The sequence below is a fragment of the Thioclava sp. JE_KL1 genome, from assembly GCF_009296265.1.
Lineage (GTDB): Bacteria > Pseudomonadota > Alphaproteobacteria > Rhodobacterales > Rhodobacteraceae > Thioclava.
The window spans coordinates 282385-628422 of record NZ_WBJS01000001.1; the positions used below are offsets into that span (position 1 = coordinate 282385).

321 protein-coding genes and 3 tRNA genes (1 of these 324 only partly in view) are annotated in these 346038 nt (G+C 64.6%); 144 read left to right on the forward strand and 180 right to left on the reverse strand.

Annotation, left to right across the window (positions count from 1 at the left end; all coding sequences use genetic code 11):
• Positions 1–9, reverse strand: partial view of a DUF58 domain-containing protein gene (locus F8R15_RS01135; protein WP_253732312.1) — the beginning only. Its footprint begins 912 nt before the window's first position; the window shows 9 of its 921 coding nt (coding positions 1–9); the start codon lies at positions 7–9; its stop codon lies off the left edge, out of view.
• Positions 6–1022, reverse strand: a complete 1017-nt coding sequence (locus F8R15_RS01140) for a MoxR family ATPase (RefSeq protein ID WP_078546170.1) — start codon at positions 1020–1022, stop codon at positions 6–8. Before F8R15_RS01140 ends, F8R15_RS01135 begins: the two co-directional genes overlap by 4 nt.
• A 73-nt stretch (positions 1023–1095) precedes the next feature.
• On the opposite strand from F8R15_RS01140, the gene F8R15_RS01145 reads away from it, so the two are divergent.
• Positions 1096–1689 carry a DUF1285 domain-containing protein gene (locus F8R15_RS01145; RefSeq protein WP_152842996.1) on the forward strand — a complete coding sequence of 198 codons (594 nt, stop codon included), beginning with the start codon at positions 1096–1098 and terminating at the stop codon, positions 1687–1689.
• Position 1690: 1 nt separating this feature from the next.
• The gene (locus F8R15_RS01150) at positions 1691–2443 is read left to right on the forward strand and encodes a hydroxypyruvate isomerase family protein (protein ID WP_368730987.1); all 753 of its coding nucleotides are present in this window, start codon (positions 1691–1693) and stop codon (positions 2441–2443) included.
• A gap of 1 nt (position 2444) precedes the next feature.
• On the opposite strand, the gene F8R15_RS01155 is transcribed toward F8R15_RS01150, so the two are convergent.
• Positions 2445–3401 (reverse strand): cation diffusion facilitator family transporter, encoded by a 957-nt coding sequence (locus F8R15_RS01155; RefSeq protein ID WP_152842998.1) that lies wholly within the window; start codon positions 3399–3401, stop codon positions 2445–2447.
• 265 nt (positions 3402–3666) lie between these two features.
• Here F8R15_RS01155 and F8R15_RS01160 point away from each other — a divergent pair, with 265 nt between their 5' ends.
• Positions 3667–3903, forward strand: a complete 237-nt coding sequence (locus F8R15_RS01160) for a DUF2798 domain-containing protein (protein ID WP_078546151.1) — start codon at positions 3667–3669, stop codon at positions 3901–3903.
• Here F8R15_RS01160 and polA read toward each other — a convergent pair.
• The gene (gene polA / locus F8R15_RS01165; RefSeq protein ID WP_152843000.1) at positions 3897–6722 is read right to left on the reverse strand and encodes a DNA polymerase I; all 2826 of its coding nucleotides are present in this window, start codon (positions 6720–6722) and stop codon (positions 3897–3899) included. The genes F8R15_RS01160 and polA overlap by 7 nt on opposite strands.
• Before the next feature lie 311 nt (positions 6723–7033).
• On the opposite strand from polA, the gene F8R15_RS21360 reads away from it, so the two are divergent.
• A complete protein-coding gene (locus tag F8R15_RS21360; protein ID WP_165757027.1) occupies positions 7034–7192 on the forward strand; it encodes a hypothetical protein in 159 nt (52 codons plus the stop codon).
• 22 nt (positions 7193–7214) lie between these two features.
• Here the strand turns inward: F8R15_RS21360 and F8R15_RS01170 are convergent, their stop codons facing one another.
• Positions 7215–7658, reverse strand: a complete 444-nt coding sequence (locus tag F8R15_RS01170) for a globin domain-containing protein (protein ID WP_152843002.1) — start codon at positions 7656–7658, stop codon at positions 7215–7217.
• A complete protein-coding gene (locus F8R15_RS01175; protein ID WP_078519710.1) occupies positions 7645–7851 on the reverse strand; it encodes a zinc-finger domain-containing protein in 207 nt (68 codons plus the stop codon). The genes F8R15_RS01170 and F8R15_RS01175 overlap by 14 nt, the downstream gene beginning before the upstream one ends.
• Before the next feature lie 80 nt (positions 7852–7931).
• On the opposite strand from F8R15_RS01175, the gene F8R15_RS01180 reads away from it, so the two are divergent.
• The gene (locus tag F8R15_RS01180) at positions 7932–8864 is read left to right on the forward strand and encodes an ABC transporter ATP-binding protein (RefSeq protein WP_246831616.1); all 933 of its coding nucleotides are present in this window, start codon (positions 7932–7934) and stop codon (positions 8862–8864) included.
• Here the strand turns inward: F8R15_RS01180 and F8R15_RS01185 are convergent.
• The 11 genes from F8R15_RS01185 to F8R15_RS01230 form a co-directional block, all read right to left on the reverse strand.
• Positions 8861–9718, reverse strand: a complete 858-nt coding sequence (locus F8R15_RS01185) for a DUF1989 domain-containing protein (protein WP_152843004.1) — start codon at positions 9716–9718, stop codon at positions 8861–8863. The two genes, F8R15_RS01180 and F8R15_RS01185, sit on opposite strands and share 4 nt — an antisense overlap.
• A gap of 117 nt (positions 9719–9835) precedes the next feature.
• Entirely contained in the window at positions 9836–10012 is a 177-nt protein-coding gene (locus F8R15_RS21365; protein WP_158522076.1) for a hypothetical protein, read from the reverse strand.
• 189 nt (positions 10013–10201) lie between these two features.
• Positions 10202–10978 carry a succinate dehydrogenase iron-sulfur subunit gene (locus F8R15_RS01190; RefSeq protein ID WP_078539771.1) on the reverse strand — a complete coding sequence of 259 codons (777 nt, stop codon included), beginning with the start codon at positions 10976–10978 and terminating at the stop codon, positions 10202–10204.
• Between the two features lie 17 nt (positions 10979–10995).
• Complete coding sequence (locus tag F8R15_RS01195; protein ID WP_078569498.1) at positions 10996–11283, reverse strand: hypothetical protein; 288 nt, start codon at positions 11281–11283, stop codon at positions 10996–10998.
• On the reverse strand, positions 11283–13088 hold the full coding sequence (gene sdhA / locus F8R15_RS01200) for a succinate dehydrogenase flavoprotein subunit (RefSeq protein ID WP_078539773.1): 1806 nt from the start codon (positions 13086–13088) through the stop codon (positions 11283–11285). Before sdhA ends, F8R15_RS01195 begins: the two co-directional genes overlap by 1 nt.
• 13 nt (positions 13089–13101) lie before the next feature.
• Entirely contained in the window at positions 13102–13494 is a 393-nt protein-coding gene (locus F8R15_RS01205) for a succinate dehydrogenase, hydrophobic membrane anchor protein (protein WP_078539774.1), read from the reverse strand.
• Between the two features lie 11 nt (positions 13495–13505).
• Entirely contained in the window at positions 13506–13895 is a 390-nt protein-coding gene (sdhC, locus tag F8R15_RS01210; RefSeq protein WP_075776227.1) for a succinate dehydrogenase, cytochrome b556 subunit, read from the reverse strand.
• A 255-nt stretch (positions 13896–14150) separates the two neighbouring features.
• On the reverse strand, positions 14151–15185 hold the full coding sequence (locus tag F8R15_RS01215; protein WP_152843005.1) for a MaoC family dehydratase: 1035 nt from the start codon (positions 15183–15185) through the stop codon (positions 14151–14153).
• Positions 15185–15388: a DUF1737 domain-containing protein gene (locus F8R15_RS01220; protein ID WP_152843007.1), complete on the reverse strand. Its 204-nt coding sequence runs from the start codon at positions 15386–15388 to the stop codon at positions 15185–15187. Before F8R15_RS01220 ends, F8R15_RS01215 begins: the two co-directional genes overlap by 1 nt.
• A 1-nt stretch (position 15389) precedes the next feature.
• Positions 15390–15941, reverse strand: a complete 552-nt coding sequence (locus tag F8R15_RS01225; protein WP_152843009.1) for an NnrU family protein — start codon at positions 15939–15941, stop codon at positions 15390–15392.
• Between the two features lie 12 nt (positions 15942–15953).
• Positions 15954–16826 (reverse strand): CoA ester lyase, encoded by an 873-nt coding sequence (locus F8R15_RS01230; RefSeq protein WP_152843011.1) that lies wholly within the window; start codon positions 16824–16826, stop codon positions 15954–15956.
• Between the two features lie 164 nt (positions 16827–16990).
• Between F8R15_RS01230 and F8R15_RS01235 the strand changes: the two genes are divergently transcribed.
• Positions 16991–17323 carry a hypothetical protein gene (locus F8R15_RS01235; RefSeq protein WP_216644087.1) on the forward strand — a complete coding sequence of 111 codons (333 nt, stop codon included), beginning with the start codon at positions 16991–16993 and terminating at the stop codon, positions 17321–17323.
• A 9-nt stretch (positions 17324–17332) separates the two neighbouring features.
• Here F8R15_RS01235 and F8R15_RS01240 read toward each other — a convergent pair whose 3' ends face one another.
• Complete coding sequence (locus F8R15_RS01240) at positions 17333–18076, reverse strand: sulfite exporter TauE/SafE family protein (protein WP_152843013.1); 744 nt, start codon at positions 18074–18076, stop codon at positions 17333–17335.
• Between the two features lie 226 nt (positions 18077–18302).
• Between F8R15_RS01240 and mdh the strand changes: the two genes are divergently transcribed.
• Positions 18303–19265: a malate dehydrogenase gene (mdh, locus tag F8R15_RS01245; protein WP_078539780.1), complete on the forward strand. Its 963-nt coding sequence runs from the start codon at positions 18303–18305 to the stop codon at positions 19263–19265.
• 69 nt (positions 19266–19334) lie between these two features.
• Positions 19335–20594, forward strand: coding sequence for a hypothetical protein (locus tag F8R15_RS01250; protein WP_152843015.1), 1260 nt, complete (start codon positions 19335–19337; stop codon positions 20592–20594).
• Here F8R15_RS01250 and F8R15_RS01255 read toward each other — a convergent pair.
• The gene (locus tag F8R15_RS01255) at positions 20581–21645 is read right to left on the reverse strand and encodes a glycosyltransferase family 2 protein (RefSeq protein WP_152843017.1); all 1065 of its coding nucleotides are present in this window, start codon (positions 21643–21645) and stop codon (positions 20581–20583) included. The two genes, F8R15_RS01250 and F8R15_RS01255, sit on opposite strands and share 14 nt — an antisense overlap.
• 235 nt (positions 21646–21880) lie before the next feature.
• Here F8R15_RS01255 and sucC point away from each other — a divergent pair, with 235 nt between their 5' ends.
• The 6 genes from sucC (at position 21881) to lpdA (ending at position 30957) form a co-directional block, all read left to right on the forward strand.
• Positions 21881–23074 (forward strand): ADP-forming succinate--CoA ligase subunit beta, encoded by a 1194-nt coding sequence (sucC, locus tag F8R15_RS01260; RefSeq protein ID WP_078519722.1) that lies wholly within the window; start codon positions 21881–21883, stop codon positions 23072–23074.
• A gap of 5 nt (positions 23075–23079) precedes the next feature.
• Positions 23080–23967, forward strand: a complete 888-nt coding sequence (gene sucD / locus F8R15_RS01265; RefSeq protein WP_152843019.1) for a succinate--CoA ligase subunit alpha — start codon at positions 23080–23082, stop codon at positions 23965–23967.
• Between the two features lie 552 nt (positions 23968–24519).
• On the forward strand, positions 24520–27477 hold the full coding sequence (locus tag F8R15_RS01270; RefSeq protein ID WP_078539784.1) for a 2-oxoglutarate dehydrogenase E1 component: 2958 nt from the start codon (positions 24520–24522) through the stop codon (positions 27475–27477).
• A 4-nt stretch (positions 27478–27481) separates the two neighbouring features.
• Positions 27482–29017: a 2-oxoglutarate dehydrogenase complex dihydrolipoyllysine-residue succinyltransferase gene (odhB, locus tag F8R15_RS01275; protein WP_152843021.1), complete on the forward strand. Its 1536-nt coding sequence runs from the start codon at positions 27482–27484 to the stop codon at positions 29015–29017.
• 110 nt (positions 29018–29127) lie between these two features.
• Positions 29128–29520 carry an MAPEG family protein gene (locus F8R15_RS01280; protein ID WP_152843024.1) on the forward strand — a complete coding sequence of 131 codons (393 nt, stop codon included), beginning with the start codon at positions 29128–29130 and terminating at the stop codon, positions 29518–29520.
• A gap of 48 nt (positions 29521–29568) precedes the next feature.
• Entirely contained in the window at positions 29569–30957 is a 1389-nt protein-coding gene (gene lpdA / locus F8R15_RS01285; RefSeq protein ID WP_152843026.1) for a dihydrolipoyl dehydrogenase, read from the forward strand.
• 92 nt (positions 30958–31049) lie between these two features.
• On the opposite strand, the gene F8R15_RS01290 is transcribed toward lpdA, so the two are convergent.
• The 3 genes from F8R15_RS01290 to F8R15_RS01300 form a co-directional block, all read right to left on the reverse strand.
• Positions 31050–31553 carry an acyl-CoA thioesterase gene (locus F8R15_RS01290; RefSeq protein WP_083079204.1) on the reverse strand — a complete coding sequence of 168 codons (504 nt, stop codon included), beginning with the start codon at positions 31551–31553 and terminating at the stop codon, positions 31050–31052.
• A 72-nt stretch (positions 31554–31625) separates the two neighbouring features.
• Positions 31626–34076: an ATP-dependent helicase HrpB gene (gene hrpB, locus F8R15_RS01295; protein ID WP_368730988.1), complete on the reverse strand. Its 2451-nt coding sequence runs from the start codon at positions 34074–34076 to the stop codon at positions 31626–31628.
• A gap of 7 nt (positions 34077–34083) precedes the next feature.
• Positions 34084–34836, reverse strand: a complete 753-nt coding sequence (locus F8R15_RS01300; RefSeq protein WP_152843030.1) for a DUF3108 domain-containing protein — start codon at positions 34834–34836, stop codon at positions 34084–34086.
• Positions 34837–34966: 130 nt separating this feature from the next.
• Here F8R15_RS01300 and meaB point away from each other — a divergent pair, with 130 nt between their 5' ends.
• Positions 34967–35953: a methylmalonyl Co-A mutase-associated GTPase MeaB gene (meaB, locus tag F8R15_RS01305; RefSeq protein WP_078539792.1), complete on the forward strand. Its 987-nt coding sequence runs from the start codon at positions 34967–34969 to the stop codon at positions 35951–35953.
• Positions 35954–35975: 22 nt separating this feature from the next.
• On the opposite strand, the gene F8R15_RS01310 is transcribed toward meaB, so the two are convergent.
• From F8R15_RS01310 to F8R15_RS01330, 5 genes are all read right to left on the reverse strand, one after another.
• Complete coding sequence (locus tag F8R15_RS01310; protein WP_152843032.1) at positions 35976–36536, reverse strand: copper chaperone PCu(A)C; 561 nt, start codon at positions 36534–36536, stop codon at positions 35976–35978.
• Positions 36537–36576: 40 nt separating this feature from the next.
• The gene (locus F8R15_RS21370) at positions 36577–36909 is read right to left on the reverse strand and encodes a hypothetical protein (RefSeq protein ID WP_172976136.1); all 333 of its coding nucleotides are present in this window, start codon (positions 36907–36909) and stop codon (positions 36577–36579) included.
• Between the two features lie 133 nt (positions 36910–37042).
• A complete protein-coding gene (gene rpmB, locus F8R15_RS01320; RefSeq protein WP_078519735.1) occupies positions 37043–37330 on the reverse strand; it encodes a 50S ribosomal protein L28 in 288 nt (95 codons plus the stop codon).
• 182 nt (positions 37331–37512) lie between these two features.
• Positions 37513–38169 (reverse strand): GntR family transcriptional regulator, encoded by a 657-nt coding sequence (locus F8R15_RS01325; protein WP_078519736.1) that lies wholly within the window; start codon positions 38167–38169, stop codon positions 37513–37515.
• A gap of 31 nt (positions 38170–38200) precedes the next feature.
• Positions 38201–38887, reverse strand: coding sequence for a M48 family metallopeptidase (locus F8R15_RS01330; RefSeq protein WP_152843036.1), 687 nt, complete (start codon positions 38885–38887; stop codon positions 38201–38203).
• A gap of 152 nt (positions 38888–39039) precedes the next feature.
• Between F8R15_RS01330 and F8R15_RS01335 the strand changes: the two genes are divergently transcribed.
• Together F8R15_RS01335 and F8R15_RS01340 are read left to right on the forward strand one after the other, a co-directional pair.
• Positions 39040–39366 (forward strand): TIGR02300 family protein, encoded by a 327-nt coding sequence (locus F8R15_RS01335; RefSeq protein WP_078519738.1) that lies wholly within the window; start codon positions 39040–39042, stop codon positions 39364–39366.
• Positions 39367–39614: 248 nt separating this feature from the next.
• Positions 39615–39690: transfer RNA gene (locus F8R15_RS01340), tRNA-Ala, on the forward strand.
• 401 nt (positions 39691–40091) lie between these two features.
• On the opposite strand, the gene F8R15_RS01345 is transcribed toward F8R15_RS01340, so the two are convergent.
• Positions 40092–40168, reverse strand: a tRNA-Arg gene (locus tag F8R15_RS01345).
• A gap of 146 nt (positions 40169–40314) precedes the next feature.
• The gene (locus F8R15_RS01350; protein WP_078539797.1) at positions 40315–41739 is read right to left on the reverse strand and encodes a HAMP domain-containing sensor histidine kinase; all 1425 of its coding nucleotides are present in this window, start codon (positions 41737–41739) and stop codon (positions 40315–40317) included.
• A gap of 305 nt (positions 41740–42044) precedes the next feature.
• Between F8R15_RS01350 and rpmH the strand changes: the two genes are divergently transcribed.
• The 8 genes from rpmH (at position 42045) to yihA (ending at position 49052) form a co-directional block, all read left to right on the forward strand.
• Positions 42045–42179 carry a 50S ribosomal protein L34 gene (rpmH, locus tag F8R15_RS01355; RefSeq protein ID WP_075776231.1) on the forward strand — a complete coding sequence of 45 codons (135 nt, stop codon included), beginning with the start codon at positions 42045–42047 and terminating at the stop codon, positions 42177–42179.
• A 130-nt stretch (positions 42180–42309) separates the two neighbouring features.
• Positions 42310–42738 carry a ribonuclease P protein component gene (rnpA, locus tag F8R15_RS01360; protein WP_152843039.1) on the forward strand — a complete coding sequence of 143 codons (429 nt, stop codon included), beginning with the start codon at positions 42310–42312 and terminating at the stop codon, positions 42736–42738.
• Positions 42735–43025, forward strand: a complete 291-nt coding sequence (gene yidD, locus F8R15_RS01365) for a membrane protein insertion efficiency factor YidD (RefSeq protein ID WP_152843041.1) — start codon at positions 42735–42737, stop codon at positions 43023–43025. The genes rnpA and yidD overlap by 4 nt, the downstream gene beginning before the upstream one ends.
• Complete coding sequence (ttcA, locus tag F8R15_RS01370; RefSeq protein WP_152843043.1) at positions 43018–43899, forward strand: tRNA 2-thiocytidine(32) synthetase TtcA; 882 nt, start codon at positions 43018–43020, stop codon at positions 43897–43899. The genes yidD and ttcA overlap by 8 nt, the downstream gene beginning before the upstream one ends.
• Before the next feature lie 80 nt (positions 43900–43979).
• Positions 43980–45599 carry an EAL domain-containing protein gene (locus tag F8R15_RS01375; protein ID WP_152843044.1) on the forward strand — a complete coding sequence of 540 codons (1620 nt, stop codon included), beginning with the start codon at positions 43980–43982 and terminating at the stop codon, positions 45597–45599.
• 191 nt (positions 45600–45790) lie between these two features.
• A complete protein-coding gene (yidC, locus tag F8R15_RS01380; RefSeq protein ID WP_152843046.1) occupies positions 45791–47638 on the forward strand; it encodes a membrane protein insertase YidC in 1848 nt (615 codons plus the stop codon).
• Positions 47635–48402 carry an MOSC domain-containing protein gene (locus F8R15_RS01385; protein WP_152843048.1) on the forward strand — a complete coding sequence of 256 codons (768 nt, stop codon included), beginning with the start codon at positions 47635–47637 and terminating at the stop codon, positions 48400–48402. The genes yidC and F8R15_RS01385 overlap by 4 nt, the downstream gene beginning before the upstream one ends.
• Complete coding sequence (gene yihA, locus F8R15_RS01390) at positions 48402–49052, forward strand: ribosome biogenesis GTP-binding protein YihA/YsxC (protein WP_152843050.1); 651 nt, start codon at positions 48402–48404, stop codon at positions 49050–49052. Before F8R15_RS01385 ends, yihA begins: the two co-directional genes overlap by 1 nt.
• A gap of 21 nt (positions 49053–49073) precedes the next feature.
• Here yihA and argF read toward each other — a convergent pair whose 3' ends face one another.
• The 3 genes from argF to F8R15_RS01405 all read right to left on the reverse strand — a co-directional run bounded on the left by argF (position 49074) and on the right by F8R15_RS01405 (position 52236).
• Positions 49074–50000 carry an ornithine carbamoyltransferase gene (argF, locus tag F8R15_RS01395; RefSeq protein WP_078519747.1) on the reverse strand — a complete coding sequence of 309 codons (927 nt, stop codon included), beginning with the start codon at positions 49998–50000 and terminating at the stop codon, positions 49074–49076.
• Between the two features lie 88 nt (positions 50001–50088).
• Complete coding sequence (locus tag F8R15_RS01400; protein ID WP_152843051.1) at positions 50089–51267, reverse strand: aspartate aminotransferase family protein; 1179 nt, start codon at positions 51265–51267, stop codon at positions 50089–50091.
• Positions 51268–51489: 222 nt separating this feature from the next.
• Positions 51490–52236 carry a ZIP family metal transporter gene (locus F8R15_RS01405; RefSeq protein WP_078520030.1) on the reverse strand — a complete coding sequence of 249 codons (747 nt, stop codon included), beginning with the start codon at positions 52234–52236 and terminating at the stop codon, positions 51490–51492.
• A gap of 154 nt (positions 52237–52390) precedes the next feature.
• On the opposite strand from F8R15_RS01405, the gene F8R15_RS01410 reads away from it, so the two are divergent.
• Positions 52391–53554: an alpha-hydroxy acid oxidase gene (locus F8R15_RS01410; protein ID WP_078519749.1), complete on the forward strand. Its 1164-nt coding sequence runs from the start codon at positions 52391–52393 to the stop codon at positions 53552–53554.
• Between the two features lie 10 nt (positions 53555–53564).
• On the opposite strand, the gene F8R15_RS01415 is transcribed toward F8R15_RS01410, so the two are convergent.
• Positions 53565–54437 (reverse strand): helix-turn-helix domain-containing GNAT family N-acetyltransferase, encoded by an 873-nt coding sequence (locus F8R15_RS01415; RefSeq protein ID WP_152843052.1) that lies wholly within the window; start codon positions 54435–54437, stop codon positions 53565–53567.
• A gap of 185 nt (positions 54438–54622) precedes the next feature.
• Between F8R15_RS01415 and F8R15_RS01420 the strand changes: the two genes are divergently transcribed.
• From F8R15_RS01420 to pth, 3 genes are all read left to right on the forward strand, one after another.
• Positions 54623–55258, forward strand: a complete 636-nt coding sequence (locus F8R15_RS01420; RefSeq protein ID WP_078569525.1) for a 50S ribosomal protein L25/general stress protein Ctc — start codon at positions 54623–54625, stop codon at positions 55256–55258.
• A gap of 189 nt (positions 55259–55447) precedes the next feature.
• A complete protein-coding gene (locus tag F8R15_RS01425; protein WP_078599527.1) occupies positions 55448–55738 on the forward strand; it encodes a hypothetical protein in 291 nt (96 codons plus the stop codon).
• Positions 55739–55825: 87 nt separating this feature from the next.
• Positions 55826–56536: an aminoacyl-tRNA hydrolase gene (gene pth / locus F8R15_RS01430; RefSeq protein ID WP_152843054.1), complete on the forward strand. Its 711-nt coding sequence runs from the start codon at positions 55826–55828 to the stop codon at positions 56534–56536.
• Here the strand turns inward: pth and F8R15_RS01435 are convergent, their stop codons facing one another.
• Positions 56537–56971: a VOC family protein gene (locus tag F8R15_RS01435; protein ID WP_152843057.1), complete on the reverse strand. Its 435-nt coding sequence runs from the start codon at positions 56969–56971 to the stop codon at positions 56537–56539. It abuts the gene before it with no gap.
• 154 nt (positions 56972–57125) lie between these two features.
• Here F8R15_RS01435 and thyX point away from each other — a divergent pair, with 154 nt between their 5' ends.
• The 3 genes from thyX (at position 57126) to F8R15_RS01450 (ending at position 59178) form a co-directional block, all read left to right on the forward strand.
• Positions 57126–58040 carry an FAD-dependent thymidylate synthase gene (gene thyX / locus F8R15_RS01440; RefSeq protein WP_088721956.1) on the forward strand — a complete coding sequence of 305 codons (915 nt, stop codon included), beginning with the start codon at positions 57126–57128 and terminating at the stop codon, positions 58038–58040.
• 102 nt (positions 58041–58142) lie between these two features.
• Complete coding sequence (locus tag F8R15_RS01445; RefSeq protein ID WP_152843058.1) at positions 58143–58637, forward strand: hypothetical protein; 495 nt, start codon at positions 58143–58145, stop codon at positions 58635–58637.
• A 127-nt stretch (positions 58638–58764) separates the two neighbouring features.
• The gene (locus tag F8R15_RS01450) at positions 58765–59178 is read left to right on the forward strand and encodes a DUF1810 domain-containing protein (RefSeq protein WP_152843060.1); all 414 of its coding nucleotides are present in this window, start codon (positions 58765–58767) and stop codon (positions 59176–59178) included.
• On the opposite strand, the gene F8R15_RS01455 is transcribed toward F8R15_RS01450, so the two are convergent.
• From F8R15_RS01455 to F8R15_RS01495, 9 genes are all read right to left on the reverse strand, one after another.
• On the reverse strand, positions 59167–60078 hold the full coding sequence (locus tag F8R15_RS01455; protein WP_078539814.1) for an ABC transporter permease: 912 nt from the start codon (positions 60076–60078) through the stop codon (positions 59167–59169). The two genes, F8R15_RS01450 and F8R15_RS01455, sit on opposite strands and share 12 nt — an antisense overlap.
• A 12-nt stretch (positions 60079–60090) precedes the next feature.
• Positions 60091–61371: an ABC transporter permease gene (locus F8R15_RS01460; protein ID WP_078519758.1), complete on the reverse strand. Its 1281-nt coding sequence runs from the start codon at positions 61369–61371 to the stop codon at positions 60091–60093.
• Positions 61372–61388: 17 nt separating this feature from the next.
• Complete coding sequence (locus tag F8R15_RS01465) at positions 61389–61880, reverse strand: YegJ family protein (protein WP_172976137.1); 492 nt, start codon at positions 61878–61880, stop codon at positions 61389–61391.
• 68 nt (positions 61881–61948) lie between these two features.
• Positions 61949–63025 (reverse strand): ABC transporter substrate-binding protein, encoded by a 1077-nt coding sequence (locus F8R15_RS01470; RefSeq protein ID WP_078546060.1) that lies wholly within the window; start codon positions 63023–63025, stop codon positions 61949–61951.
• 115 nt (positions 63026–63140) lie between these two features.
• Positions 63141–64241 (reverse strand): ABC transporter ATP-binding protein, encoded by a 1101-nt coding sequence (locus F8R15_RS01475; protein WP_078519761.1) that lies wholly within the window; start codon positions 64239–64241, stop codon positions 63141–63143.
• Between the two features lie 109 nt (positions 64242–64350).
• Positions 64351–67083, reverse strand: coding sequence for a Hint domain-containing protein (locus tag F8R15_RS01480; RefSeq protein ID WP_152843063.1), 2733 nt, complete (start codon positions 67081–67083; stop codon positions 64351–64353).
• Positions 67084–67205: 122 nt separating this feature from the next.
• Positions 67206–69770, reverse strand: coding sequence for a hypothetical protein (locus F8R15_RS01485; RefSeq protein WP_152843065.1), 2565 nt, complete (start codon positions 69768–69770; stop codon positions 67206–67208).
• 232 nt (positions 69771–70002) lie between these two features.
• Positions 70003–70089, reverse strand: a tRNA-Leu gene (locus tag F8R15_RS01490).
• Positions 70090–70232: 143 nt separating this feature from the next.
• Positions 70233–71891 carry a peptidoglycan-binding domain-containing protein gene (locus F8R15_RS01495; RefSeq protein ID WP_152843067.1) on the reverse strand — a complete coding sequence of 553 codons (1659 nt, stop codon included), beginning with the start codon at positions 71889–71891 and terminating at the stop codon, positions 70233–70235.
• Positions 71892–72092: 201 nt separating this feature from the next.
• Here F8R15_RS01495 and lipB point away from each other — a divergent pair, with 201 nt between their 5' ends.
• From lipB to F8R15_RS01515, 4 genes are all read left to right on the forward strand, one after another.
• Positions 72093–72767 (forward strand): lipoyl(octanoyl) transferase LipB, encoded by a 675-nt coding sequence (gene lipB / locus F8R15_RS01500; protein WP_152843070.1) that lies wholly within the window; start codon positions 72093–72095, stop codon positions 72765–72767.
• A 114-nt stretch (positions 72768–72881) separates the two neighbouring features.
• Positions 72882–73313: a cytochrome c family protein gene (locus tag F8R15_RS01505; RefSeq protein ID WP_078520032.1), complete on the forward strand. Its 432-nt coding sequence runs from the start codon at positions 72882–72884 to the stop codon at positions 73311–73313.
• Between the two features lie 286 nt (positions 73314–73599).
• Positions 73600–75270 carry a cytochrome c oxidase subunit I gene (ctaD, locus tag F8R15_RS01510; protein ID WP_078539822.1) on the forward strand — a complete coding sequence of 557 codons (1671 nt, stop codon included), beginning with the start codon at positions 73600–73602 and terminating at the stop codon, positions 75268–75270.
• Between the two features lie 128 nt (positions 75271–75398).
• Entirely contained in the window at positions 75399–75899 is a 501-nt protein-coding gene (locus tag F8R15_RS01515; protein ID WP_253732314.1) for a DUF2244 domain-containing protein, read from the forward strand.
• Between the two features lie 12 nt (positions 75900–75911).
• Here the strand turns inward: F8R15_RS01515 and F8R15_RS01520 are convergent, their stop codons facing one another.
• The 3 genes from F8R15_RS01520 to F8R15_RS01530 all read right to left on the reverse strand — a co-directional run bounded on the left by F8R15_RS01520 (position 75912) and on the right by F8R15_RS01530 (position 77124).
• Positions 75912–76340 (reverse strand): hypothetical protein, encoded by a 429-nt coding sequence (locus F8R15_RS01520; RefSeq protein WP_152843074.1) that lies wholly within the window; start codon positions 76338–76340, stop codon positions 75912–75914.
• 51 nt (positions 76341–76391) lie between these two features.
• Positions 76392–76577 (reverse strand): DUF3008 family protein, encoded by a 186-nt coding sequence (locus tag F8R15_RS01525; RefSeq protein ID WP_078519769.1) that lies wholly within the window; start codon positions 76575–76577, stop codon positions 76392–76394.
• Between the two features lie 82 nt (positions 76578–76659).
• Positions 76660–77124 (reverse strand): GatB/YqeY domain-containing protein, encoded by a 465-nt coding sequence (locus tag F8R15_RS01530; RefSeq protein WP_152843076.1) that lies wholly within the window; start codon positions 77122–77124, stop codon positions 76660–76662.
• 170 nt (positions 77125–77294) lie between these two features.
• Between F8R15_RS01530 and carA the strand changes: the two genes are divergently transcribed.
• On the forward strand, positions 77295–78458 hold the full coding sequence (gene carA, locus F8R15_RS01535) for a glutamine-hydrolyzing carbamoyl-phosphate synthase small subunit (RefSeq protein WP_078519771.1): 1164 nt from the start codon (positions 77295–77297) through the stop codon (positions 78456–78458).
• Positions 78459–78672: 214 nt separating this feature from the next.
• Positions 78673–80706, forward strand: coding sequence for a glycosyltransferase family 2 protein (locus F8R15_RS01540; protein ID WP_368730989.1), 2034 nt, complete (start codon positions 78673–78675; stop codon positions 80704–80706).
• On the opposite strand, the gene F8R15_RS01545 is transcribed toward F8R15_RS01540, so the two are convergent.
• Positions 80651–81304 carry a GntR family transcriptional regulator gene (locus tag F8R15_RS01545; RefSeq protein ID WP_078519773.1) on the reverse strand — a complete coding sequence of 218 codons (654 nt, stop codon included), beginning with the start codon at positions 81302–81304 and terminating at the stop codon, positions 80651–80653. The two genes, F8R15_RS01540 and F8R15_RS01545, sit on opposite strands and share 56 nt — an antisense overlap.
• Positions 81305–81400: 96 nt before the next feature.
• Here F8R15_RS01545 and F8R15_RS01550 point away from each other — a divergent pair, with 96 nt between their 5' ends.
• The 3 genes from F8R15_RS01550 (at position 81401) to F8R15_RS01560 (ending at position 83860) form a co-directional block, all read left to right on the forward strand.
• On the forward strand, positions 81401–82102 hold the full coding sequence (locus F8R15_RS01550; protein WP_152843078.1) for a pyrimidine 5'-nucleotidase: 702 nt from the start codon (positions 81401–81403) through the stop codon (positions 82100–82102).
• Between the two features lie 114 nt (positions 82103–82216).
• Positions 82217–82444 carry a hypothetical protein gene (locus F8R15_RS01555; protein ID WP_078604013.1) on the forward strand — a complete coding sequence of 76 codons (228 nt, stop codon included), beginning with the start codon at positions 82217–82219 and terminating at the stop codon, positions 82442–82444.
• A gap of 204 nt (positions 82445–82648) precedes the next feature.
• Positions 82649–83860 carry a UbiH/UbiF family hydroxylase gene (locus F8R15_RS01560; RefSeq protein ID WP_152843080.1) on the forward strand — a complete coding sequence of 404 codons (1212 nt, stop codon included), beginning with the start codon at positions 82649–82651 and terminating at the stop codon, positions 83858–83860.
• Here the strand turns inward: F8R15_RS01560 and F8R15_RS01565 are convergent.
• From F8R15_RS01565 to ppk2, 5 genes are all read right to left on the reverse strand, one after another.
• Positions 83857–85215 carry an MATE family efflux transporter gene (locus tag F8R15_RS01565; protein ID WP_152843082.1) on the reverse strand — a complete coding sequence of 453 codons (1359 nt, stop codon included), beginning with the start codon at positions 85213–85215 and terminating at the stop codon, positions 83857–83859. The genes F8R15_RS01560 and F8R15_RS01565 overlap by 4 nt on opposite strands.
• A gap of 100 nt (positions 85216–85315) precedes the next feature.
• A complete protein-coding gene (locus F8R15_RS01570) occupies positions 85316–85912 on the reverse strand; it encodes a cytochrome b/b6 domain-containing protein (RefSeq protein ID WP_152843084.1) in 597 nt (198 codons plus the stop codon).
• A 6-nt stretch (positions 85913–85918) separates the two neighbouring features.
• A complete protein-coding gene (locus F8R15_RS01575) occupies positions 85919–86362 on the reverse strand; it encodes a cytochrome c (protein ID WP_078519779.1) in 444 nt (147 codons plus the stop codon).
• 263 nt (positions 86363–86625) lie between these two features.
• Complete coding sequence (locus F8R15_RS01580; protein WP_078569549.1) at positions 86626–87228, reverse strand: cyclopropane-fatty-acyl-phospholipid synthase family protein; 603 nt, start codon at positions 87226–87228, stop codon at positions 86626–86628.
• 92 nt (positions 87229–87320) lie between these two features.
• The gene (ppk2, locus tag F8R15_RS01585) at positions 87321–88334 is read right to left on the reverse strand and encodes a polyphosphate kinase 2 (protein ID WP_078599545.1); all 1014 of its coding nucleotides are present in this window, start codon (positions 88332–88334) and stop codon (positions 87321–87323) included.
• A gap of 139 nt (positions 88335–88473) precedes the next feature.
• Here ppk2 and F8R15_RS01590 point away from each other — a divergent pair, with 139 nt between their 5' ends.
• The 6 genes from F8R15_RS01590 (at position 88474) to F8R15_RS01615 (ending at position 94500) form a co-directional block, all read left to right on the forward strand.
• Entirely contained in the window at positions 88474–89133 is a 660-nt protein-coding gene (locus F8R15_RS01590) for a glutathione S-transferase family protein (RefSeq protein ID WP_078519782.1), read from the forward strand.
• 219 nt (positions 89134–89352) lie between these two features.
• Positions 89353–89688 carry a hypothetical protein gene (locus F8R15_RS01595; RefSeq protein WP_133051995.1) on the forward strand — a complete coding sequence of 112 codons (336 nt, stop codon included), beginning with the start codon at positions 89353–89355 and terminating at the stop codon, positions 89686–89688.
• A 122-nt stretch (positions 89689–89810) separates the two neighbouring features.
• Positions 89811–91766, forward strand: a complete 1956-nt coding sequence (parE, locus tag F8R15_RS01600) for a DNA topoisomerase IV subunit B (RefSeq protein ID WP_152843086.1) — start codon at positions 89811–89813, stop codon at positions 91764–91766.
• Positions 91759–92220, forward strand: a complete 462-nt coding sequence (locus F8R15_RS01605) for a hypothetical protein (RefSeq protein ID WP_152843088.1) — start codon at positions 91759–91761, stop codon at positions 92218–92220. The genes parE and F8R15_RS01605 overlap by 8 nt, the downstream gene beginning before the upstream one ends.
• Positions 92221–93148: 928 nt before the next feature.
• On the forward strand, positions 93149–94000 hold the full coding sequence (locus F8R15_RS01610) for an aldose 1-epimerase family protein (protein ID WP_152843090.1): 852 nt from the start codon (positions 93149–93151) through the stop codon (positions 93998–94000).
• Positions 93997–94500 (forward strand): gamma-glutamylcyclotransferase family protein, encoded by a 504-nt coding sequence (locus tag F8R15_RS01615; RefSeq protein ID WP_152843092.1) that lies wholly within the window; start codon positions 93997–93999, stop codon positions 94498–94500. Before F8R15_RS01610 ends, F8R15_RS01615 begins: the two co-directional genes overlap by 4 nt.
• Here F8R15_RS01615 and pdeM read toward each other — a convergent pair.
• Together pdeM and F8R15_RS01625 are read right to left on the reverse strand one after the other, a co-directional pair.
• Positions 94473–95120 (reverse strand): ligase-associated DNA damage response endonuclease PdeM, encoded by a 648-nt coding sequence (gene pdeM, locus F8R15_RS01620; protein WP_152843094.1) that lies wholly within the window; start codon positions 95118–95120, stop codon positions 94473–94475. The genes F8R15_RS01615 and pdeM overlap by 28 nt on opposite strands.
• Positions 95117–97522, reverse strand: coding sequence for a ligase-associated DNA damage response DEXH box helicase (locus tag F8R15_RS01625; protein ID WP_152843096.1), 2406 nt, complete (start codon positions 97520–97522; stop codon positions 95117–95119). The genes pdeM and F8R15_RS01625 overlap by 4 nt, the downstream gene beginning before the upstream one ends.
• 311 nt (positions 97523–97833) lie before the next feature.
• Between F8R15_RS01625 and ilvD the strand changes: the two genes are divergently transcribed.
• A complete protein-coding gene (gene ilvD, locus F8R15_RS01630; protein WP_078519789.1) occupies positions 97834–99669 on the forward strand; it encodes a dihydroxy-acid dehydratase in 1836 nt (611 codons plus the stop codon).
• A gap of 52 nt (positions 99670–99721) precedes the next feature.
• On the opposite strand, the gene F8R15_RS22040 is transcribed toward ilvD, so the two are convergent.
• The 13 genes from F8R15_RS22040 to F8R15_RS01695 all read right to left on the reverse strand — a co-directional run bounded on the left by F8R15_RS22040 (position 99722) and on the right by F8R15_RS01695 (position 118047).
• Positions 99722–100780 (reverse strand): FUSC family protein, encoded by a 1059-nt coding sequence (locus tag F8R15_RS22040; RefSeq protein WP_152843098.1) that lies wholly within the window; start codon positions 100778–100780, stop codon positions 99722–99724.
• Between the two features lie 63 nt (positions 100781–100843).
• Positions 100844–101674: a fructosamine kinase family protein gene (locus tag F8R15_RS01640; protein ID WP_152843100.1), complete on the reverse strand. Its 831-nt coding sequence runs from the start codon at positions 101672–101674 to the stop codon at positions 100844–100846.
• Positions 101675–102019: 345 nt separating this feature from the next.
• Positions 102020–103735, reverse strand: a complete 1716-nt coding sequence (locus tag F8R15_RS01645; protein WP_152843101.1) for a thiamine pyrophosphate-dependent enzyme — start codon at positions 103733–103735, stop codon at positions 102020–102022.
• Position 103736: 1 nt separating this feature from the next.
• Positions 103737–105392, reverse strand: a complete 1656-nt coding sequence (locus F8R15_RS01650) for an FMN-binding glutamate synthase family protein (protein ID WP_152843103.1) — start codon at positions 105390–105392, stop codon at positions 103737–103739.
• Positions 105393–105416: 24 nt separating this feature from the next.
• Positions 105417–105602 carry a PLDc N-terminal domain-containing protein gene (locus F8R15_RS01655; protein ID WP_152843104.1) on the reverse strand — a complete coding sequence of 62 codons (186 nt, stop codon included), beginning with the start codon at positions 105600–105602 and terminating at the stop codon, positions 105417–105419.
• A 172-nt stretch (positions 105603–105774) separates the two neighbouring features.
• Complete coding sequence (locus tag F8R15_RS01660) at positions 105775–108861, reverse strand: efflux RND transporter permease subunit (RefSeq protein WP_152843105.1); 3087 nt, start codon at positions 108859–108861, stop codon at positions 105775–105777.
• Positions 108862–108868: 7 nt separating this feature from the next.
• Positions 108869–110065 carry an efflux RND transporter periplasmic adaptor subunit gene (locus F8R15_RS01665; RefSeq protein ID WP_152843106.1) on the reverse strand — a complete coding sequence of 399 codons (1197 nt, stop codon included), beginning with the start codon at positions 110063–110065 and terminating at the stop codon, positions 108869–108871.
• Between the two features lie 341 nt (positions 110066–110406).
• Complete coding sequence (locus F8R15_RS01670; RefSeq protein WP_152843107.1) at positions 110407–112374, reverse strand: bifunctional 2',3'-cyclic-nucleotide 2'-phosphodiesterase/3'-nucleotidase; 1968 nt, start codon at positions 112372–112374, stop codon at positions 110407–110409.
• A 150-nt stretch (positions 112375–112524) separates the two neighbouring features.
• Positions 112525–113538 (reverse strand): ABC transporter ATP-binding protein, encoded by a 1014-nt coding sequence (locus F8R15_RS01675; protein ID WP_152843108.1) that lies wholly within the window; start codon positions 113536–113538, stop codon positions 112525–112527.
• Positions 113535–114512: an oligopeptide/dipeptide ABC transporter ATP-binding protein gene (locus F8R15_RS01680; RefSeq protein WP_152843109.1), complete on the reverse strand. Its 978-nt coding sequence runs from the start codon at positions 114510–114512 to the stop codon at positions 113535–113537. Before F8R15_RS01680 ends, F8R15_RS01675 begins: the two co-directional genes overlap by 4 nt.
• Position 114513: 1 nt before the next feature.
• Positions 114514–115437, reverse strand: a complete 924-nt coding sequence (locus F8R15_RS01685; protein ID WP_098410238.1) for an ABC transporter permease — start codon at positions 115435–115437, stop codon at positions 114514–114516.
• A gap of 1 nt (position 115438) precedes the next feature.
• Positions 115439–116362: an oligopeptide ABC transporter permease OppB gene (gene oppB, locus F8R15_RS01690; protein WP_078519800.1), complete on the reverse strand. Its 924-nt coding sequence runs from the start codon at positions 116360–116362 to the stop codon at positions 115439–115441.
• A 65-nt stretch (positions 116363–116427) separates the two neighbouring features.
• Entirely contained in the window at positions 116428–118047 is a 1620-nt protein-coding gene (locus F8R15_RS01695; RefSeq protein WP_306461382.1) for a peptide ABC transporter substrate-binding protein, read from the reverse strand.
• A 424-nt stretch (positions 118048–118471) separates the two neighbouring features.
• Here F8R15_RS01695 and F8R15_RS01700 point away from each other — a divergent pair, with 424 nt between their 5' ends.
• The 11 genes from F8R15_RS01700 to F8R15_RS01750 all read left to right on the forward strand — a co-directional run bounded on the left by F8R15_RS01700 (position 118472) and on the right by F8R15_RS01750 (position 131026).
• Positions 118472–119914, forward strand: coding sequence for an MFS transporter (locus F8R15_RS01700; protein ID WP_152843111.1), 1443 nt, complete (start codon positions 118472–118474; stop codon positions 119912–119914).
• Positions 119915–120079: 165 nt separating this feature from the next.
• On the forward strand, positions 120080–121099 hold the full coding sequence (locus tag F8R15_RS01705) for an aldo/keto reductase (protein WP_152843113.1): 1020 nt from the start codon (positions 120080–120082) through the stop codon (positions 121097–121099).
• Positions 121100–121296: 197 nt separating this feature from the next.
• Positions 121297–121668, forward strand: coding sequence for a hypothetical protein (locus F8R15_RS01710; RefSeq protein ID WP_078569574.1), 372 nt, complete (start codon positions 121297–121299; stop codon positions 121666–121668).
• The gene (locus F8R15_RS01715) at positions 121665–123941 is read left to right on the forward strand and encodes a pyrroloquinoline quinone-dependent dehydrogenase (RefSeq protein WP_253732316.1); all 2277 of its coding nucleotides are present in this window, start codon (positions 121665–121667) and stop codon (positions 123939–123941) included. Before F8R15_RS01710 ends, F8R15_RS01715 begins: the two co-directional genes overlap by 4 nt.
• Before the next feature lie 205 nt (positions 123942–124146).
• Positions 124147–124656, forward strand: a complete 510-nt coding sequence (locus tag F8R15_RS01720; protein WP_078599563.1) for a 2Fe-2S iron-sulfur cluster-binding protein — start codon at positions 124147–124149, stop codon at positions 124654–124656.
• A complete protein-coding gene (locus tag F8R15_RS01725) occupies positions 124656–125678 on the forward strand; it encodes a xanthine dehydrogenase family protein subunit M (protein WP_152843115.1) in 1023 nt (340 codons plus the stop codon). Before F8R15_RS01720 ends, F8R15_RS01725 begins: the two co-directional genes overlap by 1 nt.
• Entirely contained in the window at positions 125675–127870 is a 2196-nt protein-coding gene (locus F8R15_RS01730; protein WP_152843117.1) for a xanthine dehydrogenase family protein molybdopterin-binding subunit, read from the forward strand. The genes F8R15_RS01725 and F8R15_RS01730 overlap by 4 nt, the downstream gene beginning before the upstream one ends.
• Positions 127860–128777, forward strand: a complete 918-nt coding sequence (locus F8R15_RS01735; RefSeq protein WP_152843119.1) for an XdhC family protein — start codon at positions 127860–127862, stop codon at positions 128775–128777. Before F8R15_RS01730 ends, F8R15_RS01735 begins: the two co-directional genes overlap by 11 nt.
• Before the next feature lie 3 nt (positions 128778–128780).
• Entirely contained in the window at positions 128781–129353 is a 573-nt protein-coding gene (locus F8R15_RS01740; RefSeq protein WP_152843121.1) for an NTP transferase domain-containing protein, read from the forward strand.
• A gap of 46 nt (positions 129354–129399) precedes the next feature.
• Complete coding sequence (locus F8R15_RS01745) at positions 129400–130404, forward strand: DNA topoisomerase IB (protein WP_152843123.1); 1005 nt, start codon at positions 129400–129402, stop codon at positions 130402–130404.
• Between the two features lie 133 nt (positions 130405–130537).
• A complete protein-coding gene (locus F8R15_RS01750) occupies positions 130538–131026 on the forward strand; it encodes a fasciclin domain-containing protein (protein WP_152843124.1) in 489 nt (162 codons plus the stop codon).
• A 146-nt stretch (positions 131027–131172) separates the two neighbouring features.
• Here the strand turns inward: F8R15_RS01750 and F8R15_RS01755 are convergent, their stop codons facing one another.
• Both F8R15_RS01755 and F8R15_RS01760 read right to left on the reverse strand, forming a co-directional pair.
• Positions 131173–131679 (reverse strand): hypothetical protein, encoded by a 507-nt coding sequence (locus F8R15_RS01755; protein WP_152843125.1) that lies wholly within the window; start codon positions 131677–131679, stop codon positions 131173–131175.
• A gap of 1 nt (position 131680) precedes the next feature.
• On the reverse strand, positions 131681–133129 hold the full coding sequence (locus F8R15_RS01760) for a trehalose-6-phosphate synthase (RefSeq protein WP_152843126.1): 1449 nt from the start codon (positions 133127–133129) through the stop codon (positions 131681–131683).
• Between the two features lie 359 nt (positions 133130–133488).
• On the opposite strand from F8R15_RS01760, the gene F8R15_RS01765 reads away from it, so the two are divergent.
• Positions 133489–134544 (forward strand): AI-2E family transporter, encoded by a 1056-nt coding sequence (locus F8R15_RS01765; protein WP_152843128.1) that lies wholly within the window; start codon positions 133489–133491, stop codon positions 134542–134544.
• A 33-nt stretch (positions 134545–134577) separates the two neighbouring features.
• Entirely contained in the window at positions 134578–135387 is an 810-nt protein-coding gene (locus F8R15_RS01770; protein WP_152843131.1) for a hypothetical protein, read from the forward strand.
• 36 nt (positions 135388–135423) lie between these two features.
• On the opposite strand, the gene F8R15_RS01775 is transcribed toward F8R15_RS01770, so the two are convergent.
• Genes F8R15_RS01775 through F8R15_RS01785 form a run of 3 tightly spaced genes read right to left on the reverse strand, consistent with a single transcriptional unit; the run spans position 135424 to position 137973 of the window.
• The gene (locus F8R15_RS01775) at positions 135424–136182 is read right to left on the reverse strand and encodes a LamB/YcsF family protein (protein WP_078545957.1); all 759 of its coding nucleotides are present in this window, start codon (positions 136180–136182) and stop codon (positions 135424–135426) included.
• The gene (locus tag F8R15_RS01780; protein ID WP_152843133.1) at positions 136175–137206 is read right to left on the reverse strand and encodes a biotin-dependent carboxyltransferase family protein; all 1032 of its coding nucleotides are present in this window, start codon (positions 137204–137206) and stop codon (positions 136175–136177) included. The genes F8R15_RS01775 and F8R15_RS01780 overlap by 8 nt, the downstream gene beginning before the upstream one ends.
• Positions 137203–137973, reverse strand: coding sequence for an allophanate hydrolase subunit 1 (locus F8R15_RS01785; protein ID WP_152843135.1), 771 nt, complete (start codon positions 137971–137973; stop codon positions 137203–137205). The genes F8R15_RS01780 and F8R15_RS01785 overlap by 4 nt, the downstream gene beginning before the upstream one ends.
• A 135-nt stretch (positions 137974–138108) precedes the next feature.
• Here F8R15_RS01785 and F8R15_RS01790 point away from each other — a divergent pair, with 135 nt between their 5' ends.
• The 3 genes from F8R15_RS01790 (at position 138109) to F8R15_RS01800 (ending at position 140990) form a co-directional block, all read left to right on the forward strand.
• Positions 138109–139074, forward strand: a complete 966-nt coding sequence (locus tag F8R15_RS01790; protein WP_078569590.1) for a TRAP transporter substrate-binding protein — start codon at positions 138109–138111, stop codon at positions 139072–139074.
• An 86-nt stretch (positions 139075–139160) separates the two neighbouring features.
• Entirely contained in the window at positions 139161–139685 is a 525-nt protein-coding gene (locus F8R15_RS01795) for a TRAP transporter small permease (protein WP_078569591.1), read from the forward strand.
• A gap of 3 nt (positions 139686–139688) precedes the next feature.
• The gene (locus F8R15_RS01800; protein ID WP_152843137.1) at positions 139689–140990 is read left to right on the forward strand and encodes a TRAP transporter large permease; all 1302 of its coding nucleotides are present in this window, start codon (positions 139689–139691) and stop codon (positions 140988–140990) included.
• A gap of 18 nt (positions 140991–141008) precedes the next feature.
• On the opposite strand, the gene F8R15_RS01805 is transcribed toward F8R15_RS01800, so the two are convergent.
• Together F8R15_RS01805 and F8R15_RS01810 are read right to left on the reverse strand one after the other, a co-directional pair.
• Positions 141009–141518: a winged helix DNA-binding protein gene (locus F8R15_RS01805; RefSeq protein WP_075776310.1), complete on the reverse strand. Its 510-nt coding sequence runs from the start codon at positions 141516–141518 to the stop codon at positions 141009–141011.
• A gap of 59 nt (positions 141519–141577) precedes the next feature.
• Positions 141578–142381 carry a crotonase/enoyl-CoA hydratase family protein gene (locus tag F8R15_RS01810; protein ID WP_152843139.1) on the reverse strand — a complete coding sequence of 268 codons (804 nt, stop codon included), beginning with the start codon at positions 142379–142381 and terminating at the stop codon, positions 141578–141580.
• Between the two features lie 149 nt (positions 142382–142530).
• Between F8R15_RS01810 and F8R15_RS01815 the strand changes: the two genes are divergently transcribed.
• The gene (locus F8R15_RS01815) at positions 142531–143535 is read left to right on the forward strand and encodes an LLM class flavin-dependent oxidoreductase (RefSeq protein ID WP_152843141.1); all 1005 of its coding nucleotides are present in this window, start codon (positions 142531–142533) and stop codon (positions 143533–143535) included.
• Positions 143536–143610: 75 nt separating this feature from the next.
• Here the strand turns inward: F8R15_RS01815 and F8R15_RS01820 are convergent, their stop codons facing one another.
• The 4 genes from F8R15_RS01820 to F8R15_RS01835 all read right to left on the reverse strand — a co-directional run bounded on the left by F8R15_RS01820 (position 143611) and on the right by F8R15_RS01835 (position 147202).
• Complete coding sequence (locus tag F8R15_RS01820) at positions 143611–144936, reverse strand: TRAP transporter large permease subunit (RefSeq protein ID WP_078539874.1); 1326 nt, start codon at positions 144934–144936, stop codon at positions 143611–143613.
• Positions 144933–145544: a TRAP transporter small permease subunit gene (locus tag F8R15_RS01825; RefSeq protein ID WP_152843143.1), complete on the reverse strand. Its 612-nt coding sequence runs from the start codon at positions 145542–145544 to the stop codon at positions 144933–144935. Before F8R15_RS01825 ends, F8R15_RS01820 begins: the two co-directional genes overlap by 4 nt.
• A gap of 77 nt (positions 145545–145621) precedes the next feature.
• Entirely contained in the window at positions 145622–146641 is a 1020-nt protein-coding gene (locus F8R15_RS01830; RefSeq protein ID WP_152843145.1) for a TRAP transporter substrate-binding protein, read from the reverse strand.
• 24 nt (positions 146642–146665) lie between these two features.
• Positions 146666–147202, reverse strand: a complete 537-nt coding sequence (locus F8R15_RS01835; RefSeq protein WP_208607939.1) for a gluconokinase — start codon at positions 147200–147202, stop codon at positions 146666–146668.
• 108 nt (positions 147203–147310) lie between these two features.
• Here F8R15_RS01835 and F8R15_RS01840 point away from each other — a divergent pair, with 108 nt between their 5' ends.
• The 3 genes from F8R15_RS01840 (at position 147311) to F8R15_RS01850 (ending at position 150290) form a co-directional block, all read left to right on the forward strand.
• On the forward strand, positions 147311–148333 hold the full coding sequence (locus F8R15_RS01840) for a LacI family DNA-binding transcriptional regulator (protein ID WP_152843147.1): 1023 nt from the start codon (positions 147311–147313) through the stop codon (positions 148331–148333).
• Positions 148334–148509: 176 nt separating this feature from the next.
• Positions 148510–149550: a glycosyltransferase family 4 protein gene (locus tag F8R15_RS01845; protein ID WP_152843149.1), complete on the forward strand. Its 1041-nt coding sequence runs from the start codon at positions 148510–148512 to the stop codon at positions 149548–149550.
• 164 nt (positions 149551–149714) lie between these two features.
• Positions 149715–150290: a YSC84-related protein gene (locus tag F8R15_RS01850; protein ID WP_152843152.1), complete on the forward strand. Its 576-nt coding sequence runs from the start codon at positions 149715–149717 to the stop codon at positions 150288–150290.
• 103 nt (positions 150291–150393) lie between these two features.
• Here F8R15_RS01850 and F8R15_RS01855 read toward each other — a convergent pair whose 3' ends face one another.
• From F8R15_RS01855 to dsbD, 3 genes are read right to left on the reverse strand one after another with little or no spacing between them, the layout of a single operon-like run.
• Positions 150394–151008 (reverse strand): DsbA family protein, encoded by a 615-nt coding sequence (locus F8R15_RS01855; protein ID WP_078545933.1) that lies wholly within the window; start codon positions 151006–151008, stop codon positions 150394–150396.
• Positions 151005–151757 (reverse strand): L,D-transpeptidase, encoded by a 753-nt coding sequence (locus F8R15_RS01860; protein ID WP_152843154.1) that lies wholly within the window; start codon positions 151755–151757, stop codon positions 151005–151007. The genes F8R15_RS01855 and F8R15_RS01860 overlap by 4 nt, the downstream gene beginning before the upstream one ends.
• Positions 151754–153682 (reverse strand): protein-disulfide reductase DsbD, encoded by a 1929-nt coding sequence (gene dsbD / locus F8R15_RS01865; RefSeq protein WP_152843156.1) that lies wholly within the window; start codon positions 153680–153682, stop codon positions 151754–151756. Before dsbD ends, F8R15_RS01860 begins: the two co-directional genes overlap by 4 nt.
• Positions 153683–153755: 73 nt before the next feature.
• Between dsbD and F8R15_RS01870 the strand changes: the two genes are divergently transcribed.
• Positions 153756–154451 (forward strand): response regulator transcription factor, encoded by a 696-nt coding sequence (locus F8R15_RS01870; RefSeq protein ID WP_152843158.1) that lies wholly within the window; start codon positions 153756–153758, stop codon positions 154449–154451.
• A gap of 29 nt (positions 154452–154480) precedes the next feature.
• Positions 154481–155761 carry an ATP-binding protein gene (locus tag F8R15_RS01875; RefSeq protein WP_253732348.1) on the forward strand — a complete coding sequence of 427 codons (1281 nt, stop codon included), beginning with the start codon at positions 154481–154483 and terminating at the stop codon, positions 155759–155761.
• A gap of 9 nt (positions 155762–155770) precedes the next feature.
• Here F8R15_RS01875 and F8R15_RS01880 read toward each other — a convergent pair whose 3' ends face one another.
• The 3 genes from F8R15_RS01880 to F8R15_RS01890 are packed head-to-tail and all read right to left on the reverse strand — an operon-like array spanning position 155771 to position 159460.
• On the reverse strand, positions 155771–157144 hold the full coding sequence (locus F8R15_RS01880) for a cytochrome c (RefSeq protein WP_152843161.1): 1374 nt from the start codon (positions 157142–157144) through the stop codon (positions 155771–155773).
• A 1-nt stretch (position 157145) separates the two neighbouring features.
• Positions 157146–158741, reverse strand: a complete 1596-nt coding sequence (locus F8R15_RS01885; RefSeq protein WP_078545911.1) for a GMC family oxidoreductase — start codon at positions 158739–158741, stop codon at positions 157146–157148.
• A complete protein-coding gene (locus F8R15_RS01890; protein ID WP_152843163.1) occupies positions 158741–159460 on the reverse strand; it encodes a sugar dehydrogenase complex small subunit in 720 nt (239 codons plus the stop codon). The genes F8R15_RS01885 and F8R15_RS01890 overlap by 1 nt, the downstream gene beginning before the upstream one ends.
• Positions 159461–159836: 376 nt before the next feature.
• Between F8R15_RS01890 and F8R15_RS01895 the strand changes: the two genes are divergently transcribed.
• Positions 159837–160697 carry an NAD(P)-dependent oxidoreductase gene (locus tag F8R15_RS01895; RefSeq protein WP_152843165.1) on the forward strand — a complete coding sequence of 287 codons (861 nt, stop codon included), beginning with the start codon at positions 159837–159839 and terminating at the stop codon, positions 160695–160697.
• A 7-nt stretch (positions 160698–160704) separates the two neighbouring features.
• Here the strand turns inward: F8R15_RS01895 and F8R15_RS01900 are convergent, their stop codons facing one another.
• Positions 160705–162594 (reverse strand): FAD-dependent monooxygenase, encoded by a 1890-nt coding sequence (locus F8R15_RS01900; protein ID WP_152843167.1) that lies wholly within the window; start codon positions 162592–162594, stop codon positions 160705–160707.
• 109 nt (positions 162595–162703) lie between these two features.
• Between F8R15_RS01900 and F8R15_RS01905 the strand changes: the two genes are divergently transcribed.
• Positions 162704–163135, forward strand: coding sequence for a MarR family winged helix-turn-helix transcriptional regulator (locus F8R15_RS01905; protein ID WP_253732319.1), 432 nt, complete (start codon positions 162704–162706; stop codon positions 163133–163135).
• Between the two features lie 52 nt (positions 163136–163187).
• Here F8R15_RS01905 and F8R15_RS01910 read toward each other — a convergent pair whose 3' ends face one another.
• The 3 genes from F8R15_RS01910 to F8R15_RS01920 all read right to left on the reverse strand — a co-directional run bounded on the left by F8R15_RS01910 (position 163188) and on the right by F8R15_RS01920 (position 166692).
• Positions 163188–165455, reverse strand: a complete 2268-nt coding sequence (locus F8R15_RS01910) for a molybdopterin cofactor-binding domain-containing protein (RefSeq protein WP_152843169.1) — start codon at positions 165453–165455, stop codon at positions 163188–163190.
• Positions 165452–165925, reverse strand: coding sequence for a (2Fe-2S)-binding protein (locus F8R15_RS01915; protein ID WP_078599594.1), 474 nt, complete (start codon positions 165923–165925; stop codon positions 165452–165454). Before F8R15_RS01915 ends, F8R15_RS01910 begins: the two co-directional genes overlap by 4 nt.
• A 230-nt stretch (positions 165926–166155) precedes the next feature.
• On the reverse strand, positions 166156–166692 hold the full coding sequence (locus tag F8R15_RS01920; RefSeq protein ID WP_152843171.1) for a DUF882 domain-containing protein: 537 nt from the start codon (positions 166690–166692) through the stop codon (positions 166156–166158).
• 528 nt (positions 166693–167220) lie between these two features.
• Between F8R15_RS01920 and F8R15_RS21375 the strand changes: the two genes are divergently transcribed.
• Positions 167221–167688, forward strand: coding sequence for a nucleoside deaminase (locus F8R15_RS21375; protein ID WP_172976138.1), 468 nt, complete (start codon positions 167221–167223; stop codon positions 167686–167688).
• 79 nt (positions 167689–167767) lie between these two features.
• Here F8R15_RS21375 and F8R15_RS01930 read toward each other — a convergent pair whose 3' ends face one another.
• On the reverse strand, positions 167768–169282 hold the full coding sequence (locus F8R15_RS01930; protein WP_152843175.1) for a catalase: 1515 nt from the start codon (positions 169280–169282) through the stop codon (positions 167768–167770).
• A gap of 226 nt (positions 169283–169508) precedes the next feature.
• Between F8R15_RS01930 and glgX the strand changes: the two genes are divergently transcribed.
• The 4 genes from glgX to F8R15_RS01950 all read left to right on the forward strand — a co-directional run bounded on the left by glgX (position 169509) and on the right by F8R15_RS01950 (position 176921).
• Positions 169509–171584, forward strand: a complete 2076-nt coding sequence (gene glgX / locus F8R15_RS01935; RefSeq protein WP_152843177.1) for a glycogen debranching protein GlgX — start codon at positions 169509–169511, stop codon at positions 171582–171584.
• Complete coding sequence (treZ, locus tag F8R15_RS01940; protein ID WP_368730990.1) at positions 171581–173308, forward strand: malto-oligosyltrehalose trehalohydrolase; 1728 nt, start codon at positions 171581–171583, stop codon at positions 173306–173308. The genes glgX and treZ overlap by 4 nt, the downstream gene beginning before the upstream one ends.
• Positions 173308–175587 (forward strand): malto-oligosyltrehalose synthase, encoded by a 2280-nt coding sequence (treY, locus tag F8R15_RS01945; protein ID WP_152843179.1) that lies wholly within the window; start codon positions 173308–173310, stop codon positions 175585–175587. Before treZ ends, treY begins: the two co-directional genes overlap by 1 nt.
• Positions 175588–175853: 266 nt before the next feature.
• Complete coding sequence (locus F8R15_RS01950) at positions 175854–176921, forward strand: sugar phosphate nucleotidyltransferase (RefSeq protein WP_172976140.1); 1068 nt, start codon at positions 175854–175856, stop codon at positions 176919–176921.
• Between the two features lie 64 nt (positions 176922–176985).
• On the opposite strand, the gene F8R15_RS01955 is transcribed toward F8R15_RS01950, so the two are convergent.
• The 5 genes from F8R15_RS01955 to efeU all read right to left on the reverse strand — a co-directional run bounded on the left by F8R15_RS01955 (position 176986) and on the right by efeU (position 183540).
• A complete protein-coding gene (locus F8R15_RS01955) occupies positions 176986–178257 on the reverse strand; it encodes a glycosyltransferase (protein ID WP_152843183.1) in 1272 nt (423 codons plus the stop codon).
• 48 nt (positions 178258–178305) lie between these two features.
• Positions 178306–179250: a sensor histidine kinase gene (locus tag F8R15_RS01960; RefSeq protein ID WP_152843185.1), complete on the reverse strand. Its 945-nt coding sequence runs from the start codon at positions 179248–179250 to the stop codon at positions 178306–178308.
• A 233-nt stretch (positions 179251–179483) separates the two neighbouring features.
• On the reverse strand, positions 179484–180740 hold the full coding sequence (locus tag F8R15_RS01965; RefSeq protein WP_152843187.1) for a Dyp-type peroxidase: 1257 nt from the start codon (positions 180738–180740) through the stop codon (positions 179484–179486).
• A 17-nt stretch (positions 180741–180757) separates the two neighbouring features.
• Positions 180758–181957 carry an iron uptake system protein EfeO gene (efeO, locus tag F8R15_RS01970; RefSeq protein WP_216644088.1) on the reverse strand — a complete coding sequence of 400 codons (1200 nt, stop codon included), beginning with the start codon at positions 181955–181957 and terminating at the stop codon, positions 180758–180760.
• Between the two features lie 38 nt (positions 181958–181995).
• Positions 181996–183540 (reverse strand): iron uptake transporter permease EfeU, encoded by a 1545-nt coding sequence (efeU, locus tag F8R15_RS01975; protein WP_172976142.1) that lies wholly within the window; start codon positions 183538–183540, stop codon positions 181996–181998.
• Between the two features lie 278 nt (positions 183541–183818).
• On the opposite strand from efeU, the gene gndA reads away from it, so the two are divergent.
• From gndA to F8R15_RS02070, 19 genes are all read left to right on the forward strand, one after another.
• A complete protein-coding gene (gene gndA, locus F8R15_RS01980) occupies positions 183819–185228 on the forward strand; it encodes an NADP-dependent phosphogluconate dehydrogenase (RefSeq protein ID WP_152843191.1) in 1410 nt (469 codons plus the stop codon).
• Positions 185229–185439: 211 nt separating this feature from the next.
• Positions 185440–186192: an SDR family NAD(P)-dependent oxidoreductase gene (locus F8R15_RS01985; RefSeq protein WP_078539901.1), complete on the forward strand. Its 753-nt coding sequence runs from the start codon at positions 185440–185442 to the stop codon at positions 186190–186192.
• Positions 186189–187580, forward strand: a complete 1392-nt coding sequence (gene atpD / locus F8R15_RS01990; protein WP_134331597.1) for a F0F1 ATP synthase subunit beta — start codon at positions 186189–186191, stop codon at positions 187578–187580. The genes F8R15_RS01985 and atpD overlap by 4 nt, the downstream gene beginning before the upstream one ends.
• Positions 187577–187987 carry a F0F1 ATP synthase subunit epsilon gene (locus tag F8R15_RS01995; protein ID WP_078569625.1) on the forward strand — a complete coding sequence of 137 codons (411 nt, stop codon included), beginning with the start codon at positions 187577–187579 and terminating at the stop codon, positions 187985–187987. Before atpD ends, F8R15_RS01995 begins: the two co-directional genes overlap by 4 nt.
• Positions 187984–188280: an AtpZ/AtpI family protein gene (locus F8R15_RS02000; RefSeq protein ID WP_152843193.1), complete on the forward strand. Its 297-nt coding sequence runs from the start codon at positions 187984–187986 to the stop codon at positions 188278–188280. The genes F8R15_RS01995 and F8R15_RS02000 overlap by 4 nt, the downstream gene beginning before the upstream one ends.
• Before the next feature lie 5 nt (positions 188281–188285).
• On the forward strand, positions 188286–188549 hold the full coding sequence (locus F8R15_RS02005) for an ATP synthase subunit I (RefSeq protein ID WP_172976143.1): 264 nt from the start codon (positions 188286–188288) through the stop codon (positions 188547–188549).
• Positions 188546–189232, forward strand: a complete 687-nt coding sequence (locus F8R15_RS02010) for a F0F1 ATP synthase subunit A (RefSeq protein ID WP_152843197.1) — start codon at positions 188546–188548, stop codon at positions 189230–189232. Before F8R15_RS02005 ends, F8R15_RS02010 begins: the two co-directional genes overlap by 4 nt.
• A 2-nt stretch (positions 189233–189234) precedes the next feature.
• Positions 189235–189480, forward strand: coding sequence for a F0F1 ATP synthase subunit C (locus F8R15_RS02015; protein WP_078519861.1), 246 nt, complete (start codon positions 189235–189237; stop codon positions 189478–189480).
• Positions 189481–189482: 2 nt separating this feature from the next.
• Entirely contained in the window at positions 189483–190217 is a 735-nt protein-coding gene (locus F8R15_RS02020) for an ATP synthase F0 subunit B (RefSeq protein ID WP_152843198.1), read from the forward strand.
• A complete protein-coding gene (locus F8R15_RS02025; protein ID WP_152843200.1) occupies positions 190204–191706 on the forward strand; it encodes a F0F1 ATP synthase subunit alpha in 1503 nt (500 codons plus the stop codon). Before F8R15_RS02020 ends, F8R15_RS02025 begins: the two co-directional genes overlap by 14 nt.
• The gene (locus tag F8R15_RS02030) at positions 191703–192506 is read left to right on the forward strand and encodes a F0F1 ATP synthase subunit gamma (RefSeq protein ID WP_172976144.1); all 804 of its coding nucleotides are present in this window, start codon (positions 191703–191705) and stop codon (positions 192504–192506) included. The genes F8R15_RS02025 and F8R15_RS02030 overlap by 4 nt, the downstream gene beginning before the upstream one ends.
• 55 nt (positions 192507–192561) lie before the next feature.
• Positions 192562–193524, forward strand: coding sequence for a MurR/RpiR family transcriptional regulator (locus tag F8R15_RS02035; protein WP_152843204.1), 963 nt, complete (start codon positions 192562–192564; stop codon positions 193522–193524).
• A 115-nt stretch (positions 193525–193639) separates the two neighbouring features.
• A complete protein-coding gene (locus F8R15_RS02040) occupies positions 193640–194707 on the forward strand; it encodes a substrate-binding domain-containing protein (RefSeq protein WP_078519866.1) in 1068 nt (355 codons plus the stop codon).
• Between the two features lie 47 nt (positions 194708–194754).
• Positions 194755–195828: an ABC transporter ATP-binding protein gene (locus F8R15_RS02045; protein WP_152843206.1), complete on the forward strand. Its 1074-nt coding sequence runs from the start codon at positions 194755–194757 to the stop codon at positions 195826–195828.
• A complete protein-coding gene (locus F8R15_RS02050; RefSeq protein WP_078539912.1) occupies positions 195825–196676 on the forward strand; it encodes an ABC transporter permease in 852 nt (283 codons plus the stop codon). Before F8R15_RS02045 ends, F8R15_RS02050 begins: the two co-directional genes overlap by 4 nt.
• A 1-nt stretch (position 196677) precedes the next feature.
• Entirely contained in the window at positions 196678–197454 is a 777-nt protein-coding gene (locus F8R15_RS02055) for an ABC transporter permease (RefSeq protein ID WP_078599613.1), read from the forward strand.
• A gap of 29 nt (positions 197455–197483) precedes the next feature.
• Positions 197484–198719, forward strand: coding sequence for a diaminopropionate ammonia-lyase (locus tag F8R15_RS02060; RefSeq protein WP_152843208.1), 1236 nt, complete (start codon positions 197484–197486; stop codon positions 198717–198719).
• Positions 198716–199987, forward strand: coding sequence for a Zn-dependent hydrolase (locus tag F8R15_RS02065; protein ID WP_152843210.1), 1272 nt, complete (start codon positions 198716–198718; stop codon positions 199985–199987). Before F8R15_RS02060 ends, F8R15_RS02065 begins: the two co-directional genes overlap by 4 nt.
• On the forward strand, positions 199984–200898 hold the full coding sequence (locus tag F8R15_RS02070) for an N-carbamoyl-D-amino-acid hydrolase (RefSeq protein ID WP_152843212.1): 915 nt from the start codon (positions 199984–199986) through the stop codon (positions 200896–200898). Before F8R15_RS02065 ends, F8R15_RS02070 begins: the two co-directional genes overlap by 4 nt.
• 26 nt (positions 200899–200924) lie before the next feature.
• Here F8R15_RS02070 and F8R15_RS02075 read toward each other — a convergent pair whose 3' ends face one another.
• Positions 200925–201341 (reverse strand): hypothetical protein, encoded by a 417-nt coding sequence (locus F8R15_RS02075; protein ID WP_152843214.1) that lies wholly within the window; start codon positions 201339–201341, stop codon positions 200925–200927.
• 374 nt (positions 201342–201715) lie between these two features.
• Between F8R15_RS02075 and F8R15_RS21380 the strand changes: the two genes are divergently transcribed.
• A complete protein-coding gene (locus F8R15_RS21380; RefSeq protein ID WP_172976145.1) occupies positions 201716–201862 on the forward strand; it encodes a hypothetical protein in 147 nt (48 codons plus the stop codon).
• Positions 201863–201899: 37 nt separating this feature from the next.
• Here the strand turns inward: F8R15_RS21380 and F8R15_RS02080 are convergent, their stop codons facing one another.
• The 16 genes from F8R15_RS02080 to F8R15_RS02155 form a co-directional block, all read right to left on the reverse strand.
• Positions 201900–204416, reverse strand: coding sequence for a cation:proton antiporter (locus tag F8R15_RS02080; RefSeq protein ID WP_152843216.1), 2517 nt, complete (start codon positions 204414–204416; stop codon positions 201900–201902).
• A 125-nt stretch (positions 204417–204541) separates the two neighbouring features.
• Positions 204542–205135: an NAD(P)H:quinone oxidoreductase gene (wrbA, locus tag F8R15_RS02085; RefSeq protein WP_152843217.1), complete on the reverse strand. Its 594-nt coding sequence runs from the start codon at positions 205133–205135 to the stop codon at positions 204542–204544.
• A gap of 44 nt (positions 205136–205179) precedes the next feature.
• Positions 205180–206088: a pirin family protein gene (locus F8R15_RS02090; protein WP_152843218.1), complete on the reverse strand. Its 909-nt coding sequence runs from the start codon at positions 206086–206088 to the stop codon at positions 205180–205182.
• 173 nt (positions 206089–206261) lie between these two features.
• On the reverse strand, positions 206262–207833 hold the full coding sequence (locus tag F8R15_RS02095; RefSeq protein WP_152843220.1) for a GMC family oxidoreductase: 1572 nt from the start codon (positions 207831–207833) through the stop codon (positions 206262–206264).
• Between the two features lie 11 nt (positions 207834–207844).
• On the reverse strand, positions 207845–208369 hold the full coding sequence (locus F8R15_RS02100; protein ID WP_152843222.1) for a Twin-arginine translocation pathway signal: 525 nt from the start codon (positions 208367–208369) through the stop codon (positions 207845–207847).
• A 36-nt stretch (positions 208370–208405) separates the two neighbouring features.
• Positions 208406–208801 (reverse strand): VOC family protein, encoded by a 396-nt coding sequence (locus F8R15_RS02105; protein ID WP_078545828.1) that lies wholly within the window; start codon positions 208799–208801, stop codon positions 208406–208408.
• Between the two features lie 114 nt (positions 208802–208915).
• Entirely contained in the window at positions 208916–209209 is a 294-nt protein-coding gene (locus F8R15_RS02110; protein WP_078530393.1) for a ribbon-helix-helix domain-containing protein, read from the reverse strand.
• 124 nt (positions 209210–209333) lie between these two features.
• Positions 209334–210398 (reverse strand): FAD-dependent oxidoreductase, encoded by a 1065-nt coding sequence (locus F8R15_RS02115; protein ID WP_152843224.1) that lies wholly within the window; start codon positions 210396–210398, stop codon positions 209334–209336.
• A 33-nt stretch (positions 210399–210431) separates the two neighbouring features.
• The gene (locus F8R15_RS02120; RefSeq protein WP_152843226.1) at positions 210432–211100 is read right to left on the reverse strand and encodes a cupin domain-containing protein; all 669 of its coding nucleotides are present in this window, start codon (positions 211098–211100) and stop codon (positions 210432–210434) included.
• A gap of 116 nt (positions 211101–211216) precedes the next feature.
• A complete protein-coding gene (locus F8R15_RS02125) occupies positions 211217–211990 on the reverse strand; it encodes a carbon-nitrogen hydrolase family protein (RefSeq protein WP_172976146.1) in 774 nt (257 codons plus the stop codon).
• A 145-nt stretch (positions 211991–212135) separates the two neighbouring features.
• The gene (locus F8R15_RS02130) at positions 212136–212339 is read right to left on the reverse strand and encodes a hypothetical protein (RefSeq protein WP_078519881.1); all 204 of its coding nucleotides are present in this window, start codon (positions 212337–212339) and stop codon (positions 212136–212138) included.
• 404 nt (positions 212340–212743) lie between these two features.
• Positions 212744–212986: an acyl carrier protein gene (locus tag F8R15_RS02135; RefSeq protein ID WP_078539928.1), complete on the reverse strand. Its 243-nt coding sequence runs from the start codon at positions 212984–212986 to the stop codon at positions 212744–212746.
• Positions 212983–214164 (reverse strand): dihydrolipoamide acetyltransferase family protein, encoded by a 1182-nt coding sequence (locus tag F8R15_RS02140; protein WP_152843230.1) that lies wholly within the window; start codon positions 214162–214164, stop codon positions 212983–212985. The genes F8R15_RS02135 and F8R15_RS02140 overlap by 4 nt, the downstream gene beginning before the upstream one ends.
• Before the next feature lie 4 nt (positions 214165–214168).
• The gene (gene pdhA, locus F8R15_RS02145) at positions 214169–216166 is read right to left on the reverse strand and encodes a pyruvate dehydrogenase (acetyl-transferring) E1 component subunit alpha (protein WP_152843232.1); all 1998 of its coding nucleotides are present in this window, start codon (positions 216164–216166) and stop codon (positions 214169–214171) included.
• Complete coding sequence (gene acsA / locus F8R15_RS02150) at positions 216163–217902, reverse strand: acetate--CoA ligase (protein WP_152843233.1); 1740 nt, start codon at positions 217900–217902, stop codon at positions 216163–216165. Before acsA ends, pdhA begins: the two co-directional genes overlap by 4 nt.
• A 120-nt stretch (positions 217903–218022) precedes the next feature.
• The gene (locus F8R15_RS02155; protein WP_216644089.1) at positions 218023–220659 is read right to left on the reverse strand and encodes a cation-transporting P-type ATPase; all 2637 of its coding nucleotides are present in this window, start codon (positions 220657–220659) and stop codon (positions 218023–218025) included.
• Between the two features lie 234 nt (positions 220660–220893).
• On the opposite strand from F8R15_RS02155, the gene F8R15_RS02160 reads away from it, so the two are divergent.
• Genes F8R15_RS02160 through F8R15_RS02175 form a run of 4 tightly spaced genes read left to right on the forward strand, consistent with a single transcriptional unit; the run spans position 220894 to position 225078 of the window.
• Complete coding sequence (locus tag F8R15_RS02160) at positions 220894–222153, forward strand: ABC transporter substrate-binding protein (RefSeq protein WP_152843235.1); 1260 nt, start codon at positions 220894–220896, stop codon at positions 222151–222153.
• A gap of 29 nt (positions 222154–222182) precedes the next feature.
• Positions 222183–223064 (forward strand): carbohydrate ABC transporter permease, encoded by an 882-nt coding sequence (locus tag F8R15_RS02165; RefSeq protein WP_152843237.1) that lies wholly within the window; start codon positions 222183–222185, stop codon positions 223062–223064.
• Entirely contained in the window at positions 223061–223954 is an 894-nt protein-coding gene (locus tag F8R15_RS02170) for a carbohydrate ABC transporter permease (protein ID WP_152843239.1), read from the forward strand. Before F8R15_RS02165 ends, F8R15_RS02170 begins: the two co-directional genes overlap by 4 nt.
• Positions 223955–223956: 2 nt before the next feature.
• The gene (locus tag F8R15_RS02175) at positions 223957–225078 is read left to right on the forward strand and encodes an ABC transporter ATP-binding protein (RefSeq protein WP_152843241.1); all 1122 of its coding nucleotides are present in this window, start codon (positions 223957–223959) and stop codon (positions 225076–225078) included.
• A gap of 102 nt (positions 225079–225180) precedes the next feature.
• Here the strand turns inward: F8R15_RS02175 and F8R15_RS02180 are convergent, their stop codons facing one another.
• Positions 225181–225687, reverse strand: a complete 507-nt coding sequence (locus F8R15_RS02180) for an autoinducer binding domain-containing protein (RefSeq protein WP_172976147.1) — start codon at positions 225685–225687, stop codon at positions 225181–225183.
• 222 nt (positions 225688–225909) lie between these two features.
• Here F8R15_RS02180 and F8R15_RS02185 point away from each other — a divergent pair, with 222 nt between their 5' ends.
• Positions 225910–226380, forward strand: a complete 471-nt coding sequence (locus tag F8R15_RS02185) for an autoinducer binding domain-containing protein (RefSeq protein ID WP_152843243.1) — start codon at positions 225910–225912, stop codon at positions 226378–226380.
• Between the two features lie 84 nt (positions 226381–226464).
• Here the strand turns inward: F8R15_RS02185 and F8R15_RS02190 are convergent, their stop codons facing one another.
• The 7 genes from F8R15_RS02190 to F8R15_RS02220 form a co-directional block, all read right to left on the reverse strand.
• Entirely contained in the window at positions 226465–227319 is an 855-nt protein-coding gene (locus F8R15_RS02190; protein WP_152843244.1) for an SMP-30/gluconolactonase/LRE family protein, read from the reverse strand.
• Positions 227316–227924: a 2-dehydro-3-deoxy-6-phosphogalactonate aldolase gene (locus F8R15_RS02195; protein WP_152843246.1), complete on the reverse strand. Its 609-nt coding sequence runs from the start codon at positions 227922–227924 to the stop codon at positions 227316–227318. Before F8R15_RS02195 ends, F8R15_RS02190 begins: the two co-directional genes overlap by 4 nt.
• Positions 227921–228811, reverse strand: coding sequence for a 2-dehydro-3-deoxygalactonokinase (locus F8R15_RS02200; protein WP_152843247.1), 891 nt, complete (start codon positions 228809–228811; stop codon positions 227921–227923). Before F8R15_RS02200 ends, F8R15_RS02195 begins: the two co-directional genes overlap by 4 nt.
• Positions 228808–230880, reverse strand: a complete 2073-nt coding sequence (locus tag F8R15_RS02205; protein WP_152843248.1) for an alpha-galactosidase — start codon at positions 230878–230880, stop codon at positions 228808–228810. Before F8R15_RS02205 ends, F8R15_RS02200 begins: the two co-directional genes overlap by 4 nt.
• Complete coding sequence (locus F8R15_RS02210) at positions 230877–231722, reverse strand: carbohydrate ABC transporter permease (protein ID WP_152843249.1); 846 nt, start codon at positions 231720–231722, stop codon at positions 230877–230879. Before F8R15_RS02210 ends, F8R15_RS02205 begins: the two co-directional genes overlap by 4 nt.
• 1 nt (position 231723) lies before the next feature.
• Positions 231724–232614 carry a carbohydrate ABC transporter permease gene (locus tag F8R15_RS02215; protein ID WP_078520040.1) on the reverse strand — a complete coding sequence of 297 codons (891 nt, stop codon included), beginning with the start codon at positions 232612–232614 and terminating at the stop codon, positions 231724–231726.
• A 117-nt stretch (positions 232615–232731) separates the two neighbouring features.
• A complete protein-coding gene (locus F8R15_RS02220; RefSeq protein WP_152843250.1) occupies positions 232732–233967 on the reverse strand; it encodes an ABC transporter substrate-binding protein in 1236 nt (411 codons plus the stop codon).
• Positions 233968–234094: 127 nt separating this feature from the next.
• On the opposite strand from F8R15_RS02220, the gene F8R15_RS02225 reads away from it, so the two are divergent.
• From F8R15_RS02225 to katG, 6 genes are all read left to right on the forward strand, one after another.
• Positions 234095–234898 (forward strand): IclR family transcriptional regulator, encoded by an 804-nt coding sequence (locus F8R15_RS02225; RefSeq protein WP_152843251.1) that lies wholly within the window; start codon positions 234095–234097, stop codon positions 234896–234898.
• A 32-nt stretch (positions 234899–234930) separates the two neighbouring features.
• The gene (locus F8R15_RS02230; RefSeq protein ID WP_368730991.1) at positions 234931–235992 is read left to right on the forward strand and encodes an ABC transporter ATP-binding protein; all 1062 of its coding nucleotides are present in this window, start codon (positions 234931–234933) and stop codon (positions 235990–235992) included.
• Positions 235989–236909 carry a Gfo/Idh/MocA family protein gene (locus F8R15_RS02235; protein ID WP_152843252.1) on the forward strand — a complete coding sequence of 307 codons (921 nt, stop codon included), beginning with the start codon at positions 235989–235991 and terminating at the stop codon, positions 236907–236909. The genes F8R15_RS02230 and F8R15_RS02235 overlap by 4 nt, the downstream gene beginning before the upstream one ends.
• 27 nt (positions 236910–236936) lie before the next feature.
• The gene (gene dgoD, locus F8R15_RS02240; protein ID WP_152843253.1) at positions 236937–238085 is read left to right on the forward strand and encodes a galactonate dehydratase; all 1149 of its coding nucleotides are present in this window, start codon (positions 236937–236939) and stop codon (positions 238083–238085) included.
• A 2-nt stretch (positions 238086–238087) separates the two neighbouring features.
• Entirely contained in the window at positions 238088–240286 is a 2199-nt protein-coding gene (locus F8R15_RS02245) for a glycoside hydrolase family 2 TIM barrel-domain containing protein (RefSeq protein ID WP_152843254.1), read from the forward strand.
• A 328-nt stretch (positions 240287–240614) separates the two neighbouring features.
• The gene (gene katG / locus F8R15_RS02250; protein ID WP_152843255.1) at positions 240615–242789 is read left to right on the forward strand and encodes a catalase/peroxidase HPI; all 2175 of its coding nucleotides are present in this window, start codon (positions 240615–240617) and stop codon (positions 242787–242789) included.
• A 364-nt stretch (positions 242790–243153) separates the two neighbouring features.
• Here the strand turns inward: katG and F8R15_RS02255 are convergent, their stop codons facing one another.
• Positions 243154–243597, reverse strand: a complete 444-nt coding sequence (locus tag F8R15_RS02255; protein WP_152843256.1) for a YtoQ family protein — start codon at positions 243595–243597, stop codon at positions 243154–243156.
• A 239-nt stretch (positions 243598–243836) separates the two neighbouring features.
• On the opposite strand from F8R15_RS02255, the gene F8R15_RS02260 reads away from it, so the two are divergent.
• On the forward strand, positions 243837–244235 hold the full coding sequence (locus F8R15_RS02260; RefSeq protein WP_152843257.1) for a c-type cytochrome: 399 nt from the start codon (positions 243837–243839) through the stop codon (positions 244233–244235).
• 348 nt (positions 244236–244583) lie between these two features.
• On the opposite strand, the gene sigJ is transcribed toward F8R15_RS02260, so the two are convergent.
• The 14 genes from sigJ to F8R15_RS02335 all read right to left on the reverse strand — a co-directional run bounded on the left by sigJ (position 244584) and on the right by F8R15_RS02335 (position 258864).
• Complete coding sequence (sigJ, locus tag F8R15_RS02270; RefSeq protein WP_256365657.1) at positions 244584–245513, reverse strand: RNA polymerase sigma factor SigJ; 930 nt, start codon at positions 245511–245513, stop codon at positions 244584–244586.
• Positions 245500–245952: a carboxymuconolactone decarboxylase family protein gene (locus F8R15_RS02275; RefSeq protein ID WP_216644092.1), complete on the reverse strand. Its 453-nt coding sequence runs from the start codon at positions 245950–245952 to the stop codon at positions 245500–245502. Before F8R15_RS02275 ends, sigJ begins: the two co-directional genes overlap by 14 nt.
• A gap of 240 nt (positions 245953–246192) precedes the next feature.
• Positions 246193–247113 carry an XdhC family protein gene (locus F8R15_RS02280; RefSeq protein WP_172976148.1) on the reverse strand — a complete coding sequence of 307 codons (921 nt, stop codon included), beginning with the start codon at positions 247111–247113 and terminating at the stop codon, positions 246193–246195.
• Between the two features lie 10 nt (positions 247114–247123).
• The gene (locus F8R15_RS02285) at positions 247124–248296 is read right to left on the reverse strand and encodes a M20 aminoacylase family protein (protein ID WP_152843260.1); all 1173 of its coding nucleotides are present in this window, start codon (positions 248294–248296) and stop codon (positions 247124–247126) included.
• Between the two features lie 11 nt (positions 248297–248307).
• Entirely contained in the window at positions 248308–248898 is a 591-nt protein-coding gene (locus F8R15_RS02290; protein ID WP_098409772.1) for a carbon monoxide dehydrogenase subunit G, read from the reverse strand.
• Positions 248898–249791 carry an NAD(P)-dependent oxidoreductase gene (locus F8R15_RS22075; protein WP_216644093.1) on the reverse strand — a complete coding sequence of 298 codons (894 nt, stop codon included), beginning with the start codon at positions 249789–249791 and terminating at the stop codon, positions 248898–248900. Before F8R15_RS22075 ends, F8R15_RS02290 begins: the two co-directional genes overlap by 1 nt.
• Positions 249788–252166 carry a xanthine dehydrogenase family protein molybdopterin-binding subunit gene (locus F8R15_RS02300; protein WP_152843261.1) on the reverse strand — a complete coding sequence of 793 codons (2379 nt, stop codon included), beginning with the start codon at positions 252164–252166 and terminating at the stop codon, positions 249788–249790. The genes F8R15_RS22075 and F8R15_RS02300 overlap by 4 nt, the downstream gene beginning before the upstream one ends.
• A complete protein-coding gene (locus F8R15_RS02305) occupies positions 252163–252660 on the reverse strand; it encodes a (2Fe-2S)-binding protein (RefSeq protein ID WP_083078755.1) in 498 nt (165 codons plus the stop codon). The genes F8R15_RS02300 and F8R15_RS02305 overlap by 4 nt, the downstream gene beginning before the upstream one ends.
• Entirely contained in the window at positions 252657–253526 is an 870-nt protein-coding gene (locus tag F8R15_RS02310) for a xanthine dehydrogenase family protein subunit M (protein WP_152843263.1), read from the reverse strand. The genes F8R15_RS02305 and F8R15_RS02310 overlap by 4 nt, the downstream gene beginning before the upstream one ends.
• A gap of 4 nt (positions 253527–253530) precedes the next feature.
• A complete protein-coding gene (locus tag F8R15_RS02315; protein ID WP_152843265.1) occupies positions 253531–254640 on the reverse strand; it encodes an ABC transporter ATP-binding protein in 1110 nt (369 codons plus the stop codon).
• A 13-nt stretch (positions 254641–254653) separates the two neighbouring features.
• Positions 254654–255619 (reverse strand): carbohydrate ABC transporter permease, encoded by a 966-nt coding sequence (locus tag F8R15_RS02320; RefSeq protein ID WP_210402129.1) that lies wholly within the window; start codon positions 255617–255619, stop codon positions 254654–254656.
• A gap of 1 nt (position 255620) precedes the next feature.
• Positions 255621–256466 (reverse strand): carbohydrate ABC transporter permease, encoded by an 846-nt coding sequence (locus F8R15_RS02325; protein ID WP_208607942.1) that lies wholly within the window; start codon positions 256464–256466, stop codon positions 255621–255623.
• Positions 256467–256597: 131 nt separating this feature from the next.
• Positions 256598–257929: an extracellular solute-binding protein gene (locus F8R15_RS02330; protein ID WP_078599650.1), complete on the reverse strand. Its 1332-nt coding sequence runs from the start codon at positions 257927–257929 to the stop codon at positions 256598–256600.
• Positions 257930–258168: 239 nt separating this feature from the next.
• On the reverse strand, positions 258169–258864 hold the full coding sequence (locus tag F8R15_RS02335; protein ID WP_216644094.1) for a TetR/AcrR family transcriptional regulator: 696 nt from the start codon (positions 258862–258864) through the stop codon (positions 258169–258171).
• 218 nt (positions 258865–259082) lie between these two features.
• Here F8R15_RS02335 and F8R15_RS02340 point away from each other — a divergent pair, with 218 nt between their 5' ends.
• Together F8R15_RS02340 and F8R15_RS02345 are read left to right on the forward strand one after the other, a co-directional pair.
• A complete protein-coding gene (locus tag F8R15_RS02340) occupies positions 259083–259394 on the forward strand; it encodes an NIPSNAP family protein (RefSeq protein WP_078519919.1) in 312 nt (103 codons plus the stop codon).
• 17 nt (positions 259395–259411) lie between these two features.
• Entirely contained in the window at positions 259412–259993 is a 582-nt protein-coding gene (locus tag F8R15_RS02345) for an NTP transferase domain-containing protein (RefSeq protein WP_172976149.1), read from the forward strand.
• A 138-nt stretch (positions 259994–260131) separates the two neighbouring features.
• Here the strand turns inward: F8R15_RS02345 and F8R15_RS02350 are convergent, their stop codons facing one another.
• From F8R15_RS02350 to F8R15_RS02380, 7 genes are all read right to left on the reverse strand, one after another.
• Complete coding sequence (locus tag F8R15_RS02350) at positions 260132–261220, reverse strand: tartrate dehydrogenase (protein WP_152843268.1); 1089 nt, start codon at positions 261218–261220, stop codon at positions 260132–260134.
• Positions 261221–261227: 7 nt separating this feature from the next.
• On the reverse strand, positions 261228–262070 hold the full coding sequence (locus F8R15_RS02355; protein ID WP_078519922.1) for an SDR family oxidoreductase: 843 nt from the start codon (positions 262068–262070) through the stop codon (positions 261228–261230).
• A gap of 43 nt (positions 262071–262113) precedes the next feature.
• Positions 262114–263139: a LacI family DNA-binding transcriptional regulator gene (locus F8R15_RS02360; protein ID WP_152843270.1), complete on the reverse strand. Its 1026-nt coding sequence runs from the start codon at positions 263137–263139 to the stop codon at positions 262114–262116.
• Positions 263140–263261: 122 nt separating this feature from the next.
• The gene (locus F8R15_RS02365) at positions 263262–264155 is read right to left on the reverse strand and encodes an NAD(P)-dependent oxidoreductase (RefSeq protein WP_078569677.1); all 894 of its coding nucleotides are present in this window, start codon (positions 264153–264155) and stop codon (positions 263262–263264) included.
• Between the two features lie 46 nt (positions 264156–264201).
• The gene (locus F8R15_RS02370; RefSeq protein WP_078539965.1) at positions 264202–265704 is read right to left on the reverse strand and encodes a sugar ABC transporter ATP-binding protein; all 1503 of its coding nucleotides are present in this window, start codon (positions 265702–265704) and stop codon (positions 264202–264204) included.
• Positions 265705–265769: 65 nt separating this feature from the next.
• Complete coding sequence (locus F8R15_RS02375) at positions 265770–266702, reverse strand: sugar-binding protein (RefSeq protein WP_078519926.1); 933 nt, start codon at positions 266700–266702, stop codon at positions 265770–265772.
• Positions 266703–266869: 167 nt separating this feature from the next.
• On the reverse strand, positions 266870–267796 hold the full coding sequence (locus F8R15_RS02380; protein ID WP_216644095.1) for an ABC transporter permease: 927 nt from the start codon (positions 267794–267796) through the stop codon (positions 266870–266872).
• Between the two features lie 467 nt (positions 267797–268263).
• Between F8R15_RS02380 and F8R15_RS02385 the strand changes: the two genes are divergently transcribed.
• Positions 268264–268947: an aspartate/glutamate racemase family protein gene (locus tag F8R15_RS02385; protein WP_152843274.1), complete on the forward strand. Its 684-nt coding sequence runs from the start codon at positions 268264–268266 to the stop codon at positions 268945–268947.
• A 40-nt stretch (positions 268948–268987) separates the two neighbouring features.
• Positions 268988–270043 (forward strand): aldo/keto reductase, encoded by a 1056-nt coding sequence (locus tag F8R15_RS02390; RefSeq protein ID WP_152843276.1) that lies wholly within the window; start codon positions 268988–268990, stop codon positions 270041–270043.
• A gap of 19 nt (positions 270044–270062) precedes the next feature.
• Here the strand turns inward: F8R15_RS02390 and otnI are convergent, their stop codons facing one another.
• On the reverse strand, positions 270063–270833 hold the full coding sequence (gene otnI, locus F8R15_RS02395) for a 2-oxo-tetronate isomerase (RefSeq protein WP_152843278.1): 771 nt from the start codon (positions 270831–270833) through the stop codon (positions 270063–270065).
• Between the two features lie 3 nt (positions 270834–270836).
• Positions 270837–271763, reverse strand: coding sequence for an L-threonate dehydrogenase (gene ltnD, locus F8R15_RS02400; RefSeq protein WP_152843280.1), 927 nt, complete (start codon positions 271761–271763; stop codon positions 270837–270839).
• A gap of 198 nt (positions 271764–271961) precedes the next feature.
• Between ltnD and otnK the strand changes: the two genes are divergently transcribed.
• Genes otnK through F8R15_RS02415 form a run of 3 tightly spaced genes read left to right on the forward strand, consistent with a single transcriptional unit; the run spans position 271962 to position 274803 of the window.
• Positions 271962–273239: a 3-oxo-tetronate kinase gene (gene otnK, locus F8R15_RS02405; protein WP_152843282.1), complete on the forward strand. Its 1278-nt coding sequence runs from the start codon at positions 271962–271964 to the stop codon at positions 273237–273239.
• Complete coding sequence (otnC, locus tag F8R15_RS02410; protein WP_078519932.1) at positions 273232–273870, forward strand: 3-oxo-tetronate 4-phosphate decarboxylase; 639 nt, start codon at positions 273232–273234, stop codon at positions 273868–273870. The genes otnK and otnC overlap by 8 nt, the downstream gene beginning before the upstream one ends.
• A gap of 39 nt (positions 273871–273909) precedes the next feature.
• A complete protein-coding gene (locus F8R15_RS02415) occupies positions 273910–274803 on the forward strand; it encodes an NAD(P)-dependent oxidoreductase (protein WP_152843284.1) in 894 nt (297 codons plus the stop codon).
• Positions 274804–274959: 156 nt separating this feature from the next.
• On the opposite strand, the gene F8R15_RS02420 is transcribed toward F8R15_RS02415, so the two are convergent.
• From F8R15_RS02420 to F8R15_RS02475, 12 genes are all read right to left on the reverse strand, one after another.
• A complete protein-coding gene (locus tag F8R15_RS02420; RefSeq protein ID WP_152843286.1) occupies positions 274960–276030 on the reverse strand; it encodes an ABC transporter ATP-binding protein in 1071 nt (356 codons plus the stop codon).
• A gap of 1 nt (position 276031) precedes the next feature.
• Positions 276032–277024: a levansucrase gene (locus tag F8R15_RS02425; protein ID WP_152843288.1), complete on the reverse strand. Its 993-nt coding sequence runs from the start codon at positions 277022–277024 to the stop codon at positions 276032–276034.
• A 6-nt stretch (positions 277025–277030) separates the two neighbouring features.
• Positions 277031–277909, reverse strand: a complete 879-nt coding sequence (locus F8R15_RS02430) for a carbohydrate ABC transporter permease (RefSeq protein ID WP_078519936.1) — start codon at positions 277907–277909, stop codon at positions 277031–277033.
• 1 nt (position 277910) lies between these two features.
• Positions 277911–278978, reverse strand: coding sequence for a carbohydrate ABC transporter permease (locus tag F8R15_RS02435; RefSeq protein ID WP_078545702.1), 1068 nt, complete (start codon positions 278976–278978; stop codon positions 277911–277913).
• Positions 278979–279046: 68 nt separating this feature from the next.
• On the reverse strand, positions 279047–280309 hold the full coding sequence (locus F8R15_RS02440) for an ABC transporter substrate-binding protein (protein ID WP_152843290.1): 1263 nt from the start codon (positions 280307–280309) through the stop codon (positions 279047–279049).
• A 1-nt stretch (position 280310) separates the two neighbouring features.
• Positions 280311–281381 carry a LacI family DNA-binding transcriptional regulator gene (locus tag F8R15_RS02445; protein WP_368730992.1) on the reverse strand — a complete coding sequence of 357 codons (1071 nt, stop codon included), beginning with the start codon at positions 281379–281381 and terminating at the stop codon, positions 280311–280313.
• Between the two features lie 353 nt (positions 281382–281734).
• Positions 281735–282910: an iron-containing alcohol dehydrogenase gene (locus tag F8R15_RS02450; protein ID WP_152843294.1), complete on the reverse strand. Its 1176-nt coding sequence runs from the start codon at positions 282908–282910 to the stop codon at positions 281735–281737.
• Positions 282911–282931: 21 nt separating this feature from the next.
• Positions 282932–283765 carry an ABC transporter permease gene (locus F8R15_RS02455; RefSeq protein WP_078519941.1) on the reverse strand — a complete coding sequence of 278 codons (834 nt, stop codon included), beginning with the start codon at positions 283763–283765 and terminating at the stop codon, positions 282932–282934.
• The gene (locus F8R15_RS02460) at positions 283758–284630 is read right to left on the reverse strand and encodes an ABC transporter permease (protein ID WP_078545692.1); all 873 of its coding nucleotides are present in this window, start codon (positions 284628–284630) and stop codon (positions 283758–283760) included. Before F8R15_RS02460 ends, F8R15_RS02455 begins: the two co-directional genes overlap by 8 nt.
• A 3-nt stretch (positions 284631–284633) precedes the next feature.
• Positions 284634–285722: an ABC transporter ATP-binding protein gene (locus F8R15_RS02465; RefSeq protein WP_152843295.1), complete on the reverse strand. Its 1089-nt coding sequence runs from the start codon at positions 285720–285722 to the stop codon at positions 284634–284636.
• A gap of 62 nt (positions 285723–285784) precedes the next feature.
• Positions 285785–286894: a PotD/PotF family extracellular solute-binding protein gene (locus tag F8R15_RS02470; RefSeq protein WP_158522092.1), complete on the reverse strand. Its 1110-nt coding sequence runs from the start codon at positions 286892–286894 to the stop codon at positions 285785–285787.
• Positions 286895–286968: 74 nt separating this feature from the next.
• A complete protein-coding gene (locus F8R15_RS02475) occupies positions 286969–288315 on the reverse strand; it encodes a glutamine synthetase family protein (protein ID WP_253732322.1) in 1347 nt (448 codons plus the stop codon).
• Positions 288316–288442: 127 nt separating this feature from the next.
• Between F8R15_RS02475 and F8R15_RS02480 the strand changes: the two genes are divergently transcribed.
• The gene (locus tag F8R15_RS02480) at positions 288443–289258 is read left to right on the forward strand and encodes a helix-turn-helix transcriptional regulator (protein ID WP_172976150.1); all 816 of its coding nucleotides are present in this window, start codon (positions 288443–288445) and stop codon (positions 289256–289258) included.
• Between the two features lie 35 nt (positions 289259–289293).
• Here the strand turns inward: F8R15_RS02480 and F8R15_RS02485 are convergent, their stop codons facing one another.
• The 6 genes from F8R15_RS02485 to F8R15_RS02510 form a co-directional block, all read right to left on the reverse strand.
• Complete coding sequence (locus tag F8R15_RS02485) at positions 289294–291132, reverse strand: ABC transporter ATP-binding protein (RefSeq protein ID WP_152843299.1); 1839 nt, start codon at positions 291130–291132, stop codon at positions 289294–289296.
• A gap of 3 nt (positions 291133–291135) precedes the next feature.
• Positions 291136–292011, reverse strand: a complete 876-nt coding sequence (locus F8R15_RS02490; protein ID WP_143594682.1) for a metallophosphoesterase — start codon at positions 292009–292011, stop codon at positions 291136–291138.
• Between the two features lie 69 nt (positions 292012–292080).
• The gene (locus F8R15_RS02495; protein WP_152843301.1) at positions 292081–293646 is read right to left on the reverse strand and encodes an ABC transporter substrate-binding protein; all 1566 of its coding nucleotides are present in this window, start codon (positions 293644–293646) and stop codon (positions 292081–292083) included.
• A gap of 63 nt (positions 293647–293709) precedes the next feature.
• Positions 293710–294591, reverse strand: a complete 882-nt coding sequence (locus tag F8R15_RS02500) for an ABC transporter permease (protein ID WP_083078680.1) — start codon at positions 294589–294591, stop codon at positions 293710–293712.
• Between the two features lie 4 nt (positions 294592–294595).
• Positions 294596–295525 carry an ABC transporter permease gene (locus F8R15_RS02505; RefSeq protein ID WP_078539987.1) on the reverse strand — a complete coding sequence of 310 codons (930 nt, stop codon included), beginning with the start codon at positions 295523–295525 and terminating at the stop codon, positions 294596–294598.
• Positions 295519–296280, reverse strand: coding sequence for an HAD-IIA family hydrolase (locus F8R15_RS02510; protein WP_152843303.1), 762 nt, complete (start codon positions 296278–296280; stop codon positions 295519–295521). The genes F8R15_RS02505 and F8R15_RS02510 overlap by 7 nt, the downstream gene beginning before the upstream one ends.
• A gap of 167 nt (positions 296281–296447) precedes the next feature.
• Between F8R15_RS02510 and F8R15_RS02515 the strand changes: the two genes are divergently transcribed.
• Positions 296448–297356, forward strand: coding sequence for a LysR family transcriptional regulator (locus F8R15_RS02515; RefSeq protein WP_152843305.1), 909 nt, complete (start codon positions 296448–296450; stop codon positions 297354–297356).
• 26 nt (positions 297357–297382) lie between these two features.
• On the opposite strand, the gene F8R15_RS02520 is transcribed toward F8R15_RS02515, so the two are convergent.
• From F8R15_RS02520 to F8R15_RS02545, 6 genes are all read right to left on the reverse strand, one after another.
• The gene (locus F8R15_RS02520; protein ID WP_152843307.1) at positions 297383–298348 is read right to left on the reverse strand and encodes an FAD:protein FMN transferase; all 966 of its coding nucleotides are present in this window, start codon (positions 298346–298348) and stop codon (positions 297383–297385) included.
• Positions 298329–300536: a PepSY domain-containing protein gene (locus F8R15_RS02525; protein ID WP_152843309.1), complete on the reverse strand. Its 2208-nt coding sequence runs from the start codon at positions 300534–300536 to the stop codon at positions 298329–298331. Before F8R15_RS02525 ends, F8R15_RS02520 begins: the two co-directional genes overlap by 20 nt.
• A gap of 11 nt (positions 300537–300547) precedes the next feature.
• Positions 300548–301018 carry a DUF2271 domain-containing protein gene (locus F8R15_RS02530; RefSeq protein ID WP_152843311.1) on the reverse strand — a complete coding sequence of 157 codons (471 nt, stop codon included), beginning with the start codon at positions 301016–301018 and terminating at the stop codon, positions 300548–300550.
• 39 nt (positions 301019–301057) lie between these two features.
• Positions 301058–301462: a PepSY domain-containing protein gene (locus tag F8R15_RS02535; RefSeq protein ID WP_152843313.1), complete on the reverse strand. Its 405-nt coding sequence runs from the start codon at positions 301460–301462 to the stop codon at positions 301058–301060.
• A gap of 174 nt (positions 301463–301636) precedes the next feature.
• The gene (locus F8R15_RS02540) at positions 301637–302314 is read right to left on the reverse strand and encodes a cytochrome b/b6 domain-containing protein (protein WP_152843315.1); all 678 of its coding nucleotides are present in this window, start codon (positions 302312–302314) and stop codon (positions 301637–301639) included.
• Entirely contained in the window at positions 302307–302624 is a 318-nt protein-coding gene (locus F8R15_RS02545; protein ID WP_152843317.1) for a PepSY domain-containing protein, read from the reverse strand. Before F8R15_RS02545 ends, F8R15_RS02540 begins: the two co-directional genes overlap by 8 nt.
• 144 nt (positions 302625–302768) lie before the next feature.
• Here F8R15_RS02545 and F8R15_RS02550 point away from each other — a divergent pair, with 144 nt between their 5' ends.
• The 3 genes from F8R15_RS02550 (at position 302769) to F8R15_RS02560 (ending at position 305813) form a co-directional block, all read left to right on the forward strand.
• Positions 302769–303428 carry a response regulator transcription factor gene (locus tag F8R15_RS02550; RefSeq protein WP_152843319.1) on the forward strand — a complete coding sequence of 220 codons (660 nt, stop codon included), beginning with the start codon at positions 302769–302771 and terminating at the stop codon, positions 303426–303428.
• Complete coding sequence (locus F8R15_RS02555; protein WP_152843321.1) at positions 303425–304765, forward strand: ATP-binding protein; 1341 nt, start codon at positions 303425–303427, stop codon at positions 304763–304765. The genes F8R15_RS02550 and F8R15_RS02555 overlap by 4 nt, the downstream gene beginning before the upstream one ends.
• Positions 304766–304841: 76 nt before the next feature.
• Entirely contained in the window at positions 304842–305813 is a 972-nt protein-coding gene (locus F8R15_RS02560) for an NAD(P)-dependent alcohol dehydrogenase (protein ID WP_253732324.1), read from the forward strand.
• 2 nt (positions 305814–305815) lie between these two features.
• On the opposite strand, the gene F8R15_RS02565 is transcribed toward F8R15_RS02560, so the two are convergent.
• From F8R15_RS02565 to F8R15_RS02575, 3 genes are all read right to left on the reverse strand, one after another.
• On the reverse strand, positions 305816–306772 hold the full coding sequence (locus F8R15_RS02565; RefSeq protein ID WP_152843323.1) for an NAD(P)-dependent alcohol dehydrogenase: 957 nt from the start codon (positions 306770–306772) through the stop codon (positions 305816–305818).
• Entirely contained in the window at positions 306769–306957 is a 189-nt protein-coding gene (locus tag F8R15_RS02570; protein ID WP_078599710.1) for a hypothetical protein, read from the reverse strand. The genes F8R15_RS02565 and F8R15_RS02570 overlap by 4 nt, the downstream gene beginning before the upstream one ends.
• 295 nt (positions 306958–307252) lie before the next feature.
• Complete coding sequence (locus F8R15_RS02575; RefSeq protein ID WP_152843400.1) at positions 307253–307510, reverse strand: YjhX family toxin; 258 nt, start codon at positions 307508–307510, stop codon at positions 307253–307255.
• Between the two features lie 381 nt (positions 307511–307891).
• Here F8R15_RS02575 and F8R15_RS02580 point away from each other — a divergent pair, with 381 nt between their 5' ends.
• Complete coding sequence (locus F8R15_RS02580) at positions 307892–308701, forward strand: zinc-dependent peptidase (protein WP_152843325.1); 810 nt, start codon at positions 307892–307894, stop codon at positions 308699–308701.
• Between the two features lie 128 nt (positions 308702–308829).
• Here F8R15_RS02580 and F8R15_RS02585 read toward each other — a convergent pair whose 3' ends face one another.
• The 4 genes from F8R15_RS02585 to F8R15_RS02605 all read right to left on the reverse strand — a co-directional run bounded on the left by F8R15_RS02585 (position 308830) and on the right by F8R15_RS02605 (position 312478).
• A complete protein-coding gene (locus F8R15_RS02585) occupies positions 308830–310356 on the reverse strand; it encodes a ferredoxin--NADP reductase (RefSeq protein WP_152843327.1) in 1527 nt (508 codons plus the stop codon).
• Positions 310353–311099 carry an FAD:protein FMN transferase gene (locus tag F8R15_RS02590; protein WP_152843329.1) on the reverse strand — a complete coding sequence of 249 codons (747 nt, stop codon included), beginning with the start codon at positions 311097–311099 and terminating at the stop codon, positions 310353–310355. Before F8R15_RS02590 ends, F8R15_RS02585 begins: the two co-directional genes overlap by 4 nt.
• 7 nt (positions 311100–311106) lie before the next feature.
• Positions 311107–311517 (reverse strand): FMN-binding protein, encoded by a 411-nt coding sequence (locus F8R15_RS02595; RefSeq protein WP_158522096.1) that lies wholly within the window; start codon positions 311515–311517, stop codon positions 311107–311109.
• A 487-nt stretch (positions 311518–312004) separates the two neighbouring features.
• Positions 312005–312478 carry an autoinducer binding domain-containing protein gene (locus F8R15_RS02605; protein WP_078545647.1) on the reverse strand — a complete coding sequence of 158 codons (474 nt, stop codon included), beginning with the start codon at positions 312476–312478 and terminating at the stop codon, positions 312005–312007.
• A gap of 293 nt (positions 312479–312771) precedes the next feature.
• Between F8R15_RS02605 and F8R15_RS21740 the strand changes: the two genes are divergently transcribed.
• From F8R15_RS21740 to F8R15_RS02650, 9 genes are all read left to right on the forward strand, one after another.
• Positions 312772–313812: an alpha/beta hydrolase gene (locus F8R15_RS21740; RefSeq protein ID WP_253732326.1), complete on the forward strand. Its 1041-nt coding sequence runs from the start codon at positions 312772–312774 to the stop codon at positions 313810–313812.
• A 57-nt stretch (positions 313813–313869) separates the two neighbouring features.
• Positions 313870–314784 carry an AraC family transcriptional regulator gene (locus tag F8R15_RS02615; protein WP_152843332.1) on the forward strand — a complete coding sequence of 305 codons (915 nt, stop codon included), beginning with the start codon at positions 313870–313872 and terminating at the stop codon, positions 314782–314784.
• A 270-nt stretch (positions 314785–315054) separates the two neighbouring features.
• Complete coding sequence (locus tag F8R15_RS02620) at positions 315055–316059, forward strand: AraC family transcriptional regulator (RefSeq protein ID WP_152843334.1); 1005 nt, start codon at positions 315055–315057, stop codon at positions 316057–316059.
• Between the two features lie 107 nt (positions 316060–316166).
• Positions 316167–316994: an NAD(P)H-binding protein gene (locus F8R15_RS02625; protein WP_152843336.1), complete on the forward strand. Its 828-nt coding sequence runs from the start codon at positions 316167–316169 to the stop codon at positions 316992–316994.
• Positions 316995–317019: 25 nt separating this feature from the next.
• Positions 317020–317448: a DUF4345 domain-containing protein gene (locus F8R15_RS02630; RefSeq protein ID WP_152843338.1), complete on the forward strand. Its 429-nt coding sequence runs from the start codon at positions 317020–317022 to the stop codon at positions 317446–317448.
• A gap of 156 nt (positions 317449–317604) precedes the next feature.
• Positions 317605–318102, forward strand: a complete 498-nt coding sequence (locus F8R15_RS02635) for a DUF1772 domain-containing protein (protein ID WP_172976151.1) — start codon at positions 317605–317607, stop codon at positions 318100–318102.
• A 41-nt stretch (positions 318103–318143) separates the two neighbouring features.
• Positions 318144–318626, forward strand: coding sequence for a GNAT family N-acetyltransferase (locus F8R15_RS02640; protein ID WP_253732328.1), 483 nt, complete (start codon positions 318144–318146; stop codon positions 318624–318626).
• A gap of 128 nt (positions 318627–318754) precedes the next feature.
• Positions 318755–319639, forward strand: coding sequence for a DMT family transporter (locus tag F8R15_RS02645; protein ID WP_152843341.1), 885 nt, complete (start codon positions 318755–318757; stop codon positions 319637–319639).
• A gap of 374 nt (positions 319640–320013) precedes the next feature.
• Positions 320014–323223, forward strand: a complete 3210-nt coding sequence (locus F8R15_RS02650) for an autotransporter domain-containing protein (RefSeq protein ID WP_172976152.1) — start codon at positions 320014–320016, stop codon at positions 323221–323223.
• Between the two features lie 203 nt (positions 323224–323426).
• Here the strand turns inward: F8R15_RS02650 and F8R15_RS02655 are convergent, their stop codons facing one another.
• The gene (locus F8R15_RS02655) at positions 323427–323957 is read right to left on the reverse strand and encodes a universal stress protein (protein ID WP_152843345.1); all 531 of its coding nucleotides are present in this window, start codon (positions 323955–323957) and stop codon (positions 323427–323429) included.
• Positions 323958–324150: 193 nt separating this feature from the next.
• On the opposite strand from F8R15_RS02655, the gene F8R15_RS22080 reads away from it, so the two are divergent.
• Positions 324151–324486, forward strand: a complete 336-nt coding sequence (locus F8R15_RS22080; protein WP_078545629.1) for a YegP family protein — start codon at positions 324151–324153, stop codon at positions 324484–324486.
• Between the two features lie 45 nt (positions 324487–324531).
• Positions 324532–325008 carry an MAPEG family protein gene (locus F8R15_RS02665; protein WP_253732330.1) on the forward strand — a complete coding sequence of 159 codons (477 nt, stop codon included), beginning with the start codon at positions 324532–324534 and terminating at the stop codon, positions 325006–325008.
• 180 nt (positions 325009–325188) lie between these two features.
• Here the strand turns inward: F8R15_RS02665 and F8R15_RS02670 are convergent, their stop codons facing one another.
• The 3 genes from F8R15_RS02670 to F8R15_RS02680 form a co-directional block, all read right to left on the reverse strand.
• A complete protein-coding gene (locus F8R15_RS02670; RefSeq protein ID WP_152843347.1) occupies positions 325189–325995 on the reverse strand; it encodes a metallophosphoesterase in 807 nt (268 codons plus the stop codon).
• A gap of 38 nt (positions 325996–326033) precedes the next feature.
• Positions 326034–327140 (reverse strand): AAA family ATPase, encoded by a 1107-nt coding sequence (locus F8R15_RS02675; protein WP_172976153.1) that lies wholly within the window; start codon positions 327138–327140, stop codon positions 326034–326036.
• A gap of 392 nt (positions 327141–327532) precedes the next feature.
• Positions 327533–329515: an AsmA family protein gene (locus tag F8R15_RS02680; protein WP_152843351.1), complete on the reverse strand. Its 1983-nt coding sequence runs from the start codon at positions 329513–329515 to the stop codon at positions 327533–327535.
• A gap of 438 nt (positions 329516–329953) precedes the next feature.
• Between F8R15_RS02680 and F8R15_RS02690 the strand changes: the two genes are divergently transcribed.
• The 3 genes from F8R15_RS02690 (at position 329954) to F8R15_RS02700 (ending at position 334763) form a co-directional block, all read left to right on the forward strand.
• Positions 329954–331705 (forward strand): sigma-54-dependent Fis family transcriptional regulator, encoded by a 1752-nt coding sequence (locus F8R15_RS02690; protein ID WP_152843353.1) that lies wholly within the window; start codon positions 329954–329956, stop codon positions 331703–331705.
• A 141-nt stretch (positions 331706–331846) separates the two neighbouring features.
• A complete protein-coding gene (locus F8R15_RS02695; protein ID WP_152843355.1) occupies positions 331847–333646 on the forward strand; it encodes an NAD(P)/FAD-dependent oxidoreductase in 1800 nt (599 codons plus the stop codon).
• A gap of 64 nt (positions 333647–333710) precedes the next feature.
• A complete protein-coding gene (locus F8R15_RS02700) occupies positions 333711–334763 on the forward strand; it encodes a 2,3-butanediol dehydrogenase (RefSeq protein ID WP_152843357.1) in 1053 nt (350 codons plus the stop codon).
• 249 nt (positions 334764–335012) lie between these two features.
• Here the strand turns inward: F8R15_RS02700 and F8R15_RS02705 are convergent, their stop codons facing one another.
• Entirely contained in the window at positions 335013–336320 is a 1308-nt protein-coding gene (locus F8R15_RS02705) for a Glu/Leu/Phe/Val dehydrogenase (protein WP_216644096.1), read from the reverse strand.
• Between the two features lie 230 nt (positions 336321–336550).
• A complete protein-coding gene (locus tag F8R15_RS02710) occupies positions 336551–337456 on the reverse strand; it encodes a LysR family transcriptional regulator (protein ID WP_078545613.1) in 906 nt (301 codons plus the stop codon).
• A 225-nt stretch (positions 337457–337681) separates the two neighbouring features.
• On the opposite strand from F8R15_RS02710, the gene F8R15_RS02715 reads away from it, so the two are divergent.
• The 8 genes from F8R15_RS02715 to F8R15_RS02750 all read left to right on the forward strand — a co-directional run bounded on the left by F8R15_RS02715 (position 337682) and on the right by F8R15_RS02750 (position 345686).
• The gene (locus F8R15_RS02715; RefSeq protein ID WP_078540021.1) at positions 337682–338470 is read left to right on the forward strand and encodes a 5-oxoprolinase subunit PxpA; all 789 of its coding nucleotides are present in this window, start codon (positions 337682–337684) and stop codon (positions 338468–338470) included.
• Positions 338471–338482: 12 nt separating this feature from the next.
• Complete coding sequence (locus tag F8R15_RS02720; protein WP_083078602.1) at positions 338483–338716, forward strand: acetyl-CoA carboxylase; 234 nt, start codon at positions 338483–338485, stop codon at positions 338714–338716.
• Between the two features lie 4 nt (positions 338717–338720).
• Complete coding sequence (locus F8R15_RS02725) at positions 338721–340094, forward strand: acetyl-CoA carboxylase biotin carboxylase subunit (protein ID WP_152843359.1); 1374 nt, start codon at positions 338721–338723, stop codon at positions 340092–340094.
• A gap of 9 nt (positions 340095–340103) precedes the next feature.
• The gene (locus F8R15_RS02730; protein ID WP_078540024.1) at positions 340104–340979 is read left to right on the forward strand and encodes an allophanate hydrolase subunit 1; all 876 of its coding nucleotides are present in this window, start codon (positions 340104–340106) and stop codon (positions 340977–340979) included.
• The gene (locus F8R15_RS02735) at positions 340969–341937 is read left to right on the forward strand and encodes a biotin-dependent carboxyltransferase family protein (protein ID WP_078540025.1); all 969 of its coding nucleotides are present in this window, start codon (positions 340969–340971) and stop codon (positions 341935–341937) included. The genes F8R15_RS02730 and F8R15_RS02735 overlap by 11 nt, the downstream gene beginning before the upstream one ends.
• 82 nt (positions 341938–342019) lie before the next feature.
• Complete coding sequence (gene torT, locus F8R15_RS02740; RefSeq protein WP_078545607.1) at positions 342020–343090, forward strand: TMAO reductase system periplasmic protein TorT; 1071 nt, start codon at positions 342020–342022, stop codon at positions 343088–343090.
• Positions 343091–343155: 65 nt separating this feature from the next.
• Positions 343156–344682 (forward strand): sugar ABC transporter ATP-binding protein, encoded by a 1527-nt coding sequence (locus F8R15_RS02745; RefSeq protein WP_152843361.1) that lies wholly within the window; start codon positions 343156–343158, stop codon positions 344680–344682.
• On the forward strand, positions 344679–345686 hold the full coding sequence (locus tag F8R15_RS02750; protein ID WP_232621712.1) for an ABC transporter permease: 1008 nt from the start codon (positions 344679–344681) through the stop codon (positions 345684–345686). The genes F8R15_RS02745 and F8R15_RS02750 overlap by 4 nt, the downstream gene beginning before the upstream one ends.
• Positions 345687–346038 lie beyond the last annotated feature (352 nt).

The window sequence follows — 346038 nt, forward strand, 5'->3', positions numbered from 1 at the left end:
TACGCTCAAGCGGCGGCACCGGCGGCGCGCGGCCCGGTGACCTCTGCCACGGCGCGGTCGATCAGATCGCCCAGCGTCTCGCCTCGGGCGCGGGCCGCGAAGCTCAGCGCCATGCGGTGGATCAGCACCGGGCGGGCCATCGCCTGCACGTCGTCGAGCGTCGGCGCGAGGCGGCCATTGATCAGTGCACGCGCCCGCACGGTCAGCATCAGCGCCTGCGCCGCACGCGGCCCCGGCCCCCAGGCCAGCGCATCGCGGATGAAGTCGGGCGCCTCGGCCTCGCGCGGACGGCATAGCCGCACCAGATCGAGGATCGCATCGACGACCTTCTCGCCCACCGGCATCTGCCGCACGATCCCCTGCGCCTCGATCAGTTCGGCCGGGGTGAAGACGGTATGCGCGCCCTCCGCCGCGACTCCGGTAGTCGCCAGCAGGATCGAGCGCTCGGTCTCGCGATCCGGATAATCAACGTCGACCTGCACGAGGAAACGGTCGAGCTGGGCTTCGGGCAGCGGATAGGTGCCCTCCTGCTCGATCGGGTTCTGCGTGGCGAGAACGTGGAAGGGCGGGCCAAGCGGGCGATGCTCGCCCGCGATGGTGACCTCGCGCTCCTGCATCGCCTGCAAGAGCGCGGACTGGGTCCGGGGTGAGGCGCGGTTGATCTCGTCGGCCATCAGCAACTGGCAGAAGACCGGGCCTTCAAGGAAGCGGAACGCGCGGCTGCCGTCGGGCGCGGTTTCCAGAACCTCGCTCCCGAGAATATCGGCGGGCATCAGGTCGGGCGTGAACTGGATGCGGTTCGATCCCAGCCCCATCACGGTGGACAGCGTCTCGACCAGAAGCGTCTTGCCCAAGCCCGGCAGGCCCACCAGAAGCGCATGCCCGCCAGACAGCATCGCGGCCAGAACCAACTCCACCACCTGGTCCTGCCCGATGAATCGCCGGTCGATCGACGCGCGCGCCTGTGCGAGCTTGCCGCCAAGTCGTTCGATATCTTCCATCAGCTTTTCGGGCTCGGCCATGACATTCTCCCCGTTGATGCCTATCTTTCCCAGCAAAGCAGATATCCACGCTCCGACCAACGGCCAAATTTACATGACGGATCACAAACAGACAGTTTCGACCCCTTCCCCGACGGCAGACGGGCTTGCCGATGCCGCCAAGAAAGCCAGCAAAAAGGGCCCGCCGCCCGTGCATTTGTGGGATCCGCCCTTCTGTGGCGATCTCGATATGGAGATCCGCCGGGACGGGACTTGGTTCTATCTTGGCACACCGATCGGGCGCGAGGCGCTGGTGCGACTGTTTTCATCGATTCTGAAACTCGAGGACGGGAAATACTATCTCGTCACCCCGGTCGAGAAGGTCGGCATCCGGGTCGAGGACGCGCCTTTCATCGCCGTCGATTTCACAACTGAGGGCGAAGGCGACGACCAGTCGATTCGCTTCACGACCAATGTGGGCGACGTGGTGCTGGCCGATGCGGAGCACGCGATCCGGGTGGAGCATAGCGAGGATGGCGAGCCCCGCCCCTATCTCCACGTCCGCCGTGGGCTGGAGGCTTTGATCGACCGCAAGAGCTTCTACCGGCTCGTCGATCTCGCCGTGACCCGCGAGCATGAGGGCGAGGCGTGGACGGGCGTGATCTCGGCGGGCAGCTTCTTCCCGATCCTGCGCGCGGCGGAGCTGTAACGTGCCGAAATTCGCCGCGAACCTGACCTTCCTCTTCACCGAACTGCCCTTCATGGAACGGTTCAAAGCGGCGAAACAGGCCGGGTTCGATGCGGTCGAGGTGCTGTCTCCCTACGACGCCTCCGCGCAGGAGATGCGCCACGAGTTGATCCGCCACGACCTGAGCTTCGTGCTGATGAACGTGCCGCCGCCGAATTATACGGGCGGCGATCGCGGCTTCGCCGCCGTGCCGGGGCTGGAAGACCGCTTCCGCCGCGATTTCGACCGCGCGATGCGCTTCGCCGACATCCTGAAACCGCGTGTCATCCATATCATGGCGGGCAAGGCCGAGGGGGCGGAGGCCAATGCGACCTATATCGAGAACCTGAAATGGGCGGCGGCGCGCGCGCCGAAACGGCGCCTGACGATCGAACCGATCAACCCGATCGACATGCCGGGCTATTTCCTGAACGGTTTCGATCTCGCGGCGGAGATTCTCGATGCGGTCGCCCCGCCGAACCTGCATCTGCAATTCGACGCCTATCATGCGCAGATGCTGACTGGCGATGTGGCGGGAGCTTGGGCGAAGCATGGGCACCGTGCGGCCCATGTGCAATTTGCCGATGCCCCGGGGCGCGGCGGCCCCGGTTCGGGCAAGATCGATCTGGAAGGTTTCTTCGCGGCGCTCGATGCCGACGGCTACGAGGGCTATGCGTCAGCCGAATACACCCCGCAGGCGGAGACGCGCGAAACGCTGGGCTGGCTTCCGCGCTAGCTCAATGTGCCGGGTGGCCGGCGTGGGCATGATCTGAATGATCCTGATCTTCGTGGTCGTCATGGTCCGCGTGATCGGCACAACCAAGGCTCGCGCTTTCCGGCTCCAGCGTCGCGTGGTGGATGCCGAACTGATGCGCCAGCATATCCTTGGCCCGCGCGATGACCGTGGCGTAATCTCGCCCCTCGTCCAGCACCAGATGCGCCTCGACGGAGACACGCTTCTCGTCGATCTGCCACAGGTGGACGTGGTGGACGCTCGAAACGCCCTCGACTTCGCCCAGCGCGCCCTGCACTTCCGTGCAATCCTTCTCGGGCGGCGCGCCCAACATCAGGATGCGCAGCACCGGTTTCAGATCGGTCGCGACATGCCACAGGATGAAGACCGAGATGCCAATGGTCAGGATCGGGTCGACCAGCCGCCAGTCGTAGAGCAGGATCACGATACCGCCCACGATCACCGCGACCGAGGCCCCGGCATCGGCGAGGTTATGCAGGAAGGCTGCGCGGATGTTCAGGCTGTGCTTGGAAAGCGCATAGGTCAGCGCGGCCGTCGCCAGATCGATGATCAGCGCCAGCGTCGCCAGCCAGACCACGATCCAGCCATCGACCTGCGGCGGGTGGATCATGCGACCCACGGCCTCGACGACCAGCCAGACCGAAATCAGGATCAGCGCGATGTAATTGACGAAAGCCGCGATGACCTCGGCGCGCGACCAGCCGAAGCTCATCGCCGCATCCGCCCCGCGCTTGGCCAGTTTGCGCGCCCCGAAAGCCAGCACCAGCGCGGCGGCGTCCGAGAAGTTATGCACCCCGTCCGCGATCAGCGCCATCGAGCCCGCGATCGCCCCGCCGAAAACCTGCGCAAAGGTAAGCACGACATTGACGACCACCGCCCAGAGCACACGGTTGTCACTGGCATCGTCCAGATTGTGGTGGTGGTGATGATCGTGGGGCATGGGCGCTCTTCTCGGTTCTCGGCGCCTGAGGCGCGGTTGGGACGCTCCGCGGGGGATATTTGGACCAAGCCGAAGACCAAGCGTGCAATTCGGCTTGGCGCAAATATCCCCGCCGGAGGCATGCGCAGTCTCAACATTGCCGGGCGGCAGGGTCAATGCGGGACGGTGTCTCTGCGCGGATGAACACACAGCTTTGTGCGTTGCCTCCTCACGTCCAATCACCAAAATGCGAGCGACTGACTTTCCGGCCCAAGGAGGAGACCCAATGATCCCCGCCCGCTACGCGCATTTCATTTTCAGCCTGATCCTGTCGGGGATCATGTCGTTTCTGGTCTCGGGCATCGCGACCTACCGCGCGACGGGGATGGTGGAAGACTTCACGACGCTGTGGGTGGCAAGCTGGGTGTCCAGCTGGATGCTCTCCTACCCGTCGGTGCTGATCGTCGCGCCGTTTGCACGGCGCGTGACCAATCTGTTGGTGCGTCAGCCCGCGGCTCAGTGAGCGGCGGCCCAGCTTTCCCCCTGCCCCGCATCGACGACGAGCGGCACGGTGAGTTTCATCACAGGCTCCGCCGCGCCTTCCATCGTGGCCCGGGCGGTCTTGATCAGATCGTCGATCGCGGCCTCCTCGACCTCGAAGATCAGTTCGTCATGCACCTGTAGCAGCATCCGCGCGGGAATCCCCTCGATCGCCTCGGGCATCCGCACCATCGCGCGGCGGATCATATCGGCGGCCGCCCCCTGGATCGGCGCGTTGATCGCCGCGCGCTTGGCGAAGCCCGCCGACGGCCCTTTCGCCCCGATATCGGGCGTGTGGATCTTGCGCCCGAACAGGGTCTGGACGAATTTGTGCTCTTTCGCGAAGGCCACGGTGTCGTCCATGTATTTGCGGATACCGGGGAAACGCTCGAAATAGCGGTCGATGAAGCCCTGCGCCTCGGCGCGCGGGATGCGCAGGTTGCGCGCGAGACCGAAGCCCGAAATCCCGTAGATCACCCCGAAATTGATCGCTTTCGCCTGCCGGCGGATTTCGGGCGTCATCTGGTCGAGCGGCACGTCGAACATCTCCGACGCGGTGGCCGCGTGGATGTCGAGGCCGTCCTTGAACGCTTCGCGCATCTCGGGAAGGTCCGCGACATGGGCGAGGATACGCAACTCGATCTGGGAATAGTCGAGCGAGACGATCTTGCAGCCCTCGCGCGCGACAAACGCCTCGCGGATGCGGCGGCCTTCCTCGGAGCGCACGGGGATGTTCTGCAAGTTCGGATCGGTCGAGGCCAGACGCCCGGTATTCGCGCCCGCGATCGAATAGGAGGTGTGAACGCGGCCCGTACCCGGGTTCACATGGGTTTGCAGCGCATCCGTATAGGTCGATTTCAGCTTCGAGATCTGCCGCCAGTCGAGCACCCGCGCCGCCAGCTTCGCAGCCTGCGGGTTTGTGTCTTCCATTGTGGTCACGTCTTCGAGCACGTCCGCCCCGGTGCCGTAAGCCCCGGTCTTGCCCTTCTTGCCGCCCTCGACGCCCATCGTGTCGAACAGGATCTCGCCCAGCTGTTTCGGCGAGCCGACATTGAACGGCTGGCCCGCGATCTCGGCGATCTCGTCCTCGAGTTGCGCCATCTTCTGCGCGAAAGCGTTGGACATCCGCGACAGCACCGAGGCATCGACCTTCACGCCGGCCATTTCCATATCGGCCAGCACCGGGACCATCGGGCGCTCCAGCGTCTCGTAGACGGTGGTGACCTGTTCGCGATGGAGCCGCGGCTTGAACTGCTGCCAGAGGCGCAGCGTGATATCGGCATCCTCGGCGGCGTAGCGGGTGGCCTTCTCGATCTCGACCTTGTCGAAGGTGATCTGGCTCTTGCCGGAGCCGATCAGTTCCTTGATCGGGATCGGCTGGTGGTTGAGGTAGCGATCCGAGAGCGCATCCATCCCGTGGCCGTGCAGCCCCGAGAACATCGCGTAGGACATCAGCATCGTGTCGTCGATCGGCGCGACGCGGATGCCGTGGCGGGCGAAGATCTTGAAGTCATACTTCATGTTCTGGCCGATCTTGAGGATCGCCGGATCCTCGAGCACGGGCTTAAGCAGCGCGAGCGCCTCTTTGAGGTCCATCTGACCCTCGGCGCGCTCGGCTCCGCCGAAGAGATCGCCTTCGCCTTTGCTGTGGCCGAGCGGCAGATAGGCCGCCTTCCCCGCCTCGATGGCAAGCGACACGCCGACCAGTTCGGCCTGCATCTCGTTGAGCGAGGTCGTCTCGGTATCGACCGCAACCCAGCCTTTCGCGCGGGCCTCATCAAGCCATTGCGTCAGCGTCTCGGCGTCGCGGATGCAGACATAGCTGTCCCGGTCAAAGGGTGGTTGTTCGACCTCGGGTGCTGCGTTGTCATGGCTTGCCGGCACGTCAGAGACCTCGGGCGCGGCCGGCGGCTCGGCGCCGAATTTCTCCGCCACGCGGCGAGTCAGCGTGCGAAATTCCATCTCGTTGAGGAAGCCCATCAGAGTCTCCACGTCCGGCTCGCGGATTTCCAGATCGTCGAGCGTGAACTCGATCGGCGTCTGATCGTCGAGCGTCACCAGCTGTTTCGAGAGGCGAATCTGGTCGGCCTTCTCGATCAGCGTCTCGCGGCGCTTGGGTTGCTTGATCTCGGAGGCGCGCTCCAGCAGCGTGTCCAGATCGCCATATTCGTTGATCAGCAGCGCCGCCGTCTTCACGCCGATGCCGGGCGCGCCGGGGATGTTGTCGACCGAGTCGCCCGCCAGCGCCTGCACGTCGATCACGCGCTCGGGGCCGACGCCGAACTTGGCCTCGACCTCCTCGACGCCGATGGCGCGGTTCTTCATCGCGTCGAACATCTCGACGCCGCCGCCGACGAGCTGCATCAGGTCCTTGTCGGAAGAGATGATCGTCACACGCCCGCCCGCCTCGCGGCCCTGCCGCGCCAGCGTCGCGATGATGTCGTCGGCCTCGTAGCCCGCCAGTTCCTCGCAGGCGATGTTGAACGCCTTGGTCGCGTCGCGGGTCAGCGGGATCTGCGGGCGCAGCTCCTCGGGCATCTCGTCGCGATTGGCCTTGTATTGATCGTAGAGGTCGTTGCGGAAGGTGTGGCTGCCCTTGTCGAAGATCACCGCCGCATGGGTCGGCGCGTCCGAGCCCTTGGCATCTTCGATGTATTTCCACAGCATATTGCAAAAGCCCGCGACCGCCCCGATCGGCAGCCCGTCGGACTTGCGCGTGAGCGGCGGCAGCGCGTGATAGGCGCGGAAAATGAAGGCCGAACCGTCGATAAGATGCAGGTGACAGCCTTTGCCGAATGCCATTGCGAGAGCCCTCCTTCGCGCGTTGGCCCCGGTTGTGCCACAGGGGGGTGCGGAGGGGAAGAGGACCGGGAGCCCCGATCTTGGCGCGGGGCGACCAGCCCCGGGCCGCGCCCGACCCTCCCCCCGGGAGGGCGCATTGGCGATGATGGTGCGCATTCGAACGTCATTCGGGCTTTCAGGATAAAGCGCCCGACCTCCAAGGGATCAAAGCGCCCACCCGAGGCTCGGGTGCGTCCCTCATCGCGAAGCGCCCTCTTGTCAGACCCCCTGAAATCCCCCATCTCAAGCGGCAACCGCAAAGGATCGAACCGATGGATTATTCCAAAATGGGTGGCGCAAGGCCGCCGAAGAACACGCCCAAACATGCCGAGCATAACGCCTATGGCAGTGACAAGACGCCTTACGGGAAGAAAGACCCGAAGGCTGCGCTGCTCGAACGGATGAAGGCGGCGGCGAAGAAGGATAAGTGATGCGCGGCAGGCAGACCGGCGCTTAGAACTGATCTTCCAGCGCCTCGGCGCCCGCGATCATCTGCGCCGAGACCAAGCTGAACAACTCGGCCCAGTCGGAGGCCAGTTCGGGCGTCCAGTGATCGCCCAGCTTGGCCGCGAGGCCAGCGATCACCGCCTCTGACAGCCACGCGTAATAGTCCGGCTCGGCTCCGAAGAGCACATGCATCTGACCGAGACCGGGCAGTTCCAGCTCCTGCTCCTCGGGTGGATCGAGCGTGGAGAGGATCACCTCCATCATCGCGGCATATTTCAGCTGCTGCCCGCCTTCGCTGTTGGGCAACACCTGATCAAGCTCGGGATGGACCGCGAAGAGCCGCGCGAAGGCGTCGCGAAACAGCGACGGGTCTTCGAAGTCGAGACGCGCCGCGCTGGCTTTCACCCGCGCCGCACGCTCTGCTGGCAAAAGTGGTTCAGTGATCGTCATGCGCGTGATCGCGATCGATCACATATTTCTTGTCGCAATAGCCGCATTCGACGAAACCGGTGTCACGCGGGATCGATAGCCAGACGCGCGGATGCCCCAACGCCCCCTCGCCGCCATCGCAGGCGACCTTCCAGGTGGTGACGACCTCGGTCTCGGGTGCCTCGGGGGCATTAGGCGAATGGGTGGCAGTCATGGATGCTCCGTCTATATAAGGCACGAAAACCGCGCCCTGAATTTGGGCTTCATTCTAGCAATCGCGAAAGGCGGGGCAAGTTGGAACAGCAGGCAATCGAAGTTACCGGGCTGCGCAAGACCTATGCAGGCGGCAAGAAGCAGGAACCGAAGGAAGCGTTGAAGGGGCTCGACCTGTCGATCCCGGAAGGCTCGATCTTCGGGCTGCTGGGGCCGAACGGGGCGGGCAAGTCGACGCTGATCAACATTCTTGCGGGTCTGGTGAAGAAAACCGACGGGCGCGTCGTGATCTGGGGATTCGATCAGGACGTGAACCCGCGCCAGTCGCGCGCCGCCATCGGGGTGATGCCGCAGGAGCTGAACATGGACCCGTTCTTCACGCCGCGTGCGGCGCTGGAGATGCAGGCGGGCCTCTACGGCGTGCCGAAATCCGAGCGCTGGACCGATGAGATTCTCGAACTGGTGGGCCTGTCGGACAAGGCCGAGGCCTATGCGCGCAACCTCTCGGGCGGGATGAAGCGGCGGCTTCTGCTGGCCAAGGCGCTGGTGCACCGCCCGCAGATCCTCGTGCTGGACGAGCCGACCGCAGGCGTCGATATCGAGCTGCGCGCGATGCTCTGGCGCAATGTCCGCAAACTCAACGAGCAAGGGATGACGATCATCCTGACGACGCACTACCTCGAGGAAGCCGAGGAGATGTGCGACGAGATCGCGATCATCAACAATGGCGAGCTGATCGTGCGCGACACCACGCCGAACCTGCTCAAGCGGATGGACCGCAAGGCGCTGGTGGTGGAGCCGCGCAATGAGGTTAGCCAAGAGATTCGCCTGCCCGAAGGCGTCACCATGGAGACCCGCCCGGGCGGCCAAATGGCGTTTTCCTATTCGCGCACCGACACCTCGGCGGAGGATATCCTCGATGCGCTACGCGCCGCTGACGTCGAGATTCGCGACATCGCGAGCGAACAGCCGGGGCTGGAGGAAGTCTTCGTTTCGCTGACCTCGAACCGCTAAAGCCCGTGGCTGCGATCGTAGGCGTTGGGCGCAGGCGGCGCCCAGCCTTCGGGCGCTGATTTCGGACGGTAGATTTCGACGCCCAGCGGGTAGCAGGCCGCCGTATCCGAGCTGTGCTCGGACGAGCAATCCCCGCCCGGACAGGCCGAGAGCACGCCCAGCAGATCGGTCTCTGCGAAGAATTCGAGGTAATCGCCGGGGCGCACCGGGCTCGCCTTCATGAAATACTGCCCGGTGTCTCGGGTGAAGCCGGTGCACATGAAGACGTTGAGCACGTCATGCACCAGCGCCTCCGCCTCGCGTAGCGGCAGATCGCGGGCTACGGCCAGCGCACGGGTCAGGTTCGAATGGCAGCAATGGTGATACTGCCCGCCATCTGACAGCAGGCAATGCGTGTAAGGATCGCAGCGCGTCCCGATCACGTCATGGACCGAGCCGCCGAATGCGTCGATGCCATACCAGTCGAGCGTATCCTCTGTGATCGTCGCCAGCGGGCGCATCGTCGGAAAGCCCGACCACATCCGGTCGCGGCGGCTAAGATGCGTGCCATGCAGCGCGCGGGTCTTGCCGGAATAGAACCGCTCGGACAGGTCCGCCGAGAACAGGTTCAGATCGCCCACCTGCGGCCCCTCGACCGAAGCGATGCGGAAGAAATGCCCGGCAGGCACGTCGAAGGCCAACGCCTCTCGCGGGGGCACGCGCAGATCGGCGATCTTCTCCCAGCTCTCACGCGCGGCGCGATAGGCGGACAGGTCCGGCGCGGGCAGCGCATCGGTCGGGTAACAGATCACCGGCGCTATATCGCGGCGGGCTTCGGCGTCTTCGGGTGCGGCGTGCTCAGGCGTCGGATGCATGGGGCTCCCTCCTTATCGCGGCCACTCTGCCCTGCCCCGACCAAGAGCGAAAGGCGCAAAGAAAAACCCCGACCGAAGCCGGGGCAGTCACGACAGAACTATTCGGGAGGTCACCGCTCAAGCCGCGGTGTAATACTCGTACATCAGCTCAACCGCTTCGAGACCGTCGGTATTTTCGGTCTTCGCGGTCGGGATGAATACGGGCGTGGACTTCTCAGGGGTGTAGTAAGCCAGATGCTCTTCTGCCACCTGGATCGGTTGCGCCCCTTTGGGGAATTTGACGATGTCGACCATGGAACTCTCTCCAGTCACGTTTCGAGTTCCTCCCTGCCACCCGATTTAGGGATTTTCGCGGAGATTCAAACCCAAAATGCTGCAACTGCGATATGCACTTGCCGCAACGCAGCAAAAAGGGCGGCTCGCGCCGCCCTTTCCACAAAACGTTGGGGCGAACCATAGGCTCACCCCAATATATGCATCGGATCAGACGACCCGGTTGACCTGCATCCGCTTGATCTCGGCGATCGCTTTCGCCGGGTTCAGACCTTTCGGGCAGGTCTTGGTGCAGTTCATGATCGTGTGGCAACGATATAGCTTGAAGGGGTCTTCGAGCTGATCGAGACGCTCTGCCGTCGCTTCGTCGCGCGAGTCGATGATCCAGCGATAGGCATGCAGCAGCGCTGCCGGGCCGAGGTACTTGTCGCCGTTCCACCAGTAGCTCGGGCACGAGGTCGAGCAGGAGGCGCACATGACGCACTCATACAGACCGTCGAGCTTCTTGCGGTCCTCGATCGACTGACGCCATTCCTTCTCGGGACGGTTCGTCTTGGTCTCGAGCCACGGCATGATCGACGCGTGCTGCGCGTAGAACATGGTCAGGTCGGGGATCAGGTCTTTCACCACCGGCATGTGCGGCAGCGGGTAGATCTTCACGTCGCCCTTAACCTCGTCGAGGCCGTAGATACAGGCCAGCGTGTTGATCCCGTCGATGTTCATCGCGCAGGAGCCGCAGATGCCTTCGCGGCAGGAGCGGCGGAAGGTCAGCGTCGGGTCGATCTCGTTCTTGATCTTCAAGAGCGCGTCGAGAACCATCGGCCCGCACTTATCCATGTCGATGAAATAAGTGTCGAGACGCGGGTTCTCCCCGGTATCCGGGTCCCAGCGATAGATCTGGAACTTGCGGATATTCTTACCATCCGGCTTCGGCCAGGTCTTGCCGACGCGGATCTTGGAATTCTTCGGAAGCGTGAACTGAACCATGGTTGGTCCCCTTTCCGTCAGTACGAATAGAGCGGCCGCGTGGGCATTCGGCCGGATTTTCTGAAAACGCAGGAGTCGTAGGCCGCAGAGGGATCGCCCTGCACATAGGCCCCGACATTGAGCTCGACCTTCATGTTCGAGCGGAAGCCGTCATTGGTCACTCCCATGCCCGCCTCACCCGAGATGGGCGGTTTGGGCGCGAATTGGGCGTAGCACTGGCGTTCTGCCTGCTCGACCGGAATAGGACCGCAGGCGGCAAGGCCAAGCCCTGCCGCGAGAAGCCCATATGCCGGTGCGTGACGCATCAGTAGACCCGCTTCTTCGGCGCGATCTTCTTGATCTCGATCCCGCCCTGATCCTCGGGGGTCAGCGGGTCCATGTGGACCGGGCGGAAGGTCAGATCGACATTCGCGCCTTCCACATGCATGATCGAGTGCTTGCGCCATTCGGTGTCGTCGCGATCGGGATAGTCCTCGTGGGCGTGCGCCCCGCGGCTTTCCTTGCGCGCCTCGGCGCCGACGATGGTCGCCAGCGCGTTCGGCATCAGGTTCTCGAGTTCCAGCGTTTCCATCAGGTCCGAGTTCCAGATCAGCGAGCGGTCGGTGACCTTGAGATCGTCGAGCTTGGCGGCGACCGCCTTCATCTTCTCGACACCCTCGGCCAGCGTCTTGTCGGTGCGGAACACCGCCGCATCCGCCTGCATCGTGCGCTGCATCTCGAGGCGCAGCTCGGCAGTCGGCGTGCCGCCATCGGCGTAGCGCACCTTGTCGAAGCGCTCGAAGATCGCATCGATCTTGGCTTTCGGGATGACCGGGTTGGACGCATCCGCGTCGACGACCTTGCCAGCGCGGATCGCAGCGGCACGGCCGAAGACCACGAGGTCGATCAGCGAGTTGGAGCCCAGACGGTTCGCACCGTGCACAGACGCCGAACCCGCCTCGCCCACAGCCATCAGGCCGGGCACGATCGCATCGGGATCGCCCTCTTTCGGGTTAATGACCTCGCCGTGGTAGTTCGTCGGAATGCCGCCCATGTTGTAGTGCACGGTCGGCAGAACCGGGATCGGCTCTTTCGTGACGTCGACGCCGGCGAAGATCTTCGCCGATTCCGAGATGCCCGGCAGACGCTCGGCGAGGGCTTCCGGCGGAAGGTGGCTGAGGTTCAGGAAGATGTGGTCCTTGTGCTCGCCCACGCCGCGGCCTTCGCGGATCTCCATGGTCATGCAGCGCGAAACCACGTCGCGCGACGCCAGATCCTTATAGGTAGGCGCGTAACGCTCCATGAAGCGCTCGCCTTCGGAGTTGGTCAGGTAACCACCCTCGCCGCGTGCGCCCTCGGTGATCAGGCAGCCCGAGCCGTAGATGCCGGTCGGGTGGAACTGCACGAATTCCATGTCCTGCAGTGCGAGACCGGCCCGCGCGACCATGCCGCCACCGTCGCCGGTGCAGGTATGGGCCGAGGTGGCCGAGAAATAGGCGCGGCCGTAACCGCCGGTCGCCAGCACAACCATCTTCGCGTTGAAGACGTGCATCGTGCCGTCGTCGAGCTTCCAGCAGACGACGCCCTGGCATTGCCCGTCATCGGACATGATCAGGTCGATCGCGAAATACTCGATGTAGAACTCGGCGTTGTTCTTCAGCGACTGACCGTAGAGCGTGTGCAGGATCGCGTGACCGGTGCGGTCCGCGGCAGCACAGGTGCGCTGCACGGGCGGGCCTTCACCGTATTCGGTGGTGTGGCCGCCGAAGGGACGCTGGTAGATCTTGCCCTCTTCGGTGCGCGAGAACGGCACGCCGTAGTGTTCCAGCTCGTAGACGGCCTTGGGGGCGTGACGTGCGAGGTATTCCATCGCGTCGTTATCGCCGAGCCAGTCCGAGCCCTTGATCGTGTCGTACATGTGCCACTGCCAGCTGTCCGGGCCCATGTTGCCCAAGCTGGCGGCGATGCCGCCCTGTGCGGCGACCGTGTGCGAGCGGGTCGGGAAGACCTTGGTCACGCAGGCGGTGCGAAGGCCCTGTTCGGCCATGCCGAGCGTGGCGCGCAGACCCGAGCCACCGGCGCCGACCACGACCACGTCGTAATTATGCGTTTCGTATTCGTAAGCAGCCATTATCTCGTCCCGTTCAGTTGCCCAGCAGAAGGCCGATGAAGACCATCTTGCCGAGTGCATAGAGTGCGGTCGCCATGATCACGTAAGCCAGCGAATGCATCGCGATCTTGGTCGCCTTTGCGGCGGTGCCGTGGATGTAGTCCTCGATCCAGATCTCGGTGCCCTTCGCGAAGTGGCGCATGCCGACGATCACGACCAGCGCGGTCAGGATGGCCGGGAAGGGCTGCGAGAAGGTCGTGATCACGGTCTGCTGGTCGGCGCCGAGCGTGGTGCCGACGATGTAGAGCCAGGTCGGGATCATGAAGGCGAGAGCCACGGCCGAGGCCGACATCCACCAGTGATGCTCGGGGCCGGTGCCCGAGGCGCCCTTGCCCACGGCGCGCTTGCGGTCGGTGAGGTAACGCATGAGGGCCTCCGTCAGAATTGGATGATGATGAGGGTCAGCACGGTCAGCACGACCGAACCGATGGTGCAGATCCAGCCGAGCATCTCGGCGGATTTGATGTCCATGTACTTGCCCGCATCAAAGATGAGGTGCCGGATGCCGGCGAGGTAGTGATACCAGACGCCCAGCAGCGACAGAGTGAACACGAGATCGCCGAACCACGAGGTCGCGATCGCGTTCACGAAGTTGAAGTAGTCGGGGCTGGTCGCAGCGGCGAGAAGCCACCAGACGAGCAGCAGCACGCCGACGATGATGCCGTTGCCGGTGATCCGCGTCATGATCGACGAGAAAGACGTCATCTGCGGGCGGTAAATTTGAAGGTGCGGGGAAAGCGGACGCTCAACCTGTTTCGCTTCAGCCATGATCGGTCCCTTTTCGCTGGGCTCGGCGCTCTCGTCGGCCTCAATCGGAGGCACGCGCTGGCGCGGAGCTGGCCGGAATTGGCTCTTTTAGTAGCGTAAATTTCTCCCAAGTCACGGGGGGCAAGCTTGAAAACCTGTCATTTACGCATAAAGAGCGGCGAAAAATTCGCTTTGTGATCACATAAATTCTGTGCGTGATCACATGTTAACGCTCGCGGGCGCCCTGCCCCCGCGAGTGAGTCTCTCGAGCCGGGTTCAGATCGGCATCAACGCCCAGTAGTCGAGATCGAGCAGGACCTCGGGCAGGTATTTGCCGTCTTCTCCCTTATAGGCGAACTCGGGCGCGCCCTGCTTCACGGCGACCAGACGCAGACGGATCGCGCCCACACCGGGCGCGCCGGTTTCCGCCTTGTCGAGCACTTCCGACCATGCCTTCACCGTATCGCCCGAGAAGCAGGGATTGGCATGCGCCCCGCCATTGAGCGCCACGATCATCTGCGCGTTCGCCAGCCCGTTGAAGGACAGCGCGCGGGCCATCGAGATCACATGACCGCCATAGATCAGACGCTGGCCGTCCTCGCGGAATGTCGCGTCGAAATGCACCTTGGCGGTGTTCTGCCACAGGCGCGTGGCGATCATGTGCTCGGCTTCCTCGATGGTGACGCCGTCCACATGGTCGATCTTCTCGCCGATCTCGTAATCGCCCCAGCGATGCGGCTCGCCTGCCAGATCGAAATCGTAGCCCTCGAAGCTCAGCCCCTCCGGGATCACGAGATCCGCAGGCGCCACGACCGATGCGAGATCGGGCAGCACGGTCTCGGGCGCAGGCGCATCCAGATCGCCTTTGCGCACCATCACCCAGCGGACATATTCCAGCACGGTCTCGCCCACCTGGTTCAGCCCGCGGGTGCGGACATAGACCACGCCGGACTTGCCGTTGGAGTTCTGCTTGACCCCGATCACCTCGGATTCCGAGCGCAGCGTGTCGCCGGGATAGACCGGCTTCAGCCAGCGCCCTTCCGCATAGCCAAGATTGGCGACCGCGTTCAGCGAGACATCCGGGACCGTCTTGCCGAACACGACGTGGAACGCGATCAGATCGTCGAGGGGCGAGCCATCCAATCCGCAAGCCGCGGCGAATTCGTCCGATGAATAGAGCGCATGGCGCGCCGGGTAGAGCGCGTGATAGAGCGCGCGCTCCCCTTCCGCCACGGTGCGCGGGACGGCGTGACGGATCACGTCGCCCAGCTTGTAATCCTCAAAGAAACGGCCCGGATTGGTCTTGCCCATCATTGCTCTCCCAGCTTCATGGCGGGGTGATACTCACCGTCGATCTCTTTGGTCACGGCCTGGGCACAGCGCATCACGCCATTCGCCTGATCGTAGGCATATTGCGGATCACCATACAGCACCCAGCCCTTGGACAGCGCGAGGCTGACCTTGTGACAGAAGGCCGAGGTGTCTTCCTCGGTCAGAAGGCGGTAGATCTGCATATCAGGCTCCGAACGGGTTGTGGCCGAACCAGATGTGGATCGAGGCGATCAGGCCGTAGAGGACCAGTGTGCCGACGATCCCGCCGATCTCCTTGCCCATCTTCACCTCGGGCGTGACCTTGGCGGGCTTCGACTTCTTGTTGATCAGGATGACTTCGACCACCGCCCACGCCAGCAGGCCGCCGAACAGGATGATCCCCGGCAGGGTCGGATTGACCAGAAGGTGCGCAAGCGCCCAGGTCTTCACGCCGGTCAGCTGCGGGTGACGGATCTTGCCGCTGAGCCAGAGCTTCATGCCCGAAACGGCGAACAGGTAGACCGCGAAGATCATCAGCAGGTTGTTGATCCCCTTGAGCGCCGCGTTCGGCGTCCAGAGGTAGAAGACCGGATCGGCGGCGCGCCAGCCGACGAACATCAGAACGAGGCTGATCAGGAGGAGCGCGGCGACCATCGGACGCTCGGCCCCTTTGAGCGCGCGCCGGAAGCCCGGAAAGATCCGTTTTGCCAGATGTGCGAGCGACCAGATCAGGACGCCGAGGATGAGTAGTGCCATTGCGATTGCCTCTTAGCTGCCAAGCGCGGCAATCGCCTCCGCCTTGGCGAGGACTTGCCGCGCCGTGACGATATGCAGATTTTCGACGATCTTTCCATCCACGACCGCGACACCCTGCCCCGCTTTCTCGGCTTCCTCGAAGGCAGCGATCTGGCGTTGGGCGAGATCGATCTCGGCTTCCGAGGGCGCGAAGGCGGCATTGCAGACCTCGAGTTGCGCCGGGTGGATCAGGGTCTTGCCGTCGAAGCCCATGTCGCGGCCCTGTTCGCATTCGGCCTTCAGACCTTCGTCATCCTTGAAGGCGTTATAGACGCCGTCGACGATAATTTTGCCATGCGCTTTCGCGGCCAGCAGGCACAGGCCCAGCCCCGGCAGCATCGGCAGACGGTCGGCGCGGAAACGGCTCCCGAGCTCCTTCGCGAGATCGTTTGTGCCCATCACCATGCCTTCGAGCCGCGGATAGGCCGCGATATCGCCCGCGTTGAGCATCCCCAGCGCGGTCTCCATCATCGCCCAGAGCGGTACGCCCTGAATCAGATCCGCCACCTCGACGAGATCGGCGGGGGTGGAAACCTTCGGGATCAGGATCGCATCGACCTTGGCGCCGTTGCGGATCGCGTCGGCGAAGGCCAACACATCCTCGCGCCCCCATTCGGTGTCGAGACCGTTGATCCGCACGATCTTCATGCGCGGACCGTAATCGACCTCGGTCAGCATCTTCGCGAGCAGCGCGCGCGCATTGGCCTTCTCGTCGATCGCCACGGCGTCTTCGAGATCGAAGATGATCGCGTCGCAGGCAAGCCCGGTGGCCTTCTCCAGCGCACGCTCTTTCGAGCCGGGAATGTAGAGCACGGAACGGGTCGGGCAGGCCATTTGATTCTCCATCTCGCAATTTTCTTTCGCCAAATCGCACGAGTGAGACAGAATCGGCAAGCCCCGATTTGCCGCAACGCAGAAAAATCACAGCGTTCAGCGATACGAAGCCGCGACGTAAAGCTTTCTTGACAGCTGGGCCGTCACTCTTTGATGATGACCTCAGAGGGATCAAAATGCTGAACAAAACTTATGTGCTAACGCTCGGCCTGGCCGCAGCGATCGGCTTCGCACAGGCTTCTTACGGAGAGACGAGGGACCCGTCTGATCCGTCGCGCGCCTGCGGCAAGCGAGATGAGATCGTGGCCAATCTCGAAGCGAAATATCACGAGAGCCGCCGCATGGTGGCGCTCTCCGCGAATAACTCCGTGCTGGAGATTTTCGCAGCCGAGGCGGGCAATTGGACGATCATAGTCACACCGGCGGATGGCGTGAGTTGTCTGATCGCCTCGGGCGAGGCGTTCGAGGAGCTCGACGGGACGCTCAAGGAAAAGGACGCGGCGCTCTAGGCGCCGCCCTCACCCGGTGATCGCTTGCTGGATCAGCTTCAGCGAGATCAGCAGAAGCGCCCAGATCACGACCTTGAAGAAGATCTCCGTGGGCATGCGTTTCACCAGCCAGACGCCAAGGAACACCGAGGCCGAGGCGGGGATCGCCAGGATCAGCGCGGTGTCGAGGCTGTCCCAGTTCACCTCGCCCAGCGCGATATAGGGGCCGAGCTTCGCGAGGTTCACATAGGAAAAGAGCACCGTCGCGGTGCCTGCGAAGACCTGCTTGGGCAGGTTCAGCGGAATCGTGTAGGCCTGAAAGGGCGGCGCGCCGGAATGGCTGACGAAGCTGGTGATGCCCGCGATGGTACCCCAGAAGAGGCCCGGCGCGACTTTCGCCTCCTGCCGTGCGCCATGCCGATGCCGGAACAGCGCGTTCAGCGCGAAGACTGCGCCGATCACCCCGACCATTAGCGTCACCCAGCGTTCGGGCACGATCTCGGCGGTGGCCCAGCCGATGCCGATCCCGAGCGTCGTGGCCGGGATCATGATTGCGAGCACGCGCTTGTCGAATTCCTTGCGATAGGCCCAGAGGCCGAACATGTCCGCGACGATATAGACGGGCAGCAAAAGCCCCGCCGCCGCGACCGGAGCCATGACGATCGTCAGGATCGGGACCGAGAGCGATGCGGCCATCGGAACGCCGCCCTTCGACAGCCCCACCATCACTGCGGCGAGCAGCGCCAGCGCCCAACCGAGCAGGCTCAACTCCATTCCTGTGCTCCCTTCGCTGCGGGTCACAGAATCGCTCTGCCCCGTCTCGGCCCCTTGCTGACACGGCGCGTGAAGAAACGGAACCGCGGGTCAGTGTGCGGAACCAGTTTCTGCATACGAGTGCATACAGATAGCCACGCCGCAGCGCAGCGCCCTTGCCCTTTGCTGGCCAAAGGGCTACTCCACCTGCGTCAGTTTTATCCAATCCATCCACCCGGAGGACCAAATGGCCAGACCCAAGATCGCCCTCATCGGCGCCGGCCAGATCGGCGGCACGCTCGCCCATCTCGCTGCCATCAAGGAACTCGGCGACGTTGTTCTGTTCGACATCGCCGAAGGCACGCCGCAGGGCAAAGCGCTCGACATCGCGGAATCGGGCCCGTCCGAGGGCTTCGACGGCTCCTTCAAAGGGACCAACGATTACGCCGGTATCGCGGGCGCGGATGTCTGCATCGTGACGGCTGGCGTTCCGCGCAAGCCGGGCATGAGCCGCGACGATCTGCTGGGCATCAACCTCAAGGTCATGAAATCGGTCGGCGAAGGCATCGCCGCCCACGCACCGGACGCGTTCGTCATCTGCATCACCAACCCGCTCGACGCCATGGTCTGGGCGCTGCAGCAATTCTCCGGCCTGCCGGCAGAGAAAGTCGTCGGCATGGCGGGCGTTCTGGACTCGGCACGCTTCCGTCACTTCCTGTCGCTGGAATTCGGCGTCTCGATGCGCGACGTGAACGCCTTCGTGCTCGGCGGCCACGGCGACACGATGGTGCCGCTCGCACGCTACTCGACCGTCGGTGGCATCCCGCTGCCCGATCTCGTGCAGATGGGCTGGACCACGCAGGAGAAGCTCGACGCGATCATCCAGCGCACCCGTGACGGCGGCGCAGAGATCGTGGGCCTGCTGAAGACCGGTTCGGCCTTCTATGCCCCGGCCACCTCGGCGATCGAGATGGCGGAAGCCTACCTGAAAGACCAAAAGCGCGTTCTGCCCTGCGCGGCTTACGTCAAAGGTGCGCTCGGCCTCGACGGTCTCTATGTCGGCGTGCCGACCGTGATCGGTGCCAAAGGCATCGAGAAGGTCATCGACATCAAGCTCAACAAGGACGAGCAGGCGATGTTCGACAAGTCGGTCGACGCAGTCAAAGGCCTCGTGGCCGCCTGCAAAGGCATCGACAGCACGCTCGCTTGATCGAAAAACACGACTGATCCAAACTTGGGGCGCGCCTTCGTAGGCGCGCCCTTTGTTTTGGAGAGTGCCATGTGTTCCGCCCGTCTCGTCACGTGCCTTGCCGCCGTGCTCGCTTTTTCCCCTCTCATCACGCATGCGCAGGACGGGCCGGTGACCGCCAAGATCGCGCGAAGCGAGGCACCTGCCGCCGATCCGATTTCGGCGCGGATCGCGGCGGAAGGGATCGCGCCTGTGCTGGCCGATCTGCAATCGCAGGAGGCGCTCGCGCCGAAGGACCGTTTCGCGCTCGGCGGGCTGGAATTCCTCGCGAGCCTCGAGGCGACGATGCGCTGGCAGCTGGAAGCGGGCGGTGCTCGTGTGCTGATGCCCTTCGTGGGCAACCTTCCGGGCAGGCGCGACGCGCCGCGCGAAACCTTCACCGCCGACGCGGTCCCGCGCGAAAGCGAGGCTCTGATCGCCGGCATGGATCGCGCCAACACCGCGCTCGACGGGCTGGCCGATGGACCGGAGTTCGGTCTTGCGATCGACCTGAACGATCTCTGGTTTGACCTGAACGGCAATGGCACGCGTGACGACGGCGAGGACGCGGTGACGCTGTTGCGCGGTGCCTTCATGCCCCGCGCACCCGAGGCCGCCCCGGGCGCCTCGCGGATCGTGCGCTTCGACAATGCGGATGCGGCCTGGCTGTCGGCCTATACGCATCTGGTCTCGGGCGTGGGCGAGCTGACCCTCGCCTTCGACCCTGAACCGGCCATCGCTCGCGTGATGGACACCTATGCGAAACTCGTGGAAGCGCGCGACAAGGCGATGGGGACCGGACAAGCCACGTCGATGGACGGTCTGATGATGTTCAGCTTCATCGACCCGGCGGCGGCGGTGCTCGACATGCTCCACCAGCAGCCCGATCCGACGCGCACCCGTGCCGCGCGGGATCATTGGCTGGCGATGATTGCGGATAACCGGCAGTTCTGGGATCTGGCTGAGGCCGAGACCGACAATCAGGCGGAGTGGATTCCGAGCGACGCGCAGGATCAGGCGCTTGGCGTGGAATTTCCCGACGGTCTGGGAGAAACATGGCGGGGCGTGCTGAGCGATGGCGAGGCGCTGCTGACGAGCGAGAAGTCCTTCCCCTTCTGGCGTGTGCCGGTCGGGGTCGATCTGGGGGCGTGGCTGGAAAATCCCACTCCGCTGCCGCTGACCGGGGTGGTTCAGGGCTGGGCGCTCGATCCTTTCTTTACCGATACGCCGATGCTGACACCCGAGAACTGGACGCGCTTTTCGCGGTTGGTTGGCGGACGGACCGGCATGATGATGTTCACGCTGAACTGACGAGCGGCTCCGGGTCGAAACCGAATTCCTCGCGCAGCCGCGCGATCAGCTCGGCCTCATGGAGAAGCAGCGCGCGATCGAAGGCGGCGGGCGAAAGATCGACCTTGTCACCGAACAGCGCGCGGGTCTCAGCCGCGATCTTCACTTCGGGCCGGATCAGCAGCTCGTGGGCTTCCAGCTCGTCGGCCTCGTAATCGCGCATCCCCTGCACCTCCCACCAGAGGCTCATCAGCTCGGCGGGATCGGCGGCGCGCTCGGCGGCCTCGGCGAACTGCGCCTTGCGGGACCCGACATAGGGAACGGGCTGGCCCTTCACCTTGGTCGTCGCGCGGCGCAGCATCTTGAGGATGAAGTGCAACGGCGTCAGCCCGTCGAAATGCATCAGCCGCCCGTTATAGCTGGGCCGATAGGGCAGATCGTTTTCCTTGCTGCCCCAGTCTTTCAGCGGGTAATGCACCCCGATCGCATAGCCGCGCCCGGCCCGCACGACCGGTTTTCCGGCGACATGGCCCGCGAGACCCTTCTTCAGAAAGCGTGCGCGGAAGCCGTAGAACATCAGCCCGTCGTCCTGAAATCCGTCCCAGCGCCGCCGGAACACGCCGCTAAAGATGTCCGGGCCGGGGTTGCGGTCGAGATAGCAGCGCTCGTCCACTTCGAGACGCAGCCACGCTTTCTGTTCGCCCGTCTTCGCCAGCTCCCATTCGAGCGGGCGCGCGAGGCTCACGAACTCGTCCGCGTCGCAATGGATCATCCAATCCAGCTTGGTTTCGTTCAGCGCGCGGGTCGCATTGTATTTCTGGCGGCCCTGATGGCGCGCGGGGCGTTTCTTGCGCCAGCTGCGCGCCCAGTCGTCATCGCCGGAATGGTGAATGAACGCGCCGTCGACCGGGGCGAGCAGCGCCTCGGCTTCGGGGTTCGGACGATCGAAAAAGACGTGGACCTCGCTCGCGCCGATGCTCAGATGATGCGCGACATAGGCGGCCACCAGCGCCGCGGGCTCGTCTACCGTCGCCACCACGCCCCAGCGCGGCATATCTTGCCCTTGCGTCATCTAAAATCGATCCCTGCCGATGCCCTCTGCGCAGATAGGTTCAATTAACCGAGTCGTGCCAGTGCTCCCATGCCACAGCGCAGCATTTTCCGATTTGTGATCACACCTTTCCGCGCTGTGATCACGTATGTCGCTTTTTCCGGGCGAGTGGGGCAGAATGTCGCGATTTCGGTTTGTCCGCCCCGCTTAACAGCCTAGAACCCCCTCAAATCGCACCAGCATGGGGTATCCAAGGATGAATATCCACGAATATCAGGCCAAACAGCTTCTCAAGAGCTATGGCGCACCGGTCTCGGACGGCCGTGTCGTCCTCAAGGCCGAAGAAGCGAAGACCGCAGCCAGCGAACTCGATGGTCCGCTCTGGGTCGTCAAGGCGCAGATCCACGCCGGCGGTCGCGGCAAGGGCCACTTCAAGGAGGCCGAAGCCGGCGAAAAGGGCGGTGTCCGCCTCGCCAAATCGGTCGAAGAGGCTGAAACGCTTGCCAAGCAGATGCTCGGCAAGACGCTCGTGACGCACCAGACCGGCCCGGCGGGCAAGCAGGTCAACCGCATCTACATCGAAGACGGCTCCGACATCGAGCGCGAACTGTATCTCGCTCTGCTCGTCGATCGCGTGACCTCGCGCGTCTCGATCGTCTCCTCGACCGAAGGCGGCATGGACATCGAGGAAGTCGCGGCGAACACACCCGAGAAAATCCTCAGCTTCTCGATCGACCCGGCAACCGGCTACCAGCCGTTCCACGGCCGCCGCGTCGCGTTCTCGCTCGGCCTCGAAGGCCCGCAGGTGAAGCAGATGGTCGGCCTGCTCGGCAAGCTCTACCAAGCCTTCGTCGAGAAGGACATGGAGATGCTCGAGATCAACCCGCTGATCGTCATGACCGACGGCAACCTCAAGGTTCTCGACGCCAAGCTCGGCTTCGACGGCAACGCCGTCTATCGTCACTCGGACATCGCCGCGCTCCGCGACGAGACCGAAGAAGACAGCAAAGAGCTCGAAGCGTCGAAATACGACCTCAACTACATCGCGCTCGACGGTGAGATCGGCTGCATGGTGAACGGCGCTGGCCTCGCAATGGCCACGATGGACATCATCAAGCTCTACGGTGCGGAACCGGCGAACTTCCTCGACGTTGGCGGTGGCGCCACGAAAGAGAAAGTGACCGAAGCGTTCAAGATCATCACCTCGGACAAGAACGTCAAAGGGATCCTCGTGAACATCTTCGGCGGTATCATGCGCTGCGACATCATCGCCGAAGGCGTGATCGCCGCGGTGAAGGAAGTCGGCCTCGAAGTGCCGCTGGTCGTCCGCCTCGAGGGCACCAACGTCGAAAAAGGCAAGGAAATCATCGCGAATTCCGGCCTGAACGTCATCGCCGCCGACAACCTGTCGGATGGCGCAGAAAAAATCGTCAAAGCGGTGAAAGGCTAAGAATCATGGCAGTTCTCGTCAACGAAAACACCAAGGTCATCTGCCAGGGCTTCACCGGCTCGCAGGGCACCTTCCACTCCGAGCAGGCAATCGCGTACGGCACCAAGATGGTCGGCGGCGTGACCCCCGGCAAAGGCGGCCAAGAGCATCTCGGCCTGCCGGTCTTCAACTCGGTCCACGAGGCGAAAGCCAAGACCGAAGCGAACGCCTCGGTTATCTACGTTCCGCCGCCCTTCGCGGCTGACTCGATCCTCGAAGCGATCGACGCGGAAATGGAACTGATCGTCTGCATCACCGAGGGGATCCCGGTCCTCGACATGATGAAGGTCAAGCGCGCGCTGATCGACTCCAAGTCGCGTCTGATCGGCCCGAACTGCCCCGGTGTCATCACGCCCGACGCCTGCAAGATCGGCATCATGCCCGGCCACATTCACAAGCGTGGGTCGGTCGGCGTCGTGTCGCGCTCGGGCACGCTGACCTATGAGGCGGTCAAGCAGACCACCGATATGGGTCTGGGCCAGTCCTCGGCCGTCGGCATCGGCGGTGACCCGATCAAGGGCACCGAGCATATCGACGTGCTCGACATGTTCCTCGACGACCCGGAAACGGAATCGATCATCATGATCGGTGAGATCGGTGGTTCGGCGGAAGAAGAAGCCGCGGAATTCCTCGCCGAGCAGCGCAAGAAGGGCCGCTGGAAGCCGACCGCTGGCTTCATCGCTGGCCGCACGGCCCCTCCCGGCCGCCGCATGGGCCACGCCGGCGCGATCGTCGCGGGCGGCAAAGGCGATGCGGAATCCAAGATCGAAGCCATGAAATCGGCTGGTATCGTCGTCGCAGACAGCCCCGCCACGCTGGGCGAAGCTGTGATGAAAGCGATCAAGGGCGAATAAGCCCTATTGAGACAGGCGGGGTCGCGGCGCACGCGGCCCTGCATCCTGACCAAGGAAAGGACCGGACCCATGTCGCTGCGGATCGCACGGCGCGCCTCCCTCCCCGTTTCGGGGACGGTCGCATGCGCCCTGCTTGAAAGCAGCGACGGGGGCCGGTCTTTTTTTGCGACGGAGTGCGTCGCCAAACGCACCGGAAAGCCCGCCCCTGGCGGCCTCGCTCCGGTCGCGGTCGTCCGCTCACCGGTCGCAGTTCAGACCACGCGCATCCCTGCCCTGCATGGAAGTCCTGACATCAGCACCTACATCACTGACCCAGAAGGCAATATGCCCGGGACTGCAGGTGCCCGTTTCGGAGTATCCGTGATGGCCCCGCGCGCGAAGGAAAGGACCCTACATCATGTCCCGTTCCACCCCTGTATCCGTCGCGAGGGCGTTCGCGCGCCGCGTGACCCCGCCACCACACGCGCCCAGCGTTTAACCAACCGTTCAATGGGCCGCTGATAGACGTTCGAGTTCCACAGATCCCTGTTTCACCGACCGAAGGTGAGGAAAATGACCGACCAATCCCCCAACGACCAGTTCAATGCCTCGCAGTTCCTGCAAGGCGCGAATGCCGAATATGTCGAGCAGCTCTATGCCAAGTTCGCCGAAGATCCCTCTTCGGTCGATACCGCATGGGCTGCTTTCTTCGCCTCGCTCGGTGATCCCGATCAGGACGTGAAGAAATCCGCCGAAGGCGCAAGCTGGGAGCGTCGCGACTGGCCGCCGGTGGTCGCCGACGACCTGACCGCCGCGCTGACCGGCGAATGGCCCGCCGCCCCCGCCGAGGGCAAGGCCGCTGGCGACAAGATCAAGAAGAAGGCCGCCGAGGCTGGCGTTCCGGTCGATGAGGCCGCGGTCAAACGTGCCGTGCTGGACTCGATCCGCGCGCTCATGATCATCCGCGCCTACCGTATCCGCGGCCACCTCGCCGCCGATCTCGATCCGCTGAACATGCGCGAAACCGGTCAGCATCCGGAGCTCGATCCGAAGAGCTACGGCTTCACCGATGCCGACATGGATCGCCCGATCTTCATCGACAACGTGCTCGGCCTCGAGATCGCCTCGATGCGCCAGATCATGGATATCGTGAAGCGCACCTATTGCGGCACCTTCGCGCTGCAATATATGCACATCTCCGACCCCGAGCAATCGGCCTGGCTGAAAGAGCGGATCGAAGGCTACGGCAAGGAAATCACCTTCACCAAGACCGGCCGCCGCGCGATCCTCAACAAGCTCGTCGAGGCGGAAGGGTTCGAGAAGTTCCTGCACGTCAAATACATGGGCACCAAGCGGTTCGGCCTTGATGGCGGCGAAGCGCTGATCCCCGCGATGGAGCAGATCATCAAGCGGGGCGGTCAGCTCGGCCTGCAGGAGGTCGTGGTCGGCATGCCCCACCGCGGTCGCCTCTCGGTCCTCGCCAACGTGCTGCAAAAGCCCTACCGCGCGATCTTCCACGAATTCCAGGGCGGCTCGTTCAAGCCCGAGGACGTGGACGGCTCGGGCGATGTGAAATACCACCTCGGTGCTTCCGCCGACCGTGAGTTCGACGGCAACAAGGTCCACCTGTCGCTGACCGCAAACCCCTCGCACCTCGAAGCGGTGAACCCGGTCGCACTCGGCAAGGTCCGCGCCAAGCAGGACCAGCTGGCCGACCGTTCGGACCGCTCCAAAGTGGTCTCGGTTCTGCTGCACGGTGATGCGGCCTTCGCCGGTCAGGGCGTCGTGGCCGAGTGCTTCCAGCTCTCGGGCATTCGCGGCCACCGCACGGGCGGCACGATCCACCTCGTCGTGAACAACCAGATCGGTTTCACGACCGCGCCGCACTTCTCGCGCACCTCGCCCTACCCGACCGATCTCGCGCTGATGGTGGAAGCTCCGATCTTCCACGTGAACGGCGACGATCCGGAGGCCGTCGTGCACGCAGCCCGCGTCGCGACCGAGTTCCGCCAGAAGTTCCACAAGGACGTGGTCATCGACATCTTCTGCTACCGCCGCTTCGGTCACAACGAAGGCGACGAGCCGATGTTCACCAACCCGGTGATGTACAAGTCGATCAAGACCCACAAGACCACACTGCAGCTCTACACCGAGCGTCTCGTGGCTGACGGCCTGATCCCCGAGGGCGAGATCGAGGATATGAAAGCCTCGTTCCAGTCGCATCTCAACGAGGAGTTCGAAGCCGGCAAGGTCTTCAAGCCGAACAAGGCCGACTGGCTCGACGGTCGCTGGTCCGGCATGGAGCAGGAAAAGAGCGAATACGAGCGTGGCACCACCGCGATTGCGCCCGAGACCTTCGAAGAGGTCGGCAAGGCGCTCGTGACCGCGCCTGAGAAATTCGCGCTGCACAAGACGGTCGGGCGTCTGCTCGACAACAAGAAGCAGATGCTCGAGACCGGCAAGGGCTTCGACTGGGCGACCGCCGAGGCACTGGCCTTCGGCTCGCTCCTGACCGAGGGCTACCCGGTCCGTCTGTCGGGTCAGGATGCCACCCGCGGCACCTTCTCGCAGCGCCACTCGGCGCTGGTCAATCAGGACAACGAAGACCGCTACTACCCGCTGAACAACATCCGTGAGGGTCAGGCCCGCTACGAGGTGATCGACTCGATGCTCAGCGAATATGCGGTGCTCGGGTTCGAATACGGCTACTCGCTGGCGGAACCGAAGGCTCTGACGCTCTGGGAAGCGCAGTTCGGCGATTTCGCCAACGGCGCGCAGATCATGTTCGACCAGTTCATCAACTCGGGCGAGCGGAAATGGCTGCGCATGTCGGGCCTCGTCTGCCTGCTGCCGCACGGCTTCGAAGGTCAGGGCCCCGAGCACAGCTCGGCCCGTCTGGAGCGCTTCCTGCAGCTGTCGGCGGAAGATAACTGGATCGTCGCGAACTGCACGACGCCGGCGAACTACTTCCATATTCTGCGCCGCCAGATCCACCGTGACTTCCGCAAGCCGCTGATCCTGATGACGCCGAAATCGCTTCTGCGTCACCCCAAGGCGGTCTCGACCACGGAAGACTTCACCACCGGGTCCAGCTTCCACCGCGTGCTTTGGGACGACGCGCAGCGCGGCAACTCGGAAATGGAGCTGAAGTCCGACGACAAGATCAAGCGCGTCGTGATGTGCTCGGGCAAGGTCTATTACGACCTGCTCGCACAGCGCGACGAACGCGGGCTGGACGATGTCTACCTGCTGCGTCTGGAACAGTTCTACCCGTTCCCCGCGCAGGCGGTCACCAAAGAGCTGACCCGCTTCAAGAATGCCGAGATCGTCTGGTGCCAAGAGGAGCCGAAGAACCAAGGCGCTTGGTTCTTCGTCGAGCCCTATATCGAATGGGTCCTCGCCAAGATCGACGCGAAACATGCCCGTGCGCGCTATGCAGGCCGTGCAGCTTCCGCCTCGCCCGCCACGGGTCTGGCAAGCCGCCACAAGGCCGAGCAAGACGCGCTCGTCAACGATGCACTGGAGGGTTGAATAGATGTCCACTGAAGTCCGCGTTCCCACGCTCGGCGAGAGCGTCACGGAAGCCACCGTCGCCACCTGGTTCAAGAAGCCCGGCGACACGGTGGCCGCAGATGAGATGCTCTGCGAGCTCGAAACCGACAAGGTGACCGTCGAAGTGCCGAGCCCCGCGGCCGGCACGCTCGGCGAGATCGTGGCCGCCGAAGGCGAGACCGTCGGCGTCGATGCGCTTCTCGCGACGATCGAAGAGGCCGGCGCCAGCCCCGCGCCGAAGAAGAAAGAAGACAAACCGGCGGAAAAACCCGCCCAACAGCCCCAATCGAATGAGGGAAAAATGACCGACGTGATGGTGCCCAGCCTTGGTGAATCGGTCACCGAGGCAACTGTGTCGACGTGGTTCAAGAAGGTTGGCGACAAGGTCGCGGCCGACGAGATGCTCTGCGAGCTGGAAACCGACAAGGTCTCCGTCGAAGTGCCGTCTCCTGCGGCTGGCGTTCTCAAGGAGATCGTCGCCGAAGAAGGCACGACCGTCGATGCCTCGGCCAAGCTTGCCGTGATCGCCGAAGGCGAAAGCGGTGGCACCTCCGACAGCGCCCCCGCGAAGGAGGAGGCCAAATCCGAAGCCCCCGCTGCCAGCGGGAAGGGCGGCAAGGATGTCGAGGATGCGCCTTCCGCCAAGAAGCTGATGGCCGAGAAGGGCATCGACCCGGCTTCCGTTCAGGGGTCTGGCAAAGACGGCCGGATCATGAAGGAAGACGTGGCCAAGGCCGAAAACGCGCCGAAGCAGGCGTCGGTCAACGTCGCCTCGACGCCCTCGCAAGCGCCGCGCGGCCCGGTCAATGCCGATGACGCGTCGCGCGAAGAGCGCGTGAAGATGACCCGCCTGCGTGCGACCATCGCCAAGCGCCTCAAGGACTCGCAGAACACCGCGGCGATGCTGACCACCTATAACGAGGTGGACATGTCGGGCGTGATGAACCTGCGCAACGAGTACAAGGACCTGTTCAACAAGAAGCACGGCGTGAAGCTCGGCTTCATGTCCTTCTTCGTGAAGGCTTGCTGCCACGCGCTCAAAGAGGTCCCGGAAGTCAACGCCGAGATCGACGGAAACGAGGTCGTCTACAAGAACTACGTCCACATGGGCGTGGCCGTGGGCACCCCGAACGGGCTCGTCGTGCCGGTCGTGCGCGATGCCGACCAGATGAGCTTCGCGTCGATCGAGAAGACGATCGCCGAGATGGGCACCCGCGCCCGTGACGGCAAACTCTCGATGGCCGAGATGCAGGGCGGTTCGTTCACCATCTCGAACGGCGGCGTCTATGGCTCGCTGATGTCCTCGCCGATCCTCAACCCGCCGCAATCGGGTATCCTCGGCATGCACAAGATCCAGGAACGTCCGATGGTCGAGAACGGCCAGATCGTCATCAAGCCGATGATGTATCTCGCACTCAGCTACGACCACCGCATCGTCGACGGCAAAGGCGCCGTGACCTTCCTCGTGCGCGTCAAGGAAGCGCTGGAAGATCCGCGCCGCCTGCTGATGGACCTGTAAGACCGGGACGAAGGCGGCAGCCCCCTGCCCCTTCCTCTTGATCCAAATATCCTCGGGGGGTCCGGGGGGCAGACAGCCCTCCGGTCCGCCCTCTCCACCGGGAGCGACCCATGACCCCCGAACTCACCGTGCTCATCCTCGCGATCCTGCTCCATCTGGGGCTGATGATCGCCTATTCGGTCAAGGCGAATACCGAGCTCGGCACGAAATACCCTGTTTCTCCGCGCGACAGAACGCCACCGCCGATCTCGACCCTGCTCGGCCGGATTCAGCGCGCGATGAACAACTCCTTCGAGGGGCTGATCCTCTTCGCCCCCGTCGCGCTGGTCATCGCCCTGACCGGGCAGTCGAGCGCCGCCACTGCGGCCTTCGCCTGGATCTTCCTGATCGCGCGGGTTCTCTACATTCCGTCCTATCTGCTGGGCTGGGTGCCGTGGCGCTCGCTCATCTGGGGCTTTTCCTTCTTCGCAATTCTGGCGCTGGCAATTGCCGCGCTGATCTGACCTCCCGGCGCGAGGCCCCCTCGCGCCCCAATCCAAGGAGCAAGAACAATGGCTGACTATGATGTGATCGTGATCGGCGGCGGCCCGGGCGGCTATGTCTGCGCCATCCGCTGCGCCCAGCTGGGCCTGAAAACCGCCTGTGTCGAAGGCCGTGACAGTCTCGGTGGCACCTGCCTCAACGTGGGCTGCATCCCCTCCAAGGCGCTGCTGCATGCCACGCATCAGCTGCACGAAGCCGAGCATAACTTCGCCAAGATGGGCCTGAAGGGCAAATCGCCTTCGGTCGATTGGAAGCAGATGCTGACCTACAAGCAGGAAGTCATCGACGGCAACACCAAGGGCATCGAGTTCCTGTTCAAGAAGAACAAGATCGACTGGCTCAAGGGCTGGGGCTCGATCCCGGAAGCCGGCAAGGTGAAAGTGGGCGAGGACGTCCACAACGCCAAGTCGATCGTGATCGCGACCGGCTCCGAGCCGTCCTCGCTGCCGGGCATCGAGATCGACGAGAAAACCGTCGTGACCTCGACCGGCGCGCTGTCGCTCAACAAGATCCCGAAGTCGATGGTCGTCATCGGTGCGGGCGTCATCGGTCTGGAAATGGGCTCGGTCTATGCCCGTCTCGGCGCGGATGTGACCGTCGTGGAATATCTCGACGCGATCACCCCCGGCATGGACGGCGAGGTCTCCAAGAACTTCCAAAAAATCCTGTCCAAGCAGGGCCTGAAATTCGTCATGGGCGCCGCCGTGCAGGGCGTCGACATGAAGAACGGCAAGGCCACGGTGAACTACCAGCTGCGCAAAGATGAGAGCAACGCCTCGATCGAGACCGAGACCGTTCTCGTCGCGACCGGCCGCAAGCCCTATACCGATGGTCTGGGCCTCGAAGGCGTCGGCGTCGAGATGCTGCCGCGCGGTCAGGTGAAAACCGACGCGCATTGGCAGACCTCCGCGAAGGGCATCTACGCCATCGGCGACGCGGTCACTGGCCCGATGCTCGCCCACAAGGCCGAGGACGAAGGCATGGCCGTCGCCGAAGTCATCGCGGGCAAGCATGGTCACGTGAACTACGAAGTGATCCCGAGCGTGATCTACACCACCCCGGAAGTCGCTTCGGTGGGCCAGACCGAAGAGGCGCTCAAGCAGGACGGCCGCGCCTACAAGGTCGGCAAGTTCTCCTTCATGGGCAATGGCCGCGCCAAGGCAGTATTCCAGTCGGACGGCTTCGTGAAGCTGATCGCCGATAAGGAAACCGACCGCATCCTCGGCTGCCACATCATCGGCCCCGGCGCGGGCGACCTGATCCACGAGATCTGCGTGGCGATGGAATTCGGCGCCTCGGCGCAGGACGTGGCGCTGACCTGCCACGCCCACCCGACCTTCTCCGAGGCTGTGCGCGAAGCCGCGCTCGCCTGCGGCGACGGCGCGATCCACGCCTGATCGGCCAAGGGTCGAGAGAAATGCGAAAGGGCGCCCCGCGAGGCGCCCTTTTTGTTTGAAACGGTGACCCGACACCGATCACGAAGTCAGCCTCACCCCTCGCCGTGATCCGCCGCCGCGTCCATCTTGGCGGCGAATTCCCGGCGCAGTTCGCGGCGCAGTTCGGCGGCGCGCCAGCGGTGGCGTTCCTCTGCCGTCTCCGGCTCCAGCTTCGGTACCGCGGCGGGTTTACCGTTCTCGTCCACCGCAACCATCGTGAAATAGCAGCTATTGGTGTGCCGCCGCGTGCCAGCCGTGATGTTCTCGGCCTCGACGCGGATGCCGATCTCCATCGAGGTCCGGCCCGTGTGGTTCACGCTGGCGCGGAACGTCACCAGTTCGCCCACATTGATCGGCTGCTGGAAGGTCACCTGATCGACCGACAGCGTCACCGCGTAGCGCTGTGAGTAGCGTGAGGCGAGCGAGAACGCGACCCGATCGAGCCAGTTCAGCAGCGCGCCGCCATGCACCTTGCCGGAGAAATTCGCCTGATCGGGCGTCATCAGCACGGTCATCACGAGGCGCTTGCGATCCTCGAAGCTCAGCGTTTCGGTCATGTTTTTTCCTCGTTGCCCCGGGCCATATGCGCGAAAGCCTCCCGTCGGGTCAATCCGCGCGGTGCGCATAGCTTACTTGCGCGGCTTGGCCCGCAGGGTCGGATCGGCCTCGCGCGGGTCTTCTGGCCACGGGTGCTTGGGGTAGCGCCCGCGCATATCCTTGCGCACATCGGCGTAAGAGCCCTCCCAGAAACCCGGCAGGTCCATCGTCACCTGAATGGGTTTGTGGCCGGGCGACAGCAGCGTGATCCGCAGCGGCAGGTGTTTCGGGCCGACCGTGGGATGGGCGGTGACGCCGAACATCTCCTGCAGGCGGATCTCGATCCCCGGCGCCTCGCCCGCGTAGTCGATCGGCACGCGACGGCCCAGAGGGGTCTCGAAATGCGCAGGAGCCAAGTGATCCACCAGCTGCATCTGCTCCCAGTCGAGCGCCGCACGCAGCGGATCGGTGAGGTCCAGCTTGCGCAGATCGGCCTCGGTCCGGGCCTTGCCGAGATAGGGCAGCAGCCAGTCCTCAGCCGAAGCCAGCAGCCCCTCATCCGAGAAATCCGGCAGATCGGCCCCCTGCCCGCGCAACAGCTCCACCCGCGCCTGAAGGCGACGCGCGGCTGGCGTCATCGGCAGCCCGATCTGGCGCAGCCCCGCCAGCGCGCCGCGCGCCAATGCCTCGCGCGGAGCGTCCTTCCAGACGCGATCGTCGAGCACCAGCGCGCCGAACCGTTCGTGCTTGCGCGCGATCACCCGGCCCTCGCGCCTGGACCAGTCGCAGACATCGTGCCACGCGATCTGATCGGCGAAGAGGCGGCGGACCTCGGCCTCGGAGATCGCGATGCCTTGGCGCACTTTCGCCTCGCGCGGATCGCCATCGAGATCGCTCACCACGAGCAGGCGTTGTGCGCCCAGCGGATCACCCTCGGCCACCACAGCGCCCTTGCCGCCTGACAGCACGTAGCGCGGCGCATCGCCCTTGCGGCGCAGACCAACGCGGTCGGGATAGGCGAGCGCGAGTTGTTCGGCGGGCGAATAGGTCTCGGGCGTCTCGGGGGCGAGGCGGGCCAGCCGCTTCGCCTCGGAGCGGATACGCTCGATCGTGCCGCGATGGGGCGTGTAGGGATGGTTCGCCTCGAAACGCTTCGGGTCGCGGATGGCGCTGAGGCGCAGAGTCAGATCGGCGGGCGCGCCGCGCAGGGGATCGCGCTCGGCCAATAGGGCAGCGAGCGGCGCGGCCTCGGGGCCAGCGGTCAACAGCATATGCCCGAGGCGCGGATGCAGCGGCAGTTTGGCGAGCTTGCGCCCGTGTTCGGTGATCAGCCCCGATTTAAGCGCGCCGAGCTCTTCCAGCAAAGCGCGCGCCTCCGCCATCGCGTGCGCGGGCGGCGGGGTCAGGAAAGCCAGATCACCGCCCTCCGTTCCCCAGACCGCGAGTTCCAGCGCGAGGCCCGTGAGGTCGGCCACCTCGATCTCGGGCGGGGCGAAGGCGGGCAGCGCACCCTCCGCGCCCTTGGTCCAGAGCCGGTAGCAGATGCCTTCCGCCACGCGCCCTGCGCGGCCCCGGCGCTGCTCGGCCTCGGCGCGCGAAACGGGCTCTGTCACCAGCCGCGCCATGCCCGAGCTCGGGTCGAAGCGCGCGCGGCGGGCGCGGCCGCCGTCGATCACGACGCGAATGTCCTCGATGGTCAGCGAGGTTTCCGCGATGGCGGTGGCCAGCACCAGTTTCCGGCCCGAGGGCGCGGGCGCGATGGCGGCGCGTTGGGCTGCGAATTCCATCGCGCCGAACAGCGGGCGGATCGCGATGTCATCGGCCAAGCGGCCTTTCAGCAGAGCTTCGACACGGCGAATCTCGCCCTCGCCCGGCAGGAAGGCCAGCAGGCTGCCCTCGGTGGCCTCGGCGGCCTCGGTGATAAGTCCAGCCATCGCGGCCTCGAACCGCATCGAACTGTCGACCGGACGGTCCAGCCAGCGCGTCTCCACCGGATAGGCCCGGCCCTCGGACACCACGATGGGCGCATTGTCCAAGAGAGCCGCCACCGGCTCGGCGTCGAGCGTGGCCGACATCACCACCAGCGCCAGATCGGGGCGCAGCGCGCCGCGCACTTCCCACGCCAGCGCCAGCCCCAGATCGGCATTCAGCGAGCGTTCGTGGAATTCGTCGAAGATCACGCAGCCGATGCCGGTCAGTTCCGGGTCGGATTGCAGCACGCGGGTCAGGATGCCTTCGGTCACCACCTCGATCCGGGTGGTTTTCGAGACCTTCGCCTCGCCGCGAATGCGGTAGCCGACCGTCTCGCCGACCTTTTCGCCCAAAGTGTCCGCCATGCGCTCGGCGGCGGCGCGCGCGGCCAGACGGCGCGGCTCCAGCATGACAATCCGGCCCTCGATCTGGTCGAGCAGCGCGAGGGGTACGCGGGTCGTCTTGCCCGCGCCCGGCGGCGCCATCAGCACCGCACGGCAATGCGTGGACAGCGCCGCCCGCAGATCGGGCAGCACCACGTCAATCGGGAGAGAGAGGCGGTCTGTTTTCACCCGCCCCTTATTGCCGAGTGAGGCGGCCTTTTCCATAGAGCGTGTCGGTCTCGATCTTGTCGACCTGCAAACCGCCCTTCGGGCTCGGCTCGTAATAGAGGGTGAAGGCGAAGCGGCTCTTTTCCTTCATGTCCTTTTCCGAGAACCCTTCGAGCCTGCGATATTCGCCCGAACAGACGAGCTTCTTGCCATCGGGCTTCGGATCGAACAGGCGCACCTGCGAGCGCCGCGCGCCGTCATACATCTTCACGTCAAGCTTGCAGGCCTCGTCGCGCGGCACATCGCGCAGCACGGCATAAAGCGCGGTCAGCGGATCGACCGTGCCGCCCTGTTTCGCGGGATCGACATCGCGGGGCTTGGGCTTGCGCGGCGGCTGCTGGCTGACGGAAACGGGCGTGCCGTTGTTGTAGACGATCTGGTGCTTGGATTTGCGCCCCGGTGCGTCGTCCACCTCGGAATACTTGAGCGGGGTGAATTTCTGGCCGTCGTGAAGCCCCGAGACGCTGGCCGAAAACTTGATCTTGCGCAGCAGCCCCACGAGGCCAGCCGTCTGCAGCACACCATTCGCGCCATAGGCGCCATCGGTGATCTTGCCGTTGATCGCCAGCTCCCCCGCGCGGATGCCTTTCAGCACCACATCGAAGACGATCTTGTCGCTTTGCTCGGCGCGTGCGGGCGCTGCGCCAAGGGGCGCGATCACCAGCGCCGCTGTCAACGCAGCGGTCAAGGCGCGGGGCAAGCGGTTCGAAAGAGATGTCATTGGCATCCTCGTGTCAGGAATTTCCCATTGGCTCTGGACATAGGTCGCAGGGTGCAGGCAAGTAACCGTTAAGTCTTCACGTCTGATGTCATTTTTGACACGAATACCCAAAATCAGCGAAAGCCTGCCGATGACCAAACAAAGCCCCGCCGACCTCGCTCCGCGCATTCTGGCCTCCGATCGCCGCGCCTTGGCCCGAGCGATCACGCTGGTGGAATCGGGCCGGGCCGAGCATCGCGCGCAGGCGGTCGAACTGCTCGATACGCTGGCGGGCGAAGGGCGTCAGGCGCTGCGCATCGGGCTTTCGGGCACACCGGGCGTAGGCAAATCCACCTTCATCGAAGCCTTCGGGATGATGCTGACCGCGAAGGGGCTGAAGGTCGCCGTGCTGGCGGTCGACCCGTCCTCGGCGCGCTCGGGCGGCTCGATCTTGGGCGACAAGACCCGGATGGAGCGGCTGTCGCGCGATCCGAACGCTTTCATCCGTCCCTCGCCTAGCCAAGCGCATCTCGGCGGCGTCGCGCGGCGTACCCGCGAGGCGGTGTCGCTGTGCGAGGCGGCGGGCTTCGACGTGGTGCTGATCGAGACCGTGGGCGTCGGCCAGTCCGAGACGCTCGTGGCCGAGATGGTGGATCTGTTCGTGCTGCTAATGGCCCCGGCGGGCGGCGACGAGCTGCAAGGCGTCAAGCGCGGCATCATGGAGATGGCCGACCTGATCTTGGTGAACAAGGCCGATGGCGATCTGAAACCGGCCGCGATGCGCACAGTCTCGGATTACGCTGGTGCGCTGCGCCTGTTGCGCAAGCGGCCGCAGGACCCCGAGGGTTTCCCCAAGGCGCTGCCGGTCTCGGCGATGGAAGAGAACGGGCTGGAGAAGGCCTGGGACGAGATGACCGCGCTGGCCGAGTGGCGGCGCGCGAACGGGCATTTCGATCAGCGCCGGGCCGAGCAGGCGCGGCATTGGTTCGAAGCCGAGGTCCGCGAAGGACTTCTTGCAAGACTGCGTCAGGACCCGGAGATCCGGGCAAAGATGCGCGAGCTTGGCGATGCCGTGGCCAGCGGCGAAAGCGCGGCCTCGGCGGCCGCAGCCGAGATGCTGGAGCAGTTGGGCGGCTGAACGCCGCCCTACCCGGCCCCGCTCACATATCGCTTTCTTTCTTGTCCAACGTGGGCTCGGTATGTTCCGGCTCCCCGTGGGTCATGTCTTCATGTGAAATCTGCGGATCGGCGACCGGTGCGCTCTCCGGCGTTGCCGCGGCGGGTTGATCGCGGTTGAGATCGACCGGGATGTCCACGACCATCAGACCCGTCTTCTCGAAGCGCAGGTTGAGCGTGACCATGTCGCCCTGATGGAGCGGCTGGTTCAGCCCCATGAACATGACGTGATCGCCGCCACGCTGCAGGACATGCTCGCCCTTCGCGGGGATCTCGAAGCCTTCCTTGACCTCGAGCATCTGCATCTCGCCATTCGGCCCTTGTTTGTGGGTGTGCAGCTCGACGCGCGCGGCGACGTTCGAGCTGACCGAGAGAAGGCGATCGTCGAGATCGGAGATATTCTTGATCTCCATGAAGGCCGCCGCCGATTTCGACATTGGGGTCGAAACCCGGACGTAAGGATCGAGGATCTGGATCGGCTCGGCAGCGAAGGCGGGGAGAGCTGCGGCGATCAGGGCCGCGCTCATCAGGTATTTGCGGATCATTTGCGTCTCCTGTGGGTGTGTTCGTCTGAAAGTTTGGGGGTCAGACGGGCATGGGCGGTCCGCGAGCGCGCGGCACCACGACAGCCTGCGCCTGCGCGGCCTCGGGCTCCACCGTCTCGACGCTGCGCCCCTCGCCCTTCGGCGGTGTCGGCAGAGCCGGCGCGAGCGCGACGGCGGCCATCATCGCCAGCACCATGTCGGGGCAGATATGGGCGGGGCCAGTCGGGTTGCCCTCGACATCGACGCTGACCGTGGTCACGCCGTAGCCGGTGCAGACCACCACCTCGCCCGCGACGCGCGCCTGACCGCGTGCGACCGCCATCGTCATGCTGGTCATGGCCAGCATGAGCGCCGCGGCGATCCCAATTGGCAACTTGAAGCGCGTCCTCCACATGGCGCTCACACTAGCGTGACGACGCAGGGAGGGAAATACGGCAGATAAAGCCGCATAAGCAAAAACCCCGCGCCGAGGCGCGGGGTTTTTGTAACGGTGGATCCGGAAAGGATCAGGCGGCTGCCTGAGCTTTCGCGATCGCTTTCTTGATCTTCAGAGCATTCACCGACAGCTCTGCATCCTTCGCCTTGGCGAGGAACGCGTCGAGACCGCCGCGATGGTCAACCGAGCGCAGGCCGGCTGCGGAAACGCGCAGCTTGAAGCTCTGGCCCAGGGTGTCCGAGATCAGGGAGACATCGTTCAGGTTCGGCAGGAAGCGACGACGCGACTTGTTGTTCGCGTGGCTCACTTTGTTGCCCGTCGTGGGGCCCTTGCCGGTCAGTTCGCAAACGCGCGACATGGCATTCTTCCTTCGTTTCTTACCTGGCCGAAGTTACGCGAATCGCGCGCCCGGCCCCAACATGAGAAGGCGCCGCATGGCAGCGCCCGAAAATCTGTTGGCGCGGAATACGGGCAATGGCGTCTCGCGTCAAGTCGCCCAAGCCGTTTTTATGCCCCTCACGCATCGCTTAAGGGGCGGTTTTACCAGCCACGCTGGGCCAGATGGCGCAAACCCTGGGTCACATCGGTGCGCACGGCCAATCGAAGCGCCGGTTCGTCGCCCGCACGCAGTGCCGAGAGAATCATCCGGTGGTGGCGCGGCGGCTCGTTGCGCTGCAGCTTGGTGTAGACCGCGCGCATCGTCGGCCCCAGCTGCAGCCAGACGGTTTCGATCACCGCGAGCATCGCGGGCGCCTGCGCGCGCAGATAGAGCGTGCGGTGGAATTCGAGGTTCGTGCGGATGTAGCCCACCGCATCCTGTTTCGCGACGGCCTCGGCATTGGCGACGTTGATCGCGCCAAGACGGTCGATCAGCGCGAGGTGGGCGCGCGGCAGTGCACGGGCCGACAGCTCCGGCTCGATCAGTGCGCGCAGCGCCGCCAACTCCTCGATCCGCTCGTTCGACAGTTCCGGTGTGGCCACCCGGCCCGAACTCGACAGCGTCAGCGCCCCTTCCGCCACCAGTCGCCGCAGCGCCTCGCGCGCGGGGGTCATGGAGACACCGTATTGCTTGCCCAAGCCCCGCAGCGTCAACGCGGTGCCCGGCAGCAACTCCCCCACCATGATCTGCTGGCGCAAGGCGCGGTAAAGCCGATCATGCGCGGCGGTCTCGATGGGGCGTGTGGAAATCGTGGTCATGCGCTTTTTGTGATCACGTTAGCAGCCGGGGTCAATCTCGAAACCGGATCGCATGCAGCGCGGACCCTTCACGCTTGAGCCAGGCGCGCTCTGACTTGAAGCTCGGGCGGAGGGATTCGACGACGCGCCAGAAGGCAGGCGAGTGATTCATCTCCTCGAGATGCGCGACCTCATGGGCCGCGACATAGTCGAGCACTTCCGGCGGCGCCATGATCAGCCGCCAGCTATAGGACAGCGCCCCGGTGGAGCTGCACGAGCCCCAGCGTGAGCGCGTGTCGCGAATCGTGATCTTGGCGAAGTCGCGCCCGATCTCGGAGGCATAGCGCGCGCTGGCCGCATGGAGCCGCATCCGGGCCGCGTGTTTGAAAAAGGTCTCGACCCGCACCCCCAGCCGAGCGGGGTCTTCGGGCACCAAGAGCCGCGCGCCGTCGATCTTCGGGCTGCTCAACCGTGCGGGCTCCAATGTCAGCATCTGCCCCTCGAAGGGGATGCCTTGCCCGAATCGTACCGCCTGCGCGGGCGGAATCGCCCCGAGGGTTTTGCGCAGCCATTCGGTTTGCGAGCGCGCGAAGGCCAAAGCCTCGCGCTCGGACGCACCCCGCGGGATCGTGAGCGCCACCCGGCCGTCCACCCGCGACACCCGCAATGAGAACCTGCGCGCGCGCCCGGAGCGGCGGAGAACCAACTCCACCTCAGGCAGTTCGGGAATGGGGGGCATGCGGGACAGAAGCTTTCTCCGAAAGGTTCGACAGCGAGGGGTGGCCCGCGGGTCGCAGCCCGACCAGAAAAGGCACGAAAAGGCTTTGACACCCTGCCCGGCATGTGGCAGGTGGCTGCGACTCTGCTGGATTAAGTGCGCAGGAGAATTCCATGCCGAAAGAGGAATGGGGCGTCAAGCGTCTGTGCCCGCATTGCGCGAGCCGCTTTTACGACCTGAATAACGACCCGATGACCTGCCCGGTCTGCAACAACACCTTTACCCTCGAGGCTCTGACCTCGGGCAGCGGTCGTACGCTTACGACCGACAAGACGTCGTCTCAGAAAGACGATGACGTCAGTCTCGGAGATGACGATCTCGACACCGATGACGGTGACGTGGATCTCGACGACGATCTGCTCGACGACGACGACGATGACGACAATGTCTCGCTCGATGACATCGCGGATGTCAGCACCGAGGATAAGGAAGACAACTGATCGGCTGGGCCGCTCGGGACCATTGATCAAGGCGCGACGGGAAACCGTGGCGCCTTTTTCTTTGGCGCGGCACCCTGCCCCGGCACGCGGCCTCGCGCCCGGTTTCCGGGTGCAGATGAAGGCTGACGTTCGGGAAGGTAAGAGTGACGAAATTTTCGCGCGGTTCGGGGCGAAATTCCTCTTGCACCGCCGCGGCGCTTTGCCTATACGCCTCCCCACACAGCGGGGCTACCCGCTGGACCTCCGGTGGGGCCATAGCTCAGTTGGGAGAGCGCTTGAATGGCATTCAAGAGGTCAGGGGTTCGACTCCCCTTGGCTCCACCAAACAAACTTCGCGACGTCGAAAACCCCGCCCCTCGTGGCGGGGTTTCGCGTTTCCGAGGGTTTTGTTTTCTGAAAGCAGCTGAGCATCACGGCGCTCCCGACAGACGCCTGAGAGAGCCTCGAGAGGACCTCCAAGCGTCTTGCCTTTGGACCCCGCCCGGGAGAGGACGCAGAGCGTCGATCAGCGCCCATAGCCACCCTTCAAACATCTCCGCGGCACCCCACCACCCATGCGCGACCCGGAGCTCCTCTCGCAGCGCAGCGAGAGCTTGTCGGACGAGGCAACTCTAAGAACGACCGAGGGCCCACGGCGCAACATGCACGACCGACAGAGCGCGCAGACAACGGCGCGAACGACAGGCATGGCCTGCAAGGCATTGGTTTTCAGTAGGAGGGGGAAATGGCGGACCCGGGACGATTCGAACGCCCGACCCCTTGATTCGTAGTCAAGTGCTCTATCCAGCTGAGCTACGGGTCCGCTTATGTGGGGCGATGTAACGGCCACGTCGGAGCGATGCAAGAGCAAATTCGAGGCAATTTTGGAAAACCGTCAAAATTCTTGGATGCCCTCGCGGAAGCCCTGAAGATCGGCACGCACCTCCCGGAACGTAACCCCGCGCAGGCTCAGGAAATTGCGCCCGCGCCCTTCTCGGAGGCGCAATCCAGCGCGATATCCGAGGGCAGGAAGATCCGGAACTCGGTGCCGTTGCCGTCGGTCCGCACCAGGTCCAGACGCCCGCCATGGCCACGAATCAACTCTGCGGCGATGGCGAGGCCCAGCCCCGTGCCGCCTGCACGGGTGCCGCCTGTGAAGGGCTTGAAGAGATGCTCACGCGCGGTCTCCGGCAGGCCGGGGCCGCTATCCTGGACGCGAATCCACCAGCCATCCGCATTCTCGCCCGCGCCGATCTCCACCGTGCCGTTCTGACCGGTCGCCTCGATCGCCTGTCGTGCGTTGCGCACGAGGTTGTTGAGCACGCGATAGAGCTGCTCGCGGTCGGCGCGGATCACCAGATTCGGCGGCATGTCGGTGACGAAATCGACGAGCGGGCCTTCGCTCGGGTGCTCTTCGTTCTCCAGAACCTCCTGCGCCAGTTCGCCGAACATAAAGCGCGACAACGTCGGCGGCGGCTCCTTGGCCTTGCCGAAGGCGAGCGTCGTTTCGCACAGGTTGATCGCGCGCTCGATCGAGCCGGTCAGCTTCGGGGCGGCGCGCTTCACGCCGGGATCGTCCGAACTTTCCATGCGGTCGGCAAAGAGTTGCGCCGTGGTCAGGATGTTGCGCAGGTCGTGGCTGATCTTGGCGACCGCTTGGCCCAGCTGCGCGAGCCGCTCCTTCTGGCGCAGCGACGCGGTGAGTTGCTGCTGCATCGAGGCCAGCGCCTCTTCCGCCACGCGCAACTCCTCGACGCTGGCCTGCGGGGTTATGATGCGCCGCGCATCCTCGGGCGCGTCCGCATAAGAAGACATATGCGCGACCAGCCGCTTGATCGGCACGACCATCAGCCGGCGCACGAGGAGGAACAGCAGAACGGCGGTGATCACCGAGAAGACCGCCGAGATCGACAAGAGCCGCAGCCCGTATTCGACCATCGCGATCCGCATCGGTTCGGTCGCGAGCGTCACCTCGATCACGATACCGCCCTTCTGCACCGGCTGACCCAGCACCCGGATCACGCGATCCCCAGAATCGAAGAGCGCGTGGACCGCATCACGAATCCGCGTCCATTCGGTCGAATCGCGCAGGTCGTAGGTTTCGGTCACCGGAGAGGGAATCGGCGAGGACAGCACCAGCTGCCGCGCCGCATCCCTGCGCAGCACCACGTTGAAGACGCCCGCGTTGGACAGAAGCTCTTTTTCCAGATCGGGCGCGATAGTGGTGTCGGTGGTCAGAAGCGCAAGCGAGGCGATCTGCGCACGCTCGAGTCGCGTCAAAAGATAGTCTTCGCGAAAATTCGCCAAACCCGGCAAAAGGATCAACGCCTCGGCGAGCACCACGAAAACCGTGGTCAGGATCAGAAACCGCCCTGAAAGAGTGTTCACTTTCATCGCCTATCAAACGCAAGGCCGCCCCACAGGATCGGCCCGTCCCCTTCAATGTCACTCTTGATGCACCGCCGGTCAGGATGCAAGGATACCGTCCCCTGCGTCAGCCGCGCTTTGCGCACAAGATAGGCGGCTCGCGCAGAAGGCAAAACCCCGTGAGCGGTCACGATCCGTGGGAAGCGACCGGAAAAGCCGGAAAAAACCCGCTTTGGCGAATTGACTTGGAGGGGAGAGGTCACTAAAGAGCGGCTTCGAAATGCTATCTGGCCCTCGAATCCTGTTTCTGGGCCCGAACCGGAGTGAAAACGATGAAACGCACGTTCCAGCCGTCGAACCTCGTTCGCGCCCGTCGCCACGGCTTCCGCAGCCGCATGGCCACGAAGGGTGGACGCCGGGTTCTCAACGCCCGTCGCGCGAAGGGCCGTAAGCGTCTGTCGGCTTAAGGCCGTTACAGCCGCGACTGGCTTTTGACGCCGCCGGATGCTTTTCGCAGATCGGGCCCTCGGGTCGGATCGGTGAAAAGACCGGCGGCTTCGCTATTTTGCGCGTCGTTTATTCGCCGGAGGTCGCCTGATGGCCGCCATACGCTCAGATGATCCGTCTCGTCCGACCGCGGTTCTACGACAGCGGGCGGATTTCCTGAAAGCGGCCTCGGCGCAGCGTAAGGGGATGCCCGGCTTTCTGCTGCAGGCGCGCAAGCGCCGCGAAGACGAGCCCGTCGCCCCCGACCTGATCCGCGTGGGTTTCACCTGCTCGAAGAAGCTCGGCAACGCGGTGGCGCGCAATCGCGCGAAACGGCGTCTGCGCGAAATCGCCCGCGCCGTTCTGCCCAAGGCGGGTCGGCCGGGCTGGGACTATGTTCTGGTCGGGCGCCCCGAGGCGACCGCCACCCGCAACTTCGCCGCCATGCTGGCCGAATTCGAGACCGTACTCACGGTCATTCACGATTTGCCGATCTCCCCGCCGCGCCCTCGCAAACCCAAGGGGAGCAAACGCAAATGAACCCCCTCGCCCGAATCCTCGCCCTGCCGGTTCATGCCTATCGCCTGCTGCTGAGCCCCTGGATGGGGCATGGTTGCCGCTACCAGCCGACCTGTTCGTCCTATGCGCTCGAAGCGCTCGAACGGCATGGTGCGGTGAAGGGTGGATGGCTGGCCGGGAAGCGGCTCCTGAGCTGCCACCCCTGGGGCGGGCATGGCTATGACCCGGTGCCCGGGGCCGATCCCGAATTTGACGCCGCCCATCGTTGCGCCCATGCGCATGACGCGAAGGACACTCCAGATGCTTGATGACGAAGACAGCCCGATCCATCCGCTTTTCGCAGGCGCACCCTCGACCACCGAGTTCAAGAAGCTGCGCAAGCGCATCGTGCGCGAGACCCGCGAGGCGATCGAGAAATACGGGATGATCGAACGCGGGCAACGCTGGCTGGTCTGCCTCTCGGGCGGCAAGGACAGCTATACGCTCCTGGCCGTGCTGCATGAGCTACAATGGCGAGGGCTGCTGCCGGTGGAGTTGCTGGCCTGCAATCTCGATCAGGGCCAGCCGGGCTTTCCCGCGACCGTGCTGCCGGAATTTCTCGAGAAAATGGGCGTGCCGCATCGGATCGAATATCAGGACACCTATTCGATCGTGATGGACAAGGTCCCGCAGGGCCGCACCTATTGCGCGCTGTGCTCGCGGCTGCGGCGCGGCAACCTCTATCGGATCGCACGCGAGGAAGGCTGTTCGGCGGTCGTGCTGGGCCATCACCGCGACGACATCTTGGAAACCTTCTTCATGAACCTGTTCCACGGCTCGCGCCTCGCGACGATGCCGCCGAAACTGCTGAATGAGGAAGGCGATCTCTTCGTCTATCGCCCGCTCGCCTTCGTCTCCGAGGCCGATTGCGAGAAATTCGCCCGCGCGATGGACTATCCGATCATCCCCTGCGACCTCTGCGGCTCTCAGGACGGGCTGCAGCGCCAGCAGGTGAAGATGATGCTCGACGGCTGGGAGAAGAACGCCCCCGGCCGCCGCAACAAGATGTTCAAGGCGCTGATGAACGCGCGCCCCTCGCATCTGTGCGACCCCTCGATCTTCGATTTCGCGGGGCTCGAGCGCCGCGCGGAGGGTGAAGCGGATTTTAAAGAAAACGTCCCGGTTTTGCGCGAGCGCGATTAACCGGCTGAACACCAATGACGTCTAGCCTTGCTGGCGAAGGGGGCCTTTAGGGGCCCGCATGTGCCACGGGGGTAGGTGTCATGGGAAATGACGGGGGCAAGCGCGCCGCCCGCAAATCAGAGCTGCGCGCACGATATAACGGCAAGCCGGGTCCGGTTCTACTCCGACGCGAGATGATCGCCTTTTTGCCCGCCTGCGGGCTCGCCCTGCTTTGGGTCGGGCCGGAGGCGATGGTGCTGATCGGTCTGACCGCGATTCTGGTGGGCTGGATGACACGCCCCCTGCCCGTTCCGCCCGAGATCGACGAGGAGGGATGCGACCCCGCGACGGGCCTGCTGCCGCCGAGTGCCGCGATTTCCGAGATGGCCGCCTCCTTGCAGGACGCGCAGCAGCGCAATCGCCCGACCGGGTGCCTGATCCTCGGGCTCGACGCCCCCGATCAGGTGCTGCGGCGACTCCACCCAAAGGAATTCGACCTTCTGCTGCGCCGGATCGGCGAACGGCTACAGGCGCAGTTGCGCAGCGGCGATGTGGTCACGCGCTGGGACGGCGCGCGTTTCGCGGTGCTGCTGCGCCCGACGCCGCGGCTTGGTCTCGAAGGGATGATCCAGCTTTGCGGTCGCCTTCAGGAAGCGGTGAGCGAGCCTTACGTGATTGCCGAGCAGACGCAGCAGATCACCATGCATATCGGATTTCACCTCGTGGGCCGAAGTGCCGCGGCCCCGGCCTATCGCGACGACGCGGCCACGCAGGCCAAGGCTGACGCGCGCGCCAACACAGAGGCGGAGGCAGCGCTCTCGCGCGCCGAGACCGCGGCCAACCGCGCGATGCAGTCCGGCCCGGGGGCGATCCGTTCCTCCCGCTCGGACAAGATCGCCACGAAAGACCCGGGCCCGCATCCGCTGTCCGCCAGTGTCGGAGAGGCGCTCGAAGCGGGCCATATCAAGGCGTTTTTCCTGCCGCAAATTTCCACCGACACAGGCGATATCAGCGGATTTCAGGCGATTCCGCGCTGGCTTCATGCGCAGCGCGGGATTCTGACCGAACGCGAGATACTCCCCGCAATCGAGGCGGCAGGGCTGGGCGCGCGCTTTTCCGAGGTGATGCTTTACGCGGCCTTCGGCGCGCTGCGCGACATCGCCCGCGACGGCAGCGATTTCGGCCCGGCTTCGCTTCCCTTCCTGCCCGGACAGATGAGCGACCCGAAACTGGCCGAGCGGCTGGCCTGGGAATTCGACCGCTTCGAGATCGCCCCGAACCGGCTGCGGCTGATCGTCCCGCAGGCGATGGTGGCGCGGCTCGACGATCCGGTCTGCAGCCATACGCTACACGCGATCAAGCGCCTCGGCTGCCTGATCGAACTGGCGGGCTTCGGCTCCGGTCCTGTCTCGGCGGAGACAATCCGCCAGATCGGGCCGCAGCGGCTGCGCATCCATCGCTCGCTCACGGCAGAGATCGACCACAATCCAGAACACCAGCGCCTGACCGCCGCGATCGTGTCGATGGCCGAAGGTCTTGGGCTGGAGACGCTCGCCGAAGGTGTGCCGGGGATCGCCGAACACGCGATGCTGTGCCAGTTGGGCTGCTCGGCGGTGCAGGGCCCGGCGATTGCCGCGCCGATGCCGATCAGCGAAATCCTCGAATGGGCGGAACGCCATCGCACCAAGCTCGACGCCACGCCGCAAATCGGCAGGCGTTGAGCCACCCCAAAGACCGGGCCGCAGAGCGAGTCGCAAACCGGGCTTTGGGGCTGCGCCCCCCGGATCCGGGCCAAAAGCGTGATGGCAAACCATGCCCGATCCACTGTTTCAAGGGAAAATGGCTTGACCTTTGGCTGCCCCTTCTGTTGAACCCATGCAAGTTTTCGACAGGCTTGTGGAATTAGGGTTTCATGGACAACCAAAACAAGAATCTCATTCTCGCGGTGGTGCTTTCCGCGCTCGTGCTGGGCGTCTGGACCTACTTCTTCCCGCCCACGGAAGACACGACAACGGCACCGAGCCAACCGGTCGCGGAGCAAAGCGCTACGCCCGAAGGCACTGATATCGCACCGAAGACCGCCGCCGACTCCACAGGCGCGCCGGTCGATACGGCGACGATGTCCCAAGCCGCGAGCTCCCAGTCCCAGAGCGCCGCGCGGATCGAGATCGACACCCCCGCGGTCGAGGGCTCGATCTCGACTCTCGGCGGGCGTTTCGACGACCTCTCGCTCAAGAAATACAAGGAAACGCTGGCCGAGGATTCGCCCGACGTGCGTCTTCTGTCGCCGATCAGCGGCGATACCGGCAATTCGACCCTGCCCTATTACGTCGTCTATGGCTGGCTGCCCGCAGGCGGTCTGCCCGGCGATCAGGTGCCCGGTCCGAACACGGTCTGGACGCAGGTCGGAAACGGCAAGCTCACGCCCGACACCCCGGTCACGCTGCAATGGGACAATGGCAACGGCCTGACCTTCCAGCGCGAGATCTCGGTCGACGACAAGTATCTTTTCACGATCAAGCAGTCGGTGCAGAACGGCACCGACGCCGCGGTAAAGCTTGCGCCTTACGGCATCATCGCGCGTCACGGCATCCCGCAGGAGCGCCGCGTCTACGTGCTCCACGAAGGCCTCGTGGCGATGGATGACGGCAATCTCGAAGAGATCAAGTACAAGAACATTACCAAGCTCGACAACAAGGGCGCCGAGGGTCAGGCCGAGATCAAGCAGGTGCAGGACGCCGGCTGGACGGGCTTCACCGACAAATACTGGCAGACCGTTCTGGCGCCGATCTCGGGCCCGTTCACCTCGGTCGTGAAATATTCGGGCGAGAAGTCCGACATCTACCAGACCGAGACCCGCCTGCCGGTGATCGACGTCGCGCCGGGCGCCAAGGGCGACGCGCAAACCCACCTCTTCGCCGGTGCGAAGGAATGGGAAACCCTGCGCGACTATCAGGACAATGTCCCGATCCCGAAATTCGTCGACTCGCTCGACTGGGGCTGGTTCTACTTCCTCACCAAGCCGATGTTCCGCCTGCTGCACTTCCTGCATGGCGCGATCGGCAACATGGGCTGGGCGATCATCGCACTGACCTTCATCATCAAGCTGATCGTCTTCCCGCTGGCGCGGAAGTCCTACATCTCGATGGCGCGCATGAAAGAGCTGCAGCCCGAGATGGAGAAGATGAAGGAAGCTGCCGGCGACGACCGCCAGAAGATGCAGCAGGGCATGATGGAGCTGTATAAGAAGCACAAGGTGAACCCCGCCGCGGGCTGTCTGCCGCTTCTGATCCAGATCCCGATCTTCTTCTCGCTCTATAAGGTGATCTACGTCACGATCGAGCTGTATCACGCGCCGTGGATCGGCTGGATCCATGACCTCTCGGCCCCCGATCCGACCTCGATCCTGAACCTGTTCGGCCTACTGCCCTTCGCAGCGCCCGATCCGGGCTCGCCGCTCTTCATCCTGTCGCTCGGTATCCTGCCGATCCTGCTGGGTGTGTCGATGTGGTTCCAGCAGCGTCTGAACCCGGCGCCGACGGATAAGACGCAGGCGATGATCTTCGCTTGGATGCCGTGGGTCTTCATGTTCATGCTGGGCAGCTTCGCCTCGGGCCTCGTGCTGTACTGGATTACGAACAACACCATCACGTTCCTCCAGCAGTACACGATCATGTCGATGCACGGGAAACGCCCGGATCTGTTCGGCAATATCAAAGAGAGCTTCCAGCGGAAGAAACCCGCCGAAGAGAAGAAATGAGCGCAACGCTCTCTCGCATCTACCGACATCCGATCAAGTCGATCGGGGTAGAGGAACTGAAGGACGCGTCCCTTGAAGAGGGGCGCGTCTTGCCTTGCGACCGGGAGTGGGCGGTGCTGCACGAGCGCTCCAAGGTAGGTGTCGGCGCGGAGGGACGTGCCGATAGCTGGGGGCAGAAGATCAACTTCGTGATCGGGCGCTCCGCGCCGGGGCTGATGGGGGTCACCTCTCGGATGCTCGATAACGGGCACATCTTGCTGGAGCATCCCGAGCAGTGGCATCTCGAGATCGACCCCGAGCGCGAAGCCGACCAGCGCAAGCTATTCGAATGGCTGCGCACCTTCTGGCCGGACAGTGCGCCGCGCCCGACCGCGCTGGTGCGCGGGCCCGACCGGGCCTTCACCGACGATCCCCTGCCCTATGTCTCGCTGATCGGGCAGGCGTCGCTCGACGATCTTTCGGCACGGGTGGGCAAGCCGATCGACCGCCGCCGCTTCCGCGCCAATCTCTGGGTCGAGGGCTGGGAGCCCTTCGCGGAGATGGACCTGATCGGCAAAACGGTGCGCGTTGGCGAGGCAGAGCTGCAACTGCGCGCCTGTATCGAGCGTTGCCGTGCGACGGACGCCAATATCGAGACGGGCGAACGCGATATCGACATGCTGGCAGAGCTGGAAAGCCATTACGGGCATACCGACCTTGGCGTCTTCTGTCTCGTCACCAAACAGGGCCGCATCGCGCGCGGCGACAAGATCGAGGTACTCTGATGGAGTTGAATTTCCCGCTGGCCGAGGCCCCCGACGATTTTTCGCGTGAGCGCGGGCGCAAGCTTTTCGCCGCACCCGTCGAGTTCCTCAAGGGCGTCGTCGCAATGAAGGGGCTGCCGCCTGCCGACCGGATCGAGGTCTGCTTCGCGGGCCGCTCCAATGTCGGCAAGTCGAGCCTGATCAACGCGCTCACGAACCGTCGCAACCTTGCGCGGGCGTCGAACACGCCGGGCCGGACGCAGGAGATCAACTATTTCACCACGCAGGACGGTCCCTATCTGGTCGACCTTCCGGGCTATGGTTTCGCACAGGCCCCCGTCGCGGTCGTCGCGAAATGGCAGGCGCTGCTGAAGGATTACCTGTCGGGCCGCGCCACGCTGCGCCGCGCCTTCGTGCTGATCGACACGCGCCACGGCGTGAAAGCGGTGGATGAGGAAATCCTGACGCTACTCGACCGCGCTGCCGTCCCCTTCCAGGTCGTGATGACGAAGGCCGACAAGGTCAGTGCGAAGGATTGCGAGAAGGTGCTGGATCAGGTGCGCAAGGCGCTGGCGAAACACCCAGCCGCCTTCCCCGAGATCGTGCTGACCTCTTCCGAGAAGGGCGACGGGATCGAGACGCTGCGCGCGATCATCGCCGGGCTGGAGTAACCCCCTGCCCGGCTGCTGTCGTTACTTGCCGAGGCAGTAGCGCATCACCGCCTTTTGCGCGTGCAGACGGTTCTCCGCCTCGTCGAAGATCACCGAGGCCGGGCCGTCCATGACGCCGCTCGTCGCCTCGTCGTTGCGATGCGCGGGCAGGCAATGCATGAAAAGCGCGTCGGGCTTGGCGTGGGACATCAGCTCCTCGTTGACCTGATAGGGACGCAGCTGGTTGTGGCGACGCTCTTTCGCGGATTCCGGGTCGTGCATCGACACCCAGGTATCGGTGACGATCAGATCGGCGCCTTCGACGGCCTTGACCGGATCCCGCTCGATAGTGATCGGGTGGCCCGCCTTCTCGGCCACGTCCAGCCAAGCGCGCTCGGGGTCGAGCGTTTCCGGCCCAGTGAAGGTCAGATCGAAGCCGAACTGCGCGGCGGCATGGGCGAAGCTCGCGAAGACGTTGTTGCCGTCGCCCGACCAGACCACTTTCTTGCCCGCGATCGGCCCGCGCTGCTCTTCATAGGTCATCACATCGGCCATGATCTGGCAGGGGTGGGTGCGGTCGGTGAGACCGTTGATCACCGGCACCGAAGCATATTCGGCCATCTCGAGCAGGGTTTCCTCCTCAAAGGTCCGGATCATGATCAGATCGACATAGCGCGACAGAACCCGGGCAGTATCGGCGATGGTCTCGCCATGGCCCAGCTGCATATCCGCGCCCGAGAGCACCATCGACTGGCCGCCCATCTGACGCACGCCGACATCGAAGCTGACGCGCGTCCGGGTCGAGGGCTTCTCGAAGATCAGAGCGACCATGTGACCGGCGAGCGGCTGCTCGTCATCGGGCGCGCCTTTCGGGCGACCATTGCGGGCCTGCTTCATGGCGATGCCTTGGTCGATCATGGACCGCAGCGCGGCGGGGTCGGTTTTGTGGATATCGAGAAAATGGTTCATCGGTTTGTCTTTCGTGGAGGGGCCTGAGGGGCTGTCCGCCCCGCTGCGCTCCCGCGCAGCCCCCGAGGATATTTACGCCAAGAGGAAGTCAGGCGGCTTTTTCGAGTTGCGACGCGGCGGCATCGAGACGGGTCACGGCCTCGGCCAGATCGGCCTCGGAAATGTTCAGCGCGGGCAGAAGGCGCAGCACATTGTCGGCAGCCGGCACGGTCAGCAGGTGCTGATCGTAGGCGGCGGCGACCATGTCGGTCGGCGCGCGCTTGCATTTGAGCCCCAGCATCAGCCCGGTGCCGCGCACGCTCTCGAACGTGTCGGGATGCGCGGCGATCAGCCCTTCGAGCTTCTGGCGCAGGAGCCCAGCCTTCGCGTTGACTTGATCGAGGAAGGCGGGCTCGGAGACGATCTCCATCACCTTCGCGCCGACAGCGCAGCCCAGCGGGTTGCCGCCATAGGTCGAGCCATGCGTGCCCGCGACCATGCCGGAGGCGGCGTCCTCGGTAGCCAGCACAGCGCCCAGCGGGAAGCCCCCGCCGATGCCTTTCGCGACCATCATGATGTCAGGGGTGATGCCCGCCCATTCATGCGCGAAGAGCCGCCCCGAGCGGCCCACGCCGCATTGCACCTCGTCGAAGATCAGGAGCGCGCCGGTCTCGTCGCAGAGATCGCGCAGCCCCTTCAGGCATTGATCGGGCACCGGCCGGATACCGCCCTCGCCCTGGATCGGCTCGATCAGGATGGCGGCGGTCTTGTCGGTGACGGCGGCCTTGAGCGCCTCGTGATCGCCCCAGGGAAGCTGGGTGAAACCGGGCAGCAGCGGGCCGAAGCCTTTCACCATCTTTTCCGAGTTCGGCGTGGCCGAGATCGCCCCGGTGGAGCGGCCGTGGAAGGCGCCATCGAAGGTGATGATCTCGGTTCGATCTTCGCCCTTCGAGGACCAGTATTTCCGCGCCATCTTGATCGCGAGTTCCGCAGCCTCGGTGCCGGAATTGGTGAAGAAGACCGTATCGGCGAAAGTCTTCTCGACCAGCGCGTCGGCCAGCGCCTGCTGCTGCGGGATCTGGTAGAGGTTCGAGACATGCCACAGCTTGCTCGCCTGCTCGGTCAGCGCCTCGACCAGTTCGGGGGCGGCATGACCCAGCGCATTCACCGCAATCCCCGCGCCCATGTCGAGATATCGGGTCCCGTCCGCCGTCTCCAGCCAGGAACCCTCGCCCTTCACGAAGGCGAGCGGTGCGCGATTATAGGTCGGCAAAACGGAGGGGATCATCGGGTCAAACTCCAGTAAGAGAAGGCAAATGCGTGCAACAGTCCCGGGGGGCTGTCAACATTCAGGGGCCTAAGGTCAGCGATTTGGGATAGGGTGTGGCGGCATGCCACGGCAGATCGGACGTCAGGCGCTTCAGCGGCGACGTCGGGGACGGGTGATATATGCGGTCCGTGCGATCATGCGTTTGCGCTTACGCCGGGGCAGCGCGGAAGTAAAGAGGGTTTAGCCAAGCGTCACGTCGAGGAACATCATCAGGATCAGCCCGAAAAGCAGCCCCGCGGTCGCGCGGTTCTGGTGCCCGTTGCGATGGGTCTCGGGCAGGATCTCGTGGCTGATGATGTAGAGCATCGCCCCCGCCGCGAAGGTCAGCCCCCATGGCAGCAACGCGCCGGAGACCGACACGGCAGCCGCGCCGACCAGCGCGCCCACGGGTTCGACCGCCCCGGTCATCGCGGTGACGAAGAAGGCTTTGCGGCGGGTATAGCCCTGCCCGATCAGCGCGACGGCCACAGCCAGCCCCTCGGGGATGTCCTGCAGCGAGATGCCGGTCATCACCGAGAAGCCATTCTCGTTGCCCGCGCCGAAAGCGACGCCGATCGACAGGCCCTCGGGGAAGTTGTGGATCGTGATCGCGATCACGAAGAGCCAGATCCGCGCCAGTTGCGCCGCGTCTGCCCCTTCGCGCCCGGAGGTGAAGTGCTCGTGCGGCAGGGTTGCGTTCAGCCAGGCAACGAAGCCCGCGCCGATGGCAATGCCGATCGCGGCGATGGCGGCGGCGACCCAGACCGAGCCGAACATGGTCTCGGCCACGTCGATGCCCGGCAGGATCAGCGAGAAATACGAGGCCGAGAGCATCACGCCCGCCGCGAAGCCCAGCATCGTATCGGCTGTGCGCTGGCTCATGGAGCGCCCGAGCAGCGCCGGGATCGCCCCGGCGGCCGTTGCGACGCCCGCCACCATGCCGCCCATAAGGCCGAGCCAAATCTCGTTCACGCCGCTCTCCTTTTCGTGTTCGCCCGGCGAGATGGGAACGGATCGCGCATGATTGCAAGCCTTGCGATGGGTGATTGCGCAAATTTCGAGGGATTGGTAAGGAAACTTAACCACGGAGAGAGGAACACCCATGCCCGTCATCACCTCCATCGCCGATCTGAAACGTCTGCATAAGCGCCGCACGCCGAAGATGTTCTACGATTACGCGGAGAGCGGCTCGTACACCGAGCAGACCTTCCGCGAGAATACCGAGGACTTCGCGCAGATCCGCCTCAACCAGCGGATCGCGCGGGACATGACGGGGCGCACGACGAAATCGACGATGCTGGGTCAGGAGGTCGCGATGCCGGTGGCGCTGGCCCCGGTCGGGCTGACGGGGATGCAGCGCGCCGATGGCGAGATCAAGGCGGCGAAGGCTGCGGAGAAATTCGGCGTGCCCTATACGCTCTCGACCATGTCGATCTGCTCGATCGAGGACGTCGCCGAGAATGTCAGCCAGCCCTTCTGGTTCCAGATCTACACGCTGACCGATGACGACTATAACAAGCGCGTGCTGGAGCGGGCACGGGCGGCAGGCTGTTCGGCGCTGGTGATCACGGTCGATCTGCAACTGCTGGGCCAGCGGCACAAGGATCTGAAAAACGGCCTCACCGCGCCGCCGAAATTCACCCCAGCCGTGCTGGCGGATCTGGCGACGAAATGGCGCTGGGGCATTGAGATGCTGCAGACCAAGCGGCGTTTCTTCGGCAATATCGTGGGCCATGTGGACAGCGCCGCCGACCCGGCCTCGCTGTCGTCGTGGACCGCGGAGAAGTTCGACCAGTCGCTGAACTGGGACCGGATCAAGCAGCTCATGGATATGTGGGGCGGCAAGGTGATCCTGAAGGGGATCCTCAGCGAGGAAGACGCCGAGATGGCCGCCGCGACCGGGGCCGATGCGATCGTGGTCTCGAACCATGGCGGGCGTCAGCTGGACGGGGCGCTCAGCTCGATCCGGATGCTGCCGAAGATCGTCAACGCGGTCGGCGACAAGACCGAGGTCTGGCTGGATTCCGGTATCCGCTCGGGTCAGGACGTGCTCAAGGCGCTCGCGCTTGGCGCGAAGGGCGTGATGATCGGGCGCGCCTATGTCTACGGTCTGGGCGCGATGGGCGAGCCGGGCGTGACCAAGGCGCTGGAGGTTATCCAGAAGGAGCTCGACACCTCGATGGCGCTGTGCGGCGAGCGTCGGATCGAGGATCTTGGCCGGGACGATCTGCTGATCCCCAACGGCTTCTTCGACACCTATTCCTGAGGGCGAGCTCCTAAGGGTTTAGGCGCTTCTCGAAGAACCGGTCGGGATAGGGATCGTCGTTGAAGCGGTCGATCTCGTCCCAGCCGAAGCGGTGATACATGGCGACCGCTTCGGGCAGCGCCGAATTCGTATCGAGCCTCAGATGCAGCTGGCCCAACTCACGCGCCGCCGCCTCGATCGCCTCCATCAACTGCCGCGCCAGCCCGAGGCCGCGCGCGGCAGGCGCGATCCAGACGCGCTTCACCTCGGCATAATCCGCCCCGCCCTTCAGCGCCGCACAGCCCACCGGCACTCCATCGGACAATGCGAGCAGGAAGGTGCCACGGGGCGGGCGCATATCGTCGGCCTCGGGATCTTTCGACAGGTTCACATCGAAGCCACCCTCGAACCGGGCGGCAAGTTCCGCGTAATACTGCGCAAGACAGTCCCGCGCCCGCGGATCGAGCGGATCGCAGGGCACGATCTCGATCTCCGCGCGGGTCAGTGCGGTCGCGATCAGGTCCATCGCCGCCAAGAGCGCTGACTGATCGGGATGGCGCGAGAGGATATCCGCCGCTTGCGCATCAGAGAGCCGTTCGTATTCCGCGAATTCCGCCTGCCCCGCCTCGGTCAGCAGCGCGATGCGCCGCCGCCCGTCTTCGGGATCGTCCTCCACGACCACCAGCCCTTCGCTTTCCAACCCGCGCAGCAGACGGCTCATCAGCCCGGAGTCGAGCGCCAGAGCCTGACGCAGCTTCGCGACATCGCCCTGCCCGCGCCCGATCGCATTGAGCACCCGTGCAGAGCCCAGCGGTCGCCCGCGATCGAGAAACGAGGAGTTCAGCGCGCCCACCTGCCGGGTGACGGCCCGGTTGAATCGGCGTATATGTGCGAGTGCGTCCATGGGAATACCTGACCTGCATCCGAGATTATTTCTGACATTAGTCAGATATCCTTCTATAGCAACCCGGATTCCGCCGCACCGTCGCTTTCCCCTTGCCATCACGGCCAATCCCGAGTATCCGCGCGGCTTCATGGGCCCGACACCCTTGGAGGCGGCCCATCACTTTGACAAATTGGAGACCAGTTATGGCAAAAGAGATCGAAACGATCGAAGCCGTGGCGCGTACGGGGACGGGCAAGGGGGCCGCTCGGCAAGCGCGTCGTGAGGGCCTCGTGCCCGGTATCGTCTACGGCGACGGCAAGGACCCGGTTGCAATCAACCTCGACTACAACCGCCTGATCACCCGCCTGCGTAAAGGCCGCTTCATGTCCACCCTCTTCAACCTGAAGATGGACGGCCAGGAAGATGTCCGCGTGATCTGCCGCGGCGTTCAGAAAGACGTCGTCAAGGACCTGCCGACCCACGTCGACTTCATGCGCACCCACCGCAACTCGCGCATCTCGCTCTTCGTGCATGTCGAGTTCATCAACCACGAGAAGGCGCCCGGCCTGAAGCGCGGCGGCACCCTCGTCGCAGTGCGTCCGGAAGTCGAACTCAACGTTCTCGCCGGTGATATCCCCGAGCAGATCGTGGTCGACCTCGAAGGCAAGCAGATCGGCGACACCATCCACATCTCCGACGTGGACCTGCCGAAAGGCGCCAAGCCGACCATCGAGCGTGACTTCGTGATCGCGAACGTCGCTCCGCCGAAAGGCTTCGGTGGCGGTTCCTCCGACGAGGACGAAGGCGAAGAAGCCAGCGAAGAAGCGACCGAAGAGTAATTCTTCTTCCGATGAGATTTTCGAGACGGGGCCTTTCGGGGCCCCGTTTTTCTTTGCCCAAAGCCGCAATTGCCGGCTGCGCGGCAAACCTCCGGCCGGACATGCTCACATTTATGTGAACAAAAAATTTCTCGCCTTTTTTCCAAAACGCGATAGCTTCGAAGGTAATACAACCTAAAGGCTAGTCACATGCTGGAGCTTATCGCACTCGTTCTTGCAGCATTCGTGGTGCTACCGCCTAGAATGCTCAGCGCAATTGGTCGCGCCGTTTATGCCGTGCTGCGTCCGGTCCTGCGCCCGTTCTACCGCTTCGCGTCGAGACGACTCCCGCGCAACGGGTACGAAGAAATTGCGAAATGCAATATCGACGAGACCAGCGAGCGCCTCTTCGATGAATTCGCCCTGCCCGAGCCGCAAGAGCGCCCGATCATCCTAGGCGAGTCGGGACGCCCGACTTATGTCGAATACCGCGCGGCTTAAGCGCGACGACCCCCTTTCCCCTGCGCGCCCGCTCACATATCCCTCTGTGAGCAGAGCCTCGACACCGGCGTTCGAAAGGGGAGACGCATGCAGCTTTGGGTGGGCCTGGGAAATCCGGGCACGAAATACGCGAACAACCGTCACAATATCGGCTTCATGGCGCTCGACCGGATCGCCGAGGATCACGGCTTTGCCCCGTGGCGCGGCAAGTTTCAGGGTCAGGTGAGTGAGGGCCGTTTCGGCTCGACCCGCGTTGTGCTGCTGAAACCCGAAACCTTCATGAACCTGTCCGGCCAGTCCGTGCGCGCGGCGGCCGATTTCTACAAGGTCGATGTCTCCGACATCACCGTCTTCCATGACGAGCTGGACCTGGCCCCCGGCAAGTGCCGCCTCAAGCAGGGTGGCGGTCATGCGGGGCATAACGGGCTGCGTTCTATCCATCAACATATGAGCCCCGACTATGCGCGGGTGCGGCTGGGGATCGGCCATCCGGGGCACAAGGATCGCGTGGCGGGCTATGTGCTCAACGATTTCCCGAAGGCGGAGCAGGAGATGCTCGACGACCTGCTGCGCGGGATCTCGGACGGGGCGCCTGCTCTGGCGGCGGGCGACGGCTCGAAATTCCTCAATGCGGTGAGCCTGCGGGTCGCGCCGCCGCGCTCATCGACCGGGACAAAAGCCCCTGCGAAAGCCGACACCCCTGCCCCGCGAGACACTCCGCAGCCCGCGCCGCAAAAGAAAGAGGCCACGGAAACCCGCAGCCCCTTCGACAAGCTCAAGGATCACTTCCGTAAGTGATCACCAGCTACCGGTGTTCTCCATGCTCGACCACGGCTCCTGGATCGGCAGCGGCTCGCCCATCTGCAGCAGTTCGATCGAGATATTGTCGGGCGAGCGCACGAAGGCCATGTGACCGTCGCGCGGCGGGCGGTTGATCGTCACGCCATTGTCCATCAGGTGCTGGCACGTCTCGTAGATGTTTTCGACGCGGTAGGCGAGGTGGCCGAAATGGCGGCTGTCCGAGGGCAGCCCGCTATCGCCGTCCCAGTTCCAGGTCAGCTCCACATCCGCCGTGCCGTCGTCCTGCTCGGGCGGGCACATGAAGACCAGCGTGAAGCGGCCCTTGTCGTTTTCGATGCGGCGGCGTTCCTTCAGGCCCAGAAGCTCGTAGAAGGCTTTCGATTTCTCGAGGTCGAGCACGCGGACCATCGTGTGCAGATATTCGATTTTCATGAACAGGCTTCCTTGGAACTGATTGCGGTTAACCGGAGGATAGCCCTTGAGGCAGCCGCGGCAAGCACCCCGGCTTATCCACAGGATATGGCGGTTCCTAGAGCCGCCCATCGCATATATAGTGGAGGTCGATTCGAGACATCCGGAGGACATCATGGCGCTCACCCCCGAACAACAAGCCGAGATCGACGCACAGCGCGCCGAGACGCAAATGACCGCGCGGGCGGTCTCGCCGGGGATGGAGAAGCGGCTCTATACCGCCCATGAAGTGCTCGATCACGGGGTGGTCCGGGTCATCGACTATATGGGCGACGACAACGCGATCGTGCAGGCGGCGCGCGTCTCCTATGGCCGGGGCACCAAGACGGTGAACAGCGACGCGGGCCTGATCCGCTACCTGATGCGGCACTGGCACTCGACCCCGTTCGAGATGTGCGAGGTCAAATTCCACGTCAAGCTTCCGGTCTTCGTGGCGCGCCAGTGGATCCGCCACCGCACCGCGAACGTCAACGAATACTCCGCGCGCTATTCGATCCTCGACCGCGAATTCTACATCCCCGAGGCCAGCCAGCTCGCCGCGCAATCGAGCCAGAACCATCAGGGCCGCGGTCAGGTGCTGGAGGGTGCCGAGGCCGCCCGCGTACTCGACATCCTGCGCGACGACGCGATGCGCGCCTATGACCATTACGAGGACATGCTGACGCCCGACGAGGACGCGGGCAAACAGGGCCTCGCGCGGGAACTGGCGCGGATGAACCTGCCCACCAATATCTACACGCAGTGGTATTGGAAGGTGGACCTGCACAACCTCTTCCACTTCCTGCGCCTGCGCGCCGACAGCCACGCGCAATACGAGATCCGCGTCTATGCCGAGACCATGTGCGACATCGTCAAGGATTGGGTGCCCGCGGCCTATTCGGCCTTCGAGGATTACCGTCTGGGCGGGGTGAACCTGTCGGGCAAGGCGGTGGAGCTGCTGAAGCGCCGTCTGGCGGGCGAGGAGATCACGCAGGAGACCTCGGGCATGAGCAAAGGGGAGTGGCGGGAGTTTTGTGAGGTTTGGGGGTGAGGCACGGCCCCGGATCTTGATCCGGGGCGAAAACGCTCCAGTGGAGCGTTTTCAGTGCCGAACGCCCGAGCGCAAGCGAGGGCTGAAGCTAGGAGCAGTCATTTGGAGCAAGCATTTTGGACCGTGTTCTGGCTCGTTATCGGCTCAGTCATCGGTGCACTAACCCAGTATTATCTTAACAAACGCACTTTCGAGTTTCAGAAGCGGAACGCTAAGAAAATTCTTGAAACTGAGATCGAGTTGAATCTCGACGCTCTCGGAGAATTTGAAAACCGCCTTAGCTACCTCCGGGAGCGCGTGGCAGCGAACCAAGTCGGCTCCTCAAACCTATTCGTGACACTAGAGAACTTCGATTACTCGGCTCTAGGGCCATTGGTGAACAGCGGACACTTCCACACGATCTTGGGAAAGGACAGAGTCAAAGATTACTTTGAGTTTGTCCGGTTTTTTCGAAACTCAAACGCAGAAACGCTTAACTCAAAACTGAAGATCGACCACGAGTTAGGCAGGTCTCTCGATACACTCGACGAATATCAAGCGAGGGCGAAAGAACTTGAGGGCAAACTTGAGAAGATAAAAACCTATCTTCAAAGGTAGAAAGCCGCCCCGCCCGGCCCCTAGGCCGGGCCGCGCCCGACCCGCCCCCAGGGCGGGCGCGATTGCGCCCTCCCTCGGGTCGGACACGGCCCTCCTCGCGATGTCCAGAGCGTGCTAGGCTCATCCCATGACCCAACGCTTCCACGCCCCCCAAGACCGCGACTATCCGACCGCTCTGGCGGAGCTGCGCCAAGGCCGTAAGACCAGCCATTGGATCTGGTGGATCTTCCCGCAACTGGCCTCGCTCGGCCGCTCTGCGCGCGCGCGGGAATACGGGATCGCGGATCTGACCGAGGCGCGGGCCTATCTCGCCGATCCGGTGTTGCGGGCGCGTCTGGTGGAGGCCTCCGAGGCGGTGCTCGCCCATGCGGGTACGCCCATCGAGGAGATCATGGGGCCGGTCGATGCGCTGAAGCTGCGCTCCTGCGCGACGCTGTTCGAGGCCGCCTCAAAGAAAAAGGAGCCGGTGTTCACCCGGCTCCTTGAGACGTTTTATGAGGGCGAGCGCTGCCCGCTGACGCTTGACGCCTTAGCCCGGTGACATCCCGCGCAGGCGCTCGGAGCGGCGGCGCAGCAGCTCGACCGTGGTCAGAAGCGCGATCGACACGAAGACGAGGATCGTGGCCACCGCAAGGATCGCGGGGCTGATCTGCTCGCGGATACCGTTCCACATCTGACGCGGGATCGTCTGCTGGTCGTAGCCGGCCACGAAGAGCACCACGACGACTTCGTCGAAGGAGGTGACGAAGGCAAACAGCGCGCCCGAGACCACGCCCGGCAGGATCAGCGGCATCACGATCTTGAAGAAGGTCGTGCGCGGATCGGCCCCGAGGTTCTGCGCCGCGCGGGTCAGCGAGTGATCGAAACCCACCAGCGTCGCGGTCACGGTGATGATCACGAAGGGAATGCCCAGGGTCGCGTGGGCCATGATGATGCCCGGATAGGAATGCGCGAGCCCGGTCTTCGAGTAGAAGAAGAACAGCCCCGTCGCGGTGATGATGATCGGCACGATCATCGGCGAGATCAGCACCGCCATGATGGCACGGCGGAACGGCATCTCGGGACGCGACAGGCCGAGGGCTGCCAGCGTGCCCAGCACCGTCGCGAGGATCGTCGAGAAGAAACCGATGATCACCGAGTTCTTCGCCACGTCGATCCAGGTCGAATGCTGCCAGGCATCCATCCACCAAGACCAGCCACGCTCCACCTGCGGCTCCTGCATCCCGAAGGTCAGCAGAAGGTCATACCAGCGCATGGAATAGCCGGAGGGGTCGAAGCTCAGCATCTTCTCGGTGAAGGTGAAATAGGGCTCCGCGTTGAAGGACAGCGGAATGATCACCACGATCGGCGCGATCAGGAAGAAGAAGATCAGGCCACAGATCACGAGATAGGCGTAGTGCCAGGTTCTCTCGAGCGGGCTTGCATATGCGGGAACGGCCATCTGTGTTTCTCCTCAGCCCAGCTTCATGTTGTCGATGCCCACCAGCCGGTCATAGAGCCAGTAGAGGATGATGACGCCGCCGAGCAGCATCGAGGCCAATGCCGCAGCAAGCGACCAGTTGAGCGATTTCTGCATGTGGAAGGCGATCATGTTCGAGATCAGCTGACCGTCTGCACCACCGACAAGGGCGGGGGTGATGTAGTAGCCGACCGACAGGATGAACACGAGAAGCGCCCCTGCCCCGATCCCCGGCAGCGTCTGCGGCAGGTAGATGCGGCGGAAGGCGGTCCACGAGGTGGCGCCAAGGCTGCGAGCCGCGCGGACATAGCTCGGCGGGATGGTCCGCATCACCGAATAGAGCGGCAGCACCATGAAGGGCAGCAGGATATGTGTCATCGCGACGATCGTGCCGGTCTGGTTATACATCATCTCCAGCCGGTTATCGTTGCCGATCAGACCCGACCAGACGAGCAGATCGTTGATCACGCCCTGCTGCTGCAACAGCACCATCCACGAGGTCGTCCGCACCAGCAGCGAGGTCCAGAACGGTAGCAGCACGAAGATCATCAGAAGGTTCGATTTCGCCAGTGGCAGCGAGGCCAACAGATGCGCGATCGGGAAGGCGAGGAACATGCAGAGCACGGTAATCACCAGCGACAGGATCGCGGTGCGGATGAACAGCTTGCCGTAGATCGCGCGCTGCGGATCGACGGGCACGATATTGTTGTCCTTGTCGCGGGTGTGGTCGGTCGCGGCGAGGTAGAAATCCACCGTGTAGGGGCTCGACGCGGAGCGCATCGCGCGCCACAGGTTCGGGTCGCTCCACCCCTCGTTCACGCCGAGGATCGACTCTTTCCACGGCGGCTCGAGACGTTCGATCTTGCGCGCGGTCGAGGTGAACAGCGAGCGCGTGCCCGCCACGTCATAGTTGATCCGGGTCCCCGCCTCGCCCTGCGTGCGGTTTTCCTTCATCTGTTTGAGGTCCGAGGCGAGCGCGGTATAGGCGCTCTCGTCGATCGGCGACCCTAGGGGGTGTTCGTTGAACCATTGCCCCAGCGCCGGCGCGTTCTTCGAGAACCCGTCGTTATAGACCGACTGCAGCAGCATCTGCCCGATCGGAACGACGAAGGTAATCAGAACGAAGAGGAACAGCGGCGCGACCAGAAGGAAGGCGCGGCGTTTTGCGCGGAGTTGAGATTTCGCGAGGGCGGCCTTCAGCGGCAGCCCGTCGGCGGTCTTCAACTGTGTTGGTTCGGGGCCGTTCAGGCTCGCATCCATCGTTGCGTCGCTCATCGTGTCTCCTTGGCCCCTTAGGGCAGCGGGGCGAGCTGCGCGCGCAAATTCGCGGCTTGCTCGGCGGGAATATCGGGCAGCATCACTCGCGTCGTGTAATTGCCGTGAAGCTTGCCATCGCGGCGAAAGCTCCAGTCGGAAATCTGGTTCGGCGCGAAGGTGATCTCGTCCCCCACATGCGCTTTGAAATGCACGGGCTCGTTCATCAGCGTGCCGGTGATTTTCTGCGCGGAGATCGAAATCGGCGCGATCCAGATATGTTCGAGGCCATCGGCGGGCGTATCGATCCCCGCCTTGAGCATGAATTGCGAGCCAGACCGGGCGCGCACCGCAGGAATGAAGACGCTCTCATAGGTCGCGCGGGCTTGGCCGATCGCCGCGTTCATCTTCGTATCGCCGGTCTCGTAGCCAACGACCGCATCGTCTTGCGCCTGAGCGTGCAAGGCAGCGGGCAACGACAGACAAAGACCGATGCACAAACAGGCCAGTGACGACCGGAAAGCTGACATCCGCGGGGCTCCTGACATCGAACAGGTCGAGCCGCGCGACATGGAAATGCCGCGCGGCCCTATTGGCTTTAGCCAGCGAGCCAAGCGTTGAAGCGCTCGCTCAGTTCGGTGTCGTGGTCAGCCCAGAACTCCGAGTCGTTGACCAGGGCGTTCTGCATGTTGTTTTCCGCGGTGGGCATGTGCGGGCCCATCTCGGTTTTGCCGTCCTGATACATACCGACCATCGGAGCCGAGGACTTACGTGCCGGACCGTAGGAGATCCACTTCGCCTGGTTGGCGAGCTGCTGGGTCTCGGTCGCGAACTTCAGATATTTCTTCGCGGCTTCCATATGGGGCGCGCCCTTCGGGATCACGAAGAAGTCGAAGTCCATCAGCTGACCGTCCCAGACGATCTTGAAGGGCTGGCCCTCGGCGACTTCGGCGTTGAAGATACGGCCGTTATAGGCGGTCGACATCACGACTTCCCCATCGGCGAGGAGCTGCGGCGGCTGCGCACCGGCATCCCACCAGACGACGTCGCCCTTGATCTTGTCGAGTTCGGCGAAGGCCTTGTCGACGCCCTCGGGGGTGCCGAGCTCCTTGTAGACGTCCGCAGCCGGAACGCCTGCGCCCATCAGAGCGAATTCCAGCGTGCCTTTGGCCGACTTGCGCAGACCGCGCTTGCCCGGGTACTTCGCGGTGTCGAAGAAGTCGGCGATCGAGGTCGGCTCACCGTCAACTTTGTCCGAGTTGTAGGACATCACGGTCGACCAAACGATGTTCGCCACACCACAATCGGTGAAGGAGCCATCGATGAAGTCTTCGCTTGCCGGGGTGCCGTCGGGCGACGCGGCCAGATCGGAGTCGGGGTCGATCGGCTCGAGCAGACCTTCGTCGCACAGGCGGATCGCGTCGGACTTCTCAACATCGGCCACGTCGACCGACACGTTGTTCGCCTCGACCTGTGCCTTGATCGGGGTCGCCGGGTTGTCGGCGGCTTCCATGTTCACGTCGATGCCGGTCGCTTCCGCGAAGGGCTTGTTATAGGCTTCGACCTGGCTTTTCTCGTAGGCGCCGCCCCAGGAAAGGACAGTGACTTCCTCGGCCTGCGCCGCACCGGCCACGAGGCCGACGAGCGCGGTGCTCAGGATCATTGCTTTTTTCATCTTGGTCTTACTCCCAGTTGGTTGAGCTTTTGTGGTTTCGCGACGTTTTCGCCGCTTGGCCGCTTTTTGCGGCAGTTCGGAGCGTGCGGAGCTTGGACCGCACGTTCCGCATTCTTTAGAGATCGAGCGCGCGCGCGTCCTGCGGGTGCCAGCCGATCTTGACCGTCTGGCCTTCCGTCAGACGCACCTGATCGAGCGTATTGCGCGATTTCATGACGAATTCCGGCGACCCGGCAACCTTCATACGGGTGCGCAGGATGTCCCCCATATAGATCACTTCGAGCACGTCGGCGTTGATCGTATGGGCGCCCGAAGGCATCATCTCGGGCTTGAATTCGACCCGCTCGGGACGGATGGAGACCAGCGTCTCCTGCCCCGCCTCGCGGATGTTCACCGCCGTCGCGTCGATGATCTCGCCGGTTTCCAGACGCACCGTGCAGGTGTCGCCATTCAGCGTCTCCACCCGGCCCGGAAGCTTGTTGTTCTCGCCGATGAACTGCGCGACGAAGCTGTTCTGCGGGCGTTCGTACAGTTCGTCCGGCGGCGCGAGTTGCTGGATGCGCCCGTCGTTGAACACGGCCACGCGGTCCGACATCGTCAGCGCCTCGCCCTGATCGTGGGTCACGTAGACCACGGTGATCCCGAGGCTTTCGTGCAGGTGCTTGATCTCGAACTGCATATGTTCGCGAAGCTGTTTGTCGAGCGCGCCGAGCGGTTCGTCCATCAGGACCAACTCGGGGTCGAAGACCAGCGCGCGGGCCAGTGCGATCCGCTGTTGCTGACCGCCCGAAAGTTGCGCCGGGCGGCGATGGATGAAGCTCCCCATCTGCACCATGTCCAGCGCGCGCTTAACCTTGGTTTCGCGCTCATCCTTGCCCATGCCCCGCACTTCGAGCGGGAAGGCGAGGTTCTCGCCCACGGTCATATGTGGAAAGAGTGCATAGTTCTGGAACACCATCCCGATGCCGCGCTTGTGCGGAGGCACCATGTTGATGTTCTGGCCGTCGAGGCGGATCTCGCCGTTGGTGGCGGTTTCGAAACCTGCAAGCATCATCAGGCAGGTGGTTTTCCCTGAACCGGACGGTCCGAGCATCGTCAGAAACTCGCCCTTGCCGATCGAGAGATTGAGATCCTTCACGACGAGCGTTTCGCCGTCATAGCTCTTCTGCACGCGGTCGAATACGACGAATCCATCGTCGCTAGCTGCGTTGTTCAAAGCGGGCTCCCCGTTGTTTTTTGTCGTTGGTCAATTCCCGTGCATGTGACTAAAGCAAGGGCATTTGCGTTTTTCAACCCGGAAATCAAAAACCCACGTCACCGACGCATCACAGCACGGTTTCGCCTGAAAAATTGCCGTTTTGCGTCGCTTGTCGCGCAAGGAGCGACCAGGACTTGCATTTGGAACGATCTAGCTTCCGCGACGTCAGCGACGGACGAACTCGTGGACCGTAGACCTCTTCCGGCGCCGCGCCGAGGAAATGGACCTGCGCCAAGGCGGGGTGGGCGCGCAGCAGATCGGTCAGATCTGAGGGGGGCAGCGCGCGCAGCGCCTGCGGTCCGGGCCAGAAACTTTCGACCCAGGCGCCCTCGGCATTGACCAACGCATGACGCGGCAGCAGCAGGTGGTGATAGATCACCTCCCGGCAGCCCCGCATCACCCGCGCCCCGCCCCATCCCGTTGCCGCTAAGTGGCGCGCGCGCGCGAGGGCGCCCTGCCCCTCCGGCACCCAGATGCAATGTTGCCCGGAGAGAACCAGCGCCTCGCCATTGCCGAACGAACCGGGCCGCAGTCGCACCGGGCAAAGCCGCGGATCAGCGGCCAGCGCCGCCGCGCCGAACCGGCGATGCGCATGCCACAGGACCGGCTGCGGCGCATCATCCAGCGTCGTGACCAGATCGCCCGGTTTCAGGGTTTCGATCCGGCGCGGCCCGCCCGGCGTAGCCAGCCGCGTGCCTTCGGTGAAACAGGGGATGCCCATCGCGTAGAGCTGCGGCGCCCCCGCCACCTGCGCGGGCGCGACGCCGGTCAGCGTCAGGCTCTCACCATTGGGAAAGCTGAGAACCGCATTGCCCGCGCCATCGTCGCTGACCGCGACATCCCAGGCATTGACCGGATTACCGGTGCCATCGGTCAGATCAGAGACGTCGAGCTGATCGAGCGTGAAGCCCGTCCCGTCATCCGTCAGATCGAAATCGGTGACGATGTCCTGCCCGTCGCCATCGCTGAAGCTGAGCGTATCGGCCCCAAGGCCGGTGGTGATCGTATCGGCCCCTGCACCGGCATCTATGACGTCATCGCCAGCGCCCGCATCGAGCGTGTCGCCCAGCGCCGAGCCGGTCAGCGTATCGGCCCCGTCGCCTGCTGCGATCGAGACGGCATTCCCCGCGGCGGAGGCATCGAATGCCTCTGCGTCGGCGGAGCCCAGAACCTCCTCGACCTCCCAGAAATAGGTGACGGTAATGCCGCCGTCATAACTGATCGCGCCGGTTTCCCAACCCGTCCAGAGGACGACGGCCTCACCCGGACCAAGCTCGATCACGTCCCAATCGGTGCCGCCTTCGCCGCCGAAGATCGTCTCGGCCCCGTCCCCGGCATAAAGCAGGAAAGTGTCGGCATCGTCGCCGCCATGCAGCTCGTCAGCCCCTGCCCCGCCGGTGAGCGTATCGCTACCGCCCACGCCCTGTAGCGTATCGTCGCCCGCCCCTCCCGAGATCAGGTCGTCGCCGCCCAGCGCCCAGATCGTGTCGTTGCCGTCTCCGCCCGAAAGCGTGTCCGCGCCCGATCCGCCGGTGATCGTGTCGGCGCCGCCGCCACCGTCGATCGAGACGCCGCTGGCATCATTGGTGGCGTCGATCACGTCGCCCTGCTGCGACCCGACAATCCCTTCGATCTCACTGAAGGTCGCCGCGTTTCCACCGGCGCTGGCCGTTCCGCTCTCCGATCCGGAGAAGGTGACGGCCACGCCGCTCGCCGTGTAATAGGTGAAGTTGAGCTGGTCGAAATCGCTGCCCGTGGTGACAGTCTCGCCGCCGAAGACCGTATCGCTGCCCCACGCGTCGCTCAGGTAGAACGTGTCGGCATCGGCATCGCCGTAGAGGAGGTCGCTCCCGGCCTCGCCCGCGAGGTGATCGGCCCCGTCCCCGCCCGAGATCGTGTCGTCCCCCGTCCCGCCGAGGATGGTATCCGAGCCCGCCTCGCCCAGAATCGAGTCGTTGCCATCCTCGCCATAGAGATAGTCGTTCCCCGAGCCACCAAGGATCGTGTCATCCCCGGCCTCGCCATGGACGACGTCGTCATCATCCCCGCCCTCGACGTAATCCGCGCCGCCCCCGGCCCAGACCGTATCACTTCCGGCGCCGCCATAGATGGTGTCGTCATAGTCATAGAAGGTGCCCGAAATATCGTCGATCAGATCATTGCCATCGCCGCCATAGACCAGATCGCCCTCGGCCAAAGTGCCGCCGCCGGAACCGTAGTAAATCGTGTCGTCGCCCGCGCCACCGTCGATCGTGTCGGCGCCAGCGCCCCCATCGAACAGGTCGTTCGACGCGCCGCCTTGCAGCGAGTCGTAAAGAGCGCCGCCCTGAATCGTATTGGCCGCATCTGGATCGTAGGTGGCACTGAGCAGAGCGGAATAGGCCGGACCCGTCGAGATATCGACGATCGAAGTGACTTCGTAGGTGACGCCAGGCTGCAGCGGTTGATCAGCAACCTCCCCGATGATCGCCCCACCAATCTCGAGGATGTAGACAGTGTTCGTCGAGCCGTCCGGGGCGAGCAGCGTGAACGCGTTCTCGATATAGACCTGCCCGGAAGCGATTAGCGCACCGGAGGCATCGGTCACCGAGACAGTTTGCGTGCTGTCGTTGCCGATCTCGTCGTTGAAACTGTCGCCCGAGAGGTTCGCGCCATCGTCGGTGAAGGTAAAGACGCGTCCGCTCGTATCGACGTCCCAACTCGGGTCGATCATGAAGCGGCTTCCGGTGACGACGGTCGAGCCGCCGCCCTCGATCAGGAAATCCGATCGGAAATAGCCATGAAAGACGTAACTCGTCATCGCACGATCGCCCGATCAGCCCCAAAACGGTTTCACACAAGGGCGATCATCGCGCGCGTCTCCCAAGGCAGGGTTAACGCGCGCGAGAGAGTTCTTGCGATTTGAGATAAATCGGTCGGGGTTCAGCCCGGCGTGACCGTATTGTCGGGTTGCCACGGCGCGAGGCCGGATGCATCCACGGGCAGCGACAGCGCCGCGCCATCCGATGCCCCCGCCGGATCGAGCGGCGGAAACTGCGCCATCCGCGCCGCCACCCGGCTCGCGCACAGCCGCCCGCCGCGGTCGTTGAGATGGACGAGCAGATCGCCCCCAGCCTCGACCGCGAGATACCAGCCGCGCGTCGCGAGGTTGATGCCGCTCTCGCCCCACAGATCGATCAACGGGATCCCCCAGCGATCGGCCACACGCGCATGCACCGCGTTGCGCTCGAAATGGCCCTGCGGCCAGTCGATCGTGCCATCGAAAGACCAGAAAGCCTGCGGCTCGCGCACGATGAACAGCCGATGATCGGGCACCCCGTCGAAGCCGCTCGCCGCAAGATAATTGGCGGTCATCGTGTGCCAGAGACCTTCATAGGTCACGATATGCCCGGTGCTCAGCGGCGCAGACAGGAAGGCCGCCGCACCATCCGCGGCGTTGCGCGCCTCGAACTCGTTCTGCTCGGCCTCGGTCATGATCCGATCGCAGCTATAGGGGGTACCGGGCTGCGGAACGCAATAGACCGCGCGCGCCTCGGCGCTGCCGGTATTGCGATGCTCATAGAGGATATCGAAGCCGGGCTGCGTGCCGGGGGCCGTGAAACAGGCCCCGGCTTGCGTCGCCGCGAGCCCCTCTGCGGGGCCTGCGAAATGCCCGACGGAGAGCGCCGCCGCCTTCGCCGCCAGCCCCGCGATCTGCGCCCCATCGAGCGCGAGGGTTTGATACCCGGCATTCGCGAGATCCGTCACCCCGTCATTCGCGCCGAGCCAGAAGATCGTCGCCGCACTCCGGTCCCGGACACCCGCGCTCAGGCCCAGCGTCGTCGCGTTTCCTGCGGTCGCATCGCTGAAATTGATCAGGTCGTTCGCGAGTCCCGCCATATAGTCGCGCGAGAACATACCCGTCACACCCTCGCCCGGCTTGGGCTGCAAGGTGCCACCCGAGATCCCGCGCACCGAGTGCCCCTCGAGCGACAGCATCTCGCGCAGATGCGGTTGCCACATGACCTGCGAGACCAGCGAATGGCCCAAAGTGATAACCCTCTTGCCCGCCCAAGGGGAGCGCAGCGCCTCCGCCATGTCGGCAAGATCCGCGCGGGCCGCCTGCCCCGCCTGCTGGGCGTAGCCCGTCTGGACCGCACGCACCGCGTCGAAGCTGATCGCCTGCGCGGTCTCGGGCAGCGGATGATAGGGGGCACCAAGCCGCGCCAGCGCCTCGGCCACCTCCGTTTCGCTGAGGTCGAATGCGGGCTCGCCGGCCACGCCCAGATCGACCAGCATGAAGCAGCGCAGCGTGAGCTTCAGCGACAGGGTCAGGAGGTTCTGATCGCTCTCGTCGCGCGGGCTCGCGAACTCGATATAGGGATTGCCGCGCGTGGCGCTCGTCTCGGCGGTGAAGCACCGCGCAACGCGGTGGCGGATCGGTGCACCTGTGTTACCCACCTGCACGCGCAGCGCGTCCATCGCCGATCCCGGCGTCGATTGAAGCACGAAGGGACGCCAGCCGAGCGTATCGATGCCGCTTGCTGCCACATCGCCCTCCGCGTCGAAATCGGCGTAAAGCGCGTAGCGATGCCCCGCGACCAGATCGACGCCCGCGCCGGGGACGTCTTTGTAGATCAGCATCGCGCCGAAGCTTTGCCCCGACAGGCTCCGCGCGACCTCTGCTCCCTCGGGGGCCCAGCTTACAGCATCCGCCCCCGAGATGGCCCACCCTGCAGCACCGTCTCGAAAGTCGTTGCCGCCGAAGACCGAGCGCATACCAGAGAAACTCCGCGCCGCCAGCGCTTCAGAAGACGGGTAGCTCGCGACTTCCTCGGCGATGCCTCCGGCCGCGTGACGGTAGAGCGTCGCGAAACGCGCGCCCTCGCTAGCCACACTGAAATGCGCGCCTTCCGCCGTGGCCCCGAGCCCGTCGGCAACGCTCGCATGAACTCCTCCGCTCAGCATCGCGGCATCGCGCGCCAGTTCCGCCGCCGCCCGGCTCTCCGCAGCCGCCGCGCTGGCCGCCGCCGCCGCCGTCGCCTCTATGCCCGCCGCTTGTTCCCCGGCCTGCGCCGCCTCCGCCCACGCCTGCGAGCTTTGCGTGCCCGGCCCGCCCGGGGCCGTGCCTTCCGCCCAAGCCTGCGCCAGCGCGACATATACCGCGCTCGCCTCCGAGGGCGGCGTATCTGCGGGCGCTTCCACGGGGGCAGTCGCGATACAATTGGCGAAACTCTCGCTTGGTGCTTCGGGCACCCGGGCCAGAAACTCCCAATGCAACTCCCACGCGTCACCGAAACAGGTGCCGTGATAGTCGCCCGCAGGCAGATCGATCGCGAGCGCGCCTCCCGCGTCGGTCTGGGCAGAGACGATCCGCGGCACGCGCACCGTGACGCCGCCTTGCTCGACGGTCGAGACGATTCCGCCCAGCCGCTCGAAGCTGACGGTGCAATTGGCGCTAATCGTCCCGTCTGGGGATGTGACGATTCCGGTGATGTGGCAGGTCATGCGATCCTCGCTCAGGGTAAGCCGCTGTCGAGGGATAGGATTAGCAAGAGGCCCTACCGAGCTTTGAACCGAGCGCACGGTGCTCGCCAGAAACCATCAGCCCATTGAAACCAAATGGAAAAAGTCAAAGCGGGAGACGTACAGACCTGCGCGCGCATCTGCGCTGCAACGAGAGATTTTCGATCTAGGGAATACCGCCTCGGGTCTGTCAGCTTTCTCTTCAGGAGAGAAATGGTGCGGTCGAGAAGACTCGAACTTCCACGGGAGTTACCCCACAGCGACCTCAACGCTGCGCGTCTACCAATTCCGCCACGACCGCACTGTCTAGGCTTGGTGTGGCGCGTATTAGCCAAAGGCTTGGGGGATGAAAAGGGGATATTTCGGGATTGGCGAGAATTTTTCGCATTCGCGCTCTTGCCGTTGCGACAGGCCGGGCGGTCCCGGCCTGTCGCGGGGTGCAGGTTATTGCGGCGCCGCGGTTTCCACGAGCTCCGCCGCCTTCGCCGCAAAGCTCGGCAGCGCCATCGCGGGCTTCGGCGCCGTAGCGGCGTCGGCGCGACCGTTCATCATCAGGGCCGCCTTGCGGATCAGGCCGCTGCGTTCGGGCTGCGCGGGCGCGAATACCGGCTGCGCCGAAAGCGCGTTCTCATACCAGCCCATCGCGAGATCGGGGCGCTCGGCCGTGCCGATTCCCTGCATCAGGTGATGGCCGACCAGTTCGTCATAGGCGCCCTCGCCCAGACCACCCAGAACCAGCGCCGAGCCCAGCGCCACATCCATGTCGTCGGTGCGGTAGCCGACCGACAGGCAGACCTTCGCGGTGCCCGATAGCTGCGCCGGGCTCATCCCCGAGCCGTCGATGAAGCTTTTCACCTTGGCAAGCGTCGCCTCGCGCGGGGTGGTGCCGACGGCAGCCACCTGCTCGGAGAGAAGCGCGCCGAAATCGCGGCATTGCGCGGCGATCTGTTCGGGCGTGAAGCCGCCGATATTGGCCTCGAGCTCCGCACCTTCGTCCAAGGCATAGCCGCGCGCGAGGCAGAACTGCTCGCCCAAGGCCTGCCCCGGATCGGTCAGCGAAGCCTCGGTGGCGAAGCCGCCATTGGACGAGGTAACGAGACTGGTCTTCGCGCAGAAAGACGCAAGCGACACCGGCACGGGTTCCGTAACCGGCGCGGGTGCAACAAAGGACGGCATCGCGGGCGCCGGCTGCGAAGCCATCTGCGTCGCGAAGGACGGCGCGGCTGGAGCAGGCGCAGGCGCTGCAGCCGTTACCGGCGCGTTGCTCTGGGCACCCGTATCGGCCTTCTGGCACGCCCCCGCCTGACAGGTGAACATCGCAGGCGTCGCGTTGTAGGCCTGAAAATCGTTGCGCGAGAAGCCGCTCGGCGTCGAGGCGAAGACCCGCACCGCGCAGCTCTTGTCGTTGCACCAGAAGCCCGGCCCCAGAACTGAAGTATCGAGCAGATAATCGGTGCGTCCGTCATTGTTCAGATCGGCCAGCTGCACGAAGCCAGACCGCGCCATCAGCTGCTGCGGCTCCACGTTGGAGCTACGTGCGATCTCGAACACGGCCTCGGAAATCTGCGGCGGCAAGCCCCCGATCGAATTGCCGGCGTAGGTCGATTTCCCCGTGCCCAGCATCTGCTCGCGCGTCTGCAAGAGAAGCCCGCGCATCCCCTGCGGATGGGTCGAGATCGTCTGTGTGATCGCAGCGCCGCCAATACTCGCCTTCTGATACGACGTGGTCAGGATGGTGCGCTCCAGATCGGTCAGCTTGCCCGTGATCGGGAAATCCATGAAGGCCTGATATTGCGAGATGCCCGAGCGCGAGTTGCGCCCCAGCACCCCATCCGGCGTGCCGACATTCCACCCGAAGTGGTTGAGCGAGACCTGAACTTCGCGATTGGCCTCGCGCTGCGCCGACGACATGGTCGGCTTCTTGTAATAGGTGCGCTTCGTGACCCTGCGCGGCTGGCGGTTGGCCTCGTTCACGATCGCGCCGCCGATGATCCCTCCGATCACCCCACCCACGATATCCGAGCCGCCCGCCAGCGCCGGCACGGCCGGCCCTCCGGTAACGACAGCGAGCGCAAGACCCGCCAGAACGAACTTGTGTTTCATCCCTGAACCCTCCAATCAAATAACTTCCGGTCTTGCCTGTTGCCCCGCAAATTCCATGTTTCTGCACGACAGGACCGGTCGGAATGTGACCGGCGCGGGGGGTGCGCGACCTTACCAATAGGTCAAGTTTGCGCTCCGAATCGGTGATGTGGCAAGGAATATTGACGTCGGGTGAGGAATTCCGGCGGGTGAGGTTAAGAAATGGTCGAATGGCGCGTAAGTGACAGCCCGGTCCCCTATCGTGAGGCGCTGGCCTTCATGGAGGACCGCGTGGCCAAGATCGCCGCGGGCGAGGCCGAGGAGATGATCTGGCTTCTCGAGCACCCGCCGCTCTACACGGCTGGCACCTCCGCCAAGCGCGAGGATCTCGTCGATCCCGACCGTTTTCCCGTCTTCGAGGCCGGGCGCGGCGGCCAATACACCTATCATGGCCCCGGCCAGCGCGTCGCCTATGTGATGCTCGACCTGAACAAGCGCGGGCGCGACGTGCGCTGCTTCGTGCGCCAGCTCGAGGATTGGGTGATCGCCGCGCTCGACGAGTTCAACGTGAAGGGCGAGATTCGCGATGGTCGCGTCGGCGTCTGGGTTCAGCGTCCCGACAAGCCGAAGGCGGCGGATGGCAGCCTGCGCGAGGACAAGATCGCCGCGATCGGGGTGAAGCTGCGCAAATGGGTCAGCTTCCACGGCATCTCGATCAACGTGGAGCCGGACCTGTCGCATTTCGAGGGAATCGTGCCATGCGGGATTCGCGATCACGGGGTGACGAGCCTCGTCGATCTCGGCCTGCCGGTCGAAATGGCGGATCTTGATCTCGCGCTACGTGCGACATTCTGTCGCATTTTTGTGAGTAAACTAAATGCGACCTCAGAAGTTTAGTGGACACATAGGCAATCATGCATGTTAGAACGCCCTTCAAGGCAGCGTGACTGCCCTGTGAAAGCCGGGTCGGGAGGGCCCGAGCTTCGTCTCAAAATGAACAAGGAAGACGCGATGAAACTCAGCCTTATTGCCATGATCACCGCCGTCACCGTTGCGAGCCCCGCGCTTGCGCAGGACGTCGAGAAAGGCAAAAACGAATTCAAGCGGTGCAAGGCCTGTCACTCGATCGTCGCCCCCGATGGCACTGCGATCTACAAAGGCGGCAAGGTCGGCCCGAACCTCTACAACGTGATCGGTCGCAAGGTCGCATCCGTGGATGGCTATAAATACAAGGACGGGATCAAGGAATACGCCGATACTGGCGCCGTCTGGACCGAAGAGCTGCTCGCCGAATACATCACCGATCCGTCGAAGTTCCTCGAGGAGCAGACCGGCGATCCCAAGGCGAAATCGGGCATGGCCTACAAACAACGCAAGGACCAGGCGGACATCGCCGCTTACCTCGGTTCGGCAGAAGTGTCGCCCGACGCGCCCGCGTCCTGATCGCGACATAAACGCATCACGCGTTCGTTGGCGGACCCTTTCGAGGGTCCGCTTTTTTTATGCCGGCGTCGCGGATTCGCAACGCTCGCGCGGTGCCACGCCGACGCTCGCACAGCCTGCCAAGGGCGCGAGATCACGGATCACTCACGCCTGACAGGGCTGCGACATTTTTTCACGGATGCGTGTGCAGAATTCTTGCCCTGCCATCGAAATATTCATAACCTCCGTTCATTCAGGCCCAAAGGGACGGGAGACCCGGGTCTGACGGGAGAAATGGGAGATCACTATGGCGGACGCAGCCGTTCACGGCGAGGGCGCACATGACACGCGCGGGTTCTTTACCCGTTGGTTCATGTCGACCAATCACAAGGATATCGGGATCTTGTATCTCTTCACCGCAGGCGCGGTGGGGCTGATCTCGGTCCTGTTCACAGTTTACATGCGCCTCGAGCTGATGGAGCCGGGCGTGCAATACATGTGCGCCGAGGGCGCGCGCTTCATCGCTTCGGCCGAGGAATGCACCCCCGACGGGCACCTCTGGAACGTGATGATCACCTATCACGGCGTCCTGATGATGTTCTTCGTCGTCATTCCGGCGCTGTTCGGGGGCTTCGGCAACTATTTCATGCCGCTCCAGATCGGCGCGCCGGACATGGCGTTCCCGCGGATGAACAACCTCAGCTACTGGCTCTATGTCGCGGGCACCTCGCTCGGGATCGCTTCGCTGCTCGCCCCCGGTGGCGGCGGCGGCGCAGGCTCGGGCGTGGGCTGGGTGCTCTACCCGCCGCTGTCCGTGAACGAGGGCGGCTATTCGATGGATCTCGCGATCTTCGCCGTGCACGTTTCGGGCGCCAGCTCGATCCTCGGCGCGATCAACATGATCACGACCTTCCTCAACATGCGGACGCCGGGCATGACGCTGCACAAGGTGCCGCTGTTTGCCTGGTCGATCTTCGTGACCTCCTGGCTGATCCTGCTGTCGCTGCCGGTTCTGGCAGGCGCAATCACCATGCTGCTGATGGACCGTAACTTCGGCACCACCTTCTTCGACCCGTCGGGCGGCGGCGATCCGATCCTCTACCAGCACATCCTGTGGTTCTTCGGACACCCCGAGGTCTACATCATCATCCTGCCGGGCTTCGGCATCATCAGCCACGTCATCGCGACCTTCTCCAAGAAGCCGGTCTTCGGCTACCTGCCGATGGTCTACGCGATGGTGGCGATCGGTGTTCTGGGCTTCGTCGTCTGGGCGCACCACATGTACACGGTGGGCCTGTCGCTGACCCAGCAGAGCTACTTCATGGTGGCGACGATGGTGATCGCGGTGCCAACGGGCGTGAAGGTATTCAGCTGGATCGCGACGATGTGGGGCGGCTCGATCGAGTTCAAGACGCCGATGCTCTGGGCGATCGGCTTCCTCTTCCTGTTCACCATCGGCGGCGTGACCGGCGTGGTGCTGTCGCAGGCGCCGCTCGACCGCGTCTATCACGACACCTACTACGTCGTGGCGCACTTCCACTACGTGATGTCGCTGGGGGCGGTGTTCGCGATCTTCGCGGGCGTCTACTTCTGGATCGGCAAGATGTCGGGCCGCCAGTACCCGGAATGGGCCGGCAAGCTGCACTTCTGGATGATGTTCATCGGGTCGAACCTGATCTTCTTCCCGCAGCACTTCCTGGGCCGTCAGGGCATGCCGCGCCGTTACATCGACTATCCGGAGGCCTTCGCCACCTGGAACTACATCAGCTCGATCGGTGCGTTCATCTCGTTCGCCAGCTTCGTGTTCTTCATCGGCATCGTGTTCTACACCCTGTTCAAGGGTAAGCGCGTCACCGAGAACAACTACTGGAACGAGTATGCCGACACGCTGGAGTGGACCCTGCCCTCCCCGCCGCCGGAGCACACTTTCGAGGAGCTCCCGAAGCGCGAGGATTGGGATCACGCCCACGCGCACTAGTGATCTAGATCTCCTGATAACGAGAACGGCCCCGGAGCGATCCGGGGCCGTTTGCAAAAGGGCGAGAGGTTGCAGGAAGGACCGGGCGGATCATGCCCTATCGCTGGACAGATACCGAAGGCCAAACCATGGAGGCGCCCCGCTCCGAGGCTGCGCCCCTGCCCGATCAGCTGCACCTGTGGCCCTACCGCTCCCTGCCGCGCAAAGGCTTCGTCTTCTTCATCGCGGCCACGGTGGTCATGGTCAGCCTGCCGCTCCTGTCGCTGCTGGGCCATGTGGAGCTGTGGGGGCTGCTGCCCTTCATCGCGCTCGCCATTGCAGGCGTATGGTGGGCAATCTCGCATAGCTATCGCACGGGGGAGGTGCTCGAGGTTCTGACCTTCAACGGGCCGGACCTGCACCTGATCCGCCACGAACCGGGCAAACCCTCGCGCGACTGGGCGGCCAATCCGCATTGGGTGCAAGCTGATCTGCATGGAAAGGGCGGGCCGGTCGAAGCCTACCTGACGCTGCGCGGCGGCCCGCGCGAGGTGGAGATCGGCGCCTTTCTCACCCCGGAAGAGCGTCGCCAGCTGCACCGCGAACTCGTGATCCGGCTTGCGGCCGCACGCGCGCCCATTGCGCCCTGACCACCGTGAACCTCACTTAGAAATGCCAACCCCCGGCGCGGCCACGGGCAGGCATTCATACTGCTCTTCGATCTTCAACGCCGCTTCGCGCGCCCAGGCGTCGCTGTCCCGGTTGACCTCTTGCGCGGCGGAGCTCGCCCCGGTTCCGGCTTCCAGAGCGGAGACCAGCGCCTCGGCGAACCTGTCGCCGTAGTTTTGTATTTCGACCTCATAAGCAGCATGGGCCTTGCGCGCGCGGGCCTTGGTGGCCCTCGGCGTGCTGCCCGGCGCGCAGAGATAGCTCACCTCACCGCCCAGGGCAGACGAGTTGAAATGATAAAGCGTGCGGTCGGGATAGCTCCGCTTCAGATCCTGCAAGCCCGGCTGCGGGACACATCCCGCCAGCCCGACAACCGTCCCAATCACCGCCAATCCCGGAAGACGCCCCATCAACTCCTCCAAACATATCACTCGTTACGCAAAATCGAACGCGGCCCTGGCTGGCCGCGGCGTTCAATCGTCCTTGCTGTCGGGCAGGTCTTCACGCTTCGTGCTCGCCATCTCGTCGAGCTCGCTCTCGGACATGGTGTCATACATCTCCTTCGATGCGCCCTGAAGATCGCCGACCTTCGCCTCGCCGCGTTTCGCGGCCAAGGCGGCCCCCGCCGCTTTCTGCTGTGCTTTCGATTGTGCCTTCATCGCGAGCCTCCCTAGGACCATCTGAAAAAGAAAACGCCCCGCAAGGGGGCGCTGTTCCCAGTCTCGAGAGACCCAATTCAGATCAGGAGGCGAGGCGATCCTTCACCATCGGGCCGGCCTTCGAGAAATCCATCTGTCCGGTATATTGGCCCTTCAGCTCGCCCATCACGCGGCCCATGTCGCGAATCGACTCGGCGCCGAGTTTCGCGATGGCAGCCTCGATGGCGTCGTTGACCTCGTTCTCGCTCAGCTGACGCGGCAGGAAGTCCTCGATCACGCGGATCTCGGCCTGTTCCTTCTCGGCCAATTCAAGCCGACCGCCCTCTTCATAGGCGCGTGCGCTTTCCTGACGCTGCTTCACCATCTTTCCCATGATCGCAAGCACTTCGGCGTCGCCGACAGTGCCCTCGCCCTCGCCTTCGGCGCGCATCGCGATCTCGCGGTCCTTGATGGCAGCGTTGACCAGTCGCAGCGTCGAGAGCCGCTCCTGATCCTTTTCCTTCATCGCCGCTTTCAACGCGGCGGCGATCTTATCGCGCATTTGCATCACATCGTGTCCCTACTTCAGTGAAGGCGTCAGAATAGCGGCATTGCGAAACGCGCACAACACCGGCAAGTCATTGATAAATAAGCAATTCGCAATTATCTCATGGCCTCTTGACCCCCGCGTTCAGCGCGTCTAGGTTCCGGCGAATTTTGACATCGGGGAGTCGCGCCATGCCTGCAAGCCAGTCCGCATCGGAAAAGCCCACTGCGTTGATCGCGCTCGCTGATGGATCGCTGTTTTACGGGAAGGGTTTCGGCCGCCCGGGCGAGACAGTGGCCGAACTGGTCTTCAACACCTCGATGACCGGCTATCAGGAAATCATGACCGACCCGTCCTATGCGGGTCAGGTGGTGACCTTCACCTTCCCCCATATCGGCAACACCGGCGTGAACCCGGAAGATGACGAGACCAACGACCCCGTCGCCGCCGGCATGGTGGTGAAATGGGACCCGACCGAGCCGTCGAACTGGCGCGCGGCCGAGACGCTGGTCGAGTGGCTCGAGAAGCGCGGTCGGATCGGCATCGGCGGCATCGACACCCGCCGCCTGACCCGCGCGATCCGCCAGCAAGGCGCGCCGCATGTCGCGCTCGCCTACAACCCCGATGGCGTCTTCGACATCGAGGCGCTGGTGCGCAAGGCGCGTGAATGGTCCGGGCTCGAAGGTCTCGACCTCGCGAAGGACGTGACCTGCTCGCAAAGCTACCGCTGGGACGAGATGCGGTGGGCCTGGCCCGAGGGTTACAAGAAAGCCGAGGGCAACGATCTGAAAGTGGTCGCCATCGACTACGGCGCGAAGCGCAACATCCTGCGCTGCCTTGCGTCGGCTGGCTGCGACGTGACCGTCCTGCCCGCCACCGCGACCACCGAAGACGTGCTCGCGCTCGAGCCCGATGGGGTCTTCCTGTCGAATGGTCCGGGCGATCCGGCGGCCACCGGGGAATATGCCGTGCCGATGATCAAGGGCATTCTGGAAACCGAGCTGCCGGTCTTCGGCATCTGCCTCGGCCACCAGATGCTGGCGCTCGCGCTTGGCGCGAAGACGATCAAGATGAACCACGGCCACCACGGGGCGAACCACCCGGTGAAGGACCTGACCACCGGCAAGGTCGAGATCACCTCGATGAACCACGGCTTCGCGGTCGACAGCCAGACCCTGCCCAAGGGCGTGTCGGAAACCCACGTGTCGCTCTTCGACGGCTCGAATTGCGGGATCGCCATATCCGATCGCCCGGTCTTCTCGGTGCAATATCACCCCGAGGCGAGCCCGGGCCCGCAGGACAGCTATTACCTGTTCGAGCGCTTCGCGACCGCGATGCGCGCGCGCAAGGCTTAAGCTGCACTCCGACCAATCGCTCGCCGTGATGCCTAACCGGCCCCGGCGGGCGTTAACACCATGTTAACCAAGCGTTCGCATTCTGCCCTGCGGGACAGATGCGAGGATTGGCATGGGCGGCGCGCGGCGACAGCTTCTCGAAATACCGGCGGCGATAGCAGAACCGGCGGAACGCGCGCAGCGCGCTTCACCGGCGAATTCTTCTGGCGCGCTGGTGCGATCCGAGCGTGATCCGCAGGGCACGCCCGACCGCAAACCCAGCAGTGCCGACCGACCGCCCTTGGGGCAAATCCTGCTGGACCGAGGTGCGATCGACCCGGGCGATCTGCTCAAGGCCGCAGCATTGCGGCAACGCGAGGATGTGCGGCTGGGCGACATCCTCCTTGCGAATGGCTGGGTGCGCGAGGCCGATCTGCTAGCGGCCTTGGCCGAGCAATGGCACGCCTCGGTCGTCGATCTGCAGGCCTGCCCGCCCGATCCACGTCTGATCGACGCTGTCGGGGCGGAACTGTGCCTGAGACATGCGATGGTGCCGTGGCGGCGCGTGGGCGGCGTAACCCTCATTGCGACCGCACGGCCCGAGGATTTCGAAGCGCTGCACGACGCCCTGCCCGCGCGCCACGCGCCCTATCGGTTGGTGCTCGCCCCGGAACGCTGCATCCATGACAGCTTGTTGGCCCGCCGCCAGACCGCCCTGATCCGCCGCGCCGAGATCAAGGTCGACCCGGCCGAGAGCTGCCGCGACCATAACGAACAGCGTGCAAGCCGGATAGCGGCGGGCTTTGTCGTGGTGACGGGTCTCGGCCTGTGGCTCGCACCGTCTCTCCTGATCGGCATTCTCTTCGCGTGGGTGATGCTGACACTCGTGGGTTCCATGGCGCTCAAGCTCGCCGCTTTCGCGAGCGAGATCGCAGCCCATCGGCGTCCCGCCCCTGACCCGTGCGACCGTGGCGCACCTAGGGGACGGCTCCCGATCATCTCGATGATGGTACCGCTCTTTCGCGAGACGGACATCGCCGCACGACTGGTCGAACGGCTCGGCAAGCTGCGCTATCCGCGCGAATTGCTCGACGTGATCCTCGTCGTCGAGCAGACCGACGCAATGACTCTGGCAGCCCTTTCCGGCGCCGATCTGCCGCGTTGGATGCGGGTGGTCACGGTGCCCGACGGGCCGATCAAGACCAAGCCGCGCGCGTTGAACTATGCGCTGAACTTCTGCCGGGGATCGGTGATCGGGATCTGGGACGCCGAGGACGCGCCCGAACCCGATCAGCTGCAGATCGCCGCTCAACGCTTTCTCGAGGCTCCGCCCGAGACCGCCTGTCTGCAAGGCATCCTCGACTATTACAATCCGCGCACCAACTGGCTCGCACGCTGTTTCACCGTGGAATATGCGACATGGTTCCGGATGTTCCTGCCGGGGCTCGCGCGGCTCGGTTTCGTCGTGCCTCTGGGCGGCACGACCCTGTTCTTCCGCCGCGACGCACTGGAGAAGCTCGGCGGCTGGGACGCGCATAACGTGACCGAAGATGCCGATCTCGGCGTGCGTCTGGCGCGGCATGGCTACCGGACCGAGCTGATCCCGGCGGTTACCTACGAGGAAGCCAACTGCCGTGCTGTGCCTTGGGTCAAACAACGCTCACGCTGGCTGAAGGGCTACGCGATGACCTGGGCGGTCCATATGCGCGATCCCGTTCGGCTCTGGCGCCAACTGGGCACGAAACGCTTCATCGGAGTGCAAATCCTGATCCTCGGATCGCTCTCGCAATATGTTCTGGCCCCGGTGTTGTGGAGCTTCTGGCTCGCGCTGTTCGGGGTCTGGCATCCGATCGCGAGCGCCCTGCCCGGCCCGGTCTTCGCGCTCGTCATGGGCACTTTCCTCCTGTCGGAGCTGATCGCGATCACGACCTCGGCCTGGGCCTGCCGCAGCGCGGAGCATCGCCATCTGATCAAATGGGTGCCGACGCTGCATTTCTATTATCCGCTGGGGGCGCTAGCAGGCTGGAAGGCGCTGTATGAGCTGGTCGCGCGGCCCTTCTACTGGGACAAGACCAGCCCACGGCATTTTCGATGCCAATGGGGCCACAGCGCCGGACAGCGCGCAGCACAGACTTCTAGAGGAAATCGCAGCCGCACAGGCCGGGGCAAAGCCCGGAGCGCAGCGTCTGGCACATGCGCCGCTTATCGGCTGATCAGAGCGCCTCGGCCCAGTGGCCCGCCGTGCCGTGATGCGCAGCGTCGAGCGTGAGGCGCGTCTCGAAGGCGCGCGAGATATGGGCGCGCAGTGCCGAGGCTGCCGCATCGCCATTGCCCTCGCGGATCGCATCGACAATCGCCTGATGCTCGTCGAGCGCAGCCTCGCCCCGGCCCTTCACCGCAAGCGAGGTCGTCGCGAGAAGCGCCATCGAGCGGTGCACGAGGTCGAGCTGCTGGACAAGGTAACGATTATGCGAGGCGAGGTGAATTTGGTGGTGGAACCGGCGATTGGCCCGGCTCAACGCCTCGGGATCGTCCAGTTGCCCGCGATCCTCGTCGATCATGTTCTGCAGCACGCGGACCTCTTCGGGCGCCGCATGTTTCGCCGCCAGCTGCGCGGCCAGCGCCTCCAGTTCGGCGCGCACGATATAGAGCTCCGCCAGCTGGTTGTGATCGAGCGAGGCCACGATCAGCGACCGCCCGTCGCGGGCCAGCATTTGCTGGGTTTCCAGCCGCTGCAGCGCCTCGCGCACCGGGGTGCGTGACACTCCGAACCGCTCCGCCAATTCGGATTCGACCAAACGGTCCCCGGGGCGGTAAACGCCTTCGTCGATGGCGTCGAGTATGAGAGTGTAGGCGTCTTTTTGCATGCAACCTGCTTTCGCGTTCTGCCAGAGATTAGGCGCGGGCCGCCCCCGGTGACAAGCAGATTGCACCTGCGCGCCCCGCGACCTAGCTTGCAGCCCATGACAGACAGCTCCGCGCCTGCCCCCGCCTCCGCCACCCCTGCCGACCGCGATCTCGCCGCCGAGTTCGCGCATGTCGACGCCTGGGTGTTCGATCTCGACAACACGCTCTACCCGCCAGAGGCGCGTCTCTTCGACCAGATCGAAGTGAAGATGACCGATTTCGTGATGCGCTCGCTGGGCGTCGATCGCGCGCGGGCCGACCATCTGCGCAACCACTACTGGCAGCTTTACGGCACCACGCTGGCGGGTCTGATGCACGAGCACGACGTCGACCCGGCCCCCTATCTCCACGAGGTGCACGAGATTTCACTCGACCATCTGGTGGTGGATAAGGCGCTGCGCGAAGGCATCGAAGCCCTGCCGGGACGCAAGATCGTCTATACGAACGGCTCAGCCCCCTATGCGACGCGGGTGATCGCGGCGCGCGGGCTGACGGGTCTGTTCGACGGGGTCTATGGCGTCGAGCATGCCGAGTTCCATCCCAAGCCGCGCGCCGAAGCTTTCGACCGGGTTTTCGCGCAAGCCGGGATCGCGCCCGACCGCGGTGCGATGTTCGAAGACGACGCCCGCAACCTGCGCCATCCCCATGCGATCGGGATGAAGACCGTGCATGTCGCCCCCGCTCCCGCGCCGGAGGATCACATCCACTATCACACAGCCGATCTCGCCGGGTTCCTGCGCAAAATCACGCGCGCATGAGGGGAATGTGACGGCGCTGCGACAATATGGCACGGCTTCGCATCTTTATCGAAACGAGATGCATCTTTAAATCACGGTGGCCTGTCAGGGAGACAGCAAACGGGAGAATCGATTATGACCATGACGACCGCCGATTCCGGCGTTTCGGCCTATGTGGCCGATCATTCCGAAACCGAGCACAAGCAGATTTCGCCGGCTTTCATGTTCACCCTCGCGCTTGTCGTCGTGGCTCTGGCCGCGGGCATGGTCGCGATCATGGGCCTGGGCGGCCTGATCCTCTGGGCCGTAGGCGCCACCTGGATCATGCTCGGCCTCATCGTTGTGATGACCGCAGGCGGCTGACGTCGCACTAGTAGAATTCTCGCCCTTGGCGAACACGGCCCGGATCCGCGTGATCCGGGCTGTTTCTTTTTGCGCCGCGCGTTGCGGGACCTGCACACCCCCGGCTTGCGTTTCGCTGTGTCGCCGCGTCGCATCCCGGCGGCGGATCATTGCACCTGCCCGCGCCGGAGGGCAAAGTGGCACGGACATTGACGGAGGCGCCCCATGGCCGAGACCCGCACACCCATCGACACCGATATCCTGATTTCCGGCGGCGGCGTCGCCGGTCTGACGGCAGCCGCAGCCTTCGGGCAGGCGGGCTTCACCACGATCTGCGTCGACCCCACGCCGCCGGTCACGGAAGAGGCGGCAGAGGGGGCGGATATGCGCTCGACCGCGTTCCTGCGCCCGTCGCGCGAGGTGCTGCAGGCTGCGGGGATCTGGGATCGGCTCCTGCCCTATGCCGCACCGCTGCAGATCATGCGGATTGTGGATGCGGGCGGCGAAAGCCCGACCGCGCGCCTGACCCGTGATTTCGACGCGGCGGATCTGTCCGACGAACCCTTCGGCTGGAACTTCCCGAACTGGCTGCTGCGCCGCGAGCTGGTGGCCGCGCTGGCCGATAACCCGCTCGTCGATTTCCGCCCCGGCGTCGCAACGACCGGCCTCGTGACCCGCGAAAGCGGTGCCGAGGTGACGCTGTCCGACGGCACCCATGTGCGCGCGCGTCTCGTGATCGGGGCCGATGGCCGCAATTCCTTCGTGCGCGAAGCGGCGGGGCTTGGCGTCAAGACGATCCGCTATGGCCAGAAGGCGCTGGCCTTCGCGGTCACCCACCCGATCCCGCATGACAATGTCTCGACCGAGATCCACCGCTCGGGCGGTCCGTTCACGCTGGTGCCGCTTCCTGATCGTGACGGCAAACCCTCTTCCGCGATCGTCTGGATGGAGCGCGCCGCCGAGGCCGAACGCCTCGCCACGCTGCCCCCGGAAGAGTTCGAAGCGGCGATCATGGAACGCTCGACCGGGCTTCTCGGGCCGCTGAAGCTGGAGACCCGCCGCGCGGTCTGGCCGATGATGACGCAGATCGCGTATCGGTTCTCGGGCCAGCGCGTGGCCCTGATCGCCGAGGCTGCGCATGTCATTCCGCCGATCGGCGCGCAGGGGCTGAACATGAGCCTCGCCGATCTCGCCTGCCTTCTGAAGCTGGCCGAGGAAGACCCGGTGCATCTGGGCGAGGCGAAGATGCTCGAAGCCTATCACCGCCGCCGCTGGCCGGAGGTGAAGGCGCGCGAAGTCGGCATCGACCTGCTCAACCGCGCCTCGATGGTCGAGGCCCAGCCGCTGCGCGACCTGCGCGCAGGCGTTCTGGGCGCGCTCTATTCGCTCGGGCCGGTGCGCAAGACGCTGATGAAGGCGGGGCTTGGCGTGCGTTAAGCGACTGACTTGCGCGGCTGCAGCCACGGCCCGCGCCAGAACCGCCGCATCATCATCGCCCCCGCCGAGGCAAGGCCGAGCACGAGGCCGAGCCAAAGCCCGACGCCGCCGAAATCCAGCGTGAAGGCGAGAAAGTAACTGGCCGGGATACCGATCAGCCAATAGCTCGCCACCGCCATCCACATCGGCACGCGCGTATCCTGCACGCCGCGCAACAGGCCCAGCGCCATCACCTGCATCAGGTCGAACAGCTGGAAAATCGCCGCGACCATCAGGAAGCGCACACCGTAAAGTACGATCTCCGGGGTGGCCGGATTGTCGGCATCGAGAAAGAGCCGCGTGAGCCAAGGACCGGCGAAGACGAAAACCGCCACCGTCAGCAGACCGAACCCCACGGAGAGCCCTGTCACCACCCGCGCCCCGTCACGCAACAGGCGCGGGTCACGCTTCCCATGTGCCCGGCCCGCCCGCACGGTGGCGGCGTTCGACAGGCCGACATGCACCATGAAGGTGATCGAGGAGACCTGCAGCGCGATCCCGTGCGCGGCGAGTTCAATCGTGCCGATCCAGCCCATCATCAGCGCCGAGGCCTGAAACATCGAGCCTTCCGCCACCGAGGTCAGCCCCACCGGCAGGCCCATTTTCGCGACGATCCAGAAGGCTTCCCAATCGGGCCGCCAGAACCGCTGGAACAGCCGGATATGGGTGAGGCCCGGCGCGCGCGCGGCATAGATCGCCTGCGCCACGAGGTTCAGCACCATCGCGCTCAGCGAGGCGATGGCAGCCCCCCGCACGCCCAGTTCCGGCGCGCCCCAATTGCCGAAGATCAGGATCCAGTTGACGCCCGCGTTCAACAGGACAGCCCCCAGCGTGATCCAGAGCAGCACCGCCGTGCGTTCCTGCGCGGACAGGTAGGAGCGGATCACCATCATCGCGAGACCGGGCGCGAGGGCGAAGCCGAGGATGCGCAGGTAATCCTGTGCGAGCGCCGCGATCTCAGGCTTCTGACCCAGCATCTCCAGCACCGCGCCGGAATTCCAGAAGACCGGTAGCATCGCGAGCCCGAACAGGATCGACAGCCAGATCCCCATTCGTGTGTCGCGCCGCGCCTGTACCTCGTCATCCGCGCCCAGACTCGCCGAGACGCGCCCCATCACCGCGAGCGCGATCCCGTTGCCCAGCATGAAGATTGAGAAGAAATAGGAGGTACCCAGCACCAGCGCCGCCAGCGCCTCGACGCCATACCAGCCCACCATCACCGTATCGGTCACGTTGAGCAGCATCTGCGCGAGGTTGGAGCCGATCAGCGGCAGACCCAAAGTGAAGATCGCCCGCACATGGCGGGCGAGAGGCATCGCTTGGTTTTGCGGCTGAGGCGGTGGCGCGCTCTGATGGGGGTCGGTGCTCGTCATGGGCGAGCGCTAGCCCCGCCCGACGCGGCGGTCAAGAGAGCGGTTACTCGCCCACTTCTTTCTTACCCGTGATCATCGGCTTCACGAGGTTCACACCCTTCCACGTCCGGTAATAGACGATGGCCGCGATATGGATACCCACGACGATCAGCAGCAGGGTCGCCACGAATTCATGGATTTTCGGCGCCCAGCTCGTGCTGATGCTTTCCGGCACGGATCCCGCAAGGGGACCGACGTTGATATAGTCCTGCGGATCGGAGGTCAGCCCGGTTACGACCTGCACGATCAGCAGCCCGAGCATCACGAGAACCGACCAACCGCCCAGCGGATTATGCCCGACATGGCCGGAGCTTTCCTTCGACGGCAGGTGGCGAAGATAATCCGCCACCGCCTTGGGTCCATAGAGGAAATGCGAGAACCGCGCCGTGCGCGACCCCACGAACCCCCAGATCAGACGCACCGCCAGCAGCCCCGCGATCGCGTAGCCGGCATAGAAATGCCACGTCATCTGGTTCGGCCCCCATTCCCCGAGGCCCCAGGCGGCGGCAAAAGCCGCCACCAGAAGCCAGTGGAACAGACGCACGACAGGGTCCCAGACCGTGACGGTTTTCTTCGCGGGGGAGGCGGCGGTGTCTTTCATTCTGCGTTACTTCGAACGGAACTCGTCATGGCAGCTCTTGCAGGTGCCGCCGAGCTTGCCAACCGCCGGCTGCAGCGTCTCGAGGCTGCCCGCCGCATCGGGCATCTCAGCCGCGGCTTGATGGAGGGCATCCGCCTTTTCCATGAACAGGTCCATGTTCGACCAGATTTCCGACTTCGCGTGGGTCTCCATCATGTCGTCGACCGAAGTGCCTTCGACGAAGAGCGGCGAGATGTCGACCTTCGCGAGCGCCGCGATGTTGTTGGCGGCGGTCTGTGCCTTGGCGGCATCGAAGTCCATCTTGCCCTGCGCCATCGGCGCGAGCACGGCCATCTGGGCGCCGAGCAAATCGAAGAAACCTTGGCGCGCTTCGACAGCGTCTTTGGGCGACTGCGCGAAAGCGGCACTGGCGGCGAGGGTGAAGGTCAGGGCGAGGAGAGGCTTACGCATGTGGAACTCCAATCTGCGATGGCAAGAAACGTACAGGCTTGAGGTTACACGCATTCGTGTCAATCCGAAGACACTCCTATGTGCGCAGGCACACATTTCCCCTACCGGGACGATAGGGAGGCACCGGGTCTTAGGCAGGTTCCGGCCTATTGCCGTTCGAACGCGCAATTTGCCTAGAAATCGCACTTAAATCGCGACGGAACGTCAGGCGCCCCGCGTATAAGCCGCGCGAAACCCTGACTTTATTGCTGAAACCCGCGGAATCACCGCTCGGGTTTGCGGGCGACGAAATCGATCAGGGCGGCGCGACCGGAATGGCCCGCGCCCTCGTCGAGATCGGCATCGTAATCGGCCTGATGCAGCACTTCCCAGCGCGGGAACGCGTCGCGCAGGAGATCGAGATCGTAGAGCTGCTCCACCACCCCCGGCCCGCCGGTCCCATAGCGCGGCTGGCGGCGCGCGAAGCCGTGGATCAATGCGAGCCCGCCCGGTTTGAGCGCGGTCGCGATGCCGTCGAAAATCTCCGCCCGAAAGGCAGTATCGGCGAATTGGATAAAACAGGCGAGAACGGCGTCATATTCGCCGCGCGGCCAGTCATAGCCGCGCAGATCGGCGTCGATAGTCTGCATCGACACGCCCCGCTCCTGCGCCAGTTCAGCGGCCTTGCGGCGCGCGTTTTCCGACGGTTCGAGGGCTGTGACCTGCACTCCGAGGCTGGCGAGATAGGTGCCGTTGCGCCCTTCGCCGTCAGCGATGCTCAGAAGCCGCGCCCCCGGAGCGAGACGCCACGCCTGGCGCGCCACGAAATCCGCCGGGGTCGTGCCATAGAGATACTCTTCTCCGGCGAATCTTTCGTTCCAGCCCATGCTCTCCTCCGGTTGTTACCTTTCACATGGAATGCAACCGGCGGAGGGACAAGCCCCACCGGTCACCGAAATCGCCATCGGCGATCACATGCTCAGGATTTGGTCACGCGGCGCTGATCGGGATGAAGAGATGCGCCAAGAATGTGCTCGGACGAATGCACGACATGGCTCGCATGGCCCACGATCAGCGGATCGGGCGGCGTTGCGATCGTGGGATCCTTGTCGGGATAGTCCAGCGTCGACAGGAAATGCTTCATGCAGTTCAGCCGTGCGCGCTTCTTGTCGTTCGACTTCACGATGGTCCATGGCGCATCGGCGGTGTCGGTGTAGAAGAACATCGCCTCTTTCGCCTCGGTGTAATCGTCCCAGCGATCGAGGCTCGCCAGATCGATCGGCGACAGCTTCCAGCGCTTGAGCGGATCGGTTTCGCGCGATTGGAAGCGGCGGCGCTGCTCCTCGCGGGTGACCGAGAACCAGTACTTGTAAAGCCGAACCCCCGAGCGCACGAACATCCGCTCCAACTCCGGGGTCTGGCGCATGAATTCGAGGTAATCGTTGGGTTTGCAGAAGCCCATCACGCGCTCCACACCCGCGCGGTTATACCAGCTGCGATCATAGAAGGTCATCTCGCCCGCGGTCGGCAGATGCTCGACATAGCGTTGGAAATACCACTGACCGAGTTCCTCTTCCGAGGGCTTGTTGAGTGCGACGACCCGGGCAAAGCGCGGGTTGAGATGTTCGGTGAAGCGCTTGATCGTACCGCCCTTGCCCGCCGCATCGCGGCCCTCGAAAAGGATCACGAATTTCTCGCCGCTCTCCTGCGCCCATTTCTGGACCTTCAGCAGCTCCGCCTGAAGCTCCGCCTTTTCTTTCTCATAGGCGGCGCGCGCCATCTTGCGCTTGTAGGGGTATTTCCCGGTCTCGAAAGCCAGCCGCACCGCACTGGGATCGACGCGCGGGAAGCTCTTCGGGCCGGTCGCCTTCGGCTCTGGCGGGGTGATCGCGGGATGCGCCTCGGCGGGATCGATCGGCTTGACGACAGCCTCTGCCTTCCCGGCTGCGGCCTTGGCCGGTTTCGTCGCGTCGCTCATGAGCTGATCTTTCATGCGTATCCCTCCGTTGGCTGAACCTTGCGGAGCATCGCGCAATCCCGCGTGATGTGCCTTGATACGCATCAAAAACCCGTGTCTGCTGGGCCTCCGGCGGCAAAAACGCCACAAAATCGAGCGAAACGAAGGAACGGACATGATCACGATCTACGGCAACTATCATTCGCGGGCGAGCCGGGCGCTGTGGTTGCTCGAGGAGTTGGGCCTGCCGTTCCGTCTGCGCCGAGTCGTGCAGGCGAACCGTTTCAAGGATCCGCTCGCGCCGGAGGTTCCGCTCAACACCCGCTCGCCCGAATTTCGCAAGCTCTCGCCGATGGGCGCGATCCCGGTGCTGGAGGAAGACGGGCTTATCTTGACGGAGTCGCTCGCGATCAACCTGCATCTCGCACGCAAGGCGGGAGGGCCGCTCGCCCCTGCGCACGAGCGCGAACTGTCGCAAATGGAGCAATGGGCGCTCTTCGCCGCGACCTGGATCGAGACCGACGCGCTGGCGCTCAGCTTCGTCTATCGCCGCAAGGAGCAGGACACGCCCGAAGGCAAGGCCGAGATCGCGTCTCTCTGCTCGAAGCTCGCCCGGCCGCTGACCACGCTCGAGACCCATCTCGAGACGCATAGCCATATCGTGGGCGGCCGGTTCACCGTGACCGATCTCAATCTGGCCGAGGTTCTGCGCTACGGGCAGGACCACCCGGAGTTCCTCGCCCCCTACCCGCGCCTGCAAAGCTGGATCAAACTGTGCCAGAGCCGCAAAGCCTTCCGCGCGATGTGGGAGAAGCGCGAAGCCGAGGCGGTTTGATTCGGCGAACCTCGCGTCGCGCCTAATTCGAAAGGTGTATGCGAAGACGGCGCGGATACGCGCTCTGCTCAAGCGATGGGCAGGCGCTCAACCCAACTTCGCCTTTCAGTCAGGTCTCCCTGACCAAGTGGTCGGGTTTTCCGCAGCGGGGTGAATTCCTCTTAGCAATGCAGCTTCCCTTACGTCATTTTGTCGGAGTGAAGAGGGTTCGAGGTAACCATGTCTGCTTTGCTTGGATACAGCCTGTGTTTGGGTGCGACGCTGATCGTGATCGCGGGAGATTTCGTTCTGAAATCCGCCGTTGATAAAGGTCACGCGCTGCATTCGCCGTCTGTCTTCCTAGGTTGCGTGCTTTACGCCGCTTCGGCAGCAGGTTGGTTTCTGGCTATGCGGCATGTGTCGCTGGCACAAACGGGCGTGGCCTCAGCGCTTTTCACATTGATGGCTCTGGTGACGATGGGAGTCGTCCTGTTCGGTGAAAAACTCGCCTTGCGGGAAGTCTTCGGTATCGCGATGGCGGTGGGGTCGATGCTGCTCATGGCGCGCGTCGCGTAAGGGCCGGACGTTTTCGGGGGTGTGGGGCTTTCGAAGCGGATCGGGGCGGTGGGGTCTTCTTGCTCCTCCGCCCCAACCTGCGGTATCTCTTGTTTAGAAAACTACAAGAGAAAGCGAGCAGCATGGCCGACGATCTTCTGACGCCCCAGACCGATTCCTATGACGCCTCCTCGATCGAGGTGCTCGAAGGTCTCGAACCCGTGCGAAAACGCCCCGGCATGTATATCGGCGGCACGGACGAGCGCGCGCTTCATCACATGGTGGCCGAGGTCCTCGACAACTCGATGGACGAAGCGGTGGCCGGTCACGCCAACCGCATCGAGGTCGAGCTGCTCGCCGATCATTCCGTCGTCATCCGCGACAACGGGCGCGGCATCCCGATCGACCCGCACCCGAAATTCCCCGGCAAATCCGCGCTGGAAGTCATCCTTTGCACGCTGCACGCGGGCGGCAAGTTCTCGGGCGACGCCTACGAGACCTCGGGCGGTCTGCACGGGGTGGGCGCCTCGGTGGTCAACGCGCTGTCGGACCTGATGGTCGTTCAGGTCGCCAAGAACAAGGAGCTGTATGAACAGCGCTTCTCGCGCGGCATCCCCGAAGGTCCGGTGCAGAAGATCGGCGCGGCGCCGAACCGTCGCGGCACCACCGTCACCTTCCATGCCGACGAGCAGATCTTCGGCCATCACCGGTTCAAGCCTGCACGTCTGCTAAAGATGGTGCGCTCGAAAGCGTATCTCTTCTCGGGCGTGGAGATTCGCTGGAAGTCCGAGGTCGACGATGGCGAGACCCCGACCGAAGCGACCTTCCACTTCCCCGGCGGCCTCGCCGATTACCTGACCGAGACGCTGAGCGGCGCCAGCACCTATGCCGACCGCCCCTTCTCGGGCAAGGTCGAGTTCCGCGAGAAGTTCAACGTGCCGGGCTCGGTCGAATGGGCGATCAACTGGACGCCCTCGCGCGACGGTTTCATCCAGTCCTACTGTAACACCGTCCCGACGCCCGAGGGCGGCACCCACGAGGCGGGCTTCTGGTCGGCGATCCTCAAGGGCATCCGCGCCTATGGCGAGTTGGTGAACAACAAGAAGGCCGCGCAGATCACCCGCGACGACCTGATCACCGGCGGCTGCGCGCTGGTCTCGTGCTTCATCCGCGAGCCGGAATTCGTGGGCCAGACCAAGGACCGTCTGGCCACCGTCGAGGCGCAGCGTCTGGTCGAAGGCGCGGTGCGCGACCACTTCGACAACTGGCTGGCCTCGGACACGAAATCCGCAGGCGCGATCCTCGATTTCCTCGTGCTGCGCGCCGAAGAACGCCTCAAGCGCCGGCAGGAGAAAGAGACCCAGCGCAAATCGGCCACCAAGCGCCTGCGCCTGCCCGGCAAGCTCGTCGATTGTTCGGCCACGAACCGTTCGGGCACGGAGCTGTTCATCGTCGAGGGCGACTCGGCGGGTGGCTCGGCCAAGATGGCGCGCGACCGCAAGAACCAGGCGCTGCTGCCCCTGCGCGGCAAGATCCTCAACGTGCTCGGCGCGGCAAGCTCCAAGCTCGGCTCGAACCAGGAGATCAACGATCTGACGCAGGCGCTCGGCGTGGGGCTCGGCACCAAGTTCAACGTCGACGATCTGCGCTACGACAAGATCATCATCATGACCGACGCGGACGTGGACGGAGCCCACATCGCCTCGCTTCTGATGACCTTCTTCTTCACCCAGATGCGCCCGATGATCGATCAGGGGCACCTCTATCTGGCCTGCCCGCCGCTCTACCGCCTGACCCAAGGGGCCAAGCGCGTCTATGTGGCCGATGACGCCGAGAAGGACGCGATGCTGGAGAAAGGTCTGGGCGGCAAAGGCAAGATCGACGTGCAGCGCTTCAAGGGTCTGGGCGAGATGGACGCGAAGGACCTGAAAGAAACCACGATGCACCCCGACACGCGCAAGCTGATCCGGGTGACGATCCACGACGACGAGCCGAACGAGACCGGCGATCTGGTCGAGCGTCTGATGGGCAAAAAGCCCGAACTGCGGTTCCAGTATATTCAGGAGAACGCGCAGTTCGTGGAGGAGCTGGATGTTTGACCTGCATTGGACCGAGTACCTCAAGGCGCTCGGTCCAACCTTGATCGCGGGGATCGTTGCCTATGTGGCTTGGCAACAGTGGCGGGTGAACCGCGCAGCACTGCGCGAGAAGCTCTTTGATCGCCGATGGGATATCTTCAACGAAACACAGGCATTCCTTTCTACTACCCTGAGCGGCGGCAAAGTGCACGATGATGATCTGGCACGATACTCCGACACCTGCCAACGCGCACGATTTCTGCTCGGGAAAGATCTGAGCGATTACCTCGAGAAAATCCGAACGCATGCAATTACGATGCGAATGCACCGAATGAAAATCGAAGGCTTAGAACCCGGGGAAGAACGCTCAAAACATATCCACGGTGAATACGATGAACTTCGGTGGCTTACAGATCAGCTTGGTGCGACTTTCAAGAAGTTCATGCCATACCTGTCCTTCAGTGACATTGAATAATGAACATCCGGCCCGGGCGACCAGCCCGGGCAGCGCCCGACCCTCCCCCCGGGAGGGCGCATTGGCGACGCAGCCCGCAGCCTCACCGCCCTCCGGGCTTGCGAGATAAACCGCCCAAACCAGACGACAGCGAAGCGCCCACCCAAGGCTCGGGCGCTGCCCTCATTTCTCAGTACACGCGCCCGTCCGGCCCTTCGCTTGCGCTCCGGGCGTTCGCCGGGGCGTCCTTCCACTGGAAGGCCGCTTTTCCCGGCTCACCCCTCCCCCCAAGAGAGCACATTGGCGATGCGGCCCACACCCTCCCCGTCCTACGGGCTTGCAAGATAAACCGCCCAAACCAAACGACAGCAAAGCCCGCCCTGCGCCGCGACGCGCGGCGCGTTCGCCGCTGAAGGCTTCCACTGGAAGCCTTCCGAGACGCGGCTCACCCCAAGGCTCGGGCGCTGCCCTGATCTCTCACCACACGCGCCCGTCCGGCCCTTCGCTCGCGCTCCGGGCGTTCGCCGGGGCGTCCTCCCACTGGAAAGCCGCCAGTCCCGGCTCACCCCTCCCCCCAGGAGGGCGCATTAGCGATGCAGCTCACAGCTCCCCGCCCTTCGGCCTTGCGAGATAAAGCGCCCAAACCAGACGACGGCAAAGCGCCCCCTGCGCCGCGACGCGCGGCGCGTTCGCCACTGAAGGCTTCCACTGGAAGCCTTCCGAGACGCGGCTCACCCCAAGAGTCGGGCGCTGCCCTCGTCTCTCGCCACACGCGCCCGTCCGGCCCTTCGCTTGCGCTCCGGGCGTTCGCCGGGGGCGTCCTTCCACTGGAAGGCCGCTCTTCCCGGCTCACTCCCCCCTCGCTCGGCACGAAACGGACGTGGGCTTGGATCATCCCCGGCGGCGCGATACCAAGGCGCGACACGTCACAACCTCCGGATCCCGACACATGCCCCAGATTTCTACCCAAAGCCTCAGCGTCACCATCGCCGATCTGGGCGCCGAGATGCAGGGGCTGAGCTATCAGGGGCAGGAACTGCTCTGGGAGGGCGACCCGGCCTGGTGGAGCGGGCAAGCCCCGATCCTGTTCCCCATCGTCGGCCTTCCCGCGCCTGACGGGGTGACGATCAATGGCACGCCCCACGCGATCCCCAAGCATGGATTCGCCCGCGACCTGCCCTTCCGCGTGACCGAGCTGACGCAAAACCGCTGCTGCCACCTGCTCGAACCCTCGCAGGAGACTGCCGCCTATCCCTTCGATTTCCGCCTCGAGATCGTCCACGAGGTCGTGGGGGCGGAGTTGAGCGTCACCGCCACGGTCAGCAATGCTGGTGATCGGGAGATGCCGTTTTCCTTCGGTTTTCACCCCGCGTTCCGCTGGCCGCTGCCCGGCGCGACCGGCCCGCATCGGATCGAGCTGAGCAACGGGGCGGAGCCTGCCTTGGCGCGGCTCGCAGATGGGATGCTGAGGCGCGCGCGGATGCCCTCGCCCTTCACGGCGGGCGCGCTGACCCTCGACCCGGCGCAATATGAGGACGATGCGATGATCTTCCCCGAAGGTGCGGGCGACGGGTTGCGCTACTTCGCCGACGGGGCGCCGGTGCTCGATTTCCGCTTTTCCAACTTGCCCAATCTCGCGCTGTGGCAGAAGCCCGGTGCGCCCTATATCTGCATCGAACCGTGGCACGGACTGCCTGCCGCGGAGGGGGCCGGGCCGGAACTGGCCGCGCGGCCCGACAGCATGATCTTGCCGCCCGGCGCGCAGGAGAGATTCGCGATGACCCTACAGGTGAGCGGATGATCCCCTACCTCGCCTATGGCTCCAACCTGCTGACCTCGCGGCTTGCCGCGCGCTGCCCCTCGGCGCGCGTGCTCGGGTTGGCGGAGGTTCCCGGACACTCGCTCGACTTCTCGAAACGCGGGCGCGACGGGAGCGCGAAGGCCACGATCACCGAAAGCGACGCGCGCACCCAAGGCGTGCTGTTCGAGATCGCGGAGAGCGACATCCCCGCGCTTGATGCCGCCGAAGGTGCGGGGCTGCATTACGAGAAGATTGCGCTGATGCTCGAGGATGGCAAGCGCGCCTTCACCTATCGCGCACTGCAGCGCCAGAACGGGATCGCGCCGTTCGAGTGGTATCTCGCGCTGATCCGGGCGGGGCGGCGCGAGCATGGGCTGGGCTTGGACGATCTAGCGCATGTCGAACCGATCCCCGACCCCGCGCCCGACCGCCCCGGTTTCATCGCTGCACGCGAAGCGTTGGTTCGCGCGGGCTATCGAGACTGGCGCAGCGCGCTCTGACCGATCGGGCGCACCGGCATGCCCGGCCCGGTCAGCACGGCGATGCCTGCCCCGACCAGCGACGACAGCTCCGGCCCGTCGCAATCCAAGCCCCCGGTATAGGTGCCGAAAGCGGGCAGGATCAGGTGATCGCGCCCCACCAGAAACGCCCGATGCGACCGCCGTGCGATCTTGGCTTTCGGATGGTAATGGCCCGAGAGGTCCGGCCCCTGCCCTGCGATATGGCGCAGGGTAAGCGGGCCGATTTGCGTCTCCTCCACGGTCCGGCCCAAGCCGATCGGATCATGGTTTCCCGCGATCCAGAGCAGCTTCGTCTGCGCCGCGATCCGGGTCAGACGCCCGGCGATCTCGGGCGCGATCTCTCCCGCCGCCGCGTCGTCGTCGAACGCATCGCCGAGGCTGATCAGCCGCGAAGGCCGGAGGCGCAAAACCTCCGCCTCCAGCCGGATCACCGTGTCGAGGCTCTCGAAAGGCGGCAGCAGCGCGCCGCCACGCCGCGCCATCCGCTCGGACTTGCCAAGATGAAGATCGGCCACGATCAGCGCGCCTTCCACGGGCCAATAGAGCGCGCCCGACGGTTGCGCGATGAGCCGTTGCCCCGCGAAGGTGATCTCTCTCATTCCAGCCCCGCCTCGCGCATCATTGCCTGCGCCTCTTCTTCCATCAGCCGCGCTTCGCCCGTGCCGCCCCGAATGCCAACCTGCCCATGTTCAAGCAACAACGGCGCGGCCAGCGGCGTCACATGCGGGGCGCGGATATGCACGATTCTCTGCCCCTGGGCCAGCATCTCCTCGATCCGCTCGAAATCGACGAGGCCGCGGCTCGCCTCCTCGCGGGTGATGCGCAAGAGCAGGTGATCGGGGTCGTAGCGGCGTAGCGTGTCGTAAAGGATATCGGAGGAAAACGTCGCCTGTTTGCCCGATTTGCGCTGCCCCGGCAGGTTGCGCTGGATGAGGCCCGCAATCGTCGCGATCGACCGAAACGCGCGCTTCATAACCGCGTTGCTCTCGAGCCAGTCGCGCAGCCCCTCGCGCAGCCCTTCGGCCGATAGCAGCGGCGCGGGGTCTTCGACCGGGTCGATCGACCAGATCAGCAGCGCGTAGTCGGTAGCCACGAAGCCCAGCGGCCCGAGACCAGCCTGCTCCATCCGGTGGGTCAGCAGCAGCGCGAGGGTCTGATGCGCGTTGCGCCCGGCGAAACCGTAGAGGCAGAAGAACGCCCGCCCGCCGCGCAGGAAGGTCTCGCAGGTCAGCGTGCCCGGGGCGGGTAGCGTGGAAATCTCGCGCTGCAGCGCCAGCCAGTCGCGCGTGTCGGGCGGCAGTTGGTCCCAATCCTCGGGCGTGGCAATCAGGCGCTGCACCCGTTGCGACAGCTCCAGTGAGGTCGCCATCTTCAGCCCCGAGAAGACGGCGATCTTCGGCTCGCGCGTGGCGGCATTCGTCACCTCCACGATCATTTCGCGCAGGCCCTCGTAGCGGACAACCTGCCCGCCGATCAGGAAAGTGTCGCCGGGGGTGAGAGACGAGGCGAACCCTTCCTCGACCTCGCCCAAGGGCGTGCCGCCGCGCCGGGATTTGCGGCGGACTTTCAGCTTCTCGGTCTCGGTGATCGCGCCGATATTCATCCGCAGATCGCGGGTCGCGCGCGGGTCGCGGAGTTGCCATTTACCGTCGCGCTGCAACAGACGCTGCCAGCGGTCATAGGCCCGCAGCGCGTAGCCGCCGGTGGCGCAGAACTCCAAACAGGCATCGAATTCGGCGCGCGGCAGCGTCGCGTAGGGCCCTACCCGCAGCACCTCGGCATAAAGCGCATCCGCTTCGAACGGCCCGGCGCAGGCGGTCAGCAGGATATGCTGGCACAGCACGTCGAGCGGCCCGCGCCAGCGCCGCCCGCCGCCGTCCAGATCGTTCTCGCGCACGGCCTCCAAGGCGGCGGCGCATTCGACGATCTCGAAGCGATTGGCGGGCACGATCCGCGCGCGCGAGGGCTCGTCATAGCGGTGATTGGCGCGCCCGATCCGCTGCACGAGGCGCTTGACGTTCTTCGGCGCGCCGACCTGCAGAACCAGATCGACATCGCCCCAGTCGAGCCCGAGATCGAGCGAGCCGGTGCAGACCACTGCGCGCAACTCGCCGCTGGCCATCGCCTCCTCGACCCTGTGGCGCGCCTCGCGCGAGAGCGAGCCGTGATGCAGCCCGATCGGCAGGGCGGTGTCGTTCACCTCCCAGAGCGCCTGAAAGAACAGCTCGGCCTGCGCGCGGGTATTCAGGAAAACGAGACTGAGGCGTGCCTCCTCGATCGCCGCCATCACGTCGCGCGCGGCGTGCCGCCCACCGCCGCCTGCCCAAGGTGCGGGGCGCTCGGTGGGCAGCATCTCGATATCGGGGGGCGGACCGGGATCGGCCATGATCACCCGCGCGCCGCCCATGAACTCGGCGAGCGCTTGCGGGGCCTCGACCGTGGCCGAGAGACCCGTGACGGTCAGGTCCGGCGACAGGCTGCGCAGCCGCGCAACGCCCAGCATCAATTGATCGCCGCGTTTGCTTTCGGCCAGCGCATGGATTTCATCGAGCACTACCCGCTTGACCCCCGCGAAGATTTTCGGCGCTTCCGGGTAGGACAGCATCAGCGCGAGGCTCTCCGGCGTCGTCAGCAGGATCTGCGGCGGATCAACCCGCTGACGACGACGCTGCGTGGCCGACGTGTCGCCAGTGCGATCCTCGATCCGCAGGTCCAGCCCGATCTCGTCCACCGGCGCGCGCAGGTTGCGGGCGATATCCTTTGAAAGCGCCTTGAGCGGCGAGACGTAGAGCGTGTGCAGCCCCTCATATCCCTCGGCCAGATCGACGAGCGACGGCAGAAACCCCGCCAGCGTCTTGCCGCCCCCGGTCGGCGCGATCAGCAGCGTATCTTCGCGCGCCGACAGCACGTCGAGCTGATGCCTGTGCGGCTGCCAGCCGCGGCTGGCGAACCAGTCGGCGAAGCGTTGCGGCAGGAGGGGCGTGGCGGCGGTGGCGGGCATCGCGTGAAAGGTAGGCGTGAGGAGCGGATGCGCAAGCTTTCCGGCTCCTCTTGGCGCGGGCGGCCAGCCCGGGCCGCGCCCGGCCCACCTTCTTATGAGCGATGATCCTTTGCGCCGCGACGCGCGGCGCGCTCGCCGCTGAAGGCTTTCCCTGGAAGCCTTCCGAGACGCGACCCTCCCCCAACATCTCGCATCATCGCACAGCCCACCCGCGCCATCTCGCCACTGTTCATTGGGCGATCCATGTTATATTCAGGCCCGCGACAGGAAATTGCCCGAGTCCCCTCGGGCGCGACAGAAACGGAAATCTTATGGCCTTTTATCGTTCCCGTAGATCCACCCATGGCCGCAACATGGCGGGCGCGCGCGGTCTGTGGCGCGCCACCGGCATGACCGATGACGACTTCGGCAAGCCGATCATCGCGGTCGTGAACTCCTTCACGCAGTTCGTGCCGGGTCACGTCCACCTCAAGGACCTCGGCCAGATGGTCGCGCGTGAGATCGAGAGCGCAGGCGGCGTCGCGAAGGAATTCAACACCATCGCCGTCGATGACGGGATCGCGATGGGCCATGACGGGATGCTCTATTCGCTGCCCTCGCGCGAAGTGATCGCCGACTCTGTCGAATACATGGTCAACGCGCATTGCGCCGATGCGATGGTCTGCATCTCGAACTGCGACAAGATCACCCCCGGCATGATGATGGCCGCGATGCGCCTGAACATTCCGGTGATCTTCGTTTCCGGCGGCCCGATGGAGGCCGGCAAGGAAGGCGCGGAAATCATCGGTCACGACCTCGATCTGGTCGATGCGATGGTCGCGGCAGCCGACGACAAATATTCCGACGAGGACGTGCTCGCGATCGAGAAGGCCGCCTGCCCGACCTGCGGGTCGTGCTCGGGCATGTTCACTGCGAACTCGATGAACTGTCTGGCCGAGGCGCTGGGTCTGGCGCTGCCGGGCAACGGCTCGATGCTGGCCACGCATGCCGACCGCAAGGAGCTGTTCCTCGAGGCGGGCCGCAAGATCGTCGAGATCACGCGCCGCCATTACGAGCTGGAAGACAAGGGCCTGCTGCCGCGCGAGATCGCGACGTTTGAAGCCTTCGAGAACGCGATGAGCCTCGATATCGCGATGGGCGGGTCCACGAATACCGTGCTCCACCTGCTGGCGATCGCGCATGAGGGCAAGGTCGACTTCACGATGGAAGACATCGACCGCCTCTCGCGCAAGGTTCCGGTGTTCTGCAAGGTCGCGCCGGCGAAGCAGGACGTCCACATGGAAGACGTCCACCGCGCCGGCGGCATCATGGGTATCCTTGGCGAGATGAACCGCGCCGGTCTGATCCATCAGGACGTGCGCACCGTGCATTCGGAAACGATGGCCGAGGCGCTATCGAAATGGGACGTGATGGTTGCCAATGACGACGCAACGGATCAGTTCTACCGTGCGGCCCCGGGTGGCGTGCGCACCACGCAGGCCTTCTCGACCGAGAACCGCTACAAAGAGCTCGACCGCGACCGCGAAAACGGCGTTATCCGCACGGCGGAACATGCCTTCTCGCAGGATGGCGGTCTGGCGGTGCTCTACGGCAACATCGCCGAGCAGGGCTGCATCGTGAAAACCGCGGGCGTCGACGACTCGATCCTGAAGTTCTCGGGCCCCGCGAAAGTGTTCGAGAGCCAGGACGACGCGGTGTCGGGCATCCTGACCGGCAAGGTCGTCGAGGGCGAAGTGGTCATCATCCGCTACGAGGGCCCGCGCGGCGGTCCGGGGATGCAGGAAATGCTCTACCCGACCTCCTACCTCAAATCGAAGGGCCTCGGCGCGAAATGCGCGCTGCTGACCGACGGGCGGTTCTCGGGTGGCACTTCGGGCCTCTCGATCGGCCATGTCAGCCCGGAAGCGGAAGAAGGCGGCACGATCGGCCTCGTCGAGACCGGCGATATCATCGAGATCGACATCCCGAACCGCACGATCAACCTCGCCGTGGCCGACAATGTTCTGGCCGCGCGGCGTGAGGCGATGGGGCCGCTGCCGTGGAAACCGGCAGAGCCGCGCAAGCGGGCTGTCTCGACCGCACTCAAGGCCTATGCGCTGCTGGCCAGCTCGGCGGCGAAGGGTGGCGTGCGCATCCTGCCCGAGTGATCGCACCCTAACGCGAATTGGAACGGCCGCCTCTCGGGGCGGCCGTTTTCATTCAGGCGGCATCGCTTTCGGGCAGGCTTTCTTCCCAACCGAGCCGCTTGCGGATCGCATGGGCGAGATAGCTCATCGCCAGGGCCGAGGCCCCGCCCAGGACCGTGCCCGCGAACCGACCCCAAGCGTTCGACAAAGGTGCATCATTGCCCATCGAGACCATCACGACGATCAGCGCGGTCAGGAAGGCCACGAAGGTCGGGTAATGCGCGGGCGGCGCGAACAGGATCGCAGTCACGCCGAAGATCACATAGAGCCCCGGCATCACGAAACTGTCTGGCCCCAGCCACAGCACAAGCAGGCTCGCCCCCAGCCCGCCTGCGAGGGTTGCGAGGCTGCGCACCAGCACCCGGTCCCATGTCATGCCGGGACGCGGGCGCAGCATCAACAGCGCCGAGAGTGGCGCCCAGTAGGGGTGATTGATCGAGAAAGCCACTGCGATCCCGTAGGACAAGCCCACCGCGCCCATCGCCTGCAGCCCCTGACCGATCAGCGAGTTGAGCGGCGCAACGCCATCAGGCGGCACTTGCCCATCGAGCTTCGGCCCCGTCTTCGGTGCGAAGTGTTTCCAGATCACCCGAACCGCCTCTTCCACCGCCAGGACCCAGACCATCGCGCCGCCGACGGCGAGCAGTACCGGCCCGGGCGACGGGATGAACTGCACGAGGAAGGTCGAGAGCGAGAAGAACAGCCAGCTTTGCAGAAACAGCCACCACAGGCTCATATCCCGGCGCGACAGAAGGCCCACGGCAAAGGCGCCAAGCAACATCCCCGGCACGCTCAGCGCGACGCCGCCTATCATGACCTTCGCGGCGATCATCCCCGCAAAGATCCCGACCAATTTGCCCGCAATGTCGAGGAAGGTGACCGGCCAGCGCCGATTACGGATCGACTTGCCCTGCCCTGTCGAGGTGGCGAAGCCCGCGCCAAGCGCCGCGAGTTCCTGACCGCGCGGCAGATCGAGCGACAGCACGATCGCGACCAGCCCGCTCAGCGCAAGCGCCGCGGGCAAGCCGCGCGACCAGTTCAGCTTCTGAAGTTGCGTAGGGGAGATAGTCACCAATTGCACCGCGTAACACCTTTCGATGCAGGCAAAGCGCCTTACCGACGCGCTGGTTCCCCGCTAGACGCCGATCCGGTCCAGAAGCCCCGCCACCATTCCGTGATGGCCCGAACCGAACAGGCGCAGATGCACCAGCGCGGGCCAGAGCTGGTAGATCGCCCGGCGCGCCTGCCAGCCGGGTTCAAGCGCGCCGTAACCAGCGGCGAATTCCGGCCCCGGCGCGCCGAAGAGATGGAGCATCGCGAGATCGACCTCGCCGTCACCGTGATAGCAGGCCGGGTCGATCAGCCCGCTCAGGTGCCCTTGGTCGGCCAGCACATTGCCCGCCCAGAGATCGCCATGCAGCAAGGACGAGAACGGGCGCGGCGGCAGATGCTCGTCGATCTGGTCCGCCAGTTTCTCGACACGGCGGGCGAGTGGCGCGGGCAATTCGTGCAGCGACGGGCGCAGCCGCGCCTCGGCCCAGAATTCGGGCCATGTCGGGCGCGCTGCGTTCGGGATCGGCACCGGGCCGAAGGCGTAATCGTCGGACCAGCCGTAGGGCGCCTCATCCGGTGCCCCAGCCGCGCGGTGCTGGCGCCGAAGCATCTCGCCCAGTTCCAGCCACCCCGCGCCCCGCAGCCCACCGCTCTGCGGCAAAGCCTCCATCACGAGGCAGCCCCGAGAGGCCGCGATCACCTTCGGCACCCGCGTGCCCGCCTCAGCGAGCGCACGCAGCATCTCCGCCTCGATCTCGGGGTGAGGCCCGCCCTTCACGATCACCCGCTCTCCGGTCGGCAGGTCCAACGCCAGCACTGGGCTCAGATCACCACCCGCCAGCGGCTCGGCCCGTCGCGGCGTGATTTCCAGCAGGCGCGCGGCCTCTGCCAATATCCGCGCCGTTTCGTCCATGTCGCCCTCCTGTTTTCGGTCGTTTGCCTTTTCTTGCGGCACCACAGGCGAATATCCGCTCTGTACGACAGGATTACGGTTGCGTGACGGGTTCCATCCGGTGCAAATGCCCAATGTTGCCGTCGATCAGCCTCCCCGTGGCGGGTCAGCCCTTCGTGCAGCATAGACATTTTGGACGCCTTCGTGCCGAGGCAATGCGTGCAGCGCGCTCGGGCCGGAGGATTTGTCCGTTTCTGTCCCTCGGGGGGCAACACGAGACCCTGACGGAGATATCCCCACACTCGTCTCCGTCGGGTAGCAGCCGCCGCGAACCCCTTGCGGCGGCTGCGTCTAGCCCCGCCCCGGTCAGCGCAGGAAGTTGTCGCGCATCAGCGAAACCACCTCATCGGCGCGCCCGTTGAGCACCGCCTTCACGCCAAAGAGCGCGGTCGAACCCACCTGCGCCGGTTTGATCTTCGGTGGCATCACCAGCTCCATCCGGTTCACCTTCACGTCGAGCAGCGCAGGCCCCGGTGCGGCAAGCCAGTCGCGCACCGCGCCGTCGAGGTCGGTCGCGCTCTCGACCCGCATCCCCTCCATCCCGATCGCCCGCGCCATCGCGCCGAAATCGGGATTGTGCAGCTCGGTGAAGGCGTCGAGCATCCCCTCCACCCGCTGTTCCATCTCGACGAAGCCAAGCGAGGCGTTGTTATAGACCAAGAGCTTCACCGGCAGCTTTTCCTGCACCAGCGTCAGCAGATCGCCCATCAGCATGGTCATCCCACCATCGCCGCACATCGCGATCACCTGCCGCTCGGGGTAGGCCTCCTGAATGCCCAGCGCCTGCGGGTAAGCATTCGCCATCGTCCCGTGCAGCAGCGAGGTCAGGAAGCGCCGCGACCCGTTGGCCGACAGGTGACGCAGCAGCCAGACCATGGGCGAGCCGCCATCCGCAGTGAAGATCGCATCCTTCGCCGCGAACCGGTCGAGCAACTCGGTCAGGTGCTGCGGGTGGATCAGGCTCGGGTCGGGTTCCTCGGCGCTATCGAGGTAGCCTTTGAGATCCTCGGCATAGCTCTTGAGCGCCCGGTCGAGATGCTTGCCGGGTTCACGCTGAGCGAGACGCGGCAGCAGCGCGTCGATCGTGTCGCCGACATCGCCGACGAGCCCCAGATGGATCGGCGCCCGGCGACCCAGTCGCGTGGGGTCGATATCGAGCTGCACGATCTTGGCCTTGCCGGGATAGAACTGCGTATAGGCGAAATCGCTGCCCAGACAGAGCAGCAGATCGCAATCGCCCACCGCCTCCATGCCGGCGCGGTTGCCGAGGATCCCGGTCATGCCGACATTGTTGGGCATGTCCGGCTCGATGAATTCCTTGGAGCGCGTGGTATGCGCGACCGGGGCGGCCAGCCGCTCGGACAGCGCGCGGATCTGCGCCTGCGCGCCGCGCGCGCCGATGCCGGCATAGATCGTGATCCGCTCGGCCGCGTCGATCATCTTGGTCAGCTCGTGCAGCTCGGCCTCGGAGGGGCGCACCATCGGCCGGGCGCGGTTCACCGCCCATTGCAGCTCGTCCTTCGAGGTCTCGCGGAACATGTCGCCATTGACCACGATCACCGCGACGCCGTTCTTCGCCAGCGCGGCCTGCGCCGCCTGCGCGGTGATCCGGCGCGCCTGATCGGGGTGGCTGATGCGTTCGCAAAAGACCGAAGTCTGTTCGTAGATCTTCTTCTGGTCGACCTCCTGGGGAAAGCCCAACCCCTCTTCGGCGCGCTCGATATTGGACGCGATCAGCACCATCGGCGCGCCGTTGCGGTGGCTCTCGAAGATGCCGTTGACGAAATGCAGGCTGCCCGGCCCGGTCGTGCCCGCGCAGACCGAGAGCTCCCCGGTCATGTAGCTTTCGCCGCCCGCGGCCAGCGCGCCGACCTCTTCATGGCGCACATGCACCCAGTCGAGATCCGAGCGGCGCACAGCGTCGGTGAAGTGGTTGATCGTGTCGCCCACGATCCCGTAGACGCGCCGCGCCCCCGCCGAAACGAGGGTTTCGGCGATGATGTCGGATACGCTCTTGCTCATGTCAGGCCTCTTTCAATTCGGCTTTGTGATGCAGGCTGGTGCGCTTGGCATTGAGGTCGATGCGCGGCTTGAAGCTGTCGGCATCGGCCGCTTCCCACCAGTCCGCGTAATCGGTGCTGCCCGGATCGTCGTTGAGGATGTTCGCGGGCAAAAAGGGATAAATCTTGTCGATGGTGCGGGCCTCGCGCACGGCAGTGCGGTGCACGATGTGATGGGGCTGCAGCTCGCTCGGATGCTCCAGCCCGGCGGCTGCGACGATGTCGGCGAGCGCCTCCAGCGTCTTGGCATGAAAGCGCGCCGCGCGGGGGCCCTGCACCTCGGGCACGAGGCCGCGCTGACGGCTCTTGTCCTGCGTCGTCACTCCGGTCGGGCAGGTGCCCAAGTGGCACCGCTGCGCCTGAATGCAGCCGATGGAGAACATGAAGGCCCGCGCGGCATTGCACCAATCCGCTCCGATCGCGAGGTTCTGCGCCAGCCCATAGCCGGAATAGACTTTGCCGGACGCCGCCAGCCGCACCTTGTCCTTCACGCCCGCGCCGACCAGAGCGTTGCGCATCAGAACGAGCCCGTCGATCAGCGGCATGCCCACGTGATCCGACAGCTCCAGCGGCGCGGCCCCGGTGCCGCCCTCGGCTCCGTCGACGACGACGAAATCCGGATAGATGCCGGTCTTCTGCATCGCTTTGACAACCGCGAAGGCCTCATGCGGCTGACCGATGCACAGCTTGATGCCCACCGGTTTGCCGCCCGAGAGATCACGCATATGTGCCGCGAATTCCATCATTTGTGCGGGCGTCGAAAACGCCTTGTGGCCGCGCGGCGAGAGGCAATCCTGATGCGCGGGCACCTTGCGGGTCTCGGCAATCTCTTCGGTGACTTTCGCCGCAGGCAGCAACCCGCCGTGACCGGGTTTCGCGCCCTGGCTCAGCTTGATTTCGGTCATCTTGACCTGATCGCGGCTAGCCTGATCCCTGAATAGATCGGGATCGAAATTCCCCGCATCGTCGCGCGCCCCGAAATAGCCCGAGCCCAGTTCCCAGACGATGTCGCCACCGTGGCTCTGGTGATAGGGCGAGAAGCCCCCCTCGCCCGTATCGTGGTAGAACCCGCCCTGTTTCGCGCCAAGGTTCAGCGCCTCGACCGCCTTGGCCGACAGCGCCCCGAAGGACATGGCCGAGATATTGAGCACCGACGCCGAATAGGGCTTGGCGCATTGGTCGTTGCCGACCTTCACGCGGGGGCTTTTGTCGGGATGCTCAGCGGGCGCGATGGAATGGTTCACCCATTGGTATTCGGCACCTTCCACGTCGCGCTCAGTGCCGAAGGGATGGGTGTCGGTCTGGCCCCGCGCGCGGGCATGAACGAGGTTGCGCGCCTCGTAGGGGTAGGGTTTGCCCTCCAGGTCGCCCTCGACGATATAGGCGCGTAGGAAAGGCCGCAGATCGTAGGCGAGCCAGCGGATGCGCGCCGCGCCCGGATAGTTGCGCGTGATCGTCCAGTCCTTCTGGAAATAGTCATAAAGGCTGAGCACCAGAAGCGGCACCGTCACAAGCAAAAGGATCAGCCACCAAGGGCTGATCCAGACGGCCAGCGCGAGCGCCAGCAGAGACAACACGAACGAGCCGAGAGGGACGATGTTGCGCACGATGCTGTTCATGGCGTCCCTCCGGCTCTGCGTGGCTTATACTGGCGCCTTGGCGCCTTTCGGCCCAACCAGCAGCCAGATGATGAAGCCGATAATCGGCAGGATGACGATCAACAGGATCCACAGCACTTTCTTGCCGGTGGATTCGCCCGAGCCAAGGATCGACACGATGGCCCAGATATCGAGGATGAGGACGACGAGGCCCCCGATCATGCTCAGCATAACTTCACTCCTTTATCGGTTTTTTCCGGCACTTACCGGCGTTCCTTGGCAGGGAAACTTGCGCCTTCAGCGCTTTGTTCCCTGCTTTCCCCGTTTCAAGCGGAAGTGATTGATCACCGAGGTGGCCGCGCGCGTAGGGCGGCCGCCTTGGCATTGGGATCGCGCCTTCGGCTCAGCGCCCCGGCGTCAGCTTGCGGATCAGGACGTAGAAGGCGGGCACCATGAAGACGCCGATGAAGGTCGCCGCCGCCATGCCCCCCAGCACGCCGATGCCGATCGCGTTCTGCGCCGAGGCCCCTGCCCCGGTCGCAATCGCCAGCGGCACCACGCCCAACATGAAGGCGAGCGAGGTCATCAGGATCGGGCGCAGGCGGAGCCGCGCCGCCTCGATGGTCGCGGGGATCAGCTCCTTGCCCTCGGCCTCCAGGTTCTTGGCGAATTCCACGATCAGGATCGCGTTCTTCGCCGCAAGGCCGATCGTCGTGAGGATGCCCACCTTGAAGTAGACGTCATTCGACTGCCCGAAGACCCAGGCCGAGACCAGCGCCCCCAGCACCCCCACCGGCACGGCGAGCATCACCGAAAGCGGGATCGACCAGCTCTCGTAAAGCGCGGCAAGGCAGAGGAAGACCACCAGCACCGACAGCGCGTAAAGGTAGGGCGCCTGATCGCCCGACTGGCGTTCCTGATAGCTCAACCCCGTCCAGGCAACCGCGTAGCCGCCGGGCAGGTCACTGACCAGCTGCTCCATCGCGTCCATCGCCGCGCCGGAGCTTGCGCTGTCCGAAGCCTGACCCGAGATCTCGATCGCATTGGCCGCGTCATAGCGCGACAGTCTCGGTGCGACGGAAACCCATTTCGTCGTCGCGAAGGATGAGAACGGCACCATTTCACCGGAGGCGTTGCGCGCATACCAAGTGTCGATATCCTCCGGCTGCATCCGGTAAGGCGCATCGGCCTGCACGATCACCGGGCGCAGATTGCCGTTGAGATCGAAGTCGTTCACCGATCTGCCGCTGAAGATCACCGAGAGCATCGAATTGAGATTGCTCAGCGTCAGCCCGAAGCTTTCAGCCTTCTGCTGGTCGATATCGAGCTGCAGCGCCGCCTTGTTCTCGTCGCCGCTGACGCGGACATTGGTCAGGCGGCTGTCGGATTTCGCCGCGGCCACGAGCTGCTCGCCCACCTCCTTCAGGGCCGTCGTGCCGTTATTGCCCTGATCCACCAGATACATCTGGAAACCCGAGGAGTTGCCGATCCCGCGGATCGCGGGCGGTTGCAGGAAGAAGACCTGCCCCGCGCGCAGCCCCGCGAAATGCGCATTGGCCCGGCCCGAGATGGCGGCAGCGGTCTGATCCGCGCCGGTGCGGTCATCGAAATCCTTCAGCTTGGCGAAGACCATCGCGGTGTTCTGCCCGCCGCCGCCGAAGGAGAACCCGAGCGTCGCGAAGACCGAGGACACGTCGGATTTCTCCTGCGTCAGCAGGTATTGCGTGATCTGATCGACGACATCCGAGGTCTGCGCCGTGGTCGACCCCTCGGACAGATTCACCATCGCCATCAGCACGCCCTGATCCTCTTGCGGCAGGAAGGACGAGGGCAGCCGGGTCATCACGCCCCACGCGCCCGCGAGCACCAGCACGAGAACCAGCGCCATCAGGAAAGGTTTGCGCACGATCCGGGCCACAGCGCTGGCGTAACCGCCCTGCATCTTCGTGAAGCCCGTGTTGAAGGCGCGCGCAGGCGCAATCGCGCGACCCGTCGAAGGCCGCAGCAGCTTTGCCGCCAGCGCAGGCGTCAGGATCAGCGCGACCACGGCAGACAGCACCATCGCGGTGATGATCGTCACAGAGAACTGTCTATAGATCACCCCCGTCGAACCCGGGAAGAACGCCATCGGCAGGAACACCGCCGACAGCACCAGCGCCACCCCGATCAGCGCGCCGGTGATCTGGGACATGCTTTTCTCGGTCGCCTTAAGGGGGCTGAGGCCCTCCTCCTCCATCACGCGCTCGACATTCTCCACCACGACGATCGCGTCATCGACCAGCAGACCGATCGCGAGCACCATCGCGAACATGGTCAGCGTGTTGATCGAATAGCCCGCGACCAGCAACACCGCGAATGTGCCCAGCAGCACCACCGGAACCGCGACGATCGGGATCAATGTCGCGCGCCATTTCTGCAAGAAGACGAGGATCACCAGCAGCACCAGCACGATCGCCTCGGCCAGCGTATGATAGACCTTCTCGATGGAAAGCTGCACGAAGGGCGAGGTGTCGTAGGCGATCTGGAATTCGACGCCTTCGGGCAGCGACGAGGACATGCGATCCAGCGTCGCACGCACCGCCGAGGCCGTATCCACCGCATTCGCGCCGTTCGCGAGGTTCACGCCGAAGCCCGCTGCGTTCATGCCATTGAACTTGGAGTTGCTGCCGTAATCCTCTTGTCCGATCTCGATACGCGCGACATCGCCCAGATAGACCGCCGAGCCGTCGGCCTCGGTCTTCAGAAGGATCTTCTCGAACTGCTCGACCGAGGTCAGCTGGCTCTGCGCGGTGATGGTCGCGGTAAATTGCTGCCCTTCGGTGGTGGGCAGATCGCCGAGCGAACCGACCGAGACGGTCGTGTTCTGCGCCTGCACGGCCGAGGTCACGTCGGTCGGCGTCAGCTGATATTGCTCGAGCTTGTAGGGATCGAGCCAGACCCGCATCGCGTAGCCCGAGCCGAAGACATTGATCCCGCCCACGCCCGAGGTGCGCTCGATCGCGCCTTTCACTTCGGTGTCCAGAATGTTGCCCAGCTCGACGGTCGAATATTTCCCATCGGTCGAGACCAGCGCGCCGACCATCAGGATATCCGAGGACGAGCGCGACACGCTCACCCCGGAGGTCTGCACCGCATCGGGCAGCGAATTCTCGACCTTGCGGATCTTGGTCTGCACCTCGTTCTCGGCATCGATCGGATCGACCGAGCCGTCGAAGGTCAGCGTCAGGCGTGCCGAACCCTGATTGGACGAGCTCTCCATGTAGAGCAGCCCGTCGAGCCCGGTGAGCGAGTCCTCAATCGGCGTCGTCACCGAGTTCTCGACCGCCTGCGCGGTAGCCCCGGAATAGCTGGCGGAAATGCGGATCGTGGTCGGCGCGACTTCCGGATATTGCGACACGGGCAGCTGGGTGATCGCGTAGCCACCGGCGAGCATCGTCACCAGCGCGAGCACGATCGCGAAGACGGGGCGATGGATAAAGAAACGGATCATGTTGCGCTTACTCCGCCTTCGCCGTGTCGGCGGTATTGTCGGAGCTATCCGTGGCATCCTTCACAACGCCCTGCGCGTTGATCGTCACCGGCACCGTCTCGATCTCGGCCCCGTCGCGCAGGTTCTTCAGCCCGTCGAGGATCACCTGATCGCCGCTCTCGATGCCGTCGGTCACGATCCACGCGTTCTGATAGGTGCCCGCCGTCGTGAGCGTCACTTTCTTCGTCGCGCCATCGGCGGCGATGAAGGCCGAAAGCGAGCCATCCCCTTCCCGCGTCGTCGCGCGCTGCGGCACGAGGATCGCCTGCGTCGTGCCCAACGTGATCTTCGCGCGCAGGAACTGTCCCGGCAGGATCATTCGCTCGGCATTGTCGAACTTGAACCGGAAATCCACCGTGCCCGTCGTCGAGGAGACAGTCGCACCGGGGCTGACAAGCGTGCCGGTGCCGTCATATTCCTCACCGGTCTCCAGCAGCAGCGAGACCTTCAGTTGGTCCCCTCGCTGCAGCGTGCCCTGATCGATCCGCTGGCGCACCCGCATGATCCGCGCCGCACTTTCCGAGACATCGACATAGATCGGATCGAGCCGCGTCACCGTCGTCAGCGCATCGGACTGGTTCGCAGTAACCAGCGAGCCGACCGAGACGTTGGCCACATCCGGATAGCCGTCGATCGGCGAGCGGATCACCGTGCGGTCGAGGTTGAGCTGCGCGGTCTGCAGATCGGCCTCGGCACTCAACGCTGAGGCCTTGGCTTGGGCCAGCGTGACCCTGGCCGTCTCCAGATCGCTCACCGAGATCGAGGTCTTCTCAAGCTTGGTGTAGCGGTCCACCTGCGACTGCGCGGCCTGCACATTGGCGTCGGCGCTCGCCTTCTCGGCCTCGGCTGCGGTCAGTTCGGCCTGATAGGTATCGTCGTCGATGTGAAACAGCGCGTCGCCCGTCGCGACCTTATGGCCCGCCTCGTAATCGATCGAGGCGATGGTACCCGCGACGCGCGGGCGGATATCGGTCTGCTCAAAAGCCACCGCGCGGCCCGGCAGGGTGACGGTATAGGGCACCGATTGCGTCTCGACCTGCTTCACGCCGACCTCGGTCGGGCCTTGAGTGCCACCCGGCATTCCTTGCGCCAGCGCCTGCGCGGCGAACCCGCCGGCAAGCAGCATCCCAAGCGCGGCGCGCCGCGTCATCCGACCAATACACATACTGAAACTCCTGTCCGCAGTCCGGTTTTCCCGGCGTTGTTCCGTTTCTACGATAGGCCCGCGCTGTTCTGTCGCCACTCGCGCGCGGCCAGAAATGCAAAAACTAATGCTGCGAGCCGTGAAGGCGCGGGATTAAAGACCCGCCTTACCTATTGTTTTACCGAGAAATTTTTTTGCGCCAACGCAGCCGCTCGAGATCTCCGCGCCACAATTCCATTGTCAAGTCGCGCCCTTCACGGAGTTCACGTATTCGCGAGATGCAGGCCGCAAACCGCCTCGCGAGCGCATCGCATAAAAAAGGGGCGCCGGTGGCGCCCCTCTCGATCCCTGTCCGAAGCAGTTCACAGCGTGATGCGGTAGAGCGCGAAGCCCCCCTCGCCATCGCCTGCGGGCTCGATATCCAGCCCGCGCGATTTGACGTCTTCGAGATAGTCCTGCGCTTTCGGGCCGGTCTCGAACAGCACCGTGGCGCCCCCGGCAGGCGCGAAGGACCAGTTGGCGTCGGCCTTCGGGTTGATCGTGCCCTTGTCGTGGATGTAGCGCACGATCACGTCGCGGTTGGTGTCGGGCGCGCGGTAGATCACCGTCGAGCCATCCGCGCCGGGGAAGCTGCCGCCACCCGACGCGCGATAGTTGTTCGTGGCGATCACGAACTCGGCCTTCGGGTCGATCGGCTTGCCGTCATATTTCAGATCGACGATGCGGTTCGTATCGGCGTTCACCACCGCACCGTCCTTGTCGAACTTGGCGGGCTGGGTGATGTCGATCTGATAGGTCACCCCGTCGATCACGTCGAAATTATAGGACGGGAAATCGGGGTTCAGCAGCTTGGCATCCTTCGCGCCGGGCTCAACCTGATTGAACATGCCCGCCGAGCGCTCCAGCCAGTCCTTCACCTGCGCGCCGGTGACCTTCACCGCCTGCAACGTGTTCGGATAGAGGTAGAGGTCGGAGACGTTCTTGATCGCCACCGGGCCTTTTGGGACATCGGTGAAGTAATCCGGGCCGCCGCGCCCGCCCGCCTTGAACGGCGCTGCAGCCGACAGAAGCGGCAGCTTGCCTTCGGGCGTGCCCTCCAGCAGCTTCTTCACATACCAAAGCTGCGCATTCGAGACGATCTGCACGGACGGGTCGTCAGCCACCAGCGCGAAGTAGGAGTAAAGCGGCGCCTCAGTCTCGCCCACCTTGGCGCGGACATATTTCAGCGTCTCTTCATGCACCTGATCGGTGGCGGCGAGGATCGGCTTGTAATCGGTGGTGAGCGGCGTGATCGAACGATCCTCTCCGCGCGCGAAGATTGGGCGGATCTCGGAGGTATGGGTGTCGATCTTCCACTTGCCGCCGTCGCGGCTCAGCATCAGGTCGATCAGGCCCATATGGTTGCCCCAGAAGCCCGCCTGCACCGCCGGCTTGCCCTGCAGCGTGCCCTTGTCATTGTCGATGCCGGGGCCAGAGAAATCCTTGCCGGGGAAGTTCAGGTGCTGGTGCCCGGTGATCACCGCATCGATGCCGTCCACACCCGCGAGGTAGAAGGCCGCGTTCTCCATCCCGTCGCTTTGCGGGCCATTGTCGATGCCCGTATGGGCGAGCGCCACGATGAGATCGGCGCCCTCTTCCTTGATCTGCGGCACCCAGGCTTTCGCGGCCTCGACGATATCGCGGGTCTGGTAGTTGCCCTCGAGATGCGCACGGTCCCATTGCATGATCTGCGGCGGGACGAAGCCAATCACGCCGATGCGGATCGGCATCTTGTTCCCCGCCCCGTCGGTCAGGTCGCGATCGAGGATCAGGTAGGGCGGCAGGTAGAGGTTGTCCTCTCGCGGGGAAGCCCCGAGCTTATGGGCGAAATTCGCGCAGACCATCGGGAAGTTCGCGCGGTCGTTCACCTTCTTGAGGAAATCCATTCCGTAGTTGAATTCGTGATTGCCCAGCGTGCCGCAATCGTAGCCCAGCAGGTTCATGCCCGCGATGACCGGGTGGGTGTCGCCCTCCTTCATCCCCTTGGAATAGGCGATGTAATCGGCCATCGGGTTGCCCTGCATGTAGTCGCCATTGTCGAACATCATCGTGTTGGCGGCCTCCGCGCGCACCCCCTGGATGAGCGTCGCGGTGCGCGACAGGCCGACCGTGTCGACGGGCTTGTCGGCGTAATAATCGTAGGGCCGGATGTGGCAGTGAACATCGGTGGTGCACAGAAGGCGCAGGTGGGCCTGCCCTTCGGCGGCGCGCGCGGTGAACGGGTGGACCAGCGTGAGACCGCCCGCAGCGGTAGTAGTGATCAGGAATTGGCGACGCGAAATAAGCGACATAAGGGGGATCCTCCGAGACAATTGGCTCCTTGTCGGAGCGCTCTATCCGAGGATCGTAACAGTGCTTTGACCGTCCGGATAAATATCCCGACGTAAGCTCGCACAAATTGGTGTGAGCGGGCGGGAAAACCCCGCCCGCCGCACAAGAATTCAGCTCTCCGAGAGCACCGCCTGCACTTCCGCAGCAGGGCCGGGGTGGTGGCAGAAGACCTGCCGTCCGGCGACCTCTTCGGTGGGCGGGGTCGTGGCGCAAATTTCGCTCGCACGCGGGCAGCGAGTGCGCAGCGGGCAGCCCGATGGCGGGTTGAGCGGGCTCGGCAGATCGCCTTCCAGCGCGATCAGCACCTTGTTGCGCTCGATCTCCGGGTCGGGGATCGGCACCGCCGACAGAAGCGCCTGCGTATAGGGGTGCTGCGGCTCGGCGAAGAGCTTCTCGGTCGCGCCCGCCTCCATCATCTGCCCCAGATAGAGCACCATCACCTCGTCGCAGACATGGCGCACGACGCTCAGGTCATGGGCGATAAAGATGATCGTGAGCCCAAGATCGCGGCGCAGGTCTTCGAGAAGCGCGATCACCTGCGCCTGAATCGAGACGTCGAGCGCGGAGACTGGCTCGTCGCAGATCAGGAGCTTCGGCTCCACCACCAGCGCGCGGGCGATGCCGATACGCTGACACTGACCGCCCGAGAACTCATGCGGGTAGCGGTTGATCTGGTTCGGCAACAGGCCGACCTTTTCCATCACCTCGCGGACCTTCTCCTTGCGCTCCGTGCGGCCCATCTTCGGGCGATGGGTGCGCAGCGGCTCGGCGATGATCTCGCCCACGGTCATGCGCGGGTCGAGCGAGGCCAGCGGATCCTGAAAGATCATCTGGATGTCGGAGCGGTATTTCAGCATCTGGCGCGGCGAGAGCGGCAGAAGGTCCGTCGTGCCCTGCCAGATGATCTCGCCCTCGGCGGGCAGCATCTGGATCAGCGCGCGGGCCAGCGTGGACTTGCCGCAACCGGACTCGCCCACGATGCCGAGGGTCTTGCCCTGCTCGAGCTTGAAGCTCACGCCATTGACCGCGCGCAGCTTCGGCGGCTCGGTCCAGGGCAGGTCCGAGGCGCGGCGGATGTCGAAAGTGACCCGAACGTCGCGGGCCTCGATCAGCGGGGTCGTCATGCGGCGGCCTCCTCGATCGTTTCAATGGAACGGTGACAGGCGCGGGCGCGGCCAGGCGCAAACTCCGCCAGCGGCGGCATCACGTCGGCACAGGCCTCTTCGACGAAATCGCAGCGCGGACAGAACGGGCAGCCCTTCGGCGCGCCGGTCATGTTCGGCGGATTGCCCCGGATCGGGGTCATCGCGCGATCCGCATCCAGACGCGGCAGTGCGGCCAGCAAGCCCTTGGTGTAGGGATGGGTCGGGTTGGCGAACAAGGGATCGACGGGCGACTGCTCCATCACCTGACCGCCATACATGACGATCGCGCGCTCGCAGAAGCCCGCGACAACGCCAAGGTCGTGAGTGATCAGCACCGTGGCCATGCCCAGCTCGCGGCGCAGTTCGCCCAGCAGGTCCATGATCTGCGCCTGCACGGTCACGTCGAGCGCGGTGGTCGGCTCGTCCGCGATCAGCACGTCGGGTTTACACAGAAGCGCCATCGCGATCATCACACGCTGGCGCATCCCGCCCGAGAATTCGTGCGGGAAGAGGCGCACGCGGTTCTTCGCGTCCGGGATCTTCACCAGTTCGAGCATTTGCGCAGCTTCGGCCACGGCGGCGCGCTTGCTCAGCCCCTTATGCAGCATCAGCACTTCGGCCATCTGGTCCGAGATGCGCATATAGGGGTTGAGCGCGGTCATCGGGTCCTGAAAGACCATCGAAATCCGGTCGGCGCGCAGCTTGTTCAGCTCGGGTTCGGGCAGGTTCAAAATCTCCCGCCCCTCGAATTTCACCGAGCCCGAGGCCTTACCATTCGCGGCCAGCAGCCCGAGGATCGAGAAGCTGAGCTGCGACTTGCCCGAACCGGACTCGCCCACGATGCCCAGTGCCTCGCCGCGCTCCAATGCGAAGCTGACGCCATTGACGGCGTGCACTTCGCCCTCCTGCGTTCCGAACCGGACGTTGAGGTCGTTGACTTCCAACAATGGCATATCAGCGCTCCTTCGGGTCGAGCGCGTCACGCAGCCCGTCCCCTACGAAATAGAAACCGAACAGGGTGGTGACGAAGAAGAACAGCGGGAAAGCCAGCTGCCACAGCGTGCCGTAGCTCATCGTCCCCGCCCCTTCCGAAATCAGCGCCCCCAGCGATGTCTGCGGCTCTTGCACGCCAAGCCCGAGGAAGGAGATGAAGCTCTCCGTCAGGATCATCAGCGGCACCAGCAGCGTCGCGAAGACCACGACCACGCCCACGAGATTGGGCAGGATGTGACGCCGGATGATCGTCGGCGCAGGCACACCGATGGCGCGCGCGGCTTCCACGTAATCGCGGTTCTTCAGGGTCAGTGTCTGCCCCCGCACGATCCGCGCCATCTCCAGCCACGAGATCAGCCCGACACCCACAAAGAGCATCCCGATGGAGCGGCCATACATGACCAGCAGCAGGATCAGCACGAACATGTAAGGGATCGCCAGCAGGATATCGACGAGGCGCATCATGAACCCGTCGACGCGGCCCCCGAAATAGCCCGAGATCGCACCGTAAACCGTGCCCACGGAAACCGCGATCAGCGTGCCGATCACGCCCACCAGCAACGAGATCTGCGTGCCCTGCACGGTGCGCGCGAACAGGTCGCGGCCCAGATCGTCGGCGCCGAAATAGTGGCCGTTGGCGAAGGACGGCGCGGAGGCCGTGGCATCGCCCATCACGTTGTAGTCGATGTCGGAATTGTTCCACGCTGCGAGCAGGTTGCCGAACAGCGCAAAGGCCACGACGAAGGCCAGCAGCCCCAGCCCGAAGATCGCCGCCTTGTTGTTGAAGAACCGCCGGCGCGCATCCGCCCAGAGCGAGCGGCCCGCCACGTCTTCGCGACTCGTTGCCTCGGCGAGCGAGGTCATCTTGGATTCATCTATGACCATGTCAGTACCGGATTTTCGGGTCGATCCATCCGTAGACGATATCGACGACAAGGTTGAACAGGATGGTCAGCGTGCCCAGCAGGATGGTGATCCCCATCATCACCGCGTAGTCGCGGTTGAGCGCGCTATCCACGAAGCTTTTGCCGATCCCACCGGTGGTGAAATACACGTCCACGATCACCGAGCCGGTGATCATCGAGACAAACGCCGGACCGAGATAGGAGATCACCGGCAGCAGCGCAGGCTTCAGGGCGTGGCGCATGATGATCTTGCGCTTCGGCAGGCCCTTGGCGCGGGCGGTGCGGATGTGGTTCGAGCTCAGCGTCTCCAGCATCGACGAGCGCGTGATCCGCGCGATCGAGGCCATGTAGGAGGTCGAGAGCGCGATCACCGGCATGATCCAGAAGCGCGGATCGTCGAAGCTCCAGCCACCGCCGGGCAGCCAGTGCAGCGACAGCGTGAAGATCAGCACGAGGATCGGCGCCATCACGAAGTTCGGCAGCACCTGCGCGCCGATGGAGATACCCACGGCGAGATAGTCGAGCCAGGAGTTGCGCTTGATCGCCGCGGTCACGCCAAGGGTGACGCCGACCAGAACGGCGGCGATGAAGCTCAGGAAGCCATAGGTCAGCGTGACCGGGAAGCCCTGCGCGATGATGTCGTTCACCGAGCGGTCCTTATACGAGAACGAAGGACCGAAATCGAAATGGGCGACCACGTTCCACAGATAGGTCGCGATCTGCTTCCATAGCGGCTGGTCGAGCCCGTATTTCGCGTTGAGATTGGCGAGCACCTCGGGCGGCACGGCACGTTCGGAGGTGAACGGCCCGCCGGGCGCCGTGTGCATCAGCAAGAAGCTCGCGATGATGAGCACCAGAAGCGTCGGAATCGCGATGGCGAGACGCTTGAGAATGTAGACGATCATAAGAATGTCCCGAAATAGGTCGGGCGGGCCGATTGCGCGGCCCGCCCGTTATCGTTTCAGCCGGCTTACTTCGCGACCTTGTACATGTTCTTCGCGTACCAGTTCAGCTGGACGTTATCGAACGGGTAGCCCTTGATCTGCGGGTTCAGCAGCATCGGCAGCGAGTAGGCGTAGATCGGCGCAAGGGGCATGTCCTCGGCGAGGATCTTCTCCGCCTTGGTGTAGTCCTCCTGCGGATCGGCCGCCGTCTTCGAGTCCTTCATCAGCTTGTCGTAATCGGCGTTCTTCCACTGACCCGAGTTCTGATCCGACCACGAGGTGTTCACGTCGAGATAGGTCGAGGCCTCGTTGTAGTCGGCACACCATGCGGTGCGGGCCACGTCGAAGTCATGCTGACCGTTGAGCTTGTCGAGATAGACCTTCCACTCGTAGTTCTCGAGGGTCGACTTCACGCCGAGCTGCTTCCAGAACTGCTGCACCGCGATCGCGATTTTCTTGTGGTCGGCCGAGGTGTTGTACATGATCCGCAGGTTCAGCGGGTGATCGGGACCGTAGCCAGCTTCCTTCAGAAGCTCCTTGGCTTTGTCCATCCGCTCCTGCTGCGTCATGTCGGCATAAGCGACGTCCGGTGCCTTGAAGTTCGCGGTCGCCCAGTGGGTCCAGGTATAGGCCGGTTTCTGGCCGCCCTTGAGGATCTTGTCGACGATGATGTCGCGGTTGATCGCATAGGACAGCGCCTTGCGGACCTTCACGTCCTTGAGCGCCTCGGGGCCGTTCGGGCCGACGTTGAAGCGGTAGGCATAGACGCAGGAACGCGGCGGGGCGTGAGCCGCATCCGGGTATTCCTTCTTCAGGCGCGGATATTGACCGGCCGGGGTCTGCACGAAGTCCAGCTCGCCCGCCTCGTAGCGCGTCAGCGCCTGGTCGTTATCCTGCATCGGGATGAACTTCAGATCGGTCAGCGTGACGTTCGCGGCGTCGTAATAGGCGTCGTTCTTCGTCAGCTCGATCGAGTTGCCGATTTTCCAGCTTTTCAGCTTGTAGGGACCGTTGACGACCATGTTCTCGGGCTTGGTCCAGTCGGAACCGTATTCCTCGACGACCTTCTGCGGCACCGGGAAGGTCGAGGACAGCACGAGCATCTGGCGGAAATAGGGGATCGCGCTGTCGAGCGTCACCTGCAGCGTGTGGTCGTCGAGCGCCTTCACGCCCAGTTCGCTCGGCTTCTTGTCGCCCGCGATCACGTCATGGGCGTTCTTCACCTGCATTAGCTCGATATACCACGAGTATTGCGAGGCGGTCGCCGGATCGGCGAGACGACGCCATGCATAGACGAAGTCCTGCGCGGTGACGGGATCGCCGTTCGACCACTTCTCGTTACGCAGGTGGAACGTGTAGGTTTTCTTGTCGTCGGACACCTCGTAGCTCGTCGCGAGCGCGGGCACGAGTTTACCGTGATCGTCCTGCTGGTAGAGACCTTCGAACATCTGCTGAAGAACGTCGTTGCCGTCCTTCGAGGTGCTCAGATCGGGATCGAGCGTCTTGAGATCGTCCTGCATCCAGTAGGTGAAGGTCTGGTCAGCGGCGAGCTTGGTGCCTTCGGGCACTTTGCTCGACTGAGCGAGAACGGGTGCGGCGCTGCCCAGCATCAGGGCAAAAGCGGAAATCGCGGCAATCGACTTCAAGGGATACCTCCAGTTTTCCGGGGTCCGGTCGCGCGCAACGCAGGGGTGAGCGCGGGGCCCCGATTTTTCGTTGATGGGGCATCAAGGGCAGGATCGCGGCGCGGCGCAAGTCTGACGTCACGGTGCTCACACCCATGTGAGAGCGCATTTCTCGGAGCTCGGCGAAATCTTTCTGAAACTTGCGTGGCGCCCTTGAAATTTGCAACGAACGCCAAGCTCCGTCGCGTGAGCCAAAGCCCCATCCCGGCCCTCCGCGACCGAATCTCTGCGCCCGCGATACATCCGCTTGCGCGCCTTTCTTCCTATGTATTTTGACACATCCAGAAGTTGTTCCGCGCGGGCTCGCCTTCGGTCGTGCTATTGACCAGCCTCGCCCCCCTGCTAGCTACCCTTGGCGTTACAGCCCCGACAGAACGGACCCCGAATGGCCGAGACCGACCAGAAGACCCCACTTTCGCCCGCACGCCGCTGGGCGGCTGCAGCCGTCCTGCTGCTGGCGAATTTCATGAACCTGATCGACATCACGATCGTCAATGTCGCCCTGCCTTCGATGAAGAACGAGCTGGCAGCCCCGCCGAACCTGATCGAGTGGATCGTCGCGGGCTACACCTTCTCTTTCGCGATCCTGCTGCTGCCGGCGGGACGGATGGGCGACCTCTTGGGGCGGCGCAAGCTGTTCGTCTCGGGCATCGCGCTGTTCACCGCCGCCTCGCTGGTCTGCGGCATCGCGCCGGGGATCGGGACGCTGGTGAGCGCGCGCATCGTGCAGGGCGTGGGCGCTGCGATCATGACGCCGCAGACGCTGGCGCTGGTGCCGCGCCTATTCCCGCCCGAGCAACGCGGCGCGGCCTTCGGCCTGTTCGCGCTGACCGCCGGGCTGGCCTCGGTCGCGGGGCCGATCGTGGGCGGGTTGCTCCTGACCGCCGATATCTACGGGCTGGGCTGGCGTCCGATCTTCCTCGTGAACATTCCATTGGGCATCGCGGCCTTCATCGCCGCGCTGATGCTGGTGCCCAAGGGTCAGGGCAATCGCAAGCTGGGCATCGACAAGGTGGGCATCGCGATCGCAGCGGTGGCGACGCTGGCGCTTCTGTTCCCGCTGGTCGAAGCCCCGTCGATCGGCTGGCAGCTCTGGATGTATCCGATGGTGATCGCGGCACCGATCCTCGGCTGGGTCTTCATCCGCTGGCAGCGGCATCAGGAAGAACGCAACGCGCCCCAGCTTCTGCCGATGCGGCTGCTGCGCTCGGGCTCCTTCCTGTCGGGGAGCCTTCTGAACGCCGCGCTGTTCACCGCGGTGCCGAGCTATTTCTTCACCATGGCGCTTTATCTTCAGGCGGGTTACGGGCTCACGCCCCTGCAATCGGGGCTGACGACGACGCCCTTCCCGCTTGGCGTGCTGCTCGCCTCGGCCACGACCGGCTGGTTCGGGTCGCGCTGGGTCCGCTGGCGCGTGATGGGCGGCGGCATTCTCATCGCGACGGGCTTCGCAGGGCAGCTCTGGGCGATCTGGACGATGGGCGACACGATCAGCTGGTGGCGCATGGCGCCGTGGTTCTTCTTTGGCGGCTTTGGCCTGGGCAACACCGTCTCGCCGCTGTTTCAGGTCTCGCTCTCGGCGGCGGATAGTAACGACAGCGGCTCGGCCTCGGGCGCGGTGCAAGCGATCCGGCAGGTCGGCATCTCCTTCGGAATCGCGATCATGGGCGGGATCTTTTTCGGCATGCTGGGCGGCGCGGAACCGGGCGACCACGAAGCCTATCGCGGCGCGATGATGTCGGCGATCGGCTACGCAATGGTCATCGCGAGCGTGGTGATCCTCACACCGTGGTCCACGCCGATGAAGATCGAGCGCGCCAAAGACTGAGCGGGCGGCGCCCCTGCGCCGTCCCCTTCCTGCCTCGCACGCGATGACATGATCGTGCGCCACAACTGTCACGCGGCCCTCGCCCCGAGCGCCGCGCGCCCCATCTACCCAACCCAGAGGGGCCGTCCGAACCTGGCCCCGCAAAAGATGCGAAAGGAGCGATCCATGCGTTACAGACCTCTTGGCCCCAGCGGCCTTCTCGTCTCGGAACTTTGCCTCGGCACGATGACCTTCGGCGGCTCGGAGGGCATGTGGGGCCAGATCGGCCAGCTACGTCAGGACGATGCCGACGGCCTCGTGAAAACTGCGGTGGACGCGGGCATCAACTTCATCGACACCGCGAATGTCTATGCCGGCGGCGAGAGCGAGCGCATCCTCGGTCAGAGCCTGCGCAATCTCGGCATCGCGCGCGACGAGGTGGTGATCGCGACCAAGGTGCTCGGCCCGATGGGCGAGGGCATCAACCAGCGCGGTGCCTCGCGCTATCACATCATGGAGCAGTGCAAGCAGAGCCTCGAGCGGCTGCAGCTCGACCATATCGACCTCTACCAGATCCACGGCTTCGACCCGATGACGCCGATCTCGGAGACGCTGGAGGCGCTGACCACGCTCGTGCAGCATGGCCATGTCCGCTATATCGGCCTGTCGAACTGGGCCGCGTGGCAGGTGATGAAAGCAGTGGGCATCGCCGAGGCGCGCAAGCTCGCCCCGATCCTGTCGCTGCAGGCCTATTACACGATCGCCGGGCGCGATCTGGAGCGCGAAGTGGTGCCGATGCTGCGCGACACCGACATGGGCCTGATGGTCTGGAGCCCGCTGGCGGGCGGTCTGCTGTCCGGCAAATACGACCGTGACGGCAAAGGCTCCGACGGGCGTCGCGCCAATTTCGACTTCCCGCCGGTCGAGAAGGACCGCGCCCATGACGTGATCGACGCGATGCGTCCGATGGCCGAGAAGCGCGATGCGAGTGTCGCGCAGATCGCGCTGGCATGGCTTCTGCATCAGGAGGTCGTCACCAGCGTCATCGTCGGTGCGAAGCGCAAGGACCAGCTGACCGACAACATCGCCGCGACCGAGATCACGCTCGAGGCAGAAGAGCTGGAGACCCTCGACAAGGTGAGCGCCCTGCCCGCCGAATATCCGGGCTGGATGCTGGAGCGTCAGGGCGGCTACCGCCAGCGCTAAACACGAAGCGAACCGATCGGCGCGCCCGGGCGGGTGTTGGCTTGGCCAACCCTGCCTTGGCGCGCCTTTTCATGTCTGCGACCGAAGCCGCAATCGATGCACGCTTACGTCGCGGCCTCAAATCGGTTCACTTTTTCATGGACCTCAAAAGACACAGAGTGCGTTGAGCGGGAAAGCATTTACCAAGGAGAGTTCCTTTGGCACATTCCCGCTCAGCATCACGACCACGCAGCATCCTGATTGTTCTAGGGGCGTTGATCGGCGCCGCCATCGCGATCTGGAATTACGTCACCCCCCTGACCGGCGTGACCGGCACATTCGGCGCGGGGCTGGTGATCGCCTCCTCCATTTTGATCGCCCTCGCAGGGATCGTGATCCAGATGACCGAACCGGGAGCGATCCGCACGATCCTGCGCGTCCTCGTCGCGCTCGGCCTGCTGGGTACCGCGGCGGCCGCCTATTTCCTCCACGAATGGTGGCTGATCGCGGCGATGGGCGTCGTGCTGATCGGCCTCATCTACGACATCGCCTCGAGCCGGGGCGCGCGTTCGAAAGGAGCCTACGCATGAACCGCAAGACCGTCTCGCTCGCCTTCGCCCTCGCCTTCTTTGCTGCCGCCGGGTATGCGCAGGACACGACCGCGACCGACAGCACCGCAACCGACAACACGACCCAACCCGCAGCCGATAGCGGCACCGCGAACTCGACCGACAGCGGTACTTCGGCAACGACGGATACCAGCACGCAATCGGACACCTCCGGCACGGGGACGGGCGCCAGCACGAGCACCGATACCGGCACCACGGCGGACACTGCCACCCAGTCGGACAGTCAGAGCGGCACCGATCAACAAACCAACGATCCCGCGGCCAACGAGGACACCCCTCCCGGTCCCGACGCCAATGCCGATCAGCCCAAGCCCGTCGCCGATAGCGTGGCTCAGCCGATGATCGCCAGCAGCTCGCGCGAGCGTAACGGCACCCCGCTGGTGCCCGAGCAGCCCGTCTGGAATAGTTTCCACGGACAGCTCTCCGCACAGAAATATTCGCCGCTGACCCAGATCAACCCGGACAACGTGGGCGATCTGGAGAAGGTCTGGCAGGTCCATACCGGCGACGTCTCGGACGGTTCGGGCGACAAACCCGCCACCGTCTGGTCGGCCACGCCGATCTTTGCCAATGACACGCTCTATATCGGCACGCCCTTCTATCGCGTGCTGGCGCTCGACCCCGCCACCGGCGAGCCGAAATGGGCCTTCGACACGAAATCCAAGCTGGAGGCGCTGACCCAGCCCGCGCTGAAGAACCGTGGCGTCGCCTATTGGCAGGCCGAGAACCCGGTCGCGGGCAAGGTCTGTCAGAAGATCGTCTATATCGGCACGATGGATGCGCAGCTCTTCGCGCTCGACGCCGATACCGGCAAGCCCTGCACCGATTTCGGCAAGGATGGCGTGCTGGACGTGAACCAGTGGAACACGGTCAACGACCGCTTCCCGCTGTCGGTTCTGCAGCCGCCGACGGTTGCAGGCAATCACCTGATCCTCGGCTGGGCCGGTCAGGACTGGGAATGGGCCGAAGCTCCTCCCGGTGCGGTCTTCTCGGTCGATGCGCAGACCGGCAAACTGCAATGGTCCTTCGAGACCCTGCCCGAAAACATCCGCCGCAAGACCGGCACCGCGAACGTCTGGACCGCGATGTCCGTCGATCCGGGCCTGAACATGGTCTATCTGCCGGTGGCTTCGCCCTCGCCGAACTATTGGGGCGGCAACCGGACCGAGCAGATCCCTTACGCCACCTCGACCACCGCGCTCGATCTCGACACGGGCAAGGTCGTCTGGTCGCGTCAGTGGGTGCACCACGACATCTGGGATTACGACATCAACTCCGCCCCGACGCTGATGGACATCACCGTCGACGGCAAGGAAATCCCGGCGCTGATGCAGGGCACCAAGATGGGCTTCCTGTTCGTCGTGAACCGCGAGACCGGCGAAGACGTCTGGCCGATCGAGGAACGCCCGGTTCCGCAAGGCGACGGCACCGTGAAAGGCGAAGTCTATGCCAAGACCCAGCCCTTCCCGACCAAACCCGCGCCGCTTCTCGACCAGTCGAAGAAGCCAGAGGTATGGGGTATTGCCGATCTCGTTTCGGGCGGCGCTTGCTCGGAGCTTTTCGACAACCTCACCTATGAGGGGATGTATACCCCGCCGACCACCAAGGGCGAAGGCACGCTGGCCTATCCCGACAGTGCGGGCGGCGTGCAATGGGGCGGCGTGGCCTTCGATCCCGACGCGCAGATCGCGGTCGTGAACACGAGCCACATCGTGCAGTACATCAAGCTCTGGGAGCGCCAGGACTACGAGCAGAACGCCGGTGGTTCGGGCAACGAGAACGGCTTCTACCCGCAGAAAGGCGCGCCCTACGGCATGAGCTTGGGCAACGCGCTGAACTCGCTCGGGATGCCGTGCTGGAAACCGCCGTTTGGCGAGTTGGTCGCGATCGACATGCATACCGGCGACGTGAAATGGCGCAAGCCGCTCGGCAGCTCGCAGAAATACGGGTTCTTCATGCCCGAGAGCATGGGCTCGCCCACGATCGGCGGTCCGGCGGTGACCAAGTCGGGTCTGATCTTCATCGGGGCCACGATGGATGCCAAGGCGCGCGCCTATGACATCCAGACCGGCAAGGAGCTGTGGTCCTCGCAGCTCGAAGCCCCGGTCGTCGCGAACCCGGCGATCTACGAGTACAAAGGGCGCGAATACGTGGCCTTCATCTCGGGCGGCAACTCGATCCTGAAGCCCACCGTGGGCGATCTGGTGGCCGTCTACGCGCTGCCGGAGAACTGATCGCGGCGTAAACACATCGCGGGCGGCGTGGCATCAACCACGCCCCCGCCCCTGACGCGCACCGCGTCCGCGAAGCCCTCACCGCAACGTGAGGGTTTTCTCGCAGGAACCGTTCCGCGCGCGCGGTGTTCCCCATTAAGCTGGTTTGAACGCCCGCCTCCCCAGACGGCTGCGCCAAACCTGAATTCCGGACAAGGGGGACCCCATGAAGGTTTCATTTCACGTCAATGGCGAGGCCCGCGCGCTTGACCTCGACCCGCGGGTGACGCTGCTCGACGCACTGCGCGACCATCTCGAACTCACCGGCTCGAAAAAGGGCTGCGATCATGGCCAATGCGGCGCCTGCACGGTGCTTGTCGACGGGCGGCGGGTGAACTCCTGCCTCAGCCTCGCGGTGATGCATGAAGGCTCCGAGATCACCACCATCGAAGGGCTCGGCACGCCCGAAAATCTCAACCCGCTGCAACAGGAATTCGTCTCCTGCGACGGCTACCAGTGCGGCTATTGCACGCCAGGGCAGATCATGTCGGCAACCGGGATGCTGGCCGAAGCTGCCGAAGGCGCGCCCAGCCATGTCAGCGACAGCCTCACCGGCAAGTCCGAGCTGAGCGATGCCGAGATTGCCGAGCGGATGAGCGGCAACCTCTGCCGCTGCTCGGCCTATCCCTTCATCCGCGAGGCCATCTCGCGCGTGGCCGAAGCGGAGGAGAAGTAATGAGACCTTTCGACTATCTTCGCGCAAACGCACTCGATGACGCGGCCTCCAAGGCGGGTGACGGCGCGCAGTTCATCGCGGGCGGGACCAACCTGCTGGACCTGATGAAACTGCAGGTGATGACCCCCGAGACGGTCATCGACATCAACGCTATCGACGGGCTGGACAAGATCGAGCCGCATGAGGGTGGGCTGAAGATCGGCACGCTGGTGCGCAATGCCGACCTTGCCGCCGATCCGCAGGTGCGCCGCGCCTATCCGGTTCTGTCGCGCGCTCTGCTGGCGGGCGCATCGGGCCAGATCCGCAACAAGGCGACCACGGGCGGCAACCTGCTGCAACGCACGCGCTGCCCGTATTTCTACGACCCGGCGATGGCCTGCAACAAGCGCGACCCCGGCGCGGGCTGTGCCGCCAAGGGCGGTATCAGCCGCATGCTCGCAATCCTGGGCACCTCGGCCGCCTGCAGTGCCGCGCACCCCTCCGATATGGCGGTGGCGATGCGCGCGCTCGATGCGCAGGTGGAAATCCGTGGCACCGATGGAGCAACCCGCACCGTGGCGATGGACGAACTCTATCAGCTGCCCGGCGAAACGCCGGAAGTGGAGACGAGCCTGAAGCCGGGCGAGATCATCACCGCGGTGATCCTCCCTGCCCCGCAGGCGAACGCCACGCAAAGCTATCGCAAGATCCGCGACCGGGCGTCTTACGCCTTCGCGCTCGTCTCGGTCGCTGCCGTGGTCGAGATGGAGGGCGAAACGATCAAGACCGCCTCGCTCGCCTTCGGTGGCATCGGCGCGCGCCCTTGGGCGGATGCGCAAGTCAATGCGATGCTCGAAGGCGAAACCCCGTCGGAGGAACTGTTCGGCAAGGCCGCCGATACTCTTCTGGCCGAAGCGGTCACCGACGAGGGCAACGATTTCAAACGCGAAATGACCCGCCGCGCACTGATCGCGGTGATGCGCGAGGCGACGGGCATGGCCCCGGCCTCGACCGGAACGGACAAGGTGGAGGCGCTGGCATGAGCGACACGTTCACGATGGATGAAGCGCAGCCGCGGCTGCTCGACGAAACCAAACAGGGTCTGGTGGGCGCGCCGCTCGACCGTCCCGAGGGCAAGCTGAAAGTGACCGGCACCGCGACCTATGCGGCCGAATTCAAGCCCGAAGGCATGGTGCATGGCGTGATGCTGCGCGCTACGATCACGCGCGGCAAGGTCACCGGCTTTGATGAGACGGAGGCGAAGAAGCTCCCCGGCTATCTGGGCCTGTTCCACGGCCCGGAATTCGTGCGCAACCCGGCGCAGGGCATGGCAGGCGCCGCGCCGGTGCAGCCCGGCGACCGCGTCGATTATCACGGTCAGCCCATCGGGCTCGTGGTCGCGGAAAGTTTCGAGACCGCGCGCGACGCCGCCGCCCGGATCAAGATCAGCTACGAGCAGAACCCCGGCGCGCCGGTCGATCCGGCAGGCGTGGAGCTCGAGCTGAACGAAGATCGCGAAAGCATCCAGGGCGATCTCGACGCCGCGATGGAGAAGGCCGCGCAATCGGTCGATCTCGAATACATCACCGCCGGTCACGTCGCTGCGGCGATGGAACCCCATGCGGGTATCGCCGAGTGGAAGGACGGTCGCCTCGTTCTACATGGCTCGCTGCAAATGGTCCGTTTCAACAAAGAGGAGTTGGCCGATGCGGTTGGCATCGAGTCCGACAAGGTCCATATCCTCGCGCCCTATGTGGGCGGCGGGTTCGGCTCCAAGCTGGGCATTTCCTCCGAGCATGTCGCGGCGGCGCTTGCCGCGCGCGAACTCGACCGTCCGGTGCGTATCGTGCTGAGCCGTCAGACCGTCTTCGATGCCGTGCTGCGCCGCACCGAGACGTGGCAGCGCCTGCGCCTTGCGGCGGACGCGAGCGGCAAGCTGACCGGGATCGGCCATGAGGACCGCGTGTCCAATCTCGAAGAGGAAGCCTTCTCCGAACCGGTCAACGCCGCGAGCCGCTTCATGTATGGCGCACCCAACCGGGTCATGCGTCAACATATCTCGCGCAATCACCGCACGCCTACGGGTTCGGTCCGCGCGCCGGGCGAGGCGGTTGGCACCTTCGCGCTGGAAACCGCGATGGATGAGCTGGCCGAGAAGCTGGGCCTCTGCCCGGTGGAACTGCGCCTGCGCAACATCCCCGAAAAGCACCCCGACACCGGTCAGGCCTACTCGGCCCGCGCTCTGGAAGACAGCCTGCGCGAAGGCGCGAAACGCTTCGGCTGGGATCAACGCCCCGAGACCGGAACGCGTCGCGAAGGCGAATGGCTGATCGGCATGGGCGTCGCGGCTGCGGGGCGGGCGAACTTCCTCGTGCCGTCGGCGGCGCGCGTCACGCTCAGCGCGGATGGCGCTCTGGTCGAGACCGACATGACCGATATCGGCACCGGCAGCTACGCGATCCTCGGCCAGATCGCGGGCGAGATGCTGGGCCTGCCGATCGACAAGGTTTCGGTCCATCTGGCCGATAGCGACCTGCCGGGGGCCTCCGGGTCCGGTGGCTCCTTCGGGGCGTCGTCGTCGGGCTCCTCGGTGTTCCTCGCCGCACGCAAGATCCGCGAGCAGCTTGCCGACAAGCTCGGCTGCAAGTTCGAAGAGTTGAGCCTTGGCAATGGCGAGGTTTCGGGCGGCGGCAAGACCGCGAAACTGGTCGATTTGCTGAGCGATCCGATCAGCGCCGAGGGCAAGATCGAAGGCGGCAAAACCGCCAAGAGCCATTTCTCTGCGGGCTTCGGCGCGCATTTCGCCGAAGTCGCGGTGAACGAGGTCTCGGGCGAGGTGCGCGTGCGCCGGATGCTCGGCGTTCTCGGCATCGGCCGCGTGCTCAACGAGAAGACCGCGCGCAGCCAGGCCGTCGGCGGCATGGTCTGGGGCGTCGGCTCTGCACTGCACGAAGAGCTTGGCCACGATCCGCGGACCGGCCATATCGTCACGCGCAATCTGGCGAATTATCACGTCCCGTCGCACGCGGATATCCCGCGCGAGATGGAGGTGGTCTTCCTGCCCGAGCGCGATGACGAAGCCAACCCAATCCAATCCAAAGGCGTGGGCGAGCTTGGCATCTCGGGCGCAGGGGCTGCGGTGATCAACGCAATCCATAACGCGACGGGCGTGCGGCTATACGACTATCCGGCCACGCCCGACAAAGTTCTCAAGGGGTTTGCCAATGGACGGTAGTCCGCTTCGCCAGCGTGCGCGTGTGGAGACCCGGTTGGGCATGGCGGAAATGCCACTGCCCGCGCCGGGACGGCTGGCCGCGCTGGCCATTCTTACACGGATCGAGGGGGCGGGGTACCGCCCCCTCGGTGCTGCGATGAGCCTTGACGATCGGGGCGACATTCGCGGCCATCTCTCGGCGGGCTGCATCGATGCCGATATCGAACACCATCTGAACAAGGTCGCGCAGGACGGCTGCACCCGGCATCTGCGCTACGGCGAGGGCTCGCCTTTTATCGACCTCGTTCTGCCTTGTGGCGGGGCGCTCGACATCACGGTGATCCCTGCCCCGCCCGTCGCCGATCAGGAGCGCATGGCCGAAGCGATTGACGCTCGGATGCCGCTGTCGCTGCACCTGTCGGGCACGCAGGGCACCCTGACACTCGAGCCCCAACCCGAGACCGATCTGAGCCTGCACCTCGTACCCGAGCCGCGTTTCGTGATCTTCGGCACCGGCGTCGAGGCGGAAACCTTTGCGCAGCTCGCCGCGGGCGCAGGCTATCAGGCCGATCTCATCATGCCCGATCCAGTAAGTCTGCCCGGCGTGACGAGCCACGAATTCCGGCGCAGCAATCCGCTTGGGGACATCACGCCCGACCCGCGCATGGCGGCGCTTTTGTTCTTCCACGATCACGACCGGGAAATCCCGATCCTCGCGCAGCTTCTGGAAAGCGACGCGTTCTTCATCGGCGCGCAGGGCAGCCGCCGCACGGCGCGCCAGCGCGCGGTGGCGCTGCGTCGCAAGGGGCTGTCGGAGGCCGCGATTTCGCGGCTGCGCGGCCCGGTCGGCCTGATCGAACAGGCACGCGAGCCGCGGCTCTTGGCGGTCTCGGTGCTGGCCGAAGTGCTGCAACTGGCGCAGGTCTGAGACTTGGCGCGCAAGATCATGGGCGTGGTCCTGGCGGCAGGCGCGTCGCGGCGCTTCGGCGCGCGGGATAAGCTGGCCGCGCGCGCGGACGGAGAGGCTGCGCTTGTGCTGCGGTCCGCGAAGACGCTCCGGGGTCTCGGGCTTTATAAACGCGCCGCGATCACCCGCAGCCCCCGGCTTCCCAAAGAGCTGCGTGGCGCGGGGCTCGACTTTCTCTGCATCGGAGCGGGTCGCGCCCAGAGCGCGAGCCTGCACCGCGCGATCCACGCCGCTCAAGCCAGTGGCGCGAGCCATCTGCTGATTGTTCTCGGCGATATGCCCGAGGTCTCTCGCACGCATCTACGCCAGCTTCTCAGGACACCCGGCCCCCACCCGATGATGGCGACCTCGGACGGTCGCCTCGCGCCGCCAGCGCTGATCCCGCGCAGGCTGTTCGGCGCGGCTCTGCGGCTGACGGGCGACCGGGGCGCCGGGGCTTTGCTGCGTCGCACGCCTGATCTGCGGCGGGTGCCGCTGCCACCTGGAACCCTCCGCGATATCGACCGACCCGAGGATTTTCACAACGCCCCACAATAGGCGCGCGGAACGGGAACTGCGCCGATACGCCCGGCGTTTTCGCTCCATGAAAGACCTGCCCGATCTCGTCTACTATCCCGATGACCGACCCGGCATCACGCGCAGGCGTTGCGGGCGCGGGTTTTCCTATGTGGCCCCTGACGGGACGACCATCGCGCGCGGCACAGAGCGCAAACGGATCGAGGCACTGGCCGTGCCGCCCGCCTATGAAGATGTCTGGATTTGCCCGCGGCAGAACGGCCATCTGCAGGCGACGGGCCGCGACGCGCGGGCGCGCAAGCAATATCGCTACCATCCCGACTGGACCGAGTTTCGGTCGCAGAGGAAGTTCAACCGGCTCGCGGAATTCGGCACCGTCCTGCCGCGTCTGCGCCGGGCGATCCTGAGCGATCTGCGCGGCCATGATCCCGGGGATCGGGCCTTCGCGCTGGCCGCAGTTCTGGCTCTGCTGGACCGCGCCGCGATCCGCGTCGGCAATGCCGATTACGCTCGCGAGAACCGCAGCTTCGGCGCGACCACGCTGCGCGGCGCGCATATGACGCTCGACGGCGGCACGCTGCGGCTGGCCTTCACCGGCAAGGGCGGCACGAAGATCGAAAGCGAGCTGCGCGACAGGACGTTGGAGCGCGCGCTGACGCAGCTCGACGATCTGCCCGGGGCAGAGCTGATCACATGGATCGACGAGGATGGCGACCCGCATTCGGTACGCTCGGAGGAGGTAAACGCCTTCCTCGCCGACCGTACCGGCGCCGAGGGGCTGACCGCTAAGACCTTCCGCACGTGGAACGGATCGGCGGCAGCCTTGGAGGCCGCGCTGCGTCAGGCGGATGACGGGCGGGTGACGATCAAGGCGATGGCAGAGGCCGCCTCTGAGCGACTGCACAACACGCCCACGATCGCGCGCAACTCCTACATCCACCCGCAGGTGATCGCGCTGAGCGAGGCGGAGCCGGAAGCGCTTGTCGCTCTTGCGCAAACTGCGCCTGCGGTCGACGGGCTGCGCAAGGTCGAGGCGCAACTTCTGCACCTTCTCGACGGCGGCATGCGCTGAGCGCGCCGCTCACGCAACCTCACATTGAAGCGCGAAATCGCGAGCCGCGCGTGATCCGCATCGCCATATCTCCCGTATCCCCTGCACGATCCACCACCGGATCTGCCCACGATCCAACACAGGGAGAAAGAGAATGCTGAGAAGAACCTTCATGGCCGCAGTGCTCGCCGGTACCGCACTCGTTTCCGCCCCCGCCCATGCCGACAATCATGGCGGAATGGATATCGTCGACACCGCCGTGAACGCTGGCAGCTTCGAGACGCTCGTGGCCGCGGTGCAGGCCGCCGGTCTCGTCGAGACGCTCAAGGGCGAAGGCCCCTTCACCGTCTTCGCCCCCACGGACGAGGCCTTTGCAGCCCTGCCCGAAGGCACTGTCGACGACCTGCTCAAACCCGAGAACAAGGACAAGCTGACGTCGATCCTCACCTATCACGTCGTGCCCGGCAAAGTGATGTCCGGCGATCTGAGCGACGGGATGATGGCCAAGACCGTGCAGGGCTCGGAAGTCATGGTGAAAACCGACCCCGCCGTGATGGTCGATGAAGCCAGCGTCACGCAGGCCGATATCGAAGCCAGCAACGGCGTGATCCACGTGATCGACAAGGTGATCATGCCCAAGTGACGGGCTTGAGTAAAAGCCCCAAGTGACGGGGAGGTTTGCCGGAAGGTCCCCCTCACGGCAGACCGCTCCCGGGCCGTTCGCGCAGCTTCGGATGCGCGGGCGGTTTCTTTTTGGGACTGTCCGCGGGGCGCGCAGATCGGGGCGGGTCAGGCGTAAGAGCTCAGAAGGGTGCCGCTCCCGCTCGGATCGCCACCGCCGGGTACGATCTCGCTCTGGCTCGGCAGGTCATCTTCATGAATGACCGGCGCATCGGTCATCCGCGACAGGTTCTGCGCGATCGCCTCGATTGCGCTGTGGCACGCGTGATCGCCATTGTGCTTGGGCACAAAGATCCGCGTCAGATTGTGCGCCTGCATGATGTAGGACAGCACATGCGCGATCGAACCATGCTCCTCGGGATCGGACAGCGCCCCATCTTCATAGGTCAGGAACGACGCACAGATCGGCGTCGCGCCACAGGCACCGAGCCGGGCGATCAGCGCGCCACGCCCGCCGCCTTCCTGAGACAGGCAAACGATATGGGCACGGTCGCCCTTGAGAGCCTCGATGAACGCCCCATGGCAATCGAGATCGCAATTTCCGGGGTGGAGCATCAGAACGAGCGCGCCCTCCTCTGACGCGGTCGGCTCCATATTTCTAGACATCATGGTCATATCAGACCTCCTCCTTTGAAATAGAGCGATGCGCGCCGGGGTCGAATTCCCGGCCCTCTTCGCCGCGAAGCCATTCGGCGGCGCGTCCGGTAATGCGCAAAGCGGGTGTGCAGGCGGCGAGCTGATCGAGGAAGCTGCGCGCCCAGGCGCCGGTATCGGTCGCCTCCACCACCTTCAGGCAGGCGGCGTGGCGCGCCTGACGTTCCTTCAGCGGCATCGTCAGAGCGCGACGGATCGCCGTGGCGGTCTCGTCGACGTCATGCGGATTGACCAGCAACGCCTCGGTCATGTCCTCGGCGGCGCCCGCGAAGCGCGACAGCACCAGCACGCCCGGATCGTCCGGGTCCTGAGCGGCGACATATTCCTTCGCCACGAGGTTCATCCCATCGGCAAGCGGGGTCACAAGTGCCGCCCGTGCGCCGCGCAGCAGCCCCGCGATCTCATCGCGCGGCACCGGACGGTGCAGGAAGCGGATCGGCGCCCAATGGACCTCGCCGAAGCGCCCGTTCACCTGCCCCGCGATCTGCTGCAGATCGGCGGTGATCTCCTGATAGGCCCGCACGCTTTCGCGCGAGGGTGGCGCGATCTGCACCAGCGAGGCGCGCGGCCCCGTGTCGTAGGTCTCCAGATAGCGCTCGAACGCGCGAAAGCGTTGCGGCAAGCCCTTGGAGTAGTCGAGCCGGTCGACGCCGATGACATAGGCGTCTCCGAACAATTCGTGCGCGGGCGGCGGCGCGCAGTCCTGCGCCGCCCGGGCGAAGCTCTCAGCTGAAATGCCAATCGGGAAAGACCGGACGGACACCTCCTGCGCGCCGAATTTGATCGCGCCGTTGGGCAGCATTTCTGCCCGTGGGTCGGCGCGGAACATCTCGAGGCATCGCGCCACGTCAGCCCGCGTCTGCAGGCCGACCAGGTCGTAATGCGCCAGCCACCGCGCGAAGGCGGGCGGGTCGGGCAACACATCGAGATCGGTGATGTTGGGGAAAGGAATATGCAGGAAGAAGCCGATGCGGTTGGTCACCCCCAACCTGCGCAGCTCCTCCGCCAGCGGGAAGAAATGGTAGTCGTGAATCCAGATGTGGTCTTCCCGCGAGATCACCTCGGCCATCTGCTCCGCGATCCGGCGGTTCACGCGCAGGTAGCCTTCGTCGAAGCTGCGATTGATCTCGACCAGATCGGTGCGGTGATGCGCGATCGGCCAGAGCACGGAATTGGCGAAGCCCAGGTAATAGGCCGCGCGGTCTTCCTCGGTCAGACGGAAGGCGAGCTTGTCATATTGCGTCCCGCCCATATCGATGAGAGCGGACTCTTCCGGGCCCGTCTCGGGATGCGCACCGATCCAGATGCCGCCTTTCTCACGCAGCGCCTCGTGGAGCGCCACCACGAGCCCGCCCGAGGGCGTGGCCTCGGAAGGGATACGGTTGGACACGACGATGAGGCGGGCGGACATGACGAAAGAGACCTCCGAAATTGGGCGGCTGAATGGGTTTGTCCCTGTTGGGATATATCGCCCGAGCAACTCCTCCTTACGCATGGCAGTTCCTCTCTCTGAGGGCGAAAACGGCCTCTCAGCCGAAAAAAGTTCATATCTTTAACATAAGACAATCAACCGGCTCACCGGGATGCATTTTTTTACACATTTTCAATCTCTTCCGCGATGTTTTGTGACATCTCTCCCAGCTCGCGCGCTTACGGCGCCGGACACATGGCGGGTGACAATTTCTCCGCCGCGACGCGCTTTGGGCACGGAACCACGGCGCGGGCGACAGGTTGGCCTGTCACACGACACAAGCCGAGACGGAGAGCACCATGTCAGACCCCGGACCGCATCGCGCCGACCATGCGGACCCCAAGCCGGCCGGACTGCGCGCGAAGGCCTCGCGCGAGCGGATTACCTTCTGGCTGCCGATCGCGATCTTCGCGCTTCTGGTGCTGATCGCGCCCGATATCCTGCTGCTGGTCTTCGCGGGGCTTCTGGTCGCGGTCTTCCTGCGGATGGGCGGCAACGCCATCGCGCGCAGGCTGCACATCCGCGAAGGCTGGGGGCTCGCACTCTATTCGATCATATTGGTCTGCCTCGCGGTTCTGTTCTTTCTCTATGCCGCGCAGGGCCTGTCCGATCAGCTCGACCAGCTTACGACCGCCCTGCCCAAGGCGATGAAGCAGGTGCAGGACTTTATCGACTCGCATGGCTGGCTGCATTCGATCACGCGTTCGATCGACCTCGGCTCCATCGCCCCGTCGAGCAAGGGGGCCGCCACAACCGTCATGATGTCGATCGGCGTGATCGGGAACGCGATGCTGATCCTGTTCATCGGCGTCTACGGCGCGGTGGAGCCGCAATTGTACCGGCGCGGGATTGCAGCACTCTTCCCCGCCTCCAAGCGGGACTGGGTCGTCGCGAGCTTCGCGACCGGCTGGGCGGCGCTGTCGGGCTGGCTGTTTGCGCAACTGATCTCGATGACGGTGATCGGCCTGCTGACCTTTGTCGGGCTGTGGCTGCTGAACGTGCCGCTGGCGGCGATCCTTGCGATCCTTGCAGGACTTCTGACCTTCATTCCGAATATCGGGCCGGTCCTGTCGGCGATCCCCGCCTTGGCGATGGGCCTGACGGTCAGCCCGACGACGATGCTTTGGGTCGTGGTCCTCTACCTCGCGGTACAGGCGCTCGAGAGCAACCTGATCACGCCGCAGATTCAGGAAAAGGCGATGTCGCTGCCCCCGGCCCTGATTATCGCCTTCCAGCTTTTGATGGGGAGCTTCTTCGGTCTTCTCGGCCTTGCGCTGGCGACCCCGCTGCTGGCCGTTCTGATGATGATGACACGGCGCCACTACTTGCCGCTGATCAGGCCCGAGACCGCCTGACCGCACGCCCCTTTCCAACTTTCGGAGCCTCCCGTGACCATTTTCCTGATCTTCCTCGGCGCCGCCATCGTTGCGATCTCGCTTTGGGACATTCTGCTCTGCGCGCTTGGTGCGGGCCAGTCCGGCGCAATCTCGCTGGCCATCGCGCGGTTCGGCTTCAAGCGCATCCGCAGCTTCGGGCACACACGGCTCGCGCATCGCATCTGCGGCCCGGTGACGATGGCATGGCTCGGCGGCGTCTGGATCATCATGGTCGCCTTCGGATGGAGCCTGATCTTCTTCGCCGCGACCCGATCTCTGGAGACGACCAAGGGGCTCCCCGCGGCGAGCTTCGGTGACAGCCTCTCTTATGCGGGGCATCTGCTCTCGACGCTGGGTGGCGGCTACGCGACGCCCGCAGGCACCGGTTGGTCGCTGATCTCGGTCATCACGGGGGTGACAGGGATGCTGGTACTGACGCTCGCGGTAAGCTTCGTCTTCTCCACCACGCAGGCGGCGGCGCAGGGGCGTGCGGTCATGGCGCTGGCCGAGGTCTTCCCGCCCGGCTCCGACGAGTTCACCGGGCAGTTCCTGCCGCAATTATCAAGCTACGTGGCGCAGGTGAAATCCATCCCCATCGCGCTGTTCTATAGCACCGCGAGACCCGAGCGCCGCCTGCCGCGCGGCATCTATCGGCTCTGGCACGACGACCGGCTCACCGAGGACCAGCGCCGCGCGCTGCGGATCATCTTGCATGAATTTCCCGGGCTCGAAGGCGTCCCGCCCGAGCAGTTCGACGACACGCTTCTGCATTGGGCGAAGCGGCATGATCTGTGCCCGCAGGACATGACGCGCCGGGCGTGATGCGGTGCGTGTAGATGACCTGACGGCAAACGCGGCTTAGCCGAAGGGCGCGATCTCGAACCCTGCCCCGGTCAGATGCCCGCGCAGCGCGCGCGCCATCGCCAGCGCCTCTGCGCCGTCGCCATGCAGGCAGACCGTGTCGATCTTGCAGGGAATTTCCTTGCCCGACGCGGTCACGATCGCGCCTTTGCGCAGCATCGTCTCGATCCGCGCGCCGACCTCTTCGGCGTCGTGCAGAACCGCACCGGGTTTCGAGCGCGACACGAGCGAGGCGTCATCCTCATAGGCGCGATCGGCGAAAATCTCGCCCGCCCAATTGGCCTGCAGATCGCGCGCGACCTGTTCCATCGCGGTTTGCGGCAGCACGACGAGGATGATGTCGGGCTGAACCTTCAGTGCCGCGGCATAGCAGGCGCGGGCGATCTCGGCATTCTCCGAGGCCATGTTCGACAGCGCCCCGTGCAGCTTGAAATGCCGCACCGCGCCGCCTGCCGCGCGGGCCATCGCCTGCGCCGCGCCCAGTTGATAGGTCACCAGATTGGTCAATTCCTCGGCGCTGAGGTTGAGGCGACGGCGTCCGAAACCCTGCAGATCGGCAAAGCCCGGATGCGCGCCGATGCCGACATCGTTGGCCACCGCCGCGCGCATCGTCTGCGCCATCACATCCGGGTCGCCCGCGTGAAAGCCGCAGGCGACATTGGCCGAGGAGATCACCTCCATCAGCGCGGCGTCGTTGCCCATCACCCACGGGCCGAAGCTCTCGCCGATATCGGCGTTCAGGTCGATCTTAGCCATTCTCTTCCTCCAACTCGCGCCCTGCCGTCACACCGCTAATCAATTGGTAGCCGAGCAGGTCATGGATGTCGTGCGGATCGCGGATCAGCGGGCGCAGCTTGGCGCGTTGCGCCTGCAGCTGCGCCTCCCAGCGCGGGGTCAGCGCGTCGGCCTCGTCCAGCGTCACCGCTTTGAACTGCAGCTTCGTCCCCGGCGCGGCCTGGGCCACGCGCGGCAGATCGCAGGGCAGCACGGTGCCGATCCGAGGGTAGCCGCCGATGGTCTGGCATTCGGCGAGCAGCACATAGGGCGTGCCCGCGCCGGTCATCTGGATATCTCCCTCGAAGATCACATCCGAGGCGAGCCCCTTGGCCTTGTCCGAAGTCAGCGCAGGCGCATCGCTCTCGAGCGCCACGCCCTGACGGTTGCCCTGCCGCGCGCGGATGAATTCGGTCGTGGTGAGACGCGAGAAGGTGGCCTCGTCGAAGAGGCCCGTCTGCGGTCCCGGTATGATCCGGAGCGTGCCACCCGAGAAACGGTCGTCCTGCGTGAGAACCATCGAGGGCGCATCAGGCTCGGGGTCCACGCCCAGCGGCAGGCGCGCACCTGATTCCAGCGCCGACCCGATCCCGGCGGCGAGATGCGCCGAGCGACTGCCCAGCACTTCGGGCGTCTCGATCCCGCCCGCGAAGGTGAGGTAGCCGAACATGCCTGCGCGCGCGGCTCCGATCGACAGCACCTCGCCCGGTTCCATTCTGTGGCTCGCGCCCCAGCGCAGGGGGCGTCCGTCAAGCTCCGCCTGCATCGGCGCCCCGGTCAGCGCGATCCGCGTCGGGGCTGTGACCTCGAACCGCCCGCCACTCACCGCCATTTCCAGCGCGGGAAGCGGTTTGCGCGATCCCAGAAGCGCCGCCGCCTCGACCAGCGCGAGCGGATCGACCGCGCCCCCGCGCGAGATACCTTGCGCCATGCGGCCAGGGCGGCCCATGTCTTGCACGCTCACGCTTGGCCCGAGGGCGCGCAGGATCACCGATCCGTCGCTCATGACCGCACCTCGCAGCGCGCGCCGCCCATCGGATCGCCCGCCTTCAACAAGGCATCCATCTCGGTGCCGGAGACCGGCGCGAGGCGAACCTCGTCGCCCGCATGCAGCGGCACGGGGTCGCTTTGATCGGGGCGGAACACATCGAAGGCGGTCCGCGCGATCTGATGCCAGCCGGTGGGCGAGGCATTCGCGAACAGCACCAGTTGGCGCACCGCCACGCAGAGCGCGCCTTTCGGAACGCGCGGGTTCAGCTCGGAGCGGCGCGCGAGATTCCAATGCTCGGGCAACAGGCCGAGATAGGGCTGACCGGGCGCGAAGCCGATGGCGAGGACACTCAGCGGGGTCGCGGTAATCTCGTCGATGGCCGCTTGCGGAGAAAGCCCCGCGAGCTTCGCCGCTTCTTCCAGATCGGGACCGTGGTCTCCTCCGAGCGCCACGGGCAAATGCCAGACGCGCTGCGCGGGATGCGGCGCCGCACTCAGCCAATCGGCCTCGGACAGCAGGGTCTCCAGCCGCTCGGCCATCTCGGCCCGCGTTACCGCCTCCGGATCGAAACGCAGAAGAACCGACACGAGGCTCGGGACGATCTCGCGCAGACCGGCCAGATCGCTCTCCGTCACGCGCTGATGAAAGCTTTGCGCCGCCGCAATCGCACGCGGCTCCGCGACCAGCGCGAACCGCACAAGCAGCCCGTTCCCGCCCGCCGGCAAAATCTGCGGCCGATGCGCTTGGGCCGTTCCGGGCCGCAATGCTTCTTCGAGCGTCATGTCAGGGCATCTCCACTGGCTCAGACCGCGATCTAAAAAGTTATCGTTGACTTTGATTTCATTTTACTGACAATTTGTCAACGTTATGAAAAGGAGGCGGACACGAATTCCGCCGCGACCCGACAGGAGAGAGATATGATCAGATTTGCTGCAAGCTTCGCGGTTGCGCTGGGGCTGGGCACGGCCGTTCAGGCGCAGACCTGGGACATGCCGACGCCGTATGGCGACACCACCTTCCACACTGTGAACATCCGCGATTTCGCCGAGGACGTGTCGAAAGCGACCGACGGCAAGCTGGAGATCAAGGTGCATTCGGCGGGCTCGCTCTTCCCGCATTCCGAGATCAAGAACGCCGTGCGCTCGGGCCAGGTGCCGCTTGGGGAGTTCTTCCTCTCGACGCTCTCGAATGAAGATCTGGCTTTCGGCGTCGACAGCCAGCCCTTCCTCGCCACCAGCTACGATCAGGCCGAAAAGCTGTGGGAAGCGCAGAAGCCCGTCATCACCAAGCTTCTCGACAAGCAGGGCCTGATGCCGCTGTTCTCGGTGCCGTGGCCGGCGCAGGGCCTCTATACCAATGGCGAGATCAAGTCCGTGGACGACCTCGCGGGGCTGCGCTTCCGTGCCTATAACCCGGCGCTCGAAGAGTTTGCGACGCTCGCGAAGGCCGCGCCCGTACAGGTCGAAGCGGTCGACATTCCGCAGGCCTTCTCGACCGGTCAGCTGCAGGCGATGATCACCTCGCCCTCGACCGGTGCGAACTCCAAGGCGTGGGACTTCGTCGACACCTACACCAAGATCGACGCCTGGCTGCCCAAGAACATCGTCGTGGTGAACAAGCGCGCCTTCGACCGTCTGAGCGAAGACGAGCAGACCGCGGTGATGGATGCCGCCGCCACCGCGCAGACCCGCGGTTGGGAAATGTCGAAGAAAGAGGCCGCCGAGAAGACCGCCGTGATGAAGGAAAACGGCATGGCGATCGTCGATCCGAGCCCCGAGCTGGAAGAAGGGCTGAAGAAGATCGGTGACGAGATGCTGGCGAGCTGGAAAGAGAAAGCCAGCCCCGACGCGCTTGAGGTTCTCAAGACCTATCAGGGCAACTGAGCCCGCCCGATCCGGCCCTTCCGCGTCCCGCGCGGGAGGGCCTTTTTCGATGCTCATCCCCATTTCAAGCGTTCGGAGCTTTCGCCATGCGTCGCCTGCTCGATCAGGTCTATCTTCTGTCCGGAGGGATCGCGGCCGTCTCGATCCTCGCGATCTGCCTGCTGGTCACGGCACAGGTCGGGCTGAACGTGCTCGCCCGTCTGGGTGGCCCCTCCCTCTCCTACACGATCCCCTCCTATGCCGATTTCGCGGGCTACTTCCTCGCAACGGCAAGCTTCATGGCACTGGCCCATACGCTGCGCCACGGCAGCCATATCCGCGTCAATCTGGTACTGACCCGCTTGCCCGCGCGCGGCCAATGGGTGGCCGAGATCGTGGCGCTCGCGCTTGGCTTCGTGGCCAGCGTCTACGCCGTGTGGTTCGCGACCTCGCTGATGCTCGAGAGCCTGCATTACGGCGATATGTCCACCGGCATCGTCGCGATCCCGATCTGGATCCCGCAATGCACGATGGTGGTGGGGCTGGGCCTTCTGGCGCTCGCCTTCCTCGACACGCTGATCGAGAGCATCCGCGCCAAGCGCCCCGTGCTCGTCGATGATGTTTCGGAGTAAACCATGTCCGATCCAATGACCTTCGCAATTCTTCTGGGCCTGCTTCTCGTGCTTCTTGCGGGCGGCGTCTGGGTGGCGCTGTCGCTGCTGATCGTGGCGCTGGCAGGGCTGGCCTTCTTCTCCGGCGCGCCGACCGGGCTGGTGATGGCGACCACGCTTTGGGGCCACAGCCATAGCTGGCCGCTCGCGGCTCTGCCCCTGTTCATCCTGATGGGGGAGATCCTGCTGCGCTCGCGGCTGAGCGAGGACATGTTCTCCGGCCTCGCCCCGTGGCTTGGACGCGCGCCGGGCCGCTTGCTGCATGTGAACGTGCTAGGCTGCGCAATCTTCGCCGCCGTTTCGGGATCGTCGGCGGCAACGGCGGCCACGATCGGGCGGATGTCGGTGCCCGAGCTTACCCGCCGCGGCTATCCCGAGAGCCTCATCCTCGGCACGCTGGCGGGCTCGGCCACGCTTGGCTTCCTGATCCCGCCCTCGGTGATCCTGATCGTCTATGGCGTCGCGACAGAGCAATCCATCGCGCGGCTCTTCATCGCGGGCATCCTGCCGGGGCTGATGCTGGTGACGCTGTTCGGCGGCTATGTCGCGCTGCGCGCCTGGATGAACCCCGCCGCGATCCCGCGCGAGGACATCACCCTAAACCTGCGCGAGAAGCTGCGCGCCTCGCGTCGCCTGATCCCGATCGTTATCCTGATCGGCGGCGTGATCGGCTCGATCTATACCGGCGTCGCCTCGCCCACCGATGCGGCGGCCGTGGGGGTGGTCTTCTCGGTGATCCTTGCGATGGCGACGGGCAGCTTCCGCTGGCGCGACTTCAAAGAGGCGCTGTTCTCGGCCACCCGCACCAGCGCGATGATCGCCTTCATCCTGCTGGCGGCCTCGGTGCTGTCGGTCTCGATGGGCTTCACCGGCATCCCGCGCAACCTCGCCGCGTGGATCGGCACCTTCGGGCTGTCGCCCACCGCGCTCTTGGCGGTGCTGACGGTGTTCTTCATCCTGCTGGGCTGTTTCTTAGACGGGATTTCGGTCGTGGTGCTCACCACCTCGATCATCCTGCCGATGGTGGAGGCCGCCGGGATCGACCCGCTCTGGTTCGGCATCTACCTCGTGCTGGTCGTCGAGATGAGCCAGATCACGCCGCCCGTGGGCTTCAACCTCTTCGTGATACAGGGCCTGACAGGCTACAACATCCTCAAGGTCGCCCGCGCGGCGCTGCCCTTCTTCGGGCTGCTGTTGCTGGCGGTCCTGCTGATCACTCTGGTGCCGGGGATCGTGACCTACCTGCCCTCGCTGATGGGCAATTGACCGAACTAGCGCGCGGCCTCAGAGCGAGGAGGCCGCGCGGCTCGCCTGATCGTAATAGCCCGAGAGCACGCGCAGGGCCGAGGCGATCTCACGCAAGTCTTCCCCAGCCATGCCGCCTTTCTGGATCGGCTCGAGCAGGCATTCCTCGCGCACTTTGCGATAGCGTTCGCACAGCTCGCGCCCGCTTTCCGAGGTGCGGTAGAACACTTCCTTGCCGCGCTTTTCGGAATCCAGCAGACCCAGCTTCAACAGCTTGCGCAGCGCATAATTGACCGTATGCGTGTCTTCGATATTCAGAAGGAAAGTGATGTCGTTGAGCCGCTTTTCGCGGTCGCGGTGGTTCGTGTTGTGCAGCACGAGGATTTCGAGCGGCGACAGCTCCATCCCCGAAGCCGCCATGCAGCGCTGCATCCATCGCGCGAAGGAGTTGTAGGCGATGATCATCCCGTATTCGAATTCCGAGGCTTCCCAGCCCGGCCCTTCGGCCAGATGGCGGGATGAGACGATGCGGCGTTCTCCTGCGGGCATGAGCGGCGCTCTCCTTTCGTGCGTTTACGCCCTCACCTTATAGACATTTCGCTGACATTCTATCCTTGAGAGAAATTCGGCGCGCGCTTTTGCAGGTTCGCCATCACCATTTCCATCTGCGCGGGACCGCCGATGATCTCCGCCTGCAGCTCGGCCTCCAGCGCCAGCCCATCGCCGGGCGGCATCGTCCATGCCTGCTCCACCAGCGCCTTGCTCGCAGCCAGCGCCTCGGGGGAGCGCAGGGTGAATTCGGCGGCCATGTCGCGCGCCGCCTGCAGCGGGCTCTCGGCCACGCGCGTGATCAGCCCAAGCCTCTGCGCCTCCTCGGCCTCCAGCACCCGGCCCGTCATCATCAGCTCTTTCGCGACGTCGGCGCGGGTCAGTTTCGGCAGGCTCTGCGAGATGCCCATATCGGGGATCAGCCCCCATTTCGCCTCCATGATCGACAGCCGCGCATCGGGCGCAGCGATCCGGAAATCCGCGCCCAGAGCCAGCTGCATCCCCGCCCCGAAGGCCACGCCCTCGATCGCGGCGATCACCGGCACGGGCAGCTCGGCCCATCGTGTCACCGGGCGCTGAAAGCGGTTCGCGCCCTGCGCATCGCGTTCGGCCATCTGCGCCTTCACCCCCGCCAGATCGGCCGCGAAGCTTTGCATCACGGTCAGATCGAGCCCGGCCGAGAAACACCCGCCTGCGCCGCTCAGGATCACCGCGCGCAGGCCCTTTTGCTGCGACAGGCTCTGCGCCGCGTTAGCCAGTGCGTCGAACATCTCCAAGGTCCAGGCGTTCTTCTTTTCGGGACGGTTGAGGGTCACCTCCGCTACACCTTGCGCGCTTACCGAAATCTGCACTGGGTCGGCCATGTCCATCCTCCTCGCTTGGCTCTGCGCACTATGCAGACCTGCCGCCCCCTCGCAAAGCGGAACGCGGGGTCATAAGTCAGGGATCAACTGCCTCGCAGCGTTGGACAGCTCTGCGCGGCGCGCTAGCTCTGCCCCGACGGAGGTTCCCCATGCAGCAATTCTCACTTCTCGATCTGTCGCCCGTGCCCGAAGGCAAGACCGCAGCCGATGCGCTTGCGGGCACGGCCGATCTGGCCCGGATGGCCGAAGACGCGGGCTATCACCGCTTCTGGCTGGCCGAGCATCACAACATGCCCGGCATCGCGAGCGCCGCGACCTCGGTGCTGATCGGCCATGTCGCCTCGGTGACCAAGACGATGCGCGTCGGCGCGGGCGGCATCATGCTGCCCAACCACGCGCCGCTGGTGATCGCCGAGCAGTTCGGCACGCTCGCCACGCTCTATCCCGACCGGATCGACCTCGGTCTGGGCCGCGCGCCCGGCACCGATGGCGGCACCGCCCGCGCCCTGCGCCGCAACATGTCGCCCGAGGACACCTTCCCCGCGGACGTGCAGGAGCTGCTCGCTTACTTCAGCGACGAGGCCGAGAATTTCCGGGTGCGCGCCATTCCGGGCGCAGGCACCCATGTGCCGATCTGGATCCTCGGCTCGAGCCTTTACGGCGCGCAGCTTGCCGCCTATCTCGGCCTGCCCTATGCCTTCGCGTCACATTTCGCGCCCGACATGCTGGGCGATGCGCTCGACATCTACCGCCGGAGCTTCCGCCCGTCGGCCTATCTCGACAAACCCTATGCGATGATGGCCGCCGGGGTGTTTGCCGCCGACACGGATGAGGAAGCGCAGTATCTGCGTTCGTCTCAGGTGCTGGCATTCGCGCGGCTGCGCTCGGGCATGCCCGGCAAGCTGCCTTACCCGGCCGAGGATCTGTCCGAGGTGCCGCCGCAGATGATGGTTCAGGTGCAGCGCGCGCTGTCCTGCTCGGCCACCGGCTCAAAGGACAAGGTGCGCGATGATCTGGCGCGCCTGATCGCGCAATACGAGCCTGACGAGATGATGGTGACCGGGATGATCCACGACGCGGATGCGCGTCAGAAGTCCTTCAAGATCGCCGCCGAGGTCCTGAGCGAATTTCGCGAGCAATCCGCCGCAGCCTGAGGCACGGTTCGACACTCAGACATGCAAAGAGGCGGGCCCGAAAGCCCGCCTCTTTTCGTTTCAATCCGTTCGGCTTCAGTGTCCGGTGATCGCCGGGAAGGCCACCAGCAGCCCCACCGCGAAGATCTGGATCGCGATGAAAGGCAGCAGCGAGCGGAAGATCTCGCCCAGAGAGATGTCCTTGGGTGCGACCGATTTCAGGTAGAACGCGGCTGGCCCGAAGGGCGGCGACAGGAAGCTCACCTGCATGTTCATCGCGAAGACCACGCCGAACCAGACCGGATCGTAGCCGAGGTCTTTCACGATCGGCACGAAGATCGGCATCGTCAGAAGCGCGATCCCCACCCAGTCGAGGAACATGCCGAGGAAGAACAGGATCGCCATCATCGTCAGGATCACGATGATCGGGGTGTCCGAGACGCCTTTCAGCAGCGACGAGACAAAGTCGATCCCGCCCATCAGGTTGAACACGCCGACCAGAGCCGATGCCCCGATACCGATCCAGACGATCATCCCGCAGGTCGCGAGCGTCTGCAGCGCGGCCCCTTTGAGCATCGAGAGCGTCAGCTCGCCCCGGATGATGGTCGAGAGCATCACACCCGCCACACCGAGCGCCGAGGCCTCAGTGACCGAGGCGATCCCGCCATAGATCGAGCCCAGCACGAAACCGATCACCAGCACCGGCAGGACGAGCCCCTTGAGCAGCTTGATCTTCTCGGACCACGGACGGTCGTCGGGCTCCGGCATGGGGGCCAGATCGGGGTTCAGCTTCACCCGGATGATCACGAAGATCACGTAGAAGGCCGCGAGCATGAAGCCCGGAATGAAGGCCGAGGTAAACAGATCGCCGATGGAGACGTTTGCGGTCAGGCCGTAGATGATGAGAACGATCGACGGCGGCACCATCGTGCCCAGCGAGCCGCCCGCGCAGATCACGCCGATGGCGAGCTTGCGGTCATAACCCTGACGGATCATCTGCGGCAGGGCCAGAAGACCCAGCAGCACGATCTCGCCGCCGATGATGCCCGACATCGCCGCGAGGATGACCGAGACGAAGATCGTCTGCACCGCCACCGCGCCGCGCATCCGACCGCCGACGAGTTTCATCGCCTCAAACAGATCGCGTGCGATGCCGGATCGGTCCAGAAGCGCCGCCATCATCACGAACATCGGCACCGAGACGAAGACGAAGCTCGAGACGAAGGAATAGACGCGACTGGTGATCAGCGGCACCGCCATCGGCCCGAACCAGCCAAGCGCGAAGATTAGCGCGACGAGCAGCGTCACGAAGGCCAGCGGCATGCCGGTCAGCAGAAGACCGATGAGCAGCGCGAACAGCAGCACCGTACCGTAGCCGATGCCCAGCGCGGAGAGGTCGAAACTCAGAAGATGTTCGATCATTTACCCGCCTCCGATGCGAAGGCGCCGCGCAGGTAGTTCACCGCCATGATGATGAATTGCACAACCATGAGGCAGAGCACCACGAGAAGGAAAATCTTGAGATAGGCCGGGAATGGCGGATCCCAGGCGCTGCCCGAGGTCTCGAAATGGACATCGCCACCGGGGCGGAAGGTCGCCTTCATCACCATGCCGTAGGCGGCCCAGGCGAAGAAGCCGGCCGCGAAGAGGCAGATCAGCGAGATGATCGCGTCGAGGATGCGCTTCGCCCGGCCGGTGACCATGTCGTAGATCAGCACGACGCGGATATGGCTGTTGCGCACGACGCAGTAGAGCCCGCCATAGACGAAGGCCATCGCGCAGAGGAAGATCGTCGTCTCATGCGCCCAGATCGTCGGGCTGTCGAAGCCGTAGCGCAGCACGACTTCGTTCAGCAGGATCAGCGCGGAGGCGATGATGCCGAGCGCGAAGACGATGCCCACCGCGTTGATCGCGCGGCCGAGGATGCCCGCCTCGGGGATGGTCGCCGCCTCGTCCTCGTTTTGCACCGGTTCCGGCGTGTGCGGATCATGTGCGGGGTGATCCACCCCGTTATTCTCGGGTTGTGACATTGCAAAAACCGCTGCTGTCAGGAAACTGGAAAAGATGCGGGGCCGCGATCGCAGCCCCGCACCGATAGGATATCAGATCAGAGAAGGTTGTTCTTCTTCAGGTAGTCGGTCAGGACGTCATAGACGTGCTGCGCCTTGTCCGACTTCTTGGCAACCTTTTCCCACTGGGTAATCGCGATGCGGCGGAACTTGGCGCGCTCTTCATCCGACCAGTCGTGGATGTGGATCTTGCCGCCTTCTTCAGCCTTGGCCACGGCCTTCTTGTCGGCCGCTGCGAGATCGCTGACTTCCTTGCCCGCGAATTGCTTCACCGACTCTTCGAAGGCTTTCTGCAGCTCGGGCGAGAGCGACTCCCATTCCTTCTTGTTCATTGCGACGCCCACGAGCGGCATCGAGTGGAAGCCCGGATAGACCGGGTTCGGCGCGATGTCGTTGAGGCCCTGCGCCTGGTTGGTCGAGAACACGGTGTAGTCGGCCGCGTCGATCACGCCCTTGTCGAGCGCGGTGTAGACTTCCGACCCCGGCAGGTTCACCGGAGCAGCACCCGCCGCCGCGAAGACGTCCTGCACGAGGCCTTCCGGCGCGCGCATCTTCAGACCCTTCAGGTCCGCCACGCCGTCGAGCGGCACTTTCGAGACGAGCGACTCGAGGCCCGTCGTGGTCGAGCCGACGTAATGCACGCCATAGGGTTCGAACAGGTCGTTCGCGAGTTGCTGGCCACCGCCATTGTTCATGAAGTCGAGCAGCTGATCGGTGCTCGACCATGCGCCGACCGGGTTACCCAGCAGCGAGAAGGCCGGGTCTTTCCCCGCGAAATAGGAGATGTCGGTGACGATGCCGTCGATGATGCCGGCGCCGGTGGCGTCGAGCGTCTCGTTGTGCTCGACGACGGAGCCCACGGGCATCATCTCGACCTGAATCTGGTTGTCGGTGCGCTCCGCGAGGTCCTTCGCCCAGTTCTGCTGCAGTTCGAAGTTCGGGTTACCCGCCGGGTCCGAGCTTTGGAACTTGTACTTGTGGGTTTCGGCATTTGCAGCGCTGGCCAGCGCCACGACGGCGACGCTCGCGAGGGCGATTTTACGGATCGGTTTCGTCATGGTGTCCTCCCTTAAAAGACGAAATCAAACTTGAGGAGCCGTGAGGCCCCAGGCGTTCAATATCTGCGCACAAAGCGCCTCGGGCGCTTCGCGGATATCGCAGCTCAGCGGAGCCTCGTCGGGCCCCGGCATTTCCAGATCGGCCAGCTGACTGTCGAGCAGCGCGATCGGCATATAGTGGTTTTCCCGCGCGGCCATCCGCTCGGCGATCAGGTCGCGCGGCCCGGTGAGATGCGCGAGATGCATCACGCCGAGACTCTGGCGCAGGCGGTCCCGGTACGAGTGCTTGAGCGCCGAACAGGCGAAAACGACCGTCCTGCCGTCGCGCCCCGCCTCGATCACGCCCTTCGCCACGAGGTCGAGCCAGTCCCAGCGCATCTCGTCATTGAGCGGCAGACCGGCGGCCATATGCGCAACATTCTCGGGCGGATGGAAATCGTCAGCATCGAGGAACACGCCGTCCACCGCTTGAGCCACGCGCTGCGCCACCGTCGTCTTGCCGGTGCCGCAAACGCCCATCACAAGGACCGGTGTCGCGTTCGCATTGCTGCTGTTTACCATCTTGCCTTACCGGGTTCGCAGGTGTTTCTTGGACACAGAGGCGTAATGTAAGCGGTTACATTCGTCAATCGCCCTTTTAAAAAAGGGGTGCGACCACGGGGAGGGGCAATGAATAAAAACAATGTAAACAAATCAGTTACGATGCGCGACGTCGCCGATCATGTCGGTGTAAGCGTTGCCACTGTTTCGCGCACCCTGCGCAATCCCGAGGTCGTCTCGCCGGCGGTGCGGGACAAAATCGCCGCCGCAATCGAATCGCTCGGCTACCTGCCGGACCCTGCGGCCCGCGCCCTCGCGTCGACACGGTCGGACATTATCGGGGTGATCCTGCCCTCGGTGTCGAACAACGTCTTCGCCGATGTGATGGATGGGATCTATTCCGCGGTCGAGGGCACGCATCATTCGGTCCAGCTCGGCTATTCGCGCTACGCGCCGCTGTCGGAAGAGAACCTGATCCGCGTCTTCCTGCGCCAGCGCCCCGCCGGGCTGATCGTGGCTGGGATCGACCAGACCGAGGCCGCGCAGGCGCTGTTGCGCGAGGCGGGCTGCCCGGTGGTGCAGATCATGGAGACCGGCAGCACCCCCTATGACCGCATGATTGGATTCTCGCATTACGATGCCGCCCGCGCCGCCACCGCGCATCTGATCGCGCAGGGCTATCGCCGCCCCGGTTTCTTGGGCGCGCGGATGGATCCGCGCACGCAGCGCCGTCTGCATGGGTTCCGCGACGAGCTGCGTGCGCATGGCATCGAGGAAGGCAAGCGCATCCAGACGACCACCCGCCCCTCCTCTGTGACGCTGGGCAGTCATCTCCTCGCGCAGCTGATGGATCTCGCCCCCGAGACCGACGCGATCTTCTGCATCAATGATGACCTCGCTCTGGGGGCGATGTTCGAAGCTCAGCGCCGCAACCTGCGCATTCCCGACGATCTGGGCATCTGCGGGTTCAACGACATGGAGATGATGGCCGCCGCCGAGCCGTCGATCTCCTCGGTGCGCACGTTCCGCCGCGAAATGGGCGAAGGCGCGGTGCAACTGATCCTAGATGCGCTATCGGGCAGCGCCACGCAGGAGAAGATCGTCGACCTCGGCTTCCAGGTCATACAACGTCGATCCACGCGCGGACACTAAGCGGGCTGATGGCGCTGACCGCCTCGACCCCTGATTAAGGAATACTCTGGAGTTCGGTCGTTCTCCTCGCCCTCGTGGCGGTTGCGACCTATCTCGGAATCGAGCGGGTCGAGCGCGTGGTGCTGCGCCGCTACGGGGCCAAGCAACGCGCCAGATAAGATCGGGAGAGACATGACATGACGCCAGCCGTTTTCGCCATTCCGGGCGACATCACGCAACTGACCGGCGGGTTCATCTACGAGCGCAAGCTGCTCGAGGCGCTGCGGGCCGGGGGTCACCGCGTGGAGCATCTGGAACTGCCGCCCGGCTTCCCCGATGCAACGCCCGAGGAGACCAAGACCGCGCGCCGTCAACTGACCGCCATTCCCACGGATGTGCCGGTGATCATCGACGGGCTGGTCTTCGGCTCGATCGACCCGGAGGTGCTCGACGCGATGTCCGCGCCCGTGGTGGCGATGCTGCACCATCCGTTGGGGCTCGAGACCGGGCTTACCGAGGACCGCGCGCAGCACTTGCTGACACGGGAGGCGGAGAACCTGCGCCGCGCTGCCCATGTCGTCGTGCCGAGCCCGCATACCAACGCCATTCTACAAAAGGAGTTCGGCGTCGCCCCGGAGCGGATTTCGATCGCGCTGCCGGGCTTCGACCGTCCGCCGGTGGTCGAAGAAACGAAACCCGCCCCGCCGCTGATCCTCGCGGTCGGGCTATTGGCGCCGCGCAAGGGCCATGACGTGCTGATCGACGCCTTGGCCGAGATCGCCGATCTGGACTGGCGCGCGCAGATCGTGGGCAGCGCGCTGGACCCGGAGGTCGCCGATGCGCTCGCGGCGCGGATTGCACGACTCGGGCTGAGCGAGCGCGTGCAGCTTGCCGGACGGATGGAGCGCGACGCTCTGAATGCAGCCTATAGCGAAGCCTCTATCTTTGCGCTTGCCACGCGCTACGAGGGCTACGGGATCGTCTTCGGCGAGGCGATGCTGCACGGGCTGCCTATCGTGACCTGCCGCACGGGCGCGGTGCCCGACACGGTGCCGCCCGATGCCGGGATTCTCGTTCCGGTGGATGCGCATCTCGACTTCGCGGAGGCGCTGCGGCAGCTTCTCCAAGACGCAGATCTGCGGGAGCGAATGGGCGCGGCCTCGGCGGTGGCGGGCACCGCCCTGCCGGATTGGCGCGACACTGCGGCGATCATGGGCGCGGTGCTCGACAGCCTCTGAGCGGAACGAAAACCGGGCGGCCTCGCCTCTTCCCTCCGGGCGCGCGAATTCACGGATCGCGCCTTCGGTTCCGACACGATTTTTTGCCCTATGTGATTGATCCTAAAAGGAACGTTGAGCGTGCGAGGCCGTTTCATTTTCGTAATTTCAAAAGGAGGCATCTCATGAAATCCAAGACCCGCACCCTCACCGCTGGTATCGCCGCAACCTTGATGGGCACGATGGCGCTCGCTGCATCGCCCGCCAATGCGATGGACCACGCGAAAGGCGTCAAGCCGCGTCCGGATCTCGACAAGCACGTGGCCGCTGCGCTTCAGCAATGCGCCAGCCTCCAGGAGACCTGCCAGCAAGTCGCGACCAATTCCGCAGCCGTTCTGGTCTTCCCCGAAGTGACCACGGTCGACCTCGGCATCGGCGGTTCGGGCGGCTCTGGCGCGCTGATCGAGAACGGTAAGGTTCAGGGCTATTACGACATCGGCAAGGCCTCGGTCGGCCTCCAGCTCGGCGCCAAGCAGGCGAGCCAGATCTACGTCTTCCCGACCAAGAAATCGGTCAGCGAAGTGCAGAATGGCGGCGAATGGCATGTCGGCGCGGGCGCGGGCATCACCGTGGTCAACGCCAATGCGACCGCGAATGTCGAGAGCGGCAAGCCGCGCGTCTATGTCTTCGACAGCTCGGGCCTGAACGGCGGCGCAAAGGTCAGCACGCTGCGCATCTGGAAAGACGGCGACAACAGCTGATCGCAGGCGTCTTCCCCGTATGGGGGAGGCCCGCGATGAGAAAGGCCCCGGGGTTCGCTTCACCCCCGGGGCCTTTTGTTTGTCCGGCGAAGTCGCGCGCGGCTCAGGCCTGGCGCGCGTCGCTGATCGCCTTGCGCAGGGTGTCGGCATCGACCGCGCCGGGATAAACGTCGCGCCCGACGATATAGGCGGGCGTGCCACGCAGGCCGATCGCCACCGCCTGCGCATCATTGCGCGAGAGCAGCGCGTCGATCTCCTTGCGGTTGGCCTTGTAGCCCGCCATCGCCTTGTCCGGATCGACACCGGCTTCGGAGAGCGTCTTCTCGATCAGGTCGTTCGACAGCTTTCCTTGCGTCGCCATCAGCGCCTCGAGGCCCGCTTCGTATTTGCCCATGCTCTGCGCGCCCAGCACGAGTTGCGAGGCGTAGACCGAAGGCGCGCCGAAGATCGGCCAATCCTTCATCACGACGCGCAGATTGCCGTCTTCCTTCGTCACCTTCTCGACCACCGGATGGTTCGATTTGCAGTAGGGACACTGGTAGTCGAAATACTCGACCAGCGTGATGTCGCCATCCGGGTTGCCAAGCGCGGGCGCTTTGGGGTCGTGGAACACGGCTTCGGGCGAAATGTCGGCCTGCGCGAGGCTCGCCGTCGGCAGGATCAGCGTGGAGCCCGCGGCAACGCCTGCGAGGGTGAGGAAATTCCGGCGATCGATCATGTGTCGTCTCCTGTGGTTTGGGGGAAATCTTTGGGCGTGTAGGGAACGGGCGGCAGCGGCTGGCCCGGCGGCACGGTGCCCTTGCCGCTCTCGGCACGGGTCAGCACGACGACATGCGTGCCGGAGCGGACGCGGTCGGCAAGGTCGATGATGTCCTGATTGAACAGCCGGATGCAGCCCGCCGAGGTCGCCTTGCCGATTGAACTGTCATCCATCGTTCCGTGAATGCGGTAGAACGTATCCTTGTTCCCGCGGTGAATGTAGAGCGCCCGCGCACCCAAGGGATTGTCCAACCCGCCGTCGAGCCCATTCTTGACCGGCCCGTAAAGCTCGGGGTCTTCCTTGATCATGCTTTGCGTCGGCGTCCAGCTCGGCCAATCGCGCTGGTAGGGGATACGCCCCTTGCCTGAAAAGCCGCGCCCGTCCTCGCCCACGGCGACGGTGTAGCGCAGCGCACGGTTGTTCTTCTGCACGAGGTAGAGCTTGCGCGCCCAAGGATCGACGATGATGGTGCCCGGCGGCTCGTCCGTCCAGTAATCGACCTCCTGACGGGCTTTCTCTTCGCTCAGCAGCTTCGGGTCCACCGCCGGGATCGTGCGGCCGTCGTCCTCCATCTGACTGTAAATCGCCTTCACCCGCGCGCTGAGCTGCGGCGCTTGCGGCGCGGGCGGCGGGTTCGAGGCAGGTGGCTCGGGCGCGCAGGCTGCGAGGGCGATCAGCGCGAGCGGGGCGAAGCGGATAAGGTTCATTGAGCGATCTCCGAAAGCGAGGTCGTGAGTTTCGGCGCGGTCACATCCCCGATCAGCCGGGTGCCCTGCGCCTCCGAATGGTCGGGGCTGAGGAAGATCAGCGTCGGCGGGCCGATCACGCCCAACTGCTTGAGAAGCGCCTGCTGCGGCGCGCCGGTCTTGGTCACATCGACCGCGATGGGCGTGACGTGGCGCAGCGCCGCCTGCACCTGCGGGTCGGGGATCACCTCGCGCGCGATGGTGGCGCATTCGGTGCACCATTCGGCCGTGGTGATCAGCATCACCGGCGCGCCCTTCGCGGCGGCCAGCGCAGCGTCGAGCGCCTCAGGCGTCTCGACATGGGTGAAGTCGTCTTCGGTCAGGATGTCCGGCGCGGCGGCCATGACTGTCTGGCCTGCGGTGAAGGGCGCGAGGGGGCGCAGCGGATCGGCAGCCCCACTCGCCGCGCCAATACCTTCGAGCGCACCGGCCAGCAGCGCCGCGACACCCAGCGCGCCGCCCACGCGGCCCAGGCCCGAGCTCTCCGGTCCGAACCGGTCGCGTCCGCCCAGGGCCACGCCTGCACCGATCAGCAGCAGCGCCCAGAGCGCGAGGATCGCAGGTCCCGCGACGACGCGGCTCAAGAGCCAGATCGCGACGCCAAGGAAGACGTAGCCGAACGCCCGGTTCACGCCGACCATCCATTCGCCCATGCGCGGCAGGATCGCCGAGCCAAAGAGCCCGACGGCCATCAGCAACACGCCCTGCCCCAGACCCAGCGCGAACAGCGCCGAAGCTCCGAGCCCCGCATCGCCCGTCTGCGCGATATAGAGGAAGGCCCCTGCCAGCGGAGCCGTCACGCAAGGCCCGACGATCAGCGTCGAGGTGAAGCCGAGGATCGCCGCCCCCGCGAGCGTGCCGCGCGGCCCCTGCACGGAGCTGACCTTGTTGGTCAGCGCCTGCGGCAGGCGCAGTTCGAACAGGCCGAAGGAGGACAGCGCGAGGACGGCGAACAGCAGCGCGAGCGCGATCACCGTCGCAGGCGCCTGCATCAGGAATTGCAGGTTCTGCCCCGACCACGCCGCCACGATGCCGAGAAGCCCGAAGGCCACGGCCATCGCCAGCACATAGGTCCCGGTCAGCGCCAACCCCCGCGCAGGCGTCAGGTCTTTCCCTTGCGCGCCGAGCATCCCGGCGACAATCGGCACCATCGGCAGCACGCAAGGCGTGAAGGCCAGAAGCAGACCGAAGCCGAAGAACGAGGCCACCACCAGAGCCCAACCGCCCTTCGCCGCGATCCCCGCGACGAGACCGTCATCGGAGGATAGGCTCAGGCTGTTTCCGTCGCCCTTGGAGGCGGCTACGGGAGGCGTGGGGGTCTCGGCCTCGGAACTCCCGGCTGGCGCGGAGGACGCGGCGCTCTGCGCATAATCCGGCACCCCGGCGGCTTGATTCGATTGTGCCGCACTTGCGGCTTCTGCCGTCGCAGCCCCGCCCGGCGGCACGATCTCGCGGCTTTGGGGTGGATAGCAGAGACCCTTTTCCTCGCAGCCCTGCCAGTGCAGCGTGAACGGGCCGGTGATGTCGCTCACCACGGCCTCGGTATGATCGTGCCAGACCTCGACCGTGCCGAAATTCGGATCGTCCTTCATCTCACCCGGCTGCGTCTCGATGACGGGCGCATCGCCACCCTCGGCGCTGACCGTCAAGTGCTCGCGATAGAGGTAATAGCCCGGCGCGATGTCGAAGGAGACCGCGAGCGTCCCGTCATCCTGCCACGCGGTCTCGACCTGAAACGCCTCTTCAGGCGACAGCGGACCGCTGCCCCCCTTGGGCTTCAGAAGATCGAAGCTTTGCGCCGCAGCGAGGCCGGGCAACAGCAATGAGACCAGAAACACGCCCCAGAGGGCGCGCAGCGATAGACGGGAAAGAGCCTTTGCGTTCATGTTGGCCGGATCGCGGGCGAAGCTTAAGTCAGTCTTAAGATTCGTGCGGTGTATCCGCCGCGAAGGAGAAAAGATGCGCATACTCGTCGTCGAAGATGACAGCATATTGGCGGACGGCCTGCGGGTCGGGCTCGGCATGGCCGGGTTCACCGCCGATGTCGTGTCCTGCCTTGAGGACGCCCGCGCGGCACTGGCCGGGGCGGAGTATCGCGCGCTCGTGCTGGACCTGATGCTGCCCGACGGCTCCGGGCTCGAACTTCTGCGCGAATTACGCGCGCGGCGTGCCGGGCTGCCGGTGTTACTGCTGACCGCGCGCGATCAGGTCGAGGACCGGGTCGCGGGGCTGGATGCGGGCGCGGACGATTACCTCGGCAAACCTTTCGATCTGGACGAGTTGGCCGCCCGGCTGCGTGCGCTCTCGCGTCGCTCGGATGGCCGCACCACAGCGCAGATTTCCCATGCCGGGCTGGAGCTCGACCCCGGCACCCGCAGCGCGTCCTTCAACGGCCAGCCGCTGAAACTCTCGCGCCGCGAATTCGCGGTGTTGCAGGCGCTGGCCGAACGCCCCGGACGGGTGCTCGCGAAATCCGACCTCGAAGACCGGCTCTACGGCTGGGACGAGGAGGTCGAGAGCAACGCCGTCGAAGTCCATATCCACCATCTGCGCGCCAAGCTCGGGCGCGACTTCATCGAAACCCTGCGCGGCATCGGCTACCGGCTGCGCCCAGAGGAGACCTCGCCATCTCGCTCCGCCTCCGCCTCTTCCTGATACTCACGGGCGCGACGCTGGCCGTCTGGCTGTCCGCCGTATTCTGGATCGAGCACTCCACCCGCGCCGAGGTGACGCGGGTACTTGATGCGCGGCTGGTAGAGGCGGCGCGGATGGTCTCGTCGCTTGTGTCGAAGAACCAGATCTCGCTGAACCGGGACGGTCCTGCAGAGATCACGCTGTCGCATGACGAGAGTTACGAACATCAGCAATTCTGCCAGATTTGGTCTTTCACTCAAGGGCTCGTCGGACGCTCGAACGGGGCGCCGAGCGCGCAGCTGGTGCCCACCGATGCGACCGGCTTCCGCGATGTGACACGTGACGGCAAGGACCTGCGGGTCTACACGATCATCGATCCCGATCTGGGCGGGCAGGTCACGGTGGGCGACAGTCTCGCGATGCGCAACCGGCTGGTACGCGACGTGATTGAGGGGTTCCTCTGGCCCGCGCTGGTGATCCTGCCTGTGATGTGGGGGCTGATCTGGTTTGCGATCTCGCGCGGTCTGGCACCGCTCGACCGCTTCGCCCGCGATCTGGACGCGCGGCCGAGCGAGGATCTGCGCGCCCTGCCCGGCACCGCGCGACAGCCCCGCGAAATCCGCCCGCTCGCCGGTGCGCTTGACGACCTTCTGGCACGTCTGGCTGCGGCGCGCGGGCGCGAGCGGGAATTCATCGCCTATGCCGCGCATGAGATGAAAACGCCGCTCGCCGGACTGAAGACGCAGGCCCATATCGCGCGCCATGCGCCCGATACCGACACGCGCGAACACGCGCTCGCCGCGATCTCGACCTCGGTGGACCGGACCGATCGGATGGTGCGCCAACTTCTCGATCTGGCGCAGGTGGACAGTCGCGAGGCGCGTGCCACTTCGGTGGAGCTGAACGGGCTTCTGCGGCAGGTGCTGGGCGATCTGGCGGGGCTGGCCACGCGGCGCGGCGTGACGCTGGAACTCGACAGCGCGCCGGACGCGCCGACGGTGGAGGGCGACCCGCTGCTTCTGTCGCTCGCCCTGCGCAACCTGATCGAGAACGCGGTGCAGGCGAGCCCGGACGGCGCGACGATCAAGGTCAGCGTGACCACCTCCGGCAATACGCTCCTCGTCGACATTCACGACCACGGACCGGGCCTGCCGCCCGAGATCGCGCAGCAGGCGGGGCAGAAATTCGTCAAGGGCAAGGGCGCGGACGCGAATGGCTCGGGCCTCGGCCTTTCGATCGCGCACGACGCGCTGACTCGTCTGGGCGGTACGCTCAGCTTCGAGATGCGCGCGGACGGGCATCATACGCGGGTCGATCTGCCTGCCGCGTGAGGCGCGGCGTCAGGCCCTGCGCCGCGTCCGCATCACAGCCCAACCGATCAGCGCCAGCACCAGAAGCACCGCCACGGCGATCGCCGCCCAAGCCAACTGCGCGGCGTTCGCGATGATCCAACTGACCTGCTGCTTGCCGCTCAGGATATTGGCGACGCTGCCCTTGGTCACCTCGCCGTCGACACCTCCGAAATTGGTGCGCACATAGCTCGCAACCGACGCGATCTGCGCGTCGTTCATCGTGCGCTGAAATCCGGGCATGGCGACGTGGCGCGCATCATTTGGCATGTTGATCCCATGCGCGATCACCTGCACGACATTCGCCGCATTCGCAGAGCGCACGTCGGAGATCTTGGACAGCGCTGGCGCGGCGGTGCCCTGCCCGTTCATGCCGTGGCAGGTCGCACAGGCGCCCTGATAGAGCGTCGCCCCGTCTGTCGTATCGTGGCCGACGACGGATTTCCAATCGCCGTTGGGCGCCTCGAGCGCGGCAAGGTCGAGCGTCGCCTGACCGTCGGGTCCGCTGGCCTCGGGTTGCGTGTCGACCGGCTTCACAGCCTTCAGGTATTTCGCAATCGCCGTGAGGTCGTCGCTCGACAGCTTCGAGGTGGAGCGCGAGACCACGAGCCCCATCTCGCCGCCGGCGACGGCGTGCGCATTTCGGCCCTTGCTGAGATAGGCCACGATATCGGCCTCGCTCCAGTCGCCCAGACCGCCCTTGTCAGACGGTGTGAGGTTCGGCGCATACCAGCCGTTCAACATCCCCCCGGCGAGGTGTTTGCTGGTATCCTCCTGCATCAGCGTCCCGCGCGGGCTATGGCAGGACGAGCAGTGCTCCAGCGTCTCCACCAGATAGCGCCCGCGCTGAAGTTGATCGCCCGAAACATCCACCGCGCCGGGCGGTTGGCCCTTGTCGAGGAACAGCGTGTTCCAGCCCATCATCGCCGGACGCACGAAGGGAAAGCCCAGATCGGTCTCGGGTACGTCGTTCTCGACGGGTTTGACCTGCTTGAAATAGGCCCAGAGCGCTTTCACATCGGCATCGGTCAGGCCGGTGTAATGGGTGTAAGGCATCGCGGGATAAAGCCACGTGTCGGACTTGCCGCGACGCAGGGCACCTTCGAATTCCGCCTCGGTCATGTCGCCGATCCCGGTCTTCTCGTCGGGCGTGATGTTGGGCGCATAGATCGCGCCAATCGGGCTTTCGATCTTCTCACCACCGGAGAAATTCTCCGCGTGACAGGAGGAGCAGTCCCCCGCGATGGCGAGGTATTTGCCGCGCTTCACGAGGTCGCCTCCCGAAGCATCGGAGCTGGATTGCGCGTTTGCTGCGAGCGGGGACATCGCGGCGAAGGCGGCGGTGGCCAGGATCAGAACACGCATCTCAAAGCTCCTTCGCGATGGTCTGGCCCGCGCGGATCGCAAGCGCCATGCCGGTCAGCGTCGGGTTCACCCCGCCCGCCGTCGGCATCACGCCGGTCGTCACAAGGAACAGGTTCTCGTGGTCGAAGCAGCGCAGATCGGCGTCGCAGACCGCCTCTTCGGCCTTGCTGCCCATGACTGTCGTGCCCATCACGTGCTGCTGGCAAATAAACTTCTCGGGCGCGGAGACACGGGTGCCGCCAGTCGCCTGCAGAAAGCGCGCGTAATCCTCCATCAGCCGCGGCAGGTTCGCCTTGGTGTAATCCGAGAGCTTGTAGGTCAGTTTGATGCCGGGAAGACCCACGGCGTCTTTCCAAGAGGGGTTCACCTCGATCCGGTTCGCGGGATCGGGAAGGTCCTCGGTCAGCGCCTCGGCGGTGAAGACGCGGGCCGAGTGGTCGCGGATTTTCGCGTCGAGCTCGGGGCCGAGCGTGCCATCCTTCAACAGCCCCTGCGCGATGCCTTCCTCGGGTGGCGCATTGAGCAGGTCGTAGCGCGTCGACGGCACTTTGTCGCGGTCGGGAAGCGCGCGGCGCTGCATGATCGCACCGTGAATATTCTGGCCGCGCCCGGTCCAGTAGGGCTCGGGCGAGAGCCACGTCATGTCGATCGTCGGGTGGATCATCAGCCGCCGCCCGACCATGTCGGAGCTGTTCGCGAGATCGTTCATCAACAAGAGCTTCGGCGTCTCATAGCCATGCGCCGCGATCACGAACATCTTTGCGGTCAGCCGCGTGCGGTCGCCTTCGGGGTTGATATAGGAGAGCGCCGTGATCTTGCCCTTGTCGCCGGTCTCGATCTTGTCGACGATGGCCTGCGTGCGGATCTCGACGCCCAGATCGCGGATCTTCTGCACCACGTGATAGCCCGAATGTTTCGCACCGATCGGGCAGTTCCAGTTGCAGATATTGTTGCCGATACAGGCGGGCCGGTTGTCGTAGGGCTGCGACAGCCGCGACGAGGGCGCGATATCGACGCGGAAGCCCATCGACGCCACCTGCTGCTGCAACCTCTGGGTCGCGTAGGGTTTCGCCTCGGGCGGTAGCGGATAGGGTTTCGAGCGCGGCGGATAGGTCTCGCCCTTGCCCAGACCGCTCTCGTCGAAGCCCTTCTGCCCGTTCACGCCGATCTCGTATTCGGCCTGCGTGTAGAAGGGCTCCAGATCGTCGTAGCTGATCGGCCAGTCCTCGGCGATGCCATAGGTCGAGTGCATCGCCATGTCCTCGGGCAAGAGCCGCCACGTCGCCGCAGTCCAGTGCCGCGAGGTGCCACCCAGAACGCGCAGCGTGCCGGGAAACACATCCAGCCCGCCGGTCAGATGCGGATCGACATAGCCGGGCGTGAAGCTGTTGGGCGCATAGGGCACATCGCCGAAGGGGTCGTTGAAGTTGTTCTTGCGCGGCGAGTTGCGCCAGTTCTCAGTGACTTTCCAGTCGGGGATGTCGGGGCCAGCCTCCAGCACGATCACCGAATGGCCCGCCTGTGCGATCTGCTGCGCGGCCAGACCGCCGAGCGAGCCCGACCCGACCACAATCACGTCTGCATCGAAATCAGCCATTACTGTGCCTCCTGCTGGGAGTCGGAATTGGATGCGGGGTTGGGCGAGCCACTGGCGCCCTGACCGGTACCACCTCCGCTGTCCGCGCCTTGCGCTTTGCGCGCGGCGTCGACGCTGTCGGCCTCGCCCTTGGCATAGGCCAGCCATGCCGGATCGGGATCTTGCAGCTCGTAGCTGGATTTGGGCTGGTACTCCCAGCTCGAGGCCTCCTCGGGAAGGTCCGAGGCATCGACACCTTCGGGCACCGCTTCCCACCAGCCGGCACCGCCGGAGGGGTAAGTCTGCAGGGGTACGATGTCGCTCACCTTCGTCAGGGCCTGCGCCTCGAGGAAGGTCACGAATTCGGCATCGTCTTTCAGGATGCGCGCCGAGGGGGAGCCGGTGAATCCGAGATACCACGGCTTCGCGATGTTCAGCGCGAGGGTGGTCTGGTCGTCGCTCAGCCCGTCGATCGCGGCGGCGCGGTCCTTGCCGTCGAGCGCTTTAGCGAGCCCGTCCAGCTTGCCGGCAAAGCCTGCATCGCTATCGCTCAGAAGCTTCTCGATCCGGGCAGCGGTTTCCTTCGAGAGGCTGTCATTGCCGCAGATCGCGCGGCTCACGGAAAGAAAGGCATCGCTGGGCGCGGCGCTATCGGCGGCGCGGGCAAAACCGGGTGTCAAACTTGCAAGTGGCACGGTGCCTGCCAAGGCGATCAGGAAACGTCTGCGGTCGAGGCTCATGGCATCCTCCTCCCGGGGCTAAAAACGGAGCGTAAGCAACAGCCATGCGCAGTGACCCTCAATCCCCGCGCAATCGCGCGGATGGAGCGGTCGGATCGTGGCTGCCTTCGTCATAATCGTGACGCTTTCACGCATTCGGGGTGACGTAGGTTGACGGTAGGGCCGCTGTCGGGGCCAGCAACCGCCCGCTACCGCACGTTATCGTCAAGGAACAAAGGCCGCGGGATGCGCGTTCAATAGGCCCTCACGTATTCTCGCCGACGAACGCGACCGTGTCTGAGAGCGGTCCGGTCACCGGGATGTGCACGCCACCCCCGGAACCCCGCGAAGGCACGTCGCATTCGGCCAGCAACACCCTCACGAACAGGAGCAGAGCATGGCAAAGATCGCATTTCTAGGCATGGGCGCGATGGGCTCGCGGATGGCGCGGACCCTTATGGATGCGGGCCACGATCTGATCGTCTGGAACCGCACGCCGGAGCGCTGCGCGCCGCTCGTCGAGGCCGGGGCCACGCAGGCCGACACCCCGCGCGACGCTGCAGCACAGGCCGAATTCACAATCTCGATGCTGCGCGACACCGAGGTCTCGCGCGAGGTCTGGTGCGACCCGGAAACCGGCGCTTTCGCCGGGTTGCCCGAAGATGCCATCGCGATCGAAAGCTCGACTATCACGCCAGAGGGGGCCGCAGAGCTTGGCAGCTACGCCACCGCGCAACAGCGGCGTTTTGTCGAAGCGCCGGTCTCCGGCACGCTGCCGCAGGCGGAGAACGGTGTGCTGGTCTATTTCCTCGGCGGCGAGGCCGAGACCGCAGGCCATGTGCATGACGTGCTGGACCCGCTCGCCAAGGCGCAGCACCATGTCGGCACCTGGGGCATGGGCGCGCGGATGAAGCTCGCCACGAATGCGATGCTGGGCGTTCAGGTCGCCGCCTGGGCGGAGATCATTCCGATGCTGGAGCGCGGCGGCATGGACATCGATCTTGCGCTGGAGGCGTTGTCTTCCACCCCGATCTGGACGCCGAACGCGCCCTATATCACCGGCACGATGCAGCGCTCGGATTTCACGCCGCAATTCCCGGTCGACCTGATCTCGAAAGACTTCCGCTATGCCATCGCCGAGGGCGGCGAAGCGCGGATGCCGATGACCGAGGCCGCGAAACGCCTCTTCGCGCGGGCCAGCGAAGCCGGTCATGGCGCAGAGAACATGACCGGCGTCGTGCAGGTGAACCGCGACTGAGGCGTTCTCAGCCTGCCGATTGCGGGATCAGGATGCGGTCGAAGAAATCCGCGACCGTATCCACCGCATCGAGCGGCAAGACCTGCGCGACATATTGATCGGGGCGCAGCACCAGCAAGGCGCCCTGCGCCCGGTCGATGCCGCGCAGGTCGAAGATGTCGGGGCCGGTGACGGCGGGGCAGAAGGCCTTCTCGTAATCGACCAGCCCGTAGCGCCCCTTCTTGGGACGCAGGAGCGCAGGCAGCGCCTCGACGCGCATTTCGCGATGGGGCGTCTGGAAGACCGCGCGCAGGTCGATGACGCTGTCGATATCCGTGCCCTCCGGCGTGAAGCGATGAAGCAGCTCCTCCGGCCCATCGAGCCGGTCGCATAGCTGCGCGATCGCCCCGCCCGCCTCGCCGGTGTCTTCCGTCGGCGCAAACGCCAGAAGCCGCCAGCGCCCATCCGCCTTGAACGCATGTCCCAGCTGAACCGGCTTCGCATCCGCCAAACGCACCACCGGCGCGGAGTGGAAGCGCTTGCCCACGATCTGCCCGGCGGCCAGCGCCTGATGCGCCGCGTCGCCGATCAGAAGCCCCGGCGCGTATTGCGTCTCGACCCCGGCGGTATAGCGCCCGTGTTTCTGGAAATAGGCCTGAAACTGCGCCTCTTCCTCCTTGGTCTGCGGCTTCGCGCTGAACAGCCGCGCCATGTCGCGGTCGAAGTCGATCAGTTCCTGCGCCTTGGCCTGCCGCTCCTCGGAATAGCTCTGCAGCAATTCGGACCGCGCCTGTCCGCGCAGCACGGCGGCCAGTTTCCAGCCGAGGTTGAACGTGTCGGCCATCGAGACGTTCATCCCCTGCCCGGCCTTCGGGCTATGGGTGTGGCAAGCGTCGCCCGCGATGAAGATGCGCGGCTCGGTCGCGCCGTCGCCGTCCCTGTCGCTGTCGCCGTCGTCGAACCCGTCGCAGACACGCTGGCCGATCTCATAGGCCGACCACCACGCGACCTCCTTCACCTCCAGCGTATAGGGGGCGAGGATCGACTGCGCCTTCTCGATCAGCATCTCGGCGCTGACATTGCGATCCGCGGCGCGCTCGTCGCCATGCAGCGCGTCGAGCTCGATATAGAGCCGCACCAGATAGCCGCCTTCGCGCGGGATGATCAGGATGCTGCCCTCGGTTGCCGACTGGATCGCCGCCTTGAGCCGGATATCGGGAAAATCGGTGACCGGCAGCACATCCATCACGCCCCAAAGCTGGCGCGCGGATTCGCCGTACAATTCGTGCCCGATGGATTTGCGCACCGTGCTGCGCGCACCGTCGCAGCCGACGACATAGCGCGCGCGGATCGTCTCGGTCTCGCCCGGCGCATCGAGGCAGTCGAATGTCGCGACCAGCGGGTAATCGGGGTCGTCGGTGCGGGTGAGCGTGGTCAGCGCGCGGTCGTAATCCGGGGTCAGACGGCGCGCGCCATTGCGCATCGTCTCGAGGTAGAAATCGTGGACCCGCGCCTGATTGAGGATGACATGCGGCATCTCGGAGAGATCGTCGGCCACGTCCTGAATCCGGTCGGCCCGCTGCAGCCCCTCGCCTTGCACGCCGGGCCGCCAGAAGGCGACCTCGTTCACCCAATAGCCCTCTTTCATCACCTTCTCGGCGAAGCCGAACGCCTCGAACATCTCGACCGAGCGGCAGGCGATGCCGTCCGCCTGCCCGACTTCGAGCGGGCCGGGTTTGCGCTCGGTGATGCGCACGGAAATCTCGGGGAAGGCTGCAAGCTGCGCCGCAAGCGTCAGCCCGGCCGGGCCGCAGCCGACGATGAGCACATCGACCGCGTCGAGCGTCTCCCCCGCCTGCGGATGACGCGGCGCGATGGCCGGATCGCCGGTAGTGAACCCGTTCAGATGAAACTGCATAGCGCGCCCTCCCAATTGATATGCATACTTACCATTACCGGAAAGGCTGGCGTCACGTCAATATAGTAAGTACACTTACGTAAATCACAGAAGACCCGGAGCGCATCCCATGCCGAACGAATTCGAGACAATGCCCGGCCACGTTATCCGGCGGCTGAACCAGCGTTCGACGGCGGTGTTCCAGAAGCGGATCAAGGACGCCCCGGTGGAACTGACCTCGGTGCAGTTCGCGGCGCTCGATGCCCTGTCGCGCGAGCCGGGAATGGATCAGGCGCAGCTTGCCGCGCGCATCGCCTATGACCGCGCGACGATCGGCGATGTGGTGAAGCGGCTGGTGCAGAAGGGGCTTGTCGCGCGGGCCATCAGCGAGACGGATCGGCGCGCGCGCAGCCTGCATCTGACGCCAGAAGGGACAGCGGCCCTGGAGGGTGCGCGGCCCGTGGTGACGCGGCTGCAGGCGGAAATCCTAGAAGGGTTGAGCGCGGAGGAGGCCGCGCAGTTCATTGCGCTTGCCCGCAAGGCGGTCGCCCCGCAGGACTGAAAAAGGGAGGCGGATCGCGCCGCCTCCCTCAAGTCTTTCCGTCCGGACGAGCTCAGCCCTTCTTCAGGTCGAGCTTGTCCATCGGCATCGAACGCACGCGCTGCCCGGTCAGCGCCGAGACCGCATTGGCGATCGCCGGCGGCACGGCGGGCAGCGGCGGCTCGCCCACGCCGCCCATCTTCGCGCCGCTCTCGATCACCTTCGCATGGATGCGCGGCGCCCGCGCCCCGCCGAGGATCGGGTAGTAGTCGAAGTTGCGCGCGGTCGGCTCGCCGTTCTTGTAGGCGACCTCTTCGATCAACGCCTCGGAGGTGCCGAGCGTCGCGGCCCCCATGATCTGCGCCTTGATGATCGCCGGGTTCACGATACTGCCCGGATCGAGCACGTCCCAGATGTCATGCACGACGATCTGGCCGTCCTGAATCGAGACCTCGGCAATCGCCGCCGCCTCGCTGCCGAAGGGCGAGGCCATCGCGACGCCGCGGGCGCGGCGGGTGCCATCCTCGGCATCGAAGGGGCCACGCTTCCAGCCGCCCGACAGATCGCCGACCGCTTTGAGCAGATTGGTCAGACGCTCGTTCCCTTCGAGCAGCTTCATGCGCAGCTCATAGGGGTCCTGCCCGCCCGCATCGGCCATCTCGTCGAGGAAGGCTTCGTAGAAGAAGTCGTTCATCGAATGACCGACTGAGCGCCAATAGGCGAGCGAGGTCGGGTTCTCGACAAAGTTCTGCGCAATGCGGCGGTTCGGGATGGCGTAGCTCTTGCCGGTGAGCCCCTCGACGGCCATCGCGTCGACCTTGTCGGGGTTGTGGCCGTTGAGCGCCTCGGTCGGGCCTTCGCAGGCAGAGATCGCCTCGAGCGCCACCGGCATGCCCTGATCGTCAAGCGCGCCCCGGAAACGCACCGCCGCCATCGGGCGCAGCGGATCGCGCAGGAATTCCTGCTCGCGCGTCCAGATCACCTTGATCGGCTTGCCGACCTCTTTCGCAAGCTGCACCGCCTGCGGGAAGGGGTTCGCCGCCGGATACAGGAAGTGCCGCCCGAAGAAACCACCGAGCATCGGCGAGTTGACCTTCACCTGCTCGGGCTTGATCCTGGCCGCATCCGCGATCTGGGCCTGGAACTGCTCGGGCGCCTGATTGGGTAGCCAGATGTCGAGCGTGCCATCCTCGTTGAACCGCGCCAGCGTCGAGGCAGGCTCGATCTGGGCGTGGTGCAGGTATTGGCTCTGATAGGTCGCATCGACCGTCTTGGCCGCGCCATCGAAGCCTGAGGTGATGTCGCCTTCGCTCTCTGCCTCGGTGCCGTCGCCTTTGGTGTTGGCCAGTTGCTTGGCGAACTCCTCGGTCGAGAAATCGGCGGGCATGTAGCGGATCTTGGACTTCTCGTCCTCGCTCGGCTCCTGCCAGTCGACCTTGGCGGCTTCGACCGCCGTCTTCGCATCCCAGAACCGCTCGGCCACGACAGCCACCGCCCCGTCGAGCTTGTGCACCGACATGACGCCGGCCATGCCCTTCACCTCGTCGAGATTGCTGATGTCGCCGGGCTTCAGGCCCAGACGCGGTGCGTGCTGCACGGCGGCGTGGAGCATGCCGTCGACCTTGGCATCCATGGCATAGATCGCCTTGCCGGTCGATTTCTCGTAGACGTCGACACGTTTCACGGGCTCGCCGATCCACTTGAAGTCCTTGGGATCTTTCAGCGTAACGGAGTCGGGGCTCGGCACCTCCTGGTCGAGCGCGTCGCCCGCCAGTTCGCCATAGCCCAGCGATTTTCCGGAGGCCTTGTGGACCACCTTGCCCGGCTCGGTCGACAGATCTGACACCGGCGCGTCGAGCTTTTTCGCCGCCGCTTCCAGCATCATCTGCCGTGCCGCCGCACCGAGCTTGCGCATCGTGTCGTAGCTGGTGCGCACCGACATCGAGCCGCCGGTGATCCGCATCTTGCCATAGACCACGAGATAGTCGCTGCCCGCCGGCGCGTTTTCGACGATGAAGCTATCGGGGGCCACATCCATTTCCTCGCCCACGATCTGCGCCATCGCGGTGAAGACACCTTGGCCGCCCTCGTTGAAGGGGCTCAGCAGGCGGACCTTGCCGTCTTTGCGCAACTCAAGGAAGGCCGGGACGTTCGAGCCGGGCGGCATGTCCTTCGCTGCGGCTGCGGCTGCCTTGTTGGGCGCGACGCTCAGGCCGAAGCCCAGCACGAGCGAGCCCGCAGTGATACCGGCCGAGGCCAGCAGGAAGCGGCGGCGCGAGACATTCTCGGGCGCGCCGGTCGGATAGCCTGGATTGGAGATTTTGGGATCGTGGTCGTTCATTGCGCATCCCCCGCTTTCGCTGCATCGGTACCGGCAATCGAGGCGATCGTGTCGTTGATCGCGTTATAGGTGCCGCAGCGGCACAGGTTGGTCATAGCTGCCGTGATGTCATCTTCGGTGGGCTTGTCGTTCGACTTCAGCAGCGAGGTCGCCGCCATCACCTGACCAGACTGACAATAGCCGCATTGCGGCACTTCCTTGTCGACCCAAGCCTCGACGACACGCTTGCCGACGGGGTCGTTCTCGATCTCTTCGATCGTGGTGACTTCGCTGTCGCCGACGGCACTTACCGGCAGCACACAGCTGCGCTGCACCATCCCGTCGAGCAGCACCGAACAGGCGCCGCATTGTGCGATCCCGCAGCCGAATTTCGTGCCGGTCATGCCGAGCTCATCGCGGATCACCCAAAGGAGCGGGGTATCCGGGCCGGACTGCACGTCGACGGACTTGCCGTTGATTTTCAATTTCATGAATTCCTCCTCGCCGTTTCATCGGTGAGCGCTCGCGCGGCGCTGGTTGGCCGCTCTCCACTTAGGGCACGAGTGGCGCGAGGCACTAAATTTTCGTGAAAACTTCGCGAGGAGATGGAACCGCCGGAGGGTGCCGGCGCGTCAGCGCGGCGCGGCGCCCTGCCCTCGTTTCGATCCCGTGAAGGCAGGGAAACCGCGCGCCGCACCGTTGGCCTTTGAAAGGCCTGCGCTCAGCCGCGCCAGGTGCGGACCGGGCCGCAATCGACATGCACGAAATGCTCGCTCGGATAGTAGCCGACACCGCCGCCACGGATGCGCAGGGCCACTTTGTGCAGCATGCTGGTCGAGACATGCGGATGCGTCAGATCGAGCGCCTCGCCCCGCATATGGTAGCTATGCGTCGCGCCGTGCACGAGACGGTTCGTCTTCGGCGTGCGGTAGCCCGACACCAGCATCAGCGGCGTGCTCTGCTCGAGCATGTTCTGCATGTTGTAGGCGATGTTGACCGTGCGGTTGTCGATCTTCACCTCTTTCTCCTGACGCCAGTCGCGGGCGATCCGGTAGAATTCGCGCATCGCGTCGTCGTCATACTGCCCCTTCGCGAAATAGACCGCGTCGAAATTCTCGTTGGTATGCGGATTGTGGAAGCGCAGGCGGCGCTCGTCCGTCTGGCCTGCCTGTGCCGGGGTGACGATGTAGGGGGTTGCGAGGGCGCCCGCCGCGCCCAGGAGAAACTCGCGACGGAGCAGCCCTGTTGCCTTTGCCATGATAGATGTCCCTTCGAATGCGTGTCGAAGGGCGCAAATTCGAAATTTCGGGGACGAACAAAAGGGCCGCACTGGGTTCCATCGATGGAACCGGCAGCCAAATGCCGAGAGCTCAGCAGGGAGTTGCCGACAGACGCCCTCACCTCAAGGTCATCTGAACGGATGTTACCTCTTGAAACCCGCGCAGCCCTTGCAGGTCACGCAGGCGCGAGGGAGCGCGAGGACAGCCTCACACGGGGGAGAGGCCGGATTTTGGCGTCCGGACACGTGACCGCACCTGAAACCACCACCCGATTCGCCCCGTGGAGACTTGGACCCCACGAAGACGCAGCAGCTTCGCGGCGCGCCTTTCGGTCACCTGTAAGTCTCGTCCAACGCCGAATGTCGACATGGGTTCCCGAAAAAATCGGCGCGCGTGTGGGATTGGTCGCAACCGCAAGCGGGGAACAGCGCGCAGCCGTGGGCGTTCGTCCCTGCGCGCCCGCCGCGCCCGCCCCTCTTCCTCCGACCGCCGAAAGGATCGCATCCATGCCCGAGCACCCCACCCCGACCGAACGCGAGGCGATGGCCCGCTTGATCGCCAAGGCGAAAGAGGCCGCACAGGAGCCGGGCAAGGCGGGGATCGCCGCCGCGATCCTGCGCGACGGGGAGATCATCGCCGAGGGGGAGAACGAGGTGCATCTGAACTGCGACCCGACCCGCCACGCCGAAATCGTGGCGATCGCGAAAGCGACACGGGCGCAGGACGACCCGTCGCTCGCGGGCTGCGTGCTGCTGACGACCCTGCAGCCCTGCGAGATGTGCCTCTCGGCGGCGCGGTTCTCCGGGATCAAGCGGATCGTCTTCGGCGCGCAAAAGGAGAATGTCGCGGGGAAGTATTTCGTCTTCCCCGATTTGACGCTGACCGAATTCCGCGACGCAGGCGAAGCCTTCGAAGCGATCGGCGGCGTGCTGGAGGAGGATGTCGTCGCGCTCTATGTCGATGGCGAGGAGTGACGCCTCTGTAAGCTAAGCGGATAGCAAAAAAGGCGGGGCCGCGGCCCCGCCTTTTCCTTTGGTCTGTCTGACGCTCAGCTTAGCCGCTGATGCTTTTCGCCGAAGCCATGCCCGGCGCTTTCGATTCACCGCCCAGCTTGTCGCGGACCGCTTTCTCGATGCGCGCGCCGATATCGCCGTCGATGTTGCGCCAGTACTCGAACGCACGCTGCAAAATCTTCTCGCTCACACCGTCGCAGAGGTGACCAGTGACGTTGTTCACGAGACGCTCGCGCGCCGCGTCGTCCATCACGTCCCGCACAAGCGCGCCTGCTTGGCTCCAGTCGTCGTCATCCTCGCGCAGCGTATAGGCCTGACGGACCATCTCGCCATCGGAGTACCACAGACCGGCTTCGGATTTCTGCGGATGCGCTTCCGGCCCGCCATAGGAGTTCGGGAAATAGACCGGGTCTTCGGACTTGTTGACCCGCAGCGCGCCGTCCTTGGTGTAGGCGTTGGTCTCGGCCTGCGGCTTGTTCACCGGGATCTGTTTGTAGTTCACCCCGAGCCGCGCGCGGTGCGCATCGGCATAGGAGAAGCCACGTGCCAGCAGCATCTTGTCGGGCGAGAGACCCACGCCGGGGACCATGTTGTTGGGCTCGAAGGCCGCCTGCTCGATCTCGGTATGGAAATCGGTCGGGTTGCGGTCGAGCACCATCTTGCCGACCTCGATCAGCGGGTAGTCCTCATGCGGCCAGACTTTCGTCAGATCGAACGGGTTGATGCGATAGGTCTTGGCATCCTCGAAGGGCATGATCTGGAAATAAAGCGTCCAGCTCGGGTTGTTGCCCTCGGAGATCGCGTTGAACAGGTCGCGGCGGTGATAGTCGCTATCGGCCCCCGCCATCTCGTCCGCTTCTTCCTGCGTGAAATGCGCGTTGCCGTCGCCCTGATCGGTCTTGAAGTGGAACTTCACCCAGAACATCTCGCCCGCTTCGTTGACGAGCGAATAGGTGTGGCTCGAATAGCCGTTCATCTCACGCCAGGTGCGCGGGATGCCGCGATCGCCCATCAGATAGGTGACCTGATGCGCGCTCTCGGGCGAGAGGGTCCAAAAGTCCCACTGCATGTCGTGGTCGCGCAGACCGTTATCGGCACGGCGCTTCTGGCTGCGGATGAAGCTCTGGAATTTCAGCGGATCGCGCACGAAGAAGATGGGGGTGTTGTTGCCCACCATGTCGAAGTTGCCTTCGTCGGTATACATCTTCACCGAGAAGCCGCGCGGGTCGCGCCATGTGTCGGGGCTGCCGCGCTCGCCTGCGACGGTCGAGAACCGCGCCACGATGTCGGTCTTCGCGCCCGGCTGGAACACTTTCGCCTTGGTGTATTTCGAGACGTCGCCCGTCACGGTGAAATGGCCGAACGCGCCCGAGCCCTTGGCGTGGGGCTGACGCTCCGGGATGCGCTCGCGGTTGAAATTCGCCATCTGCTCGATGAGGTAGTGATCGTTCAGAACGATCGGACCATCGGAACCGACCGTGAGCGAATGTTCGAGACTTTGGACGGGGGCGCCCCCGTCTGTGGTGGCGGGGCGTCCGCGCTTGTCGTTCGTCATGTCGGAACCTCAGATTTTGGAAAATATCGGTTCGGAAACGCAGGGGGCGTGGCGCAGTTCCTTGAAGTTTCCACGACTGAATTCACGGCTCCGATATGTCGATCGAAACGCGTGCGGCCCTTCCCCGAACCATTTCTTTGCACCGCATGCCCGGGAACCGTTTACGTTACGGCGCATTGAACCCGCTGGCGCGTCGCCGTTTCTTCCGCACATGGAGCCTCCCCCTATGACCCCCAGTTCGCTGCGTTTCGATCCGTATGCGGGGCGACCCGATACTCTCGGCGCGCGCGTCACCGGAGACGGTGTGAATTTCGCGATTTTCTCCGAAGAGGCCGAGAAGGTGGAGCTGTGCCTTTTCGACGATGAGGGCCAGGAGGAACTCGCGCGGCTGGAGATGCCGCAGCAGGAGGGCGGGATCTGGTTCGGCCATTTGCCCGGCGCGCAGGAGGGCCTCGCCTATGGTTACCGCGTCCACGGGCGGTTCGCCCCCGAGGAAGGTCTGCGCTTCAACCCGAACAAACTGCTTCTCGACCCCTATGCGATGGCGATGCGGGGCTATCTGAAATGGGATGACGCGCTATTCGGCTATCCCATCGGTGGCTCCGATCTGAAACAGGACACCCGCGACTCCGCCCCGTTCATGCCGAAGGCCATCGTCGTCGACACGCAGTTCGACTGGGATCAGGATCAGGTGCTGCACCGCCCGTGGTCCGAAACGGTGATCTACGAAGCCCATGTAAAGGGCCTGACGATGCGCCATCCCGGCGTCGTACAGGCCGATCGCGGAACCTTCCGCGCGCTCGCCTCGCCGCCGATCATCGACCACCTGCTGACGCTCGGCGTGACCACGATCGAACTCCTGCCGATCCATGCCATCGTGCAGGATCGCCACTTGGTCGAAAACGGCCTGTCGAACTACTGGGGCTACAACTCCATCGGGTTCTTCGCGCCCAATCGCAGCTATCTCGCCGGCGAGGACGTGCGCGAGGTGCGCGCCGCAGTGAAACGGTTCCACGAGGCCGGGATCGAAGTGATCCTCGACGTGGTCTACAACCACACCGCCGAGGGTAACGAGCTCGGCCCGACGCTCAGCTTCAAGGGCATCGACAATCGCAGCTACTACCTGCTGTCGCCGGAGAACAAACGCCACGGCTTCGACACGACCGGCACCGGGAACACGCTCAACGTCGCCCATCCGATGGTGCTGCGCCTCGTGATGGACAGCCTGCGCTATTGGGTGGAGGCGGTGCATGTCGACGGCTTCCGATTCGACCTCGCCTCGACGCTTGGCCGCGAACCCGCCGGCTTCGAACGCGAGGGCGCTTTCTTCAACGCGATCCGGCAGGACCCGGTGCTGTCCGGCGTAAAGCTGATCGCCGAGCCGTGGGATATCGGCGAAGGCGGCTATCAGGTGGGCGGCTTTCCCTGGCCCTTCCGCGAATGGAACGACAAGTTCCGCGATGACACCCGCGCGTTCTGGCGGCGCGATCCGGGGCTCTTGCCGAAAATTTCCCAGCGGCTGATGGGCTCGCCGGTGCAGTTCGACCATACGCATCGCCCCGCGACCTCGTCGATCAATTTCCTTGCCGCCCATGACGGGTTCACGCTCTGGGATACGCTCAGCTACAACCACAAGCACAACGAGGCCAATGGCGAGGGCAATCGCGACGGCCACGACCATAACCTGTCCGACAATATGGGCGTCGAAGGGCCGAGCGACGATCCCGAGATCAGCGCCGCCCGCCTGCGTAGGGCGCGCGCGATGCTGGGCTCGCTGATGGTCAGCCACGGCGTGCCGATGATCCTCGCAGGCGACGAGATGGGCCAGAGCCAGAACGGCAATAACAACGCCTATTGTCAGGACAACGAGACGACATGGATCGACTGGGAGGGCGCGCGGACCGATCTGCGCGACAGCCTCAGCGCGATGGTCGCGTTCCGGCAGGACTGGCGCTACCACCTCGCCCCGCCCGCCTTCGCCCCTAACGCCGCGACCCCGGTCAGCGACTGGTGGCACGCGTCGGGGCGGCAGATGAAGGATGGCGACTGGCAGGAAGCGGGGCAGTGCTGCGTCGGATTGCGGCATCGGTTGGCAGGTTACCCCGAGCTGCTGATCGTCGCCAATGCGGGCGATGCATGCGAGTTCACCCTGCCCGGCGACGGCTGGCACCATATCCTCGACACGACCCGGGACGATCCGCGCTGCGACGAGGCAGTCGACGGAGTGCAGTCGCTGCCGTGGCAATCGCTGCACGCGTTCTGTCGTGAGGGTGAAGCTGCGAGCGACGAGGGCGACGCGTGACGGCGGCAGGCGATCGGCGGCCCCTTCGCTGGGGTGCGCATCCGGGGACGAATACTGACTGGGACTTCGCCATCTGGGCCCCTGCCGCAAAGCGCGCGGAGCTGGTGCTGGACGGATCGGTGCACGAAATGGGGCCAGTGGGCGACGGCGGCTGGCAGGTCTCAGTCGCGGCCCGCGACGGACTGCCCTACGCATTCCGCCTCGACGGCACCGACTACCCCGATCCGGCCGCACGCCGCCAGCAAGGCGATGTTCACGGCCCCTCCCTGACCGTTGATCCGGCCCGTTTCGACTGGGGCGCGCCGTGGCAAGGGCGGCCATGGGACGAGGCGGTGATCCTCGAAATCCACATCGGCACCTTCACCCCCGAGGGCACGTTCGCTGCTGCCGCGGAACGCCTGCCCGAGCTGGCGGAGCTTGGCATCACGGCCATCGAGATCATGCCGGTCTCGCAATTCCACGGCGCTCATGGCTGGGGCTATGACGGGGTTTTGCTGCGCGCGCCGCATCCCGCCTATGGCAGTCCCGACGAGATGCGCGCGTTCATCCGCTCGGCTCACAGCCACGGGATCATGGTGGTTCTTGATCTGGTGCTGAACCATTTCGGTCCGTTCGGGAACTACCTGCACGCCTATGCGCCTCAGACCTTCGGCGGGGAGGCCACCCCCTGGGGCGATGCGATCGACTTTACGCGACCCGAGGTACGCGCGCTGCTGCGCGACCCGGCGACGGGATGGATCGACGACTATCGGCTAGACGGGCTCCGGCTGGATGCGGTCCACGCGATCCGAGATCCGTCCAAGCCGCATTTCCTGATCGAGCTTTTGCAAACGATCCGCGCGCAGGATCGGGGCCGTCCGATCCACCTGATCCTCGAAGACGAGCGCAACCTGCCCGATTTGCGCGACGCCGGTTACGACGCGCAGTGGAACGACGATTGGCACAATGCGCTGCATGTCGCCCTGACCGGCGAGACGCAGGGTTATTACGCGGCCCATGGCGCCGATCCGTTCGGCGATCTGGCGCGGGCGATGGCGCAGGGCCAGGTCGAGGAAGGCCAGACGCGGGCCGACGGGACGCAAGCGCGCGGCGCGCCCGCCGCCCATTTGCCATGGTCCGCTTTCGTGAACGCCAACCTCACCCATGACCAAGCGGGCAACCGTCCCGAGGGCGAACGCCTCCTGAGCCTTATCGGCGACGAGGCGGGTGCGGTGATCCATGCGCTGTTGTTGCTGATGCCCTTCACGCCGATGCTGTTCATGGGCGAAGAAGTCGGCTCGACCGCGCCCTTCCCCTTCTTCGCCGATCCGCCGCCGGACGCCGTCGCCGCACTGCGCGCGGGCCGGACGAAAGAGCGGCAAGGCATCGGCTACGACACGGGGGCGATGATCGACCCCGCCTCTCCCGACACGCCGCGCCTGTGCTACCCTTACGGTGACACCGGGCCGCGCGCGCAGGAGTGGCTGCGGCTGACGCGCGAACTTCTGAGCCTGCGCCGGGCGAATCTGCTGCCGCTTTTGCGCAGCGGCAAGACCGGCCCCGGAGAGGTCACGCGCCACGGGGCGAAGGCCTTCCACGCGCGCTGGCCTTTCGCGGCGGGGACGCTCGATAGTCTCGTCAGCCTCGGGGCACCGGCCTCCAATGCTGCACGCCGCGAGCCTGCGCTGTTCTCGATGGGCGACCCGCGCCGGGACGCCTTCGCCATCGACATGAGGATTGAGTGATGCCGTCCGATCTGCCCGCTGCCACCGCCCACCCCATGATCGCGACCTACCGGCTGCAATTGCGAAACGGCATCGACTTCGCGGCTGCGAAAACCTTTCTGCCCTATCTCGCCGATCTTGGCGTGAGCCATCTCTACCTGTCGCCGATCTTCACTGCGACAGAAGGTTCGACCCACGGATACGACGTGGCCAATCCGCAGGAGATCGACCCGGCGCTTGGCGGCGAGGACGGGTTTCGAGATCTCACTGACGCCGCGCAGGCGCTGGGGCTGGGCATCGTGCTCGACCTCGTGCCGAACCACACCGCTCTCTCACTCGACAATCCGTGGATGCGTGATGCGATGCGCCATGGCCCCGACTGCGCCTATGCCGATTACTTCGCGATAGACTGGTCGCAAAAACTGATCCTGCCTTTCCTGCCGGAGCCGCTCGACGACATGCTGGCGAGGGGCGAGCTGCGACTGACTGAGGATCACGGTGGCGCGGTGGAATGGGAAGGCGGCTGGCTTCCGCTCGCGCCCGGCACGGCGGCGCTGGGAGACATCGCTGCGGTCCTGACGCAACAGCACTGGCAGCTGCGCGACTGGACGCGCGAACGCGGCGCGCTCTCGCATCGGCGCTTCTTCAACGTCACCGGGCTGATCGGGATGCGCATCGAGGATCCGGCGGTATTCGCCGCGATGACCGAGCTGCCCGCGCGACTGGTGCGCGAGGGGTTCGCCCACGGGCTGCGGATCGACCATATCGACGGGCTGGCCGATCCCGCCACCTATCTCGAGCGGCTACGCCAGACGGTGGGCGATGCGGTCCCGATCTGGGTCGAAAAGATCCTGACCGGCGACGAGGCGATGCCACCTGCGTGGCAGACCGACGGCACCACGGGTTACGAGGCGGGACGCCAGATTTGCCGCCTGCTCACCGAACCCGACGGCTTCGCGCGGCTCGACACGCTTTGGCGCGACCGCACCGGCGGCTGCGACGATTACGAGACGATGTGCCGCGAGGCGCGCGCGCAGGTGATCCCCGAAGACCTCGCCGCGGAGTTGCACCAGCCGATCGACCTCGCGCAGGCGGCGCTCGTCGTGGATCGGCTCGATCCGCCCGATGCCGAGACGCTGCGCGAGGCGATGCTGGCGCTGCTGATTTTCTTCCCGCGCTATCGAACCTATATCACCACGCCGCCCGCGACGCCCGAGGACCGCGCCATCATCGAAGAGACGGTGGAAGCCGCGGCAGAGACCTTGCCGCAGCGCGAGGCGCTCGATCTGCTCGCCGGGCTGCTGCTCGACGGGAAGGACAAGCCGAGCCTCGAGTTCCGCATCCGGTTCCAGCAGGTCACGGGCGCGGTGGTGGCGAAGGCGCAGGAGGACACGGCCTTCTTCCGCCACACCCGTTATCTCGCTGCCAATGAGGTCGGCGCGGAACCCGACACACCGCTGCTGGATGCGGAAGGGTTGAACGCGTGGTTCTCCAGCGCACAGGGCCAGCGGGATACGGCGCTGACGCTCACCTCCAGCCATGACACGAAACGCGCTGAAGATACACGGATGCGGATCGCCGCGATCTCTCATCATCCCGAGACCTTCGCCGCTTTGTTCGATACCGCGATGCAAGACGCCGCACTCTCGGATGCCGGTTTCGTCTGGTATGCCACGCAGAGCCTTCTGGGCATCTGGGACGACCCAGCGCCCGGTCCGGACCTGTGCGAGCGCCTGACCGAGCACCTGCGCAAAGCGCTGCGCGAGGGCGGGGAGATCACGCGCTGGTCCTTCCCCGATATCGAAGCCGAGGACGCCGCCTTGGACGCAGCGCGGCGCATTTGCGCGGCATGGGAGGCGCAGCCGCCGGCCGAGCTCGCGCCCCTGATCGCGACGGGACAACGGATGTCGCTGCTGCAACTGGCACTGAAGATGATGCTGCCCGGCATATCCGACATCTACCAGCGCGGGGAGCGCGCGCTCTACGAATTGACCGATCCCGACAATCGCCGCCCTTTCGCTTTGCCGGAAACCCTGACGTCCTTCGAGCAGGCGAAATCGGACGCCACCCGGCGCCTTCTGAAGCTGCGACGACAGGCGGAGGACGTGTTCCGCGCAGGCACCGCCGAGGCGGCAGAGCGTGACGAAATCTTTACGCTCACCCGTCGCGCGGGCGGGCGCGAAATCACCCTGCGCTTCCGTCGTAACCTTCGCGATCTGAGCGATGGCGTGTTCTTCGAGATTCGCGATTCGGCAGCAGAGGACACTGCCACCCGCCTCGCATTTCCGCCGCCTGCCTAATTGATCGGCGGATTGGCGCGACCTGTTTTTTGACACATCGCACGAGACCGTCCCCTAGACTCAAAGGGTTATCGAGCAGCTCTCGAAATGGTCAAAAAACACACGCGAAAATCTTACCGCGAACCGGCGGAAATCCGGGAACTGCGGACCCGTTTCATGGCTTTCATTTTTGAAAAGCGTTAAGCTTATTTATGTCGCAGCGTCACGGGGGAGGAGCTCTGATGCTGACTCAGAAAAGACCCAATTTATTGAACGGCTGTCTTCCCATGGTCTTGGCCGGCGGGCGCGGAAAGCGTCTGTACGAGCTGACCGAGGAGAGTTGCAAACCCGCCCTGCCCTTCGGCGCTGGCGGCCAGCGGTTGGTGGATTTCACTCTTGCTTCGCTGCGTGCTGCCGGGTTCACACGGGCGATCATCGCGACGCAATATCGTCCTGCGCCGCTGATCCGGCACCTGCGCGACAGATGGGCGGATGCCTTCCCCGACGGTTTGCTCATCCGCGATGCGACGCGGCTCTCGCGCGGCGGCTACCGTGGCACGGCCCATGCGCTTCTCGCCAATCTCAACCTGCTCGAGCGCGAAGGCGTTAACGACGTTCTGGTGATGCCCGCCGATCAGATTTGCGACATCGATCTGCGTCCGTTCATCCAGCGCCATCGCCTGAGTGACGCGCCCGCGACGCTGGTCGCCGCAACGCTTTCATCCTCGGATGCGGAGCATCATTCGGTGCTGGAGGTCGCGCGAGACGGGCATGTCAGCGCGCTCACCCATCGCCCGAGCGCGCCCGCCGAGATCGGCGAAAGCTCGGGTCGCAGCCTAGTTGCCACGGGGATCTACCTTTTCAAGACCGCATGGCTTCGCAAGGAACTGCCGGAGCTGTCGCGGGGCCGGTTCGATATTTCGATCGAGGCCGACCTGCTGGAAGCCGCGCTGCGCGAGAAAGCTCTGCAAGCCTACCGTCTGCCGCGCAGCGACACCGGCCGCGAAGCCTATTGGCGCGATATCGACACGCTCGACGACTACCGCTCAGCGCTTCTGGATTTCGCGGCCCCACAAGGCGGCACGACACGGGGAAGCCCGCCGCTGAGCTGCCTCCATCTCGAGGCGCAGCCGGGCGTCATCGGGGTCGGTCGGCGCTCCGCGTTGACCGCAAAAGGGGCTGTCTCGCGCGATTGCCACCTGACCGATACGCTGCTGGCGCCCGATGTCTCGTTGCCAGCCGGAACTATAGTCGAAGGGATCGGACGCACGAATATGCGCTGGTTCCGCCGCAGCGGCGACACCAACCTGATCACGCAGGCGATGGTCGATCGCTCCAGAGAGCGGCTGCACTAGCTGCCAATGCCGAGACGCTTTCGGGCGCGGACCTTCAGCGGTCCGCGCCTTTTTCATTTCAGCGCTATTCCACCGCCAGCCTGACACCGACCTCTCCCGGCGGCAGGTCGTCCGGCGCGAAATCGACCTCGGGCGCTGGCTCCGAGAGCCCCGCCATGCACATGCGATAGAGCTCTTCGTAACGGTCGACCATCCGCTCCACCCCGAAGCGGGCGACCGCCCGGTCGCGCACGAATTGTCGGTCGCAGTTCATCGCCTTGCGTGCAGCACTCGCGAGCGCGGACACGTCGCCTGCGGGAACAATCACGCCCGCCTCGCCAACGACCTCGCGTACCGCGCCGGAGTCGAAGGCAGCGACGGGCACACCGCATGACATCGCCTCGGCTGCGGCGAGCCCGAAGGGCTCATCCCAGACCGGCGTGAAGAAGCAGACCGACGCCCTGGCGACCTCGGCGCTCAGGTCCTCCGCCGTCAGATTGCCCCCATAGGTGATCTGCGAGCCGAGATAGGGCGCGATGGTGCCGTCGAAATACGCACGATCCTCGATTGGCCCGTAAATCCGCAGCGGCACTTCCGCGATCCGCGCGGCCTTCACCGCCTCGGCGGTGCCCTTGTTGGGAGTGATGCGCCCGAACCAGACCGCCGAGCCATCGGCATGAGGGCAGAAGCCCCAGACGCCGGTGTCGATCCCGTTTGGCACGACATGGAAGGACAGATCGCAGTCGGGCTTGGCCCAACGCTCTCGTTGCGCCCCCGTGCAAACGGTGAAACGACACCATGGCGCGCGGGCATCGTGGACGGCGTCGCGCAGCGTCTCGAGGGGCGGCACATGCAGGGACGTCAGCATCGCGATCCGTTCTCGCCGTGCCAGCCGCGGCGGATAGCGGTGCAGCGAATTGTTGTGAATGATATCGAAGCCACCCGTCTCCAACTTCTGCAGGATGCCCGCGAAGGCGCTGTCGAGATGGGTATCGGGCACATCGGACTCGCGGCCGCCTTTCGACGGATAGGCACTGTCGACATGGTGCTCCGTGACCGGATACAGCTCCACCCCTTCGGGCGGCTGACTGTCGCCCGACGCAAACAGTGTCACCTCATGCCCTCGCGCGACGAGGGCGCCTGCGAGCGCGTAGGAATGAGCCTCCATCCCACCCATGAAGGGCGCCGAAATGGGGTGACGAATTGGGGAAATGATAGCGATGCGCATGTGCCTCCCTTCCCGGAAACGCATGGGCTCCGGGCGATGAACGGGCTGTTTCGGTAATGGGACTTCAATCGTATCGTGTAGGGGAACCAATGGGTGCGACGCTTGTTCCTGCATCGCGGAGCCGATCATGCAGAAAGTCTCGGCTGTTGCCCGATTTCCCCCCGGGGGTCGCGCGCGTCAGTACCCGTCGAGCGGCAGCTTCATGTCGATGATGAGCCAGCCATCCTCATAGCGGCGCTCTTTCTCCGCGCGCAGTTGCATGGCCGAGGCGAGGATCAGGCGCGAGCCGAAGCCCTGTTCGGCGGCCGCGTCGTAATCCGGGACCTGCTCTTTCCAGGTGAGGTGAACGCCGTTCTCATAGGGCTCCCACGTCACATTGATCTGGCCGTCCACGGATCTCAGCGCGCCGTATTTGGCGGAGTTTGTCACCCATTCATGCAAGATCAAGGCCAGCGAGGTCAGCGCCCGCGCGGGGATCATCACTTCTGCGCCCGACAGCAGAATGGTTTGCTCGGCGCGCGCCGGCGCAAGCACCCGCTCCAACAGCCCGCCGAGCGCAACCGGCTGGGTGCTGTCCGTTCGCAGCATCATGGAATGCGCGCGATCGAGGGCGGTCACGCGGCCGCGCAACTCGTCCAGCATCTCCTCTTTGGTTTCGCTCGCGCGGGCCGCGCTGGAAATCATTGCGGAGACGAGCGCGAAGAGGTTCTTGATGCGGTGGTTCATCTCGGCGAGGTGCAGCTCGCGCTCGGCCAGCAACTCCTGCTCGGAGGTGATGTCGAAACTGACCCCGATGACTTTGCGCTGGCCCGCCTGCGCGCGGTATTTTCCGACGCCACGAATCCAGCGCTGCTCGCCGGAGGGAAGGATGATCCGGAAGACCTCGTCATAGATGTCACCCTCGCTCACGGCGCCGTCGAGCGCCGAGAAGACACGCGCGCGGTCCTCCTCGACCTCCCGTGTCCGCACTGCGTCCTGCAAGTCCATCTCTCCCTCGGAGATGTCGAAGAGCAGACGACACGGCTCGTCGATTACCAATCGGCGCGCCTCGACCGAGAATTCCCAGCGGCCGATCCCGGCAATGCCGAATGCGTCCTCGAGGCCGATGGGGGGAAGCGACATGCTGGGGAAACCTCGATACTGACGATGTGCGGGGGAGGATGAGCGGAGCGCGGAGCCGAATGGCCCGGCCCGACACAGTGACCTTTCCTCTGACCGAGTCAACTGCTGTAAACCGCCAGCCCCCGGCACCTATGCCCCCGGCACGGCTCAGACTTCCTGAAGTTCCTGATGCTTCTTGGTTTCGCCGCGACGACGGCGCGCAAAGGCCTAACCGCCGGATCCGCCCCGGAGGCTTAGACCCCTGCGAAAAGCGGCGCGCCGATATAGGAGCCTTTCGGCGCGGCAGGCGGCACCCAGAACAGGCCGGATCCGGTGTGGGAGATGTATTCATTCAGCAGATCCGACGCGCCAAGCCGCCGCTGCAGCGCCTCGAAATGCGCAGGGTCGTTCTGGTAGCTGATGAAGAACAGCCCCGCATCGAGCCGCCCGACCGCATTCAGCCCGCCGGTGAAGTTGTAGCCGCGCCGCAGGATGCGGATGCCGTCATTGGTTTCATGCGCCGACAGCCGAATATGCGCATGCGTCGGGATCACCGACTCGCCTTGCGCGTTCTTCGCCTTGAAATCGGGCGTGTCGAATTCGTTCTCTCCGGTCAGCGGCGCGCCGGTGAGCTTGTGCCGCCCGAAGACGTCATTCTGGTGGCTGACCTGCGCGTTGTCCCAGTTCTCGATATGCATCTCGATCCGGCGCATGACCTGATAGGTGCCGCCATGCTGCCAGTCGGGACCGTCATTGGCCCAGACATGCTGCGCAAACTGGTCGGGCGTGGTGATATTGCGGGTGCCGTCGCGATAGCCAAAGAGGTTGCGCGGCGTCTCCTGCCCTGCCCCGGCCGAGGCGCGCCCGAAGCCGAGCTGGGTCCAGCGCACCGTCGCGGCGCCCGTGCGTTTCGCGATCCGCGCGAGGATGCGCACCGCGTGATAGGCGACCTGCGGATCGTCGACGCAGGCCTGCAGCGAGAGATCGCCGCCGCTGATCTCGGGGCGCAGCGCGTCCGAGGGAAGATCGGCCAGCGGACGCAGATGCGGCGGGGCCTTCGCCGCCAGCCCCATCTCCTTGGAGAAGACGCGCGGGCCAAGGCCCACGGTCACCGTCAGCCCTGCCGGACCAAGCCCAAGCGCCTCGCCGGTCTCGAGCGCGGTGGCCGTGTCGCGGTCGGGCTCTGCCGGACCGACCGGCTGCCCTTCCATCATCAGCCCGATCGAGGCCGACCAGCGCGCGAGCAGCACTTGCAGCGCGCGCGGATCGGTCCCGGTCAGGTCGAAGGCCATGGCCATCAGATGCTGCTGCGGCGGCGTGGCGATCCCGGCCTGCGGCCCGGTGCCGTAAAAGGCGTAGCGCCTCTGGTCCGGATCGGGCATGGCGTCGGGCGCAACCTTGCCGGTCTCCGCCGCCTGCCCCGCCGTGGCGATGGTGCCGCCAAGCGCTGCCGCGCCCAGAAACAGCCCACGCCGCGACAGTCCTGCCGGTTTATCGTCTTGCCCGCGCATCATGGCCTCCTTCGTCTTCAGCTTGCCGTGGCGACTTTTTCAGCGATCCGCGACAGCGGCTCCTGCAGCATCTGGATCGCACGGCTCAGCTTCACCGCGTCGGATTTGCGCAGTTCGGCATCGTAGATCTTGTAGCCGCCCAGAGCGTCGGGATCGCGGTAGTCTTCGAGCATCGTCTGCACATCCGCAAAGCGCTGCGCGATGGTTTCGGCCACGTCCGGATCGATCCGCTTCAGCCCAGGCTCGAGGAAGGCGAAGGCCTGATGCGCACCTTCGATATTGGCCGCGAAGTCCACGAGGTCGATATGGCTATAGGCCTCTTCCTCACCACTGATCTTGCCGCTTTGGACTTCTTCCAGAAGGGCCGCCGCGCCGTTGGCGAGGTCTTCCGGGCGATATTCGATCCCGCCGGACAGATCGGCGAGCATCTTGACGTTCTTCACCAGCTCCGCCGCATAGGCTTTGGTCTCGTCGGTGATTTCACCTTTTTCGAACAGGTCGCGCTCCACCGCATGGAAGCCGTGCCAGCCGACCGCCGGGTCGAGGTTCGAGGCGCGCATGTCGATCAGGTAATCGAGGTTGCCCGAGTTGTCGGTCGGGTCGGTGCCGGGAAGGACGAAGCCTTCGACGTCGGGTTCGATCCGCTCGTAGAACGGACGCGCCTGCGCATAGGCTTCCTTCGCGCCCTCCACGTCGCCTTCGTCCACTTTCGCGGCGAGGCGTTCGCTTGCCGTGACCATCGCGCCGACCATGCCTTCGACGTAATTGGCGTAGCCTGCGGTGCCTTCGTCCAGCAGATCGCCGATCGCGCTTTGCGCGCGCTGCTTGCTCTCGCCGGTCACGGTGAAGGCCACGGTGTCTTCGGCCGCGCCCGGGCAATAGATGCGATAGTCGCCACCGTCGAGCGTGACGGTGAAGCTCGACGCGGGCAGACCGGGGGCGAGGTTCTCTTTCTCGCCGAGGATGCGGCTGTCGGACAGGAGCTCCAGCTCGGAGATCGCGGGGGCGGATTCATTGGTCACCGTGAAGGTAATCGGCCCTGCCGCCGCGCTGTCGTGATCGAGGACACATGCGCCGCCGTTATCGCCGGTCAGCGTGATCGCGACCTGCGCGGCGCCGTTATTCGTGGGCGCATCGGCCAGTGCGGGTTGCGCGAAGAACGCGGTTGCGGCGAGAAGGGGGACAGCGCGGCGGCGCGCGCGGGACGACATGTTCATTGTCAGGCTCCTGTATTTGCTCTGCGGTTTTGGCTTGGTCAGAGGGACCTGGCGGGGAAAAACGGTGCGGGGCGCGCACGGGCGAGCGCGGAGGCCGCCAGTGCGAGCGCGATGAGGAAGAGGATCACGGGCAACTCTCGGGCCCAGAACTGATGCTCGATACGGGCACGGCGCACGGAGCGCAGCGCATCGGCGGCGCCTTGCGCGGCGGCGGGGGCCATGACCCAGGCGCCGGTCGCCATGCCACCGGGGGCCATGTCGACGCGCAATGTGCGCGGCGTCGTCAGCCCGCCACCCGAGAGGCGCAGCGTCACCGCGCTACGGCCCTGCGCATCGAGAAGCGCATCGCCCGCTGTCCAGACGGTCACCTGCTCCAGCCGCGTCCACTCGGCCACGAAAGGCCCGGGGTTGCGCGCGGGGCTGACGCCCACCGGCAGCCGTCCACCCGCGAGCTGCGCAAGCGTGGCGAGATCGATCTGGCCGGGTGCGCCCGCGATCTCAGTCTGGCTCTGCACCTGGCGATGCAGGCTTGGCAGGCCCAGATGCCGCTCCGGCGTAGCCTCGGCGCCCGTCAGATCGACGCGGGTCGCACCTATCTCCAAGGTGCCTCTCTGCAAACGCAGATCGGGCCCGGCGGAGGTGTCGACATCGCCCTCCAGCACACGCGGCGCATGATCGGGCAGCGTCACCTGCGGCTGCGGCCAAAGGGCCGCGATACCGACGGCCAGCGCTGCGAAGGCGACCGCGAGAGAGCCGCGCAGCCATTGAGCCGTGCGGGGATCGGGGCGCAGTGCGCGCGGCCAATAGGTCAGCGCCGCGACCGGGATCAGATAGGCGATCCAGCCCAGCACCTCGATCAGGCGCGGATCGGCGGGAATGCCCAGAACGCCGGTGATCAGCGCCGAGCGCACCGTGCCGGGGGCCACGAGCCAGCTCAGATCGGCGATGCGCTGCTGCCCCGCCAGCAACCAGCCCGCCTCATGGGCGGAGCGCAGCGTCTGCAACACCAGCCCCGCCGCGACGAGGATCAGGAACACGCCGGTCCAACGGAAGAAGCGCCCCAGATTGAGCCGCATCCCGCCCTGCGCGATCGCCCAGCCAAGCACGACCGATGCCGCGAGGCCAAGTGCAGCACCAAGCCCCGCCCAATGTCCGGTCTGCGCGCCCGAGATGGTGGCGAGCAGGAACACGGCGGTCTCGAACCCCTCGCGCAGCACGGCGAGGAAGGCCATCGCCGCAAGTGCGACCCGGCTCCCCTGCCCCAGCGCCGCGTCGGCGTCGCGCTCGATCTGGCCCTTCAGACCTGCGGCGTGGCGCGTCATCCAGAGCACCATCAGCGTCACGAAGACGACCGCAACGGCCGCGATCACGCATTCGAGCTTTTCCTGCGCGCTATGCGGCAAAGCGGCCTCGACCAGCGCGAGCCCCGCGCCAACGCCGACGGCCAGCGCAACGGCGGCGGCGACGCCAAGCCACATCTCGGTCAAACGTTCGCCCCGGGCTCGCAGGAAGGCCGCAATGATCCCGACGATCAGCGCCGCCTCGAGCCCTTCGCGCAGGCCGATGATGAATGTTGCCAACATGCCGTGGGCACCCCGTCGATTCCCGAGTAAATTGATTGGGTATTCGTTAGTGGCGCAGATCGGCGGGCGCAACCCCTTTTCCGAGTAAATTGCTCGGATTCTTGAAGTCGCATTTCTTCGCCCCTGCCGTTGCGGGCGATTTGCAACTTCCGCCATCTTGGGGCAATTCGTGCGGGTCGCCCTCGCAGCGCCGCGCAATCAGGCGGTCCGGCGCAGCGAAAGAGACACGATCCGGGCGCCTGAAGTGGCCCGCATGCAACAATTTCGGAGGCCGTATCTTGGCACAATCGCAAATCGGGCTGATCGGCCTTGGCACCATGGGCGGGATGCTCGCCCTCAATATCGCGGAAAAAGGGTTCGACATTTCGGTGTTCAACCGCACCACCAGCGTCACCAAGTCCTTCCATGAAAACGCGGGCGAGCTGGCGTCGAAAATCACGCCCTGCGAAAATCTCGAAGACCTCGTGGCCTCGATCGCGAAACCGCGCGCGATCATCCTGATGGTCCCCGCAGGCGAGCCGGTCGACCAGCAGATCGCGGCGCTGCGTGCCCATCTCGACGCGGATGATCTGATCATCGACGCGGGCAACGCGAATTTCCACGACACCGAGCGCCGTGCGGAAGAAGCGGCGAAGGCGGGGCCCCGTTTCCTCGGCATCGGCGTTTCCGGCGGCGAAGAAGGCGCGCGCCACGGGCCCGCGATCATGGGCGGCGGCGAGCAGCAGGACTGGGACCGCGTGGCTCCGATCCTCAACGCGATCGCGGCCAAATTCGACGGCACGCCCTGCGCCGGCTTCATGGGCAAGGGCGGTTCGGGCCATTTCGTCAAAGCCGTTCATAACGGGATCGAATATGCCGACATGCAGATGATCGCAGAGACCTATGGCGTGATGCGCGACGGGCTGGGGCTGAACTCGCAGGCCTGCGGCGAGATCTTCGCGAAATGGGACGAAGGCGCGCTGAAATCCTACCTGATCGAGATTTCCGGCAAAGTCGCCCGCGCCACCGACCCCGAGAGTGGCGAGCCGATGCTCGACATCATCCGCGACCGCGCGGGCCAGAAAGGCACCGGCCGCTGGACCGTGATCGAGGCGCAGCATCTGGCGGCCCCCGTGCCGGTGATCGAAGCGGCCGTGATGGCGCGCAACCTGTCGTCGCGGCTCGATGCGCGCAAGCAGGGCGAGGACATGTTCGGCGCGGCTCCCGAGGCGCTGCCTGAGGGCGCGCTAAGCGCGGATGATCTGGAGAACGCGCTGATCGCGGGCAAGATCCTGTGCTACGCCCAAGGCTTCGAGCTGCTGCGCTCGGCCAATGCGCCCTTCGACTGGGATCTGCCGCTGCCCGACATCGCGCTGGTCTGGCGCGACGGCTGCATCATCCGCTCGGCGATGCTCGACGATATGGCGAGCGCGCTGAGCGAGTCGCCCGATCGCAACCTGATGTATGCGCCCTATTTCGCGGATCTTCTGAAGGCGCATCACGGCGCGCTGCGCAAGGTCGTCAGCATTGCCGCGGCCCACGGTCTGGCGGTTCCGGCCCTGTCGATGGCGCTGAGCTATTTCGACACGATGCGCACCGCGCGCGGCACTGCGAACATGATCCAGGGCCAGCGCGATTTCTTTGGCGCGCATGGGTTCGAGCGCACCGACCGCGAGGGTGGCGACTTCCACGGCCCCTGGGCGATGTAAGCGCGCCCGTTTGCTGAAAGATCACCGCCCGCGACCCCAGCAGAGTCGCGGGCGGTTTCCGTTTCGCGGGGCGTCAGACGCCACGAACCATGCACCGCAATCACGAGTTCGTGTACGCCCCAACCGCGTCCGCCCCGCTTGATCCCCATCAAAGTCCTAAAGCACCGAGATCGTTACCCTCTGCGCATGCAAAACGGAGGCCGGGACTGCTATGACACGGGATTTCGAAGGTAAATCAGCTATCGTTACGGGCGCGGGATCAGGGATCGGCGCCGCAATCGCCAAGGAATTGGCGGCGCGCGGGGCCTCGGTCCTGCTGGCCGATCAGAACGCAGACGCGGCCAAGTCCGTGGCCGAGGAAATCCGCAAGGCGGGCGGCACCGCCGAGCCGATGGCCGTCGATGTCACCTCGGCCACCGAGGTCGAAGCGATGGTCGAGAAGGCCGTCGCGACTTTCGGCAAGCTGGATCTTGCCGTGAACAATGCGGGTATCGGCGGACCGCAGGTGCCTTTCGGGGAGTATCCGCTCGACGGCTGGAAGCAGGTGATCGACGTCAACCTGAATGGGGTTTTCTACGGGATGCGCTTCGCGATCGCCGCGATGCTGAAATCGGGCGGCGGCGCGATCGTGAACATGTCCTCGATCCTCGGCTCGGTCGCCTTCCCGAGCGCCTGCGCCTATGTCGCGGCGAAACACGCGCTTCTGGGCCTGACGCGGGCGGCGGCGATCGATCACGCCGCGCAGGGCATCCGCGTCAATGCGGTCGGCCCTGCCTTCATCGAGACGCCGCTTCTGTCGGGACTGGCGCCCGAGGTGAAGGACTCGCTGGTCGCGCTGCATCCGGCAGGACGGCTCGGCACGCCCGAGGAGGTCGCGGCGCTGACCTGCTTCCTGCTGTCGGATGCCGCGAGTTTCGTGAATGGCAGCTATCACCTCGTCGACGGCGGATATACCTCGCGATGAGCACGACGGAAGGGCGGATCATCGCGGTGCGCGGGCCGGTCATCGACGCAAGTTTCGATGGTCCGCTGCCGCCGATCCATTCGATCCTGACGCTGACGGATGACGACATGCCGGGCAGCTTCGAGGTGCATGGCCATCTCGACGCGCATCGGGTGCGCGCGATCGCGCTGCAATCGACGCTCGGCCTGTCGCGCGGGCGCAAATTGCGCGCCACGGGCAAGCCGCTGGAAGTGCCCGTCGGCGAGGCCGTTCTGGGGCGGCTGATGGATGTGACGGGGGCGATGCGCGACGGCGGCGATCCGCTGCCCAAGGGCACGCCTCGACGCCCGATCCACGGCACGCCGCCGCGCCTGTCGGGCAGCGGCGCGGTCACTGCCTTCGAGACCGGCATCAAGGTGATCGACCTGATGCTGCCGCTGGCGCGCGGCGGCAAGGCTGCGATGTTCGGCGGCGCGGGCGTGGGCAAGACGGTGCTGGTGATGGAACTCATCAACACCATGGTCGAGAAATATCAGGGCATCGCGATTTTCGCGGGCGTGGGCGAGCGCTCGCGCGAGGGTCACGAAATGCTCGCCGACATGACCGAGTCCGGCGTGCTCGCACGCACCGCGCTGGTCTATGGCCAGATGAACGAGCCGCCCGGCGCGCGCTGGCGGGTGCCGCTGACGGCCGTTTCCATCGCCGAGGATTTCCGCGACCGCGATCACCGCAACGTCCTTCTGATGATGGATAACGTCTTCCGCTTCGTGCAGGCAGGCAGCGAGGTCTCGGGGCTTCTGGGTCGCCTGCCCTCGCGCGTGGGCTATCAGCCCACCCTCGCGTCTGAGGTCGCCGAGCTGGAGGAGCGTATCGCCTCCGCCGCCGGGGCCTCGGTCACGGCAATTCAGGCGGTCTATGTGCCGGCTGACGACTTCACCGATCCGGCGGTGACCGCGATTTCGGGGCATATGGACAGCTCCATCGTTCTGTCGCGTCAGCTCGCCTCGGAGGGGATTTACCCCGCGATCGACCCGCTTGCCTCGTCGTCGCAACTTCTCGACCCCGAGATCGTCGGGGCGGAGCATTTCCAGCTCGCGGGCGAAGCGCGGGCGCTGTTGGCGCGGTTCCGCGAATTGCAGGACATCATCGCGCTTCTCGGCGTCGAGGAGCTGGGCGCGGCCGACCGGCTCGCGGTGCGCCGCGCGCGCAAGCTGCAACGCTTCCTCACCCAACCCTTCGTCGTGACCGAGGCGTTCACCGGCCAGACCGGGCGCTCTGTGCCGCTGGCCGATACGCTGGAGGGCTGCCGCGCTATCCTCGCAGGCGAGGCGGACGACTGGTCGGATCAGTCGCTCTACATGATCGGCGGGATCGACGAGGCCCGCCAGCGAGAGGAGGCCGCGGCATGAGGCTCACCATCGCCACGCCCCTCGAAATCGTCGTCGACGCCAAGGACGTCACCGCGATCCGGGCCGAGGACGAGAGCGGCGGCTTCGGCATCCTGCCCGGCCATGCCGAGTTCCTCACCAGCCTCAGCATCTCGGTCATTTCCTGGGTGGTCGAGGGCCAACGGCACTATTGCGCGGTGAAGGGCGGTGTTCTTATGGTCGAGAATGGAAGCGATGTCTCAGTCTCGACCCGCGCTGCGGTGACCGGCGATCTGCCCGAGCTGGGCGACACGATCCTGAAACGGTTTCAGGCCGAGGATGACGCCGCGAAGACCAAACAGGCCGACTCCACCCGGCTGCATCTGCTCGCGATCCGGCAGCTGGTGGCGAGCCTCGACGGCGCGCAGGCTCGGAAGGACTGGACATGACCGACTCGCCGGAAGACCCGGAACAGACGGAGGAGCCGATGGAGAGCGCCGCGCGCCGCCACGCCGCCCGGACCGAGAAGGCGCGCCGGGAGGGAGAGATCCCACTGGGCCGCCGCTTGGGCCAGATCGGTGTGCTCGGATGGATCGTCGTGCTGCCGATGCTCGCGGGGGCCGCGGGCGGCAGATGGATCGACCGGAGCGCCCAGTCGGGCATCTTCTGGACCGCCGCGCTGATGATGGTGGGGCTTGTCGTGGGGTGCTGGCTGGGCTGGCGCTGGGTGCAGCAGCAATGAGCGCGGTGGAGTTTCTTATTGGCGCAGGCGCCCTGATACTCGGTATCGGCGTGGGCCTCGTGCATTTCGCGCTGCTGCGGGCGGGCACGGATGCGATGCTTCTCGAAAGCAAGGCGCTGAAGGCGATCGCGCTGACCGTGCTGCGCTTCGGGCTGACGATCGGGGTTCTCGTGGGCTGCGCGCTACTGGGTGCCGTGCCGCTGCTGGCGGCGGCGCTCGGGATCGGCATCGGGCGGATGCTCACCCTGCGACGCGCGAGGTCCGCATGAATTCGCCGCTGGAGACCACCGTGCTGTTCTGGATCGGCCCGGTGCCGATCACGCAACCCGTCGTCACGACATGGGTGATGATGGTGGTGATCGTGGCCGGGTGCTACGCGCTGACCCGAAACCTGAGCCTCAAGCCCCGACGGCGCCAAGCGGCGTTGGAACTGCTGGTGACGGTGCTAGACACCCAGATCCGCGAGACGATGAGCGTAGAGCCCGACCGCTACCGCACTTTCCTCGGCGGACTGTTCCTGTTCATCCTGATCGCGAACTGGTCCTCGCTGATCCCGGGGGTGGAGCCGCCAACCGCCAACCTCGAAACCGACGCGGCCCTTGCGCTGCTCGTCTTCGTTGCGGTGATCGTCTACGGCATCCGCGCGGGCGGCGTGCGCGGCTACCTGCGCAGCTTTGCGATGCCGACGCCGCTGATGATCCCGCTCAACCTCGTCGAGACGCTGACGCGCAGCTTTTCGCTGCTGATCCGCCTGTTCGGCAACATCATGAGCGGGGTCTTCGTGATCGGCATCGTGCTTTCGCTTGCGGGGCTGTTCGTGCCGATCCCCTTCATGGCGCTCGATCTGCTGACCGGCCTTGTCCAAGCCTACATCTTTACCGTCCTCGCCATGGTTTTCATCGCGGCGGCAGTGGCGGAATCCCAAACCTCCCACGAATCCGGAAAGGACTGACTATGGAATATATTGAAGTGGCGAGCGTTATCTCGGCCGCCGCGGCGGTAGCCTTCGGGGCGCTCGGCCCCGCGCTTGGCGAAGGGCGCTCGGTCGCGGCTGCAATGGACGCGATCGCCCGCCAGCCCGAGGCCGCGAACGCGATTTCGCGCACGCTCTTCGTCGGGCTCGCGATGATCGAGACGACGGCGATCTACTGCCTCGTGATCGCGCTTCTGCTGCTGTTCGCCAACCCGTTCATCGGCTGATCATGACACTGGACTGGTGGACGCTCGGGCTGCAGACGCTCAATGCGGCGGTGCTGATCTGGCTTCTGAGCCGGGTGCTTTGGCGCCCGATCGTGAGTGCCATTCAGGCGCGTCAGGCCGAAGCGGATAAGCAATTGAGCGACGCGAGCGAGACCGCGCGCAAAGCCGATGAGGCGAAGGCCCAGGCCGAGGCGGAGCTCGATCAGGTCGGTACGCGCAAGTCCGAGATGCTGGCGCAGGCCCAGACCGAAGCTGAAGCCGCGCGCAAGGCGCTTCTGGATCACGCCCGCGCAGAGGCCGCCGATATGGCCCGCACCGCAGAGGCCGAACGCGCCGCCCGCGCGGAGGAAGCCGAGGCGCGCTATGCCGCCCGCGCCGCCGATCTGGCGCAGCGCATGGCCGAACGGATCGGCGCGCGCCTGTCGCGGCCCGCATTGCTCGAAGCTTACGCAACGGATCTTCTGGCGCAGGTCGCGGCCCTCGACACCGAAGATCGCGCCGCGCTCGGCTCGGAGAAACTCATGCTGCGGATCAGCGAGGCGACAGAGGCCGGTTACGGGGAGGCTTTCGCCGACCGCCTCGGGAAGACCTTGGGCGAAGAGATCCGCCCCGCCATCAAGACGGATGCGGAGCTGATCTGCGGCCTCGCGCTGGAGACCAAGCACCTGCACCTCGAAAGCTCATGGGCCGCCGATCTCGCCCGGATGCGCAAGGAGGTGGCCAATGACACCCAATGATCCCGACGAGTGGCTGGACCGCAGTCTCGAGGCCATCGCGCGTGCGCCGCTCGGTCCCGTCGTGCGCCGCAGCGGGCGGGTGGAGCGCGTGTCCGACGGCGTCGCGATGGTGTCGGGCCTGCCCGAGGCCCGCGCCGGCGAGCGGCTGGTCTTCGAGGGCGGGCAATCGGGCTTCGTCCATGTGCTCGACGAAGAGACCCTCGCGGCGGTGCTGCTCGACGATATCGCGGGCGTCGCGCAGGGCGATGCGGTCACCGGCACGGGCGACGTGATGCGGGTGCCGGTCGGGCCGGAACTGCTGGGCCGGATCGTCGATCCGCTCGGGCGCCCCCTCGACGGGCTCGGGCCCATCACGACCACGGCCAAGCACCCGGTCGAACGCCCCGCCCCGGCGATCATCGACCGCGCGGCGGTGGTGCAGCCGATGCAGACCGGCACGCTGGTGGTGGATGCCCTCTTCGCACTTGGCCGCGGCCAGCGCGAGCTGATCGTCGGCGACCGCGCGACCGGCAAGACGACGATCGCGCTCGACACGATCCTGAACCAGAAGGACGGCGACGTGACCTCGGTCTATGTCGCGATCGGGCAGAAAACCTCCTCGGTGGAGCGCGTGATCGAAACCCTTCGGCGCAACGGGGCACTGGCGCGCACCATCGTCGTGGTGGCCGGGCCGTCGACGCCGCCGGGGATGCAATGGCTCGCCCCGTTCGCAGGCATGACGATGGCCGAAGAACTGCGCGACACCGGCGGCCACGCGCTGATCGTGCTGGACGACCTCACGCGCCACGCCGCCTCGCATCGCGAGCTTGCGCTCCTGACCCGCCAGACGCCGGGGCGCGAGGCCTATCCGGGCGATATCTTCTATCTTCACGCCCGGCTTCTGGAACGCGCCGCACGGCTGTCGGACGCATTGGGCAGCGGCACGCTGACCGCGCTGCCGATTGCCGAGACAGATGCGGGCAACCTCGCGGCCTTCATCCCGACCAACCTGATCTCGATCACCGACGGGCAGATCGCGCTGGACGCCAAACTGTTCAACCGCGGCCAGAAACCCGCCGTGGATGTCGGCACTTCGGTCAGCCGGGTCGGCGGCAAGACGCAGGCGCGCAGTTTGCGCGACGCGGCGGAGTCGATGCGGCTCGATTACGCGCAGTTCCTTGAATTGGAGATTTTCACGCGTTTCGGGGGGATGCCCGATACGCGGGTGAAGGCGCAGCTTGCGCGCGGGCGGGCGGTGCGCGCGGTGCTGGCCCAGATCCAGCACGCGCCGCTGCGCCTCGCCGATGAGGTGGCGCTGGTTCTGGCGGTGCAGACGGGGCTTCTCGACGGGTTGGAACCCGAGCAGATCGACGCCCTGCGCGCGGCGCTGCCCGATGCGCTCGATGCCGCGGGGCTGTCGGGGGCGGATTTCTCTGCCACGCTCAGTGAGGGCCTGCAAGATCAGATCGTGCAATGCCTGAAAGGGCTTTTGCCGGAGCCTGCGAAATGAGCGAGCAGCTTTCCGAGATCGAAGCGCGGATCGGCAGCATCCGCACGCTCGCCTCGGTGATCCGGGCGATGCGCGCCATCGCGGGCGCGCGCGTGCGTCAGACAGAGGGAGAGCTTGCCTCGGTGGATCTGCATGCGGCGACGGTGAGCCGTGCGCTCGACCGGGTCCTGTCGCTCGCGCCCACACCGCCGAAACCCGAAGGGCCGCCGCTCACGGTCCTGTTTCTGGCCGAGCAGGGCTTTGCGGGATCGTTCAACGCCCGGCTTCTGAGCGAGCTGGGCACGCCGCCCGGCGGCCTCGTCGTTGTCGGCACGCGGGGCGCTTCGCTGGCCGCCGAGCAGGGGCTGAGCGCGCTTGCGCAGTTCCCCCTGCCCTCGCACGGCCCGGCGGTTCCGCCCTTCGCCGACCGGCTGGCCGAGACGCTGCTGCAACTGGCCGGGCGCGCCCCGATCGACGCCTTCTACGCTCAGACGGAGGATGGCAGCTGGAAGGCTCGCCGTCGCCGTATCTTCCCCCGCCCGACCCGGTCGACCCCGCCGCCAAGCCAGCCGCCCCTGCTGACGCTGCCGCCCGCGCAGCTTTGCGCGTCGCTCTTTGCCGAGCTGCTGCATGCGGAGCTGTGCCGCGTGGCGTTGCATGCCACGGCGGCGGAAAACACCGCCCGGATGCTCGCCATGGCCTCCGCTCAGGGGATGACCGAACGCAAACTCGACGCGCTGCAACAGACCGCGCGAATTTCGCGACAAGAGTCGGTGACGACCGAGATTCTGGAGCTTTCGGCGGGTGTCACGTCCAGCTGAGTTGAGCCCCCCACAACCCCGGCACGCACACGCATCGCTTGAAAAGCGCGCCCGCATGCAACAAGACTTGGGCTCGAGCAGAAACGAGGCCGATGTGACGCAAGAGATGTCCCCCGAGGCGCAACCCGGGTCGGGAGATGACCCGATCGACATGCGGATCATGGCGATTTTTCCCGAGCTGACCCCCAGCGAGAAACGCCTTGCCGAGGTCGTGCTCGAAGCGCAATCGACGCTGTCGAGCTATACGGCTGCGGAGCTGGCCGAGAGCGCGGGGATTTCCTCGGCCACGGCGGCGCGTTTCTTCAAGCGGCTGGGCTATCGCAATTACAACGAAGCGCGGCTGCATTCGCGGCGCAACGGAAGCTGGGGCTCGCCGCTGAGCGAGTTGAGCGACGGCACCACGCCGGGGCAACTGGCCGATCACTTCGCGCAGGATATGCAGAACCTGACCCGCAGCACCGAGATCCTCTCGGAAGAGGCGGTCGCCGACGCGGTCGAACACCTCGCCTCGGCGCGCCGGATCTGGGTTCTAGGCTATCGGAACTCGCGGGCGCTCGCCATCTATGCCCGCGCCTTGCTGCTCAATCTGAAATCGGACGTGCAGCTACTGCCCTATGAGGGCGCGTCGCTTGCCGAGGATGTCGCGGGGTTCGCGCCGGGCGATGTGCTGCTGGCGATCGGGCTGCGCCGCAGACCGCGGGCGCTGGGAGAGGTGATGACCGTCGCGCGCGAGGCGGGCATCCCGACGATCCTGATCGGCGACCCCACCGTGGCGCAGACCGCACGGCACGCGACGATCACCCTGCGCTGCCACAATCGCGGGCAAGGCATCTTCGACAGCACGGTCGTCGCGATGAGCCTGATCAACTTCCTCTGCTCGAGCCTGGTGGACTCGCTGGGCCCCGAAGTGCGCGCCCGACTCGCCCGGATCGAAGACCTTCATGCGCGTTTCGACGACCTCGGACCGCCCCCGGAGAGCCTTGAGGCGCTCACCAAGGCTGCAAAACAGGGCAAATAGCGCCTAAAAACTGCGCATGGCCCAGATGAAAGCGTATTTTCATTTTTAACGTTTTGTGAAATAATTCTTTCCTGCGAAGGTGACCTCGCCATCTCATGCAGCGAAAGGATATGCCATGGATCGCCGACTATTCCTGAAATCTGCGCTTGCGGGCACCGCTCTCGGGGCGTTCGGCCCGGCGGGACGAGCGCTGGCCGCGACCGACCTTCTGTGGATGACCTGGGAGAACCTCGCGAAAGACGACTATCTCGCGCCCTTCCTCGACAGCCATGACGTCGACCTGACGAAGACCTTCATCGGCACCGATGACGAGCAATTCGCGAAACTGCGCGCCGGCGGGGCCTCCTCGGTGGACCTGATCACGCCCGGTCTCGACAAGGTTTCCTACTATACCGCCTCGGACCTTCTGCAGCCGATCGACTTCGACAAGGTGCCGAACGCGAAGCTTCTCTACGACACGTTCAAGAAGACCGATCTGGGCAAGACGGACGGTCAGACCTACGGCATCCCCTTCTATTGGGGCATCAACCCGATCGTCTACCGCGCCGACCTGATGGATGAAGAGCCCGATTGGTCCGTCTTCTTCGAGGGCGACAAATACAACGGCAAGCTCGCGATGCGCGACTACGCGCTCGAAGGGATCATGATCGCCGCGATGTATCTGGGCATTCCGCGCGACGAAATGTTCACGATGGACGACAAGCAGCTCGCCGAAGTGAAAAAGGTGCTGATGATCCAGAAGAGCAAGCTGCGCACCTACTGGAACTCCATCGGCGACCTGACCAACCTGTTCGCGACCGGCGAAGTGGTCTGCGCCTTCTCCTGGGTGCCGCCCTATTACGACCTGAAGGAAAAGGGTCTCGAGATGGGCATGGCCAAACCCAAGCAGGGCGTCATCGGCTGGTGCGACACGATTGCCGTGCCCAAAGGCGTCGAGGGCGCGCGCCGGGACTCGGTCTTCGAACTGGTGAACTACCTGCTCGGCCCGACTTACGGCAAAATGCTCGCCTATGGCGGTCCTTATGCGCAATCGACCTCCGCCGCGCGCGACGAGATCGACGAAGCCCAGCAGGAAAAGATCTTCATCAAGGACCTGTCGGTGATGGATAACTTCGTCTGGAAGCAAAATCCGCCGCGCTACAACGACTGGGTCGCACTCTGGAACGAAGTGAAGGCCAGCTAAGAATGACCGAGGCAGGTTCCGGGCCGACGGGTGGGCAGGGGCAGACAATGCCCCTGCTCCGCGCGCGTGCCCTGTGTAAGACTTATGGCACCGTGCAGGCCGTGCGCGGTGTGAATTTCCGGCTCGACGAGAATTCCTACGTCACGCTGCTGGGGCCTTCGGGCTGCGGCAAGACCTCGATCCTGCGCATGATCGGCGGGTTCGAGGAGGTGAGCGAGGGGATGCTCGAGCTCGACGGCAAGAAGATCAACGACGTTTCCGCAAGCGCCCGCCCGATCAACACCGTCTTCCAGAGCTACGCCCTCTTCCCGCATCTGAGCGTGCTGGAGAACGTGGGCTTCGGCCTGCGCTACAAGGGGCTGAGCCGCAAGGAAGAGCGCGAAAAGGCCCGCGCTGCGCTGGAAACCGTGCAGATGACCGCGATGGCCGACCGCCGACCGCGCCAGCTCTCGGGCGGGCAGCAACAGCGCGTGGCGCTGGCCCGCGCGATTGCCAACGAGCCGCGCCTGCTGCTGCTGGACGAGCCGCTTTCCGCGCTCGACCGGCGGATGCGCAAGGACATGCAGATCGAGCTGAAAGACCTGCAGCGTCGGCTGAAAATGACCTTTCTCCATGTCACCCACGATCAGGAAGAGGCCTTCGCGCTCTCGGACTGGATCATCGTGATGCGTGACGGGATCATCGAACAACAAGGCGCGCCGGATACGATCTATCGCCGCCCCGAGACCGCCTATGTGGCCGATTTCATCGGTGGCGCGGCCTGCGTGCCGGGCAAGATCACCGACACCGCCATCGGGGCTTATGAGATCGAGACCCCTCTGGGACAGTTCGCGACACCCGGCGTGCGCGGCCTCAAAGCCGGCTCCCCCGCCGTGCTCTGCCTGCGCCCCGAGCAACTGTTCCTCGACCCGCAGGGCCGGATTTCCGCGCGCGTGACCCACGCCGTCTATCGCGGCGCGGAGTGGCTGGTGGAAGCCGAGGCCGCGGGCATCACGCTGGCGCTGACCGTTGGCCATGACGACGTGCCCGAGATCGGTGCGGAGATCCGCATCGGCTTTGACCCCGCGCAGGTCTGGATCGCGCGGACCGAGGCCGAACAAGCGACGGGAGCCAAGCCATGAGCCTGCGAGTCGGCACGCTCCTCGCCGCCCCGGTGACGGCCTTCCTGCTGGCGCTTTGCGTGGCGCCGCTGCTGATCCTGTTCGCCTACAGCTTCTTCCGCGTCGATTTCGTCGCGATCTCCTACGACCCGTCTTTCGCGAATTATGCAAAGATCGCGGGCTCGGCGACCTATCGCGGGCTGATCCTGAAAGCCTTCGGCTCGGGCGCGCTCGTCGTCGCGATCACCGCCGTGATCGGCTACCCGGTCGCGTGGTTCCTCGCAAAACGTGCAGGCGCGATGAAATCCGCGCTGCTGACGCTGCTGCTCGTGCCGCTTTATTCCGGCGACTTGGTGCGGGTGTTTGCGTGGCGCGTACTGCTCGGGGCCGAAGGGGTGATCAACCGCTCGCTGATCTGGGCAGGTGTCACCGACGCGCCCATTCAGGGGCTACTGTTCTCGCCCCTCGCGACCCATATCGCGCTGACCTACAACTACCTGCCCTTCATGGTGATCGGGCTGTGGCTCGCCTTCGAGAGCCTCGATGACGCGTGGCTGGAAGCCGCCGCCGATCTGGGTGCGCGCAGCCCCAGCCGCTTTGCCCGCGTAACCCTGCCGCTGACCTTCCCCGGCCTCGTGGCGGGCGGGCTGATGGTCTTCGTGATGGTGGTCGGCGATTACCTCACGCCGCAGCTGCTGGGCGGGGCCTCGGGGATCACCGTGATCTCGGCGATCAACGACCTCTTCGGGACCGCCTTCGACTGGCCGCTAGGCTCGGCCATCGCCTGGACGATGCTCGCGATCCTGATGGCTTTCTTCGCCGTGGGCGCGATGCTGATCCGTCGCTCCAGCCTTGTGGGAGGGTCCTGACATGTCGCGACTCTCCACGCTTTGGGTCTGGGCGGTCTTCGCCTTCATGTATCTGCCGATCGCGATGATCGCGCTGTTTTCGGTCAACGATTCCAAGATCATGTCGCTGCCGTTTTCGGGCTTCACCCTGAAATGGTATGCCGAGGTGATGGGCGACGGACGTCTGGGCGGGGGCTTCCTGACCACGCTGAGCGTCGCCTTCCCCGTCGCGATCTGCGCGACGCTTCTGGGCGGGCTCGCAGCGCTTGCGATCAGCTTCTACCCGATGCGCGGACGCGGCATCTTCGCGGTACTGCTGCTCGCGCCCTTTCTGATCCCGAAGCTGATCCTCGCCGTGGCGCAGCTGATCATGTTCAACGAGACCGGGGTGGAGCGCAGCCTGCTCACCGTGATCGCCGCGCAGACGGTGATCGTGCTGCCCTTCTCGACGCTGGTGATCGCCTCGGTGCTGATCCGGATCGACCGCGGGCTGCTGGAAGCCGCCGCCGATCTGGGGGCCTCGGGCCTCTCGGCCTTCCGCCGGGTGGTGCTGCCGCTGATGGCGAACGGGCTGATGGCGTCGTGGGTCGTGGCCTTCGTGCTGTCCTCGGCCGAATACGTCCTGACCGCTTTCGTCTCGGGCCGCGCGCAACCGCTTTCGGTGCTCGTCGCCTCCGACTTCCGCTTCGCGCTCTCTCCCTCACTCAACGCGCTCGCCGTGATGATCGTCTTCGGCAACATCGCCCTCGTGGCGCTGGCCGAGCTGATCCGCCGCCGCGCCTCCAAGACAGGGGCCTGAGCGCGATGACCAACCACAAGGACCCTACCATGATTTTCGAAAATGCCCTCGGAGAGGGGCAATCCAACGAGCTCATTCTGAACCCGCATTACGACGCCGCGAAAGGCTATGGGCCCAAGCAGGAAGCCGTTCTGAACGACGCGGCATTCGATCTGGCCAAGCGCACGATTTCTTCGTGGGAAGGCTATGCGCCGACGCCCCTCGTCTCGCTGCCCGCAATGGCGGCAAAGGCAGGCGTGGCCGAGATCCAGTTCAAGGATGAGGGCGGGCGCTTCGGTCTCGGCAGCTTCAAGGCTTTGGGCGGCGCCTATGCAGTGCTGCGGCTTCTGGCGCGCGAGATCGCGAAGGCCAAGGACATTTCCGAGCCCAGCGCCGAAGACATCGTGGCGGGCAAATATGCCGATATCGTCTCGCAACTGACCGTCTGCTGCGCGACCGACGGCAATCACGGGCGCTCGGTCGCATGGGGCGCGCAACGCTTCGGCTGCCGCTGTGTGATCTTCATCCACGCTACGGTCTCGGAGGGCCGCAAGGAAGCGATCGAGGCCTATGGCGCCGAGGTCCGCCGCTGCGCAGGCAATTACGACGACAGCGTCCGCGAGGCGCAGGAGACCGCAACCCGCGAAGGCTGGTTCGTCGTCTCCGACACCTCCTATCCGGGCTATACCGAGATTCCGAAAGACGTGATGCAGGGCTACGAACTGATGGCGGCGGAAGCGGCCGATACGCTTGGCACCCCGCCCACCCATATCTTCATCCAGACCGGCGTCGGCGGGCTGGCGGCGGCGGTCGCGGCGCAATTCGCGCGCCGCTATGGCCCCGAGGCCCCGCGCGTGATCCTTGCCGATCCCGACCAATCGGCCTGCTGGCTCGAGACGATCCGCGAAAGCAAACCCACCGCCGTCGAAGGCGATCTCGACACGCTGATGGCGGGTCTGGCCTGCGGCGAGGTCTCGCTGCTGGCGTGGGACGTGCTGGAGCCCCTGACCTTCGCGGTGATGTCCGTGGCCGACCCGGATGCCGTTGCGGTGATGCGCGCGCTGGCCAATCCCGAGGGGGGCGATCCGCCCGTGGCCGCCGGAGAATCCGCCGTGGCGGGGCTCGCCGCCTTCCTTGCCGCCGCCGAGAATGAGGAGGCGCGCGCAGCCCTCGGGATCGACGCGAACTCGCGCATCCTGTGTTTCGGCACGGAAGGCGACACCGACGCCGCGCTGTTCAAAACCCTCGTCGGCCGCAGCGCTGCTGAAGTTCGGGGCGCGGCATGAGTATCGCGATCGACATCGAGCGCCTGATGGCGCGATTGGAGCGGCTGGGACAGATCGGAGCCCTGCCCGGCGGCGGCGTGAAGCGGCTCGCACTTTCCCCAGAAGACGCCGAAGGCCGCGCCCTCGTGATGCGCTGGATGTGCGACCTCGGGCTCGAGATCACCACGGATGTCATCGGCAATTGCTGGGGCATCCGCGCGGGCGAGGAAGACGGCCCGCCGGTCGTGATGGGCTCGCATATCGATACGGTCGCGACGGGCGGTCTCTATGACGGCAGCCTCGGCGTGTTGGCCGGGCTGGAGGTGATCGAGGCGCTCAATGCGGCTGGCGCGCGCACCCGCCGCCCCGTTGCGGTCGCGTTCTTCACCAATGAGGAAGGCGCGCGCTTCGCCCCGGACATGATGGGCTCGGGCGTGGCGCAAGGCGCGCTGCCGTTCGACGAGATGCTGGAGGTGGAAGGCATCGACGGGGTGCGCCTGCGCGATGCGCTCGCCGCCATCGATGCCGCAGGCCCCGCCCCGGTCGGCGCGCTGAAACCCCATTGCTATCTGGAGCTGCATATCGAACAAGGCCCGGTGCTGGAAACCGAGGAGCTGCAGATCGGCGTCGTCACCGGCGTGCAGGGCATTTCCTGGACCGAGATCACCGTCACAGGCGCCTCCGCCCATGCGGGCACGACGCCGATGGCGCTGCGCCACGATGCAGGCGCGGTGGCGGCACGGATCGCTGTCGAGGCGCAGCAGATCGCTGCAGATCACGGCCCGCCGCAGGTCGCGACCGTGGGGCGTATGCGGGTTTCGCCCGATCTGGTGAACGTGGTGCCGCAGGAAGCGGTGATGACCGTCGATCTGCGCCATACCGACGAGGCCGTGCTGCAGAAGGCCGAGACCCGGCTTTGGCGCGCCGCGCAGGATTTCGCACGCGCTGGGGGCTGCGCGATCACCCGCCGGACGCTGGCCCGCTTCGAGCCGGTGGAGTTCGACCCCGCATTGGTGGACAGCGTCGAGGCCGCCGCCCATGCGCGCGGTCTGGGCCATCGCCGGATGCCCTCGGGCGCAGGCCATGACGCGCAGATGTTCGCGCCGAACTGCCCTTCGGCCATGATCTTCGTGCCCTCGCAGGACGGGGTCAGCCACAACATTCACGAATATACCGCCCCCTCGGACATCGCGGGCGGGGCACAGGTGCTGATGGATGTCGTCTGCCAGCAGGCGGAGCTTCAGGACGCGCCCGAATTTCAAACGATCGAGACAGGACAATTGCCATGACCCGCAAATTCATTGCCGCCGCCGCCCAGCTTGGACCGATTGCGCGTGACGAGCCGCGCGCCTCCGCCGTGGCGCGGATGCAGAAGCTTTTGATCGACGCCCATCGGCGCGGCGCGGAACTGGTCGTCTTTCCCGAACTGGCGCTGACCACCTTCTTCCCGCGCTGGCTGATCGAGGACGAGGCCGAGCTCGACGCATTCTATGAAACCGAGATGCCGAATGCGGAGGTGCAGCCGCTGTTCGATACCGCCCGCGACCTCGGCGTCGGCTTCTATCTCGGCTATGCGGAGATCGCCTTCGAGAACGGCCAGAAGCGCCGGTTCAACACTTCGATCACCGTCGACAAGACCGGCCAGATCATAGGCAAATATCGCAAGATCCACCTGCCCGGCCATCCGGAATACGAAGACTGGCGCCCCTTCCAGCATCTGGAGAAGCGCTATTTCGAGCATGGCAATCTGGGCTTTGGCGTCTTCGACGGGTTCGGCGGCAAGCTGGGCATGTGCCTGTGCAACGACCGCCGCTGGCCCGAGACGTTCCGCGTGTTGGGGCTGCGCGGGGCGGAACTGGTGATGCTGGGCTATAATACACCGGTGCATTATCCGCTCGCGCCCGAGCATGACCATCTGCAGGACTTCCACAACCACCTGTCGATGCAGGCGGGGGCTTATGCGAACGGGTGCTGGGTGATCGGCACCGCGAAAGCGGGACGTGAAGAGGGCTGCGACCTGATCGGCGGCACGTGCATCATCGCGCCCACCGGCGAGATCATCGCCAAGACCCAAGGGTTCGGCGATGAGCTGGCGATGGCCGAAATCGACCTCGACCGCTGCCGCGAGCTGCGTGAGAACGTCTTCAACTTCGCGCTTCACCGCGAGCCGGACGACTACCGCGACATCTGCGCGGGATAAGCAATGTTAAGTGTCGGGGTTACCGATCAGTGCAGCGGCGCATTCGAGGCCGCGAGCTGTTCCGCATAGGCGCCCCGAACCTTGAGCGACGAGAGCATCGGTTGGGACTGCATGATGTATCCCTCGAGGAAGGTGACGAGGGCGATGCGCCACCGGCGTTCGATCTCGATATAGGGATCGGAGGTAGCGTAGGAACTCACGTTGACGGAGACCGAGAATTTCTGCGGGTCGAAAGTCGCGCGTTGGTCGAGCAATTCGGTGCGCAAGGCCGGGGTGAACACCTTTTCCGGCTGCGCCAGCGTCGCCAGGCCTTTCAAGTCGATCGAGTCGCCGAGAGCGTCGCGAGTGTCGTCCTGGAAATTAAGGGAGAATTTGCCCACTTCAGCCACACCGCGCTCATCAAGCTTAACCAACAATTCAAGCGACACGTGTTTAACATTCATAATCAATACCTCCGTTGGACGCGAGTGGCTCCGAATGGACCTGTGCGGCTCGCCGACGAGGGCTGGATCACATGCAAGAGCGGCGATGTTGTGACTTGAATTGGGCAACTATGTCAAAGTTAGTTTCTGACGCTGCGTGACCTTTCGAGCTGACTAGTAGGCCTCCATCTGCGGGGCCTGCCATCGAGAAAATGCCCTAACGGCAATCGTCCGCTTATACGGCGGAGCAAATCCTCTGCGTGGCACCGCTGCGTCAGTGATGCCAAATACGTCAGCAGCAAAAGAAAAATATTGTCGCGCCCCACGGTGCGCCCCAAATAATTGAACTGGTCCGTTCATTTTGAGGACCCGAGTCGTTTTGAAAGGAACCCGACATGCAAAGCCCGATGAAGAAAAAAGCCGTACTCGCTCTGGTCGCATGCTGCGCCATGGGCATTCTGGCCGCCTGCACCCAAACCGAGGGCACGGCGACCGCTGCAAACGTTCCGAACATGGAGGCGAACATCGAAAACCCGATGTAAGCGATCGGAGCCTTTTCGCAGCACCAAAGCCGACCCGCTACTGACGCGCCCTCTCGACATCCGCGAGGAGCGCGTCAGGAGCGATGCCGCGTTTCTCCGCACTGGCGCGGACGGCCTCCTGCAGTGACTTGCTACGGCTCAGCAGGCGACGGAAGCGGGCTTCGTCCAATTCCAGAAGAGTCGACGGGGTGATCGCGCGCACTTCGGTCCTGCGCGTCCGTCTCATCAGGATCGACAGCTGACCGAACATCTCGCCGCGACCCAGCCGCCATGTCTGGTTAGCAGCCTCAACCTCGACGGCCCCGGAGGCGATGAAGAAGACGCTTTTCGCGACGCTTTCGCGGCCGAGAATGACCTCCCCCGCATTGGCGTGCCGCGCCTTGAGCAACCGGCTCAATCGTTTCTGGTCCCGAGCATCGAGACCGGAGAACAGCGGAAATTGCCGCACGAGCTCGATGCGCCGCAGCGCGATATCGAGCTTGGGGCGATCCTCTGCGCGCGACCGCTTCTGCGCGAGGGCGGCCCGGAGCTTGGTGTAGACCTCATCGCCGATCAGGCCGTCTTCGCGCATCGTCTCGTATTCGCGCTCCTCCAGCCGCAGCGCGGTCCGACGAATGATGCGCCGTTCGAGCTCTTCGGCGTAGCCGGGATATTGCAGACGCAGCCCCTGCAGCGCGGTTTCGACGATTTCGATGCGGCGCGACAGCAGGTCAGAGAGCAGGTCGCTCACGCGCTTGCCATGAATACGGCGGATGCGGCCGCTGATGAAGCCGCCGAGATCGCGCAGCACCAGACGCTGCGAGAGGAGCATCTCGAACCGGTCCGCCGTCATCCGCGCGAGGGGGCGCGACAGGTGGAGGCGGCGATGCAGGATATTCGCGATGCGGAAGCCGAAGCCATATTTGACGCTGCGCCGCGCGATCCGGTTATAGCCGTGCCGCCCGTCCGCGCGCGCGCCCTCGATCAGACGGTCGGCATTCGACAGAACCTGTTCGGCGATGCGAGAGGCGATCGTCCGCTCGCGCACCCGCATCAGGATGGTGTCGCGTTCATGGCCGGCGAGCGCGATAAGCCCCAAGGTAATGCGGTCGCGGTCGTGGATGTCCTGACTGTCGTCGGCGGCCTTGACCGCGCCCTCCAGCCGCTCCCCGAACCGCTTGGCCTCGGAGCGGACGACGTCTCGGCTGAGTTCATAATTCTCGGTGGTCCGCGCGAGGTCTTCGCGCACTTTCTGCAGCGAGACGGCGACGACCTGGCGCGACAGCGCGTCGTCGATCGGCGACAGCCGGTCCAGCCCCAGCCGACCGATGATCCAGCGCAGCGTAGTGCCCTGCCCGATCAGCGTGAACAGGGTGAAGCCGGTGGCGAGGATGCCGACCATGCGCTGAACCTCATCGGGAACGCGGAAACTCTCGGTCACGGCCAGCGCCAGCGCGAGCGTCACCGCCCCACGCAACCCGCCCCAGAGGATGGCGACCCGGTAGGGCCGCTCGACCGTGGGCGAGACCCGCAGCGCCGTGAGAAGTGGCAGAAGCCCGAACAGGATCACCGCGCGCGCGAAAATCGACGCGAGGACGACGACACCGACGAGGGCGATATCCCCGATGCGGATTTCTTCGAGAAGTCTCGGGATTAACAGCGCCGCGAGAACGAAGATGAGGGCCCCCGCCCAATGCGCCAGGACGCCCCAGAGCTCGCGCAGATTGATCCATGTCTGCGGTTGCAGACGTCCGGGCCCGGTCAGGTTCAGCGTCAGACCGGCGGCGACCACCGCGATGACACCCGAGGCACCGATGCTTTGCTCCGCGCCGATATAGGCCAGGTAAGGCAGCGCGACCGAGATCGAGAGCTGGGCAAGCTCATGACGCCGGAAGAACGACATCATCCCGACGGCGATCCGCGCGACCAGCCAGCCCGTGAACGCGCCGCCGAGGATGAGATACGGAAACCGGGCGAGTGCGTCGCCCAGCTTCGGATCGGGCACGCCCATCATCACGAAGCCCATGAAAAGCCCGAACAGCGCGATAGCCGCGGCATCGTTCAGCAGGCTTTCCCCCTCGATGATCCGCGACAGCCTGCGCGGGGCAGAGATCGAGCGGAAGATCGAGACGACGGCGGACGGGTCGGTCGTGGACACGATCGCGCCGATGAGCAGGCACGCGGTGAGCGGGATCGAACTGACCCAGGACAGCGCGTAGCCGACGCTGAGGGTGGCCGCGACGACCGCCACCACCGCAAGCATCAGGATGGGAACCCAGTCGTCCAGCATCCTGCGCAGGTCCATGCCCAGCGTCGCCTGAAAGAGCAGCGTGGGCAGGAACACGTAGAGAAACACGTTCGAGCGGATCGGCAGGTTCAGGATTGCTTCCGCCACCGGATTGAGCGCGTCGGTCAGCTCGGTCCGGAGGAAAAACACAGCCGCCACACCGATGAGAATACCGATGCCCGCGAGGATCACGCTGAAGGGCAGACGCAGCCGCGCTGCCAATGGCTCCGCCACCCCGATGACGAGGAAAAGCGACGCGACAATCGTGGTGATGACGACGATATCCATTCAGTCGAAATACCACGCTGATCGGCGGACGCACGGGGAATTGAAAGGTTTCGACACTTTGCGATCGGGAGACAAGCACGCCCCCGCCGAGAGAGGCGGGGGCGCTTTATAGACCTTAAGTCAGATCAGCCGACGAGCTTCGCCGTCATCTCGACAAGGCGCTTCGCCTGATGGGCGATTGCGGCCTTGCCAGCCTCGTCGACGCCCCCGGCATTGGTCGAGAAGCCATAGGGGTTGCCGCCCGCGTTGAAGATCGCCTCGTCGGTATAGCCCGGCGGAACGATGACGCAGCCCCAGTGCATGGCCGTGGTGTAGAGGCCGAGGATCGTCGCCTCCTGCCCACCATGTGCGTTCTGCGCGCTGGTCGTCGCGGTGAAGGTCTTGTTGGCGAGCTTGCCTGCGCCCCAGAGACCGCCCAGCGTGTCGATGAAGGCGCGCATCTGGCTTGCAGAGACGCCGTAGCGGGTCGGTCCGGAGAAGAAATAGCCCTCGGCCCACTCCATGTCGTCGGCGGTCACTTCCGGAATGTCGCTCATCTTCTCGAGCTGGTTTTTCCAAGCGTCCTGCCCCTCGACGACGGCTTTCGGGGCCGTCTCGGGAATGCGGCGCAGGCGCACTTCGGCCCCGGCAGCCTCGGCGGCTTCCGCAGCCGCCAACGCGACGGCGTGGTTGGTGCCATAGGTGGAATAAAAGACGATTGCGATCTTCGGTTGTGCCATTTCTATCTCCTGTGTTGGGAAGGGCCTGAGGGGCAACGGCGCCCTCAGCCGTGTTTGATGAACGTGCCGTTGTTGAGTTCAGTCAGCGCCTGACGCAGTTCGTCTTGCGTGTTCATGACGATGGGGCCGTGCCACGCGACGGGCTCCTGGATCGGGCGGCCGGTCATCAGCAGGAAGCGGAGACCTTCGTCCCCGGCCTGCACCGTGATCTCGTCGCCCGCGCCGAAGCGGACCAGCGTGCGGTTGCCGGTCATGTCGCGGATATTCAGCTCCTGCCCGCGATATTCCTTCTCGACCTTGATGCCGACGGGATCGCTGGCGTCGCGGAAGGTGCCGGAACCTGCGAAGACATAGGCGAGCGCGTTCGAGCGCGTATCGACCGGCAGCACCTTGCGGCGTCCTGCGGGGATCGACACGTCGAGCAGCATAGGATTGGCGGCGATGCCGTCGACCGGTCCGGTCTTGCCCCAGAACGAGCCGATGATGACCTTGACAGTCGTGCCGTCATCGTCGCCTTCGATCGGGATGTCGCTGCCGGTGATGTCCTGATAGCGCGGCGCCGTCATCTTGAGCGCGCCGGGCAGGTTCGCCCAAAGCTGGAACCCGTGCATCTGCCCCTTGGCATTGCCCGAGGGCATCTCCTGATGGACGATGCCGGATCCGGCGGTCATCCACTGCACGCTGCCTGCGCCGAGAAGACCGCGATTGCCGAGCGAATCCGCGTGCTCCACCTGGCCGTCGAGCACATAGGTAATCGTCTCGATGCCGCGATGCGGGTGCCAAGGGAAGCCCTTGGAATAAAGCCGCGGATCGTCGTTGCGGAAATCGTCCATCATCAGGAACGGATCGGTCAGCGACGGGTCGCCGAAGCCGAACACGCGATGAAGATGAACGCCAGCGCCTTCGAGCGCGGGTTGCGCTTGGCTGGTGGCCGAGACAGGTCGAAAGGTCATGGGAGCCTCCAAATATCGTTGGTGATAGTGTGGGGCTTCCCGTGGAAATTTGAATTAGCGAAGGTCCCGCATGTCCTGTGCGCAAGCGCGCAGACGGGCAAAGGTTCCGCAAAAAGAACCGGGCCACCGTTCGGCAGCCCGGTCTTCTTTTGCCTTAGCTGACCCTCTCGGGATCAGATGTTACCCTTGGACAGCTCCCCGGCAATGAAATCCGCCTGCCGGATCGCGAGCGCCACGATGGTCAGCGTCGGGTTCTCTGCAGCCCCCGTCGTGAACTGCGAGCCGTCCGAGATGAACAGGTTCGGCACATCATGGGTCTGGCCGTGCTTGTTCACCACCCCGTCGCGCGGGTTCTCGGACATTCGGTTGGTGCCGAGGTTATGCGTCGACGGATAGGGCGGCGTCGGCAGCGTCCGGGTCGCGCCCACCGCCTCGTAGATCGCCTTCCCGCGGGCATAAGCGTGATCGCGCATCGCCCGGTCGTTCGGGTGATCGGTGTAGTTCACGTTGGCCACCGGCAGCCCGTAGGCGTCCTCGACCGAGTGATTAAGGGTGATGCGGTTGGTCTCCTGCGGCATGTCCTCACCGACGATCCACATCCCGGCCATGTTCTCGTAGCTGTCGAGCGCCGAGGTGAACTCGCGCCCCCAGCCGCCCGGATCGAGGAAGGCCGCCATGAAGGGCAGACCGAGGCTGAGCGTCTCCAGCTCATAGCCACCCACGAACCCGCGCGAGGGATCGTGGCGCGCCTCATCGCGGACGATGCCCGCCATCGTCGTGCCGCGCCACATCTTCACCGGCTTGTCGAACACGCCATAGACCGAGCCCGTGGTGTGACGCATGTAGTTGCGCCCCACCTGCCCCGAGGAGTTCGCAAGCCCGTCGGGGAACATCGCCGAATGCGAATTCAGGAGCACGCGCGGGCTCTCGATGGAGTTGCCCGCGACGCAGACGATCTTGGCCTTCTGCATCTGCAGATTGCCCTCCTTGTCGAAATACTCGACGCCGGAGGCCATGCCCTGATCGTTATGCAGGATGCGGGCGACGTGGCAGTGATCGCGCACCTCCAGATTGCCGGTCGCCTCGCCGCGCGGAATATCGGTGTAGGCCGACGACCACTTGGCGCCCCATTTGCAGCCCTGGAAACAGAAGCCCGTCTGCTGGCACGAAATCCGGTCGTCATATTCGATCGAGTTGATCGCCATATGACCGGTATTCACTTCCTCGTAGCCAAGCGACTTCGCGCCTTTCTCCAGCACCTTGAAGTTGTTGTTGCCCGGCAGGCCCGGACGATCGCCGGTGCGCGTCACACCGAGCTTCGCTTCCGCCTTGTCGTAATAGGGCGCAAGCTCCGCCGGATCGATCGGCCAGTCGAGCAGGTTCGCCCCGTCGACATTGCCGTAATGGGTCTTCGTCTTGAACTCGTGGTCCTGAAAGCGAAGGCTCGCCCCGGCCCAGTGGATCGAGGTGCCGCCGACCGCTTTCACGATCCACGCGGGCAGACCTGAGAAGTCCTTCGCCACCCGCCAGTCGCCGCTCGTGGTGCGCGGCTCGGTCCAGGCGAGCTGGCCGAAGCTTTCCCATTCGTCGTTGATGTAATCCTCGGGCAGATAGCGACCGCCCGCCTCGAGCGCCACGACCTTGACGCCCTTCTGCGCCAGTTCGTTGGCCAGCACGCCGCCGCCTGCGCCGGTGCCGATGATGACAACGACGCTGTCGTCGCTCAGATCAAATTTCGCAACCATGTCTGCCTCCCTTACAGCCAGTCGATGTCGTCAAAACCGCGGTTGATGTAGCCGCCCTTGGAATAGGACTCGCCCTCGTAGCCGAAGATCGGCCAGACCGCTTTCTGGTTGTAGAGGCCGGTCACCAGACCACCCCGGATCTTCTGGAAGAAGGGGCTTTCCTCCATGCCCCGCAGGATCGCGACGCGATCCTTCTCCCAGCCCGTCTCGAGGTAATTCGCGAAACCCTTGCCGCGCGCCGCCGCATCGAGCGCAGCAATCCCCGCTTCGATTTCATCAGCTGTATCGGGGCTGTCGTAGCCTTTCACCGCGATGACATAATACTGGTCGTCGATCTTGTCGTGCGGATAGATATCGCGCGCCATCTGCACGAGCGTCGCGAAGGTCGTCGGCTTGAGCGCCGAGAGCTCGGTGGCCCAGGCGGCATTGCGCGCCGCCATGAACCCCGAACCCACGACGAAGCTCGCCCCCGCCACGGTTGCCCGCGCCAGCAGCTGCCGTCTGGTCAGCCCTTTCGAGCTTGCCTTGGTTGCCATTGTCGTCTCCTCCCTGATGTCTCCCTTAGGAAAATCTCACTTGAAGCGGCCTTCGCGCGCGAGCACCTCGATCTGGTATCCGTCCGGATCGGCCACGAAAAAGAACTTCGCGACGACCTCCCCTGCCGGCGCGAATTCCACGAGTTTGCGAGGCGCGAGGCCCTCCGCCTCGAAGCGTTTGTGTTCGGCTTCGAGATCATCGACCGAGACCGCAAAATGGCCGTAGCCATCGCCGAGGTCATAGGGCTCGGTCCGGCCCTTGTTGACGGTGAGTTCCAGTTCGAACTCGCTTTCGGGATTGCTCAGATAGACGAGCGTGAAATCCGGAAAGTCGAGACGGTCGGCGACCTTGAGGCCGAAAGCCTTGTCGTAAAACGCGACCGAGCGGTCCTCGTCGAGGACACGGATCATGGAATGAATGGATTTTGCCACCGGTTGCTCCCGCTGTAGTGCTGTCAGTTGTCCTGAGAGCCTAGCAGCGGGCCGCGGTGGGGCGGGTAGTAGGTCTATACTACCCCTGAAGAATGTTTGACGTCAGGCTTGCGCTTACTCTGCCGCGACCGCGAGCGGGGCGCGATCGGTCGAGATTTCCATGAATTTCAGGCACGCACAGCGCAGCAGCGACGTGAAGTTCGACGGCTCCCCGCGCAGCTCCAGCACTTCCGCATGCAGCGTAGAGATGAAGGTCGGCGTGGACACCCCATCGCGCGCGGCGATCTCGTCGAGAATGTCCCAGAACGCGTTCTCGAGCCGGATGCTCGTGCTCTGGCCGTTGAGCCGCAGCCTGCGCGTCTCGCTGGAATAGCGCTCCGGGTCCTGACCGGCGAATACATGGCACATATCGTCTCTCCTCCCTCAGATCCGATTGCCGAGGCGAACCAAGATCCACCCGAGACTCAAGAATATGAACAATCCGGGTCGGGTCAATCGTGTTGTGACGGGGGGCGTGGCCGAGCGCATCAGGCTATGGGGTCGCCGCGAAACCTCCCACAAGGTCACGCGCCACGCGCTCCGCTGCAGCTAGCGCACCTTCCATGTAGCCGCCCATCTCGGGCGCGGTTTCCGAAGAGGCGAAATGAACCCGCCCGTCATGGAGCCCGCGCAGCACCGGCGGAAGGCCGTAATCGGGGTGGAACCTGAGCGGCTCGAGATCAGCCTCCGCTGCCGTTTCGGGCGCGACGGCCCAGTCTTCGAGCGCATAGGTCAGCGGGTTGGCCGCCTTGGGCCCAAAGATCCGGCCAAGCTGTTCAAGGGCGGCAGCTTTGACCACCTCCTCCTGCCCGATCCGCGCCCGCGCCGGCAGGCCCAGAAAGCCGAACAGCGCCGCGGGCGTGCCGTCCGGCCCCGAGGCATCGTGGATTTCCGCCAGAGGCCCGCGCTGGCTCATCGCGTCGCCCGACAGCCCGGCTTCGCGCCAGAACGGTCGCTCGTAGAGGGCGACGAATTTCGCGTGCCCCGCCATCCATGTCGGGATTGCGCGGAGCGCCTGCATCTGCGCCTCGCTCAGCTGCGGCGCGAAAGACATCTGCGCCGCAACGCGGGGCGGCACGGCCAGCACGACATGCTCGGCCTCGCAGGCCCGACCGTCATCAAGCGTGACCGAGGGCCCTGCCCCGATCTCGACGACGCGCGCCCCGGGATGAAGCTGCGCGGCGGGAAGGTCGGCGGCGAGGGCATTGGTCAGCGCGCCCATGCCGCCTTCGAGACGCCACGACCCCGCCATGCTGGCAAAGCCCATATTGCGGTGAACGTCGCCGCTCGCATCTTCCAGCGACACCGCGCCGCGCGCGAACTGCTCGAACTTGCGCAGGTTCAGCGCCTCGGTGAGCGCCGCGATCCGGGGCTGGCCGGGCCAGAACCATGACGGGCCGAGATCGACCCTGCCCGTTGCGGTCTCAAGCGCCTTGATCCGACCGCCAAAGCGCGGCCGCGCCTCGAACAGCTCGAAAGAGACCCCGCGCGCGTGCAGGTGCCGCGCGAGCGCCAAGCCCGCGAGCCCGCCGCCCACGATCGCAACCTGCGTTTTCATGGAAGCCTCGTCATGTTGAGAGATCGTTTTCCGTCACTGTTCCGGCGCGGCAACGAAGCGCAGATGCCCCGTCTTGATCCAGAACTCGGCGCCGCCCGGCCCGGCCTGAACCTGCAGCGATTGATCCACGGGCAAGCGCAGCCACGATCCCTCGCGCAGCGCGTCGCCGCTCTCGGACAGCGTCCCGCCCAGCATGAGCAACTCCATCCCACCCGGATCATCGAGCGACAGGCTCGCATTCGGCGCGAGCCGGAAATAGCGGACAATCTCGCGCGCGTCGCGATGAAGCTCAGCGCATTCGACTCCCTCGCCAGTCTGGGTCAGATCGGCCCGCATATCCTTGTGAAACTGATTGCGGTCGTCCGGGTCGAACTGCCAGAGCTTCACGAAGATCGTGCAGCCACCCTCCGATCCCGGGCGATGCCGGGTCTGCGGTGGATTGCGCACGTACGTCCCCGCCGGATAATCGCCGCTCTCATCTTGGAACACGCCTTCGAGCACGAGATATTCCTCGCCGCCGCCATGCGTATGCGCCGAGAAACTGTGCCCCGGTGCGAAGCGCACGATGCTCGTCGCCCGCGCCACCTCGTCGCCGATCCGGTCGAGCATCCGCCGCTCGACACCCGCCGACGGCGAGCCGTGCCAGTCGAGCGTGTCGGAATGAACGAGCACGCGCTCCGAGAATTCCGCGTTGATTTCCATGTGCCCTCCGAAATATCTGCCCCAACCTAGGTTGGGCTGTCGCACCGCCCCTAAGCCGCGCGTAACTCGGAGCTATGCTCGGAAGGCAGAATTTCAAATGCCGCGAAGCCCCTCGGCTATTCGACGCTGCGCAGATCATCGAGCTGAACCGAGATCGCCTCGCCGGGATAATCGGCGGGCTTCGGCAGGTCCGCAATGAGCGTCGTCGGCCCGCTTCCGGCCTGCGCCACAGCCTGTCCGTCGGGACCCGCGATCACGGACTTGCCACCGAAGTCGATATCGCGATCAGGTCCGGCGTAATTCGCATAGACCACGACGGCCGCGTTCTCATTCGCGCGCGCCCGCACGAGCAGATCGGGGACGTGATCGTAGCCAACCGGGTTCGCCGTCGGCACGAGGATCAACTCGGCCTTCGCTCTCGCCAAGGTCCGTGCGTGCTCCGGGAACTCGATGTCATAGCAAATCAGCAGGCCGGTCCGGACGCCATTCAGCTCGAAGACGGGCGGCGTTTCCGTCCCGAAGGCGAAGCTCGCCCGCTCCATCTCGCCGAAGAGTTGGATCTTGCGATAATGCCCGACCCGCGCGCCTGTCTTGTCGAGCACAGACGCCGCGTTGAACACGTCATCGCCCAGCCGTTCGGCCCAGCCATAGCAGATCGCGCATTCGTATTTGCGCGCGATATCGCCCATCGTGGTGCACCACTCTGCGCCGAGCGGCTGCGCCTGCACGCGATGGTCCTCGGGCCGGTTGTAGCCGGGCAGGATCAGCTCGGGCAGCACGACAAGATCGACGCCGAGCCTCAACAGACCGCTCACCCATGCCTCGATGGTCGCAAAAATCTGCGCCGGGTCAGAGGGAAGCGGCAGCGGCTGGACGAGCGCGATTCTCATGTTTGTCTCCATTCTCGACAAACAAGCGTATCGCTTGCGCCGCAGCCCGTCACCCTGAGCAAAGCCGGAAAACTCTGCCTACGGGCGACAGACGTCTGGAGAGAGGGTCAGGACGAAGGCAGCCGCGAGAACCTGTCCAGTTCAATCAAGACAGGAGTTTCGCCTTGGCCTCCCGCAGGGCATGCGCGAGTTCGAGATAGCCGGCATTGCCATTATTGAGATGCATCAGCTCATAGTGGTCTGCCCAGTGGTCGATCCGCGCACGCGGCACACGGTCCGACCACGCACCTCTGCGCACCCGGATGGCCCCGTCTTCCAAGCACTCTACTTCGATACGCGTTTCGATCATAACGATCTCCATCTCTAACTCGTCAAGGGCGCAAGAGGCTCGCGATACAGCCGGGGCCCTCCCGAAAATAACATTTTTGCGAATAGACAATTGTTGCGAATAACCCACTGGTAACAAAGGAATGCGACTCCGCGCATTGCGGATTTCCTCAGTTTTTTCCGCGGTAACAGTGAATTGACTCACGGCGTGCCGAAATCCCCCCTGAGTTGAATGTTCAGCGGGTGGTCCGGCAGGGTCAAATTGGAGTGTCGGGCCTTCGCGCGAGAAACGAAGCCCCCCGATTTGTGCCCCGATTTAGAGCGATCCGTATCTGCGAGCCATGCGGCGGTGCTCCCCACCAGCATCAGCCCGGATCGGACGCCATCAGACATCGGATGCCGCAACTGACCGCCTAAGCCGATCCTTCAAACCCGCTTTGCGAGAAACGCCGCCGCAAGATCCGGGGTGGCGATCTGGGGATAATCCGCCTCGGCAATCGCGACGCCGAAGCGCTGGTTGAGCGCGATCACGAGGTTCAGGATATCCATCGAGTCGAGCTCGAGATCGTCCTGCAGATGGTCCGACCCCGCGATTTCGGCGGGATCGAGATCGGGGGCGACGCGCACGAGTTCCTCGATATAGGCGCTGCGGATTTCGTCTTCGGTCATAGCTCCTCCGGGGTTTGCAGCTTCGCGTCGATCGCGGTCAGGAATTTCGAGCCCAGCCGCCCGTCGCTCACGCGGTGATCGGCGGCGAGGGTCAGCGTCACGGCCTGTGCGGCGATCACTTCGCCGTCGCGCACCAACGCTTGCAGGCCGGGCGCACCGGCGGTGACGATAGCGACCTGCGGCGGCACGATGATACCGGCCATCGCCTCGACCCCGCTTTCGCCGAGCGCCGAGAAGGTCAGCGTCGCCATGCTCATCTCCGAGCTTTTGAGCCGCCCGGCACGGGCGCGCATCGTGAGGTCGCGCATCGCCTCCATCAAATCCTGCAAGCTCTTCTTGTCGGCATCGAGGATTGCTGGCGCGACAAGCCCGCCGCCCCGAAGCGCGATGGCGAGCCCGAGATGGATCGCCGCGGAGGGCGTGAACCCATCTTCCCCGAAATGCCCGTTCACCGCCTTTTCCTCACGCGCGGCCAGCGCCATCGCCTTCATCAGGAGCGCGCCCATCAGGATGCGTTCTTCGGGCGGGCGGTCGGCATTGGCGGCGCTTAGCCAGTCGCTCGCGGCGCTGAGGTCGATCGTGTGGGTGACGTAGTAATGCGGGATCTCACGTTTCGACCGGGCCATCGCGGCAGCGATCGCCTTGCGCATCTCGGCGAGATAGGCGCCGCGATCTTGCGCCGGGGACGGTGTCGCGGCGGGTTTCTTCGTCTCGACATCGGAGAGGACGATCGCGCCTCCTGGCCCGCTGCCGGTGAGGCTCTCCAGCGCAATCCCCAATTCCGCCGCGCGCGCCTTGGCGGCAGGTGATGCGGCGATCCCTGATGGGGTTGCTGCGGGCGGAGCGGTTGGCGGCGCTGCTTCCGCCGCAGGCGCGGCAGGTTCGGCGGGGGCCTGCGGCGCAACTGGCGGCGCGGTCTGCGTTGGGGCCTCCGCAGCCTCCCCCGGTGCCTGAATAATGGCGAGCGGCGCGCCGACGGGCAGACTCTGGCCCAGTTCGGCCACCAGCTTTTCGACCACGCCGTCCTCGAAAACCTCGATCTCGATCGCGCCCTTCTGGGTCTCGACCACCGCGACGACATCGCCGTGCTTGACCGTATCGCCGGGCTTCACCAGCCATTCGACCAGCTTGCCCGCCTCCATATCCGCGCCAAGCGAGGGCATCTTGAAAACGGCCATCGCGTCACCCTTTCCCGAGCGTCGTCTTCACGGCGGCGACGATGGCGGGCACCTGCGGGATGGCGGCATCCTCGAGATGTTTGGGGTAGGGGATCGGCACCTCGGCGGAACACACCCGCCCCACCGGCGCATCGAGATGCCAGAAGGCCTGCTCGCCGATCCGGGCCGCGATTTCAGCCGAGAGCGAACCGGACCGCCAACCCTCATCCACGATCACCGCGCGGCGCGTGCGCGCAAGCGAGGCCATGATCGTCTCGTCATCGAGCGGGCGCAGGCAGCGCAGGTCGATCACCTCGGCCTCGATCCCCTCGCCTGCCAGCGCCTCGGCCGCCTCCAGCGTTTTCCACAGCGACCCGCCATAGGTGATCAGGCTGATATCCTTGCCCGCGCGCCGGATCGCGGCTTTGTCGATATCGACCGGCCCCGCATTCGCGGCGATCTGGCCCGTCATGTTGTAGAGCATGACGTTCTCAAAAATCAGCACCGGGTCGGGATCCTCAATCGCAGTCCAGAGCATCCCGCGCGCGTCCTCCAGCGTGGCAGGCGCCAAGACCCGCAGCCCGGGAATATGGGCATACCACCCCTCGAGCGAATGGGAATGCTGCGCGGCCAGCTGCTTGCCCGCGCCGGTCGCGAGGCGGATCACCACGGGCGCGCCGAACTGGCCGCCCGACATGTGCCGGATTGTGGCGGCGGTGTTCATGATCTGGTCGAGCGCGAGGAGCGAGAAATTCACCGTCATCACCTCGACGATGGGGCGCATCCCCGCCGCCGCCGCGCCGATCCCCGCCCCGGTGAAGCCGGACTCCGACAGTGGCGTGTCGCGGATGCGTTCCTCTCCGAATTCGTCCATCAACCCTTTCGAGACCGCGTAACACCCGCCGTAAGCGCCCACATCCTCGCCCATCAGGAAGACCCGATCGTCGCGGCTCATCGCGTCACGGATGCCCTGCTTGACCGCCTCGCGATAGGTCATCTCGACGCTCTCGGCGCTCGGTTCGGGCGGTGCGGGCGGCGCGGGGCGATCCTCGGCCATGACATGGCGGGTGAGCGTCTCGAGCGGCTCCCACTCGCTCGCCTCGGCATAGGCCACGGCGGCGGCGATCTCATCCTCGACGTCCGCCTCGATCTGCGCGACCTCTTCGGGATGCATCAGCCCGCTCTCGTAAAGCCAAGACTGAAACCGCACGATCGGCCCCTTCTCACGCCACGCGGTGACCTCGTCCTTATCGCGATAGAGCTGGGCGTCGAACATCGAATGCGCCCGGAACCGATAGGTCAGACATTCGAGAAAATAGGGCTTGCCGGTCTCGCGGATCGCGGCGAGCGCGCGGCGTGTGGCGGCCTCGACCGCGACCACATCCATCCCGTCCACCTGTTCCGTCACCGTGCCATAGGCGGCCGCCTTGCGCCTTATGTCGATCTCGGCCTCAGTTCGCGCCAGGGCCGAGCCCATCGCGTAGCCGTTATTCTCGCACACGAACAAAACCGGCAGCGACCAGAGCTGCGCGAGGTTCATCGTCTCGTGGAACTCGCCCTCGGCCACAGCCCCTTCGCCGAAGAAGCAGGCGGTCACGTTTGGCGCGCCCATCATCCGGTCGCGCAGCGCGAGGCCCACGGCCAGCGGGAGCCCGCCCCCCACGATCGCATTGCCGCCGTAGAAATTGCGCTCGGCGTCGAAGATATGCATCGAGCCGCCCCGCCCGCCCGAGGCGCCGGTGGCCTTGCCATACATCTCGGCCATCACGCGCTCCATCGGCACGCCGCGTACCAGCGCATGGCCGTGCTCGCGATAGGTCGCCACGACGCGATCCTCGGGGCCAAGCCGCGGGATCACGCCCGAGGCCACCGCCTCCTCGCCATCGTAGAGATGGAGGAATCCACGGATCTTTTCCTGCGTGTAGAGCTCGGCGCATTTATCCTCGAAATGGCGCACACGGATCATCGCCGTGAGCAATTCGCGGATGTGGTCATGGGTCAGATGCGGTTTGTCGGCAGTCATGTCTCGTCACTCTCCAGCGTCGAAATATCGCCTTCCGGCAGGCCCAGCTCGCGCGCTTTCAGCAGACGGCGCATGATCTTGCCCGAACGGGTCTTCGGCAGGGTTTTGCGGAACACCACCTCGCGCGGTGCGACCGCCGCGCCGAGCTTTTTGCGCGCGAGGCCCCGGATGTCGCGTTCGAGGTCCTCGGAGGGCTCAAACCCCGGATTGAGCGCGACATAGGCCTTCACCACCTCGCCCGCGGTCTCGTCCGGCAGGCCGATCACGGCGGCCTCGGCCACTGCCGGGTGCTCGATCAGCGCGCTTTCGACCTCGAAGGGGCCGATCAGATGCCCGGAGGATTTGATCAGATCGTCCGCGCGACCGACGAACCAGAAATACCCGTCCGCGTCGCGCATCGCGAGATCGCCCGAGAGATACCAGCCATCCACGAAACACTTCTTGTAGCGCGCCTCTTCGTGCAGATAGGCGCGCATCATCGAAGGCCAGCCGGGGCGCAGCGCCAGTTCGCCGATCTCGCCGGGTTTGCAGTCGCGCAGCCCATCATCGACACGCTCGACGATCCCCGCCTCGATCCCGGGTAGCGGCTTGCCCATCGAGCCGGGATGCACATCCATCGCGCGGGTATTGGCGATCATGATGCCGCCGGTCTCGGTCTGCCACCAGTTGTCGTGGAAGGGTTTGCCAAAGACCTCGTTGCCCCAGACCACGGCCTCGGGATTGAGCGGCTCGCCCACCGAGGCCATGAACCGCAGCTTCGAGAAATCGTAAGGCGCGGCCGCCTCCTTGCCCGCGCGCATCATCATGCGGATCGCGGTGGGCGCGGTGTACCAGACCTCGATCTGCTCGCGCTCAAGGATGCCGTACCAGCGATCGAGATCGAAATCGGCCTCGTCGACGACCATCCGCACCCGGTTCACCAAGGGCGAGATGATCCCGAAGGAGGTCCCCGTCACCCATCCCGGATCGGCGGTACACCAGTAGCGCGTGCCCGGCGTCAGCTCGAGCGCGTAACGCCCTGCGGCAGCGTGCATCAGCACCGCATTATGCACATGCACCGCGCCTTTCGGACGGCCCGTAGTGCCGGAGGTGAAATGGATCAGCGCGGGGTCCTCTGGGGCCGTGCGGACCGTCTCGAACTCCTCCGAGGCCGCCGCCATCGCAGGGCCGAGTGCGACGCAATCGTCGGGCGCTTCGTCGTCGATGATCAGCACCAGTTTCAGGGAGGCAATCTCGTCACGCCAGGCGGCAATCTTGCGGCGATAGATCGAGGCAGTCGTGATCAGCGCATTGGCCTCGCCGATCTCGAGCCGCGTGCGCAAGGGTTCAGGCCCGAAGGCGGAAAAGAGCGGCGAGAAGATCATCCCGGCTTTCAGCGTGCCCAGCGCGGCAACGTAGAGATCGGGCACGCGCCCGGCGAGACCGAAGAGCCGGTCGCCCGGTTCCAGCCCGTGGCTTGTCAGCACATTGGCGAAACGCGCGGTCCGGGCGGCGAGGTCGCCATAGCTCAGGCTTTCTCGCGCGCCGTCCTTGCCGAGCCACAGGATCGCCTCGTCACTGCCGTGCCCCGAGGCGACATGGCGATCCACCGCCTCATGCGCGATGTTCAACCCGCCATCGGGAAAGCCGTCGAGCATCGCCCGCGCGGTGTCCCAAGTGAATGCCTCGCGGACCTCATCGGTCAACGTTGCGGCTGCCCGTTCGGCATCCGGTTTCCGGATAATCGCCCAAGTCATCACGCCTCCTCCCAAGGTGATGCCAGTCGATGGGCCGCCCCCTGTCACGAACGGCCATGATCTTGACTAGGCGAAGACTGGAGGCAGTTTCATTGATGTGGCTCAACGCGGGAGCGGAATTTATCTGCGGGTTACGCGCGATACGACCAGATGCCCCAGCAGCGGCGGAAGCAGGCTCATCGCCCCGGCAAGCGTCAGCCCCGCGATACCGGGCGACGGAAGCTGCAGCACATCCGATAGCCCCGGCAGCCACAGCGCCCCGGCGATCAGCACGAGACACAGGACAAGCGCCCCCCAGACATAGGGGTTGCGCGTCACATCGTTGCGCAGGGCGTGGGTGTCGGCCTCGCGCATGTTGAACACGTTCCACAGCTGGCCCAGCGCGAGTGTGACGAAGGCCACGGTGACGGCGGCGGCGGGCTCAAGCCGCAAACCATAGAGCGCGCCCCCGAAAGCCAGCATCGTCGCCAGCGTGACGATCGTCCCGAGCGCAATGATGCGTCCCCATTCCCTGCGCGCGAGGATCGGCTCGGCGCGGTCACGGGGCGGGCGGCGCATCTCATGGCCGTCCCCATGCCCCAAGCCGAGCGCCAGCGCGGGGAAGACATCGGTGACGAGATTGAGAAACAGGATCTGCAGCGGCAGGAGCGGTGAAGGAAGCCCCACTCCCACGGCGATCCCGACCACAAGGATCTCCGAGAGATTGCACGACATCAGGTAGACGATGAACTTGCGGATATTGCCGAAGATCACCCTGCCCTGTCGCACCGCCTCGACGATGGTCGCGAAATCGTCGTCCTTGAGCACCATATGCGCGGCCTCGCGGGCGACCTGGGTACCGCGCTGTCCCATCGCGATGCCGATATCGGCTTTCTTCAGCGCTGGCGCGTCATTCACCCCGTCGCCGGTCATCGCGACAGTCTCCCCCTCGCGCTGATAGAAGCTGACGAGGTCCAGCTTCGTCGCCGGAGCCACGCGGGCGAAGACGCTGGCCTTGCGCAGGCGGTCGAGCGTTTCCTCCGGGGCGTTTTCCAGATCGAGCCCGGTGAGGTCTCGCCCCTCGATCGCCACCGCGCCATTTCTGCTGATCCCGGCATCCTTCGCGATGCGCGCGGCGGTCTCGGCATGATCGCCCGTCAGCATGATCACCCGGACCCCCGCGCTTTGGCAGGCCGCGATCGCGGGGGGCACATCCTTGCGCAACGGATCGGCGAGGCAGGCAATCGCGACAAGCGTCAGCCCCTCATAGGGCGCGTCCTCCGCCCCGTCCGTCCGCTTCATCGCGAGGCCGATCCCACGCAGCCCCTCGCTCGCGGCGTCCGCGTTGCGCGCGATCCAGTCCGCCTTGTCTTCGCCGCTCAGAGGGCGCGGGCCTTCCGCCCCCAGAACCTCGGAGCAAGAGGCGATCACCGCCTCGGGCGCGCCCTTCACCGCATAGAGCGCGCCCCCGTCCGGCAACGCATGGACGGTCGCCATCATCAGGCTATCGCTCTCGAAAGCATGTTGGAGCAGGCGTGGCTCTGCTCCGTCCTCTGTCACCCCCGCCTGTCGTGCGGCACTCAGCAAGGCCAATTCGGTCGGGTCGCCGATCCGGCCCTCATCGCCGTCGCCCAGCTCGGCATTGTTGCACAGCATGCCGATCTTCAACGCCGCGCGCAGACGGTCCTCCGCGATACCGGTCTCCGGCCCATCCAGATCCACACTCCCCCCGTCGAGCAAGACCTGCACCACGCTCATCCGGTTCTCGGTCAGTGTCCCGGTCTTGTCCGTCAGGATCAGCGTCGTCGCCCCGAGCGTCTCGACCGAGGACAGGCGGCTGATCAGGGCATTGCGCTGCACCATGCGCCACATCCCGCGCGCAAGCGACAAGGTGGCCACGACGGGGATCCCTTCGGGGATCGCGGCCACGGCGAGGGCGACCCCGGTCTGGATCATACTGGTGAGCGGGTGGCCCTGCGCCAGTCCCGTGACGATGATCGCGACGGCAAGAACGATCGTCAGCCAGACCAGTCGCTGCCCGAGCCGCGTCAACTGGTGTTCGAGCGGCGTGGGTTCCGTGCTGGCCGCCATCGCAAGCTGGCTGATCTTGCCGATCTCGGTCTCCATGCCGGTCCGCACCACCACGCCGGTTCCGGCCCCTCGCGTGACGGCCGCGCCCTTGAACCCCATATTGGTGCGATCCCCCAGCACCGCATCGGATGGTAGCGGTTTGGTGGTCTTGAGCACCGGAAGGGACTCGCCGGTCAGCACGGATTCGTCGCAATGAAGCCCCGACGCGTCGACGAGCCGTAGATCGGCGGTCACCACATCGCCCGCTTCGAGCATCACGAGATCGCCCGGCACGAGATCGCGGGCATCCACCTCGATCAGCATTCCGTCCCGACGGACGCGGGTGCGGACCTCGGCGACGCTGAACAGCGCCTCCATCGAGCGGGTGGCGCGCAACTCGGTGAAAAACCCGATCGCGCCGTTCAAGAGCAGCACGACGAGGATCGCCAGCGCCTCGACGATATCGTTAATGACCAGCGAGAACACCGTTGCCAGAACCAGAAGCGCGACGATCACCCCCTGAAACTGATGCAGCAGGATGCGCAATGCGCTTCGGGGCTTGGGACGACGCAGAGCGTTCGGGCCGTGGCGCGCGAGGCGCGTGGCGGCTTCGTTAGCGCTCAGCCCGTTCGGAAAGGGGACGGACAGACGCGCGATCACCGCCTCGGCGGTTTCGGCAAAAGCTGGCGCGGCGTCGGTATCCTGCATCACGAGGCCTTCAGTCATCCCGCGGCGATGGTAAGCCTTTCGGCAGGCAGCGCAATCGCCCGGACTTGGGTAAGGATGCCGCGGGTCAAACTCGCCTCTGCCCCCGTCCGCCTCACCCGTGATTCACAAATCGTTGATCGAGATCAATGACGTTCTGCGCCTGTCGTCTCAGCCTAATCCGCGTGTCGGGCTGCGATCATGGACCGCGAACTCGACCGGGAGGAGGAGGAAAACATGCACATTTGTAAAGCCATGATGGCGGCCGTGAGTGTCGCCGGCGCGCTTTCCGCGAGCGCGGCGCGGGCGGATGGCACGGTCGAGGTCCTGCACTGGTGGACGTCGGGCGGCGAGGCCAAGGCCGTCGGAGAACTGAAGAAAGCCTTCGAGGCCGAGGGCGGCGAATGGATCGACTCGCCGATCGCGGGCGGTGGCGGCGATGCCGCGATGACGGCGCTGCGCGCCCGCGTGGTGGCCGGCAATCCGCCCACGGCCGTTCAGCTCAAGGGGCCGGGCATCCAGGAATGGGCAGAGCAAGGCGCGCTCAACGACGTTCAGTCCGTCGCGGACGAAGGAAACTGGGACTCGGTGCTGCCGCCGGCGCTGGCCGAGATCATGAAATATCAGGGCAAATACGTCGCCGCGCCGGTCAACATCCACCGCGTGGACTGGATGTGGGCCAACCCCGAGGCGCTGAAAAAGGCAGGCGTCGAGGAGATGCCCACGACTTGGGACGAGTTCAACGCCGCCGCCGACAAGCTTCAAGCGGCGGGCATCGTACCGCTCGCCCATGGTGGTCAGCCTTGGCAGGACGCGACGCTGTTCGAAGACGTGGTGCTGGGGATCGGCGGCGCCGATTTCTTCCGCAAGGCGCTGGTGGAGCTCGACCCGGAGGCGCTGACCTCGGACATGATGGTCAAGTCCTTCGACCAACTGCGCAAACTGCGTGGCTATGTCGATCCGAACTTCTCGGGACGCGACTGGAACCTCGCGACCGCGATGGTGATGCGCGGCGAGGCCGGTTTCCAGATCATGGGCGACTGGGCGAAGGGCGAATTCCTCGCTGCTGGCAAAGTACCGGAACAGGATTTCCTGTGCTGGCCCACGCCGGGCAAGGGCTTCGTGCTGAACTCGGACAGCTTCACCCTCTTCAAGGTGGAGGGCGAGGACCGTATCGAGGGCCAGAAAGTGCTCGCACGGTTGATCATGTCGCCCGAGTTCCAGAAGGTGTTCAACCTCGCCAAGGGGTCGATCCCGGCGCGCACCGACGTGCCGCTCGACGATTTCGACGCCTGCGCCAAACGCTCGCATGCCGATCTGCTGGCGGCGATCGAGAACGACACGCTGGTGCCTTCGATGGCGCATGAGATGGCGGTGCCGCGCTCGGTGCGGGGCGAGTTCCTCGATCTCGTGACCGCTTTCTTCAACTCTGACATGAGTTCCGAGGACGCGGTCAAGCAACTTGCGGCCGCGATCAAGCGCGCGCAGGAAAACTAGGGCCTGCAATGCCCGGAGGCACGGGGCCCATGGCAAGGTTCGGGCGGGCGCTGGAACGGCGCCTGCCCGCGATCGTGGTCTCGCCGCTTTTCGCGGCGAGCCTGTTCTTCGTTTACGGCTTCATCGTCTGGACGGCCTATATCTCGCTGACACGGTCGGGGGTGATGCCCAACTACGAGTTCGACGGGTTGAGCCAATATGTCCGGCTCTGGGAAACGCCACGCTGGTATGTGGCGATCCGCAACCTCTTCGTCTTCTCGGGCCTGTTCATCTCGATCTCGATGGCGATCGGCATCCTGCTGGCGATCCTGCTCGATCAGAAGGTGCGCATCGAGGGGGTGATCCGCACGATCTACCTCTACCCGATGGCGCTCAGTTTCATCGTCACCGGCACGGTCTGGAAATGGATGCTGAACCCCGGTCTCGGGCTGGAGCGGCTGATGCATCAGGCGGGCTTCGAAAATTTCAGTTTCGACTGGCTAGTGAACTCTCATTACGCGATCTACACGGTGGTGATCGCAGCCGTCTGGCAAAGCTCCGGCTACGCGATGGCGCTGTTTCTAGCGGGGCTCCGCTCGGTCGATGACGAGGTCCTGAAAGCGGCGGCGATCGACGGCGCGGGGCTGTGGCGCACCTATACCGGCATCGTGCTGCCGATGCTGCGGCCGGTGTTCCTGTCCACCATCATCATCCTCGCCCATCTCGCGATCAAGAGCTTCGATCTCGTGATCGCGCTGACCGGCGGGGGGCCGGGCTATGCCACCGACATGCCCGCCACCTTCATGTATTCCTTCGCCTTCCAGCGCAGCGAGCTGGGCGTGGCGGCGGCGAGCGCCACGATGATGCTGATGACGGTCATCGCGATCATCGTGCCCTATCTCTACTCGGAACTGAGGAAGACCAGCGGATGAGTGGGCGCCACACAAGCGGGATCGTCCAGCGCAGGGGCCTGCATCACAGCCTGATGCGCGCCGTGCTGTTCGCCGTGCTCGGGGTGTTCTGCATCTACTACCTGATCCCGCTTCTGGTGATGATCTCGACCTCTCTGAAATCGCTGACCGAGATCCGGGAGGGCTCGCTGATCAGCTTGCCGAAAGAGTTCGACTTCAGCGCCTGGGAGAAAGCGTGGAACAGCGCCTGCGTGGGCGTACGCTGCAACGGGCTGGCACCCTATATGTGGAACTCGGTGATGATGACCGTGCCGGCGGTGGCGATCTCGACGATACTCGGCGCGCTCAACGGCTATGCGCTGACCAAGTGGCGCTTTCGCGGCGCCGACACGATCTTCGCGCTGATGCTGTTCGGCGCCTTCATCCCGTTTCAGGTGATCTTGCTGCCGATGGCGCGAGTGCTGGGCCAGCTTGGCCTTGCGGGCACGATCCCGGGGCTGATCCTCGTACACACGGTCTATGGCCTCGCCTTCACCACGCTGTTCTTCCGCAATTTCTTCATCGGGGTTTCCAGCGGCATCATTCAGGCGGCGAAGGTCGACGGGGCGGGCTTCTTCGGCATCTTCTTCCGGCTCGTGCTGCCGATGTCGCTGCCTGCCATCGTGGTGACCGTGATCTGGCAGTTCACCCAGATCTGGAACGATTTCCTGTTCGGCGTGGCCTTCACCATCGGCGACAGCAACCCGGTGACGGTGGCGCTCAACAACGTGGTGAATACCTCGACGGGGGTGAAGGAATACAATGTCGACATGGCCGCAGCGATCATCGCGGCGCTGCCGACGCTGGCAGTCTATGTCGTCGCCGGAGCCTGGTTCGTGCGCGGGCTCTCGGCCGGAGCGGTGAAAGGGTAGCAATGGCAGCGGGAATTTCCCTTCAGGGCGTGCGCAAACGCTTCGGAACGAACGAGGTGATCAAGGGCATCGACCTCGAGATCGAGGCGGGCGAATTCATCGTCCTCGTCGGGCCCTCGGGCTGCGGCAAGTCCACCCTGCTCAACCTGATCGCCGGGCTCGAGACGCTGAGCGACGGCCATATCGAGATCGCCGGGCGGCTAGTCGACGACACCCCGCCGCGCGACCGCGACATCGCGATGGTGTTCCAGTCCTACGCGCTCTACCCGACCAAAACGGTGCGCGAGAACATCACCTTCGGGATGCAGACCCGCCACGTCCCGCGCGCCGAACAGGCCACCGCGGTCGAAGAGTTCAGCACGCTCTTGCAGATCCACCCCTATCTGGACCGCAAGCCCGGTCAGCTTTCGGGCGGCCAGCGCCAGCGCGTCGCGATGGGCCGCGCGCTGGTGCGCAAGCCCGAGGTCTTCCTGTTCGACGAACCCTTGTCGAACCTTGACGCCAAGCTTCGGATCGAGATGCGCACCGAGATCAAGAAGCTGCATCAGCGGCTGGGAAAGACTGTCGTCTATGTCACCCACGACCAGATCGAGGCGATGACGCTGGCGACCCGGATCGCGGTGATGGATAACGGCCATATCCGTCAAGTGGCCGAACCCGGGGAGATCTATGACGATCCGGTGGACCTCTTCGTCGCGAGCTTCATGGGGTCGCCGTCGATGAACATGCTGCCCGGCGCCCTGCGGCGCGATGGGCAGACGGGCGCGCTGTCGGTGGAGGTGGCCGAGGGCACGGCAGGGGCGCTTCGCTTTCCCCTGCCCGCGAGGTTCACCGAGCGGGTCACAGCCCCCGATGGACACAAGGTCGTTCTGGGGCTCCGGCCCGAGGCGATCTTCATGGCCGGAACCGAACTTCCCGGCCCGAACCGTTTCGTCTTCGAACGCCCGGTCGATCTGGTGGAGCCGACCGGCCCCGACACGATGATCGTCTTCGCCCTTGGCGAGATCGAAGTGATCGCCCGGGTCCGCCCGGAAGACGCCCTGCCGCCGGGTGCGCCCTTCAGCTTCGAGGTCGATATGGGCAAGGCCAAAGTCTTCGATGCCGAGACGGGCCTGCGGCTGTAAGGCGGGCCTTCTTAAGCCCCCTAAAGCCCCCCGCGCCGATTGGCGCAACGCGGCTTTCGGCTATCGTATTCGTAGGATGGCGACCCGGTGGAGCGTCAAAGCTTACAGCAGCCCGCGACTTGCAGCGATGCTCGCAGCTTCTCTCAATGTCTTGGCTCCGAGGCGGTCCGCAGCGCCCCTGAGACGGGCCTTTACCCCGCCGACGGAGAGCTGCAATTCGTGGGCGACCTGCTTGTGCAGATAGCCCTTGGAATAGAGTTGAAGGGCCTGCATCTGCGCCTCTGTCGGCATCTCGGGCTCGGCTGCATGGATGCGCGACAGCACCGTCTCGATCTCTTCCATTTCGGAGACGTGCAGCTCCCGGTCAGCGCGCGCAAAGATCCCAAGGCTCCGCTTCGGCATCTCTTCCGTCCCATGGATCGACACGACACTTCCGAATTCGAAGCCAAATTTCCGATAGTCACGCATGAAGTCCGTGCCGACGAAGCTGTCTATGTCCTTCCATCGCGCATAGCCCGAATTTTCCTGACACCAACGCAACAGCGGGTCGGCCAGCGCCAGTCCAGAAAAGGTATAATGATTGATCCAGTCAGCCGGAAACAGGTTCAACTCGGCCTCAGGCGCGAAGAAACCCGCCCGCAAAGCGATGTAGCAACCGGCTGGCGCGCGTTCGGCGAAAAGACTTTGAAAATCACTTAGCATCGTGTCGTTTCGATCTTCCATTCCCTCCGAGGGATTTATAGTCACCAAAGAGGAGAGCTCAATTAGGCCAAGCTAGTGCCGCGGCGTTTTGGTCAAGAATTTCTGTCAAGTTTATACAAGGATAGCTGCATGATCGACGTGCATGAAATGCGCCAGAGCTTGCAACGTCTGGGTGAAGTATCTGATTGGAAATTCGCCCTGGGGCTGCACATTCGCTTCGCCAATCCTACGCTGCTCTACCAGACATATCCACAAGAATGGATGAATTTCTACACCGCAAACGGCCTCGTATTCGTCGATCCGACGGTCAAGTGGGCGATGACCCATACAGGGATTTGTGATTGGTCCGAGCTCGCGGATCAAGACGAGAGCAATGTGTTCGGTCAGGCCGCCGAATTCGGACTGCGCTTCGGGAAGGCCATCGCGATCGGGGAGAGTTCCCGAAGCGCCGGTTTCTTCACGCATCCTTCGCGCAAGATCGAACAGGCCGAGGCCGAGGAAGCCCGAGCGCTCCTGGAAGAGCTTCACGAGATGACGAAAGGTGTCGAGTCGTTGCCCGAGGGCGAGTTGGAGCGGCTCCGATCTGAGCTCCGTTTCTGAGACGATCCGGAAAGCCGGATCGTCCCCGAGAAAGCGCAGCAAGCCCGTGCTGTGTTCGCCCGAGCTCCGCTGCACACATTGCGATCAGCCGTTCAGGCGCACCGCGGGCTCGGGTCGCCCTGCAATCCCGGCGGGCGCGCAATAGACCCTGCCCTGCGCGGCATCCGGTGTCTCGATCCCTTCCTGAGCCGTGGTCACGAAAAGCGTCGTGAACTCCGGCCCGCCGAAAGCGGGACAGGAACTGTGCCGTCCGCCCACCGCGATCGCCCGGTCGAAGCGCCCGTCCGGCAGGTAGCGCGCCACGCGCCCAGCCCCCCATTGCGCGCTCCAGAGTGCGCCCTCGGCATCGCTCTGCGCGCCGTCGGGGTTCAGACCCTCCGCGCTCAGGTCGACGAAGATGTCCGGCGCGCCCTCGGGCCAACCCTGCGCATCGAGCGCGACGGTCATGATCTTTCCGGTCGGGGTGTCGGCGAAATAGGCGCGTCGCCCATCGGGCGCGAAGCAGATCGAATTGGGGATGGTGATCTCGGGAAAGAGCCGCTCCACCGTGCCCTCGAAATAGCGGTAGATCGCACCCGCGCCCGTCTCCGCGTTCTTGCCCATCGTAGACGCCCAGAAGCCCCCCATCGGGTCAGCGCGGCCATCGTTGCAGCGGGTGTCGGTGCGGTCGGCCTCGATCGCGGCGAGCGGCTCATGCGCACCCGCGGAGATGTCGAAGCGGCGCAGCCCGGTCTCGGTCGAGATCACCAGCGTCTCGGCATCGACCCAGCCCGCAGCCGAAGCCATCTGCCCGATCTCCCATTCGCGCGACCCGGTTGCGTCGCGGCTGAGCATCCGACCCGCGAGGATGTCGAACCAGAACAGCTGGCCACGTTCGGGATGCCAGAACGGCCCCTCGCCAAGGAAACAGGCGCGGTCGTCGTAAATCTCGAAACTCATGCCCCGCAGGCCTCGTCATAGCTGGCGACCAGCGCGCGGGCCTTCTCGGTCACGGTCTCCACGCTGTCGCCGGGTTTGTAGATCGACGAGCCGATGCCGTAGCCGGCCGCGCCCGCCTCGTGCCACTCGCGCATGTTCTCGGCCGAGACACCGCCCACTGCATAAAGCGGCACGTCGGGCGGCAGCACCGCGCGCATCGCACGCAGCCCTTTGGGTCCGATCAGCTCGCCCGGGAACAGCTTGAGCCCATCCGCCCCTGCGGCGAGCGCCGCGAAGGCCTCGGTCGGGGTCATCACGCCGGGAAAGCTCTGCAGCCCGGCGGCTTTGGAAGCGGCGGTCACGTCGGTGTTGCAATTGGGCGAAACGATCAGCTTCGCACCGGTCGCGGCGACGGCGTCGACCTGATCCGTGGTCAGGACCGTCCCCGCCCCGATCAGCGCGTCGGAGCCGAAGCGCTCCACCATCGCGGCGATGCTGTCGAGTGGGTCGGGCGAGTTCAGCGGCACCTCGATCCGGGTCACGCCCGCGGCGATCAGCGCCTCGCAGACGGGAAGGGCTTCAGCGGGGGTGATCCCGCGCAAGATGGCGATGATGGGTCGGCTCATGTGTCAGCTCCGATGGTCTGGCGCGCGGCATAGAGCCCCGCGAGGGTCACGTCTTCGGCGTCATGGCTGGCAGCTTGGATGCCGCAACCGGCCAGCGCCCGGGTATAAAGCGGGCTGAGAACGGGGCTTCCGATCAGCGCAATGGGTTGGCCCTGCCAGAGATCGCGCGCGGCGGCCAGCTCCCAGCCGATCAGCAGCCCGGAGAGGCGGCACGCGGCGGTTTCGGGCGATTGCGCGCCCAGAAGCGCCCCGGCGCGCAGCGCGAACAGCGCGCCATAGGCTGCCGCCGGATCGGCCAGCGCCTCCGCCACCGCAGCGTCGAAAGCTGCCATGTCCTGACAGCCTTCCCCGATCGTGTGGCGCAGCACCGAGCGATGCGCGAGCAGGTCGTAAATCTCGCCAGTCATGCAACTGCGGAACCGCTCGATCCGGCCCGCGCGCAGGGCCACCCATTTCGTATGGGTGCCCGGCAGGCAGATCGTGCCCTCGAAGCCGGGATTGCGCAGCAGGAAGCCCGCGATCTGGGTCTCCTCGCCGCGCATCACGTCGGGCGGGCTGTCCTGACGCAGGCCGCAGGCGATATAGACCGGGCGCGCCGCGTGATCCGGCACCCGCACGAGGCGCGGTTGGGCGGCGCAGGGCACCGGCGCATAGGGCGCCTCGGCCCAGCCCTGACGCGAACCGACCATACCGCAGGTCACGACCGGGGCCGCGCCCCAGCCCGCAACGGCCTCTTCCAGCACCGGGCCGAACTCGGCGGGGGTGAGCTTGCCCATCCCCTGCTCGGAACTCCGTCGGTCAAGCACCTCGCGCCCGCGCATCGCCCAGACGCGCAGATGTGTCGTGCCCCAATCGGCGGCGATCCAGTCGGGAGCCGCGTCACTCATAGTCTTTCTCCTTCAATCACGTGAATGCGCTCGGGGAAGGTCCAAGGCAAAGTGATCCCCTGTCCCATCAACGCTTGCCCGCTGAGCGTAATCGGTCCGGTCTTGAGCGCAGGCGTCCCACGCGACAACCGGGGCAGATCTTCCGCGGTGATCAGCCGCAACCGGTAGCGCGCCGCGGGATCGAGCCCCGTCAGCCGCAAGGGGCGCGGCAGGATCTGCGCAGACGTTGCCGCCTGACCCGCGAAGACCACGAAGCGGCTGCCATCCTCGGCCAGTTGCAACTCGGCGATCACAGCCGGGTCGGCGCTGTCGAGCCGCAGGATATCCGCGCGCATCCGCCAGTCGCGGTTGTCCTTCCACCAGCGGGTGACGGAGGTCAGAACCTCGACCTCTTCCTCGGTCAACTCGCGTGGATCCATCTCGACGCCCATATGGCGTTGCGCCGCGACCCATGCCCGGGTGCGAATGTCGATCACCCGGCCCGAGGTGTGGCACTGGCGCGGACCGACATGGGAGCCGGTGACGCAGCTCGGCAAAAACAGCGCCGCGTCATGCTGGATGCGCAGGCGTTCGAGAGCGTCGTTGCTGTCCGAGAGCCAGACCCGGCCCGTGCGCTCGAGAATACCGAAATCGATCCGCCCACCGCCTGAGGCACAGCTTTCGAACTCCACGCCCGGATGGGCCGCGCGGAGCCGGTCGAGCAGATCGTAAAGGCCCCGCGCCTGCGCGGCGTCGGGATACGGCAGCACACGGTTATGGTCCCATTTGACGTAAGAGATCGCATAGGCCGAGAGCACCGCGTCGATCGCCGCGAAGAGGTGATCGCGCACCGCCGGGTTCGCCATGTCGAGCACACGCTGCTGGCGGCCTTCGATCTGATCCTCCGGGCCCAGCAGCCAGTCGGGATGCGCGCGCGCCAGATCGCTGTCGCGATTGACCATCTCGGGCTCGAACCAGAGGCCGAATTCCATCCCGAGGCTTTGCACATGATCGACCAGCGGCGTCAGCCCGTCGGGATATTTGCGCGGATCGACCGTCCAGTCGCCCAGCGAGGTGGTGTCGTCATCGCGCTTGCCGAACCAGCCGTCGTCGAGCACGAAACGCTCCGCGCCAAGTGCTGCGGCGCGCTCTGCGATGGCTTTCAATTTGACCAGATCGTGGTCAAAATAGACCGCTTCCCAGCAGTTGTAATGCACCGGGCGCGCCTTGGCCCAAGGGGCGCGTTTGCGCAGATGGCGCTGGAAGGCGACCGCGCAACCATTCGAGCCGGCCGCCGAGAAGGCCGCATAGAGCGTCGCGGTCTCAAACCGCGTCGCCGGTTCGGCCTCGGAGCCGCTCGCATGACCGAACTGGATTTGCCTGCACCCGTCAGGCAGTTCCTCGGCGACCATCCGGTGCCCGCCCGACCAGCCGTAGTGGAAGGCGCGGGTTTCGCCTTGCGTCTTGGTCGCCCCGCGCGACGGCAGGATCAGGCCGGGGAAATGCTCGTGCCCGGTGCGGCCTGTATGATTGTCGCGCACGCGCTGACCGGGGCGCCACGGCGTCGGCTCGATCTGGAATTCACCGATCCAGCGACCGGAGAACTCATGCATCTCGTCGGCCAGTTGCGGGCCGGGGAAAACCGGGGCGGCGAGCCAATGGAGTGTGATCGGCGTGGCGCTCTCCAGCTCAGCGCGCGCCGCGATCAGTCCAGTGTCGGCGTCGAGCGCGAAGCTGGCCCTGTAGCTCACACCCGACGCCGCATCGCGATAGACCAGCGTAAGCCGATCCTCGCGAAGCTCTTCCGACGCGAAGCGGAAGGCCGGCCGCAGCGGCCGCCCTGCCCCGTCGCGCGCGATCAGACCCGGCTCGCCCGGGAAGCTCTGGCTCGCCTCGGGGCAGATCGAGACCTCGGGCGCGCGGTCGAGCATCCCGCCGGTAACATCCGGCACGCTCGCCGCGGCCAAGCCCGCGAGGTCTTCCCCCTCGGGCAGCGCCGCGCCCCAATAGACGATCTCGGGAAGCCGGTCGTCGTGACCCGCCAGAACGAAGCTCTGGCGGGCGTCTTGCAAATGCCATGTGCGGATCATTTCACCGCCCCGAGCGTCAGCCCTGCGATGAAGTGTTTCTGCATCAGGAAGAACATCGCCACCGGCGGCAGCGCGGCAAGGATCGAGCCTGCCGAGACCAGTTGCCACGCCGCGACCCATTGGCCGTTGAGCGATTGCAACCCGGCGGTGATCGGCTGGGTATCCGCCCCCGTGGTCAGCACCGTCGCCCAGAAATAGTCGTTCCAGATGAAGGTGAAGATCAGCACCGACAGCGCCGCGATCGCGGGCCGCACCAGAGGCAGCACGATATGCCAGAAGATCTGCCATTCGCCGACACCTTCGACGCGGGCGGCCTCGATCAGCTCTTTCGGCAGCGCCTTGATGAAGTTGCGCATGAAGAGCGTGCAGAAGCCGGTCTGGAAGGCGACATGGAACAGCGCGAGCCCCGTGATCGTGTCATAGAGCCCCATCTTCACCGTCAGCTCGCGCACCGGCACCATCAGAATCTGGAAGGGCACGAAGTTCCCCGCCACGAAGATGAAGAATATCAGCAGGTTGCCCTTGAACTTATAAACGGCGAGCGCAAAGCCCGTCAGGCAGGACAGTGCGACCGCCCCGATCACCGTCGGGATCGTCACCTTGAATGAGTTCAGCATGTAGCTCGCGAAAGGCGAGTTCTTGAACACGTCGAGATAGTTCGAAAACGCCAGATAGGACGGTATGCCGAAGTAGTTGCCCTGCGCGAGATCGCTGGAGGGCCGGATCGACGTGACGGCAACGCCCAGAAGCGGCAGCAGCCAGACCACCAGCATCACCGGAAGGGCTATCTGATAGGTCAGCCGTGCGGCGGGGCTCATGGATTGAATGGGTTTGGGAAACATCTCACAGGCCCCTTTCGTCGCGCCACATCTTCCAGATGAAGCCCGAAATGAAGATCATCATGATCGCGAACAGCACCACCGCGATCGCCGCGCCGTAGCCCATGCGATAGCCGTATTCCGACAGCGCCTGCTCATACATGTAGTAGGACAGCACCCGCGAGGAACCGAAGGGCCCGCCATCGGTCATGATCGAGACGAGATCGAAGCTGCGCAGCGCCCCGATTACGGTGACGACGACCGCGATGAAGGTGGCCGGGCGCAATTGCGGCAGCACCACATACCAAAGCATCTTGATGCCCTTCGCCCCGTCAAGACGCGCCGCTTCGATCTGATCGGGCGCGACCGCATTCAGACCGGTCAGATAGAGGATCATGCAATAGGCGATCTGCGGCCACAGCCCCGCCGCGATGATCCCGTAGGTCACCGTGTTGGGATTGGCGAGGATCGCGATCCCGGTCCCGTCGAGCCATTTCGTCAGCTCGAAGAACAGCCCGAAGCCCGGGGCGTAGAACCACGAGAAGATCAGGCCGACCACGACCTGAGAGATCACGAAGGGGAAGAAGAACAGCGATTTGTAGATCCGGATGCCGCGCACGGTCTGGTTCAGGAAAAGCGCGATGAACAGCCCGAACGGGATTGCCAGCATATAGAGCACCAGCCAGATCAGGTTGTTCTTGAGGCTGGTGTAGAAAGCGTCGTCATCGAGCAGCTCGAGATAGTTCGACAGCCCGACCCACGTCTTCGCGCTCAGCCCGTCCCATTGGAAGAACGAGATCCACATCGACTCGCCGATCGGGATCAGCACGTAGATCAGGAACATCAGCACGCCGGGGGCGAGAAACAGCCAGGGCGCAAGTTTTCGGTTCAACCGGCGGCGGCGCGGTGCGGGCATGCCGGTCTCCGCCCGCGGCTCGGACATAGCGGGTGAGACGGTCATCGTCGCACTCCTCGGATCTGGAAAAACAGGAAGGGGCGGCACCCTGCAACAGGCACCGCCCCTCGGGGAGGATCAGTTCTTGTAGACGCGCTGACGCACCTTCTCGAGCCGCTCGAGGATCGCGTCGAGATGGTCCGGATAGGCCATGAATTCCTGGAAGCCTTCCATGCCCGCCTTCGCCATCTGCGCAGGCGCGTCACGGTCGAAGAACTGCGCGATGCCGCCATCGGCCGTGGACAGGATCTTGAAGCCCGCCTGCAGATAGGGATCGTCGCCCACCGAAGAGTTCTTGTTGATCGGCAGCTGACCGAGTTCTTCGTTCATCTTGGTCTGCACATCGGCCTTCGCGACATAGGCGAGGAACTTCTTGGCGTCCGCCTTGTTCTTGGCGCCTGCCGGGATGTGGATCGTATCGGTCGGCGCTTCTTCGGCGCGCGGGATATCCGGGTTGATCGTCGGGAAGTCCATGAAGCCCAGCGTGTCATTGGTCATCCCGCCATCCTTGAAGGTGGCGACGGCGAAGTTGCCCATGACGTAATTCGCGGCCTTGCCCTGCACGATGTTCGACACCGCATCCTGCCAGTCGATCGCGGCGACGTTCTTCGTGGTGTAGGGCAGAACCTTCTTCCACTCCGCGAAAACGGCCTTCACCCGGTCATCGGTCCACGGAATCTCGCCGCTGGTGAGCTTCATGTGGAAATCGTAGCCGTTGGTGCGCAGGTCGAGATAGTCGAAAATCCCTGCCGCCGGCCACAGCGCCTTGGTGCCGGTGGTCAGGCAGTCGACGCCCATTTCCTGGAACTTCTTGCAGTTCGAGATGAACTCGTCCCAGGTCTTGGGCATCTCCACCCCGGCTTTCTTGTACACGTCTTTGTTATAGTAGATGCCCCACTGGTAGTAGGTATAGGGCACGCCCCATTGCTTGCCGTCGATGGTCATCGACTTGAGCGCGGAGCCGAGGCTGTCCTTGAGCGCGTTCTCCTCCCAGACATCGGACACATCGGTGAATTGCCCGGCATTGACGAAGGGCGCCATGCGGTTGCCCGCATACCAGTTCGCCAGATCGGGGCTGTCGGCGGTCAGGAAGTTGCGGATCGCGGTCTTGTAGCCCTCGTGATCGAAGGTGTTCACCTCGACTTTCACATCCGGGTTTTCGGCCTCGAAGCCTTTCACGAGCTGTTCGAACGCGGCTTTCGGGGCCGGATCGGACGCGTCGGTGAAGAGCTTGAGCACGCGCTGCTCGGCCATCGCCGGAATGGCGATCGAGCCCATCAGCGCCACGAGCGCGGTGGTTTTCAGGATATTCATTCGGTTCTCCTCCCGTTTCAGTAGCCCACGGATCAATGATTTTAGTTCCAAATATTGAAACCGTGTTTTACATATTGAAATGCTGCCGCGAATCTCTCATCCTGTCAACAGCCCTGAGGAGGAGCCCATGAACGACGCCACGCCAAAGCCGGAGAAATCCGACGGCACGGTTGGACGCACGCTGGCCGTGCTCGACCGCGTTGCCGAATTCGGCCGCCCCGTGCGTTTCGCCGAGTTGCTGCCGGTCTGCGATCTGCCCAAGGCGACCCTGTATCGCTTCCTGCAGACGCTCACGAACCAGGGCATGCTCGCCTTCGACGAGGATCGTCAGACCTATCGGCCGGGCTTGCGTCTCGTGCGCCTCGCCCATGCGGCCTGGGCGCAAAGTTCGCTTGCGCCGATTGCGGCGCCCTTCCTCGACCAACTGTCGAAGGAGACCGGCCAGACGCTGCACCTCGCGCAGCTCGATCAGGGCATGGTGCTCTATGTCGACAAGCGCAACGCCTCGCACCCGGTCGAGATGTTCTCGCAATCGGGCAAGGTCGGTCCGGCCTATTGCACGGGCGTGGGCAAGGCGATGCTCGCCTATCTGCCCGAGGACGCTTTGCAGAATGCGCTGACGCGGCAGAGCTTTCATCGTTTCACGGAACACACCCTGACCGACGCGACGAGCCTGCGCGCGGAGCTGGAAAACATCCGCAAGCGCGGTTTTGCCTGGGACGACGAGGAGCACGAGCCCGGCATCCGCTGCATCGCCGCCCCGATCCTGTCGCCGCAGGGCCGCGTTCTGGGCGCGCTCTCGATCACCTCGGGCCAGCCCGACGGTCAAAAACAACTCGAAACCTATGCCCCGCTGATCCTCGAGACGGCGGAGAAGATCGCGAAAGCGGCCAGTGACTGGCGCTTTCCGGAACAGAAACGCGCCGACTGAACCCCGGTGCGTAAAAACAGGGAGGAGACCCCGTGAGCGGAGTCGCATTGGAGAAGATCGTCAAACGGTTTGGCGATGCGGAGGTAATCCACGGCGTCGATCTGGCGGTCGAGCCGGGGGAATTCTGTGTCTTCGTCGGGCCGTCAGGCTGTGGCAAGTCGACGCTTTTGCGGATGATCGCGGGGTTGGAGGAGACCTCGGACGGTGCGATCCGCATCGGTGGCCGCGAAGTCACGAAGGCCGAGCCCGCCGAGCGCGGCATCGCGATGGTGTTTCAGACCTACGCGCTCTACCCGCATATGACGGTGGGCGAGAATATGGGCTTCGGGCTGAAGATGAACGGCCATCCGAAGGCCCAGATCAGCGACAAGGTGCAGGAAGCCGCGCGGATCCTGAAGCTCGAGCCGCTTCTGGACCGCAAGCCTGCCGCCCTGTCTGGCGGTCAGCGCCAGCGTGTGGCCATCGGCCGCGCGATCACCCGTGGCCCGGAGGTGTTCCTCTTCGACGAACCGCTGTCGAACCTCGATGCCGAATTGCGCGTCGAGATGCGCGCCGAGATCGCGCGTCTGCACCGCGAGATCGGGGCGACGATGATCTACGTTACCCACGATCAGGTCGAGGCGATGACGATGGCCGACAAGATCGTCGTGCTGCGCGCGGGCAATATCGAACAGGTCGGAAGCCCGATGGAGCTTTACGACGATCCCGACAATCGCTTCGTCGCGGGCTTCATGGGCTCGCCTTCGATGAACTTTCTCGCCGCGACCGTGGTGGAGGGTCAGCTCGACGTGCCCGCCTTGGGGCAACGCGTCGACAGTCCCGTTGCCTTGCCCGCGGACGGCACGAAGCTGGAAATCGGCATTCGCCCGAACGCGCTGCGCCTGAGCGGCTCGGAGGGCAATTTCACGATCGAGATGGCCGAGAACCTTGGCGGCGTCAGCTACGCGCATCTCGACGCGGCCTCCGGCGAGCGCGTAGTGGTCGAGACCGATCAGCGCCTCCACGGTGCGGTTGGCGGCAAGACCGGGCTCAGCTTCGATCCGGCCTCGGTCTATGTGTTCGACACCAGCACGGGCGCACGGGTGCGCGGATGAGCCTTGCTATCGGCCTCGTGGGGCTGGGAGCGATCGCCCGCGCCCAGCACCTTCCCGCGATCGCGGAAACCAATGGCGTGCATCTCGCCGCCATCGCGAGCCGCAATGCCAGCCTGCCCGACTTGCCGAGCTATTCCGACCTGCGCGCCATGCTGGACGCCGAGCCGGAGATCGGCGCCGTCTCACTCTGCACACCGCCGCAGGGGCGGTTCGATCAGGCGATGGCGGTGCTGCGCGCGAGTCGTCACCTGATGCTCGAAAAGCCGCCCGGCATGACGCTGAGCGAGGTCGAGGCGCTGCGCGAGACCGCCGCCAAGGCGGGGCTGACGATCTTCGCGACCTGGCATTCGCGCGAGGCGGCAGCCGTGGACGCGGCGCGCCAATGGCTCACCGGGCGCGAGATTTCCGAGATCCAGATCGACTGGCGCGAGGATGTGCGCAAATGGCATCCCGGGCAGGAATGGATCTGGCAACCGGGCGGGCTCGGGGTCTTCGATCCCGGCATCAACGCGCTCTCGATCCTGACCCGAATCCTGCGCCAGCCGGTGCGGCTGACAGCGGCGGCGCTAAGCATCCCGCAAGGCCGCCAAACTCCGATCGCCGCTGATCTGGAGATGTGCGCAGGCGAGACCCCGATCACCGCCGCATTCGACTGGCGGGAAACGGGTGACGAGCTGTGGCGCATCACCCTGCAGACCGAACACGGCACGGCCATGCTCGACAAGGGCGGCGCGGAGTTCAGCATCGATGGCGAGGTGATCGCCACGGGCGAGAACCGCGAATACGCCAATCTCTACGCCCGGATGCGCGATCTTGTGCGCGCCGGCCAAAGCGATCTCGACCTCGCGCCGATGCGCCTTGTCGCAGACGCCTTCATCAATGCACGTTTCGCGATCACCGATCCTTTCGACGCCTGATCGCGCCGACCAACTCTGAGGACCGTTATGAAAATCACCGCCATCGAAACCTTCATCGTGCCGCCGCGCTGGTGTTTCGTGAAAATCTCCACTGACGAGGGCATCTCCGGCTGGGGCGAGCCGGTGCTGGAGGGCCGTGCGGCCTCTGTCGCCGCCTGCGTCGAGGAACTGTCGGATTACCTGATCGGCAAGGACCCCGGCCATATTCAGGACCACTGGACGGTGATGTATCGCGGTGGCTTCTATCGCGGCGGCGGCATTCACATGTCGGCGATCGCCGGGCTCGATCAGGCGCTGTGGGACATCAAGGGCAAGGCGCTTGGCGTGCCGGTCCATTCGCTTCTGGGCGGCCAGCAACGCGACCGCATCCGGGTCTATAGCTGGATCGGCGGCGACCGGCCCGGCGACACGGCGCGGATGGCGCGCGAGTGCGGCGACCGGGGTTTCACGGCGGTGAAGATGAACGGCACCGAGGAGCTGCAATTCATCGACTCCCACGCCAAGATCGACGCCGTGCTGGCGCGCGTGCAGGCGATCCGCGAGGAGATGGGCCCCGATTTCGGCATCGGCGTCGATTTCCACGGCCGCGTCCACCGCCCGATGGCCAAGCAACTCGCGAAGGAACTCGAGCCCTTCAACCTGATGTTCATCGAAGAGCCCGTGCTGAGCGAGAATGCCGAGGCTCTGCGCGAGATCGCCAACCATTGCTCCACCCCGATCGCACTGGGTGAGCGGCTCTATACCCGCTGGGATTTCAAATCGATCCTGCAGGGCGGCTACGTCGATATCGTCCAGCCCGACCCCTCGCATTCCGGCGGCATCACCGAGACCTACCGGATCGCGGCGATGGCCGAAGCGCATGACGTGGCGCTGGCGCTGCATTGCCCGCTGGGGCCGATCGCGCTGGCGGCGAACCTGCAGCTCGATGCGGTCTGCTACAACGCCTTCATTCAGGAACAGTCACTGGGCATCCATTACAACAAGGGCTCGGACCTGCTCGACTATCTGAGCAACCCGTCGGTCTTCGAATATGACGACGGCTTCGTCGCGATCCCACAGGGCCCCGGCCTCGGCGTCGAGGTCAACGAGGAGAAAGTCCGCCAGGCGGCCGCCGAAGGTCACCGCTGGCGCAACCCGATCTGGCGCCATGCCGATGGCAGCTTCGCGGAGTGGTAAGCATGAGAGAGATCAGCAAACTGAACGAAGGCTGGAGTTTCGCGGAAGGCTTCGACGCGGCGAAGGTCGCGGAGCCGCTGCAGGGCGAGACGGTCACCCTGCCCCATAACGCCGCCGACCTGCCGATGAGCTATTTCGATGAAGCCGCGTTCCAGCGCCCCTTCACCTATCAGCGCGTGATCGCGTGGGACGATGCGTGGGCGGGCAAGCTGGTGCGGCTGCGGTTCGATGCGGCGATGGCCGATGCCGTGGTCTATGTGAACGGCGAGGAAGTGCTGCGCCACCGCGATGGCTACACGCCCTTCACCGTCGATCTGACGGACCGGTTCGAAGGCGGTAAGGCGCTGGTGACGGTGCATATCGACGGGTCGGAAAACCCCGAGATCCCGCCCTTCGGTGGCCGCATCGACTACCTCACCTATGCCGGGATCTATCGCGACGCATGGCTCGAGGTGCTGCCCGAAGCCCGTATCGCAAGCGTGAAGATCGAGACGCCCGACGTGCTGGCCGAGACCAAGCGCGTTCTGGTCAAGCTCGACGCGCCGGGTACGGTGGAAGCGGTTCTGTCGGACGCCGACGGCCACGAGATCGCGCGCGGCGAGGGCACCGGAGAGATCACCTTCGAGGGCCTCAGCGGCATCACGCTCTGGTCGGTCGAGACGCCCGCGCTCTACACGCTGACGCTGACCCTGATTGAGAGCGGCGACCGCCTCATCCAACGCTTCGGTTTCCGCCACGCCGAATTCACGCCCGAGGGGTTCTTCCTCAACGGTCAGCGCGTGGTCCTGCGCGGCCTCAACCGGCATCAGAGCTTCCCCTATTCGGGCTATGCTCAGGGCAAGCGCAGTCAGGAGCGCGACGCGGAAATCCTGCGTTACGATCTGGCCTGCAACATCGCGCGCACCTCGCATTACCCGCAAAGCCCCTATTTCCTCGACCGCTGCGACGAGATCGGCCTCATGGTCTTCGAGGAAATTCCCGGTTGGCAGCATATCGGCGGCGATATGTGGCAAGATGAATCCGTCGCCAATGTCGAGCGGATGATCCGGCGCGACTGGAACCACCCCTCGATCATCATCTGGGGCGTGCGGATCAACGAGAGCCCCGATGCGGAAGCGTTCTACAAACGCACCAATACTCTGGCGCATGAGCTGGATGCGACGCGCCCCACCGGCGGCGTGCGCTGCATCACCGACAGCCAGCTGCTCGAAGACGTCTACACGATGAACGATTTCATCCTCGGCGATTTCGAACTGCCCTTCTCGAACCGCCCGCGCACGAGCTTGCGTGACCAGCAGGAGGTGACGGGGCTGCCCAAGCGCGTGCCCTATCTGGTGACCGAATATAATGGGCACATGTATCCGACCAAGGCGGGCGACCCCGAGCATCGCCAGCACGAGCATGTGCTGCGTCATCTCGACGTGCTCAATGCCGCCCATGACCCCGATGCCGGGCTCGCGGGCTGCATCGGCTGGTGCATGTTCGACTACAACACCCATAAGGATTTCGGCGCGGGCGACCGGATCTGCCATCACGGCGTGATGTCGATCTTCCGCGAGCCGAAATTCGCGGCCTATGCCTATGCCAGCCAGCGCGATCCCGACGAGGCGATCGTGATGGAGCCGGTCACCGTCTGGTCGCGCGGCGAGCGCAATATCGGCGGGGTGATCCCGCTGATCGTGTTGACGAATTGCGACGAGGTGGAGCTGTCCTACGCCGATGTGGTCAAACGCGTCGGGCCTGATCGCACCCGCTTCCCGCATCTGCCGCACGCGCCGGTCGTCATCGATTACGACCACTTCACCCCGGACGAGGTGACTGCATGGGGCGAGAGCTGGCATGCGGGCCGCCTGCGCGGCTATCGCAACGGCGAGTTGGTGATCGAGCGCGACTTCCCCGCCGATGCGATGTTCGACCGGCTCGAAGTGGCGCCCGATGTCACGAAGGCCGAGGCCGATCCGAGCGAGGAAATCCGGGTGATGATCCGCGCCCGCGATCAGGCCGGCAACAAGCTGCATTTCCTCAACGAGCCCGTTCACCTCACCGTCGAAGGCCCGGCTAAGCTGATCGGCTCCGACTGTCCGGTGCTCGCCGACGGTGCGACCGGTTGCTGGATCCGCCTGACGGGAAGGCGCGGCACGATCAAGGTGACCGCGCGGCTTCGTGAGACGGTCGAGACAATCGAGATTGCGGTGGAATAAGCGGCAAGGACGGCGACGCTCGATCAAGGCCATGGGGCGCCCCGTTCGCGACATGACATGTCGTTGAACGGGCGCCCGCTGTGGCCGGTTCGAACCCGTCGGGGTCGCATGACGCCAGCGCTCGGATTCCGCTGACAAAATGCCGATGCATAATTTTACATTATATGTCTTATTACAATTTCCAAATTTTTATTTATCACACTGCCTGCTATGAGCATCGGGCAAGGTAGGGACCCACGTGCCGTAGCCCCTATTCGGACAAGCTGCGGCATGTCAGACTTTAACCGGTCTCCCCGATCAACCCCGTGCTCAGCAGGAGGAAGCACAGATGGACGGAAATGACGTGAACACGGGCGGCAAGTGCCCGGTGATGCATGGCGGCAATACCGAACTTGGCTCGAACGTGATGAATTGGTGGCCGCAGGCGCTCAATCTCGACATCCTGCACCAGCATGACACCAAGACGGACCCGCTGGGACGCAGCTTCGACTATGCTGAAGAGGTCGAGAAGCTCGACTACGACGCGCTGAAAGCCGATCTGCACGCGCTGCTGACCGAAAGCCAGGAGTGGTGGCCGGCGGACTGGGGCCATTACGGCGGGCTGATGATCCGTCTCGCCTGGCACTCGGCGGGCTCCTACCGTCTCGCGGATGGTCGCGGCGGCGCGGGCACCGGCAATATCCGCTTCGCCCCGCTCAACTCGTGGCCCGACAATGCGAGCCTCGACAAGGCCCGTCGCCTGCTCTGGCCGCTCAAGAAGAAATACGGCAACCGGCTCAGCTGGGCGGATCTGATCATCCTCGCCGGCACCGTCGCCTATGAAAGCATGGGTCTGAAGACCTTCGGTTTCGCCTTTGGCCGCGAGGACATCTGGCATCCCGAGAAAGACACTTACTGGGGCGCCGAGAAGGAATGGCTCGCGCCGTCGGACGAGCGTTACGCCAATGTCGACAAGCCCGACACGATGGAAAACCCGCTCGCCGCCGTGCAGATGGGCCTGATCTACGTGAACCCCGAGGGCGTCAACGGCCAGCCCGACCCGATGAAGACCGCGGCACAAGTCCGCGAGACCTTCGCGCGTATGGCGATGAATGACGAGGAAACCGCCGCGCTGACCGCGGGCGGCCACACCGTCGGCAAATGTCACGGCAATGGCGACGCGTCGGCGCTCGGTGCGGAGCCTGAAGCGGCCGATGTCGAGCAACAGGGTCTCGGCTGGTTCAACCCGAACCTGAAGGGGCAAGCGAGCAACTCGATCACCGGCGGTCCGGAAGGCGCGTGGACGACGAACCCGCTCGAATTCGACATGGGCTATTTCGAGATGCTCTTCGGCCATGAATGGGAAGTCACCCAGAGCCCCGCTGGCGCGAAACAGTGGAAGCCGGTGGACATCGCCGAAGAGGACATGCCGCTCGACACTTCGGACCCGAGCCAGCGCCGGATGCCGATGATGACCGATGCCGACATGGCGATGAAGGTCGACCCGGTCTACAACGAGATCTGCCAGAAATTCATGGCCGATCCGGAGTATTTCAAGGAGACCTTCGCCCGCGCCTGGTTCAAGCTGACCCACCGCGATATGGGCCCGAAGGTCCGCTACAAGGGGCCGTGGGTGCCCTCGGAAGATCTGGTCTGGCAAGACCCGGTCCCCGCTGGGTCGACCGCTTGGGACGTCGAGTCTGTGAAGGCGAAGATCGCTGCCTCGGACCTGTCGGTGGCCGAGCTGGTCTCGACCGCCTGGGACAGCGCGCGCACCTATCGCGGCTCGGACATGCGCGGCGGCGCCAATGGCGCGCGCATCCGTCTGGCCCCGCAGAAGGACTGGGAAGGCAACGAGCCCGCCCGTCTGCAAAAGGTGCTTTCGGTGCTCGAGCCGATCGCGGCGGAAGCCGGTGCCTCGGTGGCCGACGTTATCGTGTTGGCGGGCAATGTCGGCGTCGAGAAGGCGATCAAGGCCGCCGGTCATGACGCGACGGTGCCCTTCGCGCCGGGTCGTGGCGACGCGAGCGACGAGGTGACCGATGCCGACAGCTTCGATGTGCTCGAACCGCTCGCCGACGGGTTCCGCAACTGGCTCAAGAAGGACTACGTCGTCTCGCCCGAGGAGATGCTTCTGGACCGTGCCCAGCTGATGGGACTGACCGCGCATGAAATGACCGTCCTGATCGGCGGCATGCGGACGATCGGCACCAACTATGGCGGAACCAAGCACGGCGTCTTCACCGACCGTGAAGGCCAGCTGACGACCGACTTCTTCGTCAACCTGACCGATATGGGCTATAGCTGGCATCCGGTGGGCGACGGCGCCTACGAGATCCGCGACCGCAAAACCGGCGCGGTTAAGTGGACCGCGAGCCGCGTCGATCTGGTCTTCGGCTCGAACGCGATCCTGCGCGCCTATGCCGAGGTCTATGCCCAGGACGATGCGAACGAGAAGTTCGTGGAGGACTTCGTAGCCGCCTGGACCAAGGTGATGAACGCCGATCGCTTCGATCTGGTCTGATCGCCTGTCTTACAGAAAACCGCGCCCCTCGCAGGATGACCTGCGGGGGGCGTTTTCGTTTGGGACAGGAGAGAGCCCACTCCAAGTTCAGACCGACGCCCGGGGCGACCAGCCCCGGGCAGCGCCCATTCGTCGGGCTTACGTCGCGCCACTGGCGCGACGATCCCTCCTCATGCCCCCCGGGAGGGCGCTTTTGCAGCGGCACCGCGCGCTCAACAGTTGGTCGGATGTGGCCCGATTAAGCGCAGACCACCCACCTCGCGCCTGCGCCCGCCCGAGGTCGGGCGCCGCCCTTCTTTCAAAGCCGCTCGTGCTGCCCGGGCCGCTGACGCGGCTGATCCGGGCGGGGCACCACTATTCAGCCTTACAGCGCCGCCGTCGTAACGTAGCGCAGCGCGCGGGCCACCTGTTCGGGCGTGCGCGCGACCGCATTGGCCGCGGCATCGACCTCCTTGAGCGCATGGTCGTGCTCGGGCGGCTGAAGCACGATGATCGGCTTGCCGAGCACCGCCGCATAACCCGCATCAAAGGCCGCGTTCCACTGCTTGTATTTCTCGCCGAAACACACGACGAGCACATCGCAGCGCTCGATCCCGGTGCGGATCCGGATAGCGTTGAGCGACGCGCCCTTGCGGTCATGCCAGAACTTGTCCTCTTCCGCGCCGAAGATCTCGACCCCGCAATCATCCGAGGCCCCGTGATCGGTCACCGGCCCCGACCATTCGATCTCGAGCCCTTCGCAGGCAGATTTCACCGCCTCGCGCCAATCGGTGTGAATTTCGCCGGCCAGATAAACATTCAGTTTCATCGCATCCTCTTTTCGCTGTCGCGTGGCCCCGCTTCGGGCCGCATCGCTTTTCCGGCGCGATCCTTGAGTATCGGGACCACCTTGGCAACCTCTCCGGTCGTCCGCCCCTCTCCGATCCGCTCCCCATGCGCTTGATCCGGCAACACGCATAGCGACATGTCATTGACGCCGGTCAGTGCGCGAAATCGGCCACCTGCTTTGCTGGGAAGTGTTCGAAATCCTGGGAGGAGGAGAAAGCAATGAACGGTGTGGTGATTTCAAGCGTGGCAGCGCTCCTGCTGCTGACAACAAGCGCTCTGGCGCAGGAGGATGCCGGTCGCGAGGAATACATGGTCGCCTGCGCTGGATGTCATGGCGAGTCAGCGAAGGGGAATGGCCCGCTGGCAGGGCTGCTGGATATTCAGACACCCGACCTTACGAGCCTCGCGGCGAAGAAGGGAAACGGCGAATTCCCGTTCGACTACACGCTTCGGATGATAGATGGCCGAAACGAGACGCGGGCGCATGGCAGCAAGATGCCGGTCTGGGGGGACCGTTACGCGGCCTCGGCGACCAGCGAGCGCGGAGAGACGGCGGACATGGTGGCCCGGGGGCGCATCCTGTCTCTCATCTATTATCTGGCCTCGATACAGCAGTAGCGCCCCGGCGCAGATGGTGTTGGGCCTCGGCATCTGTGCCGGCACTTTGATCGACGGGCGCGCGGCCTGTCGCTACCGCTTTGGCGCGATGAAGATGGCGGCCTTCAAACTCGCCAACGCCCTCGGCGCGGCGACGGGCGGGCGCGCGCAAGGAGCTAATGATCATCGACGGCGCCGATCACGTCGACCTCTACGGCCAGACGGACATCATTCCCGTCGACAAGCTGCAGAGCGTCTTCGAAGGCCATCTGGCCTGATCATACACGAGGCAGGAAGCCGGGCCTCGTGTCCGGCTTCTTGATGTCCGCGGGCATGCCAGACGAAACCCACGATGTGGCTTAGTCCACATCAATCGGCCGAACAGCATGGAGGGCGCGACCCTTCGGATGGAAATCCTTCCTCCGCACGGTGAACATGCCGCAGCTTCTCGGGGTTTCGGACAATCCATATTGCTTTGATTTTGCCGGAATGAACCGCGAAGGCCGTGGTTTGCAGGACCCCGTTTTCCCGCACCACATATCCTGTTGCTCCGTTGATCAACTGCGGTCTCGGCACAGGCCCATTGGTCAGCTTGCCCTTCCGGGCCAAGCCTTCGAAGAAGCGCGCGGCGTTCCGGCTCCCTCTCAGCACGTTGATCGCCGCCGGAACCTTGCCGCCGCCATCAGTATGCACCTCGATATCTTCAGCGAAGATTTCCAGCAGCCGATCCATATCGCCCTCGCGGCTTGCGGCCCAGAATGCCGCGACAAGCGGGTGGGTCTCCTCTGCCCGTTTCGGCGTGATCTGATCGGCGCCGGCAAGCTTGCGTCTTGCCCGCGAAACCAGCTGCCGACAATTTGCGGGAGACTGGCCGACGACCGCCGATATCTCGTCGAAACTGTAATCGAACCCGTCGCGAAGAATGAACGCCGCGCGCATCTCGGGCGATAGTCGATCGAGCGTGAGCAGGAGTGCGATCCCTACATCTTCGGTCAGGATCCAATCGCTTTCGGCATCCGCCGCATGGTCGGTGACAATCGGCTCGGGCAGCCACGCCCCCACATAGGTTTCCCGCCTCTTCTGCGCCGATCGCAGATGGTCGAGGCAAAGGCGCGTGACGACGGTCGACAGCCATTGCGCCGGACGTTCGATGCCGGAGAGTCCGACGGTTTGCAGTTTCAGCGCCGCATCCTGAAGGATGTCTTCCGTCTCCGAGACTGAGCCGGTCATTCGATAGGCGAGCCCCGCCAAGCGGCGGCGCTCCCTTTCGAAAACCTGCTGTGTCTCAGGCAGCGGCATGATCGCGCTCTCTGATCTTGTGGGTAGACCGGAATCCGATCGCGAAACGGTTCCAAGAGTTAATCAACGTAACAGCGAAAGTCAGGTCCACGCATTCGCGCTCCGTGAAAACATTTCTGAGGCGCTGGAAGACCTCCTCCGAAGCACCCTGTTGCTCGATCCTTGTCAGGGCTTCGGCCCAATCGAGTGCGGCGCATTCGCGTTCGTCAAACGCAGGGCTTTCCCGCCAGGCCGCCAGCACATCGAGCTTTTGCTGCGACACACCCGCCTCCCGCGCGGCAGGCGCATGCATATCGAGGCAATAAGCACATCCGTTGATTTGCGACACGCGCATCTTGATAAGCTCCCGCAGCATAAGCGAAATCGAAAGCTCCTTCGTCGCCTCCTCGGCCGCCCTCATCGCCTTCATCGTCTCGGGGGCTGCTTCGTAATAGTTCATTCGGGGCGTCATCGGCATCTCCTTAGGCTATATACCAGAAGACGAGACAGCCCCCCGCTTTGTGACAGGCGGAAAGAAAATCTCTCTGTTCAGGTAGCCGGGTTTGGAGCCTAGAGGACCTACGCCTTTCGCCAAAGCCATGCGCCGGAACATAGGAACTCGGTCGTAGCTTTGGTCGCGCGGCGCATTTTAACGTAGATGCAATTCGCGGCGGCTTGTTCGGGCCAGCACGCGCGAATTTCAAACGTCGCGCTGCACTTCTTCAAGCACCTCGGCCAGAACTGACACGGCCAGCAGCCGCGGATCGCGCGCGGATTGGATCAGCCCGATCGGCCCATGAACCCGCGCGCGCGTCGCCGCGTCGATACCGCGAGCCTGCAAACCTTCCTGCCGCCGGTTTTGCGTGCGCACGCTGCCTTGTGCCCCGATGTAGAACGCAGGGGTTGCGAGCGCCGCCTCGAGAATATCCAGCTCCCAATCGTGGTCGTGAAACAGAAGGATCACCGCCGTGCGCGCGTCGATGGCCACGTCCGACGGGATCGCGCTTCGATCCAACCTGCGCACAGTGCAGCCTGCACCTTCAGCATTGGCGAAAGTGGCGTCTTCGGGCGTGAGCAAAAGATGCGGCGCGCCGGTGGCCTGCACCAGATCGGCGAAGAACACCGCCTCGGCCCCGGCGCCGAAGATCACGAAGCGCGGCTCGGGACGAAAGGCGATACGCAGCTCTCCCGGCGCGTCGGGGGGCTCGTCTTCCTGCATCAAACGCAAGCCCCCCGAGGCGCTCAGTCCCAAGGCCGCCTCCGCGCGGCGCACCCGCCTTGCCGCAAGCTCGCTAAGCAAGGAACGGTCCGGCGCGGGGATCACCGTGACCTCGAGCGCGCCGCCGCAGGGCAGCTTCAGATCGAAAAAGGGCGAGCCGGCCCCATAGCGCAGCTTGCGCACCTGCCTGTCGCCCAGCGCCGCGAGCGCATGTTCGGCCACATCTTCCTCGATACAGCCTGAGCTGAGCGCTCCGAAGCGCCGACCATCCGGCAAGATCGCCATCGCGGTGCCGACATTGCGATAGGCCGGACCTTCAATGGCAGAGATCACCGCGATCGCGCCGGGTACGTCGGACCTTGCCAGTTCGAACCACGGATCTTGCGCGGCGGGATGGGTCACGGCTGGCCCCTCAATCGTTCGACCCAGCCAGCGCGCGATGCGCGACCTCGACGAAGAACTGCACGCCCAGCGGCAGGATCGAGTCGTTGAAATCGTAATGCGGGCTGTGCAGGTTGCGCCCGCCCTCGGCCGATCCATTGCCGATCCAGCCGTAAGCGCCGGGCACCTTCTCCAGCAGGAAGGCGAAATCCTCGCTCGCCATGCTGGGCGCGTAATCGACCTGCACCGCGTCGCGGCCCACGATGGCCTCGGCGGCGCGGCGTGCGGTTTCGGCGGCCTCCGCGTCGTTGATCGTGGCCGGGTAGCGACGCTGATAGATCAGCTCGGCCTTGGCATGAAATGCCTCGGCGATCATTTCGGCGCGGCGCGTCATCTCGGCCTGCACGAAATCGCGCGTCGCGGGGCGCAGGGTGCGCACAGTGCCGTGCAGGGTCACTTCGTCGGGGATCACATTGAGCGTGTGGCCCGCATGGATCTGCGTGACCGAGATCACCGTCGCGTCGGTCGGATCCACCGCGCGGCTGACGATGGTCTGCCAGGCCATCTGCAACTGAGCCGCGAGCGTGATCGGGTCGATCCCCTCATGCGGCATCGCGCCATGCGAACCCTTGCCCATCACCTTCAGCTCGAACGTGTCGAATGCGGCCATGACGGGGCCCGCGCGCATCGCGATCTTGCCCGCCTCCAGCCCCGGCCAGTTGTGCAGCGCAAAGGTGCTGTCGAGCGGGAACTGTTCGAGCAATCCATCCTCGATCATCACCCGCGCGCCGCCTTCGTTTTCCTCGGCGGGCTGGAAGATGAACACCACCGTGCCCGGTCCCGGCGGATCGGTCGCCATCGCCTGCGCGGCGCCCAGAAGCATCGTGGTGTGACCGTCATGGCCACAGGCATGCATCTTGCCGGGGATCTCGGAGGCATAATCCGCCCCCGTCAGTTCGGAGATCGGCAGCGCATCGATATCGGCGCGCAGGCCGACCGTCGGCCCCGCGCCATTGCGCAGAACGCCGATCACCCCGGTCCCGGCCAGCCCCTCGTGGACCTCAAGTCCGAACGCGCGCAACTCAGCCGCGATGAAGGCGGCGGTCTCGTGTTCTTCGAAGGCCAGTTCGGGGCGTCGATGCAGCGCGTGCCGCCATTCGACCAACTGGTCTTCCATCGCCTTGATCGCAGGGGTGATGTTCATCGCGCGTCCTTTCAACCGAAGAGCCAGCAGATTCCAAGCCCGAGGCCAAGACCGACCAGAAGCCACGCCACGCGGTCGATCAGCGGAATATGTCCCGCCGCCGCCGTGGCCACCGCGCCCGTAGGGGCAGCGCCTTCGCTGGGCGGGGCCGTCTCCTCCGCCTCGCCGGTCACGACCCGCGAGAAGGCATTGAAGAAGTCCTCGGCATTCTTGCGCGCCACGCCCTGAATCAATCGCCCGCCGACCGCGGCCAGTTTACCGCCAACCTCGACATCGGCGACATAGGACAAACGCGTGCCCTCGCCTTCGGGCGCGAGTTTGATCTCCGCGCCGCCCTTGGCGAAGCCCGCAGGCCCGCCCTGCCCGCGCCCGGTGATCCGGTAGGACACGGGCGGCACCAGATCGCTCAGCTCCACCTTGCCGCGAAAGCTGGCCGAGACGGGGCCGACCCGCGCCACGACCGTGGCGGTATATTCGGCCTCACCCGTCTGCTCCATCGCCTCGCAGCCCGGGATCGCGCGGCGCAGCACCTCGGGGTCGTTGAGCCCACGCCAGACCGTTTCGGGATCGGCCGGGATCAGGTGATCGCCTTCGAACCGCATCACCCGGCCTCCGCATGGATCGCGTTATAGGCACGGTAGAGCGCCTGCGTGCCCTCTTCGCCGAAGCCGTCATCCACCAGCTTGCCATAGAGGCTGCGCGCCAGCGACAGGCCCGGCAGATCGAGGCCCAGTCTTTCGGCTTCGCTCAGCGCGATGGACATGTCCTTGACGAAGTGGTGGACGAAGAAGCCGGGCGCGAAATCCTCGTCCACCATCTTCGGCCCAAGCCCGTTGAGCAGGAAGCTCGACGCGGCCCCGGTTCCGATGACTTTGAGAACCTGCATCGGATCCAGACCGGCAGCGCGCGCGTAGCTGATGCTTTCCGCGACCGCGAGCATGGTCGAGGCAATGGCGATCTGGTTGGCCATCTTGGTGTGCTGCCCAGCGCCCGCCTTGCCCATCAGCGCGATATTCCCGCCCATCAGCTCCAGCACCGGAAGGACCCGTTCGAACGCCCGCGCATCGCCGCCCAGCATGATCGCGAGCTTGCCCGCTTTCGCACCGACATCGCCGCCGGACACCGGGGCGTCGAGCGCAGAGAGGCCGCGCGCGAGAGCCGCCTGCGCGATCTTCCCGGCCAGGGCGGGGCTCGAGGTGGTCATGTCGATCAGCACCGAGCCCGGGCGCGCCTTGGCGATGATCCCATCCTCACCGAGGTAGACCTGTTCGACATCGGCGGGGTAGCCCACGATGGTGATCGTGATGTCGCTGGCATCGGCCACGGCGCCGGGGCTGTCACACCAGGTCGCCCCCTTTGCGACGAGGGCGTCGCCCTTGGCGCGGGTGCGGTTGTAGATGTTGAGCGGATGCCCTGCGGCGAGGATATGCCCCGCCATGTGCTGGCCCATGATTCCGAGTCCGATGAAGCCGACGCTGAGTTTCTCTTCTGTCACGGCTGGGTCCTTTTCGTTGAGCTGGGCGCGGCCTCTCGCAGAAGCGCGCGAATGGATTGGGGGGTCAGCGGAAGACGCTCGATCGTCACGCCGCGCGGCGCGAGCGCATCGCTCACCGCGTTGGCGAGCACGCCGATTGCGCCCATCACGCCGCCTTCGGCCATGCCCTTGATCCCCGCGGGGGTCCGGCGGTTCGGCGTATTGTGATGCAGGATTTCAAATTCCGGGAGTTCGTTCGGGGAGGCCACGAGGTAATCGGCGAGTGTCGCGGAGAGGTTCTGCCCCGTCCCGTCGTAGATCACCTGTTCGAGCAGCGCGCCGCTCAGCCCCATCGCGATCGCGCCCTGCTGCTGGCCGCGCACGACGATCGGGTTGAGAACGGTGCCGGAATCCTCGGCAACGAGATAGCGGTCGATGGTGATCGCACCGGTCTGCGGGTCGACCTCGACTTCGCAGGCATGGGTCGAGTTGGAGTAGGTCATCGCGGGCGGGTCGTAGCTATGCGAGAAATCGAGCCCAGGCGTGATACCCTCGGGCAGAGCCAGCGGATCGAGATAGGCACGCCGCGCGATATCGGTCAGCGCAAGGCCCGTCTCCTGCCAGTCCTCGCCGATCATCCGCTCGATCTGGCCTGCGCGCATGCGCAGCCCGCCAGCATCGTTGAGATCGAGCATCGAAGCCGCAATCGCGAGCACCCGTTCGCGCGCCTTTAGCGCACAGAGATAGAGCGTCCCGCCGCCAGCGGTCGCGCCGCGTCCACCGCGGCTGCCCATGCCGTAGGGCGCGATATTGGTATTGCCCATATGAACCGTGACATCTTCCGAGCGCACGCCGAGCCCTTCGGCCACCGCCTGCGAAAGCGGGCTCTCGTAGCCTTGCCCGGTGCCCATCAGCCCGACGGAGGCGTTGACCGCTCCGCTCGGCTCGATCCGCACCCAGGCCGATTCATGGCCCGATCCGGGGATACCGGCGGATTTGTAGAATTCCGAGCCATAGGTCGTGCTCTCGATCACCGTGCACAGCCCGAGCCCCAGATAGCGCCCCTTAGCGCGCGCCTGCGCCTGCCGGGCACGGAAGGCCGCGACATCAATCGCATCCACGGCGATCTCGAGCGTTTCCCGTGGGCTGACATCTTCGAGGAGTTCGCCCGTGGGCATCTTGTAGGGCAAATCCTCCGGGCCGAGCGCGTTGATACGGCGCACCTCGACCGGGTCGAGGTCGAGGTCGCGGGCGATGGCGTCGATCGTGCCCTCCATCACCCAGCTAGTGATCGCCATGGGCGCGCGCATCGGGCCTGCGCCGCATTTATTGGTCAGCGCGACGCGGACTTCGTAGGCGTAGTCCTGAATCCGGTAGGGACCGGTCATGATCAGGGCGATAACGCGGGCCATGTAATTGGCCGGATAGAAGCAGTAACCGCCGAAATCCTCGTCGATCTCGAGCTCGAGGCCGAGAATCCGTCCGGTTTCGCTGACCGAGGTGCGCGTGCGGCACTCGTATTCCCGCGCATGGGCGGCGGACATCAGGTTCTCCATCCGATCCTCGCGCCACCGAACCGGGCGGCGCAGGTGGCGAGACAGAGCCGCGACCGTGAGTTCCTCGCGATAGAGCGCGATCTTCTGACCGAAGGCGCCGCCCACATCGGGGCTCATCACGGTGACCTGGCTTTCCGACAGGCCCAGCCGCGCAGCAAGCTGGCTGCGCAACGGGTGCGGGACCTGATTGCCGATATGCATGTTCAGATGCGCGCGCCCGTCATCCCAATCGGCGACGCAGCCGCGCGTCTCCAGCGGGACATGCGTGTGGCGATGGAGCGAGAAACGGGCCTCGACGACGCGATGCGCCTCGGCCCGGCGTGCGGCAGGATCGCCGACGCACAGGCTCTGATGCGAGACCATGTTGCTGGTCAGGCTGTCATCGACCAGAGCCGCATCGGGCGCGAAGGCCTCGGTGATCGAGGTCACCGCCGGAAGCTGGTCATATTCGACGGTGACACATTCGGCGGCATCCTCGGCGAGGTAGCGATCGGTCGCGACGACGCAGACCACCGGATCGCCGTGGAAGCGGACCTTCTCGATCGGAAGCGTCGTCAGCTCGGTCGGCTGCAGCCCCTCGATCGGCGGCGCGAGGCGCAGCCGCGTCGTCATCTGATCGAGATCGCGCCCGGTGAAAATCCCCACGACCCCCGGCATCTCAGCGGCTTCGGCACTGTCGATGTCGAGGATGCGCGCATGGGCATGGGGCGAGCGCACGAAGCTCACATGCAGCGCGCCGGGGAAAGCGAGATCGTCGAGATAGCGCCCGCGACCCGAGACGAGGCGTCGATCTTCCTTGCGCGGCAGGGCGCGACCGATCTCGGTGAAATCACCGCTCATGCCGCCTCTCCACGCATCCGGGCCGCAGCTTTCAGCACGGCGGCGACGATATTCTGATAGCCCGTGCAGCGGCACAGATTGCCCGACAGGACATCGCGCACTTCCTCTGCGGTCGGGTCCGGGTTCTCGCGCAGGTAATGCTCGAAAGTCACCACGATGCCGGGCGTGCAGAAACCGCATTGCAGCCCATGTTCCTCGTGCAGCGCCTGCTGAAGCGCCGAGAGCGCATCGGGCCGTCCCATGGCCTCGACCGTCGTGACCTCATGGCCCTCCATCTGAGCGGCGAAAGTCAGGCAGGCGCGCGCCGGACGGCCGTCGATCAGCACGGTGCAGGCGCCGCAGACGCCGTGTTCGCAGCCGACATGGGTGCCGGTCAGACCAAGGTCGTCGCGCAGCACATCCGAGAGCAGCTTGCGCGCGGGCACCCGAACGTCGTGGGTTTCGCCATTCACGCTCAGCGAAAGCGTCAGGGGGTCGTGTGTCGGAGCGGTCATGCACCCTCCTCCCGGGTCAAAGCGGACTGGAACGCGCGAATGACAAGCGTTTCGGCAAGTTCCCGGCGATAGACGGCGGGCACCTGTTCGCTGTCTTCGGGCGCGATCGCCGCGGCGGCCGCGGCTGCGAGGTCGCGAATGGTGTCGACATCGACCAGCCTGCCCTGCGCGCGCGCCTCGATCTCGGGCAGACGCAGCGGGACGGTATCGACGCCGCCGAGCCCAAGCCGCAGCGCATCGATCTTGCCCTCCGCGTCGCGCGCGAAACTGAGCGCGACGCTGACCAGCGCGAAATCGCCGTGACGGCGCGAGAAAGCCTCGAAGGCCCACAGATCGCCGACGGGGAGCGGAAAGCGTAGCGCGGTGATGAGTTCGCCATCGCGCAGATCGACCGTCATGATCGATTGCAGGAAATCGGCGGCGGCAACTTCGCGCGTGCCTGCCGGTCCCGAAATCACCAGCGTCGCGCCCAGCGTGACCGCGATCAGCGGCAACTGGGCGGCGGGGTCCGCATGGGCGAGGCTGCCGCCGATCGTGCCACGCTGACGGATCGCGTAATGCCCGATCGAGGCGGCAGCGGCACCGAGAAGCGGCAGGCTCCGCTGCACTTCCGGCGCATTGGCAAGGCGGTGATGGCGCGTCAGCGCGCCGATCTCCAGCATGTCGTCCTTCACCCGCACGCGGTCCAGCTCGATCAGATCGTTGAGATCGACGAGATGGCCCGGGCGCGCCAGCCGCATGTTCAGCATCGGCCCTAGGCTTTGTCCTCCGGCGATCGGCTTTGCCGCCGGCCCATGTGTGCGCAACAGCGCCAGTGCCTCGGCAAGGCTCGCAGGCCGGTGGTAGGTGAAAGGGGCGGGTTTCATCGTGTCAGGCCGCGTTCCAGATCAGCGACTGACCGGTTTCGCGGTCGAAGACATGCAGGCGGTTGAGATCCACCGCGAGGGTGATGCTCTCGCCGAACGCATGGCGCAGATCCTTGCCGACGCGGAAGAACAGCTCCTCGCCGCCGAAATCCATGCCCAGATACTGATCCGAGCCGACCGGAAGCACCGAGTTCACGGTGCCGTTGAGCGCATTGTATCCCGGCTCGGCAGTGCCTTCCGCGACATCCTCGGCCCGGATACCCAACCGCACCGCACGGCCCTCCTGCCCTTTCAGGCGCGCCGCGTGATCTGCCGGCAGCACGAGACGCAACCCATCGCGGACGAAGGCCATCTCGTCATCCGGCCCGGCCTCGAGCACGCCGTCGAAATAGTTGATCGGCGGGCTGCCGAGGAAGGACGCCACAAAGGTGTTCGCCGGGCGCTCGTAGATGTCGTCGGGCGTGCCGATCTGCTGCACGACCCCGTCATTCATCACCACGATACGATCCGCGAGCGTGAGCGCCTCGGCCTGATCGTGGGTCACGTAGACGAAGGTGGTCTCCATTGCGCGGTGGAGTTCCTTGATCTCCGCGCGCATCGAGATCCGCAGCGCCGCGTCGAGGTTCGACAGTGGCTCATCCATCAGGAAGACCGACGGGTCACGGACCATCGCGCGCCCCAACGCCACACGCTGACGCTGGCCGCCCGACAGCTGCGACGGACGCCGGTCGAGCAGGTGCGAAATCTCGAGCTTCTTCGCGGCGTCTTGCACGCGCTCGTCGATCTCTTCCTTCGACGCGTTTCGCATCTTCAGCCCGAAACCGATATTGTCGTAGACGGTCTTATGCGGGTAGAGCGCGTAGCTCTGGAACACCATCGCGACGTCGCGCTTGTGCGGGGGGACGTAGTTCACGACCTGCTCGTCGAAGATCAGATCGCCGTCCGAGACCTCCTCGAGCCCTGCAATCATGTTGAGGGTCGTGGATTTGCCGCAGCCCGAAGGGCCGAGCAGGACGATGAACTCGCGATCCTCGATATCGAGGTTGAGATTGCGCACGGCATGGAAGCCGTTGGCGTATTTCTTGTTAACGTTGGTGAAGCGGATCCGGGCCAAGACTTTGTCCTTTCTAACCTTTGACAGCCCCGGCGGTCAGACCGGAAACGATGTAGCGTTCGAAGACGATGGCGACGATCACCGGCGGCACGACCGCCAGGACGCCAGCGGCGTTGAGGAAGGAGAAGCTCACCGTGAAATCGGAGGTGAACGAGGCCAGCAGGATCGGCAGGGTCTGCGACGCGGAGGTCTGCGTGAACATCAGCGCGAGCAGGAATTCGTTCCAGCTGGTAAGGAAGGTGAAGAGGACCACGGCGACGAGCGAGGGCAGCGAGAGCGGCAGGAACACCTTGATCAGCGCCTGGAGCCGCGAACAGCCATCGACCCGCGCGGCCTTGTCCAACTCGTCCGGGAGACCCTCGAAATACTGGATCAGGATGAAGACCGTGAAGGGCACCGTGATCGCGAGATAGGTGATCACCAGCGATCCGAGCGTATCGAGCATCCCGAGTTTTCGGATCACCAGGAAGAACGGCACGACCAGCGCGATATCGGGGATCACCCGCGTGATCAGGATGAAGTAGACCGACGCGTTGCGCCCCCAGAACCGGATCTTCGCGATCGCATAGGCGGCCGGCACCCCGACGAGCAGGTTCAGGATCACCACCAGGATCGAGACGATCAGGCTGTTGGCCATCGACGGCAGAAGGTTTTCTGCGGTGGAGGGGATAAAGTCACCGGCAGCCGGATCGGCGCCCGAGCGCGTCTCGTAGGTGACGGGCTCGTCGTTCCCGGCGGTGAAGATCGCCTCGAAATTGCGCAGGGTCGGTTCTTCGGGAATCCAGTGCGGCGGGATCGAGACGATCTCGGTCTCGGTCTGGAACGCCGAAGAGACGAGCCAGGACACCGGGGCGAGAATGTAGGCCGCAAGGACGATCGCGGAGACCACGATCACCAAGCGCTGCACGATGCGCCCGATTTTCTGGCGGCGGCGGTAGTCGATCGTGTCGACAGGCGGGGTGATAGGCATATCGCTCATGTCAGATCTTGCGCCCCAGCGTTCGGATGAAGAGGTAGGAGAGTGCGAAAGTCGCGATTGCGAGGAGGTAGGACATCGCAGCACCGCTCCCGAAAGACAGGTTGCGGAAGGTCTCGACATAGATGTGCCACGAGAGCACATGCGACGCGCTGCCGGGCCCGCCCTCGGTCAGGATGAAGAACAGGTCGAAATGGCGGATCGCCATCATCGTCTCGTAGATCATCACCAGCATGAAACCGGGCTTCATCGCCGGCAGGGTGACATGCACGAAGCGCTGCCAGACCGTCGCTCCATCGACGCGCGCCGCCGCATAGAGATCGGACGGGATCGACTTGAGCGAGACCAGCAGAAGGATCGTCGCCAGCGGCACTTCCTTCCAGACGAAGGCATTGGCGATCAGAAACAGCGTTTTGTCCTGATCTCCCAGCCAGACCATGTATTTGTCGATGAAATCGAGCTGGTAGAGCAGGCCGTTCAGCGCGCCATAGCTGGAATCGTAGATCCATTTCCACATCAGCGCGTTCGCGACATAGGGGATCGCCCACGGCACCAGAAGGATCGTCGACAGGATACGACGCCCGCGGAATTCCTGATTCAGCAGCAGCGAGACAAGCAAGGCTATGAAAGCAATCGCGGTAACCGAGACGAGCGAGAAACTCACCGTGCGCCAGACCGCGCCCCAGAAAGCCTCATCGCCGAGAAGATCGGTATAGTTCTTCAGCCCGACGAAGGGGGTCCGGTTCGGACGCGTCAGCTTGATGCTGAAGAAGCTGATATAAAGCGAATAGGCGATCGGGAAGACCGCAACCGCGCCCAGAACGGCCATGACAGGAGCAAGAAACAGCATGGCGCTGCGCTCCTCGTATCCCACCCGCCATTTCGGGCGTGTCGCCCGTGTCATTGCATTCGCCACGTCATGCTCTCCCGTTGCCCTGCCCGACAGTCGGCGGGCCTTTTAGAAAGGCCCGCCGCACCTGCTCAGTAGCTGTCCTTCAGCTCGTTCCACAGATCGGCAGATTTCTTGACCGCTCCGGCGGGATCGACATTGCCGAGGATCGCCGATTGCCAGGCCGACCCGTTGGTGTCGTTCCACTCGCCGAACCACGGGGTGACCGTGTCCTTCTTGCGAGCAAGCGCCTGCTGAGCCTGGATCATGTCGACATCGCCATAGGAGTCGTAGGCCGCGCGGATCTCGGGATCCTCGAACAGCGGCTTCACGCCGAACCCGGCGCCGATATCGAGGAACAGGAGCTTCTGGAACGTGTAGGCGCCATCCGCCTTGCCGCCGAACCATTCGATCAGCTTCGCGGCATTCTCGGCGCGCGCCTTGTCTTGTGCAGCCTGCGCCGACATGCCGTGGAAACGCATCCAGCCGACCGTCGCGTGAGAGCCGTTCGGGCCTTGCGGCATCATCGCCTGCTTCACATTGCCCGCGATCTGCGACTGCTCGGGATCGTTGAGCATCCGCAGACGGTATTTCGCGACCATCGCGAAGGCATGATTGCCCGCCGCGAAGGATTTCAAGCCCGCCAGCTCGCCGGTCTCGACACAGGCGGGCGAGACGATCTCGTGCTTGTTGACCGCATCGACGACCCAGCTCAGCGCCTCGACAGCCCCCTCTTTCGGATCCTGCATCACGGCCATGCCGTTGTCATCGACCAGACGGCCACCATGCGAATAGACCAGCGTCGAGATGAACTCGATCAGCCAGCTTTCCTGCGCCATCGCGAGCATCATCGGATAGTCGGCAATGCCCTTCTCTTTCATGACGAGCGACTGCTCGACCAGCTCGTCCCAGGTTTCCGGCGGAGCGTCGAAGCCGGCTTCCTTGAGCTTCGCCTCGTCATAGAAGAAGGCCATGTAGTCGGTGTAATAGGTCAGGCCGTACTGACGACCGCCATAGGTCATGGAGTCGGTGCAGAAATCCTCGGCCTCGGCGTTGTATTTCATCAGGCTGTCGAACTCGTCGACCGGAGCGATCCAGCCGGCTTCGGCCCATTCGGGCAGCCAGGAATCCGACACCCACATCGCGTCGAGCGGCGCACCGCCCACGAATTTCGCGACCATGCCCTCGCGGTACTGGGCCCAGGGCGAGTTGCCGTAATTGACCGGGATCCCGGTTTCCTTGGTGAAGGCGCTGAGGTGGCTCTGCACGGTGTCGACCGCCGCCGACCAGGTGTGCATCGTCAGCGCGGCCGTTTCGGCCTTCGCCGGACGAACCAGACCCGGCGCCATCAGCGCCCCTGCGCCCGCCGCCGAGTAGCGGAGGAAATCCCGGCGCCCGAGACGGCGCGTCTTATCCTTGAGCATCTTTCGATTCCTTTTGCATGGCCGCCTCAGCCCGAGCCCGTTCAAAGCCCAACCTGCAGCAAGCCGTCCCTGTTGATCTTGTTTATGGGAACCGACGCTATTGGCGATTTATTTATTCGTCAACTGACGACAAACGAAAAAGTGAGGATTTCCCTTCCGCAACGGAAATCGCACAAGTTTTCAGCACCTGCAGATGTCTCCGCAGGCGAAATCAGGGAAAATGTAGTGGATTGCAGCGCTCAGCGGCCGCTGCACACCTCGACCATGTCTTCGAATCCCGCGAGGAACACGCGGACATGCATCGTTACCACCTGGTCTTCGGAGAGCGACAGGCTGCTTTGATAGATATGGCGTCGAATCGCGTAGTGAGAGATCGCACCGTGCAGCGTCCACGCCATTTCGCGGAGCAATGCGGGATCTTCCGGCAGCTCTACGCCCCGCTCATGCGCCACTTCGCGCATCACGGTCTCCAGCAACTGCATGACGATCGCTGCGATGTAGTCAGGCGCCATATTCGCCTCGGCCAGCGAGGCATAAAGGAACAATCGCAACCACTTCCGGGTCAAGGTAGACTGAAGATAGTCGCGATAGAATGCGTCGAGGCGCACGGCCATGGGCTGCGAACGATCCTGAAGCTCAACGAACCAGACGGCCTTGAAAGCACCAAGAATCTCTCGGTTATAGACCTCTTTGAGCAAGTCTTCCTTGGTCGGAAAGAAGCGATAGAGAAGACGCTGGGAGATGCCGCATTTCTCCGCCAGCTGCCGCGTCTGCCCCGCAAGCCCGTTCTCCGCAAAGAACTCGGTGGCGACGTCCAGAATCTGGGCACGACGCTCATTGAAAGGCATCCGCACAGCGCCTTGCGGCGAGCCGGGCTTATTTCCGGCGCCGTTCGTTTTGGACGAACTTTCAGTCATTTTTGGCTTGGCCTGCACGTTTTCCCCTTGGCACCCCTTGGCACCCCTTGTTGTTCATTCCGACGCCGGACGCAACGACTTCAGCTCCATACATTAGCCCATTCCCCGCGAAGGCAAAGTATCTTTTCGTCACTTGACGACTTAAGTGTTGCGAAAACCCAAAGTTTGGTCGTAGCTTTGGCGCGTGACGGGACGTCAGTGCCCACGATTTTCTGCCATTCACGCCGGAGTCCAACATGATCTACGAACAAAGAACCTACCGCATCACCCCCGGGAAGGCGCCCGAGTTCCTCAAGCTCTATGAGGCCGAGGGCCTGCACATCATCACCCAATACGCAAAGCTCGCCGGATGCTGGGTCAGCGACAGCGGCGTGCTGAACGCGGTCACCTTCCTCTGGGCCTATGAGGATTACGGCCACCGCAGCGCGCAACGCGCCAAGCTGGGCGCGGACCCGGAATGGCAGGCTTTCGTGCCCAAGATCCTGCCCTATCTCGTGCATCAGGAAAGCATCTTCCTGCAGCCCGCGGCCTTCTCGCCGCTCGACTGATCCGGGCGCAGGCCACCATGCGCACGCTTGGCATCCTTCTCGCCGCCGGCGCCTCGCGCAGGTTCGGTGCTCGGGACAAGCTCCTTGCAGATTGGAACGGCGCCCCTTTGGTGCTGGCAGCGGCGCGCGCGCTCGAGGCGTCGGGATGTGACGCGCTCGTGGCGATCGTCTCTTCCGAGAAGGTCGCCGTTTCTCTTCCGCCGTCGTTCAAGGTGCATCACGTGACGCCGGACCTGCCGCTCTCCGAGAGCTGGCGAGCGGCGCGCGGCGTCGCAACGAGCCGCCGGGCAGAACGTGCGCTGTTTATGCTGGGCGACATGCCTTTCGTTTCAACCGACACGCTCCGCGCCTTGGTACATAGCGACGGCGGCAGCCGCGCCTGCACCTTCGACGGTATCCCGATGCCGCCGGCGCTTCTGACCGCGCAGGACTTAACGCAAGCACCCGATCAGGACGAAGATCAAGGCGCCCGGGAGCTGCTGCGCGCCCTGCCACACAAGTCGCTCATCCCCCTCTCGGCCGAAGAGGCGCGTGACATCGACACGCCCGAAGACCTCCGCCATCGTCGGGTTAACCTCAAGCGTGAGGATCGCGCCTGACCCTTTCTCCAGGGCGCGCATTGTCGGGATACCGATCTTGGCGCGGGACGCGAGTTCGGCTTGCGTGGGTCCGCATCCCATGCGCTCGGCCCTCAAGACCGACAAAAGACGACAGCGTCCAACGCCCGTCCGTAATTTTCAGCTTTTCGTCCCGATCTCATCGAGTGCGCGGCAGAGCCGTTCCGTCACCTGCTCGGTGCTGGCTGTGCCGCCGAGGTCGCGCGGGCGACTCTCGGGATCGGCTGTTACGACCTCGATCGCGCGCATCATCTGCGCCTCGGCCTCGGTCTCTCCCAGATGCCCCAGCATCATTGCAGCACTCCAGAAGGTGCCGATGGGATTGGCGACGCCCTTGCCGGTGATATCGAAGGCCGAGCCGTGAATCGGCTCGAACATCGACGGCGCGGCGCGCTCGGGGTTGAGATTGGCGGTGGGCGCGATGCCGATGGACCCCGCGAGCGCCGCTGCCAGATCCGAGAGGATGTCGGCGTGGAGGTTCGTGGCGACGATCGTGTCGAGCGAACGCGGATCGAGCGTCATGCGCACGGTCATCGCGTCGACCAGCATCCGATCCCATGTCACGTCGGGAAACTCGCGCGCGACCTCGGCGGCGATCTCGTCCCATAGCACCAGCCCGTAGCGTTGCGCGTTGGATTTCGTCACCACCGTCAGACGCTTACGTGGGCGCGCCTGGGCCTGCGAGAAGGCCACGCGCATGATGCGCTCGACGCCGGTGCGGGTGAAGATGGCGGTCTCGGTAGCGACCTCATGCGGCTGGCCGCGATGGCTGCGCCCGCCCTGCCCCGCATATTCGCCCTCGGAGTTCTCGCGCACGATCAGCCAGTCCAGATCGTCCGGACCGACACCCGCAAGCGGGCTCGACAGGCCCGGCAGGATACGGGTGGGCCGCAGGTTCGCGTATTGATCGAGCCCCTGACAGATCGCGAGGCGCAGCCCCCAGAGCGTCAGGTGATCGGGCACGTCTGGGGCCCCGACTGCGCCGAAAAGGATCGAGTCATAGGCCCGCAGCGCATCGACCCCGTCTGCGGGCATGAAAGTGCCCTCGCGCTGAAAGCGTTTCGAGCCCCAGTCGAAGCGGTCGACCTCCAGCCGGAACGCGTTGGTCTGGCGGCTCAGGTGGTCAAGCGCCGTCAATGCGGCGTCGACCACCTCCGGCCCGATCCCGTCGCCGGGGATGGCCGCGATACGATGAACCCGGGTCGTCATGGCCGCATCACTTCTTAAGCCACGCCTTGAAGGCGTCACCGTAATCGGGATGCCAGCGCGACAAGGGCGGGCGGTTCTCGGTGATGTCGCCCGCCGCCCAAAGGATGCGCTTCACGTCGGTTGCACGATCCACGTCGTTGTCTGGGCACAGAATGTAGAAATCGCCGCGCTCGATCGAGTCGAAGAGAAACTCCACGACCTGCTCGGGCGTCCAGGCATCGGCGGGTTTCTCGGTGCGCCCGCCCGCGGTGAGCGGCGTGTAGACGAAGCCCGGAATGAACAACCGCGCCTCGACCTTGCAGTCCTCGCGGTTGCGCAGCTCGTGCTGCAGCGCCTCGGTGAAGGCCTTCACGCCGGCCTTCGACACGTTATAGGCCGGATCGCCCGGCGGCGTGGTGATCCCCTGCTTGGAGCCTGTATTGACGATCAGGCCCGGCGCGCCCGACGCAATCATGCGCGGCGCAAAGATCTGGCTGCCGCGGATGATCCCGCCCATGTTCACGTCGAGGATGCGGTCCCAGTTGCCTTCCGCATCGAAGATCGAGCTACCGGGCTGCATGCCCGCATTGTTCATCAGCAGATTGACCGGCCCGAAATGCGCCCAGACCTCATCGGCGAGCGCCGTGAGCTGCGCCCGGTCCGAGACATCGGTGGCCTGCGTCATCACGTCGGCCGCCGCCGCGCCCGCAGCGATCAGGGCGTCGTAGGCGGCTTCGAGGGCCGCCCCCGGCAGATCGGCGATGCAGACACGCATCCCCAGCCCGGCGAGGTGGCGGGCGGCGGCGAGACCGATACCCGAGGCCCCTCCGGTGACGACTGCGACATTGCCTTTGGCGAGAGCGGGATGCATGGGATTTCTCCTTTTTTCGTTCGGTGTCCGAGATCGACGCGCCTCAGGCGGTTGCGCCGGCGAAGACCTCGAAATCAGTATCGATGATGGTGGGCGCAGACGGGCGCTCGGGCGAGGCCAGAACCTCCTCGATCGCCTTCTTGCCGATGAGATAACGGTTCGAGCGGACGGTCGAGAGCGGCTGGGGCAGCTCCTTGCCGATATCGAGTCCGTTGAAGCCGAATATGGCGAACTGATCGGGCAGGCTGATGCCTTCGGCGAGGCAGTGGAAGACGCCGCCCACGGCCATGTCGTCGTTGGAATAGACCGCGACGTCGATCTGCGGGGCCGACGCACGCAGACGCGCGGTCTGCTCCCGGCCCGTCCCGACCGAGCTGGGTCCGTCGTCGATCGCATGCGCCTCGACCGACAGGCCGGATTCCGCGAGCGCCTCGCACAGCCCGTCATAGCGCAGCCGTGCCCGGCGGTCGGCGTTCCAGTCATGGCCGACATAGCCGAAATGGCGGTAACCGCGCGAGATCAGGTGGCGACCGATCGCGTGGCCCGCGCGGCGATGTGAGGTACCCACTGCGATGTCGATCGGCGTGCTGTCGATATCCATCATCTCGACGACGCGGATGTCGCTTTGCTCGAGCATCTTGCGGGTGGCGTCGGTATGGTCGAACCCGGCGAGCAGGATCGCGGCAGGCTTCCAGCTGAGAATGCCGCGCACGACGGCCTCTTCGCGGTCGACATTGTAATCCGTGGTCGAGATCACCGGCTGCAGGTCGCTTCCGTCGAGCCCGGCATGGACGCCCTGCAGAACCTCCGGGAACACGATGTTGGAGAGCGACGGGATGACGACGCCCACGAGGAAGGAGTCGAGCGAGGCCAGCGAGCCCGCGATGCGGTTGGGGACGTAGCCCATCGCGCGGACCGTCTCCATGACCTTCTCGCGGGTGGACTCGGCGACGAGCCCCTTGTTGCGCATGATCCGCGAAACCGTCGACTCGCTGACATTGGCACGGCGCGCGACCTCGCGCACCGTGATCTTGCTTTTGCGGTCAGGCAATCGCTGTTTGGTCCCCATGACGCTTTCCTCCAATTCCTTTCGGGCAAGCCCGAGTCAATGACCCAGAAATGCACCTAGCGGCAGCGTTTTCATAGGCCATACGTGCATGGGCGCTAAAAACATCGCGGGGACCGTGGCGATCATACCTCCACGTATTTGCGCCACGGATGCGCTTCCTTGAAGCCCAGAACCTCGCGCGCCTTGCGGTTCGAAATCGGCGCCTCGTCGGCGCCCATCTCGCGGGTGATCGGCGTGTTCGGGCAATATTTTTTCAAGAACTCGGTGGTCGGCATATCGGCGGTAATCGTGTCGTTGACCGCGTTGAACACCTGATAGCCCAGCCCGTCCTTCTCGATGCACAGATGCACGATCTCACCCAGATCGCGGGCGTCGATATAGCTCCAGGCGTTGCGCTTGCGGCTCATCGGGTCCTCGAGGAAGCCCTTGAACATGCCGTATTCATCCGGCTCGATCACGTTGCCGATGCGCAGCGCATAGATATCCGCACCGTAGCGGGCGGCGAAAGCGCGGGCGGTCTTTTCGTTGCAGACCTTGGAGAGGCCGTAGCTGTCCATCGGATCGCTGTCGTAATCTTCCTCGAGCGGGAAGGAGTGGAAATCCTTGTCGCCCTCGGCGAAGCACACGCCATAGGTCGTCTCGGACGAGGCGATGATCACCTTGCGCACGCCGAGCTTCATTGCCGCCTCGAGCACATTGTAGGTGCTCATGACATTGGCCTGATAGGTCACGTTGTCGGGCTCGATCAGCACGCGCGGGATCGCGGCGAAATGCACGATCGCATCGGGCGGCGACGGCGGCGCGCCCTTCTCGAACCCGCCGAAGTCGTGGTGGGTGGTGAGCGCGTTGAACACGGCGCCGCTGTCGGTCACGTCGGTGATCAGCGTGTTGACGCCCGGCAGGTCGAGCGGCTTGAGATCGACGTTGAGCACATCGTAGCCCTTGCTCAGCAGATGCGGCACCGCATGACGCCCAGCCTTGCCGGTTCCGCCTGTAAATACTACGCGCTTGGTCATTTCAGTCTCCGTTTCGTTCATTCACATTTGGTTCGACGGGACGGCCTCAGCCGGTCGCCGCCAGCATCACGCTTTCCTGCGTGGCGTTCTCTCGGGTCAGCTCGCCGCTGATCTTCCCCTCCTTCAGCACGATCACACGGTCGCTGATCGCCAGAATCTCCGGCAGGTCCGAAGAGACGACGATGATCGACATTCCCTCCTCGGCCATCTTGCCCAGCAACGTGTGGACCTCGGCCTTGGCGCCGATGTCGATCCCGCGCGTCGGTTCGTCGACGATCAGGATCTGCGGGCGGCGCGCGGCCCATTTCGCCAACACGACCTTCTGCTGGTTGCCGCCCGACAGGTTGAGCACTTTCTGCTCGGGCGACGGCGTCTTGATGCCCAGCGCGCGGATGTAATCCGCACAGGCCGCGGTTTCCTTGCGACGGTTCACGAAGTCGAGGCTGCAATAGTCACTCAGATGCGTCAGCGAGAAATTCTCGCGCACCGACATGCCGAGGACAAGCCCGCGCGACTGCCGATCCTCGGTCACAAATCCGAGCCCATGCTCGATCGCGTCCGAGGGCGAGGAAATCCGCGCCGGTTTGCCATTGATCGAAATCTCGCCGCTATGGGGGCGGCTGCCGAAGATCATCTCCATCACTTCGGTCCGCCCGGCGCCGACCAGACCGAAGAAGCCCAGCACCTCGCCGCGACGCAGGTCGAAATCGACGTCGCGCACGAAGACGCCTTCGTCCTTCACGCGCTTCTCGGTGAGATTGCGGACCGACATCAGAACCTCGTCGGTCGCGTGGGAGATGTGATGGCCGAACAGCTGGTCGAGTTCGCGATCCACCATCAGGCGCACCAGCAGGTCGCTCGTCATCTCGGACACGGGCCGGGTATCCACGGTGCGCCCGTCGCGCAGCACGGTGACGCGGTCGGCGATCTCGAAGATTTCCTCGAGCTTGTGCGAGATGAAGACGATGCCGACACCCTGCGCGGCCAGCTTGCGCGACATGCGCAACAGCGTCGATGCCTCGTGGTGGCTGAGCGACGCGGTCGGCTCGTCCATGATGATGAGTTTGGAATTGTAGGAGATGGCGCGGGCGATCTCGATCAGCTGTCTCTGGCCGATCGAAAGCGTGCCGACCATCGCTTCGGGATCGATTTCCACGCCAAGCTCGTGCAGCACCGCGCGGGTGTCCGCATTCATCTTGGTGCGGTCGATCAGGCCCGTGGGCAATAGCGGCTCGCGCGCGAGAAAGACGTTCTCGGCGACGGTGAGATTATTCACCACCGCGAGTTCCTGGTAGATGATCGAGATGCCGAGCGACCGGGCATGGACCGGGTTCTTGATGACGACGGGTTCGCCCTCGACCCGGATCTCGCCGCCCGGATCCGCGCGCAGCACGCCGGTCATGATCTTCATCAGGGTGCTCTTGCCGGCGCCGTTCTCGCCCGCCAGCACATGCACCTCTCCGGAATTGAGATGCAGGTCGACGTGGTCCAGCGCCTTCACCCCGGGAAAGGTCTTGGAAATGCCGATCATTTCGAGAAACGGTTTCATCGCGGCCTCTGGCTGAAGAATGTCGGGCGGGGCCGCGTTTGGCCCCGCCCAGGTCTTGTCGGAGATTACTTGGTGTAGCTGTCGAGGTTGTCGGCAGTCACAACGGTCACACCGGTGTCGATGTTCTGCGGGTCGGTCTCTTCACCCTTGATCTGGGCCACGAGATGCTCGACCGCCAGCTTGCCCATCGTGATCGGGCGCTGCACCATGATGCCGTCGATGAAGCCTTCCTTCACGCCTTTGATCGTGTCGGGCAGATCGTCGAAGGCGAAGACCTTCAGCTGGCCTTTCTTATCCGCGAATTCCTGCTGCGCGAGAACCTTTGCCACGGCCGGGCCACCGACCTGGCTGATGCCGAAGATGCCCGAGAGGTTCGGGTTGGCGCGCAGGAGCGCCTCGGTCACCGACACGGCGCGGGCGAGGTCATCCTCGGTGCCTTCGGTCGCGACCAGCTTGATGTCGGGATAGTCCGCCAGCGCTTCCTTCACGCCGTCAATCCGCTCGTTCAGGTTCGAGGCGCCGAGCTGACCGGTGACGATCGCCACTTCACCCTTGCCGCCGAGCGCTTCCGCCATGGATTTGCCCATGGTCACGCCAGCCTGCTTGTTGATCGTGCCGATATACATGCTGCGCGAGCTGTTGGCGCTGTCACTGTCGAAGGTGACGACCTTGATGCCCGCATCGGTGGCCTGCTTGATGATGCCTTCGACCGATTTCGGCTCGTTGACCGAAATCCCGATCCCGTCGACATGGCGTGCCATCAGGTCCTCGATGATCTTGACCTGCGTCGAACCCTGCGTGTTCGCGGGCACAACCCACTGATACTTCACGCCCAGTTCATTGGCCGCTTCCGCGCCACCGGTGTTGCAGTCGTCGAAGAACGGAACGGCCACTTTCGGCACGAGCGCCACGGTGATGTCCTGAGCATAGGACGCTGCCGTCCCCATACCGGTTGCCAGGGCCAGAACCGCAGCGGCGGCTTTCATTGCAATACGCATCTTGTCTCCTCCTCCGGACCCAACCAACCGCGGCGGGCCCCTGTTGTTGATGCAGTTTCGGTTTCACGCCCCGCACCGGGGCCTTCTTCGTCCGGATCTCGCGCCGCTCTCTCCTCTTCGAGACGCGGTCCGGCTTCTTGATCTTGTTCCTTCCCGGACGGCGCGGCTCAGCCGCGCCCGCCCATCCGATTGCGCAGCACGTCCAGGCTGACCGCGATCAGGATCACGCCGCCGGTAATGGCCTGCTGGGCATAGGTGTTGATGTTGAGCAGCACGACGCCGTTGGCGATCTCGCCGATCAAGGCTGCCCCGATGACCGCGCCGAGCACCGAGCCGATACCACCCGCGAGGCTCGCCCCGCCGATCGCGGCCGCGGCGATCACTTCAAGTTCCGAGCCAAAGCCGGACGCCGGTTCCGCCGAAAGATAGCGCGAGAAGGCGATGACGCCGGCCAGCGCGGAAATCGTCGAAGACAGGACGTAGACCGCGAGCTTGACGCGCTGAACCTTCACCCCGCTCAGACGCGCCGCGTTCTCGTTGCCGCCCGTGGCGTAGACGTGCCGACCGAAGCGGGTCCGGGTCATGATAACCGTGAAGATGAGCGTCAGCACGAGCAGGATGACCACCGGCACCGGCACCGGACCGACATAGCCCTGCCCCAGAAAGCTGAAGCTGTCGGGCGTCTCCGGGGTCAGCGGCACGCCGTGGGTGATCATGTACATAAGGCCGCGCCCGATGCTCAACGTGCCGAGCGTCGCGATGAAGGGCGGCAGGCCGATCGCGGTGATCAGCAGCCCGTTTGTCAGCCCGAAGGCAAGCCCCACACCGAGCCCCGCAGCCACCGCCGCATATTGCGAATAGCCCGCGTCGAAACAGAGCGCCGTGATCAGACCGGCAAGCCCCATCGCGGAGCCAACCGACAGGTCGATCCCGCCGGTGATGATGACCATCACCATGCCGATGCTCATGATGGCCGTCAGCGAGAATGCCCGCGACACGCCCATCAGGTTCGACACGGTCAGGAAATACGGTGTGAACAGGCTGATCAGCAGCCCCATCAGGATCAACGCGATCAGAACGTTGAATTCACGCATGTGACGCAGTTGAAGCAATTGATGCAGGACTCGCATGGATTTCCTTTCCGATGGCGTGACCGAATTTTCCGACAGTGCCAAAACGCCCCTCCCTTCTCCGCATCCCCGACGTTCCACACGCTCATCCCGGAACCGATCGCGTCGGTAAGGGGCTGGCGGGTCGGACGGGGATACGCCCGAAAATGCTAGCGCTGCCATTCCTCCTGTGACAGCGCTGTCATATTGCGAACTGCAAAGACGACTTGTCAATCAGCAAATAACAAAAACTTGTCTCAGGACAGGTGTCGGAACGACGCGCCCTCCCCGGCGGAAAGTAGTTCCGAGCCCCGCCAAAGCGTTTCAAACAAGGGTCTTGAGACATTCCGGCTTGTCATCGAGCCGGGTCCGTGGTGATACTCGCAAAACATGACAGCGCTGTCATAGTCAGCGGGGCGAAAGCACCCCGACCGCAACAAAGGAGCCCGCCGATGACCGACGAAAGCTACGAATCACCCCGCCCCCTGGCGATGATCCACACCGTCGCCGGGCTGATCCCGGAACTCGAAGGTCTGGCGCAGGAGCACCTGCCCGACTGGAAAGTGTTCAACATGCTCGACGAGAGCCTTTTGCGCCTGACGATCCGCGAGGGATCGGTCAGCCCGATGACGGCGCGACGCCTGACGGGCATGATCTGGTCGGCGGTCGATGCGGGGGCCGAAGCCGTGCTCGTGACCTGCTCCAGCCTCGGCGGCGCGGTCGAACGTATCGCACCGCTCTGCCCGGTCCCGCTGATCCGTATCGACGAGGGGATGGCACAGGAGGCCGTCGCAAAAGGCCGCCGCATCGGCGTGCTCGCGACCCTGCAATCGACCCTGACACCCACCGTCGAACTGGTCGAACGCGTCAGCCGCGAGGCCGGGGCGGACAGCACCATCACGAGCGAGGTCGTCGAAGGCGCCTTTGAGACGCTGCAATCGGGCGACCGGGAAGGACATGACGCGCGGGTGGCCGAAGGCATCGCCCGGCTCGCCCGCGAAAACGACGTGGTGGTTCTGGCACAGGCCTCGATGGCGCGCGCGCTCGAACAGCTCGAGCCGAGCGCGGATGACCCGCCGGTTCTGACCAGCCCGACGCTGGGCATCGCCCATGCAGCAAGACGTCTGGCGCGCTGATCGCGCCTGAAGAAACGATACTCAAGAGGAGGAGATATCCATGAAATACAGAACCCTAGGACGATCGGGGCTCAAGGTCTCGGTGCTCACGATGGGCACGTTCACCTTCGGCGGCGCGGGCGCCTTCAAGGCCGTCGGCGCCCAAGGCGTCAGCGAAGCGCGCAAGCTGGTCGACACCTGCATCGATGCCGGTATCAACCTCTACGACACCGCGAACATGTACTCGACCGGCCTGTCGGAAGAGATCCTTGGCGAAGTGCTCGACGGTCGGCGCGATGACGTGCTGATCTCCTCCAAGGCGCGGATGCGGATCGCCGACGGCCCCAACGACGAGGGCTTTTCGCGCTATCACCTGATCCGCGAATGCGAACGATCCCTCAAGCGGCTGCGCACCGACCACATCGACATCTACCACATGCATGAATGGGACGGCGTGACCCCGATGGAGGAGATGGTCTCGGCGCTCGACACGCTCGTGCAACAGGGCAAGGTCCGCTACATCGCCTGCTCCAACTTCTCGGGCTGGCACATCATGAAGGCGCTCGGCGTCAGCGACCGGAGCCTGCGCGAGCGCTTCGTGGCCCAGCAGATCCACTACACGCTCGAGGCTCGCGACGCAGAATACGAGCTGCTCCCGATCTCGGTCGATCAGGGGCTCGGCGTGCTGGTCTGGAGCCCGCTCGCCGCCGGCCTCCTGTCGGGCAAGCACCGCCGCGGCAAGGACACCCCGGAAGGCTCGCGTCAGTTCGCGGGCTGGACCGAGCCGCCGATCCGCGACGAAGAGAAGCTGTGGAACATCGTCGATGCGCTGGTCGAGATCGGCGACGCGCATGGGGTCTCGGCCGCGCAGGTCGCGCTGGCATGGCTGCTGACGCGTCCTGCAGTCAGCTCGCTCGTCATCGGCGGACGCAACGAACAGCAGTTCCGCGACAATTTCCGCGCCGTGGATCTGGAGCTGAGCGAGGACGAGCTGAAGCGCCTGCACGAGGTCAGCAAGCTACCCGTGATCTACCCCTACTGGCACCAGCAGCAATTCGCCTCGGACCGGTTCAGCCCGGGCGACTGGGCGCTGCATCGCGATTACATCGAAAGCTGATGAGGGGCGCGCCTTGGTCTCAGGCGAAGGCGCGCATCCAGTCCAGACCATCCTCGGTCCGGCCCGCCGGGCGGTATTCGCAGCCCACGAACCCGTCATAGCCCAGCGCGTCCAGCTCACGCAGGATGCGCGTATCGTCGAGCTCACCGGTGCCGGGCTCATGCCGATCCGGGACGGCAGCGATCTGCACATGCCCGATGATCGGCGCCATCTCCCGCAGCCCCATCAGCACGTCACCGTGCAGGATCTGGCGGTGATAGATGTCGAATTGCAGCTTGAGATTGGGCAGCCCCAACGCCGCGATCAGATCGGCGGCGAAGCTGAAATCATCCAGAAAATAGCCTGGCATGTCGCGCGTGTTGATCGGCTCGATCACCACGTCGCGCCCCTGCGGCCCGGCGGCATCACAGACCCGCCGCAGCGAGTCGCGATAGGCCTGCAGCGCTGCCGTATCTTGGCGTGAGGCCAGCCCGCTCATCACATGGACCCGCCCGACCCCGGTCGCCTCGGCATAGCGCAGCGCGGTATCGATCGAGGCCCGGAATTCCTCTCCGCGCTCCGGCAGAGCCGCCAGCCCGCGATCGCCTGCCTCCCAGTTGCCGGGCGGCAGATTGAAGAGCGCCTGCGTCAGCCCGTGCTCATGCAGCCGCTCCGCGATCGCCTCGGGCGGGTGGTCATAGGGAAAGAGATATTCGACCGCATCGAAGCCTGCCTTTTTCGCCGCAGCGAAGCGGTCGAGAAAATCGTGCTCGGTGAACATCATCGTCATGTTGGCGGCAAATCTGGGCATCGCTCAGCCCTCGCTCGCGGGGGTGGCGGTGGGCAGCTCGAGACCTGCGATATCCGCCAGCATCCGGGCGACCGAGGCGTCATCGTCGCGCCCCATCCCGGCCGCCGCTGTCATGACGAACATCTGCATCGCCGTGCTTGCAATCGGGGTCGGGAATTTCATATCCCGGCCGATATCCGCGACGATCCCGAGGTCCTTGGTGAAGATATCCACCGCACTGCGCGGACTGTAATCGCCCTCGAGCACATGCGGCACCCGGTTCTCGAACATCCAGGAATTGCCCGCCGAGGCGGTGATCACCTCGTAGACCTTTTCCAGATCCAGATCCATCGCCTTGGCGAAGGTGATCGCCTCGCAGGCCGCTGCGATATGCACCCCGGCCAGAAGCTGATTGACCACCTTGAAGGCCGCGCCCGTGCCCGCCTCCTCGCCCAACTCGTAGACCTTGGCCGCGACGCTATCGAGCGCCGGGCGGATGCGCGCAAAGGTCGCGGACGGGCCCGAGCCCATGATCGTCAATTCACCGCTGGCCGCGCGCACGGCGCCGCCGCTGATCGGCGTGTCGAGATACTCCACGCCCACCTCGGCGCAGCGCTTGGCGAAGACGCGCGCCAGATCGGGCGCCATCGTGGCGCAGGACATCACGACGCCGCCTTTGGACATGGTCGCGATGGCGCCGCCCGGTCCGAAAAGCACCTGCTCTGTCTGGTCGGCATTGACGACCACGGCGATCACCAGGTCCGCATCTTGCGCACCCGTCGCAGGGTCGGCCGCAACCGCGCCGCCAAGGGCGGAGAAGCGCTCCATCGCATCGGCATTCACATCGACGCCCGTCACCGCGAACCCGTCTCGCAGCAAGCTCTCGGCCATGCCGAAGCCCATCGATCCCAGACCGATGACACAGACCTTCGTCTCTTGGGGTGACTTCATGCGGAATACCTCTCAATCGCCGATTTCTAGTCTCACTCCGCCCCCTCCCAGCGTCCATCTTGCGCTTGCTTTGCTGGAATGATAGCGTTGTCATTACATCGTTAGCCCGAGCCGCAACGGCTTGGCAAGGGCTATGTGAAATCGCCGTCCCGAGCCGTCGGGGCGATCGGCGATCTGTGGACCGAGGGAGGAATTTCCATGCTGATCGGAGCGGTCGCCGACGATATTACCGGCGCCACTGACCTGTGCCTGATGCTGTCACGCAGCGGGTTGAAGACGCGGCAGGTCATCGGACTGCCGGGGCCGCAAATGGACCTTTCGGGGGCCGATGCGGTGGTGGTGGCGCTGAAGTCGCGCACCATTCCGGCAGCCGACGCGGTCGAGATGTCGCTGCAGGCCGCAAAGACTCTGCGCGCAGCTGGGGCGCCGCGCCTGATGTTCAAGTATTGCTCGACCTTCGACTCCACCGACGAAGGCAATATCGGGCCCGTCACCGAGGCCCTGATGGAGTTCACCGGCGCGACGCTGACCATCGCCTGCCCCGCCTTCCCGGCGACCGGGCGCACGGTCTACAAGGGCCACCTTTTCGTAGGCGATCGCCTTCTGTCGGAAAGCCCGCTGAAAGATCACCCGCTCACCCCGATGCGCGACCCCGATCTGGTGCGGGTTCTGGGGCGGCAGACGGCGCTGAAAGTGGGCTCCATCGACATCACCACGATCCGGCAGGGAGAGGCCGCGCTGCGCAAAGCGCTCGACGCTGCACGCGCCGCTGGCACCCGCATCGTCGTCACCGACACGATCGACGAATCGGATCTGATGACGCTCGGCGCGGCCTGCGCGGAGATGCCGCTGATCACCGGCGGCTCGGGCATCGGTCTGGGTCTGGCCGCAGCCCTTCGCGACCAGAGCGACGCGCAAAGTGCACCGGATCGGATGCCGGCCCCGGAGGGCCGCTGCGCGATCCTCGCGGGCTCCTGCTCGGTCGCGACCCGCGGCCAGATCGCGGCGGCGCAAGCGGCGGGCCTGCCGAGCCTCGCGCTCGACGTAGAGGCGCTGACCGAAGGCAGACAGAGCGCGGATGAGATCGCCGACTGGGCCATCGCGCAGCCCGCCGACAGCACGCCCCTGATCTATTCCAGCGCCGATCCCGCGCAGCTCAGCAAGATCCAGTCCCGTCTGGGCCGTGACGCCTCCGGCGCGCTGGTCGAAGACACGCTGGCCGCGGTCGCCGAACGCCTGCGCGACGCCGGGTTCACCCGGATGCTGGTCGCGGGTGGCGAGACGTCGGGCGCTGTGACGACGGCGCTCGGCGTGCGCCTGCTCGACATCGGTCCCGAGATCGACCCCGGCGTGCCGTGGACGATGAGCCTGTCCGGCCCGCGCCTCGCGCTCGCGCTCAAATCGGGCAATTTCGGTGCCGAGGATTTCTTCCTCAAGGCGTGGGACCTGCTGGAGCCGGAGGCCGAACATGTCTGACGAAACGCGTCTGCGCGACCAGATCTGCACCATCGGGCGCTCGCTCTTCGACCGCGGCCTGACCGCCGGGTCTTCGGGCAATATCTCGGCGCGGCTGCCCGATGGCGGTTGGTTGATGACGCCCACCAACGCCTCGCTCGGCACGCTCGACCCGGCCCGGATCTCGCTCTTCGACCGGGACGGCAACTTCGTCTCGGGCGACAAGCCGACCAAGGAGTCCTTCCTGCATTTCGCGATGTATGACGAACGTCAGGAGGCGGGCGCGGTGATCCACCTGCACTCGACCCATTCGACGGCCGTCTCGATCCTGCGCGATATCGACCCCGAGGACGTGCTGCCGCCGCTGACCGCCTATCACGTGATGCGCGTGGGTAAGCTGCCGCTGGTCCCCTATTACGCGCCGGGCGATCCCGAACTGGCCGAGGCCGTGCGCTCGCTCGCCAGCGCGCATCATTCGGTGCTGCTGGCCAATCACGGCCCCGTCGTCGCAGGCACCAGCCTGTCGAACGCGCAATACGCCGCCGAAGAGCTGGAGGAGACCTCCAAGCTGTTCCTCGCGCTGCAGGGCCACGCGATCCGCCCGCTCACCCAGTCGCAGGTCGCGGACCTGCGCAAGCGTTTCAATCTCTGACCCGAATTTCACGACCTACCGACCCAAGCGGAGCACCCAATGACTAAGACCCAGGAAACCATCGGCTTCATCGGCACCGGCCTGATGGGCCACGGCATGGCCAAGAACATCGTCGAGAAAGGCTATCCGCTGACCGTGATCGCCCACCGCAACCGCAAGCCGATCGAGGACCTGGTCTCGCGCGGGGCGACCGAGGCATCGTCCTACGAAGACCTCGCCGCCCGTTCGTCGATCATCTTCCTGTGCCTCACCGGCGCGCCCGAGGCCGCCGAGGCGGTCGCGAAGCTGACCCCGGGCCTGAAAGAGGGCAGCGTGATCATTGATTGCTCGACCGGCGAGCCGACCATGACGATGAAGCTCGCACAGGACATGGAGGCGATCGGCGTCGCCTATGCCGATGCGCCGCTCAGCCGCACCCCGAAAGAGGCCTGGGAAGGTACGCTCGATTGCATGGTCGGCGCGGATGAAGAGCTGTTCGCACGCATCCAACCGGTCATCGACACCTGGGCGGGCAAGATCGTGCGCGTGGGCAGCCTCGGCGACGGCCACCGCATGAAGCTGCTCAACAACTTCATCTCTCTCGGCTATGCCGCGCTTTATTCCGAAGCCCTCGCGCTGTCGCGCAAGGTGGGCATTCCGGTCGAGCAGTTCGACAAGGTGATCCGGGGCGGCCGGATGGATTGCGGCTTCTATCAGACCTTCATGGGCTACGCGCTCGAGGGCAACCGCGAGGCGCACAAGTTCACCCTCGCCAATGCCTACAAGGACCTGCGCTATGTCGAGACGATGGCCAATGCCGCCACCGTCGCGACCCCACTCGCCAGCACCGCCAAGAATGCCTTCGCGATGGCGATGGCAACCGGTGGCGACGGCTCTGAAGATTACGTGCCGCATCTCGCGGATTTCGTAGCACGCGCGAACGGGCTCGACTGAGCCCACGCACCTCCCGAAAGCGACGTTTCAGCCCGGCCAGAAATGGTCGGGCTGAGCATTTTTCAGCTCCACCTGAGAGGGTCGTTTTGAGTGTTCGAACATGGCCGACCTCAGGTCCTTCGGGAGGACATTTTCGGGTCCGATGGGTGCCACCCCTCACTCGTCGGGGTGGAACAGATGCGTCCGGGCGGGGTCGAACGCCAGATCGATCCGTTCGCCGCGTTCGAATTGCTTGTCCTCGCTGAAGGCGGCGATCAGGCTCGTGCCGTCCGCCATCGCCAGATCGACGACCGTTTCACTGCCCAGCCGCTCGACCAGAGACACCTGACCGTGCAGGACGCCCTCATCGGGCTTGCTGGGGGTGACGTATTGCGGGCGCAGGCCGAGCAGGGCGGTGTCGCCGGGGGCGAATTTACGACCGCGCACGGGCACGATGATCGGGTCCATGGAGTGGCGCGCGACCTTGGCGTTTTCGCTATCGGCCTCCACGACTTCGACCTCGAGGAAATTCATCGACGGCGCGCCGAGGAAGCCTGCGACGAAGCGGTTGGCCGGGTTGTGATAGAGCTCCATCGGCGAGCCCGACTGCATCACCAGCCCGTCGCGCAGCACGACGATCTTGTCGGCGAGCGTCATCGCCTCGACCTGATCGTGGGTGACGTAGATCATCGTCGCGCCCAGCTGCTTGTGGAGCTTGCCGATCTCCATGCGCATGTCCATCCGAAGCGCCGCGTCGAGGTTCGAGAGCGGCTCGTCGAAGAGGAAGACCGAAGGGTTGCGGGTGATCGCGCGCCCGATCGCGACGCGCTGGCGCTGGCCGCCGGAGAGCTGGCTGGGGCGACGGTCGAGCAGATGCTCCATCTGCAGGATCTCGGCGGCGCGCTGCACTTTCTCCGCCTTCTCGGCTTTCGACGCGCCCGAGATGGTGAGGCCGAAGGCCATGTTGTCGCGCACGCTCATATGCGGGAAGATCGCGTAGCTCTGGAACACCATCGCCACGCCGCGTTCGCGGGGCTGCACGTCATTGACGCGCTCGCCGTCGATCTCCAGCGTGCCGCCCGAGATGTCCTCGAGCCCTGCGATCATCCGCAGCAGCGTGGATTTCCCGCAGCCCGAGGGACCTACGAAGACGCAGAACTCGCCATCGGCCACGTCGATATCGACGCCGCGGATAACCTCATGCGCACCATAGCTCTTTCGCAGACCGCGCAGCTTGATGTCTGCCATGTCACTTCCCTCCCTGCTCGGCATCCGCGTCGATGTGAAGATAACCCTCCGCATCCACGAGAACGGGCTCCGGGTCGCGGATCTGGCCGACGAAATGGTCGTGGCCGTTGTCGTCGAACCCCATGATCACCAGACCCTCGGCGGTCTTGAGGATACGCGCGGCATAGCGCCGGCACGGGTTCGCGCCATCGAGAAAGCCGGGGGCGATCCGCCACGGCCCGCGCGGATCGTCTGCGATCAGGTAGTGGTTGCCGGTCACCGGGGTCATGCCGGTTTCCGCGATACGCGCGCGGCTCCAGTGCTCGGCGGCGGTGCAGAACAGGCAATACCAGCGCCCGTTCTCCTCGAAGACCTGCGGCACTTCGAGCTGACCGAACCCGCCGACGAAGACCGGCGGCTGCAATTCCCAGTGGATCAGGTCGGGCGAGGTGGCGAAGCCGATGGCCCCGGCCTCATTCGCCTCTTCGATGCCGGGGGCGCGGGCGGTGAAATACATCAGCCAGCCGTCGCCTGCGGGATCGCGCATCACCCAGGGGTCGCGCATTGCCCGGTCGTGCCAGTGACCGACCATGTGTTCGGCCTCGTAATGCGCGGCATTGGGCCCGGTCAGGTCGAGGCAGAGCCCGTCGCCCACGCGGTCCCAGTTGTGCAAGTCGCGCGAGGTCGCGTGACCGATGCGCTGATAGAGCCCGTCTTCAGACTGCCGACCGCCCGTGTAGAACAGGTGCCACAGCCCGTCATCGTCGCGCAGCACTGACCCGGTCCAGGTGACCAGGTCGTCCCAGGCCGGGGCCGGCGCCGGGGCCAGCGACGTCCCCAGATGGTGCCAGCTTATCAGGTCGTCCGAGACCGCGTGGCCCTGGCTGACGTTGAAGTGGCGCAGGTCCGGATCGCCGAGCGACTTGTCGGCCTTCAGGAACCAGGCATGCCAGCGTTCGCCGTCATGGGCATACCAGCTGTCCCAGACCCATTGCTTTTCGAGTGCGAGAACCATGTCGGATTATCCTTTCACGCCGGTGGAGGCGATGGAGGCGATGAACGCCTTTTGAAGCACGAGATAGAAGGCGAGAACCGGCACCGTGATCAGCGTCAGGTAAGCCATGATCTCCCCCCATGCGGGGTTGAGTTGGAAGAAATACTGCAGGCCGACCATTACCGGGCGATACTGCTCTTGCTGGACCACGATCAGCGGCCAGAGATACTGGTTGTACATGATCAGGAATTTCAGGATCGCGGCGGTCGCGATGACAGGCCCCGAGAGCGGGATCACCACGCGGCGATAGATCTGGAACCAGCTTGCGCCCTCGACGCGGGCCGCCTCGATCAGCTCGCCGGGAAGGCCTTTGAAATACTGCACGAAGAGGAAGATCGTCAGCCCGTCCGCGATCCACGGGATGATCTGCACGCGGTAGCTGTCGAGCCAGCCCCAGCTGAGCCCGTCCAGCCCCAGCCAGGGCAGTTTCGACACTTCCAGCAGAAGCGGGATCGCGATCGTCTCGAACGGCACGATGAAGGTCGCGAGAATGATCGAGAGCATCACGTCGCGCCCGCGCCATTGCAGGAAGACGAAGGAGAACCCGGCCAGCGAACAGATCACCAGCGACAGCAGCACGGTCGTGCCGGTCACGAAGATCGAGTTGAAGACGAAGAGCCCGACCGGGGCGCGCTCGAAGGCGCCGGTGTAATTGTCGAGGCTGAGCTGGCCCACCGGCAGGAAGGCGCGCAGGCTCGACGTGTCGCGCAGCAGCTCGTCGCTGGGCTTGAAGCTGGACATCACCATGAACAGCAGCGGCAAGACGAAGATAAGCGCGATCAGGATCAGCACGAGATAGCGCACACCCAGCCGCAGATTGCGGTTATCGGAACCAATGACACTCATTTCAGCGCTCCCTCGTCAGCCAGCGTTGGATCATCGAAATCACCAGAACGATCAGGAACAGGATCACCGAGATCGCCGAGCCGCCCGCGATGTTCTGCATCCCGTAGCCGCGTTGCACGGCCTGGAAGACCAGCGTCTGGGTTGAGTCGAGCGGCCCGCCCTTCGTCATGACGTCGATCTGGGCGAAGATCGCGAAGGCCTGCATGGTGATCACGATCAGCACCAGCACCGCGGTGTGGCGCAGCCCCGGCCAGGTGACATAGCGGAAGGTTTGCCATTTCGACGAGCCTTCGATCGCTGCGGCCTCGTAAAGCGTGGGCGGGATCGTCTGAAGCCCGGAAAGCCAGATCACCATGTGGAAGCCCACCGCCTGCCAGATCGACATCGTGATGATCGCGCCAAGCGCGGTATGTGGATTGCCCAGCCAGTCGACGGGTTGGAAATGCCCGAAGCTCAGGAAGGACAGCATGTTGTTCAAGAGCCCGTTCTGTCCCGAGTAGATGAAACGCCAGAGCAGCGAGACGACGACGATCGAGACGACCACGGGCATGAAATAGATGGTGCGGAAAATCGTGATCCCGCGCAGTTTCTGATTGATCAGCAGCGCGAGACCCAGCGCGATCGCGGCCTGGATCGGTGCGACCATCAGCACGAAGATGCAGGTGTTGAGCAGCGCTTTCCAGAAGACAACGTCGCTTGCGATCACCACATGCGCCGTGTCGCCCGAGACCCAGCGAAACCATTCCTGCATGCCGTGATATTGCGGCGTGTCGGGGTTGCGCGTGATGGAGCGCAGGCGGGGAAATTCGGCCTGCCCGTCGGCATCGGTGACGGTCTTGCCCGCGCTATCGGTCTTGGCCTGAAGGTCGACCACCGCGATGTTGAGCATTTCCCGGTAGTTCTCGAGGCCGACGAAACGCGTGGCATTGGGCGAGATCAGCCGCTGGTTGGTCAGCGAGAAGCCGACGCCCAGAAAGAATGGCGTGATGATGAAGGCGAGGATCAGCACGATGCCCGGCAGGGCAAAGGCCCATCCCGCCCGATTGGCGGAAGTCAGTGACGAGCGCATGGCGCGGTCTCCCGGTCTGAAGTTGGAGGTGGGGGCGCGACAGTCGCGCGCCCCCGCGGCACAGCGGCTCAGTTCTTCTTGTAGCCGTCGTTGCGCTTGATATCGGCGTTGATCTGGTCGGTGGCGGAATCGAGCGTGTCGATCACGTCAGCCCCGTCTGCGATATCCGCGGCGGCCTTCTGGAACACCTTGGAGTCGACGACGTAGCCGGGCGTCACCGGACGCTTCTCGGCTTGCGCCTCGGACAGGCCGTAGAACACCGCAAGCGGACCGCCCGACTTGTAGTTTTTCGTCATCTGCGCGGCCGACTTGGTCGCCGGGATCAGGCCGAGCGCATCCGAGAACTCCGCCAGATACTTGTCCTGCGTCGCGAACTTGATGAACTCCGCAGCACCCTCGGGAGCCTTGGAGCTGGCCGAGATGCCGAACTGCCAGGACGCGCCGCCGATCTTGGAGCCGTTGCCGAAGTCCGGCGCAGGCAGGAACTCGACATCGTCGACCTTGTCCATCGTCTTGACCGCATTCCAGTTGCCGTTCCACGAGAAGGCGTATTTGCCGTCGATGAAGCCGGTTTCATGGGCTGCCGGGTCCTGGCTGGTGCCGGGCGCCAGCTTGTCGGTGAACAGCGACTGCCACCAGTTGCCCCATGCGACCGCGGCGTCGCCGTTGAGCACGCCCTCTGCGGTGTCGTAGGTCTTGCGGTTGACCAGCCCGCCGCCGAAGCTCTGCAGGAAGGGCAGGAAGGCATAGGGATACCACTCGCCCTTGTCCGACATGCCCAGATCGATCGCGTAGTCGAATTTGCCGCTCTTCTTCGCGGCCTCGAGCGCGCTCATGAACTCGTCTTTGGTCCAGGGCTTGTCGAGCGTGGGCGTGCGCAGCCCCAGCTCTTTCATCGTGGACTTGCGTGCATAAAGCGCGACCGCCGCGTCCCAGAGCCCGATCGAGTAGAGCTTGCCGTCATAGACGCCCTTGGTGCCGGGCAGGAAATCCTTGAAGTGATCTTCCGGGATCGGCAGCGGCTGCAGATAGCCCGACCAGGCCCAGTTCGGCATGATCGGCCCGTCCATGTCGAGAATGTCGGGCAGGTTGCCCGCGAGGGCTGCTGCCGTCACCGAGTCGTTGTAGCTGTTTTGCGGGAAGCTCTGCAGCGCGACCTTGTAGTCCGACTGGCTCTTGTTGAAGTCGTCGATGATCTGGTGGACGATCTTGCTCTCCACCTTGTTGCCTGCGCCGTGATACCACATCGTCAGATCGGTGGTCGCGAAGGCAGCACTGCAGAACCCGGTGGCGGCAATGACCGCCCCGGCCGTCACATTCAATAGTTTCATGTCATCCTCCCTTGGATGTCTGGCTTTCGAGTTCGAGGTCGGTCACGGAGGAGCGCCAGAATACGCGTCCCGCCACCCGCACAGGGTCGTGCGGACGGGATGCCTCCTCCGAGATCAAGGAAAGCAAAAGCTCGGCCGCCTGCCTGCCCATTTCGGCATAGGGCAGTTCGACCGTGCTCAGCGGCGGGTAGAGGGTCTCTGCGATCGCGCGGTAATTGTCGAAACCGGCGATGGAGATATCCTCCGGGACACGGATGCCGCGGGTGCGCAGCAATCCGTAAAGCTGCATCGCCATTTCGTCATTGCCGCAGCAGATCACGGTTGGCGGCTCCGGCAGGGCGAGGATCCGGTCGAGCGCCTCATCGAGCCACTGGTGCAGAAATTCGGTGTTGATCGGGTAGCCTGTCGATACGAGCGCGGGGTCGTAGGCGATCCCCGCGGCCTCAAGCGCTTCGCGATACCCCTCGATGCGAAGCGGCACCGCATCCATCGCGGGATCGAATGTCAGATAGGCAATGCGCCTGTGGCCATGCGCGGTCAGACGCTCGACGAGCCGTTTCTCACAGGCCTTGTCGTCGGGCACGATCGCCGGGGTTCCGTGCGCGTCGTAGCAGTTTGCGAGCACCAGCGGGCACGCCGGTGTCGCGGTCTCGAAGGCCACCCGCTTGTGATAGTCGGCGACATAGATTAGCCCCTCGACCCGATGCTCCTGAAACGTGCGCAGGAGTGCGGGAACCTTGTCGATCTGTCCGGCCGTATCCGCGATCATCAAGGTCAGATCGCGCTCGGCGACGACCTGCTGAATGCCCTGAAGGATGAACAGATCGGGCAGCCCCTTGGGGTCGGACAGCTCGGCCGTGCGCGAAATCGCCCCCGTCACGACGCCGATCAGTCCCGACCGGTTCGAGCGCATCATGCGTGCCGCGCTCGAGGGGACATATTTCAACTCGCGAATGGCGGCTTCCACCTTCTCGCGGGTCTTTTTGCCGACCGGCGCATCCCCGTTCACGACGCGCGACACCGTTTTCGGCGAAACGCCAGCCAGCTTTGCTACATCGTAAATCGTCGACACGACGACCCCCTCCAACGCAGAGAAAACTCCGCGACTCCCAAAAGACATCGATGTCATAATTAAAAATGTCATCGATGTCAAATTGAGTTGGGAGGCGACCCTTAGGCCCTGCCCCGTGCGCCAAAGAAGTGCGCTATCCCGAACTGGTGCTCTCCCAGAACACTCAGCACCACCACGAAGTCCGGGAGATCGATAAGCGGTTCAATATCTTCGGAATGCATATTCCGCGCAGGGCCCGCACGCGCGCGATCGTTCTCGGGCCGATTGTAGCCGCGCAGCACGACAAGATCGACGCCGAGCGACGACAGGCCGCCCCCCATGACTTGAGGATCACGTGCGCCGCAGCCCGGCAGTCAGCGGGCGGCCCGCAAGATCTGCTCGACCCCCTCCGCGTCCAAGGGGATCGGATTTCCTCCGGCACAGGGATCGCGCAACGCATCGGCGACCAGAGCGGGAATATCACCGTCATCAACCTTGACGCCCATCTCGCTCAGCGTCGAGGGCATGTCGATGCGCGCCTGCAACGCCTCCAACCACGCAAGAACCGCCGCGCCGGGATCGTTGCCCTCAAGGCGCAATCCATGCGCGAGCGTCGCCATCTGCTCTCTCACGGCAGGCAGGTTGAAGCGGAGCACATGGGGCATCAGCACCGCATTGAGCATTCCGTGATGCGCATCGTAACGCGCGCCCAAGGGATGCGCCAAGGCATGCACCGCCCCGAGCCCCTTTTGCAGGGCCGTGCAGGCCATCGCGGAGGCGACGATCATGTTCGAACGCGCCTCGAGATTTTCAGGCTCCCAATAGGCCGTCGCGAGCGCTCCGTCGATCATCTTCAGCGCCGTCAGGGCCAAGCCATCGGCCATCGGGTGCCAGCCCGGCGCACAGAGTGCTTCCAGCGCATGCGAGAGCGCATCCATACCGGTTGCAGCCGTCAGAGTGGGCGGCAGGCCAACGGTCAGCTCGGGATCGAGGATCACCAGCTCCGGCAGCATCTCGGGGTGGAAGATGATGACCTTGCGATGGGTCTGGGTATCGGTGATCACCGACGATCTGCCGAATTCGGAACCCGTCCCTGCCGTTGTCGGGATCGCGATGACAGGCACCATTCCCTCGGTCTGAACGCGCCGGAAGTTGTCGCCGACATCCTCGAAATCCATAAGCGGGCGCGACTGCCCCGCCATCATCGCGACCGCCTTGGCAGCATCCATCGCGGAGCCCCCACCAAGCGCGATGACGCAATCATGGCCGCCTTTGCGCAAGACCTCCCGTCCCGCCATGACATTTTCCACAGTGGGGTTTGGCTGCACATCGTGGAAAAACCCGGGCTCCATGCCTGCAGCTTTCACGATCTCCAGCGCCTGCGTTGCGATCGAAGAGGTCGCGAGGCCCCTGTCTGTGATCAGGAGCGGTGCCGTCGCACCGATCTCCGCCAAGCCTGCGGGGAGATCGGACAGGCGCCAAGCTCCGAACCAGACTTGCGTCGGGAAGCTCCAGCGCGCGTGGAGGCTCGCAAAATCGAATTCACTCATGGGAAGGTCCTGTCGAAGTGATCAGCTCTCGGCAATCGCGCTCAGGCGGCGACGGGCGGCGCGTTTGCGCAACCTGTCGACGGCGAAGATCAATACCAAGGCGGGGATGAAGGTCAGCGTGGCGAGGGCCGGGTAGATCGGGGACGAACCCACAGCGATCCCCGAAAAGACGAAGGTCGGGAGCGTGCGCGTCGAGCCCGAGAGGCTGTAGGTTATGTAGAAATTCCCCCACGATAGCAGGAAGGCGAAGATCGCGGCCGAGAAGATCCCCGGCCAGATCAGGGGAAGCGTGATCTCCCGCAGGATCTGCCAGCGGGTCGCCCCCGCATCCTCGGCGGCATAGTCGAGCGTGTTGTCGTAGCCCTGCATCTGCACCGAGATGATCACGATGCAGAACGGCGTGATGTAGATAACATGCCCGATCACCGCAGACCAAAGCCCGGGCGACATGTTCAGCCAGCCGGCCAGCACCGAGAACCACAAGAGCATCACGACGCCCAGCAGAAGCTGCGGGAACAGGAGCGGCGCGAAGGTCAGGATACGAAAGCCCCACTGGAAGCGGAACTTGTAGCGGCTCCAGGCGAAGGCGCCGCCTATGCCAAGAAGAGTCGCGAAGACCGTCGCGAGCACCGCGAGAAGCGCCGAATTGCCAAGCGCGGACCAGAAATCGCGATCCGCCAGCAACTCGCCATACCAGCGGGTCGAGAATTCGGGGATCGGCCAGGACAGGAAGCGACTCTTGGTGAAGGAGAACAGCACCAGCGTGGCAATCGGGATGTAGAAGAAAATCAGCGCGGCGAACACGGAGCCGTAAAGCAGGACATCCGCAATTCGCTTTTCCATGCGATCAGTCATTTACCACCCTCCGCGCCTGCCAGAGCGCGACCGCTCCGGCCACCGTCAAAGCCGCCGCCCCGATCACTATCAGGACGAGCGTCAGCGCCGCCCCCAGGGGCCAGTTCACGCGGGTCTCGAAACTCTGGCGGATCAGTTCCGCCGCGAGCGGAGAGGTCCCGCCCCCCATCACCTTCGGCTCGAGAAACACGCCGAGGCTGAGGACGAACACCAGAACCGCGCCCGCCCAGATGCCGGGCTTTGCAAGCGGCAAGGTCACCTCGATGAAGGCGCGCAGCCGAGACGCACCCGCGTCACGTGCCGCGAGCACCAGATCTCCGTCGATCCGCGCCATGGAGAGCGCGATGGTGAAGATCGTATAGGGCAGCAGGTTGTAGACCATGCCGATCATCGTCGCGTTCGGCGTGAAGAGCACGTTCACCGCGGCCGGCGGAAATCCGATCGCCTCGAGCGTGCCGTTCAAAACGCCGGAGCGGTCGAGAAACAGCACCCAACCGAAGGTCTTCAGGACCGCGTCGGTGAGAAAGGCGAAGACCATCAGCAGCGTGATATGGTCGGACCAGCGCGACAGGCGATGCAGCATGCCATAAGCGATCGGGATCGCGAGGATGGTGCAGAGCACCGTGCAAACCAGCGCCATCATCAAGGTGCGCCACATGATCGTCCAGTAGTGGACCTGGCTGAACACGTCGGTCCAGACCTTCAGATCCCAAGTCCAGACAAGCCGATAGTATTGCGTGCCCTGAAAGCTCAGGAGCGCCGTCATGATCAGCGGGATCACGAAGAACAGCCCCATCAGCAGCAAGAGCGGCAAGGTCGACAGGCGCAACGCCCCGTCCCGCCAGGATTTCTGTATCTCGGCCATCGTTTACGCCTCCACGGCGAACAGGTCGCCCAGCGCAAGGCCGAGCTTCACCGGATCGCCCTGTTTCGCCGGCAAGGTGGAGGTGCCGGGGATATCCATCACGATCTCGGTTCCAGCCGCCGCGATCCGATATTGTATCGATGCGCCCCGGATAAAGAACTCGTTCACCGTCCCGGTGATGGTACAGTCGGCGCTTTCACCTTGCGCAAGCAGGCGCAGCATTTCCGGACGGATCATCAGCGCGGCATCGGCCCCCGCCGCGACACCGGGCGCGACCTGATCGGCAGCAATGATCGGGTTTGGGCAATCGAGAACGTCGCAGGAGAACCGGAACGCATCGCCCTCTCGGGTGACCTCGGCGGGCAGCAGGTTGGTATCCCCGATGAACCCGGCCACGAAGGCATTCGCGGGGCGGTAATAAATCTCGGACGGCTCGCCCAGTTGCACGATCTTTCCCGCGCGCATGACGCAAATCCGGTCGGCGAGCATCATCGCCTCTTCGAGGTCATGCGTGACGTGGACGAAACTCGTCCCGACATGGCGATGCAGGTGCTTGAGTTCAGCCTGAAGGGATTTCTTCAGCTTCGCATCGAGCGCGCTCATCGGCTCGTCCAGCAGCAGCACCGGCGGCTGCGACACCATCGACCGCGCGAGCGCCACGCGCTGTTGTTCCCCGCCCGACAGCTCATGCGGATAGCGGTTAAGGTAGCTCTCCTTGAGATGCATCAGCTCCAGCATCCGGCGCACGGCGGCGTCGATCTCGGGCTTCGGGCGTTTGGCCAGATGCAGCGGGAAGCCGATATTCTGCGCGACGGTCTTGTGCGGGAAGAGCGCGAGCTTCTGGAACACCATCCGCGTCGGTCGGGCCGAGGCGGGGATCTCGGTCATATCCTCCCCGTCGATCACGAGACTGCCTGCTGACAGGTCCTCGAAACCGGCCAGGATCTTGAGCAATGTGGTCTTGCCGCAGCCCGAAGGCCCGACGAGGGCCAGAAATTCTCCATTGGCGACTTCCAATGAGATATCGGTCAGCGCGCGATAGGTGCCGTAGTATTTATCGATTCCGGTGGCTTTGATGATGGGAGAAACCAAGGGGGACTTCCTGTCTCAGAAAGGGAGCAAGGGCGGCGAAACCGCCCTTGCAAATCGGGAGATCAACGCGCGGCGGCCAGTTCCTGAGACCAGATCTCAAGCATTTGGTCGATATTCGGCGCCACGTTGTGGAAGTGGGATTTGTCCCAGGCCTCCCACATGTAATCCATCTGCAGCACGTCCTTCTGCTCGTCGGTGAACAGAGCTTCGGCCTCCTGCGAGGGCACGAGGTTGCAGGTTGCTTCCGTCCAGGCGAGCTTGACGGCCACTTCCGGCGAGGTCAGGTCGCGCAGCAGAGCCTTGGCCTTGGCATCGTCGACCGGGTCTTTCACGACGCCGCCCGCTTCCATCCAGATGATGCCCTGGTTCAAACCGTCCTTGGGCTCCGGCACGATCGACATGATCTCTTTCTGACCATCCTTGCGCAGCGCCGAGGTGCAGTAGGTGCCGCCCCCGATCAGGGTTCTGAACGAGCCGTCCATCAAACCCTTCTGCGCGACCGACAGGTCACCGACGATCGCCCGCGTGTTCTTGAAGAGCGCGCGCAGCACGAGGCGGATCTCGTTGAGCTCGGCGTCGTCGAGCTCCTTGTAGGGATCGATCCCGGCATAGAGCGCCATCGGCATGATCGGCCAGTCGCCCCAGTCGAGCACACAGATCTTGTCCTTGTAGGCCGGGTCGAAACAGGGGGCGTAGCTGCTCCAGTTCTCTAGCTTGTCATACTTGGTGTTGACGGTCGGCCCGACCCAGCCCCAGCGCGTCGGCAGGCCCGTCGTCTTCCCGTCGAAATCCAGCGGCGCGAAAGGGGCGCGGAACTGCGGGTAGAAGCTCTCGTAGACATCGGCGAACTCGGCATCGTCGAGGAATTCCCCGATATCGGCCGGCCCCATGCGCTGCACCCAGGGGCTGTCGGTGGCGACGACGTCGAAATCGCGCCATGCGCCGGCTGCGAGCTTGGCGAAACCGCCGGGGCTGTCGGTGATGAGGTCGATCGAGATCGAAACGTCGTTCGCCTCCTCGAAGGGCTTGATGATGTCGGGGCTGTCATAGCCCTCCCAGCACATGAATTTCATCGAAGTGGCGGCGTGTGCCTTTCGCGGCATCAACCCTGCCCCCGCGAGCCCTGCCGCGCCCATGCCTTGCAGGAACGTGCGGCGGTTGGGTGAAAACATCGGTATTCCCTTGGACTTTGTCATCTCTCTTTACTCCCGGTTGGTTGGATCAAGGCCAGCTTTGTTTTCTTGTTTCAGACGACCTCTAGGTATCTTTCCCGTTCCCAAGTGCTCACATGGCGAAGGAAAGAAGCGTATTCGTGGCGCCGCGCACGCACGAAACTGTCGATGAACACGTCGCCGAAAATCGCCCGAGCGACTTTGCTTTCGTTCAGCCGCTCGGCGGCCATGCCAAGATCGCTCGGGAAACGGGTGTCGGGCGACGGGTCCAGAAGATACTGATCACCGGAGGCAGGCGGGCCCGGGTCAAGCTCGTTCTCGATCCCCCACAACCCGGCTCCGAGGCACATGGCCAAGGCCAGATGCGGGTTCGTATCTGCCGATGGCACACGGAACTCCACGCGGGTCGCATCGGGGCTGTCATTCATCACCCGCGCCGCGACCGTGCGGTTCTGGATCGCCCATGAAGCCGCCGTGGGCGCCCACATCCCCGGAACCATCCGGCGATAGGCATTCACCGTCTGGCTGCACAGCGCGAGCATCTCCGGCATCAAAGCGACCAATCCTGCGATGAAATGCCGGGCGGTCTGGCTCAGCCCGTCCGCATCGCCGGGATCGACGAAGGCGGGGCTGTTGTCGGTCAGGTTACGCAGCGAGACATGCAGGTGCCCGGATTGCCCCGAGAGGTTTTCATTCAGCTTCGACATGAAACAGGCGGTGAGCCCGTGGCGCCGGAAGTATGTCTTCGCGAAGTTCTTGAACAAGGCGGCATCGTCGGCGGCTTTCACACCGGGCGCATGGGTCAGCGGCACTTCCAGACAGCCGGGGCCAAGTTCCGTATGCAGCGCATCGAGGCCGATCCCGAGGCTCTCCATCATCGCCACGAGCCCATCGAGCAGCTCGTGCTCATTCGCCAGCGTCTCGAGCGAATAGGTCTTGTTGCCCAGCGCATAATGCTTGGGCTCGGCAAACCCGCCTTCGCGCAGGCTCGCCGCGTCCTCGTCGAGCAGGTTGAACTCGAACTCGAAAGCCGAATGGACCGAGAAGCCCATGTCCCGCGCTTTCTCGAGCTGGCGGATCAACTGATTTCGCCCCGACCGCTCTCCGAAGGGCATCGCATAATCGGCGATGCAGATCGCCTGATCGCCCTCAAAAGGCCAGGCGCGCACCGTCTCGGGGAAAAGCTGCGCCGGAACATCGGTATAGTCGCCGCTCCCATAGGTTTCCTCGGCGCTATCCCAATTGTAGAGCACATCGCAGAACGGGTAGCCCCCTTGGGCCAGCTTCTCCGCCTTGGCGCGCGCGACCCGTTTGACGCGGAACATCCCGTCCTGATCGAAAATCCCGATATGCACATATTGTGCGCCGATCCGATCGAGCATTTCGTGCATATCGACATGATGGGGGGTATCAGCTTGCATTCCGCAGCATTCCATTTTTTCTTGATCGGGTTCAGCTTAGAGCCTTGGCTGAGCCTACCAATACCCCCCGAGGGGTATGCCGCGTTCCCCGCAAGGGGCGCCGCGGATCAAAGCGAGACCGGGAACGATGTCAGGATGGAATGAGCGCATCGCGGATGCGATCACTGCGATGGGGACCGAAGAGTTCGCCCGAACGCTCGACCGGGCGACGGAGACGCTGTTTCCCTACAAGATTTGCATGGTCTTTGCCTATGAGGGCAACGCAACGCCGCAATCGCTCTACCACAATCTGCCGCCGGATGCGGCGCGGATCGTGATCTGGGATTACTGCACCGGCCCGTATCTGCTCGACCCGTTCTACGCCGAGACCGAACGGCGGCGCTCGGGGATGGCCGGTCTTCGACAGATGGCACCGGACAAGTTCTTCCAATCGGAATATTACGCCAAGCATTACAGCCGCACCGGCATTCGCGACGAGATCGGCATCTTCGCCGCGATCGGGCCGGAGCGGGTCGCGGTGATCAGCTTCGCCCGGGAACGCGGCCAGCCGGTTTTCAGTGCGCGCGAGCGGACGCGTCTCGCCGAGGTGGGCCCCGTCATCGAAGCCCTGATGCGCGGCCATTGGGGCGTCACGGCAGCGCGCGAGGCGCGCGACGATGCGGCAGATAGCGCCCTGCCCCCTCTGCAGGTCCTGCTCGACCGAATTGCCGGAGGGGTGCTGACCCCGCGCGAAACCGAGGTGATTGCGATGGTGCTGCGTGGCTACTCAACGACCGCAATCGGCGCAAATCTCGAGATCAGCGACGAGACGGTGAAGGTCCATCGCAAGAACGCCTACCGGAAGCTTTCGATCTCGTCTCAGGCGCAGCTCTTCTCGCTCTTCCTGAAGGCGCTGGACGAAAGTTCAGTGGCAGGTCAGTTGCAGCAACGTCGATCCGGGTAGCCCTGCGCCCTGCGCCGACGACGACTGCGAGACGGCTAGAAAACCATACTCCCGACATCTTCGCGCTTCGCTTCGCGAACTGCCTCTGGCGCGGCGCTCGTCATCGACTGGTAGGCCATCAGTTCGACCGTGTCGCGGATGGCCACGAAATGCCCCTCCCCTACTTCGCGCAGCGCGATGCGCTCGGGGCCTGTGGCGCGCGGCAGCAGAAGCTTCGGCGTTTTCAGGTCGGCTGCGCGCTCGCGCTGGAGCGGTCTGCGCTGCGGGTCCGGATGCGGCACCGCCGACAGCAGTCGCCGGGTATAGGGATGCAGCGGGTTCTTCAGAACGGTGTCGGTCGGCCCGGTTTCGACAACCTGCCCCGCCCACATCACGGCGATGCGGTGGCTGACGCGTTCGACGACCGCAATGTCATGGGAGATGAAGAGGAACGAGACGCCCTCTTCCTTCTGCAGCTTGGCGATCAGATCGGTGATCTGCCGCGCAACCGATACGTCGAGGGCTGAAACCGCCTCATCCGCGACGATGATCGCCGGTTTGACCGAAAGCGCGCGGCAGATGCAAAGCCGCTGACGCTGCCCGCCGGAGAACTGGTGCGGGTAGCGGTCCATCGCGGCGGTTTCCAGCCCGACCCGTTCCAGCAGCTCGCCCGCCATCGCCCGCCGCTCGGCGCGCGTCATCGGGTTGCGGATATGGGCGGGCTCGGTGATCAGATCATAGACCGGGAGCCGCGGGTTGAGGCTGGCATAGGGGTCCTGAAAAACCATTTGCATCTTTCCGCGCAGCGGGCGCAGCTCTTGCGCCGTCAGCCCGGTCAGGGTCTGCCCGCTCAGCCGAACCCGCCCGCCAGACGCCGTCTCGAGCCCAAGCAAGGTCCGCGCCAGAGTGGATTTGCCACAGCCGGATTCCCCCACCAGCCCGAGCGTTTCTCCACGCCCGAGGGTCAGCGAGACCTCGTTGACCGCGTGATAATCGAGCGCAGGCCGCCCCGGAGCAGCGCGGCGCACCGGGAAACGAACCGACAGCCGGTCGACTTCGAGGAGCGGCGCATCGGCGCCGAGCGGTCGTTTCGGAGCCCCCGCGCCCAGCATCGGCGTCGCCGCCATCAGGTTGCGGGTATATTCGGCCTGCGGTGCGGCGAAGATCTGCCCGACCGGACCGGTTTCGACCTGTTCGCCGCGGCACAGCACGACCACGCGGTCGGCGATCTCGGCCACCACCCCCATGTCATGGGTGATGAACAGCACGGCCATTCCGCTCTCTTCCTGCAGCTCTTTGATCAGCGACAGGATTTCCGCCTGCGTCGTCACGTCGAGCGCGGTCGTCGGTTCATCGGCGATCAGCAGATCGGGCTGGCAGGCCAGCGCCATCGCGATCATGACGCGCTGACGCAGACCGCCCGACAGCTCGTGCGGATATTGCACCAGCCGCCGTTCGGGTTCGGGGATCTTGACCCGCGCGAACGCGGCACGGGCCACCGCCAGCGCCGCCTTGCGGTCCAGCCCCTGATGCAGGCGCAAGACTTCTGCCACCTGTTCGCCAAGCGGCATCACCGGGTTGAGCGCGGTCATCGGCTCCTGAAAGATCATAGAGATCCGGTTGCCGCGCACCTGCTGCATCTCGCGTTCCTCGAGCGCCGTGATCTCGACCGGCGTGTCGCCGTCCAGATCGATGCGCCCACCAGTCAGGCGCCCGCCCTCGCGTTCGATCAGGCGCATCAGCGCCAGCGCGGTGGCGGATTTGCCCGAGCCGGACTCCCCCACCAGCGCGACGGTCTCTCCGCGTACGATGTCGAAGCTGAGCCCCGACAGCGCGGTGTGGGAGCCGAAAGCGAGGCTCAGGTTCTGAACGGACAGAAGCGGTGCGCGGCTCATGGATCAACTCGCGGCTGCGGCAGCGCGGCGGACGCGTGCCTCGGGGTGGTCGGCGAAGGACGGCAGCGGGGGCGTCCAGCGGCGATGGCGGGGAGTGGTCTCGAAGGAGAAGGGATCGTCGCCCACGACCTCCCAGCGGAAGCTGTCGCCCAGTTCGATCATCCCCATCGCGCCGGCGGGCTCGCCCTCGGTGGTGAAGCTCTCGGTCAGAGATTGCTGGGTCAGATGGGTGATGCCGTCGACCGTGGTGACAGTGTTCCAATGCACGTGACCGGCAAGACAGACGACCGGCACCTTCGCGCGAGACAGAGCGGCACGGGCGCGCTCGGCCATCGGATAGGTCGAGCTGGCCGGGTTGTTCTCGAAATAGTAGTTGCCCAGCTGCGAATGACCCGAGATCGGCACATGGCTGACCACGAGCGTCGGACGATCGCTCGCCTGCATGGTGCGCGAGAGCCAGACCACATCGGGCTCGGTCAGCACGAAGCCGGAATAGTCGGGCATCCGGCGGATACGCGTATCGGCACGCCACAGGACGATGCGCCAGCCACCGACATCGACGACCCCGTGATCGAGCGTCTGGCCGAGGATCCCTTCGTTATCCGAGACCTCCAGATGATCGCGATCATGGTTGCCGTTGAGATGCAGGATCGGGGCCTCGACGGCGCGGAAGGCCTCGGCCACCTCGGCTTCCAGCCGCAGGTCGGTGTCGCGGTTCTCATCCGAGATCCGGTCCCCGAGATCGAGCACCAGATCGGCGCCGCCGTCGCGAACGTAACGGGCGAAGTCTTCCATCAGGGGCAGCGCCATGTCGCCGCGCTTCGCGGTCGAGGGCTTGCCATGGTGGATATCAGTGACGATGGCGATACGGGTGGACATACTGAAACTTTCCAAAGAGTTGGGGGAAGGTGCCCGCCGCCGCGCATAAGCGGCGACGGGCGGGGAGCGTTAGTTGGAGGCGAAGGAGATCGCCCCGGCGCGGAAGTCGAGCACATAGGGGATGTGGCCGGGCTTCGGCGCCCAGGCGATATCCTTGCGCATCGCCCAGCTCTCATAGGGACGATAGAGCGGCAGCACCGGCGGGTCCTGCTTGATGCGATCCATCAGCTCGGCATAGGCGGCGCGACGATCCGCGACATCCTTGGAGAAGCGGAACTTGTCCCAGGTCTTGCGATAGGCTTCGTCGGTGGTGAAACGGCCTTCCGATTCCGAGGCCGCATCCGGAGCCCACATGACGCCGAACGAGCCGAAGGGGTCCGCGAAATACATCGGGTTCGACCAGTTGCGGGTCATCATGTCCTTGCTGTTGCCGGTCCATTTCTCGGCAACGTTCACCTTGCCCTTGATGCCGACCTGCGCCCACATCTCGACGATGGCCTGCGCGGCCAGAAGGCCGTTGGTGTAATAGACCGGGTCGGTGTCATAGGTGATCTCGAACCCGTCATAGCCAGCTTCCTTCAGCAGTTCGCGGGCCTTCTCGGGATTGTATTCGAAGGTCTTCAGCTCCGGCATGTAGAGATCGCCGTATTCCTTCATCGTGTGGGTCGAGGGAACGACGGCCTTGCCCAGCCAGAGCGCCTCGTTCAGCGCGTCGCGGTCGATCGCGAGGCTGAGCGCCTGACGGATGCGCGGATCGCGCAGCTTGGGATGGTTGGTGTTCATGATCATGACGTGGAACAGCGGCGTGACGCTGCCCGCGGCCTTGATGCTCGGGTCGGCTTCGATCAGCGACAGCTGGTCGGGCGCGACATTGGTGATCATGTCGACTTCGCCGGTCTTGAGCGCGGTGATGCGCGAGGCGGTTTCCGGGATATGGATCACGGAGACCTTTTCCAGCGGCGCCTTGTCGCCCCAGAAATTGTCGAAGCGGGTATAGACCACGCGCTCGCCGGGGCTGAACTCGCTGATCGCATAGGGGCCGGTGCCGACCGGAGCCATCGAGAAGGCTTCGTAATCGCTGTCCTCGGCCACGTTCGGATCGCCGGTCAGGCCCTTGGTGTAGTCTTCGGGGATGATCATGACCTGCTGCAGGTTCACGAGCGTTTCCCAAAGCGGCTCTTCGCGCTTCACGGTGATGCGGACGGTGTAATCGTCGACCTTCTCGGCCTTCTCGAAGTTGTTCAGACGGTCCTTCGAACGCACCATGTAGGGCGGGAACGTGGCCTGATACATGCGGTTGAGCGAGAAGACCACGTCATCGGCGGTCATCGCTTCGCCGTTCTGGAAAGTCACGCCCTGACGGAGCTTGAACTCCATGACCTTGGGCGAAACGAGGTTCCATTCGGTCGCCAGACCGGGCCGCCATTCGCCGCCGATCTTTTCGTGATCCTTGTCGATCAGCGTGTCGAAGGTGTTGTAGTAGAACTGCGAGCCGACATTCGAGTGGTCGCGGCCGGGATCGAGATATTTGGCGACGTTGGCAGCGCCGACTTTCAGTTCGCGGGCCTGAGCCCCCGTGACGCCAGCGGCAGCGATGCCGGCGGCAAGAGCGGTGGAAACGAGCAGTCTGAGCATTGGTATCTCCATTGCAGGGTTTGACGACGGGCGCTTGCGGCCTTCTGTTCTTGTTGCGGGGTGTCAGCGTGCGCGCAGGCGCACGTCGACGCTGTCGCGCAACCAGTCACCGACCACCTGGACGGCGAAGGTCAGCAACACGATCAGCGCGGCGGGGACGATGACGATCCAGGGAGCGGTCGGCATGTAGTCGCGACCGATGCCGACCATCGAACCAAGTGTCGCGGTGGGCGGCTGCACGCCGAGGCCGAGGAAGGACAGCGTGCTTTCAAGCAGCACGATATTCGACAGCGACAGCGTGAACTGGACCACCAGCGGCGAGACGATATTGGGCAGCAGGTGGGTGAAGGCGATGCGCCGGGGGCTGGCGCCTGCGGCGCGAGCGGCCTCGATGAAGGGCAGATGCATCAGGCGGCGCACGTCGCCACGCACGATCCGGGCATACTGCTCCCAACCGGCGAGGCCGAGGACGATGACCATCACCTGAAGCGAGCTGCCGAAGATCGCGAGCGTGAACAGCGCGATCAGCGTGAAGGGCACCGCGATCTGGGTATCGACCGCCGACATGATCGCGGCATCGGTGCGTCCGCCGACCACGCCTGCCAGCAGCCCGAGCAGCCCGCCGACGAGAAGCCCCAGCAGCGCGCCGAGGATCGCCAGCATCAGCGTCAGGCGCAGACCGTGCAGGCTGCGCGAGAGGACATCGCGGCCCAGCTCGTCCGTGCCCAGCGGATAGGCGACCTTCGCACGATCAAAACCGATCGGCGGGCGCAGCCGCGAGAGCAGGCTTTGCGCATTGGGATCATGCGGCGCGATCAGCGGGCCGAGGAAAGCCATGAGCAAGAGGGCCAGCCCGACCGCGAAGGCGACTTTCTGGATCACGTTGGTGCCGGTCCAAAGGCGGTGCAGGGCCGAAGGCGCGGGAGTGTTGAGGGCCATGGTCATCGGATCACCCTTTGAGTTGATGGCGCAGGCGCGGATCGGCCCAGGCATAGGCAAGGTCGATGGCGGCGTTGATGAGGATGACGGCGATGGCGACGGTGATGACCCCGAACTGGAGCACCGGGTAGTCGCGCCGGATCGCCGAGGAGACGAGCAGGTCGCCGATGCCGGGCCAGGCGAAGATCGATTCCACCACCACCGAGCCGGAGGCGGCGAGCCCCGCGATCTGGAGACCGATCACCGACAGCAGCGTGATCGAGGCATTGCGCAATCCGTGGCGCAGGATCACCGCGCGCTCGGGCAGGCCCTTGGCGCGGGCGGTGCGCATGAAGTCCTGCCCCAGCACGTCGAGCATGGCGTTGCGGGTGAAGCGCGTGAGCGCCGCGATCAGCACTCCCGACATCGCCAGCGTCGGCATGATGAAATGCAAAGGCGTTCCATTGCCCACCACCGGCAACCAGTTCAGCCAGTAGGCGAAGACCAAGACCATCACCACGGCGAGGATGAAGTTCGGCACCGCATAGCCGAGGAAGGCGACGACCATCGCCGCGCTGCCCAGCCAGTGCTTGCGCCAGATCGCGGCGATCATGCCCAGCGGGAGCGACACGACGAGGGTGAGGCCGATCGCCGACAGGAGGAGCTGCGCCGAGGGCCACAACCGCTCCGCCACGATCTGGATGACCGGTCGGCGCTCGATGAAGGACAGGCCGAAATTCCCGTCGAGGAAGGCGCGCAGGAAGGCGAAGTATTGATCCCAGAGCGACCGGTCGAGCTCGTAATAGCGGATCAGGATCTCGCGGTCTTCTTGGGTCATGCCCTCGCCCGCGAGGAAATCGATGGCGTTCCCCGACAGGCGTGTGGCGAAGAACACAAGCGTGACGATCACGAAGAAGGTCAGCGCCATCCGGACGAGGGTGCGCAGGGTGTAGCTCAGCATGTCACGATCTCCTGGGCGAGGGTCACGCCACCGGGCCGGGCCAGCAGGACGAACTCGACCCCGGCGGCGGCGGCCGCGCGGCCATCTGTTTCGGGCGTATCGCCAAGGAAGACCGCCGCGCCCGGCGCGACCCCGGCGCGGGACAGCGCGGCGTGAACCAGATCGGGGGCGGGCTTGGCGAGGCTCGACGCGGTGGCGGCGGGCACTGCGGCGCGCGCCGCAGCCCAAAGCGCGCCGGTCTCGGGTCGGGGCGTGCCGTCAGGGCCGGGATGGAACGTGTCGGGATTGCTCAGCAGCACGGGCAGGCCCCGCGCCGCCATTGCGGTGAGTTCCGTCAGGTCGGCGAAGCTGAAACCGGTGTCGCGCGCCAGAAGCACAAGCTCGGGCTGCGTCCGGTCGGGCACCAGCCCCAGCTTGCGCGCCAGCGTGACAAGCGGCGGCGCGGCGAAAAGTGCGACCCGCGCACCGGGGCGACGGCGCTGCAGATTGCGGAGCGTTTCCTCGCCCGCCAGCACCATGCGCTCGGCGGCTACCGCGAGCCCCATCAGGCCGAGCCGGGCCGAGAGGTGCTCGGCGGTGTCGGTGGAATTGTTCGAGACGACCCAAAGCCGCTCGCCGCAGCGCTCGATCAGTTCGGGCACGCCGGGCAGAACGCGGTCCCCAGCGATCAGACAGCCATCGAGATCGGCCAGAACCGCAGCACGTTCGGGGAGCGGCCCTGACAGGAACTCGGACAATCCGACAGGCTGGGTCATGGGCAAATCCTCTCCGTTCGGGGCCTCGGCCCCGTTCGCGCGATGCGCGTCTGTTCATGCGGTGATGGGGCGTCGCCCCGGACTGCTCACGGTTTGACGAGTTTCTGTGACGTGGATGTTACATCTGCAAGCTAAGCTGTCGGATGATGAAAGCTTCGGTTGGATCTATGGCGAGCGCCCTGTCGCTTTCCCGCCTGCGCTCGGTGACTGCGGTCGCCGAGGAGGGCTCTTTTTCGGCCGCTGCGCGCCGATTGGGGGTGTCGCATTCCGCAGTCGCGCAGCAGATTCGCGATCTCGAGACCGCCTTCGGCGTGCGGCTGTTCGACAAGCTCAACGGAACCCTTTGTGCCACGCCGCTGTGCGAGCAGCTTTGCGACATCGGCGCCCGGATGCGCGAGGCCGAACATGACGCGCTGCGCATCCTCGAACGCCGGGGCCCGACCGGCAGGCGCAGGCTGCGCGTCGGTCTGGGCAATTCGATGCCGGGCATCGCGATCGTCCACCAACTTCTGCGCCAGCACCCCTCGCTGACGGTCTCGGTGGAAAGCGGCTCGCATCAGGACATTCTCGCGGCCCTGCTGCGGCGCGAGGTCGATGTCGCGGTGCTGCCCGATCTGCCGAACGATCGCCGGTTCCGCACCGCGCGGGTGCTGTCGCAGGAGGTGGTGGGCATCGTCTCCGCCGACAGCCCGACCGGTTTGCGCGACGAGGTCAGCCTCGAAGAACTGGCGCGGCTGCCGTTGATCTTCCGCTCGCAGGGGTCCTCCACCCAGAAGGTCGTCGACCGCGCCTTCCGTGCGACCGGCCTGTCCCCCGAGCCGCAGCTGATCGCCGATACTCGCGACGCCGTCTACGAGGCGGTGGCGCTGGGGATCGGTGTCGGCTTCATGTGGCGCTTCGGCACTTACCGAACCGATACCGTGCGCAGGCTTCTGATCCGCGACATCCGGTCAACGGTGGACGAGGTCGTGTTCGCCCTGAAGGACGAAAGAAACGAGTTGATCGAACTGTTCTTCAACGCCGCCAGCCAGATCGATCCTGCCGGGGCCGCTGGCGCGGAGGTCATTCGAGACTAAGCGCGCCGACGCCAAAGCGACGTGGCCTAGACCGCCACCGCGACGCTCTCGGGAAACAGATCGCCTGTCCCAAGGCTTTTCACGCTCCCGTCGTCCTCGCGCATCAGGAACAGGGCGTCGAGGCCGCGTTTCCTCGCAACCTCCAACCCCTTCTCCGGGCCAAGCACCATAAGCGCGGTGGCCCAGCCGTCGGCCTCGGCGCAACTGCGCGCGACCACCGTCACGGAGGCAGGCGATGCCAGCAAGGGCGCGCCGCGCACACGATCCATCGTATGCGAGAGCCTGCGCGCGCCGAGGTCGATCAAATGACGATAATCGCCGGAGGTCGCGACCGATGCGTTCTCGAGCGCGAGGATCGAATGCGGGGTACGGCGCAGCGGATCGGGGCTCTCGACCGCGATCGTCCACGGGCTGCCATCGGGCCTGAGCCCCATGGCCCGCATTTCGCCGTCGATCCCGACGAGACCGGCTTCGATCCCCTGCGCGGCCAGCGTCTCGGCGAGACGATCCACGCCGTAGCCTTTCGCGATCCCGTTCAGGTCCAGCACCGCGGGGCCGCTCTTGCGTACCCGGTCATGGTCGAGCTCGAGCCATTGATCTGCGGGCTGCCGCGGCACGCTCATCGCGGCGCGGATCGCCTCGGGTGTCGCATCGTCGGGACCGAAGCCCCAGGCCGTGACCGCATCTCCGAGCCCGACATCGAACGCGCCGCCCGAGGCTTTGCCGATCTCGAGCCCGAGACGAAGCACTTTGGCCAAATGACCCGGCACCTTCACCCATTCGCCTTCCGCAGCCGCGTTGAGCCGCATCAGGTCGCTGTCGGGTTTCCAGGTGGACATCTGGGCATCGACTTCGGCAACCGCCGCCTGAAGCGCGGCTTGGATCGGCGCGGGATCGCGCTCGGACGGCGCGAAGAACAAGGCGGTCCAGCGGGTGCCCATGGTCGCGCCGTGCAAGGCGTGGCGCAGCAGATCAGAAGATGTCTTCGACATAACGGCCCTCCGTTTTCAGTTTGGTCGCACTCAGGCCCGAAGCGGCGAGAATGTCATGCAGGGCATCGGCGACGCCCGCCGCCATGTCCCGCCCGCCGCACACCATGATCCGCGCGCCGCTCTGCACGAGCCGGACCAGTTCGGGAGCATCGGCGCGCATCGCATCCTGAACGTAGCGCGGTCGCTGGCCGCGCGAGACCGAGGTCACGATCCGCGACAGACGCCCTTCGTCCTTCCACCCGCCCAACTCCTGCGCATAGAGGAAATCGCTTTGCGGATCGCGCATCCCGAAGAAGAGATGGATCGGGCGCCTTTGCTCGTTTTCGCGCACGAAGCCCACGAGAGGGCCGATCCCCGTGCCCGCGCCGATCAGAATCAACGGCGCGCGCGAACGGTCCGGCCGGAAGGCCGGGTTGCGCCGGACGAAGGCGCGGACGTTCTCGCCGGGTTCGAGCGCCGTCAGCTGTCCCGAACACAACCCGCCGGGGTGTTTCTTGACCACGATCTCCAGAAACCCGTCGCGGCGTGACGACGCGAGCGAGTAGAGGCGCGGCGTCGGCGACCCTTCCGGCAGGATCCCGATGAGATCTCCTGCGGCAAACCGCGTGGAGCCCGCCCCCGTCAGCCGCTGCCAGAACGTGGCGCGCGGCAGGGAAAAGCGCAGGATCGACGTCGGCGCCTGCACGTCCGCCCCATAATCGCGCCGCGACTGAAGCGTGAGTTCGGTCGTGGCAGGAGGCGTCGGTTGGTGGTGCAGTTCGAGCGCGATCCCGAGCACCGCACCCAACGCCTGCCCCCAGCGCGCGAAGGCCTGCGGCGACTGACGGTCGATCGTGTCATAGGGCAGCAGAACCGGCCAACCCTTCGCCTCCACGGCCTCGGCAATCGTCTGGGCGTAGGCACAATAGGCAGGGAAGCTTCGGTCCCCGAAACCGAGCACGGCAATCGGGATATCCAGCGCATCGGAGCAGGCGTCGAGTTTGGTCAGGAAGCCTTTCGCGGAACTGGGCTCCGCCCCCTCGCCATAAGTGGCCGCGAGCACGATGATCCGATCGGCATGGGCGTAGCGCTCGGGGGCGAAGGAGGACATCGGCGCGATGTGAACACTCTGGCCCGCCGCACGGAGTGCTTCGTGCAGGGTCGCGGCAAAACCCCAGGTGCTGCCGCTTTCGCTGCCGACAAGGAGGATCGTCTCCGCGCGCGCGGCTCGTTGGTTGGCCCGGATGCGCGGGCGGCCGCGCCGCCCCGCGAGCCAGATCGTCAGGCCGGTGAGGCCCAAGACAGGCACGCCCAGCGCCATGAGACCCAGCACCGCGCCAAGCAGCGCAGCGCCCTGCCCCGTATGCAGCATGTAAATGGTTTCCGAGACGCGTTGCCATGCGGTCAGGTCCGCCCAGGCGAGCACCGCGCCGGTGCCCTGATCGAGATAGCCGGTGCCGCGATCGGTCTTCAGCGTGAAAACATCGGTGGCATCACCGTCATAGGGGAAGCTCAGGCTCCGCAGTTCCGTGGCCGGCGTGTCGCCCAGCATCGCAAGACCGGCAAGCGGCGCGTCTGTTTGACCGCTCACCTCGGCGGGGATGCCGAGCAAAGGCCCGCCATCGGGGATCAGCTCGAAGGTCGAGGCTGTCATCCACAAAGACGTGGCGGAGGAGAGAAGCAGGCCGATCACCGCGACGCGCGCGATCTCGACGTGGAGCCGACCGGCGAGCGGCCCGCGCAAACGCGAGAACCAGTTCCGCCAGCCGCCGACACGCCGCGCGACAAGCAGGATGCCGGAGACCGAGAGCACCAGCATCGCGACGGAACCCAGCGCGCTTGCAACGCGGCCGGGATCGCCGAGGAAGAGGGAGCGGTGAAGGTTGGTCAGCCAACGCTGAAACGCATTCGGATCAGCCGATGCGACGCCACGCCCCGTGGTGGGATCGATCACCGCCGCGCCGGGCTGTCCGGCTTCGAACCAATAGGCCGTGATCTGCCCCGACGGTGCGCGCCGGATCTGTTCGAGACCCGGATAGATCGTCTGGATGCGCTCGGCGAGGGTCGCAACGCTGAGCTCCGCCCCCGCCTGCGGTGCCGCGATCCGCTCCGCAACCGGAAAGACCGCGAGCACCGCGCCGCTGAGCGCCAGCACCGTGACAAGCGCCAGGGCAATCAGCCCCGGCCAGCGATGAAACGCGCGGATCATGGCCTGTCACCTCACATGTCGTAGGTGAAATCGGCGACGTAGCGACGCCCCGGAACCGGCGTGCCCGCGCCCTCGGTCGTCAGCGGCACGGCGACCTCGTTGGGGCTGTCGCGCATGTCCTCGACCGCGGCGTCGATATGCAGCGTGTAGCCCGCATCAAAAAGCGCATCCGCAAGATCGAGCGTGATCTCGAGCGTCCGGCCCGCGCCTACGCTTGCGCCGGTGATGCCGTTGATCTGCGCGGGATCACCCCCGGTTGCGCGATACCAGTCGTTGAGATGCTCGTAATATTTGGACTTGCCGCCCGCCATCCAGAGGCTGCCCGCATAGGCGCCCGACGGATCGGTGACATAGAGCGCGAGATAAGCGCCGTCGCCGCCGTAGTTGTTCAGCGTGGTCTTGAGCGTGACGGGCTGCGCGGATGCGAGCGCGGGCATGGTCAGCGCCGTGCTCAGCGCCAATGTTGCGAGAAGAGACTTCATTTCGGGAATCCTTGTTTTGGGGAGGAATGCGACCTCGGCTCAGTTCACCTGAACCTTGGGCGGAGCGCCGTCACCGAAGAGGCCGTTTTTCGGCGGGGCGACCGTGCCGGCGGGGGCCGGGTTGCGCGCCGATGCGCCGTAGTCGTCATCATCATCATCGTCGTCCTCGTCATCGTCGTCATAGTCCGACGTGATGAGGCGCAGCGTCGCCGGATCAATCTTGGCTTCGATTTTCCGCCCGTCGCGGTCGCGGCCCTCGATCTCGTATCGGCCGTCTTCCATCTCGATTTCGTGGACAGTCCAGCCGTTCTCGCGCGCGATCTGCATCACAGCGTCGCGGGACATTCCTTCGCCGCGCGAAGACTTTTCATAGTCGTCGTCGGCCAGAGCCATCCCCGCAGGCAGCAGGGCGATGAGGGGAAGTGCGGTCAGGATCTTTCGCATGGCAGGGTCTCCTTTTTCATCTGCTAGCGACAATCTGGGCAGCGGACCTGAGCGCTTCCTGACGGGCGGACAGTTTCCGCTTCAGCTTCGCGTCAGGAAAAAGGCCCCGCCTTTTGAGGGCGGGGCCAGGTGAGGCCGCGGGACAAACGGCCTTGGCGATGTGAAAGGGAACGGTCAGGCGATATCGGCGGGTTCAGGCCCACGCTTGTCACCGGTCAACATCGACCGCGCGAGGTTTTCGCGATGGCGGAAGGAGGCCAGAACCACACCGGCGACATGAAGCGCCACGAGCAGCAGGACCAGGTTGGCGAGAACCTCGTGCAGTTCTTCCAGCGCCTCGTTGCCTTCGCCTTCCGCGCCCTCGCCATATTCACCGTATTCGCCATCCTCGTCCGCGAAGGCCGGGGTCACGATCTGCGGCAGCGCGGGAAGCATCGCCACGCGCGTGGGTTCCGCCATCAGCCAGCCGGTGAAGGCAGTGCCCGACAGCGAGATCAGCAGCGCCACGATCATCAGCGCCCCCGCAGGGTTGTGGCCGAGATAGCGACGCTCTTTGCCGCGCAGCATGTCGCCAAGATAAGAGAGCGTCTGCCCCGGCCCTCTGAGGAACTGGGTGAACCGGGCATAGCGCCCGCCCACGAGCCCCCAAACCAGCCGGAACGCGACCAGCCCGGCGACGGTGTAGCCTGCGATCTCATGTACCGGCTGCAACTCGTCGGCCGTGAACCAAGCCGTGGCAAAAGCCGCGACGAGGCCCCAGTGGAAAATCCGCACCAGCGGATCCCAGACCCGCACCCTGCCCCCGGAGCTACCGCCGGAATTCGTCGTGTCGTGAAATGCTGCGTCAGTCATGTTTGTCTCCTTCACGATCTTCGCGGGACCGACCATGTTCATCGCCTTCGTATTCGACTTCGAGAATCTGGAGCGTCGACGGATGAACCGTCACTTCGATCTGGCGACCCTGCGCGTCGGTGCCGTCGATCTCGTAGCAGCCGTCATCGATCTTGATGCGGCGCACCGTCCAGCCGTTCTCTTCGGCGAGTTGGGCCACGGCATCGCGCGGCTGCCAATCCGCCATCGGCACGAAACAGTCGTCATCGGCCAGAGCCATTCCAGCCGGAAGCGCCGCGAGAAAGGCGAGAATTGTCACTGTCTTCTTCATGGGCCAAACTCCTGTTCGCGGCCAACTCTGCACCTTTCATGGGCGATCAATCTGACGGGAACCTGAAGCCGCATCGCGCGCAGCGTCAGCTTGGTGTCAGCCGGGCAGGTGAAGACTGGGCAACGGAAAAGAGATGGGACCAACATGCGCATCCTGCTGATCGAGGACGACACTATTCTGGGCACCGCGGTGCGCGACCAGATCGCGAGCGACGGCCACTCGGTGGACTGGGTCACGCGTCTCGACGAGGCGGGCGCGTCGGTCCGCAGCACCGGCTATGATCTCGTCCTGCTCGATCTCATGCTTCCCGACGGCCGCGGCATCGGCTTTCTGAAGTCGCTGCGCAGCGGGGGCGATGTGACCCCCGTGATCATCATGACCGCGCTCGATCAGGTCTCGGACCGGATCGAGGGGCTGAACGCGGGCGCCGACGACTATCTGGTGAAGCCCTTCGACCTCGCCGAACTCTCCGCGCGCATCGGGTCGGTCGCGCGGCGCTACAGCGGCAACCCGAACCCCATCGTGACACATGCCGGACTCGAGATCGACCTCGCCGCGCGCAGCATCCTGCGCGACGGCAAGCCCGTGCAGCTGACCGCGCGCGAATGGGCCCTGTTCGAGGCGTTCCTCTCGCGCCCCGGCCAATTGCTGTCCAAAGCCCAGCTCGAAGAGAAGCTCTACGCCTTCGATGCGGAGGTGGAGAGCAACACGATCGAGGTCCATGTCAGCCGCCTGCGCAAGAAACTCGGCGCCCATGTGATCGAGACCGAACGCGGTCTCGGCTACAGGCTGGGCAAGGCATGAGATTGCCAAGAAGCCTTCAGGCCCGTCTGGGGCTTTCGCTCGGGGTCGTTCTGGCGCTGATGTGGATCGCCGCGGCGACCGTCACCGCGCTGATCGTGCGCAAGGAGATGAGCGAGGTCTTCGACTCCACGCTTCAGGAAACGGCGCAGAGGATCCTGCCCCTCGCGGTGATGGACATCGTGAACCGCGACGGCAACAACACGACACAGCGTCTTGCAAGGCTGCGCAACCACGAGGAATTCTTCACCTATATCGTGCGGGACGCGGAGGGGCACATTCTTCTTCAGTCTCACGCGGCCGATCCGTCCGTCTTCCCCGCCTATGACGGCCGGGGGTTCAGCGAGACAGCCACCCACCGGCTCTATAGCGATGCCGCCCTTCAGGACACGATCCGGATCACCGTCGCGGAACCGCTCGCGCATCGGGCGAAGGTCGCGCGAGAGGTAGAGCTTGGCCTTGGCCTGCCGCTGCTGATCGTGATCCCGCTCGCCTTCGCGGCGGTCGTGCTGGCGGTGCGGACCAATCTCGGGCCGCTGCGGCGGTTCCGAACCAGTCTCGAGGCGCGCAACGCCCGCGATCTCACCCCCATTCCGACCGACGATCTGCAGACCGAGATTTCTCCGGTCGCCGCCACGCTCAACAATCTTCTGGGGCGGTTGCGCGAAGGGATCGAGGCCGAGCGAAGCTTCGCCTCCAACGCCGCGCATGAATTGCGCACGCCCCTTGCGGGCGCCATCGCGCAGACACAGCGGTTGAGCGCGGAAACCACCGACCCGGTCGCGAAGACACGCGCCGCCGATATCGAGGCGACGCTCAAACGTCTCACGCGGCTCTCGGAACGTCTGCTGCAACTCGCCCGCGCGGAAGGCGGGCCTTTGCGGCTTGAGCGCAGCTCGGACCTGCGCGTCGCCGCCCGCCTGATCGTCGAAGACCTCGCGCGCGGCTTCGATCCCGGGCGTATCGCTCTGGAGCTGCCGGAGACGCCTGTCATCTCGGATCTCGACCCCGATGCTTTCGGTATCCTGTGCCGGAACCTGATCGAGAACGCACTGAAGCATGGGGCGCAGGACGAACCGGTTACGGTGCGCCTGACTGCGGAGGGCGTTTTCACCGTGACGAATGCCGGGCCTGTCATTCCGCAGGAGACGCTCGCGCGGCTGACCGCGCGGTTCGAGCGCGCCGGCAGCACGAATGATGGCAGCGGGTTGGGCCTCGCCATCGTCGCCGTCATCGCGGAGCGCATCGGAAGCCCACTCTCGCTGACGTCCCCGCCGCGCGGTCGCGACTCCGGCCTCGAGGTCAGCCTACAGCTGCCGCTGAGTGCGGCGACGTCGTGACGAGCCACGCGCGGTTCCGAAACCCGTCTTGTTCAGCGTCACTTGCCGGACCTCGTTCGGCTGATAGTCTGGAAAAATGACCGACGCGGAAACGATGACTGCGGTGCTTTGCGACCGCTATGGAGCGCCTGACACGCTTTGGCTGGACGAGGTCCCCATCCCAGCGCCCGCGCCGGGCGAAATCCGGGTGCGCGTGCATGCCGGAACGGTGAACCGGACCGACACGGCCACGTTGCGCGGCCATCCCTTCTTCGCGCGGGCGATGACGGGGCTCTTGCGGCCGAAGATGCCCACGCTCGGGATGGATTTCGCCGGCGTGGTCGACGCCCTGGGCGATGGCGTGAGCGCATTCCGGCCCGGGGAGCGGGTCTTCGGCCTGTCGCCCGAGCGGTTCGGCGCCCATGCCCAATATCTCTGCCTGCCCGCCGATGGACCGTTGGCGCGGATCCCGGGCGATCTCGCCTTCGACGAGGCTGTGGTGGGCGAAGGCGCCTGGTATGCCGACGCGACCACCAGCCTGCTGTCCGAGGGCGCCCGCTGCCTGATCTACGGTGCCTCCGGCGCCATCGGCTCGGCGGCGGTTCAGCTTGCCAAGGTGCGCGGGGCGCATGTCACGGCGGTCGTCGGAACCCGTCACCTCGAATTGGCCCAGAGCCTGGGGGCCGACCGGGTGATAAATTACGAGACCGAGGATTTCACCGCGATCGGCGAGCGCTTCGACCTTGTCATGGACGCGGTGGGCAAGATTTCGTGGCGCGCTTGCCGCCCGCTGCTGACGCCCGACGGCATCTTCACGGCGACCGATCTGGGCCCCGGCTGGTCGCACCTTTTCCTCTCCGGCTGGTGCGCGCTTACCGGCAGCAAGCGCGTGCGGCTCCCCTTTCCCGAGAATGCCCCAGGCTTCGTGCGACACCTCGCCGGGCTGATGGCCGAGGGGCGGTTCCGGGGCGTCTTCGACCGGCGCTATCGGCTGAACGAGATCGTCGAGGCCTTCCGCTATGTCGAGACCGGGCAGAAGACCGGGATCGTGAGGATCGACATCCCCTAGGATCAGGACGGGCGGATCACGATCTTGCCCCTGACCTCGCCATGACCGGTGCGCGCCAGTGCCTCCGGCAGCTCGGCCAGCGGCAGCTCCGCCTCCAGATGCGGCGCGATCCGCCCCGCCTGTGCCAGCGCCGCCACGCGCGCGGTCAGTTCGCGCCCCGAGGGCACCATCAGCATTCCGATCGACTTGTGCCGCCCGCGGTAGATCGCCCCACCGAGCAGGAGCGACAAGAGCACGCGCACCTCGCCGCCGACCGCTCGGTAGATACCGCCCGGCGCGAGCGCCTTCGCGATACGGCGTGGCCCGCGCGTCGCCACCATGTCGAGGATGCGATCCCAAGTAGCCCCGGTCTCGGTGAAGTCCTGTGCGCGATAGTCGATCACCTCGTCGGCACCGAGCGCGCGCAGCCAGTCGACCTTGCCGCCATTGTCGACCGCACACACGAAAGCCCCCGCCTGCTTCGCCAGTTGCAGCGCCATCGTGCCCGAACCGCCCCCGGCCCCGTTGATCAGCAGCCTGTCCCCTGCCGTGACATTTTCGGTTCCGGCGACGGCGATGCCGCCCGCCTGCGGCAGACAGGCTGCGACCGCGTCGGACAGGCTCTCGGGCACCTTCACCATCAGTTCAGAGGGCACGCAGACATATTCGGCGAAGCCGCCGCGGGTCATGACGACGTCCCCCATGACCCGGTCGCCGATCGCGAAGCCGGGCGTGTCGGGACCGAGCTTGTCGACGATCCCCACGACATCCGAGCCCAGCACCGGTTGCTTCGGTCGCCAGTACCCGCCGACCATTCGCGCGTAGAACGGCGCACCCGTGAGATATTCCCAATCCGACAGGTTCACCGCGCAGGCGCTTACCCGGAGCCGAAGCTGGCCCTTGCCCGGCTCGGGCACCGGCAGGTCCGCAAGCCGCAGCTGCTCGGCCCCGCCGTAGCGGTGATAGGTCATGGCCTTCATTTGCCGGGCCCGGGGGGATCGGTGAACACACGGACCAGCATCGTACCGACGATCCAGACCCCCAAGGTCCAGACGATGGTGGCGCCGGGGCTCAGGTAGCCACCGACAAATCCGGCAATCGCGATCACCACGCCGATTGCGCCGACCAGTCCGACCAGTTCTTTTCTCTTTTGTCGCAAGCCCATCGGTCTCTCCCCCTCTTCATGCAAATCCTAGTCGATTCGCGCGCGACGCCCAAAGATCACGGCACGCAAGCCGAACGGCCCGACAAGCCCGACCGACAATCAGCCGAGCCAGTCGCCGAAGCGTCCATAGGGCGCCCTGACCCCTTTCATGGGCACGTCGACCGTGATGTTGCCGGCCCGCCCCCCTCGACCGGCATCACCGCGGCGATAACGCGGACAGCGGGCGTCTCCGGCGCGGTCATAAGCCAGCTGTCATAAGGGATTGTAGTTTGCATGATCATGCTCCTCCGGTTTGTCATCGTTGATTGAGCTGCGCGCGCACGGCTTTGATGCCTTGCCGCGATACGCGATAAGGCTGGCCGTTCTGCGAGCGGATGAAGCGCCGTTTTCTCAGGCGCAGAAAGACGTCGAGCGTGCAGTCCGAAAGGACGTAACCGTCGCGCGTGTAACAGGTGATGGCGCGTATCTTGCCGCCCTCGCCTCTTTCATGGTGGATTGCTCCGCCAAGGGCGAGTTCATGCAAAACACGCTGTTCGTGCTTTGAGATATTCAAGGGATTGGTCTCGATTTTATGAGAGTGCAGAAACAGAGACACTCAGCGTTGCGCGTGAGTGTTCTTTTGGTTCTGGCGTTCCCGCATCACTTGATCGGGAACGGGCTTATGCCCGGGGCTCTTGCATAAAATCTCCATCGCATGAGGTCTCTGCCTCATACCTGTTGGACAGTTAGGCACGGACGCAGAGCACAACAAGTCCCCTGCGACATATCTGCGCGATCAAAGCAGTGGCGTTGCAGAAATGCGGGCGTTCATGTCCCTTTGCAGAAGCTCTGGCGCCGAGCGTTCTGATAAAGAGCCGCAACGAGAGCGCCAGTTGCATTGTCCTCAGCGACTATCTACGCCATCAGATACACCAGCCCAGATTGGACAGCGGTAATGCCGATATTCCTGATCCTCATGGTCATTGTCGCGGGCGCCGTTGGAGCGTTCTTCTGGCTCAAGCGGCACAAGCGAGCGCAACTGCTGACGACCGCGCTGCCGGAGCGTAAGCGTCGCATCGTGAAGCAGCAGGTTCCGCTGATCCGAAGACTGCCGGGCGACCTGCAAGCCCGGCTCGACGGCAAGATCAGCCTGTTTCTGGATCAGGTCGAATTCCTCGGCTGCAATGGCTTGGAAGTGACCGAGGAAATGCGGCTCTCCATCGCCGCCCAAGCCTGTCTTCTCGTCGTGAATTCGGACAGCTGGTACGATCACCTTCGCACCATCCTGATCTATCCCGGGGCCTTCAAGTCCAGACAAGCTCAGCGCAGCGGCTATGTCCTGACTGAACGTGAGACCATCCGGACCGGGGAGAGCTGGGCGCGCGGTCCGGTCGTTCTGTCTTGGAAACACACCCGGTGGGGCGCCTCCAACGATCATGACGGCCACAACGTCGTCCTGCATGAGTTCGCCCACCAGCTCGACGATCTTTCAGGTCACACGGACGGCATTCCGGTGCTGGGCAAAGAGCAGAGCTTCGCGGGCTGGGCAATGCCATTCGCCGAGGCCTACGAGCGCCATGTTCAGCACGTCAGACACGGGCGGCGCACCGTGATAGACGCCTACGGCGCCGAGGGGCCGGAAGAGTTCTTCGCGGTCCTTGTGGAGGCCTTCTTCGAGCGACCGGCAGAGCTGAAACACGCCGAACCTGCGGTCTATGAACAGCTGTCGATACTCTTCCAGCTTGAGCCATCGACATGGGGCTGATGGGCCAGGGCGCATGTTCGTTTCCGTCACCTTCCGGCCTGCACTAGTATCAGCATCCCCGGATCATCGAGCTCTCATCGAGCCTCTCAAGACAGCGCGGCATGCTCTCCAGAACGAGGCCGCCGCCATCACAGCCCAGCGAAGGCATCCGTGTGAATCCATCTGCGACGGACGCCACATTTGCGCAGCATCTTCAGAAACCCGGAGACCATGGTGCTCGCGCCGGAAACATAGACGCGCCGTTCGTCCAGATCGGGAACGCATTCGCGCAAGTTCGTCTCGTCCATCCGGCCCTGCACCAGCGTCACATCGTCATATATGGCGGAGCCGGGTTCTCCGGACACCGCGTAGACCACCTTCATCCCCAATTCGTTGCGCGCGCGTGTCAGAAGCTCTCGATAGGCGATCTCGTCGGCTGACCTGTTCGCATAGACCAGAACGATATCGCGTTTCTCACCGCGTTCGAGGAGGTCGGCGATCATGCTGCGAAACGGGGTAATTCCGATCCCGCCCGCGATGAACAGAAGCTTCTTCTCGCGCTGCCGCGGCAGGACGAATGTGCCCGCGATCTGCGAGCCGTAAATCGTGTCGCCTTCCTGCATCCGCAAAAGCCCCCGCTTGAACGCGCTGCCCTGAGGGCTGAACTTGACGCCAACCCGCACGGCCGAGGCCCCGGGCGCGGAGGCGATGGTGAAGGGCCTGCGGTTGCCGCGCTTGTCAGACCCCGACAGCCCCAGCGTCCAGTCGAGATACTGCCCGGCTCGGAATTTCAGCGCGCGGTCCGACTGGAAGACGAATTCGTAGCAATTCGCGGCGATCTCCTCGACACCGATCAGCTTCATCTTGAACCGACCTTTGGGGCTGGCGGCCCAGGCGTAGATATTCGCCACGAGGAAGGCCATTTCGGGGGAGAAGTACATCGTCCCGATATGGATATTCGAGGAAGACAGCACCCCGACAATGACGGCGTAGACATGCCGCGACCAGCGACCATGCGCAGCCGTCAGCGGCTCTGTCAGCATCGCGAAACCTGCGAAGAACAGCGGCGAGTAGAGGAGCGTCTGTTGCAGCGCCATTCCCATCATGTCCGGCGGCGTCGTCACCAGAACGGCGGCGAGGTTGGACAGGATGTAGACCGCGATCATGCCGAGGCGCTCGATCTTATAGGCGACGAGCAGCCCGCCGAGGATCACCACAGGCAACAGCTGAGGCGTGCCTCCGACCCACCACAAGGCCGGGGTGTTGAGCCCTACTCCCGCGACGACCGCGCCGATCGCCACCGGATTGAAGATGTGCTTATGCCCGAGCGTCAGGATGAATTTCGACGCGATCGCGACGACCGATGCGAGCACGATCGCGGCCAGTGTCATCGGATCGGCGAAATCCGCCGGCGGCATGATGAGCGCGAGGATCAGGGCCGTGATATAGACGGATTCCGCATTCGTCGGCAGCTTCAGAAAAAAGCTGAAAAGCCGGTTTGTCACCCAGGCGCTCGCGACAGAGAGCACGAGCGACACGACAAGCCCGACAGGGTCGAGGAAGGCCGCTCCCATCATGCCGACCGCAATCCCGCCCAGAAACAGGATCCCGAGGTAATAGACCATCAATCGATACATCGTGACGCCATTCAACGAACGCCTGATCAGTTTCATCATGAGAAGACAAACTCCTTGAAACCGGTCGTTTGCACGGCCGTTCCATCCTGGTGGATTTGGTAGGCTTCGACGCCATCGAGGGCTTCGATGTAGTAGATGCCCTGCTCGCCCATCGCGAAGGCCGCCGTGGCGTGTAGGTCCGCGACGAGAACGTCATGCCCGATCACGGTTATGCTGACGGGGCCTTCGATGCGGGCGGCTCGGTCATGCGGGTCATAGATATGATCGCCACGGATGTAGTTGCCCGACGTCGCCACGCCCTGCCCTCTCGGCGCGATCGCCTTGACGATCTGGCGCGGATCGAAGGGATTGCGAATGCCGATCGACCACTCCCGGTCGCGCGCATCGCGCCCGCCGACTTGAATGTCTCCGCCCGCATCGATGCAGAAATTCCCGAACCCGTCCCTCTCGAGCAGTCGGGCCGCACCGAGGATCGCCCATCCTTTCACGACACCGGAGGGATCGATGGTTCCATCCTCGCGCCTGATGTCGAAATACCCGTCCGTGATCTCTTGCATGTCATGCGCGATCTTCAGGACGTCGCGCATCTGGGAACTGAGTGCGGGCGCATCGATCTCGCCCGAATTGAAGCGCGATACTTCGCTGTCAGGGCGGAAGGGGCTGAAGCGTTTATCGGCGTCATTGAAGACGTCGAACACCCTTTCGTGAATGTCTGCGCCCTCGGAATTCGGGATGTCGAGCGTGATCGGCATTCCCATGATGATCCGCGTCTCGACGGTCATGGCCGGACTATTTCAGCGATTTCAGCAGCGCATCATTTGCCGAATTCAGGAACGCCTGGCTGGTGAGCGTTGCGCCGGAAATGTAGGAGACGTTGGTATTCTGCGCCATGACGATTTCGCGTTCGAGCATCGGCAGGGCCTTGCTGTTGATATAGCGGCTCGTCCTGCGATCCGTCGGCGATCTCAGGATGTCGATGGAGGCGATTTTCCCATTTTTCACATGGGCTTGCACCTGCACATAGCCGTAATACTGGCGGACCGGAGACCCGGTCCAAGTGCCATCCTGGAATTGAGCGTTCGCGGGGATTTGGCGAGGCTGCGAAAAGCTCGAGAAAAAGCCTGCCGATGCCGCGGTCGAACTGAGCAGCACAGCGAGAACGGTGCCTGAAAGTGCGCTTGTAAACTTCCTGCTCGTCATTGGGGACCTCCTGATATTCCTTGCGGGCTCCCGGCCCGGTGACTTCGATTTGACGGTCGCTCGCCTGCCCCCAGACCACTTATAAAGATACGTGTTCCGCATCGACATTGAAGTCGCGCCCGTTCCCCTTTGCGTGAAGCAATTGCGAGCGAAGGGAGCGGCCCTGTCGAGAACGCAGTCGCGCCCGACCCCATTTCCGGTTGAGGTATCGCGTTCCCTTCGCGGATCTTTCACCCTGCCAGCACTTGTGCGCCGTCAGCCTCACCGCCGCCGGAACAGCAACCTGAGGGAGAACGCAGACTCTGCGAGGATCGTCAGCCCATATGCCGGGGCGAAAGCCGACGAGAGGTCGGGCACGGAAGCTATTGGCAACGCGCGGACGGTTCGTTCGCTGCCCGGCCCAGACCGAGATGAGAACGATAGCCGCGCCGGGCTCGAGACGGGCGACGCGCCCCGACCGTATTGCGCCCGGCCTTCAAACGACCAGCTACGCTGGCACGATAATTTGACGCAATTTCTCAAGCTCTTCCTCGGACATGTCCAGCGCATCGCGGGTCACATCGTGAAGCTCCTGCATCAATGTTTGAGCCTGCTCGATCTCGTCCTGCGTGATCGGACGAGACGGATGGGCAAAGAAACCGAGCGAGCGGTCCAGCTCCCCAAGCGCAATGACTTTTCCGAAGCGCAATCCGAAACGCGCGGCGGCGCCGAACACGTCACTCTGGTCACCGTCGGCGAGATCTTCCCAGTCACAAATGCCCTGATTGGAGATCGCCCAGCGGACGGTCGGATCCACAAAAACGAGCTCTTTTTCAGTGTAGTAATCGACCCACTCTTTTGGGTAGGTGAGATAGCTAAGGGTCGGACTAGCAAAGCGAACATGCAGGCCCAACGCGAATGTCCAATCGCAGACCCGGTTCAGACGTTGCAATAGGTCCTCGATCTTACGCAGATTATCCATGTCTCGCCTCCTGACCACATCTTGCAACTCTTCGCCGATGCTTTTGGCGTATTTAGGGCAGTTTCTTGAAAACTTCGATTTGTAAATTCGGGAAACGAGCTGAGACCGATGAAACCCGTGCTGTGCCTGAGGACTCTGGACCATCCGCAGCGGGAGTTTTCGGGTCGCGAGTGCCTTGGGCAGAAAGCGCGACAGCGCCGTTCCGATGGGATCGACATCCTGAAACGACACCTCGCAACCAGAGAAGCGAAAGAAAGTGCGCTTTCGGAGGATCAGGCAAGAATACCCCCGGAATGATATACCTGTCTCCGGCCTTCGGGACTTATTTCGAGTGCAACGCCGATACGCAGATCGGCGCGTCGATCTCGAAAGGACACATGATGGAACTCACGCAAGACTGGGACAAAACCTTCCCGAAAAGCGACAAGGTCGACCACAGCAAGGTCACCTTCACCAACCGCTACGGCATCACGCTGGCGGGCGATCTCTACGCTCCCAAGGGCGACGGCCCCTTCGCCGCGATCGCGATCAGCGGCCCGTTCGGCGCCGTGAAAGAGCAATCCTCCGGCTTCCACGCGCAGACGCTCGCCGAGCGCGGCTTTGTCACCCTCGCATTCGACCCGTCCTTCACAGGCGAAAGCGGCGGCAGCCCGCGCAATGTCGCCTCGCCCGACATCAACACCGAGGATTTCAGCGCCGCGGTCGACTATCTCGGTCTGCTGGAGTCGGTCGATCGCGAGCGCATCGGCATCCTCGGCATTTGCGGCTTCGGTGGGATGGGCCTGAACGCAGCCGCGGTGGACAAGCGGGTCAAGGCCGTGGCGGTCACCACGATGTATGACATCAGCCGGATGATGGCCAAAGGCTACTTCGACAGCACCACGCCCGAGCAGCGCGCGGAAACTCTCGAGGCGCTCGGTCAGCAGCGCTGGGTCGATGCGGAAAACGGCGCTCCGGCCTATGGCCCGGTCTCGCTCGAACTTCAGGGCGGCGAGCCGCAATTCGTCGTGGAATACGCCGGCTACTACAAGTCCGAAGAGCGCGGCTTCCACCCCCGGTCGGTCAACTCGAACGCATCCTGGACGCTGACGACGCCCCTGTCGTTCATGAACATGCCGCTCCTGACCTATATCGACGAGATTTCGCCGCGTCCGAGCCTGTTCGTTCACGGCGACAAGGCGCATTCGCTCTATTTCAGCGAGACGGCTTACGCCGCCGCGGCCGAACCGAAGGAGATGTTCATCGTCGAAGATGCGAACCACACCGATCTCTACGATCAGGTCGACAAGATCCCCTTCGACAAATTCACCAGCTTCTTCACCGAGAACCTGTGATAAAATGCTCGGAGCCGCCTGAGGGCGGCTCCGACCTGCAGACGGGGCATGATGCCGATGAATGAGCAGACCATCCGATTTGGACATTCGCACGACGCCCTCGCCGCGATGATCGCGAAATGGGCCGAGGGTTCGGAAGATGTCTCGACCCCTCTCCCCGATCTGAGCTTCTTCCGGCGCACGCGCCCGACCGAACCGGATGTCTGTCTGGTCGAACCCGCGCTTCTGGTCGTGGCGCAAGGGGCCAAGCAGATGTTCGTGGGCGGCGCGCCGCATCGATATGACCCGTCCGGTTTTCTGATCACCTCGCTGGAAATCCCCGGGCAGACGCAGATTATCGAGGCGAGCGAAGAACGGCCCTGCCTCGGACTGGTCCTGAAGCTCGATCAGCGGATGCTGGCCGAGATGGTCGCGCGCAATGTGACGCCACCGCCCTCTCACGCAAAGGAGCGCAGCAGTGTCGCGGTGGGTACCATGACCTCTGACCTTCTCGCCCCGCTCGAGCGGCTCGTGGCGCTTCTGGACGATCCCGAAGCCCTCCCCGTTCTTGCGCCATTGATCCGGCAGGAAATCCACTACCGGCTCCTGCGCAGCGATCAGGGCGACCGTCTGTGGTCCTTCGTTGCCGCCGGTAGCCCGAACCAACGCATTCTCGCCCTGCTCAACTGGATGAAGCTCAACTATGCCGAGCCCCTCCGGGTGGACGACCTCGCGGCCCGCGCACAGATGAGCAGTTCGACCTTTCACCAGCATTTCCGCGAGCTCACCACGATGAGCCCGCTCAAATACCAGAAATGGCTCCGTCTGAACGAGGCGCGCCAATTGATGCTCAACGACCATCTCGATGCAGCCAGCGCGGCCTTCCAGGTAGGCTATGAAAGCCCCTCGCAGTTCAGTCGGGAATACTCCCGGCTGTTCGGAAATCCTCCCAAGAAGGACATCGATCAGCTGCGGCTCGATGTAGCGATATAAGACGCTCACATCTCTCCAAGGTGGGGCGTCTTGCGCTGCATGAATTCGAGCCAAAATTCGACCTTCAAAACCGGAGGCGGGAATGTCGGCTCAGACGAAGCCGCGTCGCGACATCAGCTTCAGCAACGAAGGTCCGGATGGGGCCGGGACCTTCCTCCTGCACGCTCTTGTTGGATGGAAGGGCTGGCGAAAAGAGGCCACCCTGCCCGCCGCGCGCTCGGGGCCAACGTGCGCTTGGCGGCTCACCACGCGCACCGTAGGATACGGGGCATGGGGTATGTGACGTCTCTCTTCGCACGCAAGATCGTCGCCGCAGCGGGCGGTGGCGTTGACGCTGCCGCGATGCTGGCCAGCGTCGGGATTACTCCTGACGATCCCTGGAACGCCGGGCGGATGGTTTCCGCCGAGCGTTACTACGACATGCTCGAGAAAATCGCCGAACAGATCGACGTGACCGATCTTCCGCTGCGCACGGGCGCCTCGATGCGGCTTGATGAATACGGTGCGCTTGGACTGGCCTTCAAGGCCGCAACGACGCTCGGAGCGTCTTACGCGCGGGTCGAACGCTATGCGCGCCTCTGGACCAGCGTCGTCGAATACGAGCTGCGGCCGGAGGCCGGGGGCACGCTCTTCATCCTGCACCGTGAAGGCGAACGGCGCCTCGGGATGCGGTTGTCGAACGAGGCGACACTTGCGAGCGCCGTGTCCATCGCAAGGCAGGTCTCACCAGTGCCCCTCGCGCCCGTGGAAGTGCTTGTCCGGCATCCCGCCCCGCGCTCGATTACCGCACACGAAGACTGGTTCGGCTGTCCGGTGCGCTTCGGGGCCGATCTCGACGCGATCTTCTATGACAACGAGACGCTGGCCCGGCCCAATATCCTCGGCGACGAGGGGATTTCGAAATATCTAGCGAAGCATCTCGACGCGGAAATGGCCGAGATCACGCAGGAGCCCGCGCTCGTCTTGCAGGCGAAAACCGCAATCGCCCAAGCCCTCAGCGAGGGCGCACCCAAAATGGCCGAGATCGCCCGCAGTCTCGGGCTGAGTGCGCGGTCCTTTCACCGGCGCCTCTCCAAGCACGGGGTGAACTTTCAGAGCCTCACCGAAGAAACCCGCCGCGATCTCGCCGAGGGGCTCTTGCGGGACGAGAGCCATTCACTGGCCGAAATCGCGTTCCTCACCGGGTTTTCCGAGCAGAGCGCCTTTACCCGCGCGTTCAAGCGCTGGGTCGGCACGACGCCGGCGAGCTACCGCAAGGATTTGACCCACCGCTGACGGGCGCGCTGGCGACGGCGGTCAAAAGGCTGGCCTCACCGGTCAAGACCGCGCGGCCTCCCCCGCTTATCCCTTGGTTATCGCAACCGAAGCCAGGGAGACAGCCCATGCAAGACCGGGAGATTCTCGTCATCGGCGCAACCGGAAAGACCGGCCGCCGTGTCGCCAACCGCCTCGAGGCGCGGGGCCTTCCCGTGCGCCGCGGCTCGCGCAGTTCTGCAACGCCCTTCGACTGGGACGCGCCGGAGACCTGGGCGCCAGCCCTGCGCGGAGCGCGCGCAGCCTACGTCACCTACTTTCCTGACCTTGCTTTCCCCGGCGCGGTGGAAAAGCTCGAGTCCCTCTGCGAGACGGCCTGCGACGTTGGCGTCGAACACCTCGTGCTGCTCTCCGGTCGCGGCGAACACCACGCCCGGCTGGGCGAAGAGGTGGTGCGCAAGTCCGGCATCGACTTCACGATCGTCCGGGCCGCCTGGTTCGCGCAGAACTTCTCCGAGGGCTACCTTCGCGACCCGGTCCTTGCCGGTATCCTTCCGATGCCCGGCGGCGATGTCGTCGAGCCCATCATCGACATCGACGACATTGCCGAGGTCGTCGTCGCCGCGCTGACCGAAGACGGCCATAAGGGCGAACTCTACGAGGTGACGGGACCGCGGCTGATGACATTTGCCGACATGGCGGGCGAGCTATCGCGCGCCACCGGGCGCGAGATCCGGCACATCCCGATCAGCTTCGAGGCGTTCCACGAGGCCGTCGCGCAGGCGGGCGGCGATTTCGTCGCCGACGTCTTCACGGCCATCGCGCGCGAAACGCTGGACGGGCGCAACGCCCACACCGCGGACGGCGTTATGCGCGCGCTCGGCCGTGCGCCCCGCGACTTTGCAGATTTCGCCCGTGCCGCCGCCCGCACCGGCGCCTGGACAAGCGCTGCCTGATACCGCCCTATGAAAGGAACATGACATGAGACCCACCCTGTTCGAGAAGATCGCGCTCGGCCTCTCCGGCCTCACCGCGTTCACCATCGGCGCGTCCATCCTGTTCGTGCCGTACGCCTTCTACGCCAGCTACGGCATCACGTTGGGCGACGACGCCAATCTGCTGAGCGAACTGCGCGCACCCGGCGCAGGTCTCGCGGGGTTCGGTCTTCTGATGCTCCTCGGCATCTGGCGGCAGGCAGCCCTGCCCGTCTCCATGGCTGCGACCCTGACGGTCTTCATCGCCTTTCCGGTCGGACGGCTGGTCGGACTGATCGCGGACGGGATGCCCTCGGGCAACGTGATCGGTGCCCTCATCGTGGAACTGATCCTCGCTGCGCTCTGCCTCGCCGCGTTCCGCCGCCGCCTTTGGCAGCGGGCACCCGGCCTCCCGGCGGCGCAGCCCGCGCGCTGAGCCTGCCGTGCCAGCGCGGCGCTTCCGGGCGTGATCGATATGACCGGGGAAGTCTGCCGTGCAGGGCACCAAAAGGCTGACTTTCCTCGAGCGCTGCCACCTTCACAGCGCCGTCGTCGCCATCTCCAACCGAACGCTCCAAACGGAGGCGCCCCAATGATCCAACAACTCTTCGAAATCAGCCTCGTCGCCGCAACGCTTGCCACGAGCATCGTCGCAGGTATGTTTCTCACCTTCTCCGATTTCGTGATGCGCGCGCTTGGACGGGCCGAGCCCGCAGCCGGGATCGAAGCGATGCAGATGATAAACCGTGAGGTCTATCGGTCGCTATTCGCCACGCTCCTGCTCGGGCTGGCCTTTGTCTCGATCCTGCTCGCCGTCGTCGGGATATTCCTTGCGGGACCTGACGTGTCGCTCTGGCTCGCCGCGGCCGCCGGGTTCTACATCCTCGGTGTCGTGGCGGTCACCGCCCGCAAAAACGTGCCGATGAATCAGCGCCTTGACGGCATGGAGCACCAGAGCCCCGACGCACATGCCTATTGGGCCAGTTACACGCGCGACTGGACCCGCTGGAACCATCTGCGCTGGGTGGCCGCACTGGCCGCCTCGATCGGCTACCTCGGCGCGACCGTCACGGTGGCCGGACAGGTGTGACAAGGTTCGGGCTGGAGCCGTCGCGCTCGGATCTGCCACGCTTGAAGGAGGACAAGACCATGATCCATACACCGCTGACCATCCGCCCGGCCCGCGAGACCGATCTGTTCGAGATCGTCGAAATGCTGGCCGACGATCCGCTGGGGGCCACGCGCGAGGATTTGCGCGACCCGCTGCCAGAGGCCTACCACGCGGCCTTTTCCGCAATCGAAAGCGACCCCAATCAGCTGCTGGTCGTTGCCGAGCGCAAGGGAGCGGTCGTCGGAACATTGCAGCTCAGCTTCCTGCCCGGCCTCGCCAGACAGGGCGCCTGGCGCGGACAGATCGAGGCGGTGCGGATTGCGCGCGACCATCGGGGCGGCAAGCTTGGGCAAGCAGTGTTTGCCTGGGCGATCAACGAATGCCGGGCACGCGGGTGTTCGCTGGTTCAGCTCACCACGGACAAGGCCCGTCCGGACGCGCATCGCTTCTATGACCGTCTGGGATTTGAACCGACCCATATCGGATACAAGCTGAAGCTCTGAGGGAGAGGCGACTAATCCTGCAGGCGAACTCCAAAGAACCATGTCGCGCTTTCCGCGCTCCCTCCGACAGTGTAGGTCTGGCTCGTTTGAACCCTCCTCGTAGGGCTGGTCCAATCAGGGAGGTAACGATGAGCTTTGCGATTTCCAACGCGCCGAGACCTTACACGCAAGGCATCTTCCTGATGTGCGTGGGCGTGGCCTGTCTGAGCGCCAATGACGCCTTCGCGAAAGCACTGACCGCCGGCTATTCTCCCCTGCAGATCCTATTCCTGCGCAACGTGATCGCCCTGCCGGCCACCATCGTGATCGCGCTACTCTTCGGTGGTCCCAAAGCCTTGCGGTCGCACCGGCCGCTTGCGCATTTGCTGCGCGGTGCGCTCTGGGTTGGGGCCGCAATGATGTTCTTCACCAGCTTCATCCATCTCGGTCTGGCAGAGGCGACCGCGCTTATCTTCGTCGCCCCCTTCTTCATCACCGTGATTTCAGCTGCTTTCCTCGGGGAAGAGGTCGGTTGGCGGCGCTGGCTCGCCGTGCTGGTCGGGTTTCTCGGGGTTCTCGTGATCATCCGCCCGGGCGGCGCGACGTTTCAACTGGTGTCACTGCTGCCAGTCGCGACGGCACTTGTGTATGCCCTGCTGATGCTCAGTGCCCGTTGGGTGGACAGCCGCGAGAGCGTGTGGACTTTGCTTGTCTACCTGACGGGCGCAGGCGCGCTGCTGAGTGCGCTGATCGTGCCATTCGTCTGGGTGCCGGTCCGATCTGAGGATCTCTGGCTTTTCGCGGGGCTCGCGATATTCGGCACCGCCGGGATGACGATGATCACGCAGGCCTTCCGTTTCGCGCCTGCGGTCGTCGTGGCGCCTCTGGACTACACCGGTTTGCTCTGGGCGACGCTCTTCGGCTGGCTCATCTGGCGTGAGAGCCCCGATGCGATGACGATCGTGGGCGCGGCGATCATCATCGCGAGCGGCGTTTTCACGATCTTCCGCGAGCATAGACAGGCCATCCACTGAAGCGCGTTGTGTCACCGAGAAAGAGGATATCGGGCCATCCGGGCTAACCGCAGCGAAGCCCTGCGATCCGACCGGGAAGACACCGCCTTGGCGAGAAATGCCAGGCTCACGTATCGGTGATAATCACGTTAGTGATTTGACAGCCACGAACTTATCCACCTGATTGAAAACAGGGATGAGGCGCACGTTACGTCAACGCGCCGAAAATCAATAAATTCAGGCCTGTGGGGGCCAAACGGGGACAATTTCAAATGGAAGCTTTCAACAAGCTTGCGCGCCTGTTCGCGCGTCTTGTCGCATGTCGTGAACCTACCGCTACGGCAATCGCCAAATCCACTCAGAGCGACAATCCAGCCAGCCGCTTGGACCAAAAAATGCGCACAGCGCTGCGTGCCCTCGGGATCGCAACGGCGTTGATCTTCTTCGGACAGGCCGCCGCCGCCGTCACCTTCGTGGGCACGCCGACCGCATCTCCCACGACCTTCTCCGGCGCAGGCCAGACCATTGATTTGAGCGTCACCTTCAACACCGACTCGAGGGCCTACAATTCCGCGTCGATCACCTTCCAGGCGTTCCCCGCCGGCTCGGTTCAGACCATTTGCCCGCCAGGCACGAACCAGACGAACGCGACCGTTACCTGCACGGCGCGCTATGTGACGACGTCGAGCGACACGTCGAATTTGGAAATCATTCCGATCGTCACGGTCGATGGGCTCGAATCGGCGACCTATAGCGGCGGCATCATCACCGTGGCCTACACCGGCTCGGGGCCTGCAGCCCCGGTGGCCGGCGCAGTCTCGAAGACGGTTGCCTATGGCAGCAGCGCCAACAGCATCCCCCTCGACTTTTCCGGCGGCGGCACCCCGACTTCGGTTGCGGTGACCTCGCAGCCCTCCCACGGGACGACCAGCGTCAGCGGGACCTCGATCACCTACACGCCCACCGCCGGCTATGCCGGGGCGGACAGCTTTTCCTATACCGGCACCAATTCCACCGGAACTTCGAACGCGGCGACCGCCTCGATCACCGTGAGCAATCCCACCCTGAGCATCGCCGCCAGCGGGTCGTTCAGCGCAACCGTCGGACAGAGCTACAGCCAGACCTTCACCTTCTCGGGTGGCACGGCCCCCTATATCGGCTATTCGATCCTCGGCATCCCCGCTGGTCTTAGCGTCACAGCCTTCAACAGCACATCCATCACGATTTCCGGCACACCCACGGTCAGCGGCACTTTCCAGTTAACTGTCGCAGGCACCGATTCCAGCACCGGGAACGGGCCCTTCAAGGTGACGAAGTCCTTCACGCTGACGATCGCCTCAGCGACAATAAGCATTACCTCGCCAGCCTCTCTTACCAATGCGACTGTGGGGAGCCCCTATAGTCAGGTGATCAAGGCCGGTGGCGGCATCGCACCCTACACGTTTACAGTTCAATCGGGATCCCTACCTGCGGGGGTGAACCTCACGACCTCCGGGATCCTCAAGGGCACACCGACTGCGGGCGGCACTTTTTCCTTCACAGCGAAGGCAACCGATAGCAGCACCGGCACAGGGTCGCCGGCGAGCGCCACGAAAACCTACACGCTGACGGTGAACCAACCGACGATCTCCGTAGCGCCAACGACCTTGCCCGATGCGGCGCAAAATACGGCATATAGCCAGACGATCACCGCGAGTGGCGGCACCGCCCCCTACACCTATTCCGTTTCTGGCACCTTGCCCACTGGCATGACCCTCTCGTCAGGCGGCGTGCTTTCCGGCACGCCGACGGGCTATGGAAGCTTCAACTTTTCCATCACGGCTACTGACAGTTCGACCGGGACGGGGCCCTATACCGGAACGCAAAACTACGCGCTCAACGTGACGGCCGCCGCGCCGGTGATCTCCACCACGAGCCTGCCAGGCGCAATGGTCGGCACGCCCTACAATCAGACGATCACGGCTACGAGCGGCAACGCGCCCTACACGTTCTCGATCGCTTCGGGCACCCTTCCGTCCAATATCAGCCTGAGCAGTGGCGGTGTCCTGAGCGGAACGCCGACAACGGCCGCGTCCTATGATTTCACGGTGCAGGTGAAAGATGGCGCGGGGAATACCGATCAGCAAAGCTTCGCGGGCTTTACCGTCTCGAAAGCCGCGACCGGAGTATCGCTGACCCTTTCGTCGAGCAGCGCGCTGCAAGGCGTTCCGGTCACAATGACGGCGAGTGTGACGAGCGGCGCCTCGCCGACCGGCAACATCATCTTCCGCGACGGTGGCACCGCGATTGCGACGGTCGCCCTGTCCGGATCGACGGCGAGCTACACGACGCGCACGCTCTCGACGGGTTCGCATTCGATCACCGCGGATTACTCCGGGGATGCCGCCAATGCGCCCGCAAGCTCGGCGGCACAGTCCCTGGCCGTCAACGGTCGCCCTGCCCCTGAGCTCGATCCGACCGTGAGAAGCATGATCGTCTCGCAGGTTTCGACATCGCACCGCTTCGCGCAAACCCAGATCGACAACACCCATCGGCGTCTCGACTCGCTTCACGGCATGCTGCGCTCGGGCGGAAGCCGCACCGGTTGGGGAACGACATCCCAAGCCTTTGCGGGGACAGGCGGTGCTCTGCAGGCTTCGGCACCGCAAGGGGCGACCACGCCGAGCACGAATTACCTGCTCGATCCGGCCGCCACCAATTCGGAGACCTCCTCGGAGCCGGAGCAGGTCATCGATCTCGTTTCCCGCGCTTTGCAGCCCGCTCAGAACGGCTCTGATCTGCCCTACCGTATCTGGGCAACGGGCACGCTCGATTTCGGCAGGGATCAGGTCGATGGCGGCTACACCAACAAGCTCTCGACGCAAGGGATCACGCTCGGTGTCGATCGGGTCTTCGGCAGCGACATCGCCGCAGGGGCCGCGCTTGGCTTCGGGTATAACCGGACGACCTTCGGGCCGGATGGAAGCAAGTCGCGCTCGCGGGCGAAAACCGTTTCGCTCTACGCCACATGGCAGATGAAGCCTGACCTCTTCCTCGATGCGACAGGCGGTTACGGGAAGCTGGACTTCCGTGAAAACCGTTACTCGACCGACGGCGGCTTGATGCTTTCGGGCGAGCGCGGAGGTCGTATGCTCTTTGGCTCGCTCGGCCTATCGCAACTCGGGCAATTGGGACGATGGAGCACGTCGAGCTATGGCCGCCTCGACGTGGTGAAACTGTCGCTGGACAGCTACTCGGAAACCGGCTCGTCGGTTTGGGCGCTAGACTACGGAAAGCTCGAAAACACGACAGCTTCGAGCGTCATCGGGATCACGGCCGAATATGACATGCGTCGCGACTGGGGGACCCTGACACCCGGCGCGCAGCTGGAATACCGGCATGCTTTCAACGGTGGCTTCACGCAAACGCTCGGTTACGCCGATCTCGGAACGATGGATTACTCCTTCGCCGGGGACACGCAATCGCAGGATGCCATGACCCTCGGGTTGTCGCTGCGCGGCACGGTCGATCAGAACATGGACTTCGAGCTGGGCTATCAGTTCACCTCCGACCTCGCCTCCGCACATAGCCAACAGGTAAGAGCGTCGATGCATATCTCCTTCTGATTTCGAAGTTCAGAACGGCACAAAATCAGAACGTCCACTGAGCTTTCGCGACCACGAAGAACGATAACCATGGGCTGATTTTGATGTCGGCCCATGGGCATGGTTCAGAGCGCATAGTCAGAGGATGGCGATTACGCCAGCGATCGTCGCTCTGCTCGGTTGCCCATCAGGGCCGCCGCCTCCGCTCAGGCGATGGCTCGAGATCAGCGGACGCTCACGACGGTCACGGGAGACAGGTGCTGGACCTTTTGAGAAACGCTTCCAACAATCAGCGCCTTGAGGTCCGATAGCCCCCGCGCGCCCATCACGATCATGTCCGCGCCGGCGTCCTCGGCAGCTTCGACGATCCGGCGGGCTGCGTCGCCATCCGCGGTCAGACTTTCCACGCCCTCCACGCCATGATCATGCAGCGTGCGTTCCGCGACATCGAGGATGCGCTTTGCCACAGCGCGCAGCAATTCGTCCTCGGTCTGGGCGTTCCTCGGTATGAGATCTGCGAGGGGGAAGCGGGCATGGGGCAGCGCCGAAACCGCTTCGAAGAGGGTCCGACCACCCTCCGCGGGTTCGTATTCCACTTCGGCCATGTGCCGCAGCCCCTCCGAGAGGTGATCGCGCAAAAGAACATGGAGCAGCACGACCGGCACGCTGAAGCGCGCGGCAATATCCGCTCCGAGCTCCACCGCGCGATTTGACGCATCCGAACCGTCGGTTGCGATGAGAATTTTATTGACCATGTCATACTCCCTCGGTGCTCACGCTTCAGCATCACAGCGATGGCGCATCGCCACATTGATTGCGCTCAACGCCGAACGAATGGCCCTGCAATCTGGCCGTGTGGGCGATTGGGGGTATCCGAAAGGCATTGCCAACGAAGGACTGCTCGCTTCACATTGATCGCGTAAGCAGTTTTCAAAAGGATACAGACAGGTGGCTGGAAAATTCGAACTCTATAAGGACAAGGCGGGCGAATACCGCTTTCGACTGAAAGCCGGGAACGGTGAGACCATCCTTGCCAGCGAGGGTTATAAGCAAAAGGCAAGCGCCGAACAGGGCATCGCATCCGTGCGCAAGAACGCGCCGCAGGACGAGCGCTATGAGCGCAAGGCCACGACGTCGGGCAAACCGATGTTCAACCTCAAGGCCACCAACGGCCAGGTTATCGGGACCAGCGAAGCCTATAGCAGCGAAGCCGCCCGCGAGAATGGCATCACATCGGTGAAAAATAATGCACCAGATGCCAAGCTCGACGATCTGACAGCTTGAAGAGGCGCCGTTCGGTAGGCGTGACGCGCCCCGAATGAGCGGCCCATGGAGAATGCGATGGCCCTATTGAGTTTGGAAAATCCGGTCTTTGCGACTTACGTGATTGCAGCCGCTCTGATGGTACTCAAAGTGATGGGCCAGGGCTGGATGACGGTCTACCGGATGCAAAAAACCAACTCCGGGCTTGCGAGCCCGGAGGACGTTCAAAGTGGCCTTCTCAATAAGGCGCCCGACCCCGCGCAGCTTGAGATCAACGACTATGTTGATCGATCTCGGCGCATGCATCGAAACGACCTGGAGAACATTCCAGCCTTCTGGGTCGCGGGTTTCCTGTTCGTCATGGTCGACCCCGCACTTTGGCTCGCGCAGGCACTGATGTATGGGTTCGTTGCCACACGGCTTGCGCATTTCTTGGCTTATGCCACGCGCCAAACCCACGAAGTCCGGGCGACCTTCTACACGATCGGTTCTTTGGTCGTGATCTACATGGCCGTTCATGTTCTCTGGGTGGCGATTGCGTAGGCCCGAGCAAAAGGGAGGGGCCCGCGCCTTTCAGCACAGCTAGGCGCCGGGACGGTCGGCTCGCTGGTCTAGACGCATAGATCTCGCCGACACAATCATCAGCGTTATCAGTGGAAGCGAGGTTTCACCGGCAAAGGCACCAAACCACGCGCCCCATTCTTCCCCACGAAAAAGCTGAACTCACACTCGACGCCCCTTCGGATACAGTCGGACCCGAGGCTTCTCGCCATCTGCCGCGCCACCCAGGTTCTGCAACGGATAGCCAACCGACACGTTTACGAGCCGCGTCTTCCCGACAAGGAGCTCAGTTCGGTGATGCGTATGCCCGAAATACCACTTGGCCGGCTGATATTCGTGAATGAGATCCGTCAGGTCACTCGCATAACACCAGCTGAGCTTCTGTCCTCCTGGGAGAACATCAAAGGTCGGCGCGTGATGGGTAACCACCGCGGTTTCCCCATCAAAACCCTCGGCCAGCTTTGAGCGCAGCCAAGAGAGATGCTCGCGGTGTTTCGCGATCGTATCAGCCGGCCGAGCCTTGCGGTAGCCAGCTGCCCCCACACGGATATAGCGGTAATCGTTCATCTTCGCCCGGGCATCATGATCCCGACTCTCGAGAGTTCCAGGTCCCTCCTGAAAGTCCGTCCAGAGCGTGCAGCAAAGGTATCGCTTGCTCCCCAGGATGATCTCTCGCTTCTGCGCGAAGTTTGCCCCAGCGTCGCGCGCGACCTGCTCGAGCCGGTCATCACCGTCAAGCGCGTGATGATAATAGTCGTGGTTTCCAGGCACGACATACACGCGCTCGAGATCGATGTGCTGCCCGATCCTCTCGAACGCCTGCTTCCATCTGACCTTCGGCTTGTTCGTGAGATCCCCGGCGACAATCATCAGATCCACTTTGCGGAAATCGAGATGCGCAAGCGCGTCTCGACCGGCTTCTGACCACATGTCCAAGTGAAGATCCGCCACGATCAGAGCTTTCGTCATTCTTTCCGCTCCTCGCTTCTTGATGAAATTGGCGGCAATCACATCAACATATCGCGTCTGGTTGCGCGCAGAGATTTCGCAAGACGCCCGATCTGCCGCAGGCTCGGAGGACGCCCGACATCGCACATCTCCTCAATGAATGCGCCCACGCGTTCCAGCTCTCCCGGCTCGGCATCGTCTCCGGCCGCACGGTTGAAGAACGCCACGAGGTGCTCAGGCTTGCTCACATCGACACGAAACACCTGACACCGGTCGAGAAGCGGCGCGGGAATCTGGTGCTCGTAATTAGCGGTCAGGATCCAGTTCACATGGCTCAGGTCGAAGCGCGTGCGCAAGAACGGGCAGACGAAGTGCTCTGCGCTCGACCGCTCAAGCACTTGGAGCAGCGATGTTGTCAGAGACGTTGCCGACCTGTCTGCAGAGTGCATGGCGCCGCCCGCCTTGCAGACCTCGTCCACAACGATCACCGGGTTCGCAACCGCGGTTTCCGCGATCAACTCGACCGGGCCCCCGGAACTCGCCGTGGCCCAGCCATACTCAATGCCGGAGATCCGGAACCCGGCGCCTCCAGCGCCCACGTCGATGATTGCGCGCGGCGCGCCTGCAAATTCAGCAACAAGACGTGCGAAATGCGTCTTCCCGCATCCCGGCGGGCCGACAAGGATCATCGGATCGAAACGCAAACCGACGCCTCCAGCGGCAATATGCGCGAGCCCCTGGTTCATGATCGAGGTCGACACTTCTGCAAGCCAAGGCGCCTGCGCATGCAACACCGCCGCGAGATCATAAACGGACTCCGCGGCTTCCGGCCCCGCAAGTCTAGCGCCATGCGTATAAAGGTGATGCATCCGTTTGACGGACGTGTCGCTGATATTCTTGTCGACCTCGAAAGTGCTCCTGAATTTCTGATCGACAAGTCGCTCGACAGCGCGATTGATCCGCTGATTTTCACGCTTATTTCGCTCACGCCACTCTTTCGACGGATCGTCTAAAATGTCACCGCAATCATCTCGAGACTCGTCGCTCGGGAACATGCGACCCCACCGCTTTACGAAAGCGGTATTTGTTTTGCCCGTGACCGTTGACCGGGCCAGGCTTGCTGAGAGGGGTTTCTTATAGAGAACTTGAACGCGCTTCTGCGTCATGGCGACCACCATCGCTTGAAAATGACCTGATTGAAATCTCGACACCGATAGGCACCCGGTTAAGGGCGCAGCTCACGATATCGAGCAGGTAATCTCCAACGTGGTGGCTTTCGTGTTCATGGTGAGACGGTAGTCTGGGCTAGGGGAATGCGTCAAGCGCGCCACATCCGGAGAGGTCAAACCTGTCGGGAATGGGGGCTCGGATAGCGGACGATAAGGGGGGCGTGGAGGCATTTTGCGCATTTCTCAAAGCAAATCGCTCCAGCCCCCCCCTGCCGAAACTGCGAGCGATCGACGGTCTGGATGAGACGATCCCATCCAGCAGACATGCGGGGTGAACATCGCGAGGCCCCTTGTCATGAACGAAGCACGGCCACGAACATATAAGCCCCCTACTTGAAGAGCTTCAGCAGACCTTTCGCGGCCTCCTCCTTGAGCTTCTGCTTTGCGGCATCCTCGGTGCTCTGGCCCTCCTGCGGCGTAATCCCGAGCTTCTTGGCGATCTCGGCCTCCGCTTTCGCCTTCAAGTCCTGCTTCGCGGCATCGACCTTGTCGCCCGAGAGCGCCTTCATATCGAGGCCGAATTTCGGCTTCGCCCAGGGTCCCGTGATCGAGAGCGGCACCTTCACCCCACCCGTGCCATCGGCCTTGCTGAGTGCGGTCGGCGTCACCGTGTAATCGAGGCTCTGCGCCCCGATATCCACCCGCCCCTTGCCCGCAGCACTCAGAAGCGGCGCTTTCAGTGCGAGGTCGTCATTCGACAGCACCCCGTCGGCGATGGTGAAGCTCGCGGTGATCTGATCGAAGATCGTCTTCGCCCCCTCCCCCACATAGTTCAGATCGAGCGTGCGCAGCATCCCCACCAGATCGAGCCCCTCCAGCGCCCCCTTGCCGAAGGCGACATTGCCCGAGCCCGAAAGCGAGCGCGCCAGCGCGGCCTCGCTGTTGCCCGAGGCCAGAAGCTTCAGGGCCAGATCCGCCTTCGCATCCAGTCGAGTGTAATCGGCCAGATCGCTCAGAAGCGGCTGCATCGAGACCCCCTTGGCCACCAGATCAGCGGAGGCCGAGAAGCCGTTGCGCGCATTGGCCACCACTTGCCCGGTGACGCTGCCGCCATAGGCCGAGACCTGACGCAGATCTGCCACCGCGCGGCCGCTGTCGATCGTGATCTGCGCTTTGGTCGGGCCCAGCTTGGCAGTGCCGAAATCGATGGAACTCGCATCGAGGGCGATCTTGCCATCCAGCGCCCGCAGGCCCGAGGCGTCGATCGGCGTGGTCGACCAGCCACTGGCGCCAGAGCCAGAGCCGGAGGAGGACCCGCCTGCGCCAGCCTTGCCCGACGCCCCTTCCAGCGCCGAGAGATCGAGCGCGCCCGCATCGATCTGGGCATCGATCCGCGGCTTGCCTTTCGCGAAGGAGAGATCGCCCGCCACGCTCAGCGCATTGCCGTCGAGCGTGAGTTTGCCGCCGCGCAGATGCACGGCGCCATCCGCGCCCAGTGTCACATCGCCCTTCGCGGTAATCGTGTCACGCCCCAGCCCCTTCGGCAGATCTCGCGCGGTCTGTCCGAAGATCGCAGCCAGCGCGGTTGGATCCTTGACGCTTGCGGTGAGCGCCCCTTTTGCCGCCAAGGGTGCCGTCCCGAAGGTGCCCTTGAAGCCGATCGACGACGCATCGAGGGTCAGCGCAAGATCGGTGGGGGCCGGATCGCCCGCAAGGAAGGACGCGAAACTTTCGAGCGTGCCATTGACCTTCAGCGCCTTGCCATTGACCTGCCCCGTCAGGTCCAGACTCGCCGGGCCGTCGAAGGACGGAAGCGCAAGGCTCGCATCGAGGCCGGTGAGCGCAATGCGCTGGCCACTCGCATGATCGATCCACCGCACCGAACCGTCGCTGATCTCCGCCTTGTCGAGACTGAAAGCCGTTATCCCGCCGCCCTCGCCCGGGCTCGGGTTCGGGCTCGCTGACTGGCCCCCGGTGGCCGCGTCCGGTGGCGTGACCTCCCAGTTCCCGGTCCCGTCCTTGCGCCGCTCGAGCAGGATGTTCGGCGAGAGCACATCGACCTTCGAGACGCGGATTTCACCGCCGATCAGGGCGCCCGGATCGACACCGATCTGGAGCCCCTTGGCCGAGAGCATCGGCCCGTCCTTGGACCAATCCGCATTCGCGATCTCGACCCGCCCCGTGCGCACGCCAAGCTGCGGCCAGATCGTCGCATGGACTGACCCGCTCAGCGTCATCTTGCGTCCGGTCGCTTCCTCGAACCGTGCCTCCGCGATCTGGGCGATCTTCTTCGACGGGATCAGCAGGAGCGCCCCCCCGAGGCTCAGGGCGATCAGAACGACGAGAGCGAGAGCGCGAAAGAGCCAGCGCATAGGGCCTCCGGGGGTTATGTGTTGGCTCTCAAGCTACGCGCCGGTGCGGAAGCCTTTCAAGCCGGAACAGCTGCGCCGCGGACAACGTGATCGAGTTGCCTCCTGCTCCGCCCCCTCCTTGTCGCGCCGGATCATATCGCGGGTGTGTTCGCCGACGTTCTCACAGGAGCCGCCACCACCGACATCGGCCGAGCCAAAATCACCGAGAGGGCCACCAAGCCGGACGGTCAGCGTTGTCGGTCGGGATATCGTACCGCAGCTCTCACTTCTCGTGCATTCAAATTTTCAAAGGCAATCGCAAAACGATCGCAGCCTGGCGCGACCTTGTTGGAGATAGAGGTAAAAAGCTCCGCATCGGCACACCATTCTCTACGACCAATTTCTATTCCGGTCTGAAGCGCAGCCTGTGCTATTGTCCCTCCAGGGAGGCGACGCGCCATGAGAGATGCAGGGCATGTCGAGGAGATCGGACGGGTGCTGGACGGCAGCCAGACCGGGCGAGACAGTTTCGTTTCGGCCTCGTGGCGGCGTTGTGTCGAGCTTTACGGCATGGACCCCACGCGCTCCGACCCGGCCCATATCGTAACCGAGGCAGAGCTGCGCGATCACCGCAAGCAGGCGGAATGGATGATCGCCGCGGCGCGTTCCGGGTTGCAATCGCTTTTCCGGCAGGTGGCAGGACAGAATTACGTTTTGCTGCTGACCGATGCCAAAGGGGTCTGTGTCGATTTCTTCGGCGACGATCTCTTCACCGAAGACCTGCGCAGCGCGGGGCTCTATCTAGGCTCGAACTGGTCCGAGGATCTCGCCGGAACCTGTGGTGTCGGGGCTTGCATCGTGACGCAAGAGCCAGTGACCGTGCATCAGGACGACCATTTCGGAAACGCCCATACTGTTTTGTCCTGCACCGCCGCGCCGATCTTCGACAGTCTCGGACAACTGGCAGCGGTGCTCGACATTTCGCTTTTGCGCTCGCCCACGCCCAAGAGCAGTCAGAACCTCGCGATGAATCTCGTGACCTCAGCGGCACGACGGGTCGAGATGGCCAACCTGATGGCCGAGAGCCCGCGCGACTGGGTGTTGCGCCTGTCCTCCAGCCCGGAATTTCTCGATGTCGATCCCGAGGCCGCTGTGCGGCTCGATGGCTCCGGTCGCGTGCTGGGCTATACCCGCGCCGCGCGGCGGTTGTTTCCCGAAGGCGCCCCGATCCTCGGGCGCGGGATCGATGAGGTGCTCAGCATCAGCGTCGACGACCTGCCCGACCTGATGCGTGACCGCCCGACCGAGGAGCGGGTGATCGAGATGCGCGATGGCGGGGCGTTGTTTGGCCATGCGATCGCACCCAAAGCGCCACGTCATCCCCACCAGGGACTGCGTCGTGGCGGGCCGCTCGCGGGGCTGACCGGGGGCGATCCGGAGATGAACCGTTTGATCGGACAGGCTGAGCGGCTGGCCCCGGGCAATGTGCCCTTGTTGATCTGTGGCGAGACCGGCACCGGAAAGACGAAACTCGCCCGTGCGATCCACATGACCAGCAAGGCGCAAGGGTTCATCAGCCTCGAATGCGCGGGGCTAGACCCGCAGACGCTGATGCAAAACTGCGCCGAGGCGATCGGGCCGACGACATTCCTGCTGCGCCGGATCGAAGAAATCGGCCCGGAGACGGCGATCGCGCTCGGCGGGCTACTCGACCGGCGCCCCGAATTGCGCACGCTGGCGACGAGTTGCTTTGAGCCCAGCCAGATCGCGCTGCCGCGCCCGCTGTTTCACCGGCTCGCAGGGTGCGTCCTCACCGTGCCGCCCCTGCGGATGCGGCGCGATCTCGACTGGCTGATGTCGCGTCATCTGCGCCGCCACGCGGGCGACGCGGTTCGGCTGTCACCCTCGGCACGGGCCGAATTGCTGGGACGTCGCTGGCCTGGCAATATCCGCGAGCTCGAGCAGGTTCTCGACGTCGCGGCGGCGCTCTGCGTCGGATCGGTGATCGATCTGCTCGATCTGCCCACCCCCGTCGAAATCACTCCGAATATCGAGAAGGCCCTGCCCGCACCGAGTGACCCATGGGACATGCTCGAGGAGATTCTGGACGCCTGCGAGTGGAACATGGCGCGCGCCGCCCGGCGGCTCGGGGTCAACCGCTCGACAATCCTGCGTCGGATTCGCAAGGCCGGGTTGCGTCCGCCTGAGTGATCTGTTGCGCCCTTGTTGCGCGCGCAACATGCCGCGCCGCAGCAGGCGCTTTTCCTCCCTTTGCACGCGTCGCGACCATGGATCGCTCAGCGATCACGCGCCGATACTCCTCCTAGAGACACGCGCAGAGGAGGAGACGCGATGCTTGATACCACCATCAACACACAGACCCAGGACATGCTGGACAGCCTCAACGCCGCGCTGGAGAGCGGCGATATCGACCGCGCGGCCGCACTGTTTGCGACCGACAGCTACTGGCGCGACCTCGTTGCGGTCAGCTGGAACCTGAAAACCGTGGAAGGGCCGGACGGCGTGGCCGACATGCTGAGAAACCAGCTCGAGCACACCCGTCCCGGCAAGTTCGAGATCCAGTCGGGCGAGATCCCCGCCGAGGAGGGCGGCGTGATCACCGCCTGGGTCACTTTCGAGACGAAGTCGGGCCGCGGCTGGGGCCTGATGCGCATTCGAGATGGCCGCATCTGGACGCTGCTGACGGCGCTTCAGGAGCTCAAGGGTTTCGAGGAAAACCGCGGCACGCGCCGCCCGATGGGCGCTGAACATGGCGCGCGCAAGAACCGGACCTCGTGGAAGGAGCACCGCGAGGCGGAAGAGGCGGATCTGGGCTATGGCACGCAGCCCTATGTGCTGATCGTCGGCGGCGGTCAGGGCGGGATCGCGCTGGGTGCGCGGCTGCGCCAGCTTGGCGTGCCTGCGATCGTTCTGGATAAGCATGACCGGCCCGGCGACCAGTGGCGGAGCCGTTACAAGTCGCTCTGCCTGCATGACCCGATCTGGTATGACCATCTGCCCTACATCAAGTTCCCCGACAATTGGCCGGTCTTCACGCCCAAGGACAAGGTTGGCGACTGGCTCGAGATGTATACCAAGGTGATGGAGATCAATTATTGGACGCGGTCCGAAGTGACCGGCGCCAGCTACGATGACGCCTCCGGAAAATGGACGGTCGAGGTCAATCGCGACGGCGAGACGGTGACGCTGGAGCCGACGCAGCTTGTGCTCGCGACCGGAATGTCGGGCAAGCCGAATATGCCGCGTTTCCCGGGCATGGAAGACTTCAAGGGCACGATCCAGCACTCGTCGCAGCATGAGGGCCCCGATCCGTGGACTGGCAAGAAAGTGGTCGTGATCGGTTCGAACAACTCCGCGCACGACATTTGCGCGGCTCTCTGGGAAGGCGATGCGGATGTCACCATGGTGCAGCGATCCTCCACCCATATCGTGCGCTCGGACTCGCTGATGGAGATCGGGCTCGGCGCGCTCTACTCGGAAGAGGCGCTTGCCAACGGTGTCACAACCGAGAAGGCAGACATGATCTTCGCCTCCCTGCCCTACAAGATCATGCACGAGTTCCAGATCCCGCTTTATGACCAGATGCGCGAGCGCGATGCGGAGTTCTACGCAGGGCTGGAAAAGGCGGGCTTCGATCTGGACTGGGGCGATGACGGCTCTGGGCTGTTCATGAAATACCTGCGCCGCGGCTCGGGCTATTACATCGACGTGGGCGCCAGCCAGCTGATCATCGATGGCGAGGTGAAGCTGGCCAAGGGTCAGGTCGACCATTTCGAGGAAGACGCTGTGGTGCTCGCCGACGGCACGCGCTTGCCCGCCGATCTGGTGGTCTTCGCAACAGGCTACGGCTCGATGAACGGTTGGGCCGCCGATCTGATCAGCCAAGAGGTCGCCGACAAGGTTGGTAAGGTCTGGGGGCTTGGCTCGGACACCAAGAAAGACCCCGGCCCGTGGGAAGGCGAGCAGCGCAATATGTGGAAGCCGACCCAACAGGAGCATCTGTGGTTCATGGGCGGCAACCTGCACCAATCGCGGCATTACTCGCTCTATCTCGCGCTGCAGCTGAAAGCGCGGTTGGAGGGGCTGGAGACCCCGGTCTACGGGCTCCAGGAAGTCCATCACCTCTCCTGACCCCATCCCTCTCCCGGCCCCTTCACGGGCCGGGAGAACTTCCCCCATTGAACGGAGACATTCCATGAAAGCTGCACGTTGGCACGGCGTGAAAGACATTCGCGTCGAGGAAATCGACACCCCTATCCCCGGTCCCGGAGAGGTCGCGATCAAGGTCGCATGGACCGGGATCTGCGGTTCCGATCTGCACGAATATCTGGCGGGACCGATCTTCGTCCCGGTCGAGCAGGATCATCCGCTCAGCCACGACAAGGCGCCGATCACCATGGGCCACGAATATTGTGGGACCGTGGCGGAGTTGGGAGAAGGCGTCACGGGACTGAGCATCGGCGACCGTGTCGCAATCGAGCCGATCTTCGCCTGCGGCACCTGCCCCGCCTGCCTTGAGGGCAAATACAATCTCTGTGACAGCCTTGGTTTTGTCGGGCTCTCCGGGGGACATGGCGGTTTCGCTGCAACCTCGGTTGTGCCCGCCCGAATGGTTCACAAGATGCCCGACGCGCTGTCGATGGAACAGGGCGCATTGGTCGAGCCCGCCGCCGTCGCGCTGCATGCGGTGCGCATGTCGAAGATCAAGGCCGGGGACACGGCTGCGGTCTTCGGCGCGGGGCCGATCGGGCTTTTGGTCGTCGAGGCTCTACGCGTCGCGGGCGCGGCCCAGATCCATGTCGTAGAACCCTCAGTTGAACGCCGCGAGAAAGCGCTCGAACTCGGCGCCACCAGCGCCATAGACCCGATGGCGGAAGACCCCGTCGCGAAAATTCGTGCGGCCACCGGCGTTGTTCATGTCGCTTTCGAGGTGACAGGTGTGCCGCGCGTTCTGCCGCAATGCATCGACAGCACCCGCCACGAAGGTCAGACGCTGATCGTGTCGATCTGGGAGGGAGACGCTTCCTTCCAACCCAATACGGCCGTTCTGAAAGAGCGCCAACTGCAGGGCACCATCGCATACCGCAATGTCTACCCGGCAGTGATGGAGTTGATGGTGCAGGGCTATTTCAGCGCCGACAAGCTGGTGACCAAGCGGATCAAGATCGATCAGATCGTGGAGCAAGGCTTCGAAGCGCTCGTCGCGGAGAAATCCCAGGTGAAGATCTTGGTCGAAGCGCCAGACTGAAAAAACTAGAACCTCTTCGCGCTGCGCACGCAGCCCCCCCAAACGCGCGCGCAGCGCACCAGAGCGGGAGATTGCTCTATTCGTCCGGGAAACCTTGGGGGTCGATAAATAGCGCTTCACGCTGTGAATGCATATTCTCGAGCACCGCTTCTTTGAAAGCTTATCCTTGCGAGGATACGGGCCAACGAGGATTGTCGCTGACCCCGAGATCGTGCTTTTCCATGTGCCGATCGGAGCCGGGATCGGCCGCTATGATCCCTCAAAATAAGCGGGCGTGCCTCGGGCTTCCACGGATTCCGCGATCCGACGCAGGCCGTGGATATAGGCGGCATCGCGCATCGAAAGCTCCATTTCGTTGTGCAAGGTCCAGATCGATTGCGTCTCGGTCTCCATCGTCGTCTTCAGATGATCCCGGACACGCGAGCTGTCCCAATAAAAACCCGATCTGTTCTGGACCCATTCCAGATGGGACACTGTCACGCCGCCGGAATTCGCGAGGATATCGGGCACGATGATATGCCCTGCTTCCGTCAGCTTCTTGTCGGCCTCGGGCGAGACCGGCCCGTTCGCCATTTCCAGAATGATGCGGGCGTTGATCTTGTCGCAATTTTCGAGCGTGATCTGCCGCTCCAATGCGGCAGGCACCAGCACGTCGCAATCGAGCTCCAACAACTCGGCGTTTGAAATCTCTTTCGTCTTACCTTGCCCCTTCGCGCCTTTCACGCCGCCGGTTTCATGCTTGTGTTGCATGACGGCGAGCGGATCCAATCCGCTTGGGTCGTAGATGCCGCCGGCGGAATCCGAAATGGCGACGATTTTATACCCGTCGGCATGCAGAAGCTTGGCGCAGTGGAAGCCGACATTCCCGAACCCCTGGATTGCCACCGTGGCCGTATTCGGATCGAGAGAAAGCGCGGATTCCAGATAACGCAGAGCATAGTATCCGCCGCGCGCCGTCGCATCGACCCGCCCGTTCGTGCCCCCGAAAGCGAGAGGTTTTCCGGTGATTGCACTTGGGGAGGCCTGCCCGGAAATCCAGCTGTATTGGTCCGCCATCCACGCGATGACGATCCCGTTCGTATACATGTCCGGCGCCAGAATATCGCGATCGGGGCCGATGAACGGCGCGAAGGCTTCGACATAGGCCCGGCTCAAGCGCTCCAATTCGTTGACAGAGAGCGTCTTCGTGTCCACGCAGACCCCGCCCTTCCCGCCGCCGAAGGGCAGGTTGGCCACGGCGCATTTGAACGTCATCCAGAAGGAAAGCGTCTCGATCTCGTCGAGCGAGACGTTCGGATGGAAACGAACGCCGCCCTTGGTCGGACCCCGCCGGTCGTTATAACGGCACCGCCAAGACTGGAACGCGCGTCGGCTCCCGTCATCCATCCGGATCAAGAGCGTGGCGGCCAGAGTTTCACGGGGCCCTTTGAGCTCTTCGAAAACGTCGGGATGAATGTTGAGCCGCTCGCAGGCTGCCCGAAGTGTCTCGCGAGACTTCGCCAGCATTCCCGTCGTCGGGGGCGTATTCTCCTCGACGTCTTTTTTCTTGGTCGGCATGGGCTCGATACTCCGTGGCGAGGTTTTCTAGGACGGTTTCTGCAGGACGTTTGCCGACAGTCAGCCGACACGGCGGGCGGCGTCATTGATTTGTCTCAAAATATGCGAGCTGGCGTCCAAGGCTTCGACTGCGCTCCAAGTGGCGGCTTGGAGGCGCGGCCTGACTGCAAACTGACGCCCCAGACCTGCAGTCGGCATCGTTGACGATAGGAAATTTCCATCGCCTTGGCTCAGCTGTTCAGAGTCAGCGAGCTGTCGAAGGTCAGCCGGAAATAATCGTAGAGCGCGACCGCGCCCGGAGACAGCTCGGCCCCGCGGCGCCACGCGAGACCGACATCCATTGTCGGAACCGGCGGATCGGTTTCGACCGTCACGATGCGTTTGCCCTCGAGAGACCAGGGCCGATAAACCATGTCGGAGAGCACGGTCACCCCCTGCCCGTTCGCCACGATCGAGCGCACCGCCTCGATCGACGAGGTGCGCAGCTTCACGCGCGGCTGGGTCGAACCGAAGTTCCAGTATTTCATCGTCGTGTTCGCCGCCTCGTCGACGGTGAGCATGATATAGTCCTCGTCGGCGATCTCCTTGAAATCGACGCTGCGCAGGTTCGCCAGCCGATGGCCCTGCGGCAGCCAAAGTCTGCGGGGCGAACGCATCAGCGTCTCGCTTTCCAGTTCCGGGTTCATCACGTTCGAGGTCAGCACGATCGCGATGTCGAACCGGTTCGACAGCAGCCCTTCCTCCACCGCCTCGCGGTTCAGCTCGTGGAGCTGGATATCGAGATTGGGGTGCAGCCGCGCCAGCCGCCCCAGATGATAGGGCAGGAAATACCCGATCACCGTGTAAGTGGTCGCGACGAGAACCCGCCCGGTCACGCCGCTGCTGCGCTCGCGGATATTCACCGCCTCGTCGAGCTTGGTGAGGATATCGTAGGACAGGCCCAGCAACTCGCGCCCCGACTGGGTCAGCTCCATCCCGTGCGAGGTCCGGGTGAAAAGCTCGGTATCCATCTCGGCCTCAAGCTCGCGGATCGCGGTCGTCACCGAGGACTGGGAAATCGAGAGTTCGTTGGCCGCCCGGCTGACCTGACCGGTCTCGGCGGTAGCCACGAAATACTTGAGCTGACGGAAGTTCATGCCGCCTCCTTTCGGATTTTCCGATAATGCCGACCACGGGATTCAGATATCATAGGTTCGCAATCTGCACAGATCGAAGTCATATCCATATTTTTCAGCGATTTGCACCGGACAGTGTCTAATCATATTATCGATTATCACGATAATGCCCTCACTGATATTAGAATTTTACATGTCGATCACATTGTCGAAAGCTGATCTTGCAACAGAGATCTGGGAAGAGACATGCCGAAACTCATCGACCTGAACTGTGACCTCGGAGAAGGCTTCGGCCATTGGGCCATGGCTGGCGCGCCGGATGATCAGCTGATGCCGCTGATCTCCTCGGCCAATGTCGCGAACGGTTTTCACGCCGGCGACCCGATGCAGATGAACCGGGTCGCGAAGCTCTGCCATCAGCATTCCGTGGGTCTCGGCGCGCATCCCGGCTATCGCGATCTCGTCGGTTTCGGGCGCCGCCATATCAACGCGAGCTCCGAGGAGCTGGTGAACGACATCATCTACCAGGTGGGGGCGATGCGCGAATTCGGCCGCCGCTACGGGGTGCCGCTGCAGCACGTCAAACCGCACGGCGCGCTCTACATGGAGGCCGCGCGCAACGAGGACCTCTCGCGCCATCTGGTCGAGACGCTGCAACGCTACGCGCCGGGGCTGATCCTGTTCTGCATGGATATCTCGAAGACCTACGAGGTCGCCAAGCGCCTCGGTCAGCCGGTCGTGCGCGAGTTCTATGCCGACCGTGACTATGACGACAGCGGCTCGATCGTCTTCGCCCGCCACGTCTCCGCGCCCGACCCCAAGAAGCTCGCCGCAAAATGCGTGCGCGCCTGCCTCGAGAACACCGTCGAGACGGTCACCGGAAAGACGATTACGGTGGAGTTCGAGTCGATCTGCTTCCACTCGGACACGCCCGGCGCGCTGGAAATCGGCCACGCTATCAAGACTGCACTGCAAGAAAACGGCGTCACCATTGCCCCCGCGGCGATGGTTCTCGCTGAAAATGAAAAGACCTGACAGGAGAGAGCCATGACGGATATCGTTTCCCCGCTTCCCGGAACTTTCTACCACAAGCCCGACCCCAATTCGGCCCCGTTCAAATCCGCGGGCGACGCGGTCGCGGTCGGCGACACGATCGGGCTGATCGAGGTGATGAAGACCTTCATCGAGGTGAAGGCCGAGGCTGCGGGCACCTTCTCGGACTATGCCGCGGCGGATGCGACGCCGGTTTCGGCGGGCGATGTGCTCGCGAAGATGGGCTGATCCAATGGCGATCGAAACTCTCTTCATTGCAAACCGGGGCGAGATCGCCGTGCGGATCATCCGCGCCGCGCAATCGCTCGGCATCAAGACGGTGCAGGCCTATTCCGAGGCCGATGCCGAGATGCTGGCGGTCCGGCTCGCCGATGAGGCGGTCTGCGTCGGGCCTGCCCCGGCTGCGAAATCCTACCTGAACATCTCTGCCGTCGTGGCGGCCGCGAAAGACGCGGGCGCCAATGCGGTCCATCCGGGCTACGGGTTTCTGGCCGAGAACGCCGATTTCGCCCGCGCCGTGGAAGACGCCGGGATGATCTTCGTCGGCCCCAAACCCGAGACGATCGAGCGGATGGGCGACAAGGTCGCCGCCCGGATCGCCGCGAAAGAGGCGGGCGTGCCGACGGTGCCCGGCTCTGACGGGCGCATCTCGGCGGACGAGGCGCTGAGCGTGGCGGACGAGATCGGCTACCCGGTGATGATCAAGGCCGCCGCCGGTGGCGGTGGGCGCGGCATCCGGATCGCTCAGGACGCGGCCGAGCTGGCCCGTCTCGCCCCGCAGGCCCGCGCCGAGGCCGAAGCGGCCTTCGGCGACGGTGGTCTCTATCTGGAAAAGGTGATCGTCAATCCGCGCCATATCGAGGTGCAGATCCTCGGTGACGGCACGGGGGCTGCGGTCCATTGCTACGAGCGCGAATGCTCGCTGCAGCGCCGCCGCCAGAAGGTCTGGGAAGAAGCCCCGGCCTTTGGCCTGCCGGACGCCACCCGCGAGGCGATGTGCAACGCGGCGGTCGCGCTGGCCGAAGCCGTGAACTACCGCGGCGCGGGCACGATCGAATATCTCTATGATGCGGCCGCCGATGAGTTCTACTTCATCGAGATGAACACCCGCATTCAGGTCGAACATCCCGTGACCGAGATGATCACCGGGCTCGATCTGGTCGCGATAATGCTGCGCATCGCGGGCGGCGAGACGCTGCCCGTCACGCAAGATCAGATCACCTGCACGGGCCATGCGATTGAGGTGCGGCTCAATGCCGAGGACCCGCTGATGCAGTTCCTGCCCTTCCCCGGCAAGGTGGCCTCGCTGTCGATCCCCGAAGGCGAAGGTCTGCGCTTCGATCACTTTCTCTATGAGGGCTATCAGATCCCGCCCTTCTATGACTCGCTTCTGGGCAAGATGATCGTTCATGCGCCGACCCGCGAGGCCGCGATCGACCTGATGGCCGAGACGCTGAAAGACCTGGAAATCGGCGGTCTGAAGACCACCACGCCCCTGCATCTGGCGCTCGCCGCCGATCCGGGCGTGCGCGCCGGCGACTTCCATACGCAATGGCTCGAGCCCTGGCTCGATGCCGGCAACCTCACCGCAACCGACGCAGCATAGGAGATCCCCATGAAGACAAGGTATTCCTTTGGCGGCGACGAGCACGTCTATGTCGAGGTCGACGAGGAGATGTCGCTCGAAGCCTTCTTCGTAGCACTGTCGCTGCGCAACGCCGTGGCCGAGGCGAACATTCCCGGCGTGACCGAGATCTGCCCCGCCAATGCCAGCTTTGAAGTGCGCTTCAACCCCGACGTGATCTCGCCCGACGAGATGATGGCGCGGATCAAGGAGCTCGAGCACAAGGCCGAGGCCGGCGAGAAGCGCCTCGACACGAGGATCGTCGAAGTCCCGGTCTATTTCCAAGATCCCTGGACCCACGAGACCCTGATGCGGTTCCGCGAACGCCATCAGGACCCGGAGGCGACCGATCTCGAATATGCCGCACGGATCAACGGCTATGACAGCGTGGAGGCCTTCATCGAGGCCTATCACTCGCAGCCGTGGTTCGTCTCGATGGTGGGTTTCGTGGCGGGTTTGCCCTTCCTTTACCAACTCGTCGAGCGCGAGAAGCAGATCGAGGTGCCGAAATACCTGCGCCCCCGGACCGATACGCCCAAGCACACGGTCGGTATCGGCGGCTGCTTCGGCTGCATCTACTCGGTGCGCGGCGCGGGCGGCTACCAGATGTTCGGCATCACCCCGATGACGATCTTCGATCCGACCCAGACCGTCTCCTATCTGCAAGACTTCATGGTCTTCTTCAAACCCGGCGACATCGTGAAGTGGAAACCGATCGACCGCGCCGAGTTCGACCGGATCGAGGCCGCCGTGAAAGACGGCACCTATACCCCCCGCATTGCCGAAGTGACCTTCGATCTCGAAGCGTTCAACGCCGATATGGCGGGCACCAATGCGAAACTGATGGAGGCCCTCAATGGCGTTTAAGGTTGTCAAACCCGGCCTGTCGACGACGATCCAGGATCTTGGTCGTCCGGGCTATTTCCATCTCGGCATTCCCGAAGGCGGCGCTATGGATCGCTTCGCGATGCGGGTCGCCAACATGCTGGTCGGCAATGACGAGGCCGAGGCCGGTCTGGAAGCCGTCTTCATGGGCCCGGAACTGACGTTCGAGGATGACACGCTCGTGGCCGTCACCGGGGGCGAGATGCCGATCATGGTCGATGGCGAGCCGCGCGAAAGCTGGTCCTCCTTCGTCGTGAAGGCGGGCCAGACGCTGAGCTTCGGCTTCCTGAAATCCGGCGCGCGCATCTACATCGCTTTCGGCGGCGGGATCGACACGCCGAGCGCGCTCGGCTCGCGCTCGACCTATCCGATCGGCGCACTTGGCGGGGTCGAGGGCCGCGCCATTGCGGCGGATGACGTGATCCCGGTCGGCAAGTCCAAGGACATGACCGAGCGCACGCTCGACAAGGCGCTGCTCGCCCCGGTCGAGACGCCGGTCAGCCTGCGGGTTCTCCCGGGCCTCTACTGGCACCGGCTGACCCCGGCCTCGCAGGCGCAGTTCTTCGCCGATGAATGGACCGTCGCCCCCGAGGCGGACCGGATGGGCTATCGCTTCCGCGGTGGCGCGCCGATGGAATTCGTCGAGCGTGAACAGCCCTTCGGCGCGGGCTCCGACCCGTCGAACATCGTCGATGGCTGCTATTCCTACGGCTCGATCCAGGTGCCGGGCGGACAGGAGCCCATCGTGCTCCATCGCGACGCGGTCTCGGGCGGGGGGTATTTCACCCTCGGCGCGGTGATCTCGGCCGATATGGACCTGATCGGGCAGCTGCAACCCAACACCAAGGTGCGCTTCGTCGAAGTGACCATGGAACAGGCACTGGCCGCGCGCACCGCACGCCGCGAACGGCTCGACAAGATCCGCGCCGCGCTCGGGTAAATCCCGGGCGCCCCGCGCCGACGTTATTCCACAAGCGGGGACAACCCGCGATCAAACCAAGCAACAGAGAGGTCTCTGAACAATGAAACATGTCCTGACATCCGTCGCGCTTCTGGGCGCTACGTGTGCCGCGCTCCCGGCCATGGCCGAGGATGCGTGGTTCCCCTACCCCGCCGAAGAGGTCGTCCCGGCCTTCTCCGCCGATGGCACCGCACAGCCCATCGAATATGAGGCGCTGGCCAAGGCCGACAAGGATTACAAGATCTGCGTCTCCTTCCCGCATATGAAAGACGCCTACTGGCTGGGTGTCGATTACGGCGTGACCGAAGAAGCCAAGCGTGAAGGCGTCAGCCTGAACGTGGTCGAGGCCGGTGGCTACACCAACCTCGCCAAGCAGATCAGCCAGATCGAGGACTGTGCCGCCGGTGGCGCGCAGGCGGTCATCATCGGGGCGATCTCCTATGACGGCCTGAACTCGGTCGTGAAGGAACTGGCCGACAAGGACATCCCGGTCATCGACCTCGTCAACGGCATGTCCTCGCCCGACCTCGCGGCCAAGTCGCTCGTCTCCTTCGAGACGATGGGCAAAGAAATCGGCTCCTACCTCGCGCAGAAGCACCCCGAGGGCAGCGACGAAGTGACCGTCGGCTGGTTCCCGGGTCCAGCAGGCGCCGGTTGGGTCGAAGCCGCGAACAAGGGCTTCATGGAAGCCGTGAAAGGCTCGGCCGTGAAAGTGCTCGAGCCGCGCTATGGCGATACCGGCAAGGAAGCCCAGCTCAAGCTCGTCGAAGATGTGCTGCAGGCGAACCCGGAAGTGAGCTACATCGCGGGCACGGCGGTGACCGCGGAAGTGGCACAGGGCCTGCTGCGCGAGCGCGGCCTGACAGACAAGGTCGGCAACCTCGCCTTCTACCTGACGCCCGGTGTCTATAGCGGCATCCAGCGCGGCTTCATCGAGGCGGCCCCGGCGGACTCGATGGTCATCCAGGGTCGGATCGCAGTCGATCAGGCGGTGCGGATCCTCGAAGGCAAGGACTACGTCAAACATGTCGGTCCGAAGATCTTCGTCATCACCAAGGACAATATCGAAGACACGCCGCGTTCCGCGGTGCTGCCCCCGGACGGCTTCCAGCCGGTCTTCTCGGTGAACTGACGACGCGCGGCGCCGGCCCTCCCCCTTCCGCCGGCGCCGCCAATTCCTGCCCTGGGAGACAGCAAATGACGAGCAAACCGCTTCTACAGGCGCATGGGCTGAGCAAAGCCTATCCGGGCGTCCTCGCCCTCGATGCCGTCGATTTCGACCTCTATGCGGGTGAGCTGCATGTGCTGTTCGGTGAGAACGGCGCGGGGAAATCGACGATGATCTCGCTGCTGGCGGGCGCCAATACCCCGACCTCCGGCACGATCGAGATGCGCGGCGAGCCGGTCGAGTTCGCCTCGGTGGCCGATGCGCAGGCCAAAGGCATCCATACCGTTTTTCAAGAATTCTCGCTGATCCCGACGATGAGCGTGGCGCAGAACATGTTTCTGGGCCACGAGCCGGGTGTCGGCCCCTTCCTGTCGCCGCGCGCGATGCGCCAGCGGGCGAAGCAGATCCTGACCGATCTGAACTTCGACATCGACCCGGACCTGACCGTGGCGCGCCTGTCGCGGGCGCAACAGCAGATGGTCGAGATCGCCAAGGCGATGCAGGGCGATCTGTCGGTCCTGATCCTCGACGAGCCCACCGCCTCGCTGACCGATCGCGAGGTCGATCAGCTGTTCGAGGTGATCGGGCGGCTCAAATCCGAAGGTGTGGGGATCATCTATATCTCGCACCGCGTGCATGAATTCGAGCGCATCGCCGAACGTGTGACCGTGCTGCGCGACGGCGCGCATATCGGCACCGCGCCGATGGCCGAGATGACCGAGCAGTCGCTCGTGGACATGATGGCCGGGCGCGAGATCCGCGACATCTACCCGACGATCACCCATACGCCCGGCGAAGTCGTCCTCGACGTGCAAAACCTCAGCGCTCCCGGTATCGATCATGCCTCCTTCGAGGTGCGCCGGGGCGAGGTGCTGGGCGTCGCGGGCCTCGTGGGCTCGGGCAAGTCGCGACTGTTCCGCTCGGTGATGGGGCTCAACGCGACCCATGCCGGGCAGGTCCGCTTCAAGGGCCGGGACGTCACCGGCGCACAGACCCGCAAGCTGGTGAAGGCGGGCGCGTGGTATCTCTCGCCCGACCGCAAGCATGAGGGCCTGATCCTCGCCGAGACGCCCCGCGGCAATCTGGTGATGGATTTGATGGCCGAGGGCGGCCCGCTGCTGCGCTCGCGTCAACTGAGTACCCGCGCGGCGGAAATCTTCGGCCATGTCGAACTGCATGAGAGCTACCGCAGCCGCGTCGTCGGCAAGCTCTCGGGCGGCAATCAGCAGAAGGTGCTGTTCGGCAAGGCTTTCGGGCATGAGGCCGATCTCTACATCTTCGACGAGCCGACCGTGGGCGTCGACATGGGCACCCGCGCGGCGCTCTACCGGCTGATCGCGGAGCTGGCCGAGGCGGGGAAAGCCGTGGTGGTGATCTCGTCGGATCTGCCAGAGGTGATGAACCTCGCCCACCGCGCCATTGTGCTCGCCAATGGCAAGATCACCGCCGAGCTGCCGCGCGAGGATCTGCGCGAGGACATCGTCCTGCGCTATTTCTTCGACCAGCCCGGCGCCACCCAACAGACACAAAAAGACACAGAAGGAAGCCCCGCATGATGCAGGCCAATTCCAAGCCTTCGCTGGCGGCGCTGCCGCTGCGTATCTTCATCAAGCTCGGCGTGCTGCCGTTCTTCCTCATCGCGGCCGTCGTGATCTTCACCCTCGCCGCGCCGAACTTCCTGTCGCCGCAGAACCTGATCAACGTGGCACGGCAATCTGTCTATCTGGTGCTGGTTTCGCTGGGCCAGATGCTGGTGCTGATCTCGGGGGGCTTCGACCTCTCTGTGGGCACGGTGATCGCGCTCAGCTCCGTCGTCTCGGCGCTGGCGATGACATGGGCTGCGCAGATCTTCCCCGATGCGATCTGGCTCGTGATCCTGATCGGGGCCTTCGCAGGCTTCGCGGTCGCGCTGATCGTGGGCGCGGTGAACGGGATCGGCGTCGCGCTGTTCGACGTCTCGCCCTTCATCATGACGCTGGGTGTCTCGTCTGTCGGCACCGGGCTTGCGCTGTTCCTGACCGGGGGCGTGCCGGTTTCGGGCCTGCCCTTCGCCTTCGGTGACACGTTCGGCTTCGGTAGGGTGTTCGGGGTGCCCGTGCCCGTGGTGATCGCCGTGATCGCCATCATCGTGATGTGGGTGCTGATGGCCCGCACCCGCGTCGGCGCCCGGATCTATGCCGTCGGCGGCAACATCAAGGCGGCCCATCTGTCGGCGATCAACACCCGCGGCACGCTGATCCTCGTCTATGGGCTTTGCGCGGTGATCGCCGCCCTGACCGGCCTGCTGCTGACCGCGCGCGTCGAGAGCGGCGATGCGAACCTCGGCGGCACCATCGCAATGGAGAGCATCGCGGCCTGCGTCATCGCCGGGGTCTCGCTGCGCGGCGGGATCGGCCGGGTTGAGAACGTGGTGCTGGGCGCCTTCTTCATCATCCTGATGCAAAACGGGATGAACCTCGCGCAGGTCAGCTCCTACATGCAGATGGTGCTCATCGGTCTGTTGCTCATCTGCGCCGTGATCTTCGACCAGCTACGTTACCGGATGATCGTGAAGGGCTAAGAGGCCAACCTGGCCGGGTGCGCGCGTCTTGCGCCACCCGGCTTTTGTCTTTTCGTTCGGTCGAAGCGAGATGGAACGAAGCCGACATTCGTTGCGCAACCCCGAACCGCTTCATCAGTTCGCGCATCGTCGGCAAGCGGTCCCCCGGCCTTCCCGCCTCGAGATAGGCGCGCAGCCATGTAGCCAATTCGTCTTCGCCCGAAGACTTCTTCATTCCGCGATCACCAGATCCTGCGTCAACGGGCGTTCTCCTGAACCACTTTCGTCCGAGAGCCATGTATGAGGGCTGGGCGCAGGTTTCGTCAACGCGATGCGGGAAGCGGGTAGTTGGTGAGGACCACACGTCTACCAG

Excerpts from the sequence above, each read along its gene's own strand:
- F8R15_RS01140 (WP_078546170.1), bottom strand. The coding sequence starts at position 1,022 with ATGGCCGAGCCCGAAAAGCTGATGGAAGATATCGAACGACTTGGCGGC.
- F8R15_RS01145 (WP_152842996.1), top strand. The coding sequence starts at position 1,096 with ATGACGGATCACAAACAGACAGTTTCGACCCCTTCCCCGACGGCAGAC.
- F8R15_RS01155 (WP_152842998.1), bottom strand. The coding sequence starts at position 3,401 with ATGCCCCACGATCATCACCACCACCACAATCTGGACGATGCCAGTGAC.
- F8R15_RS01160 (WP_078546151.1), top strand. The coding sequence starts at position 3,667 with ATGATCCCCGCCCGCTACGCGCATTTCATTTTCAGCCTGATCCTGTCG.
- polA (WP_152843000.1), bottom strand. The coding sequence starts at position 6,722 with ATGGCATTCGGCAAAGGCTGTCACCTGCATCTTATCGACGGTTCGGCC.
- F8R15_RS21360 (WP_165757027.1), top strand. The coding sequence starts at position 7,034 with ATGGATTATTCCAAAATGGGTGGCGCAAGGCCGCCGAAGAACACGCCC.
- F8R15_RS01170 (WP_152843002.1), bottom strand. The coding sequence starts at position 7,658 with ATGACGATCACTGAACCACTTTTGCCAGCAGAGCGTGCGGCGCGGGTG.
- F8R15_RS01175 (WP_078519710.1), bottom strand. The coding sequence starts at position 7,851 with ATGACTGCCACCCATTCGCCTAATGCCCCCGAGGCACCCGAGACCGAG.
- F8R15_RS01185 (WP_152843004.1), bottom strand. The coding sequence starts at position 9,718 with ATGCATCCGACGCCTGAGCACGCCGCACCCGAAGACGCCGAAGCCCGC.
- F8R15_RS21365 (WP_158522076.1), bottom strand. The coding sequence starts at position 10,012 with ATGGTCGACATCGTCAAATTCCCCAAAGGGGCGCAACCGATCCAGGTG.
- F8R15_RS01190 (WP_078539771.1), bottom strand. The coding sequence starts at position 10,978 with ATGGTTCAGTTCACGCTTCCGAAGAATTCCAAGATCCGCGTCGGCAAG.
- F8R15_RS01195 (WP_078569498.1), bottom strand. The coding sequence starts at position 11,283 with ATGCGTCACGCACCGGCATATGGGCTTCTCGCGGCAGGGCTTGGCCTT.
- sdhA (WP_078539773.1), bottom strand. The coding sequence starts at position 13,088 with ATGGCTGCTTACGAATACGAAACGCATAATTACGACGTGGTCGTGGTC.
- F8R15_RS01205 (WP_078539774.1), bottom strand. The coding sequence starts at position 13,494 with ATGCGTTACCTCACCGACCGCAAGCGCGCCGTGGGCAAGGGCGCCTCG.
- sdhC (WP_075776227.1), bottom strand. The coding sequence starts at position 13,895 with ATGGCTGAAGCGAAACAGGTTGAGCGTCCGCTTTCCCCGCACCTTCAA.
- F8R15_RS01215 (WP_152843005.1), bottom strand. The coding sequence starts at position 15,185 with ATGGGCAAGACCAATCCGGGCCGTTTCTTTGAGGATTACAAGCTGGGC.
- F8R15_RS01220 (WP_152843007.1), bottom strand. The coding sequence starts at position 15,388 with ATGCAGATCTACCGCCTTCTGACCGAGGAAGACACCTCGGCCTTCTGT.
- F8R15_RS01225 (WP_152843009.1), bottom strand. The coding sequence starts at position 15,941 with ATGGCACTACTCATCCTCGGCGTCCTGATCTGGTCGCTCGCACATCTG.
- F8R15_RS01230 (WP_152843011.1), bottom strand. The coding sequence starts at position 16,826 with ATGGAGAATCAAATGGCCTGCCCGACCCGTTCCGTGCTCTACATTCCC.
- F8R15_RS01235 (WP_216644087.1), top strand. The coding sequence starts at position 16,991 with ATGCTGAACAAAACTTATGTGCTAACGCTCGGCCTGGCCGCAGCGATC.
- F8R15_RS01240 (WP_152843013.1), bottom strand. The coding sequence starts at position 18,076 with ATGGAGTTGAGCCTGCTCGGTTGGGCGCTGGCGCTGCTCGCCGCAGTG.
- mdh (WP_078539780.1), top strand. The coding sequence starts at position 18,303 with ATGGCCAGACCCAAGATCGCCCTCATCGGCGCCGGCCAGATCGGCGGC.
- F8R15_RS01250 (WP_152843015.1), top strand. The coding sequence starts at position 19,335 with ATGTGTTCCGCCCGTCTCGTCACGTGCCTTGCCGCCGTGCTCGCTTTT.
- F8R15_RS01255 (WP_152843017.1), bottom strand. The coding sequence starts at position 21,645 with ATGACGCAAGGGCAAGATATGCCGCGCTGGGGCGTGGTGGCGACGGTA.
- sucC (WP_078519722.1), top strand. The coding sequence starts at position 21,881 with ATGAATATCCACGAATATCAGGCCAAACAGCTTCTCAAGAGCTATGGC.
- sucD (WP_152843019.1), top strand. The coding sequence starts at position 23,080 with ATGGCAGTTCTCGTCAACGAAAACACCAAGGTCATCTGCCAGGGCTTC.
- F8R15_RS01270 (WP_078539784.1), top strand. The coding sequence starts at position 24,520 with ATGACCGACCAATCCCCCAACGACCAGTTCAATGCCTCGCAGTTCCTG.
- odhB (WP_152843021.1), top strand. The coding sequence starts at position 27,482 with ATGTCCACTGAAGTCCGCGTTCCCACGCTCGGCGAGAGCGTCACGGAA.
- F8R15_RS01280 (WP_152843024.1), top strand. The coding sequence starts at position 29,128 with ATGACCCCCGAACTCACCGTGCTCATCCTCGCGATCCTGCTCCATCTG.
- lpdA (WP_152843026.1), top strand. The coding sequence starts at position 29,569 with ATGGCTGACTATGATGTGATCGTGATCGGCGGCGGCCCGGGCGGCTAT.
- F8R15_RS01290 (WP_083079204.1), bottom strand. The coding sequence starts at position 31,553 with ATGACCGAAACGCTGAGCTTCGAGGATCGCAAGCGCCTCGTGATGACC.
- F8R15_RS01300 (WP_152843030.1), bottom strand. The coding sequence starts at position 34,836 with ATGACATCTCTTTCGAACCGCTTGCCCCGCGCCTTGACCGCTGCGTTG.
- meaB (WP_078539792.1), top strand. The coding sequence starts at position 34,967 with ATGACCAAACAAAGCCCCGCCGACCTCGCTCCGCGCATTCTGGCCTCC.
- F8R15_RS01310 (WP_152843032.1), bottom strand. The coding sequence starts at position 36,536 with ATGATCCGCAAATACCTGATGAGCGCGGCCCTGATCGCCGCAGCTCTC.
- rpmB (WP_078519735.1), bottom strand. The coding sequence starts at position 37,330 with ATGTCGCGCGTTTGCGAACTGACCGGCAAGGGCCCCACGACGGGCAAC.
- F8R15_RS01325 (WP_078519736.1), bottom strand. The coding sequence starts at position 38,169 with ATGACCACGATTTCCACACGCCCCATCGAGACCGCCGCGCATGATCGG.
- F8R15_RS01330 (WP_152843036.1), bottom strand. The coding sequence starts at position 38,887 with ATGCCCCCCATTCCCGAACTGCCTGAGGTGGAGTTGGTTCTCCGCCGC.
- F8R15_RS01335 (WP_078519738.1), top strand. The coding sequence starts at position 39,040 with ATGCCGAAAGAGGAATGGGGCGTCAAGCGTCTGTGCCCGCATTGCGCG.
- F8R15_RS01350 (WP_078539797.1), bottom strand. The coding sequence starts at position 41,739 with ATGAAAGTGAACACTCTTTCAGGGCGGTTTCTGATCCTGACCACGGTT.
- rpmH (WP_075776231.1), top strand. The coding sequence starts at position 42,045 with ATGAAACGCACGTTCCAGCCGTCGAACCTCGTTCGCGCCCGTCGCCAC.
- rnpA (WP_152843039.1), top strand. The coding sequence starts at position 42,310 with ATGGCCGCCATACGCTCAGATGATCCGTCTCGTCCGACCGCGGTTCTA.
- yidD (WP_152843041.1), top strand. The coding sequence starts at position 42,735 with ATGAACCCCCTCGCCCGAATCCTCGCCCTGCCGGTTCATGCCTATCGC.
- ttcA (WP_152843043.1), top strand. The coding sequence starts at position 43,018 with ATGCTTGATGACGAAGACAGCCCGATCCATCCGCTTTTCGCAGGCGCA.
- F8R15_RS01375 (WP_152843044.1), top strand. The coding sequence starts at position 43,980 with ATGGGAAATGACGGGGGCAAGCGCGCCGCCCGCAAATCAGAGCTGCGC.
- yidC (WP_152843046.1), top strand. The coding sequence starts at position 45,791 with ATGGACAACCAAAACAAGAATCTCATTCTCGCGGTGGTGCTTTCCGCG.
- F8R15_RS01385 (WP_152843048.1), top strand. The coding sequence starts at position 47,635 with ATGAGCGCAACGCTCTCTCGCATCTACCGACATCCGATCAAGTCGATC.
- yihA (WP_152843050.1), top strand. The coding sequence starts at position 48,402 with ATGGAGTTGAATTTCCCGCTGGCCGAGGCCCCCGACGATTTTTCGCGT.
- argF (WP_078519747.1), bottom strand. The coding sequence starts at position 50,000 with ATGAACCATTTTCTCGATATCCACAAAACCGACCCCGCCGCGCTGCGG.
- F8R15_RS01400 (WP_152843051.1), bottom strand. The coding sequence starts at position 51,267 with ATGATCCCCTCCGTTTTGCCGACCTATAATCGCGCACCGCTCGCCTTC.
- F8R15_RS01405 (WP_078520030.1), bottom strand. The coding sequence starts at position 52,236 with ATGGGCGGCATGGTGGCGGGCGTCGCAACGGCCGCCGGGGCGATCCCG.
- F8R15_RS01410 (WP_078519749.1), top strand. The coding sequence starts at position 52,391 with ATGCCCGTCATCACCTCCATCGCCGATCTGAAACGTCTGCATAAGCGC.
- F8R15_RS01415 (WP_152843052.1), bottom strand. The coding sequence starts at position 54,437 with ATGGACGCACTCGCACATATACGCCGATTCAACCGGGCCGTCACCCGG.
- F8R15_RS01420 (WP_078569525.1), top strand. The coding sequence starts at position 54,623 with ATGGCAAAAGAGATCGAAACGATCGAAGCCGTGGCGCGTACGGGGACG.
- F8R15_RS01425 (WP_078599527.1), top strand. The coding sequence starts at position 55,448 with ATGCTGGAGCTTATCGCACTCGTTCTTGCAGCATTCGTGGTGCTACCG.
- pth (WP_152843054.1), top strand. The coding sequence starts at position 55,826 with ATGCAGCTTTGGGTGGGCCTGGGAAATCCGGGCACGAAATACGCGAAC.
- F8R15_RS01435 (WP_152843057.1), bottom strand. The coding sequence starts at position 56,971 with ATGAAAATCGAATATCTGCACACGATGGTCCGCGTGCTCGACCTCGAG.
- thyX (WP_088721956.1), top strand. The coding sequence starts at position 57,126 with ATGGCGCTCACCCCCGAACAACAAGCCGAGATCGACGCACAGCGCGCC.
- F8R15_RS01450 (WP_152843060.1), top strand. The coding sequence starts at position 58,765 with ATGACCCAACGCTTCCACGCCCCCCAAGACCGCGACTATCCGACCGCT.
- F8R15_RS01455 (WP_078539814.1), bottom strand. The coding sequence starts at position 60,078 with ATGGCCGTTCCCGCATATGCAAGCCCGCTCGAGAGAACCTGGCACTAC.
- F8R15_RS01460 (WP_078519758.1), bottom strand. The coding sequence starts at position 61,371 with ATGAGCGACGCAACGATGGATGCGAGCCTGAACGGCCCCGAACCAACA.
- F8R15_RS01465 (WP_172976137.1), bottom strand. The coding sequence starts at position 61,880 with ATGTCAGCTTTCCGGTCGTCACTGGCCTGTTTGTGCATCGGTCTTTGT.
- F8R15_RS01470 (WP_078546060.1), bottom strand. The coding sequence starts at position 63,025 with ATGAAAAAAGCAATGATCCTGAGCACCGCGCTCGTCGGCCTCGTGGCC.
- F8R15_RS01480 (WP_152843063.1), bottom strand. The coding sequence starts at position 67,083 with ATGACGAGTTACGTCTTTCATGGCTATTTCCGATCGGATTTCCTGATC.
- F8R15_RS01485 (WP_152843065.1), bottom strand. The coding sequence starts at position 69,770 with ATGACCTGCCACATCACCGGAATCGTCACATCCCCAGACGGGACGATT.
- F8R15_RS01495 (WP_152843067.1), bottom strand. The coding sequence starts at position 71,891 with ATGAAACACAAGTTCGTTCTGGCGGGTCTTGCGCTCGCTGTCGTTACC.
- lipB (WP_152843070.1), top strand. The coding sequence starts at position 72,093 with ATGGTCGAATGGCGCGTAAGTGACAGCCCGGTCCCCTATCGTGAGGCG.
- F8R15_RS01505 (WP_078520032.1), top strand. The coding sequence starts at position 72,882 with ATGAAACTCAGCCTTATTGCCATGATCACCGCCGTCACCGTTGCGAGC.
- ctaD (WP_078539822.1), top strand. The coding sequence starts at position 73,600 with ATGGCGGACGCAGCCGTTCACGGCGAGGGCGCACATGACACGCGCGGG.
- F8R15_RS01515 (WP_253732314.1), top strand. The coding sequence starts at position 75,399 with ATGGAGGCGCCCCGCTCCGAGGCTGCGCCCCTGCCCGATCAGCTGCAC.
- F8R15_RS01525 (WP_078519769.1), bottom strand. The coding sequence starts at position 76,577 with ATGAAGGCACAATCGAAAGCACAGCAGAAAGCGGCGGGGGCCGCCTTG.
- F8R15_RS01530 (WP_152843076.1), bottom strand. The coding sequence starts at position 77,124 with ATGCAAATGCGCGATAAGATCGCCGCCGCGTTGAAAGCGGCGATGAAG.
- carA (WP_078519771.1), top strand. The coding sequence starts at position 77,295 with ATGCCTGCAAGCCAGTCCGCATCGGAAAAGCCCACTGCGTTGATCGCG.
- F8R15_RS01545 (WP_078519773.1), bottom strand. The coding sequence starts at position 81,304 with ATGCAAAAAGACGCCTACACTCTCATACTCGACGCCATCGACGAAGGC.
- F8R15_RS01550 (WP_152843078.1), top strand. The coding sequence starts at position 81,401 with ATGACAGACAGCTCCGCGCCTGCCCCCGCCTCCGCCACCCCTGCCGAC.
- F8R15_RS01555 (WP_078604013.1), top strand. The coding sequence starts at position 82,217 with ATGACCATGACGACCGCCGATTCCGGCGTTTCGGCCTATGTGGCCGAT.
- F8R15_RS01560 (WP_152843080.1), top strand. The coding sequence starts at position 82,649 with ATGGCCGAGACCCGCACACCCATCGACACCGATATCCTGATTTCCGGC.
- F8R15_RS01565 (WP_152843082.1), bottom strand. The coding sequence starts at position 85,215 with ATGCCTCTCGCCCGCCATGTGCGGGCGATCTTCACTTTGGGTCTGCCG.
- F8R15_RS01570 (WP_152843084.1), bottom strand. The coding sequence starts at position 85,912 with ATGAAAGACACCGCCGCCTCCCCCGCGAAGAAAACCGTCACGGTCTGG.
- F8R15_RS01575 (WP_078519779.1), bottom strand. The coding sequence starts at position 86,362 with ATGCGTAAGCCTCTCCTCGCCCTGACCTTCACCCTCGCCGCCAGTGCC.
- F8R15_RS01580 (WP_078569549.1), bottom strand. The coding sequence starts at position 87,228 with ATGGGCTGGAACGAAAGATTCGCCGGAGAAGAGTATCTCTATGGCACG.
- ppk2 (WP_078599545.1), bottom strand. The coding sequence starts at position 88,334 with ATGAAAGATCAGCTCATGAGCGACGCGACGAAACCGGCCAAGGCCGCA.
- F8R15_RS01590 (WP_078519782.1), top strand. The coding sequence starts at position 88,474 with ATGATCACGATCTACGGCAACTATCATTCGCGGGCGAGCCGGGCGCTG.
- F8R15_RS01595 (WP_133051995.1), top strand. The coding sequence starts at position 89,353 with ATGTCTGCTTTGCTTGGATACAGCCTGTGTTTGGGTGCGACGCTGATC.
- parE (WP_152843086.1), top strand. The coding sequence starts at position 89,811 with ATGGCCGACGATCTTCTGACGCCCCAGACCGATTCCTATGACGCCTCC.
- F8R15_RS01605 (WP_152843088.1), top strand. The coding sequence starts at position 91,759 with ATGTTTGACCTGCATTGGACCGAGTACCTCAAGGCGCTCGGTCCAACC.
- F8R15_RS01610 (WP_152843090.1), top strand. The coding sequence starts at position 93,149 with ATGCCCCAGATTTCTACCCAAAGCCTCAGCGTCACCATCGCCGATCTG.
- F8R15_RS01615 (WP_152843092.1), top strand. The coding sequence starts at position 93,997 with ATGATCCCCTACCTCGCCTATGGCTCCAACCTGCTGACCTCGCGGCTT.
- pdeM (WP_152843094.1), bottom strand. The coding sequence starts at position 95,120 with ATGAGAGAGATCACCTTCGCGGGGCAACGGCTCATCGCGCAACCGTCG.
- F8R15_RS01625 (WP_152843096.1), bottom strand. The coding sequence starts at position 97,522 with ATGCCCGCCACCGCCGCCACGCCCCTCCTGCCGCAACGCTTCGCCGAC.
- ilvD (WP_078519789.1), top strand. The coding sequence starts at position 97,834 with ATGGCCTTTTATCGTTCCCGTAGATCCACCCATGGCCGCAACATGGCG.
- F8R15_RS01640 (WP_152843100.1), bottom strand. The coding sequence starts at position 101,674 with ATGGACGAAACGGCGCGGATATTGGCAGAGGCCGCGCGCCTGCTGGAA.
- F8R15_RS01645 (WP_152843101.1), bottom strand. The coding sequence starts at position 103,735 with ATGAGCAAGAGCGTATCCGACATCATCGCCGAAACCCTCGTTTCGGCG.
- F8R15_RS01650 (WP_152843103.1), bottom strand. The coding sequence starts at position 105,392 with ATGAACAGCATCGTGCGCAACATCGTCCCTCTCGGCTCGTTCGTGTTG.
- F8R15_RS01655 (WP_152843104.1), bottom strand. The coding sequence starts at position 105,602 with ATGCTGAGCATGATCGGGGGCCTCGTCGTCCTCATCCTCGATATCTGG.
- F8R15_RS01660 (WP_152843105.1), bottom strand. The coding sequence starts at position 108,861 with ATGATCCGTTTCTTTATCCATCGCCCCGTCTTCGCGATCGTGCTCGCG.
- F8R15_RS01665 (WP_152843106.1), bottom strand. The coding sequence starts at position 110,065 with ATGTGTATTGGTCGGATGACGCGGCGCGCCGCGCTTGGGATGCTGCTT.
- F8R15_RS01670 (WP_152843107.1), bottom strand. The coding sequence starts at position 112,374 with ATGTCGCTTATTTCGCGTCGCCAATTCCTGATCACTACTACCGCTGCG.
- F8R15_RS01675 (WP_152843108.1), bottom strand. The coding sequence starts at position 113,538 with ATGACGACCCCGCTGATCGAGGCCCGCGACGTTCGGGTCACTTTCGAC.
- F8R15_RS01680 (WP_152843109.1), bottom strand. The coding sequence starts at position 114,512 with ATGCCATTGTTGGAAGTCAACGACCTCAACGTCCGGTTCGGAACGCAG.
- F8R15_RS01685 (WP_098410238.1), bottom strand. The coding sequence starts at position 115,437 with ATGGTCATAGATGAATCCAAGATGACCTCGCTCGCCGAGGCAACGAGT.
- oppB (WP_078519800.1), bottom strand. The coding sequence starts at position 116,362 with ATGATCGTCTACATTCTCAAGCGTCTCGCCATCGCGATTCCGACGCTT.
- F8R15_RS01700 (WP_152843111.1), top strand. The coding sequence starts at position 118,472 with ATGGCCGAGACCGACCAGAAGACCCCACTTTCGCCCGCACGCCGCTGG.
- F8R15_RS01705 (WP_152843113.1), top strand. The coding sequence starts at position 120,080 with ATGCGTTACAGACCTCTTGGCCCCAGCGGCCTTCTCGTCTCGGAACTT.
- F8R15_RS01715 (WP_253732316.1), top strand. The coding sequence starts at position 121,665 with ATGAACCGCAAGACCGTCTCGCTCGCCTTCGCCCTCGCCTTCTTTGCT.
- F8R15_RS01720 (WP_078599563.1), top strand. The coding sequence starts at position 124,147 with ATGAAGGTTTCATTTCACGTCAATGGCGAGGCCCGCGCGCTTGACCTC.
- F8R15_RS01725 (WP_152843115.1), top strand. The coding sequence starts at position 124,656 with ATGAGACCTTTCGACTATCTTCGCGCAAACGCACTCGATGACGCGGCC.
- F8R15_RS01730 (WP_152843117.1), top strand. The coding sequence starts at position 125,675 with ATGAGCGACACGTTCACGATGGATGAAGCGCAGCCGCGGCTGCTCGAC.
- F8R15_RS01735 (WP_152843119.1), top strand. The coding sequence starts at position 127,860 with ATGGACGGTAGTCCGCTTCGCCAGCGTGCGCGTGTGGAGACCCGGTTG.
- F8R15_RS01745 (WP_152843123.1), top strand. The coding sequence starts at position 129,400 with ATGAAAGACCTGCCCGATCTCGTCTACTATCCCGATGACCGACCCGGC.
- F8R15_RS01750 (WP_152843124.1), top strand. The coding sequence starts at position 130,538 with ATGCTGAGAAGAACCTTCATGGCCGCAGTGCTCGCCGGTACCGCACTC.
- F8R15_RS01755 (WP_152843125.1), bottom strand. The coding sequence starts at position 131,679 with ATGACCATGATGTCTAGAAATATGGAGCCGACCGCGTCAGAGGAGGGC.
- F8R15_RS01760 (WP_152843126.1), bottom strand. The coding sequence starts at position 133,129 with ATGTCCGCCCGCCTCATCGTCGTGTCCAACCGTATCCCTTCCGAGGCC.
- F8R15_RS01765 (WP_152843128.1), top strand. The coding sequence starts at position 133,489 with ATGTCAGACCCCGGACCGCATCGCGCCGACCATGCGGACCCCAAGCCG.
- F8R15_RS01775 (WP_078545957.1), bottom strand. The coding sequence starts at position 136,182 with ATGGCTAAGATCGACCTGAACGCCGATATCGGCGAGAGCTTCGGCCCG.
- F8R15_RS01780 (WP_152843133.1), bottom strand. The coding sequence starts at position 137,206 with ATGAGCGACGGATCGGTGATCCTGCGCGCCCTCGGGCCAAGCGTGAGC.
- F8R15_RS01785 (WP_152843135.1), bottom strand. The coding sequence starts at position 137,973 with ATGACGCTCGAAGAAGCATTGCGGCCCGGAACGGCCCAAGCGCATCGG.
- F8R15_RS01790 (WP_078569590.1), top strand. The coding sequence starts at position 138,109 with ATGATCAGATTTGCTGCAAGCTTCGCGGTTGCGCTGGGGCTGGGCACG.
- F8R15_RS01795 (WP_078569591.1), top strand. The coding sequence starts at position 139,161 with ATGCGTCGCCTGCTCGATCAGGTCTATCTTCTGTCCGGAGGGATCGCG.
- F8R15_RS01800 (WP_152843137.1), top strand. The coding sequence starts at position 139,689 with ATGTCCGATCCAATGACCTTCGCAATTCTTCTGGGCCTGCTTCTCGTG.
- F8R15_RS01805 (WP_075776310.1), bottom strand. The coding sequence starts at position 141,518 with ATGCCCGCAGGAGAACGCCGCATCGTCTCATCCCGCCATCTGGCCGAA.
- F8R15_RS01810 (WP_152843139.1), bottom strand. The coding sequence starts at position 142,381 with ATGGCCGACCCAGTGCAGATTTCGGTAAGCGCGCAAGGTGTAGCGGAG.
- F8R15_RS01815 (WP_152843141.1), top strand. The coding sequence starts at position 142,531 with ATGCAGCAATTCTCACTTCTCGATCTGTCGCCCGTGCCCGAAGGCAAG.
- F8R15_RS01820 (WP_078539874.1), bottom strand. The coding sequence starts at position 144,936 with ATGATCGAACATCTTCTGAGTTTCGACCTCTCCGCGCTGGGCATCGGC.
- F8R15_RS01825 (WP_152843143.1), bottom strand. The coding sequence starts at position 145,544 with ATGTCACAACCCGAGAATAACGGGGTGGATCACCCCGCACATGATCCG.
- F8R15_RS01830 (WP_152843145.1), bottom strand. The coding sequence starts at position 146,641 with ATGACGAAACCGATCCGTAAAATCGCCCTCGCGAGCGTCGCCGTCGTG.
- F8R15_RS01835 (WP_208607939.1), bottom strand. The coding sequence starts at position 147,202 with ATGGTAAACAGCAGCAATGCGAACGCGACACCGGTCCTTGTGATGGGC.
- F8R15_RS01840 (WP_152843147.1), top strand. The coding sequence starts at position 147,311 with ATGAATAAAAACAATGTAAACAAATCAGTTACGATGCGCGACGTCGCC.
- F8R15_RS01845 (WP_152843149.1), top strand. The coding sequence starts at position 148,510 with ATGACGCCAGCCGTTTTCGCCATTCCGGGCGACATCACGCAACTGACC.
- F8R15_RS01850 (WP_152843152.1), top strand. The coding sequence starts at position 149,715 with ATGAAATCCAAGACCCGCACCCTCACCGCTGGTATCGCCGCAACCTTG.
- F8R15_RS01855 (WP_078545933.1), bottom strand. The coding sequence starts at position 151,008 with ATGATCGATCGCCGGAATTTCCTCACCCTCGCAGGCGTTGCCGCGGGC.
- F8R15_RS01860 (WP_152843154.1), bottom strand. The coding sequence starts at position 151,757 with ATGAACCTTATCCGCTTCGCCCCGCTCGCGCTGATCGCCCTCGCAGCC.
- dsbD (WP_152843156.1), bottom strand. The coding sequence starts at position 153,682 with ATGAACGCAAAGGCTCTTTCCCGTCTATCGCTGCGCGCCCTCTGGGGC.
- F8R15_RS01870 (WP_152843158.1), top strand. The coding sequence starts at position 153,756 with ATGCGCATACTCGTCGTCGAAGATGACAGCATATTGGCGGACGGCCTG.
- F8R15_RS01880 (WP_152843161.1), bottom strand. The coding sequence starts at position 157,144 with ATGCGTGTTCTGATCCTGGCCACCGCCGCCTTCGCCGCGATGTCCCCG.
- F8R15_RS01885 (WP_078545911.1), bottom strand. The coding sequence starts at position 158,741 with ATGGCTGATTTCGATGCAGACGTGATTGTGGTCGGGTCGGGCTCGCTC.
- F8R15_RS01890 (WP_152843163.1), bottom strand. The coding sequence starts at position 159,460 with ATGAGCCTCGACCGCAGACGTTTCCTGATCGCCTTGGCAGGCACCGTG.
- F8R15_RS01895 (WP_152843165.1), top strand. The coding sequence starts at position 159,837 with ATGGCAAAGATCGCATTTCTAGGCATGGGCGCGATGGGCTCGCGGATG.
- F8R15_RS01900 (WP_152843167.1), bottom strand. The coding sequence starts at position 162,594 with ATGCAGTTTCATCTGAACGGGTTCACTACCGGCGATCCGGCCATCGCG.
- F8R15_RS01905 (WP_253732319.1), top strand. The coding sequence starts at position 162,704 with ATGCCGAACGAATTCGAGACAATGCCCGGCCACGTTATCCGGCGGCTG.
- F8R15_RS01910 (WP_152843169.1), bottom strand. The coding sequence starts at position 165,455 with ATGAACGACCACGATCCCAAAATCTCCAATCCAGGCTATCCGACCGGC.
- F8R15_RS01915 (WP_078599594.1), bottom strand. The coding sequence starts at position 165,925 with ATGAAATTGAAAATCAACGGCAAGTCCGTCGACGTGCAGTCCGGCCCG.
- F8R15_RS01920 (WP_152843171.1), bottom strand. The coding sequence starts at position 166,692 with ATGGCAAAGGCAACAGGGCTGCTCCGTCGCGAGTTTCTCCTGGGCGCG.
- F8R15_RS21375 (WP_172976138.1), top strand. The coding sequence starts at position 167,221 with ATGCCCGAGCACCCCACCCCGACCGAACGCGAGGCGATGGCCCGCTTG.
- F8R15_RS01930 (WP_152843175.1), bottom strand. The coding sequence starts at position 169,282 with ATGACGAACGACAAGCGCGGACGCCCCGCCACCACAGACGGGGGCGCC.
- glgX (WP_152843177.1), top strand. The coding sequence starts at position 169,509 with ATGACCCCCAGTTCGCTGCGTTTCGATCCGTATGCGGGGCGACCCGAT.
- treY (WP_152843179.1), top strand. The coding sequence starts at position 173,308 with ATGCCGTCCGATCTGCCCGCTGCCACCGCCCACCCCATGATCGCGACC.
- F8R15_RS01950 (WP_172976140.1), top strand. The coding sequence starts at position 175,854 with ATGGTCTTGGCCGGCGGGCGCGGAAAGCGTCTGTACGAGCTGACCGAG.
- F8R15_RS01955 (WP_152843183.1), bottom strand. The coding sequence starts at position 178,257 with ATGATCGGCTCCGCGATGCAGGAACAAGCGTCGCACCCATTGGTTCCC.
- F8R15_RS01960 (WP_152843185.1), bottom strand. The coding sequence starts at position 179,250 with ATGTCGCTTCCCCCCATCGGCCTCGAGGACGCATTCGGCATTGCCGGG.
- F8R15_RS01965 (WP_152843187.1), bottom strand. The coding sequence starts at position 180,740 with ATGCGCGGGCAAGACGATAAACCGGCAGGACTGTCGCGGCGTGGGCTG.
- efeO (WP_216644088.1), bottom strand. The coding sequence starts at position 181,957 with ATGAACATGTCGTCCCGCGCGCGCCGCCGCGCTGTCCCCCTTCTCGCC.
- efeU (WP_172976142.1), bottom strand. The coding sequence starts at position 183,540 with ATGTTGGCAACATTCATCATCGGCCTGCGCGAAGGGCTCGAGGCGGCG.
- F8R15_RS01985 (WP_078539901.1), top strand. The coding sequence starts at position 185,440 with ATGACACGGGATTTCGAAGGTAAATCAGCTATCGTTACGGGCGCGGGA.
- atpD (WP_134331597.1), top strand. The coding sequence starts at position 186,189 with ATGAGCACGACGGAAGGGCGGATCATCGCGGTGCGCGGGCCGGTCATC.
- F8R15_RS01995 (WP_078569625.1), top strand. The coding sequence starts at position 187,577 with ATGAGGCTCACCATCGCCACGCCCCTCGAAATCGTCGTCGACGCCAAG.
- F8R15_RS02000 (WP_152843193.1), top strand. The coding sequence starts at position 187,984 with ATGACCGACTCGCCGGAAGACCCGGAACAGACGGAGGAGCCGATGGAG.
- F8R15_RS02010 (WP_152843197.1), top strand. The coding sequence starts at position 188,546 with ATGAATTCGCCGCTGGAGACCACCGTGCTGTTCTGGATCGGCCCGGTG.
- F8R15_RS02015 (WP_078519861.1), top strand. The coding sequence starts at position 189,235 with ATGGAATATATTGAAGTGGCGAGCGTTATCTCGGCCGCCGCGGCGGTA.
- F8R15_RS02020 (WP_152843198.1), top strand. The coding sequence starts at position 189,483 with ATGACACTGGACTGGTGGACGCTCGGGCTGCAGACGCTCAATGCGGCG.
- F8R15_RS02025 (WP_152843200.1), top strand. The coding sequence starts at position 190,204 with ATGACACCCAATGATCCCGACGAGTGGCTGGACCGCAGTCTCGAGGCC.
- F8R15_RS02030 (WP_172976144.1), top strand. The coding sequence starts at position 191,703 with ATGAGCGAGCAGCTTTCCGAGATCGAAGCGCGGATCGGCAGCATCCGC.
- F8R15_RS02035 (WP_152843204.1), top strand. The coding sequence starts at position 192,562 with ATGCAACAAGACTTGGGCTCGAGCAGAAACGAGGCCGATGTGACGCAA.
- F8R15_RS02040 (WP_078519866.1), top strand. The coding sequence starts at position 193,640 with ATGGATCGCCGACTATTCCTGAAATCTGCGCTTGCGGGCACCGCTCTC.
- F8R15_RS02045 (WP_152843206.1), top strand. The coding sequence starts at position 194,755 with ATGCCCCTGCTCCGCGCGCGTGCCCTGTGTAAGACTTATGGCACCGTG.
- F8R15_RS02050 (WP_078539912.1), top strand. The coding sequence starts at position 195,825 with ATGAGCCTGCGAGTCGGCACGCTCCTCGCCGCCCCGGTGACGGCCTTC.
- F8R15_RS02055 (WP_078599613.1), top strand. The coding sequence starts at position 196,678 with ATGTCGCGACTCTCCACGCTTTGGGTCTGGGCGGTCTTCGCCTTCATG.
- F8R15_RS02060 (WP_152843208.1), top strand. The coding sequence starts at position 197,484 with ATGATTTTCGAAAATGCCCTCGGAGAGGGGCAATCCAACGAGCTCATT.
- F8R15_RS02065 (WP_152843210.1), top strand. The coding sequence starts at position 198,716 with ATGAGTATCGCGATCGACATCGAGCGCCTGATGGCGCGATTGGAGCGG.
- F8R15_RS02070 (WP_152843212.1), top strand. The coding sequence starts at position 199,984 with ATGACCCGCAAATTCATTGCCGCCGCCGCCCAGCTTGGACCGATTGCG.
- F8R15_RS02075 (WP_152843214.1), bottom strand. The coding sequence starts at position 201,341 with ATGAATGTTAAACACGTGTCGCTTGAATTGTTGGTTAAGCTTGATGAG.
- F8R15_RS21380 (WP_172976145.1), top strand. The coding sequence starts at position 201,716 with ATGCAAAGCCCGATGAAGAAAAAAGCCGTACTCGCTCTGGTCGCATGC.
- F8R15_RS02080 (WP_152843216.1), bottom strand. The coding sequence starts at position 204,416 with ATGGATATCGTCGTCATCACCACGATTGTCGCGTCGCTTTTCCTCGTC.
- wrbA (WP_152843217.1), bottom strand. The coding sequence starts at position 205,135 with ATGGCACAACCGAAGATCGCAATCGTCTTTTATTCCACCTATGGCACC.
- F8R15_RS02090 (WP_152843218.1), bottom strand. The coding sequence starts at position 206,088 with ATGACCTTTCGACCTGTCTCGGCCACCAGCCAAGCGCAACCCGCGCTC.
- F8R15_RS02095 (WP_152843220.1), bottom strand. The coding sequence starts at position 207,833 with ATGGTTGCGAAATTTGATCTGAGCGACGACAGCGTCGTTGTCATCATC.
- F8R15_RS02100 (WP_152843222.1), bottom strand. The coding sequence starts at position 208,369 with ATGGCAACCAAGGCAAGCTCGAAAGGGCTGACCAGACGGCAGCTGCTG.
- F8R15_RS02110 (WP_078530393.1), bottom strand. The coding sequence starts at position 209,209 with ATGTGCCATGTATTCGCCGGTCAGGACCCGGAGCGCTATTCCAGCGAG.
- F8R15_RS02115 (WP_152843224.1), bottom strand. The coding sequence starts at position 210,398 with ATGAAAACGCAGGTTGCGATCGTGGGCGGCGGGCTCGCGGGCTTGGCG.
- F8R15_RS02120 (WP_152843226.1), bottom strand. The coding sequence starts at position 211,100 with ATGGAAATCAACGCGGAATTCTCGGAGCGCGTGCTCGTTCATTCCGAC.
- F8R15_RS02125 (WP_172976146.1), bottom strand. The coding sequence starts at position 211,990 with ATGAGAATCGCGCTCGTCCAGCCGCTGCCGCTTCCCTCTGACCCGGCG.
- F8R15_RS02130 (WP_078519881.1), bottom strand. The coding sequence starts at position 212,339 with ATGATCGAAACGCGTATCGAAGTAGAGTGCTTGGAAGACGGGGCCATC.
- F8R15_RS02135 (WP_078539928.1), bottom strand. The coding sequence starts at position 212,986 with ATGACCGAAGACGAAATCCGCAGCGCCTATATCGAGGAACTCGTGCGC.
- F8R15_RS02140 (WP_152843230.1), bottom strand. The coding sequence starts at position 214,164 with ATGGCCGTTTTCAAGATGCCCTCGCTTGGCGCGGATATGGAGGCGGGC.
- pdhA (WP_152843232.1), bottom strand. The coding sequence starts at position 216,166 with ATGACTGCCGACAAACCGCATCTGACCCATGACCACATCCGCGAATTG.
- acsA (WP_152843233.1), bottom strand. The coding sequence starts at position 217,902 with ATGACTTGGGCGATTATCCGGAAACCGGATGCCGAACGGGCAGCCGCA.
- F8R15_RS02155 (WP_216644089.1), bottom strand. The coding sequence starts at position 220,659 with ATGCAGGATACCGACGCCGCGCCAGCTTTTGCCGAAACCGCCGAGGCG.
- F8R15_RS02160 (WP_152843235.1), top strand. The coding sequence starts at position 220,894 with ATGCACATTTGTAAAGCCATGATGGCGGCCGTGAGTGTCGCCGGCGCG.
- F8R15_RS02165 (WP_152843237.1), top strand. The coding sequence starts at position 222,183 with ATGGCAAGGTTCGGGCGGGCGCTGGAACGGCGCCTGCCCGCGATCGTG.
- F8R15_RS02170 (WP_152843239.1), top strand. The coding sequence starts at position 223,061 with ATGAGTGGGCGCCACACAAGCGGGATCGTCCAGCGCAGGGGCCTGCAT.
- F8R15_RS02175 (WP_152843241.1), top strand. The coding sequence starts at position 223,957 with ATGGCAGCGGGAATTTCCCTTCAGGGCGTGCGCAAACGCTTCGGAACG.
- F8R15_RS02185 (WP_152843243.1), top strand. The coding sequence starts at position 225,910 with ATGATCGACGTGCATGAAATGCGCCAGAGCTTGCAACGTCTGGGTGAA.
- F8R15_RS02190 (WP_152843244.1), bottom strand. The coding sequence starts at position 227,319 with ATGAGTTTCGAGATTTACGACGACCGCGCCTGTTTCCTTGGCGAGGGG.
- F8R15_RS02195 (WP_152843246.1), bottom strand. The coding sequence starts at position 227,924 with ATGAGCCGACCCATCATCGCCATCTTGCGCGGGATCACCCCCGCTGAA.
- F8R15_RS02200 (WP_152843247.1), bottom strand. The coding sequence starts at position 228,811 with ATGAGTGACGCGGCTCCCGACTGGATCGCCGCCGATTGGGGCACGACA.
- F8R15_RS02205 (WP_152843248.1), bottom strand. The coding sequence starts at position 230,880 with ATGATCCGCACATGGCATTTGCAAGACGCCCGCCAGAGCTTCGTTCTG.
- F8R15_RS02210 (WP_152843249.1), bottom strand. The coding sequence starts at position 231,722 with ATGTTTCCCAAACCCATTCAATCCATGAGCCCCGCCGCACGGCTGACC.
- F8R15_RS02215 (WP_078520040.1), bottom strand. The coding sequence starts at position 232,614 with ATGCCCGCACCGCGCCGCCGCCGGTTGAACCGAAAACTTGCGCCCTGG.
- F8R15_RS02220 (WP_152843250.1), bottom strand. The coding sequence starts at position 233,967 with ATGAATATCCTGAAAACCACCGCGCTCGTGGCGCTGATGGGCTCGATC.
- F8R15_RS02225 (WP_152843251.1), top strand. The coding sequence starts at position 234,095 with ATGAACGACGCCACGCCAAAGCCGGAGAAATCCGACGGCACGGTTGGA.
- F8R15_RS02235 (WP_152843252.1), top strand. The coding sequence starts at position 235,989 with ATGAGCCTTGCTATCGGCCTCGTGGGGCTGGGAGCGATCGCCCGCGCC.
- dgoD (WP_152843253.1), top strand. The coding sequence starts at position 236,937 with ATGAAAATCACCGCCATCGAAACCTTCATCGTGCCGCCGCGCTGGTGT.
- F8R15_RS02245 (WP_152843254.1), top strand. The coding sequence starts at position 238,088 with ATGAGAGAGATCAGCAAACTGAACGAAGGCTGGAGTTTCGCGGAAGGC.
- katG (WP_152843255.1), top strand. The coding sequence starts at position 240,615 with ATGGACGGAAATGACGTGAACACGGGCGGCAAGTGCCCGGTGATGCAT.
- F8R15_RS02255 (WP_152843256.1), bottom strand. The coding sequence starts at position 243,597 with ATGAAACTGAATGTTTATCTGGCCGGCGAAATTCACACCGATTGGCGC.
- F8R15_RS02260 (WP_152843257.1), top strand. The coding sequence starts at position 243,837 with ATGAACGGTGTGGTGATTTCAAGCGTGGCAGCGCTCCTGCTGCTGACA.
- sigJ (WP_256365657.1), bottom strand. The coding sequence starts at position 245,513 with ATGCCGCTGCCTGAGACACAGCAGGTTTTCGAAAGGGAGCGCCGCCGC.
- F8R15_RS02275 (WP_216644092.1), bottom strand. The coding sequence starts at position 245,952 with ATGAACTATTACGAAGCAGCCCCCGAGACGATGAAGGCGATGAGGGCG.
- F8R15_RS02285 (WP_152843260.1), bottom strand. The coding sequence starts at position 248,296 with ATGAACATCACCCCTGCGATCAAGGCGATGGAAGACCAGTTGGTCGAA.
- F8R15_RS02290 (WP_098409772.1), bottom strand. The coding sequence starts at position 248,898 with ATGCGGTTCGAAGGCGATCACCTGATCCCGGCCGATCCCGAAACGGTC.
- F8R15_RS02300 (WP_152843261.1), bottom strand. The coding sequence starts at position 252,166 with ATGAGCGGTGATTTCACCGAGATCGGTCGCGCCCTGCCGCGCAAGGAA.
- F8R15_RS02305 (WP_083078755.1), bottom strand. The coding sequence starts at position 252,660 with ATGACCGCTCCGACACACGACCCCCTGACGCTTTCGCTGAGCGTGAAT.
- F8R15_RS02310 (WP_152843263.1), bottom strand. The coding sequence starts at position 253,526 with ATGAAACCCGCCCCTTTCACCTACCACCGGCCTGCGAGCCTTGCCGAG.
- F8R15_RS02320 (WP_210402129.1), bottom strand. The coding sequence starts at position 255,619 with ATGAGCGATATGCCTATCACCCCGCCTGTCGACACGATCGACTACCGC.
- F8R15_RS02325 (WP_208607942.1), bottom strand. The coding sequence starts at position 256,466 with ATGCTGTTTCTTGCTCCTGTCATGGCCGTTCTGGGCGCGGTTGCGGTC.
- F8R15_RS02330 (WP_078599650.1), bottom strand. The coding sequence starts at position 257,929 with ATGCTCAAGGATAAGACGCGCCGTCTCGGGCGCCGGGATTTCCTCCGC.
- F8R15_RS02340 (WP_078519919.1), top strand. The coding sequence starts at position 259,083 with ATGATCTACGAACAAAGAACCTACCGCATCACCCCCGGGAAGGCGCCC.
- F8R15_RS02345 (WP_172976149.1), top strand. The coding sequence starts at position 259,412 with ATGCGCACGCTTGGCATCCTTCTCGCCGCCGGCGCCTCGCGCAGGTTC.
- F8R15_RS02350 (WP_152843268.1), bottom strand. The coding sequence starts at position 261,220 with ATGACGACCCGGGTTCATCGTATCGCGGCCATCCCCGGCGACGGGATC.
- F8R15_RS02355 (WP_078519922.1), bottom strand. The coding sequence starts at position 262,070 with ATGCATCCCGCTCTCGCCAAAGGCAATGTCGCAGTCGTCACCGGAGGG.
- F8R15_RS02360 (WP_152843270.1), bottom strand. The coding sequence starts at position 263,139 with ATGGGGACCAAACAGCGATTGCCTGACCGCAAAAGCAAGATCACGGTG.
- F8R15_RS02365 (WP_078569677.1), bottom strand. The coding sequence starts at position 264,155 with ATGACCAAGCGCGTAGTATTTACAGGCGGAACCGGCAAGGCTGGGCGT.
- F8R15_RS02370 (WP_078539965.1), bottom strand. The coding sequence starts at position 265,704 with ATGAAACCGTTTCTCGAAATGATCGGCATTTCCAAGACCTTTCCCGGG.
- F8R15_RS02375 (WP_078519926.1), bottom strand. The coding sequence starts at position 266,702 with ATGCGTATTGCAATGAAAGCCGCCGCTGCGGTTCTGGCCCTGGCAACC.
- F8R15_RS02380 (WP_216644095.1), bottom strand. The coding sequence starts at position 267,796 with ATGCGTGAATTCAACGTTCTGATCGCGTTGATCCTGATGGGGCTGCTG.
- F8R15_RS02385 (WP_152843274.1), top strand. The coding sequence starts at position 268,264 with ATGACCGACGAAAGCTACGAATCACCCCGCCCCCTGGCGATGATCCAC.
- F8R15_RS02390 (WP_152843276.1), top strand. The coding sequence starts at position 268,988 with ATGAAATACAGAACCCTAGGACGATCGGGGCTCAAGGTCTCGGTGCTC.
- otnI (WP_152843278.1), bottom strand. The coding sequence starts at position 270,833 with ATGCCCAGATTTGCCGCCAACATGACGATGATGTTCACCGAGCACGAT.
- ltnD (WP_152843280.1), bottom strand. The coding sequence starts at position 271,763 with ATGAAGTCACCCCAAGAGACGAAGGTCTGTGTCATCGGTCTGGGATCG.
- otnK (WP_152843282.1), top strand. The coding sequence starts at position 271,962 with ATGCTGATCGGAGCGGTCGCCGACGATATTACCGGCGCCACTGACCTG.
- otnC (WP_078519932.1), top strand. The coding sequence starts at position 273,232 with ATGTCTGACGAAACGCGTCTGCGCGACCAGATCTGCACCATCGGGCGC.
- F8R15_RS02415 (WP_152843284.1), top strand. The coding sequence starts at position 273,910 with ATGACTAAGACCCAGGAAACCATCGGCTTCATCGGCACCGGCCTGATG.
- F8R15_RS02420 (WP_152843286.1), bottom strand. The coding sequence starts at position 276,030 with ATGGCAGACATCAAGCTGCGCGGTCTGCGAAAGAGCTATGGTGCGCAT.
- F8R15_RS02425 (WP_152843288.1), bottom strand. The coding sequence starts at position 277,024 with ATGGTTCTCGCACTCGAAAAGCAATGGGTCTGGGACAGCTGGTATGCC.
- F8R15_RS02430 (WP_078519936.1), bottom strand. The coding sequence starts at position 277,909 with ATGAGTGTCATTGGTTCCGATAACCGCAATCTGCGGCTGGGTGTGCGC.
- F8R15_RS02435 (WP_078545702.1), bottom strand. The coding sequence starts at position 278,978 with ATGCGCTCGTCACTGACTTCCGCCAATCGGGCGGGATGGGCCTTTGCC.
- F8R15_RS02440 (WP_152843290.1), bottom strand. The coding sequence starts at position 280,309 with ATGAAACTATTGAATGTGACGGCCGGGGCGGTCATTGCCGCCACCGGG.
- F8R15_RS02450 (WP_152843294.1), bottom strand. The coding sequence starts at position 282,910 with ATGAGTGAATTCGATTTTGCGAGCCTCCACGCGCGCTGGAGCTTCCCG.
- F8R15_RS02455 (WP_078519941.1), bottom strand. The coding sequence starts at position 283,765 with ATGACTGATCGCATGGAAAAGCGAATTGCGGATGTCCTGCTTTACGGC.
- F8R15_RS02460 (WP_078545692.1), bottom strand. The coding sequence starts at position 284,630 with ATGGCCGAGATACAGAAATCCTGGCGGGACGGGGCGTTGCGCCTGTCG.
- F8R15_RS02470 (WP_158522092.1), bottom strand. The coding sequence starts at position 286,894 with ATGTTTTCACCCAACCGCCGCACGTTCCTGCAAGGCATGGGCGCGGCA.
- F8R15_RS02475 (WP_253732322.1), bottom strand. The coding sequence starts at position 288,315 with ATGCAAGCTGATACCCCCCATCATGTCGATATGCACGAAATGCTCGAT.
- F8R15_RS02480 (WP_172976150.1), top strand. The coding sequence starts at position 288,443 with ATGTCAGGATGGAATGAGCGCATCGCGGATGCGATCACTGCGATGGGG.
- F8R15_RS02485 (WP_152843299.1), bottom strand. The coding sequence starts at position 291,132 with ATGAGCCGCGCACCGCTTCTGTCCGTTCAGAACCTGAGCCTCGCTTTC.
- F8R15_RS02490 (WP_143594682.1), bottom strand. The coding sequence starts at position 292,011 with ATGTCCACCCGTATCGCCATCGTCACTGATATCCACCATGGCAAGCCC.
- F8R15_RS02495 (WP_152843301.1), bottom strand. The coding sequence starts at position 293,646 with ATGCTCAGACTGCTCGTTTCCACCGCTCTTGCCGCCGGCATCGCTGCC.
- F8R15_RS02500 (WP_083078680.1), bottom strand. The coding sequence starts at position 294,591 with ATGACCATGGCCCTCAACACTCCCGCGCCTTCGGCCCTGCACCGCCTT.
- F8R15_RS02505 (WP_078539987.1), bottom strand. The coding sequence starts at position 295,525 with ATGCTGAGCTACACCCTGCGCACCCTCGTCCGGATGGCGCTGACCTTC.
- F8R15_RS02510 (WP_152843303.1), bottom strand. The coding sequence starts at position 296,280 with ATGACCCAGCCTGTCGGATTGTCCGAGTTCCTGTCAGGGCCGCTCCCC.
- F8R15_RS02515 (WP_152843305.1), top strand. The coding sequence starts at position 296,448 with ATGGCGAGCGCCCTGTCGCTTTCCCGCCTGCGCTCGGTGACTGCGGTC.
- F8R15_RS02520 (WP_152843307.1), bottom strand. The coding sequence starts at position 298,348 with ATGTCGAAGACATCTTCTGATCTGCTGCGCCACGCCTTGCACGGCGCG.
- F8R15_RS02525 (WP_152843309.1), bottom strand. The coding sequence starts at position 300,536 with ATGATCCGCGCGTTTCATCGCTGGCCGGGGCTGATTGCCCTGGCGCTT.
- F8R15_RS02530 (WP_152843311.1), bottom strand. The coding sequence starts at position 301,018 with ATGAAGTCTCTTCTCGCAACATTGGCGCTGAGCACGGCGCTGACCATG.
- F8R15_RS02535 (WP_152843313.1), bottom strand. The coding sequence starts at position 301,462 with ATGCGAAAGATCCTGACCGCACTTCCCCTCATCGCCCTGCTGCCTGCG.
- F8R15_RS02540 (WP_152843315.1), bottom strand. The coding sequence starts at position 302,314 with ATGACTGACGCAGCATTTCACGACACGACGAATTCCGGCGGTAGCTCC.
- F8R15_RS02545 (WP_152843317.1), bottom strand. The coding sequence starts at position 302,624 with ATGAAGAAGACAGTGACAATTCTCGCCTTTCTCGCGGCGCTTCCGGCT.
- F8R15_RS02550 (WP_152843319.1), top strand. The coding sequence starts at position 302,769 with ATGCGCATCCTGCTGATCGAGGACGACACTATTCTGGGCACCGCGGTG.
- F8R15_RS02555 (WP_152843321.1), top strand. The coding sequence starts at position 303,425 with ATGAGATTGCCAAGAAGCCTTCAGGCCCGTCTGGGGCTTTCGCTCGGG.
- F8R15_RS02560 (WP_253732324.1), top strand. The coding sequence starts at position 304,842 with ATGACCGACGCGGAAACGATGACTGCGGTGCTTTGCGACCGCTATGGA.
- F8R15_RS02565 (WP_152843323.1), bottom strand. The coding sequence starts at position 306,772 with ATGAAGGCCATGACCTATCACCGCTACGGCGGGGCCGAGCAGCTGCGG.
- F8R15_RS02570 (WP_078599710.1), bottom strand. The coding sequence starts at position 306,957 with ATGGGCTTGCGACAAAAGAGAAAAGAACTGGTCGGACTGGTCGGCGCA.
- F8R15_RS02580 (WP_152843325.1), top strand. The coding sequence starts at position 307,892 with ATGCCGATATTCCTGATCCTCATGGTCATTGTCGCGGGCGCCGTTGGA.
- F8R15_RS02585 (WP_152843327.1), bottom strand. The coding sequence starts at position 310,356 with ATGATGAAACTGATCAGGCGTTCGTTGAATGGCGTCACGATGTATCGA.
- F8R15_RS02590 (WP_152843329.1), bottom strand. The coding sequence starts at position 311,099 with ATGACCGTCGAGACGCGGATCATCATGGGAATGCCGATCACGCTCGAC.
- F8R15_RS02595 (WP_158522096.1), bottom strand. The coding sequence starts at position 311,517 with ATGACGAGCAGGAAGTTTACAAGCGCACTTTCAGGCACCGTTCTCGCT.
- F8R15_RS02605 (WP_078545647.1), bottom strand. The coding sequence starts at position 312,478 with ATGGATAATCTGCGTAAGATCGAGGACCTATTGCAACGTCTGAACCGG.
- F8R15_RS21740 (WP_253732326.1), top strand. The coding sequence starts at position 312,772 with ATGATATACCTGTCTCCGGCCTTCGGGACTTATTTCGAGTGCAACGCC.
- F8R15_RS02615 (WP_152843332.1), top strand. The coding sequence starts at position 313,870 with ATGAATGAGCAGACCATCCGATTTGGACATTCGCACGACGCCCTCGCC.
- F8R15_RS02620 (WP_152843334.1), top strand. The coding sequence starts at position 315,055 with ATGGGGTATGTGACGTCTCTCTTCGCACGCAAGATCGTCGCCGCAGCG.
- F8R15_RS02625 (WP_152843336.1), top strand. The coding sequence starts at position 316,167 with ATGCAAGACCGGGAGATTCTCGTCATCGGCGCAACCGGAAAGACCGGC.
- F8R15_RS02630 (WP_152843338.1), top strand. The coding sequence starts at position 317,020 with ATGAGACCCACCCTGTTCGAGAAGATCGCGCTCGGCCTCTCCGGCCTC.
- F8R15_RS02635 (WP_172976151.1), top strand. The coding sequence starts at position 317,605 with ATGATCCAACAACTCTTCGAAATCAGCCTCGTCGCCGCAACGCTTGCC.
- F8R15_RS02645 (WP_152843341.1), top strand. The coding sequence starts at position 318,755 with ATGAGCTTTGCGATTTCCAACGCGCCGAGACCTTACACGCAAGGCATC.
- F8R15_RS02650 (WP_172976152.1), top strand. The coding sequence starts at position 320,014 with ATGCGCACAGCGCTGCGTGCCCTCGGGATCGCAACGGCGTTGATCTTC.
- F8R15_RS02655 (WP_152843345.1), bottom strand. The coding sequence starts at position 323,957 with ATGGTCAATAAAATTCTCATCGCAACCGACGGTTCGGATGCGTCAAAT.
- F8R15_RS02665 (WP_253732330.1), top strand. The coding sequence starts at position 324,532 with ATGGAGAATGCGATGGCCCTATTGAGTTTGGAAAATCCGGTCTTTGCG.
- F8R15_RS02670 (WP_152843347.1), bottom strand. The coding sequence starts at position 325,995 with ATGACGAAAGCTCTGATCGTGGCGGATCTTCACTTGGACATGTGGTCA.
- F8R15_RS02675 (WP_172976153.1), bottom strand. The coding sequence starts at position 327,140 with ATGACGCAGAAGCGCGTTCAAGTTCTCTATAAGAAACCCCTCTCAGCA.
- F8R15_RS02680 (WP_152843351.1), bottom strand. The coding sequence starts at position 329,515 with ATGCGCTGGCTCTTTCGCGCTCTCGCTCTCGTCGTTCTGATCGCCCTG.
- F8R15_RS02690 (WP_152843353.1), top strand. The coding sequence starts at position 329,954 with ATGAGAGATGCAGGGCATGTCGAGGAGATCGGACGGGTGCTGGACGGC.
- F8R15_RS02695 (WP_152843355.1), top strand. The coding sequence starts at position 331,847 with ATGCTTGATACCACCATCAACACACAGACCCAGGACATGCTGGACAGC.
- F8R15_RS02700 (WP_152843357.1), top strand. The coding sequence starts at position 333,711 with ATGAAAGCTGCACGTTGGCACGGCGTGAAAGACATTCGCGTCGAGGAA.
- F8R15_RS02705 (WP_216644096.1), bottom strand. The coding sequence starts at position 336,320 with ATGCCGACCAAGAAAAAAGACGTCGAGGAGAATACGCCCCCGACGACG.
- F8R15_RS02710 (WP_078545613.1), bottom strand. The coding sequence starts at position 337,456 with ATGAACTTCCGTCAGCTCAAGTATTTCGTGGCTACCGCCGAGACCGGT.
- F8R15_RS02715 (WP_078540021.1), top strand. The coding sequence starts at position 337,682 with ATGCCGAAACTCATCGACCTGAACTGTGACCTCGGAGAAGGCTTCGGC.
- F8R15_RS02720 (WP_083078602.1), top strand. The coding sequence starts at position 338,483 with ATGACGGATATCGTTTCCCCGCTTCCCGGAACTTTCTACCACAAGCCC.
- F8R15_RS02725 (WP_152843359.1), top strand. The coding sequence starts at position 338,721 with ATGGCGATCGAAACTCTCTTCATTGCAAACCGGGGCGAGATCGCCGTG.
- F8R15_RS02730 (WP_078540024.1), top strand. The coding sequence starts at position 340,104 with ATGAAGACAAGGTATTCCTTTGGCGGCGACGAGCACGTCTATGTCGAG.
- F8R15_RS02735 (WP_078540025.1), top strand. The coding sequence starts at position 340,969 with ATGGCGTTTAAGGTTGTCAAACCCGGCCTGTCGACGACGATCCAGGAT.
- torT (WP_078545607.1), top strand. The coding sequence starts at position 342,020 with ATGAAACATGTCCTGACATCCGTCGCGCTTCTGGGCGCTACGTGTGCC.
- F8R15_RS02745 (WP_152843361.1), top strand. The coding sequence starts at position 343,156 with ATGACGAGCAAACCGCTTCTACAGGCGCATGGGCTGAGCAAAGCCTAT.
- F8R15_RS02750 (WP_232621712.1), top strand. The coding sequence starts at position 344,679 with ATGATGCAGGCCAATTCCAAGCCTTCGCTGGCGGCGCTGCCGCTGCGT.